The organism is Nonomuraea sp. NPDC049486, from assembly GCF_040676925.1.
Lineage (GTDB): Bacteria > Actinomycetota > Actinomycetes > Streptosporangiales > Streptosporangiaceae > Nonomuraea > Nonomuraea ferruginea.
Genome location: NZ_JBFAPV010000004.1, coordinates 53,698 through 502,030 on the forward strand (window position 1 = coordinate 53,698; position 448,333 = coordinate 502,030).

General features: G+C 71.0%; 429 protein-coding genes, 2 tRNA genes and 2 riboswitches (2 of these 433 running past the window's edge). Of the genes, 231 read left to right on the forward strand and 200 right to left on the reverse strand.

Translation table 11 applies throughout. The features are described 5' to 3' along the window. From AB0K05_RS12620 to AB0K05_RS12655, 8 genes are all read right to left on the reverse strand, one after another. Positions 1-421 carry the 5' portion of a glycosyltransferase family 4 protein gene (locus tag AB0K05_RS12620; RefSeq protein WP_364228936.1) on the reverse strand. The gene continues 1,067 nt to the left of window position 1, outside the view, so only the first 421 of its 1,488 coding nucleotides appear in the window; it begins with the start codon at positions 419-421; its stop codon lies off the left edge, out of view. Next, a complete protein-coding gene (locus AB0K05_RS12625) occupies positions 409-1,161 on the reverse strand; it encodes an NTP transferase domain-containing protein (RefSeq protein WP_364228938.1) in 753 nt (250 codons plus the stop codon). Before AB0K05_RS12625 ends, AB0K05_RS12620 begins: the two co-directional genes overlap by 13 nt. Beyond that, entirely contained in the window at positions 1,154-1,849 is a 696-nt protein-coding gene (locus tag AB0K05_RS12630) for an HAD family phosphatase (RefSeq protein WP_364228940.1), read from the reverse strand. Before AB0K05_RS12630 ends, AB0K05_RS12625 begins: the two co-directional genes overlap by 8 nt. A gap of 110 nt (positions 1,850-1,959) precedes the next feature. Continuing rightward, entirely contained in the window at positions 1,960-3,345 is a 1,386-nt protein-coding gene (locus tag AB0K05_RS12635) for a 2-phospho-L-lactate transferase CofD family protein (RefSeq protein ID WP_364228942.1), read from the reverse strand. Beyond that, positions 3,342-4,097, reverse strand: coding sequence for a glycosyltransferase family 2 protein (locus AB0K05_RS12640; protein WP_364228944.1), 756 nt, complete (start codon positions 4,095-4,097; stop codon positions 3,342-3,344). The genes AB0K05_RS12635 and AB0K05_RS12640 overlap by 4 nt, the downstream gene beginning before the upstream one ends. A gap of 49 nt (positions 4,098-4,146) precedes the next feature. Then, entirely contained in the window at positions 4,147-4,755 is a 609-nt protein-coding gene (locus tag AB0K05_RS12645) for a hypothetical protein (RefSeq protein ID WP_364228946.1), read from the reverse strand. 294 nt (positions 4,756-5,049) lie between these two features. Then, positions 5,050-6,258, reverse strand: a complete 1,209-nt coding sequence (locus AB0K05_RS12650) for a hypothetical protein (protein WP_364228948.1) — start codon at positions 6,256-6,258, stop codon at positions 5,050-5,052. A gap of 141 nt (positions 6,259-6,399) precedes the next feature. Further along, positions 6,400-7,464, reverse strand: a complete 1,065-nt coding sequence (locus AB0K05_RS12655) for a ThiF family adenylyltransferase (RefSeq protein ID WP_364228950.1) — start codon at positions 7,462-7,464, stop codon at positions 6,400-6,402. Positions 7,465-7,602: 138 nt separating this feature from the next. Between AB0K05_RS12655 and AB0K05_RS12660 the strand changes: the two genes are divergently transcribed. After that, a complete protein-coding gene (locus AB0K05_RS12660) occupies positions 7,603-10,776 on the forward strand; it encodes a BTAD domain-containing putative transcriptional regulator (RefSeq protein ID WP_364228952.1) in 3,174 nt (1,057 codons plus the stop codon). Between the two features lie 9 nt (positions 10,777-10,785). Here the strand turns inward: AB0K05_RS12660 and AB0K05_RS12665 are convergent, their stop codons facing one another. The 3 genes from AB0K05_RS12665 to AB0K05_RS12675 form a co-directional block, all read right to left on the reverse strand. Continuing rightward, on the reverse strand, positions 10,786-12,321 hold the full coding sequence (locus tag AB0K05_RS12665) for a PQQ-dependent sugar dehydrogenase (protein ID WP_364228954.1): 1,536 nt from the start codon (positions 12,319-12,321) through the stop codon (positions 10,786-10,788). A gap of 228 nt (positions 12,322-12,549) precedes the next feature. Further along, a complete protein-coding gene (locus AB0K05_RS12670; RefSeq protein ID WP_364228956.1) occupies positions 12,550-12,918 on the reverse strand; it encodes a nuclear transport factor 2 family protein in 369 nt (122 codons plus the stop codon). Between the two features lie 68 nt (positions 12,919-12,986). Further along, positions 12,987-14,186, reverse strand: a complete 1,200-nt coding sequence (locus tag AB0K05_RS12675; protein WP_364228958.1) for a DUF418 domain-containing protein — start codon at positions 14,184-14,186, stop codon at positions 12,987-12,989. Between the two features lie 108 nt (positions 14,187-14,294). Between AB0K05_RS12675 and AB0K05_RS12680 the strand changes: the two genes are divergently transcribed. After that, positions 14,295-15,050 (forward strand): TetR/AcrR family transcriptional regulator, encoded by a 756-nt coding sequence (locus AB0K05_RS12680; RefSeq protein WP_148035719.1) that lies wholly within the window; start codon positions 14,295-14,297, stop codon positions 15,048-15,050. Between the two features lie 2 nt (positions 15,051-15,052). On the opposite strand, the gene AB0K05_RS12685 is transcribed toward AB0K05_RS12680, so the two are convergent. After that, complete coding sequence (locus AB0K05_RS12685; protein WP_364228960.1) at positions 15,053-17,938, reverse strand: BTAD domain-containing putative transcriptional regulator; 2,886 nt, start codon at positions 17,936-17,938, stop codon at positions 15,053-15,055. A 226-nt stretch (positions 17,939-18,164) separates the two neighbouring features. Here AB0K05_RS12685 and AB0K05_RS12690 point away from each other — a divergent pair, with 226 nt between their 5' ends. The 4 genes from AB0K05_RS12690 (at position 18,165) to AB0K05_RS12705 (ending at position 23,237) form a co-directional block, all read left to right on the forward strand. Beyond that, on the forward strand, positions 18,165-21,959 hold the full coding sequence (locus tag AB0K05_RS12690) for a hypothetical protein (protein WP_364228962.1): 3,795 nt from the start codon (positions 18,165-18,167) through the stop codon (positions 21,957-21,959). Positions 21,960-21,974: 15 nt separating this feature from the next. Then, entirely contained in the window at positions 21,975-22,430 is a 456-nt protein-coding gene (locus AB0K05_RS12695) for a hypothetical protein (RefSeq protein WP_364228964.1), read from the forward strand. Further along, on the forward strand, positions 22,427-22,888 hold the full coding sequence (locus AB0K05_RS12700) for a DUF2690 domain-containing protein (RefSeq protein ID WP_148035715.1): 462 nt from the start codon (positions 22,427-22,429) through the stop codon (positions 22,886-22,888). The genes AB0K05_RS12695 and AB0K05_RS12700 overlap by 4 nt, the downstream gene beginning before the upstream one ends. 124 nt (positions 22,889-23,012) lie before the next feature. Further along, positions 23,013-23,237: a hypothetical protein gene (locus AB0K05_RS12705; protein ID WP_364228966.1), complete on the forward strand. Its 225-nt coding sequence runs from the start codon at positions 23,013-23,015 to the stop codon at positions 23,235-23,237. Between the two features lie 18 nt (positions 23,238-23,255). On the opposite strand, the gene AB0K05_RS12710 is transcribed toward AB0K05_RS12705, so the two are convergent. Beyond that, positions 23,256-23,921, reverse strand: a complete 666-nt coding sequence (locus tag AB0K05_RS12710) for a TetR/AcrR family transcriptional regulator (protein WP_364228968.1) — start codon at positions 23,919-23,921, stop codon at positions 23,256-23,258. Between the two features lie 146 nt (positions 23,922-24,067). Here AB0K05_RS12710 and AB0K05_RS12715 point away from each other — a divergent pair, with 146 nt between their 5' ends. Genes AB0K05_RS12715 through AB0K05_RS12745 form a run of 7 tightly spaced genes read left to right on the forward strand, consistent with a single transcriptional unit; the run spans position 24,068 to position 31,983 of the window. Then, positions 24,068-26,296 carry an AMP-binding protein gene (locus AB0K05_RS12715; protein WP_364228970.1) on the forward strand — a complete coding sequence of 743 codons (2,229 nt, stop codon included), beginning with the start codon at positions 24,068-24,070 and terminating at the stop codon, positions 26,294-26,296. A 24-nt stretch (positions 26,297-26,320) separates the two neighbouring features. Then, a complete protein-coding gene (locus AB0K05_RS12720) occupies positions 26,321-27,481 on the forward strand; it encodes a substrate-binding domain-containing protein (RefSeq protein ID WP_148035713.1) in 1,161 nt (386 codons plus the stop codon). 4 nt (positions 27,482-27,485) lie between these two features. Then, positions 27,486-28,289 carry an ABC transporter ATP-binding protein gene (locus AB0K05_RS12725; RefSeq protein ID WP_364228973.1) on the forward strand — a complete coding sequence of 268 codons (804 nt, stop codon included), beginning with the start codon at positions 27,486-27,488 and terminating at the stop codon, positions 28,287-28,289. After that, positions 28,286-28,999, forward strand: coding sequence for an ABC transporter ATP-binding protein (locus AB0K05_RS12730; RefSeq protein WP_148035712.1), 714 nt, complete (start codon positions 28,286-28,288; stop codon positions 28,997-28,999). Before AB0K05_RS12725 ends, AB0K05_RS12730 begins: the two co-directional genes overlap by 4 nt. A 37-nt stretch (positions 29,000-29,036) precedes the next feature. After that, complete coding sequence (locus AB0K05_RS12735) at positions 29,037-29,903, forward strand: branched-chain amino acid ABC transporter permease (protein WP_364228974.1); 867 nt, start codon at positions 29,037-29,039, stop codon at positions 29,901-29,903. Beyond that, the gene (locus AB0K05_RS12740; RefSeq protein WP_148035710.1) at positions 29,900-30,955 is read left to right on the forward strand and encodes a branched-chain amino acid ABC transporter permease; all 1,056 of its coding nucleotides are present in this window, start codon (positions 29,900-29,902) and stop codon (positions 30,953-30,955) included. The genes AB0K05_RS12735 and AB0K05_RS12740 overlap by 4 nt, the downstream gene beginning before the upstream one ends. Continuing rightward, on the forward strand, positions 30,952-31,983 hold the full coding sequence (locus tag AB0K05_RS12745; protein WP_271279287.1) for a 3-oxoacyl-ACP synthase: 1,032 nt from the start codon (positions 30,952-30,954) through the stop codon (positions 31,981-31,983). The genes AB0K05_RS12740 and AB0K05_RS12745 overlap by 4 nt, the downstream gene beginning before the upstream one ends. On the opposite strand, the gene AB0K05_RS12750 is transcribed toward AB0K05_RS12745, so the two are convergent. Together AB0K05_RS12750 and AB0K05_RS12755 are read right to left on the reverse strand one after the other, a co-directional pair. Then, positions 31,973-32,350, reverse strand: coding sequence for a hypothetical protein (locus AB0K05_RS12750; protein WP_148035708.1), 378 nt, complete (start codon positions 32,348-32,350; stop codon positions 31,973-31,975). The genes AB0K05_RS12745 and AB0K05_RS12750 overlap by 11 nt on opposite strands. Before the next feature lie 42 nt (positions 32,351-32,392). Continuing rightward, entirely contained in the window at positions 32,393-33,172 is a 780-nt protein-coding gene (locus tag AB0K05_RS12755; protein ID WP_364228976.1) for an FHA domain-containing protein, read from the reverse strand. Between the two features lie 149 nt (positions 33,173-33,321). Between AB0K05_RS12755 and AB0K05_RS12760 the strand changes: the two genes are divergently transcribed. From AB0K05_RS12760 to AB0K05_RS12780, 5 genes are all read left to right on the forward strand, one after another. Then, positions 33,322-35,250 (forward strand): serine/threonine-protein kinase, encoded by a 1,929-nt coding sequence (locus tag AB0K05_RS12760; RefSeq protein WP_364228978.1) that lies wholly within the window; start codon positions 33,322-33,324, stop codon positions 35,248-35,250. Between the two features lie 303 nt (positions 35,251-35,553). Beyond that, positions 35,554-36,684, forward strand: a complete 1,131-nt coding sequence (locus AB0K05_RS12765; protein WP_364228980.1) for a hypothetical protein — start codon at positions 35,554-35,556, stop codon at positions 36,682-36,684. A 64-nt stretch (positions 36,685-36,748) separates the two neighbouring features. After that, positions 36,749-37,300 carry a sigma-70 family RNA polymerase sigma factor gene (locus AB0K05_RS12770; protein WP_187281533.1) on the forward strand — a complete coding sequence of 184 codons (552 nt, stop codon included), beginning with the start codon at positions 36,749-36,751 and terminating at the stop codon, positions 37,298-37,300. Between the two features lie 17 nt (positions 37,301-37,317). Next, a complete protein-coding gene (locus tag AB0K05_RS12775) occupies positions 37,318-38,526 on the forward strand; it encodes a CU044_5270 family protein (protein ID WP_364228982.1) in 1,209 nt (402 codons plus the stop codon). Between the two features lie 74 nt (positions 38,527-38,600). Beyond that, a complete protein-coding gene (locus tag AB0K05_RS12780; protein ID WP_271279282.1) occupies positions 38,601-39,065 on the forward strand; it encodes a DUF3592 domain-containing protein in 465 nt (154 codons plus the stop codon). Positions 39,066-39,376: 311 nt separating this feature from the next. Here the strand turns inward: AB0K05_RS12780 and AB0K05_RS12785 are convergent, their stop codons facing one another. Continuing rightward, complete coding sequence (locus tag AB0K05_RS12785; RefSeq protein WP_271279281.1) at positions 39,377-40,051, reverse strand: metalloregulator ArsR/SmtB family transcription factor; 675 nt, start codon at positions 40,049-40,051, stop codon at positions 39,377-39,379. A 63-nt stretch (positions 40,052-40,114) separates the two neighbouring features. On the opposite strand from AB0K05_RS12785, the gene AB0K05_RS12790 reads away from it, so the two are divergent. Together AB0K05_RS12790 and AB0K05_RS12795 are read left to right on the forward strand one after the other, a co-directional pair. After that, positions 40,115-41,347 carry an MBL fold metallo-hydrolase gene (locus tag AB0K05_RS12790; protein WP_271279280.1) on the forward strand — a complete coding sequence of 411 codons (1,233 nt, stop codon included), beginning with the start codon at positions 40,115-40,117 and terminating at the stop codon, positions 41,345-41,347. A gap of 20 nt (positions 41,348-41,367) precedes the next feature. Continuing rightward, a complete protein-coding gene (locus AB0K05_RS12795) occupies positions 41,368-42,597 on the forward strand; it encodes an MFS transporter (RefSeq protein ID WP_271279279.1) in 1,230 nt (409 codons plus the stop codon). An 18-nt stretch (positions 42,598-42,615) separates the two neighbouring features. Here AB0K05_RS12795 and AB0K05_RS12800 read toward each other — a convergent pair whose 3' ends face one another. Continuing rightward, on the reverse strand, positions 42,616-43,209 hold the full coding sequence (locus tag AB0K05_RS12800) for a class I SAM-dependent methyltransferase (protein ID WP_345483130.1): 594 nt from the start codon (positions 43,207-43,209) through the stop codon (positions 42,616-42,618). Between the two features lie 5 nt (positions 43,210-43,214). Continuing rightward, on the reverse strand, positions 43,215-44,399 hold the full coding sequence (locus AB0K05_RS12805) for a cytochrome P450 (protein ID WP_271280141.1): 1,185 nt from the start codon (positions 44,397-44,399) through the stop codon (positions 43,215-43,217). 87 nt (positions 44,400-44,486) lie between these two features. On the opposite strand from AB0K05_RS12805, the gene AB0K05_RS12810 reads away from it, so the two are divergent. Beyond that, positions 44,487-45,077, forward strand: a complete 591-nt coding sequence (locus AB0K05_RS12810) for a helix-turn-helix domain-containing protein (protein ID WP_364228986.1) — start codon at positions 44,487-44,489, stop codon at positions 45,075-45,077. On the opposite strand, the gene AB0K05_RS12815 is transcribed toward AB0K05_RS12810, so the two are convergent. Next, positions 45,062-45,472, reverse strand: a complete 411-nt coding sequence (locus AB0K05_RS12815) for a hypothetical protein (protein WP_364228988.1) — start codon at positions 45,470-45,472, stop codon at positions 45,062-45,064. The genes AB0K05_RS12810 and AB0K05_RS12815 overlap by 16 nt on opposite strands. 16 nt (positions 45,473-45,488) lie before the next feature. Here AB0K05_RS12815 and AB0K05_RS12820 point away from each other — a divergent pair, with 16 nt between their 5' ends. Then, complete coding sequence (locus AB0K05_RS12820) at positions 45,489-46,193, forward strand: TNT domain-containing protein (RefSeq protein ID WP_364228990.1); 705 nt, start codon at positions 45,489-45,491, stop codon at positions 46,191-46,193. A gap of 37 nt (positions 46,194-46,230) precedes the next feature. Here the strand turns inward: AB0K05_RS12820 and sigJ are convergent, their stop codons facing one another. Continuing rightward, positions 46,231-47,151, reverse strand: coding sequence for an RNA polymerase sigma factor SigJ (gene sigJ, locus AB0K05_RS12825; RefSeq protein ID WP_364228992.1), 921 nt, complete (start codon positions 47,149-47,151; stop codon positions 46,231-46,233). Positions 47,152-47,300: 149 nt separating this feature from the next. On the opposite strand from sigJ, the gene AB0K05_RS12830 reads away from it, so the two are divergent. Continuing rightward, complete coding sequence (locus AB0K05_RS12830; protein ID WP_271280136.1) at positions 47,301-47,930, forward strand: LUD domain-containing protein; 630 nt, start codon at positions 47,301-47,303, stop codon at positions 47,928-47,930. A 175-nt stretch (positions 47,931-48,105) separates the two neighbouring features. Here the strand turns inward: AB0K05_RS12830 and AB0K05_RS12835 are convergent, their stop codons facing one another. Next, positions 48,106-48,546 (reverse strand): nuclear transport factor 2 family protein, encoded by a 441-nt coding sequence (locus AB0K05_RS12835; protein WP_271280142.1) that lies wholly within the window; start codon positions 48,544-48,546, stop codon positions 48,106-48,108. A gap of 203 nt (positions 48,547-48,749) precedes the next feature. Next, entirely contained in the window at positions 48,750-49,451 is a 702-nt protein-coding gene (locus AB0K05_RS12840; RefSeq protein ID WP_271280135.1) for a hypothetical protein, read from the reverse strand. 135 nt (positions 49,452-49,586) lie between these two features. On the opposite strand from AB0K05_RS12840, the gene AB0K05_RS12845 reads away from it, so the two are divergent. Beyond that, positions 49,587-50,216, forward strand: coding sequence for a DUF998 domain-containing protein (locus tag AB0K05_RS12845; RefSeq protein ID WP_219551492.1), 630 nt, complete (start codon positions 49,587-49,589; stop codon positions 50,214-50,216). A gap of 314 nt (positions 50,217-50,530) precedes the next feature. Here AB0K05_RS12845 and AB0K05_RS12850 read toward each other — a convergent pair whose 3' ends face one another. Both AB0K05_RS12850 and AB0K05_RS12855 read right to left on the reverse strand, forming a co-directional pair. After that, entirely contained in the window at positions 50,531-51,190 is a 660-nt protein-coding gene (locus tag AB0K05_RS12850) for a response regulator transcription factor (protein ID WP_148035694.1), read from the reverse strand. After that, positions 51,187-52,332: a sensor histidine kinase gene (locus AB0K05_RS12855; RefSeq protein WP_364228996.1), complete on the reverse strand. Its 1,146-nt coding sequence runs from the start codon at positions 52,330-52,332 to the stop codon at positions 51,187-51,189. The genes AB0K05_RS12850 and AB0K05_RS12855 overlap by 4 nt, the downstream gene beginning before the upstream one ends. Positions 52,333-52,442: 110 nt before the next feature. Between AB0K05_RS12855 and AB0K05_RS12860 the strand changes: the two genes are divergently transcribed. The 3 genes from AB0K05_RS12860 (at position 52,443) to AB0K05_RS12870 (ending at position 55,062) form a co-directional block, all read left to right on the forward strand. Further along, positions 52,443-53,099, forward strand: a complete 657-nt coding sequence (locus AB0K05_RS12860; RefSeq protein ID WP_333485750.1) for a DUF4386 family protein — start codon at positions 52,443-52,445, stop codon at positions 53,097-53,099. A 185-nt stretch (positions 53,100-53,284) separates the two neighbouring features. After that, complete coding sequence (locus AB0K05_RS12865; RefSeq protein ID WP_364228998.1) at positions 53,285-54,223, forward strand: hypothetical protein; 939 nt, start codon at positions 53,285-53,287, stop codon at positions 54,221-54,223. A 356-nt stretch (positions 54,224-54,579) separates the two neighbouring features. After that, the gene (locus AB0K05_RS12870) at positions 54,580-55,062 is read left to right on the forward strand and encodes a hypothetical protein (RefSeq protein ID WP_364229000.1); all 483 of its coding nucleotides are present in this window, start codon (positions 54,580-54,582) and stop codon (positions 55,060-55,062) included. Here AB0K05_RS12870 and AB0K05_RS12875 read toward each other — a convergent pair. Beyond that, positions 55,044-55,129 (reverse strand) — tRNA-Leu (locus tag AB0K05_RS12875). The genes AB0K05_RS12870 and AB0K05_RS12875 overlap by 19 nt on opposite strands. Positions 55,130-55,511: 382 nt before the next feature. On the opposite strand from AB0K05_RS12875, the gene AB0K05_RS12880 reads away from it, so the two are divergent. Continuing rightward, a complete protein-coding gene (locus AB0K05_RS12880; RefSeq protein WP_271275245.1) occupies positions 55,512-55,985 on the forward strand; it encodes a hypothetical protein in 474 nt (157 codons plus the stop codon). A 192-nt stretch (positions 55,986-56,177) separates the two neighbouring features. Next, positions 56,178-58,109, forward strand: a complete 1,932-nt coding sequence (locus tag AB0K05_RS12885; RefSeq protein WP_271275246.1) for a chaplin — start codon at positions 56,178-56,180, stop codon at positions 58,107-58,109. Between the two features lie 151 nt (positions 58,110-58,260). Here the strand turns inward: AB0K05_RS12885 and AB0K05_RS12890 are convergent, their stop codons facing one another. Further along, positions 58,261-58,458: a DUF5703 family protein gene (locus tag AB0K05_RS12890; RefSeq protein WP_148035686.1), complete on the reverse strand. Its 198-nt coding sequence runs from the start codon at positions 58,456-58,458 to the stop codon at positions 58,261-58,263. Positions 58,459-58,648: 190 nt separating this feature from the next. Here AB0K05_RS12890 and topA point away from each other — a divergent pair, with 190 nt between their 5' ends. The 11 genes from topA to AB0K05_RS12945 all read left to right on the forward strand — a co-directional run bounded on the left by topA (position 58,649) and on the right by AB0K05_RS12945 (position 70,846). Continuing rightward, positions 58,649-61,345, forward strand: coding sequence for a type I DNA topoisomerase (gene topA / locus AB0K05_RS12895; protein ID WP_271275247.1), 2,697 nt, complete (start codon positions 58,649-58,651; stop codon positions 61,343-61,345). 55 nt (positions 61,346-61,400) lie between these two features. Continuing rightward, a complete protein-coding gene (locus AB0K05_RS12900; RefSeq protein ID WP_271275248.1) occupies positions 61,401-62,573 on the forward strand; it encodes a metallophosphoesterase in 1,173 nt (390 codons plus the stop codon). 63 nt (positions 62,574-62,636) lie between these two features. Beyond that, positions 62,637-63,146 (forward strand): helix-turn-helix domain-containing protein, encoded by a 510-nt coding sequence (locus AB0K05_RS12905; RefSeq protein ID WP_148035683.1) that lies wholly within the window; start codon positions 62,637-62,639, stop codon positions 63,144-63,146. A 160-nt stretch (positions 63,147-63,306) separates the two neighbouring features. Then, the gene (tmk, locus tag AB0K05_RS12910; protein WP_148035682.1) at positions 63,307-65,349 is read left to right on the forward strand and encodes a dTMP kinase; all 2,043 of its coding nucleotides are present in this window, start codon (positions 63,307-63,309) and stop codon (positions 65,347-65,349) included. 9 nt (positions 65,350-65,358) lie between these two features. After that, positions 65,359-66,531: a DNA polymerase III subunit delta' gene (locus AB0K05_RS12915; protein ID WP_271275249.1), complete on the forward strand. Its 1,173-nt coding sequence runs from the start codon at positions 65,359-65,361 to the stop codon at positions 66,529-66,531. Between the two features lie 63 nt (positions 66,532-66,594). Then, positions 66,595-67,137 (forward strand): dihydrofolate reductase family protein, encoded by a 543-nt coding sequence (locus AB0K05_RS12920; RefSeq protein ID WP_148035680.1) that lies wholly within the window; start codon positions 66,595-66,597, stop codon positions 67,135-67,137. 34 nt (positions 67,138-67,171) lie between these two features. Beyond that, complete coding sequence (locus tag AB0K05_RS12925) at positions 67,172-67,699, forward strand: sigma-70 family RNA polymerase sigma factor (protein WP_261808962.1); 528 nt, start codon at positions 67,172-67,174, stop codon at positions 67,697-67,699. Next, positions 67,696-68,658 (forward strand): permease-like cell division protein FtsX, encoded by a 963-nt coding sequence (locus AB0K05_RS12930; RefSeq protein ID WP_364229006.1) that lies wholly within the window; start codon positions 67,696-67,698, stop codon positions 68,656-68,658. Before AB0K05_RS12925 ends, AB0K05_RS12930 begins: the two co-directional genes overlap by 4 nt. 101 nt (positions 68,659-68,759) lie before the next feature. Beyond that, positions 68,760-69,596: a regulatory iron-sulfur-containing complex subunit RicT gene (gene ricT / locus AB0K05_RS12935; RefSeq protein ID WP_271275311.1), complete on the forward strand. Its 837-nt coding sequence runs from the start codon at positions 68,760-68,762 to the stop codon at positions 69,594-69,596. Positions 69,597-69,672: 76 nt separating this feature from the next. Then, positions 69,673-70,704: a DUF2776 family protein gene (locus AB0K05_RS12940; protein ID WP_271275252.1), complete on the forward strand. Its 1,032-nt coding sequence runs from the start codon at positions 69,673-69,675 to the stop codon at positions 70,702-70,704. Positions 70,705-70,769: 65 nt separating this feature from the next. Further along, positions 70,770-70,846: transfer RNA gene (locus AB0K05_RS12945), tRNA-Thr, on the forward strand. A 69-nt stretch (positions 70,847-70,915) separates the two neighbouring features. Here AB0K05_RS12945 and AB0K05_RS12950 read toward each other — a convergent pair. The 23 genes from AB0K05_RS12950 to AB0K05_RS13060 all read right to left on the reverse strand — a co-directional run bounded on the left by AB0K05_RS12950 (position 70,916) and on the right by AB0K05_RS13060 (position 81,313). Continuing rightward, on the reverse strand, positions 70,916-72,121 hold the full coding sequence (locus tag AB0K05_RS12950) for a tyrosine-type recombinase/integrase (RefSeq protein ID WP_364229008.1): 1,206 nt from the start codon (positions 72,119-72,121) through the stop codon (positions 70,916-70,918). Then, a complete protein-coding gene (locus AB0K05_RS12955) occupies positions 72,118-72,309 on the reverse strand; it encodes a helix-turn-helix domain-containing protein (RefSeq protein WP_364229010.1) in 192 nt (63 codons plus the stop codon). Before AB0K05_RS12955 ends, AB0K05_RS12950 begins: the two co-directional genes overlap by 4 nt. Further along, positions 72,306-73,688 carry a replication initiator gene (locus tag AB0K05_RS12960; protein ID WP_364229012.1) on the reverse strand — a complete coding sequence of 461 codons (1,383 nt, stop codon included), beginning with the start codon at positions 73,686-73,688 and terminating at the stop codon, positions 72,306-72,308. Before AB0K05_RS12960 ends, AB0K05_RS12955 begins: the two co-directional genes overlap by 4 nt. Continuing rightward, a complete protein-coding gene (locus tag AB0K05_RS12965; protein WP_364229014.1) occupies positions 73,685-73,921 on the reverse strand; it encodes a hypothetical protein in 237 nt (78 codons plus the stop codon). The genes AB0K05_RS12960 and AB0K05_RS12965 overlap by 4 nt, the downstream gene beginning before the upstream one ends. A 4-nt stretch (positions 73,922-73,925) precedes the next feature. Then, complete coding sequence (locus tag AB0K05_RS12970) at positions 73,926-74,063, reverse strand: hypothetical protein (RefSeq protein ID WP_364229016.1); 138 nt, start codon at positions 74,061-74,063, stop codon at positions 73,926-73,928. Next, the gene (locus AB0K05_RS12975; protein ID WP_364229018.1) at positions 74,060-74,197 is read right to left on the reverse strand and encodes a hypothetical protein; all 138 of its coding nucleotides are present in this window, start codon (positions 74,195-74,197) and stop codon (positions 74,060-74,062) included. Before AB0K05_RS12975 ends, AB0K05_RS12970 begins: the two co-directional genes overlap by 4 nt. A 115-nt stretch (positions 74,198-74,312) precedes the next feature. After that, a complete protein-coding gene (locus AB0K05_RS12980; RefSeq protein ID WP_364229020.1) occupies positions 74,313-74,465 on the reverse strand; it encodes a hypothetical protein in 153 nt (50 codons plus the stop codon). A gap of 25 nt (positions 74,466-74,490) precedes the next feature. Beyond that, positions 74,491-74,631, reverse strand: coding sequence for a hypothetical protein (locus AB0K05_RS12985; protein WP_364229022.1), 141 nt, complete (start codon positions 74,629-74,631; stop codon positions 74,491-74,493). 7 nt (positions 74,632-74,638) lie between these two features. Continuing rightward, positions 74,639-74,773 (reverse strand): hypothetical protein, encoded by a 135-nt coding sequence (locus tag AB0K05_RS12990; RefSeq protein WP_364229024.1) that lies wholly within the window; start codon positions 74,771-74,773, stop codon positions 74,639-74,641. 231 nt (positions 74,774-75,004) lie between these two features. Then, on the reverse strand, positions 75,005-75,145 hold the full coding sequence (locus AB0K05_RS12995; RefSeq protein WP_364229026.1) for a hypothetical protein: 141 nt from the start codon (positions 75,143-75,145) through the stop codon (positions 75,005-75,007). After that, positions 75,142-75,399, reverse strand: coding sequence for a hypothetical protein (locus tag AB0K05_RS13000; protein ID WP_364229028.1), 258 nt, complete (start codon positions 75,397-75,399; stop codon positions 75,142-75,144). The genes AB0K05_RS12995 and AB0K05_RS13000 overlap by 4 nt, the downstream gene beginning before the upstream one ends. Next, positions 75,396-75,563, reverse strand: a complete 168-nt coding sequence (locus AB0K05_RS13005; protein ID WP_364229030.1) for a hypothetical protein — start codon at positions 75,561-75,563, stop codon at positions 75,396-75,398. The genes AB0K05_RS13000 and AB0K05_RS13005 overlap by 4 nt, the downstream gene beginning before the upstream one ends. 18 nt (positions 75,564-75,581) lie before the next feature. Then, positions 75,582-75,725 carry a hypothetical protein gene (locus AB0K05_RS13010; protein ID WP_364229032.1) on the reverse strand — a complete coding sequence of 48 codons (144 nt, stop codon included), beginning with the start codon at positions 75,723-75,725 and terminating at the stop codon, positions 75,582-75,584. Positions 75,726-75,980: 255 nt separating this feature from the next. After that, positions 75,981-76,145, reverse strand: coding sequence for a hypothetical protein (locus tag AB0K05_RS13015; protein ID WP_364229034.1), 165 nt, complete (start codon positions 76,143-76,145; stop codon positions 75,981-75,983). After that, a complete protein-coding gene (locus AB0K05_RS13020) occupies positions 76,145-76,477 on the reverse strand; it encodes a hypothetical protein (protein WP_364229036.1) in 333 nt (110 codons plus the stop codon). Before AB0K05_RS13020 ends, AB0K05_RS13015 begins: the two co-directional genes overlap by 1 nt. A gap of 62 nt (positions 76,478-76,539) precedes the next feature. Beyond that, on the reverse strand, positions 76,540-76,713 hold the full coding sequence (locus tag AB0K05_RS13025; protein ID WP_364229038.1) for a hypothetical protein: 174 nt from the start codon (positions 76,711-76,713) through the stop codon (positions 76,540-76,542). A gap of 194 nt (positions 76,714-76,907) precedes the next feature. After that, on the reverse strand, positions 76,908-77,711 hold the full coding sequence (locus tag AB0K05_RS13030; RefSeq protein WP_364229040.1) for a DUF2637 domain-containing protein: 804 nt from the start codon (positions 77,709-77,711) through the stop codon (positions 76,908-76,910). A gap of 157 nt (positions 77,712-77,868) precedes the next feature. Next, entirely contained in the window at positions 77,869-78,042 is a 174-nt protein-coding gene (locus AB0K05_RS13035) for a hypothetical protein (protein WP_364229042.1), read from the reverse strand. Positions 78,043-78,141: 99 nt separating this feature from the next. Beyond that, on the reverse strand, positions 78,142-79,323 hold the full coding sequence (locus AB0K05_RS13040) for an FtsK/SpoIIIE domain-containing protein (protein ID WP_364229044.1): 1,182 nt from the start codon (positions 79,321-79,323) through the stop codon (positions 78,142-78,144). Continuing rightward, on the reverse strand, positions 79,320-79,472 hold the full coding sequence (locus AB0K05_RS13045; RefSeq protein WP_364229046.1) for a hypothetical protein: 153 nt from the start codon (positions 79,470-79,472) through the stop codon (positions 79,320-79,322). Before AB0K05_RS13045 ends, AB0K05_RS13040 begins: the two co-directional genes overlap by 4 nt. Next, on the reverse strand, positions 79,472-79,693 hold the full coding sequence (locus AB0K05_RS13050) for a hypothetical protein (RefSeq protein ID WP_364229048.1): 222 nt from the start codon (positions 79,691-79,693) through the stop codon (positions 79,472-79,474). The genes AB0K05_RS13045 and AB0K05_RS13050 overlap by 1 nt, the downstream gene beginning before the upstream one ends. A gap of 398 nt (positions 79,694-80,091) precedes the next feature. Then, positions 80,092-80,421, reverse strand: coding sequence for a hypothetical protein (locus AB0K05_RS13055; protein WP_364229050.1), 330 nt, complete (start codon positions 80,419-80,421; stop codon positions 80,092-80,094). 100 nt (positions 80,422-80,521) lie between these two features. Next, a complete protein-coding gene (locus AB0K05_RS13060) occupies positions 80,522-81,313 on the reverse strand; it encodes a GntR family transcriptional regulator (protein WP_364229052.1) in 792 nt (263 codons plus the stop codon). Between the two features lie 61 nt (positions 81,314-81,374). On the opposite strand from AB0K05_RS13060, the gene AB0K05_RS13065 reads away from it, so the two are divergent. Next, on the forward strand, positions 81,375-81,803 hold the full coding sequence (locus AB0K05_RS13065; protein ID WP_364229054.1) for an NUDIX domain-containing protein: 429 nt from the start codon (positions 81,375-81,377) through the stop codon (positions 81,801-81,803). Between the two features lie 815 nt (positions 81,804-82,618). Here the strand turns inward: AB0K05_RS13065 and AB0K05_RS13070 are convergent. Together AB0K05_RS13070 and AB0K05_RS13075 are read right to left on the reverse strand one after the other, a co-directional pair. Beyond that, on the reverse strand, positions 82,619-84,244 hold the full coding sequence (locus tag AB0K05_RS13070) for a hypothetical protein (RefSeq protein WP_364229056.1): 1,626 nt from the start codon (positions 84,242-84,244) through the stop codon (positions 82,619-82,621). A gap of 331 nt (positions 84,245-84,575) precedes the next feature. Beyond that, on the reverse strand, positions 84,576-85,358 hold the full coding sequence (locus tag AB0K05_RS13075) for an HNH endonuclease (protein ID WP_364229058.1): 783 nt from the start codon (positions 85,356-85,358) through the stop codon (positions 84,576-84,578). A 429-nt stretch (positions 85,359-85,787) separates the two neighbouring features. On the opposite strand from AB0K05_RS13075, the gene AB0K05_RS13080 reads away from it, so the two are divergent. Beyond that, positions 85,788-86,645, forward strand: coding sequence for a DUF4231 domain-containing protein (locus AB0K05_RS13080; RefSeq protein ID WP_364229060.1), 858 nt, complete (start codon positions 85,788-85,790; stop codon positions 86,643-86,645). Positions 86,646-87,177: 532 nt separating this feature from the next. Here AB0K05_RS13080 and AB0K05_RS13085 read toward each other — a convergent pair. Then, positions 87,178-87,789, reverse strand: coding sequence for a TetR/AcrR family transcriptional regulator (locus AB0K05_RS13085; RefSeq protein ID WP_271275271.1), 612 nt, complete (start codon positions 87,787-87,789; stop codon positions 87,178-87,180). A 187-nt stretch (positions 87,790-87,976) separates the two neighbouring features. Here AB0K05_RS13085 and AB0K05_RS13090 point away from each other — a divergent pair, with 187 nt between their 5' ends. Together AB0K05_RS13090 and AB0K05_RS13095 are read left to right on the forward strand one after the other, a co-directional pair. Next, positions 87,977-88,381 (forward strand): ester cyclase, encoded by a 405-nt coding sequence (locus AB0K05_RS13090; protein WP_364229062.1) that lies wholly within the window; start codon positions 87,977-87,979, stop codon positions 88,379-88,381. Positions 88,382-88,563: 182 nt separating this feature from the next. Beyond that, entirely contained in the window at positions 88,564-88,914 is a 351-nt protein-coding gene (locus AB0K05_RS13095; protein ID WP_219545028.1) for a DUF1330 domain-containing protein, read from the forward strand. A gap of 29 nt (positions 88,915-88,943) precedes the next feature. Here the strand turns inward: AB0K05_RS13095 and AB0K05_RS13100 are convergent, their stop codons facing one another. The 3 genes from AB0K05_RS13100 to AB0K05_RS13110 form a co-directional block, all read right to left on the reverse strand. Continuing rightward, positions 88,944-89,249, reverse strand: coding sequence for a hypothetical protein (locus AB0K05_RS13100; protein ID WP_271275273.1), 306 nt, complete (start codon positions 89,247-89,249; stop codon positions 88,944-88,946). 374 nt (positions 89,250-89,623) lie between these two features. Further along, positions 89,624-90,205, reverse strand: a complete 582-nt coding sequence (locus AB0K05_RS13105; protein ID WP_364229065.1) for a dihydrofolate reductase family protein — start codon at positions 90,203-90,205, stop codon at positions 89,624-89,626. 65 nt (positions 90,206-90,270) lie between these two features. After that, positions 90,271-91,110 carry a helix-turn-helix domain-containing protein gene (locus AB0K05_RS13110; RefSeq protein ID WP_364229067.1) on the reverse strand — a complete coding sequence of 280 codons (840 nt, stop codon included), beginning with the start codon at positions 91,108-91,110 and terminating at the stop codon, positions 90,271-90,273. Positions 91,111-91,286: 176 nt separating this feature from the next. On the opposite strand from AB0K05_RS13110, the gene AB0K05_RS13115 reads away from it, so the two are divergent. The 3 genes from AB0K05_RS13115 to AB0K05_RS13125 all read left to right on the forward strand — a co-directional run bounded on the left by AB0K05_RS13115 (position 91,287) and on the right by AB0K05_RS13125 (position 93,024). Beyond that, positions 91,287-91,955, forward strand: a complete 669-nt coding sequence (locus tag AB0K05_RS13115; protein ID WP_364229069.1) for a class I SAM-dependent methyltransferase — start codon at positions 91,287-91,289, stop codon at positions 91,953-91,955. Positions 91,956-91,964: 9 nt separating this feature from the next. Beyond that, a complete protein-coding gene (locus AB0K05_RS13120) occupies positions 91,965-92,225 on the forward strand; it encodes a hypothetical protein (RefSeq protein ID WP_364229071.1) in 261 nt (86 codons plus the stop codon). Between the two features lie 79 nt (positions 92,226-92,304). Continuing rightward, positions 92,305-93,024 carry a VOC family protein gene (locus AB0K05_RS13125; RefSeq protein WP_364229073.1) on the forward strand — a complete coding sequence of 240 codons (720 nt, stop codon included), beginning with the start codon at positions 92,305-92,307 and terminating at the stop codon, positions 93,022-93,024. Between the two features lie 13 nt (positions 93,025-93,037). On the opposite strand, the gene AB0K05_RS13130 is transcribed toward AB0K05_RS13125, so the two are convergent. Continuing rightward, positions 93,038-95,479 (reverse strand): hypothetical protein, encoded by a 2,442-nt coding sequence (locus AB0K05_RS13130; RefSeq protein ID WP_364229075.1) that lies wholly within the window; start codon positions 95,477-95,479, stop codon positions 93,038-93,040. 87 nt (positions 95,480-95,566) lie between these two features. Here AB0K05_RS13130 and AB0K05_RS13135 point away from each other — a divergent pair, with 87 nt between their 5' ends. The 3 genes from AB0K05_RS13135 to AB0K05_RS13145 are packed head-to-tail and all read left to right on the forward strand — an operon-like array spanning position 95,567 to position 97,859. Beyond that, a complete protein-coding gene (locus AB0K05_RS13135) occupies positions 95,567-96,316 on the forward strand; it encodes a hypothetical protein (protein ID WP_271275280.1) in 750 nt (249 codons plus the stop codon). A gap of 45 nt (positions 96,317-96,361) precedes the next feature. Further along, entirely contained in the window at positions 96,362-97,507 is a 1,146-nt protein-coding gene (locus AB0K05_RS13140) for an epoxide hydrolase family protein (protein WP_271275281.1), read from the forward strand. Between the two features lie 19 nt (positions 97,508-97,526). After that, positions 97,527-97,859 (forward strand): hypothetical protein, encoded by a 333-nt coding sequence (locus AB0K05_RS13145; protein ID WP_271275282.1) that lies wholly within the window; start codon positions 97,527-97,529, stop codon positions 97,857-97,859. Positions 97,860-97,890: 31 nt separating this feature from the next. Here the strand turns inward: AB0K05_RS13145 and AB0K05_RS13150 are convergent, their stop codons facing one another. The 5 genes from AB0K05_RS13150 to AB0K05_RS13170 all read right to left on the reverse strand — a co-directional run bounded on the left by AB0K05_RS13150 (position 97,891) and on the right by AB0K05_RS13170 (position 104,200). Continuing rightward, on the reverse strand, positions 97,891-98,496 hold the full coding sequence (locus AB0K05_RS13150) for a DUF4276 family protein (protein ID WP_364229078.1): 606 nt from the start codon (positions 98,494-98,496) through the stop codon (positions 97,891-97,893). Continuing rightward, positions 98,493-99,755 (reverse strand): AAA family ATPase, encoded by a 1,263-nt coding sequence (locus AB0K05_RS13155; RefSeq protein ID WP_364229080.1) that lies wholly within the window; start codon positions 99,753-99,755, stop codon positions 98,493-98,495. Before AB0K05_RS13155 ends, AB0K05_RS13150 begins: the two co-directional genes overlap by 4 nt. 155 nt (positions 99,756-99,910) lie before the next feature. After that, entirely contained in the window at positions 99,911-102,139 is a 2,229-nt protein-coding gene (katG, locus tag AB0K05_RS13160; RefSeq protein ID WP_364229082.1) for a catalase/peroxidase HPI, read from the reverse strand. A 14-nt stretch (positions 102,140-102,153) separates the two neighbouring features. Then, positions 102,154-102,576, reverse strand: coding sequence for a Fur family transcriptional regulator (locus AB0K05_RS13165; protein ID WP_148035661.1), 423 nt, complete (start codon positions 102,574-102,576; stop codon positions 102,154-102,156). A gap of 70 nt (positions 102,577-102,646) precedes the next feature. After that, positions 102,647-104,200: a hypothetical protein gene (locus AB0K05_RS13170; protein ID WP_364229085.1), complete on the reverse strand. Its 1,554-nt coding sequence runs from the start codon at positions 104,198-104,200 to the stop codon at positions 102,647-102,649. Between AB0K05_RS13170 and AB0K05_RS13175 the strand changes: the two genes are divergently transcribed. Both AB0K05_RS13175 and AB0K05_RS13180 read left to right on the forward strand, forming a co-directional pair. Further along, positions 104,187-104,618 (forward strand): hypothetical protein, encoded by a 432-nt coding sequence (locus AB0K05_RS13175; protein WP_364229087.1) that lies wholly within the window; start codon positions 104,187-104,189, stop codon positions 104,616-104,618. The two genes, AB0K05_RS13170 and AB0K05_RS13175, sit on opposite strands and share 14 nt — an antisense overlap. Continuing rightward, positions 104,609-105,199, forward strand: a complete 591-nt coding sequence (locus AB0K05_RS13180) for a hypothetical protein (protein ID WP_364229089.1) — start codon at positions 104,609-104,611, stop codon at positions 105,197-105,199. Before AB0K05_RS13175 ends, AB0K05_RS13180 begins: the two co-directional genes overlap by 10 nt. Before the next feature lie 10 nt (positions 105,200-105,209). Here the strand turns inward: AB0K05_RS13180 and AB0K05_RS13185 are convergent, their stop codons facing one another. Both AB0K05_RS13185 and AB0K05_RS13190 read right to left on the reverse strand, forming a co-directional pair. Further along, entirely contained in the window at positions 105,210-107,021 is a 1,812-nt protein-coding gene (locus AB0K05_RS13185) for an FAD-dependent oxidoreductase (protein ID WP_364229091.1), read from the reverse strand. 84 nt (positions 107,022-107,105) lie between these two features. Further along, positions 107,106-107,735, reverse strand: coding sequence for a TetR/AcrR family transcriptional regulator (locus AB0K05_RS13190; protein ID WP_246639889.1), 630 nt, complete (start codon positions 107,733-107,735; stop codon positions 107,106-107,108). Positions 107,736-107,823: 88 nt separating this feature from the next. On the opposite strand from AB0K05_RS13190, the gene AB0K05_RS13195 reads away from it, so the two are divergent. Continuing rightward, the gene (locus AB0K05_RS13195; RefSeq protein WP_148035656.1) at positions 107,824-109,152 is read left to right on the forward strand and encodes an NAD(P)/FAD-dependent oxidoreductase; all 1,329 of its coding nucleotides are present in this window, start codon (positions 107,824-107,826) and stop codon (positions 109,150-109,152) included. Here AB0K05_RS13195 and AB0K05_RS13200 read toward each other — a convergent pair. The 3 genes from AB0K05_RS13200 to AB0K05_RS13210 are packed head-to-tail and all read right to left on the reverse strand — an operon-like array spanning position 109,147 to position 111,252. Continuing rightward, a complete protein-coding gene (locus AB0K05_RS13200; protein ID WP_364229094.1) occupies positions 109,147-109,890 on the reverse strand; it encodes a class I SAM-dependent methyltransferase in 744 nt (247 codons plus the stop codon). The genes AB0K05_RS13195 and AB0K05_RS13200 overlap by 6 nt on opposite strands. 43 nt (positions 109,891-109,933) lie before the next feature. Continuing rightward, positions 109,934-110,647 (reverse strand): SRPBCC domain-containing protein, encoded by a 714-nt coding sequence (locus tag AB0K05_RS13205; protein WP_148035655.1) that lies wholly within the window; start codon positions 110,645-110,647, stop codon positions 109,934-109,936. Beyond that, positions 110,644-111,252, reverse strand: a complete 609-nt coding sequence (locus AB0K05_RS13210) for a helix-turn-helix domain-containing protein (protein ID WP_271275293.1) — start codon at positions 111,250-111,252, stop codon at positions 110,644-110,646. Before AB0K05_RS13210 ends, AB0K05_RS13205 begins: the two co-directional genes overlap by 4 nt. Positions 111,253-111,431: 179 nt before the next feature. Between AB0K05_RS13210 and AB0K05_RS13215 the strand changes: the two genes are divergently transcribed. Beyond that, positions 111,432-112,208, forward strand: a complete 777-nt coding sequence (locus tag AB0K05_RS13215; protein ID WP_364229097.1) for a hypothetical protein — start codon at positions 111,432-111,434, stop codon at positions 112,206-112,208. Positions 112,209-112,283: 75 nt separating this feature from the next. Further along, a complete protein-coding gene (locus tag AB0K05_RS13220; RefSeq protein WP_219545050.1) occupies positions 112,284-113,525 on the forward strand; it encodes a DUF1266 domain-containing protein in 1,242 nt (413 codons plus the stop codon). Between the two features lie 3 nt (positions 113,526-113,528). Here the strand turns inward: AB0K05_RS13220 and AB0K05_RS13225 are convergent, their stop codons facing one another. Then, entirely contained in the window at positions 113,529-114,020 is a 492-nt protein-coding gene (locus AB0K05_RS13225) for a hypothetical protein (RefSeq protein WP_364229099.1), read from the reverse strand. A gap of 189 nt (positions 114,021-114,209) precedes the next feature. Between AB0K05_RS13225 and AB0K05_RS13230 the strand changes: the two genes are divergently transcribed. The 8 genes from AB0K05_RS13230 (at position 114,210) to AB0K05_RS13265 (ending at position 123,696) form a co-directional block, all read left to right on the forward strand. After that, positions 114,210-115,085 (forward strand): helix-turn-helix transcriptional regulator, encoded by an 876-nt coding sequence (locus AB0K05_RS13230; protein WP_364229101.1) that lies wholly within the window; start codon positions 114,210-114,212, stop codon positions 115,083-115,085. An 83-nt stretch (positions 115,086-115,168) separates the two neighbouring features. Beyond that, the gene (locus AB0K05_RS13235) at positions 115,169-115,732 is read left to right on the forward strand and encodes a DUF305 domain-containing protein (RefSeq protein ID WP_271275297.1); all 564 of its coding nucleotides are present in this window, start codon (positions 115,169-115,171) and stop codon (positions 115,730-115,732) included. A 53-nt stretch (positions 115,733-115,785) separates the two neighbouring features. Continuing rightward, on the forward strand, positions 115,786-116,487 hold the full coding sequence (locus AB0K05_RS13240) for an FCD domain-containing protein (protein ID WP_219545052.1): 702 nt from the start codon (positions 115,786-115,788) through the stop codon (positions 116,485-116,487). Positions 116,488-116,504: 17 nt separating this feature from the next. Then, positions 116,505-117,755 (forward strand): ABC transporter substrate-binding protein, encoded by a 1,251-nt coding sequence (locus tag AB0K05_RS13245; RefSeq protein ID WP_364229104.1) that lies wholly within the window; start codon positions 116,505-116,507, stop codon positions 117,753-117,755. Then, complete coding sequence (locus AB0K05_RS13250; RefSeq protein WP_148035647.1) at positions 117,755-118,582, forward strand: sugar ABC transporter permease; 828 nt, start codon at positions 117,755-117,757, stop codon at positions 118,580-118,582. The genes AB0K05_RS13245 and AB0K05_RS13250 overlap by 1 nt, the downstream gene beginning before the upstream one ends. Then, positions 118,579-119,388, forward strand: coding sequence for a carbohydrate ABC transporter permease (locus tag AB0K05_RS13255; RefSeq protein ID WP_364229106.1), 810 nt, complete (start codon positions 118,579-118,581; stop codon positions 119,386-119,388). The genes AB0K05_RS13250 and AB0K05_RS13255 overlap by 4 nt, the downstream gene beginning before the upstream one ends. Further along, a complete protein-coding gene (locus AB0K05_RS13260) occupies positions 119,388-122,483 on the forward strand; it encodes a glycoside hydrolase family 38 C-terminal domain-containing protein (protein WP_364229108.1) in 3,096 nt (1,031 codons plus the stop codon). Before AB0K05_RS13255 ends, AB0K05_RS13260 begins: the two co-directional genes overlap by 1 nt. Next, entirely contained in the window at positions 122,470-123,696 is a 1,227-nt protein-coding gene (locus AB0K05_RS13265) for an enolase C-terminal domain-like protein (RefSeq protein WP_271275300.1), read from the forward strand. The genes AB0K05_RS13260 and AB0K05_RS13265 overlap by 14 nt, the downstream gene beginning before the upstream one ends. A 150-nt stretch (positions 123,697-123,846) precedes the next feature. On the opposite strand, the gene AB0K05_RS13270 is transcribed toward AB0K05_RS13265, so the two are convergent. Next, on the reverse strand, positions 123,847-125,118 hold the full coding sequence (locus tag AB0K05_RS13270; RefSeq protein WP_364229110.1) for a hypothetical protein: 1,272 nt from the start codon (positions 125,116-125,118) through the stop codon (positions 123,847-123,849). After that, positions 125,115-125,516, reverse strand: coding sequence for a peptidase inhibitor family I36 protein (locus tag AB0K05_RS13275; RefSeq protein WP_219545060.1), 402 nt, complete (start codon positions 125,514-125,516; stop codon positions 125,115-125,117). Before AB0K05_RS13275 ends, AB0K05_RS13270 begins: the two co-directional genes overlap by 4 nt. 160 nt (positions 125,517-125,676) lie before the next feature. On the opposite strand from AB0K05_RS13275, the gene AB0K05_RS13280 reads away from it, so the two are divergent. Then, the gene (locus tag AB0K05_RS13280; protein WP_364229113.1) at positions 125,677-126,639 is read left to right on the forward strand and encodes a DJ-1/PfpI family protein; all 963 of its coding nucleotides are present in this window, start codon (positions 125,677-125,679) and stop codon (positions 126,637-126,639) included. Further along, positions 126,639-127,262: a DJ-1/PfpI family protein gene (locus tag AB0K05_RS13285; protein ID WP_364229115.1), complete on the forward strand. Its 624-nt coding sequence runs from the start codon at positions 126,639-126,641 to the stop codon at positions 127,260-127,262. Before AB0K05_RS13280 ends, AB0K05_RS13285 begins: the two co-directional genes overlap by 1 nt. Here the strand turns inward: AB0K05_RS13285 and AB0K05_RS13290 are convergent. From AB0K05_RS13290 to AB0K05_RS13300, 3 genes are read right to left on the reverse strand one after another with little or no spacing between them, the layout of a single operon-like run. Next, the gene (locus AB0K05_RS13290) at positions 127,251-128,021 is read right to left on the reverse strand and encodes an SDR family oxidoreductase (RefSeq protein ID WP_148035639.1); all 771 of its coding nucleotides are present in this window, start codon (positions 128,019-128,021) and stop codon (positions 127,251-127,253) included. The genes AB0K05_RS13285 and AB0K05_RS13290 overlap by 12 nt on opposite strands. Further along, entirely contained in the window at positions 128,018-129,034 is a 1,017-nt protein-coding gene (locus AB0K05_RS13295) for a DUF4432 family protein (protein ID WP_364229117.1), read from the reverse strand. Before AB0K05_RS13295 ends, AB0K05_RS13290 begins: the two co-directional genes overlap by 4 nt. After that, a complete protein-coding gene (locus AB0K05_RS13300) occupies positions 129,031-130,146 on the reverse strand; it encodes a DUF4185 domain-containing protein (protein WP_271275305.1) in 1,116 nt (371 codons plus the stop codon). Before AB0K05_RS13300 ends, AB0K05_RS13295 begins: the two co-directional genes overlap by 4 nt. A gap of 152 nt (positions 130,147-130,298) precedes the next feature. Between AB0K05_RS13300 and AB0K05_RS13305 the strand changes: the two genes are divergently transcribed. From AB0K05_RS13305 to AB0K05_RS13320, 4 genes are all read left to right on the forward strand, one after another. Beyond that, positions 130,299-131,909, forward strand: coding sequence for an ATP-binding cassette domain-containing protein (locus AB0K05_RS13305; RefSeq protein WP_364229120.1), 1,611 nt, complete (start codon positions 130,299-130,301; stop codon positions 131,907-131,909). 92 nt (positions 131,910-132,001) lie between these two features. After that, positions 132,002-132,799, forward strand: coding sequence for a hypothetical protein (locus tag AB0K05_RS13310; RefSeq protein WP_271275307.1), 798 nt, complete (start codon positions 132,002-132,004; stop codon positions 132,797-132,799). 118 nt (positions 132,800-132,917) lie between these two features. Further along, complete coding sequence (locus AB0K05_RS13315) at positions 132,918-134,390, forward strand: hypothetical protein (protein WP_364229122.1); 1,473 nt, start codon at positions 132,918-132,920, stop codon at positions 134,388-134,390. 70 nt (positions 134,391-134,460) lie between these two features. Then, entirely contained in the window at positions 134,461-135,567 is a 1,107-nt protein-coding gene (locus tag AB0K05_RS13320) for an NlpC/P60 family protein (RefSeq protein WP_364229124.1), read from the forward strand. 1 nt (position 135,568) lies between these two features. Here the strand turns inward: AB0K05_RS13320 and AB0K05_RS13325 are convergent, their stop codons facing one another. Next, positions 135,569-136,057, reverse strand: coding sequence for an inorganic diphosphatase (locus tag AB0K05_RS13325; protein WP_148035633.1), 489 nt, complete (start codon positions 136,055-136,057; stop codon positions 135,569-135,571). An 87-nt stretch (positions 136,058-136,144) separates the two neighbouring features. Here AB0K05_RS13325 and dacB point away from each other — a divergent pair, with 87 nt between their 5' ends. The 11 genes from dacB to AB0K05_RS13380 all read left to right on the forward strand — a co-directional run bounded on the left by dacB (position 136,145) and on the right by AB0K05_RS13380 (position 146,556). After that, complete coding sequence (gene dacB / locus AB0K05_RS13330) at positions 136,145-137,554, forward strand: D-alanyl-D-alanine carboxypeptidase/D-alanyl-D-alanine-endopeptidase (RefSeq protein WP_148035632.1); 1,410 nt, start codon at positions 136,145-136,147, stop codon at positions 137,552-137,554. Between the two features lie 679 nt (positions 137,555-138,233). Beyond that, a complete protein-coding gene (locus AB0K05_RS13335) occupies positions 138,234-139,310 on the forward strand; it encodes a zinc-dependent metalloprotease (protein WP_187281524.1) in 1,077 nt (358 codons plus the stop codon). 152 nt (positions 139,311-139,462) lie between these two features. Continuing rightward, on the forward strand, positions 139,463-140,455 hold the full coding sequence (gene tilS / locus AB0K05_RS13340; RefSeq protein ID WP_271275950.1) for a tRNA lysidine(34) synthetase TilS: 993 nt from the start codon (positions 139,463-139,465) through the stop codon (positions 140,453-140,455). 10 nt (positions 140,456-140,465) lie between these two features. After that, positions 140,466-141,017: a hypoxanthine phosphoribosyltransferase gene (gene hpt, locus AB0K05_RS13345; protein WP_271275951.1), complete on the forward strand. Its 552-nt coding sequence runs from the start codon at positions 140,466-140,468 to the stop codon at positions 141,015-141,017. Between the two features lie 251 nt (positions 141,018-141,268). Next, on the forward strand, positions 141,269-143,263 hold the full coding sequence (gene ftsH, locus AB0K05_RS13350; RefSeq protein ID WP_148035630.1) for an ATP-dependent zinc metalloprotease FtsH: 1,995 nt from the start codon (positions 141,269-141,271) through the stop codon (positions 143,261-143,263). After that, entirely contained in the window at positions 143,260-143,838 is a 579-nt protein-coding gene (gene folE, locus AB0K05_RS13355) for a GTP cyclohydrolase I FolE (protein WP_148035629.1), read from the forward strand. The genes ftsH and folE overlap by 4 nt, the downstream gene beginning before the upstream one ends. Positions 143,839-143,951: 113 nt before the next feature. Continuing rightward, positions 143,952-144,803: a dihydropteroate synthase gene (folP, locus tag AB0K05_RS13360; RefSeq protein WP_364229129.1), complete on the forward strand. Its 852-nt coding sequence runs from the start codon at positions 143,952-143,954 to the stop codon at positions 144,801-144,803. Beyond that, a complete protein-coding gene (locus AB0K05_RS13365; RefSeq protein ID WP_148035627.1) occupies positions 144,800-145,249 on the forward strand; it encodes a nuclear transport factor 2 family protein in 450 nt (149 codons plus the stop codon). The genes folP and AB0K05_RS13365 overlap by 4 nt, the downstream gene beginning before the upstream one ends. Beyond that, a complete protein-coding gene (folB, locus tag AB0K05_RS13370; protein ID WP_364229131.1) occupies positions 145,239-145,604 on the forward strand; it encodes a dihydroneopterin aldolase in 366 nt (121 codons plus the stop codon). The genes AB0K05_RS13365 and folB overlap by 11 nt, the downstream gene beginning before the upstream one ends. Beyond that, a complete protein-coding gene (gene folK, locus AB0K05_RS13375) occupies positions 145,601-146,104 on the forward strand; it encodes a 2-amino-4-hydroxy-6-hydroxymethyldihydropteridine diphosphokinase (protein WP_364229133.1) in 504 nt (167 codons plus the stop codon). Before folB ends, folK begins: the two co-directional genes overlap by 4 nt. Then, positions 146,101-146,556: a DUF3180 domain-containing protein gene (locus AB0K05_RS13380; RefSeq protein WP_364229135.1), complete on the forward strand. Its 456-nt coding sequence runs from the start codon at positions 146,101-146,103 to the stop codon at positions 146,554-146,556. Before folK ends, AB0K05_RS13380 begins: the two co-directional genes overlap by 4 nt. 6 nt (positions 146,557-146,562) lie before the next feature. Here the strand turns inward: AB0K05_RS13380 and AB0K05_RS13385 are convergent, their stop codons facing one another. Beyond that, positions 146,563-147,708 (reverse strand): NADH-quinone oxidoreductase subunit D, encoded by a 1,146-nt coding sequence (locus AB0K05_RS13385; protein WP_364229137.1) that lies wholly within the window; start codon positions 147,706-147,708, stop codon positions 146,563-146,565. Positions 147,709-147,865: 157 nt separating this feature from the next. On the opposite strand from AB0K05_RS13385, the gene AB0K05_RS13390 reads away from it, so the two are divergent. Continuing rightward, positions 147,866-148,465, forward strand: a complete 600-nt coding sequence (locus AB0K05_RS13390; protein ID WP_364229139.1) for a DoxX family protein — start codon at positions 147,866-147,868, stop codon at positions 148,463-148,465. Positions 148,466-148,490: 25 nt separating this feature from the next. Here the strand turns inward: AB0K05_RS13390 and AB0K05_RS13395 are convergent, their stop codons facing one another. Beyond that, positions 148,491-149,771 carry an aminotransferase class V-fold PLP-dependent enzyme gene (locus AB0K05_RS13395; protein WP_364229778.1) on the reverse strand — a complete coding sequence of 427 codons (1,281 nt, stop codon included), beginning with the start codon at positions 149,769-149,771 and terminating at the stop codon, positions 148,491-148,493. A gap of 53 nt (positions 149,772-149,824) precedes the next feature. Beyond that, a riboswitch (SAM riboswitch) is annotated at positions 149,825-149,940 on the reverse strand. Positions 149,941-150,040: 100 nt separating this feature from the next. Here AB0K05_RS13395 and AB0K05_RS13400 point away from each other — a divergent pair. Both AB0K05_RS13400 and AB0K05_RS13405 read left to right on the forward strand, forming a co-directional pair. Next, positions 150,041-150,781: a TerC family protein gene (locus tag AB0K05_RS13400; protein ID WP_148035620.1), complete on the forward strand. Its 741-nt coding sequence runs from the start codon at positions 150,041-150,043 to the stop codon at positions 150,779-150,781. After that, complete coding sequence (locus AB0K05_RS13405) at positions 150,781-151,971, forward strand: cytochrome P450 (protein WP_364229141.1); 1,191 nt, start codon at positions 150,781-150,783, stop codon at positions 151,969-151,971. Before AB0K05_RS13400 ends, AB0K05_RS13405 begins: the two co-directional genes overlap by 1 nt. Before the next feature lie 7 nt (positions 151,972-151,978). On the opposite strand, the gene AB0K05_RS13410 is transcribed toward AB0K05_RS13405, so the two are convergent. Continuing rightward, complete coding sequence (locus tag AB0K05_RS13410; protein WP_271275955.1) at positions 151,979-152,941, reverse strand: SAM-dependent methyltransferase; 963 nt, start codon at positions 152,939-152,941, stop codon at positions 151,979-151,981. Between the two features lie 319 nt (positions 152,942-153,260). Here AB0K05_RS13410 and AB0K05_RS13415 point away from each other — a divergent pair, with 319 nt between their 5' ends. The 4 genes from AB0K05_RS13415 (at position 153,261) to AB0K05_RS13430 (ending at position 158,416) form a co-directional block, all read left to right on the forward strand. Further along, the gene (locus tag AB0K05_RS13415) at positions 153,261-154,151 is read left to right on the forward strand and encodes a DUF2520 domain-containing protein (RefSeq protein WP_148035617.1); all 891 of its coding nucleotides are present in this window, start codon (positions 153,261-153,263) and stop codon (positions 154,149-154,151) included. A gap of 43 nt (positions 154,152-154,194) precedes the next feature. Next, positions 154,195-155,028: a pantoate--beta-alanine ligase gene (gene panC / locus AB0K05_RS13420; protein ID WP_271275956.1), complete on the forward strand. Its 834-nt coding sequence runs from the start codon at positions 154,195-154,197 to the stop codon at positions 155,026-155,028. Between the two features lie 76 nt (positions 155,029-155,104). After that, entirely contained in the window at positions 155,105-157,630 is a 2,526-nt protein-coding gene (locus AB0K05_RS13425) for an L-aspartate oxidase (RefSeq protein ID WP_271275957.1), read from the forward strand. Positions 157,631-157,633: 3 nt separating this feature from the next. Further along, positions 157,634-158,416, forward strand: a complete 783-nt coding sequence (locus tag AB0K05_RS13430) for a type III pantothenate kinase (protein ID WP_271275958.1) — start codon at positions 157,634-157,636, stop codon at positions 158,414-158,416. Between the two features lie 56 nt (positions 158,417-158,472). Here the strand turns inward: AB0K05_RS13430 and AB0K05_RS13435 are convergent, their stop codons facing one another. Further along, entirely contained in the window at positions 158,473-158,940 is a 468-nt protein-coding gene (locus tag AB0K05_RS13435; RefSeq protein ID WP_364229145.1) for a hypothetical protein, read from the reverse strand. Positions 158,941-159,088: 148 nt separating this feature from the next. On the opposite strand from AB0K05_RS13435, the gene lysX reads away from it, so the two are divergent. Then, the gene (gene lysX, locus AB0K05_RS13440; protein WP_271275960.1) at positions 159,089-160,570 is read left to right on the forward strand and encodes a bifunctional lysylphosphatidylglycerol synthetase/lysine--tRNA ligase LysX; all 1,482 of its coding nucleotides are present in this window, start codon (positions 159,089-159,091) and stop codon (positions 160,568-160,570) included. 24 nt (positions 160,571-160,594) lie between these two features. Here the strand turns inward: lysX and AB0K05_RS13445 are convergent, their stop codons facing one another. Then, a complete protein-coding gene (locus AB0K05_RS13445; protein WP_364229148.1) occupies positions 160,595-161,794 on the reverse strand; it encodes a cytochrome P450 in 1,200 nt (399 codons plus the stop codon). Between the two features lie 189 nt (positions 161,795-161,983). On the opposite strand from AB0K05_RS13445, the gene AB0K05_RS13450 reads away from it, so the two are divergent. Beyond that, positions 161,984-162,196 (forward strand): LuxR C-terminal-related transcriptional regulator, encoded by a 213-nt coding sequence (locus tag AB0K05_RS13450; protein ID WP_148035612.1) that lies wholly within the window; start codon positions 161,984-161,986, stop codon positions 162,194-162,196. 3 nt (positions 162,197-162,199) lie between these two features. On the opposite strand, the gene AB0K05_RS13455 is transcribed toward AB0K05_RS13450, so the two are convergent. Further along, on the reverse strand, positions 162,200-163,243 hold the full coding sequence (locus AB0K05_RS13455) for a C40 family peptidase (protein ID WP_271275962.1): 1,044 nt from the start codon (positions 163,241-163,243) through the stop codon (positions 162,200-162,202). Between the two features lie 6 nt (positions 163,244-163,249). After that, positions 163,250-163,404: riboswitch (cyclic di-AMP (ydaO/yuaA leader) on the reverse strand. 286 nt (positions 163,405-163,690) lie between these two features. Here AB0K05_RS13455 and AB0K05_RS13460 point away from each other — a divergent pair. The 6 genes from AB0K05_RS13460 (at position 163,691) to AB0K05_RS13485 (ending at position 171,682) form a co-directional block, all read left to right on the forward strand. Continuing rightward, positions 163,691-164,248 carry an amino-acid N-acetyltransferase gene (locus AB0K05_RS13460; RefSeq protein WP_148035610.1) on the forward strand — a complete coding sequence of 186 codons (558 nt, stop codon included), beginning with the start codon at positions 163,691-163,693 and terminating at the stop codon, positions 164,246-164,248. A gap of 97 nt (positions 164,249-164,345) precedes the next feature. Then, on the forward strand, positions 164,346-165,683 hold the full coding sequence (locus AB0K05_RS13465) for an RDD family protein (RefSeq protein ID WP_364229151.1): 1,338 nt from the start codon (positions 164,346-164,348) through the stop codon (positions 165,681-165,683). A 111-nt stretch (positions 165,684-165,794) separates the two neighbouring features. Then, positions 165,795-166,280, forward strand: a complete 486-nt coding sequence (locus AB0K05_RS13470; protein ID WP_148035609.1) for an RDD family protein — start codon at positions 165,795-165,797, stop codon at positions 166,278-166,280. A gap of 513 nt (positions 166,281-166,793) precedes the next feature. Next, positions 166,794-167,126, forward strand: a complete 333-nt coding sequence (locus AB0K05_RS13475; protein ID WP_148035608.1) for an Lsr2 family protein — start codon at positions 166,794-166,796, stop codon at positions 167,124-167,126. An 813-nt stretch (positions 167,127-167,939) separates the two neighbouring features. Beyond that, the gene (locus tag AB0K05_RS13480; protein ID WP_148035607.1) at positions 167,940-170,441 is read left to right on the forward strand and encodes an ATP-dependent Clp protease ATP-binding subunit; all 2,502 of its coding nucleotides are present in this window, start codon (positions 167,940-167,942) and stop codon (positions 170,439-170,441) included. Positions 170,442-170,743: 302 nt separating this feature from the next. Beyond that, on the forward strand, positions 170,744-171,682 hold the full coding sequence (locus AB0K05_RS13485) for a TIM barrel protein (RefSeq protein WP_148035606.1): 939 nt from the start codon (positions 170,744-170,746) through the stop codon (positions 171,680-171,682). Between the two features lie 21 nt (positions 171,683-171,703). On the opposite strand, the gene AB0K05_RS13490 is transcribed toward AB0K05_RS13485, so the two are convergent. Continuing rightward, a complete protein-coding gene (locus AB0K05_RS13490) occupies positions 171,704-172,174 on the reverse strand; it encodes a MarR family winged helix-turn-helix transcriptional regulator (protein WP_148035605.1) in 471 nt (156 codons plus the stop codon). 61 nt (positions 172,175-172,235) lie between these two features. Between AB0K05_RS13490 and AB0K05_RS13495 the strand changes: the two genes are divergently transcribed. Then, the gene (locus tag AB0K05_RS13495) at positions 172,236-172,652 is read left to right on the forward strand and encodes a cupin domain-containing protein (protein WP_271275964.1); all 417 of its coding nucleotides are present in this window, start codon (positions 172,236-172,238) and stop codon (positions 172,650-172,652) included. A 136-nt stretch (positions 172,653-172,788) separates the two neighbouring features. Here the strand turns inward: AB0K05_RS13495 and AB0K05_RS13500 are convergent, their stop codons facing one another. Continuing rightward, positions 172,789-173,613: an NAD(P)H-binding protein gene (locus AB0K05_RS13500; RefSeq protein WP_364229155.1), complete on the reverse strand. Its 825-nt coding sequence runs from the start codon at positions 173,611-173,613 to the stop codon at positions 172,789-172,791. Between the two features lie 127 nt (positions 173,614-173,740). Beyond that, positions 173,741-174,607: an A/G-specific adenine glycosylase gene (locus AB0K05_RS13505; RefSeq protein ID WP_271275966.1), complete on the reverse strand. Its 867-nt coding sequence runs from the start codon at positions 174,605-174,607 to the stop codon at positions 173,741-173,743. Positions 174,608-174,686: 79 nt separating this feature from the next. Between AB0K05_RS13505 and AB0K05_RS13510 the strand changes: the two genes are divergently transcribed. Next, positions 174,687-175,355: a hypothetical protein gene (locus AB0K05_RS13510; RefSeq protein ID WP_187281520.1), complete on the forward strand. Its 669-nt coding sequence runs from the start codon at positions 174,687-174,689 to the stop codon at positions 175,353-175,355. Positions 175,356-175,404: 49 nt separating this feature from the next. On the opposite strand, the gene disA is transcribed toward AB0K05_RS13510, so the two are convergent. Beyond that, positions 175,405-176,487 carry a DNA integrity scanning diadenylate cyclase DisA gene (gene disA, locus AB0K05_RS13515; RefSeq protein ID WP_148035602.1) on the reverse strand — a complete coding sequence of 361 codons (1,083 nt, stop codon included), beginning with the start codon at positions 176,485-176,487 and terminating at the stop codon, positions 175,405-175,407. Positions 176,488-176,594: 107 nt separating this feature from the next. Then, positions 176,595-176,987 carry a helix-turn-helix domain-containing protein gene (locus tag AB0K05_RS13520; RefSeq protein ID WP_271275967.1) on the reverse strand — a complete coding sequence of 131 codons (393 nt, stop codon included), beginning with the start codon at positions 176,985-176,987 and terminating at the stop codon, positions 176,595-176,597. Positions 176,988-177,074: 87 nt separating this feature from the next. Here AB0K05_RS13520 and AB0K05_RS13525 point away from each other — a divergent pair, with 87 nt between their 5' ends. Next, entirely contained in the window at positions 177,075-177,959 is an 885-nt protein-coding gene (locus AB0K05_RS13525; protein WP_271275968.1) for an NAD(P)H-binding protein, read from the forward strand. 28 nt (positions 177,960-177,987) lie between these two features. Here AB0K05_RS13525 and radA read toward each other — a convergent pair whose 3' ends face one another. From radA to AB0K05_RS13545, 4 genes are read right to left on the reverse strand one after another with little or no spacing between them, the layout of a single operon-like run. Continuing rightward, positions 177,988-179,394 carry a DNA repair protein RadA gene (gene radA / locus AB0K05_RS13530; protein ID WP_148035599.1) on the reverse strand — a complete coding sequence of 469 codons (1,407 nt, stop codon included), beginning with the start codon at positions 179,392-179,394 and terminating at the stop codon, positions 177,988-177,990. Between the two features lie 37 nt (positions 179,395-179,431). After that, positions 179,432-179,737 (reverse strand): thioredoxin, encoded by a 306-nt coding sequence (gene trxA / locus AB0K05_RS13535; RefSeq protein ID WP_364229159.1) that lies wholly within the window; start codon positions 179,735-179,737, stop codon positions 179,432-179,434. Continuing rightward, positions 179,734-180,108, reverse strand: a complete 375-nt coding sequence (locus tag AB0K05_RS13540) for a MerR family transcriptional regulator (RefSeq protein ID WP_148035597.1) — start codon at positions 180,106-180,108, stop codon at positions 179,734-179,736. Before AB0K05_RS13540 ends, trxA begins: the two co-directional genes overlap by 4 nt. A gap of 42 nt (positions 180,109-180,150) precedes the next feature. Beyond that, entirely contained in the window at positions 180,151-180,849 is a 699-nt protein-coding gene (locus AB0K05_RS13545; RefSeq protein ID WP_364229161.1) for a class I SAM-dependent methyltransferase, read from the reverse strand. Positions 180,850-180,905: 56 nt separating this feature from the next. Here AB0K05_RS13545 and AB0K05_RS13550 point away from each other — a divergent pair, with 56 nt between their 5' ends. The 7 genes from AB0K05_RS13550 (at position 180,906) to AB0K05_RS13580 (ending at position 187,630) form a co-directional block, all read left to right on the forward strand. Further along, positions 180,906-181,715, forward strand: a complete 810-nt coding sequence (locus tag AB0K05_RS13550; RefSeq protein WP_148035595.1) for a sugar phosphate isomerase/epimerase — start codon at positions 180,906-180,908, stop codon at positions 181,713-181,715. Further along, complete coding sequence (locus AB0K05_RS13555; protein ID WP_219542756.1) at positions 181,712-182,488, forward strand: class I SAM-dependent methyltransferase; 777 nt, start codon at positions 181,712-181,714, stop codon at positions 182,486-182,488. Before AB0K05_RS13550 ends, AB0K05_RS13555 begins: the two co-directional genes overlap by 4 nt. After that, complete coding sequence (locus AB0K05_RS13560; RefSeq protein ID WP_364229164.1) at positions 182,485-183,069, forward strand: TetR family transcriptional regulator; 585 nt, start codon at positions 182,485-182,487, stop codon at positions 183,067-183,069. Before AB0K05_RS13555 ends, AB0K05_RS13560 begins: the two co-directional genes overlap by 4 nt. A gap of 138 nt (positions 183,070-183,207) precedes the next feature. Next, positions 183,208-185,316, forward strand: coding sequence for a (Fe-S)-binding protein (locus AB0K05_RS13565; RefSeq protein WP_364229166.1), 2,109 nt, complete (start codon positions 183,208-183,210; stop codon positions 185,314-185,316). A 162-nt stretch (positions 185,317-185,478) separates the two neighbouring features. After that, positions 185,479-186,261 (forward strand): hypothetical protein, encoded by a 783-nt coding sequence (locus tag AB0K05_RS13570; protein ID WP_271275972.1) that lies wholly within the window; start codon positions 185,479-185,481, stop codon positions 186,259-186,261. Continuing rightward, positions 186,258-187,319 (forward strand): glycosyltransferase, encoded by a 1,062-nt coding sequence (locus AB0K05_RS13575; RefSeq protein ID WP_271275973.1) that lies wholly within the window; start codon positions 186,258-186,260, stop codon positions 187,317-187,319. The genes AB0K05_RS13570 and AB0K05_RS13575 overlap by 4 nt, the downstream gene beginning before the upstream one ends. A gap of 29 nt (positions 187,320-187,348) precedes the next feature. Then, positions 187,349-187,630, forward strand: coding sequence for a metal-sensitive transcriptional regulator (locus AB0K05_RS13580; RefSeq protein ID WP_049560737.1), 282 nt, complete (start codon positions 187,349-187,351; stop codon positions 187,628-187,630). A gap of 475 nt (positions 187,631-188,105) precedes the next feature. On the opposite strand, the gene AB0K05_RS13585 is transcribed toward AB0K05_RS13580, so the two are convergent. Further along, the gene (locus AB0K05_RS13585) at positions 188,106-189,653 is read right to left on the reverse strand and encodes a hypothetical protein (RefSeq protein ID WP_271275974.1); all 1,548 of its coding nucleotides are present in this window, start codon (positions 189,651-189,653) and stop codon (positions 188,106-188,108) included. Between the two features lie 62 nt (positions 189,654-189,715). Between AB0K05_RS13585 and AB0K05_RS13590 the strand changes: the two genes are divergently transcribed. Continuing rightward, the gene (locus AB0K05_RS13590) at positions 189,716-190,618 is read left to right on the forward strand and encodes a hypothetical protein (RefSeq protein WP_271275975.1); all 903 of its coding nucleotides are present in this window, start codon (positions 189,716-189,718) and stop codon (positions 190,616-190,618) included. On the opposite strand, the gene AB0K05_RS13595 is transcribed toward AB0K05_RS13590, so the two are convergent. Then, positions 190,590-191,111 (reverse strand): gamma carbonic anhydrase family protein, encoded by a 522-nt coding sequence (locus AB0K05_RS13595; RefSeq protein WP_187281519.1) that lies wholly within the window; start codon positions 191,109-191,111, stop codon positions 190,590-190,592. The two genes, AB0K05_RS13590 and AB0K05_RS13595, sit on opposite strands and share 29 nt — an antisense overlap. Before the next feature lie 153 nt (positions 191,112-191,264). On the opposite strand from AB0K05_RS13595, the gene AB0K05_RS13600 reads away from it, so the two are divergent. Continuing rightward, positions 191,265-192,263, forward strand: a complete 999-nt coding sequence (locus AB0K05_RS13600; protein WP_271275976.1) for a hypothetical protein — start codon at positions 191,265-191,267, stop codon at positions 192,261-192,263. Positions 192,264-192,400: 137 nt separating this feature from the next. Here AB0K05_RS13600 and AB0K05_RS13605 read toward each other — a convergent pair whose 3' ends face one another. The 3 genes from AB0K05_RS13605 to AB0K05_RS13615 form a co-directional block, all read right to left on the reverse strand. Continuing rightward, positions 192,401-192,640, reverse strand: coding sequence for a hypothetical protein (locus AB0K05_RS13605; protein WP_148035585.1), 240 nt, complete (start codon positions 192,638-192,640; stop codon positions 192,401-192,403). 123 nt (positions 192,641-192,763) lie between these two features. Next, positions 192,764-193,516 (reverse strand): GntR family transcriptional regulator, encoded by a 753-nt coding sequence (locus AB0K05_RS13610; protein ID WP_308248719.1) that lies wholly within the window; start codon positions 193,514-193,516, stop codon positions 192,764-192,766. 153 nt (positions 193,517-193,669) lie between these two features. After that, positions 193,670-194,134 carry a VanZ family protein gene (locus AB0K05_RS13615; RefSeq protein WP_364229170.1) on the reverse strand — a complete coding sequence of 155 codons (465 nt, stop codon included), beginning with the start codon at positions 194,132-194,134 and terminating at the stop codon, positions 193,670-193,672. Positions 194,135-194,358: 224 nt separating this feature from the next. On the opposite strand from AB0K05_RS13615, the gene AB0K05_RS13620 reads away from it, so the two are divergent. Genes AB0K05_RS13620 through kynU form a run of 6 tightly spaced genes read left to right on the forward strand, consistent with a single transcriptional unit; the run spans position 194,359 to position 199,397 of the window. Next, on the forward strand, positions 194,359-195,156 hold the full coding sequence (locus AB0K05_RS13620; RefSeq protein WP_219542765.1) for a fumarylacetoacetate hydrolase family protein: 798 nt from the start codon (positions 194,359-194,361) through the stop codon (positions 195,154-195,156). Continuing rightward, positions 195,153-195,587: a RidA family protein gene (locus tag AB0K05_RS13625; RefSeq protein ID WP_148035581.1), complete on the forward strand. Its 435-nt coding sequence runs from the start codon at positions 195,153-195,155 to the stop codon at positions 195,585-195,587. Before AB0K05_RS13620 ends, AB0K05_RS13625 begins: the two co-directional genes overlap by 4 nt. Continuing rightward, a complete protein-coding gene (locus tag AB0K05_RS13630; RefSeq protein ID WP_148035580.1) occupies positions 195,584-196,099 on the forward strand; it encodes a 3-hydroxyanthranilate 3,4-dioxygenase in 516 nt (171 codons plus the stop codon). The genes AB0K05_RS13625 and AB0K05_RS13630 overlap by 4 nt, the downstream gene beginning before the upstream one ends. Then, the gene (locus AB0K05_RS13635; protein WP_364229173.1) at positions 196,100-197,071 is read left to right on the forward strand and encodes an amidohydrolase family protein; all 972 of its coding nucleotides are present in this window, start codon (positions 196,100-196,102) and stop codon (positions 197,069-197,071) included. Between the two features lie 12 nt (positions 197,072-197,083). Further along, positions 197,084-198,199 carry an ABC transporter substrate-binding protein gene (locus AB0K05_RS13640; RefSeq protein WP_364229175.1) on the forward strand — a complete coding sequence of 372 codons (1,116 nt, stop codon included), beginning with the start codon at positions 197,084-197,086 and terminating at the stop codon, positions 198,197-198,199. Continuing rightward, positions 198,156-199,397, forward strand: coding sequence for a kynureninase (gene kynU, locus AB0K05_RS13645; RefSeq protein WP_364229177.1), 1,242 nt, complete (start codon positions 198,156-198,158; stop codon positions 199,395-199,397). Before AB0K05_RS13640 ends, kynU begins: the two co-directional genes overlap by 44 nt. Here kynU and AB0K05_RS13650 read toward each other — a convergent pair. After that, entirely contained in the window at positions 199,390-199,767 is a 378-nt protein-coding gene (locus AB0K05_RS13650) for an MmcQ/YjbR family DNA-binding protein (RefSeq protein ID WP_271275982.1), read from the reverse strand. The genes kynU and AB0K05_RS13650 overlap by 8 nt on opposite strands. Next, a complete protein-coding gene (locus tag AB0K05_RS13655) occupies positions 199,764-200,810 on the reverse strand; it encodes a DUF2293 domain-containing protein (RefSeq protein ID WP_261808953.1) in 1,047 nt (348 codons plus the stop codon). Before AB0K05_RS13655 ends, AB0K05_RS13650 begins: the two co-directional genes overlap by 4 nt. Positions 200,811-200,902: 92 nt before the next feature. Here AB0K05_RS13655 and AB0K05_RS13660 point away from each other — a divergent pair, with 92 nt between their 5' ends. Further along, complete coding sequence (locus AB0K05_RS13660) at positions 200,903-201,709, forward strand: FKBP-type peptidyl-prolyl cis-trans isomerase (protein ID WP_271275983.1); 807 nt, start codon at positions 200,903-200,905, stop codon at positions 201,707-201,709. On the opposite strand, the gene AB0K05_RS13665 is transcribed toward AB0K05_RS13660, so the two are convergent. Together AB0K05_RS13665 and AB0K05_RS13670 are read right to left on the reverse strand one after the other, a co-directional pair. After that, positions 201,706-203,097, reverse strand: a complete 1,392-nt coding sequence (locus tag AB0K05_RS13665) for a peptidoglycan recognition family protein (RefSeq protein ID WP_364229180.1) — start codon at positions 203,095-203,097, stop codon at positions 201,706-201,708. The genes AB0K05_RS13660 and AB0K05_RS13665 overlap by 4 nt on opposite strands. 72 nt (positions 203,098-203,169) lie before the next feature. Further along, positions 203,170-204,084 (reverse strand): M23 family metallopeptidase, encoded by a 915-nt coding sequence (locus tag AB0K05_RS13670; protein ID WP_148035572.1) that lies wholly within the window; start codon positions 204,082-204,084, stop codon positions 203,170-203,172. A 114-nt stretch (positions 204,085-204,198) separates the two neighbouring features. Between AB0K05_RS13670 and AB0K05_RS13675 the strand changes: the two genes are divergently transcribed. Beyond that, positions 204,199-206,886, forward strand: coding sequence for a BTAD domain-containing putative transcriptional regulator (locus AB0K05_RS13675; protein WP_364229182.1), 2,688 nt, complete (start codon positions 204,199-204,201; stop codon positions 206,884-206,886). 17 nt (positions 206,887-206,903) lie between these two features. Here AB0K05_RS13675 and AB0K05_RS13680 read toward each other — a convergent pair whose 3' ends face one another. Further along, positions 206,904-208,253 (reverse strand): NERD domain-containing protein kinase family protein, encoded by a 1,350-nt coding sequence (locus AB0K05_RS13680; protein WP_148035570.1) that lies wholly within the window; start codon positions 208,251-208,253, stop codon positions 206,904-206,906. 59 nt (positions 208,254-208,312) lie between these two features. Between AB0K05_RS13680 and AB0K05_RS13685 the strand changes: the two genes are divergently transcribed. After that, a complete protein-coding gene (locus AB0K05_RS13685) occupies positions 208,313-208,939 on the forward strand; it encodes a type 1 glutamine amidotransferase family protein (RefSeq protein ID WP_364229185.1) in 627 nt (208 codons plus the stop codon). Further along, complete coding sequence (locus tag AB0K05_RS13690) at positions 208,936-209,394, forward strand: helix-turn-helix domain-containing protein (protein ID WP_271275987.1); 459 nt, start codon at positions 208,936-208,938, stop codon at positions 209,392-209,394. The genes AB0K05_RS13685 and AB0K05_RS13690 overlap by 4 nt, the downstream gene beginning before the upstream one ends. A gap of 3 nt (positions 209,395-209,397) precedes the next feature. Here AB0K05_RS13690 and AB0K05_RS13695 read toward each other — a convergent pair whose 3' ends face one another. Continuing rightward, a complete protein-coding gene (locus AB0K05_RS13695; protein ID WP_187281517.1) occupies positions 209,398-209,877 on the reverse strand; it encodes an NlpC/P60 family protein in 480 nt (159 codons plus the stop codon). 506 nt (positions 209,878-210,383) lie between these two features. On the opposite strand from AB0K05_RS13695, the gene AB0K05_RS13700 reads away from it, so the two are divergent. Next, the gene (locus AB0K05_RS13700) at positions 210,384-210,725 is read left to right on the forward strand and encodes an STAS domain-containing protein (protein WP_364229188.1); all 342 of its coding nucleotides are present in this window, start codon (positions 210,384-210,386) and stop codon (positions 210,723-210,725) included. Here the strand turns inward: AB0K05_RS13700 and AB0K05_RS13705 are convergent. The 4 genes from AB0K05_RS13705 to AB0K05_RS13720 form a co-directional block, all read right to left on the reverse strand. Then, positions 210,722-212,836, reverse strand: coding sequence for a terpene synthase family protein (locus AB0K05_RS13705; protein ID WP_364229190.1), 2,115 nt, complete (start codon positions 212,834-212,836; stop codon positions 210,722-210,724). The two genes, AB0K05_RS13700 and AB0K05_RS13705, sit on opposite strands and share 4 nt — an antisense overlap. Next, positions 212,833-213,777 (reverse strand): family 2B encapsulin nanocompartment shell protein, encoded by a 945-nt coding sequence (locus AB0K05_RS13710; RefSeq protein ID WP_364229192.1) that lies wholly within the window; start codon positions 213,775-213,777, stop codon positions 212,833-212,835. The genes AB0K05_RS13705 and AB0K05_RS13710 overlap by 4 nt, the downstream gene beginning before the upstream one ends. Before the next feature lie 9 nt (positions 213,778-213,786). Then, positions 213,787-215,187 carry a family 2B encapsulin nanocompartment shell protein gene (locus tag AB0K05_RS13715; protein ID WP_364229194.1) on the reverse strand — a complete coding sequence of 467 codons (1,401 nt, stop codon included), beginning with the start codon at positions 215,185-215,187 and terminating at the stop codon, positions 213,787-213,789. 108 nt (positions 215,188-215,295) lie between these two features. Then, positions 215,296-216,345: a polyprenyl synthetase family protein gene (locus AB0K05_RS13720; RefSeq protein ID WP_219542783.1), complete on the reverse strand. Its 1,050-nt coding sequence runs from the start codon at positions 216,343-216,345 to the stop codon at positions 215,296-215,298. Between the two features lie 197 nt (positions 216,346-216,542). Between AB0K05_RS13720 and AB0K05_RS13725 the strand changes: the two genes are divergently transcribed. The 4 genes from AB0K05_RS13725 (at position 216,543) to AB0K05_RS13740 (ending at position 220,091) form a co-directional block, all read left to right on the forward strand. Further along, complete coding sequence (locus AB0K05_RS13725; protein WP_364229197.1) at positions 216,543-217,724, forward strand: zinc-dependent alcohol dehydrogenase; 1,182 nt, start codon at positions 216,543-216,545, stop codon at positions 217,722-217,724. 43 nt (positions 217,725-217,767) lie between these two features. Continuing rightward, positions 217,768-218,826 carry an NAD-dependent epimerase/dehydratase family protein gene (locus AB0K05_RS13730; RefSeq protein ID WP_364229199.1) on the forward strand — a complete coding sequence of 353 codons (1,059 nt, stop codon included), beginning with the start codon at positions 217,768-217,770 and terminating at the stop codon, positions 218,824-218,826. Positions 218,827-219,110: 284 nt separating this feature from the next. Beyond that, positions 219,111-219,584: an ATP-binding protein gene (locus AB0K05_RS13735; RefSeq protein WP_364229201.1), complete on the forward strand. Its 474-nt coding sequence runs from the start codon at positions 219,111-219,113 to the stop codon at positions 219,582-219,584. A gap of 102 nt (positions 219,585-219,686) precedes the next feature. Beyond that, positions 219,687-220,091 (forward strand): DUF1992 domain-containing protein, encoded by a 405-nt coding sequence (locus AB0K05_RS13740; RefSeq protein WP_364229203.1) that lies wholly within the window; start codon positions 219,687-219,689, stop codon positions 220,089-220,091. Positions 220,092-220,156: 65 nt separating this feature from the next. Here AB0K05_RS13740 and AB0K05_RS13745 read toward each other — a convergent pair whose 3' ends face one another. Next, positions 220,157-222,508 carry a glycoside hydrolase family 6 protein gene (locus AB0K05_RS13745; protein WP_364229205.1) on the reverse strand — a complete coding sequence of 784 codons (2,352 nt, stop codon included), beginning with the start codon at positions 222,506-222,508 and terminating at the stop codon, positions 220,157-220,159. A gap of 296 nt (positions 222,509-222,804) precedes the next feature. Between AB0K05_RS13745 and AB0K05_RS13750 the strand changes: the two genes are divergently transcribed. Genes AB0K05_RS13750 through AB0K05_RS13760 form a run of 3 tightly spaced genes read left to right on the forward strand, consistent with a single transcriptional unit; the run spans position 222,805 to position 229,837 of the window. Continuing rightward, entirely contained in the window at positions 222,805-225,735 is a 2,931-nt protein-coding gene (locus AB0K05_RS13750) for a glycoside hydrolase family 48 protein (protein ID WP_364229780.1), read from the forward strand. After that, the gene (locus AB0K05_RS13755) at positions 225,732-228,257 is read left to right on the forward strand and encodes a glycoside hydrolase family 9 protein (RefSeq protein WP_364229207.1); all 2,526 of its coding nucleotides are present in this window, start codon (positions 225,732-225,734) and stop codon (positions 228,255-228,257) included. Before AB0K05_RS13750 ends, AB0K05_RS13755 begins: the two co-directional genes overlap by 4 nt. Beyond that, entirely contained in the window at positions 228,254-229,837 is a 1,584-nt protein-coding gene (locus AB0K05_RS13760; RefSeq protein ID WP_364229209.1) for a cellulase family glycosylhydrolase, read from the forward strand. Before AB0K05_RS13755 ends, AB0K05_RS13760 begins: the two co-directional genes overlap by 4 nt. A gap of 192 nt (positions 229,838-230,029) precedes the next feature. Here the strand turns inward: AB0K05_RS13760 and AB0K05_RS13765 are convergent, their stop codons facing one another. After that, the gene (locus AB0K05_RS13765; RefSeq protein WP_148035557.1) at positions 230,030-230,566 is read right to left on the reverse strand and encodes a hypothetical protein; all 537 of its coding nucleotides are present in this window, start codon (positions 230,564-230,566) and stop codon (positions 230,030-230,032) included. A gap of 22 nt (positions 230,567-230,588) precedes the next feature. After that, positions 230,589-231,659, reverse strand: a complete 1,071-nt coding sequence (locus AB0K05_RS13770) for a lytic polysaccharide monooxygenase (RefSeq protein ID WP_219542788.1) — start codon at positions 231,657-231,659, stop codon at positions 230,589-230,591. Between the two features lie 225 nt (positions 231,660-231,884). Between AB0K05_RS13770 and AB0K05_RS13775 the strand changes: the two genes are divergently transcribed. Further along, on the forward strand, positions 231,885-232,964 hold the full coding sequence (locus tag AB0K05_RS13775; RefSeq protein ID WP_271280526.1) for a cellulose binding domain-containing protein: 1,080 nt from the start codon (positions 231,885-231,887) through the stop codon (positions 232,962-232,964). Here AB0K05_RS13775 and AB0K05_RS13780 read toward each other — a convergent pair whose 3' ends face one another. From AB0K05_RS13780 to AB0K05_RS13800, 5 genes are all read right to left on the reverse strand, one after another. Continuing rightward, a complete protein-coding gene (locus tag AB0K05_RS13780; RefSeq protein WP_364229212.1) occupies positions 232,965-234,236 on the reverse strand; it encodes a serine/threonine-protein kinase in 1,272 nt (423 codons plus the stop codon). Further along, complete coding sequence (locus AB0K05_RS13785; protein WP_148035553.1) at positions 234,223-235,194, reverse strand: LacI family DNA-binding transcriptional regulator; 972 nt, start codon at positions 235,192-235,194, stop codon at positions 234,223-234,225. The genes AB0K05_RS13780 and AB0K05_RS13785 overlap by 14 nt, the downstream gene beginning before the upstream one ends. Positions 235,195-235,386: 192 nt before the next feature. After that, positions 235,387-237,537 carry a transglycosylase domain-containing protein gene (locus tag AB0K05_RS13790; protein WP_271278484.1) on the reverse strand — a complete coding sequence of 717 codons (2,151 nt, stop codon included), beginning with the start codon at positions 237,535-237,537 and terminating at the stop codon, positions 235,387-235,389. A 100-nt stretch (positions 237,538-237,637) separates the two neighbouring features. Then, positions 237,638-238,297, reverse strand: a complete 660-nt coding sequence (locus AB0K05_RS13795; RefSeq protein ID WP_187281515.1) for a TrkA family potassium uptake protein — start codon at positions 238,295-238,297, stop codon at positions 237,638-237,640. Next, positions 238,290-239,648, reverse strand: a complete 1,359-nt coding sequence (locus AB0K05_RS13800; protein WP_271278483.1) for a potassium transporter TrkG — start codon at positions 239,646-239,648, stop codon at positions 238,290-238,292. The genes AB0K05_RS13795 and AB0K05_RS13800 overlap by 8 nt, the downstream gene beginning before the upstream one ends. Before the next feature lie 182 nt (positions 239,649-239,830). Here AB0K05_RS13800 and AB0K05_RS13805 point away from each other — a divergent pair, with 182 nt between their 5' ends. Then, positions 239,831-240,736: a sulfotransferase gene (locus tag AB0K05_RS13805; protein WP_148035551.1), complete on the forward strand. Its 906-nt coding sequence runs from the start codon at positions 239,831-239,833 to the stop codon at positions 240,734-240,736. Further along, positions 240,733-241,896 carry a glycosyltransferase family 4 protein gene (locus AB0K05_RS13810; protein WP_364229215.1) on the forward strand — a complete coding sequence of 388 codons (1,164 nt, stop codon included), beginning with the start codon at positions 240,733-240,735 and terminating at the stop codon, positions 241,894-241,896. The genes AB0K05_RS13805 and AB0K05_RS13810 overlap by 4 nt, the downstream gene beginning before the upstream one ends. A 17-nt stretch (positions 241,897-241,913) precedes the next feature. On the opposite strand, the gene AB0K05_RS13815 is transcribed toward AB0K05_RS13810, so the two are convergent. The 5 genes from AB0K05_RS13815 to AB0K05_RS13835 form a co-directional block, all read right to left on the reverse strand. After that, positions 241,914-242,867, reverse strand: coding sequence for a sporulation protein (locus AB0K05_RS13815; RefSeq protein ID WP_364229217.1), 954 nt, complete (start codon positions 242,865-242,867; stop codon positions 241,914-241,916). Positions 242,868-242,870: 3 nt separating this feature from the next. Next, complete coding sequence (locus AB0K05_RS13820; RefSeq protein WP_219542795.1) at positions 242,871-243,305, reverse strand: STAS domain-containing protein; 435 nt, start codon at positions 243,303-243,305, stop codon at positions 242,871-242,873. An 84-nt stretch (positions 243,306-243,389) separates the two neighbouring features. Then, on the reverse strand, positions 243,390-245,111 hold the full coding sequence (locus AB0K05_RS13825) for an HAD hydrolase family protein (protein WP_364229220.1): 1,722 nt from the start codon (positions 245,109-245,111) through the stop codon (positions 243,390-243,392). Between the two features lie 43 nt (positions 245,112-245,154). Next, positions 245,155-246,363 carry an MFS transporter gene (locus AB0K05_RS13830; RefSeq protein WP_364229222.1) on the reverse strand — a complete coding sequence of 403 codons (1,209 nt, stop codon included), beginning with the start codon at positions 246,361-246,363 and terminating at the stop codon, positions 245,155-245,157. A 123-nt stretch (positions 246,364-246,486) separates the two neighbouring features. Continuing rightward, positions 246,487-247,386, reverse strand: a complete 900-nt coding sequence (locus tag AB0K05_RS13835; RefSeq protein ID WP_364229224.1) for an endonuclease/exonuclease/phosphatase family protein — start codon at positions 247,384-247,386, stop codon at positions 246,487-246,489. Between the two features lie 230 nt (positions 247,387-247,616). On the opposite strand from AB0K05_RS13835, the gene AB0K05_RS13840 reads away from it, so the two are divergent. Both AB0K05_RS13840 and AB0K05_RS13845 read left to right on the forward strand, forming a co-directional pair. After that, positions 247,617-248,210, forward strand: a complete 594-nt coding sequence (locus AB0K05_RS13840) for a redoxin domain-containing protein (RefSeq protein ID WP_364229226.1) — start codon at positions 247,617-247,619, stop codon at positions 248,208-248,210. Positions 248,211-248,213: 3 nt separating this feature from the next. After that, a complete protein-coding gene (locus AB0K05_RS13845; protein WP_364229228.1) occupies positions 248,214-249,068 on the forward strand; it encodes a cytochrome c biogenesis CcdA family protein in 855 nt (284 codons plus the stop codon). Between the two features lie 42 nt (positions 249,069-249,110). Here AB0K05_RS13845 and AB0K05_RS13850 read toward each other — a convergent pair whose 3' ends face one another. Then, positions 249,111-249,857 (reverse strand): SDR family oxidoreductase, encoded by a 747-nt coding sequence (locus tag AB0K05_RS13850; RefSeq protein WP_364229230.1) that lies wholly within the window; start codon positions 249,855-249,857, stop codon positions 249,111-249,113. Positions 249,858-249,909: 52 nt separating this feature from the next. Between AB0K05_RS13850 and AB0K05_RS13855 the strand changes: the two genes are divergently transcribed. From AB0K05_RS13855 to AB0K05_RS13870, 4 genes are all read left to right on the forward strand, one after another. Continuing rightward, a complete protein-coding gene (locus tag AB0K05_RS13855) occupies positions 249,910-250,254 on the forward strand; it encodes a helix-turn-helix domain-containing protein (protein WP_364229232.1) in 345 nt (114 codons plus the stop codon). A 7-nt stretch (positions 250,255-250,261) separates the two neighbouring features. Then, positions 250,262-250,789, forward strand: a complete 528-nt coding sequence (locus AB0K05_RS13860) for a GNAT family N-acetyltransferase (RefSeq protein ID WP_364229234.1) — start codon at positions 250,262-250,264, stop codon at positions 250,787-250,789. Next, on the forward strand, positions 250,786-251,268 hold the full coding sequence (locus tag AB0K05_RS13865) for a metallophosphoesterase family protein (protein ID WP_364229236.1): 483 nt from the start codon (positions 250,786-250,788) through the stop codon (positions 251,266-251,268). Before AB0K05_RS13860 ends, AB0K05_RS13865 begins: the two co-directional genes overlap by 4 nt. A gap of 75 nt (positions 251,269-251,343) precedes the next feature. Beyond that, positions 251,344-252,129 (forward strand): hypothetical protein, encoded by a 786-nt coding sequence (locus tag AB0K05_RS13870; RefSeq protein ID WP_364229238.1) that lies wholly within the window; start codon positions 251,344-251,346, stop codon positions 252,127-252,129. Positions 252,130-252,133: 4 nt separating this feature from the next. On the opposite strand, the gene AB0K05_RS13875 is transcribed toward AB0K05_RS13870, so the two are convergent. Together AB0K05_RS13875 and ctaD are read right to left on the reverse strand one after the other, a co-directional pair. Next, entirely contained in the window at positions 252,134-252,361 is a 228-nt protein-coding gene (locus tag AB0K05_RS13875; RefSeq protein WP_364229240.1) for a hypothetical protein, read from the reverse strand. 73 nt (positions 252,362-252,434) lie between these two features. Continuing rightward, positions 252,435-254,069, reverse strand: a complete 1,635-nt coding sequence (ctaD, locus tag AB0K05_RS13880) for a cytochrome c oxidase subunit I (protein WP_364229782.1) — start codon at positions 254,067-254,069, stop codon at positions 252,435-252,437. 188 nt (positions 254,070-254,257) lie between these two features. Here ctaD and AB0K05_RS13885 point away from each other — a divergent pair, with 188 nt between their 5' ends. The 5 genes from AB0K05_RS13885 to AB0K05_RS13905 all read left to right on the forward strand — a co-directional run bounded on the left by AB0K05_RS13885 (position 254,258) and on the right by AB0K05_RS13905 (position 258,484). Beyond that, positions 254,258-254,767: a SigE family RNA polymerase sigma factor gene (locus AB0K05_RS13885; protein WP_364229242.1), complete on the forward strand. Its 510-nt coding sequence runs from the start codon at positions 254,258-254,260 to the stop codon at positions 254,765-254,767. Then, the gene (locus AB0K05_RS13890) at positions 254,764-255,954 is read left to right on the forward strand and encodes a hypothetical protein (protein ID WP_364229244.1); all 1,191 of its coding nucleotides are present in this window, start codon (positions 254,764-254,766) and stop codon (positions 255,952-255,954) included. The genes AB0K05_RS13885 and AB0K05_RS13890 overlap by 4 nt, the downstream gene beginning before the upstream one ends. Before the next feature lie 56 nt (positions 255,955-256,010). Further along, positions 256,011-256,829, forward strand: a complete 819-nt coding sequence (locus tag AB0K05_RS13895; RefSeq protein ID WP_271278469.1) for a DUF1206 domain-containing protein — start codon at positions 256,011-256,013, stop codon at positions 256,827-256,829. Positions 256,830-256,878: 49 nt separating this feature from the next. Continuing rightward, positions 256,879-257,388, forward strand: a complete 510-nt coding sequence (locus tag AB0K05_RS13900; RefSeq protein WP_148035533.1) for an STAS domain-containing protein — start codon at positions 256,879-256,881, stop codon at positions 257,386-257,388. An 85-nt stretch (positions 257,389-257,473) separates the two neighbouring features. Next, positions 257,474-258,484, forward strand: a complete 1,011-nt coding sequence (locus AB0K05_RS13905; protein WP_271278468.1) for a chemotaxis protein CheB — start codon at positions 257,474-257,476, stop codon at positions 258,482-258,484. Between the two features lie 56 nt (positions 258,485-258,540). Here the strand turns inward: AB0K05_RS13905 and AB0K05_RS13910 are convergent, their stop codons facing one another. Then, entirely contained in the window at positions 258,541-260,055 is a 1,515-nt protein-coding gene (locus AB0K05_RS13910; protein ID WP_364229247.1) for an N-acetylmuramoyl-L-alanine amidase, read from the reverse strand. Positions 260,056-260,243: 188 nt separating this feature from the next. On the opposite strand from AB0K05_RS13910, the gene AB0K05_RS13915 reads away from it, so the two are divergent. Then, the gene (locus tag AB0K05_RS13915) at positions 260,244-262,208 is read left to right on the forward strand and encodes a family 10 glycosylhydrolase (protein WP_364229249.1); all 1,965 of its coding nucleotides are present in this window, start codon (positions 260,244-260,246) and stop codon (positions 262,206-262,208) included. Here AB0K05_RS13915 and AB0K05_RS13920 read toward each other — a convergent pair. From AB0K05_RS13920 to AB0K05_RS13950, 7 genes are all read right to left on the reverse strand, one after another. Further along, a complete protein-coding gene (locus AB0K05_RS13920) occupies positions 262,195-262,791 on the reverse strand; it encodes an AAA family ATPase (protein WP_148035529.1) in 597 nt (198 codons plus the stop codon). The two genes, AB0K05_RS13915 and AB0K05_RS13920, sit on opposite strands and share 14 nt — an antisense overlap. A 39-nt stretch (positions 262,792-262,830) precedes the next feature. Further along, complete coding sequence (locus AB0K05_RS13925) at positions 262,831-264,201, reverse strand: sulfatase-like hydrolase/transferase (protein ID WP_364229251.1); 1,371 nt, start codon at positions 264,199-264,201, stop codon at positions 262,831-262,833. A gap of 10 nt (positions 264,202-264,211) precedes the next feature. Beyond that, entirely contained in the window at positions 264,212-265,018 is an 807-nt protein-coding gene (locus tag AB0K05_RS13930) for a carbohydrate ABC transporter permease (protein ID WP_148035528.1), read from the reverse strand. Continuing rightward, positions 265,018-265,899 (reverse strand): sugar ABC transporter permease, encoded by an 882-nt coding sequence (locus tag AB0K05_RS13935; RefSeq protein ID WP_364229253.1) that lies wholly within the window; start codon positions 265,897-265,899, stop codon positions 265,018-265,020. Before AB0K05_RS13935 ends, AB0K05_RS13930 begins: the two co-directional genes overlap by 1 nt. Next, positions 265,896-267,161: an extracellular solute-binding protein gene (locus AB0K05_RS13940; protein WP_364229255.1), complete on the reverse strand. Its 1,266-nt coding sequence runs from the start codon at positions 267,159-267,161 to the stop codon at positions 265,896-265,898. The genes AB0K05_RS13935 and AB0K05_RS13940 overlap by 4 nt, the downstream gene beginning before the upstream one ends. Before the next feature lie 17 nt (positions 267,162-267,178). Continuing rightward, positions 267,179-268,180: a LacI family DNA-binding transcriptional regulator gene (locus tag AB0K05_RS13945; protein ID WP_364229257.1), complete on the reverse strand. Its 1,002-nt coding sequence runs from the start codon at positions 268,178-268,180 to the stop codon at positions 267,179-267,181. A 167-nt stretch (positions 268,181-268,347) separates the two neighbouring features. After that, positions 268,348-269,199: a LysR family transcriptional regulator gene (locus AB0K05_RS13950; protein ID WP_271280298.1), complete on the reverse strand. Its 852-nt coding sequence runs from the start codon at positions 269,197-269,199 to the stop codon at positions 268,348-268,350. A gap of 93 nt (positions 269,200-269,292) precedes the next feature. On the opposite strand from AB0K05_RS13950, the gene AB0K05_RS13955 reads away from it, so the two are divergent. After that, positions 269,293-270,255, forward strand: coding sequence for a DMT family transporter (locus AB0K05_RS13955; RefSeq protein WP_345482655.1), 963 nt, complete (start codon positions 269,293-269,295; stop codon positions 270,253-270,255). Here the strand turns inward: AB0K05_RS13955 and AB0K05_RS13960 are convergent. Further along, the gene (locus tag AB0K05_RS13960; protein ID WP_148035523.1) at positions 270,230-270,631 is read right to left on the reverse strand and encodes a hypothetical protein; all 402 of its coding nucleotides are present in this window, start codon (positions 270,629-270,631) and stop codon (positions 270,230-270,232) included. The two genes, AB0K05_RS13955 and AB0K05_RS13960, sit on opposite strands and share 26 nt — an antisense overlap. A 28-nt stretch (positions 270,632-270,659) precedes the next feature. Further along, positions 270,660-271,889 (reverse strand): serine hydrolase domain-containing protein, encoded by a 1,230-nt coding sequence (locus AB0K05_RS13965; RefSeq protein WP_333485721.1) that lies wholly within the window; start codon positions 271,887-271,889, stop codon positions 270,660-270,662. Positions 271,890-272,134: 245 nt separating this feature from the next. Here AB0K05_RS13965 and AB0K05_RS13970 point away from each other — a divergent pair, with 245 nt between their 5' ends. From AB0K05_RS13970 to AB0K05_RS13985, 4 genes are all read left to right on the forward strand, one after another. Next, positions 272,135-272,878: a helix-turn-helix domain-containing protein gene (locus AB0K05_RS13970; protein ID WP_271277598.1), complete on the forward strand. Its 744-nt coding sequence runs from the start codon at positions 272,135-272,137 to the stop codon at positions 272,876-272,878. A gap of 51 nt (positions 272,879-272,929) precedes the next feature. Beyond that, positions 272,930-273,490 (forward strand): TetR/AcrR family transcriptional regulator, encoded by a 561-nt coding sequence (locus AB0K05_RS13975; protein ID WP_271277599.1) that lies wholly within the window; start codon positions 272,930-272,932, stop codon positions 273,488-273,490. 68 nt (positions 273,491-273,558) lie between these two features. Then, positions 273,559-275,259, forward strand: coding sequence for an alpha/beta fold hydrolase (locus AB0K05_RS13980; RefSeq protein WP_364229260.1), 1,701 nt, complete (start codon positions 273,559-273,561; stop codon positions 275,257-275,259). An 11-nt stretch (positions 275,260-275,270) separates the two neighbouring features. Beyond that, positions 275,271-275,810, forward strand: coding sequence for a DinB family protein (locus AB0K05_RS13985; protein ID WP_364229262.1), 540 nt, complete (start codon positions 275,271-275,273; stop codon positions 275,808-275,810). Positions 275,811-275,817: 7 nt separating this feature from the next. On the opposite strand, the gene AB0K05_RS13990 is transcribed toward AB0K05_RS13985, so the two are convergent. Further along, positions 275,818-276,177 (reverse strand): helix-turn-helix domain-containing protein, encoded by a 360-nt coding sequence (locus AB0K05_RS13990; RefSeq protein WP_148035518.1) that lies wholly within the window; start codon positions 276,175-276,177, stop codon positions 275,818-275,820. 89 nt (positions 276,178-276,266) lie between these two features. Here AB0K05_RS13990 and AB0K05_RS13995 point away from each other — a divergent pair, with 89 nt between their 5' ends. Next, the gene (locus AB0K05_RS13995; RefSeq protein ID WP_364229264.1) at positions 276,267-277,118 is read left to right on the forward strand and encodes an SDR family oxidoreductase; all 852 of its coding nucleotides are present in this window, start codon (positions 276,267-276,269) and stop codon (positions 277,116-277,118) included. Between the two features lie 89 nt (positions 277,119-277,207). On the opposite strand, the gene AB0K05_RS14000 is transcribed toward AB0K05_RS13995, so the two are convergent. After that, positions 277,208-278,239 (reverse strand): LacI family DNA-binding transcriptional regulator, encoded by a 1,032-nt coding sequence (locus tag AB0K05_RS14000; RefSeq protein ID WP_271277603.1) that lies wholly within the window; start codon positions 278,237-278,239, stop codon positions 277,208-277,210. A gap of 346 nt (positions 278,240-278,585) precedes the next feature. On the opposite strand from AB0K05_RS14000, the gene AB0K05_RS14005 reads away from it, so the two are divergent. The 6 genes from AB0K05_RS14005 to AB0K05_RS14030 all read left to right on the forward strand — a co-directional run bounded on the left by AB0K05_RS14005 (position 278,586) and on the right by AB0K05_RS14030 (position 286,493). Then, positions 278,586-280,343 (forward strand): ABC transporter substrate-binding protein, encoded by a 1,758-nt coding sequence (locus AB0K05_RS14005; RefSeq protein ID WP_364229267.1) that lies wholly within the window; start codon positions 278,586-278,588, stop codon positions 280,341-280,343. A gap of 64 nt (positions 280,344-280,407) precedes the next feature. Continuing rightward, a complete protein-coding gene (locus AB0K05_RS14010; protein WP_271277605.1) occupies positions 280,408-281,403 on the forward strand; it encodes an ABC transporter permease in 996 nt (331 codons plus the stop codon). After that, the gene (locus tag AB0K05_RS14015; RefSeq protein ID WP_148035513.1) at positions 281,400-282,284 is read left to right on the forward strand and encodes an ABC transporter permease; all 885 of its coding nucleotides are present in this window, start codon (positions 281,400-281,402) and stop codon (positions 282,282-282,284) included. Before AB0K05_RS14010 ends, AB0K05_RS14015 begins: the two co-directional genes overlap by 4 nt. After that, entirely contained in the window at positions 282,281-283,222 is a 942-nt protein-coding gene (locus tag AB0K05_RS14020) for an ABC transporter ATP-binding protein (protein ID WP_148035512.1), read from the forward strand. The genes AB0K05_RS14015 and AB0K05_RS14020 overlap by 4 nt, the downstream gene beginning before the upstream one ends. Further along, a complete protein-coding gene (locus tag AB0K05_RS14025; RefSeq protein WP_364229270.1) occupies positions 283,222-284,097 on the forward strand; it encodes an ATP-binding cassette domain-containing protein in 876 nt (291 codons plus the stop codon). The genes AB0K05_RS14020 and AB0K05_RS14025 overlap by 1 nt, the downstream gene beginning before the upstream one ends. 11 nt (positions 284,098-284,108) lie before the next feature. Further along, on the forward strand, positions 284,109-286,493 hold the full coding sequence (locus AB0K05_RS14030) for a glycoside hydrolase family 2 protein (protein WP_364229272.1): 2,385 nt from the start codon (positions 284,109-284,111) through the stop codon (positions 286,491-286,493). On the opposite strand, the gene AB0K05_RS14035 is transcribed toward AB0K05_RS14030, so the two are convergent. From AB0K05_RS14035 to AB0K05_RS14045, 3 genes are read right to left on the reverse strand one after another with little or no spacing between them, the layout of a single operon-like run. After that, positions 286,470-286,982, reverse strand: coding sequence for a hypothetical protein (locus AB0K05_RS14035; RefSeq protein ID WP_364229274.1), 513 nt, complete (start codon positions 286,980-286,982; stop codon positions 286,470-286,472). The two genes, AB0K05_RS14030 and AB0K05_RS14035, sit on opposite strands and share 24 nt — an antisense overlap. Before the next feature lie 41 nt (positions 286,983-287,023). Further along, positions 287,024-287,236, reverse strand: coding sequence for a DUF397 domain-containing protein (locus AB0K05_RS14040; RefSeq protein WP_364229276.1), 213 nt, complete (start codon positions 287,234-287,236; stop codon positions 287,024-287,026). A gap of 31 nt (positions 287,237-287,267) precedes the next feature. Then, entirely contained in the window at positions 287,268-288,101 is an 834-nt protein-coding gene (locus AB0K05_RS14045; protein ID WP_364229278.1) for a helix-turn-helix transcriptional regulator, read from the reverse strand. 274 nt (positions 288,102-288,375) lie between these two features. Between AB0K05_RS14045 and AB0K05_RS14050 the strand changes: the two genes are divergently transcribed. Further along, the gene (locus tag AB0K05_RS14050; protein ID WP_364229280.1) at positions 288,376-288,786 is read left to right on the forward strand and encodes an ATP-binding protein; all 411 of its coding nucleotides are present in this window, start codon (positions 288,376-288,378) and stop codon (positions 288,784-288,786) included. Here the strand turns inward: AB0K05_RS14050 and AB0K05_RS14055 are convergent. Beyond that, complete coding sequence (locus tag AB0K05_RS14055) at positions 288,770-289,720, reverse strand: RDD family protein (RefSeq protein ID WP_364229282.1); 951 nt, start codon at positions 289,718-289,720, stop codon at positions 288,770-288,772. The genes AB0K05_RS14050 and AB0K05_RS14055 overlap by 17 nt on opposite strands. A gap of 14 nt (positions 289,721-289,734) precedes the next feature. Then, the gene (locus tag AB0K05_RS14060) at positions 289,735-291,150 is read right to left on the reverse strand and encodes an aspartate aminotransferase family protein (protein ID WP_364229284.1); all 1,416 of its coding nucleotides are present in this window, start codon (positions 291,148-291,150) and stop codon (positions 289,735-289,737) included. A gap of 124 nt (positions 291,151-291,274) precedes the next feature. On the opposite strand from AB0K05_RS14060, the gene AB0K05_RS14065 reads away from it, so the two are divergent. Further along, positions 291,275-292,306, forward strand: coding sequence for a LacI family DNA-binding transcriptional regulator (locus AB0K05_RS14065; RefSeq protein ID WP_219542838.1), 1,032 nt, complete (start codon positions 291,275-291,277; stop codon positions 292,304-292,306). A gap of 3 nt (positions 292,307-292,309) precedes the next feature. Here AB0K05_RS14065 and AB0K05_RS14070 read toward each other — a convergent pair whose 3' ends face one another. Together AB0K05_RS14070 and AB0K05_RS14075 are read right to left on the reverse strand one after the other, a co-directional pair. Continuing rightward, entirely contained in the window at positions 292,310-293,533 is a 1,224-nt protein-coding gene (locus tag AB0K05_RS14070; RefSeq protein ID WP_364229286.1) for a hypothetical protein, read from the reverse strand. Further along, positions 293,530-294,630, reverse strand: coding sequence for a ThiF family adenylyltransferase (locus AB0K05_RS14075; protein ID WP_271277616.1), 1,101 nt, complete (start codon positions 294,628-294,630; stop codon positions 293,530-293,532). The genes AB0K05_RS14070 and AB0K05_RS14075 overlap by 4 nt, the downstream gene beginning before the upstream one ends. A 495-nt stretch (positions 294,631-295,125) precedes the next feature. Here AB0K05_RS14075 and AB0K05_RS14080 point away from each other — a divergent pair, with 495 nt between their 5' ends. Beyond that, positions 295,126-298,146, forward strand: coding sequence for a BTAD domain-containing putative transcriptional regulator (locus AB0K05_RS14080; RefSeq protein WP_364229289.1), 3,021 nt, complete (start codon positions 295,126-295,128; stop codon positions 298,144-298,146). On the opposite strand, the gene AB0K05_RS14085 is transcribed toward AB0K05_RS14080, so the two are convergent. The 4 genes from AB0K05_RS14085 to AB0K05_RS14100 form a co-directional block, all read right to left on the reverse strand. Continuing rightward, on the reverse strand, positions 298,130-298,363 hold the full coding sequence (locus tag AB0K05_RS14085) for an alpha-L-arabinofuranosidase C-terminal domain-containing protein (protein ID WP_364229784.1): 234 nt from the start codon (positions 298,361-298,363) through the stop codon (positions 298,130-298,132). The two genes, AB0K05_RS14080 and AB0K05_RS14085, sit on opposite strands and share 17 nt — an antisense overlap. 151 nt (positions 298,364-298,514) lie before the next feature. After that, positions 298,515-300,728, reverse strand: a complete 2,214-nt coding sequence (locus tag AB0K05_RS14090; RefSeq protein WP_364229291.1) for an N-6 DNA methylase — start codon at positions 300,726-300,728, stop codon at positions 298,515-298,517. Further along, a complete protein-coding gene (locus AB0K05_RS14095) occupies positions 300,725-301,552 on the reverse strand; it encodes a hypothetical protein (protein ID WP_364229293.1) in 828 nt (275 codons plus the stop codon). The genes AB0K05_RS14090 and AB0K05_RS14095 overlap by 4 nt, the downstream gene beginning before the upstream one ends. A 134-nt stretch (positions 301,553-301,686) precedes the next feature. Then, positions 301,687-303,177 (reverse strand): alpha-N-arabinofuranosidase, encoded by a 1,491-nt coding sequence (locus AB0K05_RS14100; protein WP_364229295.1) that lies wholly within the window; start codon positions 303,175-303,177, stop codon positions 301,687-301,689. A gap of 210 nt (positions 303,178-303,387) precedes the next feature. Here AB0K05_RS14100 and AB0K05_RS14105 point away from each other — a divergent pair, with 210 nt between their 5' ends. From AB0K05_RS14105 to AB0K05_RS14125, 5 genes are all read left to right on the forward strand, one after another. After that, positions 303,388-304,719: an extracellular solute-binding protein gene (locus AB0K05_RS14105; protein ID WP_271277619.1), complete on the forward strand. Its 1,332-nt coding sequence runs from the start codon at positions 303,388-303,390 to the stop codon at positions 304,717-304,719. Then, entirely contained in the window at positions 304,716-305,639 is a 924-nt protein-coding gene (locus AB0K05_RS14110) for a sugar ABC transporter permease (protein ID WP_364229298.1), read from the forward strand. The genes AB0K05_RS14105 and AB0K05_RS14110 overlap by 4 nt, the downstream gene beginning before the upstream one ends. Then, a complete protein-coding gene (locus AB0K05_RS14115) occupies positions 305,636-306,469 on the forward strand; it encodes a carbohydrate ABC transporter permease (RefSeq protein ID WP_271277621.1) in 834 nt (277 codons plus the stop codon). The genes AB0K05_RS14110 and AB0K05_RS14115 overlap by 4 nt, the downstream gene beginning before the upstream one ends. 49 nt (positions 306,470-306,518) lie before the next feature. After that, on the forward strand, positions 306,519-307,649 hold the full coding sequence (locus AB0K05_RS14120; protein ID WP_364229300.1) for a monooxygenase: 1,131 nt from the start codon (positions 306,519-306,521) through the stop codon (positions 307,647-307,649). Between the two features lie 106 nt (positions 307,650-307,755). After that, positions 307,756-308,196 (forward strand): ATP-binding protein, encoded by a 441-nt coding sequence (locus tag AB0K05_RS14125; protein WP_271277623.1) that lies wholly within the window; start codon positions 307,756-307,758, stop codon positions 308,194-308,196. Positions 308,197-308,209: 13 nt separating this feature from the next. On the opposite strand, the gene AB0K05_RS14130 is transcribed toward AB0K05_RS14125, so the two are convergent. From AB0K05_RS14130 to AB0K05_RS14150, 5 genes are all read right to left on the reverse strand, one after another. Then, a complete protein-coding gene (locus AB0K05_RS14130; protein ID WP_364229303.1) occupies positions 308,210-310,462 on the reverse strand; it encodes a catalase in 2,253 nt (750 codons plus the stop codon). A gap of 120 nt (positions 310,463-310,582) precedes the next feature. Then, complete coding sequence (locus AB0K05_RS14135; protein WP_148035494.1) at positions 310,583-311,188, reverse strand: VOC family protein; 606 nt, start codon at positions 311,186-311,188, stop codon at positions 310,583-310,585. Positions 311,189-311,224: 36 nt separating this feature from the next. After that, positions 311,225-312,349: a class I SAM-dependent methyltransferase gene (locus tag AB0K05_RS14140; protein WP_364229305.1), complete on the reverse strand. Its 1,125-nt coding sequence runs from the start codon at positions 312,347-312,349 to the stop codon at positions 311,225-311,227. Between the two features lie 123 nt (positions 312,350-312,472). After that, a complete protein-coding gene (locus tag AB0K05_RS14145) occupies positions 312,473-313,312 on the reverse strand; it encodes a DUF1996 domain-containing protein (protein ID WP_364229307.1) in 840 nt (279 codons plus the stop codon). 10 nt (positions 313,313-313,322) lie between these two features. Then, positions 313,323-315,011: a discoidin domain-containing protein gene (locus AB0K05_RS14150; protein ID WP_364229309.1), complete on the reverse strand. Its 1,689-nt coding sequence runs from the start codon at positions 315,009-315,011 to the stop codon at positions 313,323-313,325. A gap of 216 nt (positions 315,012-315,227) precedes the next feature. Between AB0K05_RS14150 and AB0K05_RS14155 the strand changes: the two genes are divergently transcribed. Further along, a complete protein-coding gene (locus AB0K05_RS14155; RefSeq protein ID WP_364229311.1) occupies positions 315,228-316,067 on the forward strand; it encodes a polysaccharide lyase in 840 nt (279 codons plus the stop codon). 3 nt (positions 316,068-316,070) lie between these two features. On the opposite strand, the gene AB0K05_RS14160 is transcribed toward AB0K05_RS14155, so the two are convergent. The 4 genes from AB0K05_RS14160 to AB0K05_RS14175 all read right to left on the reverse strand — a co-directional run bounded on the left by AB0K05_RS14160 (position 316,071) and on the right by AB0K05_RS14175 (position 321,881). Beyond that, positions 316,071-319,304, reverse strand: coding sequence for a DUF87 domain-containing protein (locus tag AB0K05_RS14160; protein WP_364229313.1), 3,234 nt, complete (start codon positions 319,302-319,304; stop codon positions 316,071-316,073). After that, entirely contained in the window at positions 319,301-319,972 is a 672-nt protein-coding gene (locus AB0K05_RS14165; protein WP_364229315.1) for a hypothetical protein, read from the reverse strand. Before AB0K05_RS14165 ends, AB0K05_RS14160 begins: the two co-directional genes overlap by 4 nt. Before the next feature lie 3 nt (positions 319,973-319,975). Beyond that, on the reverse strand, positions 319,976-321,025 hold the full coding sequence (locus AB0K05_RS14170; protein ID WP_364229317.1) for a DUF559 domain-containing protein: 1,050 nt from the start codon (positions 321,023-321,025) through the stop codon (positions 319,976-319,978). Positions 321,026-321,092: 67 nt separating this feature from the next. Further along, positions 321,093-321,881 carry an intradiol ring-cleavage dioxygenase gene (locus AB0K05_RS14175; RefSeq protein ID WP_364229319.1) on the reverse strand — a complete coding sequence of 263 codons (789 nt, stop codon included), beginning with the start codon at positions 321,879-321,881 and terminating at the stop codon, positions 321,093-321,095. A gap of 140 nt (positions 321,882-322,021) precedes the next feature. Between AB0K05_RS14175 and AB0K05_RS14180 the strand changes: the two genes are divergently transcribed. From AB0K05_RS14180 to AB0K05_RS14220, 9 genes are all read left to right on the forward strand, one after another. Further along, a complete protein-coding gene (locus tag AB0K05_RS14180; RefSeq protein WP_364229321.1) occupies positions 322,022-322,519 on the forward strand; it encodes a hypothetical protein in 498 nt (165 codons plus the stop codon). Continuing rightward, entirely contained in the window at positions 322,519-323,925 is a 1,407-nt protein-coding gene (locus AB0K05_RS14185; RefSeq protein ID WP_364229323.1) for a hypothetical protein, read from the forward strand. Before AB0K05_RS14180 ends, AB0K05_RS14185 begins: the two co-directional genes overlap by 1 nt. Next, complete coding sequence (locus AB0K05_RS14190) at positions 323,922-325,262, forward strand: VWA domain-containing protein (protein ID WP_364229325.1); 1,341 nt, start codon at positions 323,922-323,924, stop codon at positions 325,260-325,262. Before AB0K05_RS14185 ends, AB0K05_RS14190 begins: the two co-directional genes overlap by 4 nt. Positions 325,263-325,272: 10 nt before the next feature. Further along, positions 325,273-326,388, forward strand: coding sequence for an AAA family ATPase (locus tag AB0K05_RS14195; protein ID WP_148035483.1), 1,116 nt, complete (start codon positions 325,273-325,275; stop codon positions 326,386-326,388). Continuing rightward, on the forward strand, positions 326,385-329,096 hold the full coding sequence (locus tag AB0K05_RS14200) for a hypothetical protein (RefSeq protein ID WP_364229327.1): 2,712 nt from the start codon (positions 326,385-326,387) through the stop codon (positions 329,094-329,096). The genes AB0K05_RS14195 and AB0K05_RS14200 overlap by 4 nt, the downstream gene beginning before the upstream one ends. A gap of 147 nt (positions 329,097-329,243) precedes the next feature. Then, on the forward strand, positions 329,244-329,912 hold the full coding sequence (locus tag AB0K05_RS14205; protein WP_364229329.1) for a sensor domain-containing protein: 669 nt from the start codon (positions 329,244-329,246) through the stop codon (positions 329,910-329,912). Between the two features lie 17 nt (positions 329,913-329,929). Further along, complete coding sequence (locus AB0K05_RS14210) at positions 329,930-330,592, forward strand: AIM24 family protein (protein ID WP_187281504.1); 663 nt, start codon at positions 329,930-329,932, stop codon at positions 330,590-330,592. A 68-nt stretch (positions 330,593-330,660) separates the two neighbouring features. Continuing rightward, a complete protein-coding gene (locus AB0K05_RS14215; RefSeq protein WP_364229331.1) occupies positions 330,661-331,143 on the forward strand; it encodes a hypothetical protein in 483 nt (160 codons plus the stop codon). Between the two features lie 39 nt (positions 331,144-331,182). Beyond that, complete coding sequence (locus AB0K05_RS14220; protein ID WP_364229333.1) at positions 331,183-331,917, forward strand: hypothetical protein; 735 nt, start codon at positions 331,183-331,185, stop codon at positions 331,915-331,917. Positions 331,918-332,028: 111 nt separating this feature from the next. Here AB0K05_RS14220 and AB0K05_RS14225 read toward each other — a convergent pair whose 3' ends face one another. Both AB0K05_RS14225 and AB0K05_RS14230 read right to left on the reverse strand, forming a co-directional pair. Further along, a complete protein-coding gene (locus tag AB0K05_RS14225) occupies positions 332,029-332,589 on the reverse strand; it encodes an alpha/beta fold hydrolase (RefSeq protein WP_148035478.1) in 561 nt (186 codons plus the stop codon). A gap of 4 nt (positions 332,590-332,593) precedes the next feature. After that, positions 332,594-333,856: an FAD-binding protein gene (locus tag AB0K05_RS14230; RefSeq protein WP_364229335.1), complete on the reverse strand. Its 1,263-nt coding sequence runs from the start codon at positions 333,854-333,856 to the stop codon at positions 332,594-332,596. Between the two features lie 125 nt (positions 333,857-333,981). On the opposite strand from AB0K05_RS14230, the gene AB0K05_RS14235 reads away from it, so the two are divergent. Genes AB0K05_RS14235 through AB0K05_RS14245 form a run of 3 tightly spaced genes read left to right on the forward strand, consistent with a single transcriptional unit; the run spans position 333,982 to position 338,366 of the window. Beyond that, positions 333,982-336,957, forward strand: a complete 2,976-nt coding sequence (locus AB0K05_RS14235; protein WP_364229337.1) for a LuxR C-terminal-related transcriptional regulator — start codon at positions 333,982-333,984, stop codon at positions 336,955-336,957. 16 nt (positions 336,958-336,973) lie between these two features. After that, positions 336,974-337,552, forward strand: a complete 579-nt coding sequence (locus AB0K05_RS14240) for a TetR/AcrR family transcriptional regulator (protein WP_364229339.1) — start codon at positions 336,974-336,976, stop codon at positions 337,550-337,552. 58 nt (positions 337,553-337,610) lie between these two features. After that, positions 337,611-338,366, forward strand: a complete 756-nt coding sequence (locus tag AB0K05_RS14245; RefSeq protein ID WP_364229341.1) for a glucose 1-dehydrogenase — start codon at positions 337,611-337,613, stop codon at positions 338,364-338,366. Positions 338,367-338,368: 2 nt separating this feature from the next. On the opposite strand, the gene AB0K05_RS14250 is transcribed toward AB0K05_RS14245, so the two are convergent. After that, entirely contained in the window at positions 338,369-339,043 is a 675-nt protein-coding gene (locus tag AB0K05_RS14250) for a GAP family protein (protein ID WP_364229343.1), read from the reverse strand. A gap of 168 nt (positions 339,044-339,211) precedes the next feature. Here AB0K05_RS14250 and AB0K05_RS14255 point away from each other — a divergent pair, with 168 nt between their 5' ends. Beyond that, positions 339,212-339,676: a hypothetical protein gene (locus tag AB0K05_RS14255; RefSeq protein WP_187281503.1), complete on the forward strand. Its 465-nt coding sequence runs from the start codon at positions 339,212-339,214 to the stop codon at positions 339,674-339,676. Between the two features lie 18 nt (positions 339,677-339,694). Here the strand turns inward: AB0K05_RS14255 and AB0K05_RS14260 are convergent, their stop codons facing one another. Next, entirely contained in the window at positions 339,695-340,141 is a 447-nt protein-coding gene (locus AB0K05_RS14260) for a DUF4383 domain-containing protein (RefSeq protein WP_148035472.1), read from the reverse strand. A 158-nt stretch (positions 340,142-340,299) separates the two neighbouring features. Between AB0K05_RS14260 and AB0K05_RS14265 the strand changes: the two genes are divergently transcribed. From AB0K05_RS14265 to AB0K05_RS14285, 5 genes are read left to right on the forward strand one after another with little or no spacing between them, the layout of a single operon-like run. After that, positions 340,300-344,010, forward strand: coding sequence for a nitrate reductase subunit alpha (locus tag AB0K05_RS14265; RefSeq protein WP_364229345.1), 3,711 nt, complete (start codon positions 340,300-340,302; stop codon positions 344,008-344,010). Beyond that, complete coding sequence (narH, locus tag AB0K05_RS14270) at positions 344,010-345,767, forward strand: nitrate reductase subunit beta (RefSeq protein WP_364229347.1); 1,758 nt, start codon at positions 344,010-344,012, stop codon at positions 345,765-345,767. The genes AB0K05_RS14265 and narH overlap by 1 nt, the downstream gene beginning before the upstream one ends. Beyond that, positions 345,767-346,447, forward strand: a complete 681-nt coding sequence (gene narJ / locus AB0K05_RS14275; protein WP_364229349.1) for a nitrate reductase molybdenum cofactor assembly chaperone — start codon at positions 345,767-345,769, stop codon at positions 346,445-346,447. Before narH ends, narJ begins: the two co-directional genes overlap by 1 nt. Further along, the gene (gene narI, locus AB0K05_RS14280) at positions 346,444-347,178 is read left to right on the forward strand and encodes a respiratory nitrate reductase subunit gamma (protein ID WP_364229351.1); all 735 of its coding nucleotides are present in this window, start codon (positions 346,444-346,446) and stop codon (positions 347,176-347,178) included. The genes narJ and narI overlap by 4 nt, the downstream gene beginning before the upstream one ends. Next, entirely contained in the window at positions 347,175-347,750 is a 576-nt protein-coding gene (locus AB0K05_RS14285; RefSeq protein ID WP_148035467.1) for an HPP family protein, read from the forward strand. The genes narI and AB0K05_RS14285 overlap by 4 nt, the downstream gene beginning before the upstream one ends. A gap of 23 nt (positions 347,751-347,773) precedes the next feature. On the opposite strand, the gene AB0K05_RS14290 is transcribed toward AB0K05_RS14285, so the two are convergent. After that, positions 347,774-348,352, reverse strand: a complete 579-nt coding sequence (locus AB0K05_RS14290; protein ID WP_261808946.1) for a hemerythrin domain-containing protein — start codon at positions 348,350-348,352, stop codon at positions 347,774-347,776. Between the two features lie 189 nt (positions 348,353-348,541). Here AB0K05_RS14290 and AB0K05_RS14295 point away from each other — a divergent pair, with 189 nt between their 5' ends. Together AB0K05_RS14295 and AB0K05_RS14300 are read left to right on the forward strand one after the other, a co-directional pair. Continuing rightward, positions 348,542-349,741 carry a hypothetical protein gene (locus AB0K05_RS14295; RefSeq protein ID WP_364229354.1) on the forward strand — a complete coding sequence of 400 codons (1,200 nt, stop codon included), beginning with the start codon at positions 348,542-348,544 and terminating at the stop codon, positions 349,739-349,741. Next, a complete protein-coding gene (locus AB0K05_RS14300; protein WP_364229356.1) occupies positions 349,738-350,370 on the forward strand; it encodes a hypothetical protein in 633 nt (210 codons plus the stop codon). Before AB0K05_RS14295 ends, AB0K05_RS14300 begins: the two co-directional genes overlap by 4 nt. A gap of 5 nt (positions 350,371-350,375) precedes the next feature. Here AB0K05_RS14300 and AB0K05_RS14305 read toward each other — a convergent pair whose 3' ends face one another. From AB0K05_RS14305 to AB0K05_RS14330, 6 genes are read right to left on the reverse strand one after another with little or no spacing between them, the layout of a single operon-like run. After that, the gene (locus AB0K05_RS14305) at positions 350,376-351,191 is read right to left on the reverse strand and encodes an SAM-dependent methyltransferase (protein ID WP_271277823.1); all 816 of its coding nucleotides are present in this window, start codon (positions 351,189-351,191) and stop codon (positions 350,376-350,378) included. Positions 351,192-351,238: 47 nt separating this feature from the next. After that, a complete protein-coding gene (locus AB0K05_RS14310; protein ID WP_364229358.1) occupies positions 351,239-352,195 on the reverse strand; it encodes a zinc-binding alcohol dehydrogenase family protein in 957 nt (318 codons plus the stop codon). A 2-nt stretch (positions 352,196-352,197) separates the two neighbouring features. Then, complete coding sequence (locus AB0K05_RS14315; protein WP_148035462.1) at positions 352,198-352,557, reverse strand: hypothetical protein; 360 nt, start codon at positions 352,555-352,557, stop codon at positions 352,198-352,200. Next, a complete protein-coding gene (locus AB0K05_RS14320; protein WP_271276790.1) occupies positions 352,554-353,417 on the reverse strand; it encodes an extradiol ring-cleavage dioxygenase in 864 nt (287 codons plus the stop codon). The genes AB0K05_RS14315 and AB0K05_RS14320 overlap by 4 nt, the downstream gene beginning before the upstream one ends. After that, positions 353,410-354,222: a citryl-CoA lyase gene (locus AB0K05_RS14325; RefSeq protein WP_364229361.1), complete on the reverse strand. Its 813-nt coding sequence runs from the start codon at positions 354,220-354,222 to the stop codon at positions 353,410-353,412. The genes AB0K05_RS14320 and AB0K05_RS14325 overlap by 8 nt, the downstream gene beginning before the upstream one ends. Continuing rightward, on the reverse strand, positions 354,215-355,381 hold the full coding sequence (locus tag AB0K05_RS14330; RefSeq protein ID WP_364229363.1) for a CoA transferase: 1,167 nt from the start codon (positions 355,379-355,381) through the stop codon (positions 354,215-354,217). Before AB0K05_RS14330 ends, AB0K05_RS14325 begins: the two co-directional genes overlap by 8 nt. A gap of 178 nt (positions 355,382-355,559) precedes the next feature. On the opposite strand from AB0K05_RS14330, the gene AB0K05_RS14335 reads away from it, so the two are divergent. Then, complete coding sequence (locus AB0K05_RS14335) at positions 355,560-356,996, forward strand: amidohydrolase family protein (RefSeq protein WP_364229365.1); 1,437 nt, start codon at positions 355,560-355,562, stop codon at positions 356,994-356,996. 35 nt (positions 356,997-357,031) lie between these two features. Beyond that, entirely contained in the window at positions 357,032-357,832 is an 801-nt protein-coding gene (locus AB0K05_RS14340) for an IclR family transcriptional regulator C-terminal domain-containing protein (protein WP_219542879.1), read from the forward strand. Here AB0K05_RS14340 and AB0K05_RS14345 read toward each other — a convergent pair. Further along, entirely contained in the window at positions 357,819-358,775 is a 957-nt protein-coding gene (locus AB0K05_RS14345; protein WP_148035456.1) for an NAD-dependent epimerase/dehydratase family protein, read from the reverse strand. The genes AB0K05_RS14340 and AB0K05_RS14345 overlap by 14 nt on opposite strands. A 59-nt stretch (positions 358,776-358,834) precedes the next feature. Between AB0K05_RS14345 and AB0K05_RS14350 the strand changes: the two genes are divergently transcribed. The 5 genes from AB0K05_RS14350 (at position 358,835) to AB0K05_RS14370 (ending at position 363,870) form a co-directional block, all read left to right on the forward strand. Further along, positions 358,835-359,377 (forward strand): hypothetical protein, encoded by a 543-nt coding sequence (locus AB0K05_RS14350; RefSeq protein ID WP_271276794.1) that lies wholly within the window; start codon positions 358,835-358,837, stop codon positions 359,375-359,377. A gap of 44 nt (positions 359,378-359,421) precedes the next feature. Next, entirely contained in the window at positions 359,422-359,577 is a 156-nt protein-coding gene (locus AB0K05_RS14355) for a hypothetical protein (RefSeq protein WP_271276795.1), read from the forward strand. 198 nt (positions 359,578-359,775) lie between these two features. Beyond that, positions 359,776-360,933 (forward strand): AI-2E family transporter, encoded by a 1,158-nt coding sequence (locus AB0K05_RS14360; RefSeq protein ID WP_364229369.1) that lies wholly within the window; start codon positions 359,776-359,778, stop codon positions 360,931-360,933. Positions 360,934-360,958: 25 nt separating this feature from the next. Continuing rightward, positions 360,959-362,509, forward strand: a complete 1,551-nt coding sequence (locus AB0K05_RS14365) for a helix-turn-helix domain-containing protein (protein WP_271276796.1) — start codon at positions 360,959-360,961, stop codon at positions 362,507-362,509. Positions 362,510-362,619: 110 nt separating this feature from the next. After that, positions 362,620-363,870 carry an FAD-dependent oxidoreductase gene (locus AB0K05_RS14370; protein ID WP_364229372.1) on the forward strand — a complete coding sequence of 417 codons (1,251 nt, stop codon included), beginning with the start codon at positions 362,620-362,622 and terminating at the stop codon, positions 363,868-363,870. A gap of 51 nt (positions 363,871-363,921) precedes the next feature. Here the strand turns inward: AB0K05_RS14370 and AB0K05_RS14375 are convergent, their stop codons facing one another. The 3 genes from AB0K05_RS14375 to AB0K05_RS14385 form a co-directional block, all read right to left on the reverse strand. Beyond that, entirely contained in the window at positions 363,922-364,218 is a 297-nt protein-coding gene (locus AB0K05_RS14375) for a hypothetical protein (RefSeq protein WP_271276797.1), read from the reverse strand. 241 nt (positions 364,219-364,459) lie between these two features. Continuing rightward, positions 364,460-365,713: a C39 family peptidase gene (locus AB0K05_RS14380; protein WP_271276798.1), complete on the reverse strand. Its 1,254-nt coding sequence runs from the start codon at positions 365,711-365,713 to the stop codon at positions 364,460-364,462. Between the two features lie 80 nt (positions 365,714-365,793). Next, complete coding sequence (locus AB0K05_RS14385) at positions 365,794-367,041, reverse strand: serine/threonine-protein kinase (protein ID WP_271276799.1); 1,248 nt, start codon at positions 367,039-367,041, stop codon at positions 365,794-365,796. 292 nt (positions 367,042-367,333) lie between these two features. On the opposite strand from AB0K05_RS14385, the gene AB0K05_RS14390 reads away from it, so the two are divergent. The 3 genes from AB0K05_RS14390 to AB0K05_RS14400 are packed head-to-tail and all read left to right on the forward strand — an operon-like array spanning position 367,334 to position 371,278. Next, positions 367,334-368,365, forward strand: coding sequence for an extracellular solute-binding protein (locus tag AB0K05_RS14390; RefSeq protein ID WP_271276800.1), 1,032 nt, complete (start codon positions 367,334-367,336; stop codon positions 368,363-368,365). Positions 368,366-368,414: 49 nt separating this feature from the next. Continuing rightward, the gene (locus AB0K05_RS14395; protein WP_271276801.1) at positions 368,415-370,154 is read left to right on the forward strand and encodes an ABC transporter permease subunit; all 1,740 of its coding nucleotides are present in this window, start codon (positions 368,415-368,417) and stop codon (positions 370,152-370,154) included. Then, complete coding sequence (locus AB0K05_RS14400) at positions 370,154-371,278, forward strand: ABC transporter ATP-binding protein (RefSeq protein WP_219542888.1); 1,125 nt, start codon at positions 370,154-370,156, stop codon at positions 371,276-371,278. Before AB0K05_RS14395 ends, AB0K05_RS14400 begins: the two co-directional genes overlap by 1 nt. A 34-nt stretch (positions 371,279-371,312) precedes the next feature. On the opposite strand, the gene AB0K05_RS14405 is transcribed toward AB0K05_RS14400, so the two are convergent. Further along, positions 371,313-372,485, reverse strand: coding sequence for an FAD-dependent oxidoreductase (locus AB0K05_RS14405; protein WP_364229376.1), 1,173 nt, complete (start codon positions 372,483-372,485; stop codon positions 371,313-371,315). Between the two features lie 120 nt (positions 372,486-372,605). On the opposite strand from AB0K05_RS14405, the gene AB0K05_RS14410 reads away from it, so the two are divergent. Genes AB0K05_RS14410 through AB0K05_RS14425 form a run of 4 tightly spaced genes read left to right on the forward strand, consistent with a single transcriptional unit; the run spans position 372,606 to position 375,239 of the window. Beyond that, positions 372,606-373,844 (forward strand): cytochrome P450, encoded by a 1,239-nt coding sequence (locus tag AB0K05_RS14410; protein WP_364229378.1) that lies wholly within the window; start codon positions 372,606-372,608, stop codon positions 373,842-373,844. Continuing rightward, complete coding sequence (locus AB0K05_RS14415) at positions 373,841-374,584, forward strand: SDR family oxidoreductase (protein ID WP_364229380.1); 744 nt, start codon at positions 373,841-373,843, stop codon at positions 374,582-374,584. The genes AB0K05_RS14410 and AB0K05_RS14415 overlap by 4 nt, the downstream gene beginning before the upstream one ends. A 22-nt stretch (positions 374,585-374,606) precedes the next feature. Next, positions 374,607-374,819, forward strand: a complete 213-nt coding sequence (locus AB0K05_RS14420; protein ID WP_148035443.1) for a ferredoxin — start codon at positions 374,607-374,609, stop codon at positions 374,817-374,819. A gap of 12 nt (positions 374,820-374,831) precedes the next feature. Then, on the forward strand, positions 374,832-375,239 hold the full coding sequence (locus tag AB0K05_RS14425) for a nuclear transport factor 2 family protein (RefSeq protein ID WP_364229382.1): 408 nt from the start codon (positions 374,832-374,834) through the stop codon (positions 375,237-375,239). A 5-nt stretch (positions 375,240-375,244) separates the two neighbouring features. On the opposite strand, the gene AB0K05_RS14430 is transcribed toward AB0K05_RS14425, so the two are convergent. After that, a complete protein-coding gene (locus tag AB0K05_RS14430) occupies positions 375,245-375,598 on the reverse strand; it encodes a DUF488 family protein (protein WP_261808945.1) in 354 nt (117 codons plus the stop codon). Between the two features lie 181 nt (positions 375,599-375,779). Between AB0K05_RS14430 and AB0K05_RS14435 the strand changes: the two genes are divergently transcribed. From AB0K05_RS14435 to AB0K05_RS14445, 3 genes are all read left to right on the forward strand, one after another. Next, a complete protein-coding gene (locus AB0K05_RS14435) occupies positions 375,780-376,319 on the forward strand; it encodes a DoxX family membrane protein (protein ID WP_219542892.1) in 540 nt (179 codons plus the stop codon). A 122-nt stretch (positions 376,320-376,441) separates the two neighbouring features. Further along, complete coding sequence (locus tag AB0K05_RS14440) at positions 376,442-376,636, forward strand: CsbD family protein (RefSeq protein ID WP_148035439.1); 195 nt, start codon at positions 376,442-376,444, stop codon at positions 376,634-376,636. 100 nt (positions 376,637-376,736) lie between these two features. Continuing rightward, positions 376,737-380,429: an AAA family ATPase gene (locus AB0K05_RS14445; RefSeq protein WP_364229385.1), complete on the forward strand. Its 3,693-nt coding sequence runs from the start codon at positions 376,737-376,739 to the stop codon at positions 380,427-380,429. 299 nt (positions 380,430-380,728) lie between these two features. Here AB0K05_RS14445 and AB0K05_RS14450 read toward each other — a convergent pair whose 3' ends face one another. Together AB0K05_RS14450 and AB0K05_RS14455 are read right to left on the reverse strand one after the other, a co-directional pair. Then, positions 380,729-381,475, reverse strand: a complete 747-nt coding sequence (locus tag AB0K05_RS14450) for a GntR family transcriptional regulator (RefSeq protein ID WP_271276810.1) — start codon at positions 381,473-381,475, stop codon at positions 380,729-380,731. 55 nt (positions 381,476-381,530) lie between these two features. Next, positions 381,531-382,484, reverse strand: coding sequence for a MaoC family dehydratase (locus AB0K05_RS14455; protein ID WP_364229388.1), 954 nt, complete (start codon positions 382,482-382,484; stop codon positions 381,531-381,533). A gap of 136 nt (positions 382,485-382,620) precedes the next feature. Between AB0K05_RS14455 and AB0K05_RS14460 the strand changes: the two genes are divergently transcribed. From AB0K05_RS14460 to AB0K05_RS14470, 3 genes are all read left to right on the forward strand, one after another. After that, positions 382,621-383,817 carry an acyl-CoA dehydrogenase family protein gene (locus AB0K05_RS14460; RefSeq protein ID WP_148035436.1) on the forward strand — a complete coding sequence of 399 codons (1,197 nt, stop codon included), beginning with the start codon at positions 382,621-382,623 and terminating at the stop codon, positions 383,815-383,817. A 71-nt stretch (positions 383,818-383,888) separates the two neighbouring features. Beyond that, positions 383,889-384,758, forward strand: coding sequence for an amidohydrolase family protein (locus AB0K05_RS14465; RefSeq protein WP_364229390.1), 870 nt, complete (start codon positions 383,889-383,891; stop codon positions 384,756-384,758). Between the two features lie 9 nt (positions 384,759-384,767). Beyond that, positions 384,768-385,769, forward strand: a complete 1,002-nt coding sequence (locus AB0K05_RS14470) for an LLM class flavin-dependent oxidoreductase (RefSeq protein ID WP_148035434.1) — start codon at positions 384,768-384,770, stop codon at positions 385,767-385,769. Between the two features lie 51 nt (positions 385,770-385,820). Here AB0K05_RS14470 and AB0K05_RS14475 read toward each other — a convergent pair whose 3' ends face one another. The 6 genes from AB0K05_RS14475 to AB0K05_RS14500 are packed head-to-tail and all read right to left on the reverse strand — an operon-like array spanning position 385,821 to position 391,503. Continuing rightward, a complete protein-coding gene (locus AB0K05_RS14475; protein ID WP_364229392.1) occupies positions 385,821-386,279 on the reverse strand; it encodes a MaoC family dehydratase in 459 nt (152 codons plus the stop codon). Continuing rightward, a complete protein-coding gene (gene fabG, locus AB0K05_RS14480) occupies positions 386,279-387,034 on the reverse strand; it encodes a 3-oxoacyl-ACP reductase FabG (protein WP_364229394.1) in 756 nt (251 codons plus the stop codon). Before fabG ends, AB0K05_RS14475 begins: the two co-directional genes overlap by 1 nt. Positions 387,035-387,077: 43 nt before the next feature. Beyond that, positions 387,078-387,869: an enoyl-CoA hydratase/isomerase family protein gene (locus AB0K05_RS14485; protein WP_271276814.1), complete on the reverse strand. Its 792-nt coding sequence runs from the start codon at positions 387,867-387,869 to the stop codon at positions 387,078-387,080. An 18-nt stretch (positions 387,870-387,887) separates the two neighbouring features. Then, a complete protein-coding gene (locus AB0K05_RS14490; RefSeq protein ID WP_271276815.1) occupies positions 387,888-389,033 on the reverse strand; it encodes an acyl-CoA dehydrogenase in 1,146 nt (381 codons plus the stop codon). Further along, entirely contained in the window at positions 389,030-390,232 is a 1,203-nt protein-coding gene (locus AB0K05_RS14495) for a CaiB/BaiF CoA-transferase family protein (RefSeq protein ID WP_271276816.1), read from the reverse strand. The genes AB0K05_RS14490 and AB0K05_RS14495 overlap by 4 nt, the downstream gene beginning before the upstream one ends. Then, positions 390,229-391,503: a hypothetical protein gene (locus AB0K05_RS14500; protein WP_219542899.1), complete on the reverse strand. Its 1,275-nt coding sequence runs from the start codon at positions 391,501-391,503 to the stop codon at positions 390,229-390,231. The genes AB0K05_RS14495 and AB0K05_RS14500 overlap by 4 nt, the downstream gene beginning before the upstream one ends. 74 nt (positions 391,504-391,577) lie before the next feature. Between AB0K05_RS14500 and AB0K05_RS14505 the strand changes: the two genes are divergently transcribed. The 3 genes from AB0K05_RS14505 (at position 391,578) to AB0K05_RS14515 (ending at position 394,393) form a co-directional block, all read left to right on the forward strand. Next, positions 391,578-392,417 carry an enoyl-CoA hydratase/isomerase family protein gene (locus tag AB0K05_RS14505; RefSeq protein ID WP_364229397.1) on the forward strand — a complete coding sequence of 280 codons (840 nt, stop codon included), beginning with the start codon at positions 391,578-391,580 and terminating at the stop codon, positions 392,415-392,417. Further along, complete coding sequence (locus AB0K05_RS14510) at positions 392,414-393,697, forward strand: acyl-CoA dehydrogenase family protein (RefSeq protein WP_271276818.1); 1,284 nt, start codon at positions 392,414-392,416, stop codon at positions 393,695-393,697. The genes AB0K05_RS14505 and AB0K05_RS14510 overlap by 4 nt, the downstream gene beginning before the upstream one ends. 93 nt (positions 393,698-393,790) lie before the next feature. Continuing rightward, positions 393,791-394,393: a hypothetical protein gene (locus tag AB0K05_RS14515; protein ID WP_271276819.1), complete on the forward strand. Its 603-nt coding sequence runs from the start codon at positions 393,791-393,793 to the stop codon at positions 394,391-394,393. 1 nt (position 394,394) lies between these two features. On the opposite strand, the gene AB0K05_RS14520 is transcribed toward AB0K05_RS14515, so the two are convergent. From AB0K05_RS14520 to AB0K05_RS14540, 5 genes are all read right to left on the reverse strand, one after another. After that, on the reverse strand, positions 394,395-394,835 hold the full coding sequence (locus tag AB0K05_RS14520; protein ID WP_271276820.1) for a tetratricopeptide repeat protein: 441 nt from the start codon (positions 394,833-394,835) through the stop codon (positions 394,395-394,397). After that, positions 394,832-395,548: a hypothetical protein gene (locus AB0K05_RS14525; RefSeq protein WP_271276821.1), complete on the reverse strand. Its 717-nt coding sequence runs from the start codon at positions 395,546-395,548 to the stop codon at positions 394,832-394,834. The genes AB0K05_RS14520 and AB0K05_RS14525 overlap by 4 nt, the downstream gene beginning before the upstream one ends. Next, positions 395,541-395,777, reverse strand: a complete 237-nt coding sequence (locus tag AB0K05_RS14530) for a hypothetical protein (RefSeq protein WP_271276822.1) — start codon at positions 395,775-395,777, stop codon at positions 395,541-395,543. Before AB0K05_RS14530 ends, AB0K05_RS14525 begins: the two co-directional genes overlap by 8 nt. Next, complete coding sequence (locus tag AB0K05_RS14535) at positions 395,774-396,370, reverse strand: hypothetical protein (RefSeq protein WP_364229401.1); 597 nt, start codon at positions 396,368-396,370, stop codon at positions 395,774-395,776. Before AB0K05_RS14535 ends, AB0K05_RS14530 begins: the two co-directional genes overlap by 4 nt. A gap of 79 nt (positions 396,371-396,449) precedes the next feature. Beyond that, positions 396,450-397,007, reverse strand: a complete 558-nt coding sequence (locus AB0K05_RS14540; RefSeq protein ID WP_271276824.1) for a TetR/AcrR family transcriptional regulator — start codon at positions 397,005-397,007, stop codon at positions 396,450-396,452. Between the two features lie 53 nt (positions 397,008-397,060). On the opposite strand from AB0K05_RS14540, the gene AB0K05_RS14545 reads away from it, so the two are divergent. Further along, a complete protein-coding gene (locus AB0K05_RS14545) occupies positions 397,061-398,209 on the forward strand; it encodes an FAD-dependent monooxygenase (protein WP_364229403.1) in 1,149 nt (382 codons plus the stop codon). 98 nt (positions 398,210-398,307) lie between these two features. Then, a complete protein-coding gene (locus AB0K05_RS14550) occupies positions 398,308-399,855 on the forward strand; it encodes an OmpA family protein (protein WP_364229405.1) in 1,548 nt (515 codons plus the stop codon). A 49-nt stretch (positions 399,856-399,904) separates the two neighbouring features. On the opposite strand, the gene AB0K05_RS14555 is transcribed toward AB0K05_RS14550, so the two are convergent. From AB0K05_RS14555 to AB0K05_RS14565, 3 genes are all read right to left on the reverse strand, one after another. Beyond that, positions 399,905-400,564: a DUF4240 domain-containing protein gene (locus AB0K05_RS14555; RefSeq protein ID WP_364229407.1), complete on the reverse strand. Its 660-nt coding sequence runs from the start codon at positions 400,562-400,564 to the stop codon at positions 399,905-399,907. A 131-nt stretch (positions 400,565-400,695) separates the two neighbouring features. Next, positions 400,696-401,436 carry a hypothetical protein gene (locus AB0K05_RS14560; protein WP_364229409.1) on the reverse strand — a complete coding sequence of 247 codons (741 nt, stop codon included), beginning with the start codon at positions 401,434-401,436 and terminating at the stop codon, positions 400,696-400,698. Further along, positions 401,423-401,935, reverse strand: a complete 513-nt coding sequence (locus AB0K05_RS14565; RefSeq protein WP_364229411.1) for a SigE family RNA polymerase sigma factor — start codon at positions 401,933-401,935, stop codon at positions 401,423-401,425. Before AB0K05_RS14565 ends, AB0K05_RS14560 begins: the two co-directional genes overlap by 14 nt. 243 nt (positions 401,936-402,178) lie before the next feature. On the opposite strand from AB0K05_RS14565, the gene AB0K05_RS14570 reads away from it, so the two are divergent. Further along, positions 402,179-402,937 carry a hypothetical protein gene (locus AB0K05_RS14570; RefSeq protein ID WP_364229413.1) on the forward strand — a complete coding sequence of 253 codons (759 nt, stop codon included), beginning with the start codon at positions 402,179-402,181 and terminating at the stop codon, positions 402,935-402,937. 9 nt (positions 402,938-402,946) lie between these two features. On the opposite strand, the gene AB0K05_RS14575 is transcribed toward AB0K05_RS14570, so the two are convergent. Beyond that, the gene (locus AB0K05_RS14575) at positions 402,947-404,071 is read right to left on the reverse strand and encodes an acyl-CoA dehydrogenase family protein (protein WP_364229415.1); all 1,125 of its coding nucleotides are present in this window, start codon (positions 404,069-404,071) and stop codon (positions 402,947-402,949) included. A gap of 2 nt (positions 404,072-404,073) precedes the next feature. Beyond that, on the reverse strand, positions 404,074-405,096 hold the full coding sequence (locus AB0K05_RS14580; RefSeq protein WP_364229417.1) for an acyl-CoA dehydrogenase family protein: 1,023 nt from the start codon (positions 405,094-405,096) through the stop codon (positions 404,074-404,076). Positions 405,097-405,189: 93 nt separating this feature from the next. Here AB0K05_RS14580 and AB0K05_RS14585 point away from each other — a divergent pair, with 93 nt between their 5' ends. Next, positions 405,190-405,945 carry an enoyl-CoA hydratase-related protein gene (locus AB0K05_RS14585; RefSeq protein ID WP_364229419.1) on the forward strand — a complete coding sequence of 252 codons (756 nt, stop codon included), beginning with the start codon at positions 405,190-405,192 and terminating at the stop codon, positions 405,943-405,945. 157 nt (positions 405,946-406,102) lie between these two features. After that, entirely contained in the window at positions 406,103-409,000 is a 2,898-nt protein-coding gene (locus AB0K05_RS14590) for a hypothetical protein (RefSeq protein WP_364229421.1), read from the forward strand. 7 nt (positions 409,001-409,007) lie between these two features. On the opposite strand, the gene AB0K05_RS14595 is transcribed toward AB0K05_RS14590, so the two are convergent. Next, positions 409,008-410,540, reverse strand: coding sequence for an AMP-binding protein (locus AB0K05_RS14595; protein WP_364229423.1), 1,533 nt, complete (start codon positions 410,538-410,540; stop codon positions 409,008-409,010). Between the two features lie 53 nt (positions 410,541-410,593). Next, a complete protein-coding gene (locus tag AB0K05_RS14600; protein ID WP_364229425.1) occupies positions 410,594-411,001 on the reverse strand; it encodes a nuclear transport factor 2 family protein in 408 nt (135 codons plus the stop codon). Positions 411,002-411,050: 49 nt separating this feature from the next. Between AB0K05_RS14600 and AB0K05_RS14605 the strand changes: the two genes are divergently transcribed. The 4 genes from AB0K05_RS14605 to AB0K05_RS14620 all read left to right on the forward strand — a co-directional run bounded on the left by AB0K05_RS14605 (position 411,051) and on the right by AB0K05_RS14620 (position 414,649). Continuing rightward, the gene (locus AB0K05_RS14605) at positions 411,051-411,806 is read left to right on the forward strand and encodes an enoyl-CoA hydratase/isomerase family protein (protein WP_364229427.1); all 756 of its coding nucleotides are present in this window, start codon (positions 411,051-411,053) and stop codon (positions 411,804-411,806) included. A 134-nt stretch (positions 411,807-411,940) separates the two neighbouring features. After that, positions 411,941-412,720: an ABC transporter ATP-binding protein gene (locus tag AB0K05_RS14610; protein WP_148035411.1), complete on the forward strand. Its 780-nt coding sequence runs from the start codon at positions 411,941-411,943 to the stop codon at positions 412,718-412,720. Continuing rightward, complete coding sequence (locus tag AB0K05_RS14615; RefSeq protein ID WP_148035410.1) at positions 412,717-413,571, forward strand: ABC transporter permease; 855 nt, start codon at positions 412,717-412,719, stop codon at positions 413,569-413,571. Before AB0K05_RS14610 ends, AB0K05_RS14615 begins: the two co-directional genes overlap by 4 nt. A 34-nt stretch (positions 413,572-413,605) precedes the next feature. Next, the gene (locus tag AB0K05_RS14620) at positions 413,606-414,649 is read left to right on the forward strand and encodes an ABC transporter substrate-binding protein (protein ID WP_364229430.1); all 1,044 of its coding nucleotides are present in this window, start codon (positions 413,606-413,608) and stop codon (positions 414,647-414,649) included. Positions 414,650-414,703: 54 nt separating this feature from the next. On the opposite strand, the gene AB0K05_RS14625 is transcribed toward AB0K05_RS14620, so the two are convergent. Together AB0K05_RS14625 and AB0K05_RS14630 are read right to left on the reverse strand one after the other, a co-directional pair. Next, positions 414,704-415,492, reverse strand: a complete 789-nt coding sequence (locus tag AB0K05_RS14625) for an FCD domain-containing protein (RefSeq protein WP_148035408.1) — start codon at positions 415,490-415,492, stop codon at positions 414,704-414,706. 90 nt (positions 415,493-415,582) lie between these two features. Beyond that, positions 415,583-417,145, reverse strand: coding sequence for an AMP-binding protein (locus AB0K05_RS14630; RefSeq protein ID WP_271277338.1), 1,563 nt, complete (start codon positions 417,143-417,145; stop codon positions 415,583-415,585). A gap of 94 nt (positions 417,146-417,239) precedes the next feature. Between AB0K05_RS14630 and AB0K05_RS14635 the strand changes: the two genes are divergently transcribed. From AB0K05_RS14635 to AB0K05_RS14670, 8 genes are all read left to right on the forward strand, one after another. Further along, positions 417,240-418,052 (forward strand): enoyl-CoA hydratase-related protein, encoded by an 813-nt coding sequence (locus AB0K05_RS14635; protein WP_271277339.1) that lies wholly within the window; start codon positions 417,240-417,242, stop codon positions 418,050-418,052. Between the two features lie 9 nt (positions 418,053-418,061). Then, entirely contained in the window at positions 418,062-419,618 is a 1,557-nt protein-coding gene (locus AB0K05_RS14640) for a FadD3 family acyl-CoA ligase (RefSeq protein ID WP_271277340.1), read from the forward strand. A 91-nt stretch (positions 419,619-419,709) separates the two neighbouring features. Then, positions 419,710-420,918 carry an ABC transporter substrate-binding protein gene (locus tag AB0K05_RS14645; protein ID WP_364229433.1) on the forward strand — a complete coding sequence of 403 codons (1,209 nt, stop codon included), beginning with the start codon at positions 419,710-419,712 and terminating at the stop codon, positions 420,916-420,918. Further along, positions 420,915-421,772 (forward strand): branched-chain amino acid ABC transporter permease, encoded by an 858-nt coding sequence (locus AB0K05_RS14650; RefSeq protein ID WP_271277342.1) that lies wholly within the window; start codon positions 420,915-420,917, stop codon positions 421,770-421,772. The genes AB0K05_RS14645 and AB0K05_RS14650 overlap by 4 nt, the downstream gene beginning before the upstream one ends. Next, positions 421,769-423,586 carry a branched-chain amino acid ABC transporter ATP-binding protein/permease gene (locus AB0K05_RS14655; protein ID WP_364229435.1) on the forward strand — a complete coding sequence of 606 codons (1,818 nt, stop codon included), beginning with the start codon at positions 421,769-421,771 and terminating at the stop codon, positions 423,584-423,586. Before AB0K05_RS14650 ends, AB0K05_RS14655 begins: the two co-directional genes overlap by 4 nt. Next, positions 423,583-424,302, forward strand: coding sequence for an ABC transporter ATP-binding protein (locus AB0K05_RS14660; protein ID WP_364229437.1), 720 nt, complete (start codon positions 423,583-423,585; stop codon positions 424,300-424,302). The genes AB0K05_RS14655 and AB0K05_RS14660 overlap by 4 nt, the downstream gene beginning before the upstream one ends. Positions 424,303-424,323: 21 nt before the next feature. After that, positions 424,324-425,469 (forward strand): acyl-CoA dehydrogenase family protein, encoded by a 1,146-nt coding sequence (locus AB0K05_RS14665; protein ID WP_364229439.1) that lies wholly within the window; start codon positions 424,324-424,326, stop codon positions 425,467-425,469. Continuing rightward, positions 425,466-426,686, forward strand: a complete 1,221-nt coding sequence (locus AB0K05_RS14670; RefSeq protein ID WP_364229441.1) for an acetyl-CoA C-acetyltransferase — start codon at positions 425,466-425,468, stop codon at positions 426,684-426,686. Before AB0K05_RS14665 ends, AB0K05_RS14670 begins: the two co-directional genes overlap by 4 nt. A 3-nt stretch (positions 426,687-426,689) precedes the next feature. On the opposite strand, the gene AB0K05_RS14675 is transcribed toward AB0K05_RS14670, so the two are convergent. From AB0K05_RS14675 to AB0K05_RS14700, 6 genes are all read right to left on the reverse strand, one after another. Next, the gene (locus AB0K05_RS14675) at positions 426,690-428,195 is read right to left on the reverse strand and encodes a class I adenylate-forming enzyme family protein (RefSeq protein ID WP_364229443.1); all 1,506 of its coding nucleotides are present in this window, start codon (positions 428,193-428,195) and stop codon (positions 426,690-426,692) included. Between the two features lie 4 nt (positions 428,196-428,199). Beyond that, on the reverse strand, positions 428,200-429,102 hold the full coding sequence (locus AB0K05_RS14680; protein WP_364229445.1) for an alpha/beta hydrolase: 903 nt from the start codon (positions 429,100-429,102) through the stop codon (positions 428,200-428,202). A 4-nt stretch (positions 429,103-429,106) separates the two neighbouring features. Continuing rightward, positions 429,107-430,063, reverse strand: a complete 957-nt coding sequence (locus AB0K05_RS14685; protein WP_271277348.1) for a D-2-hydroxyacid dehydrogenase — start codon at positions 430,061-430,063, stop codon at positions 429,107-429,109. Between the two features lie 78 nt (positions 430,064-430,141). Next, positions 430,142-430,981 carry an ABC transporter permease gene (locus AB0K05_RS14690; RefSeq protein WP_219542931.1) on the reverse strand — a complete coding sequence of 280 codons (840 nt, stop codon included), beginning with the start codon at positions 430,979-430,981 and terminating at the stop codon, positions 430,142-430,144. Continuing rightward, on the reverse strand, positions 430,978-431,952 hold the full coding sequence (locus AB0K05_RS14695) for an ATP-binding cassette domain-containing protein (protein WP_148035394.1): 975 nt from the start codon (positions 431,950-431,952) through the stop codon (positions 430,978-430,980). Before AB0K05_RS14695 ends, AB0K05_RS14690 begins: the two co-directional genes overlap by 4 nt. A 10-nt stretch (positions 431,953-431,962) precedes the next feature. Continuing rightward, positions 431,963-432,520, reverse strand: coding sequence for an NAD(P)H-dependent oxidoreductase (locus AB0K05_RS14700; protein ID WP_364229448.1), 558 nt, complete (start codon positions 432,518-432,520; stop codon positions 431,963-431,965). A 101-nt stretch (positions 432,521-432,621) separates the two neighbouring features. Between AB0K05_RS14700 and AB0K05_RS14705 the strand changes: the two genes are divergently transcribed. Both AB0K05_RS14705 and AB0K05_RS14710 read left to right on the forward strand, forming a co-directional pair. Beyond that, positions 432,622-433,212: an RNA polymerase sigma factor gene (locus AB0K05_RS14705; protein WP_364229450.1), complete on the forward strand. Its 591-nt coding sequence runs from the start codon at positions 432,622-432,624 to the stop codon at positions 433,210-433,212. Next, positions 433,209-433,799, forward strand: a complete 591-nt coding sequence (locus AB0K05_RS14710; protein ID WP_364229452.1) for a hypothetical protein — start codon at positions 433,209-433,211, stop codon at positions 433,797-433,799. Before AB0K05_RS14705 ends, AB0K05_RS14710 begins: the two co-directional genes overlap by 4 nt. A gap of 12 nt (positions 433,800-433,811) precedes the next feature. On the opposite strand, the gene AB0K05_RS14715 is transcribed toward AB0K05_RS14710, so the two are convergent. Both AB0K05_RS14715 and AB0K05_RS14720 read right to left on the reverse strand, forming a co-directional pair. Further along, positions 433,812-434,207, reverse strand: coding sequence for an ATP-binding protein (locus AB0K05_RS14715; protein WP_219542935.1), 396 nt, complete (start codon positions 434,205-434,207; stop codon positions 433,812-433,814). Then, positions 434,200-436,071 (reverse strand): SpoIIE family protein phosphatase, encoded by a 1,872-nt coding sequence (locus tag AB0K05_RS14720; protein ID WP_364229454.1) that lies wholly within the window; start codon positions 436,069-436,071, stop codon positions 434,200-434,202. The genes AB0K05_RS14715 and AB0K05_RS14720 overlap by 8 nt, the downstream gene beginning before the upstream one ends. 178 nt (positions 436,072-436,249) lie before the next feature. Here AB0K05_RS14720 and AB0K05_RS14725 point away from each other — a divergent pair, with 178 nt between their 5' ends. The 3 genes from AB0K05_RS14725 (at position 436,250) to AB0K05_RS14735 (ending at position 440,474) form a co-directional block, all read left to right on the forward strand. Continuing rightward, complete coding sequence (locus tag AB0K05_RS14725; RefSeq protein ID WP_364229456.1) at positions 436,250-437,401, forward strand: MFS transporter; 1,152 nt, start codon at positions 436,250-436,252, stop codon at positions 437,399-437,401. A 569-nt stretch (positions 437,402-437,970) separates the two neighbouring features. Continuing rightward, positions 437,971-439,698 carry an ABC transporter ATP-binding protein gene (locus tag AB0K05_RS14730; protein WP_364229458.1) on the forward strand — a complete coding sequence of 576 codons (1,728 nt, stop codon included), beginning with the start codon at positions 437,971-437,973 and terminating at the stop codon, positions 439,696-439,698. 14 nt (positions 439,699-439,712) lie between these two features. Then, positions 439,713-440,474, forward strand: a complete 762-nt coding sequence (locus AB0K05_RS14735; protein WP_364229460.1) for a glycoside hydrolase family 16 protein — start codon at positions 439,713-439,715, stop codon at positions 440,472-440,474. Positions 440,475-440,521: 47 nt separating this feature from the next. Here AB0K05_RS14735 and AB0K05_RS14740 read toward each other — a convergent pair whose 3' ends face one another. After that, on the reverse strand, positions 440,522-442,471 hold the full coding sequence (locus AB0K05_RS14740; protein WP_364229462.1) for a glycosyl hydrolase family 18 protein: 1,950 nt from the start codon (positions 442,469-442,471) through the stop codon (positions 440,522-440,524). 173 nt (positions 442,472-442,644) lie between these two features. On the opposite strand from AB0K05_RS14740, the gene AB0K05_RS14745 reads away from it, so the two are divergent. Next, complete coding sequence (locus AB0K05_RS14745; RefSeq protein ID WP_364229464.1) at positions 442,645-444,315, forward strand: serine/threonine-protein kinase; 1,671 nt, start codon at positions 442,645-442,647, stop codon at positions 444,313-444,315. Here AB0K05_RS14745 and AB0K05_RS14750 read toward each other — a convergent pair. After that, positions 444,312-444,665, reverse strand: a complete 354-nt coding sequence (locus tag AB0K05_RS14750; RefSeq protein WP_148035382.1) for a hypothetical protein — start codon at positions 444,663-444,665, stop codon at positions 444,312-444,314. The genes AB0K05_RS14745 and AB0K05_RS14750 overlap by 4 nt on opposite strands. A gap of 140 nt (positions 444,666-444,805) precedes the next feature. Between AB0K05_RS14750 and AB0K05_RS14755 the strand changes: the two genes are divergently transcribed. The 4 genes from AB0K05_RS14755 to AB0K05_RS14770 form a co-directional block, all read left to right on the forward strand. Further along, positions 444,806-446,239, forward strand: a complete 1,434-nt coding sequence (locus tag AB0K05_RS14755; RefSeq protein WP_364229466.1) for a nitronate monooxygenase — start codon at positions 444,806-444,808, stop codon at positions 446,237-446,239. A gap of 10 nt (positions 446,240-446,249) precedes the next feature. Next, on the forward strand, positions 446,250-446,693 hold the full coding sequence (locus AB0K05_RS14760) for an Rrf2 family transcriptional regulator (RefSeq protein ID WP_219542942.1): 444 nt from the start codon (positions 446,250-446,252) through the stop codon (positions 446,691-446,693). Between the two features lie 62 nt (positions 446,694-446,755). Beyond that, entirely contained in the window at positions 446,756-447,940 is a 1,185-nt protein-coding gene (locus AB0K05_RS14765; RefSeq protein ID WP_271277357.1) for a globin domain-containing protein, read from the forward strand. 52 nt (positions 447,941-447,992) lie between these two features. After that, on the forward strand, positions 447,993-448,333 hold the 5' portion of the coding sequence (locus AB0K05_RS14770) for a hemerythrin domain-containing protein (protein WP_219542944.1). The gene runs 85 nt beyond the window's last position; 341 of the gene's 426 nt are visible here — the first part of the coding sequence; the start codon lies at positions 447,993-447,995; its stop codon lies off the right edge, out of view.

The window sequence follows — 448,333 nt, forward strand, 5'->3', positions numbered from 1 at the left end:
CACGGGGTTCGGCACCCCCACGCGGGCCGGCACCCCCACGCGGGCCGGCACCCCCACGCGGGCCGGCACCCCCACGGGGGCCAGCGTTCTCGCGCACTTGGGCGTCCCCAGGCAGGCGGGCGTCCGCACGCGGCTGGGCGTCCCCCGACGGGCGGGCGTTCTCGTGCGGGTCGGTGGGTTTGGGTGGGTGTGGGTGGGCGGGCTGGCCGGCGGTGGGCAGGCGGTGCAGGGTGACGTCGCCGGTCTGTTCGGTCCCAGCCCGCACGTGGCGGCCTACCGCGCCGTACACCTCGATGGGGACGCCGGCGGCGCGCAGGGCGGGGAGCATCCGCTCGGCGTACCGTCCCAGGCCGCCGACGACGTTCGGCGGGACCTCGGTGCAGACGACGTGGCAGCGGCGCGGCCGGGTCAGTCCGGGCACCGCTGGAACGCCTGGCGGGCGAAGTCGAGGTCGTCCGGGGTGTTGACGCCGCGGGCCTCGGAGGGGTCGGTGACCGGCACCACCGTCACCGGCCTGCCGCGGACCTGCGACAGGTACGGCAGGAACGGCAGGAAGTTGACCTCACCGGTGGCCGCACCGGGGGCGGCGTCGAGCAGGTAACCCGCCCACGCCTCCGCCAGCCCGTCCGTGCCGAGGCAGAAGACGCCGACGTCGCTGAGCCCGCCGGGCCGGCAGTCGTCCCCCTCGCGGGACATCCGCACCCTGACCAGGGCCGGCCCGTCCAGCTCGTACTCGACGTACGGCGCGGGCATCGGCACCAGCGGGAGGGTGAGGCCGTCATGGCAAGCCCGCACCACCTGCCGCACGGTCGCCGGGGACAGGTTCACCTGGTCACCCCAGACCACCAGGATCCGGTCGTACCCCTCCCAGTGCGCGACGGCCCCGAAGATCGCGTCACCCATGCCCGTCGGCCGCGCCTGGACGCTCACCGAGACGGCGCCGCGCTCGATCTCCTCAGCGGCCAGGCGGCGGAACGGGATCTCGCCGGCGGGGGAGACCACCACGTGGACGTGCTCCACCCAAGGGCTCAGCCGCCGGTGCAGCAGGTGCCACACGGTGACGCCGTCCGCGATCTCCAGCATGATTTTCGGGATGCCGAGGCCGAGTCTGGTCCCGCTCCCGGCCGCCGGGATCACCGCGCAGACGCGCTGGTCACTCACTGCCATTCACTCCCCTGCCGAGGAAGTCCACGATCTCGTCCAGATCCCGCACCTGGGTCGCTCCCGCTGCCGGTTCCACCGCGTTGACCTGCAACGTCACCAGCCCGGCGCCGACGGCGGAGGCGACGCCGTGCTCGGAGTCCTCCAGGGCCACGGCGTCGTCCGGGTCGACGGACCAGCGCTCGCAGGCGTGCCGGTAGAACGCCGGGTCCGGCTTGCCTGACGGGGCGTCGTCGCCGGTGAGCACGCCGCTGAAGTAGCCGCCCAGCGAGCAGGCCGCCAGGACCCGTTCGACCGAGCCCCTGCTGCCGCTGGTGACCAGGTAGGCGGTGCGGCCGCCGCTGGTCAGGCGGTCGAGCAGCCGCCCGGCGCCGGGGAACGACGCCACCCTGCCCGCCTCCACGTACTCCCGGTAGAGCCGCTGCTTGCGCCGGACCAGCCGTTCGGCCACGTCACCGCCGACGCCCAGCCCGGCCACCACCTCGCGCGTGGTCGCCCCCGCGTGCGCGTCGTACCGGAAGGAACCGAGCGCGGACGGCGCGAGCTCCCCGATCGCGGCGCGGAACGCCGCCGCGTGCACGGGCGCGGAGTCGACGAGCGTGCCATCCAGATCACACAGCCAGACCCGCCGCCCGGTGACCATCGCCGCCAGACCCTCGTGGCCCAGCCGGTCGTCTGCCGGACTCATCGGACCCTTGCGGCCCAGCCGACCACCCGCCGCTGGGCCCTCGCGGCGCAGCCGGCCGTCCGCCGTCGGGCTTATCGGGTCCTCGTACCCGCGCCGACCGTCCGCCGGGTTCATGGGGTCCTCGTCAGGGCGGCCTCGTCGGCGATCTCCATGAGGGCGCGTACGGTGCGGGGGCCGCAGTGGACGCCGGGGCGGTCGGCGTCGGCCAGGTCGGCGGTGACCCATCGGGCGCCCGCCCAGACGCCGCCGGCGACGACGTCGGACGGGACGCCCGGCGCGTCAGGGGCGCGGTGGCTGAGGACGTGCGTGACGGTGCCGCGCTCGTTGCCCGGATCGCCGAGGTAGGCCAGGGTACGGCCGACCAGCTCGGGTGCGCTCAGCCCCTGGACGTCGTGGTCGTCGCGGGTGTTGACGACGAACACCTTGGCCGCGGCCCGGCTCTCAGCGATCGCGTCCGCGACCCCCGGCGTCAGGTAGCTGGGCAGCAGGGACGAGTGCGGGGTGCCGGGTCCGTACAGGAGAAGGTCGGCGTTCCTGATCGCGTCCCCGGCCTCCGGGTTGAGCGAGACCGTGGCGCGCAGGTCCGCCAGGATCCGCCGCACCTCCTGGACGGGTCTGGCCGCCAGCTCGGCCCGGCGCTCGAAGGTCAGCGGCTCGCGGAGCAGGAACAGGTCGGTGATCGCGGCGGCGTCCTGCGGCGCGACGATGTCCGCCTCGTCGGCCAGGAGCCGGCCGTCCTGCTTGAGCGCGACCAGGAACGCGTTCTCGCCGCCGGTGACGTTCACCAGGCCGAGCGGTGACTCGAACGTCCGCGCGCACGCGCGTACCGCGGCGTTGAAGTCCTCGCCCAGCCGCAGGTACGCACCGGCGAACACCAGGTTGCCGAGCGCGCACTCGGTCAGATCGAGCCCGTCTGGATGGCTGTCGACCCAGCGCAGAAACGCGGCCAGGTCCCGCCCGATCGCGGCACGCGCCTGCGGCGAGAGAGCCGCTGGGTCCAGCGCGCTCGCGGTACGCGCCGACGGCGGCAAGGCGGCTGGGTCCGGCGCGTTCGTGGTACGCGTCGAGGGCGAGGCCGGACCGCCTATCGTGTCGGCGAGCTCCTCCTTGCCGGCGGTGAGCCGGTGCTCCAGCACCGAGCGGAGGGCGACTGGGTCGGGCGCGTCCGCGGTGCGTGCAGGGGATGACGGGCTGCTTATCGCGTGGGCCAGGGCGGCGAGTTCCTCCGCGCCGGCGGTGAGCCGGTGTTCCAGGACTGAGCGGAGGGCGGCCTGACGGGGGTCGCGGTCGTCGAGGTGGACCAGGAGGTTCTTGCGGAAGTCGGAGGGGCCGAGCATGCCGGGGAGGTAGCGCCGGAGGGCGCCGGTGGACCGCCCGTTGTCGTAGCCGTTGATCACGAGTGTGAGGTCGACCCCGGGCGTGCGTAAGAGGCCGCGCGCGATGCCGGCCCCGCCGCGCCCGCCGCTGAAGAGGGTGACGGCGGTGCGGCCGCTCATCGGGCCCGCTCCGTCATCCCGCGCGCCGGTTCCGACGCCTCCGGGAGGCGGAGCACGCCCCGGCGTAACAGCCACCGGCGATAGCCGAGATAGCCCACGAACAATGCACGGTCCCGCGCCCCGCGCCAGAACCGCCACCCCCGGGCGCCGCCGCCGCGCTCCCGGTGCTCGATCGGGATCTCCACCCAGGTGTGGCCGAGCTCCGCGACCCTGGCGGTGATCTCGGTCGAGCAGTTCATCCCGCTCGACTCCAGGTGCAGGGCGCGCAGCAGCGGGCCGCGTACCACCTTGAAGATCGAGTTGTAGTCGCGGTACCGGGTGCCGTGCGTGAGGTTGCTGACCGCGCCGCTGGCCGCCGAGCCCCACCGGTACGCGACGCCGTCGGCCTTCCTGATCCGGGCGCCGGAGAAGGCGTCCGCCTCGCCCGCCCGTACCGGGTCCAGGAAGGCGTCCAGGGCGGAGATCGGGAACTGCCCGTCCGAGTCGAGCAGCACCACCCAGTCCATCCGGGTGTGCGCGATGGCGGCGGCGATGGCCGCGCCGGCGCCCCGGTTCCGGGCGAAGGTGACGACGACCAGCTCGGGGCAGTGCTCCCGCAGGTCCGCGAGGATCTCGCCGGTGGCGTCGGTGCTGCCGTCGTCGCAGACGACGATCTCCCAGGCGCCGATCGCCGGGTGCCCGGCCAGGTAGTCGCGCCATTCGGTCACCGCCGCCGCGATGTTCGCCGCCTCGTTGTAGGCGGGCGCCGCCACCGAGATGCCGACGGTCGGTGGTACGTCGTGGGTGTCCAGCTTCGCCTCCTCAGTGACGGCCTGGCGTGCTTCCCAGCAGGCGGGAGATCCAGCGGTCCAGCGGGAGCAGGTTGATCCCGACGACGATCGGCACGTGCGCCAGCGTGAACAGCACCGCCCCGGCGAAGGAGATCGGCCCGCCGGTGATCACGTTGATGTGCGGCGCGTCGATGACCTCGGGGATGTCGACCGGGTTGACGACCTGCCACATGACGTCGAGGAGCCCGGAGAACACGATGACGATGCCGCTGATCGCGATCTTCAGGCAGCGCCCGGGGCTGCCGCCGCCGATGCGGTAGGCGGCGGCGACGGTGAGCACGATCCCGGGATAGAGCAGCAGGTAAAGATGGGTGTAGAAGCTGTCGCCCTCGACGCGCCCGACGTCCCCGTAATAGAAGTAACTGACGCGCGGGATCACGTACGCGGTGAAGAACACGAACGGGACGCACAGCAGCCAGTGCAGGCGTTCCGACACCCACGGGAAGAACGCGATAGCGCAGCACAGAAAGGCGAAGGCGAGCAGTTTGACGCCGAGCTCCCAGGCGGCGCCGATCTCCCGGCCGTGCGGGGTGGCCAGCCAGGCGAACGCGAAGCCGAGCGTCCCCGCGAGGAGGGCCATCCACCACAGGTGCGGGGCCCATCGGGAGGGGGCGGGGTGCTCCGCGTCCGCGAGGGGTAACGGAGACTGCGGTGTGTCGCCACGGGCCGTCATGAAGCTCCGCATCTCCCATCCAACGTCGCCACGCGAAAAGCTGGTGACCTGGAGAAACGCGCCGGACCCTGATTTACGCCGAAATAACCGACGTTACGGCGTCCGTAATTCCACACATTCCCCCGTCGTCATCCCGAAAAGGGACCCTATACGTTCCTCTGCATAGATGGGGAGATTTTTCGTGGATCCGGCGGGATGGGCTCAGAGGAGCGCCCCCGCGCGCCGCAGCCGTCGTTCACGGAGCGCGAGCAGCGGGGGCAGGCCGAGCCGCAGCCCCACGTACGCGGTCACGACGAGGGCCTCCCAGAAGCCGGCCGAGCCGACCTGTCCCTCGGCGAACTGAGTCACGCCCCACTGGGCCAGCGAGACCATCAGCGGCAGCATGACGGTGAGGAACACCCAGGCCATGACGGCGATGCCCGCGACGTAGAGGAGCGCGAACCAGCGGGCCATCGCGCGGTCCCGCGCGCCCGCCCCGGCCAGTTCGGCCGTCTCCGGCCCGGTGAGTCGGAAGATCCGGTTCTTCACCGTCAGCCAGGTGACCCGGTAGAGGTTGTGGCAGCGCAGGGCGTTGGCGAGCAGGGCGTACGAGTCGCTGCGCAGCGGCAGGGCGGCCCACTGCCACACGATGGCGACGATCCTGAACAGGACCACGGCGGCGAGCAGGTCGTCCAGGGCGCCGGGCGGGACGAGCATCCGCAGGCCCAGCGCGGCCGCCACGACCACGGTCTCGACGGCCATCCCGGCCAGGTACACCCCGTGACGCCGGTCGCGCGGCACCGCGACGATCTGGGTCAGGTCGGTCTCGTAGACGATGTACATGCCCCGGTAGCTCACCCGGAAGGTCGCGGGGACGCCGATCGCCCGTCCGGCGAGCCAGTGCCAGGCCTCGTGCAGCGCGCCGAACGCGATGCCCAGCACCAGCCATCCGAACACGGACAGCCCGGGACTGGGCAGGAACCACGCGTCCTGCCAGGAAGGGCGCAGGTCGGGCCGCGTCACGAGGACGGCGAGCGCGAACAGGAGCGCCACTGTGTAGAACGACCAGCCGCTACGCCCGAACAGGCGGGCCGCCGCCCGAGGGCTGATCCCCTCGATCCACTTGACCCGCCGGCCGGCGGGCGCGACGGTGTCGTCCGGCGCCGCGGCCGGGTCGAGCAGGCCCGCGGCCGTGAGGCCGTCGATGAAGTCGCCTCCGTCGACCGGTTCGCCGGCCGCCTCGCTCGCCCGGGCCGTCGCCTCGTCCGCCGAGCCCGTCTCCTGCAAGGTGGTGACGAAGACCGCGCCCGGCTCCGGCACCGCGACGAAGACGCCCAGGTCCGGCCGGCCCAGGACCCAGGCCGAGCCGTCGAAGGCGACCGTCAGCCGTGCGGCCCGTTCGCGCAGGTCAGCGTCCAAGGACGCGGTCATTCTTCTCCGCCTTCACATCTGAGGGGGGGCCGCGCTCCCCGGAGTGGAGCGCGGCCCCGGATCATCAGGAGTCCGACCCCGGGTCCGCGTCCACGGTCAGGCGGGTGTTCTCGATCCGCACGATCTCGATCTTCATTCAGGTCACCTCCCTCCGCACACGTCACAGTCGGGATTGCGGGGCCACTCGGTACGACTCGTGGCGCAACCGCCCGCGAAGTCGACGATGAGCGGCCGACCGGCGTACGCCGGTGGCTCGAATCCGGTCAGGTAGCGCAGGACCTCGAACGCGCCGTACGCGCCCAGGAGGCCGGCGACCGGGCCGATGCCGCGGTTCGGCCGGGCCCCGTCGCGGTAGAGGCGGATCGCGGCCAGGTCCGGCGCGTCGGGATCGGCGGTCGGCGGCACGCAGGCGCGGCAGGCGCTGACCCCCGGCGCGACCGACCAGACCGTGCCCGAGGTGACCCACATGCCGCCCCTGACGAACGGCACCCCGTGCCGCACGCAGGCCGCGTTGACCCACAGGTCGATCTCGTTCGGCCGGTCGATGCCGGAGGCCACGACGTCGGGCCGGGTACGCCCGACGAGCTCGTCCAGCTGCTCCGGGCTCTCGACGCCCAGGTCGATCGCCTCGACCTCGATGGACGGGTCGAAGGCGCGGACCCAGTCCGCGGCGCGCGCCACCTTGCGGGAGCCGACGTCGTCCCAGCGGTAGAGGTACTGCCGCGCGAAGTTGCGCGGGTCCACGGTGTCCCGGTCGAGGAGCGTCATCCTGCCGACGCCCAGCCCGGCGAGGTGGGGGATGGTGTTGGAGTTCAGCCCGCCGGTGCCGAGCACCAGCACGTGCGACTCGCGGAGCCGCCCCAGCAGGTCCTCGCGGCTGCTGCCGAGGGTGCCGAACGACTCGAGGAAGGCCAGGTTGCTGAAGTGGCGTTCGGCCTCGCCCGGTCCGAGCTTGCCCAGGCGGTCCCCGTCCTCCAGCAGCCGCTCGGCGTCCAGCGCGGCCACGGCGGCCGAGACGTCGGCGACCGGCAGCGACAGCTCGCCGGCGAGCTCCGCGACGGTCCGGCCGCCCTCCCGCAGCAGGTGGAGGAGCTTCTCCACCGTGCCGTCGGGGTCGGGGAGCACCAGCCGGTCGCGGGGGTCGTACACGAGCCGCAGCTCGTCTCCGGCCCGCTCCCACGCCAGGGTCTTCAGTCGCGGCCTCATCCGTTCGTCAGCGCCAATCTTCGCGGGGAACTCTGGACAGACGATGACACCCGCCCGCATGGCCGGCGCATGGATCCCGCACGGATCGGCCACAGGCGAGATTGCTCTCGCGTGGGCGCTGCACTAGCGTCTGCCGGTGTGCGTCGGAAGGGTGCCCGCGTCCTGCTCCTCGGTCCCCTGGAGGTCGTCGTGGACGGCCGGGCGGTGCGCCTGACCGGCAGGCAGCGCGCGCTGCTGGCGGGCCTCCTGCTCGACGCCGGTCGCGTGGTGTCGGTGGAGCGGCTGGCCGGACGCCTCTGGGGCGAGGATCTGCCGCCGTCGGCGGCGGCCCGGGTACGCGCCCTGATCGCGGAGCTGCGCCGGGCGCTCGGGGCGGCTGAGGTCATCGTGACCAGGAGCCCCGGCTATCTGGTTCCCGCCGGGGCCGTCGACGTGGACGCCGACGAGTTCGCCGCCCTGGTCGCGACGGCGCGCCGGGAGGCGGGCGACGGCCTGCACGCCGAGGCGATCACCACGTACGACCGGGCCCTCGAACTGTGGCGCGGCGACCCGTACCCGGATCTGGGCGGACCCGTCGCCGAGGCGGAGCGGCACCGGCTCGACGAGCTCAGGACCGAGGCGATCGAGGGCCGGGCGGAGGCCCAGCTGGCCGTGGGGCGGCATCAGGCGGTCATCGCCGGGCTGACGAGGGTCGTGGCCGAGCAGCCGCTGCGGGAGCGCCCGCACGGCCTGCTCATGCTGGCGCTGCACCGGGGCGGACGCCTTCCCGAGGCGCTGCGGGTCTACCGGGAGTTCCGTGACCGGCTCGTACGCGAACTCGGCGTCGAACCGGGCCGCGACCTGCAGTCGCTGCACCAGAGCATCCTCGAAGAGGACCCCGCCGCGCGACCGGCGCCGGTTCCCCGGCAGCTGCCTCCCGACACCGGCCGTTTCGTCGGCCGCGAGGCGGAGCTGCCGCGGATGGACGCGGGCCGGGTGACGCTCCTGGTCGGCCCCGCCGGCGTCGGGAAGACCGCGCTGGCGCTCCACTGGGCGCACCGGCGGGCCGGGCTCTTCCCCGACGGGCAGCTCTTCCTCGACCTGCGGGGCTTCGACCGGCGCGCGCCGATGCCGCCGTCGGAGGCGCTGCCGCTGCTGCTGCAGGGGCTCGGCCAGGCGGCGAAGGACATCCCGGTCGAGCTGGACGCGCAGATCGCGCTGTACCGCTCGCTGCTCGCGGGCCGGCGCGTGCTGCTGGTCCTGGACGACGTCGCCGAGCCGGACCAGATCCGCCCGCTGCTGCCGGGCGACCCCGGATGCCGGGTCGTCATCACCAGCCGCCACCGCCTGGGCGGCCTGGTGGCCCTGGACGGCGTCGAACGGCTCACGCTCGGCGTCCTGGAGCCCGGAGAGGCGCTGCGGCTGATCTCCGCGGGCGTCGGCGAGGAGCGGCTGCGCCGGGAGCCGGAGGCCGCGCGGGAGCTCGTGGCGCTCTGCGACCACTCCCCGCTGGCGCTCTCCATCGCCGTGTCCTGGATCGGCGACCACGAACACCGGAGGATCGCCGACTACGTGCGCGAGCTCGCGGAGCGCGGGCGGCTGGTGCGCCTGCGGGTGGACGGCGACGAGAGCGTGGCCGTGCGCGCCGCGCTCGACCTGTCGTACAGGGCGCTGCCCGCGCCGGCGCAGCGCGTGTTCCGCCTGCTCGGCCTGGCGCGCGGCGCCGGCATCTCGGCCGCGGCCGTCGCCGCCCTGGCGGGCACGGACCGCGAGCGGGCGGAGGTCCTGCTCGGCACGGCGGCGCGGATCCACCTGATCGAGGAGATCGGCCCGCGCCGCTTCGCCGCGCACGACCTGGTGGGGGAGTACGCCGCCCAGCGCGCTCTCGCGGAGGACTCTGAGGCCGAACGGGAGGCCGCCGTCCGGCGGCTGTTCGACCACTACCTGTCCACCACCGTCGACGCTCTGACGGTGGCCGGCTTCGAGGTCCCGGAGACGCCGGGCCAGGACGCGACGGCCTTCGCCACCGCCGCTCAGGCGCTCGGCTGGCTGGACACCGAGTGGGACAACCTCACGGGGGTGATCGCGTCCGGGGCGCGGCCGTACGCCTGGCTGCTGGCCGAGGCCATGACCGACGTCCTGCAGCACCGCCGGACCCGGGCGGAGTGGCTGCGCCTGGCGGAGACCGCGCTGGCCGCCGCCGAGCGCGACGGCGACCCCAGAGGGCAGGCCGCGATGTGCTACTCCATCGGCCGGGCCCGCCTGCTCACCGCCGACCTCAAGGGCGCGATGGGCTTCCTCGAACGGGCACAGGAGCTGTGCCGGCTGGCCGGCTGGTCCCAGGGCGAGGCCTCGGTGCTGCAGAGCCGCGGCGTGGTGCTCAAACAGCTCGGGGAGCCGCGCCGGGCCATCCCTCTCTACCAGCGGGCCGTGGAGATCCATCGCGAGCTCGGGTCCGTCCGCGGCGAGGCGCGCGGGCTCAACAACCTGGCCTCGGCCAACCTCATGCTGGCCCGGCTGGACCGCGCCGAGGAGTGCCTGCTCGCCTGCCTCGCCCTGACCGAGCGGTCAGGCGACACGCACCTGCGGACGCTGACACTGGTCAACCTCGCCCTGGTCCGCCAGAAGCAGGCCCGGCTCGCCGACGCGCTCGCGTACCTCGAAGAGGCGCTGGCCCTGGCCCAGGCCGCGGGCCTGCGGTACGCCGAGGCGGTGACGTACGAGACCTTCGGCTGGGTCCACCGCGACGCCGGCCGCCACGAGCGGGCGATCGACGCCTTCACCCGGGCGCTGGGCATCGCCGAGGAGGTCGAGAACAGGCGGTGCCAGATCGCCTCGCTCACCGGCACGGCCGCCGTGGAGACGGAGCTGGGCCGGACGGACGACGCGCTCGCGCACCTCGACGCCGCCGCGCGGCTCGCCGAGCGCACCGGCACCGACCTGGACGAGGTGCTGCTGGAGCGCGCCGGCGCCCACTTCCGTCAGGGCCGGTACGAGGACGCGCGGAAGGAGGCCGGCCAGGCGCTCGAACGCGCGCTCACCGCCAACCCGCTCAACCTGCCCCGCGCGCACGTCCTGCTCGCCGCCGTCCACCTGGCGGCGGGCGACGGCGAGGGGTGCGTACGGGCGTGCGAGCGGGCCATCGGCCTGGCCCGGCGCTCGGGGCAACGCCTGCAGTACGCCCGCGCCCTGACGATCCTCGGCCACGCCCGCAGCCGGGAAGGCGACGACGGGCAGGCCGCGCGTCTCTGGACCCGGGCGCACGCGCTGTTCACGGCCATCGGCGCGCCCGACCGGAGCGAGACGGCGGCCCTCCTGGACTCGCGGGCGTAACCCTTCCCGTCAGCGGCGGACGACGGCGCAGGCGTCCCTGTTGAGCGAGAACCGGGTCGGCAGGGACGCGTCGCCAGTATGGCTCGCCAGGTAGCCCATGGTGACGCTCTGGCCGGGGGCGATGGAGCCGTTGTGCCCGGCGTTGACCGCGGTCACGAAGTCGCCGCCCTGCGTGAGGTCGGTGTTCCAGTCGGAGATGACGGACTGGCCCCGGGCCATGGAGAACCGCAGCGTCCAGCCGTTGATCGGGGTGCTGCCGGTGTTGGTGATCGTGAGGTCGACCGTCATGCCGCCGCCCCAGACCTGGGTCGTGTACCCGATCCGGCAGGTCGGCTCCGCGCGCTCGAAGGAGACGCGGTGCAGGCCGCCGGGCAGGTCGTTGACGACGTACAGCTCGCCCTCCGTGGTGGCCCCGAACGCCGTGACCTGCGTGGGCATCTGGCCGATCTCCGCCACGGAGTAGCCGCCCGCGCCGTCCTCGCGCACCGCCCACACGATGGAGGAGCAGTAGTCGGTGGCGATGTAGGTGCCGCCGACCAGATCGGCGAACTCCTCGCCGTGGTACACCTGCCCGCCGATGACCGCGCAACTGCCGGTGTACGGGGAGTAGGTGAAGACCGGCTTGGTGTAGGCGGCGCCGGAGCGGCACTGGTCCGCGTCGAACACCTCCAGTCCTTCGTAGCAGGACCAGCCGAGGTTCGCGCCGGCCTGCCGTCCGGGCTTGACGTGGTTGATCTCCTCCCACCTGCCCTGGCCGACGTCGGCGATCCACATCGAGCCGTCCGCGGGGTCGACGGAGAAGCGCCAGGGGTTGCGCCCGCCGTACATCCAGATCTCCTCGCGGGCGCCCGCCACGCCGACGAACGGGTTGTCCTCGGGGACGCAGTACGCCAGGTCGCCGCAGCTCCGGCTGACGTCGACGCGGAGGATCTTGCCCAGCAGGGTGTCGACGCGCTGCCCGGAGTCGAACGGGTCGCCGGAACCGCCGCCGTCGCCGATGCTCATGTACAGGTTGCCGTCGGTGCCGAAGGTGATCTGGCCGCCGTTGTGGTTGCTGTGCTCGGCGTGCTCCTGGGACAGCAGCGGTTCGAGTTCCGCCTCGTCCAGGTTGTATCGGCCCAGGGTCACGGCGCCGTCGGGCAGCGCGGTGTAGGCCAGGTAGAGGTCCTGGCTCTCGGCGAAGTCGGGTGGCAGGGCGATGCCGAGCAGCCCCCGCTCGTTGCCGGACTCGTCCACGGACGCCGTGATGTCGATGATCGGGGTCTGCTCAAGACCGGTGTCCGGGTGGTAGACGCGTACGGTGCCGCGCTTCTCGGTGATGAGCAGCCGGTCCGTCCCGTCGTCGGGCGTGGCGATGGCGGTGGGGCGCCGCAGTCCGAAGGCGACCTGGGTCGTGGTCGTGTTGATCGATTCGAGCGGCACGCCGCCGTCCGTGACGGACGACGGCGTCGCGGCCGTGGCCGGTGGGGCGATCGCGGTCAGGGGGGCGAGGAGTAGCAGGGACAAGGCGAGCGACGCGGGGGCTGCCCGGCGCTTTGCTGGCATGTCGGCTCCAGTGACGGGGCTTCGTCGGAGCGCGTCCGGGATCGCGACACCCGCGTCCCGCGGTGCCGTGCCTGGACGCGCCCGACCGGACGGTATCCGCCCGCCGCCGTCGCGGCCAGGTCTCTGCCTTCCCGCAGGCGTGGTCAGACCCCTCGCGCCCCCTTGCTCGCCGCTGATCAGGGACGACGCGAGAGCACTCCGGTGAGGACCGGTGAAACGTACATCGGGTCAGCGATGGTCGTTCTCCTTCAGTTCGATGACCCAGGCCCGACGCTCGGCGATCTTGCCGTCGCGCATGACGAACACCTCCGCCATGGACATGCGCAGCTCACCGCCCTCGGCCCGCTGGACCGTCCCCGTGAGCTCCGCCATCACGACGTCGCCCTGCTCGACCATGCGCACCACCTCCAGGTGGGGAGGGTCGATGAGCCCGGGCGGGCCGTCGATGGCCTTGTCGTAGGCGTCCTTGCCGGTCAGGTGGAAGGCGCCGAAGACGGTCCACTCGATGTCGTCGGTCAGGCAGGACAGGATCTGTTCGTGATCGTTCTTACGGAAACCGTCCAGATAGGTGGTGACGGTCTCGATGTTCCGTGACATGTCCGCTCCTTGGAACCATTGGTCTGTTCGCGGGTAGGTCGGAGCGGCCGGAGCGTCCTCGACATCGACTACGTCCGAGGGCCGTAGGTCAGGCGGCGCAGGACGAACTCGGCGGGGCCCGGCCGTCCGCGCTCGTCGAGAAGGCGGGCGAGCAGCACGGTCGCGAGCCAGACGATCACCGCGATGATCAGACCGGTCACGGTGGGACTGCCGAGACGGTCGCCGAGGTCGAGCGTGAAGGGCGCCAGGAGGACGAGCCAGGCCACCGACTGGAACAGGTATCCCGACAGGGAGCGCCGGCCCAGGGCCGAGAGGGCGCCGACGACGGGGCCTGGCCGGGTGACCCGCATGGCGATCAGGCCGAAGACCGCCACGTAACCCGGGCCGGCGAACATGCCACTGGCGCCGTGGAGCGTCAGTGCCAGAGCGGCGGCCGGCTCGTCGACGTGCAGCCATCCGGCGCTGACCAGGGCGGCCGGGAGACCTCCGGCGACGGCGAGGCCGAGCCCGAGGACGGCGGTCCACGTGAGCAGGGTCCGGTGGCGGGCCGGCTCTTCGAGGACGCGGCGGCGGGCGGCCCACATGCCCAGCCAGGCGATCAGGATGAAGGGCAGGACGGTCAGCGTGTGCGACGGCCATTCGCCGAGGCGAGCCGACATGGACTCCAGGTAGCCAGGAGCGGTGAGGGAACCGATCGGGATCGCCGGCAGCGGGGCCGACCCACCGGAACCCCCGACGATGCCGCTCACCACGGTGGCGCCCATGACCAGGACCTGGACCGCCGCGACCGCCCAGATCACCAGCACGATCCGGTGGAACCCGTCGCTCCGGCGCAGCAGCACCAGGGTCATCACGATCCCGACGACCCCGTACGCGCCGAGGAAGTCGCCGTAGTAGAGCAGAGCGGCGTGCGCGAACCCGAAGACCACGAGCCAGAGGTTGCGGCGCACCAGCACCGAGCGGACCCGCCGCGGGGTGGCGCCGGAGGCGTCCTGGCGGCGGGCGAGCTGGACGACTCCGTAGCCGAACATCACCGCGAAGACCGGATACCCGCGGGCGTGGACGAGCTCGAAGAGCAGGAAGGTGAGCCCGGCCTCGGCGCCTTCCGGGTCGAGGTCGAGGCCGGGCTGCCGGGCGAAGACGACTCCGGCGACGTTGGCCAGCGCGATGATCAGCAGCATCGCGCCCCTGGCCAGGTCCGGTGCGAGGGCGCGTTCGGCGCGCCGGACCGGCCCTCTCGATGTCCGCGACGCGGCGTCGACGCTCATGTACGTCCCTCTCCCCGAGATTTAGTTTCAGCGAGAAAGTATCACAGATATACTAAAGAAGGTTCTGGCATGATGGGGCCTGACTCTCCGGGGGTGAACAAGGGAGCCATGACCAGCGAGGACTACATACCGGCGGCGCTGCGCAGGCTGTGGCGGATGCCGGAGTCCTCGCGTCTCGGGCGGCCCGCGGCCCTCGACGTCGACCTGATCGTCGCCGCGGCCGTGGAGATCGCCGACCGTGACGGGCTCGGCGGCGTGACGATTCCCAAGGTCGCCAAGAGCCTCGGCTTCACGGGGATGTCGCTCTACCGCCACGTCGGGTCCAAGGACGAGCTGCTCACGCTCATGGCCGACGCCGCCTCGGGCACGCCTCCGGACCTCGACACCGACGACTGGCGCGAAGGGCTGCGCGACTGGGCCTTCGCGCTGCGCGCGGTGTCCTGGCGCCGGCCGTGGCTGACGCGCGTGCCCGCCTCCGGGCCGCCCTCCGGCCCCAACCAGATCGCCTGGATGGAGGCCGGGCTCGCCATCCTGTCGCGCACCCGCCTCGACTGGGCGCACAAGGTCGGCATCCTGACGCTGATCAACGGCTACGTGGTCCAGTGGGTGCGGCAATACAGCGAGCTCGCCGAGGGCAGGGCCGCCGAGGGCCGGGGGCAGGCCGACGCCGAGCGCGACTACGGCCGCGCGCTGGTCCGGCTCGTCGACCCCGGACGCTTCCCCGAGACGGCCCGGCTGTTCGCCTCGGCGCTGTTCGAGACGCTGCCGTCCGACACCCCCGACGCGACCATCGCCGACGCGGACTTCTCGCTCGGGCTGGAGCTGATCCTCGACGGAGTCGCCGTCCGCGTCGAGCGCTCCTGACGTCAGCGCCGGTGCGTCGTGAGGGCGGCCATGGCCTTGGCGTGCCAGGCGGGGGCGTTGGCCGCGGCGAAGATCTCGGCCGCCGTCTCCAGATGCTCTATGTGCCGGCCGTCGACGATGTGGCCGAGGGCCAGGTGCACCCGCCCCTCGAAGTTCTTCCCGTTGAGCTGGCGGCCCTGCTCCAGAGCCAGGGTGAGGGTGGCCCTGCCCTGGGCGGGACGACCGGCCGCCACCTCGGTCTCGCCCAGGACGAGCAGCGCTTCGGCTTCCTGGAAGAGGTCGCGCCGCGCGCGGGCGCTCGCCAGGACGTCGGTCAGGATGTCATGGGCCTCCTCGACCCGGCCCCGGCGCAGGTAGGAATCACCGAGCGTGCGGCGCAGGTGGAGTTCGAGCTCGGGAATCCCCGGGGGCAACAGGGCGAGCCCGCGTTCGGCCGCGGCCTGCGCCTCGCCGAAATGATCGCGTCGTAGGTGCAGGGCCCCCAGATGGAACAGCACGTACGCGGCTGACGCCAGGTCGCCGAGGTCCTCGAAGATCTCGAAGGCCCGCTCGAACGCCGCCAGAGCCGGCTCCCAGTCGGCGAGCACGCGGTGGGCGACGCCGGAGTCGGCCAGGGCCAGCGCGTGCCCGCGCTTGTCGCCGAGGCGCTCGTACAGGTCGACGGCCTCGCTCGCGCACGCGGCCGCGAGCGACAGGTTGCCCATCTGGTGGTGGAGGCCGCCGTGGCTCAGGAGGAGGGCGGCCGTGCCGCGGAGATTCCCCTCCCGGCGGCACAGTTCCAGGGCCAGCTCGTAGTTGGCGAGCTGGTCGTCCTGGTAGCCGCGCCGTTGCCGCAGCATCGAGCCGGTGGCGGTCAGCTCCCAGCACGGCTCGGACCAGCCCGCGCGGGCGGCCTGCCGGACCATGGCGGACAGGTTGAGGCGTTCGGCGTCGAGCCAGAGCATCGGCTCGGGGACGAGCGACGCGTGGTCGCCGGGCAACCAGCGTGCGCAGGTGCCCTGGACCTCGTCGATGTCCTCGCCGCGGAAGGCTCTGTCGGCGTGGGCGGTGAGCGCCAGCATGGCTCCGAAGGCGCGGAGTGTGGCCGCGTGCCGCTCCTCTTCCGGCTCGTCCGCCTCGGCGCGCTCGGCGGCGTAGAGCCGTACGAGATCGTGGAAGCGGAAGCGCCGCTGCCCCACGCAGTCCACGCCCAGGGGCTGCAGCAGTTGCGCGTCGACCAGCTCGTCCAGCAGGGCGTCCGCTTCGGACAGGTCCGGCTGGTCCAGCAGCGCCGCGAGATGCCAGGCCGCCAGCCCGCCGGGTGCGTCGAGCAGGCTCAGCAGCCGGAAGGCCCGCGTCACCGGTGCGGGAAGGTCGCGGCAGGACAGCTCGAAGCCGCTGCGGACCTGCAGCTCCTCCCCGCTCAGGAGGTCGAGCCGGCGTTGCCGGTCAGCCAGCTGCGCGACCAGCTCCGCGAGCGTGCCGGTCCTGCTGCTGGTCAGCCGGGCGGCCGTCAGCCGCAGAGCCAGGGGGAGGCCGTCGCACAGCCGGGCGAGCCGCTCGGCGTCCTTACGTTCCCGTTCGACCCATGGGGCGCCGAGCACGCCGGCGAGCAGGTCCACGGCTTCCCGGTCGTCCAGGGGCGAGAGGGGGACGGCCGCCGCGCCGTACTCGATGAGGAGGTCTTCCAACCGAGGCCTGGCCGTGACCACCACGCGGCAGCCGCGCGCGCCCGGCAACAGCGGCCGGACCTGGGCCGCCGAAGCCGCGTTGTCCAGCAGGATCAGCACCCGCAGCGGGTGCAGGACGCTGCGGTAGAGCGCCGCGCGCTCGTCGGGGTCGGCGGGGATCTGCTCGCTGTTGACGCCCAGCGCGCGCAGGAACCGCCCCAGCAGGTCGTGCGGGGCGACCGGTCCGGCCAGGCGGTCGTAGCCGCGCAGGTCGGCGAAGAGCTGGCCGTCGGGGAAGCGTGACACGTTCCGGTGGGCCCAGTCGAGGGCCAGCGCGGTCTTGCCGACTCCGGCGATGCCGCTGACGATCGCCACCGGCGCCGGGCTCCCGGGGGCGACCAGTCCGTCCAGCGCGCGGGCCGCCTGCGCGCGTCCGGTGAAGGCGGAGTTCGGCGGGGCCAGCTGCGCCGGTATCACGGCCGGGGCCGATCCGCGGGGCCGCGACGGGTACGTCTCCTGACGGAGGATCCGCTGTTGGAGGTCGCGGAGCTCGGGTCCTGGATCGAGGCCGAGTTCACGTGCCAGGAACTCGGCGGCGTCGCGGTAGGCGGCCAGCGCCTCGGCCTGCCGGCCGTCACCCCACAGGGCGGTCATCAGCTGGGCGCGCAGCTTCTCGCGCAACGGGTGGGCGAGCGCCACCGGCTTCAGCTCGGCGACGATCTCGCCGTGGCGGCCCAGGGTGAGTTCGGCGTCGAAGCGCTCCTCGGTCACGGTGAGCCGCAGCTCGTCCAGGCGGGTCGCCTCCTCCCGCACCACGGCCAGCGTCTGCAGCTCGGCGAAGGCCGGGCCACGCCACATCCGCAGGCCGCGGCCGAGCGTGGCCGCCCCGGTGGTCAGGTCGCCGCGGTCGATCAGCTCCCTGCCGTGCCGTACGGTCCGCTCGAACTCCAGGGAGTCCAGCTCGTCGTCGCCGACGGTGAGCAGGTAGCCGGAGGCCGCGGTGGTCACCCGCGAGGTGCCGAGCGCCTGGTTGAGCCGGTGGACGTAGATGCGCAGGCTCTCGCGGGCGGAGGCCGGCGGAGCCGACTCCCACACGGCCTCGATCAGGTCCGTCGCCCCGACCACGGTGTTCGGCCGCGACAGCACCGCGGCCATGAGACGCCGCACCTTCGGTGGCATCGGCACGACGTCCTCCCGGCATCGCGCCTCCACCGCGCCCAGCACTCTGAACCTCAGCACCGCCACCGCCTTCCCGGCCCGACTCACGGATCTCTCACGGCATCCTCACGACTACGCGGTCACGATGGGGCCGGTTCGCAGAGATCGGTTTCGAACCTCCACATCTCCGGACGGATCGAGCGTCGTCGCCCAGGCCAGGGCGCGCGCCGGCCGCCCTCACCTTTAGCGAACGGAGCCCGATGGACCCGACTCGTGTCCGCCTCCAGACGTACGCCCGGTGGTAGCGGTGCGTACTCCGCTCTTGCTCACCGCGCTCGCGGGCGCCGTGCTGGCCTCGGTGCTGACCGTGCCGGCCGCACCCCTCACGGCGCCGGCCTCGGCCGCCGTCGAGAAGCCGGTCGGGTCCGTCCCCCCTGACCGGCGGGACGAGCTGCTCGGCTCGGGCTGGTCCGGCTCCGACGACCTGGCCTGGACCGCCACGGGCGACTCCACCGGCTTCCACCTCCTGGTCGCCAGAGCCTCCGAGGGCTACCGGTGGCGGACTGCGGCGACGCTGTCCGAGGGCGGCTTCGACACGGACAGGTGGATCGGCAACGTCTGCCTCACCGGCTCGGCCAAGCGGGCGGTGGTGGCCTACGGGCCACGTCAGTTCACCAACTCCGAGGCGCTCTTCCAGCGTGGCGCGTTCACCGCGCTGGTGGACCTGGAGTCCGGACGGATCACCAAACTGGGACTGCACGCGAGCCTCGCGTACCACAGCCCGGGATGCGGCGCCGGCGAGAGCGCCGTGTTCGCCCAGGCGGGCGGGAAGGAGAGCACCGCCACCCGGCTGCACCTGGTGGACGCGGCGACCGGCAAGACCGCCGCCCCGGTCGAGGTGCCCGGCCAGGCCACCTCGGCGGTCCCGATGGGGGACGCGATCGTGGCGGTGGCGGGCGACGGCCTGGTCGAGGTCTCCGGTTCGGGGAAGGTACGCCCGTACGCCCGTCTGGAGGGCACGCCGAGCCACCTGCGTCCGCACCGAGACGGCAGCCTGACCTTCCTCGCCGCCCACGGCGACGACCTGGCGACCGTCGAGCACCTGCCCGCGGGCGGGGAGCGGCCGAAGCAACTGGCCAAGGGCCCGCTCACCCGGCTGGGCCTGGCAGCAGGGGCCGACGGCAGGGCCTACCTGACCGGCCGTCCCACCGAGGTCGGCGAGTTGCCCGGCCAGGTCGTGCAGGTCGCGGCGGGCGCGCACGACGAGGTATCAACGGGCGGCGCGCTGTTCCTCTCCCAGACCGGCACGCGCCTGGGAACGCCGGGTTCCCCCTCACGGGTGACGCTCAAGGCGCGCGTGGCCCGGACCGGAGCCGGCCTCGACTTCGCGCTCGTCCCCGGGGGCCCGCGGACCGGGACCGGCGCGCGAGCGGCAGAGGGGCCCGCTCTCCAGACCGACGACCCCGTCGAGCCCTGTGCGATCCCGCGCAACGACGCCAGGCGGCAAGCGCTGCAACCGCACTGGAAACAGGTCGAATGGGCGGTGAACCTCGCCGTCCAGGGCGCGCTCACGACGCCACGGCCCTCCAACTGGAATCAGTCGGGGCTGCCGTCCTGGTCACCGCAGGGCCTGCTCCCGCCCCTTCAGCTCAAGGGCGGCGGCCGGGTGCCCGCGCAGATCATGCTCGGCATCCTGGCCCAGGAGTCCAACCTGTGGCAGGCGTCCTGGCACGCCCTGGAAGGGGTCACCGGCAACCCGCTGATCGGCGACTACTACGGCAGGCGCGCCTCCGACGACGGCTGGAGCATCCGCTGGCGGGAGGCCGACTGCGGGTACGGCGTCGCGCAGGTCACCACCGGCATGCGCAAGGGCGACCAGGCCGAGACCACCCAGCGGGCCATCGCCCTCGACTACGCCACGAACATCGCCGCGGGGCTGCGCATCCTCCAGGACAAGTGGAACCAGGTCTACGACCACATCAAGATCAACAATGCTGACCCGGCGAAGCTGGAGAACTGGTTCGCCGCCGTGTGGGTCTACAACAGCGGCTTCCAGCCCGACGCGCGCTTCGGCAACGAGACCGGCTGCCGGCCCAGCCCGACCTGCACCGACCAGTACGGGAACTGGGGCCTCGGCTGGTCCAACAACCCGATGAACGCCGACTACCCGCCCAACCGCGAGCCGTTCCTGGAGAAGAGTCAGTCCGACGCCGCCAACCCGCAGCGCTGGCCGTACCCGGAGAAGGTCATGGGCTGGGCCGCCCACCCCATCGTCAAGTACGACTTCCGCGATGACTCGACGCACTCGGGATACAACCAGGCGTGGTGGGTCACCCAGCCCGTGCGCGAGCGCGTGAAGCCGCCCCGGACCCTGTTCTGCGACAGCAGCAACTCCTGCGCCCCCGCCGCCCAGCCCTGCCTGAGGACGGACTTCCGCTGCTGGTGGCACAAGCCGGCTACCTGGAAGGAGCACTGCGACGTCGAGTGCGGCAACGAGAACATGCGCTTCCCGACCGACTATCCCGAACCGGTGTTCGCCCTCCATCCAGGCGAGGTCGAGCAGAAGAAGATGCCGGTGGAGCACTTCCGGCCCAACTGCGACCCCTTCACCACCGGCTTCAACGGGAGCAACGCCGTCCCGGCCAATTCGCTGATCATCGACGACGTGCCCGACACGGTCGCCTCGGTGCGGCCCGGCTGCGGCCGTCGCTTCACCAACGCGGGCTCGTTCGCGCTGAACTTCGCCAAGGACGGCGAAGGGCAGGAGCGTTCGAAGATCGACTTCCATCAGGTCGGAGGCGGGCTCGGCGGCCACTTCTGGTTCGCCAACACCCGCCCGCCCTCCGAAGGCTCCTACCGCGTCACCGGCACCTGGACCCTCGGCCGCACACTCCGCCAGTGGGCGCGGGTGATGGTGCACATCCCCGACCACAACGCCGCCACCCAGCAGGCCGTCTACACGGTCGACACCGGGGACGGCCGGCGGGAACGCGCGGTCCTGCAACGCGTCCGGCAGCACCGCTGGGTCTCCCTCGGCGTCTTCGACTTCGGCGGCGTGCCCTCCGTCTCCTTGTCCAACCTCACCGATGACGGCGACGGCGAACAGCGGATCGCCTGGGACGCCATCGCCTTCCAGCCCCTGAGCTCCAAGCCCAGGCACCAGATCGTCTCGCTGGGCGACTCCTACGCCTCCGGCGAAGGCGCCTCGACGGCGGCGCAGCACGACTACTACACCGAGACCGACAGCGACGGCGGCGGCGTCGAGGGCGTCTACAAGGACCCCGACTACCTCTGGAAGTACGGCAACGCCTGCCACCGCTCCAAGTACGCCTGGTCGCGAGCGGGCAGTCTCACCGACCGTCCGGCCCTGAGCATCGGCGAGCGGCACGACACCTGGGACCCGAGCCTGGAGCACCAGTTCCACGCCTGCTCAGGCGCGGTCACTGGCAACCTGACCGACGAGGGGCAGTTCCGCGAGCCGGCCCAGCTCGACAAGGGCTATCTGGACGAGAACACCACGCTCGTCACCCTGTCCGTCGGCGGCAACGACGCCCGCTTCAGCGCGATCCTCACCCACTGCATCTCCCGGCTCAGTCTGGATCCCTGTAAGGAGACCGCCCTGGAGGAGGACGGCGGCGTCCCGCTCGGCGAATCCGTTCCCCGGCAGATCAACGACGTCGTCGGCCCCGCCGTCCGCGACACCCTGCTGGCGATCCACCGTAAGGCCCCGAACGCGGCCATCGTCCTGATGGGCTACCCGCGGCTCTTCGACGGCGACTGCTTCCCCCGCATCGGCCTGCCCACCGCCCTCTGGCTCGGCGAGATGGCCGGTGTCCTGGACGACACCCTGCGCGGGGCCGCGGCCGCCGCCTCCGCCAGTACCGGCGCGGTCGTGTCCTTCGCCGACCCCCGTGAGGAGTTCGCGGGCCGCGGGGTGTGCGGGGAGCCGGAGGCCATCCACCGCGTGATCGCGGACCGTACGCAGGGCGAGAGCCCGGACGAGTTCGTGATCTCCCAGCAGTCCTTCCACCCCACGAAGGAAGGCAGTTCGGTCCTGTACCGCAACGTGTTCGACCAGGCCCTGCGCGACATCAACCGCTGACAATAAGGAGACACCATGCCCACCGGCACCACGATCGCACGCACGCTCGCCGCGGTGGCGTTGGCGTGCACGACCCTCGCCGTCACCGGCGGACCATCGGGCGCCACGACGGCGCTGTCCTGCAAGGGAGCCACCTGCGTCGGCAAGAACCCGGCCACCTACGGCTGCGACGACGACGCCGAGCGCATGGCCATCGCCTCGACCGGCGACTGGAGCAAGAGCGTCCGCCTGATGAGGTCCGCCAAGTGCTCCGCCTACTGGGCCGTCGGGGTCGACGAGAGCTCGTGCTGCGGCTCCTCGGTGGTGAAGGCCGTCCGGCAGATCAAGACCACGTACGGCTGGTACAACCAGCGGGTCCAGACCGTCAGCCACTCCAACGGCGCCGGCACGAAGTGGACCCCGATGAACCAGAACACCAGTGGCGACCGCCACCAGGCCTGCTACTACGTCTGCACCTCTTGGAAGTCATGATGAAGCTGCTCACACTCGGCCGCGCCGCACTCGCGACGGCCCTCGCCGTCACCGCGCTCGGCGGCGTCGCCGCCACCTCCGCCCAGGCCGCCGCAGGTTGTTCCGGGGCGTCCTGCGTGGGCAAGAACCCCTCCACGATGGGCTGCACCGCGGACCAGACCATCCTGGAACGCGTACGGATCGACTCCTATCTGGAGTTCCAGCTCGTCCACTCGGCGGCGTGCGCGGCCCGATGGGGAGCCTTCAAGGTCAGCACCACCGGCTCCGCGGGCAAGGTGACGTTGACCGAGACGAGGCAGGTGAAGACGCCGTACGGCTGGTACAAGAACGGCGAGGAATGGGTCGTGGCGGACCTGTCCAAGAAGGGCACCACCCGCACCGAGATGAACCGCAACACCGGCGACGACCGGCACCGAGTCTGCGCGAGCGGGTTCGGCTGCACCAGTTGGAGATCGTGAAGCCGGCCATGAGTAACTGATCGGAAGCGGGCCGCCCCCGGGCCGGGGGCGGCCCGCCGCCGGTCCCGTGGCTAGGATCGGCCGAGGGCGTCGCCGAGCCGGATTCGGGGGAAGGCGAGCGGACATGACCGGATCGTGGGGATGGGACCTGCTGATCGGGATCGTGGTCGCGCTCCTGGTCGCCTGGCTGGCGCTGATCGCCACACTGGCGATCGTCGTCGTCACCATGGTGCTGCGCTCGGTGGTCCGCCGCGCCGGCCTGGAGGCGGTCCGCCGGCACTGGCCGGGCACCGACGACGGCCTCGCGGCCCTGACCCGCTTGACCGGCCTGGACAAGCCACGCGCCTAGCGCGCCATGCGGGGTCGCTCATCGCGGGATCGGTTCGGAGGGGGTGCCGAGGCCGCGGGTGATGAAGGCGTACATCTCCGCGAAGACGTCCTCCGGGACCCGCTTGGGCTCCGGGCCGTCCCACAGGATCCAGCGCATGCCGATCAGCTCGCCCACGCCCATCAGCGCCCAGGCCAGGACCTCGGGATCGGCGCGGACGACCTCGCCGGTGTCCATCGCGTGACGGAGCCCTTCCATGTAGCCTTCGGCGATCTTCGCGTAGTGCTGGTGCATCGCGTCGGGGGAGACGAACTCGGCCTGCCGGATGATCCGGTAGAGAGCGGGGTGCTCGGCGGTGAACCGGAAGTATCCGCCGAAGCCCAGCCGCTCACGCTCGGCACGGCTGTGGCCCTGCGCGGCCGCTTCGGACATCGCGTGCCTGACCCGGCGGTTGAGATCGGCGACCAGCTCGTCGAAGATCTGCTGCTTGCCCTCGAAGTAGATGTAGAAGGTGCCCTGTGACACCCCGGCCGCCTCGGTGATTTTCACGATGGAGGCGTCGTAGTAGCCGAGCGCGGCGAAGACCTGCTCCGCCGCGTCGAGCAGCTTTCTGCGTGTGCGCTCCCCGCGCTTGGACAGTGGCGTGCCACGCGCGCTCGTGAGGATCTCGGGGGAAGCGGTCACGTCGGTCTCGGTGTCCGTCATGGTCTCAACATATTAGCTGAATCATCTCTCATGTAGCTATTGACCCGTACGAGGGACAACCCTAGCTTGTACGTGAATCACGTCTCATGTTGGGAGCCGGAGGGTCTCTCCGCGAGCTGAGCGATGCGATTCACGAGGGAGCGGATGTGAAAGTGCCCGATGTGCTCGGCGCCCGCGCCGAGCTGAGCCCCGGCGCGACCGCGCTGGTCGACACGCTCAGCGGGCGTGAGTTCGACTACGCCACGGCCTCCGACCGCGCCGGCCGGATGGCTCGGCACCTGCGTGACGGGCTCGGCGTGCGGCCCGGCGACCGGGTGGCCGTGCTGAGCGGCAACCGGGTCGAGGTGATCGAGCTGCTGATCGCCTGCGGGCGGATCGGCGCGCTGCTGGTCCCGCTGAACTGGCGGCTGTCGGTGCCCGAGCTGGCCGGCATCCTGGACGACTGCGGTGCCGCCGTGGTGCTCTGCGACGACGCCCGTGCGGAGGCGGCCGAGCGGCTCGACGCCAAGGCCGTACGGCTCGGCGCCTCGTACGAGCGGGCCCTCGCCGACGTGGAGCCGCTGTCCGGGCGGTCCTGGAACGACGAGCACGATCCGTGGTACCTGCTCTACACCTCCGGCACCACCGGCCGTCCCAAGGGCGTCATCCAGACCTTCGGCATGGCCGTGGCCAACCATCTCAACATCGGCACCGCCATCGGCCTGACCTCGGCCGACACCACGCTGAACGTGCTGCCGACCTTCCACACCGGCGGCATCAACCTCTACACGCTGCCCACGCTGCTGGCCGGCGGCGCCGCGATCGTGCAGCACGAGTTCGACCCGGCGCTCGCGCTGCGGCTGCTGGCCGAGCGCGGCACCGCCTTCTTCGGCGTGCCCACCATGTACCAGCTCCTGCGCGACCACCCGGACTTCGCCGCCACCGACCTGTCCGGCGTGCGGTCCTGGGCCTGCGGGGGCGCGGCCCTGCCGGTGCCGCTGCTGCGCGAGCTCGCCGGCCTGGGCATCGTGGTACGGCAGGGCATGGGCATGACCGAGACCGGCCCCACCCTGTTCCTCATCGACGAGGCCCACGCCCTGTCAAAGGCGGGCTCGGTGGGCAAACCGCAGCTGTTCGCCGAGGTGAAGCTGATCGACCAGGACGGCCACGCCGCGGACGAGGGCGAGCTGCTGATCCGCGGCCCGGGCATCACCCCCGGCTACTGGAACCAGCCCGAGGTCACCGCCGCCGCCTTCACCGAGGACGGCTGGCTGCGCTCCGGCGATGTCGCCCGGCGGGACGCGGACGGCTATTACACGATCGTCGACCGGGTCAAGGACATGTACATCTCGGGCGGCGAGAACGTCTACCCGGCCGAGGTCGAGCGCGTCCTGTTCGACCATCCCGCGGTGGCGGAGGCCGCCGTGGTGGGCGTGCCGGACGCGCGCTGGGGCGAGACCGGCAAGGCCCACCTCGTCCTCAGGCAGGGAGCGGAGATCGAGCCCGACGAGGTCCGCGCGTTCTGCCGCGAACGGCTGGCCGGCTACAAGGTGCCCGCGTACGTCGAGGTGGTCGAGGCCCTGCCGCGCAACGCCGCCGGCAAGATACTCAAGGACCGGCTGCGGGTCGTCACCTGGAGCGAGACGTTCACCGTCGGCCAGCGGGACTTCGACCGGTTCGCCGCGCTGACCGGGGACGACAACCCCCTCCACGTGGACCCCGGCCACGCCGCGACGACCCGGTTCGGCGGCACCGTCGCCCACGGCATGCTCCTGTTCGCCCTGATCCGCACCGCCGTGCGCCGCCATCACCCCGGGGCCGAACTGCTCACGCAGCGCCTGACGTTCCCCGCGCCGACGCGGGCCGGGGAACGGGTCACGGTCACCGCCCGCGCGTCGGCCGACGAGCTGGACCTCACCGTGACCCGGGCCGACGGCACGACCGTCTGCGAGGCCGTAACGACCATCGGGAAGCGACCGGCCGTCCCGGAGACCCGGCCCGCGCCGGCGGGAACGGTCCGGAACGCGTCGGCGGACCCGGACCAGGCGGTCGGACGCCGCGCCCACCTGGAGCGGACCTTCACCGAGGAGGATCTCGCCGGATACCGGAGTCTGACCGGGGACACCACCGAGGACACCGTGCCCGAGCCGTTGGTCGCGGGGCTGTTCTCCGCGCTGCTCGGCACCGACCTGCCGGGCAACGGAACCATGTATCTCAAGCAGGAGCTGCGCTTCGACGGCCATGCCAGGCCGGGCGACGCCCTGCGAGCCGAAGTGACCATCAGCGCCGTCCGTCCGGAGAAGGCGCTGGTCGATCTGCGCACCGTCGCGACGATCGGAACGCGCGTGGTGTGCCAGGGCGAGGCGCTCGTCATGGCCCGCCAGTTCGCCCTCTAACCCCCCCTTGAAGAGGAGATCTCCATGAAGCGATCCGGCATCGCGGTAGCCGCGTTACTCGTCCTCGGCCTCACGGCCTGCGGAGGCGCCACCTCGGGCGCCGGCCCGGCGGAAGGGGCGGTGAAGGTCGGGCTCGTGACCTCCACCAGCGGGCTGGTCGCCGGCTACGGCCAGCAGTTCACCGAGGGATTCAAGGCCGGGTTGGACTATGCCACCAAGGGCACCGGCAAGGTCGGTGACACGGCCGTCGAGGTGACCTACCACGACGACGCCAGCGATCCGGCCAAGGCCACCGCCGTCGCCACCGACCTGATCGGCAAGGGCTACAAGATCCTCGCGGGTACGGTCTCCTCCGGCGTGGCCATGCAGCTCGCCCCGCTGGCCGCGCAGAACAAGGTCCTCTACATCAGCGGCGCGGCCGCCGCCGACACCGTCACCGGCATCAACGCCTACACCTTCCGCTCCGGCCGCCAGACCTGGCAGGACGTGCGGGTGGCCGAGGCGGTGGTGGACGGCGTGCAGGGCAAGAAGGTCGTCGTCTTCGCCCAGGACTACGCCTTCGGCCAGGCCAACGTGGCCGCCGTTCAGGCCGTGCTCGGCGAGGCGGGCGGCGCGACCGTCACCCCGGTGCTGGTGCCGCTGAAGACGGCCGACTTCACCCCGTTCGCCCGGCAGATCGTGGACGCCAAGCCCGACCTGCTCTTCGTCGCCTGGGCCGGTGACACCGCGGCGAACATGTGGCAGACCCTCGCCCAGCAGGACGTCTTCCAGCACACCAAGGTGGTGACGGGCCTGGCGGACCGTGCCACGTTCAGCTCCTTCGGCCCCGCCGGAGACAAGATCAATTTCTTGGCCCACTACTTCGCCGAGGCCACCGACAACGAGCCCGCCAAGGCCATGGCGACCACGCTCGGCAAGAAGCCGGACATCTTCCACACCGACGGGTTCACCGCCGCCCAGATGCTGGTACGCGCCATCGAACAGGGTGACGACGTCGACAAGATGATCAGCGGTCTCGAAGGCTGGACGTTCCTCGGGCCCAAGGGTGAGATGACCGTCCGCGCCGAGGACCACGCGCTGCTCCAGCCGATGTTCCAGGCCACCCTGTCCGGAGACGTGCCGCAGCTCACCGGAACGCTCCAGCCGGACCAGGCGGCCCCGCCCACCACCCCGATCAAGCGCTAGCCCGGTGAACACCGATAAGACGAGGGGAGCGCGGCCCGGGACCGCGCTCCCCGACGGGCAACCCATTCTCGAGACCCGGGAGCTCGGCGTCGCGATCGGCGGGGTCCAGATCCTCAGCAACGTCTCCCTGTCGGTGCGGCGCGGCGAGATCATGGCCGTGCTGGGGCCGAACGGCGCCGGCAAGACGACCCTCTTCAACATGCTCACCGGCCTGCGCCGGCCGACCAGCGGGCGCATCCACCTGCAGGGCCGGGACATCACGGACGAACCCGTCTTCCGCCGGGCGCGGCTCGGCCTGGCCAGAAGCTTCCAGATCACCAGCCTGTTCCCGTCGCTGACCGTACTGGAGAACGTACGGCTGGCCGCGCAGGCACACCTCGGCGGGAGCCTCGCCCTGTGGCGGCGCGTCCGCCGTACCGACCCCGCCCTCGACCAGGCCCGCGCGGCTCTGCGGACGGTCGGCATCGCCGATCACGCCGACGACCCGGCCGCGGCCCTGTCCCACGGCGGCAAACGCAAGCTGGAGGTGGCCCTCGCCATCGTCGGCAATCCCGCCGTACTGATCCTCGACGAGCCCACGGCCGGCATGAGCGCCGAGGACGTGCCGGAACTGACCGAAGTGATCAGGCAGGTGCGCGACACCCACGGCACCACCATCGTGCTCGTCGAGCACCGGATGGACGTCGCGATCGCCCTGGCGGACCGGATGGCCGTGATGCACCACGGCACCCTGCTCGCCTGTGACACGCCCGACAACGTGATGGCCGACCAGGTCGTGCAGTCGGCCTATCTCGGGGAGGCGCTTTGAGCACGCCGGACACGATCCTCTCCGTCTCCGGCCTCGACGTCCATCTCGGCGAGTCGCACGTGCTCCAGGGCGTGTCGTTCGAGGTCCGCTCGGGTGGCGTCACGGCGTTGCTCGGCCGCAACGGCGTCGGCAAGACGACCACCCTGCGCGGTCTGCTCGGGCTGGTCCAGCGCCGGGGCGAGATCCTGCTGGAGGGCAGGGACATCTCCCGCCTGCACACCCACGAGGTGGTCCGGCTGGGAGTCGGCTACGTGCCGGAGAACCGGGACGTCTTCGCCGGCCTCACCGTGCAGGAGAACCTGCGCCTGGCCGAGCGTCCCGGCGGCCCGCACCACTACGACCTGGTCTACGAGCTCTTCCCGCGGCTGCGTGAACGGCTGCGCCAGCGGGCCGGGACGATGTCCGGCGGCGAGCAGCAGATGCTGGCCCTGGCCCGCGCCCTGCTCAACGACAACCGCCTCCTGCTGATCGACGAACCCAGCCAGGGCCTGGCCCCGCACCTGGTGACCCACCTGGCCGACGCCCTCACGCGCGTCGCCACCCTGGTCACCGTCGTGCTGGTCGAGCAGAACCTGAACCTGGTCCGCCGCCTGGCCAGGGACGCGGTGATCCTCGACCAGGGCCGCGTCGTCTGGACCGGCGACGTGGGCCGGCTGCTCAACGACGACGAACGAACACGCGACTACCTCGGAGTGGGGGTGGCACGATGACCGGCCGCCGGGCCGCCTGCCGTACCGGAGCGCGGGCATGAGCACCTTCATCCTCTTGACGATCACCGGGCTCGGCCTGGCGGCGCTCTACTTCCTCGTCGCGTCCGGGCTGTCGCTGATCTACGGGCTCATGGACGTGCTGAACTTCGCGCACGGCGCGTTCCTCACCATGGGCGGCTACGCCGCGTGGCTCGTCGTGGACGCCACCGGAAGCTTCACCCTCGGCGTGCTGGCCGCGATCGTGGTCTGCACCGCGCTGGCGGCGCTGATGGAGACGACGCTGCTGCGCCGGCTGTACGGATCGCACGTGCCGCAGGTGCTGCTGACCGTCGGACTGCTGCTGGCGATCACCGCGCTGATCCGGTCGGTCTTCGGATCCGACGCCCACCCGATCGCGACCCCGGCCTGGATGAACGACGTGACCGAGGTCTTCGGCGCCCCGATCCCCAACAACCGGTTCCTGCTGATCCTCGTGGCCGTGGCCGTGTACCTGGCGATGTCGGCCTTCCTGGCCAGGACCCGGTACGGGCTGATCATCCGGGCCGGGGTGGAGAACCGGGCCATGGTGACCGCGCTCGGCATCGACGTACGCCGGGCGTTCACCCTGGTCTTCGCCATCGGCGGAGCGCTCGCCGCCCTGGCCGGCGCGCTCACCGGGGCGATCAACAACGCGGTCTCGCCGGAGCAGGGCATCAGCCTGCTGATCTACGCCTTCATCGTGGTGATCATCGGGGGTCTCGGCTCGTTCCGCGGCTCCGCCCTGGCCGCCGTCCTGGTCGGCCTGCTCCAGCAGTACGCCAACTTCTACGGACTGGTCGGCGCCGGTGACCTGATCGTCGTCCTCATGCTCGCCGCCATCCTCCTCATCCGCCCCCAGGGCCTGCTCGGAAGGGTCGCCACATGACCGACCAGATGACCCGCCCCGGGGCGGTGGCCACGGCGCGCATCCTGGGTGGCCCGCGCCCGTGGGTCAGACCGGTCTCGCTGGCACTGCTCCTGCTGATGGCCGCGCTGCCCGCCCTCGACGTCCAGATCCCCCTGCTCTTCGACGGGACGCTCGCCAGCCCCGGCGTGCTGCACCTGCTGTCCCTGATGTGCGTGATGGCCGCCATCGCGATCACCTACGACCTGCTGTTCGGCTTCACCGGCCTGCTCTCCTTCGGCCACGGGCTGTACGTCGCGATCGGCATGTACACCACCGCGGTGGTGCTGACCAACACCGGCCTGGGCCTCGGCGGCGCCCTCGGCTACGTGGTGGTGCTCGGCGTGGCCGTGCCGCTGGTGCTCGGCGCCGTCGTCCTGCGGGTGGGCGGCATCGCCTTCACCATGGCGACCCTGGCCTTCGCCCAGGCCGGGGCGATCTTCGTGGTGCGGGACCCGTTCCGGGTGACGGGCGGCGAACTCGGCCTCGCGCTCCCGTACGAGCAACTGCCCGACGTGCTGGTCGGCGTGGTCAACGCCAAGTACCGCTACTGGCTGGCGCTGGCGCTGCTGGTGCTGACCGTCGTGGTGGTGCGCTGGGCGCTGGCCTCGCGGCCGGGCCGGGTGTGGCGGGCGATCCGCGACAACGAGACCCGCGTCACCGTGCTGGGCCTGCGCTCCTACGCGTTCAAGCTGATGGCCTTCACCCTGTCGTCGTTCCTGGCGACCCTGGGCGGCATGGTCTACGCGCTGATCGTCGGCGGCGCCCACGCGGAGGTGACCGACTCCACCTTCACGCTCGGGCTGCTGGTCATGGTCGTGCTCGGCGGATCCGGCCGGCTGTCCGGCGCGCTCATCGGCGGCCTCGTCTACACCTACCTGAGCCACCGGCTGGGAGATCTGTCGACCACGGTCAGCGGGCCGCTCAGCGAGCCGATGTTCGTCCTCGGCGTGCTCTTCGTCGCTCTGATCATGTTCCTGCCGGGAGGCATCGTCTCCCTGGTCCGCCGTACCGAGTCCCGAGGAGAAGCGTGAGCGTGCGCATCGCCGGAACCGCGAGTTACCTGCCACGCCACCGGATGACCGCGACCGAGATCTCGGCCCTGAGCGGGATCCCGGAGGACGTGATCGTCGAGCGGTTCGGGCTGAGCGGCAAGCACATCGCGCCACCCGGCGAACACGTCACCGACATGGCGGCGAAGGCGGGCGCCCAGGTGCTGGCCGAGACCGGGACCGACCCCGCCGACGTGGACGCGGTCGTCTACTTCGGCTCGACCTGGAAGGACCACGCCGTCTGGCAGGCCGCGCCGCGGATCGCCCACCTGCTCGGCACGCACCGCGCCTTCGCCCTTGAGCTCGACTACGTCTCCTGCGGCACCCCGGTGGCCTTCCGGGTCTGCCGGGACCTGATGGTCGCCGAGCCGCACCTCAGGCGGGTGCTCGCGGTCGCGGCCAGCCGGGAGTCGTACCTGCTCGACTACACCAACAACCGCTCCCGCTTCGCCTTCAACTTCGGGGACGGCGCCGCCGCGGCGCTGCTCACCCGTGACGGCGGTGTCGCCGAACTGCTCGAAAGCGAGATGATCACCGACGGTTCCTTCTCCCACCAGGTACGGGTCCCCGCCGGGGGCAGCGTCGAGCCCGCCAGCGAGCACACGGTCAGGAACGGCCGGCACCTGATCGACGTGTCCGACCCGGCCTCGATGAAGGAGGGCCTGGACCGGGTCTCGCTGCCCAACTTCGTGCGGGTGGCCGAAGGGGCGCTCAAGCGATCCGGCCTCGGGCTGCACGACGTCGCCCAGCTGTGCGTCCTGCACATGAAACGCTCGATGCACGACGGCCTGCTCGCCGCCCTGGGACTGCCCGCCGACCGCGCCCTCTATCTGGACGACACCGGACACATGAGCGGCGTGGACCCGCTCCTCGCCCTGGACCGCGCGGCGCGCACGGGCAGGCTCAACCCGGACGACATCGTGCTGCTGCTGGCCGCCGGCACCGGCTACACCTGGGCCGCCACCGCGCTGCGCTGGAACCGTCGGGGGCCGGTCGGCGTCAACCGGTGAAGCGGATCGTCGCCCCTCGGTCGGTGACCGACAGCACGCGGAACGAAAGGCCGCCGACGGATCCCCGGCCGCCTTCCCCGAGGTTGACGCCGCCGCCGGTCGTCAACACCCGGCCGTTGACCCGGCGTACGGAGGTCGTCCGCACGGCCACCGTTTCGGCGTCCACCTTGGAGACGCGGATCTTGCGGGAGCCGTACGTGGCGGAGACCCGGAAGCTCACCGGCTTGGTGAAGGTGAACGTGCACTTCCCGTCGTAGCAGCTCCGCAGGTTCGGCTTGGCCGCGGCGTCGGCCGGCTGCGCGGCGAGGGCCGGCGCCACGGCGAGTGCGCACGCGAGGGCGATGGCGGTGATGGAGAACCGTTTCATGGTCTGTTCCTACAGGCCGCCGTCCGGGAGGGGTCCCGGGCTTCACGGGATGGGATCGACCGTGCCGGGAGGCGGGCCGGCCGGTTCGTCGAGGAGCCGGAGGTCGGAGGGGCCGATCGTGGCGGAGACCAGCAGGGCCATGATCAGGTTGTGGTTGAGCGTGTTGCCCAGCGGCGGCGGGATCTCCTCTTCCAGCAGCCCGGGCACCTTGGCGCTGAGCCGCTTACGCGTCTGGGTGACGATGTGGGCGGCCCGCTTCGCGGTCCACTTGTCCGCGGGGCGGAGGCGGCCGAGCTCGTCGGCGACCTGGGCCCAGGTCAACGGCTGGGGCCAGGGCTCGGGCCGGAGATATCGCTGGCCCAGGCAGACCAGGACCAGGCGTTCGACGGTGCTGAGTGGCCATCCGTTCGGGTCGCGGGTGTCGGCCTCCTGGGGGACCCGCGTCGCCGGGTGCGATGTCATGACGATCCGTGTTTCGAACAGGTGCTCCTGCCGGGGCGCGACGATGAACAGCGGTGTGTGGGCCACCGGCAGCGGCGCGCGGTGTCCGGTGAGCACCAGCCGCCCGCCCGGAAGGCGGATGGGCAGGTTGCCGAGGTTGCACAGGACCCACCGCGCGTTCTCGTAGGTGATGAATCCGTGCTGCCGGCTGACGTACGGGTCGTCCAGGCCCACACAGACGTGGACATCCGGCTCGCAGCGCCCGAACACCACGTCGAACCCGGCATCCGGCGCGACACGGATCCCGCCGTTGGTCCCCCGGACGTACAGGCTGCCCGGCACGTCCGCCGGAAGTCCGCCGGAGACGGACTCCTTCGGCAAGAGGTCCACCTTGCTGCGGGGGCCGTGTTTCGCCGATGCCATGCCGCTAACCTTTCACGAGCCCGGCAGACCTGACAGAGGGAAGTTCGGGTACATTCGCCGCTCGGTAAGGCTATGGTAGATCCACTCCGAAGGATCACAATTACCACATGGTTGATTACATGCCGCTGACTTCCGGCGACCCCGAGGAGTTGGGCGGTCTCAAACTCCTCGGCAGGCTGGGCCAAGGCGGGCAGGGTGTCGTCTACCTCGCCATGACTCCGATGAACGCGCGCGTGGCCGTCAAATGGCTGCACCCGTCCGACGAGGAGAGCATGGCGCGCTTCATGCAGGAGGCGACGCTCTCCCGGCGGGTGGCGACGTTCTGCACCGCGGCTGTGCTCAGCACGGGTGTCGAGCAGGGCCGGCCGTACATCGTCAGCGAGTACGTCGAGGGCCGCTCGCTGGAGCGGATCGTCAGGGAGGACGGCCCGCTCTCCGGCGGTGACCTGGAGCGGCTGGCCATCGGCACCGCCACCGCGCTCGCCGCGATCCACGATGCCGGCGTGGTGCACCGGGATTTCAAACCCGGCAACGTCATCATGGGCGCCGACGGCCCGCGCGTGATCGACTTCGGCATCGCGCGCACGCTCGGCCCGGCCACCATGACGAGCAGCACGCAGATCGGGACCCCCGCGTACATGGCTCCCGAGCAGATCAGGGGGCTCGGGCTCGGATCGGCGGCCGACCTGTTCTCCTGGGCCGGCACGATCGTCTTCGCGTCCTGCGGGCGGGCGCCGTTCGGCAACGACGGGACGCACGCCGTGATGAACCGCGTGCTCACGGGTGAGCCCGATCTGGGCGCGCTCGACGAACGGCTGGGCGAGCTGGTGCGGCAGTGCCTGGCCAAGGAGCCGGAGAGCCGGCCGACGGCCATGGACGTGATCACGCGCCTGCTGCGCAATCCGGAGCTCGGCGCGGACCCGCTCGTGGAGGGAACCAGGCAGGCCGCCCCGGACGGCGCTCCGCCCACTGACGGTGGCAGGACGTCGCGCAGGCCGTTCGTCGTCGCCGCCGCGGCCCTGGTCGCCGCGGCCGCCGTGGTGGCCGCGACAGTGCTGGTCGGCTCGCTGCGGACGGGCACGCCCACACCCCCACCGACCGCGGCGGAGTCCACGGCGGCGCCGTCGCCGACCACGCTGCCGGGCGGGCCGATCACGCTCAACGAGAGCCCGTCCGACCCGATCACCCTGACGTCGTACGAGGCCTACGACAAGAAACTCGACGACGACGTCAACTATGCCAGGCAGTCGCTGCGCGGGAAGTTCGACAGGTATCCGGGCAACCTGGAGTCGCGAGTGTCCCCCGACGGCCGCTATCTCGTGGGAAGGCCGGACGACTACACCTCGGACGGGTACGACTCGATCCTCATCACCGATCGGCAGGCGGGCTCCAGTTTCCGGGTCAAAACCGTACGGAAACCATTGGACACCAGCATCCGAGCCTGGTCGAAGGACAGTTCCAAGGTCCTCCTGAACCTCAACAGGAAGCAGGGCAAGGACGTCTGGACCACCCTGGGCTTCGCCGTCGTCGACGTGGCCGGGAACGACGTGGCCCAGAGCAAGGTCCGGGTGGTCGACGTGGCCGACGAGTCGATCCGTGACAGCGACTTCGGCTGGGACGGCGCCGATCAGGGCGTCGTCATCGTCTACGGCGAGGACGAGGGGTTGCGCTTCTTCGACGCCGCCGGCAGACGCACGCGCGACCTGCCGGGCGTGGGGCCGCTGGCCTCCGGCACCGTCGACCTCTTCTCGCCCTCGGGCAGGGTGTTCGTGACCGACTGCCCGGGTGACGACGAAAGCGACCACTGCCTCTGGGACGCCGCCACCGGCAAGCAGGTGCACAGGTTCTCCTCTGACTGCGACAAGGTCCTCGGCTGGTACGACGAGTCGCATCTCTACTGCTGGGAGAACGACAACGGCGCCCATGACGAGGTGCGCGTGGTGGCTTTCGACGGCAAACTGCTGCGAAGGCTGCTGGAGTCCCCGGACGAGGCCGAACTCGCCCCGTTCTTCACGATCAACCCCACCGGTTCATGAGGCATCACACGCCGGGACCCCTCCCGAAGGAGCCTGCATAGGCTCATCCTGCCGAGCGGAAGGGCGGACATGATGAGCGTGGTGCCACGGAGACGCCGGCGCACGGTGCTGGCGCTCGGGACAGGACTGATCGTCAGCGTGGGGTGCGGCGCCGGTGGTCCTCCAGCGGCGGCGCCCTCCTCTCCTCCGCCTTCGCCTCGTCCTTCGCCTGCGCCGGCCCGGGCGCTGGTCGGCTGGGCGGAGACGATGTGCCTCACCACCCAGCAGGTGGACGGCCCGTTACGGGAGGGGCACGAGGAGGACATGGAGGGCTTCGAGGCCGAGTGGTACCTCAGCAGCGTGAGCTCCACGGTCGGCGACGCGATCCAGGCGGTCGAGTCCGTGTCCCCGTCAGGCAACGGTGCGGCGGACGCGGAATCCGCGCGGCTGCTGAAAGTGCTCAAGGAGATACAGGGGCAACTGCCCGAGGACAGCGACGCGATCACGAAGGCCGCGGACAAGAAGAAGCTGTCCACGGCCGAGCGGCTGGCCGCGGCGGTGGGCGCGATCCCCCCGCAAGCGACGATTCTCACTCAGGTGGTCAAGAGCGATCAGGCGTTGGCCGTCTCCCATGACCTCGCGCCAGGTTGCACACCGTTGACGCCGTCCACCCCGTCGAAGGCGAACGTCTCCGCGCCGACCCGGGCGCTGGTCGGCTGGGCCGCCAGAATGTGCCCCCTCAGGGATTCCATGACGTCCCTGAGGGCGGATCCGTTCGACGATCCGCTGACAGAGGATCCGAGATTCGCCCCGTTCCTCGGGTCACGATTGGCGGAGTACATCTCCTCCGCCGGGACGCGTCTGGACCGGATGCGGGACGCGCTCGCCGAAGTCCCCGCCACCGGCATCCCGGCCGTGGACGAGTACCGCGCGAGCCTGGCCTCCGGAGTCAAGAAAGCGCGCGCGAAACTACCCGAAGGGGACCGGTTCTTCCTGATGCAGCTCCCCGTCAGTCAGCTGAAGAAGCAGGTCAGGCAGGTGTCCAGGGCGACGGCCGGGCTGGAGTCCGCGGCGGATCTGCCCGATCTGGTCGCCGGTCATCCGGAACTCCTCGCCTCTTACGATCTGGCTCCTCAGTGCGAGCCGCTGACCTCGTCCCGTGAACCCGGCGCCACTCCTCTGCCGTCCGCCGAGGACGGCGGAGACCTCGCCGCCTGCCGGGACGGCACGTGCCAGATCAAGGTGTCCAAGCCGGTCGTGGTCTCCGTCAATGGCGGAAGATACCTGCTCTCCGCCGCGGACAACGGACTGTCGATCGTCCGGGATACCGGCTACATGGTCATCGGCGCGGGAGGCACCGGCCGTTTCGGCATGAACGGCGGGAAGACCACCGAGTTCCGCGTCAAGGCGCACAGCCCGGACGGCGCCGTTCTCGACATCTCCACGAGCGAATGATCAGGCGGCTGGAACAAGTCCGGGCCCGGCGGTAATCGAGCGGCGGCCGGCGGGACTACTGGGTGTGGACGATCCCGAAGAACGATTCACCCTGCTGTACGACCGGTACTACCGGAACGTGCTGGGCTATGTGCTGCTCCGCGTCGAACAGGGCGTGGCCGAGGACGTGTGCAGCGAGACGTTCCTCGTGGCCTGGCGGCGGCTCGACGAGTTGCCCGAGCAGGTGCTGCCGTGGCTGCTCGGCGTCGCCCGCAACAAGCTCGCCAAGCAGCGTGACGTGCGGTACCGGCGCGAGGACCTGGTCGAGCGGATCGCCAAGCTGACCAGTGAGCAGGAGCACGTCGCCTGGGATGTCGCCGAGCACGTGGTGGACCGGGAGCAGGCCATCTCCGCCTTGCGCGCCCTTCCCGAGAAGGACGTGGAGGCGATGATCCTGGCCACCTGGTACGGCCTGACGCCCGACCAGGCCGCGACGGTCATGGGCTGCTCGGCGCGAGCGTTCAACGTCCGGCTGCACCGGGCGCGCAAGCGGCTCGACAGCAGGCTGCGCCAGGAAATGGGAGCCGCGCGACGGCCGATGCGACAGACGCGCGGCCACTTCGCCGAGGAGAGCTGACACCCGTGGGGGAAGACATGACCGACCGTATGTTCGCCCGGCTCAGGCCCGATGAGCTGGACGAACTCGCCGAGGCGAGCTACCGGCGGCGCCGCCGCGAGGACCTCGCCCGAACGTTCAGCAGCACCCGGAACCCGGCACCCGCGCCGAGACGTCCTCTGTTCCTCTTGGCCACCGGCGCGGTCGCCGCGGTCGCCGCCGGAGCGGTCGTCGTCTCCACCGGCGTGCTGTCCGGCACGCCCGCCGGCGACACCCCGCCGGTCGCGGCTTCGAGCACCCCGCAGAGCACGACCGGCGGCACGGGGGCGTCGCCGGCCACCCGGATCGACGCCCGATCCTTCCTGCTCGCCGCCGCGGCCACCGCACTGCGCGAGCCCGCCGCGACCGGCGACTACTGGTACGTGCGACAGCGTACGACCCATCCCACCGCCCACCTGCCGGAGGAGTTCTGGACCGAGGCGCGGAAGCTCCAGCTCCAGGAACAGGCGGAGGTCGACAGGACCGGCGCCGAGGACGACGAGCTGGTGGCGATCAACGAGAAGTACAACAAGAAGCTGGAGAACCTGCGCAAGAGCATCCAGCCCGACGGGCCCCCGTACCGGGCGTACATCGTCGAGTCCGAGGAACGGTGGCGGCCGAAGCGGCTCGGCGGCACCCACCGCGTGAAGAGCAGCGATCGCGAGGTCGTCTTCCCCTCACCGCAGGACGAGGCCAAGTGGAAGGAGGAGGGCTCACCGAAACTGGCGGAGGACAAGCCCAAGAGCGTCGACGACAACCTTCCGCGGCCCCTGTCGATCCCCAACATGGACATCACCATGCAGAACGTCGGCGACCTGCCCACGTCGAAGAAGGCGCTGGCCGGCCGCCTGCGCGCCCAGTTCGCGAAACTGCCGGACCCCCACAAGGAGTTCGACCTCTACCTGTGGCAGACCACCGTCGACCTGATGACCGCCCCGACCACTCCCGGCACCCGGGCGGCCATCTTCCGTATCCTCGCCGACCAGCCCGGCATCACCTCCCACGGCGAGGTCGAGGACGCCACCGGGCGCGCGGGGGTCGGCCTGGCGGTCGAGAGCGACGACGGGTACGAGTTCCAGTTGGTCGTCGACGAGGACACGGCGGAACTGCTGGAGTACTCGGTGGCCGAGAAGGACGAGGACACGGTCCGTGTCACCTTCGAGGAGTTCGGCTGGACCGACAAGCTGGGCCGGCGCCCGCAACGCTAGCCGGCCATGTGGCGCTGCCCGACTGCGACAACAGGGGGCAGCGCGCCCGGCACCGGTATTGGCACACTCGTCCCATGCACAACGGACGGCTCTTCACTCTCGTCGGCGGAATCTTCGGCCTGATCGGTCTGGTCCTGCTCTGCGTCACCATCGCGCTGGCCGCCTCCACGGCGAGCTTCCTGGCCTCGGCCCAGCGAACGGACGGGACCGTGGTGGAGCTGACCGCACGGACCAGCACGACCCGGAACTCCGACGGTTACATCCGCCGCAGCACCACCTGGTTTCCGACCGTGGAGTTCACGGTCGACGGCAGGCAGTACTCGTTCCAGAGCTCCACGGGCAGCAACCCACCGGCCTACGCGGAGGGCGAGAGCGTGCCCGTCGCCTACGACCCGGCCGACCCGTCCGACGCGCGGATCTCCTCGTTCTGGTCGGCGTTCCTGGCCCCGCTGATCACCGGCGCACTGGGCCTGGTGTTCACCCCGGTCGGCACGCTCTTGTTCCTCAAGGGCCGGCGTCTCACCCGGCGACGCTCCTGACCGTGGGGCTGTGGCCGACCGCCACGGGGCATGCGGCTCGGTACGGCGGGCGTCGGCGCGGACGCTGATGGCGTAGGCGGGACGACCGCGGCTGGTGAGAGCGCCGAGGTAGCGATGACCGGTCAAGTGGCACCAGGCAGGCAGATCGATCGGGGCGGCCGGGTCGGTGGCGATCAGGTGGACGACGCGGCCCGAGGGCAGGCCGGCCACCAGGCGGCTCAGCTCGATCAGCAGGTGGACGCAGCGGCGGTCACCGCCGTCCAGCACCACCGGGGCGGCGTTCGCGTGCTCGTGCGGTCCGGGCGCTTCGCTCATGTCAGCTCCCCGGCGTCGACGGGCATCTCGGCCAGCCGCCATTCGAGCATGCCGTCGGCCAGGCGGACCGCGTGCCGTCCGCGGTCGGTCAGCAGGCGGACTGCGTCGTAGGCGAACACGCAGTATTCGCCGCGGCAATAAACGACGATCTCGCAGCCCTCGGGCAGCTCGTTCATCCGGTCGGCCAGTTCGGCGACGGGGATGGAGACGGCCCCGGGGATGTGGCCGGCCAGGTATTCCTCCACCGGCCGGACATCGAGCACCACGACGCCTCCTGCCTGGAGGCGGGCGCGCAGCTCCGCGCGAGTGACCTCCGCCGCACCGTCCCGGCCGAGGTAGGCGTCCCGGGTCGGGGGGACGGCGGCCTGATGGTTCTCGGCGACCTTGCGCAGCAGCGCGAACAACCGGGCGACGTCGTCGCCGGCGAGCCGGTAGTGGATACGCACGCCGTCGCGACGGGTGGCGACGAATCCGGCCTGCTTGAGCGTCTGCAGGTGGGCCGAGGCGGTGGTCAGGTTCAGCCCGGCGGCCTTGGCCAGGGCCTCCACGGTGCGTTCTCCCTGGGCGAGCAGGTCGAGCAGTTCCAGCCGTTTTCCGCTGGCCAGCGCCTTGCCGCTGGCCGCGAACGCGTCATACAGCCGAGCCTTGGCCTGGGCCGGGGTTGCGTCCATCGTCCACTCCTCCATTAATCTATGGAATACGGTACAACAGGTCAATGGGCCATGGAGGACATCGTGGGTCTCACCGAAGATCATTTGATACCACTGGTGGACCACGGGCTGGGCAACAGCGCCTACCTGGTCGACCTGGGCGACGGGCGCGCGCTGGCCGTGGACGCCTGTCGTGACCTGCGCGCGCTGTATGCCGCGGCCCGTCGGCGCGACCTGACGGTCGCCTTCGCGGCCGATACGCACCTGCATGCCGACTTCCTGTCCGGCGCCGTACAACTCGGCCATGATGCCGGTGCCATCGTGCTGGCCTCGGCCTCAGGGCAGCGCGCGTTCCCGCACCGTGGCCTGGCTGACGGTGACGAGGTCGATCTGGGCGGGTTGCGGTTGCGTGCCCTGGCCACGCCCGGCCACACCGACGAGCACCTGTCGTTCCTGCTCCTGGACGGCGGCCAGGAGCTCGGCGTGTTCACCGGCGGGTCGCTGATCGTGAACTCCGCCGCCCGCACCGACCTGCTGGGCGCCGACCGCACCGAGGAACTGGCGCGCGCCCAGTACCACTCGATGCGGCGGCTGGCGGCTCTGCCGGAGGCGACCGCGGTATGGCTCACCCACGGCGCGGGCTCGTTCTGCTCGGCCCCGCCCGGCACCGAGCGCACCACCACCATCGGCGCCCAGAAACGCACCAACCCGCTGCTGGCCGCGCCCGACGAGAACACCTTCGTCAAGCGACTGCTGGCCGGCCGCCCCGCCGCCGAGTTCGCGGCAGGTCACATCCCCGGATCGCTGTCCATCCCGCTGCGCGAGCAGTTCGCCACCTGGCTGGGCTGGCTGCTGCCCGACACCGCGCCCCTGGCCTTCGTCATCGATGACGGACAGGACCCCGCCGAGGTCGTCTGGCAGGCATACAAGATCGGCTACGAGCGGCTGGCCGGACACCTCAGCGGCGGCCTGCCCGCCTGGCTGGAGGCAGGCGGGCAGGCCGTCGGCACCGCGTTCGTCACCGCCGACCAGGCGCCGGACGGCCCTTACCTCGATGTCCGGCAGGAGGCCGAGTACGCCGCCGGGCACGTGCCCGGTGCCCTGCACCTCGAACTCGGCGAACTCGCCGAGCACGCCGCGGACGCCCCGGCCGGCGCGGTGGTGGCCTGCGGGCACGGCGAGCGCGCCATGACGGCCGCGAGCCTGCTGGAACGAGCCGGCCACACCGGTGTGACCGTCCTGGACGGAGGCCCGGCCGAGTATGCCGCCGCCCACGGCCTGCGGCTCGACACCGTTGACGCCGCCGGTGCTCGGTGAGCACCGGCACCATCCCCCCAGTGCGGCTCGGGCTGGCCGAGAACTGGTTGCAGTTCACCCTGCTCGTGATCGTCAACGTCTGCGTCGGCGGGCTGGTCGGGCTGGAGCGCACCACCGTGCCACTGATCGGCACCGAGGTTTTCGGCCTGACCAGTGACCTGGCGGTGTTCTCCTTCATCATCGCCTTCGGCCTGACCAAGGCGGCCACGAACCTGGCCGCCGGTGCGCTGACCGCGCGCTTCTCCCGCAAACAACTCCTGGTCGCCGGATGGCTGATCGGCACGCCGGTGCCGTTCATGCTGGCGTGGGGGCCGTCGTGGTGGTGGATCGTGGCGGCGAACCTGCTGCTCGGCCTCAACCAGGGACTGGCCTGGTCGATGACGGTCAACATGAAGATCGACCTGGTCGGCCCGGCCCGCCGCGGCCTGGCCACCGGGCTGAACGAGGCCGCCGGCTACACCGCGGTCGGCGTCACCGCGCTGCTGACCGGCTACCTGGCCACCGTCTACGGGCTGCGTCCGGCACCCGAGCTGATCGGCGTCGTCTTCGTCGTCGCCGGCCTGGCGTTGTCGGTGGTCGTCCGCGACACCGCCGCGCACGTCGCCCTGGAGCTCGCTCAGCACCCCAAGCCGCTGCCGGACGGAGAGCGCATCGGGCCGGTCGCCACGTTCGCCCGCACCTCCTGGCGCGAGCGCTCGCTGCGCGGCGCCAGCCAGGCCGGGCTGGTCAACAACCTCAACGACGGCCTGACCTGGGGCGTGTTCCCGCTGCTGTTCACCGAGCACGGTCTCGGCCTGGCCGCCGTCGGCCTGATCAAGGGCCTGTATCCGATCCTGTGGGGCCTCGGCCAGATACCCACCGGACATCTGGCCGACCGCATCGGCCGCAAACCCCTCATCGTGTCCGGCATGCTCGTCCAGGCGGCTGGGTTCGTCCTCGCCCTGGTCCTGCTCGAACGTCCCTTGCTGGCCGGGATCCTGTCCGCTGTCGCGCTCGGGCTGGGCACCGCCATGGTCTACCCGGCGCTGATCGCCTCCGTCTCCGACCACGCCCATCCCGCCTGGCGCGCCAATGCCCTGGGCACCTACCGGTTCTGGCGCGACATCGGCTACGCCGCCGGCGCCCTGCTCGCCGGCCTCCTGGCCGACGCCTTCGGCCTGAACGCCACCGTCATCGCCGCCGCCATCCTCACCGCCGCCTCCGGCCTGCTCGCCGCCCGCTGGATCACTGAAGCTCGCCCGTACCGATGACGACCTTGCGCACACCGCTCACTCATCGCCCGCCCGCACGGCCGTACCGAGGAGGTGGAAGGAGAACGGAGTACGCGCCGGAGGGAACAGGAAACGATCCAGACGATCGACGCGGAACCCGGCCCGCCGGATCGCGGCCTCGGCGTCCCGGCCAAGATGGCAGCCGCCGACCATGAGCGGCCAGATGGTGGCATCCAGCACGTCCTGCACCCTGGCCAGGCCGGACGTGCCGGCGCGCTCATGCTCCAGGAAACGCAACTGCCCGCCGGGCTTGAGCACCCGCCGCGCCTCGGTCAGCGCCGCACCGACGTCGGGCAGCGAGCACAGCACCATGCAGAACACCACGCCGTCCACACTCGCGTCGGCCACCGGCAGGTGCCCGGCGACGCCGGGCACCACGTCCACGGGGACGGCCGTCTCGGCAGCGGCGGCCCGCTCGCGCAGGCGCGGCTCCGGCTCCACCGCCACCACCCGCGTCACCTCGGCCGGGTAGTGCGTGAAGTTGACGCCGTGCCCGGCGCCGACCTCGACCACCTCGCCGCCGAGGCCGGCCAGCAGCTCGCGGCGGCGTTCGGTCATGCCGCGCTCGTCCATGGCCTTCGCCGCGCTCATGCCGGTCACCAGGCCACCGGCAGAGCGGTCAGCCCGCCGGTCAGCGTGCGGGTGTCGAAGGTCAGCTCCGCCACCGGGCAGCCCAGCTCCAGGGTGGGGAAGCGAGCGGCGAGCTGGGAGAAGACCACCTGCAGCTCGATCCGGGCGAGCGGCGCGCCGACGCAGTAGCGGGCGCCGTGGCCGAAGGTCAGGTGCGGCACCGCGGGCCGGTGGAGATCGAACCGGTCAGGGTCGGCGAAGACAGCAGGGTCGTGGTTGGCCGCGCCGGTGTCCAGCAGCACCAGGTCCCCGGCCCGGACGTGGACGCCGGAGATGTCCAGGTCCTCCCGGGCGTAGCGGGGGATGCCGCCGCCGCCGAGGTTCGGGGCGCGCAGGATCTCCTCCACCGCGGCGTCGATCCGGGACGGGTCATCTACCAGGGCCCGCCACTGGCCGGGCGTGGACAGCATCCACAGCACGCCCCGGCCGATCGCGGTGACCGTGGTCTCGTGCCCGGCGAACAGCAGGAACATGCCCATCGCGGCGGCCTCGTCGTCGCTCACCCCGTCGGTGGCGGCCAGCCGGGAGATCACGTCCGCGTCCGCATCACCGGTGGCGCGCTTGCGGGCCACCAACTGCCGCCCGTAGGTGAACAACGAGCCCAGCCCCTGAGCCGAGCGGGCCCGGTCGGTGATGTCAGCGGCTTCCTGCGTCCAGCCGCGAAACTGCTCGCGCTCTTCGTACGGGACGCCGAGCAGCTCACAGATGACCGTGATCGGCAGCGGCAGCGCCAGCGCGGCGTGCAGGTCGGCGGGCGGCCCGGCGGCGGCCAGCTCGTCGAGCAGCCGGGTGGTGAGCGTCTCGACTCGGCCGCGCAGTGCGCGCATCCGCCTGGGCGAGAAGTGCGGCTGCAGCAGCGAGCGCATCCTGCGGTGGTCGGCCTGCTCGGTGTCGAAGCCGCCGAGGGGGCCGCCGAACAGCTCTGATTCGCCGGTGCGGGAGGCGTGTTCGGGCTCGGGGTGGGCACGGCCCAGTCGGGGGTCGTCCAGCAGGGCGCGTACCTCCTCGTACCCGGTCACCTGCCAGCCGGGGTCGCCGACGGCGGTGCGGATGGCGTGGATGGGGCCCGAGGCCTGCAGCCGGCGCAGCAGCGGCGGCGGTCGTAGAGGGCCGGGCTGGTCGTAGGGGAGCTGAGCGGGGGCGGACGACATGACTCCTCCATGAGGTAAACGCAGCTTTGTATACTCCGGTGTCTATTAAGCTAGATGTATACTCTGCCTTATACAAGTGGAGGTGGGATGAGCGACCATGACGCCGGGCCGGCTCGGCCGGTGCGCAGGTTGCGCCGCGCGGAGCGGCGTGAGCAGATCCTGGACGCGGCCACCCGCGCCTTCGCTCGCGCCGGATATGTCGCCACCGGCCTGGACGACATCGCCGCCGAGGCCGAGCTGACCCGGGCGATGCTGTATCGGCACTTCGACTCCAAGGCCGACCTCTATCGGGCCGTGCTGGACCGCGCGTGCGCGCGACTGGCCGAGGCCACCGGCGCCGACCACTTCGACGAAAGCTCCATCCCCGCCCTGCTGCGCGCCGCCGAGGCGGACCCCGACGGATTCCGGCTGCTGTTCCGCCACGCCGCCCGCGAGCCCGACTTCCGCGAGCTGATCGACACCATCCAGGCCGCCTCCCGCGAGATCGCCCACCGCAACCTCGCCCGAGCTATCCCCGCGGGGCCGTGGCTCGACTGGGCAGCGAACCTGATCCCTGCCTTCACCCTGGAAGCCGTCATCACCTGGCTCGACGCCGGCCGCCCGGACCCCGACCAGGCCGCCGCCCGCATCAGCCAGGCCGTGCACGGCATCATGGCCGCCGCTCAATCCGGCCGCTGAATTTCGGAGAATGCCGGCCGGATCCTTGAGTTCGCAGCCTGGCCGGTGCATATCAAGACATTGCAGACAAACCATCGCATGTCGAGAATTTCTTTATATGGCAGTCTTGTCGCTTTTATCGGATCATTCTTTGCCTTTCTCATGATGCTGCCCGAGATTGTGATTCCGACGATGGCGGGAATGTAGAAGCCGATCACTATATGCGGACAGCCGAAGACCGCCGTAGCAGTCAGCCAAACAGAAATGAGCTGTGCCGCGCCGCGATCCGGTGCGTCGTCGATTCGCTGGTGATCAGTTCTCATTCGTTCGCCATCCAGGATCGACGGGAAAGTCATGCGGTACAACCGACGGGGCGCCATGCTGGCCGCCGCGATATGCACGATGTTGGGCGCCATGGGCGGAATGGGCGGCGTGGCAGCGCACGCCGAGAGCGCCGTCCAGTCCGAGACCCGGCTGGTCCGCCCGTCGCCGCCCCCGGGCAAGGACGATTCCCGTCCCCCGGCCGGCCATCGGGTCTGCGGACCTCCTTACATCACCGGCGACCCCGACCTCGGGCCGACCGTCCTGCCGAGGACCGGTCATCTGGGCGCGATCCTGCGCGGCTACGTGCCGCTGGGCGAGCTTTCCCCGCAGCATTTCCTCTCGCGCTACTGGGACTACACCACGAACAACTACCGCTTCCCGCCTGACGCCGGCTTCGGCCGTTCCGGCGATTTCCCGAACGGCCGGCTGCTGCGTAAGACGACCTTCCTGCAGGCCGGCATGAAACTCGACCGGTTCGGCGGCTATTCGGGGTCGTTCCTGGCGCCGATGGGCGACCTGTACATCAGGCGAGGGCTGCCGCCGCGTAACCTGAACACCAACCCCGATGACCCCCAGCACCTGTGCAACTATCACGCGTTCCGAGTTCGCAAGTCGTTCCGCGTCGAGGTGGGCCCGGCCGCGCCCGCGTTCCAGATGCCGGGCGGCGGCACGCAATACCACGTGATCAGCAGATACTTCCCCGAACTCCCGGAGACGGACGACGAGGTCCCGGTGAGCTGGCTGCTGGCGAACAAATACCTGAAGGAGATCACACCGGTCACGTCCGCCCAGCTTTTGATCGACGGCAAGTGAACCGTCCAGGGCCCCGCCGCCCTGGCCGAGACGCGCCTCAGCACGTCCAGTGACGGAGTTTCTGGGGGTTGCGTACGGCCCAGATGCGCTTGATCCGGTCACCCGCGACCTCGAACGCGAACACCGTCACGGTGACGCCGGCTTGCTGAGCCACCAGACCGGGCTGACCGTTGACCGTACGCTCCAGGATCGTCACGTCGCCGGGCTTCTGATCGGCGATCTCGACCAAGGCACGCGCGACCTGCCCGCCGCCTTCGATGGGATGCAGGAAGGTGGTGGCGAGGCCGCCGCCGTCGGCGATCGCCGTGGCGTCGGGGTCGAGCAGGCGGATCAGGGCGTCGATGTCCTTGGCCTCCCACGCCTGCTTGAAGTCCTTGACGATGCCGGCCTGCTGGGCTGCCGGACTCGCGGGGCTCCGCGATTCGCGAATGCGGCGGCGGGCCGAGGAGGCCAGCTGGCGGCATGCCGCCGGAGTCCGGCCGACGATCTCGGCCACTTCGGCGAAGGAGTGGCAGAAGACATCGTGCAGGATGAACGAGACGCGTTCGGCCGGGGTCATCGATTCGAGCACGACGAGAAAGGCCATGTTGACCGACTCGTCCAGGGTGACCCGGTCGGCCGGGTCGACGGTCGCACCGCCCGGCCGCCCGCTGATCCACTCCGTACGCTCGGGCAGCGGCTCGGGGATCCACTCGCCCACATACCGCTCCCGCCTCGCGCGCGCCGAGCCGAGCACGTCCAGGCAGATGCGCCCGGCGACCCTCGTCAGCCAGGCGCCGGGGGACTCGATGGCGTCCTGCTGCTGCCGGGACATGGCGTACCAGCGGGCGTAGGTCTCCTGTACGACATCCTCCGCCTCGGCCAGGGAGCCCAGGAGCCGGTAGGCGAGGTTGATCAACTGACGCCGCTCGCTCATGAGCGCACTCAGGCCGTGTCCTGGCTCGGATCGGGTGGTCATGGTGTCGACGGCTCCCTCGGTCGCAGCTGCCCTCATTGTTCGACGAGACAGCGCGCCGAACTGTGAGGTCGGCACGTCACCTCACATTCGCGGGGACTGCGTCGTCGTACTGCCGAGACGAACACGTCATCCAGCGAACAGGAAGCTTCATGACCACCTCAACGCCGGCAGCACCGTTCACCCACCCGGCATCCGCGCAGCGCCTGGAGCGGGCGGCCGCCGCGCTGACGGACCACGGCTTCACCGTGGAAATCCTCGACGACGGCGCCGCCGCGCGTACCCGCGTCAAAGAGCTGATACCCGAGGGCGCCAGCGTGTTCACCGGGGCCAGCGAGACGCTCCGCCTGTCCGGCATCGAGGAGGACATCAACACCAGCGGGCGCTACGACGCCGTCAAGCCACGCGGCCTGGCCATGGACCGCGCCACCCAGATGCGCGAGATCTGGCGGCTCATGTCCACCCCCGACGTCATCGTGGGCAGTGTCGCCGCGGTCACCGAAACCGGCTCCCTCGTGGTCGCCTCGGCCACCGGAAGCCAGCTGCCCGGCTACGCCGGCGCCGCAGCCCACGCGATCTGGATCGTCGGGGCGCAGAAGGTGGTGTCCGACCTGCCCACCGCGCTGCGCCGCGTCGAAGACCACTGCCTCCCGCTGGAGAACGACCGCGCCATGAAGGCCTACGGCGCGCCCAGCGCCCCCAACCGCCTGCTCATCCTCAACGCGGAACCCCAGCCCGGACGCGGCACCGTCCTGCTGCTCCGCGAGACCATCGGATTCTGAGCCACAGAAGCCGTCACCGCAGGCGTGCGAGACGTCGCCGCCCCGGAGAGTGCCCGGCGCCACACCGGCGCCGGGCACTCTGGTCCCGCGGCCAGGTCTCATCGTGCCGCCACGAACCCTTCACCATCCGGCCGGGCGCGTCCGCCTGCACGGACAGGTGCGCTTCGGCGACTCGTCAGGGCTCAAGGTCGGCCGCGGCTCTGCCGCTGGCGACGTCGAACGGCACAGAGACCTGGTCGTGCGCGACGACCCAATGGTCGTCGGTCTTCCGGAAGCAGAACGTGGCCCGGACCCACATGCCCTTCGTCGCCGTCCCGTTCTCCAGCGTGCCGCTGAGCCGACCGAAAGCGTGGCCGAACGCCACGTCATCGCCAACGGTGAGCGTCAGGTCGCGAAGCTCGTAATCCACATCCCGGAAGAACGTGAACGCCTTCGTCCAGTTCGCCATCTTCGCCTCGATCCCCACATGCTGCAGCGGCGGCTCGACGTCGAAGGAGACGACGTCCGTCGCGTAAAGCCGCCTCAGGGTCTCGAGATCCTTGGCCCGGATTCCTTCGACGATCGTCTCGACCAGCCGCTCGATCTCGGCTTCGTCTACCTCACGGTGCGCGGCCATCGTCACTCATCACTCCCCATCGTGGGATCTGGGCTTGTCACCAGTCCGACGACACAGCACCCCGGGATGTCAGGCCCGCCCCACCGGCCGGGGCGCCCCGGTCATCGACCGTGTTCGGCGGTCCGGTGCCGCAGAGTGAGGCGCGCCCGAGGAACACGACGGCGGCGATCCAGCCCCACGAGGTGCACCGCGTGAGTGAAGGCTCATGGTGCGGCTGCCGCTCCGTAGAGATCACGCAGCCAGACGGTCCACGCGTGGGACGATTCTCGCTCGGAGCGGGTCTGAACGCCGTACTCGTACACGCCGACGGCCACCGGGGAGCCGAAGCGGTTGCGGCCGAAGGCGCGGTAGAGGGCGTCCTCGGTGCGCACGCCGATGAAGGCGTCGTCGTGGAAGTCGAGCACCCCGGCCTTGGCGGCGGCGCCGGGCACGGGCAGGGTGAGCTCGGAGCCGGTGGGCGTGTCCGCCGCGATACCCCAGGCGGAGCGGATCCTGTCGAGGGCGTCGGCGGTGATCGACGACTTCGGCGCGAGCGCCTCGAAACGTCGGAAGCTCCGGCCACGGAAGTACCTGAGGTACTGGCTGAGGGTGTGCGTGTACAGCTCGGTGTGGCGGCGCGCCCCTTCGTACTCGCTCTCCCAGTCGTCGACGAAGATGCCGCTGTGCACGTACCGGAGGTACGAGCCGCCCGGGGACGGGGTGATGTCGAACGCGATCTGGTTGAACCAGTCGCCGATCTCCGTCCGCAGCACCCCCCGGCTGGGCGGTTCCCACACCACGACGGTGCTCCGGGACAGGTCCAGCGGGATCGACCAGGCGGCGGAGTCGCGCGTCACCGCGTGCCAGACGTCCTCTGGCTCAGCGGGCAGTTCGCTCTCCCGCTCGATCCGAAAGTCCCTACTCATGGGCGAGCTCCGATCTCATGGCGGACAGTCTGCAGCGACATGAAGTTTTTGTCTAGACAACAATCATCTTATGGACAAAAATAAATGTCGGTGATCGCACAGGACCTTCACCATCCACCCCGAAGGGATCGACCCATGACCAGCGCCCGCTTCCCCCTCGCCCTCGGACCGTTCGCGGCCGCCCTGTTCATGGCCGTCGCGACAGTCGAAGCGATCTCCCGGCCGGCCTTCGATCTGACCAGACACGCGATCAGCATGCTCAGCCTCGGCGACCGCGGCTGGCTGATGGCGAGCACCTTCGTCATCAGCGGGATCGCGGTCATCGCGCTGGCGATCGGGCTGCGCGAGGCGCGGGCCGGCCGGCCGCGCACGGTCGCCGGTCCCGTCCTCACCGCGATCTTCGGCGCCGGCCTGATCTTGGCCGGGATCTTCCCCGCACCCGCGGGCCTCGGCTTCCCCGAGGGCACTCCTCAGGATCTGCAGCCGGTGATGACCACCACCGCGATCATGCACTCCGTCGCCTTCAACCTCGCGTTCGGCTCGCTGATCGCCGCGACGTTCGTGTTCGGGCGGGCGTACGGCCGCGAGCGCGCCCGCCTCTGGCAGGTCGTCTCGATCGCGACCGGCGTGGCCCTGCCCGTGCTCATCGTCTCGGGCATGGCGGTGCTGATCCCGACGGGGGTCGCCTTCTACGTGGCGGCGGTCCTCGCCTGGCTGTGGCTCGCGGCAATCGCCCTGGAGCACGCGAAGCGGGTCCGCGTGTAGGTGGTTCTGCTGTGCTCGATGGCTCTGCGGCTGTTTGTACATGATCGTTGGGGGATCGCGCTGCTCGCCCGAGGGCAGGCGCCCAAGGACGCAGAACGTGGGGCGTGTGGTCAGTCCAGCCCGGGCGGCCGGCGTGGCAACTGAGCATCTGGCCCGGCGTGGGAGCGAGTCGTCAGGCAGCGTGGCGGTGGGCCTTGGCGAATCGTCTTCTCGGAGGCTACGACGAAGACGGCCGAGCCCAGCTTCGCCGCCGACGTCAAGGCGTTGCTCGGGCCGGAGGCGATCGCGCTGTGAAACGAGCCCGATGTGACGGGCTATGCGTCCCAGCCTCGGTCGCCGGCTTGGACCAGGCCTGATTCGTACGCGAGGACTGCGAGTTGCACACGGTCGCGGAGGTTCAGCTTGGTCAGCAGACGGGAGACGTAGGTCTTGACCGTGGCCTCGGTGAGGAACAGTGCGCCGGCGATCTCGGCGTTCGATCGACCTCGTGCGACCTGCCGCAGCACGGCCGCTTCTCGTTCGGTCACGTTGGGCAGCGGAGCTGGGCTGGTGGAAGGCGCTGTGGCGAACCGGTCGAGTAGCCGGCGGGTGAGCTTGGGAGCGAGCATCGCCTCGCCCCGGGCCACGACGCGCACCGCGTGCACCAGGTCATCGGGAGGGACGTCTTTGAGGAGGAACCCGCTGGCGCCCGCCCGCAGGGCGCCGTACACATATTCATCGAGATCGAAGGTGGTCAGCGCCATCACGCGGACGCCGGGCTGCCGCGCAACGATCCGCCGGGTGGCTTCGATGCCGTCCAGCCGGGGCATCCGTACGTCCATGAGGACGACGTCGGGGCGGTGTTCGGCACAGGCGGTGACGGCTTCGACTCCGTCTCTGGCCTCGGCGACGACCTCCAGGCCGCCTCTTTCGAGGATGAGTCGGAAGCCTTCCCGTAGAAGCGCCTGGTCGTCGACGATCAACACGCGGGTCATGCCGGTTCCAGGGGAAGGACGGCGGCGACGGCGAACCCGCGGTCGGGCAGTGGGGCGGCTTGCAGCGTTCCACCGTACAGCGCCGCCCGTTCCCGCATTCCGATCAGGCCGTGTCCGGTTCCGGCGGTGCCCGGGCGTCCGCAGCCGTCGTCACGTACGTCGATGCGCAGCTCGTCGGCGCTGAATGTCACTCCCACGCTGACCTCGGTGGCGGCGTTGGCGTGGCGGCGCGCGTTGGTCAGCGCCTCCTGCACGATCCGGAATGCTGCGAGGTCGAGGCCGGCGGGCAGCGCCCGCGGCGCCCCGGCCACGGTGAACTCCACGGGAAGCCCGGATTTCCGAGCGTCGTCGACCAGTGTCTGCAGGCCCGACAGTCCGGGCTGGGGTGAGAGCAGGCCGACCTCGTCGGTGTCGCGAAGCATGGTGACTACCCGTCGCATTTCAGCGAGGGCGCCGTTGCCGGTGCGTCGGATAGTGGCGAGAGTACGGCGCACCCGGTCGGGGTCGTCGGTGACCATCTGTTCGGCCGCGCCTGCCTGTACCACCATCACGCTCATCGCGTGTGCGACGATGTCATGCAGTTCGCGGGCGATGCGGGTGCGTTCCTCGATGACGGCCTGTGCCGCCTGTTCGGCTGCGGCGACCTCGGCCGCCACCGCCCGCCGCTGAGAGGACCGGGCGTGACTGGCCATGATCGACTGCCAGCGGCCGAAGGCGAAGCAGACGCCCACGACACCCCAGTGGTACAGCATTTCGCCGAACCCGCCGAGCAGATCGATGAACAGGTCGGCGTAGATGAGGGCCGCACCGGCCATGGCCGCACCGATCCACGGCTCGCGTCCCTTGCCATGGCGCGCCACCGAGAACACGGCGATCAGGAACGGCACGAACTGCCCGAAGAACAGCAGGAACCCAAGCTGGGCCGAGGCGCACAGCCCGACAATCGTCACGGCGGTCGTCGGGATCGGGTGGGTGCGCCGCCACCACAGCGAAGCCGTGACGACCAGCACCTGCACGCTCGTCGCGAGCGGATCCCCGTCGCCCTGCCGCGATCCGAGCGGAAGCCATATCTCGGTGAGGCCCGTGACGAGTACGGCCAGACACAGGCCGACATCGGCGGTCCGGCGCCACCACACGTCCATGGGGGTCAACTGTAGGGGACGAGCAGGTCGAAGACATCAGCCCGAAGTTGACACCGCTGACCACTCTCGGCCGACTACAGTGACGAGCCGCTCAGACTTGACTGTCGCACATGACACGACACCTTCGCATTCTCATAGCGGTCTGCCTCCTCGCGTTTGCCCTGCTCAGCGTCGGCTTCATGGCCCTACAGCCCGAGCTGCCCGATGACCGGGCGCAGTGGCTCGCCACGATCGCCGACGCGCGTGCGGGCGCGTCGGCCGCCGCCCAGATGTTCCTCTGGTCCCAACTGCCGTTCGCGGTCGCGGTCGTGGGGCTGGTCGCCTGGCTGCGGCCGAGGTTCCCGCGACTCACGATCATCGGTGGCGTGTTCGGGGTGCTCGGCGCGTTCGGCCACACCGTAGCCGGCGGTTGGACGCTCACCCAGGTCGTGATGGCCGATGAGCCCGCCCACCGTGACGCCTACTCCCAGCTGATCGCCGCGCAGGAGCAGTCGGCCCTGATCGTCCCGTTCCTCCTGATCGGTGTGGTCGGCACCGTGGTGGGCATGCTGCTGCTGTCGATCGCCCACTTCCGTTCGCACGTGCATCCGCGATGGGTCGGCCCGGTGCTGTGGGTGTGGCTCGCGGTGGAGTTCGTCGGCAGCGGCATCAGCCCGTGGGCGATGTACCTGTCCGGGCTGCTGCTTCTTGCCGGTTGCAGTGGGCTCGCGGCCGGCCTGCTCGCCGCACGCCAGGACGAGTGCAGGTCTTTTGCCGTGACTGACTGAGCTGAGGGTTCCGCTCCTGAAAAACGGTGTGGCCTAGCGGAATCGAAGCGAAGGCGAAGACGGCAAATGATTCGAGTTCTTCAACTCCGCAGACTCGCTCACGCGAATGGTACGCTTTCGCGATCAGTGGCCGTTCTCTGGCCTGTAGCAGAAGGCATACGTCGATGCGCCGTTCACCAGTGCTCTTGTCCGCCGTACTCATCGGCCCCGCGGCGATGCTCGTAACGCCGGTTCCGGCCGAGGCCGCCATTCCTGATGTGGTGCGCGCCGTGCAGCAGCAGCTTGTCAAAGGCGCGAGTATGAAGTTCACCCAGTACGGCACCGTCACGTTCAACGGCAGAAACAGATCCGCCGACAACATGGCCCGCGTGTTCCGCTTCAACCCGATCCAGGACGGAAGGCTGCAACTGGGCAGGAACGGAGTCGCCGCGGTAGGGCTCACCCGCCGGGTGAACTTCGACAGGGAGAACCTCCCGCTCGCCAAGGAACACGCCGCCGAAGGCGATCTGGTCGCGAAAAGCCTGCTCACTCAGACTCGGCCGCACCGCTGGGTCAACACGAACGGCTGGTTCTACGACACGGGGCGGTTGTGGACCGCCGGCCTGCCTGAGGGAAAGACCTGGGCGCGGCGCGGAAAGGGCACCCCCGCGGCCACGGCTTTCCGTGACCAGGTCATCAACATCTTCGAGATCCGAACGCTCAAGACGCTGATTGCCGACGCCGACGAGCGGAAGTTCGGCCTGCCGAATCCGGCCGGCAAAACTCCGGCCATGAGGAAGACCGGATGGTATTCGGGCTCCATCACGTTCGGCGAGCTCTACAAATTGTCGCCCACATTTCGTGAGGTGGCCGGGAAGCGGCCTGACGCGAGTATCGCAAACAAGGCCGTCGGCTGGCGCATCATTTTCGATGCGAATGGCCTGCCCTTCCAGTTCGGGTCGGGCTGGAGTGTCGAGGACAAGCGGAAAGGGGCCGACGGCGGCGCTGTGATCAAGGCCGTGTCCTGGGGTTCCGCCACGACCATCGCACGGCCCAAGCCGGCTCAGGTCGGCGTCGTCCGCGCTCCCGCTGGAGGCCTGCCGGCGTTCGACACCATGGTCGACATGAACGAAGCCGCCCTGTAGCGCGGAATCGGATGCGGACGGAAGGCGTGCCGCTGCGCTCACGTCTGAACGCAAGGGATCGCGCGTCGGCGCGGCAACTTGCCGGCGTTCACCCCTTGGACGTGGTGCGGCGTCTGTCGGTCGTGCTTCAGCGCGGTCTGTTGGAGCGGGACGATCCATGGATAGTGGAGCAGTTCCGGCAGCGTATGCGCCTGCTGCGTGGGATGCCCGGCGCGGGCCACAGCAGGGTGGGCTCGTTGTAGAGGGGGATCTGGTGGAGGCCGGGCCAGTCCTCGATGGGGTTGAGCGCTGTAGAGGCGGGTCGCGGTCTGTTCGTCGGAGGCGGCGCTGCGGATGACCTGCGGGAGTCGGAGATCTTGGATGAGGTCGATGGCCGGCTGGGGACCGAGTTCGGGCCGAAGTCGCTGGAACGCACGATCGCGGCGATGGCAGAGCAGGTGATCGACCCCAACGAGGCGGCCCTGGTCGACTTGCGGAAACGCCTGTCCAAGTGTGATCGCAAGCTGGGTCAGTACCGCTCTGCCCTCGATGCCGGAGGGGACCCTATCGAGATCGCCGGATGGATCAACGAGACGAAGATTGAACGCGCCCACCTGGTGGGTGAGCTCAAGGCCGCCCCGGCCGCGCAGCGCATCAGCGTCGCGGAGATCAGGTCGATGATCGAGGAGGTCGGCGACCTGGTGCGGCTGGTCGGTGAAGCGGACCCGGACGACAAGGCCGCGCTCTACACCCAGCTCGGGCTGAAGCTCACTTTCTACCTGGAAAAGCAGTATGTGGAGGCCCGGATTGCTCCGGAGCCCCCACATGTGCGTTCGGTTTGTGTCCGAGGGGGGACTTGAACCCCCATGCCCCGCAAAGGGCACTAGCACCTCAAGCTAGCGCGTCTGCCTATTCCGCCACCCGGACGTGGTGCCTGCACGCGAGACCGTCATCCCGCGTCGGCTCCGTAAGGTTAGCAAACCTTTCGGGGTGCGTCATACCAGCTATGGGGAGAGACGCCATGCGTGACGCACAGGTCGCCGGGAGCAGGCCGTGTCATGGGGGGCGAGGGTGGTTCGAGGGGGTTTGGGCGGGCGGGCTTGACCAGTTGCTGGATCTCCGGTGAAAAGCGCTTGCGACAACCTTGAGTACTGCTACGGTTACGGACCGTTGAGGGGTTGTCATGCGACCGGCCCTTGCGCCGGTCGTCCTTTCGGGAGGTCACGTGGCACGCATGACCGCACAGCGGCAGAGGGAGCGGTCCCTCGCTGTGCGGAGCGTGCCCACCGGCGCCCGCCGGGTTGACCGGATGGCGCGGTTCGCGGCCGTCGCTCGTCGGGTCCTGGTGCGTGCGGTTGCAGTCGGCGGTCTTGTGGCCGCCGGCTGGCTGCTCGCCGTGATCTTCCAGATGCTCACCGCCGCTCCCGCGGCCGCGGATTCCATCGCGGCGACAGGGACGGCGATAGGAGCGGCGTCAGGAAACGGCTCATCCCTCGCGGTCGTGGCGTCCGACGACGCCGAGGCCATGGCGGGGCTGACGGTCGACGGGCTCACCAGCCAGTCGGACCACGGTCTGCCGTCGCCCGGCCCCACCGGCCAGATTCTCGACACCGACGGTCTGGTGCCCACCGGCGGTGGCAACGGCCCGTTCGGGCCGAGCATGGGGGATGTCACACGGTACGGGTTCGACCCGCGGCTCGATGTGAGGCGCGTCGTTCCCGCTTACGTGCGACCCCCTGTCGTCCGCGCAGCGGCGGACGACCCTTCTTTCTCACCTGACTAATCCCCGCCACAAGGTTCCGGCCCTTTTCCGGCCGGCGGCGGAGCGTGGGCGAGTTCCCCTCCGTCAGCGGGTGACATGTCGATCACTTCAGCAGGTTCGCGCTCCCCGGGGTTTCCGCTGTGCTCTCGCATGGCTCCGGGCCGGCCGCGGGCTGTCAGGTAATTCCCCCCAAACATCAGTAGGAGCATTCTCATGCGTACATGGGCGAAGGCTTCCACCCCCGCGGCTCTGCTCGCCGTGGCGGTCCTGTCGTTCGGCGGCGGCACGGCTTCGGCCGACACCGACGGCGACCACTCCATCGGCGGCGGCAACCAGGTCAACCTGCCGGTCTCGCTGCCGATCGACATCAGCGGCAACGCCGTCGGCGTGGCCGGCGACTCCACCGCCACCTCGGCGGGCGGCGCGTCCGTCGTCGACCAGGGCAGGGGCGGCATCTCCGACCGGACCTCCGGCGAGTCGAGCGTGCTCGGCGGCAACCAGATCAACGCGCCGATCAGCGCGCCGGTCAACGCCTGCGGCAACGCGGTCTCGCTGTTCGGCAACTCCGACGCCGGGTGCAAGGGCGGCGCGACCGTGCGCAAGTCCGGCAAGGGCGGCGCGGGCGGCAACCGCACCTCCGGTGACCGCAGCATCATCGGCGGCAACCAGATCAACGCGCCGATCTCGGCCCCGATCAACGCCTGCGGCAACGCCGTGGCGATCTTCGGGGACGCGGCCGCGGGCTGCCAGGGCGGGGCCTCGGTGCGCAACACCGGTACGGGAGCGGGCGGCAACACCACGTCGGGCCGCGGCTCGGTGCTCGGCGGCAACCAGGTGATCGCGCCGATCAGCGCGCCGGTCAACATCTGCGGCAACTCGGTGGCCGCGTTCGGCGACGCGTTCGCCGGGTGCCGGGGCGGCGCGTCCGTCACCAACGACGGCGGTCGCCGCCACCAGAGCCACGGCTATCAGCGCGGCTCCACCGGCAACGACACCGACGGCCGGTTCGGCGCGGGCAGCGGCAACCAGGTCGTGGCCCCGATCAACCTGCCGATCACCGCCTGCGGCACCTCGGTCGGCAACGCGACCTCCGGGTGCAAGGGCGGGGCGAGCGTGCACAACAAGGGAGGCAGCTCCGGCGCCGGCGGCAACAGGACGTCCGGCCGGTCGGGCGTGCTCTCCGGCAACCAGATCGTGGCCCCGATCACCGCCCCGGTCAACGTGTGCGGCAACGCGGTCGCCGTGGCGGGTGACGCGTTCGCCGGGTGCGTCGGCGGCGTCTCGGTGAAGAACGGCGGCAAGGGCGCGGGCGGCAACAGGACGTCCGGCCGGTCGGGCGTGCTCTCCGGCAACCAGATCGTCGCCCCGATCACCGCCCCCATCAACGCCTGCGGCAACGCCGTGGCGGCGCTCGGCAAGTCCGAGGCTCACTGCAAGGGCGGGGCGAGCGTGCACAAGAGCGGCGGCTCCGGCGCGGGCGGCAACAGGACGTCCGGCCGCTCGGGCGTGCTCGCCGGCAACCAGCTGGTCGCGCCGATCACCGCTCCGGTCAACGTCTGCGGCAACGCCGTGGCCGTCCTGGGCGACGCCGCCGCCGGGTGCCTCGGCGGCGCCCACGTGGGCCGCCCCGGCCCCGGCAAGGGCTACCGCCACAACACCCCGCTGGCCGGCAAGGCGCGCCAGAGCGGCGGCGGCATGGTTCCCGCCCTGCCCGTGCTGCCCGCGCTGAGCGGCGCGCAGGGTCTCGGCAACGCCTCCCAGCAGATGAGCGGCGGCGGCCTGCCGGTCGTCGGCGACGTCGTCGGCCAGCTCGGCCTGCCGCAGGTGCCCGGCATGCCCGGCCTGCCGTCGACCCCGGCCACGCCCGCCAAGTCGGCCAAGCCTGCCAAGCCGTCCAAGAAGCACACCGCGGGCTCCGCGAACCCGGCCACCGAGCTGGTCGCCGCCACCCCGGTCGGCGGCACGGTCAAGTCGCTCACCCGCGGCCTGCCCGCCGGCGACCTGGGGCTGATGAGCGCCGCCCAGCCCGCGGGCGTCACCGGGATGTCCGCCGCCTCGCTGCTGGCCCTGGCGCTGGGCGGGCTGTTCGCGGTGACGGCGACCCTGTTCGCGGCCACCCGCCGGTTCCGTCCCACCAGCAAGTGACACCCGCTGAGCGACCCGCGCCTCGGATAGCTCATAGGTAGGTGTCCGCATACGGCCGCTGCCCCTGGAAGCCTTCCAGGGGCAGCGCGCGCTGAACGCTTTGCCCGTTCCGGGGGCGCGGCCCGGGACGGGCAAAGCCATGCCCGGGTGTTCAGCCTGGGCGTGCGAGGGTGCTGCGCACCCGTACGATCTTGCGTCGGAGGCGTACGTGCCTGCTGCCGTCCGCGTGCTTGCGCACTCGGGCGAGTTCCCACTTGCCGTACTCTGCGTGCTCGGTCAGCAGCTGACGTGCGGCTTCTCGGGAGAGGTCGCGCGGGATGAAGAGATCCATGTAGGAGTAGTCGAGCACAACGATTAGTCTCCAGGGTGAGTCAGGGCGCCATGCCGCTCGATGGGCCCTATTCTGCGTGCTCGTGGATGGACCCGGAAGCCAGTGGGTAGCCCGGGGGAAGGAAATTTCCGAGCGAGGGGTTACCTTTCAGATCTATGCCGGACGTCCGGCAGGGGGACTGCAAGCGAACAGCGAGGTAGGAAGCAGCGTGCCAGCCAACAACGGCAGTGCCGGCGGAAGACGTCTGGTGATCGTCGAGTCGCCCGCCAAGGCGAAGACCATCGGCGATTACCTCGGCGCCGGCTACATCGTCGAGTCGAGCATCGGCCACATCCGCGATCTGCCGGAGAAGGCCGACGACATCCCCGAGAAGTTCAAAGGGGAGTCGTGGGCACGCCTCGGCGTGAACGTCGAGCACGACTTCGAGCCGTTGTACGTGGTCAACCCCGACAAGAAGTCTCAGGTCAGCAAGCTGAAGCAGCTGCTGAAGGACGCCGACGAACTCTACCTGGCGACTGACGAGGACCGCGAGGGCGAGGCGATCGCCTGGCACCTGCGCGAGGTGCTCAAGCCGAAGGTGCCGGTGCACCGGATGGTGTTCCACGAGATCACCCCGCAGGCCATCCGCGACGCCGTCGCCAACCCCCGTTCGCTCAACCTGCGCCTGGTCGACGCCCAGGAGACCCGCCGCATCCTCGACCGCCTCTACGGCTACGAGGTCAGCCCGGTCCTGTGGAAGAAGGTCAAGCCGAGGCTGTCCGCCGGCCGCGTCCAGTCGGTGGCGACCCGGCTGGTGGTGGAGCGCGAGCGCGACCGCCTGGCCTTCACCGCCGCCCACTACTGGGACCTGCAGGCGCTGTTCGACAGCGGCAAGCCGGAGGAGCGGCCGCGCGACTTCAGCGCGACGCTGACCGGCGTCGACGGCAAGCGCGTGGCCCAGGGCCGCGACTTCGCCAGCACCGGGCAGTTGAAGAACGCCGACGTGCTCCACCTGTCGGAGCAGGCCGCCGGCGAGCTGGCCGCCAGGCTCGGCGACTCGTCGTTCGCCGTCAAGTCCGTCGAGCGCAAGCCGTACACGCGCAAGCCGTACGCGCCGTTCCGGACGACCACGCTGCAGCAGGAGGCCAGCCGCAAGCTGGGCTTCTCCGCCAAGTACACGATGCAGGTGGCGCAGCGCCTCTACGAAGAGGGCTACATCACCTATATGCGGACCGACAGCATCACGCTGTCGGAGACCGCCGTGCAGGCCGCGCGCTCGCAGGCGATCAAGCTGTACGGCGCCGCGTACGTCCCCGACAAGCCGCGCCTCTACAGCAGCAAGGTCAAGAGCGCGCAGGAGGCCCACGAGGCGATCAGGCCGTCCGGCGAGGAGTTCCGCACGCCGGGCGAGACCGGGCTGAGCGGCGACAGGTTCCGGCTCTACGAGCTGATCTGGCAGCGGACCGTGTCGTCCCAGATGAAGGACGCGGTCGGCGAGTCGATCCAGGTCAAGGTGGGCGGCCGGTCGTCGGCGGGCGAGGACGTCGAGTTCGCCGCCTCCGGCCGGACGATCACGTTCTACGGGTTCCTCAAGGCGTACGTGGAGGGTCACGACGACCCGGCGACCGACCGCGACGACTCGGAGAAGCGGCTGCCCAACCTGGCGGAGGGCGACGCGCTCACCGTCTCGCGGCTGGACGTCGCCGCCCACTCGACCAAGCCGCCGGCCCGCTACACCGAGGCGTCGCTGGTCAAGGAGCTGGAGGATCGGGAGATCGGCCGTCCGTCGACGTACGCGTCGATCATCGGCACGATCCTCGACCGGGGCTACGTGTTCAAGAAGGGCACGGCGCTGGTGCCGTCGTTCCTCGCCTTCGCCGTGGTCAACCTGCTGGAGCAGCATTTCGGCAACCTGGTCGACTACGACTTCACGGCCGACATGGAGAAGGTGCTCGACGACATCGCCAACGACCGGGCGGAGCGGGTGCCGGAGCTGCAGCGCTTCTACTACGGTGGCGACGGCGACGAGGGCCTCAAGGAGATGGTCACCGACCTGGGCGACATCGACGCCAAGGAGATCAGCTCCTTCCCGATCAGGGGCACCGACATCGTCATCCGGGTCGGCCGTTACGGCCCGTACCTCGACCGTGAGGGCACGCGCGTCAACGTCCCGGAGGACATGACCCCCGACGAGCTGACCGCGGAGAAGGCCGAGGAGCTGATCTCGCGCCCGACCGGCGACCGTGAGCTCGGGCCCGATCCGGTGACCGGTCACATGATCGTGGCCAAGGACGGGCGGTTCGGGCCGTACGTGACCGAGGTGCTGCCCGAGGAGGCGCCGCCCGCCGAGGGCGAGAAGAAGCGGCGCACGAAGAAGGCCGACGCGCCCAAGCCGCGCACGAGCTCCCTGTTCAAGACGATGTCGCTCGACACGATCACGCTGGAGGACGCGCTCAGGCTGCTGTCGATCCCGCGCGTGGTGGGCGAGCTCGACGGTGAGCAGGTGGTGGCGCACAACGGCAAGTTCGGGCCCTACCTGAAGAAGGGCTCCGACTCGCGGTCGCTCGGGTCCGAGGAGGACCTGCTCACGGTCACGATCGACCAGGCCAAGGAGCTGTTCGCGCAGCCGAAGCAGCGGGGCAGGGGGCGGGCCGCGGCCGCGCCGCCGCTGCGCGAGCTGGGCGATGACCCCCACTCCAAGAAGCCGGTGGTGGTCAAGGAGGGCCGGTTCGGTCCGTACGTCACCGACGGCGAGACCAACGCCTCGCTCCGCAAGGGCGACACGGTGGAGGAGATCACCATCGAGCGGGCGGCGGAGCTGCTGGCCGAGCGGCGCGACCGCGCGCCCGCTCCGAAGAAGACCTCCACCAGGAAGGCTCCGGCGAAGAAGCCGGCCGCGAAGAAGAAGCCCGCCACCAAGTCCTGAGAGGGCTCTCAGGGGGCGGACCGCGCCGGTTCGGGGCCGCTCATAGCATGACGGCGTGGCGTTCCTGTTCGTGGTCCTGGGCGTGTTAGCCGGGGTCCACTTCTACCTGTGGCATCGGCTGGTGCGGGCGACGACGCGGCCGGGGGCGGCGCGCGGGCGGCTGACCTTCGCGGTGGCCGGGCTGTTCGTGCTCGTGGTGGTCACGTTCGTGGCGCAGCGGGTGCCGTGGCTGTCGTGGCTGGCCTGGCCGGGCTTCATGTGGGTCGCGGTCATGTTCTACCTGTTCTGGATCCTGCTGGCGCTGGAGGTGCCGCGGGCGGTGCTGGCGGCGGTGCTGCGCGCGAGGGAGCCCGTGCCCGCGGGCGGAGCCGTCCTGGTCGCCGACGCGCCCGCCGACCCCGGCAGGCGGCTGTTCATCGGGCGGGCGACCGCGCTGGCCGCCGGGGTGGGCGCGCTGGGCACGGTCGGGTACGGGGTGACGCGGGCGCTCGGCGACCCCGTGATCGAACGCGCCTCGGTCACCCTGCCGGGGCTCGACTCCCGGCTGAGCGGCCTGCGGTTCGCCGTGGTGAGCGACATCCACCTGGGCCCGCTCACGGGAAAGGCGCACACCGAACGCATCGTCCGCATGATCAACGGGCTCGAGGCCGACGTGGTGGCGATCGTCGGCGACATGGTCGACGGCACGGTCGAGGCACTCGGGCCGCTGGCCAGGCCGCTGCGCGACCTGGAGTCCCGGTACGGGTCCTACTTCGTGACGGGCAACCACGAGTACTACACGGCCAACGGGCCGGGCGAGTGGGTCGAGGAGCTGAGCGACCTGGGGGTGCGCTCGCTGCGCAACGAGCGGGTGGAGATCCGCCACCAGGGCGCCGTGCTGGACCTGGCCGGGGTGAACGACGTCACCGGCACGGCCGGGGGCGACGGCCCCGACTACGCCGCGGCGCTCGGCGGCCGTGACGAGAGCCGCCCGGTCGTGCTGCTCGCGCACCAGCCCGTGCAGGTGGCCGAGGCCGCGCGTCACGGCGTCGACCTGCAGCTGTCCGGTCACACGCACGGCGGGCAGATGGTGCCGTTCAACCTGATCGTGCCGCTGCAGCAGCCCGTGGTGTCAGGGCTCGCCGCGGTGGACGGGGTCCAGGTGTACGTGACGCGCGGCGCCGGGTTCTGGGGCCCGCCGGTGCGGGTGGGGGCGCCGCCCGAGATCACGCTGCTGGAGATTCGCTAACCGGCTGCGTTCGGTCGGCTACATGTTGTAGTATCCCGGCGGATACTTCGGAGGTGGTCACTCATGTCTTCCCCCGGTGGAGGGCTGCCCGACGTCACTTTCTGGGCCGCTCGCGGCGCCCTGCTGCTGAAGCAGGCACGTCACGAGGCCAGCATGCGCCAGCAGCAGCTGGCGGGGGTGTGCGGCACGTCACGCACCACGCTGTCGGCCTACGAGCACGCCCGCAAGTCGCCCACGCTGGAGACCGCGGGCCGAATCCTCGACGCGGCGGGGTTCCGGCTGGCGCTGGAGCCGAAGGTGGAGTTCACCGGCGGCGTCCCCAACAGGCTGCCGCGGTTGCCGGTCGGCCAGGCGCTCGGCCGGGTGCGGGTGCGCGAGCGGGCCTACGACCTGTCCGTGCGCGAGCAGCGCCGCCAGGCATACTCGGCGCTGCTGCGCGACGGCGACTCCGAGCAGCTGCTCACGTACGTCGACGAGCTGCTGCTGGTCGACCTGTGGGACGAGCTCGACCTGCCGGCGGGCGTGCGGTCGCGCTGGGCGCCGGTCATCGAGCGGGCCAGGGCGCGGATGTGAAACGGCGGCGTGCCCCCGGCGATGTTGTTGGTGGGGCCCATTCGCCCGGTGTGCCATGCGCACCAGGCCATGGACGTACTACCCTCAGCGACGACCAGTCCGTTATTTCCGGACTCGTCGCTGTCATCCCACTCCCAGAACACCTGGATACGCTGACATCATGACCGCCATCGGCCGAAGCCGTCAGGCTCACGTGCTGGCCAACGCCCCCTTCCGCAGGTTGTGGGCGGCCATGTCGGTGTGCAGCCTGGGCGACTGGCTCAACCTCCTCGCGCTCACCGCGCTGGCGGGAAACCTCACCCAGGGCGACTTCCGCACGCAATCGCTCGCCATCGGCGGCGTGTTCGTCGCCAAGATGCTGCCCGCCGTGCTGCTCGGGCCGCTGGCGGGGGCCTTCGCCGACCGGTTCGACCGGCGGCTGACCATGGTGTTCTCCGACGTGGCCCGGTTCGCCGTGGTGCTGTCGATCCCGGTGGTCAACAGCTACCAGTGGGTGATCATCGCCACCGTCCTGGTGGAGTGCGTCAACCTCTTCTGGGTGCCGGCCAAGGACGCCACCGTTCCCAACCTGGTGCCCAAGCAGCAGCTCGAGTCGGCCAACCAGCTCAACCTGCTGGTCACGTACGGGAGCGCGCCGGTCGCGGCGGCCGTGTTCGCGATGCTGTCGGTGGTGGCCGACGTCGGCCGCAGCGTGGTGCCGCTCCTGGCCGGGCTCGACCCCACCGCCCTGCCGCTGATCGTGAACGCGGGCGCCTACCTCGTGTCGGCCGCCCTGATCTTCACGCTGCGCGACATCCCCAAGCGCGACGGGGCGATCTCCACGCCGTCGGTGCTCAGGCAGATCGTCGACGGGTGGCGGTTCGTCGGCGGCAACCGCCTGGTCCGCGGGCTGATCATCGGCATGCTCGGCGCGTTCGCGGCGGGCGGCGCGGTCATCGGCGTCGCCAAGCTCTACGTCGAGGACCTCGGCGGCGGCGACGCGGCCTACGGCGTGGTGTTCGGCGCGGTCTTCGTCGGCATGGCGCTGGGCATGTTCTTCGGGCTGCGGCTGCTCAGCGGCCTGTCACGGCGGCGGCTGTTCGGGCTGTCGCTGGTCGTGGCCGGGTTCGTGCTGGCCGCCATCGCGCTGGTCCACAACCTGGTGATCGTGGTCATCCTGACCGTGATGCTCGGGGCGTGCGCCGGCATCGCCTGGATCATCGGCTACACGCTCATCGGCCTGGAGGTCGAAGACGGCCTGCGCGGGCGCACGTTCTCGTTCCTGCAGTCCACGGCACGGGTGACGCTGCTGCTGGTGGTCTCCGTGGCCGGTCCGCTCGCGGCGCTGTTCGGCCGGCGCGGCGTGGACGTGGGCGCGCTGAGCTACGAGTTCAACGGCACCAACCTGGTGCTCCTGCTCGGCGGCGTGCTGGCGGTGGTCGTCGGCGTGCTCAGCCTGCGCCACATGGACGACAGGAAGGGCGTGCCGATCCTGACCGATCTGATCACGGCCGTGCGGGGGAAGAGCTTCCGCGGCGAGCCGGCCGAGCGGATGCCGGGGCTGTTCGTGGCCTTCGAGGGCGGCGAGGGGTCGGGCAAGACCACCCAGGCCAGGATGATCGCCATCTGGCTGCGCGACCAGGGCTACGACGTGGTGCAGACCCGCGAGCCCGGCGCCACCAAGGTCGGCATGCGGCTGCGCGCCATCCTGCTCGACGCCGCCGAGCGCGGCCTGTCGGGGCGGGCCGAGGCGCTGCTCTACGCGGCCGACCGGGCCGAGCACGTCGAGAAGGTCATCCGGCCGGCGCTCTACCGGGGCGCGATCGTGGTGTGCGACCGCTACGTCGACTCCTCGCTCGCCTACCAGGGCGCGGGCCGCTCCCTCGACCCCGACGACGTCTCCAAGGTCAACGCCTGGGCGACCGGCGGGCTCGTCCCGCACCTGACCGTGCTCATCGACACCCCGCCCCAGGTCGGCCTGACCAGGCTCGGCGGGGCGGCCGACCGGATCGAGTCGGAGCCGCTGGAGTTCCACGAGCGGGTGCGCAAGGAGTTCCGCGCGCTGGCCGCCGCCGCCCCCGACCGTTACCTGGTCGTCGACGGCACGCTGCCGCCGGAGCAGATCACCGCGGTCGTCCAGGACCGGGTACGCGAGATCCTGCCCGATCCGGTGCCGCGCGAGGCCGAAGACGTCACGGGCACGATGCCCGCCATCCGCGACTAGCCTTGTCGCGTGGGCGTCTTCGATGACCTGGTGGGGCAGGACCGGTCCGTCTCCGTGCTGTCGCGTGCCGCCGCGGCGGCGGCCGAGGTCGTGGCGGGCGGGCGCGGCGCGGGCATGACCCACGCCTGGCTGTTCACCGGCCCGCCGGGCTCGGGCCGCGAGGACGCGGCGCGGGCGTTCGCGGCGGCGCTGCTCTGCCCCGACGGCGGCTGCGGCCACTGCGACCAGTGCCACCAGGTGCTGATCGGCTCCCATCCCGACCTGGAGCAGGTCCGTCCCGCCGGGCTCTCCTACGGCGTCAAGCAGACCCGCGAGCTGATCCTGCGGGCGGCGGGCGCGCCGACGCAGGGCCGCTGGCGGGTGATCCTGTTCGAGGGCGCCGACCGGGCCACGGAGTCGGCGGCCAACGCCCTGCTCAAGGCCATCGAGGAGCCACCGCCGCGCACGGTGTGGCTGCTCTGCTCCCCGGCCCCCGACGACCTGATGATCACCATCCGGTCCCGCTGCCGGCTCGTCACCCTGACCACGCCGACCACCGAGGCGGTGGCGCACGTCCTGGCCACCCGCGACTCCGTGCCCCCCGACATCGCCCGCTTCGCCGCCCGCGCCGCCCAGGGGCACCTCCCGCGCGCCCGCGCGCTGGCGCTGGACGAGGGAGCCAGGGCCAGGCGCGAGGCCGTCCTGGCCATCCCGCGGTCGCTGACCGGCGTCGGCGAGTGCGTGACGGCCGCCGAACGCCTGGTCAAGACCGCCGAGGAGGAGGCCGCCGCGGCCACCGCCACGCTCAACGAGTCCGAGACGAGCGAGCTGCGCAAGGTCTACGGCGAGGGCTCCACGGGCAAGGGCCTCAACCGCGGCCTCGTACGCGGGGGAGCGGGCGCCCTGAAGGAGCTGGAGGACCGGCAGAAGTCCCGCGCCACCCGCATCAAGCGCGACTCGCTCGACGCGGCGCTGCTGGAGCTGGTGTGGTTCTACCGCGACGTGCTGGCCATGCAGCTCGGCGCCACGGTCGAGCTGGCCAACGACGACCTCCGCTTCGACCTCGACCAGCTCGCCCGTACGACCACGCCGGAGGAGACGCTGCGCCGCGTCGACGCGGTCATGCGCTGCCGCGAGCGCCTCGACCTCAACGTCAACCCGCAGATCGCCGTCGAGTCGATGATGCTGGCACTTCGCGTGTGAAGGCGTGTCGATTCCCCGTTCTCTCGTTCGACGCGTCGGTGAGTCGAATGAGAGGACGAGATCATGCGAAAGATCATCGAGCAGGGTGTCGTGACGCTGGACGGGGTCATCAGCACCCCGCAGGAGTGGGTCGTGCCCAACTGGTCCGGCGAATACGAGGCCATCTCACGGGACCTGCTGTTCTCCGTGGACGCCCTGCTGTACGGGCGCGTCTCGTACGAGGCGCACGCGCAGGTGTGGCCGGGCATGGAGGAGGGGTACGGCGAGTACGCCGTCAGGATGAACAGCCTGCCCAAGCACGTCGCCTCACGGACGCTCCGCGAGACCGCCTGGAACGCCACGCTGATCGACGGTGACGTGGCCGAGGGGGTCGCCAAGCTCAAGGAGCAGCCCGGCGGGACCATCCTGAAGGTCGGCACGGGCGGCGAGCTGAGCCGCACCCTGCTGGAGCACCGGCTGGTCGACGAGTACCTGTTCTGGCTGTTCCCGACGATCGCCGGCGGCGGCGAGCGGCTCTACGACGGCATCCCCGCGACCCACTTGAAGCTGGTGGACGTCAAGCGGATCGACTCCGGCATCCTGGGGCTCACGTACGTCCCCAAGTGAGGCAGCAGATGCGGGGGTGAAGCGTCTCTGTGATGTGGAAGTCGAACTCGTCACCCAAGGAGAGGCGCTGACGCGCGAGCGGGTCGATGTGGCGGCGATCTTCGCCGAGCACCAGGTCGGCCTCGTCCGCCTCGCGTTGATCATGGTGGGGGATCAGGCGACGGCGGAGGACGTCGTCCAGGATGCCTTCGCCCGCACCCACGCCGGCCGCGCCCGGTTGCGCGATCCCGGCAGGGCGCTGGGCTACGTGCGCTCGGCCGTGCTCAACGGCTGCCGGTCGGTGCTGCGCCGCCGGGCGACCGTGTTCAGGCGGGCGGTCCCGTACGAACCGCCCGTCTGGTCGGCGGAGAGCGCTGTCATGCTCTCGGAAGATCGGCGTGCGGTGCTGGCGGCCCTGCAGGGGCTGCCGCGAAGGCAGCGGGAGGCGCTCACCCTGCGCTACTACCTGGATCTCACCGACCAGGAGATCGCCGAATCCATGCGGATCGGCGCGAGCACCGCCAGGTCGACGATCGCGCGAGGGCTGGCCGCCCTCGGCCGGGCTCTTGGGGAGGACTCATGAACAGCTCTGTGGAAGACCGTCTGCGCGGCGCGCTCGCGGAGGCCGGGGAGACGGTCCAGGTCGAGACGATCGCGCCGTTGCGCGGCGGCCGCCGGAGCCAGGTGCGCCCGCGCTGGATCGCCACGGGGATCGCGGTGGCGGTCGGGGTGATGCTCGCCGTGATCATGGCCCCGCTTCTGCCAGACGGCGACGGGCCCTCGGTGGCGGTGGCACCGCCCCGGGACCAGGCCGACCTGGCCGTCTACCTGTGCAGGATCGCGGCGGACCCTCAGTGTGATGCCGACGAACGGGTTGTCGAGAACGCGCTGCGCGGCATCCCGGGAGTGGACGAGGTCCACTTCGAGGACCGGCGCAGCGCCTACGAGGCCATGCGCGCCTTCTACTCGGACGACCCTTCCCTGGTCGAGGGCATCACCCCGGACGACCTTCCCCAGGCGTTCCGGCTGGTGACGCGGCCCGGAGCCGACATCGAGAGCATCTCCCGCCAGGTTGGGCAGGTGCCGGGTGTCGCCGAGGTGGTGGCCCTGGGCGAGCTCAAGGCGGCTCTGTCCGATGCCGACATGGAGCTGTCGGTCTTCCTGTGCACGTCCGAGAGGGAGCGTTGCGGCGGGAAGACCGCGAGCGGCGCGCAGAAGGCCGCGGTGTCGCGGGCGCTCGCGGCCCTGCCGGAAGTCCAGTCGGTCACCTTCGAGGACCAGGAGGCCGCGTTCGAGAACTTCCGTGAGTCGTTCGCGCACAACGAAGCGCTGGTTTCGGCGACTCGGATGAGCGACATGCCTGAGAGCTACCGGGCCGTCCTCCGGCCCGGCACGGAGTTCCGTACCAGGAGGAAACTCGCCGCCGAGCTTGGGCGCATGCCGGGTGTCTCGCAGGTCATCGACCAGAAGTGTCTCCTCGCCGAGCATGCCCTGCACGCCCGCTTCGGCATCCGCGCCGACGCGATCGAAGCCTGCGAATAGCGCCCTGCGCCCCTCACGCTCACGCGATCGCACACGTAATGTGTCAACGAAGGCCGTAAGAACCCCCGAGGCCGTCAGGAGGCGAGCACGAGCCCATGGGAATGATCATGGCCGTGAGCTTCACCCGCTACGGACGGCTCTACTACCTGGATCCCGGCGGGCACAGCCCGAAAGTGGGCGACAAGGTCCTGGTCCCGACCGACGCCGGGCCCGAGGTGGCGGAGTGCGTGTGGGCGCCGCAGTACACGAGCGAGGAGATCACCGGGCTGCCGGTGTGTGAGGGCATAGCGGGCGAGGAACACCTGACCCGCGACGAGACGAACAAGCGCCGCCGGGCCGAGGCCCGCAGCGTCTCCAAACGACTGATCAAACGCCACAGCCTGCCGATGAAGGTGGTGGGCGTCGACTTCCTGGACAAGGAGAACGTCTACACGGTCTATTTCTCCGCCCCGCACCGGGTCGACTTCCGCGCTCTCGTACGGGATCTGGCCCGCAACCTGCGGGCCAGGGTGGAGCTCCGCCAGATCGGCCCCCGCGACGAGGCCCGGCTCCAGGGCGGGATCGGGCCGTGCGGGCGGGACCTGTGCTGTGCGACCTTCTTGAAGGACTTCGAGCCGGTGTCGGTTCGCATGGCCAAGGACCAGGATCTTCCGGTCAATCCGCTGCGGATCGCCGGGGCCTGCGGGCGGCTGATGTGCTGCCTGAAGTACGAGCATCCGCTGTACGTCGAGACCCGGTACAGGATGCCTCGCTCCGGCAGCCGCGTGACCACGCCGCAGGGCGACGGAACCGTGATCGGGCACAACGTTCCGGCCGACACGGTCACGGTCCGTCTGGACGACGGGGGGCGGCGCTGCGCGTGCCCGTCGGCGTCCGTCTGCTCGCCGCGGCGGCAGCACGACAAGATGTACGGCGCAGGGGAGGATCTTACGGAGTAAGCGGCGTCACCGTTCGGTTACTGATTGTCACCCTCGGGTAGGCATGGCCTGTCGGGGGTGAACGGTGAATTTCACGATGAGCGTGATCTTCCGCGCCATACCACTGGTCATGGGCGTCATCTGCGCCGCGTACGGCCTGTACATCTACGCGGGAGGCCCGGACTCCAACCATTTCGTGGCCGGTCACGTGGTCGTGGCCCTGGCCGCCATCTGCTACGCGCTCTTCACCACCGCGGCCACGATCATCCGCCAGCTGATCGACCGCTACAACAAGATCTGGCGCGTCGTCCTGCCCGTCAGCGGCTACGCGGTCGCCCTCTTCACGATCATCTACGGGATCGTCCTCATCACCCGAGGCGGGGAACCCCAGAACCTGGTGGCCGGCCACGTGGTCGCCGGCGTCGGCCTGATCAGCGTCTGCGTCAGCACCGTGGCCACCGCCTCGACCAGCTTCTCCCTCATCTCGGTCAACGACGCCCGGAAGCGGGAGGACGAGGCGCCCATGGAAGCCTATTCGGCGACCACGGGGAAGATCCTCATCGCGTTCCCTCTCGTCTGCGCCCTCATCGGGTTCATCTGGGCCTTCATCCTCATGGCCCAGCCCGACGCCGCCCACTACACGGCAGGCCACGTCGTCTTCGGCCTCGCCGCCATCTGCGCCAGCCTGATCGCCCTGGTCGCCAGCATCGTCCGCCAGGTGCGCAACGCCTTCGACGAGCCCGAACGCTTCCGCTGGAGCTGGCTGGTCATCGCCATGGGCACCATCAACATCCTCTTCGGCATCTACGTCCTCGCCGCCTCCGACGAGCCCTACCGCATCGCGCCCGGCTGCGTCCTCATCGGGCTGGGCCTGATCTGCTACAGCATCCTGTCCAAGGCCCTGCTCCTGGCCCTGGTCTGGCGCCGGTCCTTCCCGCTCGCCAACCGCATCCCCATGATCCCGGTGGCCACGGCACTGGCCTGCCTGTTCTTCGCGGCCTTCCTCTTCGAGGCGGAGGTCTCCGACGCTTCCTTCTTCGTGCCGGCCCGGGTGCTGGTGGGGCTGGGGGCCGTGTGCTTCACGCTCTTCTCCATCGTCTCGATCCTGGAGGCTGGTACGTCGGGGTAGGGGTGGATTGTCGGGAGCGAAGTACCCCGTGGCTCCTGTAGACTCTTGGCAGCCGTTCGCGGCATGCCGCCTTAGCTCAGTCGGCCAGAGCACTTCACTCGTAATGAAGGGGTCTCGGGTTCGAATCCCGAAGGCGGCTCCAGGTCAAAGGCCCTCCCGGATCACCGGGAGGGCCTTTTGAATCTCTGTGCAGCAGCTAAGTGCAGCAGTCTCACTCGATCAGGCTTCGGCCGAGCCGCTTGAGCGCGTTCCGAGTAGCGTCGTTCGGGACCTCGCTGTAGATCTCCATGGTGATCGCGATCTGACTGTGGCGAAGAATCTGCATAGCCACGCGAGGATGCACGTCGAGGGCGACCAGGAGTGAGGCGCACGTCCGTCGGGTGTCATGGACCTTGATGTAGCGGACCCCGGCCCGGTCACAGCGCAGCTTGAAGTGCCGATTGAAGTTCCTCGGTTCGTACGGTGTGCCGTACCGCGTTGTGATCACCAGTGACGTGTCAATCCAGGCATCCGCGTTTTCCTGATCTTCCTCCTGTTGCTCCGCCCGGAGCTTGAGCGCTGTCACGCAGACCTCCGGAAGGGGAAGAACAGCAGAGGACCCCTCCGTCTTGGTTTCACGGTGGTGAAGTTCACCCCGGACCCGCTGGAGCTGCCAAGAAATTTTGAGTTCGCCGGCGTCCAGATCGATGTCATCCCAGGTGAGCCCGAGAACCTCACCTCGTCGCAAGCCGAGCACGAGGATAAGCACATAGGCCACGTACAACGGATCGCCATCCCGCCGAGCCGACTCCAGGAAGACGCGCGCCTCTTCAACTGACCACCACTTGTTCTGTCGCTTCCGAGGCGCCGACAGCTTCACCATCCCAGCGACGTTCTTTGAGATCAGTTCTTCTTGCACGCCTACGGTCAGAGCAGCCCGAAGGACGTTGCGCACGTCCCTAATCGTGCGAGCTGACAGCGCCTCATGACAGCAGGCCCCGGATGCGCAGCATCGTGGCTCCCGTCGACCAGCATCCTTGCTCTGCGCGCAGCACTGGCAGGTCTGGCTCAGCTTGTTGAGCCACTCCCGGACATGCTTCACCGTCAGCTTGTCGACCCGGTGCTGTCCGAGCCCCGGCGCGATGTAGAGCCGCACGAAAGTCTCGTACTTGGCGTAGGTCGAGGGGGCGAGGTGAGGCTCGACGACCTCAGACAGCCAGTACCGCAAGAACGCGTCGAGGGTCGGCGCGTTGACGGCCACAGGTCCGCGGTCCACCTTGGCCTTAAGCTCTTTCCACGCCTGGCGGGTCTCGGCATAAGTCTTGCGTTTGACGTACTTACGTTTGCGGGTGCCGTCCGGCGTGGTCACCCAGACGAAGGCGCGGTAGCCGCCGGGCACCGGGTAGATCGAGCCTTCACCGTTGCCGCGCCTGCTCACGTGTCCTGCCCTTCGGCGACCTTGGCAACGTACTCATCCACCCACTGCGGGAGGATGCGGCGGTGGCGGCCATGCTTGACGCTGCGGATCTCCCCGGATAGCACGAGGAACTTGGTCTTGGTCAGGCCGAAGCCGAGCATCTCGGCGACTTCGGCGGTAGTGTGCCACCGTTTGACGATCATGGTCATGGCGATGCCTCCTTTGGCGGGTCGAGGGACTGGACGAGCAGGGATTCGCCGGCGGTATAGCCCTGTCCGGCGAACCTCCAGTGGGCGAGCACGAGCGTGCTGTCCACCTCGGGCAGCAGACCGGCGCCGCGCAGCTGGTCGTGGCGGTAGTCGACGCGGGCCTGGCGCAGCGCGCCGAGCGTGGTCGAGTAGGCGCGTGAGCGGGTGGAGAAGTGGCCGCGGAAGCCGAGCATGTGCGCCCACTGCCGCAGCCGCAGCAGCGCCAGGGCCGGATAAACCTCGGGGTTGCCGAGCGTCCAGGCGGTGCGGATCAGCTGGGCGGCGTGCTTGCTGGCGCCCTGCTCGCGCAGCCGGTTCAGGTCGTGGGCGTGGATGCGGCGGTCCAGGGTGCCGGAGGTTTCGGCGGCCTTGGTGGCGTACTTGGCGATGTAGCCGGCCACCGCCTGCTCACTCAGCTCCCCGTCCACGTCATTGCCGACGATCGGTTGCACGTCGACCTGTCCGCCCCAGCGCAGAACGGTGGCGGGCTGGCCGAGGTCCGGGGCGTCGAGATGCACGGTCGCAGCCGCGGAGCGGATCGCGGAGTCCAGCAGTTCGGCGGTGGCCCAGCCGGGAGGCGCGAGCAGTTCGGCCGGTTGGTCGGGGTCGCGGCCGTCGAGTCGGATGATGGCGTGGAAGTGGACTACGCCGCGGGCTTGGTACTCGGCGACCTTGGCGAAGGAGACGCGGACCTGCCGGTTGAACGCCGCGTGGGTCATGCCCGCGCTGGCGGCGAGGTGGCGGCGCAGGTAGGTGGTAAAGCGGCGCCACAGCTCGCCGGCGTAGGCGTTCCACAGCACGTGGCCGATGTAGTCGTAGGCGTCAGGGTCGAGCGGCTGGCCGAGGCGCTCGTCGTCGGCATGGTGGCGTTCGAAGCAGGCCGGGCCGGAGCGGCGGGGATGGCAGACGCGGCGGGTGCCGTGCTTGTCGGGGCCGCGATGCACTGGCCCGAACGACGGCGCGGTCAAGGTGGCGAACACCTTCGGGTGAGCGCGCACGGTGTCGGGGACGCCTTTGCTGCCGCCGAGCAGTCCGGCGCGGATCAGGTGGTAGGTGTCGGCCCGGTAGGTTTCGGCGCAGGCCGGGCAGCGGGAGGCGCGCCGGTTGCCGCAGCGCAGCAGCAGCTGCCCGTGCGGTTCGGCAGCAGTGGAGTACGTCGACAGCACCTCACCGGAAGTCGCGTCGAGGGTGAGGGTTTCGCCGGTCAGGCGTACCGGTGCGGCGCAGCCGTCGAGGCGGTGGACTTGTTCGAGCCAGCGGGTCAGGTCGTGGCCGGAGCGGCGGGCCAGATCGCGGACGACCGGCCCGACCAGCTCAGCGAGCGGCACGGGTGCGCTCAACCCTGGAGCCTCCTTGTCTGCGTGATGGTGACGGCCGGGCGGCAGGCCCGGCATTGCTGGTCATGCGGCAGGCGCCGGCCGCAGGCGATGAGACGGCGGTGGCCGTTGGCCTGGACGAGGACCGGCCGTTCACAGGGCGCCGTTTCAGCGGCCAGGACGCGGCGGGTGACGCTCCACGGATGCAGCGCGTCGCGGTCGTAGCGCTCGCCGACCTCGGTGCGGTAGCGGGCCATCCGCTCAGCCCCGCCCGAGGTAGACGCGGCCGGTCGCGGAGCAGGCCCGGCAGGCGGCCGGGCGGTTGTTGGCGTCGCGGCCGACATAGCAGGAGCCCGAACACACGCCGCAGCACTGATAGCGGCCGATGCTGGCGCTCATTGGTCGAACGCCGGGGAGTCGGCGGGCACTTGGCCGGTGCCGTTGCAGGTGAAGCACTGCCAGGTGTACACCGAGCCGCGGCGCACGCGGGTGCCCCCGCAACGGGGGCAGCGCACCAGGTTGTTGCTGGGCATACTGGAATCTCCTTTGCTGCATCAGGTGAAGGAAGAGGCGCGCCCTACGGGACGGCGGTGCCGGCAAGCTGAGCCGTTCCGTGGGCGCGCACCCCCCGAAGGTGTGCGAGACGGGTCAGGCGTTGACCCAGAACGAGTAGCTGCACTCCGGGCAGCCGACCTGGGCGCCGTTGACGCTGGCGAACAAGACGGTGTACCGGCTGAACCGGGCCTGGATACCGCAGCCCCGGCAGCGCACGTTCTTGCTGTTCATGCGTGTGGTGTCCATCGAGACCTCCGGCCTTTCTGGCAGGTCAGCAGCAGCCGCGCTGGTCGTGCCAGCGCTCTTCACGCTCGTGCGCGGCGTGCATGGCCTCGTCGAAGGCTTGCTGTCGCGCCTGGCATGTGGTGTGGCCGGTGGCGCGCAGTTCGGCCACGCGGGCGTCGTAGTCCATCGCTGGCCTACCGCCAGGGGCAGCGGCCGGTGCCGCCGCAGGCCGCGCACGACTGCTCGACAATCTTCGAGCGGCCGTCGGCACAGCCCGCGACCAGGATGAAGCCGTAGCCGTCGCAGGCGTCACAGCAGGTGTGGCTCATACTGGTGTTCTCCTTTCGGATCAGTGATGGAAGGGGAGGCGCCCCGCGAGGCGGACGGCTGGCAGGCATGGCCCGCCTCGTGGTGGCGCGTCAACAGGGTGGTTACCGGTCGCACTTGGGGCAGGTGCCGGTGCGGACGTACAGGTAGCCGTTGCACATCGAGCAGCGGGGCGCCGGGCGGTTCTTTCTGCCCATCCCGATCTCCTCCTTTCGAAGCCGGGCGGCCGGTGTTCAGTCGCGGGTGTGGTTGTCGATGCCGGTGCCGTTGCAGTCGCGGCAGGTGCGGCTGTCGGCGTCGATGCCGGTGCCGTTGCACGTGGCGCAGGCGTAGGAGCCGAGCGGCGGCATACGCCGGTTGGACGGCCTGATCATCGGGTGGCCTCCTCAGTGCCGACGGATTCCGACGCGAGGCCGAAACGAGGGTCGCGATAGCAGCGCTTGGCGAACCCGGTCCGGGTGATCTGCCAGCCCCGCCGAGCGGCGCGATCCTCCTCCTCCCGGCAGATCCGCTCCTCCAGCCGAGCCAGCACCAGCCGGACCCGCACCAGAGCACGGCGGCCGATCTGGTGGCCGGCCTTAACCGACGCCGGCGCGGCGGCGGCAGGAGGGCTCTCGCGGCTGTTCACGCCAGCGGCCCTTCGGGCAGCCGACCGACGCCGTTGCAGGTGCGACACAGGCGGCCTTTGTCCACGTAGCCCTTGCCCATCGTCCACTCCCGGACGTGACGCCGGCCGACGCCCCTGCAGTGCGGGCAGGCCATCGGTCCCGGCCTCTTCTTGCCCCAGGCCATAACTTGCTCCTTCCTTGATCAGCGGGTGCGCCTGCCCATGCAGCGCCCACACACGACGTGCACGCCGCCGGAGTGGAAACCCCCCGCGCCCTTGCACCACTTGCAGGGCTTGGGCTGCTTGGACTCCTCCGAGCCGCGCGTTCTGCGATGCTTTCCGGCCATATCTGGCCTCCTTCCTGTTTCCGTTCGTGGTGCCGCCGGGCTAGATGTGGCCCTGGCCACGACAAGTGCCGCAGTCGCGGCGGACCTCGGTGATGAGCAGTTCGCCCTTCCGGCGGACGGACTTCATTTCGCCGATCCGGCCGGAGCCGCGGCAGGTGCGGCATTGCCCTCCTCGCGCCATGACGCTGTTCTCCTTTCGTTGCGCGTTCTGCTTGAAAGTCAGGTGTTCGGCGAGGTGCCGAGTGGGGAGATGCTTCAGCCCGCCAGCGCGCCGAAGAACACCGACAGCCGATCAGCGCTCTGCATGACGCCGTTGAAGACGCCCTGCACCGCGGCGGCGGCCTCGGCCGGGCGAGTGAACAGGTAGAAGACGGCGAACGCGACCAGGGCGTAGCCGAGCCAGCGCCGACCGCCGCGCATCAGTGCTCGCCCCCGGCCGTGACCATGCCGTCGTAGCTCATCAGCGCATCCCACGCCTGGCGGCGGTCCTCGAAGACCGCGACCGCCCGGTAGGCGATCGGGCCGAAGTCGCGTTCGGCGATGTAGTGGCTGCCGTCACTGACCGGCACGCCGAGCAGGCCGGCCACCGCGTCGACCGTCGCGCGCTGCTCGTCATCGCTGCCGCAGGCGTGAACCGAGACGGTCTGGCCGTAGGTGGGGACGGGGATCTTGGGGTTGTCGGCAAGGAACTGCGCCAGGCGACGCAGACCGGCGATGAACTCCGCCCGCACGGTGCAGTCGGTGGTCATCATCAGAAACACGCTCCTTTCTCGGAGAAGCAGGTGGCGGGGTTGAATCAGGTCGATCAGGTGAGCTAGCTCGCGACCACGGTGCCGGTGTGTCCGTTGGGGCAGGTGCCGTAGAACAGGCCCTTCTCGTCGTCGCTGTAGCCCATCGCGGGCTCGCCGCAGACGCAGATGAAGGACATCGAGTACCGGGCGGCGTGGTTGGTCGGGTAGACCGCGAACCGGACCTTGTGATCAGCCACGGGGCATCACAGGTCTTCCGAGAGGATGAAGCCGCAGTTGTCGCAGACCTCAACGCCGTCGCGGGCGTAGTAGGTGGAGTCGTTGGACGTGCACTCCGGGCATGCCATGTGATCCGTTCCTTTCTTCTGGTGGTTGTGGCCTTCCGTGAGCCGCCCTCCCGGGGAAGAGGGTGGGCGGCCGGACGCAACGCCACTCACCGGTTCGGGTCTTGCAGGTGAGCCAGCAACGACGCGGCCAGCTCAGGGCCGACCTTCATCCGCGAGCGCAGCAGGTCGGCGGTGATCGGCCGGTGATGACGGGCCTCGTGCTCATCGGCCACGCGACGGGCGTAGGCGAGCAGCGCCGCCGGCGGCTGCGTACTCGGCGAGCTGAGCCCGGCCGCGGGCTCGTTACTCGCGGGAGCGGCGGTCAATTCGGCCGGAGCCGCGGCATCCAGCGCGCCGCCCGGGAGCGCGTCGGCGTCGCCGATGTCATCGAGACGAGCAGCGTCGGCATGCACTCGCGGCCGGGCATCGGCAGTGGGCAGTTGGTCGCTGGGCTGGTCGAGGCTGGAGTCTTCCCAGACCAGACCGGTCGGCACCGCCACCCGATCATCGCTGGCATCGTCGGCGGCGGAGTGGCCGGCACGGCGCTCCAGCATGGACATGGCGATCAGGAACGCCCCCGCCGGAGTCGCCGCCAGGACCCAGCCCCACGCCGACGACGGAGCCTCAGCCAGGTTCGCGGCCAACGTGAGCACGATCCCGCCCGACAGCACCAGATGCGGCCACGACACCCAGCCGCGCGGACGGCGGCCGGTGCGCTTGTCCCGCTGGATCTCCCGCGCGGCCATCACACACATCAGGTCGATACAGACCGCCACCGCCCAGGCCCGCCAGCCGTGCTGGCCATACTTGGCCGCCAGCGCGCTGATGTGATCGAACGAACCCACAGCGGCGATCACCGCCAGGACCGCGACCGGACCGGAATCGGCCAGCAGCGTACGCAGCCGGTTCACCGCCGCCTCCTGACCAGCGGGACCACGTTGCCGCCCCCAGCCGCGGACGCGCGGGTCAGCTCCTCCCGCAGACGGGCGTTCTCCCGCCGCGCCTCGACCAGCTTCCCCAAGGCATCCTCAATGCGGGCTTCCTTGTCCGCCGAAGGCTCGCAGCCACTCATCGATCGGCCTTCACGCCGCGCTTGCCGTTCTCGATCTCGTCGTACAGATCCCGGACGTTTCTGCCCGGGTCGGTGCCCGGCCAGCCGGACGGACGCTCACCATCCGGCCAGACGCCATCACCGCGACCGAGCGCCTCCCGCCCGGCACTTGCAGGCTTGCGTGTGCTCATCGTCGATCCCTCCAATCAGGCATGGATCAGGTAGGGAAGCGGCGTGATCAGGGCTCACGCCAAGCCCTTACGGAATGCGTTGCAGCCGGTTGGCCCGGCTCAGACCGGCAGGTCCTCCAGGTCCGGTTCGGCGAACTCCTCCAGCTCGGCCAACTCGCGCTCGTCCAGCTCGGCCGCCGGCGACGCGCCAGCGGTCAGCCACGCCCACGACGGCGCCAGCTCGGCATGCTCGCGCGCGCACTGCTCGGCCTGCTCTTCCAGCACCAAAGCCGAACGCATCCGATGCCAGCCACGGTCCGAACCCATCACGATCGCCGTGCCCGGCCGCTCCGGCGAGATCAGCCGAGCCGACGCCAGCGCGCGCCCATCCATGTCGCCCAGGCACATCTTGGCCGTCTCATCGTCGTTGACCATGTGACAGACCCGGCCGGTCAGCTGCGCCCGCAGCGCCGTCACGCCCTGGCCGAGGTCAGAGCCGACCCGCTGACCGCACACCATCAGGTAGATGCCGAACGCCCGCCCGAGCTGGGCCACCCGCAGCAGCCGGGTAGCCACCGCCGACACCTCCGCCTGTTCCTTCTTCTTGTCGGCCATCAGGAACAGCTCGGCCACCTCGTCGACGAACACCACGATCGGGACCGGCCGCGCCCCCTCAGGCAGCCGCGGATGCCAGATGTTCTTCACCCGGAACTCGCGGCACAGCCGCATCCGGTCCTTGATGATGCCGATCAGCTCGGCCAGCAGATCCGCGCACTCGGCGCGTTCGGTGACCAGCGCCGACATGCGCGCGTCGAAGGAGGAGAACTCCACCCCGCCCTTGAGATCGAAGCCGACCAGCGCCACCGGCTGCGGCGACAACCCCGCAATCAGGGCGTTGACCAGGTTCGACTTACCCGACTGGGTGGCGCCCACGTTCAGCCAGTGCGGCACCTGCCGGAAATCGACCACGAATGGCGCCCCGGTGTCCAGCACCCCGACTTGCACCCGCAGCAGCCCCAGCGCGGCCACCGGCAGCGCCACCACCTCCAGCGGATCAGCCAAAGTGGCCGCGAGCGTGACCACGCCCGGCCGCCAGCCGAGCACGCGCACGCTGTGCACCCGCCAGGCGTGCGCCAGCTTGTCCAGCACCGCCTCATAGTCGTCCGGGGTTTGCCCGTCATGCAGCCGTACCGACACCTTGAACCCGAACGGCATCGGCCTAATCAGTCCCAGCCGGGGAGCCCGCTCGACCTGCACCCGCCGCAGCTGGCGGCGCTGCTTGGTCATCATCATGTGACTCATGACCGGCCTCCGGGCATGTTCTTGATCGCCCGATGGAAGGCTTCTTCGTTGTAACCGCACAGGTACGACAGCATGTGCCGCTTCTGGTTCTCCGTCAGGGAGTCCAGCAGCACTGTCAGTTCGTTGTCGGTGAGCTTGCGGCCGGCCATCACTCGGCCCCCCAGCCCGGCAGCGTCCACCGCCAGCGGCGACGCCGCTTCGACAGCCCGCACCCGGACGCGACCGCCCGCCACGTGCCGTAGATCGCCACGGCCCGGATCGGGAACCCGATCACGTACCAGAACGAGACCGGAGCCCACCGCCGCCACGCCCACAGCGCCAGCGCCACAGCCGTGACGAGCGAGCCCGCCCAGGTCAGAAAGTCGGCCATACTAGAGCCGTCTCCTCTCATCTTTCGAGGGTTTGGAGACCCCGGAGCGGCTTGAGACCGCCAAGCCGATAGCCGCTCCGGGACCAGGAAGTTAGAACAGGACCTCTGTCGCCGACCCTGGGCGAGCGCGGCGCAGACCGCGAAACGGTCGCACCACCTTCTCCCCAGAGCTCCGGCGGATGAGCACGTTGCGCGGGCCAGGCCCCGCCCAGGCGATCAGAACCGTCACCGGCTCCCCACGCTCCAGGTAGACGCGGCCCGCGATACCCATCACCGGCCACCCGTCACGCCCTGGTAATGGCAGTAGGCACACAGCCACACCACCCGGTTGTAACGGGCGTCGAACTGCTCAGCCAGGTTGCGCCGGCCTTCGCACTCGACACACTTCGGGGCGCCCATCAGGCCGCCTTCTCGCCCGCAGGCCGGATCGCCTCGCAGCGAAAGCCCATCCCCGCCCGGCCGTTCATCTGCCAGAAGAAGCAGGCCAGCCCGACCGGCCGGACCTGCGTGCCCATCGCGATCTGCGGGAAGTCCACCGACGGGAACGTCACCGTGATCACCGGGTTACGCCGGTCGTCGTTGGGCATCGGCAGCAGCGGCAGCGTGTACAGGTCACGCCCCTCCGCGTCCTTCTTCACCTCACCCGTCTCCCGATCCACGATCTTCGGCTCGGGCTCACCCGCGACCGTGAACGACAGGGACGAGATGTCCACCGGAATGTTGCGCATGAACGCGCCCTCCCTCTCTTTGAGACGTAACCTCTACTCACCTACTCGACTAGAGGAGTTCTGATACATGTATAGAGGAGTGTGGCTGAGGTGTCAACGACTAGTGCGCAGGAAGTTCGTACGACAGCAGGAACGCGTCACCCGCCATGATCGTGTCGCACACCTCGACCGCCATCCCGTCGAGGTCATAGGCCGTACGGATCAGCCGGAACACGGGAGTCCCCGACGTGAGGCTCAGGAGCTTGGCCTCCTCCCGCGTGGGAAGCCGCGTGGAGACATCCTCAACGTACCGTTCGAAGGTATGCCCTTGATCTTCGATCCGCGCATAGATGCCGCCCGGACCCGTGTTGGACTCCATGATCTTAGTTCCGTGCGCGATTCCCACCGGGATGTACGAGGTTGCCAGCTCTACCGGGTGGCCATCTCGGAGGTAGCGCCGACTCCGAGAGACCACGACCTCATCCGGCCCAGTTCGCAGCCGTTCCCTGATCTCCGGGGAAGGCACGACCTCACTCACCAAGATCCTGTCAACATCCGATTTGGCCCCCACGGCCTCAGACTCAGCCAGGAAAGCCGCCTTCCCGTCCTTACGGTGCCGTCGTGCAAACCGGTCCGAGGCGAGCCGCTTCACCGGGGGCCGTCTGCGGACGAAGACGCCACGACCATGCTCAGCGACCGCCAACCCTTCGTTCCTCAATTCCTGGATGGCCTGGCGCACCGTCATCCGAGCAACGCCATAGTGCTCCATCAGCTCAGCCTCGGACGGCAACTTCTCACCCCCACGAAGCCGGCCACCCTCTATCGCCTGCCGTAGCTGGTCGGCGATCTGACGGAACACAGCGCGATCGCTGGTCGGATCGATCTGGTTGACCAAAATCCCCTCATTAACCATGCCAAACTCCTTCACTCGTCTGTACATCCACTACCGATAGCCTATCCATGGGAGGTAACCGATGGCGGAGCACAACCGGCGCCACTCCGTGAGCGTCGCCGGCGTCGTTGTCGACGACGCCGGCCGAGCCCTGCTCACACGTCGAGCTGACAACGCCGAGTGGCAAGCTCCCGGCGGTGTGCTCGAAATCGGCGAGACGATCACCGAGGGCGTACGTCGCGAAGTCCTGGAAGAAACCGGCCTGATCGTAGAGCCCCTTGCCCTGACAGGCGTCTACAAGAACATGGCCCGCGGCATTGTTGCGCTTGTGTTCCGTTGCAAGGTCATCGGTGGACAGCTCACCATCAACGAGGAAGTCACGGCCTTCCACTGGGCATCTAAGGACGACATCCCCGCCATGGTCACCGAAGCATTCGCGATCCGCATCCTCGATGCCCTCGCTGAAGGGACACCGGCCATCCGGCACCACGATGGGGTCAGACTCATGTGATCTGTGGGACCCATGGTCAGCCTGTTACAAGTTTCCCTACGCTTTCAAGCCCGCCGCGCAGCGGCGGGGTACGGCGCGATCATGACGGCCTGGGAGAGCGGGCAATGGGGACTGGCCAGTCAGCCGAGACCATGAGCGAGACGGGCAGGCTTCGACAATGCTCCACCAAGAGCGACGATCATGGGACGCCGAGCGAGTCGACACCACGCGCAACGATCACCACGGCTCCATCAGCTCGCGGAACCGGCGCCTCTTCGAGGATCAACGCCGGGCCTGCCAAGTCCACCGCTCTGTAGTTTCGTTGCCAACACCGCGCCACCGCGTGGACACCAACACGAAGCCCTGGCACCTGCGCGCTCGCTCGCGGCGGGCTGCGGCTCTCCGGCCGGTCCCGCCGCGGCGGCGCGCGTGCCGGCAAGCGGCACATCCGAGCATGATGGACCAGGCCGTGCCTGGCGCCCGCTCCTCCTCAGACGTTGCCCACTCCCGCAGCGCCACGATCAGAGTCCATGGCAGACCAGCTGCACGAGGCACCTTCCTCAGGGCTTAAGGAATATGGGGCTCCGCCCCAAACCCCGGCCCTCCTCGGAGATGGCCCAAGACCGATGGTTGCTGTGGAAGGTGCCAGCGGGGTCATCCCCTCGCCGGTCACCACAAGGGACACCAGACCAGCCACACCAGAGCAAGCCGCCGCCTGCGGGCAGGACAACCAGCGCACGAGGAAGCTCACCGGGAAGCATGTACACGCGAACGGCGGCTTGCCCTGGCGCGTCCGGCCCGGTATGGCTACGCCTGCCCGACGAGGAGATGACCAGCTACGGTTTTTGCCAGCCTAGGTCGAAACCGCTCTCGAAGTATTCCAAATCTAGGATAGCGCGCCGAATGGCTCGCAAGTCCTGTGTTGGAACATCTATAAATCCGAGCTCTGGGTCTTCCTCGCCGTTGGTGAAATCGTCGAACGGTAGCATCCCTTGTGGTTCATACTTCGTTTGGATGAGATCGACATACGCACCGTAATCAATGACATAAACGTCGTACCGCTCACCTGGCTCATCTTGTGCAGAGTATCCACGGCGAACAATATGCAGTACTCGCGCATCGAAAAGGGCCATCAGGAGTGAAGCGTTAGTGGACTTCTGGTTGACCAAAAAACCGCGAGTACGCTTCTGCTTTATCACCTTATCGATAATCCAATTCAGAAGCCGCTGTGCGTTTTCGTGACTTCTTACCGCAGCTTCCTTGTCTGCCTGATACCATGATCTGGCAGCGAACCTGACATCTGGCACCGAGATTGGCTTGCTCCCTGCCCTTAATGCGGCCTTGGCACCAATATTGATTGCATCTCGCGGTACACCCTCCGCGGCCCGAACCAGCTCGTCGAAGGCGCGTTTGTCAGTAAAGCCAACCCTTACCACGTCAGCTTCGACTACAAGGCCCGGCACTTTTTCTGCATCTTCGACACCAAAAGTCAGGTGCTTGAACAGCAGCCCTCGGAAAAAGCTCCTTGCGCGTTCCTCGTTCTGCTCGAAAACCATAAACTCGTCTAGGTCGATATTTGCCGCGACATCCGCACCCAACTCGATGCCAATAGTGGCGCCGTTTGGGAGTATCGTGCGAAACCGGCTCTGCTGCTCGATGGCTGCTATTTTGACAGTAAACATTGGTAGCGGAAGAACGCATCGAACAAGGAACTCGCCAAGGTAGGGCTGGATATCTGGAGGGACGCTGCTCCACTCATCCAGTAGAAGCCAGACGCGTCGCTGTGACATGCTTGCGGCTAGTTCGCGTAGGGCCCGGCCGACGTCTGAGAAGTTCAGCCGTATACTCTCAACGCCCCGTCGAGTCTCCTTTTGTAGCCCGCGCACTTCCGTTGCGCTTTCAGAGCCAATTTTCGCCGAAAACTTGGGCGCTGCGGCTAGCGTTCCTTGCACTCCAAGTGTGCCCTTGTCGCTTTCTTTCACTTCCCCTTCGTGTGAGACTTCCACCTCGCCAGATACTTGGAGATTAGTGATGGATGTCAGCAGGGCATCTAGTTTAGCTACGAAGGCCGGATCGACTATCAGCTCGTCGTCGATTAGTACTGCCTCAAGAAGGCCATCATGAACTTGCCCCAAGAGATCCACCAGTAAGCGTGATGCGCGCTCAATCGGTTTTATCTCGTCGCCCGCAAAAAGTCCATCAGGCGAACCTATCGTTCGCAGATCGATGTAGATAGGTATGGCGCCTTTGGCTCGTACGAGAGTCTCAAGATACCGAAAAGCATGAGTTTTTCCGGTACCGCGTCGTCCGTACAAAACTTGATGGTCGATCGCTTCAAGGGCAACTGAAATGCCAGAGTCCACGAACGTGTCACGAAGGCGGTCGACTTGTCGTGCCTCTGCCCTCTTCGGGACCAGATTCAGTGCACGATTCATCGCTGTAAGACCAGACACGATGGACATAGTACTCCTTCCCGCCGCGGTTGTGTGGCACGCTCCGCAGCCTGGCCGAACCGCTTGACTTGCTGATCATGAACTCCGGCTGGCAACTATGACAGAATGTACGCCTTTGCGTTGATATGTACAGGTGGCAACGTCTGTGCAATAACGGACATGGGGCGCTGAAGCCTCCAAATCATCCGGCGAGAGATGCGCAAGCATCACGAGGAGAAGCGGCAGCGTCGAGGCGAAGCTGCGATGCAACGCCGAAGCACAGCAGCCTCAAAGGCTGGAGGTGCATATGCGTGAGCTGTATTGGCAGCTAGACCACCGCAATGACCTCCAAGCCGTGAGGTCACGCCGAAGTACCACTTCCTGCGTGAACGAGCCGCGCTGTCGCGATAAGGTCGCGCAGTTCGGGCGGTGTTGGCCATGGTGCGGCCCGATGGATCATGCGATGGCAGTTAGAGCAAATCAACGCCAGGTCATCGAGGCTTGTTGTCGTCGGCCCCGAGACGTGTAGCGGGATCACGTGGTGACATTCGATGTAGCCAGCTCCACGAGCGCCATACGCGCGTTCGAAGTCGAATGAGCATACTTCGCAGGCGAGAGTGCCAGTTCGGGCAAGCACGGACTTGATCTTGGCGGCACGTAGCTTGCTGTCACGCTCGCGAGCTACATGCCGCCGCAGCAGCAGCCGTCCCTCGGGCGCGCTGACGCCTTCGTCATCTTCTTCATCTACCTGTGGCAATCTTGTCAATGCGCCGCTATCCAGGCCTGCCCGAAGCGCTTCAGCAGCAGCGTGCATGACCGCTGGACGTCCTAGGAAGGCGTCCAGGACCTTACTGTCCAGCTTGTTGCCCTTGGTCTGTTTGCCCCTGTAGGCGGGATGTTGTGTGGCTATGTCCCAGGTCTTGCGAGCCACGCCGGCCGCGTTTCGAAACGTCTCGTCACGCTTCTCTTCCGGGTGCAGAGGGAGTAGCTGCAAGAGCCGCGACAGCTCGATGACGTCTGGGTGGTCTGGTCGGAGCCCGCGCCACCCGTGCGACCGGAGGAGATCGCATGCAAGAACGATCTCGTCCCACACCCATGCAGGGTTGCCCTGTCGCCTGCCTCCGCTGGTGCCTGTGATCGTCATGCCAGGGAGACTACGACCTGCCTCCGACATTTGCTTAGGCGAAGGCACAACGAGGGCACATCCCGGTTGCGGACGACGACAAGCACTGTCGGGCAACGACAGTAACCGTCCTGCTCACAGCCCTGATCGCTGCTCTCGCGACAGGTCAGGAACACGCCAAATTAGTACCCGGCCCATAGGCCGGCCACGCAACGCCAGGCCGCCGGCTGCGGCAGGACAACCAGCGCACGAGGACACGTGTGCACACGAACGACGGCTTGCCCTGGCGCGTCCGGCCTGGTGCGGCTCCGCCTGCCCAACGAGGAGATGACAACGCAGGTCCGATTGGATAGCGATGTGCCGCACCGCAAGGCCTTTGCAGGGCTACTACCCGCGCTCCTGAAGGGCCGTCGATGACCGACATGGGTCAAACCGTGGACCGGTGAACCTATGATCGATAAACTTGATTACCTTCGTTCCCGCCGTGAGCTCTGTGAGAGGCAGCCAGTGACCAGCGAGCTCGAAGCGCAGCAGCGAGAAAATGCCACCACCATAGACCAAGGGCAAACTGTCCTACGAGGGCTCAAAACAGTCCAACGCCTCCGCGTTCTATGGCTGCTAGCGAGCTTAGGTGCAGCGGGGTTCCTGGGATGGGCAATGCTCGTAGGAATCTGGACAAGCTATCGTGGCGCCTTCAGCGTCATAGGCACAATCGCGGCACTAGTATCCACTGCTGCGGCAGTTTTTTTCCTCCTCAAAGCTAGGCCCGAGATTGACGAGATACGCTATAAACTTCACGAACTCCAAGCGCAACGACTTCATTTAGCGGCGGCTCAAGAGGCTAATCCTCTTGTTGCTCTCCGCATCTATAGAGTGTCTGCATTGGACGATATCCAAGATCTGGAGGAACGTGCCAATCAAAACCGGCGGACGGCCAACATATTCCAATGGGCAATCATCATCGGATCTGTCGCCGCAACTAGCCTTACGGGTGCCGCTGCCACCAATCCGGATATAGAAGCTTGGTTCAGATGGTTGGCGGCAGCCATTAGTGCAGTGGTTAGTATATCGGCAGGCGCGACGGGGTTTTTTAAATTTCGGGAGCGCAGTTTTGGTCAACAGCAAACTGCGGATGCTATCAAGAAGCACTATAAGGCAGTCGAGCTCCGTATCGGAGAGTACGAAGGCGACGACGAGGAAACCGCTCTTGGGCGTTTTGCGCATAGCGTCGAGATTCTCAAAGATGAGCAACGCAAGCGCGAACTTCAGCTCGAAGAATCGACCGAGAGCCATGAGAGTCGAACCTGAGAACCGTGCAGCAACCATGTGCAGCAGCCCTGCCGCCCTCTGGTGACCCCCCTTGGCTCTGTGCAGGCCACCTGACCTCTGCACCGATCCCCAATGACTCCCACGCCAGGAGCTCGTAATGAAGGGGTCTCGGGTTCGAATCCCGAAGGCGGCTCCCAGGCAAAGGCCCTCCCGGATAATCTGGGAGGGCCTTTTGTGTGGGCCTCAGCAGCGCCGTACGGAACAGGGAGTGATTCCTACTCGAAGAGGTCCTGACCTTCGCGACCCGAGGGATCCATGGCGAGCAGGCTCTCGTGGAGCCATTGGATTGGGCGGCCGGTGAGTTCGCCCGCCGCTGTGGTCTCCATCAGTCGCCAACCGGGAGAGCCGTCCGGTGCTTCATCATCCTGGCCAAGGGATCAGGCCAGGCCACGATGGTGGACCGGGTTGAGACCGGCGGCGGTGGCCGGGTACTCCGTTGATTGTCAGCCGCCGGGGCCCATGTCGGGTCAGGGCGGGTCGGCTCGGCGAGCCGACCGTGTGGCGGTGTCCGTCAGGGCTGGGATGGGAGGAGGGCTCGCAGGGCGATGTCGACGGAGGCCTGGAGGTCTTCACGGCTGGTGCCGGAGGCGGCGTGGACGGCGAATCCCTCGCTGAGCGCCATCACGAATCGTGCCAGTGCCCGGTGGTCCACGCCGGGCGGGAGGTCTCCTTCTCTCGCCGCGCGAGACAGCCGTTCTGCGACGGCGGCTTCGTTGGCGGCCCGGCCGGCGGCCAGGACCTCGGAGATGCGGGCGTTCTCGGGCGAGCAGGCCAGGCCTCCCTGGATGGAGAGGCAGCCCAGGGGGTGGTCGTCGGCGGTGAGGCCGTCGGCGCTGGAGCGCAGGAACGCTTCGATGGCGGCGTAGGCGGTGGGTTGGTCGAGTGCGGCGCGGACCTGGGCCAGCTGGGTCTCGCGGTAGCGCGCGAAGGCGCGCTCGAACAGTTGCTCCTTGCTGCCGAACGTGGCGTACAGGCTCGGTCGGTTGATGCCCATCGCGCTGGTGAGGGTGGTCATGGACGCACCCTCGTAGCCGTGTCGCCAGAAGACCTCGGCGGCCCGGTCGAGGACCGCCTCCTCGTCGAACGCCCGCGGTCGTCCAATGGTCGGCGTCTCGGTGCTCATGAGCCCATCGTACCGATCGGTAGAGATGACGACCCGGCCGCGAACCGATCGGTACAAAACGTGCTATGGTTGCTTCTTAACCGAGCGGTACAAAACATCCGCTCCGGTCGAACAGCCATCCCGGGTCAACCGGTCGGCATCGACAGAATGGGAAAAGATCATGAGCTCCGATGCGACGCGTCCGGGTATGTCGACCGAGGAACTGCGGGACTTCTACCTGCGGTACGTCGATCTGGCGAACAAGCGCGAGTTCCACCGCATGGCCGATTTCGCTCACGACGAGGTGATCCTGGGTGGCACCCCGGTCAAGAGGGACGACATGGTGGCCGAGTTCTACAAGCACGTTGAAGCGGTGCCGGACTTCCGTTGGGAGATTCAGGAGCTCGTCGTCGACGGTGACCGGGTGGCCGCCCGCCTGGTCGACACGGGAACGCCGGTCAAGGAGTGGAACGGTCTGGCCCCCACCGGGGCGTCGTTGTCGTTCGCCGAGACCGCCTTCTACCGGGTAGAGGACGGCCGGTTCAAGTCCATGTGGTACCTGATGGACGCCGACACGGTGCGGCGGCAGCTCGCCGGCGGACCGGCCGACTGAGCAGTGCGTCGCGATGACCGCCGCTGACCTTTCCTCATCGAGGTCGGCAGCGGTTCCGCAGTCCGTGGAGCGCGGGACGCGGCCTGCGATGCCAGTTCACCTACCTGGCAGGTAATCGCGCCGCTTACGAGGAGCTGTCAGGATCGGCAGCGCACCGAACACGACTTCATCGGGAGGACACCGTGCCGGCCTACGTCATCGCCCACCTGCAGGAGGCGGCTCCGCACCCGGAGATCGCCGAGTACATCGAGCGGCTCCCCGGGACCTTCGAGCCGTACGGCGGTCGCTACCTCGTCCACGTCACCCAGCACGAGGTGAAGGAAGGCAGCTGGCCCGGACATGTCGTGATGATCGGGTTCCCGGGGATCGCCGAGGCGCGGGCGTGGTGGGATTCGCCCGCGTACCGGGAGATCGCGCCGCTGCGCTCGCGGCACATCGAGGGCGACATCATCATGGTCGACGGCGTGCCCGAGAACTACAACCCGACGGCGGCCGTCACCGCCATCCGGGAGGCGGCGGGTCTGCCCGCGTAGGTCAGCGCCTGGGACAACGACGCCGTGTCTCAGTCCTCGTCGCGATCGACGTGGTAGGCGCGCAGCTTACGGCGCGCCTGGTGGCGGCTGCGGCGGCGCTCCTCGCGACGGAAGTGGTGCCACTCCCGGTGCCCACCTCTGGTTTCGTGAACGAGCACGTGGAAGCCGGGGGCGCCCCAGTAACAGCCGCCTCGGCGCCAGTTCGCGCTGTCGGCGGTGATCTCGTCCGGCAGCGTGCACGGGCCGAAACGGTGGTCATGCACGGGCACACAGGTGGTCAGCGGCGCGTCGGCCATCCGCACCCACCAGGGCCGGGTCTTGTCGGTCCTGCTCATACGGTCACCTTTCGGCTCCGTGACGCCCCTGACTGGGGCCGTCGCTAGACCGGGTGCACCGTGATCACCTCCGACTTCGCACACGACACAAGAGACCGAAAACCTGATCTCCACACTACTGCGGACCGCGGCCGGGGGCGCTGTCTCTTGTTGTCCGCTCATTCATCGTTCATCGTCGATTGACGATTAATGAGCGTACGGGCCGCGTCTGATGGACACGGACGACGTCATCGCGAAGTGCGGCGAGCCGGCCAAGGCGGCCAGGGCCGGGGAGCAGGTGATCGACTGCGGGTCGGCGGAGTTCGCGGCGGGATGCTTCGGCACGGGCCACCAAAGCGGAGTGACGGATCGCCTGGGACGCCTTCGGCGCTCGGTCATCGGCGTACCCGATACCGCAGGTGGAGCACCCGGTTGCCCTGGATCACCACGTCCGGGTCCTCCAGCAGATGCTGTGCGTCGTCCGACCCGAAGTAGCGCTTGCCGGACCCGAACACGACGGGTACGACGTCCATGCGCACCTCGTCGATCAGGCCCGCGGCGAGCATCTGGCCACCGACATCGCCGGCGGCGACCTCGACCACGCGGTCACCCGCGAGCTCCCGCGCCTTGGCCACGGCTGCCTCGACGCCGTCGACGAAGTGGAACGGCGCCTCGGGGTCCCAGCCCTCGGGCTCCGGCCGGTGCGTCACGACGACCACGTGGTCGACCCCGCTCGGAGGCTTCCCGTCCCAGCCGTCCGTCAGGTCGAAGACGTGGCGGCCGGCGATCGTGACTCCGATCTGGTCCCAGTACGGCCGGGTGTAGTCGTAGGACGTCCGCGACACCTTCAGCTCGCCGCTCTCGTCCAGCGGGACGTCACCGCTGGTCAGCCAGTCGAACAGCGGTCCGGGCTGGTCATTCTCGTCCGCGACGAAACCGTCCACCGACACCGAGCCGTACATGACCACCTTGCCCACGGGGCTCTCCTCTGCTTCGGGGTGCCCCAAATTAGCGTGTCGTGAGCTGCCGCTCTTGTAAGAAATCAATCGGCCGGCAGCGGCCAGCCGTCAAGCGCGTGGCCGGGATGTTCGCGCAGGAACCGCCGCCGGACCTCGACGTACCGGGTCGGCGTGAGCCCGGTGAACGCCCGGAACTCGTGGCCGAAGTGGGCCTGGTCGAAGTAGCCCGCGCCACCGGCGAGGTCGCCCCAGTCGATCGGTCCGGCGGGGTTGATCGCGAACACGGTGGCGGTGAAGCGGTAGGCGCGGGCCAGCCGCTTCGGCGTGACGCCGATGAGCTCCTTGAACCGCTGTGCCAGATGAGTGCTGCTGACACCGGCCGCCACGCTCAGGCCGCCGATCGCCACCGCCCCGCTGGCCGCCGCGATGACGCTGCTTGTATGGCGGACCAGCCCCAGGCCGGTGGTCTCGCACAGCCGTCGCATCAGCTCCTCCTCGAGCAGCGTCAGCATCTCGTGCGGTCCGTCCGCCGTGGCCAGCCGGTCTCGCAGCTCAGCGACGGCGGGCCGGCCCCACACCTGCTCCACCGTCACCGGCCGATCACACAACTCGGCCGCGGGCATCGGCAGGAACGGCGCCAGCCCCCACGGCTTGACGTGCACGCCGACGGACCGGGTCCGGAGTGGGTAGCCGAACTCCCACGCGCGGGTGGGCATGGTGACCACGCAGCCGTCGGCGTACTCGGCCGTCTCGGTGCCGGTGCCGGCGCGGATGCGGAACGGCGCCCCGAGGTTGACGATGAGCAACGCCGACGGCGCCGGCGGCAGCGTCAGCCGGGGGTACGGCGGCTCGCCCTCCAGGTAGTAGAGGTCGTCGATCAGCCCGTCCAGCGGCGGTCGCGGGACTCTGGACACGTACTCCACGCGTCACAGCATCGCCGATGCGCGGGCGGGCCACCAGATCGGCTCACTGGCGCTCCGATCGGGCCGTACGCGGAGATCGGATCGTTGTGATCGTCTGCTCGAAGGGGACCTCTTTCAACGCCGGGTCGCGGTGGGATGCCTGTTGTCGGAGCTCTCCCGTACGGCATCATGACGCGATGAGCGTGCGCTACGACGAGGTGATCGGTCTCCTCCGGGAGGCGTACGACGGCGGTGCCGAGCGGCGGGATGCCGCCACGAAGTCCGCGTGGAAGCTCGCGGAGCGTGAGGCGTTCCTGGGCCGGCTGAAGGGGCACGGTTGCCGGCGACTGCTGGAGGTCGGTGCTGGGACGGGTCAGGACAGCGCGTACTTCCAGGAGAACGGGCTGGACGTCGTGGCCGTCGATCTGTCGCCTGCCATGGTGGCCCTCTGCCGGGAGAAGGGCGTCGAAGCCCATGCCATGGACTTTCTCAGTCTCGACTTCGAGCCCGGTTCGTTCGACGCGGTGTACGCGCTGAACTGCCTCCTGCATGTGCCCGACGGTGATCTGCCGGCGGTGCTGGGCGCGATCCACACGGTGATGCGGCCCGGTGGGCTGTTCTTTCTCGGTGTGTACGGTGGGGGCGGGCTGACGGGGGAGAGCACTTTCGAGCAGGATGATCATTATCCTCCTCGGTTCTTCTCCTTCCGGGATGACGAGCGGCTTCAGGAGTACGCGCGCGAGTGCTTCGAGATCGTCGACTTCCACGTCGTGGGGACTCATGGATGGCGATTCCAGTCGCTGACACTCCGCCGTCCGGCGTCAAGCCCTGACCTGGATCAGCGCGCCGGGGGCGGGGGCCCGTAGGATCCGGCCATGAGGATCATCGGCGTCCCCGTACAGGTGTGGGGCGCGATCGCGTTAATCCTGGCCGTGGTGTGGGTGTTCGTGTGGCCGCAGCGCGAGGTCGACGGGGTGGCCTATCTGATCCTGCGGTGGGGTCATGCGCTGGTGTGGCTGCTGCTGGGGATCGCGGCGTTCCTGGCGCCTGTGGGGTCGACGGCCGCGAAGGGGACGGGCATGGCTGCCGGGCTGGTCTACCTGGCGTTCCTGGTCACCGTCAGCATCAACGGCTGAAATCGGCATGGTCGGATCCGGCGGCCGGGGTAGGCTCTGAGCAGCTAGGCAAATTTGGTTAGCTGGAGATGGAGAGACCATGGCCAACGAGATCACCGTGCCGCTGCTGCCCTGCCCGTCCATCGACGAGATCGCCGACTTCTACACCATGCTGGGCTTCACCCGGACCTACTACCAGGTGCGGCCGAACCCGTTCGTGGCACTCCAGCGCGAAGACCTGCGGCTGGGCTTCTTCGGCATCCCGGGCTTCAACCCGGAGGACTCCTACGGAAGCTGCTCCGTCATCGTGTCCGACACCGGGAAGCTCTTCGAGGCGTTCGCCGCGGGCATGCGCCGGACTCACGGCAAGCTCCTGGTCTCCGGGATCCCTCGGATGACCCGTCCACGCAAGCGCAAGAACGACGGGAACCACACCGGATTCGCGGTCATCGACCCCGGCGGGAACTGGATCAGGTTCTCGGCGGCCCAGCCGGAGCCTGAGGAGGAGGCCGGCGGAAAGCTCACCGCGACGCTGCACAAGGCCGTGGTGATGGGCGACTCGCACGGCAAGCACGTACGGGCGGCGCAGATCCTGGACGCGGCCCTGGAGCGGGACAAGGACACCGCTACGGCGGCCGAGCTGCTCGAAGCGCTGGCCTATCGCGCCGAGCTCGCGCTCCGCGCCGAGGATCCCGCGGCTGCCGGCGACGCCCTCGGGCGGGCCCGTGCGCTGGCCCTTTCCGAAGCCGATCGCGACAGGCTCGCCGGGACCCTGGAAGCCCTCGCGGACGTGGAGGCCGTTCTCCGGCCCGGAACATAGGACGTGCGTGTGGTCAGGAGGGGCTCGTTCTTCCGGTCGGGGGTCCGGGGACGGTCATGGCGCGGGATATCTCGGCCAGTGCCCACTCTCTCGGTTGGGGGGTGGGCAAGGTGTGGGCCAGGTCGGTCGCGCGGGTGAACTCGCCGGTCCGGGCCATGGTGATGATGACGGTGGCTGCGGTCTGCGGGTCGGTGGTGAGGGCGAGGGCGCGGTCGTACTGGCCGAGTGTGGACAGGGCTTGGGCCAGGTCAGCCGTCGCTTGTGGGGGAAGGGCAGCGCTTTCGGTGAGCAGTTCGTCGATCGTGCGTTCGGCCCGGTGGGTGTCGCCGGTCGCGGCCCAGGCCCGCGCCAGGCGAGCCCGGAGCCGGACGCGGAGGGCTGGATCGGTGGCCTGGGCGGCTGTCGCGTCGGCGTGGAGGAGTACCTGCGAGACGCGGCCTGGCGGGGCGCCTGTGGCGGCCAGCGCTTCTGCCACCGAGGACAGCGCGCCGCACTGTTCCAGCGTGTCTCTGACGTCCAACGCCGCCCGGAAGGCGCGGTCGAGCTGCCCGGACGCGATCAGGACGGCGGCCAGTGCCGCGGGAGTGTGCGCGGCGGCTTCGGCCTGGGCGAGTAACTCGGCCGCCTGGTCGAGCCGGCCGGTCGCGAGCAGGGCGTCGACCAGTTCGCGGAGCAGGCGGTCGTGGTCGCGGGAGGAGGTCACGGATCGGGCGGCGGTCTCGGCGTCCCGCAGTAGTGCGACGGCGTGGTTGAGCTGGCCTGACCGCGTTCGGGCCTTGGCCACCGACAGGAGCGCCTCCGCCCGGGGCGCTGCCTCCTCTATGGCCAGCGCGATGGATTCGGCCTGGTCGAGCCGTAGGGTCTGCGCGTGCCCGGCGGCCACGTGTCGCAGCGCCCAGGATCGTTGGCCCGGGTCGGGGATCGACGGGGCTCTCTCGTACGCGTGGTCGTAAGCGCCGATGTCGCACAGTGCCCGTACGAGGTCGGGCCACGGCGACGGCCACCGGGCGGCGGCGATCGCGTCGGCGCGGTCGAGCAGGCCCGCCCTTCCCAGGGTGGCCGCCAGCAGCCGCCAGGCCTCGAACCGCTCCTGCTCCTCGTAGAGGGTGTGGACCAGGAGCTCGGCGCGGCGCAGCAGCTCGCCCGCCTGTTCCCGGCGGCCCGCGTGGGCCAGGGCGTCGGCCAGCTCCGCCAGACCGCGGATGTGGCGGATGTCGTCGGCGCCGTCTACGGCCAGGGCAGCGGCGGCGGCCTCGTCCAGGATCTCGCCGGCGCGTTCGGGCCGGCCGGCCTCGATCGCCGAGCGGGCTATTCGCGCGAGGGCCTGCTCACGCCGGAAACGGTCGGTGATCGCGCGGGCGAGCGCCACCGCACGGTCGATCCGACCGGCCTGCGCCATCGTGACCGCAACGTCGACCTGCAGGCCGCCGTCCAGGGCACGGACGTCGCCGAGCACCGCCGCGAGGCTGACGTCCGGGGTTTGGGCGTTGCGGAGCGTCGCCGCGTCGCCCGCGTGCATGTCGCTGTCCGGGTCCTGGGCGTTGTGGAGCGTCGCCGCGTCGTCGGCGTCCCGGGGCTGGGCGTGGTCGAGTAGTGCGGTTGCCTGGGATTTTCTTCCTGAATGGAGGAGTTGGCGGGCCAGGGTGACGCGGCCGGCCCAGTCGGGGGTGGTGAGGGCGTGGGTGAGATCTCCGCGTTCGGCGCAGGCGAGGGCGAGGGCGCGCAGCTCGGTCTGACGGGTGCCGGGGTTGGGGATGGCTCTGGCCGCCGTCTCGGCTCGGCGCAGCAGCTCCGCCGTACGGTCTGGATCGTCGATCGCCAGGGCGGCGGCGCGCAGTGCCTGGGTGCGGCACGATGGGTCGGCGATGTGCTCGGCGACCTCTACGGCCTGGTCGCCGCGCCGGGATGCGGCGAGCGCCTCGGCGACCACCAGCAGTGCGATATCGCGTCGCGGCCGGTCGGTGACGAGGAAGAGCGCGGTGGCGTAGGCCTGATCGAGCCGGCCGGCCCGGACGAGGGCGCGCGCGAAGGCGTCCCACCCCCAACTGGGATCGGGATCCCGCCCGGCCACTGTCACCGCGCGGTCGATGTCGCCGGTCATGACCAACGCCTCGGCCACGGCTCTCAGGCCCGTGGGGGAGAGCTCGTTTTCGGTGATGGGGGCGAGCGCCTCGGTGGTCCGGCCGGCCCGGGACAGGGCGGCGGCCACCGATCCGAGCGCGCCGATGCGGTCTTCCACCCGCTTGATGGCGTTCGCCGCGCGCAGTGCCTGTTGGAGCGGGCAGACCGTGGCCATGCCCGCGGCTACCGCGATCAGGATCCGCTCCTGCGGGCCGGTCGCGTCCTGGGCGATCCGCAGGGCGCGGTCCATCGCGTCGGCGGCTCCGTCGAGGTCGCCCTTCAGGGCCATCACCTCGGCGGAGGCTCCCAGCGTGCGGATCGATGTCTCCAGCACAGGGTCCAGCCTAATGAGGAAAGCGGTGGCTTCCCCGGGATCGCGGGGTGCGGGACGATGGGAGTTCCAGCCTTAACATGGCGGTGGATGGCGATGACTGCGTCCGAGATGGTGCTCGCCGGGTTGTCGGCGGTGGTCGTGGTGGCGGTCGTGGGGTGGCGCGGGCTGGTGAGGGCCCGGCTGCGGGCCGAGGTACGCAGTCGTCGAGCGGCGCTCCGGTCGCGGTCCGGGACGGCGCGTTACTTCTTCGACCGTGAGCGCGGGCGCTGGAGGCCGGAGCTCGACGCGGCGATGGCGGGCAAGCTGGAGGAGCTCGACCGGCGTGAGGCGGAGGTCGGCGCGCTTGCGGCCGGTGATCCAGGGCTGGGCGACGTCGCGAGCCGGCTGGGCGGTGACTACGAGAGCTTCGGCAACCTGGTCAGGGCGCTGTCTGAGTGCGAGGCCGCCGCGTCGGGGCCGCATCCGGATATCGACGAGCTGCTGCCGGAACGCGCTTCTTCGGAGGCGGTCGCCGCCCTCCGCAGCCGATGGGACGGGCTGGAGGAGCGCCGCGTCCGGCTCGTCCACCGGATACGGGACTCGTCTCCGGACGCCTGGGCGAAACTGGCGAGCAGCGCCACCTCGCTGGGTGCCGACTGCATGCGGCTGACCGCTGACGTCACCCGGGCCTGGGAGCGGATGTTCCCGGACCGCGCCGCCGCCAGGGCCGCCGAGGAGCAGGCGGTGTTCGAGCACATCCTGGACGACATCGCCCGCCGGGGCCGGGCCACTACCCGACGGCCGGATCGCTCCCGCGCCCATGTCTCCGACCCTCGCCAGTACGGCGATCAGGCGTGATATTGCGGAACCGGATGTTCCGCGATGGTCTCTAGCTTGGTCCGCATGACACATGACGTTCGCCCGTTCCGTATAGAGATCCCCCAGGCTGACCTGGACGACCTGCGCGACCGCCTGGCCCGTACCCGCTGGCCCAGCCGGCTGCCGGGAGCCGAGTGGAGCCGGGGGGTTCCCGTCTCGTACCTCAAGGAGCTGGTGGAGTACTGGGCGGGTGCGTACGACTGGCGGGCGCAGGAAGCGAAGCTGAACCGGTTCCCGCAGTTCACGACCGAGATCGACGGGCAGACCGTGCATTTCTTCCACGTACGGTGCGCCGACCCCGGCGCGCTCCCGCTGGTCATCACGCACAGCTGGCCGAACTCGATCGTGGAGTTCACGGAGCTTCTCGGCCCGCTGTCGGAGACCTTCCACGTGATCGCGCCCTCGCTGCCGGGGTTCGGGTTCTCCCCGTTCCCCGAGCCCGCCGACGAGCGGCCGTGGAGCGTCGAGCGGGTGGCCCGGACGTGGGCGGAGCTGATGGGCGGGCTGGGTTACGAGCGCTACGGGGTGCACGGCAACGACGCGGGGGCGCTGGTCTCGCCGCGGCTCGCCGCGCTGGCCCCGGAGCGGGTGGTCGGGGTGCACATCACCGGCGGCGTCGGCATGCCGACCGGGGATCCGGCCGAGCTGGAGGGGCTGTCGCAGGAGGATCGGGCGATGGTCGAGCACGTGGCCGGGATGCTGAGCGGTGAGGGCGGCAGCGGGTACGCGCCGTACCTGGCCGCGCGGCCGCAGACGCTCAGCTACGGGTGGGCGGATTCGCCGGTGGCCCAGCTGGCCTACCTCGTGGAGCGGTTCAAGGAGTTCGACGGCTGGCCCGACGGGGAGGCGCCGCGGGAGCCGGTCGACCGCGACCTGGTTCTCGGCAACGCGAGCCTCTACTGGCTGACGGGCACCGGCGGGTCGTCGTCGTGGACCTACTACGAGGGCGCGGCCGGCATGCCGATCGACCAGAAGGCGGTGCCGACGGGCGTCTCGCACGGCGGCCCCGACGCCTTCCGCCGGCTCGCCGAGCGCGGGAACGCCATCGTGCACTGGGAGGACCACGAGCACCCCAGCCACATGCTCGCGATGGCGGCGCCCGGCCCGCTGGCGGCCGACATCCGCACGTTCTTCTCGGGCCTGGGTAAACCCGTCGATCTCGGGCGGTGATCGGGCCTACCCTGATCGTATGGCCCATGCGAAGACGTCCTTCGTCTGCCTGCCCTGCCGCGCCTCGTACAAGCAGCCTTACGATCGCGGCCGCGACGCCCGTCCCTGCCCTCGCTGCGCGGGGCCGCTGATCCACGTCGGTTCCGCGTTCGCGGCCCCTCCCCGGCGGGACGCCGCGGCCTGGCGGGTGCTCTCTGTGCTGCTGCACGCGGGCGTCCGCTTCCACAAGAGCTGCTGCGGTGGTCCCGGTTACCGTCCGCGCACCCTCGGCGAGGTGCGTGCGCGGATGGCGTACGCCCGCGCTACCGGTGAGCCGTTCGCCAAGGCTCTCGTACGGCACGAGCTACCGTGAAGCGCAGCCGCGTCCAGGCTTGAGACGTCCTCTACGGTGTATCCCGGATGAGGAACTCGACATCTCGCCAGAGTTTGTCGAAGGACGTCGCGTTCGCGCGGGCAAGACGAAGGTCGAACTGAGCGGCCAGGCTGGTCTGGTGCTTGGTCGGACTGTACGGGCGGTTGTCGGTGCGGCGATGGGAGAGCCATTCCTTGCAGCCTCGCGGCTGCTCAGGATCGGCCGGTACTTCGAGGTCGGCAGCCATGCCCGCGCAGTTGCGCAGTGAGCTGGCCGAGGCCAGGAACCAGGCCTCGAACTCGCGGTTCGCGAGCACTACCGCGCTGCGTAGATCGGGCCTGGCGTCCTGGGCGCGGCCGAGTAGCCGGGGGCCGAGTTCGGCGGGACAGTCGTCATCGGCGTCGAGGAGTACGAGCACCCCGGTAAGGGCGTTCTGGCCGGCGGTAGCCCGATCGATTTCGGACTCGATGCCGCCCTTGGAGATCAGCGAGTTGCGGCTCACCCGCCACGGCCGCGGGACGTCCACCCAGAGGTCAGGGGCGATCTCGGCGACGAGCCTGCGAAGGAGGACCGGCAAGGCCTGTACCTCGCCGTCGCCCTCGACGAGGGTGACGATACGGAGAGGCGCACTGGTCAAGCTCCCTCCTCCTCATCGGAGCGCAACTGCCCGTGGCGGTGGTAGTCCGCCAAGTAGGACGGGTTCTCTCGCAAGACCTGGAGCGTCTTACGGCTCAGTTCGCCGATCCTGCTGACACCGGCGGCCATTTCCACCAATCGCAGACTCGACGGCTGGAGTTCCTCTGCCGTGAGCAGGTCCGAGCTCTGCGTGGTCGCGATCACCTGAGTCCAGTGGGAAGCCTCCGCCATCGCCGCCAGGAGCCCGGAGACCTTGGCGGGGTGAATGGCGAGCTCCGGCTCCTCGATCGCCAACAGGGGAATGCCGCCCGCGAGAGCGTCGGGCTGGTTCAATGCCGTCAGCACACCCGTACCGCGGACGGTTCCCTCGGAGAGTTGCTCACGCTGGAACACCTGGACGTGCGGGTCGCCTGCGTGCACGGTCCCGGCGTTCACCGCTTCCCAGAAGGGCACGATCGGATCCCCGTTCCAGAATCGGGCCTCGATGGTGGCGAAGTCGCCCTGCATTCGGCGATCCACGCCGAGCAGCGACGGGACCAGCCAGCGCATCCAGCCGTCCACGGACTCCTTGGCCTCGGGATGCTGATCGGCCAGGAGTCCCAGCACCTGGCCCAGGTGTTCTCCTCGCTCGCCGAGTTGTGCCTGCCTGACCCTGGTGTCGTCCAGTTCGCGCAGCGTATTGGTGTCGAGGTCGTAGAAGCGCATCGAGGTGAGCGCCCGTAGCACCGTGTCGTAAGGAGTGAGGCGCCCTACGACAGGGAGCAGAAGCTCGTCCGGGCCCAGCCGGGCACCGGGTAGGTCGTCTCCGCGGACTATCCGCTCCCCGCTGATCGCGTCGATGGAGTATTGAGCGTGAGCTTCCCGCGAGATGAGCCGCAGCTTCTCCGTGAGCACGAGGAGCGGACGCTCCTGGTCCGGATCTCGGCCGATCTGGATCTCGTACGTAGCCTCGCCTTGGACAGAACTGAAGGCGAGATGCAGTTCGATGAGGAAAGAGGGCGCGGCTCGACCTGTTGACGTGTTCCTGTGCAGGAGCGAATCGAGGCTGCCGCGTTCCGCCACCGCGCGGGAGGGGGACAGCACGAGCGCGTCGCGTACGAAGCGAAGCGCGTCCAGAAAGTTGGACTTCCCCGACGCGTTGAAGCCCGCGAGAATCGTGAGTGGCTCCAGACGGACGTCGCACGTGGCGATCGAGCGGAAATCACGCACCCGGACCCTCGTCACGAACGGAGCCGCATCCCGGCGGATCTTCTCGTTCATGACATATCAGCCCCTGGTATCTCCGTACGGAGTGCTTCGTCTCGGTTCTCCGAGGCGGGATCGTGCATGGACTGACAGTAGCTGTGATGGATGCCGGTGAGTGACTGACCGGAGAACGTCCAGGCCGGCCGTGTGGGCCGGCCTGGACGGTCGGATCAGGACAGGTCGAACCGGTCGAGGTTCATGACCTTGTCCCACGCCGCGACGAAGTCGTTCACGAACTTCTCCTTCGCGTCGTCGCACGCGTACACCTCGGCGAGCGCGCGCAGCTCGGAGTTCGAGCCGAAGACCAGGTCGGCGCGGCTACCGGTCCACTTGACCTCGCCCGTCGCGGAGTCGCTGCCCTCGAACGCGTTGGCGTCGCCGGCGACCGGCTTCCACGTCGTGCCCAGGTCGAGCAGGTTGACGAAGAAGTCGTTGGTCAGCCGGCCCGGGGTGTCGGTGAGGACGCCGAGCTGCGACTGCCCCTGGTTGGCGCCCAGGACGCGCAGGCCGCCGACGAGGACCGTCATCTCGGGGGCGCTCAGGGTGAGCAGGTTGGCCCGGTCGAGCAGGAGGTACTCGGCCGGCAGGCGGTTGCCCTTGCCCAGGTAGTTGCGGAAACCGTCGGCGGACGGCTCCAGCACGGCGAACGACTCGACGTCGGTCTGCTCCTGCGACGCGTCGGTGCGGCCCGGCGTGAAGGGCACCTGGACGTCGTAGCCGGCGTCCTTGGCGGCCTTCTCGACGGCGGCGGCTCCGGCGAGCACGATCAGGTCGGCGAGCGAGATCTGCTTACCGCTGGTCTGGGAGCCGTTGAACTCCTTCTGGATCCCCTCCAGGGTGCCCAGCACGTTCGCGAGCCGGTCGGGGTCGTTGACCTCCCACCCGATCTGCGGCTGCAGGCGGATGCGCGCGCCGTTGGCGCCGCCGCGCTTGTCGCTGCCGCGGAAGGTCGAGGCCGACGCCCACGCGGTGGACACCAGCTCGGAGACCGACAGGCCCGAGGCGAGGACCTTCGCCTTGAGCGCGGCGACGTCCTCGTCACCGACCAGCTCGTGCGTCACCGCCGGCACCGGGTCCTGCCACAGCAGCGTCTCGGCCGGGACCTCCGGGCCGAGGTAGCGGGAGGCGGGGCCCATGTCGCGGTGGGTCAGCTTGAACCAGGCGCGGGCGAAGGCGTCGGCGAACTCCTCGGGGTTCTCGTAGAAGCGCCGCGAGATCGGGCCGTAGATCGGGTCCTCGCGGAGCGCGATGTCGGTGGTCAGCATTGACGGCGCGTGGCGCTTCGACGGGTCGTGGGCGTCGGGGATCGAGTCCTTGCCGGCGCCGTGCTTCGGCCGCCACTGGTGGGCGCCGGCCGGGCTCTTGGTCAGCTCCCACTCGTAGCCGAACAGGTTCCAGAAGAAGTTGGTCGACCACCGCGTGGGCGTCGAGGTCCAGGTGACCTCCAGGCCGCTGGTGATCGTGTCGCCGCCCTTGCCGCTGCCGTAGGTGCTCTTCCAGCCCAGGCCCATCTGCTCGATGGGGGCGGCCTCGGGGTCGGGGCCGACGTGGTCGGCGGGGCCGGCGCCGTGGGTCTTGCCGAAGGTGTGACCGCCCGCGATCAGGGCGACCGTCTCCTCGTCGTTCATCGCCATCCGGCGGAACGTCTCCCGGATGTCGCGGGCCGCGGCCAGCGGGTCGGGGTTGCCGTTCGGGCCCTCGGGGTTGACGTAGATGAGGCCCATCTGGACGGCGCCGAGCGGGTTCTCCAGCTCGCGGTCGCCGGTGTAGCGCTCGTCGCCCAGCCAGGTGGACTCGGGGCCCCAGTAGACGTCGTCCTCGGGCTCCCAGACGTCCGCACGGCCGCCGGCGTAGCCGAACGTCTTGAAGCCCATCGACTCCAGGGCGACGTTGCCGGCCAGGACCAGGAGGTCGGCCCACGAGAGGTTCTTGCCGTACTTCTTCTTGACCGGCCACAGCAGGCGGCGGGCCTTGTCGAGGTTGGCGTTGTCAGGCCAGCTGTTGAGCGGCGCGAAGCGCTGCTGGCCGGCTCCGGCGCCGCCGCGGCCGTCACTGATGCGGTAGGTGCCGGCGGCGTGCCAGGCCATCCGGACCATGAACGGGCCGTAGTGGCCGAAGTCGGCGGGCCACCAGTCCTGCGAGGTCGTCAGCAGCTCGGCGATGTCGCGCTTGACGGCCGGGAGGTCGAGGCTCTTGAACGCCTCGGCATAGTCGAAGTCCTCGCCGAGAGGGTTGGCCACGGCGGGGTTCTTGGCAAGGATCTTCAGGTTGAGGCGGTCCGGCCACCACTGGTGGTTTCCGCCACCCTGCGTCGGGTGCGGCGCGCGGTGTGCGACCGGGCAGGCGCCTTCGCCCTCCGTCTTGGGGTCGGTGACGATCGCATCATGGTTCTCGGTCATGGGAGTCCTTCGGATCAGGCGGTGGAACAGTCGGGGCACCGGCCCCAGAAGATGACCTCGGCTTCGTCGATCGAGAAGCCGTGGTCGTCGGACGCGCTCAGGCATGGCGCGTGGCCGACCGTGCAGTCGACGTCGGCGACGGCGCCGCACGAACGGCACACGATGTGGTGGTGGTTGTCCCCCACGCGCCCCTCGAACCGGGCCGCGCTGCCGGCCGGTTCGATGCGCCGTACGAGCCCGGCGGCGGTGAGTGCGTGGAGGGCCTCGTAGACAGCCTGGAGAGAGATGTGGCCTACACGATCGCGCACCCCCGAGGCGATGGTCTCGACATCGAGATGGTCACCGTCCCGGACGGTCTCGAGCAGTGCGACCCGGGCGGCCGTGACCCTCAGGCCGGCCCCGCGCAGCTCCTCGGCGGTGGTCTTGGGTGCGGTCATGGTGGTCAACCTACTGACTAAACCTGAACGATACAAGTTAATGAAGGACCCAAGTTTGGTGAACTTCCGGTCATGAGCGCTTCCGGAGGCGTCCGGTCGTCAGGTCCAGGGCGTGGACGCGATCACTGGTGTCGCGGACGAGGAACCGCCCCTTCTCGGTCCAGCCGAGACCGGCGGCGAGGTACTCGTCGCCGAATTCCGGCTCGACGCTGGACACGCGCGTGCCGGTGTTCGAGTCGTAGGTCTCGACGCGTATCAGGCCCAGGACGATCACGAGGCGGCGGCCGTCCGGAGAGAGGTGGTACGTGTCCCCGACGAAGTTCTTGCCGAGCTTCCGGGCAGGGAGGCGCATCCGCGTCCTGCCCCGGTGGTCGAGGACGAGCACTCCGGCCGGTGTCGTGGCGACGATGCCGGCCAGGCTGAGGTCGTGCACCCGCCGAACTCCGGGGATCGACACCGTGGTCCAGGTCTGGGTGTCGATGATGCGTGCGCCTTCCTTGACCAGGGCGACATATCTGTTCTGGCGGGCGAATGTGGCCGTGGGCACCGCGGCGTCGGCGAGAGGGCCGGTGAGAGGGCGGATGTTCCCGGCGTCCTGGTAGACCATGCGGCGATCGCGCCTGCCCAGGTAGACGACGGCCTTTCTGTTCTGGCTGCGGGCGAAAGGCGGCTTCGTGGGCGCCTTGCCTTTCCTGCTGATGTACGGGGCGGCCTGGGGAAATGGCTCACCGTTGACTTGCCATGACTGGCAGGGGTCGTCCAGCAGGTCGTTCAGCGCGCAGGTGGGAACGGTCAATTTCCGTGCTGTCGTGAATGCGGCCGTCCCGTCGGGAACCGATTTCGGCAATGTGTATTCGGGCAGAATCCGTTCCGGTGCCTGGCCGGGGGTGAGCAGCGCGCCCGACAGGACGATCGCGGTTCCCGCGAGGTAAAGAGAGCGGGTCGACCAGTGGCCGATGGCCAGTTCGGCGGGGGACGCCCCGGCCGGAGGGCGAGGGGCGGGTTCACGGGTGAGGTGCCGCACGGCCAGCGCGACGGCGAGGACGGCGGTCGTGCGGGCCAGGACTTCCGCCGTGAACTCCCGGTCCACCACGAAATAGGCGCATACCGCGAGGGAGCCCGCCAGGCTGAGCTGCCAGGTCGTCCGATAGATCTCCGTCTGGAGCGCGGGTTGTCGCGCGTGGCACAGAACGCTGACCGCACACCAGCCCAGCACCAGATAGAACGGGTCATCGGTGAGGAGGACCAGTGGGACGGCGGGAACGAGAGTGATCAGCCGCCACCGCCGCCGCTCGGCGAAATGGTCGATGATCCGGCGGGCGTCGGCTGATGTGACGGTCAGGCCGGTCAGTTCGGCGAACCTGCTGAGCCGCTCCCGGGTGACCGGCGCGAGCGCCACCAGGATGGCGATCGTCGTGACTATCCAGGTGATCATCGGCGGTGTCGTCACGACTTGCCACCATATAAGGTTCTTTCTCGTGGGTTCGGATGAAATATGGGAGCGATTCGGTATCGCCTCGTGGCGTGCCCATCTGGCGCGATTACGACTCGTCGTCGCCGCAGGACTTTCGCTCACCGTTTTCGCCGCGGCCTTCTGGTGGTCGGGGGCGATGACGCCGCGCATCACCTGGGAACCTGAGCCGTTTTTTGCCAGGGCTCACGTGGACGAGAGCGGCATCCTGAGCGTCAGGCTCGAAATCGCAATGGAAAACGAGGGAATAACCCCCTTCGTCCTCACAGGTTTGTCGATGAACATTCCCGGCCTGCGCCTTCTTCCCGCGGAAGAGACGGAAGAGATCGAAGTGGACGCCGGAGGCCGGGAGTGGCTGACCAGGCAGATCGCCATCACCGACTGCGCGGCGGTGCCGCACGAGCCTCGGCCGGTCAGCTTCACCTATAGCACCTGGATGGGCTCTGGTTCGGCGGAGGCGATGTGGGGCCCCTGGTGGATGTCGAACACCGCCGGAGGAGTGCCTGTCGCCTGGCAGCGAGCACTCGCTGTAGACGCCTGCAGCAAGGCGGTGAGCGGGGAATGGTTCTGACGCTCCCGTACGAGGAAGGTCCCGCGGGTCTCCGCCCGCTCAAGCGGATCGTCGCCGGTCTCGTCATCGTGTACTGCGCCCTTCGCGTCAACGACTTCGACCTGCTGCTGAACCCTCTCGGCTGGGCGATGTGCGCGACCCCGCTGCTCCTGCTGCGGCGATCGGCCGGGGACCCCTTCGACCTGGCCAGGACCTCGGTCCTGGCCATGGTCTGCCTGTCGGCGGTCGCCGTGTTCGCCGGCTGGGTGGGGCCGAGCCTCGGGTCCACGCCCTCTCCCGTCGTCGAACTGATCGGCGTCGCCGAGGGAGTGGGCGGGCTGGTCGCCGTCTGGCTGATCACCGACGCCGTCATCAGGAGGATCCGGTCGTACGGGATCGCCTCCGGGGTGGCGGTCCTCGACGTGCTGCGCTGGGTCGTGGTCGGGCTGGGCGCGCTCGGCACGCCGGCCGGTCTCGGTTACACCGCGCTGGGGCCCGTCGTGGCGGTCGGCTGGTTCGCGTGTCTCGCCGCACTGCTCCTGATGCTCTACCGGTCGGCCAAGCTTCCGTACGCGGCATCCGTACGGAAGCTCGGGGAATGATCCGAAGGTTTCACGGCCAGTACGGGGCGAGGATGTCGAACTTGTTCGGCAGGCCCAGCTGGTAGCGGATGTCGTCCAGGTCGTAGAGGGACTTGAACTCCTTCGGCAGGTAGAGGTCGTACAGCCTGGCCTTGGTCGCCGAGGAGCCTGCGGCGTCGAGGATGGCGTTGGCGGTCTTGCGGCCGGCCTCGTTGCCGCCCTCCATGGTCGCCAGGTTGATGTTGTTGCGGACGTAGTCGGCGGCCAGGTAGAAGTTCGGGATCCGGGTGGTGGCCTCGGGACGGTTCGCCCAGGAGCTCGGGGAGTTGATGAGCAGCGGCTCGTCGTTGGCCACCGCGGGGGTGCCCTCGCCGCTGATCGCGGGGTCGACGAACCAGCTGTGTACGAGCGAGTCCGGCAGCAACTGGTTGCCGTTGGGGGTGACGGCGCGGATCTGGGCCAGCACCTCCTGGACGATCTCCGGGCGGGTGCACTGCTTGGCGGTCTTCCCGAACAGGATGCCCGGACTGTTCCAGTCGGACAGGTCGATCGACAGGCAGTCCTTGGCCACGCCGTCTCCGTAGGCGGCGGGGAAGTCGGTCGTCCAGAACTGCGCCTGGCTGATCGAGGTGAGCGCCCACGGGGTGCCGGCGTAGACCAGGTGGCCCTCGACGATCGGCGTGGGCTGCTTGAGGTAGATCATGACGCCGTTCATCCAGTCCGTCTCCAGGTGGCTCAGGCGGGCCAGCTGGGGGTCGGCGGACTTCATGGAGGACGACAGGAGCGGCATGACCCGCTCGATCGGCATCGCGGCCACGTAGTGGTCGGCGGTGACGGTGCCGGCGGCGCCGGTGGGGTCGGTCACCCGCGCGCCGGTGATCCGCCCGCCGGAGTGGTCGAAGCCGGTGGCGGACCAGCCGACCTTGAACTGGACGCCGAGCCCGGTCAGGTAGTCGATCCAGGGGTTGATCCACACGTCGTTGGACGGGCCGTTGAGCACCTGGTCGGGCGGGCCGTACGGGCCGAGCCCGAGGCCGCTGTAGAGGAGCGCCTCGAACATCATCGCGATCGTGCGGGTGTTGGCCCTGTCGGGCTGGGCGGCCACCAGGGAGGCGGTGAACATCCTGGTCAGCAGCTCGCGGTACTCGACCGACATGATGTCGGACTTGGTGAAGTCGGAGAAGCTCATGTTCTCCCACTGGCCGAGCTTCCGGCGGGGGCCGCTGGTGATGAAGGTGATCATCTTCGACAGGAAGAAGTTGATCTGCGTGAGCGGGATGGTGGTGCCCGCGATGATCGCGCTCCGTAAGAAGTCCTGGATGACCTCCGGGGTGAGCCCGTTGCTCAGTTCGCTGGGGATGGGGACGCGCAGGAACTTCTTCCGGTAGGCGATGGCCGTGAGGCTGGCGGCCACCAGGTTGTCGCGCACGGTGCCCGAGCCGAACGGGATGCGGCTCATCGTGTCCGGCAGGTTCTGGTAGAAGCCGGGGAAGAACCGGAAGCCGTGCTCGCCGGGCAGGTCCTTGCGCCCGCCGGTGGCGGTGCCCGGCACCGGGATGCTCCTGGACTTGCCGCCGAGGACCTTGCGTTCGTACACCGTGACCTGGAAGCCGCGCTCGGCCAGCTCGTGGGCGGTGCTCAGGCCGCCCATGCCGGCGCCGAAGATCGCCACGTTGCGGCCGGTGACACTGCTCTTGAGCAGGGCGGGAGCAGCCGCTCTGGCGCCTTCGGCGCCCCATAACGGCCCGGCCGCCGCTCCTGCTGTCGCGGCCAGCGCGCCGGTGACGAACCTCCGCCGGTTGATCCCGCCCTGACCGTTGTCCCGGGTCTCCTGCTCTGCCATGGTGCGGCCTCCGCTCACCGTTTAGCTAACCGACACAGCTGTTGGTTCAGCTAGGCGAGACGATGAACGCGTGGATCACTCTTGTCAAGACGCGGATGTGCGCCCAGGTGTGTGGGAAAGACCGTTCCACAGCACGAGCATGGCGGCGTCGACGAGTTGCTCGCGCGGCATCTGCGGGTTTCTCGCCCACCACTGGGCGAGGCCGTCGGTGCCGGAGATGAGCAGCTCGACCACGGCGTGGGCCGCGTCGGTGTCGGGGTCGAGGCCGAGGTTGCGCAGGTCGCGGCCGAGCATGACGGCGACCGAGCGGGTGCGGGCCTCGCGGATGCCCCAGCGCACGGCCTTGATCTCCGGGTCGTCCTCGTCGGTGTGGTCGAACAGCAGGCGGCGCGCGGCCGGCCAGTCCTCGGAGAAGCTGAAGTAGGCGTCGAGCGTGGCGCGCAGGCGGCGGCCGGGCGAGCCGGTGCCGGTGATGCGGGCGCCGATGTGTTCGACCAGGCGCGCGTTCTGTTCCTGCAGGACCGTGATGAGCAGCACCCGCTTGGACGGGAAGTGGTCGTAGAGGACCGAGCGGGTCACCCCGGCCGCGGCCGCGATCTCTTCCATGGCGGTGGCGTGGTAGCCGCGGGCGGCGAAGACCTCCAGAGCCGCCTCGGTGATGCGGGCCCGACGGGCCGAGCCCCGCATGCGTTTCTTCGGCTCCTGGATCGCCATGCCCGGCAGCCTACCCCCGACCCGTTGACGCCGCGCCGCTGCGGGCATAAAACCGACACTAGAGTCGGTTAGCGCGCCAGGAGGCCCGATGCCAGAGCATGCGGACGTCGTCATCGCCGGAGCACGCTGCGCGGGTTCGTCCACCGCGGCAGCCCTGGCGCGGCGCGGATGCAAGGTGATCGTCGTGGACCCGGCGCGGTTCCCCTCCACCACGGTCTCCACCCATCTGCTCTTCGCGTCGGGGGTCGCCGAGTTATCCAGGGTCGGCGCCCTGGAACGGGTGGAGAAGATCGGCGCGCCCAAGCTCTCCCGCGCCTTCGTCGGCGGCCCCGGCCACGCCGCCTCCGGCCGCTACACCCCGATCGACGGCATCGACTACGGCCTGTGCGTGCGGCGGACCGCGCTGGACGCGGCCCTGGTCGAGACGGCCCGCGAGGCCGGCGCCGAGGTCAGGGAAGGCCACCGCGTCGTCGACCTCCTGTGGGAGGGCGGCCGGGCCGTGGGCGTCAAGGTCAGCGAGCGCGGCGGCCGGGAGTACGAGGTGCGCGCCAACCTGGTCGTCGGCGCCGACGGGCGCCGCTCCACCGTCGCCCGGCTGGCCGGCGCCGAGCGGCCGCGCGCGTTCCACGCCAACGGCCGGGCCTGCTACTACGCGTACTACGAGGACCCGCGGGAGGAGTGGCGCACGACCGCGGCGATGTGGCTGACCGGGCGGGAGCTGGGCAACGCCTTCCCGTGCGACGGCGGGCTGACGATGGTGCTGCTGATGCCGCCGGCCGAGCGGGCCGCCGACTTCAGGGGCGACCTGGAGGCGGAGTTCGCCCGTACCGTCGGGCTGGTGCCGGGGCTGGCCAAGCGCCTTGAGGGGTGTACGAAGGCGACCAAGATCGTCAGCTCGGCGGCGCATCCGTCGTACTTCCGGACCTCGGCGGGGCCCGGCTGGGCGCTGGTCGGCGACGCCGGGCACTTCAAGGACCCGGTGACGGCGCAGGGCATCCGCGACGCCCTCAGGTTCGGGAGGCTGCTGGGCGAGCGGGTCGCGGGCGTGGTGGACGACGCGGCGGCCGTCGACGAGGCGACCCGGGCCTGGGAACGGTCGCGTGACGCGCAGTGCCTGATCATGTATCACTGGACGAACCTGCTCGGGCGCGGCGACGGGCTCGCGTACGTGCAGATAGAGCTGTTGCGAGGGCTGACCGAGGGGCCCGGCGGGGTCCGGCGGATCCTGGAGGTCTACTCCAGGATCCGCGACCCGCGCGAGACGCTGGCCATGGGCGGCATGATCAAGGCGGTCGCCCGCGCCCTGCGCGACAACCCGCGCTCCCGCCTGGCCGTGCTGAAGGCGACGGCCGAGACGCTGCGGGAGATCGCCGGGCATCACGACGAGGCCAGGCGGCTGCTCCGCCCCGCCTCATGACCGCCCGGCGGGGTCCGACGCGCTGACCGGTGCCGTCCCGGCTTGTGAAGGGTGTCCGGTGGTCATCGGCTCGGCCCCGCTCTGTGAGGGGTGGGCGATCAGCACGTAGCGTTCGTCGCTGATCGGGCGGCCCCACAGGGCCGGGTCGGTGAGCTGCTCGTGGTGGACCACCCGGGCGATCGGGGCGAGCGCCTGGGCGAGCCGCTCGGCGGGGACGCCGCCGAGCCAGGGCAGCGGGGGCGACGGCGACGCGTACGGGGTCTGCCCGGGGGCGTCCCAGCGGCCTTCGACCAGCACCAGCCGGCCGCCCGGCCGGAGCAGCCCCAGCCAGCGGCGCAGCGCGTCCTCGGGCGCGGGCAGGGTCCACATCAGATGGCGTACGAGGATCGCGTCGTAACGCGCGCCGGCCTCGACGGGCGGGTCGGCGGCGTCGCCGACGTGCAGGGGCACGCCGAAACCCGCCTGCTCCAGCTTCAGGCGGGCCTGGTCGATCATGCGCGGGGAGAGGTCGACGCCCGTGGGGCGGTGGCCCTGCCGGGCCAGGAGGAGGGTCAGCGAGCCCGTGCCGCAGCCCAGGTCGAGGATGTCGGAGGCCGCGCTGGGCAGCCACTGGGTGAGCCTCAGCCACCAGGCCGCGCGGACGTGCGGGCTGCGGAGACCGTGGTCGGGCTCCTGGTCGAAGGCGTCGGCTGATGAGTCCCAGTAAGTCGAGATGGGAGCGAGATCGGGTGTCGGCACCCGCGCAGTCTCGCAGCGGGCGCCGACAGTTTCCGCGCGGCGTTCAGGCGGCCGGGATGGACCGGCTCCACCAGGCGTTCCAGCGCGCCTCCAGGTCCGCGAACTCCTCGTCGGTCCGCCCGTACGTGGTCAGGATCATCATGGCGACCCCCTCGGGGTGGACCGGGACCGGCGGGGTGTGGGCGACCACGAGGAGACCGTCGCCCCAGCCGTCCACGGTGAGGCCGAGCTGGTGGTCGGAGCGGAACCAGACGGTGCCCGCGAGCGGCTCGCCGGTGGGGGCGGCGTGCTCGTACGGGGCGCCGGGGGCGAGGCCCGCGAGCGCGTCGAGACCGGCGGCGGCCAGCGGCGGGGTGGTGCCGTGGCCCGAGAGGAAGACGGTGCGCCGGTCGGCGCCGGGGTGGCGCTCCAGGGCGAACTTGAGCTGGTGGATGAAGGTGACCCAGCCCTCGTTGACGTCGTCGTAGTAGGCGTCCCACTCGGTGTCGCCGCTGAGCGGGGCGCGGGTCATGCGCAGGTGGGTGCGGCCCTCGCCGGCGTCGGTCAGCTCGAACCTGTCGCCGCCCTGGACCTCCATCCAGTGCTCCTGCGGCGACTCGGTGACGTGCTCGGCGTAGATGAAGTCGATCTCCTTGTCGAGGCCGTCGAAGTGCCAGCCGTGCCAGCGCCGGATCTGCTCCGGGTCGCGCAACGCCCGCCACACCTCCGCGACCGGCGCGGAGATGGTGACCTCGACGGTGAACCGCTCTTCCGTCATCTGCCTGGCTCCTTGTGTGGGGTGGGATGGCCGCCGGCGGTGAGGCGGTAGGGCCTGCCGCCGGCGGTGTCGTAGCGGGCCGCGACGCGGGAGACGGCCTCCGCCAGCTCGTCGGTGAAACGGTGCACGTCGCCGGGCTCGGCGAAGCGCACCTCGGCCTCCAGCGTGAAGGTCAGCAGGCGGACGCCCTGCCGGTCGGCCTCCGCGGCCATCCGGGTGACGTCGCGTACGGTGCCCGCGGCGACCTCGACCAGGTGCTCGGCGGCGTGGCGGTCGGCGATGCGGGCGAAGCCGGCGTCGACCTCGGACGGCTCGGCGGGGGAGCCGAGCACGCCGGGGTCGACGAGGAAGGCCTTGGCGGTGGCGCGCATGACGCGCTCGACGCAGCCGCGGCGGCGGCGCTCCTCGACGAGCTCGACCAGCTCCTCCTGCTCCAGCACCTTCAGGTGGTAGCCGACCCGCTGGCGCGGCATGTCGAGCTCGGCCGCGAGCTGCACCGCCGACGCGGGCTCGCGCAGGCGGGCGAGGAGCTGCCTGCGGATGGGCGTCAGGGCGACGCGCAGGCGCTCGGGCTCGTCCATGAGCGACATCTCGGTGGCTGCCATACGGCGATGAAACCAGTGGACAGTTTTTCCTGTCAATTGGACGAGTGTGCATTTTTCGCGATTGCGCCTGATACGTGGAGTTATGCACGGTAATGAGCAGGCCGCTGCCGCACCGTAGGGGACGAACATGAGCGGCGCTCGACCGATCGCCGCCGGAGATCTCATACGGGGTGAAATCCATGAACAGCATCAAGCGTGGCGTGGCTCGCGTGTCCCTGCTCGGCGGCCTGGCGGCCGGCGTGCTGGCCGCGACGCCCGCCGCGGGCAACGCCGTCGCCGGTGAGCCGACAGTCACCAGGAGCGGCGTCACCGTCACCATCACGGCGCCGAACATCGCCAGGGCCGACAACGTGACCGTCCAGGAGGTGAGCGGCCGGCTGCACGTGTTCGGCGGGGTCGTCGCCGGGACCGGCTGCACCACGGTCTCCGCCAACGAGGTGAACTGCGGCTCCGGCGTCACCACGGTCAACGCCGCCCTGGGCGCGGGCAACGACCGCTTCTCGTCGCTGGTCGGCGTGCGGGGGACCGTGGACGGCGGCACGGGCGGCGACGTCTTCCTCGCCGGGCGCGGCTTCCGCGGCACCGGTCTGACCTACGTGGGCGGCGGCGGCGCCGACACCGTCGACTACGGCTCCAGCGGCACCCCCGTGAAGGTGAGCAAGAACGGCGCCGCGGACGACGGCCGGCCCGGCGTCGACCTCGACAACGTCGCCTCCGACGTGGAGACCGTCCGCGGCACCGTCGGCGCCGACACGCTGACCGGGCACTCGGGCGCCGACACGCTGATCGGCGACCAGGGCGCGGACACCCTCGACGGCAAGGGCGGCGACGACGTGATCGACGCCCGCGACGTCCAGGGCACCAAGGACACCCTGGTCGACTGCGGCACCGGCACCGACCAGGCGTTCGCCGACCAGGCGGACGCCCCGGTGTCCTGCGAGACCGTCTCCAAGTAGAGAACCCGGAGCCCGGCACGAGAACTCCCGTGCCGGGCTTCGTCACATGATCCATTAAGTCGCTATATTTCGCCCATGCCTCCCCAGGACGAGACGCACGACGAGGTGCTCCCGAGCATGGACGACCCACCGGCAGGGGAACGGTGGCTCGCGCCCGCGCTCAGGGAGCAGCGGCTGTACGAGCTGTGCCGCGACGGCGGCGACGAGGCGCACCTGGCCTACCTGAGGATCGTCGCGGCGGAGGGGCTCTACCGGCCGGTGGCTCTCGGGCAGGCCGTGGGCAGCGACGGCGCCGCGCCGCTGCACGTGACCACGCTGCCGGACGGACGCCGGCTCGTGCAGGTGTACACGGTGGGCGTGCTGCCCCGGCCGCATCCCGACGTGGTGTACGAGTTCATCACGCTGCGGGGCCTGATCTCGCTCTGGCCGCGGGACGTACGCGTCCTCCTGGTCAACGGGGCGACGCCGTGCGCGCGGGCGTTCCTGGCCGGGGAGGACGAGCGGGAGACCTGGCTCGGGCTGCACGACGAGCTGTTCGAGCCCGACGGCACCTGCGACCGCATCGAGACCCGCCGCACCGGCATGCCGCACGACGAGGGCCTGCTGCGCGGCCTCGCGTGCGGAGCCCACCTGTGTTACGGCAACGGCGACGCCTGGAACACGCTGGACTGGCACGGCGCCGGCTACAGCAGCGAGGTCGAGCGGCTGGCCGGAAGCTGGGGGATCGACGGCCACGACAGCTGGCTGGACACCACGGAGCTGCTGCTCGCCGCCGAGCTCAGCCCGTGGGTGTGGGACTACGTGCTCGGCGCCCGCCTCTGGCTGGCCCAGGAGACGGGCGAGCGGCGCGTCGACCCGGTGGTGTGGCGCGACTGCGTCGAGCAGAGCATCCGCTCGCAGCTCCAGGACGAGGTCTCCGGCGAGGAGCTGGACGACCTGGCGGCGAGCCTGCGCGGGCTCGCGGGCAAGATCATGCGGTACGAGTCGCGCTTCCGGGCCGACGGCCTCCTCCCGCCCGACGGGTACGTGCGCACCGTCGCCGCCTGGGACCTGGGCCGCGCCACGATGGTGGCCCGGTGGGGCCGCGGCGCCCGTTACGCCGGCGAGCAGGAGCTGCACGCCGCGGTCGAGCGGGCGGGCAAGGCGGTGCAGGCCGCGTACGGTTCGTGGCCGGAGTTCTCGGCCGGCTACATCCTCGGCCGCTGCCTGCACTTCGACGAGGAGACGTTCGGCGACTGGTACACCACGGTCCTGGACGCCCACCGCGCCCTCCTGGCCGCCCCCGACAGCCCGTGGAACACGGTCCCCCTGCACTGACGGCTAGCCGCGGTCCGCGCCCCCGGCGCCGCTCGCGCACACGGTGGACCGGGTGTGGAAGAGGCCGTAGTGCTTGCCCCAGTAGATGCGGCCCGTCGCCATGACGCAGCCGCGCGAGATGTTCAGTCGGGCGGTGTCGGTGCGGCCGGTGTACCAGCCGCGCCTGGCCGTCGACTGCAGCTGGCCGTCACACCGGCCGAAAGCGCTGCTGGGGCGGGCACAGTGCTTCAGCATGATCGTCATGTGCTTCCTGGTGCCCCAGGTGGCGTTCGTGGAGTTGAGGTACGCGCAGGCGGTCGAGGTGCGGGAGTCGTAGAACACGTGGATGTACGCCGCCTTCAGCATCTCCCGCGTGTGGACCGCCTCGCGCATCACCCGCTTCCCGGAGCAGGTCGGCAACTGAGTGGACGACTGGGCGGACGACTGGGCGGACGCGGCGGCGGGCAGACCGGTCAGCGCGGCGGCGGCGACGAGCCCGACGATCAGGGATCGCATGATGTCTCCTCAAGGCTTCGGCTCGCACTGCTGTGCGAGCATGAGTGGTTCGCAAGACGCAGGTTGACCCCGGGCCGCTGGCGGGGCCAGAGGGTGCATGGCGTGCAATCGTGCGCGGCCTTGCACCCCTGGCTTCACCTGCGGTTCCACGGTCCGGCGAACAATTGCGGGAAGGGGGTGCGCGCCGGGATGGGGACGTTCGAGGAGCTCGTGGACCGGCTCGCCGCGGCGCTGGACGAGGCGGCGGAGGGCATCAGGGAGGCGCTGCGCTCGCGGGGACGCCCGCAGAAGTACCTGGCGAACCGGGTCGCCGACGCCAGCCCTTCGCTCATCTCCCGCTGGCTGTCGGGAGCCCGCCAGCTCGCCGACCGCAACCGCCTGCCCGGCGAGGAGGCGATGCGGCAGATCGCCACCGCGCTGGAGCTGCCTCCGGAGCGGGCCCGGACGCTGATCGCGCTCGGCCGCGGCATCGACGAGCTGCGCAAGCGGCTGGAGGGCGAGGAACGCGGCTGGCGGGCCAGGGCCGCCGAGCACCGCGGCCGCGAGGCCGCTCTCCAGCCCGCCCCGTCCCCCCGCAGGTCGGTGCCGCTCCTGACCGCCGCCGTCGCCACCGCGACGGCGGCGGTGATCTCCTTCCTGGGCGGGGTGCTCGCGGGCCGGAGCTGGGGCACCGAGCCGCCGCCGTCCGTCGCCGCCACCGTGACGGCCGGGCAGGGCGCCGGGGACCGTTGCAGCACGTGGGCCGACGCGGGCGACGGCGTCCAGCTGGAGGCGTGCGTACGGATCCGCGAGGGCCGCATGCTGATCAGGAGCCGGCTGCGCGGCCCGGTCGGCACCCGCGCGGACATGGTGGTGCAGGCGTACGACACGTTCCTGGAGAAGCCGGTCACCAAGGAGCTGAAGTGTCACCGGATGCACCTCACGTCGGAGGGCCAGATCCAGACGTGCGGCTGGCACGAGATCAGGCCGCCGTACGGGCCGGAGTACGCGGCGCGGGCCGGGTGGCGTGAGGCCGGTGACGGCCCGTTCGGCGGGCACGTGCTGAGCTCGGGCCTGCGCTGGTGAGGGCGGCGGGGCGCGTCCCTTGACGCACCGGGTTGGTATGCCCAAACCTGGGGAGTTTTCTTCTCCTAGCCAGGGGAGCGCCGGTGGGCGAGAGCACGATCCGGGGCCGCGGGGTGGCGCGCTGGCTCGCCGCCCTGGCGCTCCTGCTGGTGGCCGCCTGCGGGTCCGGCGACGCCGGTGAGCCGCCGGTGAACGCCGACGACGTGATGTTCGTCCAGATGATGGTTCAACACCACCGGCAGGGGATCGAGATGGCCGGGGTGGGCGCCGAGCGGGCGACCACGGAGGAGCTGAAGACGCTGGCGGCGGCCATCGTGAGCACGCAGCAGAGCGAGGTCGAGATGATGCTGCGCTGGCTGCACGCGTGGGGGCAGCCGATCACGCCGCCCGACGGGGCGCACGACCACCACGGCGGGCTGCCCGAGACCGACCGGAAGAAGATCGCCGCGCTCAGGTCGGCGAAGCCGTTCGAGCCGGAGCTGCTGAGGCTGCTCCTGGCCCATCAGGACGGGGCGGTCCAGATGGCCGCTCAGGAGGTCCGCGACGGCGTGAACCACGAGGCGACCCGCTGGGCGGCTCAGGTGCAGGAGTCGCGCAAGGCGCAGATCGAGCAGATGCGGCAGCTGCTCATCAAGGTCGCCGGCTAGGAAACAGCTTCCGCCATGGACACGTATGCGGATAAGTGATTAGATCACTTGATATGTCAGAGGTAGCACGGCCCACCCTCTCCGACGCGCTCACCGAGCGCATGCTGGAGCTCATCCGCGAGGGCGGGCACCGGCCCGGTGACCGGCTGCCTTCCACCCGAGAGCTGTCCCAGCGGTTCGCCGTCACCACGCCGACGCTGCGCGAGGCGCTGCGCAGGCTGGAGGCGACGGGCGCGATCGAGCTGCGGCACGGGTCCGGCATCTACGTCGGCGCCGCCATCGAGCGGCTCGTGCTGCCCAACCCCAACATGCGCGCGATGCACGCGCCCAAGCTGCTCGACCTGCTGGGCGCGCGCATCGTCATCGAGCCGCCGCTGGCCGCGATGGCCGCCGGGCACGGCACCGAGGCGGAGCTCACGGCGCTCAAGCGGGTCCTCGCGGACGCGGAGGCCCACCTGCGCGGCCAGGACGCCGAGTTGCACGACGCCAACATGACCTTCCACCGGGCCACCGCCCGGATGGCGGGCAACACCGTCCTGCACGAGGTCGTCGACTCGCTGCTCACCGTCCACGCGGCCGAGCAGCAGGCGATCCTGCAGATCTTCGACGACCGCCGGCGCGACTACGAGGAGCACCTGGCGATCCTCCAGGCGATCGAGGCGCGCGACGCCGCGGCGGCCGAGGAGCGCATGCGGGCCCACCTGGTGGACGTGAAGACGGTCATCGAGCAGAGGTTGCACCACCCCCCCGAATGATCAAGGAGGCCGGGAACATGGTCCGGTCACGAGTGGCCACGATCGGCGTGGCAGCCGTCCTTCTCCCCGCCTGCGGCGGGAACGGCGCCGAGGCGCCGAAGCAGAAGACCGAGCTGACCCTCTACAACGACAAGGGCGCCTGGAGCGAGTACTTCGAGCAGATGGGGGCCCTGTCCAAGCAGTCCGTCGGCCTGAGCATGAAACCGACGGGCTACACCGACTCCGCGCAGTATCAGGCGTTCATCAAGGCCTCCTTCCGCACCAACGTCAAGCCCGACCTCTTCACCTGGCAGACCGGGGGGATGCTGGCGGAGATCGTCAAGCAGAAGCAGGTCGCCGACACCACCGCGATCTGGCAGGAGGCCGTCGCGAACGGCGACCTGCCGCAGGACCTGGCCCCCTACTTCACCGTCGACGGCAAGCAGTACTGCGTGCCGCTGAACGTCGCGTACTGGGGCATGTTCTACAACAAGAAGATCTTCGACGAGCACGGGCTGCGGCCGCCCGAGACCTGGGACGACCTGGTCAAGATCGCCGACACCCTGAAGCAGAAGGACGTCAAGGCGTTCTACCACACCAGCGTGCTGTTCTCGTTCGTCTGGTTCGAGCAGCTCATGGCCGGCATGGACCCCGACCTGTACGACCGGCTGTCCACCGGCCAGGCCAAGTACACCGACCCGGGTGTGGTCGCGGTGATGCGGAAGTGGAAGGAGCTCATCGACGCCGGCTACTTCATCAACCCGGGCGACAAGACCGACCCCGGTGACGTGCTGAAGAACGGCAAGGCGGCGATGGTGTCGTTCGGCACCTGGTTCAACACGAGCATGACCCAGCGCGAGATGAAGGCGGGCGAGGACTACGGCTTCTTCGTCATCCCCAACGTCGACGCCTCGCTCCCCAAGACGTCGATGATCTTCGAGAGCGGCCCCCTCTGCTCCCTCGCCGAGGCGCCCGACCCGGCGGCCAGCGCCAAGTACCTCAAGTGGTGGACCACCGCCGAGGCGCAGGAGAAGTGGGCCACCGCCCGCGGCGACGTGAGCGCCAACCCCAAGGTGGAGATCGCCGACGAGGCGCTCGGCCAGGTCACCAAGGACGCGGGCAGCGGCGAGTACCGCCTGGTCAACCGCTACTTCGAGGCCACCCCGCCGCCCATCCTGACCGCTGCCCTGGACGGTTTCTCCAAGTTCGTCACCGACACGAGCACGCTCCAGGAAGTGCTGGAAACCATCCAGAAGGAGGCCGACGAGTACTGGAGCACGCACCAGTGATGCTCGGGCGGTTCAGGTACGGGTACGTCGCGCCGGCCGCGTTGCTCGTCGCCGGATTACTCTATGCGCCGTTCGTGTGGACGGCGTACCTGAGCCTGACCCGGTACGACGGGCTCGCGCCGGCGGAGTGGGTCGGCCCGGCCAACTTCGTCAAGCTGCTCGACGACCCCGTCCTGCTCACCTCGGTGCGCAACACGCTGATCTGGGTGATCGGCACGATGGTGCTGCCGGTCGGGCTGGGCCTGCTCGTCGCCGTGCTCTCGTACGACATCAAGGGCGGCGGGTGGTACCGGCTGCCGTTCATGCTGCCGTACGCGCTCAGCGGCGCCGGGCTGGCCCTGGTGTGGAGCCCGATCCTGTCGCACGACGGGGTGGCCAACAACCTGCTCGGCGTCGACACCGCCTTCTTGCAGGAGGCGCCGCACAACACGATCGCGATGCTGCTGGTGTGGACGTGGCAGCAGCTCGGCGTGAACACGCTGCTGTTCGTCGTCGGGCTGCAGTCGATCCCGAAGGAGCCGATCGAGGCGGCCAGGCTGGACGGGGCGTCCGGGTGGCAGCTGTTCCGGCACATCATCTGGCCGCTGATGCGCCCGCTGACGGCGGTCGTGGTCGGGCTGGCGCTGGTGGCGAGCCTGAAGACGTTCGACATCGTCTGGGTGCTGACGCAGGGCGGGCCGGGCCGCAACTCCGAGACGCTCGCGGTGACCATGTACAAGGAGACGTTCGTGGCCAGCGACTACGGCTACGGCTCGGCGGTGGCGGTCGTGCTCACCGTGGTGACCGGGCTGGCGTCCTACCTCTACCTCAGGAGGCAGGTGCGATGATCCGGCGTGCCGTGCTGATCGTGCTCGGCCTGATCTGGCTCGGGCCGACCTACCTGCTGCTGGTGAACGCCTCCCGGCCGGCGGACTCCTACGACCCGTCGCGGGCGTGGGCGCCGCCGGAGGACTTCTCGCTGGTGACCAACTTCCTGCGCGCGCTGGACAGCGCCGACCTGGGCGCCAGCCTGGCCAGCACCGCGCTCTACAGCGTCGTCTCGCCCGCGCTGGGCGTGCTCGTCGGCGCGCTGGCCGGCTACACGATCGTGGTGCTGCGGCTGCGGCACGGGTTCTGGTGGTTCCTGCTGATCTTCGGCGGCACCGTCTTCCCCGCGCAGATGCTGCTCGTGCCGCTCTTCGTCGGCTACAGCGACGCCGGACTGTACGACAGCCGCCTCGGGATGATCCTGATCTACACGGCGATCAACGTGCCGCTGGCCGCGTTCGTGCTGCGCAACTTCTACACCGGGGTGGCGTTCTCGATCTTCGAGGCGGCCCGCATGGACGGCGCGTCCACGTTCCGCATCTTCTGGCGGATCTACCTGCCGCTGTCGACCAGCGCGCTGGCGGCCGTGTTCATCCTGGAGTTCACCTTCATCTGGAACGACCTGATCTTCGGCCTGACGCTCACCCAGACGGCCGAGGTGCGTCCGGTCATGACCGCCCTGGCCGGGCTGATGACCGACGTGTACGCCGGGACGCCGGTCCCGGTCGGCCTGGCGGCGGGCCTGGTGGTCTCGCTGCCCACGGTCGTGCTGTTCCTCGCCACCCAGCGGCTGTTCGCCCGTGGCCTTTCTCTAGGGAGTGTGTGATGACGAGCCGGTTGCTGCAGCGGAGCCTCGGTTCCCCGGACTACGACGGGATCCGGCAGGCGCTGCGCACCGACACCTCGACGCCGGTGATCAGCCTGCGCGGGCTGGAGGTGCGGGTGGCGGTGCTGCCGCTGTTCACCCACGACGGCCGCCAGGCGGTCCGGGTGTCCAGCACGGTGCCGCTGACGCACGTGCTGGTCGGCGTCGACAGCGCCTCAGGCACGGACGTGACGCTGCTGGTGCCGGAGGTGGACGGGCCGCGCACGCTGACGCTGGAGTGCCGCGACGACGCCGGGGTGGTCGGCACCGCCCAGGTGACGGTCACGCCGCAGCGCAAGTGGACCGTGTTCGTGGTGCACCACTCGCACCTCGACATCGGCTACACCGACCCGCAGGGCACCGTGCTCCGCCACCATCTCGACTACCTGGACGCGGCCGTGCGGCTGGCCGACGAGACCGCCTCCTGGCCGGACGACGCGAAGTTCCGGTGGACGGTCGAGTCGTCGATGCTCGCGCTGAAGTGGCTGGACGCGCGCCCGCCCGAGCAGGTCGACCGGTTCGCCGAGCTGGCCCGCGAGGGCGTCATCGAGGTCACCGCGCTGCCGTTCCAACTGCACACCGAGGCGTGCTCCACCGAGGAGCTGTACCGCCAGCTCCGCTTCACCACCAGGCTGGAGCGCGCGTACGGGTTCGCCACCCGGTCGGCCATGCACACCGACGTGCCGGGCGCGGTCGTCGGCCTGATCGACGCGCTGTCGTCGGCCGGGGTGCGCTACCTGGCCGCGGCGCACAACTGGGCCGGCCGGTCCGTGCCGTACCTGCACGGCGGGGAGAAGCTGACCCGGCCGTTCCGCTGGCGGGCGCCGAGCGGGAACGAACTGCTCGTGTGGTTCACCGACACCCCGCACGGCATGGCGTACATGGAGGGCAACACGGTCGGGCTGACCGACTCCTACGAGCTGGCCGACGACCTGCTGCCGCGCTACCTGGCCGCGCTGGCCTCGCGCGGCTACCCGTACGGGCCCGGCACGTTCGGGTGGCAGGGGCCGGACGCGCCGCGCGAACCGTACGAGCTGGACGTGCTGCACCTGCGGGTGCAGGGCGCGCACGCCGACAACGCCGGGCCGTCGATCGTGCCGGCGTCGATCGCCCGCCGGTGGCGCGAGCAGTGGGCGTGGCCGCGGCTGCGGTCGGCGGTCAACAGCGACTTCTTCGACCACGTGGCCGAGCACCACCACGACCGGCTGGCCGTGCACGAGGGCGACTGGACCGACTGGTGGGCCGACGGGCTCGGTTCGGGGGCGCGTCCGCTCGGGTACGTGCGGCGGGCCCAGGCCGCGCTGCGCACCGCCGAGACGCTGCACACGCTGGCCGGCGCGGACGCCACCGAGCAGGTGGACGCGGCCTACGACAAGGTGGCGCTGTTCAACGAGCACACCTGGGGCGCGGCCAACCCGTGGGAGGACGCCGAGGAGGCGGGCGACTCGGGCGGGCTGCAGTGGACGCGCAAGTCGTCCGGCGCCTACGACGCCCAGGACGACGCGGCGGACCTGCTCCAGGCCGCCACCCGCCACTTCGCCGCCGCGCTGACCGGCGCGGAAGAGCCGACCGCCGTGCTGGACGGCGGCACCGGAGGGCCGGCCCTCGCCGGGATCGGCGTCGCGTCAGGGGACGGCGCCGCTCCCGGAGAGGGCGCGCTCGCGGCCTTCGCGGTGTTCAACCCGGGCACCGCGCGGCGGACCGACGTGGTGCGGACGTTCCTGCCCAGGGACGTGGTGGCGGTGGACGTGCCGATCGCGCTGGTGGACGCGCGCACCGGGGAGCGGTTGCCGCACCACGAGGAGTACGTGGACCCCGACGACTGGCCGACCCGGCCGATCGGGCGGCACATCCACGCCGTGGTGCCCGACCTTCCCGGGTACGGGTACGTACGGCTGGATGTCGTCAGAGGCGAGACCCAGGCGCCGGAACCGGTCGAACCGGACCTCGGCGGAGTGATCGAGAACGAGTTCTACCGGGTGACCTACGACGTCCGCGAGGGCTACATCGCCTCGGTCTTCGACAAGAAGGCCGGCCGGGAGCTGGTCAACCAGGACGCCGCCGCCGGGTTCGGCCAGTACGTCTACGACCGCTACGCCACCGCGCCGCACTTCAACCATCTGTCCGGGCACGTCGGCGCGCACGACCGCACCCTCCTCGGCGACCGCGCCATCGCCGGCAACGCCACGATCGTCAGGGCCCAGCGGACCGCCGTCGGCGAGAAGCTGGTCGTCGAGTTGCGGGGCAAGGGCGTCGACTGGCTGCGCACCACGGTCGAGCTGCACCACGGCGTGCCCCGGCTGGACCTCACCTACCAGCTGGCCAAGCAGGGCACCCCGGCCAAGGAGGCGGTCTTCCTGGCCTTCCCGTTCGCCGCCGGTGAGGCCACCGCGTGGGAGCTCACGGGCGGCGTGGGCGGCCCCGACGTGCCGAGCGTGCCGGGCTCGGCCGCGTACATGCTGCCCATGCGGCACTGGATCGCGTTCGACGACCCCGAGCTGACCGTCGCCTGGGCCACGCTGGAAGCGCCGCTGGTGCAGCTCGGCACCATCCACATGCCGTACGCGCCGTTCCCGCCGACGCTGGACGAGGAGCCGGGCACGGTCTACTCGTGGGCGCTCAACAACATCTGGGACACCAACTTCCCCGCGCAGCAGCAGGGCGAGACCACCTTCCGGTACGCGGTCCGTTCGGCGGCGGGCGTGCCGGGCAGGCGGCTGGGAGCGCTGACCGCGGCGGGGCTGACCGAGCCGTTCACCGGCGCGCTGCTGCCCTCCCTGTCGGCAGAGCCGGCGCGCGTGTACGTGTCGGTGGATCATCCGGACGTGCTGGTCACCTCGCTCGGTCAGGCGGGCGGCGAGCGGGTCGTGCGGCTGCGGTCGCTGGCCGCCGAGCCGGTCGAGGTGACCGTCGAGCTGCCCGGACTGCGTGCCGCCCGGGTGAGCGCGGGGCTGGACCGCGCGGCGGAGCCGCTTCAGGTGACGGGCGAATCGGTCAAGGTGCGGATCCCCGCCTGCGGGGTCGCCGCGGTTTGGGGGACTTGTGAAGATCGTTGACATCCGGGCCACCACGGTCGCCGTGCCGCTGGAGGCCCCGCTGCGGCACAGCAACGGCGCACACTGGGGTCGCTTCGTGCGCACGATCGTCGAGGTCGAGGCCGACAACGGGCTGGTCGGGCTGGGCGAGATGGGCGGCGGCGGGGAGAGCGCGGAAGCGGCGTTCCGCGGCCTGCTGCCGTACCTGCGCGACCACGACCCCTTCCAGCTGGAGACGCTCCGCTTCAAGATCGCCAACCCGACGGCGTCGCTCTACAACAATCGGACCCAGCTGCTGGCCGCCATCGAGTTCGCCTGCCTCGATCTCATCGGGCAGCAGCTCGGGGTCGCGGTCTGCGACCTGCTGGGCGGGCGGATCCGCGACGAGGTGCCGTTCGCCTCGTACCTGTTCTTCCGCTACGCCGCCGACGGCTTCGCCGAGGTGCGCACGCCCGAGCAGCTCGTCGAGCACACGCGGGCGCTGAAGGCGGCGCACGGGTTCACCGTCCACAAGCTGAAGGGCGGCGTGTTCCCGCCGGACTACGAGCTGGAGTGCTACCGCGCGCTGGCCGCCGCCTTCCCCGGCGACAGGCTCCGGTACGACCCGAACGCGGTGCTGTCGATGGCCGAGGCCCTGCGGTTCGGGCAGGCCATCGAGTCCCTGGACAACGACTACCTGGAGGACCCGGTCCTCGGACTGGAGGGGCTCCGGCTGGTGCGGGAGCGGGTCCGGGTGCCGATCGCGACCAACACCGTGGTGGTCAACTTCGAGCAGCTCGCCGCGAACGTGCTGCGCCGCGGGGCGGACGTGGTGCTGCTCGACACCACCTTCTGGGGCGGCGTCCGGGCGTGCGTGAAGGCGGCCGGGGTGTGCGAGACGTTCCAGGTGGACGTGGCCGTGCACTCGTCCGGCGAGCTGGGCATCCAGCTCGCGACCATGCTGCACCTCGGCGCGGTGCTGCCGAACCTCACGTACGCCGCCGACGCCCACTACCACCAGCTCCGCGACGACGTGATCGAGGGAGGCAAGCTGGCCTACTCCGGAGGCGCCATCCCGGTGCCGTCGGGGCCGGGGCTCGGCGTGCGGCTCGACCGCGACCGGGTGGCCCGCTACGCCGAGCTCTACAAGCGCGAGGGCGGCTACCCCTACGACCGTGACCCGGGGCGGCCCGGCTGGTTCGCTCGGGTGCCGAACCAGCACTTCGCCGACCCGGCCGTCCCGGCGGAACTCTGAGCTTCGCCGTCCCGGCGGAGCCGGACCCCTCATACGTCGGCCCTGCCGTACGTCGGCCCTGCCGTACGTCGGCCCTGCCGTACGTCGGCCCTGCCGTACGTCGGCCCTGCCATACACCGGTCCGGCCGTTCCGCCGGTGTTTCCCGGCGTCTACCTCGTTCTGGCCGAGTTGGGGCGGTGACGTTTGGGCTTCGCCGTCTTGGCGGAGCCGTGGCGCCTCACCGGTTTGGCCGTGTGACGTTGCAGGAGGGTGGTGGCTCGCTGGACGCGCTCGTTCAGGTCGGCGCGCAGGAGGGCGAAGCGGCCCGCGTGCTTGTGGACGAGCGCCCGCTGGAGCGCGGCGTCGGCCGCGAACCAGCGGGCCACCAGCCCCGACGACCACTTGCACACGACGTCGGCCACGGCCGTGCGCTTCTCGTCGGCGCTGATCGCGCGCTTGTCGAGGTCCCACCGGGGATCGCCGATCGCCGCCTCCGGTGACGGGTACGGGTGGCCCGCGTCCCGCATGCAGGCCACCCATCCCATGATCGCCTCGCGGACCTGGGGCCGCGTCGAGGAGCGTTCGAGGGTACGCGTGTCCCGCTGGGCCAGCCAGTGCCACGGAGCCCGCTCCGAAGGCGCGAGCCGCTCCGCCGCCCGCCCCTCGCACCAGGGCAGCACGTACAGATGACGGCGGGCCTTCTCGCCCCGCCGAGCCTCCCCCGAACGGCCGTCCCTCCGCGCCGCACCCGAGCGCCCGGTCGTCTCGGCCTGGCGGGCGGCACCCGAGCGGCCGGTCGTCTTGGCCTGGCGGGCGGCACCCGAGCGGCCGGTCGTCTTGGCCTGGCGGGCGGCACCCGAGCGGCCGGTCGTCTTGGCCTGGCGGGCCGCACCGGAGCGGCCGGTCGTCTCGGCCTGGCGGGCCGCACCGGAGCGGCCGGTCACCTCGCTCCGGCGGACCTTCCCCGAGCGGCCGGTCGTTTCGGCCGTGCGTGTCTTTCCCGAGCCGACCTGGCGGACCGTACCTGAGCGGTCGGTGGTACGGGTCTTCCTGGAGCTGCTTGTCGTTTCGGAGCGGTCGGTCCGGCGGGTTTTCCCCGCGCCGTCGGTCTTCCCAGGCTCGGCCGGTTCGTCTGTGGTGGGGAGGTGGTAGCCGAAGCGGTGGGCCTGGTCGTGGTCCACGACGCCGTAGCGGCGCGAGTTGCGCGGGTCGGGCGGGGCCGGCAGGAGCCGGCGGGAGATGCCGCGGCGCTTGAGGCAGCGGGAGACCAGCGAACGGTGGGCGGTGTCGAGCAGCGCCCGCTGGCCCGGCGTGGGCTTGTAGGCGTCGAACGGCAGCAACAGGTCCTCGGCCGAGGCGACGGCGGGCTCCTCAGGAAGCGGCGCGTGCGTGCACCCGGCCGCCAGCGACAGCGCCAGACCCAGGGCGAGGAGCCGGTTCACCGGCACCAGATGTCGAGCGAGCTGACGCGGTTGTTGCCGATGGCGTTGTTGGCCAGGAAACCGTCGCCCGTGGCGTGGTCCAGCGTGCTGTGGGCGCCGGTGAAGTAGGGGTTCTGCCAGAGCGTCACCGGGCAGCCGAGCCGGTTTCTCGCCGAGCTGGTCGCGTTGTCCATGGTGTGCCAGGAGTCGGTGTAGTCCCATTTCAACCACGTGTCGTCGGCCAAGTTGGTGTCGTCGTGGACGAAGTCGCGCCAGAGGTCGACCTGGCTGCGGTTGAACGCGAAGCCCGCGTACAGGCAGACCCGGCCCTGGAAGCAGGCCCCGCCCGGGCTCGCCTCCGCCACGCCGGGGACGATCAGGGCGAGCAGGACGGCGGCCACGACGGTGGACAGCCTCAAGAGGACCTCCTTGGTCAGTGCGTTCCCGGGGATGTCGCTAACCTAGCGTGCGCGTACGCATACTCCAGGTCATGGCGCGTGTCTTCCGGTAAAGCCGGTGGCGTAATCCGCAATGGTCGTGTCATTGACGCCCCGAAGGCCCGGCCCAAGCATGGAAGCCATGAAGAGGCGGATCGTCCTGGTGGTCTACGAGGGCTTCCAGCTGCTCGACCTGGCGGGCCCCGCCGACGTGTTCGCGGCGGCGGACCTGGTGACGCGGGGCGGCTACCAGGTCGAGGTGACGGCGCCGCAGGTGGGCCCGGTGGCCGCGCAGCACGGCGTCGAGGTCGCCGTGCGGACGCCCCTGCGCGAGGTCGGCGGGCCGATCGACACGCTCGTCGTCGCCGGGGGCATGACCACGATGACGCACGCCCGCGACCCCGAGACGCTGGAGGAGATCGTCAGGCTGTCGCGGGCGGCCCGCCGCACCGCGTCCGTGTGCAGCGGCGCGTTCCTGCTGGCCGCGGCGGGGCTGCTCGACGGCCGGCGGGCCACCACCCACTGGCTGGTCGCCGACAAGCTCGGCGCGTGGTATCCCGGGGTCACGGTCGAGCCGGACGCGATCTACATCCGCGACGGCCACCTCTGGACCTCGGCCGGGGTCAGCGCCGGCGTGGACCTGGCGCTCGCGCTGGTGGCCGACGACCACGGTCACGAGCTGGCCCGGCGGGTGGCCTGCGGGCTGGTCGTCTACCTGCACAGGCCCGGCGGGCAGAGCCAGTTCAGCATGCCGATGAGCATCCCCGCCCCGCGCGACGAGTCGCTGCGCGAACTGCAGGCGTTCATCGACGCGAACCCGGCCGCCGACCTGAGCGTGCCCGCGCTGGCCAGGCGCGCCGGGATGAGCGAGCGCCACTTCTCCCGCGTCTTCACCGAGCAGACCGGGACGTCTCCGGGCAGGTACGTCGAGCGCAGCCGCGCCGACACCGCCCGGCGGCTGCTGGAGATCACCGATCATCCCCTGGACCGGGTGGCCCGGGAGTCGGGGCTGGGCCGGCCGGAGACGCTCTACCGCGTCTTCCGCCGTCACCTGCGCGTCTCGCCCGGCGACTACCGCCGCCGGTTCCACACCAAGGAGAGTTGATGCACGTCGCCATCCCCCTCTACGACCGGTTCACCGCGCTGGACGCCGTCGGACCGTACACCGTGCTGGCGTTCGCGCCCGGCTGGACCGTCACCTTCGTCGCGGCCGAGCCGGGACCGATGACCGACGACCGGGGTCAGCTGAGCATCGCCGCCACCGCCGGCTACGAGGAGGTGCCGAGGCCCGACGTGATCGTGGTGCCGGGCGGCATCGGCACCTTCGAAGCCCTCGCCGACGAGGCCCTGGTCGGCTGGATCCGCGAGGCCGACGCGCACACCCGCTGGACCACCTCGGTGTGCAGCGGCTCGCTCCTGCTGGGCGCGGCGGGGCTGCTGCGCGGGCGCCGAGCGACCAGCCACTGGGCGGTCACCGGCTTCCTGGCCGACACGGGCGCGCGGGCGGTCACCGAGCGGGTGGTGGTCGACGGCAAGATCGTCACCGCCGCCGGGGTGTCGGCCGGGATCGACATGGCGCTCACCCTGCTCGGCCAGGCCGCCGACACCGAGACCGCCGAGGCCGTGCAGCTCGTCATCGAGTACGACCCGGACCCGCCGTTCGACGCCGGGGCGATCGGGAAGGCCTCCGACGCGCTGCGCGAGCGCGCGGCGGCCCTACTCCGGTAGCGCCGCCGGGTTCCTGGCCAGCAGGCCGCCGTCCACGCGGTGCTCCGCCCCGGTGATGAACGACGAGCGCGGGCCCGCCAGGAACGCGACCAGCTCCGCCACCTCCTCCGGCCGGGCCACCCGGCCGAGCGGGTGCGCGGCGCCCCACCGCGCCACCTGCTCGTCCTGCGACAGCTCGCCGCGCCACAGGTCGGCCGCCCAGCGCAGCATCGGGGTGTCGACCGAGCCGGGGCAGACCGCGTTCACCCGGACGCCCTGACCGGCGTGGTCCAGCGCCATCGCCCTGACCAACCCGTTCAGCGCCGACTTGCTGGCCGTGTAGGCGGCCACCTGGGTCTGGGAGGCGAACGCCTGCACCGACGAGACCACCACGATCGAGCCGCCGCCGCGCTCGGCGAGCCGGGGCACGGCCGCCTTGCAGGTCAGGTAGACGCCCTTGAGGTTGACGTCCAGGACCTCGTCCCAGACCTCCTCGGGGGTGTCGACCACGGTGCCGTAGCGCTGCACGCCCGCGCAGGTCACCACCACGTCCAGGCCGCCGTGGCGGCTCACGGCCAGCTCCACCAGGTCGCGCATGCCGGCGGCGCTGCGCACGTCGGCGACCACGCCGGTGACCCGCTCGCCCTCGACCGCCGCCCCCTCGTCGGCGCCGCAGAACACCACCGACGCGCCGCCCGCGGCCAGCCGGTCCACGACCGCCCGGCCGATGCCCATGGACCCGCCGGTGACCAGCGCCACCTTGCCGTCGAACTCACTCACGCCAGCACCTCCGCACGCATCGACAGGGCCCTGGTCCCGCCCGGCCCCAGGGCGAGGGCGGTCCCGTTGGCGACCGCCGCCGCCAGCCCGTCGGTCGGCATGCTGGAGAACGGCTCCAGCCCGACCGTGTACGCCCGGCCCCACCAGGGATATCCGGTGGTGGCGCCGAGCTCCTGCCACAGCCACAGATAGGGCAGCACCTCGGCGTCCCACTCCACCCGCAGCCCGATGTCCGCCATGATCTCGTACCAGCCGGTCTCGAAGCCGGTCAGGTAGACGATGTCGCTCGGCGCGCCCCGTTCGGGGATCACGCTCAGGTCGACCTCGCCGCCGCCGTCGGCGGGCACGACCGGCCAGTCCCACGGCCCGCCCGCCTTCACCCTGCGCCCCTCCGGGTTGACGGCGCTCTCGTGCGGAATCACCCGCACGCCGTCGGGCAGCCGGATCCTGGCTCCCGGCCGCAGGAACGGCATCCCGTACACCAGGTGCTGCCCCCACATGGCGTGCAGGGTGAGGCCGGACTCGTTGGCGGCCCGTCCGCCGATCTCCAGCGCGGCGGTGCCCGACCGCAGGCGGAGCGTCCGTTCCAGCCGGTACGGCAGCCGCCTGGTCCGTACCGAGAGCCGGATCGCGACCTCGCGCTCGGAGTCGGCCACGACCTCGTACTCCCACGGCAGCCCGGACACCTCGCCGTGCTGCGCCAGCCGGGCGCCCCGGTACTCGCTGGGCGCGCCGCCGTTGGGGAAGACCTCCTGCCAGCCGCCCTCGTAGTGGTCGACGAACTGGGCCACGTCGTCGGCCGCGCCGCGCAGGTGCTCGCGCGGGTCGCGCAGGCCATGCGGGGAGAGCCAGACGAAGTCGGTGTCGGTGGGCTTGTGCAGGAACTCGACCACGTCGCCGCCCTTGCCGGGCAGCACGGTCACGCGGAGCAGCTCGTTCTCCAGCGTGACCGCGCGGAGCCCGCCCACGCTGCCGTGGCGCAGGCGGGCTCCCCAGTTGCGGTTGATCGTCATCCGAATCTCACGTCGATGAACCTGGGCCGGTAGATCGACACGTCCCGGTAGTGGTCGGTGTTGACGAAGCTGTTGACGTTGTACGAGACGACCAGCCCGTCGCCGTCGACGGCGGGGTGGGCGTGGGCGTTGTAGGTGAAGATGTTCCCGCCCGTCTCGGGGGTGGTGTAGAGGAGCTGCTTGCCGGTGAACGGGCCGGTGGGGGAGCACGACGAGTACGCCACGATCCGCGCGCTGAGCACCTCGGTGGTGTCGTGCGTGATGAGCACGTAGCCGTCGCCGATCTTGGTCACGCTGTACTCGTTGGCCACGCCGTCCATGACGCGGGCCGAGTCCGCCTCGTCGGCCGACCACGTGCCGTCGGCGGTCAGGAACTCCCAGGCGCCGAGCAGGCTGTCGCCCTTGACCCTGGCGACGTGCATGTACTTGGGCGAGCCGTGGTCCTCCACCCCGTAGACGTACGTGTGAGGGCCGTCCTTGAGTATGCCGGAGGCCCAGGCGACGCCGTTGCCCGACGGCAGGTCGTGCACGCTGAGCGGCCGGTCGAGCCTGCCCTGGGGGAACCTGGCCACCACGTTGCGGTGCCAGCGCCAGTCCCACGCGCCGGGGCCGAAGCGCTCGTACTCCTGGTAGGTCACCTCGACGATGCCGCCGGCCAGCGTCACGTCGCCGGCCCAGTACCAGTGGTTCTGGTCGCGGGGCGGCATCACGGCCTTCGGGGCCTGGCTCGTGCCGCCGGTGATGGTGCGCAGCCGGCCGTCGCGCTCGACGGCGAAGGAGTTGTTCAGGAAGACGGTCGTGCCGCCCTCCTCGACCACCGGGGGCCGGGAGCCGTCGGGGTTGACCTGGCCCAGGAAGGTGTCGGAGAACACCCACAGCTCGCGCCCGTTGGGCAGGCGGACCGAGTAGGTGCCGTCGGCGCCGGTCCAGTCGTCGAGCCGGCTGTTGTCGTCGCCGTAGGTGGTGAAGAGCGTGGTCAGCCGCTGGTTGACCGAGGAGCTCTGGAAAGCGGGGGCGCAGTCGGATGCGGCCGCGGCGACGGGCTGGGGGAGGGCGGTGAGGGTGGACAGGGCGAGTACCAAGGAAAGGAGTGCTGCTCTGAGTCGCGCCATGACACGTCCTAGGGGTGGGGGCTCCCTACAGTTCTAGTCATCAGATCACTTACTGTCTAGACCTCACGCCGCCAGGTGGACCCGGTGAAAACGGGGTGCTGGGCCGTCATACCGGCAGGTACCCTCCACAAGGACCTAGGAGGGGAATTGTCGTGGGACACGTCGAGGTCGCTCACCTGACGTACGTGCTGCCCGACGGGCGGCCGTTGCTCGACGACGTGTCGTTCCGGATCGGCGAGGGCGTCAAGGCCGCGCTGGTGGGGCCCAACGGGGCCGGGAAGACCACGCTCATGCGGTTGATCGCGGGCGATCTGCGGCCGGTCGAGGGAGGCGTGGTGTCCTCCGGCGGGCTGGGCGTGATGCGGCAGTTCATCGGGAGCGTGCGCGACGGCAGCAACGTGCACGACCTGCTGCTGAGCGTGGCGCCGCCCGCCGTGCGGCAGGCCGCCGAGCGGCTCGAACAGGCCGAGCTCGTCATGATGGAGCGCGACGACGAGAAGACGCAGCTCCGCTACGCCCAGGCCATCAGCGACTACACCGACGCGGGCGGGTACGAGATCGAGGTCCTGTGGGACACGTGCACGGTCGCCGCACTGGGCGTTCCGTACGATCGCGTGAAATATCGGGATGTGGCCACGTTGTCCGGCGGCGAGCAGAAACGGCTGGTGCTGGAGGCGCTGCTGCGCGGCCCCGACCAGACCCTGCTGCTCGACGAGCCCGACAACTACCTCGACGTGCCCGGCAAGGAGTGGCTGGAGCAGCAGCTCCGCGAGACGTCCAAGACCGTGCTGCTGGTCAGCCACGACCGGCAGCTCCTGGCCAACGCCGCCGACCGGATCGTCACCGTCGAGTCGGGCAACATCTGGATCCACGGCGGCGGCTTCGGCACGTACGCGGAGGCGCGCAGGGCCAGGAACGCCCGCCTCGACGAGTTGCGGCGGCGCTGGGACGAGGAGCACGCCAAGCTCAAGGCCCTGGTCAACATGCTGAAGAACAAGGCCCGCTACAACGACGGCATGGCCGCCGCCTACCACGCGGCGCAGACGCGGCTGCGCAAGTTCGAGGAGGCGGGGCCGCCCGAGACGCCGCCGGCCGACCAGAACATCAGCATGCGCCTGCGCGGCGGCCGCACCGGCAAGCGCGCGGTCATCTGCGAGGGGCTGGAGCTGACCGGCCTGATGAAGCCGTTCGACCTGGAGGTCTGGTACGGCGAGCGGGTGGCGGTGCTCGGCTCCAACGGCTCGGGCAAGTCCCACTTCCTGCGGCTGCTGGCCGGTGAGCAGGTCCGCCACAGCGGCGCGGCCCGGCTCGGCGCCCGCGTGGTGCCCGGTCACTTCGCCCAGACGCACGCCCGGCCCGACCTGATGGGCCGCACCCCGGTCGAGATCGTGATGTCCGAGCACGCCCGGCTCAAGAACGAGGCGATGAAGGCGCTGGCCCGCTACGAGCTGGCCGGTCTGATCGCCGACCAGCGGTTCGCCACGCTGTCGGGCGGCCAGCAGGCCAGGCTGCAGATCCTGCTGCTTGAGCTGTCCGGGTCCACGCTGCTGCTGCTCGACGAGCCGACCGACAACCTCGACCTGGCCAGCGCCGAGGCGTTGCAGGAAGGGCTGGACGCGTTCGACGGCACGGTGGTCGCGGTCACCCATGACCGGTGGTTCGCGGCGGATTTCGATCGCTATTTGGTATTCGGCGCGGATGGCGCGGTTTATGAGGCGCCGGAGCCGGTCTGGGATGAAAAGCGGGTCGTTCGCGCCCGATAGGAAAACAAAGAGCGCGATAGGAAGTCAAAGAGTTGGTACGCCCGGCGCGTGTCAGAGGCCGGACGTGCCCATGAGCGGGTTATCACGGCAAAGTGATCCAGCGTAGCCGAACCGTCAGCCTCCTCGCACTCGGGGCGATCTGCCTCGCCGGATGCTCGTCCGAGGAGCCGACACAGCAGCAGCTCAAACCGCTCACCCTCATGGAACAGGCGTCGAACGTCGTCAAGTCGGGCGACGGATACGCCGTGACCTGGGCCGCAGTCCTGGCCAACGGCAACCCGTGGCACTTCGGCGAGCACGTCGTGGCCAGTGTCGTCGGCAAGGACGCCGGAGGCCGCGAGGTCTTCAGGATGGACCAGCCGCTGGACGCCGTGCCGCCGGGCGGCTCCCTGACCTTCACCGGCCAGGGCACCGCCACCGCGAAGCCGGCCAAGGTCAGCGTCGACTACCGGCCCGCCCAGTGGCGGCAGGCGGCCCGGGTGCCCTCGGCCTTCCGGCCGTTCCCGGCGTCGCGGGTGCAGACGATGCGCCAGAAGGACGGCTCGTACCTCATCACGGGCTACGTCGCGAACCCGTACCAGTTGCCCGCCAGCAGCCTGGTGGTGAGCGCGCTGCTGCGCGACGGCGCCGGCAAGCTGCTCGGCGGCGGCAGCACGTTCGTGGACGACGTGCAGGCGGGCCGGCCGCCGCGGTTCATCCTGACCGTGGCCGGGCTGCCGCCGGGGACGAAGGTGGGCAGGACCGAGGTGGTCGCCCGTACCTGGGGGTCGACCGCGCGCCCGTACGAGGAACTGGCGATGGGCGGCGTGATGCCGCTGCACACCGTCAAGCCCAGGACCGCGCCGTTCCAGACGGACCGCGGGAGCGAGGTGACGTCGGGCTCGGAGTAAGCAAAAGGGGTTATTCCCGGCGAATCTCGTTACATTTTTCTGGCTTGCCCATGACAAGAGATGTGTATCGCGCGGAATCGGTAGAACTACAAGTTACGACTCCATTACATTCGGTGATATGAATGACCGCGTCCTGGTCGAAGCCCTGCGCGCCGGCGACCCCGGCGCACTCGCCGCGCTCTACGACGCGCATGCCGAGAGCGTCTACCGCTACTGCCGATGCCTTCTCCGCGACGCCGACAGCGCCCAGGTCGCCCTGCGCGACGCGCTGATCGCGGCGGAGGCGCACGCCGGCTTGCTGGCCGACCCCGGCATGCTCCGTCCCTGGCTGTACGCGCTGGCCAGGAGCGAGTGCCGGCGCCGCCGGATCGCCGGGCCGCAGGCCGCCGGCGAAGCGCTCGCCGGCGCGCCGGAGCCGGCCGATCCGGCCGACGCCGACCTGCGGATCATGGCCTGGAACGCGGTCCAGAGCCTGCCCGCCGCCGACCGCGAGGTGCTGGAGCTGGACACCCGCCACGGGCTGTCCGCCGCCGGGCTCGCCGCCGTGCTGTGCATCCCCGCGCGCCGGCTCGACGCCGTCCGCGAGCAGGCCCGCGACCGGCTGCGCGACGCGGTCACCGCCGAGATCCTCGCCATGAAGGGCCCGTACGACTGCCCGCGCCGGGCCCGCATCCTCACCGGGTTCGCCGGTGAGCTGACACCCGACATGCGCGAGCACCTGGTGCGCCACCTCGCCCGGTGCGAGACCTGCGCGCCGCACCGCAGCCGGCAGGTGTCGGCGGCGAAGGTGTTCGAGCTGCTGCCGCAGGTCACGCTCCCGGAGTCGCTCAGGGTGCGGGTGCTGAGCTGCTTCGTCGACCCGGAGCTGTTCCTCTACCGCCGCTACGTCGCCAGGCGCTCGCAGGCGCTGGACGGCGCCGGGTTTCCCCTGCCCGGCGACCGGAAGCCGCGCGTATGGCCTCGGGCGGTGGCGTGCACGGTGGCGGCGGTCACGACCCTGGTGGCGATAGCGGGCATCTTCGAGTACTTCGGGAAGGAGGTCGGCGGCCTGCCCGGCGTCGCCACCGCGGCGTTCCCGCCGGAAGGCAAGCCGCCCGTCCTCCCGTGGCGGCGGGCCGAGGCGGACGCCACCGCCGGACCGGAGCTCGGCCGCACCGCCGGCCTGCCGCTGGACGTCGCCCGTGTCACCCCGCGGGCCCGGCTGATCTCGCCGGCCACGGAGACCACCCGCTGGCTCCCCACCATCGGCGGCCTGCCGACCACGTGGCCCGACGTCGAGCCCACGTGGAGCACCCACGACCCCGTGCCGTCGCCGCCGCCGGGCGAACCCACTCAGGGGCCCGGCGACCCCGGCTCCCACCCGCCCACGCCCGGCCCGACGGCGCAGCCGACCCAGCCCACGGTGCGGCCGACGGTGCGGCCCACTGTCCGGCCGACCGTGCGCCCCACCGTGCGGCCGACCAGGCCGACCGTGCACCCCACCCGGCACACGCCGGCTCCCTCACCCACCGAGGACCCGGTGCCCACGCCGGTGCCGCAGCCGACCCCGACCGTGTCCCCCGCCCCGCCGCCCACCACCCCGGCGTCCTGACCCTGAGCAAGGGGTGTACGTAGGTCAACGGTAGGGAAGTGTGTGCATAGAGTGACAGCGGGGGGATTCTATGCACGTCCGAGCCGGGATCCTGCTCGCCTGTCTGGCCGTCACCCTCAGCCCGCCGGCACGCGCCGAGCCGGCTCCCCCGTCCCGTGACATCGCCAGGGCGCGGCAGGACGTACGGGCACGAACGCAGGAGCTGGCCAGAGCCGGCGTCGCACTGGCCGAGGCGCAGGCGCGCCTGGAGGAGCTGGCCGCCGAGGCCGGACGCCGGGTGGAGGCCTACAACGGTGAGCTGGTCCGGCTGCGGCGGGCCCAGGAGGCGCACGACCAGGCGCTGGCCAGGCTCGCGTCGGCGGACGCCGAGGTGGAGCGCGCCCGGCAGCCCGTGGCGGCGCTGGCCGCGCAGGCGTACGGCGGGATGTGGCGGTCCCACGCGTTCCCCGTCATGGACGGCGGAGACCACGACGGCTACCTGCACCGCGTCGGCACGCTGCGGCAGCTCGGCGGCGAGCGGGCCGCGGTGCTCTCCCGGATGCGCGACGCCCAGACGGTGGCCGCGATCCTGCGCACCCAGGCGGCCCGCGCGCACGCCGCCCGGCAGGCCGCGGCCGACGCCGCCGCGCAAACCAAGGCCGATGCCCAGAAGGCCGTGGCCAGGCAGAGACGCGAGACCAGGACGCTGACGGCCGAGCGCGACACGCTGCAGCGGCGGGTGGACGCCGCCCGCGACCGGGCCGACCTGCTGGCCAGGAAGCGGGCCGGCCGGTTCCGGATCCCGCTGAGCCGCGGGTCCGGGCTCGGCGACCGGGCGGCCAACTGGGCGCTCACCCAGCTCGGCAAGCCCTACCTGTGGGCCGCCGCCGGCCCGGGGAGCTACGACTGCTCAGGTCTGACCATGCGGGCGTGGGAACGGGCCGGCGTGCGGCTCGACCACTGGACCGGAACCCAGTGGACGTCGGGCCCGCACGTGCCGCTGCACCTCCTGCGCCGGGGCGACCTGCTGTTCTTCGGCCACGACAGGAACGACCCGCGCACCATCCACCACGTGGGCATGTATGTCGGGCGCGGGCTGATGGTGCACGCGCCGCAGACCGGCGACGTCGTACGCGTCGCCCCGATCTGGAGGCGGGACCTGGTGGGCGCCACCAGACCCCTCCAGAGAGTGGGATGAATCAGTGGCCGCCGTCCTTGGCGCGCTGGAAGGAGCGCTCGATCTCGGCCTCGGCCTCCATGCGGCCCACCCAGTTGGCGCCCTCGACCGACTTGCCGGGCTCCAGGTCCTTGTAGACCTCGAAGAAGTGCTGGATCTCCAGCCGGTCGAACTCCGCCACGTGGTGGATGTCCTGGATGTGCGCCATGCGCGGGTCGGTCGACGGGACGCAGAGGACCTTGTCGTCGCCGCCCTTCTCGTCGGTCATGCGGAACATGCCCACCGCCCGGCAGGTGATGTAGCAGCCAGGGAACGTCGGCTCCTGCAGCAGCACCAGCGCGTCGAGGGGGTCGCCGTCCTCACCGAGGGTGTTCTCGATGAAGCCGTAGTCGGCGGGGTACTGCGTGGAGGTGAACAACAGCCGGTCAAGTCTGATCTTGCCGGTTTCGTGGTCCACTTCATACTTGTTCCGTTGCCCCTTGGGAATCTCAACGACAACGTCGAACTCCACCGCGGTTCCTCCGCTCGCGCCCCCCGGGATCCCCGGCTGGGCGTTAATGTCTCGTAGGCGAACACCAGGATGAGAGGTCAGGGCGACGTGGCACGGCACGAGCGGTGGGTGATGCTGACCACACTCGTCCTGCTGCAGGTCGTGACCATCGTCACCGGCGTCTACGCGGTTGACAACGACCTCACCCTGAGCGCCCTGACGAGGCAGCCGCCACCGGCAGAGCCGACCGCGCCTCCCGAAGTCCCCGTGGTCACCGCGGGGCCGGTGCTGGCCGGCCTGGCGGCGAGGCCAGGAGACGGACCTCTCCCGACCAAGGGTACTTTGACCCGCAGGCTCACGGATGCGCTGGGTGACCGAGCGCTGGGTGACCGGGTCGGCGCGGTCGTCGTCGACGCCTCCACGGGCGAGCGCGTCTTCGCCGCCAACCCCGACGCCGGCATCGTCCCCGCCTCCACCACCAAGGTCGTCACCAGCGTCGCGGCGCTCGCCTCGCTCGGCCCCGACACCCGCCTGGCCACCCGCGTCGTGCAGGGCGGCGCCCCCGGCGCGATCGTCCTGGTCGGCGGCGGCGACCCGCTGCTCGCCGGTCCCCGGGCCAAGCCGGGCAGCTTCACCGACCAGGCGTCGATGACCACGCTCGCCGCTCGTACCGCCGCCGCGCTCAAGCAGCGGGGAGTCGCCAAGGTCACGCTCTCGTACGACGCCTCGCTCTTCACCGGCCCGGACGTCGGGCCGGGCTGGAAGCCCGGCTACATCCCCGACGGGCACGTCGCGCGGGTGCACGCGCTGGCGATCGACGAAGGGCGGCAGAACCCCGGCCAGAACAGCCCGCGCGTCGCCGACCCCTCCCGCCACGCCGCCGACGCCTTCGCGGGCCTGCTGAAGAAGAAGGGGATCACCGTCGCCAAGACGGTCGAACCCGCCCGTGCCCCGGCCGGCGCCGCCGAGCTGGCCAAGGTCGAGTCGGCCCCCGTCTACGCCCTCGTCGAGCACGCGCTCACCTACAGTGACAACGACCTGTCGGAGGCGCTGGCGCGGCACGTGGCGATCAAGGAGGGCCAGCCGGGGTCGTTCGCGGGCGTCGCCAAGGCCGTCCCCCAGGTGCTCCAGCGGGTCGGCGCCGGCGGCGGCATCCAGGTGTACGACGGGAGCGGCCTGTCGACCCGCAACCGCATCAGCGCCGGCGCCATGGCCGGCCTCATCGCCCTCGCCGTCTCGCCCGACCGGCCCGGCCTGCACGCGGTCGCCTCCGGCATGCCCATCGCCGGGTTCACCGGCACGCTCGGCAACGGCCGCCGCTTCACGGGGGCCGACAGCAAGGGGCAGGTCGGGCTGGTGCGCGCCAAGACGGGCACCCTCAACAACGTCAGCACGCTGGCGGGGCTCACCACCAGCAAGGACGGCCGGGTCCTCGCCTTCGCCTTCATGGCCGACAAGGTCCCGGTCTACGCCGAACCGGTCCTCGACCGGCTGGCGGCGATCGTGGCGCGTGCCTGATTGCGATCCGCCAGGATCGCGGTTGTGTTTATTGGCGATCCTTCGGATCGCGGGCTCGTCGCTCAGATCCGGTGCCTTCCCTCGTCGCTCGGTCGCTGTGCTTATGGCGATCCTGCGGATCGCAGCTCGTCGCTCAGACCCGGCGTCTTCCCTCGTCGCTCGGTCGCTTCGCTCCCTCCCTCCTCAGTCCAGACACCGGCGCTCCTCGCGGGGCTCCCTCCCTCCTCAGTCCAGGCACCGGCGCTCCTCGCAAACCTTGGATGTTCTTCCTGCGGATACCGGGACAGCTCCGATGTCGGGACAGCTCCGATGCCGGGACTGCTCCTTGGTCGGGATACCCGGAGGGTTCAGGGCTTTTCGTGGGCTCCCTGCTTCTTCAGTCCAGGCAACTGGGGCTTCTTCGTGGGCTCTCTTCCCCCTCCGTGCAGGTACCGGGGGGTTCTCGTGGGCTCTCCTCCTCCACAGTCGAGGCACGGGGGCTTTCGCGGGATCCCTTCCTCCACAGTCCAGGCAACCGGGGCTTCTTCGTAGGTTCTCTTCCTCCTCCGTGCAGGTGACGGGGGTTCTCGTGGGCTCTCTATCTCCTGAGGCCAGGCACCTGGGGTTCTTTCCTTGGTTGGGGGGAGCTGGGTTCGGGGCTTCTTCGCGGGGTTGGGCGGAAGCACGTACGGTGGTGGGTATGCAGGTGATCGACTGGGATCTGGCCGTCTCGACCGGCACGCGTCTGGTGCGCCCCGGTCCTCAAGTAACCCGCGAGGAGGCCAGGCAGGCCGTCGCCGAGCTCCGTACGCTGTCGCGCGAGGCCGAAGGGCACGTGCGCGAGTTCACCAAGATCGATGCTGAGACCGCGCCGCAGGCGGCGACCGTCGTCGACCGGCCCGGTTGGATCAGGGCCAACGTCGAGGGCTTCCGCGTGGTGCTGGAGCCGCTCACCCAGCGGATGACCAGCGGCGCCAACCGGCCGCCCGCGATCGTCAGCGCCGTGGGCTCCCGGATCACCGGCGTCGAGGTCGGCGCCGTGCTCGCCTTCCTGGCGACGCGGGTGCTCGGTCAGTACGAGCTGTTCCTCCCGCCCGACCCGACCGGCCGCGAGGCCACCGGCCGGCTCACGCTCGTCGCGCCCAACATCGTGCACGCCGAGCGCGAGATGAACGTCAACCCGCACGACTTCCGGCTCTGGGTGTGCCTGCACGAGGAGACGCACCGGGTGCAGTTCACCGGGGTGTCCTGGCTGCGCGAGTACGTGCGCTCGCAGATGACCGAGTTCCTGCTGGCCTCCGACCTCGACCTGCCGACGCTCGTCGAGCGCCTGCGCAACGCGGCCGACACCATCCAGGACGTGGTCAGGGGCGGCGAGGGCAACCTCATCGACGTCATCCAGTCGCCGCAGCAGAAGGAGATCCTCGACCGGCTCACCGCCGTCATGACGCTCGTGGAGGGCCACGGCGACTACGTGATGGACGCGGTGGGGCCCTCGGTGGTGCCGTCGGTGGCCGACATCCGGGCCAAGTTCGCCCAGCGCCGCGAGGGCGGCTCCAAGCTCGACAAGACGATCCGCCGCCTGCTGGGCATCGACCTGAAGATGAAGCAGTACGCGGAGGGTTCCGCCTTCGTCCGCCGGGTGGTGGAGAAGGCCGGCATGGACGGCTTCAACCGAGTCTGGACCTCGCCCAACACGCTGCCGACCCCGGCGGAGATCTCCGACCCGGACGCCTGGGTGCGCCGCGTGATCGGCACCCCGGCCCTCCCCGGCTGACCCCCGTCCAACGCTCGCCCCGGCCGTCCGGGGCGAGCACCACTGAACCCGGCCATTGTCCACGGACGCTCGCCCACGTGGCTGGACGCCGTACACCCCTCACCTCTGTGGACGCCGGACGGGGCTCGTCGCCGTGGCTGGACAATGGTGGTGTGGGACCGCACCCTGCTGTAGCTGATGTCCGCCGGGCTGTGCGTGAGGCGTTGGCCGGGCTGGACGGAGGGTCCACGGTGCTGGCCGCGTGCAGCGGGGGCGCCGACTCGCTCGCGCTGGCCGCCGCGCTCGGGTTCGTCGCGCCGCGCGCCGGGCTGCGCGCGGGGCTGGTCACGGTGGACCACCAGTTGCAGGAAGGCTCGGACGTACGGGCGAGGCGGGTCGCGGAGCTGGCCGGAGAGCTGGGGCTGGAGTCCGGCGAGGTGCTGACCGTCACGGTGGGCACGGCCGGAGGGCCGGAGGCCGCGGCGCGGGAGGCCAGATATCGGGCGCTCGGCGAGGCCGCGGAGCGGGCCGGCGCCGCCGCCGTGCTGCTCGGCCACACCCGCGACGACCAGGCCGAGACCGTGCTGCTCGGGCTGGCCAGGGGGAGCGGCCCACGGTCGCTGGCCGGGATGGCGCCGCGGAGCGGGCTCTACCGCCGCCCCCTGCTCGACCTCCCGCGCCGCGTCACCGTCGCCGCCTGCGCGGCGCTCGGCCTGACCCCGTGGGACGACCCGCACAACGACGACCCCCGCTACACCCGGGTCCGGGTGCGCTCGCGGGTCCTTCCCGTACTGGAGAAGGAGCTCGGGCCCGGGGTGGCCGAGGCGCTCGCGCGGACGGCCGGGCTCGCCAGGGACGACGCCGACGCGCTCGACGAGTGGGCTGACACGGTGTATCACGATTGCGCTCTAAGCGATATTTCGGGAAGGCTCACGCTCTCCGTCGAGGCGCTGGAGCGGGTTCCCGCGGCCGTGCGGCGGCGGGTGCTGCGTCGCGCCGCCATCGCCGCCGGGGCGCCGTCCGGGGCGCTCTCGGCGACCCACGTGCACGCCGTGGAACGCCTCGTCACGTCCTGGCGCGGGCAGAAGGCCGTGGACCTACCCGGGCGAGTGTCGGCCGTCCGGCGGTATGGCACCCTGATACTCGCCATCAGCCCCATCCCGTAAGGAACCACAGGTGGACGCAGCCGACATGGGCGAGGACCTCGAGAAGGTCCTCATCGCCGAGGACGAGCTCCAGGGCAAGATCAGGGAGCTGGCCGGTCGGATCGACGAAGACTACGCGGGCAAGGAGCTGCTCCTCGTGGGCGTGCTCAAGGGCGCCGTCATGGTGATGGCCGACCTGGCCAGGGCCCTGCACGTGCCGGTGCAGATGGACTGGATGGCGGTGTCGTCCTACGGCGCCGGCACTAGGTCGTCCGGTGTCGTGCGGGTGCTCAAGGACCTCGACACCGACATCATGAACCGCCACGTGCTCATCGTGGAGGACATCATCGACTCCGGCCTGACCCTCCACTGGCTGCTGGAGAACCTCAAGTCGCGCAACCCGGCCTCGCTGGAGATCTGCGCCGCCCTGCGCAAGCCCGACGCCGTCAAGGTGCCCATCGACGTCAAGTACGTCGGCTTCGACATCCCCAACGAGTTCGTCATCGGCTACGGGCTCGACTACGCCGAGCGTTACCGCAACCTCCCCTTCATCGGCACCCTCGCCCCGCACGTCTACACCTAGAGATCGCTTGGATGGCCGTGAACCGCCGGGAACACAGCGGGCCGTGACGTACGTTGGTAGGGCAAGGCCGGTTGTAGCGGGCGGTCCCTCCGCGCGCTTGTCCGGTGTACCTTCTGACGACGGGAGGGTGACCGAGCGTCCCCTCCGGGTAGTCAGAAGTCGCGGCGTCGGGATGCCGCGGCCCCGGGTCCTGCCCGGGGTTCCAGGCCATGGTCAGGGAAGGGACGGGCCCGCCAGGGGTTCCGCATCGGATGGATCTCAAGCGATTTACACGTGGGCCACTGCTGTGGATCCTGGGCATCGTCGTGCTGCTCCTGCTCGTCACCCAATTGTGGAGCGGCGGGGGCAACTTCAAGCAGGCCGACACGTCCACGGTCCTCGAGCAGATTCGCACCGGCAACGTCAGCAACGCGAAGATCATTGACAAGGACCAGCGGATCGAGCTGACGCTCAAGAACGGCATCACGGTCAGGCCCGGCGACCAGCCCACCAAGATGATCCAGTCCGACTGGGTCACCGGCTACGGCGCCAAGCTGACCGACGACCTGCAGGCGCAGGTGCAGGCCGGCAAGACCGACAGCTTCACCACCGAGGTGCCGCAGGAGAACATCCTGCTCAGCATCCTGGTGAGCTTCCTGCCGATCGTCATCATCGTGCTGCTCTTCCTGTTCATCATGAACCAGATGCAGGGCGGCGGCAGCCGGGTGATGAACTTCGGCAAGTCCAAGGCCAAGCTGATCACCAAAGACACTCCCAAGACCACCTTCGCCGACGTCGCGGGCGCCGACGAGGCCATCGAGGAACTCCACGAGATCAAGGACTTCCTCCAGGCCCCGGCCAAGTTCCAGGCGATCGGCGCGAAGATCCCCAAGGGCGTCCTGCTCTACGGCCCGCCCGGCACCGGCAAGACCCTGCTCGCCCGCGCGGTCGCGGGTGAGGCGGGCGTGCCGTTCTACTCGATCTCCGGTTCCGACTTCGTCGAGATGTTCGTCGGTGTCGGCGCCTCCCGGGTGCGCGACCTGTTCGAGCAGGCCAAGGCCAACGCCCCGGCGATCATCTTCATCGACGAGATCGACGCCGTCGGCCGCCACCGCGGCGCCGGCCTGGGCGGCGGTCACGACGAGCGCGAGCAGACGCTCAACCAGCTGCTCGTCGAGATGGACGGCTTCGACGTCAAGGGCGGCGTGATCCTCATCGCCGCGACCAACCGGCCCGACATCCTCGACCCGGCCCTGCTGCGTCCCGGCCGCTTCGACCGTCAGGTCACCGTCGACCGTCCCGACCTGGAGGGCCGCAAGGGCATCCTCAAGGTCCACGGCCGCGGCAAGCCGTTCGCGCCCGACGTCGACCTCGACGTCATCGCGCGCCGGACCCCCGGGTTCACCGGCGCCGACCTGGCCAACGTGATCAACGAGGCGGCGCTGCTCACCGCGCGCGCCGACGAGAAGCTGATCACGATGGACATGCTGGAGGAGTCGATCGACCGGGTCATGGCCGGGCCCGAGCGCAAGACCCGCGTCATGTCCGACAAGGAAAAGAAGATGATCGCCTACCACGAGGGCGGTCACGCGCTGGTGGCGCACGCGCTGCCGAACTCCGACCCGGTCCACAAGATCACGATCTTGTCCCGGGGCCGGGCGCTCGGCTACACGATGACGCTGCCGATGGAAGACAAGTTCCTGGCCACCCGGTCGGAGATGATGGACCAGCTCGCGATGCTGCTGGGCGGCCGCGCGGCGGAGGAGCTCGTCTTCCACGAGCCCACCACCGGCGCCTCCAACGACATCGAGAAGGCCACCGCCGTCGCCCGCCGCATGGTGACCGAGTACGGCATGAGCGAGGCCCTGGGCGCCCGCAAGTTCGGCAGCGGCCAGGCCGAGGTGTTCCTCGGCCGTGAGATGGGCCACGAGCGCGACTACTCCGAGAAGATCGCCTCCACGATCGACGAAGAGGTCCGCCGGATGATCGAGACGGCTCACGACCAGGCGTGGGACATCCTGGTCGAGTACCGCGACGTGCTCGACAACCTGGTGCTCGAACTCATGGAGAAGGAGACCCTCTCCCGCGACATGGTGCTGGAGATCTTCTCTCCGGTGGTCGTCAAAGAGCACCGTCCGTCCTACGCGGGCTACGGCAAGCGGCTCCCGTCCGACCGGCCGCCCATCCTGACCCCCAAGGAGCAGTACGGCAACGGCTCGCTCGGACAGGGCCACCAGGGCGCACTGCCTTCCGGAGACACTGCGTGAAAGCGCACGAAGTAGATTTCGGACGGATCGAGAAGGCCGTCCGCGAGATCCTCTACGCCATCGGCGAGGATCCCGACCGCGACGGCCTTCTCGAGACGCCCGCCCGGGTGGCCCGCGCCTACGCGGAGCAGTTCTCGGGCCTCGGGCTGACCCCCGAGGACGTGCTCAACAAGGTCTTCGACGTCGACCACGACGAGATGATCCTGGTCAAGGACATCGAGGTCTACTCGACCTGCGAGCACCACCTCGTCCCGTTCTACGGCCTGGCGCACGTCGGCTACATCCCCAACGAGCACGGCCAGGTCACCGGCCTGTCCAAACTGGCCAGGCTGGTCGACGTCTACGCGCGCCGGCCGCAGGTGCAGGAGCGGATGACCTCGCAGATCGCCGACGGCATCATGCGGGTGCTGGAGCCGCGCGGCGTGATCGTGGTGGTCGAGGCCGAACACCTCTGCATGACGATGCGTGGTGTACGCAAGCCCGGCGCGAAGACGGTCACCTCGGCCGTCCGCGGCGATTTCCGTACCAGTGACAAGACGCGCGCCGAGGCGATGGCGCTGATCCTGGGGCGCTGACGGCTGGCGGCGCCGCGTGAGATCCGCGCGCGTTCCAAGCGCGAAGGGATCGTTATCCACAACGGGGCACCCGCGATATCGCCGGGTATGAGCGAGCGCCTAGGCTTGGGCACATGACGAGAGTGCCGGGGCTTGACGACGCCGACCGGTGCCTGGTCATGGGCGTGGTCAATGTGACCCCTGACTCGTTCTCCGACGGCGGCCTGTGGTTCGACGAGGCGGCGGCCATCCGCCACGGGTTCGAGCTGGTCGCCCAGGGCGCCGACATCGTCGACGTGGGTGGCGAGTCCACCCGGCCGGGCGCCTCCAGGGTGTCGCTCGACGAGGAGCTCGCCCGCGTGGTGCCCGTGATCGGCGCGCTGGCCGCGGAGGGCGTCCAGGTCAGCGTCGACACGATGCGGGCCGAGGTGGCCAAGGCCGCGGTCGAGGCCGGGGCCGTCCTGGTCAACGACGTGAGCGGCGGCCTGGCCGACCCGCAGATGCCGCGCGTGGTGGCCGCCGCAGGTGTGCCCTACGTGGTGATGCACTGGCGCGGCCACAGCGAAGACATGCAGAGCCGCGCGGTCTACGAGGACGTCGTGACCGAGGTCTGCGAGGAGCTGGCCAAACGGGTGGAGCTGGTGCTCGCCGAGGGGGTCTCCCGCGAGCAGATCGTGCTCGACCCCGGGCTCGGCTTCGCCAAGAACGCCACCCACAACTGGGCGCTGCTGGCGGCGATCCCGCGCCTGACCGAGCTGGGCTACCCGCTGCTGATCGGGGCGTCCCGCAAGAGGTTCCTGGGGCGGTTGCTCGCCGACGCCGACGGCACGCCGCGCCCGTTCGACCGCAACGACGACGCCACGCTGGCGGTGACGGCGCTGGCCGCCCGTGACGGCGCCTGGTGCGTCCGGGTGCACACCGTAGGTCCGAATGCCGATGCCGTGCGCGTGGCAGCAGCATGGAAGAGAGCCGGAGCTGACACATGAGCGTCGACACCGCCGCGATCGAGACCATCAACCAGGAGTTCTATACCGCGATAGAAGACGCCGACCTCGATCGGATGACCGAGATCTGGGCCGAGGACGGCGTCGACGGCAAGGTCAGCTGCGTCCACCCGGGCTGGACCCTCCTGGCGGGCCGGTCGGAGGTGCTGCGGTCGTGGGCGTTGATCATGGCCAACACGACCTACATCCAGTTCGTGCTCACCGACGTCAACACCACCGTGCTCCGCGACGACGTGGCGGTGCTGACCTGCGTGGAGAACATCCTCACGGCGGGTGAGGAGGGCGAGTCCAGCTTCGCGGCCGGCAAGGTGGTGGCCAGCAACGTCTACATCCGCACCCCTCAGGGCTGGCGGCTGTGGATGCACCACGGGTCGCCGGTGCTGCAGAGCGACGACGACGAGGAGGAGGAAGGCGAGCTTGAGCACTGACCGGATCGCGCTGAAGGGCCTGCGGGCCCGCGGGAGACACGGCGTGCTGGCGGCCGAGCGGGAGCTCGGCCAGGAGTTCGTCGTGGACGTCACCCTCTTCCTCGACACCGCGCCCGCGGCCGCGGGCGACGACCTGACCCTGACCGTCGACTACGGCGAGCTGGCGCAGGCGCTGGTGAAGGTGGTCGAGGGCGAGCCGGTCGCGCTGATCGAGACGCTCGCCCAGCGGCTGGCGGAGGTCTGCCTGGATAGGGAGCTCGTCGAGTCCGTGGAGGTGAGCGTGCACAAACCCGCCGCGCCGATCCCCCTGCCGTTCGGCGACGTGGTGGTGACGATCCAACGGAGGCGCCGATGAAGACCGTGCTAGCGCTCGGGAGCAACCTGGGCAGACGTTTCCAGACGCTGCAGGGCGCCGTGGACGCGCTGTTCGACGCGCCGGGTCTGGAGTTCGTGGCGGCCTCGCCGGTCTACGAGACCGACCCGGTGGGCGGCCCCGGGGGCCAGCGGCCCTACCTGAACGCGGTGGTGGTGGCGGAGACGACTCTCGAACCGCACACCCTGCTGGAGCGGGCGCAGAGCACCGAAGACGCCTTCGGCCGCGTCCGCCAGGAGCGGTGGGGGCCGCGGACGCTCGACATCGACCTGATCATGGTGGGCGACATCGTCAGCGACGACCCGGAGCTGACGCTGCCGCACCCCATGGCGCACGAGCGGGCGTTCGTGCTGCTGCCGTGGGCGCAGGCCGACCCCGACGCGGAGCTGCCGGGCAAGGGCCGGGTCGCCGACCTGCTGGCGGGCCTCGACCAGAGGGGCGCGCGACTCCGTGAGGACCTGAAGCTGCAGAGGCCCGATTGAGACCGACCCGTCCCGGCCTGCTGGCCGTCGTCTTCGTCGTCGTCGCGCTGCTGACATGGCTGACCGTCCAGCAGTTCTACTCCCAAATGCCGCTGGTGCCGTGGACCGCGATCCCGACGGTGCTGCTGCTGGCCATCGGCGAGGCCTACGCCGGGTGGATGACCCGGGCCAGGATCGCCCGCCGGCCCGGCACCAAACCGGTGGAGCCGCTCGCGGTGGCCCGGCTGGTCGCGCTGGCCAAGGCGTCCGCATACGGCGGGGCGGGGTTCGCGGGCCTGTTCGGCGGCTTCGTCCTGCACACGGCGACGGAGCTGGAGAAGGTGACGCCGCGGAGCGAGTTCTTCGTGTCCGGCGGCTCGCTGCTGGCCTGCGTGGTCCTCGTCTGCGCCGCCCTCTTCCTCGAACACGCCTGCCGCATCCCCGAGGACCACGAGGGTGACCGGCCCGAGTAGAGCCGGTCACTTGTCGATGTCGCCCACCACGAAGAACATCGAGCCGAGGATGGCCACCATGTCAGAGACCAGGTGGCCGGGCAGCATCTCGCGCAGCACCTGGATGTTGCCGTAGGAGGCGGAGCGGAGCTTGAGCCGCCACGGGGTCTTGTCGCCCTTGGAGACCAGGTAGTAGCCGTTGATGCCGAGAGGGTTCTCCGTCCAGGCGTAGGTGTGGCCCTCCGGCACCTTGAGCACCTTGGGCAGCCGCTGGTTGATCGGCCCCCGCGGCAGCGAGCGGAGCCGGTCGACGCACGCGTCGGCCAGGTCGAGCGAGACCTTGACCTGCTCCAGCAGCACCTCGAAGCGTGCGTGGCAGTCGCCGGCGGTGCGGGTGACGACCCTGACGGGCAGCTCGGGGTAGGCGAGGTAGGGCTGGTCGCGGCGCAGGTCGACGTCGACGCCCGAGGCCCTGGCGATGGGGCCGCTGACCCCGTACTGCATGATCTGCTCGCGGGTGAGCACGCCGACGCCTCTGGTGCGGGCGAGGAAGATCTCGTTGTTGAGTATGAGGTTCTCGATGTCGGGGATCTTCGCGCGGACCTCGGCGACGGTCTGTGAGACCCGGTCGAGCCACCCGTACGGGAGATCCTCCTTCAGACCGCCGACGCGGTTGAACATGTAGTGCATCCGCCCGCCGGAGATCTCCTCCATGACGGCCTGGATGCGCTCGCGCTCGTCGAAGGCGTAGAAGATGGGCGTCATGGCGCCCATCTCCAGGGGGTAGGAGCCGAGGAACATCAGGTGGTTGAGCACCCGGTTGAGCTCGGCCAGCAGCGTGCGGGCCCACACGGCGCGGACGGGCGGCTCCATGCCGAGCATGCGTTCGGCGGCGAGCACCACGCCGAGCTCGTTGGCGAACGCCGACAGCCAGTCGTGGCGGTTGGCCAGCATGATGATCTGCCGGTAGTCGCGCACCTCGAACAGCTTCTCCGCGCCCCGGTGCATGTAGCCGACGATCGGCTCGGCGGTGGCGATGCGTTCGCCGTCGAGCGTCAGGCGGAGGCGGAGCACGCCGTGCGTCGAGGGGTGCTGGGGGCCGATGTTGAGGATCATGTCCTCGGTGGCCAGTTCCTTCGCCCCTGCGCCGATTCCCACCACGCGTTCCGTCATACGGCCCATGCTCTCACCGGATACCAGGTCAAGGAACGGGTGTGCCGGGGTCCGTCGTCCGAGGTCAAGGTACGGCAAGCACGCGCATCACCAGGCCATGGCGGGGGAGGATTGTCTGGAACGGGGGAACAAGACGATGAAGAGGGTCATCTTTGATGTGGCTGCCCTGATCGCCAGGGTGGTGATCGGCGTCATCTTCGTGGCGCACGGGCTGCAGAAATGGACAGCGGGTCTGGGGGCCATCAGCGCCGGCTTCACCGAGATGGGCGTGCCGCTGCCCCAGGCGTCGGCCGCCTTCGCGACGATCGTCGAGGTGGTCTGCGGGGTGCTGCTGATCCTGGGGCTGGCGGTCCGGATCTCGGCGGCGCTGTTGCTGGTCGACATGATCGGGGCGCTGCTCTTCGTGCACGCGGCCGGCGGGGTGTTCGTCACGGAGGGCGGCTGGGAGCTGGTGGCGGCCCTGGGCGCGGCCTGCCTGCTGCTGATCGCGCTGGGCGGCGGGCGCATCGGCCTCGACGGGATCATCCACGCGGTGCACAGGCGTCGCTCCAGGCGGGCCGCCGCGACCGAGCCCGCCTACGAGCCGGTGCCGGGCGGGCTCGACAACGCGCCCACCCGGCCCACGGTGATGGAGGAGCCGCAGCGCGACGTGCCCCCGCAGGGGAGCGGCGCGAGCGGCTTGGACGACCGCGACATGCGTGACGTCGACCGCCTGCTCGGCGACGAGCCGACCCGGCCCCACCCACGCAAGCCGTAGGAGTTGCGGTCGCTGAGCGGGCCGCTCAGCGACCGGCCAGGTCGCGCAGCGCGGCGAGAAGACGGTCGACATGCTCTTCGGTCGTGCCGATGCCGATCGAGGCGCGCACGGCCGAGGCGGTGCCGTCCGCGCAGCCGCCGTCCTGCGTGCCGAGCAGGTGCCGGACGAACGGGTGCGCGCAGAACTTGCCGTCCCGCACCCCGATCCCGTGCTCGGCCGACAGCGTCTCGGCGACCTCGCGCGCCGGGTGGCCGTCGACGGTGAAGGACACGATGCCCACGCGCGGGTGGCCGGGCCCCCACAGCGAGAGTTCCCGTACCCCCTCGATGGCGGCGAGGCCGGCACGCAGCCGGGCGAGCAGCCGCTCCTCCTCGCGGACGAGCGGGGTCCAGCCGGTGGCGGTGAGCGCGTCGCAGGCGGCGGCCAGCGCGATGGCGCCCAGCACGTTCGGGGTGCCCGCCTCGTGCCGCGGCTCGGGGTCGTCGTGCCAGTCGGCACCGTCCTCGCCGACGGCGCGCACCGCGCCGCCGCCCTTCAGGTACGGGTCGCCGGCGGCCAGCCAGTCACCGCGGCCGACCAGCGCCCCCGCCCCGAACGGCGCGTACAGCTTGTGCCCGGAGAAGGCCACGTAGTCCAGGTCGAGCGCGGTCAGGTTGAGCGGCCGATGGGGGACGAGCTGGGCGGCGTCCACCAGGATGCGCGCGCCGTGCCGGTGCGCGATGTGGGCCAGCGCGGCGACGGGCCAGAGTTCGCCGGTGACGTTCGAGGCGGCGGTCACGACCAGGAGCTTGGGTCCGTCGATCCCGGCCAGGGTGTCGTCGGCGGCGCGCACGGCCTCGCCGGGGAAGGCGGGCGGCGCCAGCCGGACCACCCGCTGCCACGGCAGCAGCGAGGCGTGGTGCTCGGTGTCGAAGACGACCACGGTGGTGCCTTCGGGCAGGCAGCGGGCGAGCAGGTTGGTGGCGTCGGTGGTGTTGCGGGTGAAGACCACCGCGTCGTCCGTGCGGGCGCCGACGAAGGCCCGTACGGTGTGGCGGGCCTGCTCGTAGCGGGCGGTGGTGAGCTGGGAGGCGTACCCGGCGCCGCGGTGCACGCTGGAGTAGGCCGGTAGCGCGGCGGCGACGGCGGTGCTGACCTGCTCCAGACAGGGGGCGCTGGCGGCGTAGTCGAGGTTGGCGTACCCGGTGAGCCTGCCGCCCTTGACCGGGACTCGCAGGTCGGCGCCGAGCACGGCGGGGATCGCGCGCGCCGGACAGGGCTCCGGGTGCTTCTCGGGAGCGGTGCGGGCGGCGTCGAAGATCGTCAAAGTGGACACGGCATGCCTCCTCGGGCGTCATCGGACCCCAGGAGCAGCCACGGAGCCCGCGCTTGCCCGCCACCCTTCGTGGCGGACCAGGTCTTCACCCGGGGCACCCCGCCGCGGACGCGAGGGTTGCCGGCCAGCGAGCCGGGGCTTGGCGCTGGCACTCATGACCTACGTGCCGGACTATAACCGATGATTCATCCGGATCGCGAACTTCTCCGGACTTCTGCTCGTTGGGCGGTGGTACGTTCCCCCACCGAAAGTAGGCGGCGATGCTTGACTGGGTGTCCAACCCGGAGATCTGGATAGGGTTCCTCACCCTGGTGACCCTGGAGATCGTCCTGGGCATCGACAACATCATCTTCATCTCCATCCTGGCAGGGAAGCTGCCTCCCGAGCAGCGCGACCGGGCGCGGGTGGTGGGCCTGGCCGCGGCGCTGGTGATGCGGCTGCTCCTGCTGCTGGCGCTGTCGTGGGTGGTCCGGCTCACCGCGCCGCTGTTCGAGGTGCTCGGTCACGAGATATCGGGACGAGATCTCATCCTGCTGCTGGGCGGGCTGTTCCTGCTGGCCAAGAGCGTCACCGAGATCAGCCACACGATGGACGGGCCGAGCAAGGACGGCAAGTCGGCGGCCGTCGTCTCGTTCACGTCGGTCATCGTGCAGATCATGCTGCTCGACATCGTGTTCTCGCTCGACTCGGTGATCACCGCCGTGGGCATGGTCGACGAGCTCGGGGTGATGATCGCGGCCGTGGTCGTGGCGGTGGCGGTGATGCTGTTCGCCTCCGGGCCGATCAGCCGGTTCGTCGACGCGCATCCGAGCATCAAGATGCTGGCGCTGGCGTTCCTGGTGCTGATCGGGGTGATGCTCGTGGCCGAGGGTCTCGACCAGCACATCCCGAAGGGCTACATCTACTTCGCGATGGCGTTCTCGGTCGTCGTCGAGCTGCTCAACATCCGGGTGCGGAGCAGGAAGAACAAGCAGGTGGAGGAAGCTCCTACTATGCAATAGTGCGCTTTGATCCCTGGAATCCGGATTTCGTGGCCCATCCCTACGACGTCTACGCCGAGCTGAGGCGGGAGGCCCCCGTCAGCTACTTCGAACCCGCCGACCAGTGGCTGATCGCCCGCCACGCGGATGTGGACGAGCTGCTGCGTGACCGCAGGCTCGGCCGTTCCTATCTGCACGTGGCCACGGACGAGGAGTTCGGCAGGCCACCGGAGCCGGAGTTCCAGGAGCCGTTCTGGCGGGTGGTCCGCGCCGGCATGCTCGACGTCGAGCCGCCGGTGCACACCCGGCTGCGCCGCCTGGTGTCCAAGGCGTTCACCCCGCGCATGGTCGAGTCGCTGCGGCCGCGCGTGCGGGCCATCGCCGAGGGGCTCGTGGACGCGTACGTGGAGAAGGGCGGCGGAGATCTGATCGCGGAGGTCGCCGAGCCGCTGCCGGTGACGGTCATCGCGGAGATGCTGGGCATCCCCGAGCGGGACCGTCACCTGCTGCGGCCCTGGTCCTCGGACATCTGCCTGATGTACGAGCTCAATCCGAGCGAGGAGATGCAGCACACCGCGGTCAGGGCGGCGGACGAGTTCGCCGAGTACTTGAGAGGGCTGGCCCGCGAGCGGGCGGGGAAGCCGGGCGACGACCTGATCAGCGCGCTGGCGGGAATCCCCGAGCTGACCGAGGACGAGCTGATCGGCACCTGCGTGCTGCTGCTCAACGCCGGTCACGAGGCCACCGTGAACGCCACCGGCAACGGCTGGTGGGCGCTGTTCAGGAACCCGGACGAGCTGGCCCGGCTCCGCGCGGACCGCTCGCTGCTGCCCACGGCGATCGAGGAGGTGCTGCGCTGGGACACCCCGGCGCAGATGTTCGAGCGCTGGGTCCTGGAGGACATCGAGGTCGGCGGCGTGCGGATCCCGCGCGGGGCCGAGGTGGCGCTGCTGTTCGGCTCGGCCAACCGCGACCCCGAGGTGTTCGACGACCCCGACCGGTTCGACGCGGGCCGCAAGGACAACCCGCACATCTCGTTCGGCCTGGGCATCCACTACTGCCTGGGCGCGCCGCTGGCCAGGATCGAGATGGTCGAGTCGTTCGGCGCGCTGCTCGACCGGGCGCCGGCGCTGGAGCTTGTCAGGGAGCCGGAGTGGAAGCCGGGCTACATCATCCGGGGCCTGCAGGGCCTGGAGCTGAGCACGCGCTGACGCCGGGTCACCGGCGCTGGCAGAGCCAGCCGAACCCGCCCAGCCCCGCCGGATCGATCAGCTCGGCCTCCTCGGAGGCCCGGGCGAGCGCCCGGAGATAGCCCGGAGGATCGGTGCGGGCCAGGTCGAGGGAGGGGCGGGCGCCGGTGACGCCCAGCTCGCGCAGCGCGGCACGCTGTGTGGACAAGGCTGTGGATATCGCGCCCGCCCGCCGCCCGGCCTCGGCGCACGCGTCGAGCGCGACGTGCGCGGTGATGTCGCAGGTCCCGTCGGGGATCGGGGAAACGACCGCGCCGTCGCGATATCCGGTGAGCGTGCCGCAGCGCGGCCGGTTATCCACAGGGTGTGCATAATCGACGGCGACGGCCCGCCCCTGGTCGAGCCGCGCCAGGACCGCCGCCCAGGCCGCGTCGCGGGTGCGGCCGATCTCGGCTCTCGTGCCGACGCACGACAGCGGCCACCACCGTTTCAGCCACTCCAGATCGGCCGCCGGCGGCTCGCCGCCCAGCCGCTCCTCGCCGGTCTCGGTGTCGACCAGGACCAGCCGCGGCCCGTCTGCGGTCTGCTCGGCGACGTCCAGCGGGACGTTGTCGAGCCACTCGTTCGCGATCACCAGGCCGCGCACGCCGGAGGGGATCCGGGCGGACCACCCGATCTCCTCGGGAAGATCGTCAGGCCGGGGGGACAGGTCGACGGCCGTGACCCGCAGCCTGGCCCGCAGCCCGCGGCCGGCCATGGCGAGCACGTGGCGGACCAGCACGCCTTCGCCCGCGCCGACGTCGACGAGGTCGATCCCGGCGGGGGCGCCGAGCTCGGCGTCGACCTCGCGCAGCAGGGCCAGCACCGCCTCGGCGAACGCCGGTGACGCGACGACCGAGGTGCGGAAGTGGCCGGACGGGCGTTCGCGAAGGTAGAAGCCGCCCTCGCCGTACAGCGCGCGCTGAGTGGCTTCGCGCCAGGTGAGCCACATGTCTGGACTATCTCACGATGGACACGGGGCCCGGACCGGATCCGGGCCCCGCCATGGCCGCCAGTCGGCGGTGGCGGCCATGCGCACCGCCCAAGAGGCCCCTGACACAGTGCGGGCGTCGGGTCGCGATAGGACTCGGCGCCCGCTCCCAGCGGTGAACCCCTCTCCTCATCTCATCCGACAGGGGGTGCACCGGTTCACCTGCCCTTGTCCCTTTTGTCGGTAACGCAACATGCAGCAAAACCCCGGTCATCTCTTCTTGCCGGTGCGCCGGTTACCCTGGTCGGCAGTGCCATCAGGTCGACGGGGGTGTGACGTCATGGAGGCAGCCGATCGCCCGGCCCGCCTGGCCGTCGGCGTGCTGGGAGCGGGCAAGGTCGGCTCCGCGCTCGGCTCCGCGCTGGCGCAGGCCGGCCATCGCGTCGTCGCCGCGAGCGGCGTCTCCGACGCCTCCCAGCGTTGGGCCGCGGCCAGGCTCGGGGTCGAGCCGGTGCGGCCCGACCAGGTGGTGGCGGCGGCCCAGCTCATCCTGCTCACCGTGCCCGACGACGCGCTGCCCGACCTCGTGGGCGGCCTGGCCGCCACCGGCGCCGACCTGCACGGCAAGATCCTCGTCCACTGCAGCGGCGCGTACGGCCTGTCCGTGCTCGACCCGGCCGCCCGCAAGGGCGCGCTGCCGCTGGCGCTGCACCCGGTGATGACCTTCACCGGCCGCGACGACGACCTCAACCGCATCACCGGCTGCTCCTTCGGCGTCACCGCCCCCGAGCCGCTGCGGCCGATCGCCGAGGCCTTGGTCATCGAGATGGGCGGGGAGCCGGTCTGGATCGCCGACGCCGACCGCCCGCTCTACCACGCGGCCCTGGCCAACGCCTCCAACCACATGGTGACGCTCATCGCCGAGTCGGAGGAGCTGCTCGGCCGCATCGGCGTCGACCACCCGGGCCGGATGCTCGGGCCGCTGCTCGGCGCCGCGCTCGACAACGTGCTCAGGCTCGGCCTGTCGGCCCTGACCGGGCCGGTCGTGCGCGGCGACGCCGGCACCGTGCGCAAGCACGTCGACGCGCTGATCCTGGCCGCCCCCGAGGCGGCCGACGCCTACGTGGCGCTGGCCAGGCTCACGGCCGACCGGGCGCTGGCGGCCGGGCTGCTGAAACCGGAGGAGGCGGAGCGGCTCCTCGACGCGCTGGGTGGCAACATATGGACCTGACCGTGACCCGCGACGGGCATGGATCCGTTCTCGGAGGCAGCGCATGGACCTCATCCTCGCCAGGAACCGCACCGATCTGATCAAGGCCCGCGGTGGCGGCACCCTCGCCCTCGTCCCCACCATGGGAGCCCTGCACGAAGGGCACCGCTCGCTCATCAGGCTGGCCCGCGACCGCGCCGACCAGGTCGTCGTCAGCGTCTTCGTCAACCCGCTGCAGTTCGGGCCCGGGGAGGACTACTCCCGCTACCCGCGGACCTTCGACGCCGACCTGGCGGCGTGCCGCGAGGAGGGCGTGGACGTGGTGTTCGCCCCGGCGGCGGGCGACATGTACCTCCCCGACCGTCAGGTGAGCGTGTGCGCGGGCGAGATGGGGCGGATCGTCGAGGGCGCCTCCAGGCCGGGCCACTTCGACGGCATGCTGACCGTGGTGCTCAAGCTGTTCAACCTGGTGCGGCCGGACGTCGCGGTGTTCGGGCAGAAGGACGCCCAGCAGCTGTCCATGATCCGCCGCATGGTCGCCGATCTGGACGTGCCCGTGGAGGTCGTCGGCGCGCCGACCGTCAGGGAGCCCGACGGCCTGGCCCTGTCGAGCCGCAACCGCTACCTGTCGGCCGGCGAGCGCCGGGTGGCGCTGGCGCTGTCGCGCGCCCTGCGCGCCGGAGCGGGGGAGCCGACCCCGGCCCGGGTCCGCGCCGCGGCCTCGAAGGTGCTCGCCGAGGCCCCGCCGGAGCTGGAGCTCGACTACCTGGTGCTGGTGGATCCGGCCACGTTCACGGAGGTCTCCGACCCGTACGAGGGAGAAGCGGTTCTCGCGGTGGCCGCGAAGGTCGGCGCGACCAGGCTGATCGACAACATGGTGGTGCGGCTGGGCCGGTAGCGGCCCCCGGGGCGCGCGCATACTCGGTCAGGCGTTATCGTCATATTGACGAAATAGCCCCGATTGAGGAGGGCCCATGAGTGCACCGGCGATCCCCCTGCGGCTGGCGGCGCCCGATCCGGGCTGGACCGCCGAGGCCGACCTGGTCGTCGTCGGATCCGGGATCGCCGGGCTCACCGTGGCGCTGCGCCACGCCGAGCTGGCCCCGGCCGAGCGGGTCCTGGTCGTCACCAAGGACGTGCTCTCCTCCGGCTCCACCCGATGGGCGCAGGGCGGCATAGCCGCCGTCCTCGACCCCGGCGACAGCCCGGACGAGCACCTCAACGACACGCTGCTGGCCGGGGTCGGGCTGTGCGACACGCGGGCCGTGCGCACGCTGGTCACCGAGGGACCGGGAGCGCTGCGGCGGCTGATGGACCGCGGCGCCCGCTTCGACCGCACCCCCGACGGCCGGCTCCAGCTCACCCGCGAGGGCGGTCACCGGCGCGACCGCATCGTGCACGCGGGCGGCGACGCCACCGGCGCCGAGGTGCAGCGGGCGCTGGTCGAGGCGGTACGCGCGAGCGGCCTCGAGGTGATCGAGCACGCGCTCGTCCTCGATCTGCTGAAGGACGCCGCGGGCCGGGCCACCGGCGTCACCCTGCACGTCATGGGCGAGGGCGCGCGCGACGGCGTGGGCGCGGTGCGGGCCCGCGCGGTCGTGCTCGCCACCGGCGGCATGGGCCAGGTCTACGCGGCCACCACCAACCCGGTCGTGTCCACGGGCGACGGGGTGGCGCTGGCGCTGCGGGCCGGCGCGGTGGTGCGCGACCTGGAGTTCGTCCAGTTCCACCCGACCGTGCTGTGGCTGGGCGAGGACTCGACCGGGCAGCAGCCGCTGATCTCCGAGGCGGTCAGGGGAGAGGGCGCGTTCCTGGTCGACCACGAGGGCGACAGGTTCATGACCGGCGTGCACGAGCTGGCCGACCTGGCGCCGCGCGACGTGGTGGCCAAGGCGATCATGCGGGTGATGCGGGAGACCGGGCGTGACCACGTCTTCCTCGACGGCCGTCACTTCGGGCCGGACAAGTGGCGGACCAGGTTCCCCACCATCGAGGCCGTCTGCCGCGCCCACGGCATCGACCCGGTCACCCAGCTCATCCCGGTCTCCCCGGCCGCCCACTACGCCAGCGGCGGCGTCCGTACGGACCTGTACGGCCGCACGTCCATCGAGGGCCTGTACGCGTGCGGCGAGGTCGCCTGCACCGGCGTGCACGGCGCCAACCGGCTGGCCTCCAACTCGCTGCTCGAAGGGCTGGTGTTCGCCGAGCGGATCGCCGAGGACGTGCACCGCGCCAGGCCCCGGCCGGGCGGGCCGGAGCAGTCCGCCGTCCCGGCCGGGCTGATCGACCCGCGGGCGCGCGGCCGGATCCAGCACCACATGAGCGCCGGCGCCGGGGTGCTGCGCAACCGAGGCTCCCTGACGGCCACGGCCAGGGCGCTGCGCGACGCCCGCTGGACGCCCGTCGAGGTGCCGCCGTGCACCGAGTCGTGGGAGACCACCAACCTGCTCACCGTCGCCACCGTGCTCGCGGGCACGGCCGCGGCGCGGCTGGAGACGCGCGGCTCCCACTGGCGGGAGGACCGCCCCGAGCGCGACGACCACGAGTGGCTCGGCCACCTGGACGTGACCCTGACCGAGGAGGGCCTGCAGATGACCTACACCCCGCACGGCGACGCCATGCCGCCGAGGCTGGCCCGGGAGCTGGCCGACGCCGGGCTCGACCCCGCCGACGCCGACGCGGTGATCGACCGGGCGCTGGCCGAGGACCTGTCGGCGGCCGGCGACGTCACCAGCATCGCCACGATCCCGGCCGGCCAGCTCTCGTCCGGCGACATGGTGGCCCGCGCCGACGGCGTCGTGGCCGGCCTCGCCCTCGCCGAGGCGGTCTTCCTGCGGCTGGGCGCGACCCGTACCGAGAGGAAGACCGAGGACGGCGAGCGCGTCCGCCGCGGCGAGGTGCTGATGACGGTGGAGGGCCCGACCAGGGCCCTGCTGACGGCCGAGCGCACGGCGCTGAACCTGGTCACGCACCTGTCCGGCATCGCCACGCTCACCGGCCGGTGGGCCGAGGCGATCGGCGGCACCCGGGCGCGGGTGCGCGACAGCCGCAAGACGCTGCCGGGGCTGCGGGCGCTGGAGAAGTACGCGGTGCGCTGCGGCGGCGGCGTCAACCACCGGATGTCGCTGTCCGACGCGGCCCTGATCAAGGACAACCACGTGGTGGCCGCCGGAGGGGTGGCGCCGGCGTTCCGCGCGGTGCGCGAACGGTATCCGGACCTGCCGATCGAGGTCGAGGTCGACAGCCTCGCGGAGCTGGAGGAAGCGCTGGCCGAGGGGGCGGATCTGATCTTGCTGGACAACTTCACCGTGGAACAAACCACCCAGGCCGTCCAAATCGTGAAAAATCGCGCCAACAAGGCGGTTGCCCTCGAAGCCAGCGGGGGATTGACCTTGGAATCGGCCCGTGACGTGGCGGAGACTGGCGTGGACTACCTTGCGGTAGGCGCCCTTACCCACTCGGCGCCGGCCCTGGACGTCGCACTGGATCTACGGGGGTAACACATGCTGCTCACGATCGACGTCGGCAACACGCACACGGTGCTCGGGCTCTTCGAGGGCGAGGACGTCATCGAGCACTGGCGGCTGGCCACCGACGCCCGCCGCACCGCCGACGAGATCGCGGTCGTCCTGCAGGGCCTGCTCGGCCAGTCACCCCTGCTGAAGGGCGCCGACATCGGCGGCATCGCGATCTGCTCGACCGTGCCCAGCGTGCTCAACGAGATGCGCGAGATGTGCCGCCGCTACTACGGCGACGTCACCGCCGTCGTGGTCGAGCCCGGCGTCCGCACCGGCGTGCCCGTACGGATGGACAACCCCAAGGAGGTCGGCAGCGACCGCATCGTCAACGCGCTGGCCGCCATCGACCAGTACGGCGGCCCGTGCGTCATCGTCGACTTCGGCACCGCCACCTCGTTCGACGCGGTGTCGGCCAAGGGCGAGTACATCGGCGCCGTCACCGCTCCCGGCATCGAGATCTCCGTCGACGCCCTGGCCGCCGCCGGCGCCCAGCTCCACAAGGTGGAGCTGATCAGGCCCCGCTCCGTCATCGCCAAGAACACCGTCGAAGCGCTTCAGGCGGGCATCATCTACGGCTTCGCCGGCCAGGTCGACGGCATCGTCGAACGGATGGCCGCCGAGCTGGCCGACGACCCCGACGACGTGACCGTGGTCGCCACCGGCAGCCACGCCGGCCTGGTCGTCGGCGAGTCGCGCTCCATCGACGTGCACGAGCCGTGGCTCACGCTGATCGGCCTGCGGCTCATCTACCACCGCAACACCGGCTGACACATGAGCAAGCGGCCCCCCGCTCGGGTAGGGGGCCGCTTGCGGCTGGGGGAAACTTACTCGGACTCGGCGGCGTACAGGTACTCCCAGTGGCCGCACTTGCTGACCCACTGCTGGTGCGGGTGGATCTGGCAGACCTTCACCCGCACCGCCGCGACGTCGTCCACGTCGAACCGGAACTTCTTGGAGCCCGGGTAGCCGCAGAACTTCCTGGCGTGGACCGCGTCCCACTCGTGGTCGAAGCCGGCCGCCTGGAACCTCACGTGGGCGCACTTGCCGCCCTGCCCGTAGGTGCGCTGGTCGAGGTCGTAGAGCCGGCCGCGGAGGTGGACCGTGTTGGACGTCTGGTGCTCGTCCCACTCCACGCCGATCCAGCCCTGGGCCTTGGCGAGGTGGTGCTTGGCGTAGACCGGGCCCCAGGAGTATCCGTCGGCGGTGGTGGCGCTCGCGGCGGCGGGCATCGACAGGGCGACGGCCCCGGTGGCGGCGACGGCGAGCAGGCCGGTGGCGATCTTCCTGAACATGGTCTCTCCCCGAGCCCTCCCTGGACCGGCCCGCTGCCGGATCCCCCCTTCGAGCCCGTGACACATGGGTAACCGAGCGTGCTTGCAGGCCCCCTGCAGGGGACCGACGAGACCTTGCACGTGGCCGTATCCCCTACCCTTTGGTGATGTGAGCGACGAACTTCCCGAGCAGATGCGCATCCGGAGGGAGAAGCTCGACCGCCTTCGCGCCGAAGGCGTCGACCCTTACCCGGTGAGTTTCCCCCGCACGACCACCAACGCGGAGGTCAGGGCGAAATACCAGGGCCTGGAGCCCGACACCGCCACCGGCGACCGGGTCGGCGTGGCCGGGCGCGTCATGCTCAACCGTGTCGGCGGCAAGCTCTGCTTCGCCACCCTGCGCGACGGCAGCGGCGACCTCCAGGTCATGATCTCGCTCGACAAGGTGGGGGAGGAGTCGCTCGCGTCCTGGAAGCACGACGTCGACCTGGGCGACCACGTCGGCGTCGAGGGCGAGGTGATCACCTCGCGGCGCGGCGAGCTGTCCATCCTCGCCGACCGCTGGCAGATCACGTCCAAGTGCCTGCGCCCGCTGCCCGAGAAGCACCTCGGCCTGACCGACCCCGAGGCCCGGGTCCGCCAGCGTTACGTCGACCTCATCGTCAACGACGAGGCGCGCAAGATGGCCCGCGTCCGCAGCGCGACCGTGCGCGCGGTGCGCGACTTCTGGCACGAGGAGGGCTACCTCGAGGTCGAGACGCCGATGCTGCAGCCGATCCACGGCGGCGCGGCGGCCCGGCCCTTCGCGACCCACATCAACGCCTACGACATGGAGCTCTACCTCCGCATCGCGATCGAGCTCTACCTCAAGCGGCTCGTGGTGGGCGGCGTCGAGAAGGTCTTCGAGGTCAACCGCAACTTCCGCAACGAAGGCGCCGACTCCACCCACAACCCCGAGTTCACCATGGTCGAGGCCTACGGCACCTACCTCGACTACCACGACATGGCCGACCTCACCCAGCGCATGTACCAGAAGGCCGTGGTCGCCGCGCTCGACACCACCGTGGTCGTCCACGAAGGCGTCGAGGTCGACCTCGGGCTGCCCGAGTGGCCGCGGGCCAAGCTCTACGACCTGGTGTCCGCCGCGGTGGGCGAGGAGGTCACCACCGAGACCCCGCTGGAGCGCGTCCGCGGCCTGGCCGACAAGCACGACGTGCACTGGGACCCGAAGTGGGGCCAGGGCAAGCTGGTCCAGGAGTTGTTCGAGGAGCTGGTCGAACACACCCTCGTCCAGCCCACGTTCGTCATGGACTATCCGCTGGAGACGTCCCCGCTGGCCCGCGTCCACCGCGACAACCCGCTGCTGACCGAGAAGTGGGACCTCATCGGGTTCGGCACCGAGCTCGGCACCGCCTACTCCGAGCTCATCGACCCGATCGACCAGCGCCGCCGCCTGGAGGAGCAGTCCCTGCTCGCCGCCGGCGGCGACCCGGAGGCCATGCAGCTCGACGAGGACTTCCTGCAGGCCCTGGAGTACGGCATGCCCCCGACGGGCGGCATGGGCGCCGGCATCGACCGGATGATCATGGCATTCACGGGCCGCAACATCCGCGAGACCATCCTCTTCCCCCTGGTCAAGCCCACCCGCTGACCGCGCCGCGAAAGCCCGCCCGCGCTACAGGCGCGGGCGGTTGAGCCTGACGGGCAGCCGGGCCAGGCCGCGCAGCACCAGGTTCTCCTTGTACGGCGGATCCGCGTCGGCCAGCTCCAGCCCCGGCGCGGCCCCGGCCAGCGCGGCCAGCGCCACCTCCCCTTCCAGCCGGGCCAGCGGCGCACCCAGGCAGAAGTGCACCCCCAGACCGAACGCCAGATGCCTGCCAGGCGCCCGCCCCACGTCGAACCGGTCCGGGTCGGGGAAGGCCGCGGGGTCGCGGTTGGCCGCGCCGACCAGCGCCAGCGTCGACGTGCCCGCCGGCACCCAGACGCCGCCCAGCTCGGCGTCCTCCAGCGCGACACGGGCCGTGAGCTGGACCGGCGGGTCATACCTGAGCACCTCCTCCACGACCTCCCTGGGCCGCTCGGCCGCCCGCCCCAGCACGCCGTGCCTGACCAGGTTGAGCACGCCGTTGGCGATGAGGTTGACGGTCGTCTCGTGACCGGCCACCAGCAGCAGCACGCACGTGGCCAGCAGCTCGCGCTCGGTCAGCTCCTCGACCTGGACGAGCGCGCTGAGCAGGTCGTCGGCCGGCCGCTCCCGCCGCAGCGCGATGAGACCCTGGAAGTAGTCGTGGAACTCGCGCCGGTGGCGTTGTGAGCGCTCGGTCAGCTCGTCGGTGACGATCGGGTCGAGGCTGCGCGCCATGGTCTCGCTCCAGCCGCGGAAGCGCTCGTGGTCCGCCGCCGGCACGCCCAGCATCTCGCTGATCACCATGACGGGCAGCGGGTAGGCGAAGTCGCGGACCAGATCGGCCTCGTCGGGCAGCGCGGCGATCAGGTCCGCGGTGATCGTCTCGATCCGCGGGCGCAGCCGCCGCACCATGCCGGGCGTGAAGGCCTTGCTGACGAGTCCGCGCATCCGGGTGTGGTCAGGCGGGTCCATCATGAGGAACGAACGGACCGGTTCGTCCGGCCCGGCGGGCGCGGGGGTGGGGCCGTGACCGAAACGCGGGTCGCGCAACAGGGCCGAGCAGAGCTCGTGGGAGGTGGCGACGAGCAGCCCGCCGCGCGTCCGGAAGAGCGGCCCGCTCTCGCGCAGCTTCCGGTATCGGGAATACGGCTCGCGCAGGAACGCATAATCGTACGGATCGAAACCCAGCATGTCGCTGGGGCTCAGCGTGGACGGCGGCGCGCTGTCAGAGTCCTTGTGATCGATCATTGCGCTTGGAAATGTGCCGACATACGCCGAGTACTTCACGTAGGACGGATCATGTCAATGGCTATGGTCAAGTAGGGCAGATCTTACGCTTGACGGCCTTTGCCGGATGCGTTTACGTAGTCGGGGCGAGCAGCCTTTCGCTCGTGCCAGGACGTCACCGAGTAGTGCTGTTGGGGGGGAGGGCTCCCGATGGATGTGCTCAGTGAAAATGTTGAACTGAGCCATGCAGATCTGGCGTTGCTGGCGGAGCTGGCCAAGGGCGTCACAGTAGACCGAGTGGGGAGGCGCCTTGATTGCAGCGGCCGCACGGTGCGCCGAAGACTGAGGGGCATCTGCGACCGGATCGGGGTGGCCACGGCCATCGAAGCCGTGGCCTGGGCCGCGCGCCGCCAGCTGATCTAGCCGTCAGTCGGCGATGCGCACCGCTCCGGCGTAGGGGCGCCGGTCGAGTGAGGCGATGCGTACGACGTCGCCCGTGCGCGGCGCGTGCACCATCATGCCGCCGCCGAGGTAGATGCCCACGTGGTGCAGGTCGCTGTAGAAGAAGACCAGGTCGCCGGGGCGCAGCTCCTCGCGCGCGATGTGCCTGCCCGCGGTCCACTGGTCGCCGGTGTAGTGCGGCAGCGAGATGCCGACGCGCTGGTAGGCGGCCATGACCAGCCCCGAGCAGTCGTAGCCGTTGGGGCCTTCCGCGCCCCAGACGTACGGCTTGAGCTGCTGGGTGAGGGCCCAGCGGGCGGCCTGGGCCGCCTTGCCGTCGCCGGGGATGGGCAGGGTCACCTTGACGGCCCTGGTGCCGGGGCGGCCGGCCTCGCCGAGCGCGCGCTGGAACAACCGGCTCTCGACCTTGGTGACGAGCTTGGAGATCCGGTCGCGCTTGGCGCCGAGGTCCTTGACGATCTTGTTGACCTCGTCGATGCGGGTCTGGGCGCCGGTCCTGGCCCGCTCGGCCGCGTCCATCGCCTTGGTCAGCTTGAGGACCTCCTCGCTCTGCTGCTGTCGCAGGGCGTAGGTGGTGGCCGCGCGGTCGAGGTAGCTCTCGGGGTCGCCGCCGGTGGTGAAGGCGAGCACCCGGCTGAGGCCGCCCGACATGTATTCGGCCTCGACCAGCTGCGACGCCCTGGTCTTCTTCGTGGCCAGGTCGGCCTCGCTGGCGGCGAGCCTCTTCTTGGCGTTCTCCACGGCCTTCTTGGCCGTCTTGAGCTTCTCGCGCTGCCCGTTGTACTGCTCGGTGAGGGTCTCGATCTCCAGGTGCATCTCCTCGACCTGCTCGGAGAGCTCCTTGAGCGAGGGCTTGGGGTCGGCGGCGACGGTCCCCGCGGGAGCGGCGACGAGCAGCGCGGCGAGGGTGGCGCCCACGATGCCCAGCCTGCGGCCGTAGCCGGCCCGTTCCGGAGGGCGGGCGCGCTCGCCCGCGGAACTCCCCCTGCGGTCGCGCGTGCGCTTCACCAATCGAGCTCCTTCCGTAGCGCGCCGACCGGGCTAGCTGACGGGTTCGGGCTCGGACCGGCCCTACCGAGCGAGGTGCTCGGACTCACCCCTGGTGGCGCCGCTCGAACGCCGCCGGCGGGTCCCCGGCTCCCCTTGCGGGGATTGGGCGCGTCTCCGCGCCACATGCGCGGGGACATCGACGCTGGACACTAATGCACCGAGGGTTCCTGCTCAACCGGAACTACAGACTCTGTAGAGATTTCACAACCGGGGGGTCACAAGGTGGTCTCGTAAAGCCCGGTATGGCAAAGACTTCATGTCCTCTTTGTGCCTGCTTGGACCAGGCATGGAACGGTAGGAAACCTCCAACGCCACAGGTGCTCGTACAGCCACGAGACGTTACAAGATGGGCGCAAGTCCGGGGTTAGGGGTGAGCCGTAATCACAAACTGTAGGCTGGAGGGTCATGGAGCAGGTCGCCGAACGTCCCCTTCCCGACACGCAGGTCCTGGTCCGGCGTGCCCGGACGCCGGACGTCAAGGCCATCAAATTCCTGGTCGACACCTATGGAGGCCCCGGCCCCCGGCTGCTGGAGAAGGCCACGGTCACCCTGTACGAGGACGTGCAGGAGTTCTGGGTCGCCGAGCGCGACGGCAAGGTCGTCGGCTGCGGGGCGCTGCACGTCCTCTGGGAGGACCTGGCGGAGATCCGCACCGTGGCGGTCCACCCGGAGGCGCGCGGGCTGGCCATCGGCCACCGCATCGTCACGGCCCTCATCGACACGGCCAAAGAACTCGGCCTGCAGCGTGTTTTCTGCCTCACATTCGAGGTCGACTTCTTCGCGAGACACGGATTCCGGGTGATCAAAGGCACCCCGGTCTCGCCCGAGGTCTACGCCGAACTCCTGGCCTCGTACGACGAGGGCGTGGCCGAGTTCCTGGACCTGGAACACGTCAAGCCCAACACCCTGGGGAACACACGGATGTTGCTCCACCTGACCTCGGGTGATGCGGATCTTGACTGACAGAAAAGGTGATTGTTGATACCCATGTCGATACGTTGTCCAGGACAGGCATGTGCCCTGACACGTGCCACATGCGCACGCGAAGCGAGGTGACACGGTGAGCACCGGACAGCCGCCGTATCCGCAGGATGAATCCAGCGAGAATCATCCGGGATACGGGCACAACCCGGGACACCCCCATGGGGAGGATCCCGACGCGACGGTCGTGGGCTACAGGGCCGACGACCCCTACGGCCAGGGCCAGTACGGCCAGCAGCCCCCGTACGGGCAGCAGCAGCAGTACGGTCAGCCGGGTCAGCAGGGCTACGGCCAGCAGGGCGCGTCCCAGCCGGGCTACGGCCAGCCCCAGTACGGCCAGCAGCCCGACTACGGCCAGCAGGGTTACGGTCAGCAGCCTCAGTACGGTCAGCAGGCTCCCTCGCAACCCGACTACGGCCAGCCCCAGTACGGCCAGCAGGCCCCTTCCCAGCCTGACTACGGCCAGCAGCCCCAGTACGGCCAGCAGGCTCCCTCGCAACCTGACTACGGTCAGCAGCCCCAGTACGGTCAGCCCCAGTACGGCCAGCCCGGCTACGGCCAGCAGCCCTCCTCGGGTCAGCAGGGCTACGGCCAGCAGCCCTCCTCGGGTCAGCAGGCTTACGGTCAGCAGGGCTACGGTCAGCAGGCCCCCTCCCAGCCCGGTTACGGCCAGCAGCCCGATTCCCAGTCCGGCTACGGTCAGCAGGCCTACGGCCAGCAGGGTTACGGTCAGCAGCCGCAGTCAGGGCAGCAGTACGGCCAGCCCGGCTACGGTCAGCAGGCGCAGTATGGCCAGCAGCAGTACGGCCAGCCCGGCTACGGTCAGCAGCCCCAGTACGGCCAGCAGTACGGTCAGCCCGCCTACGGGCAGCCGGGCTACGGCCAGCCGGTCGGCGTGCAGCCTCCGGGTGCCCCCGCGCCGCTGGCGGAGTGGTGGCAGCGGCTGGTGGCCCGTCTCATCGACGGCTGCATCTTCGGCGTCGTCTATTTCCTCATCTCCCTGGTGCTGGGCATCTTCTTCGTGGCCAGCTACAACTCGGTGACGGGTGTCACGACGGGCTTCTTCAGCTCGTTCCTGATCGGTCTCATCCAGTGGATCCTGCTGGTCGGCCTCTACGTCGCCTACGACTACTTCATGACCAAGATGAACGGTCAGACGGTCGGCAAGATGGTGATGGGGATCAAGGTCGTCCCCGTGGGCGGCGCCATGCCGCCCGGCGGCCTGCCGGGCAACATGGCCCTGAAGCGGGCCGGCGGCACGTGGGGCGGCTATGCGCTCGGGATCCTCCCGCTCGTCGGTGCCTTCCTCGGCGCGATCGCGGTCATGCTCAACGCCGCCTCGCAGCTGTGGGACAAGCCGCTGCAGCAGACGTTCGCCGACAAGTTCGCCGGCACCGTCGTGGTGAAGATCAAGTAGCCTGTACGGCTCGGAAAACAGGGATCGGTGATCCACCGGTCCCTGTTTTCGCGTGTGTGCTCCGTACCAGAATGGGAACGGTCGGGACACCGATGGGGCGAGGTGAGGGTTATGGCCACGACGCCGCGGGCCGATCCGGTGCCCGCGGAATGGTGGGAACGGCTGGCCGCCCGGCTCATTGAAGCGCTCGTCTTCGGGGTGTTCTATTACATTCTGTTCATCGCGCTGTGGGGCATCTTCCGGACTGTCGGGGTGCTGGAGCTCTTCGGGGGCCGTTTGCCGGGCGTGTTCGCATGGGTGTTGGCCGGGCTGGGTTATACGGTCTACGACTGGGTCACGCTTTCACGAGGCGGGCGCACGTTCGGCAAGGCGATCATGCGCATTCGGGTGGAACCGGCCCGGCTGGGGGCGCGTGACCGGTTGAAACGGGTCCTCGGCTATCCGGCCCCGGCCATCGTGATGGGCATTCCGGTGCTCAATCTGCTGGCCGGAATGTACGTGTTCGCGGTGGGCCTGCTCATCCTGATCGACAAGCCGCTGCAGCGTGGGCCCCATGACAAGCTGGCCGGAACCCTCGTCGTTAAAGATCATTCCTGAGCTGGGAAGCCTGGGCGCCGCTTTTCAGGAAACTTGGGGTAGATCCGGTAAGGCACCTGGAGAGACTGGCATTAGGCTATGAGGCGTCCGGGTTGCCGGATGTTGATGCCCCTGCCAGGCTATGGGCATCTGTGTGCCGCTATGGTCTGCGGTGCGAAGGTCGTCGACAGGGCGACACCCGGGGCGGTCAAGCCCGCGCCCGCCGCACCGCCCGTGCATAAAAGGCCAGGAAACCCCCCGTCCGCTGTGGAGGCGAGGACGAATGGAAGTTGTGACAGAGGTTTTGTCGGCGCTCATCCCGCCGCTCGTCGTGGGGGGCGCCTTCATCTTTGGGGTGGTGAAGTTGGTGCGCGCCGAGGGCCCTGGGAGGCGGCCAAACCGGCAGGATCAGGCCGAGAAGAGCAACTGATCAGCGACTCAGCGGAATCGTCGCTGAGCTGAATTGTCTTAACGTCTTTCCGGGTATATGTTTGGTCGAGCGAATGAAACAATGCTCCGGAAAGGATTGCGTAGATGGCCAAGCAGATCCAGGAGATTCTCATCGATGACCTCGATGGGGGCGAGGCCAATGAGACGGTCAGCTTCGCTATTGACGGCGCTTCCTATGAGATTGACCTCAGCGACGTTAACGCCAAGAAGCTGAGGGACGCTCTCACGCCTTTCGTGCAGCACGCTCGCAGGGCAGGGGCGGTCACCACGCGCCGTCGAGGCCGCGGCGGTCAGCGGGCGATGAGCCGCGAGAAGAGCGCCGAGATCAGGCAGTGGGCCAAGGCCCACGGTCTGCCCGTCAGTGAGCGAGGCCGGATCGCCTCCACCGTCGTCGAGAAGTACGAGGCGGCCCACTAAGGGAGCCGTCGGCTGACCATGCGCTTATGCCGCTCGCCTAAGGACCCCGGCGGTCGCCATAAGCGCATGATCGTTCAGGGCGAATCTCAGATCGTGGACACTTTCCGTTCTGTCGATCTTCGATTCGCCCGAAACATGGGCATTTGGGTCTTCGCATCGAACCGCCGGGCGCGTGTTTTGGCGGTTTTGTCGGGGATGACGGGGCTCCAGCGCTTTCGGGCGATCTGGGGCCCCATCTCTGTTGTACGGCTTCTCTGAAGGGGCCGCTGCCGCGCATTGCGCGCACTTCCCGCGTCGGGTAGGCCACCTACCGTTCCGTCCCTCCGGGCCTTGGCGATCACGCCGGACTGGTAACGTCGCTGACCAGACTGATCAGGCGGCGGATTTCGCTCTGGGTGATGCGATGCACATCCGCTTGGCCCGCGTTTGCATCGCCACATACGATGGCAGGGTGTAAGAGATACGGACCCGGCGTCTCAGGATGCATGGGCATGATGACGGGCGACGACCCGACCCAAGGGCCGGCCCGTCAGGCGTCCCCATCGCCGATCCGTGTGATCTGCCACCGCCGCCGGCGGCGAATAAGAGCCGCAGTACCCATGCGTCCCAAACATCGTTCGCTTGCGGCGTATCGGGAACACGTCACCCCCGAACCATAGTTGGATGGAGGGTGAACGCCCTGCTCTCGGGGAACGCTCTCTGCTATAGAGCGCGTCAGCGGCAGAGGGCACGGTTCGCCGAGCCAGGGCTAGCATGCGGGATGACGGGACCGGATTTACCGGCCTGACTGACCGCTCTGTGAGGAGCGACGAGATGTTCGAGAGGTTCACCGACCGAGCAAGGCGTGTTGTCGTCCTGGCCCAAGAAGAGGCCAGGATGCTCAACCACAACTACATCGGCACTGAGCACATTCTTCTTGGTTTGATCCACGAAGGTGAGGGCGTGGCCGCCAAGGCTCTGGAGAGCCTCGGCATCAGCCTTGAGGGCGTGCGTCAGCAGGTCGAGGAGATCATCGGCCAGGGCCAGTCGGCTCCGTCGGGGCACATTCCCTTCACCCCGCGGGCCAAGAAGGTCCTCGAGCTGTCGCTCCGTGAGGCTTTGCAGCTGGGTCACAACTACATCGGCACCGAGCACATCCTGCTCGGTCTCATCCGCGAGGGTGAGGGTGTGGCCGCCCAGGTGCTGGTCAAGCTTGGAGCTGATCTCAACCGGGTGCGGCAGCAGGTAATCCAGCTGCTCCACGGTTACCAGGGCAAGGAGCCGGCCGCCGCCGGCGGCCCCCAGGAGTCGGCCCCGTCGACGTCCCTGGTGCTCGACCAGTTCGGCCGCAACCTGACCCAGGCCGCCCGCGAGGGCAAGCTGGATCCGGTCATCGGCCGTGAGAAGGAGATCGAGCGGGTCATGCAGGTCCTCTCCCGGAGGACCAAGAACAACCCCGTTCTCATCGGCGAGCCCGGCGTCGGCAAGACCGCCGTCGTCGAGGGCCTGTCGCAGAAGATCGTCAGGGGCGAGGTGCCCGAGACGCTGAAGGACAAGCAGCTCTACACGCTTGACCTCGGCGCCCTGGTCGCCGGCTCCCGCTACCGCGGCGACTTCGAAGAGCGCCTGAAGAAGGTGCTCAAGGAGATCCGCACGCGCGGCGACATCATCCTGTTCATCGACGAGCTCCACACGCTCGTGGGTGCGGGCGCCGCCGAGGGCGCGATCGACGCCGCCAGCATCCTCAAGCCGATGCTGGCCCGCGGCGAGCTGCAGACCATCGGTGCCACGACTCTCGACGAGTACCGCAAGTACCTCGAGAAGGACGCCGCGCTGGAGCGCCGGTTCCAGCCGATCCAGGTGGCCGAGCCCTCGCTCAGCCACACGATCGAGATCCTCAAGGGTCTGCGCGACCGCTACGAGGCCCACCACCGCGTGTCGATCACCGACGGCGCGCTGGTGGCCGCCGCGCAGCTGGCCGACCGCTACATCAGCGACCGCTACCTTCCCGACAAGGCGATCGACCTCATCGACGAGGCCGGCTCGCGCATGCGCATCCGCCGCATGACCGCGCCGCCGGACCTGCGCGAGTACGACGAGAAGATCGCCAACGTCCGCCGCGACAAGGAGTCCGCGATCGACGCGCAGGACTTCGAGAAGGCGGCTGCCCTCCGCGACCAGGAGAAGCAGCTCCAGCTCAAGCGCGAGCGGCGCGAGAAGGAGTGGAAGGCCGGCGACATGGACGTCGTGGCCGAGGTCACCGAGGAGCTCATCGCCGAGGTCCTGGCCACCGCCACCGGCATCCCGGTCTTCAAGCTGACCGAGGAGGAGTCGCAGCGCCTGCTCCGCATGGAGGACGAGCTCCACAAGCGGATCATCGGGCAGGACGACGCCATCAAGGGCCTGTCGCGGTCCATCCGGCGCACCCGCGCCGGTCTGAAGGACCCGCGGCGTCCCGGCGGCTCGTTCATCTTCGCGGGTCCGTCCGGTGTCGGTAAGACCGAGCTGTCCAAGGCTCTGGCGGAGTTCCTCTTCGGCGACGAGGACGCGCTGATCAGCCTGGACATGTCGGAGTTCATGGAGAAGCACACCGTCTCGCGGCTGTTCGGCTCGCCTCCCGGCTACGTCGGCTACGAGGAGGGCGGCCAGCTCACCGAGAAGGTGCGGCGCAAGCCGTTCTCCGTGGTCCTGTTCGACGAGATCGAGAAGGCCCACCCCGACATCTTCAACTCGCTGCTGCAGATCCTGGAAGACGGTCGCCTGACCGACGCCCAGGGCCGGGTGGTCGACTTCAAGAACACGGTCATCATCATGACCACCAACCTCGGCACCCGCGACATCTCCAAGGGCATCGGGGTCGGGTTCGCGAAGTCCAACGACGCCGACTCCAACTACGACCGGATGAAGGCCAAGGTCCAGGAAGAGCTCAAGCAGCACTTCCGGCCCGAGTTCCTCAACCGTGTCGACGACATCGTGGTCTTCCACCAGCTCACGCCCAACGAGATCATCAAGATCGTCGATCTGATGCTCGCGCAGGTGGCCGAGCGGCTGAAGGACCGCGACATGGGGCTCGACGTCTCGCCCGAGGCCAGGCAGCTGCTGGCCGACCGCGGCTACGACCCGGTCATGGGCGCCCGGCCGCTGCGCCGTACGATCCAGCGCGAGCTGGAAGACTCGCTGTCGGAGAAGATCCTCTACGGCGAGCTCCGTCCGGGGCAGGTCGTGAAGGTGACCATCGAGGGTGAGGGCGACGACGCCAGGTTCCTGTTCGCGGGAGAGGACGCCACTCAGGTGCCCGACTCCGCGGCGGCGATCGCCGGTTCCATCCAGAGCTGACCCAGTTCACGAAAACCCCCGTGCGCTCCGGCGCACGGGGGTTTTCGCATGTGGTGACGGGAAACGTTGCCGAATCGTTGAAGGGCGAGTGGCCCCGCCACGACAAGTAGTACTACTCTGTGTAGAGCTTCGCCAAGTCCTGTCCAAGTGATCCGCAAGAGCGTGTCTCTACGGTCGGGACTGCTCCCCTGGGAGTAGCAAGAGATCAACCCAGGGCTGACGCGCACGCCGCCACGGGCCGACATGCTCGGAGTGGCACCAGCGGGCGAGGGGGAAACCAGTGAGAGTCGTGGAGGAAACCGATGCGCCTGCGTCACGATGACGGAACGCTCGTTCACCTCGCCTACAACGCAGGCGTGCACCCCGCGGAGGATCTGGAGAACCTGATCGCCCATCTCACCCGCTACGCCGTGCCGGTGCGCAAGCGGCTCGGCGTGGAGCGGATGGGGGTCGGCCTGTGGCTCTCGCCCGCCGTCGCCGACCATCTGACCGCCGACCGCATAGAACTCGTCCGCCTGCGCCGCTCCCTCGAAGAGCGCGGCCTGGAGGTCGTCAGCCTCAACGGCACCGGCGGTCGCAACCAGGAGGCGCCCGGCCCCGACTGGGCCAAGCCCGAGCGCTACCGCTACACGATGGCGCTGGCCAAGATCCTCGCGTTCCTGCTGCCGGACGACATCCAGTCGGGCAGCATCTCCACCATCCCGATCGGCTGGCGCCGCGACTGGCCGGCCGACCTGCAGGCGATCGCCACCCGGCGGCTGGAGCGGCTCGCCCGCGAGCTGCGCGGCCTCCACAGCATCACCGGCAAGACGGTCAGGGTCGGTTTCGAGCCGTGGCCCGGCTGCGTGCTGGAGACCACGGAGCAGGCGCTGGAGCGGGTGCGCGGCATCGACTCCGACCACCTGGGCGTCTGCCTCGACGCGTGCCACCTGGCCCGCGGCGCCGAGGAGACCGGTGAGGCGCTGCGCGGCCTGGCCAAGACCGGCGCCCCCGTGGTCAAGCTCGGCCACGTGCACCACCACACCGGCGGGTCGCCCAACACCGGCGGCGTCCTGCACGACACCCTGACGGCGATGCTCTCCGGCGCGGTGAGCGGCAGCGCCCACATCGAGGTCGAGACCCACAACCTGGCGGTCCCGGGCCGCGCCAAGGGCCCCGGCGCCCTGGTCTCGCTCCTGGCCCAGGAGCTCGACTGGGCGCGCACCAGCCTCACCAGCCTGGGTCTCCAGCTCGCCGCCTGACCCGGGGACTGGTCCGGCGCCTCACGGGGCGCCGAACCAGCCCGGGATGTCGAGGCGCCACAGGTTGGCGGGGGTCATTGTGCGGAGGTCGGCCTCCAGCGCCCGCAGCCGGTCCTCGCCCAGCTCGGCGGCCCAGCGGGCGCGCAGGTCGTCGAAGATCGCGGCCGAGCGGGCGAGGGCGTCCATGCCGTACGGGGTCAGACGGACGATCTTGCGCCGGGTGTCGGCGGGGTCGCGGGTGCGTTCGACGTAGCCGATGCGTTCGAGTGCCTCGACGGTCTTGCCCGCGGCCTGCTTGGTGACGCCGAGCGTGCGGCCCAGGTCGACCGCGGTCGTGCCGTCGGGCCCGATGGCCTGCATGACGAAGCCGTGCATGGGCCGGATGTCCGGATGTCCCTGACGGCCCAGCTCGGCGTGGAGCTCGTCGATGAGCACCCGGAAGGCCAGGAAGAGGCGGAGCGGGAGTTCGAACCCCGGGGGTGTGCTTGACACGATAGACAACCTGGTTCACTATCTAGACAATGACGTTGTCTATCTTAGAGGAGCACCTGCCATGACCGTCATCCGCGACGCGCGGGCACGCAGGATCGAGACGCCCAACGGGACCATGACCACGCTCGCCTCGCCCACCCAGGGCGAGTCCCGCCAGGCCGTGTGGCGCGTGGACGCCAAGCCCGGCACGGCGGGCCCGCTGCACGCCTTCGACACCGAGTCGGTGTGGACCTGGCTGGCGGGCCGCTGCACCGTCCAGCTCGGCGGCGAACGGGTCGAGGTCGAGGCGGGCGACACCATGGTGCTGCCCGCCGGCGCGCTGCGCCGGTTGTTCGCCGACGAGCGGCACGGCTTCGCGGCGATCGTGGCCGCCCCCGCGGGCGTCCAGGTCTACAACCCGGACGGGCTCGACACCCCGGACGCCTGCGACCTCGTACCGGAAGGCACCCGCAGCATGCCCCTGCCCTGGGCCCGGTGACCGCCCTCAGTACGGGTGCGCGTGGGCGTCGGCCCAGGAGGGTGCCCTGGGCCCGGTGGCCGGCGTCACGGCAGGTGCGTGTGGGCGTCGGCCTAGGAGTGGAAGGTGCGGGTGCCCTGGGCCCCGGTGACCGGGCTCAGGGCGAGGGCTGGAACAGGTGGGTGTGGGCGTCGGCCCAGGAGCGGAAGGTGCGGGCCGGAGTGCCGGTGACCTTCTCGACGGTGGTGGTGACCGGCGCCGGGCCGGCGGTCATCGCGGCCTGGGCGCGCAGGACGTCGTCGGCCACCTCGGGCGGCCAGCCGCGGGCGAGCATCCGCTGACGGGCCTCCTCGGGCGGCGCCTCCTCCCACCGCACGGGCCGGCCGACCGCCTCGCCGATCACGCGCACCTGCTCGGCCTGGGTCAGCGACTCCGGCCCGGTCAGCTCGTGGACGGCGCCCTCATGCCCCTCCTGGAGCAGCGCCGCGACCGCGACCGCGGCGATGTCCTGTTCGTGGACGAGCGACATGGCGGCCCGGCCGTATGGCTCGCGCACCATGTCCCCGGCGCGGATCTGCCCGGCCCAGCGCGACGCGTTCGCCGCGAAGGCATGCGGGCGCAGGACCGTCCACTCCAGACCGGACCGTTCGATCAGGCCCTCGGCACGCCGCTCGTGCTCGCGCACCGTGGCGGAAGACAGGTAGACCAGCTTGCGGGCGTGCCCCGCCATCAGCGCCAGCACCGCCTCCAGCCCGTCCACCGAGGCGAACGGCCAGATCAGGAACACGGCGTCGACGCCGTTGACCGCCGGGGCCAGCGAACCGGGCGCCGACAGGTCGCCGCGCAGGGGCTGGACGCCGGGCGGGAAGCCCGCCGGGGTCCGGGACAGTGCCCGCACCTCGGCCCCGTCCTCCGCCAGCCGCGCCGTCACGTGGCGCCCGACCGTGCCGGTCGCCGCCGTCACCAGAATCCGTTGTGACACTTCTTTCCTCCCCGAAGGACTCACTGATCGTCAACCGTAGGAGGAAGGCGCGCGACGGCCCATGCTCAGCTGTCGCGGATTCATACGCGATCGTCGTTCCCGCCCAGAGGCAGATCGTCGTTCCTGGCTAGAGGCAGTACGTGCCGTCCTCCAGGACCTGGGCCAGGCCGTCCGCGACGAGGCCGTCGAGCGCCCGCTCGCGCTGCACGGCGTCCTCCCAGACCGCGTCCAGCGCCGCCTTCGGCACCGGCCCGTGGGCGGCGCGCAGGACCGCGAGCAGGCGCCCGCGGCACTGGCGGTCGGTGCCCGCGTACGTCTGACCCTTGCGGGCGGGACCCGCGTGCGGCGGCTTGCCGGCCAGCCGCCACGCGCACACCCCCGCGATCGGGCAGCCCTCGCACCGGGGGGCGCGGGCGGTGCAGACGAGCGCCCCCAGCTCCATCACCGCCACCCCCCAGCGGGGCGCGCCCAGCTCGGGCAGGAGCGCCTCCGCGAGGCGGCGTTCGGCGGCGGAGGTGGCCGTCGGGGGATACTCCTCGGCCCGTACCGCCCGCGCGAACACCCGTCGCACGTTGGTGTCCAGGATCGCGTGCCGCCCGCCGAACGCGAAGCCGGCGACCGCGGCGGCGGTGTACTCGCCGATCCCCGGCAGGGCGAGCAGCGTCGCGTGGTCGGAAGGGACCTCGCCGCCGTGCCGCTCGGTGATGGCCGTGGCGCACGCATGCAGGCGCAGCGCCCGGCGCGGGTAGCCGAGCCGCCCCCAGGCGCGCACGGCCTCGCCGGAGGGCTCCGCGGCCAGCGCCTTCGGAGTGGGCCAGCGGGCCATCCACTCGTGCCAGACGGGCAGCACCCGGGCCACCGGCGTCTGCTGCAGCATGATCTCGCTGACGAGCACTCCCCACGGGGTCCGGTCAGGGGTGCGCCAGGGGAGGTCCCGGGCGTTGTTTTCGTACCACTCCAGAATGGGAAGGTGTAGGAGTTTCGGCTCGATCACGCAGCCCAGCGTATGACGAGATGGCAAGGTCCGGCGTGTCGTCACGACGCGTCACCGGATGGTTACCCATCCTGGCGGCATGGATCCGGAAACCATGCGCGGAGACTCGGGAATCGGGGGCGACGTCTACTGGCGGCGGCGCATGAGCCTGCTCATCGGAGTGCTCGTGGTCGTTGCCGTGGTGGCGTGGGCCTGCTCCAGTTCGGGCGGCCCGGAGAAGCGGTCCGACGCCCAGGTCTCCCCCAGCCCCGCCCCGGTCACGGACCCGCTGCTGGCGGGGCTGCGCACGCTGGCCATGGGCACGGCCAGCCCGTCGCCGACGCCCAGCCCGAGCAAGACCCCGCGCGCCAGGCGCGCGGGCGAGCCCTGCGACGACAAGGACCTCGTGCTCCACCTCCAGGGCAAGCAGGAGATCTACGCGAGCGGCGCGCGCCCGCATTTCATCGTCACCGTGGTCAACACCGGGCCGGTGATGTGCAAGGCCGACGTCGGCCCGCGGGCGCTGGAGATCCGCATCACCTCGGGCGAGGACCGCATCTGGTCCACGGCCGACTGCGTCAGCGGCCCGGGGACGGAGACGCGCGAGCTGCAGCGAGGCGTGCCCTACGTCCGCACCCTCGACTGGAACCGCCGCCGCTCCAGCGGGAGCTGCCGCGCCGACCCGCCCGCCGCCCTTCCCGGCACGTACGTGGTGGTGGCGCGCCTGGGCGAGCACAAGAGCCCGAAGGGTGTGTTCCACCTCCGCTGAGCCCGTCGCCGCTCACAGGGCGTCTCAGAGGCGTACGGGGGGCGTCTGGTCAGACGTAGCGCTCCAGGATCGAGGACTCCGCGAGGCGGGAGAGCCCTTCGCGGACACTGCGGGCCCTGGACTCGCCGACGCCGCCCACGGCCTGGAGGTCGTCGATGCTGGCCGCCAGGAGCTTCTGCAGGCTGCCGAAGTGGTTGACCAGGCGGTCGACCACGGTGGCGGGCAGCCGGGGCACCTTGGCCAGCAGGCGGAACCCGCGCGGGCTGACCGGGCTGTCGAGCTTGTCGCCGCCGTTGTGGCCCAGCAGGCCGGCGACCACCGGCAGGTCGAGCAGCTCGTTGCCGGACAGCGCGTCGAGATCGTGCAGGGCGTCGGACAGGCGGCGCTGGCGGCGGCTCGACGGGGCCGGAAGGTAGTCGCGCACCACCAGCTCCCGCTCGGAGTCGACGCCGGAGACCAGCTCGTCGAGCTGCAGGGACAGCAGCCTGCCGTCGGTGCCGAGCTCGACCACGTAGCCCTTGATCTCGTCGGAGATGCGCCGGACCATCTCCAGCCGCTGCGCCACGGCCGCCACGTCGCGCACGGTGACCAGATCCTCGATCTCCAGCGCGGAGAGCGTGCCGGAGACCTCGTCGAGGCGGTGCTTGTAGCGCTCCAGGGTGGCCAGGGCCTGGTTGGCCTTGGACATGATCGCGGCCGACTCTTCGAGCACGTAGCGGATGCCGTCGAGGTAGAGGGCGATGATCCGCATGGACTTGCTGATCGCGATGATCGGCAGGCCCGTCTCCTTGGCCACGCGCTGGGCGGTGCGGTGGCGGGTGCCGGACTCGTCGGTGGGGATGGTGGGGTCGGGAACCAGGTGGACGGCGGCGCGCACGATCTTGTGGTCGTCGCTGATGACGATCGCCCCGTCCATCTTGGCCAGCTCGCGCAGCCTGGTGGCGGAGAAGTCGACGTCGAGATGGAAGCCGCCGCTGCAGAGGCGCTCGACCATCTTGTTGTAGCCGAGCACGAGCAGGCCGCCGGTCTGCCCGCGCAGGATCCGCTCCAGACCGTCGCGCAGTGGTGTGCCCGGGGCCACCGCGGCCAGGGCTTCGCGACGGCGGTCGTCAAGACTCCTGTCGTTTGGCACCTGACCCCCGTGTCGAAATAGTCAAGCCCAGCTTAGCCGCGCCGTCTCACTCTCTCCTCCGCCTTTGGGCGGGTCATACCACGGTAGCGAGTCACCCGGGTCCGGGTTCAACGGCCGGCGGCATCCCACCGCTCCCGGGCCGCCGCCATGGTGTCCCTGTGCTCCCTCGACCAGTCGGCCAGCCGCTCGACCGTCTCGGCGAGGCTCCGGCCGACCGGCGTCAGCCGGTACTCGACCTGCGGCGGGATCGTGGGGTACGCCGTCCGCTCGACGAGCCCGTCCCGGCACAGCCGCCGTGTCGTCAACGTCAGCATCCGCTGCGAGATGCCGGGGATCGCCCGTTGCAGCTCCCTGAACCGCCGCACGCCTTTGGCCAGCTCCACTATCACCAGCACCGTCCATTTGTCGCCGAGACGGTCGAGCACATCGCGGATGCCGCAGTCGTCATCCCCGCACGGCCCGGGGGCCTGGGGGGTTACCTCCGTGTTCGCGACTGACATGAAAGTGCCTCCTTAAAGTCGGCGCCCGGACGCCCCATGCTGGGCGTCATTCACCTTTTCGCGCACCTCAACAACAGGAGTGGTCTCATGATTCTCGTCACCGGCGTGTCGGGGAAACTCGGCAGTGCGATCCTCGCCGGGCTGCGGGCCGTGGACGGGCTGGTGACGGTCGGGGCCAGCAGTTCCGGCGACGGCGCGGTGGTGCGGCTCGCCGACTTCGACCGGCCGGAAACGCTGGAGCCGGCCTTCGCGGGCGTGGACGTGCTGGTGTTCGTCTCGGCGGGGTACGCCGAGGACGACGTCGTGCTGGCCCGCCACGGCGCCGTGGTGCGGGCGGCCACCGCCGCCGGAGTCCGGCACGTGATCTACACCAGCCTGGCCGGCTCGGGGGAGCGGCTCACGATCGCGCTCGCGCACCGCTGGACCGAGGCGCGGCTGGCCGAGGCGCCCTTCGACGTCACCGTCCTGCGCAACGGCCTGTACGCCGAGATCCCGGCCGGGCTGGCCGTGGCCGGGGCCGCCGCGGCGGCGGCGAGCGGGGTGTTCGCCGCGCCGCTCGGCGACGGGCGGCTGTCGGCCGTCGCACGCGACGACCTGGCCGCCGTGGCCGTGCGGGTGGCGGCCGAGGCGCAGGAGGACCTGACGTCGGGGGCGTCGGGGGCGCAGCGGCGGCACGCGGGCCGCACGTACGAGCTGGAGGGCGTGGAGGCGGTCGGCGGGCGGGAGCTCGCCGAGGCGCTGGCCGAGACCCTCGGCCGGCCCGTCGAGTACCGGCCGGCGCCGCTGGGCGAGACGCGGGCGTCGCTGGCCGGGCTGGAGCCCTACCAGGTGGGGCACACGATGTCGACGTTCTCCAACATCGGCGCGGGGCTGCTGGAGAGCCGCGGCGGTGACCTGACGGCGTTCCTGGACGCGCCGCGGCCGGTGCGCGACCTGGTCACGGCGGCGGTCAAGTCGGCCCTGGGAGGCTAGCGCCCCCTCAGGTCCTCAGAGGTACGGGTCAGGTCACGTGGGTGAGGGCGTCCCAGACGTTCTCCGCCTCGACGACCTCGAAGCCGGGGGCGAAGGCGACCGGGCCGACCGGGACGAGGGAACGCTGGCCGTTGGGCTTGCGGGTGCCCTCGTCGAGGGAGCCGACGGGGACCAGGCCGCGTTTGAAGCCGAGGCGGGCGGCTTCGGTGAGGCGGCGGCGGACGTCCTTGACGGGGCGGAGCTCGCCCGCGAGGCCGACCTCGCCGAGCGCGACCAGGCCCGCCGGGAGGGGCTTGTCGCCCGCGGCGCTGGCGACGGCGAGCATGACCGACAGGTCGACGGCCGGGTCGCTGAGCTTGATGCCGCCCACGGTCGCGGTGAAGACGTCGCAGCCGCCCAGCCGGGCGTTGAGCCGGCGCTCCAGCACGGCGAGGACCATCTGGACGCGGTAGGTGTCGAGGCCGGAGGAGGTGCGCCGCGGCTGCTGGGCCTCGGTGCGCGCCACCAGGGCCTGGACCTCGGCGGGCAGGGGGCGGGTGCCCTCGACCGTGACGGTCACGCAGGTGCCGGGGACGGGGTCGGAGCGGCGGGAGACGAACAGGCCGCTGGGGTCGGTGATGCCCTCGATGCCGCGCTCGTGGAGGTCGAAGCAGCCGACCTCGTCGGTGGGGCCGAACCTGTTCTTGATCGCGCGTACCATGCGGAGCCGGGAGTGGCGGTCGCCCTCGAAGTTGAGCACCACGTCGACGAGGTGTTCGAGGGTGCGCGGGCCGGCGATGGAGCCTTCCTTGGTGACGTGGCCGACCAGGACGGTCGACATGTCACGCTCCTTGGCCAGCCGCACGAGGTTGGCCGCGACCTCGCGGACCTGGGTGACGCCGCCGGGGACGCCGGTGGCCTGGGCGGAGCCGACGGTCTGCACCGAGTCGACCACGAGCATGCGGGGTTGGATCTTCTCCACGTGGGCGATCAGCGCCGACAGCTCGGTCTCGGCCGCCAGGTAGAGGCGGTCGCGGATGGCGCCGATGCGGTCGGCGCGGAGCCGGACCTGGGCGGCCGACTCCTCGCCGGTGACGTAGAGGACGGTCTCGCGCTCGGCGATGCGGGCGGCGGCCTCCAGCAGCAGCGTCGACTTGCCGATGCCGGGCTCGCCGGCCAGCAGCACGACCGCGCCCGGCACCAGGCCGCCGCCGAGCACCCGGTCGAGCTCGCCGACGCCGGTGGTGCGGGCGGCGGCGATCTCGGCCTTGACCTGGCCGATCGGCATCGCCGGGGCGGTGGTGGCGCCGGCCTGGACGACGTGCGCGCCGGCGCGGCCGCCCTCCTCGTCGACGGTGCCCCACGCCTGGCACTCGCCGCACCGGCCGACCCACTTGGGGGTGCGCCAGCCGCACTCGGCGCAGCGGTATCCGGGCTTCTGCGCAGTCTTGGCCATGGCGAGCAGGCTAGCGGGCCGGACCGACAAGCCGGTGCTACGCCAGGCCCAGCTCCTTGACGAGCATGCGCTTGGGCCGGGCGCCGACGATCTGCCTGACCGGCCGGCCGGCCTCGAACAGCAGCAGCGTGGGCAGGCTCATGACGCCGTAGCGGGCCTGGATCTCGGGGTGGTGGTCGGTGTCGAGCTTGCCGATGGTCAGCCCGTGCTCGGCCTCGATCTCCTCCAGCACGGGGGCGATCATCTTGCAGGGCGGGCACCATTCGGCCCAGAAGTCGACGAGCACCGGCTTGCCCGCGCCGAGCACCTGCTCGTCGAAGTTGTCCGTGGTGAGCGTGATCATGTGTCTCCTCTGAAGAAGCAGCCTTCGCACGATCCGGCGAGTTGCGCGGCGACCTCCGCGCGGCGGGTCAGCAGCAGCCGGATCTCGTCGTCGATCTCGGCGAGCTTGCGCTGGTAGACGGCCATCGACTCGGGGCAGGACCCGCCGCTGTCGTGGCCCGAGCGCAGGCAGTCGACGAACGGGCGGGTGTCCTCCAGCGTGAACCCCACCGACAGCAGGGCGCGGATCTCCGACACGAGCCGGACGTCCGCCTCCGCGTAGTGGCGGTAGCCGTTGGCGCTCCTGTGGGCGCGCAACAGCCCGTGCTGCTCGTAGTAGCGGAGCGAGCGGGTGCTCACCCCGGTCCGCCGGGCCAGCTCTCCGATGCGCATGCGCTCAAGGTAAACGTTGACACCGGCGTCAAGGTCAAGCGCTCAGAAGTAGCGCCAGCGGAGCACGTTGGGATAGGCCAGCTCCAGGCCCGGCGTCTCGGCGATGGCCTGCTCGGCCACCTCGGGGGCGAACTCGATGCGCAGCACCGCCTCCAGATCGGCCCGCCGCTCGAAGACCATGCGCAGGTCGAGCCGCCGCCGCTGCCAGCCCTGGCGGTCCCAGAACGCCTCCACCTTCGGCGCGGAGTAGGCGGGGACCGTGCGCTGGAACCACCGGCCGAACGCGCCCCCGGTGGCGTCGAGGTCGAGGACGAAGGCCGCGCCGCCGCGCCGTACGACCCGCGACAGCTCGCGCAGGCCCGGCTCGCAGCCGGGCCCGAAGAAGTACGCCCAGCGCGCGATCGCGACGTCGACCGAGGCGTCCGGCAGCGGCAGGTCCTGGGCGGCGGCTTCGCGCACCTCGACGGACGGGAGCGCGGCGCACCGGCGGCGGGCCGCGGCGGCCAGGTCGCGGTGCGGCTCGACGCCGATCACCCGGGCCGCCTCGGCGGCGTAGCCCGGCAGGTGGTAGCCGGTGCCGCAGCCGATGTCGAGCACGGTCGCGCCCTGCCACGGCCGGAGTTTCCGCATCGCCGCGCCGGCGATGTCGTCGGGGTCGACCGCGCGGTTCTCCAGCTCGTACACCTGCGGTGTGTTCCAGATGTTGGGGCTCGGGATCGCGCCTCGGACCGTCCTGGGCATGCGACAACCGTACGGGGTGGCGCGCCGGCACGGGACATCCGGCTTAGGCTGGCAACGTGGCTGATGTCATCCGCGTGCCCAATGCGAAGATCGCATTGTCCACCGCTTCGGTATATCCGGAACGCACGCCTGATGCGTTCGAGCTGGCTGCCCGGCTGGGCTACGACGGTGTCGAGATCATGGTCGGCGCCGACCCGGTGAGCCAGGACATCGACGTGATCGAGCGGCTCTCCGACCATTACGAGGTGCCCGTCCTCGCCATCCACGCGCCCTGCCTGCTCGTCACCCAGCGGGTGTGGGGGCGCGACCCGTGGGCCAAGCTGGTCCGCGCGCAGAAGGCGGCCGAGCGGCTCGGCGCGTCGGCCGTCGTCGTGCACCCTCCGTTCCGCTGGCAGCGCGACTACGCCCGCGAGTTCGAGGTCGGGCTGGCCCGCATGCGCGACGAGACCGACGTGATCTTCGCGGTCGAGAACATGTTCCCCCTCAGGGCCCGCGGCAACGACGTGGTGCCCTACTCGCCCGACTGGAACCCGACCGACTACGACTTCCCGCACGTCACGCTCGACCTGTCGCACACCGCCGTGTCCGGCTCCGACGCCATGGACATGGCGACCAAGCTCGGCGACCGGCTGGCGCACCTCCACCTGGCCGACGGCATGGGGGTCACCAACAAGGACGAGCACCTGGTGCCCGGCAGGGGCAACCAGCCGTGCGCGCCCATGCTGGAGCGTCTGGCCCGCAACGGCTACGACGGCCTGGTCGTCCTGGAGATCAACACCCGCAAGGCGGCCAGCCGCTCCGAGCGCATCGACGACCTGGCCGAGGCGCTCGCCTTCGCCCGGCTCTACCTGGCGGCCTCGACATGAGCCCCGAGCACCTGCGCACGGGCCCGAGCAGGGAGCTCGGCCGGGTGTTCGACCGGGTGGCCGACGCCTACGAGGCAGGTCGGCCCGGCTACCCCGACGAGCTCTACCGCGCCCTGTCGGAGGTGTCGGGCGTGCCGCTCGACGGCGCCACGGCGGTCGACGTGGGCGCCGGCACCGGGAAGCTCGCGCACGCCCTGCGGGCCCGCGGCTCGCGGGTGGTCGCGGTCGACCCGGGCGCGGAGATGCTGGCCAGGCTGCGGTCCAAGGGCACGGCGGGGGTGTCCGCGGTGCTGGCCGACGGCAACGCGCTGCCGCTGGCGGGCCGGTCCGCCGACCTGGTGACGTACGGCCAGTCCTGGCACTGGCTCGACCCGGTGGCCTCGATCGAGGAGGCCAGGCGGGTGCTGCGGCCGGGCGGGGCCATCGCCGCCTGCTGGAACCTCGCGCACGTGGCCCAGGCCGAGTGGCTGGCCGCCTACGAGGAGCGGCTGGCCGGGGCGTGCCCCACCTACTGGGGGCCGGCCAGTGAGGAGTGGTCGGTGCCGCCGATCGCGGCCGCGTTCGACGTGGTGGAGGAGCGCTGGATCCCGTGGACCCGCCTGGTCGCGATCGAGGACTTCCTGCTCCACCTGCGCTCCCACTCCTACATGGCGGCGCTGTCGGCGGGGGAGGCCGACGCGCTCGTGGAGCGGCAGCGGGCCGAGCTGCGCCGTGAGTTCCCCGACAACGTGGTGTCGGTGCCGATGCGGGTCTACCTGGCGGTAGGCCGGTGAGCACCATCAAGAGGCGTCCGGGGCGGCGTCCCGGCTCGGCCGACACGCGCGGGGAGATCCTCGCGGCGGCCCGGAAGGTCTTCGCCGAGAAGGGCTTCGACAAGGCCACGGTGCGCGGCATCGCCAGGGAGGCGAAGGTCGACCCGGCGCTGGTCCACCACTACTTCGACACCAAGGAAGGCATGTTCGCGGCGGCGATGCGGCTGCCGATCACGCCTGACCTGGTCGTCTCGGTGCTGCTCGACGGCCCCCGTGTAGAGCTCGGGAGGCGGCTGGTTACCATGATGCTCACGGTGACCGGTGATCCCGAGACCCGTGAGCCGATGATCGCGCTGGTCCGCTCAGCCATGACCCACGAGCAGTCGCGCGTGCTGTTCCGCGAGTTCATCACCAACGCCCTGCTCTACAGGGTGGCCGACCACCTCGGGATCCCCCATCTCCGGATCGAGGCCGCCTTCTCGCAGATGTTCGGGGTGATCGTGGCCCGTCACGTGCTGCGGCTGGAGCCCATGGCGAGCGCCGAGCCCGAGGAACTGGTGGAGCTGCTGGCGCCGACGATTCAGCGCTATCTCACACTGTAGAGCATTGTTCTGGAGCTGATCCTCACCATAAGGTGAAACTCGGTTACCTCCAGGAAGTTACTCGCGGGTAGGATCCCGGCGGGGCCAGGTCAGCGGGGTGACCGTACGCTGACAAACAACGTCGTTGTGGGAGGACCCGTGCTCTGGGTAGCCATCATCGGGCTCGTGATGACCGTCGTGGCGGTGGCCGTCGCGGGCCGCAGGGCTCTGTTCCTGTTCAAGCTCGCCACGGTGGGCCCGCCGGCCCCCGAGCGCGTGCAGTACGCCAAGGACAACGCCGGCGCCGAGATCAAGACGCAGCTGGTGGAGGTGCTCGGCCAGAAGAAGCTGCTCAAATGGACGCCGTCCGGGGTGGCGCACTTCTTCGTCATGTGGGCGTTCTTCATCCTGCTGACCGTCTACATCGAGGCGTACGGCGCGATCATCCAGGGTGCGATCACCGGTCGGCCGAACTTCCACATCCCGTTGATCGGGCAGTGGCCGGTGCTCGGGTTCCTGCAGGATTTCATCGCGGTGGCGTGTCTGCTGGGCCTGGTCGCCTTCGCGGTCATCCGGTTGCGTGAGTCGCCGGCCAAGCTGGGCCGCGGGTCGCGGTTCTCCGGCTCGCACCTGGGCGGCGCGTGGCTCGTGCTGTTCATGATCTTCAACATCATCTGGACGCTGTTCCTGGCGCGCGGCGCGGCGGCGGCCAACGGCAACCTGCCGTACTCCTCCGGCGCGTTCGTGTCGATCCCGCTGGGTCAGGTGCTGCCGGCCAGCGGGCTGCTGGAGGAGATCGCGCTGCTCCTGCACATCGGCTTCATGCTGGTGTTCCTGATCATCGTGGTGAACTCCAAGCACCTGCACATCTTCACCGCGCCGCTGAACGTGCTGTTCTCGCGCCGCCCGGACGGCATGGGCGCGGTGCCGGAGATGCGCGTCGACGGCAAGCCGGTCGACTTCGAGGACGAGGACCTGGATCCGGAGCGGCTGGGCCGGGGCAAGATCGGTGACACCACGTGGAAGGGGTTCCTGGACTTCTACTCCTGCACCGAGTGCGGGCGTTGCCAGTCGCAGTGCCCGGCGTGGAACACCGACAAGCCGCTGTCGCCGAAGATGCTCATCCTGGACCAGCGTGACCACGCCTTCGCGGTCGCCCCGTACCTGATGGCCGCCGCCAACGGGGGCAACGGGCACGAGGACACCGACGTGCTGGCGCTGCTGAACAAGCCGCTGGTCGGCGAGGAGGGTGTGATCCACCCGGACGTGCTGTGGTCGTGCACCAACTGCGGCGCGTGTGTGGAGCAGTGCCCGGTGGACATCGAGCACATCGATCACATCATCGACATGCGTCGTTACCAGGTGATGGTGGAGTCGTCGTTCCCGTCGGAGGCGGGGGTGATGGTGAAGAACCTGGAGAACAAGGGCAACCCGTGGGGCATGTCGGAGATGAAGCGGGCCGACTGGATCGCCGAGCTCGATTTCGAGGTCGAGCTGGTCGAGGAGAAGATGCCTGAGGACGCGGAGTACCTGTTCTGGGTGGGCTGCGCGGGTGCGCTGGAGGACCGGGCGAAGAAGACCACCAAGGCGGTGGCGGAGCTGCTGCACATCGCCGGGGTGAAGTTCGCGGTGCTCGGCCCGATGGAGGCGTGCACCGGTGACCCGGCCCGCCGGCTGGGCATGGAGTACCTGTTCAACATGCTGGCCCAGCAGAACATCGAGACGCTGAACGAGGCCGGGGTCAAGAAGATCGTGGCCACGTGCCCGCACTGCTTCAACACGCTGGCCAACGAGTATCCGCAGCTGGGCGGCATGTTCGAGGTCGTGCACCACACCCAGTTGCTGGCCAAGCTGGTCGATGAGGGCAAGCTGACCCCGATCACGCCGATCGAGGAGAAGATCACCTACCACGACCCGTGTTTCCTGGGCCGGCACAACAAGGTCTACTCCCAGCCCCGCGACATCATGTCCAAGGTGCCCGGGGTGCGGACGCAGGAGATGCACCGGCACAAGGACCGCGGTTTCTGCTGCGGCGCGGGCGGGGCGCGGATGTGGATGGAGGAGCGGATCGGCAAGCGCATCAACACCGAGCGGGTGGACGAGGCGCTGACCACGGATCCGGACACGGTTTCCACCGCGTGCCCGTTCTGCATGGTGATGCTGGGGGACGCGATCAATGAGAAGAAGAACAGCGGCGAGGCCAAGGAGTCGCTGGAGGTCGTGGACGTGGCGCAGCTCCTGATCAAATCGGTGAAGACCCCCGTCTGACCCGGAAAGTGAAACTCCTCCACAGGTTTCTGTGGAGGAGTTTCGCCGGTCAAAGGGGGTGATCGCCGGAAATCCGGCATCCACATAACGGGTAAATCACGGTAACCTCAACGTCGCATGGCTCTATTCGACGGGGAGGGGGGGCTCGTGATGAGCGTTGTCGTGACAGACTCCGAAGTCACCCTTGCCGACGTCCTCTCCCTCCGGCTCGCCATGGAGGAGCCGCTGAAGAGCGGCACCGAGCTGGTGCTGCGCCACCGCACCAGCGGCGTGGAGCGAGAGGTGACGCTCGGCACGCCGGGCGCCGTCGCGCGCGAGGCCACCGTCGCCGTGTCGCTGGCCCCGCTGCTGCTCACCGCCGGGCGCTGGGACGCCTACCTGCGCCATCAGGGCAAACGCAACAGGCTGCGCAGCATCGACCCCGGCTTCTCGCTCGACCATCTCGACGCGTACGCGCTGTGCAAGCGCACGCTCGCCTACCGCTCCTACCGCACCCGCAACGGCTATCTGGCGCTGAAGATCGACGACGCCGCGCCCGTGGCGGAGGTGCGCGCGGTCTGGTTCAGGGAGGGCCGCTTCGAGGTGACCGGCCTGCTCGCCTACACCGGCCTGGAGGACGACGACTCCCGCCACGAGGCCATGCTGGCGCTGCAGCGCAGGCAGACGGGCGCGCGCGTGTCGGCCAACGCCACCGTCCAGGGTGTGCGCTTCCACGCCGCGGTCTCGCTGGTCGACGTGCTCGCCGCCGACCCCGAGGCCTCGGGTACGTGGGAGCCGTCGCTGGAGGTGGACGGGGTCGGCGAGCCGTTGCGGCTGGGCGGCTGGCTCGACGACGTCGACGGCAAGCGGCGCCGCCTGCACTACCCGTCGGCCCGCATCGACGGCGTGCCCATCAAGCCCTCCTACACCGCCGACGACGAGCTGCGCATCGAGGTGGGCGGGTGAAGGTCACCTTCCTGCTCTCCTCCGCGTACGCGATGCGGGGAGACGTGCGCTCGGCGCTCAACCTCGCGGGCGCGCTGGCCCAGCGGCACGAGGTCGAGGTGATCAGCCTCAGGAGGCAGAAGGAGAAGCCGTTCTTCCCGGTCGCCGCGGGCGTGACCATGCGCTCGGTGATCGACGTGAGGCCAGGCGTCCGGCGTCTGTTCCCGCAGGGGCAGGTGCGCACGGAGGTGGCCCTGTGGCGGATGCTGCGCTCACTCAGAAGTGACGTTCTCGTCACCGCCAGGCCAGGGCTCAGCGTCCAGGCCGCGCGGCACGCCCCGCGCGAGATCCTGCGCATCGCCCGTGAGTGGGGCAGGCCGGCGGTGCCCGGCCCGGTCAAGAAGCTCTACCCGCGCCTGGACGCCGTCGTCGCGGCCACCGAGCCGGCCCGCGAGGAGTGGGCCAGGCTGCTCGACTCCGGGCCGCACGTGCACGCCATCCCCGACGCGCTGCCCGGCTCGCCGTGGCCGCGCTCGCGGATGGACAACCGCATCGTGGCGGCGGGCGGCCGCTGGGTGGCCGCCAAGTCGTACGACAGGCTGATCCGCGCCTTCGCCGTCGTCTCCGCCGAGCGCCCCGACTGGCGGCTCAGGCTGTACGGGAGCGGCCCCGAGGAGCGGCGGCTGCGCGCGCTGGTCGACGAGCTGGGCCTGCACAACCACGTCTACTTCATGGGCACCACCCCCGATCTGACCGGCGAGTTCGCCAAGGCGTCGATCGTGGCCAACACCTCCCACACCGCCGACCTCGGCATGACCGTGCTGGAGGCGATGGGGTGCGGGGTGCCCGTGGTGGCGTTCGAGGGCACCCACGGGCCCGCCGAGTTCGTGGCCACCGGCTACAACGGCGTGCTGGTGCCCGAGGCCGACGAGCGGGCGTTCGCCGGGGCGATGCTGGCGCTCATCGGCGACGAGCGCAGGCGGCGCTCGCTGGCCGCCGGGGCGCTCGACACGGCCATCCGCCACGCCGCCGACGAGGTGGGCGAGCAGTGGGAGAAGCTGTTCGCGGGGCTCCGCTGAGTGATACCCGGAGCGGGTACCTTAGATGTATGCATGGGTATAGCGGAGACAAGCAGGCCTATCTGACGCGGCTCAGGCGCATCGAAGGGCAGATCAGGGGTTTGCAGCGCATGGTCGACGACGACGCCTACTGCATCGACGTCCTCACCCAGGTCTCCGCCGCGACGCGGGCCTTGCAGGCGGTGGCGCTGGGGCTGCTGGAGGAGCACATCTCCCACTGCGTCGCCGACGCCATCGCCACCGGTGGCCCGGAGGCCGACGCGAAGGTCAAGGAGGCCTCGGCCGCGATCGCGCGACTCGTCCGTTCGTAGGAGGGCCGCCCCCGGGAGGACTAGTCATCGTGAGCCACCCCGTACATGACATGTCCCGGACCCCTGGGGGAGTCCGGGACCAAGTCATGTGATCGTCTTCAGCGACTCGCCGAAGTCCGCAATCCGAGCGCGTCGTCGAGCTCGTCCAAGGTCAGCCGCCGCTCGCTGACAGCGACGGCGGTGAGCACCTCGGCGTAGAGCGCAATCTCGTCCAACGCGACACGGTCATGGACCCGAGTGTCCAAGTTTTCGTGCCCCACCGCGTCGTCCTTCCTTCCGCAGCCCACACCCTCTCCGAGGTTACGGCGCGGGCCCTTCCGGCGACATGGCCCATCGGAGTCATTCCTTTCGTCGCCGATGAGGCCCCAAGGGGATCATTTCCCCGGGGTAGAGATCACAATTCAGCTAATAACGCGTGATCTTAAGTGTTAGAACGATATAGGCGGAGTTAGGGTGAAATAGCGGCATTAGTGGTTTACGTGTGACTCATGGGGTCGTCGCGCTCCAGGACCAGGCGGCGCACCAGCGCGGCCGACCCCGCGAACCCCCGCTCCGGCACCCGCGCCCCGGACACCCGATGCCAGGCCAGCCCCACCGCGTACGCGGCTCCCAGCACCGCGGCCGTACTGGCACGGTCGGGTGGCATCATGCCGGTGCCGGCCTCGTCGCGCACGTGCGTGAACCCGCCCCGCAGGTCGGGCGGACCGGCCCCCGGCAGCCGGAGCCGCCGCGTGCCGGTGTCGTCCGGAGTCGTTTCCGAAATGTGACCTGTACTCAACTTATTGGGCCCCGGAATGCCCCCCGTTCCCGTAACGGGGCCGCCCGGGACGGGGAGCGGGCCGGAGCCGGTGAGCGGGCCGGTAAACGACTCGTTATCGGGGTTCCGGTATTGACCGGAAAAGCCTCCGGCGGGCCGCACGGGAAAACCCTCCGGCTCGGTCCGCTCGCCCGCCGACGTGCTCGTCAGGCCCGCCCGCAGCAGCTCCTCGTACGCGTGTCGGAGCCGGTGGTCGAGCCGGGGCGGCAGCAGCCCCTTGGAGTCGGACAGGTCCGCCAGATAGGCGGCGGCGGCCCGCGGCGGGTCGGTCGTGAAGGCCAGCGCCTCGACGAGGTCGTAGACCGTGTGGGACAGGTGGGCCTCCGGGTCGGTCTCCGCCATCACCGCCCGGGCCAGCCGCGGCGGGCAGCGGCGCAGCCAGGCCCGGCGCAGCTCCAGGTCCCCGCGCGCGGCCGCGTCGTCGTCCAGGCCCGGCTTCCGCAGCTCGGGCTCCACCATCGTGAGCAGCGCCAGCGCGCGCGGCCTGAACCGGGTGTCGGACAGCAGGATGTGAGCCGTGTCGGCGATCAGTGCGGCCAGGCGCAGTGCGGTGCGCGGGTGGCCGGCCCGCAGCCGCTCGCCCACCAGCGCGACCAGGCCCGCCAGCGGCGGCGCCGGCAGCCAGCGCACCCACTCGTCGCCCGGCAGCGACCGGCGCAGGAACTGGCCGAACATCGTGATCAGCCGCTCGTTGCCGTCGAAGGCCGGCGCGTACGCGCACCACATGATCGTGCCCCAGATGGCCGCCACCGTGCTGGGCACGTCGGAGGCGAAGACGTCGTCGAAGGCGGCGAGCGGGTAGTCGAGCTCGCTCCTGCGGCAGTTGGCCCGCAGCAGGTCGTTGACGCGCTCGCACAGCTTCGGCGGCACGTCGGGGCCGACGAAGGCCTGCGTGGAGCCCGGCTCGGCGGCGAAGTCGGGGCCGCCGGGGATGATCTCCGGGGGCAGCGCGGCCGGGGAGTGGCCCACCTGCCGGGCGCGGATGCGCCGGGGCGGCGGCGCGGGGTGCCAGCGGCCGTCGGCCGGGTCGTGCAGGTGCCAGCGCGCGTGCGCGCCGAACAGCCACCGGTCGCCGTCGCGGGTCACGAGTGTCCTGGCGGCGATCGCGTGCGCGCGGGTGTCGCCGGGCAGCCCCTGCCAGCGCGGGTCGTCGACCATCGCGCGGATCTCCGCCTCCGCGGCGGTGAACGCATTCCAGGGGCGCACGGCGGCCATCGTAGTAGTCCGTCCGTAACCGAAGGTTGGCAGTACACGGCAGAATGTCCGCTATGAGGGCGAGACTGGCGGGCATGATGGCGGTCGTGGGTGTGGTGAGCGGGTGCGGGACGATCACGGCGGCCCAGCCGCCGCTGGAGGGGCCCGGTGTGCTCACGCTGGAGAAGGCCCAGCCCCCCACGCCGGGCGGCGAGGTTGGCGGCGCCTCCACCGAGTTCGCGTCCGCCAAGGACCTGTCGATGTGGCTCAAGCTCAGCGAGAAGGAGAAGGACGTCGACCGGCTCGCCAAGATGGACGTCGGCAAGACGGCCAAGGGCGCCATGTACCTGGAGCCCAAGACCTCCGCCTGGTTCGACGGCTTCCGCGGCCCGTTCGTCTACCAGGACCTGGCCGGCGACATCGTCATGCACGCCAGGGTGAAGGTCGAGGGCAAGAGCGGCGGCAAGCCCAGGCGCAAGTTCTCGCTCGGCGGCCTGATGGCCCGGGTGCCGGACTCGTACGACAACGCCAACTGGGTGTCGATCACCACCGGCACGACCGACAGGACCGGCCGGCTGGAGTCGAAGTACACCAGGGACGGCAGCTCCAAGCCCAAGGAGACAGCCGTCAAGAGCGGCTGGACGGAGTTAGTGCTGGCCCGGGTGGGCAGGGTGTGCGCCGCGCTCTACAAGGAGGAGGGCGGCGAGTGGAAGGTGGCCGACCGCTGGCCGACCGAGTTCCCCGAGGTGCTGCAGTGGGGCCTGGTCGCGTACACCGACTGGGACAGCTACTACGCGCTCAAGAAGGACCACGTCAAGGGCAACGCCAAGCAGGTGAAGGGGCAGCCCGACCTGAAGATGACCGTCGACTACGTGCGGTTCCTCCGGCCGGAGCTGCCCGATTACGCCGACCCGCTGAACACCGCGTCGGTCTCGGACGAGGTGCTGATCAAAGTGGTGACGCCCGCCGATGCCTGAGCGCCGCCGCCATGTAGGTGTCGGGCGTGCGGGCGAAGGACGCCCGGTCGTCGTCGGTCAGCTCGCGTACGATCTTCCCCGGCACCCCCGCCACCAGCACGCCGGCCGGGATCTTCTTGCCGGGCCCGATCAGCGCGCCCGCCGCGACGAGCGTGCCGGCTCCCACGTGGGCCCCTCCCAGCACGATCGCGCCGATGCCGATCAGCGCGCCGGACTCGACGTGGGCGCCGTGGACCATGGCCTTGTGCCCCAGGCTCACCCGGGGCTCCAGGATGGCCGGCTCGCCGGGGTCGGCGTGCAGGCAGCACAGGTCCTGGACGTTGCACTCCTCACCGATCTCGATGCGCTCACTGTCCGCCCTGAGAACGGAGCCGTACCAGATGCTCGACGCCCGGCCGATCGAGACCCTGCCGACCACGACGGCGCCAGGGGCGACGTACGCGTCCGGGTGGATCTCCGGGGCCGCCCCGTCGTCCAATGCAGCGATGTACATCTGACCCATCGTAATTCCCGCCGTTTCCTGCCCGGCTCTGGCATTCCGGTTGCGGGTATGGGCAGTTGGCAGGAAAGTCGATTACTGACGTCTCGTCGTCACACCCTCACAATCCGCAGTTATCCCCCGCCTCACGCGAATTAGGTAATCCCCATGACACAACGGCACGACAGCATCCCCGACCTCATGCAGGACGACACCTTCGAAGTGGCCATGCGCGGCTACAACCGCCGCCAGGTGCACGACTACATGGCCAGGACCGGCAACCAGATCAGGGACCTGGAGGAGCGGCTGGCGCGGGCGATCGACCAGGCCGAGCAGAGCCGGGTCGAGCTCGCGGAGGCCAGGCGGCAGATCGCCGAGGTGCCCCAGAACTTCAACCCGAGCACCCGGCTGGAGCAGATTCTCAAGCTCGGCCACGAAGAGGCCACCGCCATGCGGGAGGAGGCCGAGGCCGAGAGCAGCGCCCTGCGCGAGTCCGCGAAGACCGAGTCCGACCGGCTGCTGACCTCGGCCCGTGAGACCGCCGACAAGATGCTCACCTCCGCGCAGGCGGAGGCGGAGCGGCGGGTCGCCGAGGCCACCGAGGCGGCCGAGCGCATGCTGGCGCAGGCCGGGGCCGACGCCGAGGAGGCCCGCTCGTCGGCGCGCGCCGAGGCGGAGACCCGGGTGCGCGAGGCGCGGGCCGAGGCCGAGCGCACGGTCACCGCGGCCCGGGAGGAGTCCGAGCGGATGGTCGCGTCCGCGACGGCCGAGGCGGAGCAGACCATGGCAGGGGCGCGGGCCGAGGCGGAGCGGACGGTGGAGGCCGCCCGCGCGGAGGCCGAGGCGTCACTGGCGGCGGCGCAGCAGCGGGTGGCCTCGCTCGACGAGCACGCCGGCCGCCGCGTGGAGTACCTGAGCAACACCCACAACGAGGTGGTCCGCAGGCTGAACGAGGTCAACTCGGTGCTCAGCGACCTGATGCGCAAGGAGGCGGGGGCGGGCCCGCTGGTGCCGGAGGCGATCGCGCCGCCGGCCGCGCAGCAGGAGCTCCCGAGCGGCCAGGAGCAGGACGACGTGCGGGTCATCGTCGAGGACGAGGAGCCGCGTGAGGAGCGGTCGGTGGACGACACGGACGTCAACCTGGGACGTCTGGAGCTGCGCAAGTAGCGGGTGGAAGCCTCCGCCCCCGATCGGGTCGGAGGCTTCCACGCGTGCCCCCTCTTGGTGGCCCGGTGCCGGGGCCGCCGAGACGCAGGACCCGGCACCGGGCGGATCGTGGTGGCGGCGGGTGAGGCGCCCGCCGCTCACGGAGGTGCCGGGCCGGCGCGTCGCTCGGGCTCGCCGGCTCGTCTCTCCTGGTCCCGGAGCTGCTCGCGCAGGTCTTCCGGGTCGTCCGCGTCGATGGTCATCGCACAGCCGGCGTCGCGCTGTTCGGCGCTGATCGGGTGGTGGCGCGTGGCCCACCAGCGGCCGGCATCGCTTCGCCAGATGGTCCACTGCGGGTACTCCCGGGCGATTTCGGCGAGATGCCGATCAAAGGTCATCCACACCGCCCTTCCAAGAGCCCCTGGCCGAGGTTCCATCCGCTTCGAGCGTGCGCCACTTCTCTAGAGAACGCAATGATCGTGGGGGACAGGTCAACCTATCGCTTGACATCCGCCCTTGATTCAGGCGTCGAAGTCGTACTGGAGTACGTATGCCGCGGCGTCCAGGACCATTTCGTTGACCTCCACGGGCATTCCGGCGGCGGCGTAGGCGGTGCGGTCGACGACGATGACGGGGGTGCCGGCCGGCAGGCCGAGCAGGGCGCTCTCGCGAGGGCTGGGCATGCGGGCGCGGACCTCCTCGGTGAAGTGGGCCGGGGGGAGTTCGAGGTCGCGCAGCCTGGCGTAGACGCCTCCTGGCCCGGTGTCGGCCTCCGTGATCGGGCTGCCCTCCACGAGCCGCGCGGGGAAGTAGGAGGTGGCCAGCTGCACGGGCCTGGCGTCGACCAGGTAGCGGCGCCTGCGGACCCAGACGTCGGGGCCGCCGAGCACGTTCGCCACCTCGTCGGGGGCCTGTTCGCGGGCCACCTCGACCTGGTCGACGGTGAAGGGGCGGCCGCGGGTGTCGGCGTCCCAGATCGATCGTCCCTGCCCCCATTGTTCGCGCGCCAGGCGGCGGGAGCCGTGCCTGCGTATGGGTTTGAACAGTCGCACGTAGACCCCCGAGCCTCGCTTCGGCACCGCCAGACCTTCGTTGATCAGAACCGCGAGCGCCTGCCTGGCCGTGGCCCGGGCGATCGCGTACTCGGTCATGAGCGTGTTCTCGCCTGGTAGCCGGTCCCCGTCGCGCAGGTCGCCGGAGTGGATCCGGTCGCGGAGTGCGTCGGCGATCTGGCGGTAGATAGGAGGTTCTTGGGGTACCGGGGATTCAGACACAGTTAGATCACCCTCTGTCACCAACCGGGTTTGGCGTCTCCAGAGAACTTGCCCCGTCTTGTCCACGATCGCACAGATACGGAGGTTGGTCGCGAGTCTCTTTTTGAGCGGTGTGTGCCTGTGTGGTGACATCGGCCGGTTTTGGTGCAGCCGTTATCCCCGAACTGGTTCGCCCGTTACGGCTCTCGCCCACCAGCGGCGAGTAATCAGCGCCGCCGCCACCGCACCGGCCGTGTTGATCAGCACGTCGTCCACGGACGAGAACCGGCCGAGCCGCAGGACGTACTGCAGGGTCTCCACGAGCAGCGAGGCGGCCCCCGCGACGGCCGCCACGCGGGCCGGCGAGGCCATCCGGGCGGTGCGCACCGGGAGCAGCGCGCCGAGCGCGGCGAACACCAGCAGGTTGCCTCCGACCTGCACGAACGCCGTCTCCCACGGCGATCGGACCACCGCGGCGAGGTCGGCGAACGGGATCAGGTTGACGCCCTCCTGGCCGGTTCCCGGGGTGAGGATCATCCAGATCCAGGGCGCCGTGCCGGCCGCGATCCCGACGTCGGCCAGCGCGGTGCGCAGGGGCGCGGGGTGCCCGCGGCGGGCCCGGCGGCGCGACAGCAGCACGACGGCCAGAGCAGCGAGGGGAAGGGCAAAAGTACCAGCAATAATGACGTTTCCCCATAATTCCCACGTGCGCGCCACCGGACCATGATGTCCGCAGGCGACGGCTACGGGAAGATGACCCTCAGGACAGGTCCCGGCCGGGGAAACGTGAGCGGCATGGCGCGCGTTGGCGCGGCGAGAGACGATGCTTAGAGACACGATCACGATCAAGCGGGAGTGACCCGATGCACGATGAATGGTCGCAGGCGGTCGACGGGCGAAGCCACGCGGCCGACCGGTTGGCGGAGGCCGCGCGGTCGGGTAAATCGTGCGAGCCGGTGCGCGACCTGGTCGGCACCGCGCAGGAGGCGTACGCTGTCCAGGAGATCAACACCCGGCGGGCCCTGGACGAGGGGCGACGGCTGGTCGGCCGCAAGATCGGCATGACGAACGTGCCGTTGCGGGAGAAGCTCGGCATCGACCAACCGGACTACGGCATGCTTTTTGCGGATATGTCGTATTCCGATGGGCTTCCTATCCCCATCACGCGCTTCCTGCAGCCCAAGGTCGAGGCGGAGATCGCCTTCGTGATGGGCGCGGACCTGGTGGGCGGGCCGTTCACGGTGGCCGAGGTGATCAGGGCGGTCGACTTCGTGCTGCCGGCCATCGAGATCGCCGACTCCCGCATCGCCGACTGGGACATCACGCTGCCCGACACCATCGCCGACAACGCCTCCGCCGGCGCCTTCGTGCTCGGCAACACGCCCACCTCGCTCATGGGCTCCGACCTGCGGTCGGCCGGGATGCGGATGACCCGCGCGGACGCGGAGGTCTCCACCGGCTCGGGCGAGGCATGCATGGGCCACCCGCTCAACGCCGCCGTGTGGCTCGCCGGCGCGCTGGGCCGCACCGCCTTCCCACTCCGCGCCGGTGACGTGGTGCTGACCGGGGCGCTCGGGCCGGTGGTCCCGGCCGAGCCGGGCGACGTGTTCGAGGCCCACGTCGACGGGCTGGGCTCCGTCCGGGCGGTGTTCTCCCCGTGACACGCGATCGCGGCCGGGCGCTGCGGGTCGAGGGCAAGGCGACGCCGCGCGGCCGGTTCCCGCACGTGCGCCGGGCCGGCGACTTCCTGTACGTCTCGGGCACCAGCTCCAGAAGGCCGGACAACACCTTCGTCGGCGCCGAGGCCGACGAGCTGGGCGTCACCGACCTCGACATCCGCGCCCAGACCAGAGCCGTCATCGAGAACGTCGGCGACATACTCAAAGCCGCGGGCGGCTCGCTGGCCGACCTCGTCCAGATCACCGCCTACCTGGTGAACATGAACGACTACAAGGGCTACAACGAGGTCTACGCCGAGTTCTTCGACGAGGAGGGCCCGACCCGCACCACCGTGGCCGTCCACCAGCTCCCGCACCCGCACCTGCTGATCGAGATGCAGGCCGTCGCCTATCACCCCCTGGAGAGATCATGATCCCTCCGATCGACTTCACGAAGTGGATCGACGAGCACGCCCACCTGCTCAAGCCCCCGGTCGGCAACAAGGTGGTCTTCGAGGGCGCCGAGGACTTCATCGTCATGGTGGTCGGCGGGCCCAACTCCCGCACCGACTACCACGTCGACCCGTACGAGGAGCTCTTCTACCAGGTCCGCGGCAACATGCACGTCAACGTGATCACCGACAGGGGGCCGGAGACCGTGCACATCAGGGAGGGGCAGATGTGGCTGCTGCCCCCGTCCATGCCGCACTCCCCGCAGCGGCCCGAGGAGGGGTCGGTCGGGCTGGTGGTGGAGAGGATCCGGCCGGAGGGCACGCTGGAGAGGTTCCAGTGGTACTGCGAGCAGTGCGGCTCGCTGGTCCACGAGGTCGAGCTGCAGGTACGCGACATCGTCGCCGACCTGCCGCCGGTGTTCAACGCGTTCTACGCCGACGAGAAGGCGCGCACCTGCGCGGGCTGCGGCGCGCTCCATCCGGGCAAGGGCTGAATGGTCACTGACGTCCACACCCACTACGTGCCCAGGGGCTGGCCCGACCTGGGCTGGCCGGGGGCGCCCAGCCTGCGGGTGGAGTCCGAGCGGGAGGCGGTCATCCTCGTCGGCGGCGCGGAGTTCCGCCGGATCCGTCACGAGTGCTGGGACCCCCGGGCGCGGCTGGAGTCGATGGACGCCGACGGGGTGGACCGGCAGGTGGTCTCGCCGACGCCGGTGTTCTTCGGTTACGACCGGCCGCCCGCCGAGGGTGTGCGGATCGCCAGGGTCTTCAACGACCTGGCGCTGGAGATCTGCGACGGCGACCGGCTGATCCCGTTCTGCCAGGTGCCGCTGCAGGATCCCGACCTGGCCTGCGAGGAGCTGGACCGGTGTCTCGCCAACGGGCACCGGGGGGTCGAGATCGGCAACCACGCCGGCGACCGCGACCTGGACGACGACGGGATCGTACGGTTCCTGGCCCACTGCGCCGACCGGGGCGTCCCGGTGTTCGTGCACCCGTGGGACATGCCGTCGGGGCCCCGGCTCGACCGGTGGATGGCGCGGTGGCTGGTGGGCATGCCTGCCGAGACCCATCTGTCGATCCTGGCGATGATCCTCGGCGGCGTGTTCGACCGCGTCCCCGACACCCTGCGCATCTGCTTCGCCCACGGCGGCGGGTCGTTCGCCTTCTGGCTCGGCCGGTTGGAGAACGCCTGGCACCGCAGGAAGGACGTGGTCGGCGTCTCGGAGAAGCCGCCGTCCGCCTATCTCGGCCGGTTCGGCGTCGATTCGGTCGTCTTCGACGAGCGGGCGCTGCGCCTGCTGGTCGACACCTTCGGCGAGGACCACGTCATGCTCGGCTCCGACTACCCGTACCCGCTGGGCGAGTCGCCCGCGGGCGAGCTGGTCAGGACCGCCGGGTTCCTCACCGACGGGGCGCGGGCCAAGCTGATGCGCCGCAACGCCGAGGTGTTCCTGGGCTGCTGAGGGGAGCTCACCATGCGGTTACCGCCCGTCGTCGGGCTGGTGGTGCTGATGGCGGCAGGCTGCGGCGGCGGCGCCGCGCCGCAGCCGCCGCGGCACGAGGACGGCGAGGTCCGGGTGGGGGCGATCATCTCCCAGACCGGCGTCTACGCCGCGCTCGGGGACGAGATGGAACGCGCCATGCGCCTGTACCTGGAGGAGCACGGCGGCGAGCTGGGCGGCAGGCCCGCCAGGCTGGTGGTCGCCGACGACGGCGGCACCGCCGAGCAGGGCAGGCGGGCCGCCAGGGAGCTCATCGAGCGCGACCGGGTGGACGTGATCACCGGCCTGCTGGCCTCGCCGGTGGCCGAGGCCGTGGTGGCCGAGGCCGGGCGGACTCCCGTCGTGGTGGCCAACGCGGGGGCCGACGACCTGGGCGGGCCCGGCGTGTTCCGGGTGTCGTTCACCAACCACGCCCACGGGCACGCCGCGGGCCGCTACGCCGCCCAGGCCCACGGCCGCCGCCCCGCCGTGCTGATGGCCTCCGACTACTCGGCCGGCGTCGAGACCCTGGACGGCTTCGAGGAGGGGTACGGAGCCGGCAAGCTGGAACGCGTTCTCACCCCGTACGGCAGGACGCCGGACCTGGCGCCCTACCTGGCGCGGATCCCGGCGGAGGCGGAGCTGCTGTACGCGTTCTACGCGGGGGGCGAGGCGGTCGCCTTCGCCAAGGCGTTCAGGCAGCTCGGCTACGACGCCAGGATCGACCTGCTGACCTGCCAGAACCTCACGGACGAGGACGTGCTGGCGGCCGTCGGACCGGACGCGGAGGGCATCGTCAGCGTCGGGCTGTACGCGCCGGGGCTGGAGAACCCGGAGAACACCGCTTTCGTGGCGAAGTGGCAGACGCGGACCGGCCGGAACCCCTCGGTGGTGGCGGTGCAGAGCTGGGACGCCATGTCGCTGGTCGACCGGGCCGCGGCCCGGGGCGGTGACCTGACAGCCGAGCTGGGCGGGGTCGGCGAGTTACCCAGCCCGCGCGGGCCGCTCCGGCTGGACCCGGCAACACACGACCCGGTGCAGAACTGGTACGCCCGGCAGTACCAAAATGGTACAAATCGGGTTATCGCTACCGTTCCCCCGAAGGAGTGACCAGTTGCTGGATCGCGACCGCTGCCTCGCCCTGGACGCCGAGGACCCGCTGCGGGAGTTCAGGGAAGAGTTCGTGCTCCCCGAAGGCGTCATCTACCTCGTGGGCAACTCGCTCGGCGCGCTGCCGCGCCACGCCCCCGAACGGCTCCGCAGGGCGGTGGAGGACGAGTGGGGCGGTCAGCTCGTCGGCGGCTGGAACAGCGCGGGCTGGTACGACCAGCCGCTGACCCTGGGCGACCGGATCGCGCCCCTCATCGGGGTCGGGCCCGGCCAGGTCGTGGTGGGCAACACCACCTCGATCGCGATCCACCAGGCGGTCTCGGCGGCGGCGCGGCTGCGCCCCGGCAGGAAGGTCATCGTCTCGGACGCGCGCAACTTCCCGACCGACCACTACATGGTCCAGGGACTGGCGGAGTCGCTCGGGTACGAGGTGCGCGACGTGTCCGAGGGCCGGTTCGACGACGTGGCGGCGGTGCTGCTGTCGGAGGTCGACTACCGCACCGGCGAGCGCCAGGACGTGCCCGAGGTGACCGCCCGCGTGCAGGCCGCGGGAGCGCTGATGATCTGGGACGTCTGCCACAGCGTCGGCGCCATGCCCGTGGACGTGTCGGCCGCCGACTTCGCGGTCGGGTGCACGTACAAGTACCTCAACGGCGGGCCGGGGTCGCCCGCCTTCCTGTACGTGAACCCACGCCACCAGGCCGATGCCGTGAACGTGCTGTCGGGCTGGTACGGCCACGCCGACCCGTTCGCGTTCGAGGCCGGCTACCGGCCGGCGCAGGGGATCAGGCGGTTCGCGGTGAGCACCCCGCACGTGCTGTCGTTCGCCGCCCTGGACGCCGCGCTGGACGTGTGGGAGCGGGTGCCGCTGCACCTGCTGCGCGCCAAGAGCGTGGCGCTCGGCGAGCTCTTCGCCGGGCTGGTCGGCGACGCGCTGGAACTGGCCTCGCCCGCCGACCCCGAGCGGCGCGGCAGCCACGTCGCCTTCCGTCACCCCGACGGCTATCCGGTGATGCGGGCGCTCATCGACCGGGGCGTGCACGGCGACTTCCGGGCGCCCGACATCCTGCGGTTCGGGCTGGCGCCGCTCTACCTCCGCTACGTGGACGTGTACGACGCGGCGCGGACCCTGCTTGAGGTGCTGGACAAGGAGCTGTGGCGGGACGAGAAGTACGCCAGGCGGCTCGCCGTCACGTGACCCGGCCGTCGAGCTCCTTGACCGCCCGCTTGGTCGCGACGGCACGGTAGCTCTCCTCGACCCAGTCGAGCAGCACCTCCGACGGCGGCAGCGGCGACTCCAGCGGCACGGTCACCCATCCGGCCTTGCCGAGCCCGTAGCCGCTGGGCGCCGCCCCCTCGACGGTGAGCGCGTGGCCGTGGGCCTCCGAGCTCAGCTTCACGCCGAACGTGGGGCGCCACTTGTCGGTGGGCTCCTCGACGCCGAGGAACAGGAAGATCTTCTTCCCGACCTTGACGACGGTGTCGCCCCACGGGTGGTCCTCCCACGCCTCGGGCAGGCCGAGCGCGAACGCGCGCAGCTCCTCCCGCACGTCGTGCCAGTCGCTCATCGCGGCCCCGCCCTGAACTCGGTCAGCTTGCGCTCGATGTCGTCCCTGATGCGCTCGCGGGCCTCCATCCGCGGCACGCCCGCCATCAGCATTCCGTCATACCCCGTGTCATGGTGACGGATGGAGGCGACCACCGCCAGTGTGATCGCGTTCTCGTCCAGGGCCCTGGCCGCCGCCGTGCGGCCGACCCGGCCGCTGCCGCGCAGACCGGCGTGCTCGGCGATGGCGCGGGCCCGCTCCGGCGGGCAGCCGGGGAACAACCTGGCGATCTCGCCGGCCATCCGCCCCTGGAACACGACGTCCTGCTCGGCCCTGCGCTCCCGGTCGCGCTCGCGCCGCCGCGAACGCGCCTCCTCGTCGGCCAGGCACCGCTCCTCGGCCCTGGCCAGCGCCTCCTCCTCGACCAGCAGGCCCCTGCGCTGGTAGACCTTGCGCCGCCGGTCGAAGCGCACGACCACCGCCGCCAGCCCGCTCTCCTGCTTGGCCCGGCGGCTCAGCGCCGCGTTCCCCGACGGCAGGAACACCAGATGGTCCAGGTCGGCGCAGGTCAGGCAGTGGGGCCGGTCATCTTCCATGATCAGGTAGGGGCCGGTGTCGGCGCAGCCGGCGCACGTCCACGCCTCCAGCGGCTCGACCGCGACCAGGTCGGGCGGCTTGGCCTGGCGCTCGGCGAGCCGCCGCACCCGCGACTCGCTCAGGTCGGGCGACAGCCAGTGGACGGTGAACGGCTCCTGCTCGGGATGCCCGGTGAAGCGCAGCGGGCGGCGGTCGCGGCTGCCCGACACGTACGGCGCCGGCATCGGGCGCAGCCCTTTGGCCCGTGCCCAGTCGCGCAGCAGGGCGGCCGTGGTGAGCAGGCGCTCGCCGTCGACCGCGGCCAGCTCGGCGAGCGTGGCCGCGCGGCCCTGCCGCCAGACGTCGACGTGTCGCGTGTGGAGCCAGCGCAGCCCCGTCACCACGTCGATGAACGTCACGTACTGGTGGTCGGCCAGCGCGATCTCGGCGGCCTGGGCGACCCTGCGGGCCAGGTTCGGCTTGCTCACGCCCCTTAGTGTGCCGCGCCTTTGTCGGCCGGTGGGCATCCCTTGTGCCGATCGCGGCGAGTATCCGGGCAAGCCCATCCTGCGGAGGAACCTTGCGCCTGCTCTGGCCCGCCCTGCTCGTGCTCGCCACGTCCTGCGGCACCGCCCCGGCCGCTCCGCCGCTGCCCGAGGTGAAGGGCGCGTTCGGCGCCAGGCCGCAGGTGATCATCCCGGCCGGCAAGCCCGGCCGCACGACGCGGGTGGCGGAGCTGGAGCCGGGCGGGGGGCGGGAGACGGCGCCCGGCGACGTGGTGCTGGCCGACGTCGAGCTCCGCCTCTGGCGGGGCAACCAGACCCGGGCGAGCACGTACGGCACCCACCGGCCGATCGCGGTCGTCCTCGACGGGCGGCCGATCCCGCGCGTCTGGCGGGAGGCCGTCGTAGGCCGGCCGGCGGGCAGCCGGCTGCTGCTGGTCGGGCCCGCCGCGCAGGTGCTCGGCCCGGACCTGGACCTGGACGCGGGCGACCTGCCGCCGGGCGAGCCGCTGGTCGCGGTGGTCGACATCCTCGGCGGCTACCCGCCGGACGCCCGGCTGGTCGGCCGGCCGCTGCCCTCGCCGCCCGCCGGCCTCACGCCGGACGACCCGGCCCGCACGCTCATAGGGGGTTCGGGAGAGGCCGTGCGGGCCGGGTCGAAGGTGGTGGTGCAGTACGTGGCCGTCGACTGGCCGTCGAGGACCCTGGCGGACTCCTCGTACCGCACCGGCGGCCCCGCGGCCTTCACCCTGACCGGGGACGGCGCGCCGGCCGGCTGGGTGGAGGGGCTGCGCGGGCAGCGGGTGGGCGGCAGGGTCGCGTTCGGCTCGCCGCCCGAGGGGTTGCTCTACGTCGTCGACGTCGTGGACTGCGTCGACTGCTAGCCGCAGTGCTCGAACGGGCTGTCGTAGGTGGACGAGCCCGCCTTGCCGCCCCACTTGACGCACTTGCCGGCCGCCTGGGCGGTGACCGGGCCCGCGTAGTAGGAGAAGTTGCCCGAGTCGGTCTTCCTGGCGCTGCCCTGCACCTCCAGGTAGGCGCTGGTGGCGGTGGCCGTGCCGAGCGAGGTCCGCTTGATCGTGGTCACGCAGTTGCTGCCCGTGGTCGTGTTGTAGAGCAGGTAGACGGTGCCCGCCGTGCCCAGCGCGGCCGAGTCGATGACCTTGAACCCGCTGCCGCACACCTTCTCCGGCGTGTGCGGGTTGACGCCGCCGCCGGTCACGTAGCTCATGTACTTCGCCCAGTCCCAGTGCGGGCCGGGATCGGCGTGGTCGTTGCCGGGCACCTCGACGTGGCCGACGATGTGCGTGCGGTCCTTCGGGATGCCGTACCTGTCGGCGATGTCGCGGGTCAGCGCGGCCGACGCCCGGTACATCTGGTCGGTGAACCACGAGGCGTTGTCGACGAACCCCTCGTGCTCGATGCCGACGGAGCGCCGGTTCCAGTCCTTCGCGTGGAAGGCGCGGTCCTTCTCCCGCACCATCTGGGTGATCTGCCCGTCGGACGAGCGCACCAGGTAGTGCGAGGACGACTTGGCCGCCGGGTTCTGGAACCACGAGATCGAGCCCGCGTAGGTGCCCTGCATGACATGGACCACGATCCGGTCGATGCGGTCGCTCGACGGGCGGCTGGAGACCGCGTAGTTGGCGCTGTTCGCGGCCACCCAGAGCGCGCCGGGGTAGTCCACGGCCGCGGCGAGGGCGTGCGGCTGCTCGGCGTACTCGCCCTGGTCGGGCTGGACGGCCCGGGGCCTCACCTGGACGCCCCGGGCGTCCACGCCGGCGGCGAGCGTCTCGTACACCGCGTCGGCGTAGATCCTGGCCGTGGCGTCGTTCGCGGCGTGGGCGTACGCGGCCACGGCCGGATACCAGCGGCCGAGGTCGTCCCGCTGGGCGGCGCTCAGCCCGAGCGCGTCGGCCTCGGCCCGGAGCACGGCCGCGCCGCCGAGCACGTTGGCCGCGTCGTCCGACTTGAGCGCGGCGACCGGCTTGGAGGTCAGCTTCGCGGCCTGCTCCAGGGTCTTGGCGGTGGGGTTGCTGACCAGGTGCATGATGCCGTAGCCGCCGCTGGCGCTGGGCTCGCCCCGGTGACCGTCCAGCCGGGACTCCGCGTACGCGAGGGCCACGAGCAGGTCGCGCGGCACGTCGTAGGCGGCCGCCGCGCGGTCGAACGCCTGCGCCAGGGGGTTCTGGGCGGTCTCGGTGGAGGCGTGCGCGGCCGTCGTGCCGGACAGCGCCAGCAGCCCGGCCACGATGAGGATCTTGGACTTCACGTCACTTCCGCTTCGGAGAAGGGATGGGGAAGGGAACCGCCCCGCCGCGGGTGCGCGGCGGGGCGGAGAGGCTCAGCTGCCGCAGTGCTGGAACGGGCTGTCGTGGGTGGACGAGCCCGCCTTGCCGCCCCACTTGACGCACTTGCCGGCCGCCTGGGCGGTGACCGGGCCCGCGTAGTAGGAGAAGTTGCCCGAGTCGGTCTTCCTGGCGCTGCCCTGGACCTCCAGGTAGGCGCTGGTGGCGGTGGCCGTGCCGATCGACGAGTGCTTGATCGTGGTGACGCAGTTGTTGCCGTTGGAGGCGTTGTAGAGCAGGTAGACGGTGCCCGCCGTGCCCAGCGCGGCCGAGTTGATCACGCTGTAGCCGGCGCCGCAGACCGAGGTCGGGGTGTGCGGGTTGGTGCTGCCGCCGCCGCAGTTGCGCGAGGTCACCGTCTGGTTCGGGTAGCCGAAGGTGACCCCGTTGAAGACGGCCTTGCGGACGTTCGACGGGTAACTGGTGCCCTGGCGGACCTCGTAGTGCAGGTGGGCGCTGATGTTGTTGCCCGGCTTGCTGGTCTTGCCCACGGTGCCGATCTTCTGGCCCTGCGCCACCGACTGGCCCACGCTGACCGAGCGGGCGTTCAGGTGGGCGTAGTAGGTGGACCAGCCGCCGCCGTGGTCGATCTTGACCAGGTTGCCGAAGCCGTTCGTCGAGCCCTGGTGCGAGGAGATCACCACGGTGCCCGACGCGGCCGCCACCACGGTGTCGCCGAGGTCGGCGTCGGCGCTGCCGCCCCGGTTGAAGTCGATCTCGTACGACTGGTGGGCGCTGCTCGCGTTCGAGTTGCCCGTCCACGCCTGGCCGCAGGGGAACGGCAGCTGGAAGTCGGTGGCGAGCGCCTGCGCCTGCTGCGTCTCCGCCTGCCTGTCGGCGGCGGCCGCGGATGCCGTGCCGAGGCTCATCAAGAGAGCGGCTCCGGCCACGATTGCTCCGCTGATCTTCATCAGGTGATCCTTTCGGGGGCGATCTCTCTCACCCAGGGTCGGGATAACCCGTACAGAAAGCGTCCAGAACCGGTACAACAAGCTGTCAGGCCTCATAGAGGAGCTGATGCGGTCATGACGGTCACCTTTCATGTGCTCGGACCGCTGGAGGTACGGTCGGCGGGTCAGCCGGTCCGGATCTCCGGCAGAAAGCCACGCCTGCTGCTCGCCACTCTGCTGCTGCACGCCAACCACGTGGTCGGCGCCGACGACCTGGTCGAGGTGCTCTGGCCGGAGCGCGCGCCCCGCTCGGCCCTGGCCAATCTGCGCACCTACGCCAGCTCGCTCCGGTCCGACCTGGCCGGGACCGGCGAGGAAGCCGGCAGCCGGCTGCGCGGCGAAGGCTCCGGCTACGCGATCGACGTGCCCGGCGGCGCGCTCGACCTGCTCGCCTTCGAGGAGCTGGCCGACCAGGCGCGCTACGCCGACGCGCTCGCGCTCTGGCGCGGCGCGCCGCTTGCCGACCTGCCGGGCAGCCCGCTGTGGGACCGCCGGCTCGAACCCCTGCACGGCTTACGCTTACGCGCCGCGGAGGAGCTGATCGGCCAGCGGCTCGGATCGGGCGACCACGCCGGGGCGGTGAGCGAGCTGCGCGGGCTGCTGGGCGAGCACCCCTACCGGGAGGACCTGTGGTCCAGGCTGCTGCTGGCCCTGCACGGCGGCGGCAGGAGGGCCGAGGCGCTGCGCACCTACGCCTCGGTGCGGGCCAGGCTGGTGGACGAGCTGGGCGTGGAGCCCGGCACCGAGCTGCGCCGCGCGTACGAGACGATCCTCGCCGACGAGCCGGCGCCCGCCGCGCCGCACCAGCTCCCGCCCGACGTGCCCGACTTCATCGGGCGCGAGGCCGAGCTGGCGGCGCTGGCCGGGCCGTTCCCGCTCGCGACGATCTCCGGGCCGCCCGGCGTGGGCAAGTCCGCGCTGGCGGTACGGGCCGCGCTGGCCCTGCGCACCCGCTTCCCGGCGGGCCAGCTCTACCTCGACCTCGACGGCAGGGAGCCGGGCGACCTGCTCGCCGAGGCGCTGCGGGCGCTCGGCGTGGAGTCGCCGCCGCCGACCGTGCGGGAGCGCTCGGCCCTGCTGCGCTCGCTGCTCGCCGAGCGGCCGATGCTGCTGCTGCTCGACGACGCGCTCGACGCCGCCCAGGTGCGCCCGCTGCTGCCGGGCAACGACAGCTCCGTGATCGTGACCAGCAGGCGCCGCATCACCGAGCTGCCCGGCGCGCTCCACGTCGACCTGGCCGAGCTGCCCCAGGAGGAGGCCCTGCTGCTGCTCGGCCGGATCGCGGGCGCCGACCGGGTGGCGCGCGAGCGCGCCGACGCGCTGGCCATCGTCGACGCCTGCGCACGGCTGCCGCTGGCGCTGCGCAGCGCCGGGTCCCGGCTCGCCGGGCGGCCCGGCTGGTCCCTGGCGGTGCTCAGGCAACGCCTCCAGGACGACAGGCTCGGCGAGCTGAAGGAGGTCCGCGCCTGCCTGGAGCGCAGCTACCGCCACCTGCCGGCCGAGGCCGCCCGCACGCTGGGCACCCTCGGCCTGCTCGGCGCGCCCGCCCAGCCCGGCTGGGTGGTCGGCGCCGCGCTGGACCGGCCCCGCGCCGACGACGTGACGGACCTGCTCGTCGACGTGAACCTGCTGGAGGTGGCCGGCACCGACCTCGTCGGCCAGCCCCGCTACCGGTTACCCGACCTGATCCGCCGGCACGCGCTCGAACGCGGCCCCGACCCGCAGGGCGTGGCCAGGGTGCTGGCCGCGTGGACGACGACCACCGAGCACGCCATGGCCAGGCTGCCCACCACCGTCTTCAGCCTCACCGCCGCCGGGGCGCCGCGCTGGCGGCTGCCCGAGCAGACCCTGGACCGGCTCACCGCCGACCCGCTCACCTGGTTCGAGACCGAGCACGAGGCGCTGGCCGGCGCGGTGTCCGTGGCCGCCGAGGCCGGTCTCGCGGCCTCCGCCTGGGGGCTGGCCGCCGCCATGGTGCCGTACCTCGACCTGCACTGCCACCTGGACACCTGGCAGCGCACCCACGACGTCGCGCTGGCCGCCGCCCGCGCCGCCGGCGACACGTACGGGGAGGCCGCGATGCTGCGCGGCCTCGCCCAGGTCGCGCTCTACCGGGACCGGTACGAGGAGGCGGCCGAGGGCTTCACCCGCGCCCGCGGGCTCTTCCGTGAGCTGGGGGACCTGCGGGCGGAGGCCACCTCGGTCTGCGGGCTGGGCGCGGTCAGCCAGTTCAGCGGCCGGCACGCCCGCTCGCTCGACCAGTTCAAGCAGGCGCTGGCCATGTTCCTCGCGGCGGGCGACCAGCACGGCGAGGCGTTCACCCGGCAGGCCATCGGGCGGGCCTGCATCAAGGCCGGCGACCTGGCGCAGGCGTCGGAGTCGCTCGGCCAGGCGATGCGGCTGGCCCAGGACCTCGGCGACGCGCACCGTGAAGGCTGCGTCTGCCTGCAGATGGGCACGCTGCACCGGGCCATGTCGTTCCACCGGCACGCCCTGGAGATCTTCGAGTCGCTCGGCGACCGCCACTGCGGGGCGTACGCGCTGCAGAGCCTGGCCGGGTTGCAGGTGGACCGCGGCGAGCTGGCCCCCGCCTCGGCCGGGCTGGAGCGGTCGCTGCTGGTCTTCCGCGAGCTGGGCGACCGCAGCGGCGAGGCCTCCGCCACCCAGCTGCTCGGCGAGCTGCACCGCTCCGCCGGCCGGACCGGCCTCGCCCTCGGCTACCTCGAACACGCCAGCCTGCTGCGCCGCGAACTCCCCGCCTGAACCGCGATCGCTCCGGGTCAGCCGTTCGTCAGCCGGCGGAAGAGCCACTTGAAGCGGGAGCCGCCACCGCGCGCCGAGCCTTCCAGGGCGGCCAGCGACTCCTCCGCGGTGGGGCGCTTGGCCGGGACGAGGTCGATCATCCGCCGCACCACCTCCGGCACGTCCGCCCGCCCATAGGCGTCGGCGCTGGTCGGCAGCGCGCCGGTCAGGAGCTGGTAGGCGATCACGCCCGCCGCGTACACGTCGGCAGCGGCGGTCATCCGGTCAGGACGCTCCTGGCACTCGGGCGCGACGTAGTGGGCGTCGAGCACGTTGTGGAGCTCGTGCACCACCGTGTAGTCGCGCGGCCCCGGCTTGGCGTAGTCGAACCCGGTCAGCACCGCGTGGCCGTCGTCGGTCACCAGCACGCTGGCCGGGGTGAGCGCACGGTGGATCACCCCGTGGGCGTGCGCGTGGGCCAGGCCGCGCAGCATGTCCTGGATCACGCCCAGCCGCTCGCCGCTGCCCAGCCGCAGATGGAGAGCCTGGCCGTGGACGTCGTCGAGCACCAGCACGAACCGGCTCTCGTCGTCGATGGCGAAGAAGTCGCGCGAGCGCACCACGCACGGGTGGGGAGGGATGCGGGCCAGGGTCTGGTAGGCGTTGGCGATGCGCTGCCGCTCGGCCGCCCTGGACGCCTGGTCGGCGAGCGGGTCGGCTTGGTAGACCCGGAGCAGCACGGTCTCGCTGCCCGGCAGCGTGGCGTTGAACGCGCGGTATTCGGTGACCCGCGCGTCGCCGCCGAGCTGCTCCTCGACCTCCCAGTTGCCGAAGCGAGGAGGCGTGGTGCTGCGGCGTACGGTCTGGTTGAGCGCGTCGAGCACGGCGGACAGGTAGGGGCGCACGTCGGGGCTGCAACCGCGCCTGACCCTGGAGACGTCGCCCAGCGTCGCGATCAGGCCGGACAGGTCGGTGACGTTGACCGCGTCGCGCCCGGCCGGGTCGACCAGCCGCGCGTCGGGGGAGGTGAGCACCACCAGGCTGTCGACGTAGACCCGCTCCAGCTGGGTGGCCCGGGAGACGAGCAGGCCCTTGAGCGCCTTGGCGGTGCCGCGCAGCTTGGTGACCGGTGAGCCGAACGCCTCCCTGCGCGGCGGGAACCAGCGCGAGCCGGACACCTCGATGCGGCCCCTGGTGCCCTTGACGTCGACGACCACCAGCGCGTGGCGGGTCAGCACGATCAGGTCGACCTCGTAGACGTCGTCGCCGCGCGGCACCTCCACGTTGTGCAGCAGGAGCCAGTCGGCGGGCGCGTTGTCTCTCAGGAAGGCGATCACGCGCCGTTCGGCGTCGTTGACCGGCCTCCCGCCCCCGACGATCTCTGCCATGGCCCTATCCTCGCACGAAATGGATTGACAACATACTGTCGAAATGACAGTATGTTGTCATGAGTGAAGCGAAGAGAACGATCCATGTGGCGGCTTACGACACCATGGCCGACTGGGAGGTCGGGCACGCGACGGCTGAGCTGCGCACCGGCCGCTTCCACCGCGACCGGAGCGGCTTCGAGATCGTCATGGTGGGTCTCACCCGCGACCCCGTCACCACCATGGGCGGCCTGCGGGTCACGCCCGACCTGGCGCTCGACGAGCTCTCGCCCTCGGGGAGCGCGCTGCTCATCCTGCCCGGCGCCGCCACGTGGGACGAGGGGGACGACCTCACGCCGTTCGCCCGCACCGCCCGCGCGTTCCTCTCGGCGGGCGTCCCGGTCGCGGCGATCTGCGGCGCCACGGCCGGTCTCGCGCGGGAGGGCCTGCTCGACGGGCGCGCCCACACCAGCGGCGCGGTGCAGTACCTGGAGGCCCAGGAGGGCTACTCCGGCGCCGCCCGCTACGTCGAGACGGACGCGGTCACCGACGGCGACCTCATCACGGCGGGCCCCACCGAGCCGGTGGCCTTCGCCCGCGAGATTTTCCTGTGGCTCGACGTCAACCGGCCCGAGATCGTCGACGCGTGGTACCGGCTGTTCTCCCGAAGCGACGCCTCGGCGTACGAGGTGCTGATGTCGGCGTGAGCGGCGCCTCGCCCGAGACGGTGGAGCTGCTGTCGGACGCCGCGCTCACGGTCTTCCGGCTCAACGGGCAGTTCCTGGAGGTGGCCGAGTCGCTGGCCCGTCCGGCCGGGCTGACGGCCGCCTGGTGGCAGGTGCTCGGGGCGGTGCTGCGTGAGCCGTTGCCGGTGGCCGGCATCGCCAGGGTGATGGGCATGACCCGCCAGGGCGTGCAGCGGGTCGCCGATCTGCTGGTGGAGAAGGGCCTGGCCGAATACCTGCCGAACCCGGCGCACAAGCGCGCCAAGCTCCTCACCCCGACCGATGAGGGCAGGGCGGCCGTCGCCAGGATCGTCCCCGGCCACCGGGAGCTGGCCGCCGCCCTGGCCGCCGAGCTGGGCGCGGACCGCTTCCACGCCTGCGTGGAGTCCCTGCGGCGGCTCAGCGCCGCCATGGACCGCATCCAGCGGACCTCCTGAGCCTCACCAGTCCGGCTCCACGCCTGGGCGGACGGCGCCGATGTAGGTGGGCCTGTCCACCGGTTCCACCCGTACGGTGGCGCCGGTGAACGGGGCGTTGACCATCCGCTTGCGGTTGATCGCGATGCCGACGTGCTCCGGCCCGCGGCGGCGCGGGTTGCTGTCGTAGAAGACCAGGTCGCCGGCGCGCACCTCGTCCCTGGGGATCCGGATCCCGTCCTCCCACTGTCTTTGCGAGGTGCGGCTGATGGTCACGCCCACCCTGGCCCACGCGTACTGGGCCAGGCCCGAGCAGTCGAAGCCCCAGGTCTTGGCGCCGCGCCCGATCCCGTAGCCGGGCCCGCTCGTGCCGCCTCCGCCCCACGAGTACGGCAGCCCGATCGCTTCCAGGGCGGCGTCGGCCACCACCCGGCCGGGCCGCGGATACCACGGCCGGTCGTCGTAACATTCGACCGCGTACGGGTCGAAACAGTCGTGTGCCATTGCCGTGGCGGAATTCAGGGTTCCGGGAAAAGTGCACGCCATGGCCGTGGCGATAAGTATGCGTACTGCCCGCATCTGGATATTCACCGCTTCTGCATTGTCGGTCACGCCGATCCTCGCCGCCGGCGCGGCACCGCTCGTCCCCTGATGAATGCTCCCGGCCTATAGGCATAAAACGCCCTTTAGCCAGGCCGGATGCACGTATGGCGACAAGCTGAAAATGCGTCCACAATGGCCCACGACAAAAGTGGATCAGCTCGGACATATCACCAATAAGAAGCGGCAGGAGATATTCGCTATCCCGAAAAGGGCTTGGTTTTTCCGTGAGCGCCTCCGCTCGCCCGCCGGTCGAGGCGCGGCCCCGCCCGTTCACGAGATGGTGTGAATACGGTCATTTCATGGCGAAGATTACATAAGTCGGCATATTGCGTGTATTGTGGGCAGCGGCCGGTGTTTCGGCCGCAGGGCTCGCCGGCAACCCCCTGAGACCGAGTGGGGGTGTGCGCATGATGAGCGATGACATGGGGCGGCTGCTCTACCAGGACGCCCAGCTGCGGATCATCGCGCGGAGCGGTTCGACGGCCGTCCTCCTGATGGGCGAGGTCGACGTCACCAACAGCCCGGCGCTCGAACGTACCCTGCGATCCGCGTGGGAGGGCGGCGAGCCGCTGACCGTCGACACCGGCGCGCTGACCTTCGTCGACCTGTCCGGCCTGCGCGTGCTGGTCATGCCCGCGGTGCCGCCCGGCCGGCGGTGGATCCGGCTGGTCAACGTGACACCGTTCCAGAGACGGCTGATGGGCCTCATGGGCTGGCACCATGAGGCCCGCGCGCAACCGCTGGTCTAGATCACCGACAGGGCCGCCGTGCCCAGCCCCGTCGGCCCGGACGGCAGGCCGCGGAAGGGCCGGTTGTGCCGCCGCAGGGACTCCTCGTCGTAGCGGCGGCAGTCGCGGTGCCAGACGAGGATCCCGGACATCCAGTTCTCCAGGTCCCGCACGTAGCCGTCGAGCGCCTGCCCGGCCCGCTCGTCCAGCCCGAGGTCGGCGCGGAGCACCGGCAGCTCGTGCGCGGCCACGTGCTGGAACTGCCGCATCCGCGACTCCATCAGGTCGACCACGATCCGCAGGCCCTCCGGATAACCGCAGCCGAAGAAGCTCTGGACCACCAGCACCCCGTTGTGGATCTCACCCTCGAACTCGATCTCCTTCTGGTACGAGAACACGTCGTTGAGCAGGCAGGCGTAATCCTGCGCGGCGTTCTCCAGCGACTTGAGCGGCCCGCTCGCGTACACCTCGGGAGGGATCTCGTCGGCGCGGGCCAGCCGGCACAGGCTCATCGTCAGGTCGGAGCCGAACGTCAGCCGCCGCATCTCGACGTAGTCGACCGGTTCGGGAATGCGGTGCGCCGCCTGGTTGGCCAGCTCCCACACCCAGCTCTCGGTCATGTCCTCGACGGACCGGCGGAACGCGCGCCGCGCCGCCTCGCTCATCGGCCCGGCCGAGCGCCGCCACAGGTCGGCCAGCGAGCGCTCCAGCGCGCTCGCGGGCGTCGCGAAGGTGACGCCGTCGAGCGGCATGAACCCCGGCAGCCGGGCCACCGCGGCCCGCGCGGCGACCAGGTTGCGCCCGAACACCTTCGGGAAGTAGTCGTCGCCGTACGTCCCCCAGGCCAGCCAGGCCGACGACAGGTCCAGCTCCTCAGGCGTGGCGTCCGGATGGATGCCGGCCGCGCACAGCGGCAGGTCGTAGTCGGCGAGCTTCTCCTCGTCCCACACGGCCACGTCGAGTATGCCCATCCGGCGAGCCCACGCGGCCAGGTTGCGCCGGGCCCCCTCCAGGTGCGGGGAGAGCCGCGCGGTGAACGGCATGAAGAGGTCGGGCACCCGGGCCGGCCCCACCCGCTGGTACGGGACGTGCTGATGGGAGCGGAACCGGTGGAGCCCCAGCGACGCCATGCCGAGCCCCGGCCCCGGTGTGGCCTTGGTGTAGCGGCTGGACCGGGCGTGCCACTCGTGCCCGCCCGACTGCCAGTCCTGCAGCCCCTTGACGTACGCCAGCACGCCGCCGCAGCTGACCGGGTCGATCCGGTGCTCGGCCAGCAGCGGCCCCAGCTCGGTGGCGAAGGTGTGCTCGAACTGCTGCAACCGCGCCGTGAGCAGGTCGTTGACCGCGTCCGCCGCCTGCTGCGTGGTGCACTCCAGGAACGTCTCCAGGACCAGCACCCCGTTGCTCAGCTCGCCCTCCTCACCGGTCTCCCGCTGGTAGGAGAACAGGTCGTTGCGCAGGTGGACCCCGTCGGCGAAGGTGTCGCGCAGCACCCGCATCGGCCGCGACCCGGCGATCACGTCCGGCACCTCGGCTCCCACGGCGTGCTCGACCAGCCCGGCCGACCAGGGCGCCCCGCCGACCTTGCGGCGCATCTCGATGTACTCGACCGGGTTCGGCACCCGGCCCGCGTTGATGTTGGACAGCTCCCACAACGACTCGTCCAGGAGCGCCTTCGTGCTCTCGGCGAACCGCGCACGCCACCCGGGCGACGTCCCCGGCACCGTGCGCGCCCACAGGTCGGCCAGCCCCGCCTCGACCGGGTTGCCCGGCTCGGGCACGGCGGCCCCCTGCTCCAGCGGCATGAACGCGGGCATCCGGTCCAGGTAGGCCTTGCCGCCCTCCCGGTCGCCCGGCCGCTTGAACACCTCCAGGAAGTGGTCGTCGAAGAAGAACACCCACACGTACCAGTCGGTCACCAGGCACAGCTCGGCGGCGTCGCAGTCGGGATGGGTGTACGCGCACAGCAGCGCGTAGTCGTGGGCGTCGAGGTCGTCGGTGGTCCAGACGCCCGAGCCCTCCAGCATCCCCATGCCCCGCGCCCACAGCCTGGCGTGGGTCCTGGCCTCCTCCAGATGCGGGTTGAGCCGCGCCGGATGCGGCAGGTAGAAGTCCGGCATGTCGAAGCTCACCCGTACACCTCCACGCCGTCGAGCACGCCGAGCGCGTCGGGGACGAGCACGGCGACCGAGTAGTAGGCGCTGACAAGGTAGGTGGTGATGCCCCGCTCGTCGATGCCCATGGCCCGGACGCTGAGCCCTGGCAGGTGCTCGTCGGGGATGCCGGTCTGGTGCAGCCCGACCACGCCCTGATCCTCCTCGCCGGTGCGGAAGGCCAGGATCGAGCTGGTGCCCGACCGGCTGATGGGGATCTTGTCGCAGGGCAGGATGGGCACGCCGCGCCAGGCGGTCATCCGGCTGCCATCGACCTCGACGCTGTCGGGGTAGACGCCCGTGGCGCTGCACTCGCGGCCGAACGCCGCGATGGCGAGCGGGTGCGCCAGCATGTAACGGGTCTTGCGCCGGCGGGTCAGCAGCGCGTCCAGGTCGGACGGGCCGGGCCGCCCCGAGCGGGGGGCCAGCCGCTGCTTGGGGTCGGCGCTGTGCAGCAGCCCGAACCGGGGGTTGCCGACCAGCTCGCGCTCCTGCGCCTCGCGCACCGCCTCGACGGTGAGCCTGAGCTGCTCCTTGGTCTGGTCCATCGGGTCGCTGAACAGGTCGGCGACCCTGGTGTGGACCCGCAGCACGGCCTGGGAGACGCTCAGTTCGTACTCGCGCGGGCTGGGATCGTAGTCGGGGAACGTGCCGGGCAGCCGCGGCTCCCCCCGGTGGCCGGACGCCAGGTCGATCGCGACCTCCCCGCGCCTGTTCAGCGGGCGCGGGTCGGGCCGCTCGGGTGAGGGGGTGAGCCGGCGGTTCACCCGGTAGCTCCCCGCGGAGAGCTCCACCCACGGCAGCGCGCGCAGCAGCCACCGGGGGGAGCTCTCCTGCGTATGGGGAGCCGTCTTGGTCGTCGTGGCCAGCGTGCGAGCCCCGGGCGTGCCGAGGCTCAGCGGCCGTTCCAGCTCGGTCAACCGGGGCACCTAGTCCTCGCGGCCGATCTCTACGTCCTCAAGCACGGCCAGCGCGTCGGGAACCAGGACCGCGGCCGAGTAGTAGGCGCTGACCAGGTAGGAGATGACGGCCTTCTCGTTGATGTTCATGAACCGGACCGACAGGCTCGGTTGGTACTCGTCGGGGATGCCGGTCTGGTGCAGCCCGATCACGCCCTGGTTCTCCTGGCCGGTGCGCATGAGCATGACCGAGCTGGTCCGCTGCGCGCTGATCGGGATCTTGTTGCACGGGAAGATCGGGACGCCCCGCCAGGCGGGCACCCGGTGGCCGCTCACCTCGGCGGCCTGCGGGTAGAGGCCGCGCTTGCTGCACTCCCTGCCGAAGGCGGCGATGGCCTGCGGGTGGGCCAGGAAGAACGCCGGCTCCTTCCACACCTTGGCCAGCAGGTCGTCCAGGTCGTCGGGGGTGGGCGGGCCGGTGCGGGTGCGGATGCGCTGGGCGAAGTCGGCGTTGTGCAACAGCCCGAAGTCGCGGTTGTTGATCAGGTCGTGTTCCTGCCGCTCGCGCAGCGCCTCGATGGTCAGCCTGAGCTGCTGCTCCAGCTGGTTCATCGGCTGGTTGTAGAGGTCGGAGACCCGGCTGTGGACCCGCAGGACGGTCTGCGCCACGCTCAGCTCGTACTCACGCGGGCTCAGCTCGTAGTCGACGAACGTGCCCGGCAGCGTCGCCTCGCCGCTGTGGCCGGAGGACATCTCGATCGCGGCCTCGCCGTGGTCGTTGCGCGCCCGGTCACCGCACGCCTGCCACGCCTCCAGGTGGTCGCGCAGCCCCGGCGAGCGGTCCAGCAGCGCCTGGAAGTCCTCGCGGGAGAGCGTCAGCAAGGTGGTGGCGGTCCTGGCGCGGGCCGAGAACTCCCAGGTGCCGCCGGAGGTGAGCATCGAATCGCCCAGATGGTCGCCGTCGGCCAGCACGCCCAGGTTCTGCTCGTCGCCGTAGGCGCCCTGGGCGACCCTGCCGACTCGGCCGTGGGCGATCAGCACGAGCTGGTCGACGGGCTCGCCCTCGCGGACGATCTCGTCGCCCGGCTCGACCTCGCGCTGGGCGAACCGGTACGCGAGCGCCTCCAGGACCTCGATGTCGTCGAAACCGCGCAGCATCGGCAGCTCGCACAGCTCGGCGGGGACCACCCGCACCTCGGCGCCGCTCGTGCTGAACGTGATCCGGCCGTCTCCGAGCGTGTACGTGAGCCGCCGGTTGACGCGGAAGACACCGCCGGAGGTCTGCGTCCAGGGCAGGAGCTTGAGCAGCCACCGTGAGGTGATCTCCTGCATCTGCGGCGGGGTCTTCGTGGTCGTCGAGAGGTTGCGCGCGGCCTCGGTGCTGAGGCTCAGCTGCTGGCCTGCCGCGGCGGAGTCGGTCGTCTCGGTCATTCGGGCACCACCCATCATGAGAGATTTACGGAGAGTGACGAAAAAGTGCGTTGGGTAATCGTTCGTGGGCAGGGGTCAGCCCCGGCCGTGCTCTCGACATGGCCGGGGTCAGCTGTCGCGGTGGGCGAGCCTGGCCGCGAACAGAGTCAGCGCGGCCCGCGCGTCGGGCGCGACCGGGGCGGTGTCGAGCGCCTCCACGGCCTGCCGGACCCGTGCATCGATCATCGACTCGACCTCGGCGAGCGCGCCCGTCTCCAGCAGGATCAGGCGCAGCTCCGCCGCCTGCTCCTCGCCCAGCGCGGGGTTGCCGTGCCAGGCGGCGAGGTAGGCGAGCTGCTGGGGCGTGGCCCGCGCCAGCGCGTGCGCGACCAGCACGGTGTGCTTGCCGTCGCGCAGGTCGTCGAGCGCCGACTTGCCGGTCTCGCCCGACGAGCCGAACGTGCCGAGCACGTCGTCGCGGAGCTGGAACGCCTCCCCGAGCGGCACCCCGAACCGGGTGTAGGCGCGCAGCAGGTCCGGCTCGGCCCCGGCCAGCGCGCCGCCGATCTGCAGCGGCCGCTCGACGGTGTATTTGGCCGTCTTGAACCTGATCGTGGTCAGCGCCTGCTCCACGCTCGCCCCGGCGCGCAGCTGGGCCAGCATGTCCAGATACTGGCCACTGATCACCTCGGTGCGCATGGCGTCGAAGACGCGGTGCGCGGCCCGCAGCCGGACCGGGTCCACGTCGCACGACGACAACAGGGCATCCGACCAGGACAGGCTGAGCGTGCCCAGGAGGATCCCGCCCGCCTGCCCGAAGGCCTCCGCGCCAGGTCCTTCGTGCAGGCGGGCGAGGCTTTTGTGGATCGTCGCCTGCCCGCGGCGCAACTCGCTGCCGTCCATGATGTCGTCATGGATCAGCAGCCCCGCGTGGCAGAGCTCCAGCGCCGCGGCGGCGCTGATGATCTCGTCGCAGTCTTCGCCGCCGGCGCCCCGCCAGCCCCAGTAGCACAGCTGAGGCCTGATGCGCTTGCCCCCGCCGAGGATGAAGCCGACCAGCAACTCGTAGGCCGCCGCCACGTCGGGGTCGGCGACCGGGGGCCGCCAGCCCTCGAGGAACCCGGCCAGCCGGTCGTCGATGCGGGGCGCCAGCAAGTCGGGGGTGATGCTCACGGTCATCGGCCAGACTCCTTCAGGGCTGCTCTGTGCTACGAGTAGTTACTCACCGAATACGGAGTGTGTAAAGCGGGTTGAGGGACCCGAGTTTTCCAGGGATATCCAAGCCCTCCTCATGAACGTCCCTTGACCTGCGGTCCAGGGGGTCTAGGGGCGCGTATCCCGGGTATGCGGGCCTGGTCGATCGAGGGAGGCAGACCATGAGAGCCGTCACCTGGCACGGCAAGCGGGACGTACGCGTCGAAGAGGTGTCCGATCCGGAGATCAAGGAACCGACCGACGCCGTCATCAGGGTCACCAGCAGCGGCATCTGCGGCTCCGATCTCCACCTGTACGAGGTGCTCGGGCCGTTCCTGCAGGAGGGCGACATCCTCGGTCACGAGCCGATGGGCGTCGTGGAGGAGGTCGGCGCCCAGGTGACCGGGCTCAAGAAGGGCGACCGGGTGGTGATCCCGTTCAACATCGCCTGCGGCCACTGCCACATGTGCGTGCTGGAGCTCTACGCCCAGTGCGAGACCACCCAGGTCCGCGAGCACGGCATGGGCGCCGCGCTGTTCGGCTACACCAAGCTCTACGGCCAGGTGCCCGGCGGCCAGGCGGAGTACCTGCGGGTGCCGCAGGCGCAGTTCGGCCCGATCAGGGTGCCCGAAGGTCCGCCGGACGAGCGGTTCGTCTACCTGTCGGACGTGCTGCCCACTTCCTGGCAGGCCGTCGACTGGGCGGACATCCCCGACGGCGGCACCGTGGCCGTCTTCGGCCTGGGCCCCATCGGCCAGATGTGCGCCCGCATCGCCCGCCACCTGGGCCACCGGGTGATCGGCGTCGACGGGGTGCCCGAGCGCCTGGAGATGGCCCGCCGCCACGGCATCGAGACCGTCGACGCGAGCGACGTCACCGACGTGCCCGCCGCGATCCGCGACCTGACGTCCGGACGCGGCACCGACTCCGTGATCGACGCGGTCGGCATGGAGGCGCACGGCTCGCCGGCCGGCAAGCTCGCCCAGACGCTCACCGGCTTCCTTCCGGACAGGATGGCCGCGCCGCTCATGACCCACGCGGGCGTGGACCGGCTGGCCGCGCTCAACCAGTCCATCGAGAGCGTCCGGCGCGGCGGCACGATCTCGGTGATCGGCGTCTACGGCGGCATGGCCGATCCGATGCCGATGCTGCGCATGTTCGACAAGGGCATCACGCTGCGCATGGGTCAGGCGCACGTCAAGCGCTGGATCGGCGCGCTGATGCCGCTGCTCACCGACGACGGCGATCCGCTCGGCGTCATGGATCTCACCACGCACACCATCCCGCTCGACCAGGCGCCCGAAGCGTACGAGATGTTCCAGAAAAAGCGGGACGGTGCGATAAAGATCCTGCTCAAGCCGTGACTCCAGCGGTTTCGCCGCGCGAGAGGTGGGCAGCCACAGGCCCATGAGAGTCGTGGTGGTGGGGGCGACGGGGAATGTCGGGACCAGTGTGGTGCGAGCGCTGGAGGCGGACGAGAACGTGACGTCCGTCGTCGGCGTGGCCAGACGGCCGCCCGGCTCGCGCGGCGGCCCGACCGAGTGGCACAAGGCGGACGTGGTCCGCTCCGACCTGTCGCCCATCTTCGAGGGCGCCGACGTGGTCGTGCACCTGGCCTGGCTGTTCCAGCCGACCAGGGACGCCGTCGTCACCTGGAGGGCCAACGTGCTCGGCAGCACGCGGGTCTTCAGGGCGGCCGCGGAGGCGGGGGTCTCCGCTCTGGTGTACGCGTCCTCGGTGGGCGCGTACTCGCCCCGGCCGAAGGACGTGCCGGTGGACGAGAGCTGGCCCACCCACGGCTTCCCCGGCGCCGCGTACGGACGGGAGAAGGCCTACGTCGAGCGGGTGCTCGACGTGTTCGAGAACGACAACCCGGGCATCCGGGTGGTGCGCATGCGGCCCGGGTTCATCTTCAAGCGCGAGGCGGCCTCCGAGCAGCGCAGGCTGTTCGCCGGGCCGTTCCTGCCGCGGCGGATGGTCAAGGCGGGGCGCATCCCGTTCGTGCCCGACATCCCCGGGCTCAAGCTGCAGGTGCTGCACGCCGAGGACGCGGCCGAGGCCTACCGGCTGGCCGTCACCAAGCCGGTCAGCGGGGCCTTCAACATCGCCGCCGAGCCGGTGCTCGACCCGCGCACGCTGGCCGAGTTGCTCGGCGCCCGCGTCGTGCCGGTCTCCGGGCCGCTGGCCAGGGCCGCCGTGTCGGCCGGCTGGCACCTGCGGCTGGTGCCCGCCGCGCCGGGCCTGATGGAGCTGGCGCTCGCGATCCCGCTGATGAACGTCGACAGGGCCCGCGAGGTGCTCGGCTGGACGCCCCGGCACACCTCTGAGGACGCGATCCGTACCGCGCTGGAGGGCATCCACGACGGCGCCGGCGGGGACGCCGCCCCGCTCGCGCCCGACAGCAAGCGCGGCCGCCTGCGTGAACTCGCCACGGGGGTCGGCGCCCGCGCCACCCCTGAAAGGTGAGAAACGCCACCGTCTCCGGCAAGGCAGTGTAAATCCCTGATGTCAGGGAAATGGGTGAACTACGCGAGGTCCGGAAGCGCGGCCTGGGTGTCATCGCGACACGGAGGAACCGCATGGATCTCGAACCCTCGATCGGGCCGGCCGTCCGGCAGCTCGGCGGCTCTCGTGCGCACGCCCCGGGCTCACCATCGCCACCCGATCGAACGCGTACGAGCACCGCACACCTGACGCCTGCCTTCGAGTCCCGCGCGTCGGCGACCCCAGGCAATCGCGAGGAGCCTGCCATGCGCACTCTTCTGGCCCAGTCCTTCACCGTCGAGGAGGTGGCCGCACTGCGCCTTGCCGTCGCGCGGCACGCGACGCGTTGCGGGCTGGTGAGCCCGCGCCTCGACGACTTCGTCCTGGCCGTGCACGAGAGCGTCACCAACGCCGTGGCACACGCGGGCGGGAGCGGTCACGTCACGCTGTGGACGGTGGACGGGCTCCTGCGGGCGGAGACGGTCGACAGCGGATCGGGGATCCCCCGCGGCCGCCTGAACGGTCACAGCCTGCCGGGCGACTCGGCCTTCGACGGCCGGGGGCTCTACCTCATCCGCCGGCTGAGCGACGGCGTCATGTTCAGCACCGGGCCCCAGGGGACCCGGGTGGAGATCACCATGCGCCTGCCGGAGAACCGCGGGAGGCGGCTGTCACCCATGAGACGCGTCCGGGTGGCGGTCACCGGCCTGGGCCGCCATCCAGGCACCTTCGTCGCCTGAGCCCCGGACCGAGGCCCCGCCTGCCGCGACACAGCCCGCGCCTTCGGCGGGCGGGGTCCTCGCATAGGCTCGCAGGAGAGCCTGAGATCTGGGGAGTAGCGCGTGAGCGAGCGCAAACCGCCGGGGGTGCCCTTCGAGAACTGGGTCGACCGGCAGATCCGTGAGGCCATGGAGCGCGGGGAGTTCGACGATTTGCCGGGCGCCGGCAAGCCCATCCCCGGCCTCGACCGGCCGTACGACGAGATGTGGTGGATCAAGCAGAAGGTGCGCGCCGAGGGCCTGTCCATGCCGCTGCCGCCGACGCTCCAGCTGCGCAAGGACGCCGAGGAGGCGCTGCGCCTGGCCGAGGGGGCGCGCACCGAGGCCGAGCTGCGGCGGATCGTCGGGGAGATCAACGACAGGATCCGCGAGGCGATCAGGACCGGCCTGTCGGGGCCTCCGCTCAACCTCGTGCCGTACGACGTCGAACGCCTCGTCGCGCGGTGGCGCGAGAGGCGTTCGAAGTGATCATGTGCGTTTGATACAGGGCCCAGGCCGGGGCTGATCCGGCGGCCTGGGCCCTGTGCCGTGTGTCAGGACAGCGGCGGGTACGCGTTCCTGACGAGCTCTCTGAACTGGGCGGAGAACCACTGGCCGGAGATCGGCGCGTCAGCCAGGGCGCCGGTCAGGTTGTTGCCGTTGAGCTCGTTGCCCGTGTAGGTGGGGTCGCACATCCGGTCGAAGCGCTTGCCCTCGTCGTTCTGGATCTCCCTGCTGGCGCCGTCCGACTCGCCCGGAGGCTTGATCCAGACGTAGGCGTCGAAGCCCGCCGCCGGGGCGGCCTGCGGCCGCTCGCCGAGGCCCGCGCCGCTCTGGTTGCACCAGTTGCCGGCGTGGATGCGGCGGTCGATCCTGGATTCGTTCACGAACGTGTTCACGTTGGTCGAGGTGCTCGGCGCGGACGGGCGGGCGGTGCCGCCCCAGCCGTTGCGGGAGGTGTCGACGAGCATGCCCAGCCCCTGACGGAAGCCCTTGGCGATCAGGGCGTTGCGCAGGGCGGTGGCGAAGGTCGCCTCGTCGATGTACCAGTTCCAGTCCACCCAGGTGGACTGGCGCACCGAGGTGCCGTTCACCTGCGTGTTGATCGTGTAGTGCGGCTCCCTCAGGCCGGAGTAGTTGGCGGTGTTGACGATGAAGCCGTCCACGCTGTCCACGCCCGCGGCGGTGCCGGCCACGGTCTGGTAGAAGAGGTCGACCGCGGGCTGGAAGTTCGAGTCCCAGCCGAGCCAGGCGTGGTGGGCGGCGTCGACGTAGGTGTAGACGTTGGTGATCGCGTGCAGCTTGTCGAGCGCGTAGCGGACGCCGTCACGGTAGCCGCCGGGGCCGTCCGCCTCGCGGCAGTCGGCGAACTGGTCGGTGTTGGTGATCAGGTTCGGCAGCGAGTCGGGCTCGATGATCGTGACGATGCGCAGGTTGGCGTACTGCGAGTCGTCCAGGATGTCGGCGATCGGGTCGATGTACTCGGTCTTGTAGCGGTTGAAGCCGTTCTCGGAGATGCGCAGCTCGCCGTTGGAGGCCAGCGCCGAGCAGTCGCGGTTCGGCAGGTTGTAGATGACGACCTGGATGGTCAGCGGTGAGGCGCCGTTGGCGGCGTCCTGCCTGACCGCCTCGTCCAGGTGCTCGCGCAGGCTCATCGCGGTGGCGGAGCCGGCGATGGCGGCGGTCCGGTCCATCCAGACGGCGGTGGAGATGTTGGCCACCGCCGCGCCGCCGGGCTCGGCCGCGGCCTTGGCCGACCAGTCAGGGTTGACGTAGCCGGTCGCTCCCGCGTACGGGTTCTCGACGTGCGTCGGGTTGGTGCCGCCGTCGTCGTCCGCCTCGGTGGCGCTGACGGTGCGGGAGGTCAGGCCGGTGGAGGCCACGGTGAAGGTGCGGGTGCCCGCCGTCGTGTCGGAGTCCTGCGCCGCGGCCAGGGTCACGGTCTGCGGGGTGTTCCAGTTGTCCGGCGTGAAGGTGAGCGAGGCGCCGGCGGAGACGGTCAGGCTCGTGTCGCCGCTGCCGGCGGTCGTGGTGACGGTCACGTTCGCGGTGGGCCTGGCGGCCAGCCGGACGGTGAACGTGGCGGTGCCGCCTTCCGGCACGGTCACGGACGTGGGCGTGACGATCAGCGACTGCTCCTGCGTGGCGTCGTCGTCCACCTCGCTCGCGTTGACGCTCGCCGAGGTGACGCCGGTGCCGCCCACGGTGAAGACGGCGGTGCCGGAGACGGTGTCGGCGTCCTGCGCGGCGGCGAGCGTCACGGTCTGCGGGGTGTTCCAGTTGCTCGGGGTGAAGGTGAGCGAGGCGCCGGAGGAGACGGTCAGGTCGGTGTCACCGCTGGTCCTGGTGGTGCTCACGGTCACGTTGGAGGAGGGGGCGGACGAAAGGCGGGCGGTGAAGGTGGCGGTGCCGCCCTCGGCGACCGCGACCGAGCTGGCGGAGGTGATGACCGAGGGGGTCACGCCGCCGGGCCCGCCACAGGTGGTGCCGTTCACGGCGAACGACGTCGGGTTCGGGTTGGTGCCCGACCAGGTGCCGTTGAAGCCCACCGAGATGCTGGCGCCGGTGGCCAGGCTGCCGTTCCACGGCATGTTCCGGCCGGTCATGGTGGTGCCGGACTGGCTCCAGGAGGCGCCCCAGCCGTCGGGGGTGTAGCGCTGGGTGGTGGTCGGGAAGTCGAAGGTCAGCGTCCAGTTGCTGAGCGGGTCGCCGAGGTTCTTCAGCGTGATGCCGGCGGTGAAGCCGCCCTGACCCGGACTGGAGGTCCACGTGTTGGGGGTGTACACGACGTCGCAGGCGACCGCGGCGTGCGCCGCCGTGGTCTGCCCGGCGACCAGGCCGAAGGCCGCGACGAGGGTCGCGGTCGCGGTCACGGCCCATCTGCGCAGGCCGCGTGGGATCTTCACGAGTCATCAACTCCAGGGGGACAGAGGCTGACTGGGAGCGCTCCCAATGGTGCAACCGGTCCGCCAGGGTGTACAGCCGACGACACTCCGCGAGCCCCGTCACGCCGTCGCACGCTCGCCGAACGCCCCTTAACCGGCGTGAAACTTTCATGCCACGCCACCAGGTGAGAGGAAATACCGGCGTCACCCGGAGGGCATTTCGTTGACATCGCCTCCACGGCGCAACGCACAATCCCCATGGGAGCGCTCCCACCCCCTACTCCCATGGAGCAACCGTGATCCGTAGACCCCGTTCGATGCTCGCACGCCTGGCCAGGAGGCTCGCCGCACCCGCGGTCCTGGTCCTCGTGGCGGGCACCACCACCGTACTCGCCCAGGCGCCCGCCAGCGCGGCCGTCGCCTGCCAGGTGTCCTACACCTCCAACGACTGGAGCAGCGGCTCCAGCGGCGGCTTCACCGCGGCCATCACCATCGAGAACCGCGGCGACCCGCTCAGCAACTGGACGCTGACCTTCGACTTCCCGACCACCACCCAGCGCTACCAGCAGGGCTGGAGCGCCACCTGGAGCCAGTCCGGCACGCGGGTCACGGCGCAGAACATGCCGTGGAACGGCAACCTGGCCACCGGCGCCAGCACCTCCATCGGCTTCAACGGCACCTGGTCGGGCAGCAACCCGGCACCGACCTCGTTCGCGATCAACGGCACCACCTGCGGCGACACCGGGCCCGTCAACGACCCGCCCACGGTCTCGCTGACCTCGCCGAACGCCGGGCAGAGCTTCACCGCCCCGGCCACCGTGCCGATCGCCGCGACCGCCGCGGACGCCGACGGCACCGTCGCCAAGGTCGACTTCTACCAGGGCAGCACGCTGCTGGGCACCGACACCAGCGCGCCCTACACCTACAACTGGCAGAACGTGGCGGCCGGGAACTACTCGATCACCGCCAGGGCGACCGACGACGACGGTGACACCACCGTGTCGTCCCCGGTCGGGATCACCGTCACGTCGACCAACACACCGGCGCTCCTCGTCAGCCCGCTCAGCCTGGCCGTGCCCGAGTCGGGCGACGCCTCCTTCTCCGTCCGGCTCTCGGCACAGCCCTCCGGCAACGTGTCCGTGACCACCGCGCGGGTGAGCGGCGACACCGACCTGACCGTCGGCACCGGCGCGACCCGCACGTTCAGCACGTCGAACTGGAACACCGCGCAGACCGTGACGCTCAACGCCGCCGACGACGCGGACGACGTCAGCGGCTCGGCCGTGTTCCGGGTCAGCGCCAGCGGCTACGCCCCGGTCGAGGTCACCGCCACCGAGGTGGACGACGACGGGACCGGCGGCGACAACGAGTACATCCAGCGCTTCACCGAGATGTACAACGACCTGCACGACCCCGCCAACGGCTACTTCTCGCCCGAGGGCGTGCCGTACCACTCGGTGGAGACCTTCATGGTCGAGGCGCCCGACCACGGGCACGAGACCACGTCCGAGGCCTACAGCTACTACCTGTGGCTGGAGGCGGTCTACGGGCAGGTCACCGGTGACTGGACGAAGTTCAACGACGCCTGGGCCTCCATGGAGAGATACATCATCCCGGCCACCGCCGACCAGCCGACGAACTCGTTCTACGACCCGTCCAAGCCGGCCACGTACGCGGCCGAGCACACCAGCGTCAGCAACTACCCGTCGCAGATCGAGCAGGGCGTGAGCGTGGGCAGCGACCCGATCGCGGGCGAGCTGCAGAGCGCGTACGGCACCCGTGACATCTACGGCATGCACTGGCTGCTCGACGTCGACAACACCTACGGCTTCGGCCGCTGCGGCGACGGCACCACCAAGCCCGCCTACATCAACACCTACCAGCGCGGGGCCGAGGAGTCCGTGTTCGAGACCATCCCGCAGCCGTCGTGCGACACGTTCGAGCACGGCGGGCCCAACGGGTTCCTCGACCTGTTCATCAAGGACTCCTCCTACGCCAAGCAGTGGAAGTACACCAACGCCCCCGACGCCGACGCCCGCGCCGTGCAGGTGGCGTACTGGGCGCTGACCTGGGCCAAGGCGCAGGGCAAGGAGTCGCAGATCTCCGCCACCGTGGCCAAGGCCGCCAAGATGGGCGACTACCTGCGCTACTCGATGTACGACAAGTACTTCAAGCAGCCCGGGTGCACCAGCCCGTCCTGCCCGGCCGGCACCGGCAAGAACGCCGCCTCCTACCTGATGTCCTGGTACTACGCCTGGGGCGGCGCCACCGACGCCAACGCGGGCTGGGCCTGGCGGATCGGCTCCAGCCACAACCACTCCGGCTACCAGAACCCGTTCGCCGCCTGGGCCCTGTCGAACGTGGCCGAGCTGCGTCCGCGCAGCTCCACCGGCGCCAACGACTGGAGCACCAGCCTCACCCGGCAGCTGCAGTTCTACACCTGGCTGCAGTCGGCCGAGGGCGCGATCGCGGGCGGCGCCACCAACAGCTGGGAAGGCGACTACGGCACCCCGCCGAGCAACCTGCCCAAGTTCCACGGCATGACCTACGACTGGCAGCCCGTCTACCACGACCCGCCGTCCAACCAGTGGTTCGGCTTCCAGGCCTGGACCATGGAGCGGGTGGCCGAGCTGTACAACGTGACCGGCAACGCCGACGCCAAGCGGCTGCTCGACAAGTGGGTCACCTGGGCGCTCGACAACACCACCGTCAGCAGCGGCGGCGACTACCAGATCCCGTCCACGCTGCGCTGGACCGGCGCGCCCGCGGGCAACTTCAACGCCACCACCGGCATGCCGCCGGCCAACCCGAACCTGCACGTCGAGGTCGTCAACCACACCCAGGACGTGGGCGTCGCCGGCTCCTACGCCAAGGTGCTCATGTACTACGCGGCCAGGGCGAACCACGCCGAGGCCCGTGACACGGCCAAGGCGCTGCTCGACGCCGTGTGGGAGAACCGCGACGGCAAGGGCGTCTCGGTCGAGGAGACCAAGGCCGACTACCAGCGCGTCGACGACCCGGTCTACGTGCCGCCGGGCTGGACCGGCACCATGCCGAACGGCGACCCGATCAACTCGAACTCCACGTTCCTGTCGATCAGGTCCTTCTACGAGGACGACCCCGACTGGCCCGAGGTCCAGGCGTACCTGAACGGCACCGGGCCGGTGCCCACCTTCAACTACCACCGGTTCTGGGCGCAGGTCGACGTGGCCGTGGCCCTGGCCGAATACGGGCGGCTCTTCCCGTGATCAGCCGCACCCTCCGGAGGGCCGCCGCCGTCGCGGCGGCGGCCCTCGCCCTCCCGCTCCTCGCCGTACCGGGCGCCCAAGCTTCGGCGGCCCCGGCGTTCGCGTACGGCGAGGCCCTGCAGAAGTCGCTCTGGTTCTACGAGGCCCAGCAGTCGGGCGAGCTGCCCGACTGGAACCGGGTCGGATGGCGGGGCGACTCCGCGACGGACGACGGCGCCGACGTCGGACGCGACCTGACCGGCGGCTGGTACGACGCCGGTGACCACGTCAAGTTCGGCTTCCCGATGGCGTTCTCCGCCACCATGCTGGCCTGGGGCGCGGTCGAGTACCGCGACGCCTACCAGAACTCCGGCCAGCTCACCCACCTGCTGAACAACCTGCGGTGGGTCAACGACTACTTCATCAAGGCCCACCCGTCGCCGAACGTCCTGTACGGCCAGGTCGGCAACGGCGGCACCGACCATGCCTGGTGGGGCCCCGCCGAGGCGATGTCCATGGCGCGTCCCTCGTACAAGATCGACGCGTCGTGCGGCGGGTCGGACCTGGCAGGCGAGACGGCGGCGGCGATGGCCGCCGCGTCGATCGTCTTCCGGCCGACCGACCCCGGCTACGCCGACACGCTGGTCACCCATGCCAGGCAGCTCTACACCTTCGCCGACACCGTGAGAAAGGAGTACAGCGACTGCATCACAGACGCCCAGAGCTACTACAACTCCTGGAGCGGATACACCGATGAGCTGGTCTGGGGCGCGATCTGGCTGTACAGGGCAACGCAGGACTCGACCTTCCTGACCAAGGCCGAGTCGCTCTACGACAGCCTGGGCACCGAGCCCCAGACCTCCATCAAGTCGTACAAGTGGACCATCGCCTGGGACGACAAGTCCTACGGCACCTACGTGCTGCTGCACAAGCTGACCGGCAAGCAGAAGTACCTCGACGACGCCAACCGCTGGCTCGACTGGTGGACGGTCGGGGTGAACGGCTCCCGGGTGGCGTACTCGCCCGGCGGCCAGGCCGTGCTGGACCGGTGGGGGTCGCTGCGGTACGCGGCCAACACCGCCTTCGCGGCGCTCGTGCACAGCGACTCGATCACCGACGCCACCCGTAAGGCCCGCTACCACGACTTCGCGGTACGGCAGATCGGCTACGCGCTCGGCGACAACCCCCGCAACTCGTCCTACGTGATCGGGTTCGGGAACAACCCGCCCAAGAACCCGCACCACCGCACCGCGCACGGTTCGTGGACGGACCAGCTCTCCTCCCCGGTGGAGACCCGCCACACCCTGTACGGGGCACTCGTCGGCGGGCCGCCCGACCCCAACGACGCCTACACCGACAAGCGTGACGACTACGTGATGAACGAGGTCGCCACCGACTACAACGCGGGCTTCACCAGCGCGCTCGCCCGGCTCTACCGCGAGTACGGCGGGCCGCCGGCGGCGGGCTTCCCCACCGAGGAGACGCCCGACGGGCCGGAGATCTTCGTGGAGGCCGGGGTCAACGCCACCGGCGCGAACTTCACCGAGATCAAGGCCATCATCCGCAACCGGTCGGCCTGGCCCGCCCGGGTCCTGGACGACGGGTCGTTCCGCTACTACTTCACCCTCGACGGCGCGACCACGGCCTCGCAGATCACCGTGTCGTCCGCGTACACCCAGTGCGCGGCCCCGACGCTGCACGCGGCCGGCGGCAGCACCTACTACGTGTCCGTCGACTGCTCCGGCCAGCGCATCGCCCCGGCGGGACAGTCGCAGCACCGCAGGGAGATCCAGTTCCGCATCGCCAGCTCCGGCACGTGGGACCCGGCCAACGACTGGTCCTACCGCGGCGTGACCACCACGCCGGGCGCGACGCCGGTACGGGTCGACAACATCACCCTCTACAGCGGCGGCACCAAGATCTGGGGCCAGCCGCCAGGACCCGAGGAGGAGGACGACACCCCGCCCGGCAGGCCGGGCACCCCGGCGGCTTCCGCGATCACCGGCTCCACCGCCAGGCTGACGTGGAGCGCCGCCACCGACAACGTGGGCGTCAGCGGTTATGACGTCTACCTGGAAGGGGAGAAGGCGGGCACCGCGACGGGCACGACCTTCGACCTGACCGGGCTCACGCCCGGCACCGGCTACACCGCGTACGTCGTCGCCAGGGACGCGGCCGGCAACACCTCTCCGCCGTCCGGCAGCGTCACGTTCACCACCACCGACGAACCGGCCCCGACCGGCGGCTGCACCGCCGCGTTCAAGGTCGTCAACTCGTGGAGCGGCGGCTACCAGGGCGAGGTCACGGTGAAGAACGCCGGCACCTCGCAGATCACCGGCTGGGCCGTCTCCTGGACCGGCTCCGGCGCCATCACCCAGATCTGGGGCGGCAGGCACACCGCGTCGGGCTCGACCGTCACCGTGCGGAACGAGACCTGGAACGGCTCCCTGGCCCCCGGAGGCACCACCACGTTCGGCTTCCTGGCCAACGGCGGCGGTGTCGTACCCGACCCCATCACCTGCACCTCTGAGGGCAGCACATGAGATCACGCCTCGCCGCCCTGGCGGCGCTCATCCTCCTCCCGGTCGCCCTGATCAGCCAACCGGCGCACGCCGCCGTCGGCATCCACGTCAGCGGCGCGAACATCGTCGAAAGCGGCGGACAGAACCTGATCTTCCGCGGCACCAGCCACGCCCACACCTGGTACACCAGCCAGACCCAGTCCTTCCGCGACATCAAGTCGCTCGGCGCCAACGCCGTGCGCGTGGTGCTCAGCGGCGGCCGGTGGACCCCCAACAACACCGCCGACGTGGCCAACGTCGTCTCCCTGTGCAAGCAGAACAAGCTGATCTGCGTCCTGGAGAACCACGACACCACCGGGTACGGCGAGCAGAGCGGCGCCTACACCCTCGACCAGGCCGCCGACTACTGGATCAGCGTCAAGTCCGCCCTGGTGGGCCAGGAGGACTACGTCGTCGTGAACATCGGCAACGAGCCCATCGGCAACAACGCCGTCACCCCGGGCTGGGCCGCCGCCACCTCGGCCGCGATCCAGAAGCTGCGGACCAACGGCTTCGACCACGCGCTCATGGTCGACGCCCCCAACTGGGGCCAGGACTGGCAGTTCGGCATGCGCGACAACGCCAGGACCGTCTTCGACAGCGACCCCGACCGCAACGTGATCTTCTCGATCCACATGTACGGGGTCTTCGACACGGCCGCGGAGATCACCGCCTACATGGACGCGTTCAGGACCGCCGGGCTGCCGCTGGTCGTGGGCGAGTTCGGGCACAACCACTCCGACGGCAACCCCGACGAGGACACGATCATGGCCCAGGCCGTGAGCCGCGGCCTCGGCTACTTCGGCTGGTCGTGGAGCGGCAACGGCGGCGGCGTCGAGTACCTCGACCAGGTCACCAACTTCGACGTCAACCAGCTCACCTCCTGGGGCCAGCGGCTCTTCAACGGAACCAACGGCATCAGGGCGACCTCCCGCGAGGCCGCGATCTACGGCGGCGGCGGCCCGGTCGACACCACCCCGCCGTCCACCCCCGGCACCCCGTCGGCGTCGAACGTGACCGCCACCGGCGCCCGCCTGACCTGGACCGCCTCCACCGACAACGTGGGCGTCACCGGCTACGACGTCTACCGCTCGGGCGGCACGCTCCTCGGCCAGACGGCCACCAACGCGATCACCATCTCCGGCCTCACCCCGTCCACCGCCTACCAGGTGTACGTGCGGGCCAGGGACGCGGCGGGCAACCAGTCCGGCTCGTCCCCGAACGCCTCGTTCACCACCCAGCCCGGCAGCTCGGGCGGCGGCTGCTCGGTGGCTCCCACCGTGCAGAGCCAGTGGGGCGACGGGTACGTCGTGCAGGCCGGCGTCACCAACACCGGCACCTCGGCCGTGACGGGGTGGACGGTGACGTTCACGCTGCCCGCAGGCCACCAGATCACCGGCTCCTGGAACGCCACGGTGTCCGTCAGCGGCCAGACCGTGACCGCCAGGAACGCGAGCTACAACGGCAACCTCGGCCCCGGCGGCAGCACCAGCTTCGGCTTCCAGGCCGGTCGGCCCGGCGGCCAGACGAGCGTGCCGTCCGGCTACACCTGCGCCACCTGACCACCCCGTTCCCCGCCCGAGGAGGTGAGGCCCCACCCCGATGAAGTGAACCGCCCCTGCGAACCATCCCGCCCGGATGGCGCGAACGCGGCCGGCCCAGAAGAGAGTCCTCCCCACTCCCCGCCGGCCGCGTTCGCGTGCGGGCCACCGCCTCCCGCGGTGCCCGCCCGCTCCTTCTCGCAGTGCTCGTTCCTACTTGGCCTGCTCGAACCTCGCCCGCGCGGCTTCCAGCGCCTCGTCGTCGCCGAAGTCGGCGAACGCCTCCTCGTGCAGGCGCTCCGGGATCAGCTCCCTGACCCGCTGCGGGTAACCGGTGCCCGCCATGGGCACCTGTACCTCCGCGTGGTGGCCGAAGTGCACCGCGAGCGGCCCGGCGGCCCGTACGGACGTCTTCCAGTCCGTGCCGGGGCCGGTGATCGCGCACATGTGCCGGGCGTACACCCACTCCACCTCGGTCACGCTCCGCGCGTCCTCGGGGGACACGCCGAACGGCTCGACAGCGCAGATGATCTTCCCGGCGTCCTCTTCGAAGTGGTGCCCGTGGTGGAGGTGCTCCTCCTGCGAGGCGCTCTCCAGCAGCACCGTCACGCGGGCGGTGAGCTCCTCGGACAGGTCCTGCGGCAGGTCGCCCTGCCGCAGGACCGCGAAGAGCGACGTACCCGCGATGGCGGCCACGACCACGGCGGCGACGGCAAGGAAGCCGCGCCGCCGGGCCGGGGGTGTTCGCACGTCCTCCAGCATCAGCCTGCCTCTACGGGCTCGTGCAGGTCAGCGTCGGGACGGGGCTGGGCACGCTGCCCGTGGCGTTGAAGCCGAACGTGGTCGAGGCGTTCGGCGCCAGTTGCCCGTTGTACGACACGTTCTTGGCCACCACGTTGGGCGGTTGCCCGGTCAGCGTGGCGTTCCACGGCGCTCCGGCGAAGCCCTGGCCACCGGAGTACGTCCAGGACACCGTCCAGCCGTTGAGCGGGGTGGTGCCGGTGTTGCGGACGGTCACCTCGCCCTGGAAGTGGCCTGCCCAGCCGGTGTCGGTGGCGCGCAAGGTGGCCTGGCAGTCCGCGTCGGGGTCCGGGGTCGGCGTGTCCGACGGGCCGGGGCCAGGGCCGGGAGAGCTGCCGCCCGGGCCGACACCGGTGACCTCGCCGTTGCCGCCGTCGAAGACGACGTCCGAGCAGCTGTAGAAGTTCTCGTTGCTGTCGGAGCGCTTCCAGTGGATGAACAGGATGTGGTCGCCGCTCTTGCCGGCGGGGAGCGTGGAGTTCCAGTAGTAGTAGTTGAGCCCGCCCACGCCGCCCGACTGCGGCGGGTTGCTCACGGTGCCGAACTTCTCCAGGTCGGCCCAGCGCAGCGGACCGTTCGCGTTCCACCCGTTCTTGGTGATGTAGAGGTCGAACGAGCCCGGGTGGGCCGCCCAGTTGCTGTGCCGGATCTGGATGTTGGCGCCTGACGTCAGGTGGGTCTTGGGCCAGTCGTTGCGCACCGCGTTGTAGGCGCTGAAGTCGTACGGCCCGCCAGTGCCGCCGCTGCAGATCTGGCCGTCGGGGATGAACCCGCTGGTCCGGCCCGCGCCGTCGGAGCGGAGCACGGCGAACCAGTTGTACAGCGGAGTGGTGCCGCTCTGGGCGACGGCCGCGTCACAGGCGGGGTTGTACGGGTCGATCGCGCCGTTGTCCCGCAGGCCGTCCTGCCAGCACAGGAAGGTGCGGCTGCCGGGGAACATGGTGACGCCGTGGGCCTGGGCCGACTGGGGGATGACGAAGGCGGTGACGATCATGACTAACGCCGCAGCGGCCGCCAGTGCCGCCGAACGCATGACTCTCATGAAGAAGATTCCTTTGCTCGCATGACAGAGGAACCCACCACGACCCGCCCGCCCGGCAGCTTTCGCGTGGTCGCATTACAACATGTCCGGACTTCGTTCGACAACATCGAGTGAAACTTTCAGCCCGTACCGCCGCCGCTTTCCCCTGGTGGAACACCCTGCCGCCGCCCGCGCGCACCGGGGCGGGGTTGCCCTGGCCGCCGCGGGCTCGTGATCCTGACGGCCATGAGACGCGTGCACATCCCCCTGGCCCTCGCGGTCCTGCTGGCCGCGTTCGCGTTCGCCATGCCCGCGCACGCCGCGCCGGTCATCTGCGAGAAGTACGGCTCGGCTCAAATCCAGAACGGCCGCTACATCGTGCAGAACAACGTGTGGGGCGCGAGCACGGCCCAGTGCATCGACGTCAACCAGAACGGCGGCTTCACCGTCACCCAGGCGGCGCACAACAACGCCACCAACGGCGCGCCCGCCGCCTACCCGTCCATCTACGCCGGGTGCCACTACGCCGCCTGCACCACCGGGAGCGGCCTGCCCGTGCGGGCGGACGCGAGCGGGTTCGGCAACCTGCGCTCCAGCGTCAGCATGAGCTATCCGGGCAGCGGCACCTGGAACGCCGCCTACGACCTGTGGTTCGACCCCACCCCGCGGACCGACGGGCAGAACACCGGCGCCGAGCTGATGATCTGGCTGAACCACCGGGGCTCCATCCAGCCGATCGGCTCCCGGGTCGGCACCGCCAACCTGGCCGGCGGCACCTGGGACGTGTGGTTCGGCAACGTCGGATGGAACGTCATCTCCTACGTCCGCACCTCGCCGGCCAGCTCGATCGACTTCGCCGTCGACACGTTCTTCTCCGACGTCGTCGCCCGCGGCTACGGCCAGCGCTCCTGGTATCTGACCAGCGTGCAGGCCGGGTTCGAGCCCTGGGTGGGCGGCGCGGGGCTGGCCGTCAACTCCTTCGCCGTGACCACCTCGGGCGGCCAGGACCCGCAGCCGGGCGGCTCCTGCCAGGCCACCGCCACCACCCAGGGCCAGTGGGCCACCGGGTACGTCGTCCAGCCCGTCACGGTCGTGAACCGCGGCTCCTCGCCGATCTCCGGCTGGCGGGTCACCTTCACCCTGCCGGCCGGCCACGCCATCACCGGCTCCTGGGGCGCCCAGTTCTCCACCAGCGGCCAGACGGTGACCGTCACGAACTTCCCCTACAACGGCAGCCTCGCCCCGGGCGCGAGCACCACCTTCGGCTTCCAGGCATCCAAGCCGAGCGGGAGCTCCGCCCTGCCGTCCGGCTACACGTGCGCCTGATCAGGGTGAGCGGCGGGCGGCGGTGATCTCGTTGAGGCTGATCTCCAACTGGGTGCGGCAGGCCGGGGCGAGCCGGCCCTCGCGCTCACGGTCGGCCAGCTTCCTGCGCAGGCCGGCCAGGAGCGAGTCCTCCTGCCCCGGGGACACCAGCGCCCCGCGCAGCACCTGCTTGAGATCCAGCGCCACGTCACCGCCGAGCGCGCCGCACACGTCGGAGCCCTCCAGCGTGGCGTGGAAGCCGTCGACCGCCTGCCGGACCGTCCGCCCCTCGGCCGGGGAGCGCTCCATCGACGGCATCGAAGCGGACGGCATCGACGTGGACGGCAGCGACGCCACGGGCGAGGCCGGCGGCGACGCCGTCACCCCTGGGGGCATCGCGTCCCGGGGCAGTTCCATCAGCGCCACCAGAGACAGAGCGAGCACCCCCGCTCCCGCCACGGCCAGGCCGCGCCGCAGCCGCTTGGGCAGGCTGAGCGCGGCCGTCAGCGCCGCCGCGACCTCCGCCGCCTCCGGGCGGCGGGCCGGCTCAGGGTCGAGGCACCGCTGGCAGAGCAGCGCGATCGCGTGCGGCGCGCCCGGCGGGCGCGGCGGCGGGTACGTGCGGCGCGCCGTCTCCAGCTGCTCCCACGTGGTCTCCGGGTACGGGGTACGCCCCTCGATCATGGTGAACAGCAGCACGCCCAGCGCGTACACGTCCACGGCCGGATGGGTCGGCGCCCCCGCCAGCCGCTCGGGCGCCACGTACGGCGGCGTGCCCCGCTCGTCGTCGGGGTCGCCCGCCCAGGCGGCGATGCCGAAGTCGAGCAGCTTCAGCCCGTCGCCGGTGAGCAGCACGTTCTCGGCGGTGACGTCCCGGTGCACGAGCCCGCGGGCGTGCCCGGCGGCCAGCACGCGGGCGGTCCGCATGGCGACGGCCGCCGCCTCCGCCCACGGCAGCGGCCCCCTCTCCAGGCGCTCGGCCAGCGGCACCCCGTCGAGCAGCGGCATCACGACGAAGGCCGCGACCTCCCCGCTGGTGGTCACGGCCTCGCCGTAGTCGTAGATCTCGATGGCGTCCGGATGGATGAACCGGGCCGCGGCCCGTGCCTCGCTCCGCGCTCTCACCCGGTCGCCGAGGCCCGTCTGCAGGGACGAGCACTGCACCTTGACCGCCACCATGCGGTGCAGCGACTGGTCGAAGGCGCGCCAGATGACGGACATGCCGCCCCGGGCCAGCGGGTCCAGGAGCAGGTACCTGCGGGCCAGGATGTCGCCGGGTTCATGCCGAGTCACGGATGACCAGTTCTGTCGGGAGAATCGGATCGATCCCTGTCGTTCCGGACAGTAGCAACCTGGTCGCGATGGTGGCCACCTCCTCGACAGGCTGGCGTACGGTCGTGAGCGCGGGGTTGGTGTGCCGCGCGACCGGGGCGTCGTCGAACCCGATCACCGCCACGTCGGCCGGCACCCTGCGGCCGGCCCTGCGCAGCGCCTGCATCGCCCCGGCGGCCATCAGGTCGGAGGCGGCGAAGACCGCGTCCAGGCCGGGGGCGTGGCGCAGCAGCCACTGCATGGCGTGAGTGCCCGAGGCGGCGGTGAAGTCCCCGTACGCGACGGGCACCTCGGCCACGCCCGCCTCCCGCAACGTCTTGACCAGGCCGTCGAGCCGGTCCCTGGCAGCGGGCAGCGAGGGCGGGCCGCCGATGGCGGCCACCGACTTGCGGCCGGTGAGCAGGAAGTGCTCGGCGGCCTGGCGCCCGCCGTCGTAGTTGTCGACGTCGGCGAACGGCAGTTTCAGGTCGTGGGGCGGCCGGCCGATGTTGCGCACGGTGATGCCGGAGGTGCAGAGCTTGATGGCGAGGGGGTGCCGCTCCCTGGCGCCGACGAGCAGCACCGCGCCGGACAGCGTGGGCAGGACGGACGAGGTCGGGTTGACCGTGGTGATGGTCAGATGGGTGCCGTTCTCGGCGACGACGGCCCCGCTGGCGGACAACAGCCGGGCATAGTACGGTTCGGAGAATAATCGCGGCAGATGGTCGCAGATGACCGCGGTGATTCCCGTCACCGGGTTTCTGGAGACCGATCCTCTGGGCGCCCGCTGCCGCACGTATCCCATCCGGGAGACGGCTTCGTAGACCTGGCGACGGGTCGACGTGCTGACCCGGACCGAGCCGGTGAGCACGCGGGAGGCGGTGGCGGGGGAGACCCCGGCGGCCGCCGCCACCTGGGCCAGTGTGGGCTGCTCGGACATGATCGACACCTCGCGCCGAAGATCCCTGGGAGCGCTCCCACGTTATCAATGTTTCGCCGCGGTTAACAGGCCCTCTGTACTGCACTGTTAGTACCCAGTAAAGAAAAGCGCAGGTGAATGGGGTCAAAGTGAGCGCAGAGATTTCGGAGACATTTCGCGGAGGGGACACCGGGGCGTCCCCTCCGCGTGTCGTCAGTCCTGGCCGGTGCCGATGGAGACGTCGTTGTCGGAGTCGATGTCCCGCAGCTCGTTCGGCTCCTCACGGTCGCGCTGGACCGGCGCGCAGCTCGACCCGCAGCCGCCGAACCTGGCCGTGTCGAGCGGGTGGAAGTCCGTCGCCTTCGTGCCCTTCAGCGCGGCCAGCATGGTGTCACGCCAGATGGGGCCCGGGATGCTGGCGCCGAAGACCGAGCCGTAGTAGCGGCCGCCGATCGTGACGTTGTTCAGCTTGTACTTCTGCGAGCCGCGCGGGTCGCCGATGCTGACCGCGCCCGCCAGGTCCGGGGTGAACCCGGCGAACCAGGCCGTCGCCTGGGCGTCGGTGGTGCCCGTCTTGCCCGCCGCCGGGCGGCCGATGCCGCCGACGCCGCGCATCGTGCCCTTGGTGAACACCCCTTCCAGGATGTTCGCCGCGGCGTCCGCGACCTCGGGGTCCATCACCTGCTTGCACTTCGGCTCGTACTTCTTGACCTTGCCGTCGCGGTCGGTGATCTCGGTGACGACCATCGGCTCGCAGTACTTGCCGCGCGCCCCGATCGCCGCGTAGGCGTTGGCGACCGTCACCGGGTCCATCTCGTTGATGCCGAGCGTGAACGTGGAGTATTCCTGCAGCGGCAGGCCGTCGGAGCGCTTGATGCCCAGCGACTTGGCGGTCTTGATCGTGTCGCAGAGCCCGACCTCCTCCTCCAGCTTCATGAAGAAGGTGTTGACCGACTGCCAGGTGCCCGTCTGCAGCGTCTTGAAGCCGCCCGACCCCTCGTCGTTGGTGACGGTGTGGGACGGGTCGCCGATGTTCTCGCCCTTGCAGTTCTTGAACGTCGAGTAGCCGGAGGCGCGGTAGCCGGCGCCCACCGAGAACCCGTCGTTGACCTTCATGCCCTCCTTGAGGCCGGCGAGCAGGGTAAAGGTCTTGAAGGTCGAGCCGGCCTGGAAGCCGACGCCGCCGCCGTGTGCCGCGTCGGCCACGACGTTGTACGACATCTCGTTGCGCTTCTTGGAACGGCCGTAGGTGCGGCTCGCGGCCATCGCCTTGATCTCGCCGGTGCCGGGCTCGACCAGGGCCTCGGAGGCGACCGGGTTGTCGGAGGCGTGCACCCACTTCTTGATCGCCCGCTCGGCGGCCCGCTGCATCTTGGGGTCGAGCGTGGTCTTGATCGTCAGGCCGCCCCGGTTGAGCAGCTGGGTGCGCTCCTTCTTGGTCTTGCCGAAGACCGGGTTGTTGAGGATCTCGGCGCGCACGTACATGCAGTAGTACGGGTACGGGCTCGCGCCGCAGCCGCCGGGCAGCGGGGTGCCCTTGTAGCCGAGCTTCTTGGCCTTGGCCTTCTCCAGCTCCTCGTCGGTGATCTTGCCGAGCTCGTGCATCCGGTTGAGCACGACGTTGCGCCGCTCCAGCAGGCGGGTGCGCTGCTGCCTGCCGAGGTTGGGGTCGGTGCGGTTGGGGTCCTGCACGGCTCCGGCGAGGGTGGCGGCCTGGACCAGGTCGAGGTCCTTGGCCGAGACGCCGAAGAACCGCTTGGCCGCGGCCTCCACGCCGTTCGCGCTCGCGCCGAAGTAGGCGATGTTGAGGTACTTCTCCAGGATCTCGTCCTTGGTGTACTTCTCCTCGACCCCCATCGCGTAGCGCAGCTCGTTGAGCTTGCGCGCGTAGCTGGCCTCCAGCGCCTTGGCCTTCTCCTCGTCGGTGACGGCCGAGTTGAGCAGCACCTGCTTGACGTACTGCTGGGTGATGCTGGAGCCGCCCTGGGCGATGCCGCCGGAGGTCAGGTTCTTGGCCAGGGCGCGCAGCGTGCCCTCGATGTCGATGGCGCCGTGCTCGTAGAAGCGGAAGTCCTCGATGGCGATGATGGCCGTCTTCATGACCTCGGAGATCTCGTCGAGCTTGACGACCTCGCGGTACTCCTCGTAGAACTGGCCGATCTCGTCGCCCTTGGCGTCCAGCAGCGTGGTCTTCTCGGCCAGCGGCGGCTCCTTCAGGGTCATCGCCTTCAGGTTGAGCTCTTCAGCCGTGTTGACGAACATCGCGCCGGCGCCGCCGACGGCCGGGAGGGCGATGGCGGCGGTCAGCACGCCGGCGGCGGCCGCCGCCCCCACGAGCCGCACGATGCCCGATCCCCAGTCCATTAAGAGAACCTCCCCGATCTACCAGCCCTTGCCAAAACCCTATAGCCACGGTAATGGCCAGAAATCCGTCCTTTTACCAACTCACAGGCAGGCGGCCGGCTCAGGTCAGCTCGGAGAAGCGCTCGATCTGATCGCTGCGGCCGGAGACGAGGATGATGTCGCCGTACGACAGCTCGGTGTCAGAGGTCGCGTACGTGAACTCCTCGCCTTCCTTTTTGACCGCCACTATTGTGACGCCGTACTTGCGCCGAAGGTTCGATTCGCCCAGTGCGACGCCGACGTACTCCTTGGGCGGCCGGGTCTTGATCAGCGCGAAGTTCTCGTCCACCTCCATGTAGTCGAGCATCCGCCCGCTGACCAGGTGGGCCACCCGCTCGCCCATGTCGTGCTCGGGCAGCACGACGTGGTGCACGCCGACCCGGCTGAGTATGCGGCGGTGCTGCTGGCTGACGGCCTTGGCCCAGATGTCGTCGATCTCCAGCTCGACCAGGAGGGACGCGCTCAGGATGCTGGCCTCCAGGTCGCCGATGGCGACCACGGCCCGGTAGAAGTCGGCCACGCCGAGCTGCTGCAGCGCCTCCAGGTCGGTGGCGTCGGCGGTGGCCAGGTGTGTGATGTGCCCGGTGAGCCCCTGCACGATCCTGGGCCGGTTGTCGATGGCCAGCACCTCGGTGCCGCGTCTGGTGAGTTCGAGCGCCAGCGCGGAGCCGAACCGGCCGAGGCCGATCACCACCACGGGGTCATTGCGTTGGTCAGCCAACGATCATCCGCTCCTCGGGTAGTTCGTAACGCCGGGCGCGTTCCTTGAGCGCCAGGGCGGAGCCGATCGTGAGCGGGCCGATCCTGCCCACGAACATGAGCACGATGAGCAGCACGTGCCCGGCGGGCGGGATCTCATTCGTGATCCCTGTCGTCAGGCCCGCCGTGCTGAACGCCGCTATCACCTCGAACAGCACCTGGTCCAGCCCGTGCGGGGTGAGCACGAGCAGCACGTAGGTGCAGAAGGCCACCAGGGCCGCGCTCATCGCGGTCACCACCACGGCCTGGCGCTGCGCGGTGTCCGGCACCTGGCGGTGACGGACGTTCACCCTGGGCTCGCCGCGCAGCTCGGCCCAGATGACGAAGGCCAGCAGGCCGAGCGTGGTCACCTTGATGCCGCCGGCGGTGCCGGCGCTGCCGCCGCCGATGAACATCATCACGTCGGTGAGCAGCCAGCTCGACGGGTGCAGCTCGCCGGTGTCGATGCTGTTGAACCCGGCCGTGCGCACCATGGCCGACAGGAAGAACGCGGCCAGCAGCTTGCCGGAGTCGTCCAGCCCGCCGAGGGTGCCGGGGTTGCGCCACTCGGTGGCCAGGTAGACCAGCGTGCCCAGGACCAGCAGGAAAAGGGTGGCGTAGACGGTGATCATGGTCAGCACGCTCCACCTGCCGGGGTGCCGCCAGGAGCGCAGCAGCTCGAACACCACCGGGAAGCCGAGCCCGCCCACGATGACCGCGGCCGCGATCGTCAGGCAGATCCACGGGTCGCCGACGAACCCCATGATGTTGTCGGACCAGAGCGTGAAGCCGGAGTTGTTGAAGGACGAGATGCCGTGGAAGACGCCGAGGTAGAGGGCGCTGCCGAAGCTCTCCCCGTACCCGATCATGAACCGCGCGGTGAACACGGCGGCGGCGACGGCCTCGCACACCAGGCTGAACACCACGACCTTGCGCACGACCTTGCGCATGTCGGCCATGGTCGCCGTCTTGGTCTCGGCCTGCGCGAACAGCCGGGCGCGCAGGCCCAGCCTGCCGGACACCAGCACGGTGAAGACCGTGGCCAGCGTCATGATGCCGAGCCCGCCGATCTGCACCAGGCCGATGATGACCACCTCGCCGAACATCGACCAGTGCGTGGGGGTGTCGACGATGATCAGCCCGGTCAGCGAGACGGCGGCGGTCGCGGTCCACACCGCGGTCATCCAGGTGGTGGTCTGGCCCGGGGCGGTGGCGGCGGGCAGGGACAGCAGCAGGGAGCCCGCGAATATGGCGAGGCCGAAACCCACCGCGATCATCTGGGTGGGGTGCTGGTAGCCGCCGAAGAGGGCAGAGGCGGCCCGAACACGTCTCATGTGAATGTCAGGCTTCCCCGAAGAGGCTTTCCCGGCGGACCCGCGCCAGCGTACAGCGGATGAGGATAGCTGGTCCGAAACACCAAAACATTCCGGACGACCTGACCCTCACGCAAGTGCTAACCGGCAATGTCACCAGATTGCCAGGGAACTGCCAGGAAGTGTGGGTAGTCTGCGTCGCCATGAGCTGGCAGCGTAGAATCAACAAAGCGCTGGTCAGGTTCACCGGATTCCAGGTCAATCGAGTAGGGAACCAGGGGATTTCGACGGCGCCGTCGTCGGCTCCGGCCAGGGCGGCCTCCGCGAAGGCCACCGCCAAGGCCAAGCAGACCGAGGCCGAGATCAGGCCGCCGACCGATCCGAAGGCCGACCGGTTGCTGACCGCGCCGATCTTCATCATCTCCCCGGTGCGGTCCGGTTCCACCCTGCTGCGTTCGATCATGAACGCCCATTCGGACCTGCACGCCCCGCACGAGCTCCATGTGCGGCGCCTCAGAGTGGAGTTCGGCACGTCCCTGGCTGCGAAGGCAATGGAAGCGCTCGGCCACAACCAGGCCGACCTGGAGCACCTGCTCTGGGACCGCGTGCTCCACCGCGAGCTGGTACGCAGCGGCAAGCGGTTCATCGTGGACAAGACCCCGGCGAACGCGTTCGCCTACGAGCGGATCTCGACCTGCTGGCCTGACGCGCGCTACATCTTCCTCCTGCGCCACCCGGCCTCGATCGCCACCTCCTGGTACGAGGCCAGCCCCGACAAGCGCGACCGGGAGGAGGCCGCGGTCGACGCCCTGCGCTACATGAAGGCGGTCGAGAGGGCGAAGTCCGGGCTGTCCGGCCTGACCGTCCGCTACGAGGACCTCAGCGCCGAGCCGGAGCGGGTGACCCGCGAGATCTGCGAGTTCCTCGGGCTGGCGTGGGAGCCGGGGATGCTCTCGTACGGCGAGCAGGCGGTCATCCAGAAGGGTCTCGGCGACTGGCGGGACAAGATCCGCTCGGGCACCGTGCAGCCCGGCCGCGAGCTGCCGGACCCCGACTCGGTCCTGGACTCGCTGAAGCCGATGTGCCGGACCTGGGGGTATCTGGAGTGAAGATCCGCTACCTGATGCTGCACGCCTACGGCATGGGCGGCACCATCCGCACCGTCGTGAACCAGGCCAACGCCATGGCGAAGGCCGGTCACGACGTCGAGATCGTCAGCGTGGTCCGCCGCCGGACCAAGCCCCAGTTCGCCATCCACCGGGACGTCCGGGTCAGCGCCCTGGTCGACCAGCGCCAGGGCAGGCAGACCGACTCGCTCGCGCGCAAGGCGTGGCGCAGGTTCCGCGGCAAGATCGTGCCCCGCGGCGAGTTCGCGGCTGAATACTTCACCGAGCGCGTGGAGAAGGCGGCCATGGACTATGTCTCCTCGCTGCCGGACGGGATCCTGGTCACCACCCGCCCGGCGCTCAACCTGATCGCCGCCAGGCGCGCCCCCAAGAACGTCGTGAGGGTGGCTCAGGAGCACATGAACCTGACCGCCTACCCCGACACGATCCGCCACGAGATCGCCCGCCACTACGGCAGCTTCGACGCCGTGGCGGTGCTCACGAGGACGAACCAGCTCGAATACCAGGAGATCCTGCCCGACACCAAGATCGTGCAGATCCCCAACGCGGTCCACAAGGTCGACCAGGTGCGGTCCACCCAGCAGAACCCCGTCGTGGTGGCCGCCGGCCGGCTGGTGCCGCAGAAGGGGTTCGACCTGCTCGTCAAGGCGTTCGCCGAGGTGGTGGCCGACCACCCCGACTGGAGGCTGCGCATCTTCGGCAACGGCCCGCGCGAGGCCCGGCTCCGGGCGCAGATCGACGAGCTGGGCGTGGGCGACAACATCGCGCTGATGGGCCGCACCGACCGGCTCGACGACGAGCTGGCGGCGGCCTCGGTCTACGCCCTCAGCTCCCGCTTCGAGGGCCTGCCGATGGTCATGATCGAGGCGATGACGCACGCCCTGGCCATCGTCGCCTTCGACTGCCCGACCGGCCCGCGCGACGTGCTCACCGACGGGGTCGACGGGCGGCTGGTGCCGCCGCGCGACGTCGACGGGCTCGCCGCCGCGCTCAAGGAGGTCGTCGGAGACCGCAGGCGGCGCCTGGAGATGGGCGCCGCCGCGGCCGCGACCGCCCGCGGCTACGCACCCGACGTGGTGATGCCGATGTGGGAGAACCTGTTCGCCGAGCTGACGAGGGGCGACCGGGTCGGCTCCCGCTGACCGCCGGGCGGCGGGGGTCAGTCTTCGCCTTCCTCCTCGTCGCCCTCGAAGGCCTCCTCGATCAGCTCGGCGGCGATCATCCCGCCGGCCACGCCCGCGGCCACGCCGACGGCCCCGGCCGCGATCGCGCCGCCCATGCCGCCGCCACCGCCGTGGTGGTGGTCATGGTGGTCATGGTGGCCGTGGTAGTGGCCCTCTCCGTGGCCGAAGCCCTGGTGCTGCGAGAGCCCGCCCAGCCAGTTGCCGAGCTCGGCCGCCCAGTCCATCCGCAGCGCCTCGTCGTGGCTCACCCGGAACCTGCCGATGGCGTCCGACCCGTAGTGGCCCGAGCGCCTGTCGGCCTCGATGACGATGTCCATGCCGACGGGGTCGGCGACGAACGTCAGCTCCGCCTCGGAGATCTGCCCGGGCGGGCCGTAGAACTCGATCTCCTGGTAGCACGGCAGCTCCTGGCGGACGCCGTAGATCTGCCCCATCTCCAGGTCGGCCGACTTGAACGCGAAGCCGAGCTGCAGGAACGCCTCCATGACCCGCTGCTGGGACGGCAGCGGCTCGACCGCGATCGGGTCGAGATCGCCCTTGTCGACCGCCTTGGCGATGGCCAGCTCGGTGCGCACGCCGAGCGCCATCCCGGTCAGCGGCTGCCCCTGCACCTCGCTGAGCGGCGTCTCCCACGGCATCTCGGCCTCGAACGGGATCGTCCGGTCCTCGCCCTTGGCCAGGGTGAAGGGGCCGGAGACCCGGATCTCGTGCAGCACGGCCAGCCCCGTGTGCTCGCCGTCGCCGGCCTCGGCCTCCGCGCGGGCGACCAGGGCCAGCGTCACGTGCTCGATGCCGGCGTCGAACTCACCGCCCTTGAGGCGGACCTCACCCGCGAGGGCGCCCCCGGGGCGCACCCGGGGCGTGCTGAGGACCGTGTCGACCGACGGTGCTCCGACGCCGAACGCGCCCAGCATCCTTTTGAATACCACTGCTCACTCTCCGTTTCCGTACGGCAGGCGACCGTATCGGAAACGATCTTCGGTTTCCTCCGGTTCCCGGAAATCGGCATCACCCGACATCAGCTCGGCCACGATCTCCGCGACGCTGTCGCGTACCTCCACGCGCGCCAGCAGATCGGTCTGCCGCAGGACGCTCAGCAGGTGTTCGGTGGGCCGGATCAGGATCACCCGCCCGCTGCCCGTGGCCTCGATCCGCTGCAACGCCGTGCCCAGCACGCCGATGGCCGAGGAGTCGTAGAAGCGCAGCTCGCTCAGGTCGAACACGAGCACCGGCCCCTGCGACCAGCCCCACACCGCCTGGACGTGCGCGCTGAACCGGGCGCCTCCCGCGTGGTCGAGCACTCCGCCGGCCCGCAGGACCGTGCACCCCAGGTGGTGGGTCGTCTCGATCCTCAACCTGTCGGCCACGTCATACGGCTTCCCGCTGAGCGGGGTCTACACCGTGACGGACCCGGGGGTTCGCTAACTCTATCCACCGGAGTAGGCCGCCGGTCAGGTGTCGTCGTGGTCCGGGTCGTACTTGGTCGGCTCGGCGGGCAGCGTGTAACGCCGCTCGATCAGCTCGGCCACCCGGCGCAGGCTGTCGTCCGGCTTCTCCCGCTCCACCCGCCCGACCTCGCCGGCCAGCTCGGCGTCGCCCAGCTTCTCGCCGATCCAGGTCGAGTAGTCGCCGCGCCTCAGGTGGAAGGCCCAGGTCTCGTCGTCCACGCCCTCGGCCAGCTCCACGAAGTTGTGCAGGTTGCGGGCCCGCAGGTTGAGCCGGTCCTCGGGGCCGGTGAAGTAGAAGCTCTTGTCCTTGGACATGGTGCCGGCGGCGTACTTGCGGCGGTGGCGGGTGCGGTGCGCGCGGGCCGGCGTCGGATGGACGAGCTGGGCGGTGTCGGCGGAGACGCGCCAGAGCGCCGCCCCCTCGGCCGCCTCGCCCTCCAGCGCGGGGGTGTCCCGGCCGAGCGCGCCGGCGAACGCGCCCAGCGTCTCCGCGGGCTCCGGCCCGACCGCGATCACGCCGTCCACGAGGTCCAGCGCGGCGGGGCTGAGCGCCTCCGGATGCACGGTGATCATCATCAGCGAGCCGAGGTCCCGTACGTCCTTGACCGGCACCTCCTGCACCTCGGCCGGCATCAGGTGGTGCGCCTCGTCCACGACGACGCAGTGCGGGTGGCCGAGCCTGGCCCGCAGCGCGACCAGGCGGGGCATCAGCTCCGCGAAGAACGCGGGCCGGTCGCGCAGCGGCATCCCGATCATGTTCACCACCGCGCTCTGGTCCGGCGACTCCAGCAGCCGCAGCACCTCCTCCGGGCCCGGCGGCCGGTCCGGCTCGCCCAGCACTGCCGCGCCGGCGAACTCCGCGTAGTCGCCCTCCGGGTCGATGACCACGCACTGGTACCGGGCCTCGACGAGCCGCTCCAGCAGCGCCGTGGTGACCGTGGACTTGCCGCTGCCCGACGGTCCCGCCACGACCAGCCCGGTCCCGTACGGGCGCAGCCGCACCTCGCCGCCGGCCCCCTCGCCGAGCAGGACGTGGTGCCGCGGGATCTCCATCTCGTCCAGTTCGCCCGACAGCAGCAGGTCCGCCAGCTCGGCCACGCCGTCGCCGTTCTCCCGGCCCAGCGGCAGGTCGCACTGGCGCAGCAGGGCCGGGACGGCGTTCGCGACGGCGGCGCCGCACTCGGCGGCGCTCAGGAAGGCGTGGTCGTTCTCCGCGTCCCCGACGGCCACCACGTTGTGGCCCGACAGGCCCAGCCGGTCCAGCGCGGCGGCCAGGCCGCTGGCCTTGTTCACGCCGGGCGGCAGCACCATGACCGCGCCCTTGTTCCTGATCACCTGCAGCTCCAGGCCCAGCTCCCGGATCGCGTCCTGCACCTGGACGTCGGACGGCTCGCGGGTGGCCACGATCACCGATCCCACGCCGAGCGGGGTGACGCCCTCCCCGCGCAGCCGCTCGGCGAACTCCGGCGGCGGAGGGTCCGCGAGCGGTTCGCCGGAGCGCTGCCCCGGGTCGTAGAGCAGCGCCCCGTTCTCGGCCACGACCAGGTCGAACAGGTCGGCGTGCGGGAAGACGGTCAGCAGGTCGTCGAGCTCCCGCCCGGTGACCAGCAGCAGTTTCCTGCCCGAGCGGGAGACCCGTTCCAACGTCTTGATCGTGTGCTCGGCCACTTCGCCGTGCCGGGCGAGGGTGTCGTCATAGTCGCAGGCGAGCACGTGATACCTCATGGGCGGCACGTACCCCTACGAAACCGACGCGAACGCGGCCCGGTCAGGCGGCCGGGGCCGGCTCCGGCTCCGCGGCCGCCCGCGCCCGGCGGCCGATGATCACCCATGCGGCCACGAGCAGGTACGGGACGCTCAGCAGGGCGAACATGAGCCCGTGCGAGACCAGGCCGGACGCGGCGCCGTAGACGCCGTAGACCGCCAGCGTGATCACGCCGGTGCCCAGGCCGGCCACCGAGGTGACGGTGGCGCGGCTCGGGCCGGTGATGCTGTCCTGCAGCCGGGCGTCGGCCACCACGCCCGCCAGCTGGAACACCCCGAACGCCGCCGCGATCGCCACGAACCCCGCGGGATGCCCGCTGAGCGCGCCACCGGCCAGGGCGACCGCCCCGGCCGCCAGCACCGCGCCGAACCCGCGCGCCCGCAACCGCCGCGCCCGCCCGGCCAGCAGCCCGCCGGCCGTGGCCCCGGCCCACACCAGCAGGTACACCGGCGGGATCGCCGTCTCCGGCAGCCCGGCCTCGATGCCGAGGAACGCCACGTACTCGTCCAGCGCACCCCAGATGGCGGTGACGGTCGCGAGCAGGACCAGCCCGTGGAGCACCCGCCGGTCCCCGCGCGCCTCGGCCAGCCCGGCCCTCAGCACCTGCCCGTACGAGAGCTCCCCGTCGTCACCGGCTTCCCGGACGGGGGAGCGGTGCTCGGGGAAGGCCAGGGCGGTGGCGGCGGTGAGGAGGCAGGCCAGCACGCTGGCCACGCCCACCGCGGGGTAGCCGCCGGCGGCGAAGACCGGGATGGCCAGCGCGATGGCCGCGGCGGTCGCCGCCATGCTTGCCGACGCCGCCCGGCCCATGACCTGCGCGTAGCGTGACGTCTCACCGGTGCGGGCGAGCTCCTCGTACACCAGGGCCTCGATCGAGCCCGAGCCGAGCGCGTCGCGCACGCCCCAGAGCACGAAGCCCAGCGCGAAGATCCAGTAGGACGGGAAGATCACCCACAGCGCGAACCCGGCGGCGGCGAGCAGCGGGCCGGCGAACAGGAGCAGGCGACGGGACACGGAGTCGGCCAGCGCCCCGGAGGGCACCTCCAGCACCAGCCCCGCGACCGACCAGATGACGAACAACGAGGACGTCTCGGCCACGGACAGCCCGGTGTCGGTGAACAGCAGCGCGTAGACCGGGTAGAGCAGGACGAAATCGTCAAGGAACGTGTAGACGTAGAGCGTGCGGACCAGCCGCTTGGCAGGCGGTGACATGCGTGAGGCCTTCCGAAGGGAACGAACGGGGGTCGCGACTGCCTGCCTGCGCGGCGGCCCGCGAGCCCTTCGGCCTCTGGTGATGCATCAATGTCGCCAGGTCATGCGCCCGATTCTAACCCGCTACGACGGCAGCCGGAGCTCCGCGAACACCCCCCGGTGATCGGTGCCCGGCACGTCCAGCACGTCGAAGGAGCTCACCCCGGCGCGCTCGTCGACCAGGATGTGGTCGATCGTGATGAACGGCGGCAGGCCGCGCCCGTTCGGCCAGGTCGGCGTCAGGCCCGCGCCGGCCTGGTGCGCGGCGTCGGCGTAGCCGCGGCCGAGCAGGTCGCGCATGGCCCGGTGGTCCAGGCTGGCGTTGAAGTCGCCGGCCAGGATGCGGATCGCGTCGCCGCCGGGCGCGGGGAAGGACTCCATCGCCCGGTTCCAGCCGTCCACCATCCGGCCGAGCGGCGGGTTCGGGTGCACGGCGACCACTTCGACGCGCCGGCCGCCGGGCAGGGTCATGGCCGCCGCGGGCATGTTGTGGCCGACCGGGGTGAACAGGCCGGGCAGCTCGGTGAGCGGGTGCCTGCCGTAGAGGCCGCTGCCCGCCGCGTCGTGCTCGTCCTGCAGCACGCGGTGCGGCATCAGCTCGTCCAGCCCGGCCGCGTCCAGCGCGGCCACCTGGCGCGTGGTGAGCTCCGTCGCGGCGAACACGTCAGGGCGCAGCTCCCGTACGAGGTCGACCACGGTACGCGGGTCGGCGCGGCCGAACAGGTTGACCGCCAGCACCTTGTACGGGGTGCCGCCGGTGGCCGGTTCGCCCGCCGGGAACGCCCTGGGCGCCACGGCGGCGGCCATCACCAGGCTCGCCACCAGGGCCACGACCGCCGCCGGGCGGTTCCGTCTGACGAGGGCCGCGGCCAGCAGCAGGGCCAGCGCGGCGCCGTACGGGGTGACGGTCATGAGCTGGGTCAGGAACGATCCAGACTCCAGCCCGCCGGCCCTGACCACGGCCCAGACGGTCAGGAAGGTCACGGTGAGCCAGGAGACCCACCGCCTGCGCGGTGAGTGTCCACGAGGCGGCGGGCCTCCGCCTGACGCCTGCTTCGCCTCGACGGTGATGTTCAACCCTTGCCGCCCGATTCGTGCGAGATCAACCTTTTCGTGGTGAGCCTAAACGCTGACGGTCGGCGGACCGCGCCGGGCGGGGCGGCGTCATCAGCTCGTAAGGTTCTCGGCGGCACCGCGTGCCTAGCCTGGTGGGCGTGAACAGAGCTGGCATGGCGGCCGTCATCACCGCCGCGACACTGACCCTGGCCGCCTGCGGCGCGGCCGCCCCTTCCGACCCGATGGGGACCACGTCCGCCGCGCCCTCCGATGAGATGAAGAGCACGGATCAGATGAAGAGTGCCGATCCGATGAAGAGCGCGGATCCGATGGAGAGCGGGTCCACGCCCGCGGCGCTGCGGTTCAGCGCGAAGACCCTCGACGGGAAGGAGTTCGAGGGCGGCAGCCTGGCCGGCAAGCCCGTGGTGTTCTGGTTCTGGGCGCCGTGGTGCACCAAGTGCCGGTCGGACGCGCCCGCGGTCAAGGCCGCCGCGGCCGCGCACCCTGACGTGGCGTTCGTCGGCGTGGCGGGGCTCGACACGGAGGCCGCGATGAGGGAGTTCGTCGAGAGCACCGGCACCGGCGGGCTGGTCCACCTGTCGGACGAGAAGGGCGCGGTGTGGACCAAACTGGGCGTCGCCCAGCAGTCCGTGTTCGTCTTCATGGAGCCCGGCGGCGGCACCACGAAGGTCAACGGCCCGCTGGGCCGCGACGGCCTCGACGCCGAAGTGGCCAAGATCAAGGCCGCCTGAGCCATGACGGATCTGCCGATCGCGCTCGCCCTGACGGCGGGCACGGTGGCCGCGTTCAATCCGTGCGGGTTCGCGATGTTGCCCGCGTACCTGTCGATGCTGGTCGCGGGCGAGCAGCCACGGGGCGCGGGCGGCGTCTGGCGGCGCGGCCCGGTGGTGCGCGCGGTGATGCTGTCGGCGGCGATGACCGCCGGGTTCGTGACCGTGTTCGGACTGTTCGGGCTGGTGGTGACGCCGCTGGCGGCGGTGGCCGGGACGGTCCTGCCATGGGTGACGATCGTGATCGGGGTCGTCCTGGTGGGGCTGGGCGGCTGGCTGCTGGCCGGCCGGTCGCTGTTCGTCCGCGTCCCCGGGTTCGCCGCCAGGCCCGCCATGTCGGCGCGCTCGCTCTACGGCTACGGGATCGCGTACGCGGTGGCCTCGCTGTCGTGCACGGTGGGGCCGTTCCTGGCGGTGACGTCGGCCTCGCTGACGAGCGGCGGGGTGGCCGGAGGGCTGGCGGTCTTCGCCGCCTACGCGCTCGGCATGGGACTGGTCGTCGCCCTGCTGTCCCTGGCCGTGGCGCTGACCAGGGAGGCCGTCCTGTTCCGGGTGCGCCGGTCGCTGCCGCACGTGTACCGGCTGAGCGGGGTGCTGCTCGTCCTGGCCGGCCTGTACGTGACCTACTACGGCTGGTACGAGTTGCGGGTCTTCGGCGGCGGCGACCCGGACGACCCGGTCGTCGGCGGGGTGACGGCGGTGCAGGGGACGATCTCGGGCTGGTTGGAGACCGTCGGCGCGGTGCCGGTCGCGGGGGCCGCCGCGGCGCTGGTCGCCATCCTCCTGATCAGATCGAGGCGGGCCCGCCGTCCGGGGTGAGCCCCGGTCAGGTGGGTGGGGCGGCCGTCGAGTGAGCCCCGGTCAGGTCAGGTCGAGGCCGCCGTCCACGGTGAGCACCTGGCCGGTGAGCCAGGTCGAGGCGGGGTCGGCGAGCCGGACGATCCAGGTGGCGACCTCCTCGGGGGTGCCGCGCCGGCCGAGTGGGACGCGGCGGGCCTCGTCCTGCTTGATGCGCTCGACCTCCGGCTCCGGCAGCCCCGCGCGGGCCAGTGCCCGGCTCTCCGTGGGGCCCGGAGCCAGCGCGTTGACCCGCACCCCGGCCCCGGCCAGCTCCAGCGCCCAGCTCCGGGTGAGCTGCTCCAGCGCGGCCTTGGAGGCGGCGTAGTGCGAGCCGCCCGGCAGCGGCCGGTGCCCGTAGGTGCTGGAGACGTTGACGATGGAGCCGCGGGAGCGCAGCAGGTGGGGCAGCGCGGCCTTGGCCAGCAGGCTGGGCGCGATCACGTTCAGCTCGAACAGGGCACGCGCCCGGTCCGCGTCGAGCCGTTCCAGCGGCATGACGGCGGTGGCTCCGGCGTTGTTGACGAGCACGTCCAGGCTGCCCCACCGGTCGGCCGCCGCCTGGACGACCGCCTCCGGCGTGCCCGGCGTGGCGAGGTCGGCGGCGAACGGGACGATGTCCCGATGCCGCCGGGCGGTGCGGTCGAGCTCGTCCTGATCGCGGCCGACGCCGAGCACCCGCGCGCCGGCGTGGGCGAACGCCACGGCCGTCGCACGCCCGATGCCGGAGCTGGCCCCGGTCACGATCACGGACTTGCCGTCCAGGTCCATGACCCTCCCTTGTTCGATGTTCGTAGAATGTCGAACAAGCTACCATGAGGGCGTGAAGCGAGCCTCGCACCCCGCCGCCGACGAGCTGAGGCTCGTCGCCGCGATGGCCGCGCTCAGCGACCCCATCCGGATCGGCCTGGTGCGGGTGCTGTCCGACGGCCGCGAGCGCGGCTGGGGCGAGCTGCGCGCGCCGGTGGCCAAGTCCACGCTGAGCCACCACCTCAAGGTCCTCCGCGACGCCGGCATCACCCGTACCCGCCAGGAGGGCACCCGCTGCTACGTCACGCTGCGCCGCACCGACCTGGACCGGCGCTTCCCCGGGCTGCTCGACGCGGTGCTGGCGGCGGCGGAGGGCGAGGACGTGGGCGACCAGGTGGGGCTCGCCGGCCACCGATAATGGGGTGGTGGAGCGACTCGACGGCCCCGGCTGCGTGACGATCTCCGGCGAGATCGCCGGCCTCTACCGGCAGTGCTTCTCCGTGCCGCCCTGGTACGAGACCGAGGCGGACTTCGCCGCCTTCCCCGGCAAGCTGGCGCGCGACGCCGAACGGCCCGGGTTCGCCGCGTGGATCGAGCGTGACGGCCACGAGCTCGTGGGCGTGTGCTTCGGGTGGCCGACGCCTGACGACCTGTCCGGCAACGCGATCTACGAGGAGCTTCAGCGCAGTTGCGGCCCGGAGGTCGTGGCCGGGTTGACCCGGGGCGCGTTCGAGGTCGTGGAGCTGTTCGTGGGCCCCGGCGCCCAGGGCCGGGGGATCGGGCGGCGGCTGCTGGACGCGGCCGTGGCCGGGTGGCCGCGGGCCTGGCTGCTCACCTCGCCGCGGGCTCCCGCGGCCCGCTTCTACCGGGCGCTGGGCTGGCGGCGGGTCGGCGCGCTGCCCGAGCGGGCCCTGGAGGTGCTCGTGCTGCGGACGGGTAGGGACGTGGCGTGAGAGCGGTCGTGCTGTCCGACACGCACGCGCCGCGCCGCTGGAAGTCGTGCCCGCCGAGGGTGGCCGAGCTGCTGGTGGGCGCCGACGTGATCCTGCACGCCGGTGACGTGTGCGTGCCCTCCGTGCTCGCCGAGCTGGCCGCGTACGCGCCCGTGCACGTGGTGAAGGGCAACAACGACGGGCCCGACCTGGACGCGCCCGAGACGCTGGAGCTCGACCTGGACGGGCTGCGGGTCGGCATGATCCACGACAGCGGCCCGGCGAGGGGACGGCCGGCCCGGATGCGGCGGCAGTTCCCGGAGGCGGACCTGGTGGTGTTCGGGCACTCGCACATCCCGCTCGACGAGTCCGGTGACGGGCTGCGCATCTTCAACCCCGGATCGCCGACAGACCGGCGCCGCCAGCCGCACGGCACCGTGGGGGTGCTGCGCGTCGAGGGCGGCGCGCTGGTCGAGGCCGAGATCGTCGCGGTCACCTGAGCACGGGTTTGTCTGTCACGCCCGAGCGGTATGTCGATTACAGAAAGTTACAGATCGACTGCAAGGCGGCTCGATATGGACAGAGCACGACAGATCGCGCAGGCCGTGCTGTACGAGTGCCACCCGTACCATCGGCTGCTGGACGACCGCTACCTGCGCGGACTCCACCCCGAGCCGTACGCCGGCGGGCGGGCCGGTCTCTCCTGGATGATGCAGACCCAGTGCCTGGTCGAGGCCGCCCCCGCCGACACCGTGGACGTGCACGTACGGTTCCTGCAACTGGTCAGCCGCGAGGTGGCGCGGGCGCGCGGCGGCGAGCTGGAGCCGGCGGCCGAGCTGACCGTCGACGGCGCCCGCTACGTCTCGGGGCTGGAGGCGCGCGAGCGCGAGGCGGCCGTGTCGGGGCTGACGCTCGCCGACCTGGCGGGGGCGGCGTACACGATGCGCGTCGACGTGCCGGGCGACCAGGAGGCGGTCTGGCTGATCGACGCCCGCGGCCGGGCCGGGGCGGTGCTGCGCTGCTGGGAGACCCTGCACGGCCAGGCCGTGGTGCGCGCGGAGCCGCTGCGCGACCGGCTGTTCAGGCTGACGGTCAAGGTGGCCAACACCACCGACTGGCGTGGCGAGGATCGGGCGGAGGTGCTCAGGCACACGTTCGTGTCGGCGCAGAGCGTGGTGCGCACCCACGGCGGGCGGTTCGTCTCCCTCCTGAACCCGCCGGCCGAGCTGCGCCCGCTGGCCGAGGGCTGCCGCAACATCGGCACCTGGCCGGTGCTGGTGGGGGAGGTCGGCGAGCGGCACACGATGCTGTCGGCCCCGATCATCCTGCGCGACCATCCCCGGCTCAGCTACGCGACGTAGTCGGTCAACCCGGCGCGCGCTCGGCGGCGATCATCAGCACGACGCCCAGGGCGGCCAGGGCGAGGTTGGCGAACAGCTCATAGCCGGTCAGCACGTCGATACGGGGAATGATCACCCGGTTGAAGAAGTTCAGGAAGAAGCCGAAGAACGGCTGGGCGGCCACGTGGTCGATGGCCCCGCTGATGCCCTGGAGCGCCAGGACGAAGCCGACGATCTGGATGGCTTTACGCATGGCCCGACGCTAGTGCCCGGCCGCGGCCCGGCGGATCGGCCTTAGGGATGCTCAGGACCGACCGAAGTATGTGTCACGCCTCGATCTCGTCCCGCTTGGGGTAGCTGTGCGGGTAGTGCAGGTCGAACGCGGGCCGTTCGGAGCGGATCGGCGGCATGAAGGAGAAGTTGTGCCGCGGCGGCGGGCAGCTCGTGGCCCACTCCAGCGAGCCGCCGAACCCCCACGGATCGTCCAGTGTCACCCAGCGCGGCTTGCGCGAGGTCTTCCACACGTTGTAGAGGAACGGCAGCGTCGACAGCCCGAGGATCGCCGCGCCGACGGACGAGATCTGGTTGAGCAGGGTGAACCCGTCGCCGGGCGAGTAGTCGGCGTAGCGGCGCGGGAATCCGGCCCAGCCCAGCCAGTGCTGCACCAGGAACGTGGTGTGGAAGCCGATGAACAGCGTCCAGAAGTGGAGCTGGCCGAGCCGGTCGTCGAGCATCCGGCCGGTCATCTTCGGCCACCAGAAGTAGAACCCGGCGAACATCGCGAACACGACCGTGCCGAACACCACGTAGTGGAAGTGGGCCACCACGAAGTAGGAGTCGGTGACCTGGAAGTCGAGCGGCGGCGAGCCCAGGATGACGCCGGTGAGCCCGCCGAGCAGGAAGGTGACGAGGAACCCGATGGCGAACATCATCGGGGTCTCGAAGGACAGGTGTCCCCGCCACATGGTGCCGATCCAGTTGAAGAACTTCACCCCGGTGGGCACCGCGATGAGGAAGGTCATGAACGAGAAGAACGGCAGCAGCACCTGGCCGGTGGGGAACATGTGGTGCGCCCAGACGGTCATCGACAGCCCGGCGATGGCGATGGTCGCGCCGACCAGGCCGATGTAGCCGAAGATCGGCTTGCGCGAGAAGACCGGGATGACCTCGGTGATGATGCCGAAGAACGGCAGCGCGATGATGTAGACCTCGGGGTGCCCGAAGAACCAGAACAGGTGCTGCCACAGGATCGGCCCGCCGGCCGCGGGGTCGTAGACGTGCACGCCGAACTTGCGTTCGGCCTCCAGGGCCAGCAGTGCGGCGGCCAGCACCGGGAACGCCATGAGCACCATCATGCTGGTCAGCAGCACGTTCCAGGTGAAGATCGGCATCCGGAACATGGTCATGCCCGGCGCGCGCATGCAGATGATCGTGGTGATGAAGTTGACCGAGCCGAGGATGGTGCCGAGCCCGGCCAGCACCAGCCCCATGATCCACAGGTCGCCGCCGATGCCGGGCGAGTAGGTGGCCGACGACAGCGGGGTGTAGGCGAACCAGCCGAAGCTGGCGGCCCCGCCGGGGGTGAGGAAGCCGCTGACGGTGATCAGCCCGCCGAACAGGAACAGCCAGTAGCTGGCCATGTTGAGCCGGGGGAAGGCCACGTCCGGCGACCCGATCTGCAACGGCATGATGACGTTGGCGAACCCGGCGAACAGCGGGGTGGCGAACAGCAGCAGCATGATCGCGCCGTGCATGGTGAACAGCTGGTTGTACTGCTCCGCGTTCACCAGTTGCAGCTCGGGCCCCGCCAGCTCGGCCCGGATGAGCAGGGCCAGAACGCCCGCGAACAGGAAGAACATGAAAGACGTGATCAGGTACAGGTAGCCGATCACCTTGTGGTCCGTGGACGTGAGCCACTTGGTGATGACCGCGCCCGTGCGACGGCCGTGGACTGGGGCCAGCGGCGAAGTCGTCGGCTCCTCGTCTCTCGGCTTCTGGATCGTCACCCTGGTTCCCCTTCGGCAGGCGCTCCGTAAAGAAACAACTACCCTCCGTGTCGCCACGGTAGGCCCAAGAAAGTGATGGCTTGCGGCATAGCGGGCCTGGGTTCGCGGCGTCTCAGTGGTGACAGTCAATCCCTGGAGGTGACGTGGACGCCGAAGACGAGCGCGGCTTCCGCGAGTTCGTCTCCGCGCGGTCCCCCGCGCTGATGCGGCTCGGCTTCCTGCTCACCGGTGGCGACCAGCACGCGGCCGAGGACCTGGTGCAGGCGGCGCTGGCGAAGCTGGCGAGCAGATGGCGGCGGGTGGACGCACCGGAGGCGTACACGAAGCAGATCATGTACCGCCAGCAGGTCAGCTGGTGGCGGGCGGCGGGCCGGCGGGTCGAGGTGGTCCGCGGCACGGTGCCCGACCTGCCCGGGCGCGACCGTACCCATCAGAGTGAGCTCCGCGTGGTGCTGCGCGCCGCGCTGGCCAAGCTGACCGCCAGGCAGCGCACGGTCCTGGTCCTGCGCTATTTCGAGGACCTGCCGGATCACGAGGTGGCCCGCCGGCTCGGCTGCTCGGTCGGCACGGTACGCAGCACCGCGCACCGGTCGCTGGCCCGGCTGCGTGAGGTCGCCCCCGAACTCGCCGAGGAACTGGAGGCCGCGAAATGACCAGGCTGCTCCGCGAGACGATGGAGGAGTGGGCCGGGCAGGCCGAAGTGCCGCACGACCTGGCCGATCGGGCGCTGCGAAGGAGGCGGCGGCGCGGCCTGCTGCCCGCCGGCGCCGCGCTGCTGGCCGCGGCGGTCATCGCGGCTGTCGCCGTGTTCGTGACCGTCCAGCCGCCAGGCCCCGTGCTGCCGGCCGTGACGGTCACGCTTCCGCCCCGGCCCTCGCCGGCGCCCACGGACGTGCGGGCGGACCCGGACCACGGGCGGCCCACGAAGCTCGTGGCCGCCGGAAATCTGGCGGTCGGCGCGTACTACACCTTGCGCAGGGAGAAGGGGGAGAACGGGCTGGACCACGTCCGGCGCACCTGGCACCTGTACGACCCGCGTACCGACAGCTACGAGGAGACCCCCTGGGCCTGGGTGGACGTCGCCCCCGGCATGCGGGTCGCCGCCGTGGTCCAGGGCGACCTGCTGGGCGACCGGATCGGCGTCATCGACCTGGACACCCGGCAGTTCCTCTCCTGGATCCAGCTCGGTCGCCGGGCCGGGCACGTCGCCTGGTCGCCCGACGGCACGAAACTGCTGGCCACCACCTATTCCTCCTACCCCGACGAGCTGCCCACCGGCGGGGTCGCATGGCGGCGGAAGGACAGCCCGCGCACCGGCTACTACTTGATCGACGTGCCGACGGGCCGGGCCGAACACCACGCGCTGCCGCCGCTGCCCGGCACGGACGGTCCGCCGAGCAACTCCAACGGCAGGCAGGACCTCGGCTGGAGCCTCGACGGCTCGCTGATCTGGGGGCCCACGATCGACATCTCCCCGGAGCGGGTCTACTACGGCCTCGACGGCCGGCCCGCGGAGCCGCCGCCCGGTGAGGCGTTCAACCGCCACGGTGAGTCGAAGATCTCGCCCGACGGCCGGCTCGAACTCGGCCCGGACGGGCTGCCCACGGCGATCATCGAACGGCGCACCGGGAAGGTCGCCGGCAGCCAGAACGTGCTCCAGCTCATCGGCTGGGCCGACGACGAGCACGTCATCGCGCTCGGCTGCGCCGGAGGGTGCGAGAACGAGTTCCGCAACGGCCTGGTGCTCGTCAGCGTCGACGGCCGCACCACGGTCCCGCTCACCGGCGTTCAGGAGAGCCAGGAGGACGGCAGCTGGAGGTGGGTGCTCACACCCCGGTGACTGATGGCCCCGATTCTGGGCACTTTACGGTCCTTTCAACTTCCGAGGAGGATCCCGTGAACACTGCGCAGAGCGCGGGGCGGTCAGCGGAGGCCGCTGCCCGGCGAGCGGCTGACCACCCGGCCCTGGACCGGCTGGCCCGGGTCGGGCTGGCCTGTCGCGGCGTGCTGTACGCGTTGATCGGTGTGCTGGCGGTCCAGATCGCCCTGGGCAGCGGCGAGGAGCAGGCCGACAAGGGCGGTGCCATCACCACGGTCGCGGAGCTGCCGTTCGGGGCGGTGATCCTGTGGGTGATGGTCGTCGGCTTCGTGGCGCTGGCCCTGTGGCAGGCGTCCGAGGCGCTGTTCAGCCACCAGGAGAAGCTCGACAGGGCCGAGTCGGCCGGCAGGACCGTGGTCTACGGACTGATCGTGTTCACCCTGCTCAGCGTGCTGCTGGCCGGGCGCGCCGCGTCGGAGGACGAGAAGTCGCAGGACGTGACCGGCATGCTGCTCGACCTCCCGGCCGGCGAGTGGATCGTGGGCGCCGTCGGCCTCGGCGTCATCGCGCTCGGCGTCTACTGGGTGCGGCAGGGCGTCACCAAGAAGTTCCGCGAGGAACTGGACCTCGGGCGGATGTCGCCCCGGGCCCGCTCGGTGATGGAGAAGCTGGGCATGGCCGGCTACGTGGCCCGCGGCGTCATCGCCGGGCTCGCCGGGTTCCTCGTCATCCAGGCGGCGATCACCCATGACCCGGACAAGGCCGGAGGCATCGACCAGGCGCTGCGCTCCTTCGCCGACACTCCCGTCGGGCCGTGGCTGCTGATCGCGGTCGCGCTCGGGCTGGTGCTGTTCGCCGGTTACTGCTTCGGCGAGTCCCGCTGGCGCCGCACCTGAAGGAGCGCAAGCGCACGGCGGTGTCGAGAAGTCGAAGGAGAGGCCGGACATGTACTTGTCGGTTCACTTGAAGCCGATAGCGGACACCACGATGGTCGTCGCCCTCGCGGGTGAGCTGGACGCGATGACCGTCCCGATCCTCTCCGAGACGCTCGAACCGCTGGTCGCGTCCCCGGCCATGTGCGTCGTCGTGGCGGCCGGTGATCTCTGGTTCTGCGACCTGAGAGGGGTGAGCCGGCTCGTGGCCGCCCGCCGGGGCCTGCGGGTCAAGGGCGGCGACCTGTTCCTCGCGGAGGCGAGCCCGGCGCTCCGCCGGCTCATCTCGCTCATGGAGAAGGGCCGGAGGTCGCCGCTGCCGGTGTTCGACACCCTGCCCCAGGCGCTGGCCGCCTGTGGCGTGTGCGCGGAGCCGGCGCCCCCGGGACCTCGTCACCTGCCGCTGCTGCGCGGGCTCCCGGCGCGGCCTGTCACGGGCCGGCGGCGCGGCACGATGCCGCCCTCGGCACCCGGCCGATCACCCTCCGCCCGGAGCCGCTGCGCGAGCGGGCCGGGCCCCTGAGAGGCCATGGAGTCGCGCGTACGGATGGCCGGGCAGGCGACCGCTTCGCACGCATAAGCCCGCGCCTGCGGGACAGGGGGAGAAGGTGTGGACAGTAGGACGAGACACGATCGTGGTGGCGGCCTCCGCCGGAGGAGTGGAGGCGCTGCGGACGCTGGTCGGATCGCTGCCCGCTGATCTCCCCGCCACGGTGCTCGTGGTGCTCCACCTGCCGCCCCAGGGCGGCGGCGTGCTGGCCGGGATCCTCGACAGGGCGGGCCCGCTCAAGGCGGTCCCGGCCGAGGACATGCAGGAGTTGCGCCGGGGGCGGGTCTATGTGGCCAGGCCCGATCACCACCTGCTCGTCCACGAGGGCAAGGTCCGGCTGTCACGCGGCCCCCGGCACAACGGTCACCGCCCCGCGGCCGATCCGCTCTTCATGAGCGCGGCGCTCGACGCGGGGGAGCGGGTGGCCGCCGTCGTGCTGAGCGGCATGCTCGACGACGGCGTGCGAGGGTGCGTCGCGGTGGACCGCAGAGGAGGCGCGGTGGCGGTGCAGGACCCGGGCGAAGCGGCCTTCCCCGGCATGCCGGAGGCGGCCGTCGCCGCGGTCCCGAACGCGCCGTCGCTTCCCGTACGGGAGCTCGCCGACTGGCTGGTGCGGCAGAGCAGAACGCCTGTCATCACGGAGGCCAGGATGGACGACACGGAGATGATGCGGGAGGTCGGGCGGTTCCTGAGCGAGGAGCCCGCCCTGGCAGAGCCCGGTGGCACCCTCTCCGGACTCGGCTGCCCGGAATGCGGCGGTCCGATGTACGAGCAGAGGGACGAGGGCCTCGCGCGCCTCGTCTGCCGGGTGGGACACGCCTGGTCCGACGAGAGCCTGGTCGGGGCCCAGTCGGACGCGGTGGAGAGAGCCCTGTGGATCGCCATCCAGCGGTTGGACGAGCGGGTGCGGATCCTCGGCCGGATGGCGCGGTCGGCGGAGGAGCACGGCGGGAAGCACTCCCACGGCTTCATCCGGAAAGAGGCGGCGCGGACGCGTGAGGCCGTGGAGACCATCCGCATGGTGCAGGCCCGCATCAGCGGAGGCGACGACAGCCTGCTCCTGTCCTGAAGGAGGGCCTGACGGGGAGCACCGGCGCGGCGCTTCCCGTCAGGCGCGGGTGAGATCTAGATGCGGGAGATGCGCACGGCGTCGGCGATCACGTAGCCGGTGCCGCCGGTCCACCGGCTGACGCCCACGACGTTCTGCGTGCCGGCGTTGAGCTGGAAGGTGCCGATGCTCCGCCAGGCTCCGCCACCGGAGCGCTGGTCGACGTAGACGGTCTGGTTGCCGCCTGCCGCCGCCACGATGTACGGGGCCGAGCTGTTGTATCCGGGATCACTGGGATACCAGACCTCGATCCGGTACGTGCCGGCGCTGGGGATGGCCGCCGAGTACCAGGCCGGGTCGCTGGCGGCCACCGGGTCGGCGAACCGGTAGTCGGCGCCGTGCCGCTGGCTGGAGTACGCCGAGGTGCCCCAGTTGGTGCTGGCGGTGAACTGGGAGCTGGCGTTGTCGACCGTGGTGGTCCAGGTCGGCGGGTTGGTGGTGCCTCCGTTCACGTAGTTCATGTACGTGGTCCAGTTCCAGTGCGGACCCGGGTCGGTGTGGGTCGCGCCGGGCACCTCGTTGTGGCCGATGATGCCGGTGCGGTTCTTCGGCACGCCGTACTTGTCGGCCAGGTGGCGGGTCAGCGCGGCCGAGGAGCGGTACATCGCGTCGGTGAACCAGGACGCGTCGTTGACCCAGCCCTCGTGCTCGATGCCGATGGAACGGTTGTTGTAGGTGGAGTTCCCGGCGTGCCAGCCGACGTCCTTGTCACGCACCATCTGGGTGATGGCGCCGTTGGACGACTTGACCACGTAGTGCGCCGAGACCTGGGCGGCCGGGTTCTGGAACCAGGAGATCGTGCCCGCGTAGGAGCCCTGGGTGACGTGGATGACGATGCGGTCGATGTTGTAGCTGGTCTCGCGGTTGGACACCCGGTAGTTGCTGGAGGAGGCGGCGACCCAGGCGGCCGGTGGGTAGTCGGGGCTGGCGACCGCGGCCTGCGCGTTGAGGTCGCGGGCCTTGGCCAGGTCGCCGCGGTCGGCGGTGACCTCCTGCGGCTCGACGGTCACGCCGCGGGCCTGGAGGCCGAGGCCGAGCATCTCGTAGACGGCGTCGGCGTACAGGCGGGCCGTCTCGGGCGAGGAGGCGTGACCGTACTCGGCGACCGCCTTGTACCAGCGGCCGGCGTCCTTCCTGGCGGCCTCGTCGAGGCCGAGCTTGTCGGCGTACGAGCGCAGCACGGCGGCGGCGCCGAGGATGTTGGCGGCGTCGTCCTTCTTCAGCGTGGCGGCCGGCTGCCCGGTGAGCGCGGCGGCTTCGGAGAGGGTCTTGTTGGTGGGGTTGTCGACGAGGTGCATGAGCCCGTAGCCGCCGCTGGCGCTGGGCTCGCCTGCGTGGCCGTCGAGGTGGGTCTCCGCGTAGCCGAGGGCGACGAGCAGGTCGCGGGGGACGTCGTGGGCGGCGGCGGCCTTGGCGAAGGCGTCCGACAGCGGGGTGCCGCGCTCCGCGAGGGCCGGCTGGACGGCGATGACCAGGAGGGTGGAGAGGGCGGCGGCGACGAGGGCTACTAATCGGGTGCGTACCAGTGTCATGAGAACTCCACTCTGGGGGGTACCGCACGCACAGTAAGGGACTTTCATGACAGATGTCGATAATTGACATTACTCAGGTATTAAAGGAAACTTTCCGCCCGCGCGTCGGCGGCCCCGGCAAAGTTGGGCCCCCGCGAAAGCTGTGAAAACTATTGCACCCTGATGGCGATGCGCTGAAACTTATCTTCGTGACCACGCTCCTGCGCCTCGTCCTGGTGGCACTCACCGCCGCGCTCGGCACCGTCGTCGTCCCGGCCGCCCCCGCCGCCGCCGTGACCGCCCGCGCGGCCTGCGCGACCGATCCGGCCACCCCCAAGCGCCAGCTCCGGGCGATGTGGATCTCCAGCGTCGCCAACATCGACTGGCCCAGCCGGACCGGCCTGAGCGTCTCCGCCCAGCAGGCGGAGTTCCGCGCCTGGCTGGACCTGGCCGTCCAGCGGCGCATGAACGCCGTGGTCGTGCAGGTCAGGCCCACCGCCGACACGTTCTGGCCGTCGTCGCTCGAACCGTGGTCGCAGTGGCTGACCGGCACCCAGGGCGGCAACCCGGGCTACGACCCGCTCGCGTTCATGGTCACCGAGGCGCACAGCCGCAACCTGGAGCTGCACGCCTGGTTCAACCCGTACCGGGTGGCCAACCACGCCGACCCGAACCAGCTGGTCTCCTCGCACCCGGCCCGCCGCAACCCCTCCTGGCGCTTCGCCTACGACGGCAAGCTCTACTACAACCCGGGCCTGCCGCAGGTGCGCGGCTTCATCGAAGACGTGATCATGGAAGCGGTCACCAGGTACGACATCGACGGCGTCCACCTCGACGACTACTTCTACCCGTATCCCGCCGCCGGCCAGACCATCCCGGACTCGGCCGCGTACGCCCAGTACGGCGGCGGCTTCGCCAGCGTGCACGACTGGCGGCGGGAGAACGTCAACCTGCTGGTACGCGAGCTCGACCAGCGCATCCACGCGGCCAAGCCGCACGTCGCCTTCGGCATCAGCCCGTTCGGCATCTGGCGTAACTCCGGCACCGACCCGCTCGGCTCGGCCACCTCCGGCCTGCAGTCGTACGACGCCATCTACGCCGACACCCGCCGATGGGTGAAGCAGGGCTGGGTCGACTACATCGCGCCGCAGCTCTACTGGCACATCGGCTACTCCGTCGCCGACTACAGGGTGCTGATCGCCTGGTGGGCGGACGTGGTCAGGAACACCGGCGTGCGGCTCCTGGCCGGCCAGGCCTCCTACCGGGCCGGGGTGAGCAGCCACGGCGCCGACTGGCAGGACCCGGACGAGCTCAGCGACCACCTGCACCTCAACCGGCAGCACCCCGAGGTGGCCGGCGACATCTTCTTCAGCGCCAAGGACGTCAGGGCCAACCGGATCAACTCCTTCTCCATCCTCGCCGCCGCCCACTACGCGAAGCCGTCGCTGCCGCACCCCCGCGGCCCGGCCGCCGCCCCCGCCGCGCCCGCCATCACCTCCGCCACCCGCGGCTCGACCGGCGTGTCCCTCGCCTGGAACGGCGGCGGCACCGCCTACGCCGTCCACCGGGTGAACGGCACCCCCTCGGCCGCCGACCCGTGCGCGTTCGCCGACGCCCGCAACCTGCTCGGCACCACCCGGTCCAGGACGTTCACCGACACCACGGCCGCCGCAGGGACCGCCTACACCTACTACGTGACCGCGCTCGCCCGCACCCACCAGGAGAGCGCGCCCAGCGCGGGCCGCGCGGTGACCGCCTCGGGCGGCGGGTTCTCCGTCACCGTGGACAACGCCGACGCCGCCTTCACCGCCGGCGCCAACTGGGGCTCCTCCGCGTTCTCCGCCGAGCGCCACGGCGCCGACTACCGCTTCGCCGACCCGGTGGCCGCCAGCGACCCGGCCTGGTTCCGGGCGAGCATCCCGAGCGCGGGCACGTACCGCGTCGAGGTCTGGTATCCGGGCAACGCCGGGTACAACAGCGCGACCCCGCACATCGTCGCGGCCTCGGGCGGCAACCAGACCGTCACCGTCGACCAGCGCACCGGCGGCGGCGCCTGGCGGAGCATCGGCACCTTCTCCCTGAACGCGGGCACGTACAACGTGGTCGGCGTGAGCCGCTGGACGACGACGGCCGGTTACGTGATCGCCGACGCGGTGCGCATCACTCGAATCTGATGCCCGCCAGCCGCGCGGCGGTCTCCCGGTCCAGCACCCGGGCCGTGGCCGCCGGGGCCGGGTCGCCGGCCCGGACGCGGGCGAGCAGCGCCGCGCAGTGGCGCCGGTGACGGGCGAACGTGCGCCAGGGGACGACCCGGCCCCTGGCGCGCTGGCCCGCCATCGCCGCGCCGGCGGGCACGTCCAGGATCACCAGATGGAAGCCCGCGCCGGCGCGGCGGGCCAGCCGGGCGAAGCCGCGCAGCACCAGCGGGCCGCAGCCCCGGTTGTGCGCGACCACCGACTCGCCCCGCCCGAGCGCGGCCCGGATGCGCCGGATGTGCGTGACGAACACCACGGCCGTGCGCACCGGCTTCGGCGCCCAGGCGAGCGCGGCAGCCCAGCGCAGCCGGGACTGCATCGAGTCGACGACCGTCGCGCCACCCGCCCTGACCGGGGAACTCTCGGCTCCGGTCAGCGGGTAGAGGCGGCCCAGCAGCGTCGACTTGCCCGCCCCCGGCAGCCCGGTGATGATCACCAGGGAGCCCGCGGGGTAGCACAGCGGCTCGGCCGCCTTCCTGGCGGAGGGAACCGGGGCGGTCAAAGGCGCACATCCTCCCAATAGGACGGGAGGAGTATAGGGCTACGAACCACCCGGGCGCTGGTGACCGAACCTGACGGGTTCGGGCCCGCCGAGCCGCACGACCGGGTCGGCCAGCACCCTCTCCTCCGCGTCGCTCTCCACGGCCGGCTCGATCACCGGCTCGGTCTCGCCCGCGGCCACCATCCTGCGCGCCAGCCGCTCCCGCAGCCCGGCCGCCTCCTTGACGTGGGAGCGCAGCCCGGCCAGGTTCACCAGCTCGTGCGGGTCGCTGGCCAGGTCGTACAGGGCCTGCTCCCGGTAGCGGGGCGCGGCCTGGTCGTGCCACCCGTCGGCGTCCTCGGCCACCACGTAGTACTTCCACCGTTCCGTGCGGATGCCGCGGCCCACCTCCGACTCGCTCACCTGGAAGAACACCTCCTCCGGCCAGTCGGCGCGGGCGTCGCGCAGCAGCGGCAGGAACGAGCGGCCCTGCATCTCCTCCGGCACCGGCAGCCCGGCCGCCTCCAGGAGCGTGGGCGGCAGGTCGATGGTCGACACCGGCCGTGCGATCGCGCCGCCGCCGTCGAAGCCCGGCCCGCGCAGCGCCAGCGGCACCCGCAGCGAGGCGTCGTGGCAGGACCGCTTGTACTCGTCGTTGCGGGTCTTGAAGTGGCTGCCGTGGTCGGAGGTGTAGGCCACGATCGTGTCGTCCAGCAGCTCCATGCTGCGCAGCGCGTCCAGCAGCCTGCCGAGCCCCTCGTCCAGCCGCTTGATCTGGCCGAGGTAGCCGCCCAGGTGCCGGTGCGCGGTGCCGCCCAGCGCGGCCAGGTCGGGCGGCAGCCAGCTCCCCTGGTAGCGCTCCTCGTACCCGTCGGGCGCCGGGTAGTTGTCCACCTCGTTCTGGTGGTGCGGCTCGATGAACGACAGGAACAGGAAGAACGGCTCGCGGCTGTGGTCGGCGACGTAGCGGATCGCCGCGTCGACCAGCGCGTCCGAGCGGTAGCCCGGCAGGAACACCGGCTCGCCCGCGTCGTCGTAGGTGATCGTCCGGTAGGCGTCGGAGGTGAACTCCAGGATGTTGGACGCCAGCCAGCTCCGGTAGCCGCCGCGCTCGTCCGCCGGCACCGGATCCCGGCTGCCCAGGTGCCACTTGCCGAGGTAACCGGTGGCGTAACCGGCCGCGCCGAAGTGGTGGGCCAGCGTCCGCTCCTCCGGCGGCAGCACGATGCCGTTGCGGTAGACCCCCGTCGTGGTCGGGTAGCGCCCGGTCTGCAGCGCCGACCGGGCCGGCGCGCACACCGGCTGCGGGGTCAGCGCCACCGCGGCCTGCGTCCCGTACCTGGCCATGCGGTCGAGGTTCGGGGTGAAGGCCGGGCCGACGGTGTCCCACCGCTGCTGGTCGGTGAGGACGACGATCACGTTCGGGCGCACTCGATGACTCCTAACGAAGGCCGGTCAGCGCGATACCGCGCACGAAGTATCGCTGGCTGACGATGAACAGCACGGCGGTGGGGACGAACAGGATCACCGAGCCCGCCGCCGTGAGATGCCAGAGCGTGAAGTACTCCTGGTTGAACAGCGTGAGCCCGACCGGGATCGTCCGCATCTCCGGCGTCGTGGTCGCCACCAGCGGCCACAGGAACTCGTTCCACTGGAACACGAACGTGAACAGCCCCAGCACGGCCAGCGCCGGCCGGGTCTGCGGCAGGATGATCCGCCGGTAGATCGCGAACTCCGAAGCGCCGTCGATCCGGGCCGCGCTGATCAGGTCGTCCGGGATCGGCTGGATGAACTGCCGCATCAGGAAGATCCCGAACGCGTCCATCAGGAACGGGGTGATCAATCCCTGGTACGTGTTGATCCACCCGAGATGCGCCATGAGCACGTACAAGGGGATCATCCGCACGAAGAACGGCACCATGAGCGTCGCCAGCAGCGCCACGAACAGCGTGTTGCGCAGCGGGAAGCGGAACTTCGCGAACACGTAGCCGACCAGCGGGTCGAACAGCAGGTGGGCCAGCGTGATCGCGCCCGCCACGACGAGGCTGTTGACGATGAAGTCGCCGAACGGCGCCCGCTCGAACAGCTCGGCGTAGTTGCCCCACTGCGGGCTCTCCGGCACGATCACCGCCTCGGCCGCGAGCGTCTCCGCCTCCGTCTGCAGCGACAGCGAGAGCATGTAGAGCAGGGGCAGCACCATCACCAGCGAGGCGACGGTGAGCATCAGGTAGATCAGCGCGCGCCGCATCAGTACTGCACCTCCCCGCGCCGTCCGGCCCGCAGCTGGATCAGGGTGAAGGCGACGATCACCACCAGGAGCAGCACCGACTGCGCCGAGGCGTAGCCGAAGTCGCGGGCGCGGAAGGCCACGTTGAAGATGTGGAACACCGACAGGTCGGTGGCGTCGCCCGGCCCGCCGTTGGTGATGATGTACGCCTGACCGAAGGCCTGGAGCCCCGAGATCACCGCCATCACCGACACGAACAGCGTCGTCGGCGCCAGCAGCGGCAGCGTGATCCGCCAGAACCGGTGCCAGCCGTCGGCCCCGTCGATCTTCGCCGCCTCGTGGAACGTCTCCGGGATGCCCTGCAGCCCGGCCAGGAACAGCACCATCGTGTAGCCCGCGCTCTGCCAGAGCGTGATCGCGGCGATGGTGAGCAGCGGATGCGTGTTGAGCCACTGCTGCTCGGGCAGCCCGACGGCGGACAGCGACCGGTTCAGCACGCCCAGCTCCGGGTCGAGGATGTTGCGCCACAGCAGCCCGACGATCGCCACCGACGTCAGGTAGGGCACGAGCAGCATCATCCGGAACGCCACCCGGCCCCGCAGCGGCCGGTCCAGGGCCAGCGCCAGGCCTAGCCCGAGCACGATCGACCCCGCCACCACCGCCACCGCGAACGCGACCGTCACCAGGAACGAGTGGCGCACCGACGGGTCGGCCAGGGCCTGGGCGTAGTTGCCCAGGCCCGTGAACCGGTCCGCCTGCGGCCCGGTCATCAGGCTCGTGGAGACCACGTTCCCGATCGGCAGGTAGAAGAACGCGGCGAAGAACAGGATCGCCGGCAGCAGGAACAGGTAGGCGGTGCGGGCGTACCTGGCCGACAGGGTGCGCGGGCGGAGCACGCTCACTTCAGGAAGCCCTTGGCCGTCTCGGCGAGGGCCTCGATCGCCTCCTCCGCCGGCCGGTTCTGGATCACCACCGACTGGTACATCTTCTTCAGCTCCTCGTCGAACCTGCCCGACTGGCCGGTCAGCCGGATCTCCTGGCTGGAGTCCTGGGCGTAGCCGAGCGCATCGGCGAAGGGCTTGATCAGCGGGTCGTTCCCCACCTCGGGCAGCTCGGCCCAGGAGACGCGCGGCATGAGCATGCCGACCTCCTCGGTGGCCGCCCGCTCGACCTCCAGGGCGGTGATGCGCTTGATGAAGTCCCACGACAGGTCGGGCCTGGCGGCCTTGGCCGGCACGAGCAGGCTGGTGCCGGCCGCGTTGGTGGCCTGCCCGTCCTTCTTGAGCGGGGCGGCCAGGCCGAGCTCGATGTCGGGGCTGGTCTCCTTGATCGGCCCGAGGTCCCAGGGGCCCGTGATGATCATCGCGGCCCGCCCGGCGGAGAACAGCTTCTGCGGCCCCGAGTAGTCGGTGCCCGACACCGGCACCGGCGCCACCTTGTGCCTGTGCACCAGGTCGGCCTGGAACCGCATGGCCTCGACCGCCTTGTCACGCGGCGTCAGCACTTCCTTGGTGCCGGGGTCGTAGTGGCGGACGCCGGCCTGCAGCAGCCAGGGGTTGGCGTAGGTGTGGTCCTGGTTGAGCGCGATGCCGTACACGTCACCCTTGGTGAGCTTCCTGGCCGCCTCCAGCAGTTCCTCCCAGGTGGTGGGCGGCTGGACGCCGGCGGCGTCGAGCATCCCCTTGTTGTAGAAGAGCAGGGTGCACGTCAGGTGGAGCTGCACCCCGTACACCTGGCCCTGGTAGGAGTTGCGCTCGACCGTGACCGGCTGCCAGTCGGCGGGGAAGCCCATGGCGGCGCCGTCGCGGTCGACGTACTCCTGGAGCGAGCGGGCGTTGCCGGAGAGCGCGAACTCCTGCACCCACCCGCCGGGCTCCTCGACCACGTCCGGCACGACCCCGGAGGCGAAGTCGGCCAGCAGCCGGGTGCGCAGGTCGGGCCACTGGTACTTCTGGAAGTTGACGGTGACCTTGTTGGCCTGCTCGAACTCGGCGATCACCTTGCGGTAGGCCTGGTAGTCGTGGCCGGCGTTCCAGTAGACGGTGAACGTGCCGGGCTCGGCGCCCGGCGCGGGCGGGGCGCCCGCGCACGCGGACAGGAGGGGTACGGTCGCGGCGGCGGAGGCGAGGCGGAGCAGGTCCCGGCGGGAAAGGTGGGGAGACATCTGCGTCGGTTTCCCTTCTAGGAGGAGCCCCTCCGCACGAACGTCCACGGGCGGACGATCTCGCGGGCGGGCGGTGGCTCCTCGGCCTGGAGCCGGTCGAAGAGCAGGCGGACGACGTCGGTGTAGTCGTGCCGGATGGGGCCAACGGTGCTGAGCTGGGGGTTGGTGATGAGGCCTTCGTCGATGTTGCCGACGCCGACCACCGCGACGTCGGCGGGCACGCGCAGCCCGGCGTCCCTGACCGCCCAGATCGTGCTGATCGCGGCCCGGTCGCTGGCGGCGAAGACGGCGTCGGGAGGGTCGGGGGAGCGCAGCAGACCGGTCGCCGCCTGGTAGGCGCTCACCCGGTCGTCGGCGCCCGACACCACGGTCCGCTGTTCGATCCCGCGGCGGTCGAGCGCCGTGTGGTAGCCGAGGAGCCGGCCGATCGGCCGGTCGCGGTAGAGCTCGTAGCGCTGGGCCAGGAACGCGACGCGCCGCCGCCCCTGGGCGATCAGGTGCTCCACCGCCTCGGCCGACACCTCGGTCTCCGGCGCCCGTACGACGTTGCAGCCGGGCGGCACGGGGCCGTTGCCGATCACGACGGTCGGCAGCCGGGCGGACACGACCTGGGCGAGCAGCTCCTCGGTGAGGTGGTCGCCGACGTTGTTGACGAGCACCGCGTCCGCGATGCCGCCGCGCAGCACGTCGACCGCGGCCACGGCGCGGGCCTCGGAGTAGACGGCCAGCGTGACGACGGAGTATCCGTGGCCGTCGGCCATCTCGTGCAGGTCGCGGGCCAGCCGCTCGTCGGTCGGCACCCCGCCGAACGAGCCCTGGACCAGGCACACCCGCTGCGTCCTGCGCCTGCGCAGGCTCCTGGCGGCCTGGTTGGGGGTGTAGCCGAGCCGGGCGGCGGCGTCGAGGACGCGCTGCCTGGTCTCGGCGCCGACGCGCCGGTCCCGCCCGCTGAGGACGTACGAGACGGTGGCGGTCGACACCCCGGCCAGCTCGGCTACCTGCTTGGCGGTGGGTCGCATGTTATACGTATAACGTAGTAATTCCTATATGTAAACGGGGTTTTGGTGACCGCGCGATGATGCCTGATGCCTCTGCTGTACGAGGCGCGGTCCCGTACGTTCCCGCTCATAGTTAATCGTTTAACACTCGCCGCGCTCCCTGTGAAGAGGTCAGCGGGAACTCGGCGTCAGCGCACGGTGTCCACGATCGCCTCCGCGGCGGGGTGCCAGGGCCGGCCGGGCGGGCCGGTGAGCACCAGTCTCCTGGTGACCCGCTGGTCGAGCGGCACCAGGACGAGCCGGGTGTCGATCATCGCGGCGGTGAGACCGGGCACGACGGTCACCCCGACGCCGGAGCGCACCATGGCGAGCAGCGTGCCCATCTCGCGGATCCGGTGCGTGGGCGTGAAGGGCACGCCTCCCCGTCGGAAGACCTCCCTGATGTGCGGCTCGCAGCCGCCGCACGACAGCAGGAAGGCGTCGTCCGCCAGGTCCGCCATGCTGACGGACGGTTCCCCCGCGAGAGGGTGGTCCCGGCGGAGCAGGGCGTGGAAGGCGTCCTCGCCGACGACCGCCCCGGCGCCCGGAGGCGGATCGACCAGCACGGCGAGTTCGACGGTGGAGTCCGCGAGCCAGTCGGCGACCTCGTCGTCCTCGCCCTCGAACACGGTGATCTCGACCTTGGGGAAGTCGGACCTCCAGCGGTTCAGCAGGCCGGGAAGGAGCCCTTGGCACACGCTCGGCGGGGCGGCCAGCCTGATGGCCCCGCTCGGCACGCCGTCCCGCCGCGCGACGAGGTCCTCGATGGCGACGGCTGCCGCGACGGCCGCGCGGGCGTGCGCGAGGATCCGTTCGCCGAACGCGGTGGGCCGAGGGCCGCCCTGGCGGAGCAGCACCGGAGTGCCGAGCGTCCGCTCCAGCGCGGCGACGGAGTGGGAGACGGCCGACTGGCTCACCCCGAGGCTGTCGGCCGCGGCGCCGAAGCCGCCTTCGTCCAGCACCGCCACGAACGCCTTCAGCTGCGCGATGTGCACCGTCATGAGCATCCTTCATGGCATCCGTGGTCCAACTTGTTGGACTCATGATTCCCGCGTGAGCAGGATGCCGTCCATAGCCACACCGAGGGAGGCCGGATGCGCTGGATGCCGGGGTTCGTGATGCTGTCGGTCATCTGGGGGGCGAGCTTCGCGCTGATCAAGATCGCGGTCGAGGCGGGGGTCCCGCCGCTGTGGGTCGCGTTCTGGCGGTGCTTCTTCGGCGCGCTGGCTCTCCTCGCGGTGTGCGCGCTCCGGCGCGAGCGCCTCCCCCGCGACCGCACCGTGTGGGGGCACGCGCTGGTGGTGGCCGCGCTGCTCAACGCGGTGCCGTTCACCTTCCTCGCGTACGGCGAGACGCTGGTGAGCTCGGTGCTCGCCGGGGTGTGGAACGCGACGACGCCGCTGACCACGCTGGTGTTCGTCATCCTCATGGTGCCGCAGGAGAGGCCGACCGCCCGGCGCCTGCTCGGGCTGCTCGTCGGCTTCGCGGGGGTCCTCGTGGTCCTCGGGATCTGGCAGGGCGTGGACGGCGCCCCGCTGGCCGGGAGCCTCGCCTGCCTGGCGGCGACGACCTGCTACGGGGCCGGTTTCGCCTACACCCGCAGGTTCTACTCCGCGCGGGAGGGCTCCGCCGCCGCCCTGTCGGCCGTGCAGATCGTCTGCGCGACCGCCCAGCTGGCCGTCTTCGCTCCCCTCGGCGGTGGCGGGCCGTCCTGGCCGGGCGTGCCGGCCGCGGCGGCGCTCGTGGTGCTCGGCGCTGTCGGGACGGGTCTGGCGTACATCCTGAACCTGCGGGTGATCCGCTCGGCCGGGTCCACGGTGGCCGCCACCGTGACGTACGTGACCCCGGTGTGGTCGACGTCGCTCGGCGTGACGCTGCTCGGCGAACCGCTGGGCTGGAACGTCGTCGCGGGCGGGGTCCTCGTGATCGCCGGGGTCTTCCTCTCGCGCACGGACCGGGCGGCGCCTGGGGTCCTCTCCGGGTCCCGGCACGCCGCGTCCCGGGATCCGGAGAGGACCCCGGGACATCCCGTCAGCCGGCGTCGAGGGCTGCGGTGATCTTGCGGGCCATCTCCGCCATGACTGGGCCGGGCTCGCCTTCCTGTGCCCGGGCGGCTGCTTCGACGGCGATGAGGACGGTGTCGCGGAAGTCGCCGGCCGCCGCCGGATCCTGCCGCTTGAGCAGGCTCATGGCCTCCGTCAGGGCCGGCAGCACATGGTCGGCGAGCGCGGCCACGGACTTGCCGTTCAGGTCGATGTCTCTGGTCTTCTCGGCGAGCGCGTGCCCGACCGGGCCGGTCGCGGAGTACAGAGCGACGGAGCCGCCGGTGGCGACCTTGTGGGGCTTGCCGGAGGCGGCGGCCAGCAGCGAGACGGCGCCGTAGGCGGCGGTGCGCAGGGTGCGCTTGTCCTGGTCGGTGAGGGTGATGGACATGGTGGTGTGCTCCTTCGCGGGGTCGGTGTCAGTCGTCGATGGCCTGGTAGAGCGTGGTCCAGAAGTCGTGGATCAGCCGCGCGGGATCCGGGACGGACAGCCCGACCTGGGTGAGCAGGATGCCGACGAGCCGGTTGTGCGGGTCGGCGTAGCTCGTGGTGCCGGTGCCGCCGTCCCAGCCGAACTGGCCGACCGGAGCGTAGTCGCCGCGGTAGGTGCGCACCGCCATCCCCACGCCCCAGCCGCCGTGCTGGCCCTGGCCGTGCGAGATGTGGACGTTGTCGACGGCCGTGGCGGTGCGGGCGGCGGTCTGCTCGGGCGTGAGCCGGTTGGTGGTCATGAGCTCGACGGCGGGCCGCGACAGGATCCGCCTCCCTTCGTGCACCCCGCCGTTGAGCAGCATCCGGAAGTAGGCGTGGTAGTCGTCGACGGTGGACACCAGCCCGCCGCCGCCTCCCTGGAACGCCGGCGGCTCGCTCCACCGCCCTCCCTTGGCCTCGTCCCACACCAGGAACTCGCCGGTCTGCGGGTCGGGGGCGTAGAGAGCCGGCAGCCGGTCGAGCCGGTCGGCGGGCACGTGGAAACCGGTGTCGTTCATCCCGAGCGGGTCGAAGACGCGCTCGCGCAGGAAATCCTCGAACGACCGGCCGGTGACCCGGGCCACCAGCACACCGAGCAGGTCGTTGCTGATCTGGTACTGCCAGTGCTCGCCGGGCTGGTGCATCAGCGGAAGCTCGCCCAGACGGCGCATCCACTCGTCAGGCTCGGGCATCGGCACCGGCAGGTTGGGCGTGAGCCCTCGCTCGAAGACCGCGTTCATGATCGGCGTGCCGAGCGCCATCATGTCCATGCCGAGCCCGAACGTGGAGGTCAGCAGGTCACGTACGGTGATCGGCCGCCGCGCCGGCACGGTGTCGTCCAGCGGGCCGTCGATCCGCCTCAGCACCCGCCGGTCGGCCAGTTCGGGCAGCCATGGCTCCACCGGGTCGTCCAGCCGCAGCCGGCACTCGTCCAGCAGCACCATCGCCCCCGCGACCGTGACCGGCTTGGACGTGGAGGCCATCCGGAAGATCGTGTCGCGGCTCATCGGCGCGCCGCCGTCGCGGTGCATCGTCCCGAGCGCCTCGACATGTGTCCGGCCGCCACGGCTGACCAGGGCGACGAGCCCGGGGATCTTCCCGGAGTCGACATGCTCGGCCAGCACCTCGCGCATCCTGCGTAGCCCTGCCGCGGAGAAGCCGCCGTTGCTGTGTTCCATCATCATCCCCTCGCTCACCGTCTGTTCGGAAATCTTTGAACACCTGGAAAGCTACATTGCATTCAAGAATCAGTCAACACAAAAAGGCATACATCCTTCCTGTTCAAGCAGGATCTAGATGCTTGCATTGCAATAAGGATGGAGCTGAACGCAATGAATGATCAAGCAGGCATTGCAACAGGCTCGGAGTGAATGCATACTGTGCAGCGAGCGCGCGCATGCCGGCGGATGGGAGACGAACACCGATGCCCGGAGGCAGACTCACTGACGAGGACCGTCGGCACATCGCTGAGGGGCTGGCCGAGGGGCTCGGATACGCGGAGATCGGCCGGCGCCTGGGGCGGCCCGCCTCGACCGTGATGCGGGAGGTCGCCCGCAACGGCGGGCCCGACGACTACCGTGCGGACCGGGCCCACGAGGCCGCGCGGCATCGTGCGCGCCGGCACAAGCCGTCCCGGCCGCCGGCGCCGCCGATCCCCGACGACGACCACGGGCGTGATCCCCGAGCGGTGCTCGACTTCACGGAGTCCTTCACCGAGCTTCTCGTCCAGCAGGGGCTGCCCCGGATGGAGGCCCGGGTGCTGGCCTGCCTGTACATCACGGACTCCGGCACGCTCACCGCCGCCGACCTGGTCCAGCGGCTCCGCGTCAGCCCGGCGTCGATCTCGCACGCCATCGCCTTCCTCGAACAGCAGGGAATGCTGAGGCGCGAGCGGGTTCCCGGCGCGCGTCGCGAACGCTATGTCGTCGACGACGAGATCTGGCTCCCGAACCTCCTCGCGGCTCTGCGGATGAACGAGGCCCTGGCGGCCGCGTCGCGGCGCGGGGCCGAGATCCTGGGGGTCACGACGCCGGCGGGCGCCCGCTTCGAGACCTCCGCCGAACTCCTCCTCCTCCTGAGCGAGGCCTTCCGGCAGGTCATCGAGCGGTGGCAGCAGAAACCGGCCCTCCGGGGCGAACGCGCGGACGGGCCCGGCGTGCGCAGGTGAGAACTGCCGGACGGTTGCGCTTTATATGAAGACCGGTCTATTTTCACTCGTGTGGGACGCAAAGGGGACCAGACGCGGGCGCGGCTGCTCGACGCGACGCAGGAGCTGATCGAGGCCGGGGGATACTCCGCCGCCGGGCTCAACCAGGTGATCGCCGCCAGCGGCATGCCCAGGGGATCGCTCTACTTCCACTTCCCCGGCGGCAAGGACCACCTGGTCGCCGAGGCGCTGCGGCGGGCCGGCCGGGAGATCGAGCAGGCCGTGCGTGACCTCGCGGACACCGCCCCCGACACCGTCTCCCTGGTGACCGGCGTCATCCACCTGCTGGCCGACCGGCTGGAGGCGTCGGGCTGGCGCAAGGGCTGCCCGGTGGCCACGGTCGCCCTGGAGATGGCGGCCGGGAACGACGCCCTCCAGCAGGTCTGCGCCGAGGTCTACGACTCGTGGGAGGCCATCCTCCGGGAGCGGCTCGCCGCCGGCGGGCATCCGGACGCTGACGACACCGCCACGACCGTCCTGGCCCTGATCGAGGGCGCGCTGCTGCTGGCCAGAGCGCGACGCAGCCGCGAGCCTCTGGACCGGGCGGCCCGGAAGGTCGCCGCCCTGCTGTGAACGACGGCCGGGACCGGCCGACCCATGCCCTCAAAATATGTAGACCGATCTATTTTCAAGGAGTTGCCATGCGACCCGACTCGATCGTCTTCGGCGCCGCGGGTTTCGTCGGCCGTGCCCTGGTCGAGGAGCTCCTGCGGCGCGGCCACGGCGTCGCCGCCGCCGTCCGCGGCGGGGGAGACCGCCTGGCGTCCGCACTCGCCGAGCGCGACTTCCCCCTCGACGGCCTCCGCGTCGTGACCGCCGACATCACCCGCCCCGGCCTCGGTCTGGCGGACGACCTGGCAGACGTACGCGACGTCTACAACACCGCCGCCCGGTTCGCCTTCGGCCTGGGCGTCACGGAGGCGCGAGCCGTGAACGTCACCGGTGCGCTCAACGTCCTCGACTGGGCCGCCACCCTGACGTACCTGCGCCGGGTGGTGCACATCAGCGGATACCGGGTGAGCGGTGGCGGCGCCCCCGACTACCGCAGGCTGGGCGCCTACGAGGGGTCCAAGCGGGAGGGCGACACGGCGGTACGGGCCCGCGCCCGGGAGCGGGGCATCCCGCTGACCATCGCCAACCCGGCCACCGTGATCGGCCCCGGCCAGTTCATCGGCCTCGCCTCGCTGGTGTCCGACCTCTGGCGCGGCCGGCTGCCCGCCGTCCCGGGAGGCCCCGAGGTGTTCGTGCCCGTGGTCGACCTCGGCTATCTCGCCGCCTTCCTCGCCGACCTCCCCGCGGACGAGAGGACCGAGGGCAACGCCTACTGGGTGCTCGACGAGGAGACACCCCACCTGCCCGACCTCGTCAAGCTGATCGCCGCACACCTCGGAGTCCCGGCGCCGGAACGCACGATCCCGGTCGGGCTGCTGCGGCGCCTCCCCCGTACGATCACCGGAGTCGAGCCGGAGACCCTGTCCTTCCTGTCCGCGGACCGTTACGACACCGCCTCCGCCCAGGCTGTCGCCAGGCGTCCCATGCCCCCGGTCGGACGGGCGCTCAAGCGGTGGGCCGACGACCTCGTCGCCACCGGCTTCGGCACGTCGGCCCCGCCGCGCGGACCGTACGGGTTCCACCGGGTCGCGGGCAGCGCGACGTGGCTGACCGGGGAGCGCGAGCACCCGTCGCACGTCCTGCTGCACGGGCTGCCGCTCGACTCCGCGTCGTGGTCGCAGGTGGTCGAACGGCTCGACGCCCCCGTCCTCGCCGCCGACCAGCCCGGTCTCGGCCGGTCGTCCCCCGCCGACGGGCCTCTGGAGGACTGGCTGGCCGAGCTCCTCCGTACGGTCGGGAGCAGGCCCACGCTGGTGGCCCACTCCCTGGCGTGCGGTCCGGCCATCCGTCACGCGGCGGCCCACCCCGACGACCTCGCCCGCCTCGTGCTGGTCGCCCCGGCGTTCCTCCAGGCTCCCGCCCCGTGGCCGCGGCGCTCCTCGCTCGCCGTCCCCGTGCTGCGGCGCATGACCTCCGCCCGGCTGGCCCGCGCGCTCGGCGTCCCCGAGAGCCCCGCCACCGCCAGCGCCGCCGCGAACCTCGCCCGCCCCGGTCACGCCCGCCGCGTCGTCGCCGCCATGCGAGCCGCCCGCGCCGACCTCGCGAGCACGCTGTCCCGGGTGACGGTGCCCGTGGACATCGTCGTGGGCTCGGCCGACCCGCTGGTCACGCCCGTGGACCGGCCGGTGACGGTGATCGAGGGAGCCGGCCACTACCCTCAGCTGACCCATCCGGACGACCTCGTCCACGCGCTCGCCGGCGCGGGCACACCGCCCAGAATCGGCCTCTAGACTCACCGATCATGACGAACATAGACGAGCAGGGCAGGCCGGAGCCTCCTGTCAACGCCGACGAGACCGGCACCCTCCTGGGCTTCCTCGACTTCCAGCGTGCCACGTTCGAGTGGAAGATCGGCGGCCTGGACGCGGCCGGCCTGAACGTGACCGTCGCCGCCTCCTCGATGACCCTCGGCGGCATGATCAAACACCTGGCCTACGTCGAGGACTACTGGTTCTCGGCGTTCCTGCACGGCCGCGACGCGCACGCCCCGTGGGACGCCGTCGACTGGAAGGCCGACAGCGACTGGGACTGGCACTCGGCCGACCAGGACACGCCGGAGCAGCTCATGGAGCTCTGGCAGGACGCCGTGACCCGCTCCCGCGCCGCCGTCAAGGAGGCGCTGGCCGTCGGCGGCCCGGAGCAACTCGCCCGCCGCACCTGGCCCAACGGCGACACCCCCAACCTGCGCTGGATCCTGTGCCACATGATCGAGGAGTACGCCCGCCACAACGGCCACGCCGACCTCATCCGCGAGTCGATCGACGGCCTCACGGGCGAGTAGGCGACGATCAGCCCTTCGCGGAGTCGTACTCCTCGCGGGCTGTCTGGACGGCCGGGAGGCGGCGTTCGGTCCATTCGGCGAGGGAGCGGACCTGGGTGGCGGCTTCGCGGCCGAGGGGGGTGAGGGAGTAGTCGACGTGGGGCGGGATGACCGGACGGGCGTCGCGGCGGACGAAGCCGTCGCGCTCCAGGGTCTGGAGGGTCTGGGCGAGCATCTTCTCGCTGACCCTGCCGATCTCGCGGCGCAGCTCGCTGAAGCGGTGGGTGCGCTTCTCCAACGCCAGCAGGATGAGGACGCCCCAGCGGCTGGTGACGTGCTCCAGGACGAGCCGGTACGGGCACGTCTCCTCCGTGACCCTTACTTTCATGTCAGTACCTTACTTTGAAGTGTGTACTCCTTCCAGAGTGAGTTTCCTGCCTAAGCTGGGCGGAAACGGCAGAAGGGATATCACGCATCATGAGTTTCGTCGTCACCGGAGCCACCGGACACCTCGGCGGCCTGGTCGTGGACGGGTTGCTGAAGGCGGGCGAGCCCGTCGCCGCCGTGGTCCGCGACAAGGACAAGGCCGCCCGTCTCGCCGAGCGGGGTGTGGAGGTGCGGGTCGCCGACTACGACGAGCCCGAGGCGTTGCGTGAGGCCTTCCGCGCCGGCGACAGGGTGCTGTTCGTCTCCGGCAGCGAGCCGGGGCGGCGCGAGCCCCAGCACCGCAACGTCGTCGAGGCGGCCCGCGACGCGGGTGTGGCGCTGCTCGCCTACACCAGCGTGCTCGGCGGGCCCGAGGCCGACTTCGTCCTGGCCGCCGACCACAAGGCCACCGAGCAGGCCATCCTCGACGCCGGGGTGCCGTACACGTTCCTGCGCAACGGCTTCTACCACGAGGTCTACACCGAGACCATCCCCCAGGCCCTGGAACGCGGAGCCGTCACCGCCTCCGCCGGCGACGGGCGGATCGCCACCGCCTCACGGGCCGACTACGCTGCCGCGGCCGTCGCCGTCCTCACCGGCGAGGGTCACGAGGGCAGGGCGTACGAGCTGTGCGGCGACACGGCGTGGTCCTTCGCCGAGTTCGCGGCCGAGTTGTCGAAGCAGTCGGGCCGGGCGGTCGAGTACCGGCCCCTGACCACCGAGGAACACCGGGGCCTCCTGCTGGGCGCCGGGCTGCCCGAGCCGGTGGCGGACCTGGTGGCCGACATCGACCGGGCGATCGAGCGCGGCCTGCTCACCCGTACCTCCGACGACCTGCGGCAGCTCATCGGCCGGCCCCCGACCCCACTCGCCGAGGCCATCACGAGCGCGCTCAAGCACTGACCCGAGCTCTCGATGTGCCCAAGCTGAGACCCCTTGGTCAGCTCGATGGCTGAGCTTGTTCCGCTTCGGCGGCCTCGTGGTCGGCAGGGTTAGCCAGGCCGCTGTGCGGCCGGGGGAGGGGCGGTGCTGCCGCGGGGGACGAGGCGGGGGGCCTGGTCGCGGATGGCCTCGACCTCCTGTCCTTCGATCAGTGAAAGCAGCGCCCGCGCCGCGTGCGCGCCGTAGGCCGGGATGTCGCGGGTGAGCGCGCTGAGGGCGGGCCGGACGATCTGGGAGAGCGGCGAGTCGTCCCAGGCCACGATCGACAGGTCGGCCGGCACCCGGAGCCGCAGCTCGTCGGCGGCCGACATGCCCGCGACCGCCATGATGTCGTTGTCGTACATGATGGCCGTCGGGCGGGTGGCGGCGCTCATCAGCCGGCGGGTGGCGTGGGCGCCCTCCTCGCCGGTGTAGTCGGTGTGCATGATCGTGTGCCACTCCAGCCCGAGCTCCCGGCAGGCGGCGGTGAACGCCTGGTCGCGCAGGACGGTGTGGACGAGGTCGGGCAGCCCGGCGACGCGGGCGACGCGGCGGTGGCCGAGGGCGTGCAGATACTCGACCGTCTCGCGGACGGCGGCGGCGTCGTCGGCCCAGACGGGGGTGAGCGCGCCGGCTTCGGACGGGTCGCCGAGGACGACGGCGGGCATGCCGAGCTCGTGCAGCGCCGTGACGCGGGGGTCGGAGAAGCGCAGGTCGACGAGGATGGCGCCGTCGACGCGGCCCTCGCCCCACCAGCGCCGGTAGACCTCGGTCTCCTGCTCGGGGGCGGTGACGACCTGGAGCATGAGGGCGTAGGAGCGGGCGGACAGCTCGGTCTCGATGCCGCTGATCAGCTCCATGAAGAACGGCTCGACGCCGAGGATGCGGGCGGGGCGGCAGAGGGTGAGCCCGACGGAGCGGGCCTGCGCGCCGTTGAGCGCGCGGGCGGCGCTGTTGGGCCGCCAGCCGATCTCCTCGGCGATGGCCTTGATCGCCGCGCGCTTCGCGGGCGACACGCCGGGGCGGTCGTTGAGTGCGTAGGAGACGGCCACTTTGGAGACCCCCGCCCTGCGCGCGATGTCGGCGATCGTTGGTCGCTTCACCGAGCCCCCTGGATGTGAACCGGTTAGTCAGGTACGTGAACGCACCTTACTACCGGCGAGAAGGGCGCGCACCTGCGAAACCGTCGTTGGGAGCGCTCCCTCGGCTTAACCGGTCCTCCGAACGGTGCATCTCAAACTCGTTACGACCCTTGACGCGATCGTCGCGCCGATTTTACCGTCGCGGTACTTATCCGGTTCAGCGACAAGCCGTCCGCGACATTTCGGGAGCGCTCCCACAAGGCAGCAGCGGACGGCCGTGCGGCGGCGTATGTCCCGGGCCGCCCAACGTTCGGGGGTTGGACAGACGGTCGACCTCCGCCGACAAGGCGGGGGAAGGAGAGCACAGATGCAGACCCGGGCGCGGATTCTCATACCGCTCCTCGCGGCGGGCCTGGCCGCAGCCGCCTGTACCGGTGGCGGCGGCACCGCCGCACCGACACCCGCGACCTCCCAGGCGGGCAGCCCGCCCGCCCAGGGCAACGCCGGCGCGCTGCCCCGCAACGAGACGCTGTACACGACCGGCACCCAGTGGGGCCCGCCGGCCAACTTCAACCCGATCCGCGAGTGGGACTACGCCACCGGGACCAAGGGCCTGGTGTACGAGACGCTCTTCCACTACGACCCGAACGCGGGCAAACTCGTCCCCTGGATCGCCGAGAGCGGCAGCTGGACGGACGACAAGACGTACGAGGCCAAGATCCGCCAGGGCGTCACCTGGGCCGACGGCAAGCCGCTGACCGCCAAGGACGTCGCGTTCTCCTACGGCCTCGGCAAGATGGAGACCGTGCCGTTCCACAACATGTGGGACTGGCTGGAGAACGTGGAGGCGGTCGACGACCAGACGGTCCGCTTCTCCTTCTCCGAGGCCAACTACCAGGAGTGGGACTTCAACCTCTACAGCCGCGTGATCGTCCCCGAGCACGTGTGGAGCGGCCGCTCCGAGGAGGACGTGCTCAACGGCGTCAACGAGAACCCGGTGGGCAGCGGCGCCTACAAGTACCAGAGCCACGACCAGGACCGCGTGGTCTGGGTCAAGCGTGACGACTGGTGGGGCAAGACCGCGCTCGGCATGGAGCCCAAGCCCAAGTACATCGTGGACGTGGCGAACCCCAGCAACGAGGTCGCCATGGGCATGCTGCTGCAGAAGGGCCTGGACCTCAGCAACAACTTCATGCCCGGCGTGGCGAACCTGATCAACGGCAACTTCGGCATCACCTCGTACTACGACGAGCCGCCGTACATGCTGTCCGCCAACACCGCCTGGCTGGTGCCCAACACCACCAAGAAGCCGATGGACGACCCCGCCTTCCGGAAGGCGCTGGCCACCTCGGTCGACGTCAAGAAGATCGTCGAGGGCGTCTACGGCAACCTGGTCAAGGCGGCCAGCCCGACCGGCCTGCTGCCGCAGTGGGACCAGTTCGTCGACCAGGCCGTGGTGAGCTCCGACGGCTTCACGTTCAACACCGACGAGGCCAAGAAGATGCTGGCCGACGCCGGATACCGCGACCGCGACGGCGACGGGCTGGTGGAGAACAAGGACGGCTCCAAGATCAGCCTGACCATCGAGGTGCCCACCGGCTGGACCGACTGGATGGAGGCGGCCCGGGTCATCTCCAGCAGCGGCAAGGCGGCCGGCATCGAGATCACCCCCGAGTTCCCCGACTTCAACGCCCTGGTGGAGAAGCGCGGCAAGGGCAACTTCGACCTGGTCATCAACAACGAGCGCCAGCTGTCCAGCAGCCCGTGGACCTACTACGACTACATGTTCCAGCTCCCGATCCGGAAGGTGCAGAACACCACCAACTTCGGGCGCTACGAGAACAAGGAGGCCTGGGAGCTGGTCCAGCAGCTCGACAAGGTCAAGACGGACGACGTCGAGGGGATGAAGGAGGTCATCTCCAAGATCCAGAAGATCCACATGGACGACATGCCGATCATCCCGCTCTGGTACAACGGCATGTGGGCCCAGGCCAGCAACGCCACCTGGAAGAACTGGCCCTCCGCGGCGGAAGGCGCCCCCAAGCACGCGCCCACGATGTGGCGCAACTGGATGGAGCTCGGCGGCTTCGAGACGCTGACCCAGCTCCAGCCGGCGGCCGGCTGACCTGACACAACGGCGCCCCCTCCGCCCGTCCTCCGGGCGGAGGGGGTCCCTTGGGGAGATCTTCGTGCGCCAATACTTCGGCAGGAAACTGTTCATCTACGGCCTCACCTTCGTGGCCGCCGTCACGGTCAACTGGGTGATCCCGCGCTTCATGCCCGGCGACCCGGTCGCGAGCATGCTGGCCAGGGCCCGCGTCTCACAGCCCGAGGCCGTCGAGGCGATGCGGGTCTACTACACCAACCTCTTCGGCTTCGACGAGCCGATCTGGCAGCAGTACCTGAACTTCTGGGGCGCGCTCTTCCGGGGCGACTTCGGCATCAGCATCTACGTCTTCCCGGTGCCGGTGACCGACCTGATCATGGGCGCTGTCCCGTACACGCTGGGGTTGATGATCCCGGCGGTGCTGCTCAGCTACTGGGTGGGCAACCGGTTCGGCGCGTTCGCCGCGCGCAGGAAGCTGCTGGACAACACCGTGCTGCCGGTCGGCTACGTCCTCACCGCGACCCCGTACATGTGGCTGGCCGTGCTGCTGGCCTGGGGGTTCGGCGTGGTGGCCGGATGGTTCCCGATCGCCGGCGGCTACAGCTTCTCGCTCACGCCGAGCTGGTCCTGGACGTTCTTCCTGGACCTGCTGCACCACTGGGCGCTGCCGTTCCTGTCGCTGTTCCTGGTGGCGCTGGGCGGGTGGGCGATCGGCATGCGCAACATGATCATCTATGAGCTGGAGTCGGACTACTCCAACTACCTGGCCGCGCTCGGCGCGCCGGCCAAGCTGATCCGCCGCTACGCCTACCGCAACGCGATCCTGCCCCAGATCACCGGCCTGGCGCTGCAGCTCGGCGTGCTGGTCGCGGGCGCGCTGGTCACCGAGATCGTCTTCTCCTATCCGGGGATCGGCAGCCTGATTCTCAAGGCGATCCAGAACCAGGACTTCTTCCTGCTGCAGGGCTCGTTCATGTTCATCGTCATCGGGGTGCTGGTGGCCAACTTCATCATCGACATCGTGTACGTGCTCATCGACCCACGCACGCGCACCGGGATGGCGGGAGCGCAGGCATGACCGCGACGACGGCACTGCCCACCGAGGAGCGCGTGGTGCGCCGCGAGGCGCTCTACTTCGCCGTACGGAACCCGAAACTGGTCATCGGCTTCTCCATCGTGCTCGTGCTCGCGCTGACCGGCCTGTTCGGGCCGGTCATCCTGGGGGTGGACGCGCCCAACGAGTACGTGGCGATGCCGATGCTGCCGCCCTCGTCGGAGTACTGGTTCGGGACGACCACACAGGGACAGGACGTCTTCGTCCAGTTCGTGTACGGGCTGCGGACCACGATCCTGGCCGGCGCGATCGGCGGCGGCATCGCGGCCGTGATCGCCATGGTGATCGGGTTCGTCGCCGGTTACCGGGGCGGGATGGTGGACGAGGTGCTCAACATGCTCACCAACATCGTGCTGGTCATCCCGACCCTGGCCGTGCTGCTGATCATCAACGCCTACCTCGGCATCCGCAGCGTCGGCATGCAGGCGCTGCTCATCGGCCTCACCTCCTGGCCGTGGGCGGCGCGGGCGATCCGGGCCCAGACGTTCTCGCTGCGGTCCAGGGACTTCGTCGACCTGGCCAGGCTGAGCGGGGTTGGCACGCCCAGGATCATCGCGCGGGAGATCGCGCCGAACATGAGCTCCTACCTGTTCATGACGTTCATCCTGCTGTTCGGCAGCTCGGTGCTGATCGCCGCCTCGCTGGACTTCATCGGGCTCGGGCCCACGGAGGGCGTCTCGCTCGGGCTGATGCTGCAGAACGCGACCCAGTGGAGCGCGCTCCAGCTCGGCCTCTGGTGGTGGTTCGTGCCGCCGGGCGCGGCCATCACCGCCGTCGTCGGCGCCCTGTACGTGGCGAACGTCGGTCTGGACGAGGTCTTCAACCCGAAGTTGAGGGAAACATGAGTCTGCGGGTCAGCGAGCTGAGGGTGCACTACAAGACACTCAGAGGCGATGTGAAGGCGCTCGACGGGGTCTCCTTCACCATGGACGACGGGGAGATCCTCGGCCTGGCGGGCGAGTCCGGCTGCGGCAAGACCACGCTGGGCAAGAGCCTCATCCGCATGGACGGCCGGATGCGCCACGTCGGCGGCACCGTCGAGCTGGACGGCCGCGAGCTGCCGATCGGCGACGACCGGGCGATGAACGACTACCGCTTCCACGAGATCTCGCTCATCCCGCAGTACTCGATGAGCGCCATGAACCCGACCCGCCGGATCGGCAGGATGGTGACCGAGCTGCTCCGCTCGCGCGGCGTGACGCTCGACAGGAAGGAGCTGGAGAGCCGGATCGGCATGGTGGGGCTGCCGCGCGAGGTGCTCGACCGCTACCCGATCGAGCTGTCCGGCGGCCAGAAGCAGCGCATGGTCATGGTCATCTCCACGCTGCTCGACCCGGCGCTGCTGATCGCCGACGAGATCACCTCCGCGCTCGACGTGTCCACCCAGAAGGCGGTGGCCAAGGCACTGCTCGGCTTCCGCGACGGCGGCTACGTCAAGAGCATGATCTTCATCACCCACGACCTGGCGCTGACCTCGCACATCGCCGACACGGTCATGGTGATGTACGCGGGCAAGCTGGCGGAGAAGGCGCCGTCGGAGAAACTGATCAAGGCGCCGAAGCACCCGTACACGAAGCTGCTGATCAACTCGCTGCCGGAGATCGGCGTCCGCTACGAGGAACGCAAGCTGGCCGGCATCCCCGGCAGCCCGCCGTCGCTGCTCAACCCGCCGCGGGGCTGCCGCTTCCGCGACCGCTGCCCGCTGGCCGGCGACGAGTGCGCCGAGGAGCCGCCGGTGAACGAGATCGAGCCCAACCACTTCGTCGCGTGCTGGAAGGCCTGATGCTGAAAGTCGAGAACGTCACCAAGGTCTACAAGGTCGGGACCTTCGGCGGGCGGACGCTGACGGCCGTGGACGCGGTGAGCTTCGAGGTGCGGCCCGGCGAGGTCGTCTCCCTCATCGGGGAGAGCGGCAGCGGGAAGAGCACGATCGGCAAGATGATCCTCGGCCTGATCCCGATGACCGGCGGGACGATCACCGTCGACGGCGTGCCCGTCAGGCCGGGCCGGGACTACTACCGGTCCGTCCAGGGCGTCTTCCAGGACCCGTTCAGCTGCTACAACCCGGTCTTCAAGGCCGACCGGGTGTTCCAGCTGATCAAGGACAGCTACTACCCGTCGGTCCCCGGCAAGGAGTGGACCGAACGGGTCCACTCGGCCATCGAGGACGTGCGGCTCAACCCGCGCGAGGTGCTCGGCAAGTTCCCCCACCAGCTCAGCGGCGGCCAGCTGCAGCGCCTGCTGATCGCCAGGGCGCTGCTGCTCGACCTGAAGCTGCTGATCGCCGACGAGATCACCAGCATGCTCGACGCCTCCACCCGCATCGACGTGCTCAACCTGCTCGCCGAGCTCAAGGGCCGCGGGCTGAGCGTGCTGTACGTGACGCACGACCTGTCGCTCGGCCACTACCTGGCCGAGCGCACGGTCGTGCTGCGCAGCGGCGCGGTCGTCGAGATGGGGCTGACGCACAAGGTGTTCGACGACCCCCTGCACCCCTACACCAGGCAGCTCCTGTCGTCCGTCCCCCGGCTGCACGCCCCGTGGGAGGACGCCCCGCCGGTGGAGACCTGCCTGTATCACGAGCGCGGCGCGACCGGCGGCCTGTACGAGGCCGAGCCCGGTCACTTCGTGGCCTGCGCCAAGCTCGACGACTGCTGAAGGAGAACCACGTGAGCTCGTACCGACCCCTGCACGACGGCTGGGTCCTGTCGGCCGCATCGGGGGACGTGCCCGCCACAGTGCCTGCCACAGTGTCCGCCACTGTGCCCGGTTGCGTGCACACCGATCTGCTCGCCGCCGGTCTCATCGACGACCCGTACCTGGACGACAACGAGAACCGGCTGGCCTGGATCGGCCGCACCGCGTGGACGTACACCACCGTGTTCTCCTGGTCGGGCGACGAGCACGAGCGCACGGACCTGGTGTGCGAAGGGCTGGACACGGTGGCCGAGATCGCCCTGAACGGGGTGCGCGTCGCCGCCACCGCCAACCAGCACCGCTCCTACCGGTTCCCGGTGCGGCACCTGCTGCGCGAGGGCGAGAACACGCTCACCGTCACCTTCGGCTCGGCGCTGGAGTACGCCGAGGAGCGGCGGGCCGCGCTCGGGTCCCGCCCCGGCGCCTACGAGGCGCCGTACGCGTTCATCCGCAAGATGGCCTGCAACTTCGGCTGGGACTGGGGGCCCGCCCTGGTCACCGCCGGCATCTGGCGCCCGATCGGGCTGGAGAGCTGGACCGGCGCCCGGCCGGCCGCGGTCCGCCCGCTCGCCACCGTCGCCGCCGACGGCTCGGGCCGGGTGGACGTGCACGTGAGCGTCGAGCGCGCCACCGAGGCGCCGCTCACCCTGGTCGCCGAGGTGGCCGGGGTCTCGGCGGAGGTGCGGCTCGCCGCCGGTCAGCGGACCGCCGTCGTGCCGCTGACCGTGCCCTCGCCCAGGCTGTGGTGGCCTCGCGGGTACGGGGAGCAGCACCGCTACGAGCTTGCCGTGCGGCTCGGGGAGTCGTCGTGGACCGGGAAGATCGGGTTCCGGACGGTCGAGCTGGAACGGGAGGCGTTCAGGCTCGTCGTCAACGGGACGCCGGTGTTCGCCCGCGGGGTCAACTGGATCCCCGACGACTGCTTCCCGTCCAGGATCACCCGCGACCGGCTCGCCGCCCGCTTCGGCCAGGCCGTCGGCGCGGGCGTCAACCTGCTGCGCGTATGGGGCGGGGGCCTGTACGAGAGCGAGGACTTCTACGACCTGGCCGACGAGCTCGGGCTGCTGGTGTGGCAGGACTTCCCGTTCGCCTGCGCGGCCTACCCGGAGGAGGAGCCGTTCCGGTCGGAGGTGGCCGCCGAGGCGCGCGAGCACGTGACCAGGCTCGCCCCGCACCCCAGCCTGGTGCTGTGGTGCGGCAACAACGAGAACCTGGAGGGGCACGCCGACTGGGGCTGGCAGGACGAGCTGGCGGGCCGGAGCTGGGGCGGCGGCCTCTACCACGACCTGCTGCCGTCGATCGTGGCCGAGCTGGACCCGACCCGCCCGTACATCCCCGGCAGCCCGTTCTCGGCCGACCCCGCCGCCCCGCCGCAGGACCCGTCCACCGGCACCATCCACATCTGGGACGTCTGGAACCGGGAGGACTACCGCCACTACGCGACCTACACGCCCCGGTTCGTGGCCGAGTTCGGCTTCCAGGGGCCGCCCGCGTACGCCACGCTCCGCCGCGCCGTCTCCGGGGAGCTGGCCGCCGACGCCCCGCTGGTCCTGCACCACCAGAAGGCCGACGACGGCAACGGCAAGCTGCTGCGCGGCCTCGGCGACCACCTGCCCGCGCCGGATTCGTTCGACGACTGGCACTACCTGACCCAGCTCAACCAGGCACGCGCGATCACCTTCGGCGTCGAGCGGTTCCGCGCGCTGGCGCCGTACTGCATGGGCACGATCGTCTGGCAGCTCAACGACTGCTGGCCGGTCACCTCCTGGGCGGCGGTCGACGGCGACGGCAGGCGCAAGCCGTTGTGGTACGCGCTGCGCCGCCTCTACGCCGACCGTCTGCTCACCGTCCAGGGATCTTCGGTGGCCGTGGTCAACGACTCGGGCTCGGCGTGGCGGGGTTCGCTGCTGGTGACCCGGCTCGATCTGGACGGTAAGCCACTGGCCAAGGAGGTGCTGGAGGTCTCGGCCGAACCCCGGTCGGTGGTCCGGATGCCGCTCCCGCCTTCGGTCGCCACCCCCGACGACCCCTCCCGCGAACTCCTCTCGGTCCGCCTGGGCGACGAGCGCACCCTGTCCTTCTTCGCCGAGGACCCGGCCGTGGCCTTCCCTCCGGCGGCCTACGACACTTCCGTCGATCGGGTGACCGGCGGCTACCGCGTGACGGTCACCGCCCGCACGATCCTGCGCGACCTGGCCCTCTTCCCCGACCGCCTGGACCCCGCCGCCTCGGTGGACACCATGCTCGTCACCCTCCTGCCGGGTGAGACCGCCACCTTCCACATCACCTCGGACGCCGCCCTGGACCCGTCGGCACTCACCACCCACCCCGTCCTACGCTGCGTCAACGAGTCCTGAGCGGCGAGGCAAAGCCATCGAACCGACCAGCACCAGCAGGGCCGCGAGCGGATAGCACATCTGATGAGGCTCCCCCCACAGCCCGACGACGTAACCGCCCCACTCCATCAACGGGAGGGCGGGATCGTAGACGGTGACCGGCTCGATCACCGCCATCACCACCAACCCCCACGCGACCCGCCGCCCCACCACCTCCGGATCCGCCCGCCCCAGACAGGCGAGAAACCCGGCCAGCACCAGCACCGCCGGCAGCGCCCATCGCAACGCCACCTCCCCGATGGAGCCCAGGTCGGTGAGCAGCGGTGTCAACACCGGAGTCCCGGCGAAGTCGGCGGGCGGCTGGACCAGGCTGAAGAACACGGTCATCCTCCGTTCGTCCTCCGGCGGGTGCAACTCCCGCCACACCTCCCACCGCCACCAGGAGGGCAGGAAGGCGGCGACGGCAGCGACCGGCCAGGCGGCGAGGAGAGGACGCGGTAACGGGGGCACGACCGCAAACGGTACTAGCTGTAGATCGCCAAGAGGGACTGTCAGGGGATGTCGAACTCTCTCTTGCTCGCGCCATCAAGGAACGCGTCCCATTCCCGGTGGCTGAAAACCAGCACAGAGCCATCAGGGTCTTTGCTGTCGCGCACAGCGACGATGTCAGGCAGATTGAGAGCGACCTCCACGCATGCCCCACCCTGACCGTTGCTCTTGGAAGCCTTGCGCCAATGGGCACGAGACAGGTCCGGCTGCGCCATCTCGCACCTCCTTCTCTATGAATGGGGTCCGCTACTTGCGTAGATCACGCGCAACCTGCTCGATGAGTGAACAGGAGTCGATCACTGAGAGGGCCGTAGCACGGAGATGGTCGAACTTCTGTAGATATCGCTCTATCTCTTGCGCCTTCTCCAAGTAGAGCGTACCTGTGTGGTACTCGATGTACACGACGCCGGTGTCTGCCGGTTCGAAGCTGAGTACGTGAAACGCCCCGTCCATGGAGGGGTGAGCTCCAGCCGTGAACGGAAGTACCTGAAGTGTGACGTTGGGCAGTTTCGTCGCCTCAAGCAGCCGTTCGAGCTGCGCCCGCATGATGTCAGGACCGCCCACGACGCGCCGGATGACGGCTTCGTTGACCACCATCCAGAGTTTCGGAGCGTTCTCGCGCGTCAGGAGCTTCTGCCGGGTCAGCCGCACGGTCACCCGCTGCTCAATGTCCCGATCATCGGCGTCGACGAGTGTGGCTCTGTGGACCTCGCGAATGTAGTCCTCTGTCTGGACGAGGCCAGGGATGAACTCGCTCTCGTAGATCTGCAACGAGGAGGCTGCTGCTTCCAGGCCCAAATAGACCTTGAACCCTTCAGGGACTGCCTGTCCATACGCCTGCCACCAGTCCCGCTGGCGTGCCTCGCGAGCCAGGACGAGCATGTTGTCGCGTTCCGCTCGGTCCACCTGATAAACGTCCAACAGCGCTCGGACATCGCTGGGCTGGATTGCCCTGCGAGCCGTCTCGAACCGGCTGAGCTTGGTTGGATGCCAATCCAGATGGCTGGCGACTTGTTCGATGCTCAGGCCACGTTCTTCTCGTAGCTCACGAAGGGCGCTTGCCAGTTGCCGTCGTCGCACGGTAGGACTCCGTGTCTCGTGCGCCATCGGATCACTCTCCAGTCTCCCAGCCCGAGGGGTACAACCCACACTAATCAGGAAGTTGCTGATTGGCACTTGCCAATCTACACGTGCCCATTGGACACTTGGCCGTGACTTCGCCAGGGAAAGGCTTCAGCCAGGCCAGGTGAGGTAGCTGAAAGTAGCGGGTCTGCTACGAAACTACTAAGCGATCTTGCTTGCCAGGGCTACGGCCAGGTCACGCAAGAGCCCAAGACAGGAATCGGGAGGCGGCGTGGTGGACGAAGGATTCCTTGCCGAGGTGGTGCTTCCGGGTATTCCGCGATCGGTGTCGGTGGCTCGCCACTGCGTCAGCCGCGTTCTGATAGACGCGGGACACCGGAACCTGGACCACGTAATTCTCGCGGTCAGCGAGCTAGTCTCCAACGCCGTACGCCATACCGTCTCGGGTTTGGCCGGTGGGCTGATCACGGTCGATGTCAGAGAGATCGGGGACGCCGTCGCGCGGATCTCCGTCATTGATCAGGGAGCCAAGACCGTTCCTCAGTTGTGCGAGCTCAAGGAGACGGACTGCACAGGTCGAGGACTACACATAGTCCAAGAGATCTCGTCCCGCTGGGGTGCGGAAGACGACGCGCTCGGAGGAAGGGCGGTGTGGGCCGAAGTGCTCACGACGGGGACCTGACAGAGGTGCCCAGCAGCCGGTCGTGCAGCATCTGCCCGTCCCTCTCCACGAACGACCAAAGAACGTCGGCGGCCAGCCACAACACCCCGTAGACCGGCCACAGCACGGCGACAGGGAAGAGCAGCGCCCGCAGCGCCGCCTTCCCCGGCCCGGCGCCCTCCACCCGGAGCCCGAGCAGCCGCTTGCCAACGGTCGTGCCATGCGGGATCCACACGTACAGGAACAGCAGCGCCACCACGGCCAGATCCGTGCCCACCGGCAGCATCCCGGACTCCAGGTGGGAGAGCAGCCCCCCGGGACCGGCGAAGCGGCTCTCGTAGAGCAGCGGCGTCACCAGGCCGAGCGCCGCCCAGAAAATCACGTAATCGGCCAGCAGCGCCGCCGCCCTGAGCCCGGTCCCTTCAGGGACAGAGCCGGGACGGCGGGGCATGCCGAGCGAAGCGGCCAGCACCAGCAAGGCCGCGAGCAGGTAGCAGACCTGGTCACGCCCCCAGCAGTCGGCCACGGCGGCGATCCATCCCGGGCTGAGAACCGTCAGCGAGAAATCCGGCGCGGTGACCGGCCCCGCCGCCGCCACCGCCACCAGCCCCCACGCGACCCGCCGCCCCACCGCCTCCGGGTCACCCTGCCGCAGGCAGCCCACGAAGCCGGCCAGCACCAGCACCGCCGGGAGCGCGCAGGCGTACGCGACCTCCGCGACCGCGCCGAGGTCGCCGGCCAGCGGCGACAGCACCGGTGTCGGTCTCGCACTGCTGTACAGGCGGACCATGCCATAGATGACCGCATGCTCCTCATAGTTCTCCAGCCCGACGCCCTGCTGCACATACAGCAGTTCCGGCACCAGCCACTCCTCCCACAACCACCACGTGGGTACGAGGGCGACGACGACGGCGGCCGACCAGGCGGCGAGGACCCTACGGGGTAACGGGAGCACGAGAGCGAACGCTACTACCCGTAGATCACCGACAGGAACCGCACCAGGATCGCCTCCCGCAGCTCGGCCGGGAGCGCGTCCAGCACGGCGTTGACCACGGCCATCCGAGGCTGCCCGGACCCAGGCCGCAGATCCACCCCCACCGAGGCGGCCAGCTCGGCGAAGGTCGCGTCGTCCAGCGCGTCCAGGTCCAGCCCGGTGATCAGCTCCACCAGCCCGTCCGGGACAACCGGAGGCCCGAGCCGCCGGGCGGCCTCCGCCGACTCGGCGATCACCTTCAGCATCGCGTCCACCCCGGCCAGCGTCACCCCCGTGACCGTGATGTGCAGGTTCGCCGGGATCCCGGCGTACGAGAGCTGCGGCTGCAGGAACCACCCGCGCGCCCGCGCCTCGTCGGCGAGCACGAACACGTCCACGTCGTCGGAGGTGAAGGCCACCAGCGTCGACCCGGAGCCCAGCACCCGCAGCCCGCCGATCCCGGCCAGCCCCGCGCGCAGCCGGTCCGCCGCCTCCAGCGTGGCCCGCCCCAGCTCGACGTACCCTTCCCGGCCGAGCGCCTGCAGAGTCGCCCACGCCCCGCCCAAGGGCCCCGCCGACCGGGAGCTCTGCACGGTCGCGTTGATGATCGTGTAGCCGGGCCAGGCCGCCGACGCGAAGTACGCCCGCCGCCGCATCGCCGGGTCGGCGAACAGCACCACCGACGCCCCCTTCGGCGCGTACCCGAACTTGTGCAGGTCGCAGGAGATCGACGTCACCCCCGGCACCGACAGGTCGAACGGCGGCACGTCCGCGCCCGCCTCGCGCAGCCACGGCAGCAGCCAGCCGCCCACGCACGCGTCCACGTGGCAGAACACGCCCGCCTCAGCTGCGATCGCCGCGATCTCGCCGACCGGGTCGATCACCCCCTGCGGGTACGAGGGAGCGGACGCGACGACCAGCACCGTGTCCTCGTCCATCGCCGCCGAGACCGCCCGCACGTCGGCCTTGAACGTCCCCAGGTCCACCGGCACCGGCCTGACCTCGACCCCCAGGTAGTGGGCCGCCTTGTGGAAGGCCGGGTGGGCGGTGACCGGCAGCACCAGGTTCGGCCGGGGCCGGGAGGCCGCGTCGCGGGCCGCCTTCACCGCCAGCATGATCGACTCGGTGCCGCCGCTGGTGAAGATGCCGTGGCCGCCGCCTAACAGGTCCGCGACGGCGCCGACGACCTGCTTCTCCATCTCGACGATGCTCGGGAACGCCGTCGGGTCCAGGCAGTTGACCTCCAGCATCGCCGCATAGGCGCGGGCCGCCGCGTCGTGCACCTCGGGCCGCCCGGTGTCGTACACATAAGAGGTCACCTGGCCGCCGCGCACGGGCAGGTCGTGTTCGGTGAGCCGGGCGAGCTCGGCCAGCAGGTCCTCGGCCGTCTTCCCGATACGGGGCAGGTTCAATGGTCCTCCTCAGCGGCCGAACCTAATTCTGTTATTCGGTTCCGTCAATCGTCCGATGGAAAGGCAGCGCGAAACCGGCTTTGCCTCCCTGTTAGCGTTATTGCAAATCTAGGGGGGTGAGCGCATGGCCGCTAAAGGGGACGAATCCGAGGCCCCGCGCAGGCCCGCCGTGCTGGGCGACGTGGCAGCACTGGCGGGGGTCTCGGCGATGACGGTCTCGCGGGTGCTCAACGCACCGCACCGGGTGCGGGCGGAAACCCGCGAGCGCGTGCTCGCCGCCGTACGCGAGCTCGACTACTGGCCCAACCTGGCCGCCCGCCAGCTCGTCACCGGCCGCTCGGGCGTGCTCGGCGTGGTCAGCATCGACACGACCCTGTACGGTCCCGCGTCCACCCTCTACTGCATCGAGCAGACCGCCAGGCTCAGCGGCTACAGCGTCAGCATCGCCAGCCTGAGCCTGCTCAGCAGGCGGTCCATCGAGGAGGCGGTGCGGCGGCTGCGCGCCCAGGCGGTCGACGGCGTCGTCATCCTCGCCCCGCACGAATCCGCCGCCGACGGCCTGCGCCACCTGCCGCGCGACCTGCCCGTGGTGGCGGTCGACGCCGGTGAGGACATCCCCGTCCCCGTCGTCACCGTCGACCAGCGCGCCGGGGCGGCCAGGGCCACCCGCCACCTGCTCGACCTGGGCCACCGGACCGTCCACCACCTGGGCGGGCCGGTCGACTGGCTGGACGCCAACTACCGGATCGACGGCTGGCGGCAGGTGCTGGAGTCCTCGGGCCGCCCGGTCCCCGAGCCGCTGCGGGGCGACTGGAGCCCGCGCTCCGGCCACGAGCTCGGCCGGCGCCTGGCCGACGACCCCTCGGTGACGGCGATCTTCGTGGGCAACGACCAGATGGCGCTCGGCCTCATGCGCGCCCTGCGCGAGGCGGGCCGCCGGGTGCCGGACGACGTGAGCGTGGTCGGGTTCGACGACATCCCGGAGGCGGCCTACTTCTGGCCGCCGCTGACGACGGTCCGCCAGGAGTTCGGCGAGGTCGGCAGGCACGCCTTCCACCTGCTGCTCGACCGCATGGCCGGCCACACCGAGCCGGCCCGCCGCCTGGTCGAGCCCCAGCTGGTCGTACGCGAGAGCACCGGCCCCGCCCCCGGCTGACCCTCAGCGGCGGAACCAGTGGGGGTGCGACTTGACGAAGGTGACCAGGAACAGCGTCTGGATACCGCCCTCGACGAGCAGGAAGAGGCCGCCGTCGACGCCCAGCAGCACCGGCCCGCCGTTCAGGCTCTCCCAGACGGCCACCAGGGCGCGGAAGAGGGCGGTCACGATGATCGGCAGGGTGTAGACCGCGAACATGCCGAGGGCGATGGCCGCGCTGGGCACGAGCAGCACCGCGTAGATCCGCACCGCTCGCCGTTCGCGGGCCGACAGCTCGGCGCTCGGGTCGGCGGGTGGTCGCGCCCGCTTCACGACGGTGACCACTCGGCGGAGCAGGTAGCGGGCGTAGTCGAGCCCGTCGCCGAACAGGTTGCGGCAGCGCAGGAGGTCGGCGAGCACGAAGTAGAAGTCGGTCCGCATGTAGACGTGCAGTTGTATCGGCACGCTCAGCATGATGACCAGCGCGAGGGTCCGCAGGAACGCCGCGGCTCCCTCAGGCGGGTTCGCGTGGGCGAGCACGAGCATGAGGATCGCGAAGAGGAAGAGGTCGCAGGCGGTCCCGGCCAGGTAGACGCGGTAACGCGAGCGCCTCGGCACCGACCAGATCGCGGTGACGTCCGTCTGCACGACCAGGTTGTGCAGCCGGGTGCCGAACCCGATGCGCGCCGGGGTGCCGAGCGACCGCGCGGCCGCCAGGTGCATCAGCTCGTGCAGGCTGATCACCACCGAGAACATCGCCGTGTTGACCAGCGTCGTCAGTCCGACGTAGTCGCTCCAGAAGAAGTCCTGGTACACCGGGACCAGATCAGGCCGGCCGAACAGGGTGACGAGCGCCGCGCCGACCACGACCGCCCACAGCACCCGCATCGGGAGGCCGAAGAGCCACCGGACGTGCCTTTCGGCCAGCCAGGGCAGGTGAGCCGGCGGGGCCTGCCCGGCCGGATCCGGCAGGTCCGCGCCGTTCAGCCGGGCCACGAAGCCGAGGTCGACCAGTGCCTCAACGAGCTGCACGACATCGAGTTCGACGTCGTGCTCGTCCTCGATCCTGCGCTGGACCACGCCGATCGGGAGGCCGTCGCCGAGCAGGCGGATCGCCTCGCCGTAGAGGGCGGGCAGGCTGACGAACTCGCCGAGCTCCGGCCGCCCGACGATGACACCGTCCGGGTCGTCGTCCGCCTGGATGCTGAGCGGACGCAGCCGGACGGTGCCGGTCGTGTCGACGGTCATCCGCCGGCCGGGCCGCAGGCGGGACAGTCGTCCTGGCGGACCACGTCCACGGCGTAGACGTGGTCCCACACCGCGAAGTTCCAGTGGAACATCCGGCCGCGCGCCTGGGTGCTCAGGCCGCCGAGGTGGTAGATGATCTCCAGCGCGCACAGGTGACCGCTGATGTTGGCGCTGGCGGCGATCACCGCGTTGGGCCACGACTCGTGGGTGATGAGATCCCGCTGCCCGGTGGCCTGCTTCTTCCGGTCCTCGTCACCGCGCATGCAGCGCCAGCACCCGGTCTCGCCCGGGTGGAAGGAGCCGACCACCGCCATCGGCCCCCCGTAGAAACTGACGAACCACGGCGTCCCGGTACGCAGTGCCGCCTCGTTCGTCCAGATCTTTATGTCCGGATCCGGCTCGTCGGCACAGAGCACGAACACGTCGCAGTCCGCCATCAACGCAGCTATGTCGTCGGTCCCGGTCGCCTTGAGTTCGCTGCCCGTCACCTTGACCAGGCTGTTCATCGCGCGCAGCCGGGCGACCGCCCGCTCGACCTTGGACTCGCCGATGTCCTGCTCGGTGTAGAGGAGCTGCCGGGTCAGGTTGGATTCCTGCACGTCGTCGAAGTCGGCCAGGTGAAGGGCGCCGATGCCGCTCGCCACCAGCCCGGCCGCGACGGCGGATCCGGTGCCGCCCACGCCGAGCAGACCAACCTTGGCCTGCTTGATCTTCGACTGGACGGTGTAGGGGGACTCCCGCGGGACGGTGTCGATCCAGGAGTAGAAATGGCGGGCGCGCGCGTACCTCTCCAGCTCCCTTGCGGAGAGATTGGCGGGAGGCTCCGCCTCGGCGTCCTCGATGAACCCCTCGGAGATGAGCGCCTCGACGATCTCGCGGACGTTCTCCCGCTCCACCTCCGGGCTGTCCGCCACGAAGTCGGCGCAGATCTGCTCGATGTCCCGGGTGCCGTCCATGAGGGTGAGGATCCGCGCGATGCTTCCCTCGGCGTCGTCCTGCAACTCCGTGGCCACGCCGTACTGACCGAGACTGATTCTTATCCGGCCGTCCGGGAAGACCGTGGGCAGATGAACGTGTTTCAGACGAGGCTTCCGCATGAACGCACTCTTTCTCCATAGAAGGCCGGAGCCGATCGCGGCTCGATCGGCTCCGGCACGTCATCCGGGTTCACGCACTGAAGTGCTCGCGGATAACGGTGGTCTCGATCTTCTCCAGCTTGCGGACCTTGAGCTCAAGCTTCTTGGTCTCCTTCTTCTGCTTCTCCATGTTCACCTCCCGGTGTTTTCCGGCGCCGTCGAATTGAATCCGTAAGGATGTCCAGAATCTACGAACCGCTGCCATGGCCGCGCTACATCACCGACGGTGGCGGGTACGTGACGGCGGCGGAGCGGCCACCGAACAGGCCGTCCCCACGAACGGGCAGGTAGATCACGACCTTCCGGACACGTCCGGAAAGCCCTTTGCGCCCGGCACGGCGACGACCTAAAATCGGCACGCCAACCCGTCGAGCCGCACCCCCCAGCGAGCATGACCGAGCGGCAGATCACTGCCGGCGATCTCCTCTATGAATGTCCAGGGCGGAGCGACACTGGATGCGTTTCGAGATCCTAGGCCCACTCCAGGTGATCCAGGACGGCCGGCACCACTTTCTCGGCAACGCCCGGAAATTACGTATGCTGCTCGCCGGTCTCATCTCCAGGGCCGACCAGCCGGTCTCCAGCGATTTCCTGTCCACCGTTCTGTGGAATGATCGGCCGCCGGTCTCGGCGCGCAGCAATCTCCAGTCGTACGTGCATCAGCTCCGCGTCCAACTGGGCGCGGAACGACTGCTGAGAAAGCCGGAAGGATACCTGCTCGTCACCCACGGCGAGGTGGACGCGGCGCAGTTCCGGAAACTCGCGGCGGAGGGGTCGGCGGCTTTCGACGGAGGAAACCACGAATCCGCCGGTCGCTGTTTCCGGCGCGCCCTGGATCTGTGGCGGGGGCCCGCGTTCGCGGAATTCCTCGATTCCGGGCCGATCGCGGAGGAGGCGCTGTCCCTCGAACAACTCCGGCTCACCGTCCACGAACGCTGGGCGGAGACCGAGCTGGCCCTCGGGCGGCACGCGGAGGCGGTGGCCGAGCTGCGCGAGGTGGCGAAGACCCACCCCTACCAGGAGAGCCTGCACGCCCTCCTCATGCTCGCCCTCTACCGGTCCGGCCGTCAGACCGAGGCCCTGGAGACCTACGCCGCCGTCCGCGACCTGCTCGCGGACGAGCTGGGGCTTGAACCGAGCCCCGTGCTGCGCCGCGTGCACGAGGCGATACTCCGCGGCGACGAGCGGATCGACCTGCCCGCGAGGCCGGGCGCGTGGCCGTCGACGGGAGGCGCTGTGGTGCCTCGTCAGCTCCCGCCCACGGTCGCCGACTTCACCGGCCGGGACGACGAGGTGGCGACGCTCAGGGACGCCCTGTCCCCCGGTAGGCGCCAGGCGCTGACGATCTGCGCGATCTCCGGTATGGGCGGGGTCGGCAAGACCACGCTCGCCCTGCACGTGGCGCATCAGCTCGCGGGCGCGTTCCCGGACGGCCAGCTCTACGTCGGCTTCTCCGGCGCCGACGACCGCACCGCCGTGGGCCGGGCGCTGGAGTCGATGCTGCGCGCCCTCGGCGTCGCAGGCGCCGCCGTCCCGGAGTCGGCCGGCGACCGCACGGCCCTCTACCGGTCGCTCCTGGCCGGCAAGCGGATGCTCGTGGTGATCGACAACGTGGCCGACGAATCGCAGGTCAGCCCCCTGCTGCCGGGGTCGGGCACCTGCGGCGTGCTGATCACCGGCCGTCCCCGGCTGGTGGGCCTGGCCGGCGTCCGGCACCTGCATCTGGACGTCTTCCGGCCCGCCCAGGCGATCGAGCTGCTGGCCCGGATCACGGGGCCGGAGCAGGTGCGGGCCGCGCCCTCGGAGGCGAGCGAGATCGTCCGGCTCTGCGACCACCTGCCGCTCGCCGTCCGTGCCGCGGGGGCGCGCCTGGCCTCCCGGCCCGACTGGCCCCTCGCCCGCATCGCCGATCTCCTGCGCGACGAGCGACGCCGCCTCGACGAGCTCTCGGTCGGGGACCTCACCGTACGGGCCTCGCTCGGGCTGAGCTACACGGCACTGTCGCCCCCGGCCCGGCGCCTCTACTACCTGCTCAGCGTGCTGCACACCCCCGACTTCGCGGGCTGGGTCGCCGCGGCCGTGCTCGACACGTCCCCGGAGGAGGCCGAGCGCAGCCTCGGCGAGTTGCTGAGCGCCAACCTCCTCACCGTCGCGGGCGTCGACACCGCCGGCCAGTCCCGTTACCGCTTCCACGACCTGATCCGCCTGCACGCCCGCGACCGCGCCGACGCCGAGGCCGCCCCGCACGAGATCCACGCGGCCGTGACCCGCGCGCTCGGCGGCTGGCTGGTCCTCGCCCGGCGGGCCGACACCGGGCTGCCCGGCAGGGTCTTCCCGACGCTCCCGGCCGAAGGCGTGACGCACGAGCCGCACGTCCGGATCTCCGATGCCTGCGCCTGGTTCGAGGCGGAAAGAGGCGCGCTCCGGGCCGCGGTGGCGCAGGCCGCCGCGCTCGGCGCGCACGACCTGTGCTGGCAGCTCGCCGATGCGACCGTCAACTTCTTCGAGCTGCACGACTACTACGACGACTGGGAGTCGACCAGCCGGCTCGCGCTGGAGGTCTGCGAGCGGGCCGGGGACGCCCGCGGCCGCGCCTTCATGCTGCGCGACCTCACCGAGTGCCTGCGCATGGGGCCCCGGCACGCCGAGGACGAGGCACTGGAGCACGCCCTCTCCGCGGTCGCGCTCTTCGAGAGCTTGGGCGACGTCCACGGCGAGGTCGACGCCCGGATCCTCGCCGGCACCGCGTTCCTGGTCCGGGGAGAGCCCGGCAAGGCCGTGGCCTACCTCGACGCGACACTGGCGAAGGCGAGGGACGCCGGCTACGTGCTCGGTCAGGTCGAGGCCGAGTGGCAGCTCGGGTACGGCCACCGGGTCCTGGGAGACTCCGAGCGGGCCGGCGTCCACCTGGAGGCCAGTCTGCGACTGGCCGAGGACGTGCCCCTCCCGTCGCAGCTGTGCCGGATCCACAGCCTGCTCGGGATCGTACGGCGGGAAGAGGGTCGTCTCGTCGAGGCCGAGGCGCACTTCACGCGCGGCGTGACGCTGGCCCGTTCGCTCCGGAGCCTCAGCGACGAGATCACCATCTTGCCGCACCTCGGCATGACCTACGTCAAGCTGCGCGACCCGCGAGCCAGGGACGTGCTCGGCCGGAGCATCCGGCTGGCCCGCCGGTGGAGGGCGCGATTCCAGGAGGCCACGTCGCTGGGCGCGCTCGGCGAGCTCGAAGCGGCCGAGGGCCACCACGCTCTCGCCGTCGCCCACACCGTCGCCGCCCTCGAGATCTGGCGCGAGCTCGCCAGCCCCTTCCACGAGGCGCAGACCCTCAAGTCCCTCGGCGCCCTGCACGCGGCCGCCGATCCGGACCAGGCCCGTACGGCCTGGAGCGCGGCCCGGCGGCTCTTCGCGCAGCTCGACAACCACACCGAGGTGAAGGAGCTCACGGCGCTGCTCGAAACCGTCAGGACAGGTGGATGACGTTCCAGCTCACCGGGGGGAGGAGGACGCGCATCGGGTCCTGTTCCACGTTCTCGTTGGGGCGCGGGGCCACCTGGTCGGGGTCGTCGGCGGTGTTGCGGGCGTAGACGTCCGGGCCGGTGAGGGTGGTGGCGGAGGTGATGCGCGCGCCGCCGAGGGCGCGGGCGTCGATCTCCAGCGAGAGCGGCCCGTCCGTGGCCCGGTTGACGGCGAAGATCGTGACCTTGTCGTACGAGAGAGCACCGCACCTATCTCAAGCTGATACGTCCTCTCCCGAAGCCCTCTCCCTGAGAGACACCCCTTCTTGGGGAAGACAGAGCAGGGACGGTCGAGGCGCTGACCGCCATTCGACACGAGCTGATGCCGTATCACTCGGGTGGGATGACTCTCCCCGAGGTCAGGAGAGGAAACAGCGCGTTCCGGAGCGCCACCGTAGTCCGTGCGATCTGTTCATGCGCGGTGATTTTGTCGCTCAAGGCATGGAGGGTACGGCCTATCGTCCCCTGCACCTCCGCAGGAGGAAGCACCACAGGCAGGGTTCCCAGAACGCGAGTGTTGATGCTGGGAAGCACGCTCCCGGCGGAATTGCGAGTCAACCAGTCAAGCACCCATGGGGAGCTCAGATAGTCGCTCAGGTACTGCGGGTCGACTGCCTCTCTTGGACGAATCCTGATCAGCCCTGTTCCACATATCCACCCTTCGTGCGCGGAGGTCACCAGGGCGTGCCGACCGAACGTTCCTGTCCGCGTGCAGACGATGTCACCCTCCGCGAGCCGATAGTTCGCCAGCTTGCCGGCAGTGTCCTCATCTACTCGGTCAAAGGTTCCTGAGATACGCCCGCCATCGAGGTTGCGTGGCTTGACGACGCCCACAGAACCGTCGTCCGAGGCGCGGGTGAAACGGGTGAAGGGGCCCGAAGTAAGCTCGCTGATGTCGACGAGGGTCACTTCGCGCCAGCCCGGCGGCAACTCGCCGAACGGGGATTCGAGGATCTGAGCTCGCCTGATCACCTGGTCCATCGCCAAGTCGGCCCTCGCCGCCTGTTCCTGTAGACGATCCAGCTCACGGAGCAGCGTTGCGATGTCTTGACGGCAGTCGTCCGTACTGGCGGCGGGCTTCCTGATGGCGTACTTGCCGGGCGTGAGGTCGTAGTCGCTGCTGCTCAGTTCCTCAGCCGTCACGACGGCGGTGGGCAACGCCTCGCGAGCCGGAACCACACCCGCACGCCAGTTGGCGAGAACATCCCGAATCGCCTCGTGGTCCTCCTCAGAAAACTCTCGCCGAGCACGTTGTGACAACCGGCCCAGCCCTGTGGCGTCCACCAAGAGAAGCTCCTGCCGGGGGTGCGTAGAGCGGTGCAGGACCCAGATAGTGGCGCCGATCGCCGTGCCGTAGAAGAGCATCGGAGGCAGTGCAATGACTGACTCGATGCAGCCGTCCGCCACCATGGCCTGCCGGATCACGCGCTCGCGTCCTCCACGGAAGGCGGCTCCGGCCGGCATGACGACCGCGGCACGCCCACCTGGCTCTAGCCGCTCCAGCACCAACTGCAGCCAGGCGAAGTCCGCGTTGCCTCGAGGCGGCGGTCCGTAGAGCCAGGACCTGTTCAACGCCGGATCTTCCCGCGACCAGTCGCGTATGCCGAATGGAGGGTTCGCGACGATATAGGAATAGCTGGACAAGGCTTGATCGGGACGGCTCAGGACGTCGATCGACTGACTGCCTAGCTTGGCGTCGACACCGTGCAGCGCCATGTTCATCTTGGCCAGGACCAGGGCCTCGGCATTGAGGGCGTCGCCGTGGACGGTGAGGCCCGGGGTTTGAAGGGCCGCGGTGAGCAGGATTTCCCCCGAGCCGCAGCATGGATCGTAGATCTCCCCAGGCGCCTCGGCGGCGAGAACGTCCACCAGAACGCGGACGACGGACGGAGGCGTGTAGAACTCCCCGCCACGTTTGCGCTCCAACATGGCGAAACGATCCAGCAGAGCGCGAAAAGCTCCAGCGCCGCCCAGTTCACCAACCGCGGTGTCGGCGAACTCGACGAGCTCCGCGGAGATGTTCGTGTCCACGTTGAGGGCCGTGTCACCAGTTCTGAGCTTGCTGACGATGGGGGTCGTCCGTGCGGTTGCGTCACCTCGGCTGCCTGCGAGGACGTCTGACCACTCAACTCGATCCTGCGCTCGCGTATAGATCAGGCTGAGCACCAGATCGCGGTAACGGACGATGTCGTAGGTCCCTCTCAGCCGCTCTAGCGTCCGCCACAAGTCGGCTGTCGTGGGGAGTTCGCTCCTGAATGCAGGACGGGCTTGCGGGAGCTGTGCTGCAGGGCTCGCGAGATTCCTGCGAAACCGTTCGCCGAAGGTCGCGCCTGGCCGCTCATCCGCCAGGAGCGCGTTGCTCGGGATCCTGCGCTGGTCGAGCCACTCCAGTACGGCCTCGACCAAGAACAGTTGCTCTCCTTCGACGAGTCGCGGCCGGGGATATTCCTTGTGACGGCGCTCCCAGTTGCTCACGGCAGGGCGTTTCACCTGAGCCAGTCGCGCGATCTCGGCCCGGGAGACGAAACCCTGCGGAGAGGTCAAGGTCTCGTCCCCACGGGTCGGCGGGTCAGCACCTCCGGCACCCGGTCAAAGGCTCGCAGCCAGCCGACGAACTGCGGCTCCACGTAGGCCAGCAACTTGTAAATCTTGGCATGGTCCGCTGCCAGATGCCGGTGATGGATCGGCTCATGATGCATGATGCGATTTCGCAGGAGGACCATAGTCTGCAGACTGTCACGTAGAGACTCTCTCCTGCCCGAATAGCGCGGGAACGCCCGGTGCAAGGCCGGGACCCACAAGTGCCGATCGTATTTCCGGCTCAGGAGCGATACCCAGAAGCCGAACGACAGCTCGGTGACCACGTCATCAGCGGAGGGCAAGCTGACGCCCTTCCTGGCCAGCTTCTGCTTCGCCGTGGCGACCTTCGCCGTCTCGGACTCGTGCAAAGGAGCCACCCGCCACCATTCGTCCGTCCCGAACCGGGTCCGCAGCCGGTCGTGTTCGGCGTTGCGCAGGCAGATCTCCAGGCAGTGCAGCGGCCCGTAGAACGCTTCGGAGACCTGGACGTTCCACTGGTACAAGTCCCATGCGATCAGACGATCACCCGAGAGCGCGCCGAGATAAGGGGCGAAGCGCGGTACGGAGATCACCCGCTCAACCCATCCGGGCAGTTCGGTATGCAAGGCGGCCCCTCCGAAGTCATGGCTGACGTGCAGCGGCGCCTCGGGTATGCTGAGTTTCGTAAGCCCCGGGTCCGCCTCTGCTCTGCATGCCGCCCGGGGCACGGCTTTTCCTGACCAGTAGCCGTTATGAATCCCGCCTCGGAAGGCTTTCACTGTGCCACCAGGGTACAGCCATGCGACCATCTTAAACAAGTGTATTGCCGCTACAAAAACTGTTAACCCTGGAGAGAAGCTCGATCGCATACGCCGCTGGCGGAGATCGAGGAGGCCACCCATCTCCACCAGCGTGCACACGTACGTGCGGGTTGGAAAGGTCTTCAGGACAGGTGGATGACGTTCCAGCTCACCGGGGGGAGGAGGACGCGCATCGGGTCCTGTTCCACGTTCTCGTTGGGGCGCGGGGCCACCTGGTCGGGGTCGTCGGCCGTGTTGCGGGCGTAGACGTCCGGGCCGGTGAGGGTGGTGGCGGAGGTGATGCGCGCGCCGCCGAGGGCGCGGGCGTCGATCTCCAGCGAGAGCGGCCCGTCCGTGGCCCGGTTGACGGCGAAGATCGTGACGCCCTCGTCCCCGTGGGTGGCGACCGCGTGCAGCAGCGGCACCTCCCCGTACTGGGCGGTCTCGTACAGGGGAGAGACCGGCTCGACCCGCAGCACGTCGCCGGCCGCGTGCCGGCTGGCCTGGGCGAACGGGTGGAAGGTGGTCTGCCGCCAGGCCCGCCCGCCCGGCTCGGTCATGATCGGCGCGATCACGTTGACGAGCTGGGCCAGCGAGGCGGCCGTCACCCGGTCGCTGTTGCGCAGCAGGGTGATGAGCAGCCCGCCGAAGGCCACCGCGTCCGCCAGGTGGTAGTGGTCCTCCAGCAGCGGCGGCGCCACCGGCCAGTCCCGCGGCGGCTCGGCCGCCTGGAAGCGCGACAGGTACCAGACGTTCCACTCGTCGAACGAGATGTCGATCCGCTTGCGCGACTTGAGCCGGGCCCCCACGGAGTCGGCGGTGGCGACGACCGAACGGATGAAGTACTCCATGTCGGTCGAGCAGGCCAGGAAGCTGCCGAGGTCGCCGTCCTTCTCCTCGTAGTAGGCGTGGCACGAGATGAAGTCGACGACGTCGTACGTCTCCTCCAGCACGGTCGACTCCCACGCGCCGAACGTCGGCATGGTCGAGCCGGAGCTGCCGCACGCGACCAGCTCCAGGCCGGGGTCGACCATGCGCATGGCCCTGGCGGTCTCGGCGGCCAGCCGGCCGTACTCGCGGGCGGTCTTGTGGCCGGTCTGCCAGGGGCCGTCCATCTCGTTGCCGAGGCACCACATCCGGATGTCGTGCGGCTCCTTGGCGCCGTTGGCGGCGCGCAGGTCGGACAGCGCGGTGCCGGACGGGTGGTTGCAGTATTCCAGCAGGTCGAGCGCCTCGGCGATGCCGCGGGTGCCGAGGTTGACCGCCATCATGGGCTCGACCTCCGCCTTGCGGCACCAGCGCACGAACTCGTCGACCCCGACCTCGTTCGTCTCGGTGCTGTGCCAGGCCAGGTCGAGCCGGCGGGGGCGGCTCTCCTTGGGGCCGATGCCGTCCTCCCAGCGGTAGCCGGAGACGAAGTTGCCGCCGGGGTAGCGGACGGTGCTCACGCCCAGCTCGCGGGTGAGGTCGAGGACGTCGCGGCGGAAGCCGTCCTCGTCGGCGCCCGGGTGGTCCGGCTCGTAGACGCCGGTGTAGACGCACCGGCCCAGGTGTTCGACGAAGGTGCCGAAGGTCCGGCGCCGCACCGGCGCCACCCGGAACGCGGGATCGATCGTGAGGCGGGCGTCGTGCACGGGGGGCTCCTCGCGGTTGGTGGTGCTCCAGAGATTGTTAGCGTTATCAACCCGCGAGGTCAAGGGCGCGGCAAGCGCTTGCCGCACAAACCTTGACAGCGTGCTTGTTACCGCTAACACTCGGGTAACCCCGCCGAAACATGACCCATAGCCACCCCCAGTGCCCTTTGGTGTTAGCGAGAACATTCCTCGGCGAAGGAAGAGGCCACTGTGCAAGACCCCCCAGCCATCACCCGCCGGCACCTGCTCGGCGGAAGCCTTGCCCTCCTCGGCGCCGCCGCCTCCGGCTGCGCCATCCCCGTGGGACTCGGTTCGTCCCAGACCCGCGTGAAGTACTGGCACTTCCTCGGCGCGAGCGACGGCATCATCATGAACCAGATGGTCGGCGCGTTCGCCCGGGACAACCCCGGCGTCTTCGTCGAGGAGAACGTGCTCGCCTGGGGCGAGCCGTACTACACGAAGATCGCCATGGCGGGCGCCGGCGGCCGGTCGCCCGACGTCGCGACCTTCCACCTGGCCAGGCTCGCCGGCATCGGCGCGGGCGAGCTCCTCGACCCCATCAACGTGGACCTGCTGGCCGAGGTCGGCCTCCGGGCGGCCGACTTCAGCCCGCCCATCTGGGAACGCGCCCACTACCAGGGCACGCTGTACGCGGTGCCGTTCGACGCGCACCCGATGGTGCAGTACTACAACACCGACCTCTGCGGGCGGGCCGGCCTGCTCGGCGCCGACGGCAAGCTGCAACCCACCACCGGCGCCGACCAGCTCCTGGAGCAGCTCCGTAAGGCCAAGGAGGTGCTCGGCGGCAAGCCGCCGCTGGTCTTCGACGCGCTCGGCCTCGGCACCGTCGGCCCCTGGCGGGTGTGGTACTCGCTCTACCCGCAGAGCGGCGGCACCCTGCTCTCGGAGGACGGCGGCCAGGTCACCATCGACGACCAGAAGGCGCTGGAAGCACTGCGGTTCATGCGCCGGCTCGGCGAGGAAGGGCTGTGCGACCCCACCACCGACTACGGCGCCTCGGTGGCCAAGTTCACCAACAGCGAGGCCGCGTTCCTGTGGAACGGCGACTGGGAGGTCACCGGCCTGAAGGAGCGCAAGACGCCGTTCAGCATGACGCGCTTCCCCAGCGTGTTCGGCAGCGGCGCCGCCCAGGCCGACTGCCACGTGTTCGTGCTGCCGCACCAGCGCGACCGCGACCCCGAGGTGGAACGGGCGACCTACCAGTTCATCGCCTACCTGGTGAAGAACAGCGCCGACTGGGCGGTGGCCGGCCACGTGCCCTCCTACCTGCCCGCACTCCAGGAGCCCGACTACCTGGCGCTCCAGCCGCAGTCGGAGTACCGCTCCGTCATCACCGACGTCGCCCTCGACCCCCAGGTCTGGTACACCGGCTCGGCCTCCCGGCTGTGGATCGAGTTCGGCGGCGCGTTCTCCCCGGTCATCAGCGGTGAACGCACGCCGGAAGAGGGGCTGGCCAACGCCAAGGCGGCGCTGAGCCGGCTGATGTCCGCCCCGAACCCCTTCCCCGCCGAGGAGCGATGATGACGACCACCGTCGCCGCCCCCGCCACCACAGCCCCCGCCGCCAAGGCCCAGGTGAAGCGGAGCTGGACGCAGCACGGGCTGCTGTTCGTCGCGCCCTTCCTGCTGGTCTACGTCGCGTTCCTCGTCTGGCCGACGCTGCTCGGCCTGCGGATGAGCTTCACCGACGTCAACATCGCCGGCAGCAACGACCGCTTCGTCGGCTTCTCCAACTACGCCGAGGCGTTCGGCGACCCGCGCATGTGGCGCTCGCTGTGGAACACGCTCGTCTTCACCGTGCTCAGCACGGTCCCGCTGGTGCTCCTCGGCCTGGGCCTGGCCCTGCTGGTGCACAACCTGCGGTTCGTGCAGTGGCTGTGGCGGCTGTCGTTCTTCGGCCCCTTCCTGCTGCCCTCGGCCGTGGTGTCGATCCTGTGGCTGCAGATGATCTACCCGCCCGAGTACGGCCTGCTCAACGGCACGCTAGGCACCGACATCCTGTGGCTCGGCGACCCCGGCACGGCCATGTGGTCGGTGGTGCTCACCACCGTCTGGTGGACGGTCGGCTTCAACTTCCTGCTCTACCTGGCAGCCCTGCAGTCGATCCCGCAGCACCTGTACGAGGCCGCCGCCATCGACGGGGCGTCCGCCTGGGACAAGCTCAGGTCGATCACGCTGCCGATGCTCGGCCGTACGACGGCGCTGATCGTCGTGCTGCAGCTGCTGGCCTCGCTCAAGGTGTTCGACCAGATCTACCTCATGACCGGCGGCGGGCCCGAGGACGCCACCCGGCCGATCATCGAGTACGCCTACGACGTCGGCTTCACCGGCTACCGCATCGGCTACGCGTCAGCCGTCTCCTACATCCTCTTCGTCCTGATCGTCATCGTCTCCCTGGTGCAGCTCCGGCTGTTCCGCAAGCGCGCGGAGGTCTCCTCATGACCAAGCGGTTCAGCGTGAGCCAGCTCGTCCTGCTGGTGGTCGCCGCGGTGCTGGCCGTCATCTGGATCGCCCCGATCGCCTGGGCGGTGGCCACCTCGCTCAAGCCCGAGGACGAGACCACGAAGCTGCCGCTGGAATGGTTCGGCAGCACCGTCACGCTCGACGCCTACGAGCTCGTGCTGGGCACCGGCGGCATCATCACGTGGGCCGTCAACTCCACGGTGACCGCGGTGATCGTCACGTTCCTGACCGTCCTCTTCTCGGCGATGGCCGCGTACGGGTTCGCGCGCACCCAGTTCAAGGGGCAGCGGGCGCTGCTGGGGCTGATCCTGGCCGGGATCATGGTGCCGCCGCAGGTGCTCATCGCGCCGTTGTTCGCCGAGATGGTGGCGCTCGGGCTGGTCGACACCTGGTGGGCGATCATCCTGCCGCAGGTGGCGGCGCCGCTGATCGTCTTCATCCTGTACAAGTTCTTCCAGGACGTGCCGCCGGAGCTGGAGCAGGCCGCGTTCGTGGACGGGGCCGGCCGCTGGCGGGTGTTCTTCACGATCGTGCTGCCGCTCTCGCGGCCGGTGCTGGCCGCGGTGTCGATCTTCACGTTCATCACCACGTGGAACAACTTCCTCTGGCCGTTCCTGGTGTCCACCGACCCGAACACGATGACCCTGCCGGTCGGCCTGGCCAACGTGGTGCAGGGCACCTTCGGCCTCCGGTACGCGCAGATCATGGCCTCGGTGGTGCTCGCCGGACTGCCGCTGATGGTGGTGTTCGTGCTGTTCCAGCGGCAGATCGTACGCGGCGTCGCGCACACCGGGCTGGGGGGTCAGTAGCTCCTCTTTAGGGGGTGCCCGGCGCGGCCCCATGGGCCAGGGTGGAGGCATGACGCGACTGACCCGTACGGCGTCCGCCCTGGCCGCGGCCGTGCTGCTGGCCGCCTGCGGCGCGACGGCCACGACGAGCCCGTACGAGCCCGGCACGGGCCACGCGGGGCACGGCGCGCACGACCCCGAGCCCTTGCCGCTGCGCGACGGCGAGCGGTTCATGACCCTGGGCATGCCCGAGCCGTACACCCCGGCGCCGCCGAACGGCGGCACCGACGATTACCGGTGCTTCCTCATCGACCCGGGGCTGGAGGAGCAGGTGTTCCTGACCGGCGCCCAGTTCCTGCCGCAGAACACCGAGCTGGTCCACCACGCGATCTTCTTCAGGGTCGGCCCCGAGCACGTCGCGGAGGCCGAGCGGCTCGACGAGAGCATGCCCGGCCAGGGCTACACCTGCTTCGGCGACGGCGGGGTCGCCGCCGCGTGGGTGGCCCACTGGGCGCCCGGCACCGACGAGGTGCTGCTCGACCCGTCGCACGGCTACGCGATGCCGCCGGGCAGCCGGCTCGTCATGCAGGTCCACTACAACACGCTCGGCGTGGAAGGGCGGCCTGGCACCGACCGGTCCGGGATCCGGCTGCGGGTGACCGACCGGGCGCTCCAGCCGTTCGACACCGCCCTCTTCTCCGCCCCGATCGAGCTGCCCTGCACGCCCGAGGAGTCCGGGCCGCTCTGCGACCGCGCCGCCGCGGTGCGGGATCTCGGCCGCAGGTTCGGCGAGAAGTCGCTCGACCAGGTCGACGTCCTGGCGCAGCGGTGCGGCCGGCCGGAGCCGGGCCCGACCCAGCACTGCGACCTGCCGGTGGAACGGCCGGCCAGGATCCACGCCATGGCCGGTCACATGCACCTGCTGGGCCGCGCCATCAAGGTGGAGCTCAACCCCGGCACGCCGGAGGCGCGGACCCTGCTCGACGTGCCCGCGTACGACTTCGACGACCAGGCGCTGCGGCCCCTCCCCGAGCCCGTCGCGGTCGGGCGGGGCGACGTGGTCCGGGTGACCTGCACCCACGACGCCGGGCTCCGCGCCAAGATCCCGCAGCTCCGGGAGCTCGACCCGCGCTACGTGGTGTGGGGCGACGGCACCGCCGACGAGATGTGCCTCGGGATCGCCGTCGCCTCGGCCACCTGACCCATGCGTGACGAAGATGTCACGCCCAGGCGACACCCCGGGACTCAACCCGCCGTGCTCCTGTCTTCGTACAGTCTGAAAACGGCGTCCTCGGGAAAGGCCCGTCATGACCACGCTGCGCCCAGCTCCGCACAGCCGCTCGCAGGACGCGTGGCCGCTGCCCGGCGACGCCCAGGCGGTGGCCACGGCCCGCGCCACCGCCCGGAAGGCGCTGGAAGGGCTCGGCGTGGACCCCGAGCTGGTCGACGACGCGGTGCTGATGATGAGCGAGATCGTCACCAACGCGCTGCTGTACGGCGATCCGCCGTACGAGATGGCGGTGAGCGCCGATCGCAGGGAGATCGTCTGCGGGGTGGTCGACAGCGGCCCGCCGCTGCCCGCGCCGCGCACCCCCGGCAGCGGCGACGAGCGCGGCCGTGGGCTGCACATCGTGGCCATCCTGTCCGAGGGCTTCTACGGCTGCCACCCGCAGCGCTACCTCACCTGGCCCGACCGGCTCGGCAAGGCCACCTGGTTCGCCCTGCCCCGCACTCCGGGCGCCGCGTGACCTTCTCTCCCGATCAGGTCAGGGCGGCCGCGGCGGGGAAGCGGTCCCAGACCCGGTGCGCCGCCAGGAGCTGGAGTGTCTCCCGCAGGACCGTCGGGCCGTCGTCGCCGAGGAGCACGCCCGGGGCCTGCGTGGGAATGCCCGCCTGGGTGAAGACCTGGGAGGCCGTGCCCCAGCCGCCGATCGGCTTGGCGTGCCGGTAGGCCTCGGTGATCAGCAGCAGCACGCGCGGGTCGACCGCCGCGTCCGAACCGCCGCCCGCCTTCGCGTCGCGGGCCCCGTACGCGTCCTTGCCCGGTGCGGGGGCGCTCGCCACCAGCAGCGCGTCGAACTCGACGGAGCGCGCGGTGACGAAGGTGCGCTGCACCGGCAGCGTCCCGCCGAGCATGCCGCCCGTCGGCGCGATGATCAACGGCACCATGCCGCCCTCGAACACCGCCTGGCGGACGTCGCCGACCGCCGCCGTGTCGTCGTCGCTGGCGATGATGCCGATGATCCGGCCGTCGGCCGGCCAGGTCCGCCCGAGCTGGGACAGCGCCGGGCTGGGCCGCGGGTCCGCCAGCGGCTCGGAACCAGCCGGCGCGGGCAGCCCGAGCCCTTCGGCGACCTGTTCGCACAGGACCGGGTCGATGTTCGCGAGCACCCGCAGGTACCTCTCCTTGATCGCCTGCTCGTAGCACTTGGCCAGCTCGAAGGTGTAGGCCGCGATGGTGTGCTCGCGCTCGACCGGCGTCAGGCTCAGCCAGAACAGCCGCGCCTGGCTGAAGTGGTCCGCGTACGACGCGGGCGCCTCGCGCACCTTCCGGCCCGACACCTGCGTGGGCACCTCGACGTACCCTCCCTCGGCCGCTCCCGCCGTGAAGGGGCAGCCTCCGTCGAGCGAGTTCGGCCGGTACGGGGCGACGCCCCGGTGCACGGCCGTCTGGTGGAAGCCGTCCCGTAGCATGTCGTTGACCGGGGCGTGCGGCCGGTTGATCGGGATCTGCGGGAAGTTGGGCCCGGCCAGCCGGGTGATCTGCGTGTCGAGGTACGAGAACAACCGCCCGGCCAGCAGCGGGTCGTCGGTCACGTCGATGCCGGGCACCAGGTGGCCGACATGGAAGGCGACCTGTTCGGTCTCGGCGAAGAAGTTGGACGTGTTGCGGTTGAGGGTGAGCAGGCCGATCGGCTGGACCGGGGCCAGCTCCTCGGGGACGATCTTCGTCGAGTCGAGCAGGTCGATGCCTTCGAACATCTGCTCCGGGGTGTCGGGGAAGACCTGGATGCCCAGCTCCCACTCCGGATAGGCGCCCGACTCGATCGCGTCGAAGAGGTCGCGCCGGTGGAAGTCCGGGTCCACGCCGTTGAGCAGCTGCGCCTCCTCCCAGACCAGGGAGTGCACGCCGAGCTTGGGCTTCCAGTGGAACTTGACCAGCGTGGTCGCACCCTCCGCGTTCACCAGGCGGAAGGTGTGCACGCCGAAGCCCTCCATCATCCGGTAGGAGCGCGGGATGCCGCGGTCCGACATGTTCCAGATCGTGTGGAAGGTGCCCTCGGTGTGCAGGCCGACGAAGTCCCAGAACGTGTCGTGCGCGGTCTGCGCCTGCGGGATCTCCCGGTCCGGGTGCCACTTGGCGGCGTGGATGACGTCGGGGAACTTGATCGCATCCTGGATGAAGAAGATCGGGCAGTTGTTGCCGACCAGGTCGAAGACGCCCTCGGAGGTGTAGAACTTGGTCGCGAAGCCACGCGTGTCGCGTACGGTGTCCGCCGAGCCGCGCGAGCCGATCACGGTGGAGAACCGCACGAAGACCGGCGTCTCGACGTCCTTGGCGAGGAAGGCGGCCTTGGTCACGTTCGAGGCGGCGCCGTAGCCCCGGAAGACGCCGTGTGCCCCGGCGCCGCGCGCGTGCACGACGCGCTCGGGGATGCGCTCGTGGTCGAAGTGCATGACCTTCTCGCGCAGGTGGTGGTCCTGCAGCAGGACCGGGCCGCGCGGGCCCGCCTTGAGCGAGTGGTCGGTGTCGGGCAGCCGGAGCCCCTGGGCGGTCGTCAGGTATGCCCCGCCTTGAGCAACCTTGTCCTGCGGAACGCCGGTGGGCTGGCCGGTGGGGGAGAAGGTGTCCGGCCCGCTCTGGTCCGGCTTGGGCGGCAGCGGCTCCCGAGGCTCCGTGGGCTCCTCCAGCGACGGCGGCTCGCTGTTGGGGACGCCGGGGATCTCGGCGGGCCCGCCGCCGGTCACCGCGTCGACGACCTTCTCCACGGTCGACTTGATCGGGTGCTCCATGGTCTCTCCTTGGCGTGAGGCTGCGTCGCCGGGTGCCGGGCGTACGCAGACTTCCCCACGCCGGAGGTCGCCACGCGGAGTTTACGGTGCTTACAGGCGAATCCGGTCAGGTGTTGGGCCTCAACGTTCCAGGGTGATGCCCTCCCGTCGCAGGTCCTCGATGACGCCGTCGACCAGCCGGGTGCTGACCGTGTGCGTCAGCCTGCCGGTGTCGCGGAGCTCGCGGGCGGCGGGGACCGGGTCGGGGTCGGCGAACAGCCGCTCGTCGGTGTAGTCCACCGGCCTGCCGGTCGCGTCGAGCGCCCACCAGGAGGCCTCCAGGGCGATGCCGTTGGGGTCGCTGAAGTAGATCGAGCGCAGGAAGCCGTGGTCGATGACGTCGGTGACCTCGCAGCCGTGCTCCTTGAGCCGGTCGCGCATCCGTACCAGCGCGTCCTCGTCGGGCAGGTGCAGGGAGAGGTGGTCGAACTGGGCGGCCTTCGCGTACGGGACGCCGGCCGGTTTGGCGAAGCTGTCGAGCTCCTGGTCGGCGTACTCGAAGAAGGCGATGGTGCTGCCGACGCCGACCTCGAAGAAGTAGTGCTTGAATGCGGGCACGGCCAGGGTGGCGACCAGTCGCGCGTCCAGGACGCCGTGCCAGAACCTGACGGTGGCGTCCATGTCCGCGGTGATGAGGGCGAGGTGGTGGACGCCACGCCAGTGCACCGTTTCCGGGGTTGCAGCCATGGCCCAACAGTACGCCTTTCAACTACCTCCGGGTAGTCACGTCCCGGTGAGATCCAGCGGCGCGGGCTTGGCGGCCGCCGGCTCCGCGCGCAGACGGCGGACCTCGCGGGAGCCGGCCCAGCGGGTGATCGCCTCCTCGTCGGCGAAGGCCATCGCGCGCAGCATGTTGCCCCCGTCCGTGGCCTTGACCGTGCGGCGCAGCCGCGCCCGCAGCGACTCCGGCAGGTTGGTGGTGCGGGCCTCGATCGTGTCGCCGTAGAAGGGGGCGTAGCCCGCCCCCGCGAAGCCGGTACGGCGCAGCAGCACCGGGAGCGTGTCGGCCGAGTAGAACATCAGGTGGTTCTTGGTGAAGCCGCTCCACGCCGACTCGTACGCCTTGAGCAGCAGCGAGTTGGCGTTGACCGTGAGGATCATCAGCACCCCGCCCGGCGCGAGCAGCTCGCGGAACCGGCGGAAGTCGTCCACCGGCCTGGGCAGGTGCGCCAGCACCGACCAGAGGGTGATCACGTCGAAGCCGCCGGCGGCGATCTCCGGCACGTCCTCCGGCGCGCCCAGGTACGCCCGTCCCCGGGTGAGCCGCTCGTTGGCCTGCGCGACCGAGTCGGGCGACAGGTCCACGCCGACCGCGTCGAAGCCGCGCTGCTCGGCCAGCTCCAGGAAGAGCCCGGCGCCGCAGCCGAAGTCGAGCAGCCGCCGCCCGGCGCCGTCGTCGAAGACCGGGGAGAACGCGTCCATGGTCAGCTGGTAGCGGCGCTGCCGGTTGGCGGCGTACTTGCCGGTCAGGAACTTGCTGTAGCCCTTGGCGTACAGGTCGCCGAGCCGCTCGGGACGGATGTTCGGGTTGCGGTAGAGGAACCCGCAGGAGGGACAGCGCACCACGTGGTAGCGCCACTTGCCGTCCTCGCCCACCGGCTCGTACAGCGGCTGCATGCGCGGCTCGCCGCAGAGCGTGCAGTCGATGAACTCCTCGATCTCGCCCAGCGGCATGCGTGCCTGGTAGTCCTCGGGCTCCACGATCGGCGAGCGTCTCAGCAGCCTGCGCCACTGCGCCTCGCGGATCAGCCGCTCTCCGGGGCGGACGTAGACCCGCTGCCCCCAGGGCACCTTGTCGTAGCGCGAGCCGTAGACCAGCTTGCCGAGCAGCCGTCGAGCCGAGACCATCGCACACCCCTAACGCAGACCGTTTGCGCGGGTATTGCCCTGACTATTCCATCGCTACCGCCAGCAAACCATCCCCAAACGGCCAAGGCGGGCGGGCCGCTGGAGACGGCCCGCCCGGGGAGGTCACGACGGCCTGCCGTCGGCCCCGCACTTGATGATCGGCCGGATGCAGTCGCGTACCCGGCGCTCCAGCTCGGCGACCGGCCAGGCGTTGAAGAAGTCGCCGTGCATGGTGTAGCCGCCGCCCGAGGCCAGCCGGAACCCGGACGGGTCACCGCTGACCGGGTAGCGCAGCACCTGGCGGAGCTTGGGCACCGGCACCGGGTGACTGCTCGGGCAGTCGTCGCCGACGGGGTAGGCCATGTGGCTCTTGTGGTCGGGCGAGTCGAGGTCGCGCCCGTTCCAGCACTGCGGGAAGTCCAGGTACGACTCCAGCATCGTGCCGGGCGGGCAGGTGACGAAGTCCTTCGAGGCCGGCACGTGCCCGGCGTGCAGGCAGGACCAGCGGGCGATGGTGGAGTCGCCGGGCCCGGTGGCGCGCGCGTTGCCGGCCACGATCCGCAGCCCGAGGGGGAACGGCTGGATGCGCGCGGTCACGTCAGGCCGCACGCCCTCGCCGAGGTAGTAGAACGTGGTGATCGTCGGCTCGACCGGCGTGCCGTTCCGGTAGAGCGTCGGCACCCAGTACGAGGACCTGTCCACCGACGGGTTGCAGTTGGTGGCGCCGCGCTGCAGGTCGGCCAGCGTGGTGTGGGCGTTGGTGACCCGGCTGCCGAAGAAGCTGTGCATGTGGGAGGCGCCGGGCAGGCCGGGGAAGATGATCGGGTCGTCGGGCAGCCGGTGGCTGTAGGGGCAGTCGGCGAGGAACTCCGCCACCCGTACCGGTTCGGCCTGGGCGGGCTGGACCGACAGCGGCGCACCCATCAGCACCGCGAGCACGGCGAACAGGCGTAACAGTCTCATGGCGGGGTCCTCACTGGTAGACGCGCACGTAGTCGACGAGCATGCGGGCGGGGAACGGGGTGGAGGCGTCGGGCGGGCCGGGCCAGTCGCCGCCGACGGCCAGGTTGAGGATGATGTAGAACGGGTGGTCGAAGACCCACGGGCCGCGCGTGCGCTCCACCTCTTCCTTGCTGAGGGTGACGACGGTGCGGCCGTCCAACGTGTACGTGATGCCCCGGCTGTCCCAGTGGGCGGCCCAGACGTGGAAGTCGTCGGCCAGGTCGGCGCCGCCGGGCAGCGTGTAGGAGCCGCCGATGCCGCCGCCTCCGTTGTAGGCGGGCGCGTGCACCGTGGAGTGTGACGTGCGGGTGTCCTTGCCGAGCACCTCCATGATGTCGATCTCGCCGTTGTACGGCCACGGCCGCCCGGTCAGGAAGTCGGCGCCCATCATCCAGAACGCCGGCCACAGCCCGTTGCCCCTGGGCACCTTGATCCGGGCCTCGACGCGGCCGTAGGTGAAGTGGAACTTGCCGCCGGTGTTCATCCGGTGGGAGGTGTACTGGCAGGTGGTGCTGCCGGTGAGCGGGTCACGCGGGCAGGCGGAGCCCGGGGTGGCCTGCTTGCGCGCCTCCATCACCAGCCGGCCCTGGCCGTCCAGGGCGGCGTTGCCGTTGTCGGTGTAGTACTCCAGCTCGTTGTTGGGCCCGGTGCCGGGATCGACGGTCCACTTGGCCGGATCGGGCCTGGCGCCCGCCGGGCCGTCGAACTCGTCCTGCCAGACGAGCCGCGGCGGGTCGGCCGGGTCGGGGGCGGGGGACGGTGGAGTGATGGGCGCGCCGCCAGTGCCGTACACCTGGAACTCCCAGAGGCTGTAGCCGTACGAGGTCGCGCGCTGCGTCCCGTACACGCGGACGTAGCGGCCGGTTCCGCTCACGGTGAGCGTCTGCTTGAAGCCGGTGCCCGACGTGGTGGAGTAGATCGTGGTCCAGGCCGAGGCGTCGGGCGAGACCTGGATCTGGAACGCGCGGGCGTAGGCCGGGTCCCACTGCAGGACGACCCTGGTGATCTGGGCGGTCGCGCCGAGGTCGACGTAGATCCAGCCGGGGTCGGCCCAGGCGGCGGTGGCCCACCTGCTGGCCGGGTCGAGGTCGAAGGCGCGCGCCGGGGCGCACTCCCAGCAGGTGGAGTCGTGCTGCGAGGAGGAGGCGACGCCGGGCCTGCCGTAGGAGAGCAGCCGCTCGCCGCTCCCGGTGCCGTACACCTGGAACTCCCAGAGCGAGTAGCCCCACGGGGTGGCCCGCTGTGTCCCGTGCACGCGGACGTACCGGCCGGTGCCCGACACGTCGATGGTCTGGGTGCCGCCGGGGCCGGACGTGGTGGTGTGGACGGTGGTCCAGGCGCTGCCGTTCGCGGACACCTGGATCTGGAAGGCGGTGGCGTGGGCGGCCTCCCAGCGCAGCACCACCTGGGAGAGCGCGGCGGACGAGCCCAGGTCGACCTGGATCCACTGCGGGTCGGAGAAGGCGCTGGACCAGCGGGTGCCGGCGTCGCCGTCGACGGCGGCGGAGGCGGGGAAGGCCGCGCTCTCGGTGGAGGAGGCGGTGGCGGGCCTGCCCTGTGACAGCAGGGCGGCGGCGGCCTGGGCGGGCAGGGCCGCGAGGAGGGGGGCGACGAGGGCGAGGACGAGTGTGACGAGCGTCCCCAGGCGGGGTGGACTCACGGAGGTCTCCTCAGGGAGCGAGGGGGGAGCGCTCCCTAGAGTGAGAGTGATGGTGTCAGGAAAATCTGTCAAGTCACCTGTCATCAGGAAGGGAGTATCGAGGCACAGAGTGGAGCAGGTCGGAGAGCGCTCTCCCATCCTCACGGCATACCGGGTCCATACCGACCGCTGGCAAGCTGCCGCGGGATCTCAGGTCACGGAGAGGACTTCACGCACATGGGAAAGCCCCGACAGATCACGGCGGCGGCGCTCGCCGTCGCCGGTCTCACGACGGCGGGCGCTCCGGCCCCCGCGTCCGCGGAGCTCGCGGCGGCGGCGCCGTTCCGCGTCGACTACGAGAACGGGGCGCACCCCAAGGTGGGCCTCAACGAGTGCTGCAGCCACTCGATCACGGTCGACGACCTGCCGAGGACCGGCGAGTACGCGGTACGCAGCGTGCTGAAGTACGGCGACCCGAAGGTCGCGGGCAGCACCCGCGCGGAGAGCCACACCCTCCACGCCAAGGAGACCCACTTCCGCTCCGGCGACACCGTCTACTACGGGTTCAGCGTCTACCTCCTGAGCACCTGGCAGCGCGACTCCAGGGAAGACATCGTGTTCCAGTGGAAGCCCTGGAGCGACGCGTGCGAGACCGACAAGTTCCCCAGCGCCTTCCTCAGCGTGCAGCCCTCCGGGAAATGGCGGCTCCGGGTCAACTCCGACGGCAACGCCTGCTCCACCCCCGAATCCGTCCGCAAGACCAGCTTCGACCTGGCCGACGTGAAGCCAGGGCAGTGGCACGACTTCGTTTTCAAGTTCACCTGGAGCCATGGCAGCCAGGGGAAGATCGACGGCTGGTACCAGACCCACAAGAGCCCCGGATGGCGCAAGGTCCTGACCGCCGGCGGCCCCAACACCTTCAACGACGACAAGACCACCAGCGGCTACCTGAAGTGGGGCATCTACAAGCCCGCGTGGGCCTCCGGGAAGACCGACGTCGACAGCCGCACGATCTTCCACGACAACATCGCGGTGGGCAAGACCTTCAGCGAGGTCAACCCGGCGTCCACCCGCTAGCCGTCAGCGGGCGGCGCGGGCCAGCACCTCCTCCGTCGTCAGCGGCGCCCTCGGGTGGTGGCTCAGGCACATCGGCGCCCGCGCCTTCACGAAGGCGCTCCCCTCCAGCGCCACGTAGAACTCGCCCGAGTTCAACCGGGCGATGTCCGGCGTCGAGCCGCCCTTGGCCCGCGCCATCTCCTTGGCCGCCTCGATGTGCACCGGCGCGTTCAGCAGGCCGAAGAACTGGGTGGCGGCGTTGCCGGGGATCTGGTTGTGCAGACCCTTGGGCGCCTGGGTGGCGAACACCAGGCCCAGACCGTACTTGCGGGCCTGCGACGCCAGCGCCAGCGTGCTGTGCGTGCAGGCCGTCACCCGCCCTCCGCCGGGGGCGAAGGTCTGCGCCTCGTCCATCACGAACAGCCCGCCCAGCGGACGGTCGCCCGCCGGGTTCCTCCTGATCCAGGCGAACAGCGCCATCTGGAGCTGGCTGACGAAACTCTGCCGCTGCTCGTCGTTCGGCAGTCCGACGAAGCTGATCACCGAGACGCGCGCCCGCCTGCCCGGCGACGGCGTCAGCAGCACGCCGGGGTCCACCGGCTCGCCGCCACCGCCGAACAGCGGGTCGTTGTCCATCGCCGCCTGCAGCGACTGCGCCAGGTCGGCCGCCAGCCGGGGGGCGTCGGCCAGCTCGCTCACCCCGTCGGGCAGGTCGGCCAGCAGGGCGACGAACCCCTTGAGGCTCGACCCGCCCCCGCGGCCGTAGTGCTCCAGCGCCTTGCGCAGCACCGCCCGGCCCAGATCCGCCTTCTTCGTCCGCGCGTCCACCTTCACCCGGGGCGCGATCGACGCCACCGCCGACTCCACCGCCTCGGCGAACTCGTCGGGGTCACCGGCCACCCCGGCGAAGTCCGGCAGCGGCTGGAAGCTGAGCGGCCTGCCCGCCGCGCGCCTCGGCGTCCAGACCACCACCTCGGTCCCGGCCAGGTAGTCAGCGGCCTTCCCCGCGTCCCCGTCGAGCCAGCCCTCCGGCCGCTCCGGCCACCGGTCGCCCAGCCTGGCCAGGTCGTTGTTCGGGTCGAGCACGATGGCCGACACGCCGTGCATGGCGCACTCCTCGACCAGCCGCCTGATCAGCACCGTCTTGCCCGAGCCGGAACCAGCGAAGATCGCCGCATGCTTCCGCAACGCCTCCAGCCGCACCTGGACGGGCTGCCCGCTCCCGACGGCCCTCCCCAGGGGGACGTGGGGGGTGTCCTCACGGGATGGCGAGGGCGCCAGGGGACCGTGGGATGAAGGGGACGCGTCCTCTCTCCGTACGGCGGCGTCATCGGACGGAGCAGGCGCGGGGCCCGTCGGACCTGTCGGCCTCTCCTGCTCTTCGGCACGCCCGACGGCGGGATCGCCGGTCCTCAGGCCGTCGTCCCGGGTCGCGGGCGGGACGGTCCGGACGTCCGCCAGGGCCTCGGCCAGGAAGGTGACCGCGCGGGTGGGACGGCGGGAGGCCAGCCACGACGCCAGCCCCGGCGGGTTCTCCGCGCGCAGATGCCTGAGCGCCGCCAGGACGCGCAGGTCGGTGTCGGTGAAGGACAGGGTCCTTCCGCCCGCGCGCTCGAAGGCGGCGACCACCTCCCGCGTCCGCGCCCCCTTCGACCACTCCTCGTTACGCAGCAGGAACAGCCGCCGCTTGGGCACCTCGGCGTCCAGACCGGCCGCCACCGACGCCTTGCGTATCCGGTTGAGCGCCGAGACCGCGTGCTCGGCGGTGATCGCCCGGAAGGCCCAGTGAGCCTCGTCCTCCGTCGTCTCGTCCAGCGTGAACCGCAGCCGCGCGTGCAGGGGCGGCTTGGCGCTGGGCGGCGGGTCGACGCTGAACGCCTGGCCGTCCTCGCCCTGCTCGGTGATCCACGCCGCCAACCCGGCCGCCAGCAGCGCGGGCATCAGCACGTCCTCGGTGGCGCCGTTCACGTCAGGGGCTTCCCCGGCGTCGCGGAGTGTGGCGAAGCGGGCGTCCAGCCCGGCGAGCGCCGCCGCCTCCGTGACGGCTGCGGGCTCCTCGACCGGAGGCTGCGGTCGCGCGGTGAGGCTGGTCAGCTCCGACACCTCGCCGCTGAGCAGGCATGCCCGTACGTGCTTGTCGATCGTGATGAGCAACTGCCGCGCGGTGAACCCGGGCGCCTCGTCGAACGCCTCCGGCCGCACGGGCCAGGTCGGGTACGGCGGCTCGACCCCGGCCGCCCCGTACTGCACGCCGAACCGCTTGGCGACCAGCTCGCGCGCGGTCTCGGGGTCAGGGATGGTCATGAGCTGCACGGCCGTACGGAACCGGTCGCGGACCGTGTCGACCGCCTCCCGCTCGACGAGCGTCCAGGTCTGGGGGATGCACGAGACGACCGTCATGGTGCGCCTGGTCACCTCGCGCAGCGCCATCAGGCCGCCGGCGATCCGCTCCAGGAGCAGCTTGTCGCCATGGCCGTCATCCGTCACGGTGTCGGTGGAGATCCTGGACTGGGCGATCAGCGGGTCGATCTGGTCCACCGCGATGATCGTCGGGCCGGTGAGCGCCAGCAGGTGGGAGACGTCCCTGACGATCTCCTGCGGCGACTTGTTGATCGGCCGGATGCCCCAGCGGACCCGGTCGCCGGTCTCGCCCTCCGGCATCGCGTACAGGAAAGCCTCGCCGAGGTCCTGCAGGGCCGGGTCGGGGGAGGCGTAGAGCACCAGCGCCCGCGCGGTGTCCTGACACTCGCGCCCGACCTTCTCGTCCATCGCCCGCAGCGCGTGGACGAACGCGTCGAGCTCCTCCCTGGACAGGGTCTTCTTGCCGGTGACGGCCCTGCGCGCCATCCGGGACAGGTCGGCGCGTGCGGCCAGCCGCGACAGGAACGCCCTGAGCTGCGTCTGCCCGCCCTCGCCCGGCCGGGAGAAGCTGTCGAGGAGCGACACCATGACGCTCTCCCAGAACTCCTTGGCATCCAGCAGCCCGACCAGCACGAAGTAACCGCCCTGGCGCTGGGTCACTTCGCGCAGCCAGCCGAGCAGGTGGGTCTTGCCGGTGCCGCGCTGGCCCTGCAGGACCACGCCGATCGGGCTCGTCTCCCGCTGGCCGCCGGCCTCCGCCAGGCCGTCGAGCAGGATCTTCGCCGAGTGCCCGTGCAGCCCTTCGACATGGAACGCCGAGGGCCGCCAGACGTCGTCGGCGCCCTCGGTGTAGTTGAAGCTGAGCGCGGTGAGCGCCTCGGTGCCGGGCCCTGTCATGCTTCCCCGATCCACAGCAGGTGCTTCTCCTGACCCCCGATGATCACCCCGGCTTCCCGGTCCGCGGGCGTGAGGATCTTCTGGTTGGACTCGGGGACGATGTTCACGTCCGGCAGCCGTTCCAGCCGGACGAGCGCGGCGTCGACCTCGTCCCTGGGCGCGTCGCCGAGCAGGGGACGCAGCCAGGCCAGCCCCACCCAGGAGCCGGGCAGGGGCGCGAGCCGCGCGTACGCGGCGCGGATCCGCGCCTCCAGATCTCCTGGTAGCAGCCCGACCGGCTCGGCCACCGGGGCCTCATCACCAGGCGGAGCGGTTTCCAGGGGCGTGGACACGTCGGCCAGTCGCAAGCCGGAACGGTCCATGTACTTCCGCAGCCAGCCCTGCAGGCCACGGGCGATCACCTTCGGCGAGCCGGTCATCGCGGGAAGCGCTCCGGCTCGCAGGTCCTCCTCAAGGCGAGCCCAGCCGCTGTCCGTGAGCATGTGCACGTATGTCCGGCCCTGCCGCCAACTGTCGACCAGTTTCAGCTCGTTGAGCTTGAGACGTCTCTTGCCGTCGATGGTCAGGCCGTGCCGCTCCTTGAGGTCGGGGTTGGAGATCTCGGCGTTCTCCTCGGCCAGCGCCATCAGCGCGGCGAATTCAGGGAGCGACAGCTTTCGCTCTGACATGTTTCATCCTTCTTGAGAGACTCGACGGTTCCGCAGGAAAAGCTCGATGTGACGGACCACGGCCTGGGGATCGGTCAGCACCTGGACATCGGTGAACCGGAGCACGGCGTAACCGGCGATCTGCAGGCGCACATCACGGGCGCGGTCGGTGGTGAACTTGTCCAGCTCGCGGTGATCCGGCCCGTCCAGCTCGACGACGCACCACTCGTCCTGCCACACCAGGTCGGCCCGTACCGGAGAGGCCAGGGCGCAGGGGTGGATCGTCTGGTTCCAGGCCCGGCCGGCGGCCCACGCGCACCCGCTCAGCGCGGCCTCCAGCGCGTGCTCCGCGGCGCTCGCCGGGTGCGGGCGGCCGGCGACGGGCGGGTGGCCGGTCCTGCCCGGGGTGATCTGCTGTTCGGGACGGGAGGCGGCCTGGGCCGGTGCTTCCGCGACGAGGACGGTCTCCACCCGGTCCACGGCGGGGAGCGGTCCCGAGAGCCAGATGCCCAGCCCGGCGCGGTGCGCCAGCCACTCGCCCGCTGCGACCAGGGCTTCCTGACCGGCGGGCGACAGCCCTTCCGGCACGTCCACCAGGAGCGCCGCGCCGGGCCTGGAGAAGGCGGCGGCCAGCGCCCTGGCCAGCCCCGCGGCCCGCACCTCCGGCGGGAACCCGCTGGGCCGGATCTCGGGGGAGAGGCTCGCCCGCAGGTCCGGGAGCCGGCCGGGGCGGGCGCGCAGGGCGCGTTCCGCCAGCTCGGCGAGGAACGGTCCGAAGTGGGCGCTGGTGGCGGCGGTGCGGAGGGCGAGGGTGCGTACGGCGGCCAGGCCCGCCCCGCCGGGCCCGTCGATGCCCTCGGCGTCCGGCAGCCAGGCGGGGAAGAGGCCGAGCACCGTGGCGTCCAGCTCGTCCAGGATCGCGGAGGCCAGCGCTTTCGGGGAGCGCGCCTCCCGGGCGGTGCAGGTGAGGATCGCGGGGGCCTCGCGGGGCAGCGAGTCGACGGCGAGCGGCAGCGGACCGGCGCCCTCCAGGCGCACGACCTTGCCGGTCGGTAACGCAGCCCAGGACCGCACCGCTCGCCCCCGTCGTCAGCCGGACTCGGACAGTGGTGGCGACGTTATACGCCACCCCGCGCGGCTGTCACCCGCTATCGCCGTCCGGGTCCGCGGCGAGCACGATCGCGCCCACATAGCCGTCGCCGTCGGGGGTGACCTTCATGAGCATCTCGTCCCGGAAGATGCCGTCGCCGTCGTTGCGGGTGTCCCGCTCGCCCCGGGCCGCGTACGGCCGCCCCGCCAGGACCCGGTCGTTGAGCGCCTCGTCGAACATCATCTGCGTGGTCAGCACCCGGGCGTCGCTGACGTGCACCATCGCGTGGATGTGCACGCAGCGGCCCCGGTACCAGCCGGGCCAGATGGTGGTGAACTCGACGACGCCGTCGGCGTTCGTGACCTGGGCGCCGCGCAGGTAGCGCTCGTCGTCCTGCGGGTCGAGGTCGGGCGACGAGACCGAGAGCGCGCCGCCGCCTCGGGACATCGCCTCGGCGCCCGAGTAGAGGCCGCCCGCGTCGCAGTGCCAGATCTCCACCACCGCGTCCTTGATCGGCCGGCAGCTCCCGCTGTCCTGCACCTTGACGGCCACCCGCAGCCGGACGCCCTCCCGGTCCTCGCGGATGTCGGCGCGGACCTTGTCGGCGTCGAAGTAGTACGGCCCCGCGGTGGTGGCGGGGGTCAGCGTGCAGGTGTTCGCGCCGTCGAAGAGCGAGGTGAGGTCCTGGGCGGTGGTCGTCTGAGGGGTGACGGACTCGCCGGTGGAGGTGGTGACCGGCTGCCCCGTGCACGCGGCGATCAGCCCGCCGAGCCCGAGAGAGCCGATGCCCGCGATCATCCGCCGCCTGCTGACGCGCTGCCCTTCATGATCGTGTCCCATATCGATCCCTTCGATGGGGTTTCGACGTTAGGTGAGTCACATGAAGGTCTGCTGAGAGAGATCCACCGGTCTTTGTCGGTGAGGTTCGCTACATTCCGGTTCCGTTGATCATTGCCGAGCCCGGCTGGAGGTCGTTGACCGTGCCCGCTGACCCGACCGTGTGGGAGCTGAGCAGCGTGACGTGCGTGGTGCCGCCCGTCCAGCCGCGCAAGCTGGCCAAGGTGCCGTTCGTCGAGCTGGCCGACGGCAGGCTGCAGGGGGTGGTGTCGAGCGGTTCCGACATCGCTCGCGTGTACGTCTCCTCGATCGCCGCCGGATCCCACGACTTCAACTGCAGCACCAACAACAACCGCCCGTGCGGCGGTCTCTACGGCTCGCTCTGCAAGCACCTGCGGTCGCTGGTGGACGAGGCGGTCGTGCAGTACGGAGCGGAGCGGGTCGCCCGATACCTCCGGGTCGAGGGGGCCGAGACGGTGGCCTCCGGGGCCGACCTGGCGGCCAGGCTGGGCGGGCAGCAGGAGTCGCAGCCGGCGGCCGTGGTGTTCAGCCGGTTCCTGCGCCACCTGGGCTACCTGGAGCTGCCGGTCACCACGGCGCCGCTCGCGGAGATGCACTGGTTCCCCGGGACGGTGCGCTGATGCTCGGGATGCAGCTGAACGACCTGGTCGGCGGGCTGCCCGACGGCCTCGCCGAGGCGCTGGAGCTGGTCGACGGCTTCGACGACGCGCTGTCCCACGGCTTCGGCCGGGTGGGCGAGCAGCGGGCCGCGGCGATCGCCGCGCTGGCCGGAGCGGTGGCGGCGACGCCGCTGGGCGACCGGGTGGCGGAGGCGGCCGCGAAGGTGTCGGCCGGATCGGTGAGCGGCGAGCACCTGACGGCCCTGGCCGCCGCGCGGTCCGCCCTCCTGGGCGCCGCCCACGACGCCCTCCTGACCCGGCTGGACGAGTCGCTGGGCAGGACGAGGTCTCCCTCCGGCCCGCCCGCCGCCGGTGACTCGTCCGTACCGGGAAATCTGCTCGTCGGGTGCCGGTCGTGGCTGTACGAGCTGGCCATCACCGGGTGGCGGGGAGTGGGGCACGATCTGGCCGCCGCCGGTGACCAGGCCATCGAGGCCGTGCTGGCGGAGCCGGGGGCGCGCCGGCTGGCGGTGCTGCTCGACGGGCTGGCCGCCGAGCTGCGTGACTCCTCGCCGGTGTCCACGATGGAACGGCTGCCCTTACGGCGCTGGGCCGACCTGTGGACGCGGGCCACGCTGCTGGCCGAGCCCGGCTGGCCGGGGTCGGGGGAGGGCGCCGAGACGGTGTCCGGGCGGTTGCTGCCGCTCGGGGCGGACGTGCACGAGCACGGCACCGCCGTCCAGGTGCAGGTGCACGCGGTGCTGGAGCCCGCCGGCGGCGGGACGTCCCGGCTGGTACGGGTGAGCGTCGCCGCGGGCAAGGTCGACACCATCACCGGGCCGGCCGTGTGGGGGCTGTTCCAGGCGTATCCGGTGCTGCTGGCGACGCTGGCCAAGCATCTGGCCGCGGAGATCGACGGCATGCCGTTGCTTCCCGGCGGCGACCTGGTCTGGCAGGAGGAGAAGGCCACCGCGGCCGAGCTCACCGACCCGTTCGCCACCGCCCGGGTGCTGCTCGCGGGCGCGGTGGCCGGGGAGACCCCGCCGCTGGACCGTCACCCGGCGCGCGTCGCGGAGCCGGTCCTGGTGGAGGGATACAAGGCGGCCAAAGCCGGGCGCGGGGTCACGCTCACGCTCGACGGCGCCACCTTGCCGTTCGCCACCGGGCGGCTGCCGGGGTGCGGGCCGCTCACCCCCGAGTTGCTCGCCGCCTCCACCGCGTGCGTCGGGTTGCTGCGCTGGGACGCCGGGGGGTGGCTGCTGCAGCCGCTCGCCGTCCAGGCCACGGTCAAGAAGAAGCCGGTCGCCGCGCACAACGGCGACTGGGCGCTGAGCACCACCGACCCCAAGGCGGCCAAGGCGCTGGCCAAGACGGGCGACCCGGTCGGCGTGCTCCGCGAACGAGCGGGACGGCTGCTGCGCAAATGACCACCGACCACAACCCCACCGGCGACGCGACCGCCCACGGCGACGCGACCGCCCACGGCGCCGCCGAGGCGAATCGGCGGCAGGTGCTGCTCTGGCGGATGCTGGCACGCGTGTTCGGCGCCGACGAGCAGCCCGCGCTGGAGTCCGCGAGCGTCGCCATCGTCGAGGACCTCGGGCTGCCGGCCCAGCTGCTCGACCCGTCCGTGTCCGTGGACAACCTGGTGCAGCGCTTCCCCGAGCTGGGCCCCGAGTTCCGCGGCCTCATGACGGGCGACGACGACCGTGACCGCGCCCGTACCGCGGCGCTCGCCGCCAAGCTGCTGCTCAACCTGTTCGCGACCGGCACGGGCGACGTCACCGCCACCCGGCTGGCCGCCTGGCAGCAGGACGCGGGCTGGTTCGAGCAGGCGCTCGGCTGCGAGGCCGGCGAGCTGCGCGCCCAGCCGGGGCAGAGCGAGCTGGGAGGGATGCTCGCCGGGCTGGAAGGCGACCTGGTGCGCCGGATGCGGCTGCGCGAGGTGCTCGCCGACCCCGCGCTGGCCAGGCAGCTCACGCCCAGCATGTCGCTGATCGAGCAGCTGCTGCGCGACAAGTCCAACCTGTCGGGGGTGGCGCTGGCCAACGCCAAGGCGCTGATCCGCCGGTTCGTGGACGAGGTCGCCCAGGTGCTCCGCACCCAGGTGCAGCAGACGAGCGTGGGCCCCGTCGACCGTTCGGTGCCGCCCAAGAGGGTCTTCCGCAACCTCGACCTGGACCGGACGATCTGGAAGAACCTCACCAACTGGAACGCCGAGGACGAGCGGCTGTACGTCGACAAGCTCTTCTACCGGCACACCGCCCGCCGCACCACCCCCGCCCGCCTGATCGTGGTCGTCGACCAGTCGGGCTCGATGGTGGACTCCATGGTCAACTGCACCATCCTGGCCTCGATCTTCGCCGGGCTGCCCAAGGTCGACGTCCACCTGATCGCCTACGACACCAGGGCGCTCGACCTGACGCCGTGGGTGAGCGACCCGTTCGAGGTGCTGCTCCGTACCAAACTCGGCGGCGGCACGAACGGGACGGTCGCGATGACCCTGGCCCGCCCCAAGATCGTCGACCCGCGCAACACCGCGATGGTGTGGATCTCGGACTTCTATGACAACCGTGAACTGCAGCGCGACTTCGAGAGCGTGCACCGCTCAGGGACCAGGTTCATCCCCGTCGGGTCGGTGACCAGCTCGGGCCATCAGAGCGTGGACCCGTGGTTCCGCCAGAAACTGAAGGACCTGGGCACGCCCGTCATCTCGGGAAACATCAACAAACTCGTGTTCGAGCTCAAGAGCTTCCTCACCTAGGAGATACGCCATGACCGATGAGATGCTGCGTGCCCCCGCCGAGGCCAAGTACGCCGAAGAGCTCGACTGGCTGGAGTCGGTCGACGACGGGCCCAAGCCGTTCTCCTGGCGGCTCAGCCCGCGCATGGTCCGGCTGTTCGTGCTCGGCTCCGAGCGCTCCGACGGCCTCGACCGGGAGATCAAGCAGAAGTGGTTCGGCGACCGGAGTTTCGTCGAGCGCGCCATCGTCACGCTCGCGTCCGACCGCGGCCTGCTGCTGATCGGCGACCCCGGCACCGGCAAGAGCTGGCTGGCCGAGCTGCTGTCGGCGGCGATCTGCCGCAACTCGACGCTGGTCGTGCAGGGCACCGCCGGCACCACCGAGGACCACATCAAGTACTCGTGGAACGTCTCCATGGTGATCGCCAAGGGCCAGTCGCGCCAGTCGATGATCCCGTCCCCGATCATGACCGCGATGGAGCAGGGCGTGATCGGCCGGTTCGAGGAGCTGACCCGCTCCACCAGCGACGTGCAGGACGCGCTGATCTCGATCCTGTCGGAGAAGTACGTGTCCATCCCCGAGCTGGACGACGACAACATCGTCTTCGCCAAGCCCGGCTTCTCCATCATCGCCACCGCCAACAGCCGCGACCGGGGCGTCAACGACCTGTCGTCGGCGCTCAAACGGCGCTTCAACTTCGTCCGCATCCCGGTCGTGACCAACAAGCGGAGCGAGGCGGAGATCGTCCGCTTCCGCACCACCGAGCTGCTGCGCAGGCACCGCATCGAGCTGGAGGTGCCGCCGTCGCTGCTGGACATCCTGCTGCAGAGCTTCGCCGACCTGCGCGCCGCAGCCCAGTCGGCGACCAGCGACGACGAGAAGCTGGAGTCGGCGCTGTCCACCGCCGAGCAGATCGGCGTGCTGGAGGACGCGATCCTGCACAGCAACTTCTTCGGCGACAGCACGCTGCGGGCTTCGACGCTGGCCGGGTCGCTGGTCGGCTCGCTGGCCCGGCGCAGCCCCGAGGACCTGGCCATACTCAACAAGTTCTGGCACGGCGTGGTCGAGCCGCGCAGCAAGAAGGACGGCGGCGAGTGGCAGGGCTTCCTCGAAGGCGGCCGCCAGGCGATCGCCACGCTCTCATGAGCCCGTTCGCCGCGCTGCGCGAGCAGCTGCACGCCGCCGCCGAAACCTTCGCCGACGGGCCAGGCGCGCTCTCCGGCATCCTGTCGGGCCTGGTCGACGACGTCGACCGGGCGCTGGCCGAGCCGCTGGAGATCTTCCCGGTCTGCCACCACTCCCCGGCCTCGGCGCTGGCCATGGCCAGGAGGCTGCGCGAGAAGCAGCCCGAGGTCGTCTACCTGGAGCTCTGCGAGGACCTGCGGCCGGTGCTCGACGAGCTGCGCAACTGCCGGCTGCCGGTCGCGCTGCAGGCGTTCGCCACCGAGCTGGACGGCTTCCCCGAGGGCTGGGGCCCGCTCAACGTCGTCGCGCCCATCACCGAGGCGTCCGCCGAATACCAGGCCATCGCGTACGCGCTCGACACTCCCGGCGTGGAGCTGGTGCTGGTGGACCGCTCGGCCGACCACGTCTACCAGTGGCTGCCGCAGGAACGTCCTGACGAGTCCGTCGGCATCGAGATCGGCGACCTGCGGCCCCGCTTCGCCGAGCTGGAGCAGCACCTGCTGCACCACGCCAAGGTCCGCCACTGGTCCGAGTGGTGGGACCAGTACGTGGAGCAGCCGCTCTCCGGGGCCGACTACGCCACCTACCGGCAGGTCATGGTGCTGATCGGCAGCCTGTTCCGGCGGCTGACCCCGGAGGACTCGCCCCGGCTGGCCGGCGACGAGGAGCGCGAGCGCCACATGTGGACGCGCATGCGCGAGCACCTGGCCGCCTCCGGTGCCGACCCCGGGCGCTGCCTGTACGTGTGCGGCGCCTTCCACGCCGCCAGCCGGGTCGAGGAGTTCGGCCTGCACGCGGCGGAGCCCGCCTACGAGGTCACCCCGCGCACCGGCACGACCTGGCAGTACGGGATCGTCCCGGCCAGCCACTCGGCCGTCGAGGCCCAGTTCGGGCTGGCACCCGGCTCGGTGTCGATCGCCGCCGCCACCTACGCCAAGGCGGTCACCCGAGGCGGCGTCAAGACCTACCAGCTCAAGGGCCGGCAGGCGACGACGAGGCCGCGCAAGGCGGCTCCGGCCGCGGAGGGGCCGGTGACCGACCGGCTGACCGGATTCCTGTCGAGCCCGCCCGCGCTGGACGCGCTGGACGAGGCCGAGCTGCTCGGCTGGTGCGTCGACATCGTCCGGCTGGCCCGCCGCAACGGCTACCTGGCCAGCACCGCCGACGCCATCGCGGTGTTCGAGACGTCGATCCTGCTGGCCGGGATGCGCAACCGCGCCAGGCCCACCCCGTACGACTTCCAGGACGCGGCCGTCACCTGCATCGAGAAGGACGCCGTGCCCGGCCGCAGGGACGTCGCGCAGCTCTGCGAGATCCTGCTCGGCGGCGACCGGATCGGCGAGGTCGGCTACGCCGCGCTGCCGCCGCTCGCCCAGGACGTCTACGACCGGCTGGAGCCGCTCGGCGTCGACGTGCGGAAGCGGGCCGTGCACCGGGTGCTGCTCGACTTCGGCACCGACCCCGAGCTGGAGCCCTGCTCCCACCTGCTGTGGATGCTGCGCCGCCTGATGCCGGACGGCGCGGTACGGCCGATCATGGGCAACCGCGCGCTGGGCGAGCGGTCCAGGCAGGAGAGCTGGGACGTGGCCATCGGCCACCACCAGCGCGCGCTCATCGAGCTCGGCTACGAGGGCGTCACCGTCGAGCAGGTGCTGGAGCAGCGGCTGCGCAAGATGGTGACGGATCCCGAGGCCACCGCCGCCGTCGCGCTGGAGGCGGTGGAGGAGTCCATCGTGCTCCTCGGGAGCCGCCGGTTCACCGAGGAACTCGGGGCGCGGGCGGTGGAGCTGCTGGCGGCCGAGCGCACCGTCGACGACGCGCCCGACGTGCTGCGCCGCATCCGCCGGCTGCTCACGCACTACCGGTCCGCCGAGCCGGCGCTGCCCGCCTGGGTCGAACGGTTCGTCACCACCGGATACGCGCACTACTGCACGCTGCTGCCGAGCGCCTTCGTGGCCGACGACACCGGGGTGCGGCAGGTGGCGGCCATGCTGGGGTTCCTGTCCGGGATGGAGAGCCTGGCGATCTCGCTCGGCTGCGACCGCGCCCAGCTGGAGCTGGCGGTCAAGCAGTCGCACCCGGAGACGCCGGGCAAGGTCGCGCTGCTGTGGGCGGCCAGGTTCCAGCTCGGCCTGCTGTCGTCGGCGGAGCTGCGGGCGCGCTGTGCCGAGCTGCTGGCCAACCCGCTGGTGGTGCCGTCGTTCCCGCAGTACCTGAGCGGTTTCGTGCAGGCGCTCGAACCCGCGCCCGCGCTGACGCCGTTCGTGGTCGAGCTGATCTCCGACGCCTTCGCGACCCTGCCCGACAGCGTGCTGCTGCCCTGGCTGCCCAAGCTCATCACCACCCTGAAGGACGAGGCCGCCGAGCTGGTGCCGGTTCTCGTACGCGAAGCCGGACGGACATTCCCCGGCACGCTCGCGGCGGTGGACGCGTGGACCCCGCCATGGACCGCCGCGCCCGCCCCGACTCCCGTCCCCGCCCCGGCGGGCGGCCCGGTCACGAACCTGCTCGCCGCCCACCCGGCCACCACCGACGCACTCGCGGCCCTGCTGGGCTGCGACGGCACCTGGCAGGCCACCGGGGCGACCGGCCCCGGCCCGGCAGGTGATCTCCTGACCCGCCACCCGGCGGCGGCCGACGCACTGGCAGGCCTGCTGGCACCGCGTTGACGACAGCGGGGAGCCCGGTGGCGGCCGTGCCGTGCTGACAAGCCGTGCTGTGGAGCGCTGACCGCCACGGGGGTAGGGATAGCCCTACCCCCGTTCCGCCTGCTCGCGGGACTGATTCGGCCGCCGCCGATCCGTAGCGTTGCCGGTATGACGACCCTCCAGCAGCGCATCGCCGCCGACTCCCGCTACCTGCTCCTGTCCTTCCCCACCGTCCTCGTCACGTTCCCGCTGGTCGTCGCCGGTGTCTCCGCCGGGCTGGGCGCCGCCGTCGCGTTCGTCGGACTGCCCGTGCTGGCCGCCACCGCCGGGCTCGCCAGGAACGTCGCCGACGTCGAGCGGGCCTCCCTGCCCGGCGTGCTGGGCCACCCCGTCGCCCGTCCCCGCTACCGCGAGGCGCCCGTCTGGGCCGGTTGGTTCCGCCGGATGATGAACCCGCTGGCCAGCGGTCAGGCGATCATGGACCTGCTGCACGTGATCATCGCCTTCCCGATCGCCGTCGCCGGGTTCGTGGTGGCCGCCGTCTGGTGGGTGGGCACGCTGGCCGGGCTGACCTTCCCGCTGTACGGGTGGATCATCGCGGGCATCCCCGGGGCCGTCGAGACAGGGCTGCCCGACCTGCTCGGGTTCGGCGCCAGCCCGGCGCTGTTCGTGGTCTGGAACACCGTGATCGGCCTGCTGTTCGCCATCACCCTGGCCCCCGTGCTGCGCGGAACCGCTCTGGTGAAGGCGAGCCTGGCCGAGCTGATGCTCACCCGGCCCGCTCTCGCGCGCCCCGCCGCCGCGCCGCATATCGTGGACCAGAGGATCCCCGCCTGATCTTGAAGGGTAAACCCGTGCGCAGCCCAATCTTCGGCAACCTCGACACCCAGCAGCTCCCGCCCGGCTTCGCCCTGCAGAACGGCAAGATGCTCCGGGTCGAGCTCCCCGAGGTGCTCGCCAAGCAGGGGTCGATGGTCGCCTTCCAGGGCAACTGGGACTTCGACTACGAAGGCTCCGGCGGGCTGGGCAAACTGTTCAAGAAGGCCATGACCGGCGAGGGCGCCTCGCTCATGCGGGTGCGCGGGCAGGGCGCGCTCTACCTCGCCGACAACGCCGACGACATCCACCTGTTCTACCTCGAGAACGAGGGCCTGACCGTCAACGGCCGCAACCTGCTCGCCTTCCAGCCGCAGATCAGCTGGGACATCCAGCGGGTGCAGGGGGCCGGGGTCGCGGCGGGCGGGCTGTTCAACACCACGCTCACCGGCACCGGATGGGTCGCCGTCACCACCCACGGCACCCCGGTCATGCTCGACGCGAGCCGCATGCCGACCTTCGCCGACGGGCAGTCGGCCGTGTGCTGGAGCGCCGCCCTGCACGTCGGCGTCAACCGCACCTTCAAGGCCGGCGCGCTGATCGGCCGGGGCAGCGGCGAGGCCATGCAACTGGCCTTCCAGGGCCAGGGTTTCGTCCTGGTCCAGGCCAGCGAGGGCCCGCTGGTGCCGAAGCCCGCCTGACGACACCGGCGCGGCCGAGGCAGCCGGTGCCAAGTCACCCGCAAGCCGCGGTCGCCATTCTGTCCCGCATGGGAAACTTCCCGCGGATCGTCCTGATCCTGCTCTGGCTGGCGGTCTGCCTGGCGCCGATCCCGGTGGCGGTGCCCGACTACCTGCTCACGCTCGGCCACACCGGCACACCCGGGACGCTCACGGTGGTGTCCTGCGAGTCGCTGGGCCGGGGCCGGTACGACTGCCGCGGCCGGTTCGTCCCCGACGACGGCGGCCGGCCCGTGATGGTGGCGACCTCGCCCGACTCGGACGCGGGCGACGTGACGCACGCCCGCCTCACCCCCGACGGCACCCGCGCGCTCCCCGACGGGCTCAAGGGCGTGCTCGCTGTCTCCGCCGTCCCGGCCGCCGGGCTCGCCGGCCTCGGTTTCCTCCCGTACGTGCTCGCGTACTGGTGGGGTGGGCCGAGGGCGCGCAGGCGAGCGGTCACGGTGGGGATCGTGACCACCTCGGTGGGCCTTCTGACCATGGTCGTCGGATTGGTGGCCGCGCACTCTTAAGGCACACACGCCGGAACCGGACCACCTCGACCGTCAACTGTGAGTAGTCGTCACGCAACCTACGCCGCACTCCTCTTCACCGAAGGAAAGGTCAAACTGGCGGTCATCACCGAGGTGCAACGTCAGCGCGACGACACCAAACACTGGACGTGGCTGGCCTACATCGCCAACATGCGTGCCCGCGACCGCTGTCAGGCGTTGCTGGTCGTCATCTGCCCCAACCGCGCCGTTGCCGCATGGGCGTCCCAGCACATCCAGACCGGCCATCCGGGCCTGGTCCTGCGTCCCTTCGTGATCGGCCCCGATAACACGCCCGTCATCACCGACGTAGCCGAGGCCGTCGGCAACATCGGCCTGGCGGCTATCGCTGCGATCACCCATAGTGAGAACCCGCAGATCAAAGCCATTCTCGCCACCCTGACAGAAGCTCTGGACCACATCGACCCGGAGAAGGCAGGACGCTACGCTGAGTATGTCACCGTGGCACTGGCGGGGGACGCGCAGAAAGAAATGGAGCGGCTCATGGCCACACAGACCTACCTCTACCAGGGCGAATATGCACAAAGCCTCATGGCGAAGGGTGAGGCCCGGGGTGAGGCCCGGGGTGAGGCCCGGGGTGAGGCCAAAGGGCTGCTCGTCGTGCTGGAGGCGCGCGGGTTCCGGGTGACCGAGGACGACCGGGATCGGATCATGTCCTGCACCGACATCAAGACGTTGGAAAGATGGCTGCAGCGGGCCGCGCTGGTCGACTCCGTGGACAAGCTCTTCGAGTGAGACACTCGGCCAGGGTTCTCCCACCGCCCAGGAGACGCTCCGCGTACTTCGGGTCACGCTGGCTCTCAGCAGCGGGCGACCGCATGGTCGGAGCCGGTGACCTGGGGAATCTCAGGTGGTGAAGCCGTCCTGCCGGACGCCTTCGGAGAGGACGGCCGCCAGCGCGGGGTTTCCGATGACGCGCACCGGCACCGTCAGCCACGTCCAGCGGGCGGCGGCGAGATCCGCCGGGATCGGCGCTTCAGCGTGGGAGACCAGTCGCCGCAGCGCGGCCTCGATGTGGGTGTCGGCCGCGCGGCCCTCAGCGTGGGAGTGATCCGGGCAGGTGGCGGGGACGAGGGGCCCCAGGCCGGCTATGGCGAGACAGGCGAGGGGCGGGAGGCGGCGGGCGGCCTCCAGGGCGAGGACCGCCCCCGGACCCCACCCGGCCAGCGCCACGGTGCCCCCGACGGCCGTCAGGACCGCCAGGAGGTCCTCCACTTCCCGCGCCACCGCGTAAGGGGCGGTCGTCCCGCTGCCGCCGGTGCCCCGCCGGTCGTAGCGGTATACGGTGAAACGCTCCGCCAGCAGGGCCGCCGCCCGATCGGGGAACCCGGCCAGGACCACCGCAGGTCCCTCCCCGTCCGTGCGGTACGCGATGGACGTCCCGTCGCAGGACGTGACCCGGGGCACGACGTCACCGGGGCGCGATGTTGAGGTTGAGCCGGAACAGGTTGTCCGGGTCGTACGTACGCTTCACCTCGGCCAGCCGGGCGTGATCGGCTTCCGTGTACGCGTCCGCGACCCGCCCGGCGTCGGCCAGGAAGTTGAGGAACGTGCCGCCGGTCCCGTGCGGCGACAGCGCGTCGGCCATGCCGGCGAGCCGCTCGCTCACGATGACCGAGAACGCCGCGCCCCGGTGCCCGACCGGCCCCGCGTCCGGGCCTGGACGGGACATCGCGCCGCCCCAGTGCCTGATCTCCACGGTGGCGTGCCGCCCGGCCTCCACCAGCGTGCTGATCACCTCGTCCGGCAGGTCGTGGAAGAAGTCGAGGTAGCGGGCCGGGGTGCCGCCCATGGCCGCGTCCGCGTACCGGACCGGCCGCACCTCGTCCCTGATCGCCGGCCCGGCCGCCTCCCACAGCGGCCGGAGCACCCGGTCGCCCCGCTCGGGCGCTCCCGCGTACATGGCCTTGATCCCGAGCACCCGCTCGGTCCCGCCCGGCAGCGTGGTGAGCATGACCGCCGTGCTCACCTCGTCGGGGGCCTGCGCCGCCCAGGCGCGGTAGTGGGCCAGGGTCTCGGCCGCTCGCTCGTACGGGAAGAAGGCGATCCCGGCATGGACCAGGTCGACCGGGTAGAGCCGGAACTCCAGCGAGGTGACGATCCCGAAGTTGCCGCCTCCGCCGCGCAGCGCCCAGAACAGGCCGGCGTGCCGGTCGGCGTCCGCCGTGACGGTCCGGCCGTCGGCGGTGACCACCTCGGCGCTCACGACGCTGTCGGCCGCGAGCCCGTACCTGCGCGCCAGCCACCCGACCCCGCCGCCGAGCGTGTAGCCCGTCACCCCGACGTCGGGCGACGACCCCGACAGCGGCGCCAGCCCGTACGCCGCGGCCTCCCGCAGCACCCGCCCCCACCGCACGCCGGGCCCGACCCGGGCCACCCGCCTCGCCGGGTCGATCTCCAGGCGGTCCAGCGCTCCCGTGCGCAGCAGGATCCCGCCGTCGGCCGGCACGTGCGTCCCGTGCCCGGTGGCCTGCACGGCCAGCGGCAGCCCGCACGTCCTGGCGGACACCAAGGCGGCCCGCACGTCGTCCGTCCGCGCCGCCTCCGCGACCATGACGGGCCGCGCGTCGACCGCCGGGTTCAACGACTGCCGGCCCAGCTCGTAGCCCTCGTCACCCGGCAGGTGCACGGCACCGGTGAAGCCGTCGATCCGGTCGGCGATGTTCGTCAGCATGATGCGTCCCTTCGGTGGTTGACCTGATCTCAGGCTCCTGCGGCACGCCCGCGGGGGCATCCGTATAGACCACGGATCCACCACGGATTCACCGCCCACCCGCACCCGTGGGCGATGATGGGGCCGTGACGGGCGGAGGGATGTCGGAGCGCGAGGCCGAGGTGCTCGCGGCGCTCGGGCACCGCCTCACCAACGCGCAGATCGCCGCCCGCCTGCACATCTCCGTCCGCACCGTCGAGAGTCACGTCTCGTCGCTGCTGCGCAAGCACGGGGCCGCCGACCGCAAGGAGCTGGCCGCGCTCGCCCGGCAGAGCCGGACGGGGGAGCTGGCTGGGCTGCCGGCGGCGCGCACGAGCTTCGTGGGGAGGTCGGCGGAGCGCGCGGAGATCATCGCGGCCTTCGAGTCCTCCCGCCTGGTGACGCTGGCAGGGCCCGGCGGGGTGGGCAAGACCCGGCTGGCGGTGGCGGTCGCCGGGGCGGCGGCGCCGTCGTTCCCGCACGGCGGCGCGTTCGTGGACCTGGTGCCGGTGCGCGACGGGTTCGTGGCGGAGGCGGTGGCCGCGGCGCTCGGCGTGGCGGAGCGACCGGGGCAGCCGCTGGAGGACGCGATCGCCGACCGGCTCGGGCGCGGGCGCGCGCTGCTGGTGCTGGACAACTGCGAGCACCTGCTCGATCCGGTGGCCGCGCTCGTGGACCGGCTGCTGGCGGTCTGTCCTGCCACCCGGGCGCTGGTGACCAGTCGCGAGCGGCTCGGTGTCCCTGGTGAGCGGGTCGTCTCCGTCGAGCCGTTGCCGCCGGGGTCCGACGCGGTCGAGCTGTTCCTCGACCGGGCGGGGGCCGCCGGGTTCGCCGCCGGGCGGGATGTCGCCTCGCGCATCTGCGCCCGGCTCGACGGGCTCCCGCTGGCGATCGAGCTGGCCGCCGCCCGGGGGGCCGCGCTGGGAGCCGATGGTCTGCTGGCGGCGCTCGACGACAACCTGCGGTTGCTGGCGGGCGGGCGTGGCGGCGACCGCCGGCACCGGTCGCTCCGGACCGTGCTGGGCTGGAGCCACGACCTGTTGGAGACGGACGAGCGCGCCCTGTTCCGGCGGCTGGCGGTGTTCGCCGGAGGGTTCGGCCTGGATGCCGTGGTGGCCGTGACGGGCGGCAGCCGGAGTGCCGCCGCCGACGTGCTGGGCAGGCTGGTCGACAAGAGCCTGGTCGTCCACCGTCGCGACGCCGGCGGCTGGCGCCTGCTGGAAACGGTCCGCGCCTTCGCCGCCGAACGCCTGGAGGAGAGCGGCGAGCTCCCGGACGCCCGGCGGCGTCACCTCGCCTGGGCTGTCGAGACGGCCGACGCGCTCACCACCGCCCGTGCGGACGACCCCGACACCGCCTGGTGGGGCCGGTTCGACGCGGTGGCCGACGACCTGCGAGCCGCCCTCGCCACCGCGACGGGTGTATCCGCGATCGCCGCCGGGCTCCCGTCCCCCGAGGGGACGTTCGCGGCGGGGACTGCGGATGGGGGAACCGGCGCGGGCGCTGATGGGTCGGGCGTGGGGGAGAGTGCGGGCGCTCGCGTGGGCGTGGATAGGGCAACCGGCACGGACGCTGACGGGACGGGTGCGGGGGAGAGTGCCGGTGCTCGCGTGGGCGTGGATGGGGGAACCGGCGCGGGCGCTGACGGGTCGGGTGTGGGGGAGAGTGCGGGCGCTCGCGTGGGCGTGGATGGGGGAACCGGCACGGACGCTGACGGGTCGGGTGTGGTGGGCGTTGGTGGGGAGGCGCATCGGCTGGCTAGGCGGTTGGCGGGGCTGACGTATGGGCGGAGGTTTTTGCGGGAGGCTGTCGCGCGTTATGAGCAGGCGGCGGTGCTGGCTCCTGGGGATGGGGAGGCGGCGCGGGATCTGGCCGACGCCGCCGAGTGCGCGCTGGCGTTCGCGCGTGCGGGGCAGGCGTATCGGCTGCAGCTCGGCGCCGCGGAGAGGGCGCGGGCGGCCGGGGACGGGAACGCCGAGGCGGTGGCGCTGGCGCGGGCGGCGGTGATCGCCGAGAGGCATCCGGGGTTCGGGTTCGACGACGAGCCGGAGGAGGAGCGGGTGCGGGCGCTGCCGGCGGAGGCGGCCGCGGCGGGAGACCTGGACGATCCGTACGTGGCCGCGCACGTGGCGGCGGCGCGCGCCTGGAGCACCGGACGGCCGGACGTGGCCGGGCGAGCGCTGGAGGCCGCACGGGCCACCGGGGACCCGGTGCTGACCAGCTCCGCGCTGGACGCCGTCATCTGCGCCGCCGACCGCGGGGGACGGGCCAGGGAGGCGTACCGGCTGGCGGGGGAGCGGCTCAAGCTGCTGCCCGCCATGGACGGCGACGACCCGCGGACCGGTATCGAGATCGTCGACGCGCTGCACACCGCGTCCTTCTTCGCCGTCGCCGTCGGCGACCTGCACGGGGCCTTGAAGGCGGCCCGGATGGCGGCGGACGACGACGTCACGGGCAGCCATCCCGCGCTGGCCGGCAGCAGGCTGGTGCCCCCGCTGGTGCTCGCGGGCGACTTCGACCAGGCGCTGGCGCGGGCGGCCGAGATGGTGGACGGCCAGGCGCGTGTGGACGCCCCGCCCGGACGGTGGATGGCTCCCGCCCTCGGCATGGTGGCACTGGCCCACGGCCTGCGCGGGGACGACACGGCATGCCAGGCGTGGCGGGCCCGCGCGATCGCCGTCGGCCACATCGGCCCGGCCTCCCGCTACGCCCCTCTGATCACCTTCATCGACGCCCGCCTCGCCATCCACCAAGCCGACCTCGCCCTCGCGCACACCTCGCCGCCGGCGGACGGCCCAGGGCGAGAGGGTGGCGGTGGGATGTTCGGGAGGTACGCGATCGCGGCGGTGGCGGAGTTGGCCGTGGTCCGCGGGGAGCCCGATGCCGCTGAGCGGGTGGCCGCGGCGAAGGCGGCGGGTGAGGAGAACGCGTGGGCCGCCGCCTGCCTGAAGCGGGCCCAAGGGCGGTTGCGGGGGGACCGGGAGGCGTTGGGCGAGTCGGCGGAGATGTGGGGGCGGATCGGGGCGGCCCATGAGCGGGAGGCCACACTCCGGTTGCTCAACTTGACCGATCGTTCTGGATAGAGCTAGGTTCTCCGGTATGGCGAGGAGTAAGGAGTTCGACCCCGACGCGGTGCTGCAGCGTGCGCTGGAGCTGTTCTGGGAGCGCGGTTACGAGGCGACCTCCATGGCCGACCTCGTGGCCCACCTGGGCATAGCGCGGGCGAGCATCTACGCCACGTTCGGCGGCAAGCGCGAGCTCTACCTCAAGGCCCTGGAGCGCTATCTGCACAACATGGACCCGGCCGTCCTGGACGCGCTGTCCCAGCCCGGCCCGGTGCTGCCGGCCGTGCGCGCGCTGATCAGGACGTACGCGGAGGAGTCCGGCGGCGACGACCGGCGGGGCTGCATGGTCGTGAACGCCGCGGTCGAGCTGGCGCCGCGCGACCCGGCCGCGGCCGCGTTCGTGGAGGCCAGCTGGAGCCACCTGGAGACGGTGCTGACCTCGGCCCTGACCAGGGCGCGCGCCCAGGGCGAGCTGGCTCCGGGCAAGGACCCGCGGGCCGTCGCCCGCATGCTGCTGGTGCTCATGCAGGGGATGCGGGTGCTCGGCCGGACTCCCGGCGGCGCCGCCCGGCTGGACGACGCCGCCGACCAGGCGCTGGCCGTGCTGGGCTGACGCGGCCCTTTTTCATGCTCAAATTCTAGACCGATCATTCTCGATAAAGGGGTTTGCCATGCAGGGCAAGGTCGTTCTCATCACCGGCGGTTCCTCCGGCATCGGCTACGCGACCGCCCGGGCGTTCGCGGCAGAAGGCGCCACCGTCGTGATCACCGGGCGGGACGAGGGGCGGCTCGCCGACGCGGCCAAGCGGCTCGCCGACGCGGCCAAGCGGCTCGCCGCCGACTGGATCGCCGCCGACGTCTCCAGCGCCGCCGACTGCGCCCGCATGGTCGCCACCGCCGCCGACCGGCACGGCGGCCTGCACGTCGCCGTCAACAACGCGGGCGTGCTGGGCCGCACCGGCCCGCTCGCCGACCTGGACCCCGCCGACTGGACGGCCCTGCTCGGCGCCAACCTGACGGGCGTGTTCCACTCCATGAAGTACGAGATCGCGTACATGAAGGAGCACGGCGGCGGATCGATCGTGAACGTGGCCTCCAACATCGGCGCGCACCGCCGCATCCCGGGCATGGCCGCGTACGCCGCCTCCAAGGCCGCCGTCAGCGTGCTCTCCAAAGCCGCCGCGCTGGAGTACGCCGCCGACGGCATCCGGATCAACTCCGTCAGCCCCGGCGCCACCGACACGACCATGAGCTTCCTGCCCGGTGAGACCTCCGCCGAGCGGGACGCCAGGCTCGCTCCGTCGATGCCGCTCGGCCGCGTCGCCGACCCCGACGAGGTGGCCGCCGCCGTGCTCTGGCTGGCCGGTGCCCGGTCGAGCTTCGTCGCCGGCCACGACCTGGTGGTGGACGGCGCGGCCAGCGCCTGATCTCACCCTTCGGCGAAGAACAGGAAGGCCGCGGCGTCACGGGCCAGCAGGAAGCCGGCGATGGCCAGCGTCCAGCCCACCGCCGACGCCGCGTGCCTGGCCAGCCATGCGCGCAGCCGTACGAGCTTCGGCTCCACCCAGGCCGCGGCCGTCGCGCGCAGCCCGAGCAGCGCCAGCACCGGCACGAACATGAGGGCCACGTACGCGGCGAGCAGCGGCAGCCACTGACCGGCGGGGAGCGCCGCGGTCGTCATGATCCCGATGGCCGCGAGGTAGGGCACCATGGTGGCCACCTCCAGCGTTCCCGCCGTCAGCCCGAGCAGCACCATCGCGCGCGGCCCGCCCATCCGGGGCTCCAGCCGCGGGCCCTTGCCGCGCTTGCCGTCGAAGCGGAAGCTCAGCGCGAACAGGCCCACGCCGAGCACGAGCTGCACCCAGTACGCGGCCTCGCTCTGCAGTGCGTCGCCGAAGTTCTCCATGGCTGTGGACAGCCCGAGCATGAGGCCCACCCCGACGAGGTAGTAGAACACCGCCACCGTCGCCAGGTAGAGGAGCAGCCGCGGCGCCTGCCCGCGCTCCGACGCCACCATCAGGTAGACGGGGATGCCCAGGGTGCCGAAGCTGGTGCTGTCGACGATCGCGAGGGCGGCCAGGGTGAGCAGCAGGCCGGTGGTCATGTCACCGATCCTGGCCGAGCGGCCTCGGTCGTCGCATCCTGCTCATGGCCGAAGAGGCGCGTACATCTTTCTGCCTACGGGGCCCGCGTTCCCGTACTCGCGGGCGCGTACGGGGGAGACAACCGCGGGGCGACGCCGCGCGCCGAGCCGTGCTCCTACCGTCGGACGATGAGGAAGACGAACTCTCTCGGAATGTCACCGGTCGCCGTCGCGGGGCTGGCCGCGCTCGGCGTGCCGCGGGTGATCGCGCACGATCTGGGGCTGGTCGGCCCGGTCGTCAACGCCGTGCTGGTGTTCCTGCCGGTCGCGATCTGGCTGGGCGTCGTGCTGTGGAGGCGGGTGCCGAACCCGTTCCTGACGCTGCTGGCGATCGGCGGCGCCTACGGGGTGCTGCTGGCGATCACCCACCAGCTGCTCTGGTCGTCGGCGTTCGGTGAGGACGCGCCGCGGCTGGGCGGCAACCTGGCGGGCGGGCTGTCGCCCGGCGCGGAGGAGGCGCTGATGCGGACGTTCGCGTTCGGCAGCAGCGTGTTCACCGGGGTCATGGTCGGGCTGGTCGTGGGCGCGGTCGGCTGGGTGCTGTCGCGCGCGGTGCCGGCGTTCCGGCCCCGGGGCCGCGAGACCGGGTCCTGAGGCCGGAACGGCGGGTGGTCAGCGGACGGCGTGCGGGCGACGTCGCGCCAGGAGCAGCCCCAGGGCGATCATGCCCACGCCCAGGACCAGGTGGAGCCAGTTGTCCGCGTTGTTGACCGGCACGAAGTTCGCCGCGCTGTCGTGGTCGACCAGCATGCCGTAGATCCACAGCAGCAGGTAGACGACGCCGCCGCCGACGAGGAAGTTGCGGGCGCCCGACACCGTGCGGGCGAGCAGGATGCCGGCGACCCCGAACAACAGGTGCACGATGTTGTGCAGGATCGACACCTGGAACACGCCCAGGAGCATCGCTTCCGAGTCGTGCGAGGCGAACTGGAGCTGGTCGTAGTCCGTGGTGATGCCGGGAACGAACCCCAGCACACCGACCAGCAGGAACACGGCTCCCGTGACGAGTGCCGCTAATTGCACGGGGGTCCGGGTGCCGGCTGTACGGGGGGTGTTCATAGGAGCTCCCTCGGGACGGGTCTCTTGTGGATCCGCCGTCTGCCCTCCGCGGGCAGGCGCTAACGCGACCGCCCGAACGGACTCTCCGGAATCGAGTCATTACTCTGCGCATAAGGTTCCGATCGGTTGCTCACGGTCACCGTTGGTAGATACACGACATGGTCAACGAGCGAACGGCCGAGGAGCCCAAGGAGGGAGCCACCGGGGCCCTCCTGCGGATCGGAGACTTCTTCAGCCGGGGCGTCTATTCGGGCGACCTGAGGGACGTGTCCTATCGGGGCGGACGGGCGGGCGAGGTCTTCTACCGCGACCGCTGGTCGCACGACAAGATCGTGCGGTCGACCCACGGGGTGAACTGCACGGGCTCCTGCTCCTGGAAGGTGTACGTCAAGGACGGCATCATCACCTGGGAGACCCAGGAGATCGACTATCCGACGGCCGGCCCCGACCGCCCCGAGTACGAACCCCGGGGCTGCCCGCGCGGAGCGGCGTTCTCCTGGTACACCTACCACCCGACCCGGGTGCGCTACCCGTACGCGCGCGGCGTCCTCGTGGAGATGTACCGCGAGGCCCGCAGGCGGCTCGGCGACCCGGTCCTGGCCTGGGCGGACGTCGTGGGCGACCCGGAGCGGCGGCGCCGCTACCAGCAGGCGCGCGGCAAGGGCGGGCTGGTGCGCACCACCTGGGACGAGGCGCTGGAGATGATCGCCGCCGCCCATGTGCACACCATCAAGGAGCACGGCCCCGACCGGATCGCCGGGTTCACCCCCATCCCCGGCCAGTCGATGCTGTCCCACGCGATCGGCACCCGGTTCCTGTCGCTGATCGGCGGCCAGGCGCTGTCGTTCTACGACTGGTACGCCGACCTGCCGGTGGCCTCCCCGCAGGTGTTCGGCGACCAGACCGACGTGCCGGTGTCCGGCGACTGGTGGGACGCGGCCTACCTGATCATGTGGGGCTCCAACGTCCCCGTCACCCGCACGCCCGACGCGCACTGGATGGTCGAGGCACGCTACAACGGCCAGAAGGTGGTCGTGGTCTCCCCCGACTACGCCGACAACAGCAAGTTCGCCGACGACTGGCTGCACCCCCATCCCGGCACCGACGGCGCGCTGGCCCACGCGATGGGCCAGGTGATCCTGCGCGAGTGCTTCGTCGAGCGGCAGGTGCCGTACTTCCTCGACTACGTGCGCCGCTTCACCGACATGCCGTTCCTGGTCCGGCTGGAGGAGAAGGACGGCGCGTACGTCCCGGGGCGGTTCCTGCGCGCCGCCGACCTCGGCGGGGAGCACGCCGCGGCCGAGAACGCCGAATGGCGCACCGTGCTGCTGGACGAGGCCACCGGCGACGTGGTCGTCCCCTCCGGCACCGTCGCCGACCGCTGGTCGCACGAGGACGGACGCTGGAACCTCGACCTCGGCGACGTCCTGCCCCGGCTCACCTTGCACGGCCTGCCCGACGCCGTGGGCGCCGAGGTGCTGCTTCCCCGGTTCGACACCGCCGACGGCTCGGGGGCGGTGCTCAAGCGCGGCGTCCCGGCCAGACGGCTGACGCCCGGCGGGCCGCTGGTCACGACCGTGTACGACCTGATGCTGGCGCGCTACGGCGTCGGCCGGGACGGCATGCCAGGCGACTGGCCGACCGGCTACGACGACGCGGCCTCGCCCGGAACCCCGGCCTGGCAGGAGACGATCACCTCGGTGCCGGCCGCCGCGGCCATCCGGATCGCCCGCGAGTTCGCCATGACCGCCGAGAGCACCGACGGCCGCTGCATGATCCTCATGGGCGCCGGCACCAACCACTGGTTCCATTCGGAGACCACGTACCGCAACTTCATCACGCTGCTGCTGATCACCGGCTGCATCGGACGCAACGGCGGCGGCTGGGCCCACTACGTCGGCCAGGAGAAGTGCCGCCCGCTCACCGGCTGGACCACGCTGGCCACCGCGAACGACTGGAAACGGCCGAGCCGGCAGATGATCGGCACCGGCTTCTTCTTCCTCAACACCGACCAGTGGCGCTACGACCACTTCCGCGCCGACGCCCTGGCCTCGCCGCTCGGCGAGGGACGCTTCGAAGGGATGACGGCGGTCGACATCCTGGCCCAGTCGGCCCGGCTCGGCTGGATGCCGTCCTATCCCACCTTCGACCGCAACCCGCTGGACCTGGCCGACGAGGCCCGCGCCTCCGGCCGGGACCCGGGCGAGCACGTCGCCGGGGAACTGGCGGCGGGCAGGCTCAAGTTCTGCGCTGAGGACCCGGACCATCCGGGCAACTGGCCGCGCATCCTCATCGCGTGGCGGGCCAACCTGCTCGGCTCGTCCGCCAAAGGCGCCGAGTACTTCCAGCGCCACCTGCTGGGCACGCTCAGCAACTTGCGGGCCACCGAGGCGCCGGAGGACGTCCGGCCAAGGGACGTGCGCTGGCGCGACCCCGCGCCCGAGGGCAAACTCGACCTGCTGCTCTCGCTGGACTTCCGGATGACGTCCACGACCCTGCTGTCCGACATCGTGCTCCCGGCCGCGACCTGGTACGAGAAGCACGATCTCAACTCGACCGACATGCACCCGTACGTGCACTCGTTCAACCCGGCGGTGGAGCCGCCCTGGCAGGCCCGCACCGACTTCGAGATCTTCAACGACATCGCCGACGGCGTGTCCGAGCTGGCCGGCGAGCATCTGGGCACCCGGTACGACCTGGTGGCCACGCCCTTCCAGCACGACACACCAGGCGAACTGGGCAACCCTGCGGGCGCCGCGCGGGACTGGCGGGCCGACGGATCGACCCCGGTCCCGGGCCGGACCATGCCGAGCGTGACCGTCGTCGAGCGGGACTACACGGCGATCTCCGCCCAACTGCGCGCCCTCGGCCCGCTCGCCGCGTCCGAGGGCGTGCCCTGCAAGGGCGTCACCTACCAGGTGGATCACGAGATCAGGCTGCTGGGCCAGGTGAACGGCGTCGCGCGCGGCGGCCCCGCCGACGGCCTGCCGCTGATCGACACCGGCAAGAAGGCGTGCGAGGCGATCCTGACGCTGTCCGGCTCGACCAACGGCCGCCTCGCCGACCAGGGCTTCCGCACCCTGGCCCGGAAGGTGGGCGCCGGCGAAGGGCTGGCCGGTCTGGCCCGCGCCGACGCCGACCGCCGCATCACCTACGCCGCCACCCAGGCGCACCCGCAGACCACCATCACCAGCCCCGAATGGGCGGGCATCGAGACCACCGAACGCCAGTACAGCGCCTTCACCATCAACACCGAGCACGGCAAGCCCTGGCACACCCTGACCGGGCGCATGCACTTCTTCCTGGACCACGACTGGATCGCCGAGCTCGGCGAGAACCTGCCGACGTACCGGCCGCCGCTGAACATGCACCGGCTGTTCGGCGAGCCCGTCCTCGGCCCGGACGGCGCGCGCGAGGTGACCGTGCGCTACCTCACCCCGCACAACAAGTGGTCCATCCACTCGGAGTACCAGGACAACCTGATCATGCTGTCGCTGTCGCGGGGCGGTCAGGTCATCTGGATCAGCCCGCAGGACGCCGATGCCATCGGCGTCGCCGACAACGACTGGATCGAGGCGGTCAACCGCAACGGCGTGGTGGTCGCCCGGGCCATCGTGTCCTACCGGATGCCGGCCGGGACGGTCTACATGCACCACGCCCAGGACCGCGTCATCGCCGTCCCCAAGAGCGAGACCACCGGACGGCGGGGCGGCATCCACAACTCGCTGACCCGCGTGCTCGTCAAACCCACCCATTTCATCGGGGGATACGCGCAGCTCTCCTTCTTCCCCAACTACATGGGCCCGGTCGGCACCCAGCGTGACGAGATCACGGTGATCCGGCGGCGGGCGCAGAAGGTGGAGTACTGATGCGCGTCATGGCCCAGATCTGCATGGTGATGAACCTGGACAAGTGCATCGGGTGCCACACCTGCTCGGTCACCTGCAAGCAGACGTGGACGAGCCGGCCCGGCGTCGAGTACGTGTGGTTCAACAACGTGGAGACGCGTCCGGGGCAGGGCTATCCGCGCCGCTACGAGGACCAGGAACGCTGGCGGGGCGGCTGGAAGCTGACCGCGCGGGGCCGGCTGGTGCCCAAGGCGGGCGGCCGGATGCGCCGGCTGGCGAGCATCTTCGCCAACCCGCTGCTGCCCAACATCCGCGACTACTACGAGCCGTGGACCTACGACTACAACGCCCTGTTCGACACCCCCGCCGGTGACGACTTCCCGGTGGCGGCGCCCCGCTCGCTCATCAGCGGCCAGCGGATGGACAACATCACCTGGTCGGCCAACTGGGACGACAACCTGGGCGGCATGCCGCAGCACGAGGGCGACGACGTCGTCCTGCAGCGGATCCAGGACAAGGTGCGGATGGAGCTCGAACAGACCTTCATGTTCTACCTGCCGCGCATCTGCGAGCACTGCATCAACCCGTCGTGCGTGGCGTCCTGCCCGTCGGGCGCGCTCTACAAGCGCGTGGAGGACGGGATCGTGCTGGTCGACCAGGACCGCTGCCGCGGCTGGCGGATGTGCGTCACGGGCTGCCCGTACAAGAAGATGTACTTCAACCACCGCACCGGCAAGGCCGAGAAGTGCACCTTCTGCTTCCCGCGCATCGAGGTCGGCCAGCCCACCGTCTGCTCCGAGACGTGCGTCGGCCGGTTGCGCTACATCGGCGTGCTGCTGTACGACGCCGACCGGGCCCCGGCGGCCGCCGCGACCCCGCGCGAGCAGGACCTCTACCCCGCGCAGCTCGACCTGTTCCTGAACCCGCACGACCCGGACGTCCGGCGGGCCGCCGAGGCGGCGGGCATCCCGCACGACTGGATCCAGGCGGCCCGCCGCTCGCCCGTCTACGACCTGATCGCCACCTACGGCGTGGCGCTGCCGCTGCATCCGGAGTACCGCACGCTGCCGATGGTCTGGTACGTGCCTCCGCTGTCGCCCGTGGTGGAGGCGATCACCGCCTCGGGCCACGACGGCGAGGACTACCGGAACCTGTTCGGCGCCATCGACACGCTCCGCATCCCGGTCTCGTACCTGGCCGAGCTCTTCACGGCAGGTGACCCGGCCCCCGTCGAGCTGGCGCTGCGGCGGCTGGCCGCGATGCGCTCCCATCGGCGGCGGATCAACCTCGGCGAGCCGGTCGACCCGGAGATCGCCGCCTCGGTCGGCTTCGACGTCGAGAAACTGGACGCCATGTTCCGGCTGCTCTCCCTGGCGAAGTACGAGGAACGCTACGTCATCCCGACAGCCGCCGCCGGAGACGTACGAGCCTTGGAGGAGACCGCGCTGAGCGGATGCAGCCTCGACTACGAGGGCGGCCCGGGGATGGGCGGCACCGAGTCGTCGGGGCCGTTCGGCGAGGCGTCCGGCCGGCCGGCGCCGCAGGCCGTGGAGACCTTCCACGTCCTGCGGCAGCGCCAGACCTCGGAGTCGGCCGCCGACACCTCCGGCCACGAGGGCCGGATCAACCTGCTCAACTGGGACGGCCGCGGCCTCCCCGAAGGGCTGTTTCCGTACCGGGCGAAAGGCGGCGCCCGGGGCGGTCAGGTGGACAGGGGCGAGGACCTGGGCGCCGAACCCGGCGAGATCAGCGAGCGGCGCGAGCGCGGAGAGTCGTGATGAAGCCACCCTGGACCTCGCGGCGGCCCCGGCTGCCCGCCGACGGCGTGGCCGTGGTGCGGCGGGCGGCCGGGATGTGCCTGCGCTACCCCGACCGGGCCCTGTTCGACCGGCTGCCGCTGATCAGGGCCGCGCTCGCCGAGACCGGCGCGCACCCGCCGGTGTCCGCCGTCGCCGAGTTCGCGGAGCACCTGGCGGGCCTGGAGCCGCTGCGGGCCGAGGAGCACTACGTGGCGGTCTTCGACGTCCGCAACCGCCGCTCGCTGCACCTGACCTGGTGGACCGACGGCGACACCCGCCGCCGGGGGTTCTCCCTCGCCGCGATCAAGGCGCGCTACCGGGCGCACGGCCTGACGCCTCCGGGCAGGGACGAGCTGCCCGACTACCTGCCCGTCGTCCTGGAGTACGCGACCCTGGAGCGCGAGGACGGCACAGAGCTGCTCCAGGAGCACCGGGCCGGGCTCGAACTGCTGAGGTTCGCCCTGGTCAAAGCCGCCACGCCGTACGCGCGACTGCTGGAGGCGGTGTGCGGCACGCTGCCCGGGGCCTCTCCCGGCACCCCCGAGGAGGCCGCCCGGATGGCCCGCCGCCCGATCGGCGGCGGACCCGAACTGGTCGGGCTGGACACCATCGGACTCCCCTCGTCGCTTCCCTTCGCCATCACCGGGGGTCTCAAGTGATCTCGCCCGTCGACGTCTTCCTGTGGGGCGCGTTCCCCTACATCGCCGTGGCGATCCTCGTCACCGGCCTCATCTGGCGGTACCGCTACGACAAGTTCGGCTGGACGACCCGCTCGTCCGAGCTGTACGAGTCGCGGCTGCTGCGGTGGGGGAGCCCGATGTTCCACATCGGGCTGCTCGTCGTGCTGATGGGCCACATCCTCGGCCTGTTCATCCCGGACAGCTGGACGGCCGCGATCGGGGTCAGCGAGACCACTTACAGCTTCCTGGCGATCTCGCTCGGCGTCGCCGCCGGCGTGCTCACCTACGCCGGCATCGCCCTGCTCGTATGGCGGCGGCGCACCACCGGGCCGGTCTTCCTGGCCACGACCGTCAACGACAAGTTCATGTACGTCGTCCTGGTCGCGGCGCTGACGCTCGGGCTGGCCACCACGCTGATCAACGCCTCGACGCTGCACTACAACTACCGCGTCGACGTCTCGCCCTGGGTGCGCAGCCTCTTCGTGTTCCAGCCCGAGGTGGCGCTCATGGCGCGCACGCCGATCGAGTACCGCGTCCACGCGATCTCCGGGCTGGTGCTGTTCGCGATCGTGCCCTTCACCCGGCTGGTCCACGCGTTCACCGCGCCCGTGCACTACCTGTTCAGGCCGTACATCGTCTACCGGGCCCGCGACCCGCGGAACATCGGCACCGCGGCGCTCCGGCCGGGGTGGAAGCGGAGCGACGTATGACCCGCGAGGCGAAGCCCTACTATCTGGAGTCGCTGGAGGACCGGTATCCCAGGTGGGCGGTGCGTTCGGTCTACACGGGCGTCAACAGCTTCATCTCGATCTTCCTCATGGCGATCATCGCCTACAACACCCACGCCCCGTTCGTCTTCCCGTCACTCGGGCCCACGGCCTTCCTGCTGTTCTACACGCCGCTGGCGGCCGCGTCCGCCCCGCACAACACCCTGGTCGGGCACCTGATCGGCCTGCTGGCCGGATGGTTCTCGCTGGCGGTCACCGGGCTGCTCGCCGTGCCGCCCGACCTGGAGAAGATCGACTGGCAGCGGATCCTGGCCTGCGCCATCGCGCTCGGCCTGACCTGCGGGCTGATGCCGATCTTCCAGGCGGCGCATCCGCCGGCCGGCGCCACCACCCTGATCGTCTCGCTGGGCCTGATACGGACCCCGGAACACCTGCTGATCATGATGGTCGCGGTGTTCGTCATCGTCCTGCAGGGCTTCGTCATCAACCGGGCGGCCGGCCTGCCCTATCCGATGTGGCGCAAGCGCGCGCAGAACGCGCCGCCGGACGACTGACAGGCCGGCCGAGGCGGCCCCGGTCAGTGTTTCTTGTCCCTGGCCTTCCTGATGACGTCCCTGGCACGGTCCATCATCGCCATCGGGGTGCCCACGAGCAGGTTCTTGGTCGCCGACTCGGTGCCGGGATGCGGGTGGGTCGGGGCCATGGCCTCGGCGGCCTTGACGCCGGCGCCCAGCGCGCGCCGCTCGGCCTGGGAGGTGTGCTGGACGACCTTCGCGAACTCGTACCGCTCCTCGGCGCGGGCGTGCGCCTCGACGGCGGCCCGCAGCGCCAGGAGGTTGCGCATGAAGTTCGGCGCGTCCGGGCCGGCCTGGTCCATCTCCTGGAGGAGCTTCTTGGCCTCGTGCTCCTCTTCGAGGCGGTCCTGGACGACGCCCGCGCCGCCGTCGAGCTTGGTGCGGGCGTAGGGGTGGAGGATCTCCTCCTCGGCCGTCTCGTGCACGGCCAGCAGCCGCACGAGGCGGGTGAAGGACTCGCCGCGCCGCTCTGGCGGCGCCTGCTCGACTTCGTCGAACAGATTCCTGATCATGCCGTGCTGGGCGATCAGAAGTTCGATGACGTCCGTCTCTTCCATCTTCTCGGGAACTGTCTTCGTCACGGTCCATCTCCTCTCGGATTACGGCGGGTGCCTACCCGTGGTCCGGCTGGTCACGCATGCGCTTGCCGTTTCTGGAGGGACCGGCGGTGAGCTGAGGAGATTGCACCCGAAAGCCTCGGGTAGGCCCGATTCGGACGTCGCCCACCCCCCGGCGCACGCGAGTCGAGCAGCCGAAGGAGCGCGAAACACATGACCTTCAATCCCTTGCGGGAGCGGGGCATCCCGCTGGACAAGCAGATACGTAACTGGCGTGAGCTGAACGTCATGCCCATCGATCCCGATCACGCGGACCCGTACACGCGCTGCCGCGTCATCGCGATGAACGGCATCGAGACCGAGGCGATCTTCTTCAGCCACCACCTGGCGCGTCACTGCCCGGACACCGAGCTCAAGCAGCATCTCGCCCGGGTCCGTTACATCGAGGCGCAGCAGCAGAAGGTGGTGAACTGGCTGCTGCCGGGCGTCGCCTCGGTGCTGGAGACCACCATCGCCTACGAGCAGGTCGCCGTCGACCTGACCGCCTGGGTCGCCCGGATGGAGCCCGACCCGTACCTCAAGCAGGCCTACCAGTTCGGTGTCCTGGAGGACTTCGACCACCTCTACCGGTACTCCAACCTGTACGAGATGATCGAGCACCGCAAGGCCGAGAAGATCGTCGACAACCTGACCGAGATCATGCCGGGCAGGCCGACCCCCCTGCACCACCGCGACCCGATGGACAACGTCCGCGACCCGTACGACAGGTCGACCGCGGCGCCCATCTCCAAGCTGCACGCGCTCACCATCATGGCCGCCGAGCAGCAGACGATGAACTTCTACATGAACGTCGGCCCGACCTACATGGAGCCGATCGCCCGCCAGCTCTACCAGGAGATCGGGCTGATCGAGGAGGAGCACGTCACCCACTACGAGTCGCTGGTCGACCCGGGCGAGAGCTGGTGGGAGATGCTGCTCAACCACGAGTACAACGAGTGCTACCTCTACCACTCGTTCATGGAGACCGAGTCCGACCCGAAGGTGAAGAACATCTGGGAGCTCCACCTCAACATGGAGCTGGAGCACCTGCGCCTGGCCGCCGAGCTGTTCAAGACGCACGACGGCCGCGACCCGGAGCAGGTGCTGGCGCCGGAGCTGCCGGCCCCGGTCACGTTCGAGCCGAACAAGGACTACATCCGCGAGCTGCTCGCCACCCAGATCGACTACACCACGCTGGGCACCGGCTACGTCCAGGAGGCTCATGAGCGGTTCGAGAGGATGCAGGAGCAGATCATGGGCGGCGAGCCCGCGCCGTCGCAGGTGGCGATGCAGGAGAACGTGCACAAGTCCGGCGAGGAGTACCGGCTGGAGACCGAAGGTCCCCACCCGGTGCCGAGTCTCAGGCGCCGATGAGGAGACTAGCCACGCTCGGGGCCCGGCTGCGTCGCGGCCGGGTCCTGCACCCGAGGGGCCGCCTGCTGGCCGGCACGCTGGAGGTGACCGGCGCGGGCGAGCTCGGCGTGCCGGTCCTGGACGAGCGCGGACAGTACGAGGTGATCGCCCGCCTGTCGAAGGGCGGCTCGCTGCCCGGCCGCCTGCCCGACGTGCTCGGCCTGGCGGTGCGCCTGCCCGGCCCGGTCGACCTGTTGTTGTCCACCTGCGGGGCGGCGCCGTGGCTGCTGCGGCCCAGGGCCGGGTTCACCGCGGGCCCGTACTCCAGCGTGGTGCCGTACGGCAGCGACGCCGGGCCTGTCTGGCTGGTCGCCGTGCCCGAAGGAGAGGACGTGCCGGCCGATCCCGCCCTGCTGCCCGCGGCGCTCAAGCGCGGCCCGCTGCTGTTCCACCTGCTGGCCGCGCGCCGGGACACGCCCGCCCGGCCGCTGGCGACCCTCAGGGTACGGGCGACGCTGTCGGAGCGCGCGGACCTGTCCTTCGACCCGGTGCGGCACGGGCACCCGTCGCTGCGGATCGAGGGGTCGCTCGCCCGTCTGCGGCGCGGCGCCTACCAGGGCTCCCGGGAGGGACGCCACGCCGAGCTCTGAGCCCGTCAGCCCGGCTTGCGGCCGACTCCGGCGGCGATCCAGGTCTTGACGGCCTCGGCGTCGGACACCGGGGTGTGCGGCCGCCACTGCCTGACGTAGACGAAGCCGGGCTCGATCAGCTCCAGGCCGTCGAAGAAGCGCTTCGCCTCCGCCATGGTGCGGGGGCCGCCCGAGGGGCGCTTGAGCGCGTCGCGGTAGATGTCGGCGACCGCCTCGGCGATGTCGGGCCGCGTGTCGAACACCGCGTGGGTGATCGCGACGTAGCTGCCGGGCGCGAGCCGGTCGCACAGGGCGGCCACGCTCTCGTAAGCGCCGAAGTCGTCGGGGATGTACTGCAGCATGCCGAAGAGCAGCACCATCACCGGCTGGGAGAGGTCGATGAGCCGCCGCGTCACCGGATGGTCGAGGATCGCGTCAGGCTCCAGGATGACGCCCTCCGCCACCCCGGTGCGCTCGTTGGTGGCCAGGAGGGCGCGGGCGTGGTTGAGCGCGACCGGGTCGTCGGCGACGTAGACGGCCCTGGACTCGGGCGCCAGCTCCTGGGCGATCTGGTGGACGTTGCGCTCGACCGGCAGCCAGGCGCCGATCTGCAGGAACTGCCGCACGCCCGCCTCGACCAGATGGGCGACCACCCGCTGGCGGAACTCCTGGACGTGCTCGCCCATGGCCTTGGCCTCGGGGGCCAGCGCGAGCACCTTCTCCGCCAGCTCGCGGTCGATGGCGAAGTTGTCCTTGCCGCCGGCGAAGTAGTTGTTGATCCGAGCGACACTGGGCGTGCTGGCCGACACGCCGGGGCTCGGCGGCTGAGTGGCATCGCTCATGAGTGATCTCCTGTTCGCGGAGCGCTACGGACAACGGTAGCGGCTTCTCAACGGACGGAAAGGACGATCCGCCCCGAAGGAGCGCCCGCCGCCTGACGTTGCCACGCTTTTTCCGCGTAGTCGAGCGGCATGATCTCATGAACGACCGACAACGCGCCGCGCGCCGCGTGTCCGGCGATCTCGGTGATGGCGGCGGCGCGCTGGGCCGGAGTCAGCTCGTTGTTGGTGTAGCCCAGCAGCCGCAGCGACTTGCCGCGCAGCGTCGAGGAGTCGATCGGGCTGGTCTCGGAGGCGGAGCCGCCGAGGTTGACCAGGCGCCCGCCGGGGCGCAGCACCCGGGTCGCCGCCGCGGCCGGCACTCCGAAGAGCGGGTCGAGCACCAGGTCGGCGGGGCCGTCGAGGGCCGCGGCCAGCCGGGCGGCCAGCTCGCCGGCGTCGTCGCCGTCGAGCGGGACCACCGCGTCGGCCCCGGCCCGCTCGGCGCGCTCCCGCGCGGCGGCGGAACGCGCGGCGGCGACCACCCGCCGGGCGCCGGCCAGCCGGGCGAGCTGCACGGCCGCCTGCCCGACGGTCCCGCCCGCGCCCAGCACGATCACCTGCTCGCCCGGCCTGAGCTCGCCGCGCCAGCCGAGCGCCATGTAGGCGGCCACGGCCGACAGGCCCAGCGCCGCCACGGCCACCGGGTCGGCGCCGGGCGGCAGCTCCACCAGGTCGCTCTCGGGCACCGCGGCCAGCTCGGCCATGCTGCCGTCGCCCGGCGCCATCCCCGCCGTGGTGGGGAACCAGACGGTCCGGCCGCCGACGGCGCCCACCCCCTGGACGCCCGGCACGTACGGGGTCGGCGGGGTGCCGAAGTAGGACGTGCCGGTCGCGCAGAGCAGGTCGAGCGGTGTCACCGGGGCGGCGGACACCTCGACGAGCACCTCGCCGGGCCCGGGCGCGGGCGCGGGGCGCTCGGCCACCGCCGGCGGCTCTCCGCAGGTGTGGATCTGGGCGGCGCGCATGGTCAGGTCGCGATGTCCGGGTAGGGCAGGCTCATGTGGGCCAGCTTACGGGCGTACTCCTTCTGGAACCCGAGAGGCTCGTAGTCGCGCTCGAACATGGCGATGAAGAGCGTGAGCGTGAGGAACGGGTGCGCGCCCATCTCGAACAGCCGCACATAGTCGTGCGCGGCCAGCGCCTCCCGCTCGGCGTCGTCGAAGCGCAGCCAGGTCGACGCCTCGCCGCCGTGGCAGTTGAGCACGAGGTTGGCCCGCGTCGACTCCCACCACTCGACCGTGCCGCGCGGATCCTCGCGGTAGCGCTCGACCAGCTCGGGGTCGCGGTCGACGGTGAACAGGAACTTGTTCAGCAGATACTTGCTCACGACCGGCCTCCGCGCGGGTACCAGGTGAAGTACGCCTCCATGGTGTGGAACAGATCGTAGGTGTCGACGTAGTCGGCCTTCTGGCCCTCGCCCGCGACGCCCATCATCAGCATGAAGTCCATGAACCCGTGGGTGGCGTTGCCCGGCGCGTGCAGGCTGTCGAGCGTGACCTCCGCCAGGCAGCCCTCGATGTCGCCGCCCGCGATCCACTCGACGGCCTTGGCGTCGAACTCCGGGTCCGGCCCGTGCGGCCCGAACTGGCGCGGCCCGCCCAGCTCCAGCGACAGGTGGCCGGTGCCGATGACGGCGACCCGCTGGTCCGACGGCCACGACTCGACCAGCTGCCGGATCGTGCGGCCCAGGTCCACGAACCGTTTCGGCCGAGGCAGCGGCGGCGCGAAGATGTTGGTGTAGACAGGCACGATCGGCAGGTCGTTCTGCGGGCGCAGGGTGATGATCGGGCACGTGATCGAGTGGTCGATCCGCAGCTCGTTGGAGAAGGCCAGGTCGAAGCCCGCGTCGAGGCCCTCGCGCAGCACGTGGGAGGAGAGGTCCTCTTGGCCGGTGAAGAGCATCCGGGGCAGGCCGAACTCGCGCTCCTCGTTGTACCAGTTCGCGTCGTAGTAGGGCGCCTTGCCGACCAGGAACTGCGGCATGTTGTCGAGCCAGAGCTGATGGAAGTGGTCGGACCCGACCATCACCAGTACGTCGGGCCTGGCCCTGGTGAGGGTCTCGCGGAACGCCTCCACCTTGCGCACCCACTCGTCGGCGAACGGCGGCCGGTCCTCACCGGTGGCCGTGCTGGCGCGGTAGTAGAACGGATGGTGGGTGGATGCGATCACGGCGACGAGTTCAGCCATGCGTGCCTCCAGGGGGGTACGGGTCGGGGGCGACGGACCGGTTGTTGAGATCGACCGACAGGAAGATGTCGTTGGCCACCGGGTGGCGCAGCTCCTCGGCGAGCTGGCCGATCAGTCCGGCGGTCCTGGCGAGCAGGGCGAAGCCGCGCAGCAGCTCCAGCGGCAGCCCGAGGTCGGCCAGCGCCGCCCCGCAGACGCCGGCCCCGTTCAGCGGGAGCGTCTTGCCGAGCACCTCGGGGTGGACGCGGCCGATGGCGGCGAACAGCGACAGGTGGGGCCCGTAGAGCCCTTCCTCGGCGGCGATCCGCAGCAGCCGTGGGGTGCGCGGGTCGCCGTTCTTGTGCACGTGGTGGCCGAGCCCGGGGACGAACCTGCCCTCCGCGCGCCGGGCGCGCACGGTCTCCAGGGCGAGCGCGTCCCACCCGGCGTCGTCCTCCGGCGGCTCGCCGGCGGACTCCAGCACGGCGTGCAGGAACCGGCCGCAGTCCTCGGTCACGCCGAGGAACCGGGACCCGCCGCCGAGCAGCCCCGCCGCCAGCGCGCCCTGGATCGAGTCGGGCGCCGACAGGTAGGTGAGCCGGGTGACGATCGCGGTGGGCGTGAACCCGTGGTCGGCCAGCGCGGCGAGCACGGCCTCGAACACGCGCGTCTCGCCGGGTGACGGCCTGCGCTGGGCGGCCAGCCAGAACGCCAGCTCGCCGAAGCCCACCTCGCCCATCACGTCCTCGGCGAGGTCGTGGCCCAGCAGGGTGATCTTCTCGGCCGAGGACGCGCCGAGCGCGGTCGGATACTCCCGGTCAGCCACGACCGCCGCCTTCCCCGCCCGGCTCGGACAGCCAGGCGCGCAGTTCCGCGCCGTGCTCGTCCAGCTCGGGCGGCGGCAGCTCGTACGTGAGCGCGCTCTCGGAGAACCGGATCGGGTGCCGCGTCGTCGGCACCGCCCGCTCGCCCTCGCCGACCGCCACGACCGGGTCCAGCCCGAACCGCTCGGCCATCGCGAACCCGCCGTCGACGGTGTTGATCGGCCCGCTCGGCACCCCCGCCTCGACCAGCAGGTCGAACCACTCCACGGCGGTCTTGGCGCGCAGCCGGTCCACGAGGATCGGCCGCAGCTCCTCCCGGTTGGCGGTCCGCCCCGCGTTGCGGGCGAAGCGCGGGTCGTCGGCCACCTCGGGGATGCCGAGCACCTCGCACAGCTTGCGGAACTGGCCGTCGTTCCCGGTCGCCACGATCAGGTCGGTGTCGGCGGCCGGCAGCGGCTCGTACGGGAACACGCTCGGATGCGCGTTGCCCATCCGGAACGGCACCACGCCACCCGCCACGTAGGCGGAGCTCTGGTTGACCATCGCCGTCAGCGCCGACGACAGCAGATTGATCTCGACGTGCTGCCCCCGGCCGGTGGCGTCCCGATGGCGCAGCGCGGCCAGGATGCCGATGACCGCGTGGTTGCCCGCCATCACGTCGAACACCGAGATGCCGGCCCGGTACGGCGGGCCCTCCGGGTCGCCGGTGAGGCTCATCAGACCGGACATGGCCTGCACCATCAGGTCGTAACCGGGCACCTTGGCCCCGGGGCCGGAGCCGAACCCGCTGATGGACGCGTACACGATGCCCGGGTTCGCCTCCAGCACCGCGTCGAAGCCGAGGCCGTACTTGTCCAGCCCGCCCGGCTTGAAGTTCTCGATCAGCACGTCGGCCCGCCGCGCCAGCTCCCTGGCCAGCCCGGCGTCCTCCTCGTCGCGCAGGTCCAGCGCGATCGACCGCTTCCCCCGGTTGACGCCCAGGTAGTAGGTGGCCGCCTCGCCACGGGCCGGCGGTGTCCACGACCGGGTGTCGTCCCCCTTGGGCCCCTCGACCTTGACCACCTCGGCCCCGAGGTCGGCCAGGAGCATCGTGGCGTACGGGCCCGCCAGCACGCGGGAGAAGTCGGCCACCAGCACACCGGACAGTGGTCCTGCTGTCATCCGGCTCCGCCCTCCATATCCGTTACGCGGACAGATGTCCGTGACGCACATTCTCACCATCCAACAGGAGAAGCGTCAACCATTGACAGGCCGCCCGAGCGTCATCAGAGTGTCCCTTAACCAGCGGTGACCGTATGACGGACAGTCGTACGCAGAATTCGGGGTGAGGGAGTCCACCATGACAGAATTCGAGGCCGGACGCCCCGTGGTGCTGCGGGGCGGCACGGTGCTGCCGATGACCGACGGCCACGAGGTGCTCTCCGGCGCCGACGTGCTCGTCGAGGGCGACCGGATCGCCGCCGTGGGGCCGGAGCTCGCGGTGCCCGACGGCACGATCGAGATCGACGCCACCGACGGCATCGTCATGCCCGGCATGATCGACACCCACCGGCACATGTGGCAGACCGCCATGCGCGGCTACGGCGCCGACTGGACGCTGACCCAGTACTTCGTCTGGTACTACCTGGAACACGGCAGGCTGTTCCGCCCCGAGGACGTGCACGCGGGCAACACGCTCGCCGCCATCGAGGCGATCGACGCCGGCGTCACCACGGTCGTCGACTGGTCGCACGGCCTGCAGACCGTCGACCACGCCGACGCCGCCGTGGACGCGCTCCGGTCGGTGCCCGGCCGGTTCGTGCTCGCGTACGGCAACATCCAGGCGCCGCCCGCCGAGTGGACCGCCGCGCCGGAGTTCCGCGACTTCGTGAGCCGCCGCATCACCGGCGACGACATGCTCGGCTTCCAGCTCGCCTTCGACGTGGTGGGCGACCCCGCCTTCCCGGAGAAGCCCGCCTTCGAGGTGGCCCGCGACCTGGGCGTCTCCGTCACCACCCACGCGGGCGTCTGGGGCGCCACCAGTGACGAGGGCATCAGGCAGATGTACGAGCACGGGTTCATGACCCCGGGCACCGTCTACGTGCACGCCGCCACGCTGGAGCCCGACTCTTACCACCGCATCGCCGCCACCGGCGGTTCGATCTCGGTGTCCACCGAGAGCGAGCAGAGCGCCGGCCAGGGCTACCCGCCCACCTGGGCGATCCGCCTGCACGGCATCCCGGTCTCGCTGTCCATGGACACCAGCGTCTGGTGGAGCGGCGACCTGTTCTCCGCCATGCGCACCACGCTCGGCGCCGACCGCTCCCGCGCCCACCTGGAGGCGCACGCCAAGGGCGACACCGTCACGCACTGCGCGCTCCGCGCCGACCAGGTCGTCGAGTGGGCGACCAGGGGCGGCGCGCGGGCGCTCGGCCGCGACGACCTCGGCAGCCTGGAGCCCGGCAAGAAGGCCGACCTGGTGCTCATCAAGAACGACCGGTCGCCGGTGTCGTTCCCGCTGCTCAACCCGTACGGGCACGTCGCCTTCCAGGCGCAGCGCGGCGACGTGCACACGGTGGTCGTCAACGGCCGGGTGGTCAAGCACGAGCACGAGCTGGTCGGCGTCGACCTGGCCGCGGCCCGCCGCCAGGTGGAGTCGACGGTCGAGTACCTGCGCTCCACCATGGGGGAGGAAACCTGGCTGAAGGGCATGAACCCCGACATCCCGGAAACGAAGATCCTCGACAACCCGTACACGTACACCGACTACCGAAGCTCCGCCACGCGCGACCGTTAAAGTCCTACCCGTGAGACCTGCTGAGCGAGGCGTCGATGGCACGCGCTGACACCGGACCCGATTTCATCGAGGCGCTGGCCCGCGGCCTCGACGTGATCAAGGCGTTCCAGCCCGGCCGGCCCGTCATGACGCTGACCGAGGTGGCGACCGCGACCGGGCTGGCCCGGCCGACGGCCCGCCGCATCCTGCTGACGCTGAGCGAGCTCGGCTACGCGCGGGCCGAGCAGGGCGGGTTCGCGCTCACGCCGCGGGTGCTGGAGCTGGGCGTGTCGTACGTGCGCTCGATGGGGCTCTGGGAGGTCGCCAGGCCCCACCTGGAGTGGCTGGTCGCGCGGACGCACGAGTCGTCGTCGATCGCCCAGCTCGACGGGTCCGACATCGTGTACGTGGCGAGGGTGGCGGTGCCCAAGATCGTCACCCTGTCGGTGCAGATCGGCACCCGATTCCCGGCGCTGCAGACCTCGCTGGGCAAGGTGCTGCTGGCCGCGCTGCCGCCCGCCGAGGTGGAGCGGGTGCTGGCCGAGCCGAGCCGGTCGGGCATCACGCCGCGCTGGCGGCCCGGCCGCGAGGAGCGCGAGAGCGCGCTGCGCGCGGTGCGGGCCAAGGGCTGGGCGCTCACCGACGAGGAGCTGGCGCTCGGCATCAGGTCGGTGGCCGCCCCGCTGCGCGACGGCATGGGCAACGTGATCGCCGCCGTCAACGTCAACGCGCACGCCGCCGAGACCTCGGTGGAGAAGCTCACCGAGGAGCATCTCCCGCTGCTGCTCAAGACCGCCGGCGCGATCAGCGCCGACTGGTCGCAGTATGCGGCGGTGCCGCAGGTCACCGCGTCTTGACGACACCCTCCCCGACCAGCCGGTCGACCGACTCGCGGATCGCCTCGAAGGGCGAGTAGCGCGGCCGGAACCCGAGCAGCCGCGCCGCCTTCTCCATGCCGCAGTGGGGGCTGTGCGCGATGTGGTCCCAGGTGGCGTCGGCGTCCTCGGCCGAAACGGTCTCCTTCCACCGCTCCCACGGCAGGAACGACAGCCGCGCCTCCCGCCCGAACCAGCCGGCCGCCGTCTCGGCGTAGCCACGCAGCGTGACCGCGGAGTCGGCGACGCAGTGGAACGCCTCGCCGAGCGTGACCGAGCGGCCCGCGAGCGCGGCCATGAACAGCCGGGCCACGTCGTCGGCGTGGACGTGCTGGAGGGTCTCCAGGCCCAGGTTGGGCAGCGCCAGCTCGCCGCCGTCGGCGAGGATCTGGAAGGTGACCGGGTTGACGTTGCCCGCCGGCGTGACCGGCACCCAGCCGGGCCCGACGATGTGGCCCGGGTGGATCACCGTGGCGGGGAAGCCGTCGCGCTGCGCCCGGTCGAGCAGGTAGGCCTCGATCGCGGCCTTCTTGACGCCGTAGTCGCCGAAGGGCCGGCGCGGGGCGTCCTCGGTGGTGGGCACGTGGACGCTGGGGCCGTGGACCCAGACCGTGCCGCAGTGGAGGAAGTGGCGGATCCGGCCCGCCAGCGCGTCGGCCAGGTGGCGGGCGCTGGACTCCTCGAAGCAGATGAGGTCGATGACCGCGTCGGGCTCCAGCCCGGCGACGCGGTCGCCGAACGTGCCGGCCGCCTCCTCGGCCGCCCGGTCGGCGGTCACCGTGGTGACCCGCTGCCAGGCGCCGTGGGGGGTGTAGGGCCGCCGCGTGCCGCGGCTCACGGCGACCACGTCGTGACCCGCCTCGACGAGCCGGGGAACCAGGTAGGTGCCGATGTGGCCGCTGGCACCGATCACCACTACGCGCATGGCGCAAGCTTAGAACGCCGCCCGGTTTGCCGACATCCCGCGAGGGCAGCCGCGGGAACATGGCCGAAAGGAGCAGCCGCCGGGCCGACGCCGTCCGGCTGGCGCGTGCGCAAGGACTGTTCAACATGGCGTGCGGGCTCTGGCCCTCACTGTCCATGTCCAGCTACGAGAAGGTGTACGGGGCCAAGACCGACCGGTTCCTGGTCCGTACCGTCGGGAGTCTGCTCGTCGGAGTCGGGCTCAACCAGTTGCGGGCCGCCGCCCGCCCGGAGGGGCTGCCGTACGCCAAGCGCCTCGGCACCTCGGCGGCCCTGACCCAGCTGCGCCTGGACCTGATCAACGTGTTCACCGGCCGGGTCCCGCCCACGTACCTGATCGACGCCGCCGCCCAGGCGGGCTGGCTCTACGCGTGGCGGCGGACCGCCGAGCCGCCGCCGGCCCGTACCGGGACGAAGATCGCCACCCAGCTCGGTGTGGCGCTCGCGGGTGCCGCGATCGGCGGCGGCGCGGCGTGGGCCGGCGACGCGCTGGGACGGCGTGCCGCTCGGCCCGCGGGCGAGGGGGCGGTCACCGTGCCGAGTCCGGAGGTGCAGCCCGTCTGAGGTGACCCGCCCGGGGTCAGGGGACGGGGGACAAGGGGGAGAACATGAGCGAGCAACCAGGTCATGAGGTCGAGCGCGACATCAGGGAGGCGGCGGAGACCTCGCCCCGCCCGGCGGGCGCCACTCCCGGGATCGAGGACAGCATCGACGAGCACGAGCTGCGCCGGCTCACCGAGCTCAACCCGGACGACTTCGAGTGACGGCCGGCGGGCCGCCTTCACCGGCCGCCCGAGAACCGCGCTGAACCGCCGCCCCGGCGTTCGCCTCGGGAACCGCCCGACCGGTTCTTGCCACGCTGCCTGCGAGGACGGACGATCACGCGTGCCGCCAGGTGTGAAAGCCGCGTAAAACGGCATGTTCCTGGCAGATCGTAGGCGGAGACGCACGCGGGAGGGTCCATGACGACGGGAAAGAAGGCGGAGCCCGCGCCGGCGGCGACCGTCCGGGTGCTGTTCTCGCCGGGGAACGTCTGGCGGGCCGCGCTCGTCGTCGTCGGCGTCCTGGCCCTGGCGATGTTCCTGCGGTTCGTGCTGACCGACGCGGGCTCGTTCCTCTTCCTCGTCGTGATCGCCTGGTTCCTGTCGCTGGCGATGGAGCCGGCGGTGGGCAGGCTCGCGCGGCACATGCGGCGTGGCGCCGCGGCCGCGGTGGTGATGGCCGGGCTCGGCCTGTTCGCCGCGATCTTCCTGGTGCTGTTCGGGCAGCTCTTCGTGGAGCAGGTGGCGCTGCTGGTCAAGGGCCTGCCGGACGTGCTGGCCGCCGCGACGGAGTGGGTCAACCGGCAGTTCGGGACGAACTACAACGTCTCCGACATCCTGGAATCGGTCAAGCTGACGCCCCAGGAGGCCGCCGGATACGCGCAGGGGGTCCTGGCGGGCGTGCTCGGCGTGCTGGGCACCGTGGCCGGGATGGTGTTCAACATCTTCGCGCTCATGCTGCTGACCTTCTACCTGTCGGCCGACGGGCCGCGCGCCCGCCAGTGGCTGGCGCGGCGGCTGCCCGGCCGCTTCCAGCAGGTCTTCACCAGCGTGTGGGACATCTCGCTGGCCAAGACCGGCGGCTACGTGGCCGCCCGGGTGATCCTGTCACTGATCAACAGCACCGCCTCGACCATCGTGTTCCTGGCGCTCGGCATGCCGTCGTGGCTCGCGCTGGGCGTGTGGACCGGGGTGGTGGCCCAGTTCGTGCCCACCATCGGCACGTACATCGCGATCGCGCTGCCCGTCGTGGTCGGGCTGGTCTCGGACCGGCCGTGGATCGGGCTCGCGGCGCTCGCCTGGGGCATCCTCTACCAGCAGGTGGAGAACCTCACCCTGGAGCCCAGGATCAGCGCGTGGGGGGTGGACATCCATCCCGGGGTCTCGTTCTCGGCCGCGATCACCGGAGCGCTGCTGTTCGGCGTGACGGGGGCGCTGCTGGCGATCCCGACGGTGGCGATGCTCCTGGCGCTGCTGGACACCTTCGGCACCCGCCACAAGCTCGAACCACCGGTCCAGGCCCCCCAGCCCGAAGAACCGCCGAAGGAACCGCCCGCCGGCCAGAAGCAATCGGGCTGACCAGGCCGGGTACGCTTCGGCGGAGATGCTGAAGCTCGATCGGTTGGTGAACGTCCTCGGTGGATACGGGACGCGCCTGGTGTGCGCGCCCGCCTCCCGGGACGTGCCGCTGCGCAGCGTGGTGGTCCACGACCCGGCCGATCCGCGACCGGCGACCGGCGACGTCTTCCTGGCCGTCGGGGTCGGGTCCGCGCCGGAGGCGGTGCGGCTGGGCGCCGCCGCGCGGGCCGCCGCGGTGCTGGTGCGCGACAGCGACAGCGACAGCGGCAGCGACGGCGGCGACGGCGACGACGCGGCGGCCGAGGGCCGGGCCGCGGGGGTCGCGGTGCTGCTGGTCGACCCGGCCGTGTCCTGGAGCCAGTTGCTCGGGATCGTGTACGGGCTGGTGCTCGAAGGGCGTGAGACCGAGGCGGGCCGGGGCCCGACCGACCTGTTCGCGTTCGCCGACACGCTGGCCGGAGAGCTGGGCTACCCGGTCACCGTCGAGGACCAGATGTCGCGGGTGCTCGCCTACTCCGGCTCGCAGCAGACCGCCGACCCGGTGCGGCTGGAGACGATCCTCGGCCGGCGGGTGCCCGAGGAGATGCGCGGGCTGCTGGAAGGCAAGGGCGTCTTCTCCCACCTGGCCGCCTCCGACGAGCCGCTGTTCGTGGAGCCGTCGCCCGAACACGGGCTGCGCGGCCGCATGGTGGTGGCGGTGCGGGCCGGGCGCGAGCTGCTCGGGTCCATCTGGGTCGAGTGCCAGCGTCCCCTCGCCGGGCGGCAGCGCGACCGGCTGGCCGACGGGGCCAGGGCCGTGGCGCTCCACCTGCTGCGCTCCCGGGTGAGCGCCGACCTCGAACGCCAGGTGGAGTCCGACCTGGTGATCCAGCTCGTGGAGGGCACCACCGACGCCCCGGCGCTGATCAGCAGGCTCGGGCTGCCCGGCGGCCAGTTCCGGGTGATCGCGCTGCAGGCGCACGTCGGCGCGGAGCGGCACGCGGCGGTGCTCACCGCGTTCGAGCGGGCGACCACCGGGTTCGGCTGGTCGCGGCCGGGCCGCAGCGCGCTGTTCGGCAACACGCTCTACACGGTGCTGCCGTGCGGGAACGACGCCGCCCCGGCCCGCGACTGGGTGCGCGCCATCGTGTCCGTGCTGCCGCGCGGCGTCATCGTGCCCGCCGGGGTGGGCGGGCCGGCCGAGCCGGCGCAGCTGCCCGCGAGCAGGCAGGAGGCCGACGAGAGCCTGGCCCTGCGCGCGGCCGTGCCCGCGGGGCCCGTCGTGTACGACGAGTCGTGGGACGAGATCCTGCTCCAGCGGCTGCGCGCCGCCGCCTCCTCCGGCCGCACCCCGGCCCGCGGTCCCGTCGCCGACCTGACCCGCCACGACACCGAACACGGCACCCGCTACGTCGAGACCCTGCGGGCCTGGCTGGAGGCGCAGGGCGACCTCGCGGCCGTGGCCACCCGGCTCGGCGTGCACCCGAACACGGTGCGCTACCGGCTGCGGAAGATGGCCGCCGTCACCAGCCTGGAGCTCGACCGGCCGGAGAAGCGCCTGGCCATGATCATCGGGCTCGCGCTCCACCAGGGCTGAGCCTTTGTCGCCGATGGACAAAGAGGCGTTGGGCGGTTGTTCTCCCAGCACAGCGCCTTTTGCTCGCGTACCGGTAATCCTTCCCTTATCTGAGGAAGGGGATGGCAGCAATGGGCATCGACGGTGGGCCGCGTACGGCTGTGGTGATCGGCGCCGGTGTGGTGGGTCTGTCCACCGCCTGGTTCCTGCAGGAACGCGGCGTGGAGGTCACCGTGGTCGACCGCGACGGGGTCGCCGCGGGCGCGTCATGGGGCAACGCGGGCTGGCTGTCCCCGGGGCTGGCCATTCCGCTCAACGAGCCCGGCGTGCTCCGTTACGGGCTGCGCTCGCTGCTCGACAAGAACGCTCCGCTGCACGTCCCGGTCACCCCCGACGTGGGGCTGTGGTCGTTCCTGACCCGGTTCGCGCTGCACTGCAACTGGCGTTCGTGGGGCCGCGCCGTGCGGGCCAACCTCCCGTTCAACGAGGAGTGCCTGGAAGCGTTCGACGTGCTCACCGGCAACGGCGTCGAGGCTCCCACCATCGAGGCGCCGATCATGGCGGCGTTCGAGACCCAGAAGCAGGCGGTCTCGTTGCTGCACGAGCTGCGCCGCATCAACGACTCCGGCCTGGAGATCCGCTACGCCGCGTTCGAGGGTGACGAGCTGCGCGCGCAGATGCCGCAGCTCTCGGCCGGCGCCACCGCCGGTGTCCGGCTCGACGGCCAGCGCTACATCGACCCCGGCGCGTTCACGCACGCCCTGGCCGCCGCCGTCACCGCGCGCGGCGGCGATATCCGGCCGGGCTTCCGGGTCACCGGTGTGACGTCCGAGGCCGGCGGGCACGTGGTCCGGTCCGGCGCGGGCGACGAGGTCAAGGCCGACGCCGTGGTGCTCGCCACCGGCGCCTGGCTGAACAAGCTCGGCGCGGAGTGGGGCGTGCGGACGCGCGTCCAGGCCGGGCGCGGCTACTCGTTCACGGTGCCGACCGACGAGCCGGTGCCGAGCCCCCTCTACCTGGCGGCCGTGCGCGTCGCCTGCACCCCGTACCAGGGCAAGCTGCGGGTGGCGGGCACGATGGAGTTCCGCGACGCGGACGCGCCGCTGTTCGAGCGCCGGGTCGAGGCGATCATCAAGTCGGCCCGGCCGCTCATGACCGGCGTGCGCTGGGAGGAGCGGACCGACACCTGGGTCGGCGCGCGTCCCGTCACCCCCGACGGCAAGCCGCTGGTCGGCGCGACCCGGGTGCCCGGCGTCTACGTGGCGGGCGGGCACGGCATGTGGGGCGTCACGCACGGCCCGGCCACCGGCCGCATGCTGGCCGAGCAGATCACCACGGGCAAGACCTCCGCGATCCTGCGCGAGTTCGATCCCACCCGCTGACACACGCGAAAGGCCACCGCCCCTGGAGGCGGTGGCCTTTCCTGCTTCGGCTCAGAAGCCGATGGACTGGTTCCTCAGCCGGTAGCCGTTCGGGCAGTCGAGCACGTGGCGGCGACCGGTGAACTCCTCCCTGACCTCCACGATCCGGGTGCCGCTGTCGCACCGGATCCAGTGGACGTAGTCGCCCCGGTTGCGGCAGGTGGCCAGCGAGGCGTTGCCGTTGTCGACGGTGCGCAGCTGGCACTCGAAGCGCTCGCCGGTGGCGGCGCTCGCGCTCCCGCCCATCGCGAGGAGCCCGGTGGCGAGCATGGCGGGAACGGCAAGCGAGATGAGGGTCCGCTTGAGCATGAAAACCTCCTGAACGAGGCGATACTTGGCTGTATCGCACCTTTCGTTACGGCGCGTTCACGCCGCGTAGCCATGCTGTCCCCCTGGGCGCGCGAAGCGGGGGACTGGCAGGGCCGAAGAGGTTCAAATCTCCGTCACGTCGGCGGGGCTTCTCGGGCATAGCGGTGTGAACCCCACGGGAACGGGAAGACGGCCCGAACACCATGATCCACCCTGTCCACGGACGTTACGCATCCACACATCACCAGTTGGCGGGCAGGCCGGGCGTGGTCGCGGGCAGGTCGTGGCCCGGCGGGTGGATGACGTAGACCACGCCGCCGCTGCTGGAGCCGCGCAGCCAGACGTTCTCGAAGGCGGCCCGAGGATAGACGCGGCGGACGGCGGCGTTGGTGGCCGAGGCCGGGTCGTTGGCGATGACGTCGCCATCGGCGGTGAAGCCGACCACGACCATGATGTGGCCGTTCGTGCCGTAGCCCGCGCCGGGCAGCTCGTTCTTCTTGAACGACTGCGAGGTGATGACCGGGATGCCCGCGGTGATCAGCTTCTCCAGCTCGGTGAGCGTGCGCAGCCGGGTGACGAAGCCGTCCATGCCGTAGCGGCCCGCGTAGGCGGTGTTGAACGGCCAGTTGCCGGCGCCCTGGTAGGCGTGGTCGTAGGTGTGGCGGGCGGCGTGGTCGACCTCCGGATCGGGATCGGACGGGTCGACCCAGGCGGTGTCCTCCGCGCTCGGCCAGCGGCCCCAGTAGCCGAGCACCATCGTGGTCGAGGTGGGGCTGCACCAGGCCTGGCCGCCGCCGTCCCACTCGGGGTAGTGGCCGGAGTGGACGCTCTGCGAGCGGCGCGGCACGTCCAGCTCGGAGCCCCAGGCGCCGCCGCCGGGGCTCACCGGCACGGTCTTGCGGTCGGGCACGTTGGAGGCCATGGCGCCGAGCGTGCGCACCCGAGGCACGACGGACGAGCCGGGCGCGCGGTAGAGGGTGACGCGCAGCTGGTAGGCCGAGATCTGCCTGCCCTCCGCCGCGACCAGCGTGTCGACGGCCACCCGGGCGTCGTCGTCGCCCTGGCCCGGCACCGACGTGCGGTCGATGTCGCCCTCGCCGTAGGCCCACCGGCCGAGCACGTACCACTTCGTCAGCCCGGAGGAGTTACGGGCGCGCGCCTCGACCTGCACCCAGCTGCCCGCGGGGACGTCGGCCGTCCAGGACGCGATCAGCTCGGTGGCGGTGAACTCCAGCGGCCGCTCGGGGCCGGTCCAGCGGGCGTACTCCCACGTCCTGGTGCCGAGGCGGTCGGTGTAGGAGGTGGTGCCGGCGGCGGTGGCGAAGGCGAGCCCGTCGCCCGCGCTGGTTCCCTCGGGCGTGCCGGCGGCGAAGTCGGCCCGGTCGAACACCACGTCGGCGGCGCCCGCGGCGGGCTTCTTCGGGGCGGCCTCGGCGGGCGCCGTGAGCGCGGTCGCAAGGAGGACGGTGGAGAGGAACGCGGTCAGCGTGCGCATGGACCCACCTTCGTCGGACGCGGCCTGGTCAGCCGACAGTAGGCGCGCCGCCCGGGTCACGCATCGGGGAATCTACGTAGTCACTTGTAGTGACCCTTGGCCTTCCCCTGGGGCTGTGAGTTGCCGGGCGTCTTCGTACGGGCCCGGCCGGAACCGTCGGCCGCCCGTCTGGCGGGGGACGTGGTGTGTCCGGTGACGGCGGTGCGCTGCGTGTGCTCCGTGCGGACCTGGACGCCCTGCTCGCGGGCTTCTCCGGCGCGCGGCCGCGACGAGGGCTCGGCCCTCATGACACCGCTGGGCGCGTCGGCCGTCGGCTGCGGCATCGGGTGGGCGTGCCGGCGCGGCGCGGACGCCGAGTTCAGCGACACGGTGGCGATGACGGTGGTGACCAGGGCCGCGACCGCGGCGGCCTCCCGCCACCGCGAGGCCATCAGCCGCCCGGCCCTGGCGGCCCTCGGCGCCGTCGCCGCGGTCAACGGCCGGGTCCTGGCACGCTTGGACCGGCCGGGCACCTGCCGCAGCAGCTCCTGCGCCCGCGCGGCGTCGGCGCGCTCGGACGGGTCCTTGGTCAGCATCGCCGTGATGACCGGCGCCAGCTCGCCCGCCTGCTCGAAGGGCGCCGGGTCGCGGGTGAGCACGGCGTTGAGCGTGTCGGCCCGGCTGCCGCCCTGGGCGAACGGCGCCCGCCCCTCCACGGCGGTGTAGAGCGTGGCGCCCAGGGACCACACGTCGGACAGCGCGGTCGCCCGCTCGCCGGAGGCGCGCTCGGGGGCGAGGTAGGCGGGCGTGCCCATCACCATGCCCTGCTGGGTGAGCGTGGAGTCGTCGTCGAGCGTGGTGGCCAGCCCGAAGTCGGTGAGCACGGCGTGGCCGTCGGCGGTGAGCAGGATGTTGGCCGGCTTGACGTCGCGGTGCAGCACCCCGGCGGCGTGCGCGGCGCGCAGCGCGGCCAGCACCTCCAGCCCGATCCGGGTGACGGTCGGCACCGCCAGCGCGCCGCGGTCGTAGATCTCGTCGGCCAGGCTCCGCGACCGGACCAGCTGCATGACGATCCACGGCCGGTCGTTGGCCAGCACCACGTCGTACACGGCGGCGATGTGCGGGTGGTGGAGCCGGGCGGCGATGCGCGCCTCCCGCATGGTGCGCTCGATCAGGACGTCGCGGTGCTCGGGCGGCGAGGCCGGGATGGACAGCTCCTTGATCGCCACCTCTCGGTCGAGCAGCTCGTCGTAGGCCCGCCAGACCGTGCCCATGCCGCCCCGGCCCAGCTCGGACCGCAGCCGGTAGCGTCCGGTCAGTAACCGTCCCTCGTCGCGCGCGTCGAGCATGGCAGCAGACTTACCCGACCGTCGCCGCCCCACACAACGCGTCCTCCGGACTCCGTTTGAATATCGTTGTCATGGACGCCCTGGACGGGCCCTCCGACCCGTACGCCCCGACTCTGCCGGAATCGGCCCCGGGCCGCGCTGATCCATGCATACCATTAACCGCATACTGTCCCTTGTCCTGCTTGATAATCATCCCTATGATTCGCCTAAAGACGGGCCTGTGGCACGGTTGTCTACCCTGCCCGCCAGGCTGACGAGCAGAGGATTTGGATCAGTGGGAAGAACCACCCGAGTGGGCATCGCAGTGGTCGCGGCGGCACTGCTGGCGGCGTGCGGCGGCCAGGCGGCCGCCCCTGGCGGGGGCGGCATGTCGACGGCGGCCTCGACCTGGGACGAGGTCCTGAAGAAGGCGTCTGAAGAGGGCACGGTGTCGCTGTACTCGGCCCTGCTCCCCGAGGTGAACAAGGAGCTCGAGACCCGCTTCGAGAAGACGTACCCGGACATCGACCTCAAGATCACGCGCATCGTCGGACCTGAGGTCAGCGCCAAGCTCGACGCCGAGCTCAAGTCCGGGTCGCTCGGGGCCGACATCGTCAACCACGTCAACTACGAGTGGGCGAAGACCAAGGCGGACGAGGGGCTCTTCGCCGAGCCAGTCGGCCCCAACGGCGCCGGTCCCGAATGGAAGGGCACCCCTTACCTGATCGACGATGTCCTGCAGACGTCCGCGCTCACCGCGCTCGGCATCGCGTGGAACACGGAGAAGGTGACCGACCCGCCGGCCACCTACGAGGGTCTCGTCGACCCGAAGTACGGCGGCGGCCAGCTCGGGCTCGTGGACAACCTGGCCGCTCCCATGGCCGACCTGTACGCCTGGCTCGAGGACACCTACGGCGCCGACTACCTGACGAAGCTGGCGGCGCTCAAGCCGAAGTTCTACCCGAGCGCCGTCCCGCTGCAGGAGGCGCTGCTGTCCGGCGAGATCTCCATCGCCCTGTGGGGCGCCAACTCGACGGTCAAGCCGATCAAGGCCTCGGGCGGTCCCATCGACTGGCTCATGCCCGACCCCGGCTGGGCGCCGATGAACCTGGGCTACATGTTCAAGGAGTCGAACAACCCGAACGCGGCCCAGGTGCTGTTCGACTTCATGGCGTCCGCGGAGGGCCAGGAGTCGCTGGCCAAGGACAACCTCAGCGTCCTGCCGAACGTCGCCGGCGCGGTCGAGGCCCCGAAGGAGCTCACCCTGCTCGACCTCACCCGGGCGACCAAGCCCGGCTGGCTCGGGTCGGCGCAGAGCGAGTGGAAGCAGACCTTCGGTCGCTGACGCCCGTCTCTCCCTTCTCCACCAGTCCGCTCCATCGGAGGCCGTAGTAGTGAAAAGCATCAGTGAGGCGCCGCCGGCGGCGGCCCGGCGCGGCACGGACCCGAAGGGTGGGACCAGGTCCGGCCTCTCCCGCCGGAGAGCGCTGCGCCGCCATGCCCTGCCGATCGCCGCGATCATCGTGATCGGGTACCTCGTGCTGGCGCCCCTCGTCCGCCTGCAGCTTCTCGCGCTGGCGGACGGCGGCGCCGGCTACGCCCGCGGCTTCGGCACCGCCGACATCGCGCGCACGATCCTCACGACGCTGCTGCTCGGCCTCGGCTCCCTCGTCATCGGGCTGGTGTTCGGGGCGGTGCTGGCGTGGTACTCGATCCAGCTGCCGCCCCGGGCGCGCTGGATGGCGTCGCTCCCGATCCTGCCCATCGTGGTGCCGCCGGTCGCCAGCATGATCGGGTGGGGGCTGCTCCTCGCCCCGAACTCCGGCACGGTCAACCGGTTCATCCGGTCGCTGCCCTTCTGGACCGGCGGCGACACCGGGCCGATCGACGTCTTCACCGTCCCGTGGATCGTGTTCCTGACCGCGCTCGGGCTGACGTCGTTCGTGTACGTGTTCCTGCGGGCGGGCCTGCTGCGGGTCAACTACGAGCTGGTCGAGGCCGGGCGCACGGCCGGGGACGGGCCGGTGGGCGTCTTCTTCCGCATCCTGCTGCCCGTCGTGCGGCCCTCGCTCATCTACGGCGGCGCGGTGGCGCTGCTGCTCGGCCTGGGCCAGTTCACGGCGCCCCTGCTGCTCGGCTCGATCAAGAACGTCAAGGTCCTGACGACCGAGGTGTACTTCTTCGCCAACGCCGGCCTGGCGGACTACGGCGCCGCCGCCGCGGTCGCGTCCCCGCTCCTGCTGGTCGGGTTCGGCATCGTCGCCCTGCAGCGGATGCTCCTCGGCGAGGAGCGGCGGTTCGTCACCGACGGGGGGAAGACCTCCCGCTACTCCGCGCGGCGCAGCCCGGCCGCGGTCGTCGTCATCGGGCTGTTCTCCGCCGTCGTGGCGCTGCTGCCGCTGCTGGCGCTGATCGCCGCCTCCCTGTCGCCGTTCTGGACCGGCCAGATCGACGTGAGCACGTGGAGCCTCAAGAACTTCCGCGAGCTGTGGGACACGCCGACGGCGGTCAGCGCCGTCCAGACGAGCCTCGTCGCCTCGGGCATCTCCGTGCTCGTGTCGCTGCCGATCGGGTACGTGCTGGCGGACATCCTGCACCGCCGCTCGCTCGACGCCCGCGTCCGCGCGATCGTCGACATCCTGGTCTCGCTGCCGCTGGGGGTGCCCGCGGTGGTGTTCGGCGCCGGGTTCCTGTTCACCTACACCGCGCCGCCGTTCGTCCTGTACGGCACGCCGTGGGTCCTCGTGGTGGTCTACGTGACGCTGATGCTGCCGTTCGCCACCCGCATGCAGCTCGCGGCCCGCATGTCGCTCGGCGACAGCTACCAGGAGGCCGCCCGGGTCAGCGGGGCCGGGCCGGTGCGCACGCACCTCCAGGTCGTCATCCCGATGATCCGCGGCTCGCTCGGCGGCGCGGCCGCGCTCATCTTCGTCCTGCTCACCCACGAGTTCGCCGCGTCGCTGCTGGTGCGGTCGACCCGGACCCAGGTCATGGGCACGACCCTGTACGACCTGTGGCTCAACGTTTCCTACCCTCTGGTCGCCGCCATGGGACTGGTGATGTGCCTGGTGACGGCCGCGGGCGTCATCCTCGCGGTACGGCTCGGGGGCTCCAAAGCATTGGAGAGTTTGTGATGTTCGGTATCGAGAACCTGACGAAGACCTTCGGGTCCGGAGCGGGCCGTTTCACCGCGATCGACGGGCTGAACCTCGACATCCAGGAGGGCGAGCTGGTCGTGCTCCTCGGGCAGAGCGGTTGCGGGAAGACCACGGCGCTGCGCTGCGTGGCGGGCCTGGAGAGCGCCGACGAGGGCGTGATCCGCTTCGGGGACACCGTGGTGTTCGACTCCGGCAGGGGCGTCGACGTCGCCCCGGAGAAGCGCGAGCTGGGCATGGTCTTCCAGTCGTACGCGCTGTGGCCGCACAGGACGGTGCGTCAGAACATCAGCTACCCGCTCAAGGTGCGCAAGCTGACCAAGGCGCTCAAGGAGGAGAAGTGGGTCGAGCAGGCGGCCGACCTGGTCGACTGCGGGCCCCTGCTCGACCGCTACCCGCACCAGCTGTCCGGCGGCCAGCAGCAGCGGGTGGCGCTGGCGCGCGGCCTCGTGTCACGGCCCCGCCTGGTGCTCATGGACGAGCCCCTCAGCAACCTGGACGCCCTCCTGCGGGTCCGCGTCCGCAACGAGCTGCACGAACTGCACCAGCGCCTGGGCTTCGCGGGCCTGTACGTGACCCACGACCAGTCCGAGGCGATGGCCCTCGGTGACCGGGTCGCCGTCATGAACAAGGGCCGGATCGAGCAGATCGGCACACCCCAGGACGTCTTCGAACGTCCCGAGACGTCCTACGTCGCCAACTTCGTCGGTATCACGAACGTCCTGGACCTGGTCCGCGAGGACGGCCGGTGGCGGCTCAAGGCGGCGCCCGACGAGCCCGTGGAGCCGGCGTCGCTCCCGGAGGAGCTCGGGGCGGGGTGCCAGGTGCGGTTCCGGCAGTCCGACGCCGTGATCGTGCCCGCCCCCACGTCCCGGTCGTGCCTGCGTTTCCAGGCCACCGTGGCCGACTCCGTGTACGTGGGCCGCAGCTACGACGTCAGCGTCAGCCTGGGCGACGTCCGGCTCAACGCGCGCGCGGACGCGGCCGTCGCGGCGGGTCTCGACAGGGGCAAGCCGGTCACCGTCGAGGTGCCGTGGCCGGCCTGCGTCTGGTTCGGGACCGACGGCCTGCGGGTGCCGGTGGGTGACCTCGTCTCGTCATGAGGGCCGCCGGGCCGGCATGCCGGCCCGGCCGCTCTCACGCGACGATCGCGCCGATGGCCGTCGCGTCGAAGGCCGTGTTCACGTGCGGCCGGCACCGGTTGAGAGCCAGGGGCATGTCCAGCGCGGCGACCCCGGTCACGATCCCGTCCCTGGTGTAGACCGCGAGGAAGCCGTGCTCGTCGTCGCGCAGGACGCGCAGGTCGTCCGAGGGGGCAGGGGCGCCCAGGCACTGCAGCTTGGAGCCGTGCTGATCGCTCCAGAAGTACGGGACGTCGGAGAGGCGCCGGGGCGGCGCGTCCGGCCGGGCGATGTTGTGGCCGACGACCACCGCCGTCGCGACCGCGTGGTTCCAGTGTTCGGTGCGCCCGTGGCCGGCGATGCTCGCCACGTCGCCGACGGCGTGGACTCCCTCGACGGGCGTGGCCCCGGTCTCGTCGCACGGCACCCCGGCGGCCGCGTCCAGCCCCGAACCGGCGAGCCACTCGACGTTGGGTACGCCGCCGACCGCGCCGACCACGACGTCCGTCGGCAGGACGTCGCCGTCGTCGAGCGTGACCGTGAAGCGGCCGGCCTCCGGCTCGGCGCCTGTGATGCGACGCCCGAGACGGAGGCCGACGCCGTGCCGGCGGTGCAGCGCGGTGACGCGTTCCGCCACAGTGGGCCCCAGCGCCCAGAGCGGTGCGGACCCGGCCTCGACGACGGTCACGGACCGCCCGAGGCTCCTGGCCGCCGAGGCGATCTCCAGGCCGAGGAAGCCGGCGCCCACCACGGTGACGTGCGCCGCGGCGAGGACGGCGTCCCGTACCTTGCGGGAGTCCTCCCAGGTGCGCAGGGTCAGCACGGGCAGCGCGGGGTGGATGGCGGGCAGCGCCCGCGCCCGTACGCCCGTCGCGATCACCAGGTGCTCGAACGGCAGGCGGGCGCCGTCGGAGAGGACGAGCCGCCTGTCCGGCCCGTCCAGCCGGGTCGCGCGGACGCCGCGGATCACCTCGATGCCCTGGTCGGCCAGGACCTCGCCGGACCGCAGCGGCGCCGGCTCCGCCGAGTCGCCGACGAGCGCCGCCTTCGACAGGGGCGGCCGGTCGTAGGGCAGCCAGGGCTCGTCACCCACGATCGTGATCGGCCCGGCATGCCCGAACCGCCGCAGGTTCTCCGCGGTGCGAAGCGCCGCGAGACCACCACCGGCGATGACGACGGGTCCTGGCATCTGCTCTCCTCGGGTGCTGTCTTGACTTTACGCCCATATCAAGGATAACAATTCCTACCATAATCATAGTTGGAGCCCAGGCGTCCGGGCTCTGGTCGTAAGCAGTGCGGAGGGGCAGGCATGACACGCTCATCTATCCTCGATCCGGAGGTCGCGGCGGATCCCCACGCCTTCTATCGGGAACTCCGCGCCGACGCCCCCGTCCTCCAGGACGCGCGGCTCGGATCGTTCCTGGTGAGCACGTACCGCGGCGTCTCCTCGGTCTACAAGGACGCGCGCTTCTCGACCCGCGCCTACACCGGGACCCTTGAGGCCATCCACGGCCGGACGGTCCTGTCGATGGACGGGCTCCTGCACGCGAAGAACCGCGCCCTGCTCACCCCGCACTTCCGCGGCCAGGGCCTCGACCGCGTGCACGCCCTCATCCACCGCACCGCCGCCAAGATCCTGGAGCAGATCGTCCCGCGCCGCGCCCAGCGGCTGGCCGACGAGATGCGCGACAGCGCGGACGGCTCGCGCGTCGACCTCGTGGCCGGGTTCGCGCATCGGTACCCGATCGCGGTGATCGCCGACATGCTCGGGCTGCCGGAGTCCGACCACGAGCTGTTCGCGGGGTGGTACGGCAAGATCATGGCGTTCGTCAGCAACCTCTCCGGCGACGAGGAGGTGCACCGTCAGGGCCTCCAGGCCAGGGCGGACCTGGCCGGCTACATGGCCCCGCTGATCGCGTACCGTCGCGAGCACCCCGGCGACGACCTGATCTCGATGCTCGTCCAGTCCCAGGTGGACGACTACCGCATGACCGACGACGAGGTGCGCGCGTACATCAGCCTCCTGCTGACCGCCGGTGGCGAGACGACCGACAAGGCGTTCGGGAGCCTGTGCAAGAACCTGCTGGTCGGCGGCGAGTGGGCCCGGGTGCGCGACAACCGCGACCTGGTGGACGCGGCGATCGCCGAGACGCTGCGCTTCTCCCCGCCCAGCCAGATCACCACCCGCATGTGCGAGGAGGACGTCGAGCTGGAGGGCGTCCAGGTGCCCGCCGGGTCGACCATGCTGCTGATCGCGGCCTCGGCCAACCGGGACGAGTCGCGCTTCGAGAGGTCCGAGGAGTTCGTCATCGGCCGCCCCGACCTCGACCCGGCCCGGGCCTTCAGCGGAGCGGCGGGCCACCTCTCCTTCGGCACGGGCCGCCACTTCTGCCTCGGCGCGATGCTCGCCAAGACGGAGATGGAGGTCGGGCTCAACCTGCTCCTCGACTCGTTCCCCGGCATGCGGCTGGCCGACGACGCCGAGCCGGTCGACGTCGGCCTGCGCACCCGCGGCCCGCGCGACCTCTACGTGCACCTGGCCGCATGAGCAGGCTCGACGGCAAGGTGGCGCTCGTGTCGGGCGGCGCGGCGGGCCTCGGCGCGGCCTACTGCCGGGCTCTGGCCGCCGAAGGCGCGCGGGTCGTGGTGACCGACGTGGCCGCCGAGGCGGCGCGGGCGGTCGCCGTGGACTGCGGGCCGCACGCCTCGTCCGTGGCGCTCGACGTCGTGGACGAGTCCGCGTGGGCGGCCGCGACCGACCACTGCCGCCGGCGCTACGGGCGCCTCGACGTGCTGGTCAACAACGCCGGCATCGTGCACAGGACCGCCCTCATGGAGACGGACGCGGCATCCTTCCAGCGGGTGCTGGAGGTGAACGCGTTCGGCACGTTCCTGGGCATGAAGGCGGTCGTCCCCCTCATGCGCGAAGGCGGCGGCGGCTCCATCGTCAACGTGTCGAGCACGGCCGGGATGACCGGCTTCCCCGGCATCATCGGCTACACGGCAGGCAAGTGGGCGGTGCGCGGGATGACCAAGGCCGCCGCCGTCGAGCTCGCCCCGTACGGGGTGCGCGTGAACACGATCGTGCCCGGCCTCGTCGAGACCCCCATGACCGCCGACTTCGCCGGCCCGGGCGGCAGCCTGCGGCGGAAGAAGGGGTCGGTGGACGAGGTCGCGCCGTTGGTCGTGTTCCTCGCCTCGGACGAGTCGGCTTTCTGCACGGGCGCCGACTTCGTCGCCGACGGCGGCGAGACCGCGGCGACACCCGCCGTGCGGAGTTCCCCATGAGGTTCGGCAGGAAGGGACGCTGATGAGCGCCTACAAGATAGAAGTGGACCTGGACCAGTGCCAGGCGCACGGGATGTGCGTCGCCACGGCGCCCGGGCTGTTCGGGATGAGGCCCGACGACTCGAAGGCGATGCCGCTGGCCGACGTCGTGAGCGGTCCGGAGGCCGAGGAGGCGGGCCTGGCGGCCGAAGGGTGCCCCGAGCTCGCGATCACGCTCAGACCGCTCGGCGACTGAGAGGGAGGAGCCATGCCCGACTGGGCCGCACTCAACACCCTCCTCGGTGACTTCGCCTGGGGTCTCGACACGAAGGACCCGGACGCGGTCCTGGCCTGCTACTGGCCGGGGGCGCGCTACAGCGTCCAGGCCGCCGACGGCACGCTCTACGGCCCCCACGAGGGTCACGACGCGATCCGGGCGCACTTCGGCGGGACGATCGGCCGGCAGACGGACACCCGGCGGCACGTGATCACCAATGTCCGCGTCGCCTCCGTCGCGGGCGCCACCTCGACGGTCGCCGCCTACCTGTCGCTCATGGTCACCGTCGACGGGGTGCTGCGGCCGAGGTGCACCGGGACCTACCGCTTCGTCGTCCGGGAGGAGGGCGGCGAGCTCAGGTTCGACGAGAGCTCCGTCACCCTCGACGGCGCTTTCTGACGTCTTCAGCCGGGGTGCTCCAGCAGGTAGTCGCGGAGCACCACGGCCTGGTTGTGCTCGGTGTCCTTGGCCGAGTAGAGCAGGGTCACCGGCCCTTCGGCGGCGGCGTCGAGCAGCGGGCGCAGCGACTCGCGGCCGGCGTCCAGCTCGGCCCGGTAGCGTACGGCGAACTCGGCGAACCGCTCGGGCCGGTGGCCGAACCACTGGCGCAGCTCCTTCGACGGCGCGGCGTCCCGCAGCCAGCCGTCGAGCCGCAGGTCGTCCTTGCGCACGCCGCGCGGCCACACCCGGTCCACCAGGAACACGGCGCCCTCGGCCGGCCGGTCTTCGTACACGCGCTGGATGGTGATGGATCCCACGTCTGCTCGCCTACCCTCTTCCGGCCAGGACACCACGCGGTGGCCGGGAGAAGGTAGGGGCGGACGGCGTACGGACGGGTGCCGAAGGTCCCATCGAGCCGGGGTCGTACGGCTCTGCCCGCGTGATCGCCGGTGCGGTGAACTGTAACCAGCAGCAGGCACCCCTGAAAGGACAGGAGCCATGGCCACCACGTACGACCGCCCCACGGCACGCAGGATCCCGGTGCAGATTCCCGAGGCGCACACCCGCCGCCCCGTCGACTACGTGTGGGCCATCGCCCGGATCGCACTGGGCTGGACCTTCCTGTGGGCCTTCCTCGACAAGACCTTCGGCCTGGGCTTCGCCACCACGGCCGAGAAGGCCTGGCTGGCGGGTGGCAGCCCGACCACCGGCTTCCTGAAGGGCACCGAGGAGAACGCGCTCGGCGGCTTCTTCACCGCACTCGCCGGCCACGCCTGGGTCGACTGGCTGTTCATGCTGGGACTCCTCGGCATCGGCCTCGCGCTCATGCTCGGCATCGGCACCCGGGTCGCGGCGGTCGCCGGCGGCCTGATGATGGTGATGATGTGGGCGGCGGCGCTGCCCCTGACCACCAACCCCTTCATGGACGAGCACCTCGTCTACACCGTCGTCCTGGCCGGTCTGGCCATGGCCAACGCGGGCGAAACCCTCGGCCTCGGCAAGACGGCCATCGTCCAGCGGTACCCGATACTCAAGTAACCCCTTCCCCATCGGAGCCCGGTCCTCGTCAGAGGGCCGGGCTTCCGCCTTGACGTTTCCCGGTGGCGGCCTCGGATAGAGGAAGCCCGGAGTTCTTTCATCGAGAAGGATGGGGGCCGGCCATGGGCGCCGACGACAAGATTTCCAACAAGGCCGAAGAGATGAAGGGCCGTGCCAAGGAAGGCATGGGCCGCGCCACGGACGACGAGCGTCTTGAGGCGGAGGGCCGCGCCGACCAGAGCAAGAGCAAGGTCAAGCAGGCCGGTGAGAAGGCCAAGGACGCCGCCAGGCACGTCAAGGACGCCTTCAAGCACTGACCGCACGGCACTGAGGACACGCGGGCCGCCGCCGGATCGACCGGGGCGGCCCTGCCCATGACCGAATTCTGTCGGTGCGGCAGGCTACGTTGCCAGTGTCATGAACGGGACGGCACGCGATCTCATCGGCAGGGACCACCCCGCCGGGCTGCTGCGTGCCGAGATCGGCCGGGTGATCGACAGCCACGGAGGGCTGGTGCTGGTCACCGGCGAGGCCGGCATCGGCAAGACCACGCTCGTCAGCAGCGCGGCGGCGCAGGCCCGCGGCAAGGGCGCGCTGGTCGCGGCGGGTTCCTGCTGGGAGGCCGGCAGCGCGCCGGGCTACTGGCCGTGGGTGCAGGCGCTGCGCGCCCTGCGCCGCGCCGCCGGGCCCGAGCGGTGGGCGGAGGCCAGGCAGTCCGCCGGCGACGTGCTGGCCGTGCTGCTCGGCGAGGCGGCGGCGGGGGAGACGGCGCCCGACGGCTTCCAGGTCTACGACGCCGTCACCGACGCCCTGGTGGTGCTGGCGCAGCGGCAGCCGGTGGTCGTCGTCCTCGACGACCTCCACTTCGCCGACCCCGCCTCGCTGCGGCTGCTCGCGTTCGCGGCCCAGCAGACCTGGTTCGAGCGGCTGCTGCTGATCGGCACCTACCGCGACACCGAGGTCGAGGCCGCCGACCACCCGCTGCGCGAGCTGTTGTCACCGCTCGCGCTCAAGGCCACCACCATCACCCTCACCGGTCTCGACGCGGCCGGCGTGGCCGCGCTCATGACCCGCACCGTCGGCGCCGACCCGCCGCCCGACCTGGTCTCCGAGGTCCACGTCCGCACGGGCGGCAACCCGTTCTTCGTCGAGCAGACCGCCCGCCTGTGGCACAGCGGCGGCTCGGCCGGCGCCGTCCCCCCGGGCGTGCGCGACGCCCTGCTGCGGCGGCTCTCCCTGCTGCCCGAGCCCGTCTCGCGGCTGCTGCCGATCGCCGCCGTGCTCGGCAGGCGCTTCCCCCGGCAGCTGCTGGCCGCCGCCGCCCGGCAGCCGACCGCGCACGTCGACCGGCTCCTGGAGCTGGCGGTCGTCGCCAAGCTGGTGACCGCCGAAGGCGGCGGGGTCTTCGCCTTCGCCCACGACCTCGTCCGCGAGACCCTGTACGACTCGCTCGACGACCCGGGCGCCCTGCACGGCGCCGTCGTCGACGCCGTCGACCGCGACCCCGGCCTGGCCGCCCGGATGCTGCCGGGCCACCTGGCCCGCCACGCCCACCTGGCCGGTGACCGGGTCGACCCCGAGCGGGTGGTCGAGCTCCAGCTCGCCGCCGCCCGCGACGCCGGCCGCCGCATCGCGGCCGAGGAGCATCTCGGCCACCTGCGCCGTGCTCACCAGCTGAGCCGCGCCACCTCCCCCCGCACCCGCGCCAAGGCCGCGCTCAGCCTCGGCTTCGAGCTGTCCCACGTCGGCGAGCGCGAGACCGCGCGGCGGCTGTTCGGCGAGGCCTGGGCCATCGCCCGCGAGCTGGACGACCGCGAGCTGCTCACCCGCGTCGCGCTCACCTGGCTGCGCAAGTTCGGGCTGTCCGACGCGCTGCCGCACCTCCGCGAGGCGCACGCCGCGCTCGTCGGCGGCGCCGCGCCCGACGACCGGCTCGCGCTCGACCTCGTCTTCCACCTCGCGGCCCGGGCACGCGCCGGCGGCGACGACGACGCGCTGGTCTTCAGCCTCTGGGCACACCACGACATCCTCAAGGGGCCCGACACCGCCGGAGAGCGGATGCGGCTGGTGGAGGAGCTGATCGGCCTGGCCCGGCGCACCGGCGACCCCGAGCTCGAACACTTCGCCTCCGCGCTGCGCTGGGTCGCCATGATCGAGCAGGGCGACCCGCGCTACCTCGACCGGTTCCACGACTACCAGACTCTGGGGCGGCGCAGCGAGCTGCCCAGCGTCGACCTCAACACCGCCGTCGACGCCAGCATCGTCGCCGCGCTCGGCGGCCGCCTGGCCGAGGCAGAGAAGCTGCTGGCCGAGGTGCGCGACAGCGACGCCAGGAAACACCCCCACTACATCGACATGCTCCTCCACCACCAGTGGTCGATCCTGTCGTTGCAGGGCCGGTTCGGCGAGCAGGAGGAGGTCGTCCGGCTGCTCCGGGGCAGCGGCCACCTCTGCCCCGGCCTGCTGGAAGGCCTGACCGCGCTCCACACCGGCGACCTCGACACGGCGCTGCGCCGGCTGGCCGAGGGCGAGCCGCGCAACCGCATCGCCCAGCCGCTGTGGCTGCGCTTCCTGGCGGAGACGGCGGCCGCGGCCCACGACCCCGACCTGTGCGCGCGGGCCCGCGCCGCGCTGGAGCCGCACCGCGGGCGGTGGGCGGTCTCGCTCATGGGCTGGGACGTCAGCGGGCCGTTCGACCTGTGGCTGGCGCTCATCGACGCGGCCGACGAGCGCTGGGACGAGGCGATCGCCGGCTTCACCGCCGCCCACCGGTCTGCCGACCGCATGCGCGCCCGCCCGTGGTCGGTGCTGGCCCGCGTCCACCTGGCCGACGCCCTCCTGTCCCGCGCCGCCCCCGGCGACCTCCCCGCGGCTCGCGCCCTCCTGGAACACGCCGGTAAGGAGGCTACGACCCTGGGCATGCGCCACCTGACGGCCCGCGTCCATGACCTCCTCCCGGACACCACCCCTGCTTCCCCGGCACCGCCGGGCACCGACGAATCCGACGGCCTGGGCCGGTCTGGGGATGCCGGTGAGGTGCTGGACGCCGGCTGGCCGAGGGCTGGTGAGGTGGTGGGCGCTGGCCGGTCAGGGGATGTCGGTGAGCTGCTGGGCGCGAGTCTGTCGGGGGATACAGGTGTAGTGACGGGCGTTTATCGGTCCAGGGGGGCCGGTGAGGTAACCGGCGCTGGTCGGCCGGGGGATGACGGTGAGGTGACCGGCACTGGCCGGTCAGGGGGTGCCGGTGAGGTGACGGGCGCGAGTCTGTCCGGGGGTGCCGGTGTAGTGAGGGGCGCTGGTCGGTCGGGGGATACCGGTGAAGTGATGGGCGCGGGTCAATCCGGGGGTGCCGGTGAAGACACGGGCGCGGGTCTGTCTGGGAGTGCCGGTTCGGTGCTGGGCGGGCACTCGTCGAGGAGTGCCCGTTCGCGGGCAGGGCCGTCCGAGGGCTCGGGTGTGGGTCCTTCGGTGGGTGCACGCCCTGTGGCTGGGGTCGGGCCGGGTGATGCGGCTGTCGGGTTCGACGGTGCGTACGGTGCGGCGGGTCGGGGCCCAGGAGGTGGCGGTCCGAGGTTCAGCAGGGAGGGGGCCGTCTGGTCGCTGGTGTTCGCCGGGCGGGCGGTGCACGTGCCCGACGCGAAAGGGCTGCGCGACCTGCACACGCTGCTGGGCAGCCCGGGGACCGACATGCCGGCCGTACGGTTGCTCGATCCGGAGGGCGGCGAGCTGGTGGTGGCCGCCCGGCGGATGGGCGGTGACGACGTCCTCGACGAGGAGGCCAAGGCCCGTTACCGGCACCACCTGACCCTGCTGGACGAGGAGATCGACCGCGCGACCGAGCTGGGCGACGACCGGCGGGCCGCCGAGCTCGACGGCGAGCGCGCGGCCCTGCTGGAGGAGCTGCGCCGCGCGGCCGGCCTAGGCGGGCGCTCCCGCCGCCTGGGCGACGAGGCCGAACGCGCCCGCAAAACGGTCACGGCCCGCATCCGCGACGTGCTGCGCAAGCTCGACCGCGCCCACCCCGAGCTGGCCGCCCACCTCCGCGCCACGGTCTCCACCGGCTCCACCTGCCGCTACCAACCCGACACCCCCATCACCTGGCGCCTGTGACGACGCGGCGGTCAGGTGACGCTGCGGTGCAGGTGGGTGGGGCAGGACCCCGGCACCCGCGCCTGTGACACTGCGGCGGTCAGGTGACGCTGCGGTGCAGGTGGGTGGGGTAGAACCCGGCACCCACGCCCGTAATACTGCGGCGGTCAGGTGATGCTGTGGTGCAGGTGGGTGGGGTAGGACCTCGACACCCCCTGTCACTTGGCGTCTGTGACGCGCGGTGGTGAGGTGGCGTAGGTGGGTGGTAGGACCCGGATACCCGCGCCTGTGATGCTGCGGGGTCAGGTGATGCTGCGGGGTCAGGTGATGCTGCGGCGGAGGTGGGTGCGGTAGGAGTAGTGCTCCGGGAGGAAGTGGCTGATCGCCAGCTCGACCGGGGTGCCTTCGGTGTCGTGGTAGAGGCGGTCGATCCGCAGGAGTGGGTGGCCGGGGGCGCAGCCGAGGTGGCGGGCCGTGGCCGGGTCGGCGGCGGCGACGGTGATGCTCTGGTCGGCCTCCGCGATGGGCGCGCCGAGCCGGGTGTCGAGCAGCCCGATGACGGTGAACGCGCTGGTGGCCCCCTCGGCCGCGAGCTCCGGCACGTCCCGTAGCAGTCCGCCCACGTGCGGCGGCAGGAACACGGTGGTGAGGCAGAACGGCACCGCGTCGTGCAGCCGCCGGAACGCCAGGCTGCTCACGGCGTCGCTGGCCAGCCGGAGCCGGCCGGCCGCCGCCACGTCCACGCGCCGGTGCAGCGGCACGGTGATGTCCATCCGCGTGTCCACCGACAGGGCCATGAGGTCCTCGACAGAGCCGAACTGGCGCAGGTAGGTGCCTTCGCGCGGGCTGGCGAACGTGCCGCGCCCCGGGACCCTGTAGACCAGGCCCTCGGCGACCAGGTCCTGGAACGCGCGTCGTACCGTCTGCCTGCTCACCCCGTGACGTTCGGCGAGCTCGGCCTCGGTGGGGAGCCGCCGCCCGTCCGCGTAGCGGCCCGACAGGATGTCGCCGCGGACCTCGCGGGCGAGCGCGCTGTAGCTGCTCTCCCTGCGCCCGGTGCTCGCCATCGCCCGACCTCCCGTCGACCCCGCGGCAGCCTACCGGCCCGCGCCGGCTTTCCGATCACGCGAGCACCGCCGCGAAACGCCAGTCGAGGACGTCGGTGGAGCGGTTGGCGCGGACCCGCGAGCGCAGGTGCGCCAGCGTGCCGGACGGCAGCGGGTCCAGCCGCTCGACCTCGACGGTGCTGGTGAGCGTGTCGTTCTCGCGCACCGGGCCGAGGTGGTCGCAGCCGTGCCAGCCGACGACGGTGACCAGCGAGGGCAGCGCCCGCACGGCCTGGTGGAGCGCGATCCCGATGGTGTGCCCGCCGTAGACGAGGCGCTCGCCCGCCGCCGCGTCGTGGTGCACCTTGGCGACGTTGAGCGTGAGCCGGGCCAGCTCGGGGGCCGACGAGACCACGTCGCCGCCCGCCACCTCGAACACGTCGCCGACGCTCAACGCCCCGCCCTGGGGGTGGGCGGACAGGTCCCAGCCGGCCGTCACCGCGGCCAGCTCGTCGTGCCCCGGCGCGGCGCCGACGGCCGACAGGTCCTCGGCGTGGCCGGTGTCGAGGTCGCCGTCGCGCAGCGGCAGCATCGCGCACCGCCAGAAGTCGAGGACCGGGCGGCCCTCCTGGTCGGTGGTGCTGATCCGGAGGGCGGCCAGCCCGGTCGGCGTGCGGCCGGGGCGTCGCGAGTTCTGCCGCAGCCCGGCCACCTCGGTCACCGTCGTGAGCGTGTCGCCGATCGCGGGCGCCCGCCGGAACACCACGCCTCGGTAGAACAGGTTGGCCACCACGGTGTGGGTGGCGACCGTGGACTGGCCGATGGCGACGTCCCAGACCAGGTGGGGCGCGGCGAGGGCCGCGCCGGCGACCCGGCGCGACAGGCCGTGGTCGAGCGCCAGCGGCAGCCGGCAGCCGACGATCGCCTGGTGGGCCGCCGCCAGCCCTTCGGTGAGCGTGATGGCCGGGGCGCCGTCGAACCGCATCCCGGCGCGCAGGTCCTCGAAGTACGGGCCGTCCACGATCGCCACCGGCTGTCTCCTGCTCTCGTGCGGAAATATACGGCCAAATCAAAACCGGCCCGCCGCGTGGCTGTCAACCCGCCCTTGTGACGCGTACCGGGCATGTGTCATAAATATGGCCGTACAAATCGACGAGGAGGTACGCATGGGACGGCTCGCGCAGACCGACGGACTCACCGACGTGCAGCGGGAGATTCTCCGCACGGTCAGGGAGTTCGCGGACAAGGAGATCCTGCCCGTGGCCCAGCGTCTCGAGCGCGAGGACGCGTACCCGCAGGAGATCGTCGAAGGCATGCGCGAGATGGGGCTGTTCGGGCTGACCATCCCCGAGGAGTACGGGGGGCTGGGCGAGTCGCTGCTGACCTACGCCCTGGCCGTGGAGGAGATCGCCCGGGGCTGGATGAGCGTGTCGGGCATCGTCAACACCCACTTCATCGTCGCGTACATGATCATGAAGCACGGCACCGAGGAGCAGCGGCGGCACTACCTGCCGCGGATGGCCACCGGCGAGGTGCGCGGCGCGTTCTCGATGTCGGAGCCCGGCTGCGGGTCGGACGTCTCGGCGATCACGACGAGGGCCGCGCGCGACGGCGACGGGTACGTGATCGACGGTCAGAAGATGTGGCTCACCAACGGCGGCACGGCCAACCTGGTCGCGGTGCTGGTGAAGACGGACGAGGGCGCGGACTCGGTCTATCGGAACATGACCACGTTCCTGGTCGAGAAGGAGCCGGGATACGGCGAGGTCGAGCCGGGGCTGACCATCCCCGGCAAGATCTCGAAGATGGGCTACAAGGGCGTCGACACCACCGAGATGGTCTTCGACGGCTACCGCGCCCCCGCCTCGCAGGTGCTGGGCGGGACCCCCGGGCGCGGCTTCTACCAGATGATGGACGGCGTCGAGGTCGGCCGGGTGAACGTCGCCGCCCGCGGCTGCGGGGTCGCGCTGCGCGCCTTCGAGCTGGCGGTCCGCTACGCGCAGGAGCGCCGGACGTTCGGCAAGCGGATCGCCGAGCACCAGGCGGTGCAGTTCAGGCTCGCCGACATGGCCACCAAGGTCGAGGCCGCGCACCAGATGATGGTCATGGCCGCGCGCAAGAAGGACGCCGGGCAGCGCAACGACCTGGAGGCGGGGATGGCGAAGTATCTCGCCTCCGAATACTGCCGGGACGTCGTGGAGGAGTCCTTCCGCATCCACGGCGGCTACGCCTACTCCACCGAGTACGAGATCGAGCGCCTCTACCGGGAGGCCCCGATGCTGCTCATCGGCGAGGGCACGGCGGACATCCAGCGCATGATCATCGGCCGCCGGCTGCTGGAGGAGTACGGGCTGCCCGGCTGACGTCGTGGACAGGGGCCCAGCTGAGACGGTATCTTAGCTATTGTTGTAATGATTCAAGTGAGGTGGCCCCGGTGCGCTTCGTTGACAGCCACATGCACCTGTGGCATCTGACCGAGCACAAGTGGTATCCCGCCCTCGACCCACCCGAGGACTCCGACGACTTCGGCATCGGCGACATGGCCGGCCTGCGGCGCGACTACCTGCCCGAGCACTACCTGGCCGACGCCGCGGGCTCCGGCCTCGACGTGGTCAAGGCCGTGCACGTCTCGGCCGTCACGGCCCCCGGCACCCACCTGGACGAGGCCCGCTGGCTCGACCGGGTCGCCACCGAACACGGCCTGGTCGGCGCCGTCATCGGCGCCGTCGAGCCAGGCGCGGACGCCGAGACCGTCGCCGCCGACCTCGCCGAGCAGGCCAAGAGCCCGCTGTTCAGGGGCATCAGGGTGCTGTACGGGTTCGACCCGGCCGACCCGGTCACCCGGCGGCTGGCCGAGCTGCTCGACGCCGGCGGCCACGTCTTCGACGTCGTCATCCACCCCGGCGAGGTCGACGGCTGGCTGTCGCTGCTGCGCGACTTCCCCGGCCTGGCCGTCGTGCTGGAGCACGCGGGCTGGCCCGACGGCGGCGACCCCGACCAGTTCACCGCCTGGCGCGACGGCCTGACCCGGCTCGCCTCGCTCGCCAACGTCGACTGCAAGATCTCCGGCCTGCCCATGAGCCTGCACACGCTCGACGCCGGGACCCTGCGCCCGTGGATCCAGGCCTGCCTGGAGGTCTTCGGCGTCGACCGCTCCTTCTTCGGCAGCAACTTCCCCGTCGACTCGCTCTTCGGCGGCTACGACCGGGTCGCCGAGGCCTACCTGGGCGCCACCGGCGACCTGACCGCCGCCGAGCGCGACCGGGTGTTCGCCGCCAACGCCGAGCGCCGCTACCGGATCTGAGGAGAGACCGTGCACGTCGGATTCACCATGGACATGCGCAACCCGCACGGGCGGCCGTGGCGCGACCACTGGGAGGACTGCCTCCACCTCATGTGCGAGGCCGAGGCCATGGGCTTCGACTACGTCATGGTGCAGGAGCACTTCTTCCAGCCGGACGGGTACGCGCCGTCCGTGCCGATCTTCCTCACCATGCTGGCGGAGCGCACCAGGACCATCAGGATCGGCTCGTACGTCTACATCCTCCCGCTGCACCACGCGGCCATGCTGGCGCAGGAGACGGCGGTCCTCGACCACGTGTCCGAGGGCCGGCTGGACGTGACGGTCGGCTCCGGCCACAGCGCCGCCGAGTACCACGCGCTCGGCTACTCGCCCAAGACCAGGCCGTCCCGCATGCAGGAGGGCCTGGAGGTGCTCAAGCTGGCCTGGACCCAGCGGCCCTTCAGCTACAGCGGCCGCTACTACGACCTCAAGGACGTCACCGTCGCCCCCGCGCCGCTGCAGCAGCCGCACCCGCCGCTCTGGGTGGCCGCCACCGCGCCGCCCGCCGCCCGCCGCGCCGGCAGGATGGGCGCCAACCTGCACGGCGCCTCCGTGGACCCCGAGTTCCACCAGGCCTACTTCGAGGGCCTGGCCGAGGCCGGCGTCGAGCGCGACCAGGTGCGGGTGTCGAACCCGTGGGCGATCACCGTCACCGACGAGAACCCCGACGCCGTCTGGGAACGCCGCAAGGACCTCATCTTCGAGCGCTGGGACTTCTACCGGCGCATCCGCGACGAGATGGGCGACCCCGACCTGCGGTACGGCCTCGCGCCGACCCCCGAGGCCTACCGCGACTACGAGATCATCGGCGACGCCGACACCGTGATCGGGACGCTGGAAGGCCTGGTCAAGGGCCTGCCGCTGACCGACATCGTGCACTCCGGCCCGGCGGGCGGCACGCCGCCCGAGGAGGCGTACGAGGACCTCAAGCGGTTCGCCGACCGCGTGCTGCCGACGCTCAAGAGCTGGTAGCCGACGCCCGCCCCCTCCGGTTACTGCGCTCCGGAGGGGGCGGGCCCCTTCTCAGCCCTTCGGGTAGTAGAGCGAGATCGTCTCGGCCACGCAGGCCGGTTTCGTCCCACCCTCGATCTCCATCGTCGAGCCCAGCACGGCCATGACGCCGCCGTTGGACTCCTTGGCCTCCCGCAGCTCGGTGGTGACCCGCACCCGCGAGCCGACCGGCACCGGGCTGGGGAAGCGCACCTTGTTCAGCCCGTAGTTGACCGACATCCGCAGGCCCTCGATCCGGTAGATCGTGCCGACCAGGACCGGCAGCAGCGACAGCGACAGGTAGCCGTGCGCGATCGTGGTGCCGAACGGCCCCTCGGCGGCTCGTACCGGATCGACGTGGATCCACTGGTGGTCGCCGGTGGCGTCGGCGAACGTGCCGACCCGCTCCTGCCCGATCTCCAGCCAGTCACTGGTGCCGAGCGTCCGCCCGGCCTGTGCGGTGAACTCGGCGAGGCTCTCGAAGACGCGCATCACATGTGCCTCCCGCCGGCGACCTCCACCGTGATGCCGGTGATGAACGACGAGAGGTCGGAGGCCAGGAAGAGCGCGGCGTTGGCGATGTCCTCCGGCTCGCCGATGCGGCCCAGCGGGATGTTGTCGAGCATCTTCTGCAGCGCCTCGGGCGGCATGCCGGCGGTCATGGCCGTACGGATCGGGCCGGGCTGGATGGCGTTGACCCGGATCTGGTGGCGGGCGAGCTCGCGGGCGGAGGCCTTGGTGAGGCCGATCATGCCGGCCTTGGCGGAGCTGTAGTTCGTCTGCCCGAAGTTTCCGGCTTTCCCGGAAATGGAGGAGATGTTGATGATGGCGCCGCGCCGCTGCTCCCGCATGATCCGCGCCGCGGCCCGCGTGCCCAGCCAGGCCCCGGTCAGGTGGACGTCCACCACCTTCTTGAAGTCCTCCAGGGTCATCTTCGGCATCGTGGCGTCACGGGTGATGCCGGCGTTGTTGACCATGACGTCGAGCGACCCGAAGGCGTTCTTGCACGCGTCGGCCAGCGCCTCGACGGCCGCCTCGTCGGTCACGTCGCACGGCACCGCGACCGCCTTCAGACCCTGGGCCTCCAGGTCGGCGGCCGCCTGCTTGGCACCCTCCGCGTTGACGTCGCTGACCACCACGGACGCGCCGTGGCGGGCCAGGACCGTCGCGATCGCCAGGCCGATGCCCTGCGCCGAGCCGGTGACCACGGCCGCGCGGCCTTCGAGCAGGTTCATCTCCATACCCATCCTCTTCTCTCTTTCAGCCCAGCGGGTCGATCGTGCTCGTGCTTCACTCAGCCCAGCGGGGTTCGCGCTTCTCGACGAAGGCGAGGGGGCCCTCGCTCTGGTCATGATGCCCCCACATGCCCACGAGGTGCTGGGTGCCCACCTTGCAGGCGTCCGTCAGCCCCAGCTCCAGCGCCGCCCACAGGGCCTTCTTGGTGGCGGCCATCGCGGCGGGGGAGTTGCGGGCAATCTTCTCGGCCAGCTCCTGCGCGGCCTCGCGCAGCTGCTCCGGCGGGTCCACGACCTGGCTGACCAGGCCCAGTTCGAGGGCGCGCTGGGCGGGCATCCGCTCGTGCGACCCGACCAGCGCCATCCGCATCACCGCCTCGAACGGGATCTTCTTGGCCAGCCCGATCATCTCGATGGCGGTCACCTGGCCGACGCTCACGTGCGGGTCGAAGAACGTGGCGTCGGACGCGGCGATCACGATGTCGGCGTCGGCCACGAAGTGCAGCCCGCCGCCGGCGCAGATGCCGTTCACGGCGGCGATGACCGGCTTGGAGACGTTCTGGTGCCAGGAGGTGAAGTGCAGGTCGAAGTTCATCAGGCTGTCCTGGTAGCGCTGCATGCCCACACCGTCACCGGCTATCTCCGCGAGGTCCGCCCCCGTCTGGAAGGCACGGCCCTCACCGGTGTGCACGATCACCCGGACCGACGGGTCCCGGTCCAGCTCAAGCCAGGCCTCGGCCAGCTCGTCGCGCATCGCGTTGTTCATCGCGTTCAGCACGCCGGGGCGGGCGTTGATCAGCCATCCGACGCGGCCGTGCCGTTCCACCTTGATGGTCTCGTACGTCATGCTCGTGTCCCTCTCGTGTCAGACGACCTCGCGCTCGAGCATCCCGGCGAGCGCGGTCACGTGCTCGCCGGCCTCCCCGAGCAGGTGAGCGCTCGTACGCGCCCGCTTGAAGTAGAGGTGGGCGTCATGCTCCCAGGTGAAGCCGACGCCGCCGTGCAGCTGGATCGTCTGGGCGGTGACCCAGGACGCGGCCTTGCCCGCCATGAGCGCGGCCACCCGCGAGTCCCGCGCGAGCGCCGCGCCCTCCGAGCGGGTCGCCGTGTAGACGGCTGAGCGCGCGGACTCGACCTTGATCAGCGCGTCGGCGAGCCGCTCCTTGATGACCTGGAACGAGCCGATCGGGCGGGCGAACTGGATGCGCGTCTTCGCGTACTCGACCGTCATGTCCAGGCACCGCTGCGCGACCCCGGTCTGCTCGGCCGCGAGCAACGCCCGCGACACGTCAGCGGCCCCGGCCAGCTCACCCGCGCACCCGACCGGTCCGACGAGCACGGCCGGCGTGCCGTCGAACTTCACCCGCGCCATCTTCCTGGTCAGATCCAGCGTGACCAGCGACTCCACGCCCACCCCCGGATGCGCGTCGCGCCCGTCCGGGCCCCCCGCTGGAGCCGTGGCGCGCTCGACCGCGAACACGGCTGGTCCGTCGGGTGTGTTCGCGACGACCAGCAGCAGGTCCGCCGTGGCGCCGTCGACGACGTGGGTCTTGGCGCCGTCGAGCCGCCAGGCGTCGCCGTCGCGGCGGGCGGTGGTGCGGATGGCCTGGACGTCCCAGCGGGCGCCGGCCTCGGCCAGCGCGACGGTGGCGGTCAGGTCGCCGCTCGCGATGCGCGGCCCGTACGCGTCGAGCGCGACGTCGTCGCCGAGCGCGAGCAGCAGCGGCACGGCCAGCACCGACGTGCCGAACAGCGGCGAGCAGGCCAGCCAGGCGCCGCACTCCTCGGCGGCCACGGCGAACTCCGCCGCACCGAGCCCGCTGCCGCCACACCGCTCAGGCAGCATCAGACCGGGCAGGTCGAGCTGCACCAGGGCACGCCACGTGGGCTCGTCCCATCCACTCCCGGTCAGCATCGCCGCCCTGACCCGGGCCGAGGTGCTGACCTGCGACAGCGCGCCCCGCACGCTCTCGCGGAACTCCTCAAGGTCCTCTTCGGAGGTAACGGTCACGGCCTCTCCTCACTCGTCCGGACGGCGCCCTCGGCGCGCAGCTTCGCGATGGCCGCCGCGTCGTACCCCAGCTCCCGCAGCACCGCCTCGGTGTGCTCGCCCAGACCGGGGACCGGGCCGGTGGGTGGCTGCCAGGCGGCGGTCACCGGAGGGGGGAGCGGGGCGGAGACCGGGCCGGCGGGGGCGGGCACGGTCAGCCAGCGGTCGCGGGCCACGAGCTGGGGGTGGTCGACGACGGCGGCCAGGTCGTTGACGAGCCCGCAGCCGATCCCGGCCGCGTGCAGGGCGGCCACGGCGCGGTCGGCGTCCATGGCCCCGATGGCGTCCGCCACCAGCCCGTCGATGACGTCGCGGTGCGCGACGCGCGCCTGGTTGGTCGCGTACCGGGGGTCGTCGGCCAGCTCCGGCCGCCCCAGCACCGACGCGGCCAGCTTGGCCCACTCGCGGTCGTTCTGCACGCTCACCGTGACCAGCCGCCCGTCGGCCGCCCGGTAGGCGTCGTACGGCGCGATGGCCGGATGGCTCATCCCGGGGGCGAGCGCGGGTTGGGTGCCGTGCCTGCGCACCACCAGCGGGTACCCCATCCAGTCCGCCATCGCGTCCAGCATGGACACCTCCAGCACGCACCCCTCGCCGGTGGCGGAACGCCGCAGCAGCGCCGCCAGCACGCTGGAGAAGGCGAACATGCCCGCCGCGATGTCGGCCACCGAGATGCCCGGCTTGACCGGCTCCTCCGGGCTGCCAGTGATCGCCGTCAGCCCGGACTCCGCCTGGACGAGCAGGTCGTACGCCTTGCGCCCGTCGTAGGGCCCGCCGGTGCCGTACCCGGAGATCTCGCACACCACCAGGCGCGGGTGGGCGGCGCGCAGCGACGCGCCGTCCAGCCCCAGCCGGGCGGCCGCCCCCGGCACCAGGTTGTGCGTGAACACGTCGGCCCTGGCAAGCAGCTCGCCGACGACCCGCCGGCCCCCGGGCGTCTTGACGTCCAGGGCCAGCGACTCCTTGTTCCTGTTGGCCCAGGCGAAGTGCGCCCCGGTGCCGTTGGCGTGGGTGTCGAAGGCGCGGGCGAAGTCGCCGCCGTCGGGCCGCTCCACCTTGATCACCCGCGCGCCCAGGTCGGCGAGCTGGCGGGTGGCGTACGGGGCGGACACGGCCTGCTCCATCGAGACGACCAGCACGCCGTCGAGCGGCCTGGTCATGTCCGGGAGAAGTGCCGGATCGCGGCCTGCAGGGTGCCGTCGAGCGTGGTCGCGCCGCCCATCGGCTCGGGCAGGGCGACGGGGCCGTGCTCGCGGCTCGGCAGCAGGATGGTGGCGGTGGCCGGCGCGGTGACCTCGCCGCGCTGGTTGGTGGCGGCCAGCTCCAGGTCCACGGCCGGGTGGACGCCGTTGCCGTCCTCCATGAGGTGCTTGCGCACCACCTTGCCGGTGATCCACTGGGCGTCGCCGACGTAGTTGAACTTGCGGAACTCCACCCGGATCCGCCACAGCCAGGCGTCGTCGCCCATCCAGTCGGTGCAGGCGTGGATCATCCACGTCTCGCGCATCCGCCCGTAGTCGAAGGTGGTCGGGTTGCCGGAGCGGCGGGCGAACTCGGGGTCCCAGTGGACCCGCTGCATCGCGTCCCACACGCCCAGGTCGTCGCGGTGGTAGAAGCGCGGGATGCGCTGCCGGTTGCGGTGGCCCAGCCGCAGCGGCGCGACCCCGTACACGCCCATCCCCATGCCGGTGTGCCAGCAGACCATGTCCGTCACCGTCAGCGGGCCCTTGACCAGCGGGGCGATCTCCTCGCCCTCCTCGACGTCCTCGAACCAGCGCGGCTCCGCGCCGCGCGCCCGCTCGGCGGCGTACTGGGCGTCGATCTCGGCGATCTTCTCCTCGGTCCACGGCTCGATCGCGACGTCGTCGTACTTCTTGCGCTTGCGCGCCTCGTCACGCTCGGTACGGATCATCAGCCGGTACTGGCCGGCCAGCGGGGTGCCGTCGGCGGTGGCGAAGACGTTGGCGTTCCACTCGTGCACGGCCCGGCCGCTGAACTCGCTGGGCTTGTCGAGCACGCCCACGAGCGCGTTGCGCCGGTGCACGGCCCGGCCTTCGTAGAGCGGGTTCCACCACTCGCGCTCGCAGGCCGAGTAGAAGGCGTGCACGCCGCGCAGCGGGTCGCCCCTGACCTCGTCCTGCCGGGCCAGGTCGGCCTCGGTGAGCACGTCCTCGCCGATCAGGCTGTCGCCGCCGACCAGCGGGAACGGGGCGATGGGCTGCCCCCAGCGGGAGCGGGCGGCGTGGTCGGGGTCGCACCACAGCGGGTTGTCGTCGCCGTACGCGCGGGCCACGATCCGGAACGCGTCGGTGCCCGGACGCAGGTAGTGGGGCGGGACGGGGTTGGGCTGGGGGATGCCGATGCGTGCCCGCAGCGCCTCCACCCCCTCGTCCGTGATCCGGGGGCGGGTCTTCTCTTCCGTCGGAGCCATGTAACCTGTCCGCCTTCTCTCGCCTTTTCTTTGCTATCTTATATATAACTATGGCAGAGGGAACAGGGGGTCGGATGGCGTACGAGACGCTGGCGGTCGAGCGCCGCGGCCCGGTCGGCTGGCTGGAGTTCGACCGGCCGCGGGCGGGCAACGCCATGGACGCCGTGATGATGGCCGAGCTGCCGCTCGCCTGGCGCGAGCTGGACGCCGACGACGACGTACGCTGCATCGTCGTCACCGGCCGCGGCCGTGCCTTTCAGACGGGGCTCGACATGGCCGCGCTCGCCCGCGATCCCGCCAGCCTGCGCGAGTCGAGCCGCCGCACCCGTGCCGGGGAGCTGGAGCTGACCGGCTGGCATCTCGGCGTCCGCACCCCCGTGGTGGCCGCGGTCAACGGCGTCTGCGCGGGCGGCGGGCTGCACTTCGTGGTCGACGCCGACATCGTCCTGGCCTCCGCTTCCGCCACCTTCCTCGACCCGCACGTCAGCGTCGGCCAGGTCAGCGCCTGGGAGGCGATCGGCCTGGTGCGCCGGATGTCCGCCACGACCGCCGCCCGGCTCGCGTTGATCGGCGTCCACGAGCGGCTCGACGCGGCACGCGCGTACCAGCTCGGCCTGGTCAGCGAGGTCGTCGAGCCCGACGCCCTGCGGGACGCGGCCCAGCGGGTCGCCGAGACCGTCGCCGCCGCCGACCCCGCGCACGCCCGCGCGCTCAAGCAGGCCCTCTGGCGCGCCCAGGAACTCGGCCGCACCGCCGCCCGCGCGGAGGCCGCCCGCACGGAGGCCCACGTGGAGGCCCACGTGGAGGCCCGCGCGGAGGCTCGCCCGGAGTCCGGCCGTGCTGAGGCAGGGTCTTTTGACGCCATTCGCTCTCAGGGCGCGAGCCCTCACGCTGACGGGGAGATCCACCCATGACCGCACTGCCCACCGGCCCGGACGTCACCCCAGGCGAGGCCGTGGAGGCCGCCCGTGGCTGGATCGCGGCCCACCTGCCCACCGCCTGGCGCGAGGCCGGCGAGCAGGGTGGCCCGCGCGCCGTGCGCACCGTCCGGACCCGCGAGGAGTACCGCGCGTGGTACCCCGAGTTCGGCGCGTCCGGCCTGGTCGCGGCCACCTGGGAGGTCGACTACGGCGGCCTCGGCTGGTCGCGCAGGGCCGCCGTGGCCGCCGACGAGGCGCTGCGCCCCTACCACCTGCCCCGGCTCAACCCGCTCGGCCTCAACCTGGCGGCCCCCGCCCTGTTCGCCCACGGCACGGAGGAACAACGGCGGCGCTTCCTCAAGCCGATCACCAGGGCCGAGGAGATCTGGTGCCAGCTTTTCAGCGAGCCAGGCTCCGGAAGTGACCTCGCCTCCCTCTCCACCAGGGCCGAGCTCGACGGCGACACCTGGGTCGTGCACGGCCAGAAGGTGTGGACCACCTGGGCCGACCAGGCCGACTACGCGGTGCTGCTCGCCCGTACCGACCCCGACGCCCCCAAGCACCAGGGCATCACCTACTTCCTCCTCGCCATGCGCCAGCCCGGCGTCGAGGTGCGGCCGCTGCCGCACATCGGCGGCGAGGCCGAGTTCTTCGAGGTGTTCTTCGACGGCGCCCGCGTCCCCGACGCGCACCGGCTCGGCGACCCCGGCAACGGCTGGCGGGTCGCCCAGGCCACCCTCGCCGGCGAGCGTCAGATGGTGTCGGGCGGCGGCTCCGTCGGCGTCGACCGCATCGGCGGCGTCAGCGCCTCGCACCTCGTCCGCCTGGCCCGCCGCCGCACCGAGTCCGGTCTCCCCGGCGGCTGGGACGACCCGCTGGTCCGCGCCCGCATCGTGGAGCTGTGGTGCGAGGAACAGGTCCGCACTTGGACCAACCGCCGCGTCCGCGCCCGCCAGGCCGGCAACCTGCCCCCCGGCCCGGAGAGCTCGATCGGCAAGGTCCACGGCACCGACCTCAACCAGCGCATCCAGGAGACGGCCGCCACCCTGTCCGGCGAGGACGCCATCGCCTGGCCCGGCACGGCGTCGTCCCCCGCCGAGTACTGGGCCTCGATGCCCGCCGAGACCAGGGGGATGCTCCGCAGCCGCGCCAACACCATCGAGGGCGGCACCACCGAGGTCAACAAGAACGTCATCGCCGAACGCGTGCTCGGCCTCCCCAAGGACTTCGACCCGTACCGCGGCAAGCCCTGGCGCGACCTGCCCCGCAGCTGACCCGCGCCGCCCAGCCGACGGGAGAGTGGACATCCTGCCGCCCGGCAGGCTGAATGGTGGTCAGGGCAACGCATACGTGGCGAAAGGTGCGGGATGCGGCGCGAACAGGGAGCGGCGGCAACCGTCGAGCCGGTGCGGGCGCTGACCGCGCTGCTGGCCAAGGAGTTCCACTTCACCCAGGCCGACCTGGAGGAGAACCAGCTCGGCCGCCTGTCACACCGGCAGCGCCGCCGCCTGGTCCGCCGGATCGTCTACCACGCCCTGGTGTGGACCGCCGGTGGACTGATCGCCCTGACCGTGTTCGCGCTGCCGACGGTGCTCTTCTTCGTCCGCCTGGTGCGTGGCGAGCTCGAGACGTCCACCATGGAGACGGAGGGAGGTCTGTTCCCTGGCGTGGTGTTCGCGGTGATCGTCCTCTTCATCCTGGCCGTGGGCCCGTTCGACAGCCGGATGGCGGAGTTCGTCCACGTCCTGCGCGACCCGGCCCCGGTGAAGCACGCGATCGGCGAGATGGCCCGTGAGGGCGAGAACACCCATGTCCTGAAGATGTCCGGCCTGGCGTTCGCGCTGAAGAAGGTCCCGCCGCTCCTTCCCGCCGGGGACTGCCTGCTGTATTACGTGAACGTCTCGGCCCACCGGCCCATGGTGGTGTCGGCCGAGTTCCGGCTCTGGGACGCCGAGCCGGAGATGTCCTGATCTACCGAGGGTGCAGGGCGGTCAGCTTCTGCGCGATCCGCGCCATCCTCGCCGGATAGAACGCCGCCAGAACCGCGAGCTGCGCCGTTCCGACGCAGGTCATCGATTCGATGATCTCCGCCATCATGGGATCCCGGGACACCGCCTCCCGGTAGTCCTCCATGGCTCCCACGCGGTCCTGCAGATTGGCCCTGGCCATGCATCTCATCATGTACGCGGTGGCGACCGAAGGAGACTCCGGTCGCAGCTCGATGCAGGTCGTCAGCGCACTGACGGCGCGGGCGTCGTCGCCGCTCTGGTACGCGCAGAACCCGATCCCGAAGTGGGCATCGGGATCACCCGGATCGAGGCGGAGGGCGGTGGCGAAGCATTCGACCGCCGCGGCGATGTGCCCGGCGGCCATCAGTTCGTCGCCCCGCCGGACGTACTCGGAACCGTTCATGTCACTCCTGCCGCGGGCACGAAGACGGCGAACAGCACGCGCTCCATCGAGGCCGGCTCCAGAGCCCACAGGAACTGGTCCTGGTCCACGAGCCGGGCGTCCGCGCCGGCCTCGTTGTTCTCCGCGCAGAGCAGCGAGCGCAGCGGCCAGGGGTCCCAGTAGACGAAGCTCCCGGATGCGCGCTCGACGCCGCGGAGCAGCACGCAGTGACCGAAGCCCTTCACGCGATCGTAGACGAGGGCGGTGAAAGCCGGGGCCAGGGTGCCCCACCTTGCCAACTGCCCGCTCATCGGAGTACGCGCATCGAGCTCGATCTTCCATCGGCCGCGGACGTCCTGGACGAGGGCGGCCGGGTCGAGGGACGTGATCCGTTCGATCCTGGCCGTCGGCACTTCCGGCATGGCCGAGTTCAGCAGGCATCGCAACGGCCGGCCGGCGACGATCTGCGTCAGCAGGAAGCTCTCCTCCACGTCGAGCCCGTCGCCGAGGGGGATCTCGCGGTTCCTGGCCCGGTGTTCCCGGTAGTCGGCGATGACCCGATCCAGATCGAAGCGCGCCAGCCCCGCGGCGTCGTGGGGCGACTCGTGCTCCAGCAGCCAGATCTTGGCCAAGTAGTGCAGGAACTCCTGCATCAAGCCCGACAGGTCGGTGGGACCGCCTCCGGCCACGGCGGCCGGCGGCGCGGGTCCGCCGAATCGGATCAGCTCAGTCATCCGCCGGGCTCTCGGTCTCGCGGAGGCGTTCGGCTTCCTCGCGGGCGGCGTCGCGGGTCATGGCTCTGAGCCTGATCGGATCGACGATCCGCCCGTCGCAGCCTTCGAGATGCAGGTCCCACGCGGCTCGAATGCGAGCCCGGGGAGTGCCTCCTCTGCTGCCGGCGATCGACAGATCGCATAACGGGCACTGGAACTGGTGGCGCTGCCCGCCGAATGACACAGTCACCGCGTTCGCTCCTCACCGCGTCCACGGATGCGCGGCCATGCCGGCCGGTGGAGCTGGAAGTCCTGTCGTGCCAGCACCGCCCAGCCGAACTCGGCGACGGCGGCGGCTCCGACGAGTGCGCAGGCGATCCAGCGGGGTATCGCCTCACCCGCCCCGGCGTCCGCCGGAGGTGCGACACACAGGCTCAGGCCCGCGCCGAGCATGGCCACTCCTACGTTATAGAGAAGTACGGCCTTTCCGATCTTGATTTTCCATTGCCGGAATTCCTCCCGCTGCCGGGAACGCAGAGTTTCCTCATGTCGTTCCAGATCGGCGGCCCCCCACCAGTCCTCCAGATCGCCTGCCGAATAAAGGAGCGCCCGGGCCTGGAATCCGTACTGAATGCTCCCCACAAGAACGATCATGGCGATGGAAAGGAATAACAAGGTCATTCCCGGCCACCGGAATTGTTCCCGATCGGCCCCCACCACGCCGATCATCGCCACGCCCGCCGCCACCAGCAGTGGCGCGGCGACGAAATGCGCCGCGTCCGCGGCGTGGCCATAGCCGAGCGGCGCCGGTTTGGACCACCGAGGCGGCTTGAACGACGGCATACGCGTCACGTTAGACCTGAATGGGATCGAGCAGAATGACCCGGATCACTGACGCGATGTGAAACACCGGAAACAAGGCTCAGGCGCAGCCGTCCACGATGACCCGCACCAGGTCGCGTACCAGATCCTTATTGACGTTCTCGGGCGGTGCGGTGACGAGGGTGAACAGGGCGCCCCCGTAAAGAGCGATCATCGCGGGGATCTTCTCGCGCGGGATGGTGAGGCCGAGCCGGTCGTGCTGCCCGGCGGTGATCTGTGAGGCCGTGTCGTGAAGGCCGGTGAGCGCCTGGGCCAGGGCCGGTCGCCGGGCGGCCTCCAGTTGGAGCTCGAAGATCGCCAGGTAGCGGGTGCGCAGGGTGGTCGCCGCGGCGAACAGCGATTCGGTCAGGAGGTCGACCAGGGGAGCGGGCCGCCCGACGGCCCGGCCGGTGTCGGCGTGATGCAGCTCGGCGACGCGTTCGGCCGCGGCCACCAGCAGCGCCTCCCGGCTGCGGAAGTAGTTGGAGGCCGTGCCCGGCGGGAGATCCGCCGCCTTCTCCACCGCGCGATGGGTCAGCCCGTGCACCCCCGACGACGCGAGCAACTCGATGGCGGCATCGGTCAGGGCCCGGCGACGGGCCGGATTGGCGGGCGGCATGCGGCCATGTTACCAATAGTCGTACTAGTACGATCGTAGTGAATGGAGGGCGCGTGAGGATCGCGGTGGTCGGCGCGGGGCTGGGCGGGGTGGCGGTCGCGGTGGGGCTGCACCGTGCGGGACACGAGGTGACACTCCTCGAACGGGGCGCCGCACTGCGCGAGAAGGGCACCGGGATCGCGATCATGCCCAACGGGCTGCGCGCACTCGACGCGCTGGGGCTGGCCGAGGACGTCCGCGGGCGGCACACGAAAGCCTTCGCCGGAGGGCTGCGCGACTGGCGCGGCCGGCCGCTGCTCGTCACCGACGTGATCCAGGCGCAGCAGGAGATCGGCGCGGTCGTCATCGTCGAGCGGGCGGAGCTCCACCAGGCGCTGCGCGCCCCGCTGCCCGCCGACCTGGTGCGCACCGCGACCCCGGTCGACCGTCTGGAGATCGGCGACTCCGAGGTGGCCGTGATCAGCGGGGGCCGTGCCGTCGCCGAAGCGGACGTCGTGGTCGCGGCCGACGGCATCGCCGGCGAGCTGCGCGCCCAGCTGTTCCCCCGCCACCCCGGTCTGCGCCGCACCGGCCGGCTGGACCTGCGCGGCATGCTGCCCCGCCCCGGCGACCTCACGCCGGACCTGCTCGCCTGCCAGCTGGTCGACCGCCGCAGCGGGGCGATGTTCGGCCTGTTCCCCGTCGGCGAGGACCGGCTCTACTGGTTCACCGACACCGCTCTGCGCGGCGCGCCGCCCGGCCCCGAGGAGGCGCGTAGGCAGATGCTGTCCCTGATGGCCGACTGGCACCCGCTGGTCACCAGGCTGATCGAGGACACGCCGCCCTCGGACATCCACGTCGACCCGATCGCCGGCCTGGCCGAACCTCTGCCCTCGTACGTGTCCGGCAGGGTCGCGCTGCTCGGCGACGCCGCGCACGGCATGCCACCCGATCTCGGCCAGGGCGCCAGCCAGGCGTTCCAGGACGCCGCCGCGCTCACCCGCCACCTGACCGGCGCCGAGCCGGCGGACGCCGCCGAGCGGCTGCTGCGCTACGACGCCGAGCGCCGGCCCAGCGCCAACCGCGTCATGCGGGGCGCGTTCCGGCAGTCACGGCTGACCTCGCGGACGGGCGTCACCGCGTGGCTCCGCGACGCGCTGCTGCGCGCGATACCGTCCCGGCTGGCCACCCGGCAGCTCGCGGCCCTCTGGCACGCCGAGTGAGCGCTGATCCGCCCGCATCGCGGACGAGTCTGCTTAAATCCTGACTCGGACGGGATGCCGTTGTTCGAAGTCCTATCAACGGTCGGGCGGACGAGGGGATGACCATGCCGTTATGGCGCGCGGGCCGTAGGACCACGATCACGGCGAGCGCGCTGGCGGTCGTCGCGCTGCTGGCCGGGTGCGCCGCGCAGCCGCCCCGGAGCGCACCTGAGCCGTCGGCGCCGGCCGCGTCCCCGACCGCCCCCGAAGGGCCAGCCGCGCTGGCGACGCTGCGGGTCGGCGGCGAGGGGGACGGGTCCGGTGCGGCCCGGATCGACGTGGTCGCGCTGGAACGGACGACCCCCGACACGGTCACCGCACGGCTGCGGATCAGCGCCGAGCGCGGCGAGGTCGATCTGGGCCAGTTCGGTCCCCCGGCGATCGCCGGCACCGTGGCCTACAACTACACCGCGTCCTCGGCGGGATTCTTCCTCCTCGACGAGCCACGGTTGTCGGTGTATCTGGCGATGAAGCGCGACAAGGAGGAGATGGGCGCGGCCTGCCTGTGCACCCAGCTGTCGGGGAAGGTGACGGTGACCTCCGAGCCCGCCCAGGCCTGGATCGTCTACCGGGTGCCCGCGGAGACCACCAGCGTCGCGGTGGGCCTGCTCGCCGCCGGTGTCACGGCCCCGTTGCCGATCGGCCCGCGCGGACAGGCCGCCGCGCCGGACGAGCCCGGCCCCGCCGCCATCGCCGCGGCCTTCCCCAACACCCGAGGTCTGGCCACCCACCTCAGCGGCGCCGCCGAGAAGGTCTCCGAGACCTCCGACAGAGTGGAGATCGCCCTCGACACCGACGTGCTGTTCGCCTTCGACAAGGCGAGCCTGACCTCCGAAGCGCGGGCCACGCTGCGCGGCACCGCCGAACGGATCCGCAGCCAGGCCGCCGGGACCGTGCGGATCGTCGGGCACACCGACGACGTCGGCGACGACACGTACAACCTGGGGCTTTCGCGCCGCCGCGCCGAAGCGGTGGAGCGGGCGCTCCGCGCCTCGGGCGCCGACGGCGGCCTGACCTTCGAGGTCGAGGGCAAGGGCGAGCGCGAGCCGAAGGAGCAGGGCGGCTCGGAGGCGGCACGCGCCGCCAACCGCCGGGTCGAGGTGAGCTATCCGCGATCGGCCCCCACCGCGCAGGCCACCCCGCCCGTCCCGAAGCCGGAGGAGGGCCCGTCCGTGCCGGCCACCACCGGGGCGACGGCCGCCGGGCTGCGGGGCATGGAGGGCGTCACCGCGGACCTGGTGGAACTGCGCCGGCTGAGCCCCACCACTCTGATCGCCACGTTCGACTTCCGCAACGAGAGCTCGCGCGAGATCACGATGCAGGACGCCGCCCTGGACGAGGACGCCCGGAGGTCCACCGGCACCACCAACATCGCGGCCTTCGAGTTCTTCTGGCTCTCGCTCGCCGACACCGACGACAACCGCTATCACGTGCTGCGCACGTCCGGTCCGCCCGCTCACCACTGCCTGTGCAGCCAGCTCGGCAAGCTGCCGCAGGGCGGGCGGGTCAGGACGTTCGCCCTGATGACCTCGCCGCCGCCGGACGTGCGGACGGTGGACGTCGAGCTGTTCGCCTTCGAGCCGATGCGCGACGTACCCATCACCTGAGGAGTCGCTGTCGGCGGGCACGCGGCTGGATCGCCGTGGGTGTTCTCCGTCAGCCGCTCTGGTAGTGATACGCGGTCCTCGGCAGCCGCCGGACGAACTCGGCCGGGTCCTCGAAGTCCCACGCCTCGCCCTCGGGTTCCTCCTCGTAGCCGCAGAAGGGGAACCTCGCCTCGACCCCGCGATCCCGGAGCCCTTTCATGTAGTTGTCGTCGGAGCCGCCGGCCTCGTCGTACGCCTGATGCGCCACGTACCCCAGAAGCTCGAACTCCGGCCACTCCTCGTCCGGCCATTTCTGCAGCCTCGTGCACGTCTGCCGGTCCAGCCGGAACCCTCCGTCCCGCGACCAGCTCGTCCGCTCGTGTCTGTACGTCCGCGTCAACCACCGGAGCCGCTGGACGTGCGGCAACTCGACGATCTTGTCAGGACACTCGACGAGTTCCTCGTACGCGTCCCGCCCGAAACTGATCAGCCACTGGACGAAGTACTCGAACCCGTTGTACGACCCGAACCCGGTGATGGACGAGCACACCACGTACACGTCCCAGGTGCAGGCCCGGTTCTCCGCCCGGGTGTGCCAGGCGTCGTAGTCGAGGATCTCCTCCACCGATAACTCCGAGAGCCGCTCGACGAGCCACCCGGCCCGATCCTCCTTGGTGCGGGTCTCGCGCCCCGAACGCTCGACCAGCCCCCAGTATTCGTCTACATCCATCACCGGATCATGGCAGACACGGCCGGGGCTTCCATGTCCTGTCCGGTCAATGTCCTCCCGCCGTCCTCGAACGGGATCCATGGCTCGGCGATGCTGTGCGAACGCGATCAGGACCGCCGGTCCCCTGGGCGTCACATGGTGGAGGTGAGTCCTTTCGCGATCTTCCTCAGCTCGGTGTTGACGGCCTCGGCGCCGGAGAACTCCTTGGCGTACACGGGGCTGAAGGTGATCTCGGCCCACTGCCGGTCGCCCATCTTGAGGAAGAGGGTCGGGGAGCCCGCCATGCCGTCCTCGCCGACGTGCTGCACGATCAGATAGCCGCTCCGGTCGCCGATCATCACGTCCTCGCCGTCCTTCTCCTCGCGATAGCGCTGGATCCGTTCGGTGATCTCCTTCACGGCCTCCTCCTCGAACATGAAGATCTGAACCCGGTATAAGCCCTTCTCATCGCCCTTGTAGTTGTACGAGGTGGAGTACGCGTCGCCGTGGTCGATCGACCAGGTGGACCATCGCAGTCCTTCGGGCAGGTAGCCGACCTTGACGTGCCCGAACGCCAACCCGTCGCCCAGGTCCCCGAGGTTCTTCGGCTCGGTCCGCACGGGCGGGGTGTCGTCGATGGCGGGCTCCAGCGTCGCGGAGGTCGTGACCTGCGTGCTGGGCGTGGCCTGCTGGGCGGCGGTGGCCAGGTAGACGACGGGCGCGGCGACGACGGCCACGGACGCGAGCACGGACGCGGTCACCATCGCGGTCTTGACCCTGGCCCGCCGTGCCCGGCGCAGGCGCATCACCCGGTCGAGCAGGTCGGGAGCGGCCTGCAACCGCGCGGTCTCGCCTTCCATGAGCCGGCGGATCTCGTCCTCAAGCCTGGGCATTGTCGCGCGCTCCTTCCATGATGTCCCGGCCGAGCGCCGTACGGAGCTTGGCCAGGGCCTTCGACGCCTGACTCTTGACCGTGCCGACGGCGCATCCGAGCACCTCGGCGGTCTGCGTCTCGGTGAGGTCCTCCCAGTAGCGCAGGACGATCACCGCGCGCTGCCGGGGAGGCAGGGCACGCAGCGCGTTCATGAGCACGTGGACGAGGTCGGAGTCCTTCTCGCGGGCCGACGTCTCCGGCGGGCTGTGCATGGGGATGATGTTGAGGATCGCCCGGCGGCGGGCGCGGCTGATGGCCGCGTTGATGATGACGCGGCGCACGTAGGGCTCGGGACTGTCGTGGCGGACCCGGTGCCAGTTCCTGTAGGTACGCTCCAGCGCCGTCTGCAACAGGTCCTCGGCCTCCGTCTGGTCGCCGCAGGCGAGATAGGCGACCCGTAAGAGGCTGGTGGCGCGAGCGGCCACGAAGGAGCCGAAGTCATGCTCTGCTCCGTTCACGTCTGTCCGTTCGATTTCACGCCTTCTAATACGCCCCGGTCCGCGGAACCGTTGCCCGCCGGGCTCGTACGATCTCGCGGGCAACCGTTCGGGCGGCTCAGGCGTATGGATGGTCATGACCGCGTTTCCCCGCAGCAGATCGATGACCTTCACCGCCGCCCTGGCCTTGACCGCCGCGTCCTGAGCGCGCCCGCGGCCGTCGCGGCCGCTCCTCCCGAGGGCGCCTACTGGCACACCAGGTCGGTGACGACCTCCACCCACCCCTGGCGGTTCGGCACCAAGTCGCACCCCTATGCGCTCCTTGAGACAAGCGTCTCGGAGGAGTGGGCGACTCCCGCCGGCAAGGCCTGGAACGGATACCGGGAACTGGCGACGCGGCCGGAAAGCCCGGCGGACAAGAAGGCGTGGCAGCGTGACGGCTCCCCCACACAATGGGGCAAGACGATCGACGGCAAAATCGTGAAGCTGTCCGGCAAGCACTCCAAGGGCCATGTGGGTCTCCTCCTGCCGGATCGCGGCCAGTTTTGGGTCGCGGGGCAGTGGCTGACGTACGAGGAGGTCCAGCGCCTGCCCGCCGACCCGGAACGGCTGGAGGACTGGCTCACGAGGGCGGCCCGCGTCGGCGGGCTCACTGAGTCCGTCGCGAACTGGCTCACCTCGGTTCTGCCGCAGCTCCTGCACCAGTTTCCCGCTCCGAGGGAGGTCCGCGCCGCGGCCTGGGAGGCTCTGCTGAAGTCTCCGAACGTCCGCATGGAAGGCACCGCGAAGGACAGCCTGGGTAGGCCCGGCACCGTCGTCGTGATCAACACAACGTATGGGACGGGCGAGAAGAGGAACGTGGTCGAGCGGAGGCTGATCGTCGACACCGGCAGGATGGTGCTGTTGTCGGACAGCCAGAAGTCCACACTCGGCGGCAAGCCGCTCCTTGAGGGGTCGTACGACAAGACGCTGATCGAGGTGGGCTGGACCGACTCCCCGCCCACCGTGCCCGCCTTGCCTTGAGCGCCGGGTTCAGCCCCGGGGGAGCCCCAGGACGCGCTGGGCGACGATCTGGCGCTGGATCTGCTGGGTGCCGCCGTAGATCGACTGGGCTCGGGACCACAGGTAGTCGCCGTACGGCGCGGGGTCGCCGAGGACGAACGACGTGCCCGCGAGGTCGCCGACCACGTGGTGCAGGTTCTGTTCGATCCGGGTGGTCAGCAGTTTGTCCACCGATCCCGCCGACCCGCCGGGGTCGCGGTCGGCCAGGGAGCGGGCCACGTGCCACTGCAGCACCCGCAGGTCCACCGACGCGGCGGCGAGGCGGCGGCGCAGCGGCTCGTCGGCGGGGAGGCGGCCCGAGCGGACGTCGTCGCGGGCGGCGGCCAGCACCCGGCCCAGCCGTCCCACCCAGCCCATGTCGGCCGGGCCTCGCTCGTACGAGAGCATGTGCATGGCGATCCGCCAGCCCTGGCCGCGCTCGCCGACCAGGTTGGCCGCGGGCACCTCGACGCCGTCGAAGAACACCTCGGCGAACTCGCGGCTGCCGCTGGCCAGGACGATCTCGCGCCGGTCGACGCCGGGCGACTCCATGTCCACGACCAGCATGGACAGGCCGCGGTGGCGGGGTTCGTCGCGTTCGGTACGGGCGAGCAGCAGGCACCAGCGTGACCACATGGCGCCGCTGGTCCAGATCTTCTGGCCGTCGACCACGAACCGGTCGCCGTCGGGGGCGGCGGTGGTGGTCAGCGAGGCCAGGTCGGATCCGGCGCCCGGCTCGCTGAAGCCCTGGCACCAGACCTCGGTGCAGCCGAGGAGGCCGGGCAGGACCCGCGTCTTGAGGTCCTCGCCGGCGAAGTCGGCGACGGCGTGCGCGATGTGGCCGATCGGCGGAGGCGGGGGCGCGCCGGCCGTGGCCAGCTCGTCGTTGAGCACCGCCTCGTACAGGTCGGGCAGCCCGTGCCCGCCGTAGGCGGCGGGGAGCGACAGGCCCACGTAGCCGGCGGCGGCCAGGGCGCGGTGCCAGCGCAGGGTCCGCTCGACGGATTCGGCCGACTCGTAGCCGGTGGCGTCGCGGTGCTCGTCCAGGTGGTCGCGGAGCCAGGCGCGCAGGCCGGCGCGGAACTCGGCCACCTCGGGGTCGTCGGAGTAGTCCACGGTCAGCTCCCGGAGAACTCGGTGGCGGCGATGACGGCTTCGTGGTGGTGCTCGTCGCCGAACGCGGCGCGGGCGGCGTGGGCGCGGCGCAGCCAGATGTGCGCGGGGGCCTCCCAGGTCATGCCGATGCCGCCGAAGACCTGGATCACGTTCTCGCACACCTCCACGGCCGAGCGGGAGGCGTACGCCTTGGCCACCCGGGCGGCGCGCAGCGCTTCCTCACCGGGGAGCGCGTCGACGGCCCAGGCCGCGTACCAGCAGGCGCTCCGCGACGCCTCGGTGAGCACGTGGCTGTCGGCGAGGAGCTGCTGCACGGCCTGGAACGCGCCGACGGGGCTGCCGAACTGCACGCGGGTCCTCGCGTGGTCGAGCGCCGCGTCGAGCGCGGCCTGCATGGTGCCGAGCAGGTCGGCCACCAGCAGGCTGAGCGCGAACGCGGAGGTCCGCGCGGCCGTCTCGCCGTCCGGCGCCGTCAGCTCGGTCAAGGTCCGCACGGGCTCACCCAGCGGCCGTACGGCGCGCGTCTGATCAGCGAACGGTACGGGCTCCCCGAGCGCATACGCGGTCCCCGCTGCCGGAACCACCGCGAACTCGGCCCCAGCGGCGTCCCACGCCAGCGACCTCGTGGCGTCGGCGAAGCCGGTCAGATCCGGGGTGAGGGCGGGGGCGAGGCGGCGGGTGCCTTCGGCGATCTCCTCCAGGAGCCCGGACGGCGCGCCCCAGGACTGGAGTTGCTCGGCCGCGATCACCGTGCCCAGCACGGGAGAGGCGACCGCGTGGTGGCCGAGCTGTTCGGCCAGGATCATCATGTCGACGGCGCCGGCCTCCGCCCCGCCGTTCTCCTCGCGCAGCCGCATGGCGAGCCAGCCGGCCTCGGCGACGCGCGACCAGGACGCCTCGTCGGGCGCGGACGGGCCGACGTCGTGGGGTCCGCGCCCGCGGTGCCAGCGGGACGCCAGGTGGGCGGCCAGCTTGCCGCAGGACTCGCGGAAGGCCCGCTGCTCGGCGGTGAGCTCGATCTCCATGCCACTCCGAGGACTATCTTTTTTATCATTTACAGAATAGGGCCATTATAGAACCCCCGCCGCCCGCGCGGCAACGAACCCCAGGAGGAAGCGATGACGGACGACAGGAAGGCCGTGCTCGTCGAGGTGGAGGACCACGTCGCGTGGATCACCCTGGACGACGTCCGGCGGCGCAACAGCCTGAACCCGGTGCTGGTCAGGCAGCTCGCCGAGGCGTGCGCCGAGCTCGGCAGGGACGTGCGGGCCGTGGTGCTGCGGGCCAACGGGCCGGTCTTCTCCTCGGGCGGCGACATGGACGCGCTCGGTGCGCCAGCGGACGACCCGACGGCCGTCTACCGGGGCTTCGACGCCCTGGCCGCGCTGCCGGTGCCGGTGCTGGCCGCGGTGCACGCGCCGATGATCGGGGCAGGGGTGAGCTTCGCGCTGGCGTGCGACGTGGTGGTGGCCGCCAGGAGCGCCACGTTCGACCCGCGCTTCCTCGACCTCGCCATCCACCCTGGCGGCGGCCACCTGTGGCGGATGGAGCAGCGCGTCGGCCGGCAGGGCACGGCGGCGATGGTGCTCTTCGGCGACCGGCTGACCGCCGAGGAGGCGGAGCGGCGCGGCCTGATCTGGCGCTGCGTGGAGGACGGCGAACTGATGGACACGGCACGCCGCATGGCGGCCCGGGTGGCGGGCCGCTCCCCGGACGCGGTACGCCGCGCCAAGGCCACCATGCGGCTCAGCCGTTCCCTCACAGATCCTCGGATGGCCGCGGGCGTCGAGCAGATCGCCCAGGACTGGTCGATGCGCCAGCCCGCGTTCACCGACGCGGTCGCCGCCCTCCGCGAACGCGTCCGCCGCCGCTGAGAGCGGACCCCGGACGAGGGCGGATGGCCATTGTCCCGTTCCAAAAACCGTGGCCGATCGCATTGACGCGGGTCGGTCCGGCATCGAGCATCGGGTGGGGGCCCACCGTCATCTGTCCGTCCCAGCGCATGGGACAAGGGGAGGAAGCATGTCGGTAATGTCGAACGATCCTGTGCTGCCCGCGGGTTGGCAGGAGTTCGTCGGGAAGCCCGACCCGACCACGGCCAAGGCGGTGGCGAGGGCGCTGACGCAGCTGGGCTCGCCCGCCGCGCTCGAATCCGTGAAGCTCATCGCCGAGACGCTGGCCGAGCGCTCGGCGGCCGAACGCAGCGAGAAGTCCCGGCTCATCGCGGCCCAGCTGAGGGGCGAGGTCGCCCACGCCTTCATGAAGGCGACCGCGGCGACCCGCCTGGCCCACCCCACGGTGCGGACGCCCGTGGAGAAGCCGGCGCCGCAGCACCAGGACGTGGCGCACTACCTCGACGTCCTGCCGCCGAAGCAGCCCGGCGAGCGCCCCGAGACGACCCCGGGCGGCCACGACCCGCTGACGCTGGAGGCGCTCGACCTCGCCACGGCCGACCTGGCCGCGCTCGCTGACCGCGTCGCCGACGAACGCGACGCCTCGTCCATGGGCCATCTCCGGAAGGCGGCGGAGCTCGTCGACTCCATCAACGCCGAGCCGACGACGTACTCACACGAGCGCCGCGCCGAGCTCGCGGCGGCGGTGAAGGGCACGACGCAGGAGCACATCGTCGAGCAGATCGGCTTCCGGGCGGCGAAGACCCAGCGCGACAAGGAGCGGGGCCTGTCGGCCGAGAACGAGCTCGCGGCCAGTTACTGGCGCACCAACTACGTCGACACCCTGCAGAAGTTCCTGGCCAAGCTGGGCACCGTGATGCCGGACCCGGACGACATCCTCGTCAACAGCCCGCGCGTGCTGGAGAAGCTGGCGATGATGGTGGACCCGAAGGTGGTGGCCGGGCTCAGAATCAAACCGGTCGTGGGGCGGACGGGCATCAGCGTGCTGAGCGGCATCTCCGCCTTCGCGAAGCAGGACATCGCCTGGAAGTCGATCCTTCAGGAGCTCGGCGCGACGCCGTCGGCCTACCAGCTCTACGAGCTCATGGACACGGGCAAGCCCGACGCCCAGGCCGACTCCACCGTCAACACCTGGGCCGACCTCGTGGCGCTCATCACCGGCAGCCCGTTCGCCCGCCTGCAGGAGATCGCGCGGCAGAAGACCGAGCTGGCGCCGGTGTGCGCCATGGTCGAGCACCTCGTGCTGGGCCTCACCGACGAGTTCGGCCCGAAGCGCACCGACGCGCTGACCGCCAACGCGCTGCGCTCGCTGGGCCGGCTCCTCGACATCGTCGTGGCGAACCAGCACAACCCGTCGGTGGCGCTGCGCGCGGTCGACCTCATGATGGACGAGATCGGCATCGTGGTCGCCGTGGCCAAGAACTACAAGGGCACCGACTACCAGCACGCTGTACGGCGGGTCGTGCTGGAACGCGCGCCCAGCATCGCGCCGCTGGTCGAGGGCGAGCAGGTCCACATGTACAGCTACCTCACGACCAGCGGCATGGAAGCGCTCGGGACGGCGCTGTGGATCGCGCTGTCCTGGCGGGGGCACGAGCAGGTCTCGCGCTCCACCGAGCCGATCGACTACTTCGAGACCGGCGAGCTGCTCAGAAGGCTCAGAGAGGGCGACACGCTGACGCCGCACCAGGACGTCCTGGTCGCGACGCTGAACCCGAGCGCGCCCTACTCCGCGCCATCGCCTGAAGGGCTCGTGGCCGACGTGCGCAAGGCCATCGCGGCGCAGAAGAAGGGCGCGGCGCCGTGCGTGCTGATCATCGACACCACGATCCAGCTCGCGCCCGGGTCGACCGGCGGCAGGGGCCGGCTCGACGTCATCCTCGGCAGCCTGAAGGAGGACATCGCCGCAGGCAGGCTGGAGGTCTTCCTGTGCAAGAGCTACCAGAAGTACGCCTCGTTCGGCACCGGCAAGGTGGCCGCCGGCGATCTCACGCTGCTGTCCCAGAAGGGCAACCTCGAATCCGTGTTCGCGCGGGCCGAGGCGCTGCTGCAGGACAGCCAGCTCGATCTCGCCCGGCACGACGAGGGACAGCTCGTGATCCACATGCTCCGGCACGGGCACCGTGACGAGCTGGCGCTGATCGACAGCGCCGCCCGGAACGCGAAGTTCGTGGACGAGTTCTGCTGGCCGATCGACCCGAAGAGCAAGCGCCAGGGCACCACCTACGTGGACGGGATCCCCCTGCTCCTGCGCGCGACGTCCACCGGCAAGATCGACACCCTCTTCGGCAAGCTCGTCCTGATCGACTGGCGCGACAGCTTCTCGTTCCTGCGGACGTCGTACGTCGGCAGGATCCCGGGGCCGTGGGGGGCGTCGCCGGCGGAGCAGAAGGAGGAGTGGTACGTCCGGATCAACCCCGGCCACGAGTCCAAGGAGACGATGGTCGAGTGCTTCTACGCCTTCGGCCACCTGGCGACCAGCACGCCTCCCGGCGCGGGGCAGCCGAGCCAGAAGGAGGTCGATCTCGGCCGGCTGCCGCTGAACGCGGTGCTGGAGCACCTGGGGGCTCTGGACGGCGTCAAGGGTGACGCCGGCGTCGAACGGTACCGCAACAACATCGCGGCCTCGTACTGCGTGTTCGCCGTCCAGAACGTGGGTTTCGGCAAGGACGCCCTGGTGCCGCTGCTCGCCGGGTTCTTCGCGAAGCGGACGGGCGGCGTCACGATCGAGACCCAGCGCTATCTCGCCGGTGAGCTGTTCTCACTGCTCAAGGAGAAGACCGTCGACGTGGTCCACGACACGGGCCCGGCCAAGCTGCCTCCGCCGCCGGCGTCGGGCAAGAAGAAGGTCCTCAGCGTGGACCTCACCACGGTCGCGGGGCTGTGCCGCGCGGCGGCGGTCCTTCCCGCCTGGCGGTTCACGGCGCTCGCCAAGGAGTTCGAGCTGGGCCAGATCGGCGTTTCCGCCGAGGAGAAGCGGCTGAGCGCCCTGGTCGCCAAGGCCGTCAAGGGCTAGGCGGCGGTCAGCCCGGCCGGCGGAGCAGGTCCACGGCGAGCTCCTGGAGGCGCGGTTTGGCGATCTTGCCGACCGCGCCGCGCGGGAGCTCGTCGAGGATCCAGACGCGCCGGGGCACCTTGAAGTTCGCCAGCCGCTCGCGGCACCAGGCGAGGAGTTCGCTCTCGTCCAGCTCTCCGGAGACGACCACGAAGGCCGCCGTCACCTCGCCGAGGCGGTCGTCGGGCACGCCGACGACCGCCGCGTCCGTCACCGACGGATGGTCGGCGAGGACGTGCTCGACCTCCGCCGGGTAGACGTTGAACCCGCCCACGATGACCATGTCCCTGGTCCGCCCGGCGATGCGCACGTAGCCGTCCTCGCCGATCCAGCCCAGATCGCCCGTACGGAGCCAGCCGTCGCGCATCACCTCGGCCGTGGCGTCGGGGTCGTCGAGATAGCCGGCCATGACGTTGGAGCCGGTCACCTCGATCTCGCCCACCACGGGGCTGCCCGTCGCGTCCGGCGCCCAGACGCGCGCCCGGACGCCGTCGATGGGCCGGCCGATCGTGTCGCACACCAGGTCGAGCGGGTCGCCGGGGCGGGTCATGGTGCACACCCCGGTCGCCTCGGTCAGCCCGTAGCCGATGACCACGTCGCCGACCCCCAGCTCCTGCTTGAGGTCCCGTACGAGAGCGGGCGGCACGATCGCGGACCCGATGACCGCCACGCGGATGGTCGGCTCGCCGGGGATGTCGCCGTTCCGGCGGGCCGCGACCACGTACCGCTGCGCGGCGGGCGGCGCGTTGAGCACCGCGACCGGCAGCGTGCGGACGACCTCGGCGATCGACTCCGCCGACACCACGGGGATCAGCACCGCGGTCGCCCGCACCTGGAACGGCGAGATGAGACCGGTCTTGAACCCGCCGATGTGCGCGAGCGGATAGGTCACCGGGTAGACGTCGCCCCGGCCGAGCCCGACGACCTCGGCCCAGGTGCGGGCGGTGGTGAGGAACGGCTCCTGCCGGAGCACCGCGCCCTTGGGCCGCCCGGTGGTGCCCGACGTGAACTGGATCGCGATGATCTCGCCCGGCTCGACCCGTGCCGCCGCACCCGCGCCGGCGCGGAACTCGTCCCATCCCACCGCGCCCTCGGGCACGTCGGGGCCGAGGGCGATCACCTGGGCGCCGCCCGCGATAGGGAGCGCCTCGGCCGCCAGCCGCCGCCCCGCGAGCAGGCCGGGCGCGACCAGGAAGGGGGCGGAGACCCGGGGCAGGATCGCGGCCACCTCGGCGCTCGTGTAGCGCGGGTTGAGCGGGACGAGCACGCCCCCGGCCACGATGGCCGAGAGCATGGCGACGGTGCAGTCGATCGTGTTCGCGGCCCAGCAGGCCACCCGGTCGCCGGGGCGCAGGCCGTGCGCGATCCAGGCGGCGGCGCCCTCGCGCACGCGCGCGTGCAGCTCGGCGTACGTCACCGACTCTCCCTCGCACATCAGCGCGGGGACGTCCGCGGCGTCTCCGGCCGCGGCTGCCAGCAGCGTCTCGATCGTCGTCGTCATGGTGAGTGGCCCTCCCGAGTAGAGGACATCATTGCCGAATCACGCACGAAAGGTCATCCCGCCCGGCTCGTCCGGCTGCTGATGCGCCAGCCCTCCGGCGTACGGACGAGCTCGTCGGTGTAGACCCCGAAGACCCGCACCGCGGGGGTGCCGGTGGTGTCGCCGAAGAACAGGAAGTACGAGACCGCGGTGGCTGTGTCGCCCGTCACGGTCACGTGCAACGGGACCACCAGGTGGCGGGTGTTCGTGCCGGGCCCGCTGACGCCTTCTGCGCGGCGCTGCCGGGTGGCGGCGACGATCTCGTCCGCCCCCTGCTGGGTGCTGCCGCCGAAGCTCCAGGTGGCGTCGGAGGTGTAGAGCGCGCGGTAGTCGTCCGGCTCGCCCTCGTCGGCGAGGTGGGCGGCGAGCCCGATGAGGGAGCGGATGAGGACCTCGTCCTCGGCGTGGCTGGTGTCGACCATTGCCGCAATCTATCATTTTAATGATGTAAATCATAAGAGGAGAGTGCTCATGATCGTGGTGTCCGAGCCCCGGCCGCGCGTCCGTCTCGTCACACTCGACCGTCCCGCCCGCCGCAACGCGCTGGACCTGGCGGGCTTCCGCGACCTGGCCGCCGCCTGGCGGGAGGTGGCGGCCTCCGGCGCGGGGGCCGTCGTGGTGACCGGTGGGAGCGACTTCTCCTCCGGCGCCGACCTCGCGACGTTCTCCGCCGACGTCGCCGCGGCGATCCGCGGTGGCCGGTCCTCCGCTGGGGCCTCCGCGCCCGACGCCGGCGGGCCCGCCGCGGCGGTGTGGGCCGATGTGCACCACGCGCTGCTGCGTGACGTGGTGCTGGAGGTCCCGGTCGTGGCCGCGATCGAGGGCATCTGCTTCGGCGCCGGGATGGAGCTGGCGGGCGCGACCGACATCCGGATCGCCGGGGAGTCGGCGCTGTTCTCGTTGCCGGAGGTGCGGCACGGGTTCATCGCGAGTGGCGGGTCGGTGGCCCGGCTGCCCCGGCAGATCGGCTACCCGGCGGCGATGCAGGTGATGCTCACGGGTGAGCGCTTCGGCGCGGAGCGGATGCGCGCGTGGGGGTTCGTCGGCGAGGTGGTGCCGGACGGCGCCGCGCTCGGTCGCGCCCTCGACCTGGCCGAGCTGATCGCCGGCCACCCGGCCGCCGCCGTGCGCGGGATCAAGCGCGCCGTGGGTGAGGGCGTGCGCGGCACGCTCGCGGACGCGTACGCCGTCGAGTCGCGGGTGTCGGACGAGGTGCTGGGCGGGTGAGCGGCCGTGGATCGGAAGGTTACGGGTTGGCCTTAACCGGGGCAACGGCCTTGTCGCTGACCCATGCTTTGCGTATCTTATCAATGATTGAGTATTAGATCAGTGCTGATGGCAGCGCTCAGAAAGGCGTTCGCATGCCGCCCACACAGCCCGTGAAGATCGCCGTGCGCAAGCTCGGCAAGGTCTTCTCCAGCGGCGCCGGCTCCGTCCGCGCGCTGGACGAGATCGTGCTGGACGTCCACGACGGCGAGTTCTTGTGCCTGCTCGGCCCCTCGGGCTGCGGCAAGACCACCCTGCTCAGGGTCATGGCCGGGCTGGAGCGGCCGTCCAGCGGCACGATCGACATGCGGCACGACGACCCGTCCCGATCCCTGTCGGCCGTGGTCTTCCAGGACTACTCCGTCTTCCCGTGGAAGACGATCAGGGAGAACGTCATCTTCCCGCTGCTCCAGACCGGGGTCCGGCGGGCGCGGGCCAAGGAGATCGCCGATCACTGGCTCGCCCAGCTCGACCTGTCCGGCTTCGAGAACGCGTACCCGGACACCGTCTCCGGCGGCATGAAGCAGCGGGTCGCGATCGCCAGGGCGCTCGCCGTCGAACCCGAGACGCTGCTCATGGACGAGCCGCTGGCCGCGCTCGACGCCCAGCTCCGCCTGCTGCTCCAGGAGAAGCTGCTGGACCTGTGGCAGGCCAACCAGAACACGGTCGTCTTCGTCACCCACTCGATCGACGAGGCGCTGCTGCTCGGCGACCGGATCGCGGTGATGAGCGCGCGGCCCGGCCGGATCGCCACGGTGATCGACGTGCCCTTCGACCGGCCGCGGCACCCTGACGAGATCCGCGCCTCGCCCGACTTCGCCGCCCTGCGCGACGAGATCTGGCACCGACTGCGAAGGGAACTCCAGCCCGCATGAGCCCCGTCACCCGCGACCAGGAGGCCGTCGAGAGCACCGGCACCTGGCGGACGATCGCCCCAGGACCGGCCGAGCTCGACCCGCGCGGCTACGCCCGCCGCCGCACGCTCATGGAGCGCGGCCTGGCGATCCTCGTGCCGGTCGCGCTCATCAGCCTGTGGCAGCTGCTGGCCGGGGCCGGGGTGCTGGAGAGCAACTACTTCCCCCCGCCCAGCGACATCGCGGCCTCCTGGGCCGACCTCCTGGCCAGCGGCGTCTACCAGGAGTCGGTGCTGGCCAGCCTGAGCCGCATCGTCTCCGGCTACCTGCTCGGCACGTCCTGCGCGGTCGCGCTCGGCATGGTGATCGGCTCCGTACGGCTGCTCAGGGTGGCGCTCGAACCCACGATCTCGGCGCTCTACACGGTGCCGAAGCTGGCGATCCTGCCGCTACTGCTGCTCATCTTCGGCCTCGGCGAGACCAGCAAGATCCTCCTGGTCGCGCTGACCTGCTTCTTCGTCGTGCTCATCAACACGATCGACGCGGTCAGCAGCGTCTCCCCCCGCTACCACGACGTGGGGCGCTCGTGCGGCGCCTCGCGCTGGTCCACGCTCGTGCACATCACGCTGCCGGCGGCGCTGCCGCAGACCCTCACCGGGATGCGCATCGCCTCCGGCCTCGCCGTCATCGTCATCGTCGGCGCCGAGTTCGTCGCCGCCGACGCCGGCCTGGGATTCCTCGTGTGGAACTCGTGGAACCTCGGCGTCCCCGAGCACATGTACGTGGGCATCGTCTCGATCTCGCTGATCGGCGTGATCGTCGGCCTGGTGCTCCGGGGCGTCGAATGGCTGCTCACCCCCTGGAACCGGTGACTTCCCCCCACCGGCCGATCGAAAGGAACGACCCGTGACCGCACGGCTCTCGTTGAGCAGGCGCGTCATGGCCGCGCTCGCCCTCCCCATCCTCGCCCTCGGCGCGCTGACCGCCTGCGGCGCCGAGGAGGAGACCGGCACGCCCGCCAGTGACACCACCCGCACGCTCAAAGTCGGCTACATCTCCGGCACCTCGCTGGGCCCGGCCTTCGTCGCCGACGCCCTCGGGTGCTACCGCGACGAGGGCCTGACCATCGAGTTCGAGCCCATCAAGAACCCGGCCGACGCGATCGCCTTCCTCGCCACCGACAAGCTCGACGTCTACGTCGGCTCGCCGTCGGCCGGCATGTTCAACCAGGTCGCGAAGGGCGCCGAGCTCAAGATGGTCGCCTCGCTCGGCTCGGTGAACACGCCGGAGGGCGAGGCCGCGCCGAGCGGCCTGTTCGGCGCCAAGTCGATCAAGTCGGTGGAGGAGCTCAAGGGCAAGCGGGTGGCCCTGCTCGGCTCCGTCGGCTCGGCCACCTCCTACCTGCTGGGCAAGTCGCTCGAAGCCGGCGGGCTGAGCTTCGGCGACGTCGAGCTGGTCACCCTCGGCAGCTCCGACATGGTGCCCGCGCTCAAGAACGGCGGCGTGGAGGCCGCGCTGCTGTTCGCGCCCGAGACCCAGAAGGCCATCGACCAGGACGTGGCGCACGCCCTGGTCGACTCGAAGAAGGCGTACGGATCGAGCACTACGGCCGGCATCATCTTCGGCACCAAGCTGCTGAAGACCGAGCGGGCCACCGGGGTGAGCTTCCTGAAGGCCAACGCCTGCGCGGCCAAGCGGTTCGAGGGTGACTGGCGCAAGGACGCCGAGATCGTCAAGATGCTGGCCGACTTCATGAAGGTGCCGGAGAACACCATCAGCGGCGGCGGTCTCTACGCCTTCGACAGCAGCCTGGCCATCAACGAGGGCACGCTGACCGAGATGCAGGAGATGTTCGTGAAGGTCGAGGGCATCCTCACCTACACCGACCTGCTCCCGGCCGACAAGCTCGTGGACGACACGCTCAGGGCCGAGGCCGTGGGCGCGGCCTGACCCGTACGGACGAGAAACGGCCGCCGGGAGACCGGCGGCCGTTTCCGTGTGAGGTCAGCGCGTGCCGTAGTCGATGTTGTCGAGCAGGTCGGTGTTGACCAGGTCGTTCTGCGAGGCGCCCAGGCTGGAGCTCCGCGTCGCGTCCAGGTGGGCGGTGGCCAGCTTGACGGCGCGGGCCCCGTCGCCGGCCTCGATCGCGTCGACGATCTTCTCGTGGTCGCGCAGCGCCGCCCTGAGCGACTTGCGCGCCATGGGGGAGTCGGTGTCGTCGCCCGCCGGGACGTCACCCCACACCGTGGACTCGTGGGCGGTCCAGATGAGCTCCAGCGAGCCGATGATGACGATCATCGTCTCGTTGCCGCACGTCTCGACGATCTTCTCGTGGAAGCGCCGGGCCAGCAGCGGGAACTGCTCCGCGTCGTCGAACGCCGCCTGCTGCTCCGCGATGACCTTGCGGAGCTCGGGCACGGTGGTCTCGGCCCGGTCGGGGCGGGCGGCGCAGAGCGCGACACAGGTCGGCTCCAGGCTCAGCAGCGCCCCGCTCACGTCGGACATCGTGGTGCGGCGGGTCTGCAGCACCATGCTGATCGTGCGGGCGATGCGCTGCGGAGTGGGCAGGTGGACGACGGCGCCGCCGACGTTGCCGCGGCGCACCGACACCAGCCCTTCGGTCTCCAGGATGCGCATCGCCTCGCGCACGGCCGGCAGGCTGACCCGGAACTCCGTGAAGAGATGCTCCTGCCTGGGCAGGCTGTCTCCTTCGGTGAGCCGGCCCGAGAGGATGTCGTCGCGCAGCTTCGCGGCGACGATCTCGGCGAGACGCGGCTGTCGTAGCTGTCGCACGCGTGCCTCTTCTCTCCTATGGTTTCCGGGAGCGGGCGAGGCGCCGGACAGGCGCTCGCGACACCGCTGTCAATCTTACAATCTTTATGACTACAGCATAACTTCCTTGGGCGGGGCGCTTGTCCGCAACTGGCGGCGCAGCACCTTGCCCACGTCGTTGCGCGGCATGGCGTCGACGGCGACGAAGGACACCGGCACCTTGTAGGGCGCCAGGTGCTCCCGGCACCACGCGGTCAGCTGCCCTTCGTCCACCTCGCCGTCGACCGGCACGATCCACGCGCAGGGCACCTCGCCGAGCCGGCGGTCGGGCACGCCCGCGACGGCCGCGTCGCGCACCGAGGGGTGGCGCCGCAGCACCTCCTCCACCTCGTCGGGGAAGACCTTGAGGCCGCCCCGGTTGATCATGTCGCTGACCCTGCCCTCGATCCACAGGAACCCGTCGGCGTCGAGCCGGCCGACGTCGCCGGTGCGCAGGAACCCGTCGAGCATCCGGTCGGCGTCCTCGTCGCCCGCGACCGCGTACCCGCGCATGCGGTAGGGGGAGCGGACGTGGATGTGGCCCGGCTCGCCCGCCGGCAGGTCCTGGTCGTGCTCGTCGAGTATCCGGACGTCCACGTCGTCGTAGGGGCGGCCGACCGCGCCGAGCTTCTCCGTGCCGTAGGTGCGGATGTCCTCGATCGTCCAGCCGACGACCTCGCCGCCGAGCTCGGTCTGCCCGTACGAGTTGAGCACGAGCACGCCGTACCGGTCGTGGAAGCGCTGGGCGACGGCGGGGGAGAGCGGCGCGGTGATGGAGCGCACGATCTGCAGCGGCTCCAGGGTGTCGACCCCGTCCGCCTCGCTGAGCATGGTGATCATGGCGGGCGCGAGCACCGTCGAGGTCAGCTCGTGCTCGCGCACCGCCCTGGCGAACTCCTCCGGGGTGAACCGGTCGAGCAGCACCACGCCGAACCCGGCGCGGAACGAGAAGAGCGTGTTGAAGATCCCCGCCCACAGTGCCAGGGAAAGGGGGATCAGGTTGGCCCGCAGCTCCGCCCGCGGCTCGCGCGGCCCCGAGCTCCGCCTGCGCAGCTTGCGCAGGCTCGCGTCCAGCGCGTCCAGCGTGCCGTCGTGGCGCAGCAGGACCGCCTTGGGCTTGCCGGTCGTCCCCGACGTGCGCAGCACCAGGGCGATGTCGTCGTCGTACGTGGTCGCGTCCGCCGGCACGGGCCTGCGGGTGCGGGCGCTCCAGGTGGTCTCGTCGAGCTCCACGACGCCGATGCCGGCGTCCCGCCCCTCAAGGTCCCCGGTGGTGCCCAGGAGCAGGCACACGGGGGTGTCGTCAATGAGCGCCGCCACCTCGTGGCCCGTCATGCGGTGGTTGACCGGCATGTAGACGGCCCCGGCCCGCCAGGCCGCGAACATCGCCACCACGCCGGAGGCGCCGGACCCGACCAGCGCCCCGACCGGATGACCCGGCCGGACCCCGGCCCTCGTCAGCTCGCCGGCCACCCGGGACACGGCGGCGCGCAGCTCTGCCAGGGTCAGGGTGCTGCTGGTCGAATGCACGACGGTGGCCTCGTCGAGCGCGGGCAGCTCGTCGAGGAGCTCCGTCAGCGATCGCCCGGCCGGCCCGGTGGCCTGCCCGTCCCCCCGTGGAACGCTCGTGCTCATCCGCGTCCTCTCCATGAAACGCAATCATTACAAAGATAGTAACATCTATACGTAGGAGTGACGGGATCAAAGAGTGCATCTTTATAATGCTTGCATGTATAGCGAGTATCCCGCTGTGGAAGGCCTGGTCACAGGGCTTTCCGAAGGCGTGCTCTCCCTGCGCCTGGCCGACCCGCGCCGGCGCAACGCGCTCAACGACCGCTCCCTGCGCGCCGTCATCGACGCCCTGGAGCTGGCCCATAACGACGAACGGGTACGCGCCGTACTCCTGTCGGGCGAGGGCGGCGACTTCTGCAGCGGCTTCGACATCGTGGCGCGCAACGCGGGCTCCGGCGGCCGGCCCAGGCCGGGCGCGATCCAGCGGCGGCTGCCGTCGCAGGCCCACCGGCTGATCCCCCAGCTGTGCGAGCTGCAGGTGCCGGTGGTGTGCGCCGTCACGGGGTACGCGGTCGGGATCGGCTTCCAGCTCGCCCTGGCCTCGGACTTCGTGGTCGCCGACACCACGGCGACCTTCTGGCAGCCGTTCATCACCCGGGGCATGACGCCGGACAGCGGCGCCACCTGGCTGACCGCCCGCGCGGTCGGCCCGCTGCGCGCCCGCCGCCTGCTCATGCTCGGCGAGCGCCTCGACGCCGACACCGCGAGCGCGTGGGGCGTCGTGCACGAGGTCGTCGAGCCGGGCCGGGCGGACGAGGCGGCGGGCGCGCTCGCCGCCCGGCTGGCGGCCGGGCCGACGGTGGCGCTGGGCCTCACCAAGGCCCTGATCAACCAGGCCGCCGACGCCGCGCTCCGCGAGCAGCTGCCGGCCGAGGCGTTCGCGCTGGAGGTCTCCTCCCGCGCCCAGGACTTCCGCGAGGGCCTGAGCGCCTTCGTGGAGAAGCGCGAGCCGAAGTTCACCGGGAAATAGGAGGCCTTGATGGACACGGAGCGGACCGTTCCGCGCATGCTGATGGCCGGGGTCGAACGGTTCGGCGACCGGCCGGCGGTCATCGACGGCGAGACTGAGCTGACGTACCGGGAGCTGCTGGCCGCGGCGCTGGAGGTGACGCGCGGCGCCATCGCGCTCGGCGTCCGGCCGGGCGACCGGGTGGGCATCTGGGCGCCCAACACCCACCGCTGGATCGTCGCCTCGCTGGGCCTGCACTGCGCCGGCGCCACCGTGGTCCCGCTCAACACCCGCTACCGCGGCCGCGAGGCCCGGGAGATCCTCGGCCGGGTCCGGGCGAAGGCGGTCTTCCTGGACAACGGCTTCCTCGGCTACGACTACGCGGCGGCGCTGCGGGAGCGTGACGGGGACGAGCCCGCGCTCGGCGAGCTCGCCGTGGTCGACATGCTCGACGGCGGGAGCTGGGGCGACTTCCTGGCGGGCGGCGCGGCGGTGAGCCCGGAGACCGCGAGGGAGACGGCGCTGGCCGTGGACCCCGCCGACCTGAGCGAGGTCATCTTCACCTCCGGCACCACCGGCCGGGCCAAGGGCGTGACGATCCCGCACGGCACCTGCCTGGACCTGTACGCGGCGTACGGCCGGATCTGGGGGCTGCGGCCCGGGGACCGCTACCTGGTGTCGCTGCCGTTCTTCCACACCGGCGGCAACAAGGCGGGCATCATCACGAGCCTGATGAACGGGCTGACGATCGTGCCGCTCGCCGTGTTCGACCCGGTGGAGGTCATGCGGATCATCGAGTCCGCCCGGATCTCGGTGATGAACGGGCCGCCCACCATCTACTACTCGCTGCTGGAGAGCCCCGGCCGGGAGTCCTTCGACCTCGGGTCGCTGCGCGTGGCCGCCACCGGTGCGGCCGTCGTGCCGGTGGCGCTGGTCGAGCGGGCCCGCTCCGAGTTGCCGTTCGAGCACTTCATCACCGCGTACGGGATGAGCGAGTGCTTCGGCACCGCGACGATGTGCCGCGCGGGCGACTCCGCCGACGTGATCGCCCGCACCAACGGGCGCGCGCTGCCGGGCGTCGAGCTGCGGGTCGTGGACGCCGAGGGCCGCGACCTGCCGCCGGGCGAGCCGGGCGAGGTGCTGATCCGCGGCGCCAACGTCACCCCCGGCTACTGGGAGGACCCCGCCGCCACGGCGGAGGCGATCGACGCGGAGGGCTGGCTGCACTCGGGCGACGTCGGCACGCTCGACGCCGACGGCAACCTCAAGATCACCGACCGGATCAAGGACCTCTTCTTCGTCGGCGGGTTCAACGTCTCGCCCGCCGAGGTCGAGCAGGCGCTCGCGCGCCACCCGGCGGTCTCCGAGGTGGCGGTGGTCGGCGTGCCGGACGCCCGGCTCGGCGAGGTGGCCAGGGCGTACGTGGTGCGCCGGCGCGACGCCGAGGCCACCGGCGAGGAGATCATCTCCTGGGCGCGGGAGCGGCTGGCCAACTTCAAGGTCCCCCGTACGGTCGAGTTCGTCGAGGAGCTGCCCCGCAACGCCAGCGGCAAGGTGCTGAGGCGCGACCTGCGCGCGGCACTCTGACCTTTTCACCGTCGCCCCATTGCCAAGGAGAGACCCTTGTGCCAGCCTTCTCTTACTAGGATTCAATCATAGATAAGATTGGATTGATTCAATGAAGGGCCACCGGGCGAGGTGGGCGGTTCTGGCGGCCGCCCTGCTCGCGCTCCCGGCATGCGGCGCCGCCGCAGAGGAAGCCGGGACAGCGGGCGCGGACGACGCCCCCTACGTGATCATGGTGAGCGCCGGCAGCGATGCCGGGCCCGTCACCGACCAGCTCATCACCGGCGTGAACTCGGTCAAGGCCGGCGTCGCGACGGTCAACGAGTCCGGTGGCGTCAACGGGCGGCAGATCAAGCTCATCGAGTCGCCGGACAACGCCAACCCCACCAAGGCGGTGTCCGGCCTGCGCGCGCAGCTCGCCAAGGAGAAGCCCGACGCCTACATCGTGACGGCCGGCACCCAGGTCAGCTCGGCGGTCGCGCCGATCCTGAACCAGAACAAGATCCTGTTCATGAACTCGGCCAACATCGACGACACGGCCGACCCCAAGCAGCACCCGCTGGCCTTCAACCTGGCCGCCTCACCCCGCGTGGTGGTCGAGGACTACCTGCCGGTGTTCGAGTCCAACGGCTACAAGAAGATCGGCATCCTGCACGGCAACTCCCCGTACGCCAAGAACTTCGGCGAACTGTCCGAGACCGTGTTCAAGGAGAACGGCTACGAGGTCGTGGGCAAGGTCGAGTACGACTCCGCCGCGCTCGACATGACCGCCCAGATCTCCGCGCTCCGCGACGCCGACCCCGACGTGGTCGTCTTCAACGCCTACGGCGCCCCCACCGGGTACGTGCTCAAGGGCATCACCAAGCTGGGCTGGGACGTCCCGCTGCTCGGTGAGACGTCGGTCGCCTCGACCCCGCTGGTCACCCAGGAGCCCCCCGAGGGCCTGCTGGGCTCGGCCGAGGTGAAGAACCTCAAGATCGAGGTGAACGCGGCCACGGTCTACGACCCGGCGGCGGAGGCCACGAACAAGGCCGTCGCGAAGATGAAGGAGCTCGGCGGCATCAAGGGCGCGATGGTCAACGTCCTCGGCTACGACGGCGTCCTGCTCATCGCCGCCGGGGCCAAGGACGCCGGCAGCACCGACGCCGCGGCCATCGCCAAGTCGCTGGAGAAGCCGGAGGTCAACGGCAACACGGGCACCGCGGTCTACACGAGCTACCCGTACTCGGCGGAGTCGCACGAGCCGAAGCTGGCGCGCGGCACCCACACGTTCGTGGACCCCGCCCCGATCGTCAACGGCCAGATGGGCGCGTCCAAGTGACGCTCGTCTACGCAGGGCTGTCGCTGGGAGCCGTGTACGCGCTCGTGGCCATCGGTTACAACATCGTCTACGTGGCCTCGCGGTCGTTCAACTTCGCGCAGGCCCAGCTGATGATGATCGGCGCCTTCGTCGCCTACGCCGGCCACGTCACGTTCGGGCTCCCGGCGCCGGCCGTCATCCTCCTGACGATGGCCGTGGTCATGCTCATCGCCGCCATCCTGGAGCGCGTCGCCGTCCGGCCCGTCGCGGACCACCAGACCCAGCTGATCACCACGCTCGGGTTCGGCACGGTCCTGACGGGCCTGGCCCAGCTCATCTGGGGCACCCAGCCGCTGGAGGTGCCGTTCATCGGCTCCAAGGAGGCGATCACGCTCGCCGGCGGCCGGGTGTACACCTTCGAGCTCGGCCTGATCGCCATGGCCGTGCTGCTCGTGGTGGGCATCCACCTCTACACCCGCAGGCGGCTCAACGGCCTCGCCGTGGTGGCCATGTCGCAGGACGCCGAGGCGGCCGTGCTGCGCGGGGTCAACGTGCGCACGCTGGCCTTCGCCGCGTTCGCCGTCACCGGGCTGCTCGCCGGGCTGATGGGCTTCTTCATCGGCCCCAAGACGTTCGCCGTCGCGACGCTCGGCTCGGCGCTGGCCCTGAAGGGCTTCGTGGCGCTGGCGATCGGCGGCTTCGGCAGCTTCTACGGCGGGCTGGCCGGCGGCTTCACCGTCGGGCTGGTGGAGGAGCACGCGGCCCGCTACCTCGGCTCGGAGTTCAGCAACCTGAGCGTCTTCGCGATCCTCCTGCTGGTGCTGATGATCCGGCCCACGGGTCTGTTCGGCAAGGTCCAGGAACGGGCGGTGTGACGACGTTGAAGGCGTGGGCAGCCCTCCGGGCGGTGCCGTCGTGGGTGTACCCGGCGCTGCTGGGCGCTCTGCTGCTGGCGCTGCCGTTCCTGGGCGCGGACTACGGGCTCACCCGGCAGGTGGAGCTGACGCTCATCATGGCGCTCATCGTCAGCGGCCTGAACCTGTCGCTCGGGTACGCGGGCCAGCTCGCCATCGGTCAGGTGGCCATGTACGCGGCCGGCGCCTACACGGCGGCGATCATCTCCAAGGCCGGGACCACCGACCTGCTGGTCCACCTGCTCGTGGCGGGGCTGGCGGCGCTGGTCGTCGGCATCCTCACCGGCATCCCCGGGCTCCGGCTGGGCTCCTGGTCGCTGGCCATGACCTCGTTCTTCCTGGTGCTGCTGGTGCCCGACGTGGTGACGATCCTGGAGGAGCACACCGGCGGCGCGCACGGCCTCTCCGGCATCCCGCCCGCGACGCTGTTCGGCTACCAGCTCGGGCCCGAGCAGTTCTACTTCTGCGTGGTCGCGGTCACGATCCTGTGGTTCGCGGCGTTCCGCAACATCGTGGCCTCCCGGCACGGGATCGCCTTCCAGGTGCTCAAGCAGAGCCCGGTGCTGGCGTCGTCGGTCGGCATGTCCGTCTTCCGCACCAAGCTGGCCGGGTACGCGATCGGCGCCGTCCCCGCCGGGCTCGCGGGCGCGCTCTTCGCCAACCTGGACCTGTTCGTCTCGCTGGACGCCTTCAGCTTCCACGTCGCGACCGGCGCGCTGGCCGCCTCCATCCTGGGCGGCTCGGTCAGCGTGTACGGGGCGCTGCTCGGCGCGGGAGTCGTGGAGTACGGCAACTCCCAGTCGAGCAGCTTCCAGGAGTACTCGCTGGTGTTCTTCGGCCTGTTCCTCCTGATCGGCGGCGTGCTGATGAGCGGCGGCGTGGCCGGCGCGGCACGCAAGCTGGCCGCCCGCCTCGACCGGGCCGCCGGCGTGCTGCCCGGCGCGAAGGCCGGCACGGAGACGGAGATCGCGCCCATCACCGGCGGCACGATGGAGGTCACCGGCGTGGCCAAGGCCTTCGGCGGCAACCAGGCGCTCACGAACGCGGCGCTGCGTGCCGAACCCGGCCGGGTCACGGCCCTGATCGGCCCCAACGGCTCCGGCAAGACCACGCTGCTCAACCTCGTCTGCGGCTACTACCGCAGGGACGCGGGCACGATCACGCTGGACGGCAAGGAGATCGGCACGGCGGCGACGCACGCCATCGCCAGGCTGGGCGTGGCGCGGACGTTCCAGACCCCGCTGATCCCGCCCGGGATCACCGTCAGGGACGTCGTGGCCTCCGGCCGCTACACCGCCGAGCCCGCCTCGTTCGGCGGCGCGATCCTGCGCACCCGGCGTTTCCGCCGCGTCCAGCGGCGCGACCGTGAGCAGGCCGGCCAGGCCCTCACGCTCGTTGGGCTGGACCACCTGGCCGACACCGAGGCGGCCACGCTGCCGCTCGGCATGCGCAGGCTGCTGGAGGTCGCTCGGGCGCTGGTCGCCGAGCCCAAGGTGCTGCTGCTCGACGAGGTGGCCTCCGGGCTGGACGAGGCCGAGGTGGAGACCCTGGCCGCGCTCATCCGCCGGATCCGCGACGCGGGCTGCACGGTCATCCTGGTCGAGCACAACTTCGGCCTGGTGCTGTCGCTGGCCGACGAGATCGTGGTGCTGGCCCGCGGCTCCGTGCTCGCCTCCGGCACCCCGGCCGAGATCGAGGCCGACCCGCGGGTGCGCGACGAGTACCTCGGCGTGACCGACGACTCGGTCACCACCGGCAAGGAGGGACACGCATGAGCGACGCCCTGCTGACCGTGGCCGGCCTCGCCACCGGCTACGGCGACCTGCGCGCGGTCTGGGACGTCTCGTTCGAGGCCAGGCCCGGCGAGGTCACCGCGCTGCTCGGCCGCAACGGCTCGGGCAAGACCACCACGCTGCGCGCCGTCGCCGGGCTCAACCCGGTGCACGGCGGCGAGCTGGTCTTCGACGGCCGCCCGCTGGCCTCCGTCCCCGCGCACGCCCGGGTCAAGCTCGGGATCAGCTACGTCCAGGAGGGCAAGCGGGTCTTCCGGGAGCAGTCCGTACAGGAGAACCTGCTCCTCGGCGGCTACAGCCTCGGCCTGCGCCGCAGGGCGCTGGAAGGCGAGCTGGACCGGATCCACGAGCTGTTCCCGATCCTGCGCGAGAAGCGCGACTCCCCGGCGGGCGCGCTGTCCGGCGGCCAGCAGCAGATGGTGGCCATCGGGCAGGCCCTGATGGCCAGGCCGCGCCTGCTCATGCTCGACGAGCCGTCCGGCGGCCTGGCGCCGTCGGTGGTGGCCGAGGTGATGGCCAGGGTGTCGGAGCTGAAGGCGTCGGGGCTGGCGATCGTGCTGGTGGAGCAGGCGGTCGAGGCCGCGGTCGAGGTCGCCGACCACGTGACGGTGATCGACGTCGGCAAGGTCGTGGTGAGCTCCCCGGTGGCCGAGATCGACGACCTGGAGCGGATCAAGGACGCCTGCATGGGCAGGTGACGTGAGAAAGGAAGACGACACATGGACAGCGGGGACTTCGCCGCCGTTCTGAGCACCGTACGGGAGTTCGTACGCGAGGTCGTGGTGCCCGCGGAGGACGTGATCGAGGAGACCGACGAGATCCCCGAGCGGATCCGCGGCGCCGCCGCCGGGATGGGCCTGTTCGGCTACACCGTCCCCGAGGAGTACGGCGGGCTCGGCTGCGACGCCGAGCAGGACGCCCGCCTGGCCATGGAGCTGGGTTACACCACCCCGTCGTTCCGCTCGATGTTCGGCACCAACAACGGCATCGCCGGGCAGGTGCTGGTCAACTTCGGCACCGAGCGGCAGAAGGCGGAGTTCCTGCCGCGGATGGCGGCGGGGGAGTGCGTGGCCTCGTTCGCGCTGACGGAGCCGGAGGCCGGGTCCGACCCGAGCGGCCTGCGCACCCGCGCCGTGCGCGACGGGGACGACTACGTCATCGACGGCCACAAGCGCTTCATCACCAACGCCGACCGGTCGGACGTCCTCATGGTGTTCGCCCGTACCGGTGAGGCCGGCCCGAAGGGCATCTCGGTCTTCGCCGTGGACACGCGCACGCCGGGCGTGACCGTGGGCCCCAGGGACAAGAAGATGGGGCAGCGCGGCTCCCACACCAGCGAGATCCACTTCGACGGTGTCCGGGTGCCCGCCACGCGGCTGATCGGCGAGGTGGAGAACGAGGGGTTCGCCGCCGCCATGCGCTCGCTGGCCAAGGGCCGGCTGCACATCGCGGCCTGCTGCGTCGGCCTGGCGCAGCGGCTGGTCGACGAGAGCGTCCGGTACGCCGCGTCGGCGAAGCAGGGCGGCACCGTGATCGGCACGTTCCAGCAGGTGCAGGCGATGATCGCGGACTCGCAGACCGAGCTGATGGCCGGTCGCGCGCTCGTGCTCTCCGCCGCCCGCGCCTACGACGACGGCACGGATCGGCGGATCGGGCCGTCCAGCGCGAAGCTGTTCTGCAGCGAGATGGCCGGCCGGGTCGCCGACCGCGCCGTGCAGATCCACGGCGGCAGCGGCTACATGCACGGGGTGCCGGTCGAGCGCCTCTACCGCGACGCCCGGCTCTACCGCATCTACGAAGGGACCAGCGAGGTGCAGAAGTTGATCATCGCCAGGAATCTGATGCGTGAGGTGGCCACCCGATGACCGGCTCCCGTGACGCCGTGATCTGCGAGCCGGTGCGGACCCCGATCGGCCGCTACGGCGGCTCGCTCAAGGCGCTCCCCGCCCCCGAGCTGGGCGCCCAGGCGCTGCGCGGGCTGCTCGCCCGCACCGGACTCCAGCCCGAGGCGATCGACGACGTCGTGCTCGGCCACTGCTACCCGACGAGCGAGGCCCCGGCCATCGGCCGCGTCGTCGCGCTGGACGCGGGGCTGCCCGTCACCGTGCCGGGGCTCACCGTCGACCGGCGCTGCGGCTCGGGCCTGCAGGCGATCCTGTACGCGGCCAGGGAGGTCGTGACAGGAAACGCCGACGTGGTCGTCGCCGGCGGCGTCGAGAGCATGAGCAACGCCGCCCACTTCTCCTTCGACCTCCGGTGGGGCGCCCGGCAGGGCGGGGTCCAGTTGCACGACAGCCTGGAGCGCGGCCGGGTCACCGCGGGCGGCCGCCACCATCCGGTGCCCGGCGGGATGCTGGAGACGGCGGAGAACCTGCGCCGCGAGTACGCCATCCCCCGCGAGGAGCAGGACGAGCTCGCGCTGCTGTCGCACCGGCGGGCCGTCGAGGCGCAGCGCGACGGCAGGAGCGCCGAGGAGATCATCCCGGTCACGGTCCCCGTCAAGGGTGGCGAGACGACCGTGGACCGCGACGAGCACCCGCGCGCCGACACCACGCTGGAGTCGCTGGCCAGGCTGCGCCCCATCCGCGCCGCCGCCGACCCCGAGTCGACGGTCACCGCGGGCAACGCCAGCGGCCAGAACGACGCCGCCGCGCTCTGCGTCGTCACCACCCTCGACCGGGCCGCGGCGCTCGGCCTGCGCCCGCTGGTGCGGCTGGTGTCGTCGGGGGTGGGCGCGGTCGAGCCGCACCGGATGGGCATAGGGCCGGTCCCGGCCACCCGCATCGCGCTGGACCGGGCCGGGCTGCGGCTGGCCGACATGGACCTCATCGAGCTCAACGAGGCGTTCGCGGCCCAGGCCCTCGCGGTCATGCGCGAGTGGCGGTTCGGCGAGAAGGACCTGGAGCGTACGAACCCGCGCGGCTCCGGCATCTCGCTCGGCCACCCGGTCGGCGCCACCGGCACCCGTATGGTCGGCGCCCTCGCCCGCGAACTGCACCGCCGCGAGCAACGCTACGGCCTCGCCACCCTCTGCATCGGCGGCGGCCAGGGCATCGCCGCCGTCTTCGAGCGGATCACCTGACGATCACGAGCCGGATGCCAGGAGTGCCTTCAGGCGCTCCTGGCTCACCTTCAATGACGGCGTACGAGGGAGCGCGTCCAGCGGGACGAAGCGGACCGGCACCTGGTAAGGCGTCAGCCGGGCGCGCGCCCAGGTCTCCAGCTCGGCCGGGTCGAAGGCGGCGCCGTCGGCCACCTCGACGGCCGCGACCGGCACCTCGCCCAGCCGGACGTCGGGCAGGCCGACCACGGCGGCGTCGCGTACGGAGGGATGGCCTTTCAGCACCTCGGCCACCGCGCCCGCCGACACCTTGAACCCGCCCCGGATGATCACGTCGTCGGTCCGGCCGACGACCCACAGGAAGCCGTCCTCGTCGACCCGCGCCAGGTCGGTCGTCTCCTGCCACCGGTCGGGGTCCGGCGACTGCGGCGTGCGCACGTCCAGCCGGCCGACCTCGCCCGCGGGCACCGGCTCGCCCGTCTCCGGGTCGCGCACCCGTACGCCCACCCCCGGATGCACCCGGCCCACGCTGCCCCACTTGGCGTCGCGGTGGCGCTCCCAGTCCTTCATCGTCCAGCCCGCGATCCCGCCGGCGAACTCGGTCGCCCCGTACGTGACCAGCACCGCGACGTCGTAGACGTCCTCGAACCGGCGCGCCAGCTCCGGCCGGAGCGGCGCGGTGCCGCACACTACCGCGCGGACCCCGGCGAAGACCGCCGGATCGACACCGGCGTCCAGGACCATCCGCAGCGAGGTGGGCGTGAGCGCCAGCACCCGCGCGTCGTACGAGGTCACCAGCCGCACCAGGCCGTCGACCGTGAACCGCTCCAGCATCGCCACGCTCCGCCCCTCCAGCAGGTTGAGCAGCAGCCGGAACAGCCCGCTGGTGTGCAGGATGGGCGCGACCACGATCGCCACCCCGGAGCGCAGCCGCGCCCGCCAGGGCCGCCCCGACTCGTAGTGCGCGGCCCCGGCGAAGCTGGCCTCCAGGTTGCGGAAGCCGACCGGGACGCGCTTGGGCGGGCCGGTGGTGCCGCTCGTCAGCATGCTCACCGCGACCCCGGGCAGCGCCCGCGCCGCGACCTGCCCGGCGTCCAGCGCGCACCCGGTGACCACCGTGACCGAGCCGGGCTCGTACGCGGGCACGGACAGCCCGAGCACCCCGGCCGACCGGGCGGCCGTCACCAGGCTCTCCGACTCCCAGTCGGCCGCGTCGGCGACCACCGCCACCAGATCCAGGTCGCCGACGTCCTTCGCCAGCGCGTCCGCCGGCTGCACGGGGCTGAGCGAGACGACGCAGTAACGCCCGGCCAGCGACCCGAGCACCGCCCCGACGACGCCGGGCCGGTTGCGCATCACCACGCCCACCCGCGCGCCCTCCGGCGCCCCGACCGCCCGCAGCCGCTCGTCCAGCGCGCTGGCGCCCGCGGCCAGGTCGCCCCACGTGCACCACCGGCCGTCCAGCTCCAGCGCCCGCGCGTCCGGGTCCACGTCGAGGACCGCTTCCAGCCGCTCCGGCAGACCTGTCATGTCATCACGCTTCCTGGTCGGTCCTGGGAGTGAGTCGTCCGGCGGGCGTCGTCGAGAGGCCCCAGCCCGCGAAGACCCCGTCCAGCGCGGCCACGAACGGCAGCGGCTGGTCGAGCATGACGTGGTGGCCGCAGTCGGCGATCTCGACGACCGGCAGCGAGACGCCCAGCCGCCGGTGCATGGCGGCGGTCATCTCCGGCGGCGGCAGCCCGTCACCGGCCCTCATGAGCGCGACCGGGCAGTCCGGCGGGAACAGCTCTTCCATGGTGAGCCTGGGCTGGCCGAACAGGAGCGGGTCGAACTTCCACGTCCAGCCGCCCTCGACGGCCCTGACGGAGGTCTCGGCGAGATGGTCCACGACGAACCGGTGCGCCCGCCCCACCTCCGGGATCGGATGGAAACGCGCCACCGCCTCCTCCCTGGTCGGGTAGAGGCGCGGCCGCCGCAGCGCCTCCTGCCGCCGCGCCACGTGCGCCGGGGTGTCGGCCTCCTCGCGCAGGACCGAGTCCACGCTGACCACGCCGCCGAGTTCGGGCCCGTACGAGAGAGCCGCGCGGAGGCAGACCAGCCCGCCCATGCTGTGCCCGACCAGCACCGGCGGGCCCGTGATCCCGGCGTCGGCCGCGACCGCCAGCACCTGCTCGGCCCAGGTGTCGTGGCCGTAGCGCGGGGCGTGGCCGCTGTCGCCGTGACCGGACAGGTCGAGGGCGACGGTCCGGTGGCCGCCGGCGTACAGCGGCGCGATGTGGTCCCACCACCTGCTGTGGGCCGCGCCGCCGTGCACGAACACGATGCCGGGGCGTCCCGCCGCGCCCCAGGCCCGGTAGCGGATGGGCACGCCGGCGACGGTCACCTCGCCGGTGTCGACCGGATGGGCGAGCGCGTCGCGGAACCAGGAGGGGATCATGGGCTCAGTATCCGCGCGCCAGGTCGACCGGGTTGACCACCGGTTCACCCCGCTCGACCCGTTCCAGGTTGCGGGCGAACAGCTCGACCACCTGCCTGCCGTAGCCGGGGGAGCTCCACGAGACGTGCGGGGTGAGGATGGCGCCGGGCGCGTCCCACAGCGGGCTGACGGGCGGCAGCGGCTCCTTCTCGAACACGTCGAGCGCCGCGCCGCCGATCGAGCCCGCGCGCAGCCGGCCGGCCAGCTCGCGCTCGTCCACCACCTCGCCGCGCGACACGTTGACGATCAGGCACGACGGCCGGCACCGGTCCAGGACCTTCCCGTCCAGCAGGTGGCGGGTCAGCGGGGTCGCCGGGACGGCCAGGACGATGGCGTCGGCCCGCCCGGCCAGCTCGGCGAAGCGCCCGGCGGGATGCGTCTCGTCGAACTCCGGCACCGGGTCCGGGCCGTTGCGCACCCCGATCACGTCCATGCCCAGCGCCTTGGCGCGGCGGGCCACCTCGCGCCCCACCGGCCCCGCCCCCGCCACCAGGAGGGTCCCCCCGGACAGGACGACGGGATGATGCGGCTCCCACGCCCGCGACCGCTGGCTGGCCAGCACCTCGGGCAGCCGCTTGGCCAGCGCGAGGAGCATGGCCACGGCGAACTCGGCCATCGCCGGCGCGGACAGCCCCTTGGCGGCGGCCACCCGCACGTCAGGCGACAGCCCGGCCGCCGGGAGGATGCTGTCGGCCCCCGAGCCCACGAGGTGGATCAGCCGCAGCCGGCGGGCCACGGACCAGTCGGGCACCCGCATCCCCAGCCCCAGCACGGCTTCCACCCGGTCGAGCTCGGCGAGGAAGCTCTCCGGCGTGCGGCAGGCCACCACCTCACGGTCCCCGAGCACGGCTCCCGCCCGGGACACGGCGTCCACGGCGAACCTGCCGTAGCAGTGCACCGTGCCGATCCTGCCCGCCCGCATACCACTCCTAACGTCGAATCATTACTATAATAAAAGAAAAGACCCGGCCCTTGGAAGAGGGCCGGGCCGTGCGGGTGGTCACTTGCGGTTGTAGAGCCTCATGGTCAGCGCGCCGAAGACGGCGACGAAGAGCGCGGAGGCCACCAGCACCCCGGTTACGGCGCCCGTGTCGGGGGCGCCGCCCATCAGGGAGCGGACCGCCGAGACCAGCAGGGTGATCGGGTTGACGTTCACGAAGGACTGCAGCCAGCCCGGCATCGTCGACGGGTCCACGTACACGTTGCTGAGGAACGTGAGCGGGAACAGCACCAGCATGCTGACCCCCATCACCGACTTCTCGCTGCGCAGCAGCAGCCCGAACATCGTCCACACCCACGAGAACGCGAACGAGAAGACCAGCAGCAGCGCGATCCCGGCGATCACCCCCACGAAACCGCCCTCCGGACGGAAGCCCATGACCAGGCCGACGCAGAGGATGACCACCGAGGCCATGATGTAGCGCAGCATGTCGCCCAGCAGGTAGCCGACCATGGTCGACGGCCGCCAGATCGGCAGGGTGCGGAACCTGTCGAAGACGCCCTTCTCGATGTCCTTGTTCACCTCGACACCGGTGTACATGGTGATCATCACGACGCTCGTCACCATGATGCCCGGCAGCAGGAACTGCAGATACTCGGTCGGCGAGCCGGCCAGCGCCCCGCCGAACAGGTACGTGAACATCAGCGTCATCATGATCGGGAACGCGGTCACGTCGAAGAGCTGCTCGGGCACGTGCTTGATCTTCAGCATCGCCCGCCAGCCGAACGTGACCGACGCCGACAGCGCGCTCGGCCGGGGCGGCCTGGTCGCCGGCGCCAGGACCGAGGAGAGCATGCCGGGGGTGGGAACGTAAGCGGTGGTCTCCGCGGTGGTGGTCATGCCGCTGCCTCCTCGGTGGCGGGGTGGTCGGTGAGTGCCAGGAAGACCTCGTCCAGACTGGGCTGGCCGAGGGAGAAGTCGTCCACGACGATGCCCGCCCCGGCGAGCCGGGCCAGGGCGGCCGAGGCCTGCGCCGCGGCGACCTCGTCCCGGCCGTCGCCGATGCGCGCGGTCAGCGCGACCGGGTCGGCCTCCAGGTGGACGGGCGCGTCCAGGGCCTCGGCGAGCAGCCGCTCGGCCTCCGGGCGGTCGGCGGCCTCGCGCAGCCGCACGTGCACGGAGCCCGCGCCGACGGACGACTTCAGCTCGCCCGGGGTGCCTTCCGCGATCAACCGGCCGTGGTCGATGACCGCGATCCTGGACGCGAGCCGGTCGGCCTCCTCCAGATACTGGGTGGTGAGCAGCACCGTGGTGCCGTGCGCGACGACGACGCGCACGATGTCCCACACCTGGTTGCGGCTGCGCGGGTCGAGCCCGGTGGTGGGCTCGTCGAGGACGAGCAGGTCCGGCGTGCTGAGGATGCTGGCGGCGATGTCGAGCCGCCGCCGCATGCCGCCGGAGTACGTCTTGACCTGCCGCCCGGCGGCGTCCGTCAGCCCGAACGCCTCCAGCAGCTCGGCCGCCCTGTCCCTGGCCGCGGGCTTGCGGTGGCCGAGCAGCCGGGACAGCAGGATGAGGTTCTCCGCCCCGGTCATCTCCTCGTCGACCGACGCGTACTGTCCGGTCAGGCTGACGCGGGAACGGACCGCGTCGGCCTCGCGCACCACGTCGTGCCCGAACACGGTGGCCTCGCCGCCGTCGGGCCGCAGCAGCGTGGCGATCATGCGTACGGCGGTGGTCTTGCCGGCCCCGTTGGGTCCGAGTACCCCGTACACGGCGCCGGCCGGCACCTCCAGGTCGAGTCCGTCCACGGCGCGGGTCTCGCCGAAGACCTTCACCAGTTTCGATAGCCGAATCGCCGGCTCGTTCATGGGCTTCCTCTCAAGAGACGTACGGATGGGCGAGGCGCGCGTCCCGCAGCGCGCGGCCCCACCAGGTCAGCTGGTCGAGCATGGTGGCGACGGCGCGGAGCCTGCCGTCGGTGTCGCGGGGGCACCCGTCACCGTCGGCGTCGGCGAGCAGGTCGAGCCCGACCCAGTCGCGGACGGTGACGGCGTGCAGGGCGCCGAAGACGGTGCGGAGCTGCTCGACGGCGTAGAAACCGGTCGAGCCGCAGCCGTAGGAGACGAAGCCCACCGGCTTGGCGTGCCACTCGTCGTAGGCGTAGTCGATCGCCTGCTTGAGCGGGGCGGGGAAACTGCGGTGGTACTCCGGGGTGACGACCACGAACGCGTCCGCGCTCCCCACCGCCGCGGTGAACTCCCGCATGGCGGGGGTCGCCGTCCGCGGATAACTGCCGGGAAACGCGTACCCGGCCAGGTCGAGCACCTCGACCGCGACATCGGCGCGTCCGCGGGCCAGCCCGGCGAACCACCGGCCGACCGTGTCGCAGGCGCGGCCGTCCCGGGTGCTGCCCAGGATCACCGAGACGCCCAGCATCGCCTTCTCCTCTCTCGCCGCCGTCACCTGTGAGGCGCGAGAAACCCGCTAGATCGGATCTAGCGGGGGAACTCGTCCGGGATTGCCGGACAGTACGGCGTATGGATGTGATGCGGACCCGCATACGGGACGGCGATCAACGAGCGTTCGAGGAGCTTTTCGACCAGTACGCCAGAAGCGTCTACAACCACGCCTGGCGGCTGACCGGCGACTGGTCGGTGGCCGAGGACGTGGTGTCGCTGACCTTCCTGGAGGCGTGGCGGTCACGGGAGCGGCTCACACCGGACGGGGGCTCACTGCGGCCCTGGCTGCTCGGGGTGGCCACCCACGTGACGCGCAACCTGCGGCGAACCAGGCGGCGCCACGAGGACGTCATGGCCAGGATGCCCCGTGCCGACGCCGTCCCCGATTTCGCCGACGAGCTGGTCGGTCAGCTCGCCGACCAGGAGCGGCTGGCCGAGGTGCGCGAGGCGATCGGCCGCCTGCGCACGCACGAGCAGGACGTGCTGCTGCTGTGCGTGGGGGCCGGGCTCGACTACGCCGAGGCGGCCGAGGCGCTGGGCATCCCGATCGGCACTGTCAGATCCCGGTTGTCCCGGGCCAGGAAAAAGCTGGAACTGGCCCTGTCCCGACGACAGATGAATGGTGACCGCGGCACCGCGGTCCGGCCCGTCAAGGAGAGCACCCGATGAACATCTTCCCGCAGGAACGGGACCTTCCCGAGGGCCGTCACCAACTGCTCAAGGAGTTCGTGATGACCTCTCTTCAGGACCGGCCGAAGGCACGTCGCAAGCTGCCGCGCGCCGGCGTGCTGGCCCCCGCGCTGGGCCTCGCCGCCGCGGCCGCGGTGGCGCTCCCGCTGCTGTTCGGCAGTGCCCCCGCGTACGCGGTGGCCGAGAACCCCGACGGCACCGTGACCATCACCATCAACGAGGCCAAGGACCCCGAGGCCCTGGAGGCCGAGCTGAGGGGGATGGGCCACGACTTCGTCGTCGACTACCTGCCCGCCGGCAAGAAGTGCGCCACCCGTCCGCGCGGCGAGAACTGGCTGTCGAAGGAGGAGGCCCCGCTCGCCGTCTTCCCGCCCACCATCGAGACGACCGGCTTCCAGATCGACCCGTCACAGATCAAGCCCGGCCAGACCGGCGTGCTGGAGTTCGCGGTGAACGACAACCCCGAGGCGGGCGACGTCGTGGCGGCGATCTGGGCGCGGGTCTCCGACGGCCCCGTGGCGCCGTGCGACCTGGTCGACGGCGACGCACCGCTCGGCGACTCCTAGCGGAGCCCTCGCTCAGGTGTACGTGACCTCCAGCATGACGCTGGTGCCGTCGCCGTCGCTGTGGATGCTGAGCCGGCTGGCGCCGTGCCTGGCCAGCAGCAGGCCCCGGCCGTTGGCGCTGGTGGACGGCGGCGGCTGCGCCCGCTCCCGGCCGGGGGGCAGGCCGCGGCCCCGGTCGGTGACCTCGCAGTAGAGCCGGTCGGCGCCCTTCCACAGGGTCAGCCGGCCGTGCCCGCCGCCGTGCCGTACGGAGTTGGTGGTGATCTCGTTGACCGCCACCACGAACCGGTACAGCGCCAGCCCGGCCAGCCCTTCCTCCTCGCTGTGCCGTTCCACCTCCCGGCGCAGGCTGATCAGGGACTCCAGATCGAAGTCGCGGCTGAGCAGCGTCTCCAGCTCCTCAGCCATTGGCGCCTTCCGGGGAGAGGGGCAGCCGGCGGGCGGCGAGCACACAGGTGTCGTCTTCCGGGTTGGCGTCGGGAAGCTGGGCTATCACGTCGGCGACCGGATGCCGGCTGCGCCGGGTGAAGGTCCTGTCGAGGGTCTCGATCACGGGGGCGAGCCCCTCGCGCAGCGTCTTGTCCCGCCGCTCGACCATGCCGTCGGTGTAGAGCAGCAACAGGTCGCCCGGCGCGATGGTGACGGCGGCGGTGCCGTAGGCGGCGGCGGGCACGGCGCCGAGCACCGAGCCGTCCGGGCGGTCCAGCTCGATGGTGTGCCCGCCCCGGCTGTGCAGCGGCGGCGGGTGCCCGGCCTGCGCCCAGCGCAGCTCGCCGGTCTCCGGCAGGTAGCGGGCCACCACCGCGGTGGCCGTGCTCGTCCCGGTGCCGCCCATGTACAGCAGGCGGTTGAGGTGGCCGAGCAGTTCGGCCGGTTCGCTCGTGGTGGTGACGGCCAGTGCCGCCAGCGCGTGCCGGAGCTGCGCCATGCAGGCCGCCGCGCGCACCCCGTGACCCGCGACGTCGCCGATGGCGAGCACCACGCTGCCGTCGCCCGCCTGCGCCGCGTGATACCAGTCGCCGCCGACCCGCTCCGCCTGCACGGCGGGCAGGTAGCGGACCGCCACCCGCAGCCGCGGCAGGTCGATCGGCTCGGTCGGGATGGGCAGCACGATCTGCTGGAGGGTGACGGCGAGCCGGTGCTCGGCCTCCAGGTTCCGCTGGTGCTCGCGCAGTTCCTGCTCGATCCTGGACAGCTTGGCCCGGGTGGTCTCGCGCGCGGTGACGTCCTGAATGACGCCGAAGATCTTGGCCGGCCGGCCCTCGGCGTCGCGCACCGCGTCGGCGACCATGCGCAGGTGCTTGACCCGGCCGCCGATCCTGACCCGGTAGGTGAGGTCGATGGTCTTGCCCCGGCTGAAGTCCTCGGCCGCCTGCGCCCGCAGCGGCATGTCCTCCTCGACCGTGAGGGTGTCGAGCACGTCGCGGGGCAGCGGCCCGCTCGCGGGGTCGCGCTCGTACACGCGGTAGAGGCCAGGCGACCAGTCCACCTCGCCGGTGACCAGGTCCCACTCGCCCCACCCGAGGTTGCCCAGCCGCTCGGTCTGCGCCGAGCGCTCCTCCAGCCGGCTCTGCACGTCGTGCCTGACCCAGCTGTTGATCACACCGGGGCCCACCGGCCTGATCTGCACCGAGATGGTCATCTCGGCCGGCGCCCGCGCCGCCACGCTCACATACGGGATGGGGCCGACCTGGCGCGGCATCCCGTCGGCGAGACACCGCTCCCACGCGTCCCACACCGGGCCGCCCACGAGCGTCGGGTAGACCTCGCTGAGCCGCAGGCCGACGATCTCCGAGCCGCGCCGTCCCGAGATGTCCACCAGCTCCGGGCCCACCGCCATGAACAGGTAGTCCTCGATGCGCCCGTCCTCGGCGCGCACCGGCATCAGCACCGTGTGGTTGCCGGCCACGCCGTCCAGGACCTGCTGGGCGATGCGCGCCCAGTCGCCCGTCTGCGGCGGCTGCCGCAGCGGCCGCAGCGCCGACGCCACGGTGGCGCGCAGCCGCTCGGGCCCCTCCTCCGAGCGCCCCTCCAACGCCGCCACCACCTCGGCGGCCAGCTCGGACACGTCGCGCCCCTGGTCGGCGGCGAGCCCGCGCAGGTACGCGTGCGCCTCGGCGATGCGGCACGACGTGCGCCCGGCGAGAATCCCGGCGGCCCGTTCCAGCGCCGGCGCATGATCGCCGCGAACCCGCCCCAGCCGCGCGTCGAGGTCGGCCAGGCGGTCGAAGTAGTTCTGCGAGGGCTCCATCGGTTGTTCAGGACCGTCCATGTCACGGCCACCCGACCCGGCCGGACGGCGGCCTGCTCCTTTGTCCCGGCATATCGCTGTCTATCACCCGTAAGAAGGGGCCGCCAGCGTATCGGCCGCCTCAGTCCTGTCAGGGGGACCGGCCACGACGGCTTGTAGCATGACACGCCGAACAGAGACCCACCTCCTTGGAGTGCCGATGCGGCGGCCGGTCCAGCTCGTGATCGTCCTCACGGTCTTCATCGACCTGCTGGGGTTCACGGTGATCCTGCCGTCGCTGCCGTTCTTCGCCGCCGACCTGGGCGCCACCGGCATCCTGTACGGGTTCACGGTGACGGCCTACTCCGTCGCGCAGTTCCTGGCCGCGCCCCTGCTCGGCCGGCTCTCCGACCTGTACGGGCGGCGCCCCGTCCTGCTGCTGGCGCTCGCCGGCTCCGCCCTGTCGCTGGCCCTGTCCGGCGCGGCCACGTCGCTGGGCTGGCTCATCGCCGCCAGGGCGCTGGCCGGGGCCTTCGGCGGCAGCATCTCGGTCGCCCAGGCATACCTCGCCGACGCCGTGCCGGAGGAGCGCCGCACGGCCGCGATGGCGCGGCTCGGCATGGCCATCGGCACCGCGTTCGTGGCCGGCCCCGCGCTGGGTGCGGTCCTCGCCCCATGGGGCTTCCAGGCCTCCGCGTACGCCGCCGCGGCGCTCGCCGCCGCCAACCTGGTCGCGGCCTGGTTCCTGCTCCCCGAGCCGCCCGGACGCCGGCGGGCCCCCGGCCGCACCGGCCCGCCGGGAACCGGCGTGCTGCTCCTGTCCGGGACGGGTTTCCTGACCATGGCGGCGTTCGTCGGCATGGAGACCACGCTCGCCTTCCTCGGCAGAGACAGGTACGGCTGGGGGCCCGAGGCGATCGGCCTGGCCATGGCCGCCGCCGGCCTCTCCATGGCGGCCGTCCAGGCGGGGCCGGTCACGCTGCTGGCCAGACGGTGGGGCGACGCCAGGGTGGCGGCGGCCGGGGCGGTGGTGATGGCGGCCTGCCTGCCGGTCGTCCCCGCGGGCCCCGCCTGGCTGTGCGTGCTGGCCGTGTGCGTCCTGTCGGCCGGGAACGGCCTGGTCACCCCCACCGTGGCCAGCCTCCTCGCGGCGGCGGGCCCACCGGACCGCCGCGGCGCCCGCCTGGGCGCCGGCCAGTCGGCGAGCGCCTTCGCCAGGATCGTGGGACCGGCGGGCGCGGGGGTGCTGTTCGACGCGGGAGTGGCGCTGCCTTACGTGGCGGGGGCGGGGCTGGCGGGGCTGGCGGCGGTGACGGTGCTGGCGGCACGGAACACGGACGCGCTTTCCGTGGGCCAACAGGAATCAAGCTGAGGGCCGGGGAGACGAACTCGTTCTGTTGCCGATGCGCTACTCTGCGCAGTTCCATGCTCGCGTGGCACCGTGTCCGGTTTGGGGTGACGGGTTCTCGGCCGGAGCGAGGGTGATCCTTGACCGGCGGCATGTTTGTCCACAGGCATGGCGTGCCTTGAAGGGCCTGAGAAGTGGTGTCCCGGAAATCGAGGTCGGGAATTTCCGGTCTTTCAAGATCGTATGTAGGCGAACTGGACGACTTTTGTGAAGGATTTGCCGGGAATAGAGCACGACTATTCCTGATGCCGGAGAGAAGTCAAAGTCTCTTTCGACAGATGTGTTTGGGGGGATTCCTGGGTATATCGGTGCTACCGTCCGAAAAAGACGGTTCGAATCCGATCGGGGGAGGCAGAAATGGCTCTGACGAGTGGATGCGGAAGGCGAGGCTGCTGCAGAAGGCGTAGGTGCTGCGGCGGCTGTCGCTGCAACCGATGCTGCCGTAGGTGGTGGTGTTGGTAGTGGAAAGTCGGGAGGGCCGGCGGGTTACCCGTCGGCTCTCCCTCCAATTCTCCGATCGGGGCGAGCGGGGGATGCTGGCGCCGACGGTGACGTTGCGCCGGACATTTCGTGAATTCTGGCCCGATACCCGTGGGCTGCGCTGGTTCTTCGCGGCCGGGGTGCTCTTCGCGGTGCTGGCCTCCCTCTGTGAGGTGGCCGCGATCCGGTTGTTCGGCTACATCACCGACGAGGTGCTCGCCACCCGCGACATGACGTCGTTCTGGACGCCGGCGTTCGCCTGGCTGGGGCTGGCGGCCGTGGCCGCCGTGGCGTCGATCGGGGGCGCGTACGCGACGGCGGTGGGAGCCGAGCGGTTCCTGCTGCGGCTGCGTGACCGGGTGTTCGCGCACCTGCAGAAGCTGTCGCCGGACTTCGCCGAGAACCGCCGCCTGGGCGACCTGATGGCGCGGCTGACCGACGACATCGCGGCCATCCAGGAGCTGATGGGCTCGGGGCTGGTCAAGCTGCTGACGACGGTGACGAGTGCCGTCTTCTTCGCGGGGGCGGCGTTCCTCATCCGCTGGGACCTGGCGCTGATCACGATCGCGCTGTTCCCGGCCTTCCTGATCGCCTCGAAGGTGTTCGCGTCCCGGTTCCGGACGGCCTCGGCCAGCGAGCGGGCCAGCAACGGCGACATGAACAGCGTCATCGAGGAGGGCCTGGCCAACCAGGCGCTGGTGCACGCGTACAACCGTGAGGAGACCGAGTCGCGGCGGCTGCACCGCGCGGGACGCCGCTGGCTGTACGCGAACCTGCGGCAGGCGTGGCTCTCGGGCGTGTACGGGCCGCTGATGCAGGTGCTGGAGACCGTCTGCCTGATCGTCATACTCGGCGTGGGCGCCTGGGAGATCACCACGGGCCGGCTCACGCTCGGCGGGCTGCTGGCCTTCGCCGCGTACCTGGCCATGCTCTACCCGGCGGTGCAGAACCTGGGGGAGATCGCGCTCACCGTGTCGGAGGCGGCCGCCGGTTCCGACCGGGTCATCGAGGTGCTCAAGGTGCGGCCCGCGGTGACCGACCGGGAGGACGCGAAGCCGCTGCCGGGCCGCAGCCGCGGGCGGATCGCGTTCGACGGCGTCACCTTCACCTATCCGGGTCGCAGGCGGCCCACGCTGGTGGACCTCTCGTTCGCCGTCGAGCCCGGCGAACTGGTCGTGTTCACCGGGCCGAGCGGCGCGGGCAAGTCGACGCTGGCCAAGCTGCTGCTGCGGTTCTACGACCCGGAGTCCGGGCGCGTGCTGCTGGACGGTTCGGACATCCGGGATCTGACCACGGAGTCGCTGCGCGACAACATCACGATCCTGCACCAGGAGACGCTGCTGTTCTCGGGGTCGGTACGCGACAACATCGCCTACGGGCGGCCGGACGCCTCGACCGACGAGGTGATCAAAGCCGCCGTGCTGGCCGGGGTGCACGACTTCGTGCGAAGCCTGCCGCACGGCTACGACAGCGCGGTGGGCCAGCGCGGCCGGCTGCTGTCGGGCGGCCAGCGGCAGCGGCTGGCGATCGCCAGGGCGATCCTGCGCGACGCCCCGGTGCTGGTGCTGGACGAGCCCATGACCGGGCTGGACGAGGCCACGGTCGCCCGCGTGATGGAGCCGCTGCGCCGGCTGATGACGGGCCGCACCACCATCATGATCACCCACGACCTGCGGCACGTCCCTGAGGACGCCCGGGTGATCGACCTGGAGCCCGTGGTGCAGCGCAGCCCGATCAAGTTCAGGCGGTGGGCCTCCGGCACTGATATGTCGGTCCGCTGACGTACCGTGTGCTGGTGCGTGAGGACGGGTACGAGCTGGAGTTCGAAGACACCTTCGACGACGACGAGCTGGACGCGCGCAGGTGGGTGGCGCGCTACCTGCCGCAGTGGACCACCGGCGACCGCTCGCCGGCCCGTTACCGCACCGGCGGCGGGCGGCTGCGGCTGCTGATCGAGGAGGACCAGCCGCCGTGGAGCCCCGAGCTGGAGGGCGGCCTGCGTGTTTCGTCGCTGCAGACCGGCGTGTTCGCGGGCCCGGTCGGCAGCTCGGTCGGCCAGCACGGGCGCAGCGCCGCCGTGGTCCGCGAGGCCCAGGCGAACGTCCGCCTCTACACCCCTCATTACGGGCTGATCGAGATGCGGGCCAAGGTCACCGACGACCCGCGCGCCATGTGCGCGCTCTGGATGATCGGATACGAGGACGCTCCGGAGCGCTCGGCCGAGATCTGCGTCTGCGAGATCTTCGGCCGCGACGTCGGCCCGGACTCGACGGGCGTCGGCATGGGCGTGCACCCGTTCGGCGACCCCGCCATCACCGACGACTTCACCCGCGAGACGCTGCCCATCGACGCCCGCGACTTCCACATCTACGCGGCGGAGTGGACGCCTGACCGCGTGTCCTTCTTCGTGGACGGCGAGCACATCAGGACGGTCCGCCAGTCACCGGCCTATCCGATGCAGCTCATGCTCAACGTCTACGAGTTCCCCGGGCCCGAAAGCGGCCCGTACCCGAAGGAGTTCACCGTCGATCACGTGCGCGGTTACCGGCGGACGTGAAAGGGCCGGCCCCGGATCGCGGGGCCGGCCCTTCACCTGTCAGCGGGTCAGCGCAGGCCGTTCCGCATCGCGGTGATCAGTTCCCCGTTGGTCGTGTCACCGCTGAGCTCCCAGAAGAACGCGCCGCCGAGGCCCTGGTTCTTCGAGTAGCCCATCTTGCCGCCGATCGTGGCCGGCGTGTCGTAGCTCCACCACTGGTTGCCGCAGTGCGCGTACGCGGTGCCCGCGACGGTGCCGGTGGCGGGGCAGCGGGTCTTGAGCACCTTGTAGTCCTCGATGCCCGCCTCGTAGGTGCCCGGAGCCGCGCCGGAGGCGGTGCCGCCGGGGGCGGCCTGGGAGACGCCGGTCCAGCCGCGGCCGTAGAAGCCGATGCCGAGCAGCAGCTTGCTCGACGGGATGCCCTTGCTCTTCAGCTTCTGGATCGCGGCGTCGGAGTAGAACCCGGCCGTCGGGATCCCGTTGTAGGAGGTGAGCGGCGAGTGCGGGGCGGTCGGGCCCTGCGCCGCGAAGGCGCCGAAGTAGTCGTAGGTCATGACGTTGTACCAGTCGACGTACTGGGCGGCGCCCGCGTAGTCGGCGGCGTCGATCTTGCCGCCGTTGGTGCCGTCGGCGGTGATGGCGGCGGTCACCAGGTTGCCGGAGCCGAACCGGGCGCGCAGCGCCTGCATCAGGTTCCGGAACGCGGCCGGGCCGCTGGTGTCGCAGGTCAGGCCGCAGGCGTTCGGGTACTCCCAGTCGATGTCGATGCCGTCGAAGACGTCCGCCCAGCGCGGGTCCTCGACCAGGCGGTAGCAGGACTCGGCGAACGCGGCGGGGTTCCGGGCCGCCTGGCCGAAGCCGCCGGACAGGGTCCAGCCGCCGACCGAGAGCAGCACCTTGATGTGCGGGTGCTTCTGCTTGAGCTTGCGCAGCTGGTTGAAGTTGCCGCGCAGGGCTCCGGTGTCCCAGGTGTCGGCGACGCCGTCCACGCTCTCGGCCGCGCTGTAGAAGCGGTCGTAGTCGGCGTAGGTGTCGGTCAGCGCGCAGCCGCCGTTCCGCGCGTCGGCGAAGGCGTAGTTGATGTGCGTGAGCTTGGCCGCCGAGCCGCTGGTGTCGATGTTCTTGACGTGGTAGTTCCGCTGGTAGACGCCCCAGTTGACGAAGTAGCCGAGGACCTTGTCCCCGCCTCCGCCGCCTCCGGTGGAGGTCCGGGCGGTGACGGCGGCGCTGGCGGCGGAGCGGTTGCCGGCGGCGTCGCGGGCGCGGACGGTGTAGGTGTAGCCGGTGTCGGCGTTCAGGCCGGTGTCGGTGTGGGTGGTGCCGGTGACGGTGGTGACGAGGGTGGAGCCTCGGTAGACCTCGTAGCCGGTGACGCCGACGTTGTCGGTGGAGGCGTTCCAGGCGAGGGAGATGCTGGCGCTGGTCACGCCGGTGGAGCGCAGGTTGCCGGGCACCGAGGGGGCCTGCGTGTCGTTGCCGCCTCCGGTGGAGGTTCTGGCGGTGACGGCGGCGCTGGCGGCGGAGCGGTTGCCGGCGGCGTCGCGGGCGCGGACGGTGTAGGTGTAGCCGGTGTCGGCGTTCAGGCCGGTGTCGGTGTGGGTGGTGCCGGTGACAGTGGTGACGAGGGTGGAGCCTCGGTAGACCTCGTAGCCGGTGACGCCGACGTTGTCGGTGGAGGCGTTCCAGGCGAGGGAGATGCTGGCGCTGGTCACGCCGGTGGAGCGCAGGTTGCCCGGCACCGACGGGGCCTGGGTGTCACCGCCTTGGCCGCCGGTCGGCAGCCACAGCGCCGGCACGTTCGGCGGCTCCCAGCCGGGCTGCGACGTGTGACTCTGACGGCACTCGTACTCGACGCCCTGATAGGTGATCCGGGTGCCCGTGGTGTACGAGGTCCACGGCGCCCACTCGGCGAGCGCGGACATGCCCGAGGAGGAGGCGGAGGCCGTCGCCGGGACGGCGACCAGCACGGTGAGCGGCATGAGTAACGCGGCAAGGATGGCCAGGACTCTGTGTTTCATGATGCTCCGACATCCGGTTGGAGGGGTGAACAGGGGGGTGGGATGGGAGTCGCGCGTCCAGGAAACTATTAGTAAAGTTTCCTTTATATTCGTTCCGAAGATAACCTCTGCCGGAGGCCGTCGTCAAGCAGCCTGCAAGCCGGACGATCGCCTCGTCCGGCACAATCGACGGCATGCCTTCGATCAGCGGCATCCGTCCCCTCCGCGCCAACGACCCCACCCAGATCGCCGGCTACGCGCTGCGGGGGCGCCTCGGCGAGGGCGGGCAAGGGGTGGTGTTCCTCGGCGAGTCGGACTCCGGGCAGCAGGTGGCGGTCAAGCTCCTGCACGCCGACTTCGGCAACGACACCGACGCCCGGCGCTACTTCCACCGCGAGCTGGCCGCGCTCCAGCGGGTCGCGCCGTTCTGCACCGCGCGGGTGCTCGCCGCCGACCCCGAGTCCGACCCGCCGTACGTGATCAGCGAGTACGTGGAAGGCCCGTCCCTCCATGAGGCCGTGCGCGACCGCGGCGTGCTGACCGGCACCGACCTGGACCGGCTGGCCGTGGCCACCGCGACGGCCCTGGGCGCCATCCACGCGGCGGGCATCGTGCACCGCGACTTCAAACCTGGCAACGTGCTGCTGGCCGCCGACGGCCCACGGGTGATCGACTTCGGCATCGCCCGGCCGTTCGAGGGCACCGCCGCTCCGGCCAGCGGGATCGTCGGCACTCCCGCGTACATGTCGCCCGAGCAGCTGGCGGGGCATCCGGCGGGGGCGCCGCTCGACATGTTCGCCTGGGCGTGCACGATCGCGTTCGCGGCCAACGGGCGCCCGCCGTTCGGGCAGGAGCCGATGCCCGCCGTGATCAACCGGATTCTCAACGGCGAGCCCGACCTGGGCCGGCTGTCGGGACGGCTGCGCGAGTACGTGGCCGCCTGCCTGGTCAAGGACCCGGCCCGGCGGCCGACGGCCCAGCAGACGCTGCTCGGCCTGATGGACAAGCGCCAGGAAGCCTTCCCGACGGCCAGGCCGGGCTCCCTCCCGCCGCCGAGCGGTCCGCCGGTGCCGCTACCCCCGCCTGGTTCCACGCCCCCGCCCGGTTCCACGCCCCCGCCCGGGTACGTGAACACCCCGTGGGGGTCCGGGCCGACCGGGTCGCCCACCACCGAGCCCGGCCGCAGGCGCGCCGGGATGGCCATCGGCGCGTCGCTCGTCGCCGCGGCCGTAACGGTGGCCACCGTGGCCGTGACGCTCGTGCTCAACCTGGACCGCCCGGCGACCCCCACCCCCACCCCGAGCCCCGGCGGGTCGGCGGCCTCCGGCAGCCCCTCACCGGTCGAGAACCAGATCGCCCGCTCGCCCCGCCTGGGCATCGAGGTGTGGCAGGGCGGCGCGGCGAGCACGATGGCGTTCACCGACGAGGACAAGGAGATCAGCACCGTCTCCATGAAGGCGGAGCCGTTCGAGCTGCGCCTGCCGAAGCTCCCGAAGGACACCGCCGCCCAGATCTGCGCCTGGACCGACGACTCGGTCTTCCGCATCGAGCGGGACACCAAGGTCGAGGGCCACACCTGCTACAGCCCCGGCACCGGCATCGCCGACTACGAGCACGGGTCGGGCACGCTCTACCTGAACGAGGAGGCCCACAACTACCTGATCGGCGACCGGCTCGCCGAGCACTCGGACACCACGGACAAGGTCCTGTTCTCGACCATCCAGAAGGGGGACGCCACGACCCCGGCCGGCGAGTGGAAGGGCGACCTCCACCTGTCGATCTTCATCGACCGTGACGGCGACAAGCGGTTCGACCTGACCGGCCCGGCCGAGTACGAGTACTTGGTCCTCGACTTCCCGGACTAGGCGCGGGAGCGTTCGCGGCGGGCGCCCGTGGCGCCGATGCCGTGGCGGCCGTAGAAGTCGTCGACCGCCGCCAGCACGCCGTCGATCGTCGCGGGCGCGTACCCGCCGTCCCTGAGATGGCGGTGGTAGCCGTGCGCGGCGCGGATGGCGGCGGACATGTCGCCGAGCGGGTCGTGGCCCAGCACGCCGCGGGCGGAGGCGTCCGCGGTCCAGGTCAGGAAGGCGCGCACCCGGGTGAGGTAGCGGGACTTGCTGGATTCGGCGAGCCGGGCGCCGGCCAGGGCGGTGGCGTAGGCCGTGTACATCCCGTCGTAGGGCGGCGGGAGCCCGGCCTTGATGCGTGCGGTCACGAGCGGTCACTCCTCAACGGTGCGAGGGCCTGCCAGCATGACATCGGCCGGTGGCGGTCCCGCGGTAGGGGCGGGGGTCACCGGCGGGAAGGACTTTGGCCCCTACAGCACCACCCGGCCCGCGTGCTGCACTGGCCACCATGGGCAGGAGTGTGCACGACGCCCCGCCCGTCCTGATCCAGGGCGGCATGGGCGTGGGAGTGTCAGGATGGCGGCTGGCGCGGGCGGTGTCCCGCGCCGGGCAGCTGGGCGTGGTGTCGGGGACGGCCCTGGACCTCACCCTGGCCCGGCGGCTGCAGCGGGGCGATCCCGGCGGAGACCTGCGCCGGGCGCTGGCCGCCTTCCCGGTGCCCGAGGTGGCCGCGCGGGTGCTGCGGCGCTACTTCGTGCCGGGCGGCATCCCCGAGGGCACGCCGTACCGGCCCGTGCCCCGGCTGGGCCTGCGGCAGAGCCGCGCGCTGGACGAGCTGACCGTGGTGGCCAACTTCGCCGAGGTGTACCTGGCCAAGGAGGGGCACGACGGACTGGTCGGCGTCAACTACCTGGAGAAGATCCAGATGGCCACGCCCGCCGCCGTCTACGGCGCGATGCTGGCCGGGGTCGACTACGTGCTGGTCGGCGCCGGCATCCCGGCGGAGATCCCGCACCTGCTGGACGAGCTGGCCGCGCACCGCCGGGGCGAGGTGGCCGTCACCGTGGCGGACGGCGACCGGCGGCCGGTCGCGGTCGAGCCGAACCGGCTGTTCGGGCGGACGCTCCCGCCGCTGCCGCGGCCCCGGCTGCTCGCGATCGTGTCCTCGCACGTGCTGGCCGCCTACCTGGCCCGTACGCCGCGCACCAGGCCCGACGGGTTCGTGCTGGAGTCGCCGGTGGCGGGCGGCCACAGCGCGCCGCCGCGCGGCCGGATGACGCTCGACGAGGCGGGCGAGCCGGTGTACGGGCCGCGCGACGAGGTGGACGTCGCCAAGGTGGCCGCGATCGGGCTGCCGTTCTGGCTCGCCGGAGGCTACGGCACCGCCGACGGCCTGGCCGGGGCGCTGGCCGCGGGCGCGAACGGCATCCAGGTGGGCTCGGCCTTCGCGCTCTGCCGGGAGTCGGGCCTGGACCCGGCGCTGCGGGACCGCCTGCTGCGGGGCGCCGCCGACGGCACGCTCCGGGTGCGCAACGACCCGCTGGCCTCGCCGACCGGCTTCCCCTTCAAGGTCGCCGACGTGCCCGGCACGCTCGCCGACCCGGTGGTCTACGCCGATCGCCCGCGCCTGTGCGATCTCGGTTACCTGCGCACCCCGTACGAGAAGGCGGACGGCGCGATCGGCTACCGGTGCGCGGCCGAGCCGGTCGACGTCTACGTGCGCAAGGGCCGCCCGGCGGAGGAGGCCGAGGAGCGGCGGTGCCTGTGCAACGGGCTGCTCGCGGCCATCGGGCTCGGCCAGCACCGTCCCGACGGCTACGCCGAGCCGCCCCTGCTCACGCTGGGCCAGGACACCGGCTTCCTGGCCGAGCTGCCGCGGGACCACTCGGCGGCCGACGTGATCGACCGGATCCTGACGGGAGCGCGGGTGGGGACGGCCTAACCTGTGGGCCATGCGCCTGACCGCTTTCACCGACATCTCGCTGCGGATCGTGATGCGCCTGGCCGTGGAGCGGGGCGACGAGCTGATGACGACGCGGGCCATCTCCGACGTGCTCGCCGTCCCGTACACGCATGCCGCCAAGGCGGTGGCGCGGCTGAGCGAGATGGGGCTGGTGGAGGCCAGGCGCGGGCGCGGCGGCGGGCTGCAGCTCACGGAGCTGGGGCGCGGCGCGTCGGTGGGGTCCGTCGTGCGCGGCCTGGAGGGCGACGGCGAGGTGGTGGGCTGCGAGGACGCGCTGATGCCGTGCCCGCTGCGCGCCGCCTGCCGGCTGCGGGCCGCGCTCCGCGAGGCGCAGGAGGCCTTCTACGCCTCGCTCGACGAGATCACGATCGCCTCGCTGGTGGCGGCGCCCGCCGGGCCGGTGCTGCTGTCGCTGACCGCCCCGCCCGAATGAGGGACCGGGGGACCGCCCACTTAATATGCATCTCAGATTCCAATTATCTGGGAGGTTCCCCCATGCTTTCCGCGGAGAGCGCGGCCGTCGTCCGCGCCACGCTGCCCGTCGTCGGCGAGGCGCTGGACACGATCACCACCAGGTTCTACGAGACGATGTTCGCCGACCGTCCCGAACTGCTCGACGGCCTGTTCAACCGGGGCAACCAGCGCAGCGGCGAACAGCGCAGGGCTCTCGCCGGGTCCATCGCCGGCTTCGCCGCCGCGCTCCTGGAGCACCCGGACGAGCGCCCCGACGCCCTGCTGGCCCGCATCGCGCACAAGCACGCCGCCGTCGGCATCACCGAGGACCAGTACGTGATCGTCCACAAGTACCTCTTCGGCGCCATCGCCGAGGTGCTCGGCGACGCCGTCACGCCCGGGGTCGCCGCCGCCTGGGACGAGGTCTACTGGCTGATGGCCGGGGCGCTGATCGCCATGGAGGCCCGCATCTACGCCGAGGCCGGCGCGCGCGACGGCCGCACCTGGCGCCCCTGGCGGGTCGCCGACCGGCGGGAGGAGACGGCCGACGTCATGTCGCTCGTGCTGGCTCCCGTGGGCGACGAGCCCGTCCAGCCGGCCCTGCCGGGGCAGTACGTCAGCGTCCGGGTGCGCATGCCCGACGGGGTCCGGCAGCTCCGGCAGTACACGATCTCCGGCTTCGGCGAGGGCGGGCAGCGCCGCATCACCGTCAAGCGGGTGCGCGGCGAGGGCGCACCCGACGGCGAGGTGTCGAACCTGCTGCACGCCACCGCCAGGCCCGGCGACGAGCTGACCCTGTCGGCGCCGTTCGGCGACGTCGCGCTCGGCGACGGCGACCGGCCGCTGGTGCTCGCCTCCGCCGGGATCGGCTGCACCCCCATCACCGCGATGCTCCAGCACCTGGCGCTCACCGCCGACCGGCGCCGCGTCCTGCTGCTGCACGCCGACCGCTCGGCCGCGCACCACGCGCTCCGCCGCGACATGGAGGAGCTGGCGGACGCGCTGCCCGGCGCCGACCGGGTCTTCTGGTACGAGCACGGCCCCGGCGGCCGGGCCGGCCGGATCGACCTGACCGGGGTGGACGTCCCGGAGAACGCGGTCGCCTATCTGTGCGGCCCGCTCGAGTTCATGCGGGACGCGCGGGAGCGGCTGATCGGCGCCGGGGTGGCGCCGCGTGATCTCCACTACGAGGTCTTCGGCCCCGACCTGTGGCTTCCGGCCGCCTGACCAGGGACCAAGGTCCCTGCCCGGCCCGGCGCCCGGCGGTGAGACTGGGGGCATGTGCAACTACTGCGGATGCCGCGACTTCCCGCTGATCGGACGGCTCTCTGCGGAGCACGTGGAGATCGGGGAGGTCGCCCGCACGCTGCGCATGGCCGTCGACCGGGCCGCCTACGCCGAGGCGCGCGACCTGCTCGACGACCTGCTCGCCCTGCTCCTGCCGCACACCGCGGAGGAGGAGCGGGGCCTGTTCGCCGAGCTGCGCGAGGAGGGCACCCTGGCCGGGGAGGTCGACCGGCTGTGCGGGGAGCACGCGGAGATCCACGGCGTGCTCGCCGCCGTCGATCGGGCGGACCCCGACTGGGACCGGGTGCTCGGCGCGGTGAAGCGGCTGCACGA

What these genes read in the sequence shown, in the direction of transcription:
- AB0K05_RS12815 (WP_364228988.1), bottom strand. Translation starts at nt 45,472, where the DNA reads ATGGCGCCCAACATCGTGCATATCGCGGCGGCCAGCATGGCGCCCCGT.
- AB0K05_RS12930 (WP_364229006.1), top strand. Translation starts at nt 67,696, where the DNA reads ATGAACAGCTCTGTGGAAGACCGTCTGCGCGGCGCGCTCGCGGAGGCC.
- AB0K05_RS13830 (WP_364229222.1), bottom strand. Translation starts at nt 246,363, where the DNA reads ATGTCACCGCCTGCCAAGCGGCTGGTCCGCACGCTCTACGTCTACACG.
- AB0K05_RS13170 (WP_364229085.1), bottom strand. Translation starts at nt 104,200, where the DNA reads ATGCGCGGCGTCATCGCCCCCGACCACCAGAAGGCCGCGGCGAAAACG.
- AB0K05_RS12850 (WP_148035694.1), bottom strand. Translation starts at nt 51,190, where the DNA reads ATGACCCGCGTGTTGATCGTCGACGACCAGGCGCTTCTACGGGAAGGC.
- AB0K05_RS13205 (WP_148035655.1), bottom strand. Translation starts at nt 110,647, where the DNA reads ATGACGGAAGAGCGGTTCACCGTCGAGGTCACCATCTCCGCGCCGGTC.
- AB0K05_RS14505 (WP_364229397.1), top strand. Translation starts at nt 391,578, where the DNA reads ATGGCGTACGAGACGCTGGCGGTCGAGCGCCGCGGCCCGGTCGGCTGG.
- AB0K05_RS14535 (WP_364229401.1), bottom strand. Translation starts at nt 396,370, where the DNA reads ATGCCGTCGTTCAAGCCGCCTCGGTGGTCCAAACCGGCGCCGCTCGGC.
- AB0K05_RS12750 (WP_148035708.1), bottom strand. Translation starts at nt 32,350, where the DNA reads ATGAAACGGTTCTCCATCACCGCCATCGCCCTCGCGTGCGCACTCGCC.
- AB0K05_RS13100 (WP_271275273.1), bottom strand. Translation starts at nt 89,249, where the DNA reads ATGAGCAGGACCGACAAGACCCGGCCCTGGTGGGTGCGGATGGCCGAC.
- AB0K05_RS13790 (WP_271278484.1), bottom strand. Translation starts at nt 237,537, where the DNA reads ATGGACTGGGGATCGGGCATCGTGCGGCTCGTGGGGGCGGCGGCCGCC.
- AB0K05_RS12665 (WP_364228954.1), bottom strand. Translation starts at nt 12,321, where the DNA reads ATGCCAGCAAAGCGCCGGGCAGCCCCCGCGTCGCTCGCCTTGTCCCTG.
- AB0K05_RS13970 (WP_271277598.1), top strand. Translation starts at nt 272,135, where the DNA reads ATGCCCGGAGGCAGACTCACTGACGAGGACCGTCGGCACATCGCTGAG.
- AB0K05_RS13295 (WP_364229117.1), bottom strand. Translation starts at nt 129,034, where the DNA reads ATGACGATCAACCGCAACTGGGGAGCCCGCCTGCGCCACGGCAGCGTG.
- AB0K05_RS13125 (WP_364229073.1), top strand. Translation starts at nt 92,305, where the DNA reads ATGGCCAACGAGATCACCGTGCCGCTGCTGCCCTGCCCGTCCATCGAC.
- AB0K05_RS13720 (WP_219542783.1), bottom strand. Translation starts at nt 216,345, where the DNA reads ATGACCGTGAGCATCACCCCCGACTTGCTGGCGCCCCGCATCGACGAC.
- AB0K05_RS14410 (WP_364229378.1), top strand. Translation starts at nt 372,606, where the DNA reads ATGACACGCTCATCTATCCTCGATCCGGAGGTCGCGGCGGATCCCCAC.
- AB0K05_RS14715 (WP_219542935.1), bottom strand. Translation starts at nt 434,207, where the DNA reads ATGGCTGAGGAGCTGGAGACGCTGCTCAGCCGCGACTTCGATCTGGAG.
- AB0K05_RS13315 (WP_364229122.1), top strand. Translation starts at nt 132,918, where the DNA reads ATGAATGACCGCGTCCTGGTCGAAGCCCTGCGCGCCGGCGACCCCGGC.
- AB0K05_RS14550 (WP_364229405.1), top strand. Translation starts at nt 398,308, where the DNA reads ATGACCATGCCGTTATGGCGCGCGGGCCGTAGGACCACGATCACGGCG.
- AB0K05_RS13120 (WP_364229071.1), top strand. Translation starts at nt 91,965, where the DNA reads ATGAGGATCATCGGCGTCCCCGTACAGGTGTGGGGCGCGATCGCGTTA.
- AB0K05_RS12760 (WP_364228978.1), top strand. Translation starts at nt 33,322, where the DNA reads ATGGTTGATTACATGCCGCTGACTTCCGGCGACCCCGAGGAGTTGGGC.
- AB0K05_RS12775 (WP_364228982.1), top strand. Translation starts at nt 37,318, where the DNA reads ATGACCGACCGTATGTTCGCCCGGCTCAGGCCCGATGAGCTGGACGAA.
- AB0K05_RS14040 (WP_364229276.1), bottom strand. Translation starts at nt 287,236, where the DNA reads ATGGCGCAGCCGGACCTGTCTCGTGCCCATTGGCGCAAGGCTTCCAAG.
- AB0K05_RS14190 (WP_364229325.1), top strand. Translation starts at nt 323,922, where the DNA reads ATGACCACCGACCACAACCCCACCGGCGACGCGACCGCCCACGGCGAC.
- AB0K05_RS13220 (WP_219545050.1), top strand. Translation starts at nt 112,284, where the DNA reads ATGCCTCCCCAGGACGAGACGCACGACGAGGTGCTCCCGAGCATGGAC.
- AB0K05_RS14585 (WP_364229419.1), top strand. Translation starts at nt 405,190, where the DNA reads ATGACGGACGACAGGAAGGCCGTGCTCGTCGAGGTGGAGGACCACGTC.
- AB0K05_RS12975 (WP_364229018.1), bottom strand. Translation starts at nt 74,197, where the DNA reads ATGCCCAGCAACAACCTGGTGCGCTGCCCCCGTTGCGGGGGCACCCGC.
- kynU (WP_364229177.1), top strand. Translation starts at nt 198,156, where the DNA reads ATGGTACAAATCGGGTTATCGCTACCGTTCCCCCGAAGGAGTGACCAG.
- AB0K05_RS13335 (WP_187281524.1), top strand. Translation starts at nt 138,234, where the DNA reads ATGCAGGTGATCGACTGGGATCTGGCCGTCTCGACCGGCACGCGTCTG.
- AB0K05_RS13910 (WP_364229247.1), bottom strand. Translation starts at nt 260,055, where the DNA reads ATGACACTGGTACGCACCCGATTAGTAGCCCTCGTCGCCGCCGCCCTC.
- AB0K05_RS12680 (WP_148035719.1), top strand. Translation starts at nt 14,295, where the DNA reads ATGACCAGCGAGGACTACATACCGGCGGCGCTGCGCAGGCTGTGGCGG.
- AB0K05_RS13890 (WP_364229244.1), top strand. Translation starts at nt 254,764, where the DNA reads ATGACCAGGCTGCTCCGCGAGACGATGGAGGAGTGGGCCGGGCAGGCC.
- AB0K05_RS13965 (WP_333485721.1), bottom strand. Translation starts at nt 271,889, where the DNA reads ATGGAACACAGCAACGGCGGCTTCTCCGCGGCAGGGCTACGCAGGATG.
- AB0K05_RS14580 (WP_364229417.1), bottom strand. Translation starts at nt 405,096, where the DNA reads ATGGAGATCGAGCTCACCGCCGAGCAGCGGGCCTTCCGCGAGTCCTGC.
- AB0K05_RS13735 (WP_364229201.1), top strand. Translation starts at nt 219,111, where the DNA reads ATGCGCACTCTTCTGGCCCAGTCCTTCACCGTCGAGGAGGTGGCCGCA.
- AB0K05_RS14460 (WP_148035436.1), top strand. Translation starts at nt 382,621, where the DNA reads ATGGGACGGCTCGCGCAGACCGACGGACTCACCGACGTGCAGCGGGAG.
- AB0K05_RS14720 (WP_364229454.1), bottom strand. Translation starts at nt 436,071, where the DNA reads ATGGACGGTCCTGAACAACCGATGGAGCCCTCGCAGAACTACTTCGAC.
- AB0K05_RS13590 (WP_271275975.1), top strand. Translation starts at nt 189,716, where the DNA reads ATGAGGGCGAGACTGGCGGGCATGATGGCGGTCGTGGGTGTGGTGAGC.
- AB0K05_RS14690 (WP_219542931.1), bottom strand. Translation starts at nt 430,981, where the DNA reads ATGACCACCACCGCGGAGACCACCGCTTACGTTCCCACCCCCGGCATG.
- AB0K05_RS12655 (WP_364228950.1), bottom strand. Translation starts at nt 7,464, where the DNA reads ATGAGGCCGCGACTGAAGACCCTGGCGTGGGAGCGGGCCGGAGACGAG.
- AB0K05_RS14730 (WP_364229458.1), top strand. Translation starts at nt 437,971, where the DNA reads ATGCTGGCGCCGACGGTGACGTTGCGCCGGACATTTCGTGAATTCTGG.
- AB0K05_RS13525 (WP_271275968.1), top strand. Translation starts at nt 177,075, where the DNA reads ATGATTCTCGTCACCGGCGTGTCGGGGAAACTCGGCAGTGCGATCCTC.
- AB0K05_RS14165 (WP_364229315.1), bottom strand. Translation starts at nt 319,972, where the DNA reads ATGTCAGAGCGAAAGCTGTCGCTCCCTGAATTCGCCGCGCTGATGGCG.
- AB0K05_RS13195 (WP_148035656.1), top strand. Translation starts at nt 107,824, where the DNA reads ATGCCAGAGCATGCGGACGTCGTCATCGCCGGAGCACGCTGCGCGGGT.
- AB0K05_RS14705 (WP_364229450.1), top strand. Translation starts at nt 432,622, where the DNA reads ATGGATGTGATGCGGACCCGCATACGGGACGGCGATCAACGAGCGTTC.
- AB0K05_RS14250 (WP_364229343.1), bottom strand. Translation starts at nt 339,043, where the DNA reads ATGACCACCGGCCTGCTGCTCACCCTGGCCGCCCTCGCGATCGTCGAC.
- AB0K05_RS13545 (WP_364229161.1), bottom strand. Translation starts at nt 180,849, where the DNA reads ATGCCCAGGACGGTCCGAGGCGCGATCCCGAGCCCCAACATCTGGAAC.
- AB0K05_RS13485 (WP_148035606.1), top strand. Translation starts at nt 170,744, where the DNA reads ATGCGCCTGCGTCACGATGACGGAACGCTCGTTCACCTCGCCTACAAC.
- narJ (WP_364229349.1), top strand. Translation starts at nt 345,767, where the DNA reads ATGAAGCCACCCTGGACCTCGCGGCGGCCCCGGCTGCCCGCCGACGGC.
- AB0K05_RS14260 (WP_148035472.1), bottom strand. Translation starts at nt 340,141, where the DNA reads ATGAACACCCCCCGTACAGCCGGCACCCGGACCCCCGTGCAATTAGCG.
- AB0K05_RS14615 (WP_148035410.1), top strand. Translation starts at nt 412,717, where the DNA reads ATGAGCCCCGTCACCCGCGACCAGGAGGCCGTCGAGAGCACCGGCACC.
- AB0K05_RS13800 (WP_271278483.1), bottom strand. Translation starts at nt 239,648, where the DNA reads ATGAGACGTGTTCGGGCCGCCTCTGCCCTCTTCGGCGGCTACCAGCAC.
- AB0K05_RS12650 (WP_364228948.1), bottom strand. Translation starts at nt 6,258, where the DNA reads ATGACCGCGTCCTTGGACGCTGACCTGCGCGAACGGGCCGCACGGCTG.
- AB0K05_RS14600 (WP_364229425.1), bottom strand. Translation starts at nt 411,001, where the DNA reads ATGGTCGACACCAGCCACGCCGAGGACGAGGTCCTCATCCGCTCCCTC.
- AB0K05_RS13215 (WP_364229097.1), top strand. Translation starts at nt 111,432, where the DNA reads ATGAACAGCATCAAGCGTGGCGTGGCTCGCGTGTCCCTGCTCGGCGGC.
- panC (WP_271275956.1), top strand. Translation starts at nt 154,195, where the DNA reads ATGGACCTCATCCTCGCCAGGAACCGCACCGATCTGATCAAGGCCCGC.
- AB0K05_RS13365 (WP_148035627.1), top strand. Translation starts at nt 144,800, where the DNA reads ATGAGCGTCGACACCGCCGCGATCGAGACCATCAACCAGGAGTTCTAT.
- AB0K05_RS14025 (WP_364229270.1), top strand. Translation starts at nt 283,222, where the DNA reads ATGCTGAAAGTCGAGAACGTCACCAAGGTCTACAAGGTCGGGACCTTC.
- AB0K05_RS14670 (WP_364229441.1), top strand. Translation starts at nt 425,466, where the DNA reads ATGACCGGCTCCCGTGACGCCGTGATCTGCGAGCCGGTGCGGACCCCG.
- AB0K05_RS12785 (WP_271279281.1), bottom strand. Translation starts at nt 40,051, where the DNA reads ATGGACGCAACCCCGGCCCAGGCCAAGGCTCGGCTGTATGACGCGTTC.
- AB0K05_RS14115 (WP_271277621.1), top strand. Translation starts at nt 305,636, where the DNA reads ATGACCAAGCGGTTCAGCGTGAGCCAGCTCGTCCTGCTGGTGGTCGCC.
- AB0K05_RS13620 (WP_219542765.1), top strand. Translation starts at nt 194,359, where the DNA reads ATGCACGATGAATGGTCGCAGGCGGTCGACGGGCGAAGCCACGCGGCC.
- AB0K05_RS13995 (WP_364229264.1), top strand. Translation starts at nt 276,267, where the DNA reads ATGAGTTTCGTCGTCACCGGAGCCACCGGACACCTCGGCGGCCTGGTC.
- AB0K05_RS12670 (WP_364228956.1), bottom strand. Translation starts at nt 12,918, where the DNA reads ATGTCACGGAACATCGAGACCGTCACCACCTATCTGGACGGTTTCCGT.
- AB0K05_RS12830 (WP_271280136.1), top strand. Translation starts at nt 47,301, where the DNA reads ATGACCACCTCAACGCCGGCAGCACCGTTCACCCACCCGGCATCCGCG.
- AB0K05_RS13495 (WP_271275964.1), top strand. Translation starts at nt 172,236, where the DNA reads ATGACCGTCATCCGCGACGCGCGGGCACGCAGGATCGAGACGCCCAAC.
- AB0K05_RS13555 (WP_219542756.1), top strand. Translation starts at nt 181,712, where the DNA reads ATGAGCCCCGAGCACCTGCGCACGGGCCCGAGCAGGGAGCTCGGCCGG.
- AB0K05_RS14445 (WP_364229385.1), top strand. Translation starts at nt 376,737, where the DNA reads ATGAACGGGACGGCACGCGATCTCATCGGCAGGGACCACCCCGCCGGG.
- AB0K05_RS13580 (WP_049560737.1), top strand. Translation starts at nt 187,349, where the DNA reads ATGCATGGGTATAGCGGAGACAAGCAGGCCTATCTGACGCGGCTCAGG.
- AB0K05_RS14340 (WP_219542879.1), top strand. Translation starts at nt 357,032, where the DNA reads ATGGCACGCGCTGACACCGGACCCGATTTCATCGAGGCGCTGGCCCGC.
- AB0K05_RS12940 (WP_271275252.1), top strand. Translation starts at nt 69,673, where the DNA reads ATGAGCGTGATCTTCCGCGCCATACCACTGGTCATGGGCGTCATCTGC.
- AB0K05_RS14640 (WP_271277340.1), top strand. Translation starts at nt 418,062, where the DNA reads ATGGACACGGAGCGGACCGTTCCGCGCATGCTGATGGCCGGGGTCGAA.
- AB0K05_RS13435 (WP_364229145.1), bottom strand. Translation starts at nt 158,940, where the DNA reads ATGTTCAGGAAGATCGCCACCGGCCTGCTCGCCGTCGCCGCCACCGGG.
- AB0K05_RS12905 (WP_148035683.1), top strand. Translation starts at nt 62,637, where the DNA reads ATGTCTTCCCCCGGTGGAGGGCTGCCCGACGTCACTTTCTGGGCCGCT.
- AB0K05_RS13940 (WP_364229255.1), bottom strand. Translation starts at nt 267,161, where the DNA reads ATGTCTCCCCACCTTTCCCGCCGGGACCTGCTCCGCCTCGCCTCCGCC.
- AB0K05_RS13725 (WP_364229197.1), top strand. Translation starts at nt 216,543, where the DNA reads ATGAGAGCCGTCACCTGGCACGGCAAGCGGGACGTACGCGTCGAAGAG.
- AB0K05_RS13190 (WP_246639889.1), bottom strand. Translation starts at nt 107,735, where the DNA reads ATGGCGATCCAGGAGCCGAAGAAACGCATGCGGGGCTCGGCCCGTCGG.
- AB0K05_RS12835 (WP_271280142.1), bottom strand. Translation starts at nt 48,546, where the DNA reads ATGGCCGCGCACCGTGAGGTAGACGAAGCCGAGATCGAGCGGCTGGTC.
- AB0K05_RS14215 (WP_364229331.1), top strand. Translation starts at nt 330,661, where the DNA reads ATGGGAAACTTCCCGCGGATCGTCCTGATCCTGCTCTGGCTGGCGGTC.
- AB0K05_RS14175 (WP_364229319.1), bottom strand. Translation starts at nt 321,881, where the DNA reads ATGGGACACGATCATGAAGGGCAGCGCGTCAGCAGGCGGCGGATGATC.
- AB0K05_RS14635 (WP_271277339.1), top strand. Translation starts at nt 417,240, where the DNA reads ATGTATAGCGAGTATCCCGCTGTGGAAGGCCTGGTCACAGGGCTTTCC.
- AB0K05_RS14400 (WP_219542888.1), top strand. Translation starts at nt 370,154, where the DNA reads ATGTTCGGTATCGAGAACCTGACGAAGACCTTCGGGTCCGGAGCGGGC.
- AB0K05_RS13260 (WP_364229108.1), top strand. Translation starts at nt 119,388, where the DNA reads ATGACGAGCCGGTTGCTGCAGCGGAGCCTCGGTTCCCCGGACTACGAC.
- AB0K05_RS14110 (WP_364229298.1), top strand. Translation starts at nt 304,716, where the DNA reads ATGATGACGACCACCGTCGCCGCCCCCGCCACCACAGCCCCCGCCGCC.
- AB0K05_RS13075 (WP_364229058.1), bottom strand. Translation starts at nt 85,358, where the DNA reads ATGACGATCACAGGCACCAGCGGAGGCAGGCGACAGGGCAACCCTGCA.
- AB0K05_RS13050 (WP_364229048.1), bottom strand. Translation starts at nt 79,693, where the DNA reads ATGGCCGACTTTCTGACCTGGGCGGGCTCGCTCGTCACGGCTGTGGCG.
- AB0K05_RS13805 (WP_148035551.1), top strand. Translation starts at nt 239,831, where the DNA reads ATGAGCTGGCAGCGTAGAATCAACAAAGCGCTGGTCAGGTTCACCGGA.
- AB0K05_RS12765 (WP_364228980.1), top strand. Translation starts at nt 35,554, where the DNA reads ATGGAGGGCTTCGAGGCCGAGTGGTACCTCAGCAGCGTGAGCTCCACG.
- AB0K05_RS12675 (WP_364228958.1), bottom strand. Translation starts at nt 14,186, where the DNA reads ATGAGCGTCGACGCCGCGTCGCGGACATCGAGAGGGCCGGTCCGGCGC.
- AB0K05_RS13950 (WP_271280298.1), bottom strand. Translation starts at nt 269,199, where the DNA reads ATGACGGTGCACATCGCGCAGCTGAAGGCGTTCGTGGCGGTGCTGGAC.
- AB0K05_RS14525 (WP_271276821.1), bottom strand. Translation starts at nt 395,548, where the DNA reads ATGACTGAGCTGATCCGATTCGGCGGACCCGCGCCGCCGGCCGCCGTG.
- AB0K05_RS12955 (WP_364229010.1), bottom strand. Translation starts at nt 72,309, where the DNA reads ATGACCATGATCGTCAAACGGTGGCACACTACCGCCGAAGTCGCCGAG.
- AB0K05_RS13475 (WP_148035608.1), top strand. Translation starts at nt 166,794, where the DNA reads ATGGCCAAGCAGATCCAGGAGATTCTCATCGATGACCTCGATGGGGGC.
- AB0K05_RS14135 (WP_148035494.1), bottom strand. Translation starts at nt 311,188, where the DNA reads ATGGCTGCAACCCCGGAAACGGTGCACTGGCGTGGCGTCCACCACCTC.
- AB0K05_RS13255 (WP_364229106.1), top strand. Translation starts at nt 118,579, where the DNA reads ATGATCCGGCGTGCCGTGCTGATCGTGCTCGGCCTGATCTGGCTCGGG.
- AB0K05_RS12885 (WP_271275246.1), top strand. Translation starts at nt 56,178, where the DNA reads ATGCGTACATGGGCGAAGGCTTCCACCCCCGCGGCTCTGCTCGCCGTG.
- AB0K05_RS14405 (WP_364229376.1), bottom strand. Translation starts at nt 372,485, where the DNA reads ATGCCAGGACCCGTCGTCATCGCCGGTGGTGGTCTCGCGGCGCTTCGC.
- AB0K05_RS13065 (WP_364229054.1), top strand. Translation starts at nt 81,375, where the DNA reads ATGGCGGAGCACAACCGGCGCCACTCCGTGAGCGTCGCCGGCGTCGTT.
- AB0K05_RS13165 (WP_148035661.1), bottom strand. Translation starts at nt 102,576, where the DNA reads ATGACCGCACCCAAGACCACCGCCGAGGAGCTGCGCGGGGCCGGCCTG.
- AB0K05_RS12880 (WP_271275245.1), top strand. Translation starts at nt 55,512, where the DNA reads ATGGCGCGGTTCGCGGCCGTCGCTCGTCGGGTCCTGGTGCGTGCGGTT.
- AB0K05_RS13470 (WP_148035609.1), top strand. Translation starts at nt 165,795, where the DNA reads ATGGCCACGACGCCGCGGGCCGATCCGGTGCCCGCGGAATGGTGGGAA.
- AB0K05_RS13005 (WP_364229030.1), bottom strand. Translation starts at nt 75,563, where the DNA reads ATGGCCTGGGGCAAGAAGAGGCCGGGACCGATGGCCTGCCCGCACTGC.
- AB0K05_RS13875 (WP_364229240.1), bottom strand. Translation starts at nt 252,361, where the DNA reads ATGCGTAAAGCCATCCAGATCGTCGGCTTCGTCCTGGCGCTCCAGGGC.
- AB0K05_RS12810 (WP_364228986.1), top strand. Translation starts at nt 44,487, where the DNA reads ATGAGCGACCATGACGCCGGGCCGGCTCGGCCGGTGCGCAGGTTGCGC.
- AB0K05_RS14020 (WP_148035512.1), top strand. Translation starts at nt 282,281, where the DNA reads ATGAGTCTGCGGGTCAGCGAGCTGAGGGTGCACTACAAGACACTCAGA.
- AB0K05_RS14255 (WP_187281503.1), top strand. Translation starts at nt 339,212, where the DNA reads ATGAGGAAGACGAACTCTCTCGGAATGTCACCGGTCGCCGTCGCGGGG.
- folK (WP_364229133.1), top strand. Translation starts at nt 145,601, where the DNA reads ATGAAGACCGTGCTAGCGCTCGGGAGCAACCTGGGCAGACGTTTCCAG.
- AB0K05_RS12735 (WP_364228974.1), top strand. Translation starts at nt 29,037, where the DNA reads ATGAGCACCTTCATCCTCTTGACGATCACCGGGCTCGGCCTGGCGGCG.
- AB0K05_RS13930 (WP_148035528.1), bottom strand. Translation starts at nt 265,018, where the DNA reads ATGCGGCGCGCGCTGATCTACCTGATGCTCACCGTCGCCTCGCTGGTG.
- AB0K05_RS14075 (WP_271277616.1), bottom strand. Translation starts at nt 294,630, where the DNA reads ATGCGGAAGCCTCGTCTGAAACACGTTCATCTGCCCACGGTCTTCCCG.
- AB0K05_RS14365 (WP_271276796.1), top strand. Translation starts at nt 360,959, where the DNA reads ATGCTGAAGCTCGATCGGTTGGTGAACGTCCTCGGTGGATACGGGACG.
- AB0K05_RS13510 (WP_187281520.1), top strand. Translation starts at nt 174,687, where the DNA reads ATGGATCCGGAAACCATGCGCGGAGACTCGGGAATCGGGGGCGACGTC.
- AB0K05_RS13115 (WP_364229069.1), top strand. Translation starts at nt 91,287, where the DNA reads ATGAGCGTGCGCTACGACGAGGTGATCGGTCTCCTCCGGGAGGCGTAC.
- AB0K05_RS13520 (WP_271275967.1), bottom strand. Translation starts at nt 176,987, where the DNA reads ATGTCAGTCGCGAACACGGAGGTAACCCCCCAGGCCCCCGGGCCGTGC.
- AB0K05_RS14710 (WP_364229452.1), top strand. Translation starts at nt 433,209, where the DNA reads ATGAACATCTTCCCGCAGGAACGGGACCTTCCCGAGGGCCGTCACCAA.
- AB0K05_RS13060 (WP_364229052.1), bottom strand. Translation starts at nt 81,313, where the DNA reads ATGGTTAATGAGGGGATTTTGGTCAACCAGATCGATCCGACCAGCGAT.
- AB0K05_RS13900 (WP_148035533.1), top strand. Translation starts at nt 256,879, where the DNA reads ATGTACTTGTCGGTTCACTTGAAGCCGATAGCGGACACCACGATGGTC.
- AB0K05_RS14555 (WP_364229407.1), bottom strand. Translation starts at nt 400,564, where the DNA reads ATGGATGTAGACGAATACTGGGGGCTGGTCGAGCGTTCGGGGCGCGAG.
- AB0K05_RS14680 (WP_364229445.1), bottom strand. Translation starts at nt 429,102, where the DNA reads ATGATCCCCTCCTGGTTCCGCGACGCGCTCGCCCATCCGGTCGACACC.
- AB0K05_RS13715 (WP_364229194.1), bottom strand. Translation starts at nt 215,187, where the DNA reads ATGACCGAGACGACCGACTCCGCCGCGGCAGGCCAGCAGCTGAGCCTC.
- AB0K05_RS13540 (WP_148035597.1), bottom strand. Translation starts at nt 180,108, where the DNA reads ATGCGCATCGGAGAGCTGGCCCGGCGGACCGGGGTGAGCACCCGCTCG.
- AB0K05_RS14725 (WP_364229456.1), top strand. Translation starts at nt 436,250, where the DNA reads ATGCGGCGGCCGGTCCAGCTCGTGATCGTCCTCACGGTCTTCATCGAC.
- AB0K05_RS14760 (WP_219542942.1), top strand. Translation starts at nt 446,250, where the DNA reads ATGCGCCTGACCGCTTTCACCGACATCTCGCTGCGGATCGTGATGCGC.
- AB0K05_RS14335 (WP_364229365.1), top strand. Translation starts at nt 355,560, where the DNA reads ATGACAGAATTCGAGGCCGGACGCCCCGTGGTGCTGCGGGGCGGCACG.
- AB0K05_RS13410 (WP_271275955.1), bottom strand. Translation starts at nt 152,941, where the DNA reads ATGTGGCTCACCTGGCGCGAAGCCACTCAGCGCGCGCTGTACGGCGAG.
- AB0K05_RS14285 (WP_148035467.1), top strand. Translation starts at nt 347,175, where the DNA reads ATGACCCGCGAGGCGAAGCCCTACTATCTGGAGTCGCTGGAGGACCGG.
- AB0K05_RS14015 (WP_148035513.1), top strand. Translation starts at nt 281,400, where the DNA reads ATGACCGCGACGACGGCACTGCCCACCGAGGAGCGCGTGGTGCGCCGC.
- AB0K05_RS14145 (WP_364229307.1), bottom strand. Translation starts at nt 313,312, where the DNA reads ATGAGACTGTTACGCCTGTTCGCCGTGCTCGCGGTGCTGATGGGTGCG.
- AB0K05_RS12970 (WP_364229016.1), bottom strand. Translation starts at nt 74,063, where the DNA reads ATGAGCGCCAGCATCGGCCGCTATCAGTGCTGCGGCGTGTGTTCGGGC.
- AB0K05_RS13650 (WP_271275982.1), bottom strand. Translation starts at nt 199,767, where the DNA reads ATGAGCGACTGGCACGACGTGCGGGAGGAGCTGCGCGCGTTCGCGCTC.
- AB0K05_RS13080 (WP_364229060.1), top strand. Translation starts at nt 85,788, where the DNA reads ATGATCGATAAACTTGATTACCTTCGTTCCCGCCGTGAGCTCTGTGAG.
- AB0K05_RS13035 (WP_364229042.1), bottom strand. Translation starts at nt 78,042, where the DNA reads ATGAGCACACGCAAGCCTGCAAGTGCCGGGCGGGAGGCGCTCGGTCGC.
- AB0K05_RS13955 (WP_345482655.1), top strand. Translation starts at nt 269,293, where the DNA reads ATGCGCTGGATGCCGGGGTTCGTGATGCTGTCGGTCATCTGGGGGGCG.
- AB0K05_RS13695 (WP_187281517.1), bottom strand. Translation starts at nt 209,877, where the DNA reads ATGGCACACGACTGTTTCGACCCGTACGCGGTCGAATGTTACGACGAC.
- AB0K05_RS14155 (WP_364229311.1), top strand. Translation starts at nt 315,228, where the DNA reads ATGGGAAAGCCCCGACAGATCACGGCGGCGGCGCTCGCCGTCGCCGGT.
- AB0K05_RS14755 (WP_364229466.1), top strand. Translation starts at nt 444,806, where the DNA reads ATGGGCAGGAGTGTGCACGACGCCCCGCCCGTCCTGATCCAGGGCGGC.
- AB0K05_RS14695 (WP_148035394.1), bottom strand. Translation starts at nt 431,952, where the DNA reads ATGAACGAGCCGGCGATTCGGCTATCGAAACTGGTGAAGGTCTTCGGC.
- AB0K05_RS12965 (WP_364229014.1), bottom strand. Translation starts at nt 73,921, where the DNA reads ATGGCCCGCTACCGCACCGAGGTCGGCGAGCGCTACGACCGCGACGCG.
- AB0K05_RS14205 (WP_364229329.1), top strand. Translation starts at nt 329,244, where the DNA reads ATGACGACCCTCCAGCAGCGCATCGCCGCCGACTCCCGCTACCTGCTC.
- AB0K05_RS13180 (WP_364229089.1), top strand. Translation starts at nt 104,609, where the DNA reads ATGGTTCTGACGCTCCCGTACGAGGAAGGTCCCGCGGGTCTCCGCCCG.
- AB0K05_RS12630 (WP_364228940.1), bottom strand. Translation starts at nt 1,849, where the DNA reads ATGAGTCCGGCAGACGACCGGCTGGGCCACGAGGGTCTGGCGGCGATG.
- AB0K05_RS12840 (WP_271280135.1), bottom strand. Translation starts at nt 49,451, where the DNA reads ATGAGTAGGGACTTTCGGATCGAGCGGGAGAGCGAACTGCCCGCTGAG.
- AB0K05_RS13010 (WP_364229032.1), bottom strand. Translation starts at nt 75,725, where the DNA reads ATGGCCGGAAAGCATCGCAGAACGCGCGGCTCGGAGGAGTCCAAGCAG.
- trxA (WP_364229159.1), bottom strand. Translation starts at nt 179,737, where the DNA reads ATGATCACGCTCACCACGGACAACTTCGACGAGCAGGTGCTCGGCGCG.
- AB0K05_RS13750 (WP_364229780.1), top strand. Translation starts at nt 222,805, where the DNA reads ATGCTCGCACGCCTGGCCAGGAGGCTCGCCGCACCCGCGGTCCTGGTC.
- AB0K05_RS14185 (WP_364229323.1), top strand. Translation starts at nt 322,519, where the DNA reads ATGCTCGGGATGCAGCTGAACGACCTGGTCGGCGGGCTGCCCGACGGC.
- AB0K05_RS14195 (WP_148035483.1), top strand. Translation starts at nt 325,273, where the DNA reads ATGACCGATGAGATGCTGCGTGCCCCCGCCGAGGCCAAGTACGCCGAA.
- AB0K05_RS13400 (WP_148035620.1), top strand. Translation starts at nt 150,041, where the DNA reads ATGCTTGACTGGGTGTCCAACCCGGAGATCTGGATAGGGTTCCTCACC.
- AB0K05_RS14140 (WP_364229305.1), bottom strand. Translation starts at nt 312,349, where the DNA reads ATGGTCTCGGCTCGACGGCTGCTCGGCAAGCTGGTCTACGGCTCGCGC.
- AB0K05_RS13300 (WP_271275305.1), bottom strand. Translation starts at nt 130,146, where the DNA reads ATGGCGCGACTCAGAGCAGCACTCCTTTCCTTGGTACTCGCCCTGTCC.
- AB0K05_RS13685 (WP_364229185.1), top strand. Translation starts at nt 208,313, where the DNA reads ATGAGTGAAGCGAAGAGAACGATCCATGTGGCGGCTTACGACACCATG.
- AB0K05_RS14515 (WP_271276819.1), top strand. Translation starts at nt 393,791, where the DNA reads ATGCGGCGCGAACAGGGAGCGGCGGCAACCGTCGAGCCGGTGCGGGCG.
- AB0K05_RS13675 (WP_364229182.1), top strand. Translation starts at nt 204,199, where the DNA reads ATGACGGTCACCTTTCATGTGCTCGGACCGCTGGAGGTACGGTCGGCG.
- AB0K05_RS14700 (WP_364229448.1), bottom strand. Translation starts at nt 432,520, where the DNA reads ATGCTGGGCGTCTCGGTGATCCTGGGCAGCACCCGGGACGGCCGCGCC.
- AB0K05_RS14510 (WP_271276818.1), top strand. Translation starts at nt 392,414, where the DNA reads ATGACCGCACTGCCCACCGGCCCGGACGTCACCCCAGGCGAGGCCGTG.
- AB0K05_RS13445 (WP_364229148.1), bottom strand. Translation starts at nt 161,794, where the DNA reads ATGATCGATCACAAGGACTCTGACAGCGCGCCGCCGTCCACGCTGAGC.
- AB0K05_RS13960 (WP_148035523.1), bottom strand. Translation starts at nt 270,631, where the DNA reads ATGTCCATCACCCTCACCGACCAGGACAAGCGCACCCTGCGCACCGCC.
- AB0K05_RS12720 (WP_148035713.1), top strand. Translation starts at nt 26,321, where the DNA reads ATGAAGCGATCCGGCATCGCGGTAGCCGCGTTACTCGTCCTCGGCCTC.
- AB0K05_RS12980 (WP_364229020.1), bottom strand. Translation starts at nt 74,465, where the DNA reads ATGGACACCACACGCATGAACAGCAAGAACGTGCGCTGCCGGGGCTGC.
- AB0K05_RS13245 (WP_364229104.1), top strand. Translation starts at nt 116,505, where the DNA reads ATGGTCCGGTCACGAGTGGCCACGATCGGCGTGGCAGCCGTCCTTCTC.
- AB0K05_RS13850 (WP_364229230.1), bottom strand. Translation starts at nt 249,857, where the DNA reads ATGGACCTGGACGGCAAGTCCGTGATCGTGACCGGGGCCAGCTCCGGC.
- AB0K05_RS13640 (WP_364229175.1), top strand. Translation starts at nt 197,084, where the DNA reads ATGCGGTTACCGCCCGTCGTCGGGCTGGTGGTGCTGATGGCGGCAGGC.
- ricT (WP_271275311.1), top strand. Translation starts at nt 68,760, where the DNA reads ATGATCATGGCCGTGAGCTTCACCCGCTACGGACGGCTCTACTACCTG.
- AB0K05_RS13785 (WP_148035553.1), bottom strand. Translation starts at nt 235,194, where the DNA reads ATGTCCGAGCAGCCCACACTGGCCCAGGTGGCGGCGGCCGCCGGGGTC.
- AB0K05_RS14610 (WP_148035411.1), top strand. Translation starts at nt 411,941, where the DNA reads ATGCCGCCCACACAGCCCGTGAAGATCGCCGTGCGCAAGCTCGGCAAG.
- AB0K05_RS13140 (WP_271275281.1), top strand. Translation starts at nt 96,362, where the DNA reads ATGACACATGACGTTCGCCCGTTCCGTATAGAGATCCCCCAGGCTGAC.
- AB0K05_RS14240 (WP_364229339.1), top strand. Translation starts at nt 336,974, where the DNA reads ATGGCGAGGAGTAAGGAGTTCGACCCCGACGCGGTGCTGCAGCGTGCG.
- AB0K05_RS14595 (WP_364229423.1), bottom strand. Translation starts at nt 410,540, where the DNA reads ATGACGACGACGATCGAGACGCTGCTGGCAGCCGCGGCCGGAGACGCC.
- AB0K05_RS14675 (WP_364229443.1), bottom strand. Translation starts at nt 428,195, where the DNA reads ATGACAGGTCTGCCGGAGCGGCTGGAAGCGGTCCTCGACGTGGACCCG.
- ftsH (WP_148035630.1), top strand. Translation starts at nt 141,269, where the DNA reads ATGGATCTCAAGCGATTTACACGTGGGCCACTGCTGTGGATCCTGGGC.
- AB0K05_RS12635 (WP_364228942.1), bottom strand. Translation starts at nt 3,345, where the DNA reads ATGAGCGGCCGCACCGCCGTCACCCTCTTCAGCGGCGGGCGCGGCGGG.
- AB0K05_RS12780 (WP_271279282.1), top strand. Translation starts at nt 38,601, where the DNA reads ATGCACAACGGACGGCTCTTCACTCTCGTCGGCGGAATCTTCGGCCTG.
- AB0K05_RS12700 (WP_148035715.1), top strand. Translation starts at nt 22,427, where the DNA reads ATGATGAAGCTGCTCACACTCGGCCGCGCCGCACTCGCGACGGCCCTC.
- AB0K05_RS13760 (WP_364229209.1), top strand. Translation starts at nt 228,254, where the DNA reads ATGAGATCACGCCTCGCCGCCCTGGCGGCGCTCATCCTCCTCCCGGTC.
- AB0K05_RS14125 (WP_271277623.1), top strand. Translation starts at nt 307,756, where the DNA reads ATGACCACGCTGCGCCCAGCTCCGCACAGCCGCTCGCAGGACGCGTGG.
- AB0K05_RS12705 (WP_364228966.1), top strand. Translation starts at nt 23,013, where the DNA reads ATGACCGGATCGTGGGGATGGGACCTGCTGATCGGGATCGTGGTCGCG.
- AB0K05_RS13450 (WP_148035612.1), top strand. Translation starts at nt 161,984, where the DNA reads ATGGATGTGCTCAGTGAAAATGTTGAACTGAGCCATGCAGATCTGGCG.
- AB0K05_RS14645 (WP_364229433.1), top strand. Translation starts at nt 419,710, where the DNA reads ATGAAGGGCCACCGGGCGAGGTGGGCGGTTCTGGCGGCCGCCCTGCTC.
- AB0K05_RS12995 (WP_364229026.1), bottom strand. Translation starts at nt 75,145, where the DNA reads ATGATCAGGCCGTCCAACCGGCGTATGCCGCCGCTCGGCTCCTACGCC.
- AB0K05_RS12985 (WP_364229022.1), bottom strand. Translation starts at nt 74,631, where the DNA reads ATGGACTACGACGCCCGCGTGGCCGAACTGCGCGCCACCGGCCACACC.
- AB0K05_RS13175 (WP_364229087.1), top strand. Translation starts at nt 104,187, where the DNA reads ATGACGCCGCGCATCACCTGGGAACCTGAGCCGTTTTTTGCCAGGGCT.
- AB0K05_RS14605 (WP_364229427.1), top strand. Translation starts at nt 411,051, where the DNA reads ATGATCGTGGTGTCCGAGCCCCGGCCGCGCGTCCGTCTCGTCACACTC.
- AB0K05_RS14080 (WP_364229289.1), top strand. Translation starts at nt 295,126, where the DNA reads ATGCGTTTCGAGATCCTAGGCCCACTCCAGGTGATCCAGGACGGCCGG.
- AB0K05_RS13430 (WP_271275958.1), top strand. Translation starts at nt 157,634, where the DNA reads ATGCTGCTCACGATCGACGTCGGCAACACGCACACGGTGCTCGGGCTC.
- AB0K05_RS12860 (WP_333485750.1), top strand. Translation starts at nt 52,443, where the DNA reads ATGACACGACACCTTCGCATTCTCATAGCGGTCTGCCTCCTCGCGTTT.
- AB0K05_RS13135 (WP_271275280.1), top strand. Translation starts at nt 95,567, where the DNA reads ATGGCGATGACTGCGTCCGAGATGGTGCTCGCCGGGTTGTCGGCGGTG.
- AB0K05_RS13825 (WP_364229220.1), bottom strand. Translation starts at nt 245,111, where the DNA reads ATGAGGTATCACGTGCTCGCCTGCGACTATGACGACACCCTCGCCCGG.
- AB0K05_RS14540 (WP_271276824.1), bottom strand. Translation starts at nt 397,007, where the DNA reads ATGCCGCCCGCCAATCCGGCCCGTCGCCGGGCCCTGACCGATGCCGCC.
- AB0K05_RS14450 (WP_271276810.1), bottom strand. Translation starts at nt 381,475, where the DNA reads ATGGCGAGCACCGGGCGCAGGGAGAGCAGCTACAGCGCGCTCGCCCGC.
- AB0K05_RS13145 (WP_271275282.1), top strand. Translation starts at nt 97,527, where the DNA reads ATGGCCCATGCGAAGACGTCCTTCGTCTGCCTGCCCTGCCGCGCCTCG.
- AB0K05_RS14420 (WP_148035443.1), top strand. Translation starts at nt 374,607, where the DNA reads ATGAGCGCCTACAAGATAGAAGTGGACCTGGACCAGTGCCAGGCGCAC.
- narH (WP_364229347.1), top strand. Translation starts at nt 344,010, where the DNA reads ATGCGCGTCATGGCCCAGATCTGCATGGTGATGAACCTGGACAAGTGC.
- AB0K05_RS13085 (WP_271275271.1), bottom strand. Translation starts at nt 87,789, where the DNA reads ATGAGCACCGAGACGCCGACCATTGGACGACCGCGGGCGTTCGACGAG.
- AB0K05_RS12805 (WP_271280141.1), bottom strand. Translation starts at nt 44,399, where the DNA reads ATGTCGTCCGCCCCCGCTCAGCTCCCCTACGACCAGCCCGGCCCTCTA.
- AB0K05_RS12710 (WP_364228968.1), bottom strand. Translation starts at nt 23,921, where the DNA reads ATGACGGACACCGAGACCGACGTGACCGCTTCCCCCGAGATCCTCACG.
- AB0K05_RS14120 (WP_364229300.1), top strand. Translation starts at nt 306,519, where the DNA reads ATGACGCGACTGACCCGTACGGCGTCCGCCCTGGCCGCGGCCGTGCTG.
- AB0K05_RS14745 (WP_364229464.1), top strand. Translation starts at nt 442,645, where the DNA reads ATGCCTTCGATCAGCGGCATCCGTCCCCTCCGCGCCAACGACCCCACC.
- AB0K05_RS13945 (WP_364229257.1), bottom strand. Translation starts at nt 268,180, where the DNA reads ATGCGACCCACCGCCAAGCAGGTAGCCGAGCTGGCCGGGGTGTCGACC.
- AB0K05_RS13055 (WP_364229050.1), bottom strand. Translation starts at nt 80,421, where the DNA reads ATGCGCAACATTCCGGTGGACATCTCGTCCCTGTCGTTCACGGTCGCG.
- AB0K05_RS13240 (WP_219545052.1), top strand. Translation starts at nt 115,786, where the DNA reads ATGTCAGAGGTAGCACGGCCCACCCTCTCCGACGCGCTCACCGAGCGC.
- AB0K05_RS13730 (WP_364229199.1), top strand. Translation starts at nt 217,768, where the DNA reads ATGAGAGTCGTGGTGGTGGGGGCGACGGGGAATGTCGGGACCAGTGTG.
- AB0K05_RS13210 (WP_271275293.1), bottom strand. Translation starts at nt 111,252, where the DNA reads ATGGCAGCCACCGAGATGTCGCTCATGGACGAGCCCGAGCGCCTGCGC.
- AB0K05_RS13980 (WP_364229260.1), top strand. Translation starts at nt 273,559, where the DNA reads ATGCGACCCGACTCGATCGTCTTCGGCGCCGCGGGTTTCGTCGGCCGT.
- AB0K05_RS13480 (WP_148035607.1), top strand. Translation starts at nt 167,940, where the DNA reads ATGTTCGAGAGGTTCACCGACCGAGCAAGGCGTGTTGTCGTCCTGGCC.
- AB0K05_RS13600 (WP_271275976.1), top strand. Translation starts at nt 191,265, where the DNA reads ATGACACAACGGCACGACAGCATCCCCGACCTCATGCAGGACGACACC.
- AB0K05_RS14320 (WP_271276790.1), bottom strand. Translation starts at nt 353,417, where the DNA reads ATGGCTGAACTCGTCGCCGTGATCGCATCCACCCACCATCCGTTCTAC.
- AB0K05_RS13845 (WP_364229228.1), top strand. Translation starts at nt 248,214, where the DNA reads ATGACGGATCTGCCGATCGCGCTCGCCCTGACGGCGGGCACGGTGGCC.
- AB0K05_RS13630 (WP_148035580.1), top strand. Translation starts at nt 195,584, where the DNA reads ATGATCCCTCCGATCGACTTCACGAAGTGGATCGACGAGCACGCCCAC.
- AB0K05_RS14245 (WP_364229341.1), top strand. Translation starts at nt 337,611, where the DNA reads ATGCAGGGCAAGGTCGTTCTCATCACCGGCGGTTCCTCCGGCATCGGC.
- AB0K05_RS14160 (WP_364229313.1), bottom strand. Translation starts at nt 319,304, where the DNA reads ATGACAGGGCCCGGCACCGAGGCGCTCACCGCGCTCAGCTTCAACTAC.
- AB0K05_RS13700 (WP_364229188.1), top strand. Translation starts at nt 210,384, where the DNA reads ATGATGAGCGATGACATGGGGCGGCTGCTCTACCAGGACGCCCAGCTG.
- AB0K05_RS13385 (WP_364229137.1), bottom strand. Translation starts at nt 147,708, where the DNA reads ATGACGGAACGCGTGGTGGGAATCGGCGCAGGGGCGAAGGAACTGGCC.
- AB0K05_RS13285 (WP_364229115.1), top strand. Translation starts at nt 126,639, where the DNA reads ATGCACGTCGCCATCCCCCTCTACGACCGGTTCACCGCGCTGGACGCC.
- AB0K05_RS14685 (WP_271277348.1), bottom strand. Translation starts at nt 430,063, where the DNA reads ATGCGGGCGGGCAGGATCGGCACGGTGCACTGCTACGGCAGGTTCGCC.
- AB0K05_RS13870 (WP_364229238.1), top strand. Translation starts at nt 251,344, where the DNA reads ATGGACAGAGCACGACAGATCGCGCAGGCCGTGCTGTACGAGTGCCAC.
- AB0K05_RS14005 (WP_364229267.1), top strand. Translation starts at nt 278,586, where the DNA reads ATGCAGACCCGGGCGCGGATTCTCATACCGCTCCTCGCGGCGGGCCTG.
- AB0K05_RS13990 (WP_148035518.1), bottom strand. Translation starts at nt 276,177, where the DNA reads ATGAAAGTAAGGGTCACGGAGGAGACGTGCCCGTACCGGCTCGTCCTG.
- AB0K05_RS14070 (WP_364229286.1), bottom strand. Translation starts at nt 293,533, where the DNA reads ATGACCGTCGACACGACCGGCACCGTCCGGCTGCGTCCGCTCAGCATC.
- AB0K05_RS13320 (WP_364229124.1), top strand. Translation starts at nt 134,461, where the DNA reads ATGCACGTCCGAGCCGGGATCCTGCTCGCCTGTCTGGCCGTCACCCTC.
- AB0K05_RS14265 (WP_364229345.1), top strand. Translation starts at nt 340,300, where the DNA reads ATGGTCAACGAGCGAACGGCCGAGGAGCCCAAGGAGGGAGCCACCGGG.
- AB0K05_RS14520 (WP_271276820.1), bottom strand. Translation starts at nt 394,835, where the DNA reads ATGAACGGTTCCGAGTACGTCCGGCGGGGCGACGAACTGATGGCCGCC.
- tmk (WP_148035682.1), top strand. Translation starts at nt 63,307, where the DNA reads ATGACCGCCATCGGCCGAAGCCGTCAGGCTCACGTGCTGGCCAACGCC.
- AB0K05_RS13425 (WP_271275957.1), top strand. Translation starts at nt 155,105, where the DNA reads ATGAGTGCACCGGCGATCCCCCTGCGGCTGGCGGCGCCCGATCCGGGC.
- AB0K05_RS13985 (WP_364229262.1), top strand. Translation starts at nt 275,271, where the DNA reads ATGACGAACATAGACGAGCAGGGCAGGCCGGAGCCTCCTGTCAACGCC.
- AB0K05_RS12845 (WP_219551492.1), top strand. Translation starts at nt 49,587, where the DNA reads ATGACCAGCGCCCGCTTCCCCCTCGCCCTCGGACCGTTCGCGGCCGCC.
- AB0K05_RS14130 (WP_364229303.1), bottom strand. Translation starts at nt 310,462, where the DNA reads ATGGAGCACCCGATCAAGTCGACCGTGGAGAAGGTCGTCGACGCGGTG.
- fabG (WP_364229394.1), bottom strand. Translation starts at nt 387,034, where the DNA reads ATGGGTATGGAGATGAACCTGCTCGAAGGCCGCGCGGCCGTGGTCACC.
- AB0K05_RS12800 (WP_345483130.1), bottom strand. Translation starts at nt 43,209, where the DNA reads ATGAGCGCGGCGAAGGCCATGGACGAGCGCGGCATGACCGAACGCCGC.
- AB0K05_RS14415 (WP_364229380.1), top strand. Translation starts at nt 373,841, where the DNA reads ATGAGCAGGCTCGACGGCAAGGTGGCGCTCGTGTCGGGCGGCGCGGCG.
- AB0K05_RS13015 (WP_364229034.1), bottom strand. Translation starts at nt 76,145, where the DNA reads ATGCGCGGCGGTCGGCGCTGGCTCGGCTACGCCCTGGTCGCGTTCGCC.
- katG (WP_364229082.1), bottom strand. Translation starts at nt 102,139, where the DNA reads ATGACCGAGAACCATGATGCGATCGTCACCGACCCCAAGACGGAGGGC.
- AB0K05_RS14370 (WP_364229372.1), top strand. Translation starts at nt 362,620, where the DNA reads ATGGGCATCGACGGTGGGCCGCGTACGGCTGTGGTGATCGGCGCCGGT.
- AB0K05_RS13070 (WP_364229056.1), bottom strand. Translation starts at nt 84,244, where the DNA reads ATGTCCATCGTGTCTGGTCTTACAGCGATGAATCGTGCACTGAATCTG.
- AB0K05_RS12990 (WP_364229024.1), bottom strand. Translation starts at nt 74,773, where the DNA reads ATGAGCCACACCTGCTGTGACGCCTGCGACGGCTACGGCTTCATCCTG.
- AB0K05_RS13040 (WP_364229044.1), bottom strand. Translation starts at nt 79,323, where the DNA reads ATGAGTCACATGATGATGACCAAGCAGCGCCGCCAGCTGCGGCGGGTG.
- AB0K05_RS13415 (WP_148035617.1), top strand. Translation starts at nt 153,261, where the DNA reads ATGGAGGCAGCCGATCGCCCGGCCCGCCTGGCCGTCGGCGTGCTGGGA.
- AB0K05_RS13460 (WP_148035610.1), top strand. Translation starts at nt 163,691, where the DNA reads ATGGAGCAGGTCGCCGAACGTCCCCTTCCCGACACGCAGGTCCTGGTC.
- AB0K05_RS12855 (WP_364228996.1), bottom strand. Translation starts at nt 52,332, where the DNA reads ATGGACGTGTGGTGGCGCCGGACCGCCGATGTCGGCCTGTGTCTGGCC.
- AB0K05_RS12695 (WP_364228964.1), top strand. Translation starts at nt 21,975, where the DNA reads ATGCCCACCGGCACCACGATCGCACGCACGCTCGCCGCGGTGGCGTTG.
- AB0K05_RS14375 (WP_271276797.1), bottom strand. Translation starts at nt 364,218, where the DNA reads ATGCTCAAGCGGACCCTCATCTCGCTTGCCGTTCCCGCCATGCTCGCC.
- AB0K05_RS14065 (WP_219542838.1), top strand. Translation starts at nt 291,275, where the DNA reads ATGGCCGCTAAAGGGGACGAATCCGAGGCCCCGCGCAGGCCCGCCGTG.
- AB0K05_RS13020 (WP_364229036.1), bottom strand. Translation starts at nt 76,477, where the DNA reads ATGATGACCACCGACTGCACCGTGCGGGCGGAGTTCATCGCCGGTCTG.
- AB0K05_RS14355 (WP_271276795.1), top strand. Translation starts at nt 359,422, where the DNA reads ATGAGCGAGCAACCAGGTCATGAGGTCGAGCGCGACATCAGGGAGGCG.
- AB0K05_RS14495 (WP_271276816.1), bottom strand. Translation starts at nt 390,232, where the DNA reads ATGACCAGGCCGCTCGACGGCGTGCTGGTCGTCTCGATGGAGCAGGCC.
- radA (WP_148035599.1), bottom strand. Translation starts at nt 179,394, where the DNA reads ATGGCCAAGACTGCGCAGAAGCCCGGATACCGCTGCGCCGAGTGCGGC.
- AB0K05_RS14305 (WP_271277823.1), bottom strand. Translation starts at nt 351,191, where the DNA reads ATGAGCGATGCCACTCAGCCGCCGAGCCCCGGCGTGTCGGCCAGCACG.
- AB0K05_RS12740 (WP_148035710.1), top strand. Translation starts at nt 29,900, where the DNA reads ATGACCGACCAGATGACCCGCCCCGGGGCGGTGGCCACGGCGCGCATC.
- AB0K05_RS14475 (WP_364229392.1), bottom strand. Translation starts at nt 386,279, where the DNA reads ATGCGCGTCTTCGAGAGCCTCGCCGAGTTCACCGCACAGGCCGGGCGG.
- AB0K05_RS14230 (WP_364229335.1), bottom strand. Translation starts at nt 333,856, where the DNA reads ATGCTGACGAACATCGCCGACCGGATCGACGGCTTCACCGGTGCCGTG.
- AB0K05_RS14200 (WP_364229327.1), top strand. Translation starts at nt 326,385, where the DNA reads ATGAGCCCGTTCGCCGCGCTGCGCGAGCAGCTGCACGCCGCCGCCGAA.
- AB0K05_RS13605 (WP_148035585.1), bottom strand. Translation starts at nt 192,640, where the DNA reads ATGACCTTTGATCGGCATCTCGCCGAAATCGCCCGGGAGTACCCGCAG.
- AB0K05_RS13045 (WP_364229046.1), bottom strand. Translation starts at nt 79,472, where the DNA reads ATGGCCGGCCGCAAGCTCACCGACAACGAACTGACAGTGCTGCTGGAC.
- AB0K05_RS14310 (WP_364229358.1), bottom strand. Translation starts at nt 352,195, where the DNA reads ATGCGCGCCGCCCAGATCCACACCTGCGGAGAGCCGCCGGCGGTGGCC.
- AB0K05_RS13595 (WP_187281519.1), bottom strand. Translation starts at nt 191,111, where the DNA reads ATGTACATCGCTGCATTGGACGACGGGGCGGCCCCGGAGATCCACCCG.
- AB0K05_RS13770 (WP_219542788.1), bottom strand. Translation starts at nt 231,659, where the DNA reads ATGAGAGTCATGCGTTCGGCGGCACTGGCGGCCGCTGCGGCGTTAGTC.
- AB0K05_RS14590 (WP_364229421.1), top strand. Translation starts at nt 406,103, where the DNA reads ATGTCGAACGATCCTGTGCTGCCCGCGGGTTGGCAGGAGTTCGTCGGG.
- AB0K05_RS14500 (WP_219542899.1), bottom strand. Translation starts at nt 391,503, where the DNA reads ATGGCTCCGACGGAAGAGAAGACCCGCCCCCGGATCACGGACGAGGGG.
- AB0K05_RS14360 (WP_364229369.1), top strand. Translation starts at nt 359,776, where the DNA reads ATGACGACGGGAAAGAAGGCGGAGCCCGCGCCGGCGGCGACCGTCCGG.
- AB0K05_RS13090 (WP_364229062.1), top strand. Translation starts at nt 87,977, where the DNA reads ATGTCGACCGAGGAACTGCGGGACTTCTACCTGCGGTACGTCGATCTG.
- sigJ (WP_364228992.1), bottom strand. Translation starts at nt 47,151, where the DNA reads ATGACCACCCGATCCGAGCCAGGACACGGCCTGAGTGCGCTCATGAGC.
- AB0K05_RS14435 (WP_219542892.1), top strand. Translation starts at nt 375,780, where the DNA reads ATGGCCACCACGTACGACCGCCCCACGGCACGCAGGATCCCGGTGCAG.
- AB0K05_RS14095 (WP_364229293.1), bottom strand. Translation starts at nt 301,552, where the DNA reads ATGGTCGCATGGCTGTACCCTGGTGGCACAGTGAAAGCCTTCCGAGGC.
- AB0K05_RS14425 (WP_364229382.1), top strand. Translation starts at nt 374,832, where the DNA reads ATGCCCGACTGGGCCGCACTCAACACCCTCCTCGGTGACTTCGCCTGG.
- AB0K05_RS14630 (WP_271277338.1), bottom strand. Translation starts at nt 417,145, where the DNA reads ATGAGCACGAGCGTTCCACGGGGGGACGGGCAGGCCACCGGGCCGGCC.
- AB0K05_RS14560 (WP_364229409.1), bottom strand. Translation starts at nt 401,436, where the DNA reads ATGCCCAGGCTTGAGGACGAGATCCGCCGGCTCATGGAAGGCGAGACC.
- folP (WP_364229129.1), top strand. Translation starts at nt 143,952, where the DNA reads ATGACGAGAGTGCCGGGGCTTGACGACGCCGACCGGTGCCTGGTCATG.
- AB0K05_RS13635 (WP_364229173.1), top strand. Translation starts at nt 196,100, where the DNA reads ATGGTCACTGACGTCCACACCCACTACGTGCCCAGGGGCTGGCCCGAC.
- AB0K05_RS13155 (WP_364229080.1), bottom strand. Translation starts at nt 99,755, where the DNA reads ATGAACGAGAAGATCCGCCGGGATGCGGCTCCGTTCGTGACGAGGGTC.
- AB0K05_RS14740 (WP_364229462.1), bottom strand. Translation starts at nt 442,471, where the DNA reads ATGAAACACAGAGTCCTGGCCATCCTTGCCGCGTTACTCATGCCGCTC.
- AB0K05_RS14385 (WP_271276799.1), bottom strand. Translation starts at nt 367,041, where the DNA reads ATGCTCGACGCGCGCGACGAGGGACGGTTACTGACCGGACGCTACCGG.
- AB0K05_RS14440 (WP_148035439.1), top strand. Translation starts at nt 376,442, where the DNA reads ATGGGCGCCGACGACAAGATTTCCAACAAGGCCGAAGAGATGAAGGGC.
- AB0K05_RS14295 (WP_364229354.1), top strand. Translation starts at nt 348,542, where the DNA reads ATGACCTTCAATCCCTTGCGGGAGCGGGGCATCCCGCTGGACAAGCAG.
- AB0K05_RS13670 (WP_148035572.1), bottom strand. Translation starts at nt 204,084, where the DNA reads ATGAAGATCAGCGGAGCAATCGTGGCCGGAGCCGCTCTCTTGATGAGC.
- AB0K05_RS14485 (WP_271276814.1), bottom strand. Translation starts at nt 387,869, where the DNA reads ATGACGTACGAGACCATCAAGGTGGAACGGCACGGCCGCGTCGGATGG.
- AB0K05_RS13280 (WP_364229113.1), top strand. Translation starts at nt 125,677, where the DNA reads ATGAAGAGGCGGATCGTCCTGGTGGTCTACGAGGGCTTCCAGCTGCTC.
- AB0K05_RS14300 (WP_364229356.1), top strand. Translation starts at nt 349,738, where the DNA reads ATGAGGAGACTAGCCACGCTCGGGGCCCGGCTGCGTCGCGGCCGGGTC.
- AB0K05_RS13230 (WP_364229101.1), top strand. Translation starts at nt 114,210, where the DNA reads ATGGGGACGTTCGAGGAGCTCGTGGACCGGCTCGCCGCGGCGCTGGAC.
- AB0K05_RS12920 (WP_148035680.1), top strand. Translation starts at nt 66,595, where the DNA reads ATGCGAAAGATCATCGAGCAGGGTGTCGTGACGCTGGACGGGGTCATC.
- AB0K05_RS13775 (WP_271280526.1), top strand. Translation starts at nt 231,885, where the DNA reads ATGAGACGCGTGCACATCCCCCTGGCCCTCGCGGTCCTGCTGGCCGCG.
- AB0K05_RS14380 (WP_271276798.1), bottom strand. Translation starts at nt 365,713, where the DNA reads ATGCGCACGCTGACCGCGTTCCTCTCCACCGTCCTCCTTGCGACCGCG.
- AB0K05_RS13185 (WP_364229091.1), bottom strand. Translation starts at nt 107,021, where the DNA reads ATGGCAGAGCAGGAGACCCGGGACAACGGTCAGGGCGGGATCAACCGG.
- AB0K05_RS14350 (WP_271276794.1), top strand. Translation starts at nt 358,835, where the DNA reads ATGGCCGAAAGGAGCAGCCGCCGGGCCGACGCCGTCCGGCTGGCGCGT.
- AB0K05_RS13250 (WP_148035647.1), top strand. Translation starts at nt 117,755, where the DNA reads ATGCTCGGGCGGTTCAGGTACGGGTACGTCGCGCCGGCCGCGTTGCTC.
- AB0K05_RS14665 (WP_364229439.1), top strand. Translation starts at nt 424,324, where the DNA reads ATGGACAGCGGGGACTTCGCCGCCGTTCTGAGCACCGTACGGGAGTTC.
- AB0K05_RS12645 (WP_364228946.1), bottom strand. Translation starts at nt 4,755, where the DNA reads ATGGCCCTCCTCGCGGGGACGCTCGGCTTCGCGTTCGCCTGGCTGGCC.
- AB0K05_RS13225 (WP_364229099.1), bottom strand. Translation starts at nt 114,020, where the DNA reads ATGCGATCCCTGATCGTCGGGCTCGTCGCCGCCGCCGCGCTGACCGGT.
- AB0K05_RS13680 (WP_148035570.1), bottom strand. Translation starts at nt 208,253, where the DNA reads ATGGCAGAGATCGTCGGGGGCGGGAGGCCGGTCAACGACGCCGAACGG.
- AB0K05_RS14330 (WP_364229363.1), bottom strand. Translation starts at nt 355,381, where the DNA reads ATGACAGCAGGACCACTGTCCGGTGTGCTGGTGGCCGACTTCTCCCGC.
- AB0K05_RS14660 (WP_364229437.1), top strand. Translation starts at nt 423,583, where the DNA reads ATGAGCGACGCCCTGCTGACCGTGGCCGGCCTCGCCACCGGCTACGGC.
- AB0K05_RS14765 (WP_271277357.1), top strand. Translation starts at nt 446,756, where the DNA reads ATGCTTTCCGCGGAGAGCGCGGCCGTCGTCCGCGCCACGCTGCCCGTC.
- AB0K05_RS14345 (WP_148035456.1), bottom strand. Translation starts at nt 358,775, where the DNA reads ATGCGCGTAGTGGTGATCGGTGCCAGCGGCCACATCGGCACCTACCTG.